Raw genomic sequence first — 444,038 nt, forward strand, 5'->3', positions numbered from 1 at the left:
CGCCCGGTTACATTCCGAACCCGGAAGCTAAGCCTTTCAGCGCCGATGGTACTGCAGGGGGGACCCTGTGGGAGAGTAGGACACCGCCGAACAATTTTTAGCCTCAACCCCCGGACCTTGTCCGGGGGTTGAGGCATTTTTGCGTTCATGTGAAGCGTGGGGCGGTTCGCTTCCCTTCTCCGGAGGACGGGCCTAGCGTCGGCGACCGGCGCGACCGTCGTACCCATCCGTAGGAGTTGCCTTGACCTCACGTACACGCCCTCGCCGGGGGCGCGCGGCCGCTGTGGCCGCCGCGCTCGCCGCGGTCTTACTCGTCGGCTCCGCGCCCGTGGCGCAGGCCGAGGAGATTCCCCTCGCGCTGGGGCACCGGCTCGTCGAGCACTACCTGGGCGCCCCGGGGACGGCCGCGCCGCTGCCGGGGGCCGGGCCCGCCCAGCATCCGTACCTCGCCCCCAACGGGCGCAGCGGCATGCACGCGGACGCCGCCGGCAGCGGGACGCATCCCCACCCCGGGCCGCTCGGACACCGACCCGAGGTGACCAGCGAGAAGATCGCGCCGGTCGGCGGGGAGTGCGCCACCGCCACCTTCGACGCCGGCGGGCGGCTGGTCACCGTCTGCGGGACCTTCAACGGGTTCCTGCTGAAGCTGCTCGATCCCCGGAGCCTCGACACGCTCGCCGAGTACAAGCTGCCCCAGCGGTCCTCGACCGTCGAGGCCATCACGCGCCTCGACTTCGAGAAGATCTTCAAGGACACCTCGGGCGGCGCCTACTTCTACCTGGACGACCGCGACCGGGTGGTCCTCGCCGACTCCCGGCAGCACGTCCTGCGGATCTCCCATGCCCAGAACCCCGACGGGCGATGGGAGTTCAAGGTCGAGAACGACTGGGACCTCACCTCGCTCGTGCCGCACGACTGCGTCAGCTGGACCAACCTCTTCCCCAGCGGCGTCTGCGATCCGGTCACCTCCGTGATGCCGGACTGGGACGGGCGGATCTGGTGGGTCACCCGGCTCGGGCGGGTCGGGACCGTCGACCCGGACACGGGTGCGCTGCGGGTGACACGGCTGGAGGGTGAGGAGATCCAGAACTCGTTCTCCGTCGCCGAGGACGGCGTCTCGATCGTCACCGATCACGCGCTGTACAGCTTCAGGGCCGGCGCCGACGGCACCCCGCGGGTCGTGTGGCGAGAGGCGTACGACCGGGGGACCGGGACCAAGCCGGGTTCGGTGAACCAGGGGTCCGGGACCACGCCCGACCTGTTCGGCCGGCGGGACGAGTACGTCGCCATCACCGACAACGCCGACGACCGGATGAACGTGCTCGTCTACCGGCGGGCGGCGGACGTGCCCGCGGGGGAGCGGCTCGTCTGCAAGGTGCCCGTCTTCCGCTCCGGTGCCTCCACCACCGACAACTCGCTGATCAGCTGGGGCGACAGCCTCGTGGTGGAGAACAACTACGGGTACGAGAACCCCTCGTCGCTCGGGTTCGGGCGCAGTGTCGTCGGCGGGGCGACGCGGATCGACGTACGGGCCGACGGCAGCGGCTGCGACACCGTCTGGGAGAGCGACGTGCGGTCGCCGTCCACCGTGCCCAAGCTGTCCACCGCCAACGGGCTGCTCTACTTCTACGAGAAGCGCCCCCACGCGCTCGGCATCGACGCCTGGTACCTGACCGCCGTCGACTTCAGGACCGGAGCGCGGGTGTTCTCCCGGTTCACCGGGACCGGGCTCGCGTACGACAACAACTGGGCGCCGATCACCCTCGGGCCCGACGGCACCGCGTACGTCGGCGTCTTCAACGGCATCGTCGCCGTCCGCGACACCGCCTGAGCGGGACGCACAGGAGCGGCGCGGCGCCCTCGGCCGGGCGTCGCGCCGCTCCCGTACCCCGCCGGGTCACACCATCGGCGGCATCTCGCCGACGGTCGTCCGGAGGTCGATCACCGCGAACGCGGCGCCCTGCGGGTCGAGGAGGGCGGCGAAGCGGCCGAAGGGGCTGTCCATCGGACCGAAGAGCTTGCGCCCGCCCAGCCGTTCGGCCGCGCCGACCGCGAGGTCGCAGTTGTCGACGGCGAAGTAGATCTGGATGTACGAGGGGACCTCCGGCGGGAAGTCGTCCGGGGCCATCCGCATCCGGCCGAGGAGCGGGTCGCCGCCCAGGTCGAAGACCCTGAAGTCCATCGTCTCGTCGGTCATCTTCTTCGAGTTGTAGCCGAAGACGCTGGTGAAGAAGGCGTCGGACGTGTCGGGTTCGCGGGTGAAGACCTCGGCCCAGCAGAAGGCCCCGGACTCGCCTTCGAGCTCGAAGCCCTCATGGACGCCGGCCTGCCAGAGGCCGAAGACCACGCCCGAAGGGTCCTGGGCGAGGCACATCGAGCCGAACTCGCCGACCTTCATCGGCTCCATCAGCACCGTGCCGCCCGCGGCCTTGATCTTCTCCGCGGTGGCGGCGGCGTCGTCCGAGGCGAAGTACAGGCACCAGGCGGACTGCGGCGGGGTGTCTCCGCCGGGCATCGGCGGGACGATGGCGGCGACCGCCTTGCCGTTCTTGTACGCCTGCGTGTAGTTGCCGAACTCCGTCGCCTCCTCGCCGAAGGTCCAGCCCAGCACATCGGCGTAGAACGTCTTGGCCCCCTCGGCGTCGGTGAACATGGCGTCGGTCCAGACCGGGGTGCCTTCGGGTCGTACGGCCATGACGTGACTCTCGCTTCCGATCGATGGCGTGATGCGTCGTGTGCGGACCTCGCCCACGCTAGTCACGACCAGGCCGTCCCGCGCGGTGACGCGCGGTCCCGGATCAGCGCGGCGGCCGTCCGAGGGTGTAGCGGTGGAAGGGTGCCTCCGGCAGGCGGAGCCCGGGCCGCCAGACGGCGAGGACCTGCGCGGAGGGCAGGAAGAGCGCCGTCGGCAGCGCGTCGGGCGAGGTCCACTCCCAGCGGTCGATCTTCTGCGGCTCGGCGACCGTCGGGGTGCCCGTGAACGCGCGGACGACCGTGGCCGCCGTCATCCGCGTCACCGTCGGTGAGGTGACCGTGTCGAGGAGCAGCCCGAGGACCTCCACGTCGGCGGCGCCGGTCCTCAGGGTGGTCTCCTCGGCCAGCTCGCGGGCCGCGGCCTCCTCGATCGACTCGCCCGGCTCGATCCCGCCGCCCGGCAGTTCCCACACGCCCGAGCGGTCCAGGCCGAGCAGGACCCGGCCCCGGGCGTCGAGGACCACGATCCCGGCGCCCAGCGCCGCGGTCGGCGTCGGGGGGCGGGTGTTGCGGGTGGCGGCGGCGGGATCGGAGGCGTACGCGTCGGACGTCATGCGCCCTGTCTACCAGCCGGGACCGACAGCGCGGTCACCTGCCGGCGGCCGGTGGGACCACGGCCACCGGGCAGGCGGCGTGGTGGAGCACCGCGTGGGCCACGGAGCCGACCAGGAGCTCCGCGATCCGGTGCCGGTGGTGCCGGCCCACCACCAGCAGAGCCGCGTCGGCGGAGGCGTCCACCAGCAGTCCCGCCGCGTCCCCCGGTGCCACCGTGCGGACCAGCCTCACGTCGGGCCGGCGCTCGACGAAGGGGCGCAGGCGTTGCTCCTGCTCGCGCCGGGTCTCGGCGAGGAGCTCCTCCGTGTCCTCGCCGAGGGGGAGGGGCGGGGGGACCTGGAGGGCGGGGGAGGGGGCCGCGACCAGCGCGGCCGGGTTGGGCGGGAGCCGCAGGGCGGTCATCGCCTCCAGCGCGACGCCGCGGAGCCGGGCCGTCTGGAAGGCGAAGTCCACGACCTCGTCCGGGGTCTCCTCGGGGTGCAGGCCCAGCAGGATCCGGCCGGCTTCGGGGGCGCTGTCCAGGGACGCGGCGCGGGCCTCGTGCGGGACCACCACCAGGGGACAGGGGGAGTGGGCGGCGAGCGTGCGGCCGGTGGAGCCGAGCAGGAGGGTGGCGAAGCCGCCGTGGCCCCGGGAGCCGGTCACCAGGAGACGGGCACCCCTGGCCGCCTCCGGCAGCACCTCGGTGACCGTGCCGTCCAGGGACCGGTACTCCACCGGCACCGTGTGCCCGCGCTCCTCGACGACGATCCGGACCGCGTCGAGGACGGTGTCCGCCAGCTTCGGCTCGGTGCCGAGCGAGGCGATGCGGGCCGCGCCCAGTTGCAGGGCCTCGGAGCGGACGTGCGCCACGACCAGGGGGGCGCCCAGGGACTCGGCGGCACCCAGGGCCCAGGAGAGGGCGCGCAGACTGTGCTCGGAGCCGTCGACGGCGGCGACGACGGGCGGGTCGGTTACCTCGTTCATGAGGGGATGCCTCCCGCGCCCGGCGCCGCGCCACACCGGGTGGCGCCGGCCGGGTCCCGCGGGCGGTCCCGGTGGGTCAGTCCTTCTGGTCGCGGGAGGTCTGGTCGGCCGCGCGCTGGGCGTTGCGCTCCTTGATCCGAACGTTCTCCTTGCGGACCTCGGACTGGGTGGCGCGCTCCTTGACGAGCCACTCGGGGGCCTCGTCCTTGAGCGCCTCGATCTGCTCGGTGGTGAGCGCGTCGGTGACCCCGCCGCGGGCGAGACCGGAGATGGAGATGCCGAGCTTGGCCGCGACGACCGGGCGCGGGTGCGGGCCGTTCTGGCGCAGCTCCTGGAGCCAGGCCGGGGGGTCGGCCTGGAGCTCGTTGAGCTTGGCGCGGGAGACGACGCCCTCCTGGAAGTCGGCGGGCGTGGCGTCGAGGTACACACCCAGCTTCTTCGCCGCGGTCGCGGGCTTCATCGTCTGGGAGTTCTGGTGCTGCGTCATGGTGTCCAGGGTATCGAGCACACGGGCGTCCGCCGACCACGGCCGCCCGTCGACCTGCGCGGACGGCGTGGACCGGCGGGTAATCTTGCGGGGTGACTGACTCCTCCCCGGCCCCCACGACCTTCCGGCTCGCCTACGTGCCCGGTGTGACGCCCTCGAAGTGGGTGCGGATCTGGGAGCAGCGGCTGCCCGACGTGCGCCTCTCGCTCCTCCAGGTGGCGCCCGGCGAGTCCTTCGGAGCGCTCCGGGACGGGGCCGCGGACGCGGCGCTGCTGCGGCTGCCGGTCGACGGCGAGGACCTGGCCGCGATCCCGCTGTACGAGGAGACGACGGTGGTGGTCGTGCCGAAGGACCACCTGTTCGCCGCCGCCGAGGAGCTGAGCCCGGCGGATCTGGCGGAGGAGCTGGTGCTGCACCCGCTCGACGACACCCTCGACTGGGAGGCGCCGCCCGGCCGGCCCGCGTTCCAGCGGCCGGAGACCACCGCCGACGCGATCGAGCTGGTCGCGGCCGGGGTCGGCGTCCTCGTCGCGCCGCAGTCGCTGGCCCGGCTACACCATCGCAAGGACCTCACGTACCGCACGATCACCGGTGTCCCCCAGTCGCGGGTGGCGCTCTCCTGGTCGAAGGCCGAGGAGGCCCCCGACCTGGTCGAGGAGTTCATCGGGATCGTCCGCGGCCGGACCGTCAACAGCACCCGCGGCCGGCGGGCCGAGGCGCAGAAGGGCCAGAAGACGGCCAAGCCGGCGCCCAAGGCCGCGAAGAAGGCCGCCGGGGGCAAGCCGCAGCGGCCGGCGAAGCCCGCCCGGGGCAAGGGCGGCGCCGCCGGGCGCGGCGGGAAGCCCCGCCGCGGGCGCTGAGCGGACCCCTCGGCATACTCCTCCTGATGATCACGCGTCCGCCGCGGTGGGCGCCGAACACAGGAGGAACCCTTGGCCGCCAGTTTCAGGACCGTGATCGAGGTGGCGCCCGCCCACCTCGACGAGGCCCGGTCGATCGACCGGGTCTTCCAGGAGGCGATCGCGCCCGCCACCGTCAACTTCGACTTCGAGGCCATCCACCGGGCGGCGGCCGCCGTACCGGACTGCACCGTCGTCCGCATGGTGCGCGGCTGGGGCCTCAAGGAGTACGCGCCGCTGCTCGTCATGGTGCTCTCGCTGAAGGAGGCCGTCCGGCAGGCGCTTCCGGCCGAGTGCGCCGAGGCGGGCTTCTGGGGGACGGTGGAGCGGGAGCTGGTCGCGGCGTTCACCGGGCTCGGTGACGCGGAGCAGGCCGGGCTGTCGTTCTACGAGGAGTCCGAGGAGCGCACCCGCTACTACCGGGACCTCTTCTTCGCGCTCCAGGACGAGGGCACGGGTGACGCCCTGCACGCCCTCGCGTTCTGCGTGGACGTCACCGTCGAACTGCCGAAGGAGCAGGTGCTCGGGCTCGGTCTGACGGACGTCGCGCCGTTCTCGGTCGGGCTGAACGCGATCGTGCTGCGCCGCCCGCTTCCCGTCGCGGCCTGATCCGCCGCCTTCGCCGGCCCGCCGTCCCGGGCCGGACCCCAGGTGCGGTCGCTCAGTGCGGCCAGGGGCCGTAGCCGTCCTCGGCCCTTCTCCCGCCCTTCTCGTCCCCGTTGTCGCCCTTGCCCCGGAGCCGGGTGACGATCGGCACCACGAACCAGCAGAGCCCCACCCACGCCGCCATCCCGATGAGCAGCCACATCGCGACGCCGTTGTCGAGCACCATGCGCATGATCAGCAGGAACGTCGACATGATCGTCAGGTAGAGCAGCACCATGCCGACGAGCGTCAGGCGCGCCGCCCATTGCACCGTCTCCGGCTTGAGCCGGCGCCCGGCGACCAGCCGGTGGACCGCCACCGGCGCGACGAGCGCACCGGTGGTCGCCGCTCCCAGGCAGAACGTGACCACGTAGATCATCCGGTCCGTGGTGCCCAGCTCCGTGAAGCGCGGCTGGAAGACGACCGCGACCAGGAAGCCGAACAGGATCTGGGTGCCGGTCTGGGCCACCCGCAGCTCCTGGAGGAGTTCGTTCCAGCGTCGGTCGGCCCGCTCCTCGCGACTCTCGCCGCGCCCGTCGGCGTGCCGCACGGTGTCGTCGGTGGACATAAGGGGCGAATGCCCTGACACTCGCCCCTTATGCGCCCCGCGGGCGTGCTGGACGCGGGTCCGGACCGGTGTCAGCCCACGGGGCCGCGCAGCCGGCCGCGGCGGGCCGCCGCGACCAGTTCCGGGACCGTCGCGAGCTTGACCCGCGGCCGGCCGGCCGCCGCGCCCCGGGCCCGCTCGGCCCGGTCGATGGCGGCGAGTCCGCGGGCGTCCACGAGCCGGCCGCTGCGGGCGCGGGCGAGCCGCCCGAACGCCTTCGCGGAGCCGGTCGGCTTCGGCAGGCGTCCGTCGACGGCGTCGGTCAGGAGGCTGCCGACGGTCTCGGCGGCGCAGGAGCGGTTGGCTCCGATGCCGCCGGAGGGGCCGCGCTTGATCCAGCCGACGACATAGGTTCCGGTCATGCCGTCCACCCGCCCGGCGGTGTGCGGGACGGTGCCGGTGGCCTCGTCGAAGGGCAGTCCGGCGAGGGGGACGCCCCGGTAGCCGATCGCTCGCACGAGGAGGCCGGCCGGGATCTCGGTGGGACCGCCGGCGCCGCCGGTGCGGACCGCGCGGACCGCGTCGGGGCCGACTGCCGCCTCGGGCGCGGAGTGGAAGCGGAGCACGATGCGCCGACGGCCGGTGTCGGGGCCGCGCGTCCAGTCCACGGTCTCGCGGGCCACGCCCTTCAGGAGGGCGGCCTTGCCGTCGGCCGCCGCCGCGTCGACGGTCTCGGCGATCCGCGGGTCGTGGGTGTCGACGACGAGCTCGACGCCGGGCAGGTCGGCGAGGGCCAGGAGCTCGGAGGCGGTGTACGCCGCGTCCTCGGGGCCGCGCCGGCCGAGCAGGACCACCTCGCGGACCCGCGCGTCGCGCAGGGCGGCGAGGGCGTGGTCGGCGATGTCCGTGCCCGCGAGGGCGGCGGGGTCGGAGACCAGGATCCGGGCCACGTCCAGGGCCACGTTGCCGTTGCCGACGACCACGGCCCGCTCGGCCGCGCCCAGGGAGACCGCCTCGGCCGGCGTCTCCGGGTGGGCGTTGTACCAGGAGACGAGGGAGGTCGCGGAGAGGCTGCCGGGCAGCTCCTCGCCGGGGATGCCGAGGCGCCGGTCGGACGGGGCGCCGACCGCGTACACGACGGCGTCGTGGTGGGCGGCCAGCTCCTCGGGGGTGACGTCCTTGCCGATCTCCACGCCGAGCCGGACGGTGGCCCGGGGATGGGTGTGGAAGCGGGCGAGGGTGTCGCCGGCGCCCTTGGTCCCCGGGTGGTCGGGGGCCACGCCGTAGCGGACGAGCCCGCCGGCCACCGGGAGCCGGTCGATGAGGGTGACCTCGGCGTTGGTGTGCAGCAGCAGGTCCTCGGCGGCGTACATGCCGGCCGGTCCGGTGCCGACGACGGCGACCCGGATCGGGGCGAAGTCGGAGGGCAGCGAGCGGCCGAAGGTCGGCTCGCCCCAGGCGTGGAAGGTGGGGGAGGCGAGGGCGGGGGCGGCCTCGCGGCCCTCGTAGTGCGCGGCGTTGATCGCCTCGTACTTCTTCAGCGGCCCGGTGAGCCGGTCGACCGGGAAGATCGCGTCGACCGGGCAGGCGTCGGCGCAGGCCCCGCAGTCGATGCAGGTCTTCGGGTCGACGTAGAGCATCTCGGTGGTGCCGAAGTCCGGCTCGTCGGGCGTCGGGTGGATGCAGTTGACCGGGCAGACGGCGACGCAGGTGGCGTCGGAGCAGCAGGTCTGGGTGATGGCGTAGGTCATGGCGGCGGCTCGGCTCGGCTCGGCGGGGTCAGAGGAGGTGGGCGCGCTGGTAGAAGAAGACGGCGGGGCGGGTCAGCATGCCGACGTCGCCGAGGAACTCCATCAGGCCGGAGCAGCTGGCGCGGAGCTGCGCCTTGTAGTGCTCGTTGGCGGCGGCCTCGCGGCGGGCGCGCTCGGGGTCGAGGCCGGCCCGGACGTACACCTCGGGGTTCACCAGGCTGGTGATGATGTAGTACGCGGCGGTGGCGACGATCAGCGCCTGGAAGTGGCGGCGGGCCCGGCTCGCGCGGGCGAGGTGGCGGCGGGTCTCGTCCCGGGCGAACTTCATGTGCCGGGATTCCTCGACGACGTGGATGTTGTTGATGGTCCGCACGAAGGGGACCACCCGCTCGTCGCGCATCCAGTCGCGCTGCATGACGTCCAGGACCTCCTCGGCGACGAGGATGCCGGCGTAGGCGGCCTCACCGAAGCCGATGGTCTTCATGACCCGGCCGAGCTCCATGACCGCGCGCTTGGGCCGGTAGGCCGGGGCGCCCAGCTTCTCCGAGCCGCGGGCGAACATGATCGAGTGGCGGCACTCGTCGGCGATCTCGGTGAGCGCCCACTGGAAGCGGGGGTCGGTGTGGTCCATGCGGTAGATGTCCCGCAGGACCAGCTGCTGGAGGATCATCTCGAACCAGATGCCGGTGGAGGCGACGGAGGCGGACTCCTGGCGGGTCAGCTCCTTGCGCTGCTCCTCGGTCATCTCGTTCCAGTAGGCGGTGCCGTAGAGGCTGTTCCACTCGGGGCTCTGACCGTGGAAGCCCTTGTCGAGCGGGGTGTCCCAGTCGACCTCGACGAGGGGGTCGTAGCTCAGCTTGGCGGCCGAGCGGAGGAGCCGTTCGGCGACGTCGTCGGGGTCGTGGTGGTCCGGGCGAACGGTGCTGCTGGCCATCGGTGCGGCTCCTTGGGTCACGCGGTCGGCTCGTCGTGGTCGTTCCCTCGCTTGTTAGACGCGGTGTCTAGCAAGCTTGTTAGACGGAACGTATAGCAAGGGCCTCGCGCGGGCTACCCCCCGGTACGGACTTTCTTCTCCCGCCCCCGCCCCGTGCCGGTCCCCGGGGCATGCGAGAGGGGCCGGAGCGCGATGCGCTCCGGCCCCTCAGAGATGCTGTCCGACCGTCAGAAGGTCAGGTTCCAGGCGTCGATCTTCCCGGTGTCCGCGTTCGCGTTGTCGTTCACACGGAGCTTCCAGACGCCGTTCGCGACCTCGGAGGAGGCGTTGACGGTGTACGTCTGGACGATGTTGTCCGTGCCGCTGCCGCTCCGGTTGTGGACGGTGTAGACCGAGCCGTCGGGGGCGACCAGGTCGACCTTGAGGTCGCCGATGTAGGTGTGCTTGATGTCGACGCCCACCTTGAGGGTCGCCGGCGCGTTGCCGGTGACGCCGCTGACGGTGATCGCGCTCTCGACGGTGGCGTTGTCGGAGATCGTCACGTCGGTCAGGTTCTCGAAGTACTTGCCGGGAGGCGGGGTCGAGCCGCCGACGGCCTTGAGCGCGTCCACGCGGCCCTCGCCGAAGAAGCCGTTCTTCGCCGTGGTGCCGGTGCAGCGGGAGTCCGAGGGGCAGGCCAGGTCGGTGGCGTGCTCGCCGAGCTTGGCGCGGATGTCCGCGGGGGTGTACGCCGGGTTGGCGCTGGCCAGCAGGGCGGCGACGCCGGCCACGTGCGGGGCGGCCATCGAGGTGCCGCTCAGCGAGGAGTACTTGCCGCCGGGGACCGTGCTGTAGACGGACTCGCCGGGCGCCGAGACCTCGATGACGTCACGGCCGAAGTTGGAGAAGGACGCCTTGGAGGTGCCGCTGGTGCCGTTGGCCGCGACCGTGACGACGCCCGGCAGCTCGGCCGGGATGTCGAGGCAGTCGTTGGTGATGGTCCGCGTCACCGGCGTCGAGTCGTTGGGGCTCGACGAGTCGGTGGTCTTGTTCGCCAGGTCCACGTTCGAGTTGCCGGCCGCGGCGACCTGGAGCGAGCCCTTGCTCTCGGCGTACGCCTGGGCGCGGCCCACGCCCTCCAGGATGGCCGCCTGGTCGAGGTTGTTCGGGCAGTTGAACTGCCACGGGTCCGTGTAGTAGCTGTTGTTGGTGACCTTGAAGCCGCGGTCACCGGCCCACACGAGGCCGCAGATGGTGTTCTCCGGGAAGAAGAGCGTGCTGCCGGGCTCGGCGATGCGCACCGAGGAGATCTTCACGCCCGGGGCGACGCCGATGGCGCCCTTGCCGTTCTTCGCGGCGGCGACCGTGCCGGCGACGTGGGTGCCGTGCTGGTCGACGTCGCGCCAGGCGCCCGCGCGGGTGTCGGCCTTGCCGTAGGCACAGGAGACCGAGTCGGCGGCGTTGAAGTTCGGCGCCAGGTCCTGGTGCTGGTCGTCGACGCCGGTGTCCAGGATGCCGACCTTGACCGAGGCGGAGCCCGGGTTGACGGCCCACGCCTGGTCGGCCTTGATCTGGGTCATGTCCGAGCGGACGGGCTCGGTCGACGGGGCCGCCGACTGCGAGGGGTTGGACGGGAGGGCCGGGTTGTACGCGTCGGCCGGGACGTCCGAGGTGCGGCTGGCACCGACCTTCTGCACGCCGGCGACGCCACGCATGGTGGTGGCGAAGGAGGCGGAGGTCGAGTGGGCGACGATCACGCCGATGGCGTCGAAGGAGGAGAAGACCGAACCGCCGTTGGCGGCCACGGCGTTGCGGACCGCGGTGGTGTCACCAGGAGCGGTGATGACCAGGTAGGCGCGGGTGCCGGCGGCCCAGGCCGCGGGTGCCGCGGGCGCCTGCTGCGCGGCGCGGGCGGTTCCGGTGAAGGCCGCGAGCGGCTCGTTGTCGGCCTGGGCGAGCGAGGCCGGGCCCGCGACCGCCAGTGTCGTGCCGAGGGCGATGGCCGCGAGTCTCATACGGCCGGATATGTGGGAAAACAATGCGTCCTCCGATGACCCGGTGGCGCGGGTGGCGCCGGCCGGGCCCTGTGATGTGTGGGGTGGACGCAAGATCCCAGACGGGCGGGGCGGAAGGAAGACTTCTGTCCGACAAGCCCGTTCATGTAACAGAATCTTGACTTGAACATGGCGAAAGGGGGCGGATTTCCTCCCCCGCCCCCTCCGCCGCGGCGCTCCTACTTCAGGTAGGGGCCCGCCGTGCCGATCTTCCCGGGCCCGTTCAGGACGTACACCCGGAGGTTGCCCTTGCCGGGCGCGCCGACCGAGAGCGTGCCGTTGGCGACGACCTTGACGTCACCGGTGACGGCGTCGGTGTACGTGCCGTTCGGGATGCCGTTGTACGTCGCGCCGCCCGAGACGGTGACGAGCGCGAAGCTGTCCGTCGAGCCGCTGGTGTAGCGGCGCTTGAACGCCATGCCGCCCGAGATGCCCTCCGTGGAGTACTGGCCCATCTGGAGCGCGGGGACCGCCCGGCGGATCTCGTTGAGCCGCTGGACGTGCTTGACCAGGGGCTGCTGGAGGGTGGTGGCGACCTGGCCGCTCGCCTCGGAGACCTTGGAGAAGTCGGAGGCGGTCACGGTGCCGGCGAGGTGCGCGCCGTAGTAGGCGCGGCCGGTCGTCGCCAGCGGGCAGGTCGGCCCGCAGTCGATCTTCTGTCCCTTCTGGAACTCGATCTCGGAGCCGTAGTAGAGGGTCGGGATGCCGCGGAAGGTCCACATCAGGGACATGTTCTCGGCCCAGGCGTCGGTGCCGCCCGTGTAGCGCTCGCTGGACTTGTTCGGTCCGTAGTCGTGGCTGTCGACGTAGACGACGTTGTACGTGGCGTCGTTGTAGCTGTCGTCGGAGTCCTTGCCGTTGGAGAAGGCGTTGTACGCGTCACCGAAGTTCATGTGCATCCGCATGTCGATGACGTTCATGCCGGAGAAGCGGCTGTGGTCGGGCGCGTGGTAGCTGTTGCCGTTCAGGAAGGCGTTGGTCGAGGTCGGCTGGTTGCCGGTGCCCTGCTGCTGCTCGTAGTCGTACATCTCCAGCGCCGCCTTCGCGTCGTCGGCCGCGTACTCCTTGCGCTCCTTCCAGGTGAAGAACTGCGCCGAGTGGTTGACCGAGCCGCGGTTCCACTTGTCGTTCACGAAGGACGCGACCTCGCCGAAGACGAAGAAGTTCTTCGCCGCCTCGGCGCCGTGGCGCTGGGTGACGCGCTCCTGGATGGCGGGGAGGAAGCGGCGGTTCCAGGTGGTCCGCGGGATGTGCACGGCGGTGTCGACGCGGAAGCCGTCGACACCCATGTCGATGTACTTGTCGTAGGCGCCGATCAGGTAGTTCTGGACGGTCGGGTTCTCGGTGTCGAAGTCCGCCAGGTCCTCGTGCAGCCAGCAGGAACGGGAGTCCTCGCCCTCCCAGTTGCCGATCCAGCACTGGTGGTAGAGCGCCTTCGGGAACATGCCGGAGGTCGGGCTCGGCCACTGGCAGTTGTAGAGGGTGTACCCCTCGGGGCTCTTGCCGCCGGTGGGCTTGCCCCAGTTGACGCAGGTGTTGCCGGTGGGTTCGGCCGTCGACCACAGGTCGCCGTTGTAGTACGACTTGCCGGACTTGGCGTCGACGGTCAGGCCGTCGTACTCGAAGCCGGGCTGCTTCTCGTCGTAGTACCAGCTCCACTGGCTGTCCCGGACGCCGTACACGGTCGGCGTGAACAGGCCCTTGGCGCCCCAGCGGGAGGAGTGGTTGTAGACGACGTCCTGGTAGATCTTCATGCCCTTGGCGTGGGCGGCGTCGATCAGGTCCTGATAGGAGGCGCCGGCCGACTCCAGGCGCGGATCGACCTTGTAGAAGTCGTAGCCGTGGTAGCCGTGGTGGTCGTAGTCCGAGCGGTTGAGGACCACCGGGGTGACCCAGACGGCGGAGAAGCCGAGGCCCTTGATGTAGTCGAGCTTCTGGACGAGGCCCTTGAAGTCGCCCCGGAACATGGGGTCGTCGTTGGCCGCGTTGCCCGACTTCACGTGCTGGCTGCCGCCCCGGTTGTTGGACGGGTCGCCGTCGTTGAAGCGGGCGGTGAGCACGAAGTAGATCGGATCCTTGCGCGGGTCCGTGCCGAGCGGCTTGCCGTTTGCCGGGACGGCCGGCTTGTCACCGGTCGTGGCGGTGGCGGGCGCGGAGGCGGGCGAGACGTTCCCGGCGGCGTCCACGGCCTTCACCGTGTAGGTGTACGCGGTGCGTTCGGCCAGACCGGTGTCCGAGAAGACCGTCGAGCCGACGTCCGTCACCACCGTGCCTCCGGTGCCGCCGGTCCGCGTGACCTGATACTTCGTCACGCCCCGGTCGTCGGTGGCGGCGTCCCAGGAGAGCAGGACGGAGACGCCGTCGGCGGTCGCGGTGACCCGGGCCGGGGCGGTGGGTGCCTGAGTGTCGGGCGGGGTCGCGGCACAGGGGTCGGTCGCGTTCGCGGTCACCATCCGGTCGCGGACGGTGGAGGTGCCCGTACCGATCACGTAGTCGGACCCGCTGTTGTTGTCCCACACGCCGTTGCCGTTGTTGAAGGCGGCCTTGAGGGACGTGGCGGTGCCGAGGTCGAGCTCCCGCTTCCACCAGCCGGTGCAGGCCGCCGTCATGCCGAGGCCGGGCACGGCCGTCCACGCGCCGCCGGCCGGCTGGTAGTGGACGTTCACCGTCGACCAGCCCAGGGAGGCCGAGGAGTAGTACACCGTCGCCTTCCGCGAGGCGGGCGGCGGGGTGTCGGCGCACGGGTCGGAGTGGGCGACGACCCCGTCCTTCACGGTGATGTTCCCGCTGCCCAGGGCGTAGTTGCGGCCGCCGTTGTTGTCCCAGGTGCCGTTGCCGTCGTTGAAGGTGGCCTGGAGGCCCGCGGCGGTGCCGAGGCTGACGGTCTTCTTCACCCAGTCCGTGCAGGCCGGCTCCATCGCGGTGCCGGGGACGGTGGTCCAGGAGCCGCCGTCGGGGGCGTAATGCAGCTTGTAGGCCGCCCAGTTCTTGGTCTTGGTCCAGTAGTGGACGGTCGCCGTGGTCTCGGCGACGGCCGCGGCCGGTGCCGCGGAGAGCGGCGCGGCGGCGGCCGGTGGGGCGCCGGGCGGCGCCGTGACGAGGCCGGTGAGGCCGGCCGCGACACCGAGCAGCGCGAGGGCGCGTCTGCGCGGGCGTGTACGGGTGGGGGTCATGCGGTCTCCAGACGAGGGCGCGCCGAAGGAAGGGGGCCGGTGGAGCGTCGGGGATCGGCCCCCTTGGAAGCGCGTGCGGAAAATTGCGGAAAGTTCTTGCGTCGGCGGGAAGTTACCCCCGTGCGGCGCCCGCGTAAAGAGTCCGCGTCGAAGCGGTTCGCATCGTGGGACTCACGGCTTCTCGAGGTACGGCCCGAGCAGCGTCCGCCACGACGAGTCGATGCGCCGGAACTCCGCCGGGCAGAGCGCCGCGCGGTCGCGGGGCAGCACCCCGTCCGGGTTGCCCTCCGCGTCCACCGCGTCCGCGAAGCGCCGGGGATCGGAGCCGTACAGCCAGCAGGCCCAGTTGAAGAACCGCTGCCCGTCCATGGAGTGGATGTCGGAGTACGCGGCCACCCCGGGGTCGCCGCCCTCGGCCGCCTGCCACATCGCGCCCCAGGCGTTGATGGCGGAGATCGCGTAGTCGGTGTGGCGCTCGTCGCCGGAGGCGAGCAGGAGGACGGCGAGCTGGTCGACCGCGTCCTCCTCGCGCCCGGTGACCGGCAGGTCGTACAGGTCGATCAGGGCGTGTCCGAGCTCGTGGAAGAGGACGCCGTTCGAGAGCCCGACGACGTCCTCGTCGACGGCGGCGGTCCGCTCCGCCGGGGTGCCCTCGGAGTCGAGCCCGGCGAAGACCTTCCGGGCGTCGGGCACGAAGCCGTAGCAGTAGGTGATCCGCCCGGAGTCCTTGTCCCAGTACGGATTGGGCGCCGCGCAGCCGGCGGCGCGGAGCGGTACGTCGTGGGGGAGGGCGATCCGGGCGTCCGCGTAGGCGGCGGCGTCCTCCAGGACCCGGTGCTTACGGAGGAAGGCGCGCGCGGTGCGCTCCTCGGGGGTGCCGGCCTCCTCGTACGAGACCACGAGCCGGCCCGCCGCGCCGCGGCTCGGGCCGGTGGTGGGGGAGGGGGCCGCGGGGGTGCTCGCGCAGCCGGTCAGGAGGGCGGCGGCGAGGGCGAGTCCGCCGCGGAGGCGGGCGGCGGTGGGCATCGGCGGCACCTCGTCTCGTGGGCGTCCCTGCCGACGAGCCTGTCCGGAGCGGCCCGCGGCGGCGAGCCCGCCGCGCCGGACGGGTGAGACGGGGCCCGTCGCCGCGGTGGCCCGGGCGGGTCGCGTGCGCCGGCCCCGGACGTGCCTGGTGCGGCGCGTCCGGGGTGCGCGCGTGTGCGTCGGGGCCGGGGGCGGGGGTGTGCGGGTCAGGCTCGGGGGGCGGCGCGGCGGGTCGGGGGTGCGTGGGTGCGCGTCGGGGCCGGGGGCGTGCCGTGCGGGTCAGGCTCGGGGCCAGGGGCGGCCCTCCAGGCGTTCGATGTCCCGGTTGAAGCGCTCCAGGAGGTCCGCGAAGGCGGTCGCGTCCTCGGGGGACCAGTGCTCCATGATCCGCCGGAGTCCGCCGATGTTGAAGGACCGGTCCGCCTCCAGTCGCCGCTCGCCCTCCTCGGTGATGCGGAACTTGCGCGCGATGCCGCCGTCCGGGTCCGGGATGCGCTCCACGACCCCGGCCCGCAGCATGGCCGCGGTCTGCCGGTTGAGGGTGGAGGTGTCGAGCCCGAAGGCGTCGGTGAGCTGCCCGATGGACATGGGCCCGTGCATCCGGATCCGGGTGAGGAGCACGTACGCGCTCCGGTCGAGCCCGCCCGCGCCGGAGCGGGTGCGCGGCGCGTGGAGGTGCGAGTGCCGGCTGAGCAGCATCGTCTCGAACTCGATGCGGTCGGCGGCCTGGTCCGGCTGGTCCGGCTCGTTCACGGGCCTCTCCACAGGCGTGTCCTCGGGCGTGTCCATGGCGTCATTCTCTCCCGCGCCGACGAGATGTGCATCATGCATGACTTGTGCATCATGCAATTAATGTGCATGATGCACAAGCTTGTGGATGTGTCTCACGCACAAGCCCGTACCAGCCTTGCTTCCGTGACCCCAGGGAGAGACCCGTGGACCGCGCCCAGACCGACGCACGCCCCGGAGGCGTCGTCGGCGTCCTCGCCTTCGCCGGCATCGTGGCGGCACTCATGCAGACCCTCGTGGTGCCGCTCATCGGCGATCTGCCGCGGCTCCTCGGCGCCAGTCCCTCCGACGCCTCCTGGGTGATCACCGCGACCCTGCTCGCCGCCGCCGTCGCCACCCCCGTCGCCGGCCGGCTCGGCGACACCCTCGGCAAGCGGACCGTGCTGCTGGCCTCCACCGTCCCGCTGATCGCCGGCTCCGTCGTCTGCGCGCTCTCCGACTCGGTCGTCCCGATGATCGTCGGCCGCGGCCTCCAGGGCCTCGGCATGGGCGTCGTCCCCGTCGGCATCAGCCTTCTGCGCGACGTCCTGCCGCCCGAGAGGCTCGGCGGCTCCATCGCCCTCATGAGCGCGTCCATGGGCGTCGGCGGCGCCCTCGGCCTGCCGTTCTCCGCCGCCGTCGCCGAGCACGCCAGCTGGCGCGTCCTGTTCTGGGTGGCCGCCGCGCTCAGCGCCGTCGCCGCCGCCCTCATCGGGCGCCTCGTCCCGGCCGGCCGCCGCAACCCCGCCCCCGGCCGCTTCGACGTGCCCGGCGCCCTCGGCCTCGGCATCGGGCTCGTCGCCCTCCTCCTCGCCGTCTCCAAGGGCGCCGGCTGGGGCTGGGGCAGCGCCACCACCCTCGGCCTCTTCGCGGCCGCCGCCGTCACCCTCCTCGCCTGGGGCTTCTGGGAGCTGCGCACCCGTGATCCGCTCGTCGACCTGCGGGTCACCGCCCGCCCCGTCGTGCTGCTGACCAACCTCGCCTCGGTGCTCGTCGGCTTCTCCATGTACGCCCAGTCGCTGGTCGTCCCGCAGCTCCTCCAGCTCCCCGAGGCCACCGGCTACGGCCTCGGCCAGTCGATGATGGCGATGGGCCTCTGGATGGCCCCCGCGGGCCTCGCGATGATGCTGCTCGCCCCGCTCGGCGCCAAGCTGTCCGCCGCCCGCGGACCCAAGGTGACCCTCTCCGTCGGCGCCCTCGTGATCTCCGCCGGCTACGCCTCCTCGCTCGCCCTCATGGGCTCCACCTGGGGCCTGCTCGTCGTCACCCTGATCTGCAACACCGGCGTCGGCCTCGCCTACGGCGCGATGCCCGCGCTCATCATGGGCTCCGTCCCCGCCGAGGAGACCGCCTCCGCGAACAGCTTCAACACCCTGATGCGCTCGATCGGCACCTCGGTCTCCGCAGCCGTCATCGGCGTCGTCCTCGCCCAGATGACCACGCCCCTCGGCGGCCACGCCCTGCCCTCGGAGAACGGCTTCCGGGCCGCCATGCTCATCGGCGCCGGCGTCGCCCTCCTCGCCTCGCTCGTCGCGGCCCTCATCCCCGCCCGCCACACCCCCGCGGCCGTCCCCGCCGCGACCCCCGCCCAGGAGACCGCCCGCACGGCCTGACCGAAGCGGTACGGGCAGGGGGGCGGTGGTACGGGTACGGGGGCGGCGGTGCGGGGACGGGGGTGGCGGTGCGGGTACGTGGCGGCGGTACGGGCAAAGCTCGGGCGGTACGGGCGGTGGCTACAGGCGACGGGTACGGGGCAGTGGTCCGCGCCGCACCCGCACCCTCACCGCTCCCCGTCCGCCTCCAGAGTGAACAGCGCCCCGTCCGGATCCCGCACCACCACCCGGCGCCCGTTCCCGGCCGCGCCGGGCTCCCGGGCCCCGCCCCACTCGCCGCCCGGCACCACGATGCCGCCGTGCTCCGTCACCGCCGCGACCGAGGCCGTCAGGTCCGGCACCCGGAACCGCACCAGCCAGCGCGGCCGCAGCTGCGGCCGCGGCGAGGCGGCCTCCACCGGACCGCTGTCGAGCCGCGCCACCGGCACCCCGCCCCGGCGCAGCACCACCCGGTCCTCCTCGTACGAGGTCTCGCAGTGGCCCGGCGCACCCTCCGTCCAGCCGAGCACCCCGCCGTAGAACACGGCCGCGTCGAAGGCGTTCCGGGTGTGCAGCTCCACCCACGCCGGCGCGCCCCGCTCGCCCACGTGCCAGCGCGACACCAGCCGGCCCTCCCACACCGCGAACGCGGCTCCGTCCCGGTCCGTGGCCAGCGCCACCCGCCCCTGCGGCGGATACGCCACCGGGCCCACGCCCACCGTGCCGCCCCGCTCCCGGATCCGCGCCACCGCCGCGTCGGCGTCCTCGACCGCGAAGAACACCGTCCACGCCACCGGAACCGCCAGCTCCGCCGCCAGCGCGGCGATGCCCGCGACCGGCACCCCGTCCCGCTCGCCCACCGCGTACGACGACCCCGCCTCCAGCTTGCCCGGACGGAACGTCCAGCCGAGCACCGCGCCGTAGAACCGCTCCGCCGCGCCCAGATCCCGCGTCGCCAGACTCAGCCAGCACGGCGCGCCCAGCGCCTGCGCCGTCGTCGCCTCCGTCACCGGACCACCTCCTTCACCGAGCGTCCGCCGCCCGGACGCCACCCCGCGCGCCTTCCCTGGCCGGCGGCCCGGCACACCCCGCTTCACCCGCCCGGCGGCGGTGTGGCTCAGGACACCCGCGCGAGCCGCCGGGCCGCGTACGTCGCTCAGGACGCCGGCCCGAGCCCCCGGGTCGCGTACGTCGCTCAGGACGCCGGCGCGAGCCCCCGGGCCGCGTACGCCCGCACGTCCGCGTCCGGGTCCGCCGCCGCCGTCGCGAGCGCGGCCCGCGCCTCCGGCACCGGGCCGTGCCCGAGCAGCGCCAGCACGGCCGCCTTCCGCACGTCCGCGTTCCGGTCCGCCAGCCCCTTCGCCAGCGCGGGGACCGCCCGCTCCGCCGCCGCGGCCCGCAGCGCCGCCGCCGCGCCCGCCCGCACCTGCCACGCCGGGTCGTCCAACGCGGCCACCGCCCGCGCGTCCAGGGGCGGCGGGCAGCCGGCCGCCGCCAGCGCCCCGAAGGCCGCGCCCCGCACCAGCGGGTCGGCGTCGTCCAGGAGCGGCACCAGCGGACCGGACTCCGGTGCGGACACGGCCGCGAGCCCCCGGGCCACCGCCACCCGCACCTCCCGGGCCGGGTCCGTCGCCGCACCGGCCAGAGCGGCGACCGCGTCCACCGACACCAGCGCCCGCGCCGCCTGGATCCGTACCTCCGCCGCCGCGTCCGCCAGCGCCGCCGTGTACACCCCGACCCCGCCGAGACGCCGGGCCCGCAGCACCTCGACGGCCGCCGCGCGCACCGCCGGATCGGGCGTCTTCAGGGCCGCGCGCAATCCGTCGCCCAACTCGGCGTCGGCGTCCAGCACTTCCGCCAGCTCGCGGAGGGCGCCCACGGCCGCCGCCCGCACCGCGGCGTCCTCGTCCCGCAGCCTGGCCGCCAGCGCGGGGCCCGTCCCGGCGGGCACGGTCTCCGCCAGGGCCGTGACGCCCGCCGCCCGCACCTCGGGGTCACCGTCCGTCAGGTAGGGCAGGAGCGCCGCGAGTTCGGGTGCGCCGTCGACCAGGGCGAGCAGACGCAGCAGACGGGGGTTCGGGCCGGCCGCGGCCTGCGGGGCCGCCGCGGTCGCGGGCTCCCCGGCAGGACGGGCCGTGGGCGCCGCCTCGCGGGGACCCGCCGTCGCGACCGGCACCAGCGCCACCTCGCCCAGCGGGCGCTCCGGACCCCGCGGCGGCGCGAACTCCGGCACCGGCACCACGTACGGCTCCACCGGCCGCGCCGTGAACTCCATCGCCCCGGCGGCCGACTTGCACAGGTCCAGGTGGTACAGCCACTCCGCGTCGTTCTGCTCCGGATGGTCGAGCCGCTCGTGGTACAGCCCCCACCGCGACTCCGTCCGGGCGAGCGAGGCCCGCGCCGCCATCTCGGCGCAGTCCCGGATGAAGGACACCTCCGCGCAGCGCATCAGCTCGTGCGGAGTCCGCCCTCCCATCCCCGCGATCTCCGTCCTCATCCGGTCGAACGCCTCGACGGCGAGCGAGAGCCTGGCCCCCGACTTCGGCGGCGCCACGTAGTCGTTCACGAACCGGCGGAGCTTGTACTCGACCTGCGGTTGCGGCGGTCCGTCCGGGTTCCGCAGCGGCCGGTAGACCAGCTCGTGCGCCGCCTCCAGCTGCGCCCGGTCCAGCTCGCCCTCGTAGGCCCGGTACCGGGCCGCGTCCTCGCCCGCGAGGTCGCCGTAGACGAACGCGCCGATCATGTAGTTGTGCGGCACGCACGCCAGGTCGCCGGCGGCGTAGAGGCGCGGCACGGTGGTGCGGGCGTGCGCGTCCACGCGCACCCCGGAGGCCGAGTGCCCGCCGCAGAGCCCGATCTCGGAGATGTGCATCTCGATGTCGTGGGTGCGGTAGTCGTGGCCCCGGCCCGCGTGGAAGGTGCCCCGGGTGGGGCGCTCCGTGGAGTGCAGGATCGACTCCACCGCGCCGATCGTCTCCTCCGGGAGGTGGCTCAGCTTCAGGTACACCGGCGCCCGGTCGGAGGCGAGTTCGGCCGCGAACTCCGCCATCATGCGCCCCGACCAGTAGTCCGACTCGACGAAGCGCTCGCCGTGCCGGTTCACCTGGTAGCCGCCGAAGGGATTGGCCACGTAGGCGCAGGCGGGGCCGTTGTAGTCCTTGATCAGCGGGTTGATCTGGAAGCACTCGATGCCCGTGAGGGCGGCGCCCGCGTGGTACGCCATCGCGTAGCCGTCGCCCGCGTTGGTGGGGTTCTCGTAGGTGCCGTACAGATACCCGGAGGCGGGCAGCCCCAGGCGGCCGCAGGCACCGGTCGCCAGGATCACCGCGCCCGCCCGCACGATCACGAACTCCCCGGTGCGGGTGTGGAGTCCGGCGATCCCGACGGCCCGACCGTCCTCCGGGTGGGTCAGCACCCGTACCGGCATCACGCGGTTCTCGATCCGGATCCGCTCCCGCATCTCCCGCCGCCGCAGCTGCCGGTACAGGACCTTCTTCACGTCCTTGCCCTCGGGCATCGGCAGCACGTACGAGCCCGAGCGGTGCACCTGGCGGACCGCGTACTCGCCGTGCTCGTCCTTCTCGAACTTCACCCCGTACGACTCCAGGCGCCGCACCATGTCGTATCCCCGCACAGCGGTCTGACGGACCGTCGACTGGTCGACGAGGCCGTCGTTGGCCCGGGTGATCTCGGCGACGTAGTCGTCCGGGTCCGCCCGGCCGGGGATCACCGCGTTGTTCACCCCGTCCATCCCCATCGCGAGGGCGCCGGAGTGCCGGACGTGCGCCTTCTCCAGGAGCAGGACGTCGGCGCCGTGCCCGGCGGCGGTCAGCGCCGCCATCGTGCCGGCGGTGCCGCCGCCGACGACGAGCACGTCGCAGGAGTACGTACGCGCGTCGGCGAGCGCGGGGACGGAGGTCAGGGGGGAGGACACGACGGACCTTTCCGGCAGGGGAGTCATGGAGGGGGAAGGAGGAGCGGGAGGGGCGGAGAGGTCAGAGGGAGTCGAGGACGCGGCGGCGCAGCTCACGCGTGGCCGGGGCGTCCCGGGCGGCGCGGTCGCGGGGGTGCGGCACGTCGAGCACCTCGCCCGACGGCAGCAGCGCGATCCGGTCCCCCAGGTGGACGGCCTCGTCCACGTCGTGCGTCACGAAGACGACGGTCGCGCCGGTGCCGCGCAGGATGCCGGCCAGCAGGTCCTGCATGCCGGTCCTGGTGTGCGCGTCCAGCGCGCCGAACGGCTCGTCCATCAGCACCGCGCGCGGCCGGCCGGCCAGCGCCCTGGCCAGCTGCACCCGCTGCCGCTGCCCGCCCGACAGCTGGTGCGGCCACTTCGCCGCGTGACCGGCGAGACCCACCCGCTCCAGCCACTCCCCGGCGGCCCGCCGACGCCCGGCCCGGTCCACGCCCCGGATCGCCAGCGGCAGTTCGACGTTGGCCCGCACCGAGCGCCACGGAAGCAGCGCGTCGTGCTGGAAGACGAGTGCCCGGTCGGCGCCCGGCCGGCGGACCGGCTCGCCGTCCTGCGCGACCCACCCCGCGACCGGCGGCAGCAGTCCGGCGAGTGTCCGCAGCAGCGTCGTCTTGCCGCAGCCCGACGGACCGACGACGGCCAGCACCTCGCCGGGCGCGACCCGCAGGCTCACCTCCCCGCCCAGGGCGGTCCCGTCGGGGTGCCCGAGGCGCACCCCGTCGAGGGCGAGTTCGGCACCCGCGAGTTCGGCGGCGGCCGGAGCGGCCGGAGCGGCGGGTGTGGTGGTGGCGGTGGTGGCGGTGGTGCTCATGGGACCGGCTCCTTCTCGGGTACGGGGGCGTCCGCCGGTACGGCGCGTACGGCGGCGGCAGGGGTGGGAGCGCCCGCGCCGGACGGCGCACCGGGCCCGGCGGGCGCACCGCTGCGGAACGCCGCGCCCCAGGCGGCCGGGCGCGGCAGCCAGGCGGTGACCCGACGCCCCACCAGTTCGACGGCGGTGGAGGTCAGCAGGCCCAGGGCGCCGATCGTGACCATGCCGACGAAGACGCCCGGATAGTCGACGACCGTGTAGTCCTGCCAGGTGCGGTAGCCGACCCCGTACTCACCGGAGATCATCTCGGCGGAGATCACACAGATCCACGCCACCCCGATGCCGACGGACAGCCCGCCGAACACCCCGGGCAGGGCGCCCGGCAGCACCACCGACCACAGCACCCGCGCCCGGCCGCCGCCCATCGTCCGCACGGCCTCCTCCCACACCGGGCTCAGCGCCCGCACCGCGTGCCGGGTCGAGACCAGCACCGGGAAGAACGCGGCGGCGCAGGTGATGAAGACGATCCCCTGCTCGTTCGTCGGCAGCAGCAGGATCGCCACCGGCACCAGGGCGATCGCCGGGATCGGGCGCACCACCTCCACCAGCGGGCCCAGCAGGTCGGCCGCCCACCGCGAGCGGGCGATCGCCGTGCCGGCCGCCACCCCGAGGACCGCGGCCAGCAGGAAGCCCGTCACGATCCGGCGCAGGCTGTGCCCGAGGTCCTGCCGGTAGGCCGCCGTGCCCACCCGGTCGGCCAGCGCCGAGGCGACCTCACCGACCGTCGGGAACTGCTCGAACCGCAGCCACAGGTTCACGTCGTACGCGGTGAGCACCTGCCACAGCCCCAGCGCGGCCAGCAGCGACCCCGCCCGGACCAGGCGGCGCCCCGCCCTCGCCGCGCTCACGAGCCCGCCGCCCGGACGGCGTCCGCGTACGGCACGACCCGCGAACCGGCGTGGGCGGCGACCCACCGCTCGGCCGCCGCCCGCGTCACGAACGCCCGCCAGGCGCCGCCGCCCTCGACCCACACCGCCCGGTCCGCGAACCACGGGGTCCCGGTCACCGCGTCCGGCACGTACGCCGCCCGGACCTTCCCCGGCCCGGCCGCGGCGACCGCCTTCAACAGCTCCCCCGCCGAACCGAACGCGCGGGTCGAGGACTGCCCGCGCAGCCACAGCTCCGCCTTCGCCGCGCCCGCCCTCGGATATCCGGTGGCGGTGACCGCCCGCTTCAGCGGCGCCGGGTCGACGAAGGCGTCCACGTCGACGTCCTTCACCAGACCGGCCTCCCGCAGCACCGGCACGTCCTCCTTCAGCGCGGCCAGCAGCTCGGGCCGCAGCTCGGGGTCGAAGGTCGCGACGCCCTGGGCGCCGTTGTAGAGGTACACCACCTCGGCGGGCAGCCCCGTCTCCTTCGCGACGGACTCCGCGGACGCCACCGGAGCCGACCGCAGCCGGTCCGTGGCCCGCCGCTGCGCCCGCAGGAACGCGTCCAGGACCTCCGCCCGCTCGCGCGCGAACTCCTCGCGCACGGTGACCCCGTGGAAGGTCGGCAGGTCCAGCTCCGCCCCGTCGTACAACGCCTGCGCCTTGCCCTGGAAGGCGAGCAGGCCGGGCCAGGCGACGAACTGCGACAGGGCGTCCACGCTGCCGCCCGCCAGCGCCGAAGCGCCCACACTGGGCTGCTGGTTGAGCTTGGCGACGTCCTTCGCCGGGTCGAGGCCCGCCCGGCGCAGCGCCCGTACCAGCGTGCCGTCGGCGGCGGAGCCGACGCTCGTCGACACCCTCTTGCCCTTCAGGTCCGCGAGCGACCGCAGTCCCGAACCCGGCGCCGTGACGACGGTGTTGAGACCACCGCGCAGGTTGTATCCGGTCACCGAGACGAGCCGGGTGGGCTCCTTCAGCTGGCGGCCCCGGGCCGCGTTGAGGAGCAGCGGGAAGTCGCCCATCGATCCGATGTCGATCTTCCCGGCGGTCATCTGCGCGGTGATCGGCGCCCCCGTCGCGTAGTCCTGCCACCGGACCCGGTAGCGGACACCGTCCTTCCGGCCCTGGGCCGCCAGCTCCTCCTCGAAATAGCCGAGCGAGCGCAGCAGCGTGCCGGCGGTCACCGTGTTGATGGTCTTCGACTGGTAGCCGACGGTGACCGTCACGGTCCCGTCCGGCTCCCCGTCCGCGCCGGCCGGGCCGCCGCAGGCGGTGACGAGCGGGAGGAGCAGTGCCAGCGGCAGCAGCGGCCGCGCGATTCTTCTCGTCCTCATGGGAGTTCGGCGCCTTTCACCGGAGCAGATAGGGCATGTTGACGGTCACCGCGCCGGTGGGGCAGCGGGCTGCGCACGGGCCGCAGTACCAGCACTCGTCCACGTGCATGTACGCCTTGCCGTCCTCCTCGCGGATCGCGAGCGAGTCCAGCGGACACATGTCGACGCAGAGGGTGCAGCCGTCGATGCAACGGGACTCGTCGATCGTCACGGGCACGTCGGCGCGCTGGGGCACGAGGGGCATGGCGTTCTCCGGGAGGGAAGGGGGCTGTCAGAGGGAGCGGCGCAGGACGCCGCTCATGGTGATCCGGTCGCCGCGGAAGCGGATGAACTCCAGGTCCACCGGCCGTCCGGAGGGCAGATGGGTGAGGCGCTCCAGCATCAGCAGGGCGGCGCCGCGCGGGGCCTGGAGGACCGCCGCCGCGTGCGCGTCGGCGGTCACCGCCTCCAGAATGATGTCCGCGTGGCCGAGCGGCCCGCCGGTCAGCTGCTCCAGGAGCCGGAACACGTCCGTGTTCTCCAGGTCGCAGCCGAGGAGTTCACCACCGACGTCCATGGGCAGGTACGACAGGTCGAGCGAGAGCGGCAGCCCGTTCAGCCGGCGCAGCCGCTCGACGCAGAGCACGTCCGCGTCGTCCGGCAGACCGAGCCGGTGCGCCACCGGTCCGGGCGCCCGTACCGGACCGAGGTTCCGCACCTCGTTGGTGACCCTGCCGTGCTCGTGCAGGGTCTCGGCGAGCCCCTGGAGCCGGTCCAGGCCGTGCGGGTACTTCTCGCCGACGACCACCGTCCCCACCCCCGGCTGCCGTTCCACCAGGCCCTCGCCGCGCAGCAGGTCGAGGGCCTGCCGGACGGTGTTCCGGCTGGCGTGGTGGTCGGCCGCGAGAACGTCCTCCAGCGGCAGCACACCCCGGGGGAAGGCGCCGGTCAGGATCTGGTGCCGCAGCAGGTCGGCGAGCTGCCGCGCCCGATCCGCGCGCAGCCGGCGACGGCGGGCGGCGGCGACCGGGAGGGAGGTGGCGGTGCGTTCGGCGGGCATGGCAGGGAACGTAACCGGGGTACGGCCCCGGTGGTGTTGCCGCAGTATTGCGCCACCGAAGGCCTCGGCCGTACGGCGCTGACCTGCGCAGACGTCGACAAGGGGTGGAGATCCGCCACCACCGCGCCCATCAGGCGGACGGCCGGCCGCCCACCATCCGAAACACCGGCAGCCCGCGCGGTACGGGGGCGGGGGCCGGCCGCCGGCCACCGGGCACCGGGCGGCGGGCGGCGGCGGACCCGCCGGGTGTGCTCCAGGACGGGACCCAGCGGCGGGGACACGGGGGTCAGCGGGTCAACCGGTCAGCGGGTCAGCGGGTCAACCGGTCCGTCGGTCAGCGGGTCAGTCGGTCAACCCGGTCAACCCGGTCAACCGGTCAGCCGGGGTCAGTGCCTCCGTCAGGTGGTGGTGCAGCAGGCCCAGGGCCGGCCGGTCGGCCGGGAGCAGCGGCACGACCAGCTTCCAGTACCGCGCCATCACCGCCGTCTCCTCCCGGCCGAGCAGCTCCGCGAGGCGTCGCCGGAAGAGGGGCGAGTCCCGCTCCCCGAGTGCCAGCGCGTACGCGTCGGCGAAGCAGTCCAGGGCCTCCCGGCCGGCCGGTGGACGCCCGGCCAGCGCCTCCGCGCCCGCCAGGTCGTACGCCTCGCCCAAGCCCTCGTACAGCACCGCCGGCCGGTACCGCTCGCCCCGCAGCGGCGGCCCCGGCGCCCGCCCCGGAGCGGGGTCCGCGACCAGCGCGCCCAGCCGGGCGAAGGCCCGTACCTGACCGGGGGACGGATCGTCCGGAGGCACCGGCACCACCTCGTCCAGGACCCGTGTCACCAGCGGCGCCGGCAGGCGCACGGGCAGCGAGCGACGCCAGAACCGGACCACCTCGTCCAGGTCGGGCGGCAGCACCGACGCGCCCAACAGGGGCAGAAGCTCGGCCCGTTCAACGCCGTCGCATTCCGCGAGCAGTCGCAGTGACGCCTCCCGCCACGCCAGCGCCGCCCGCTCCCGCGCCACGCCCCGCAGCTCCCCGGCCACCACCTCCGCCAGCCGGCCGTCGTCCTCCAGGGCCCGCGCCACCTCGGCCACGCCGAGGCCCAGTGCGCGCAGCGACCGGATCTCCCGCAGCCGGACCAGCGCGCCGGAGCCGTACCGCCGGTGCCCGCCGCCGCTGCGCCCGGCCTCGGGGAGCAGCCCCCGGTCCGAGTAGTACCGCACGGTCTTCACCGTCACCCCGGCACGCCCGGCCAGCTCACCGATGCTCCATGTCCCGCCGTCCGCCGCCGTCACCCGCACCGCCTCCCGCCCTCCGTCCCGCCCCCGCCCCGCGCCCCTCCGTCGACCCTAGCCGCCGGGCCGGGAGTGGAATCTCCCCCGGGGGGAGCTCCTAGCCTGCCGACAGCCGCGGTGGGCGCGGTGGGCGCGGCGTGAGCAGCGCGGCACGAACACGAGGAGGCGGGGATGACGGCGTTCGTTCTGGTGGGGGAGGCGTTCACCGGAGGATGGCTGTGGGACGGGGTGGCCGAGCGCCTGAGGAAGGCCGGGGCGCAGGCGTACCAGGTGACGTCGGACGGCGACCCGGAGGCCGGACTCGGCACGCACGCCGAGGAGTTGGTGGCGCTCCTCGACCGGATCGCCGACCCGGAGACCGTCCTCGTCGGGCACGGCTACGGCATCCACCCGGTGCTCGCCGCCGCCGACCGGCGCCCCGAGCGGGTGGCCCGGGTTGTCTACCTCGCCGCGGGGCTCCCCTCGGACGGCGACCCGGCCCTGCTGCTCGTCCGCGACGAGACCGTCCGGGAACGGCTCGGCCGCGACACCACACCGCTCCCGCCGCCCCGAGGGGAGGAGTGGGCGAACTGGGGGAGCCTCGACGGCCTCTCCGCGGACGACCTCGCCCGGCTGGACCGGCTGGCCGTGCCGCAGCCCGCCCGCACCCTCACCGAACCCCTGCGGCTCGGCGACGGCCTGGACCGGGTCCCGGCGAGTGCCGTGATGTGCACGGCGGACGGGCCGGACGTCGACGTCGTCGAGATGCTGGTCCGCACGGGACCGCCGCGCTTCCGGAAGCTGGTGGGACCCGGGTACGCCTTCCTCGAACTCCCCGCCGGACACTGGCCGATGCTCTCCCACCCCGCGGAACTCGCCGACGTCCTCGTGCGCGCGGCGGCGGGGGAGGGGCGGCGGATCTCCCTCGGGGAGGAGCGACCCTCCGACGAGAAGCGGGAGTTCCTGCTGGACACCGCCGAGTACCCGTACGAACGGAGCGGCCGCCTCGACGTGTACCCGCCGGACGGCGAGGGGCGCCGCCCCGCCGTCCTCTTCGTGCATGGCGGGCCCGTCGACGCCGATCGCGCCCCGACCCCGCGCGACACCCCCCTCTACCGGGGCTACGCCCGGTACCTGGCCGGGCTCGGCGCGGTCGGTGCCACCGTCGACCACCGGCTGCACGCGCTGACCGACTACGCCCGCGCCGCCGGCGACATCGCCCAGGCGCTGGAGACGCTGCGCGCCCACCCCCGGGTCGATCCGGACCGGATCGCGCTCTGGATCTTCTCCGGCGGGGGCCTCCTCGCCGCCGACTGGCTGGCGGCGCCCCCGCCGTGGCTGCGGTGCCTGGCCCTCTCGTACCCCGTCCTCGGCACACCGCCCGGCTGGGAGACCGTCGAGCGGCGCTTCCGACCGGCGGCTGCGGTCGCGGGTGCCGGAGCGCTGCCGGTGGTCCTCGTCCGGGCCGGCCGCGAACACCCGGCGTTCGCGACGACGGTGGAGGAGTTCCTCACGGCCGCCGTGAAGCACGGTGCGGACGTCGAGATCGTCGACGTGCCGGACGGCCGGCACGGGTTCGAGGCGCTGGACCGCACGGACGCGTCCCGCGAGGCCGTCGTCCGCGCGGTCCGGGCCGTGCTCGACCGGGTGACGGGTGCGGAATGATGACCCGGTGATCTCCAGGGAACGCGCGGTCGCGCTCGTCGGATCCTTCCTCGCCCGGAACCTGCCGACGTGGCCGTGGCAGGGTCCCCCGCCGACGCCCGACCTCTATCACGTGGAGGAACGGGCGGTCGGCTGGCTCGTCTTCTGGCGCTCGGCGGAGCAGGCCCGGGGCGAGGGCCCGCGCGGCAGCTTCGTCGGCGGCCACTACCTGGTGGACCGGCAGGACGGCAGCCTTCACTTCGTCCCCGAGGTCCGGTGGGACGACGAGGGCTGGGAGGAGCGGTACCTCACCGAGGTGCGGGGCGTCCGGCCGCCCGACCCGCTCGCCGCCGCCGTACGCGAACTCGTCGTCTCCCGGGGAGCGGTGGCCGCGATGGCCCACCTGCGCCGGCGGGCTCCCCGCCTCGGCCCGCGCGAGGCGAAGGCCTACGTCGAGGCGGTGAGGGACGGCGCGGAACCGCCGGAGGAACTGGCCGCCGCGACCCGCGCGGAGCCGGGCCCGCCGCTCCCGCCCATCGAGACCGTGGCGGGTCCGGCGGGTCCGGCGGGTCCGGCGGGGTGGGAGGGGGCCGGACCGGGCGGGTGACGCGGTGGGACGCTCGGCCGACCCGGCGCCGGAGCCGTACGCGCGGCCGGTCAGGCCTCGTACACGGACCTGCCGCCGACGTAGGTGCGCTCCACCCGGGCCCCGGCGATCTCGTCGGCCGGCGCGGCCAGGACGTCCCGGTCGAGGACGACCAGGTCCGCGAGGTTCCCGGCGGCCAGGCTGCCCGCGTCGTCGTGCCCGTTCACGTGCGCCGCGCCGGCGGTGTACGCGGCGAGCGCGGAGAGCGGGTCGAGGCGCTCCTCCGGGTAGAAGACCTTCTCCTCGGGGGTCTCCGGGGCACGCCGGTTCACGGCGACGTGGATGCCCTCCAGCGGGTTCGGGCTGGAAACCGGCCAGTCGCTGCCCGCCGCCAGGGTCGCCCCCGAACGCAGCAGCGAGCCGAAGGGATACTGCCAGGCCGCCCGCTCCTCGCCGAGGAAGGGGATGGTGAGCTCGTCCATCTGCGGCTCGTGCGCCGCCCACAGCGGCTGGATGTTGGCGATCGCGCCGAGCGCCGCGAACCGGGGCAGGTCGGCGGGGTGCACCACCTGGAGGTGGGCGAGGTGGTGGCGGTTGCCACGGCGGCCGTTGGCCGTGATCGACGCCTCGACCGCGTCCAGCGCCTCCCGGACCGCCCGGTCGCCGAGCGCGTGGAAGTGCACCTGGAAGTCGAGGGCGTCCAGCGCCGTCACGTGACCGCGCAGCGCCTCCGGGTCGACGAAGCTGAGCCCGCTGTTGCCGGTCGCGCAGCCGCAGCCGTCGAGGTAGGGGGCGGTCATCGCGGCCGTGAAGTTCTCCGCGACGCCGTCCTGCATGATCTTGACCGAGGTCGCCCGGAAGCGGCCCGAGGTCAGCCGCCGCCGGCGCTCCACCAGCTCGGGGATCTGCTCGGCGCCCCTTTCGCGGTCCCACCACAGCGCGCCGGTCACCCGGGCGGTGAGCGAACCGTCCCCGGCCGCCGTCAGATACGCGTCCGACGGGTCGGCCATGCCGTTGAACGCGCCGAGCAGCGCGTCCTGCCAGCCCGTGACGCCCAGCGAGTGCAGCAGCCGCTGCGCCCGCAGCAGCCCGGCGAGCCGGTCCTGCGCGGTGCTCGGCGGCACCAGCCGGGAGACCAGCCCGGTCGCGCCCTCCTGGAGCATGCCGCTCGGGCCGCCGTCCGCCTCCCGCTCGATCCGGCCGTCGGCCGGATCGGGGGTGCCTGCGGTGATCCCGGCCAGCTCCAGGGCCCGCGTGTTGGCCCAGGCGCCGTGGTGGTCGCGGTTCGACAGCAGCACGGGGCGGTCCGGGACGACCGAGTCGAGGAGCTGCCGGGTCGGCAGGCCGCCCTCGAAGCTCTCCAGCGACCAGCCGCCGCCGGTGATCCACTCCCGGTCCGGGTGCGCCTCGGCGTACGCGCGGATCCGCGCCAGGTACTCCGCCGCGTCGACGCTCCCGGTCAGGTCGCACTCGGCGAGCTCGCAGCCGCCGCCCACCGCGTGGATGTGGGCGTCCTGGAAGCCGGGCAGCAGCAGCTTGCCGGCCAGGTCCACCACCTCGGTGCCGGGCCCGATCAGCTCGCGCACCTCGTCGTGGCCCACGGCCGTGATCCGGTCGCCGGTCACGGCGAGCGAGGTGGCCCGGCTCCGCGCCGGATCCAGGGTGAGGACGGGGCCTCCGGTGAAGACCAGATCGGCCTGGGGCATACCAGCTCCCTTGCGTGCGGCCACGCCGTGACGGGCGCGGGATGGACGACGGCCGGCCGGGGCGGCGCGGGGAGCGCGCCGTGAGGCCGGTGTCGTACGGGGTCGTCCGGCCCCGTCCGGCGCCGGACGGGACCACGGGTCGTACGGGAATGGCGGGGTCGTGCGGGCGTACGGGCACAGCGGGGTCCTGCGGGTGTACGGGTTCGTAGGTGCGTACGGGGTCGTGCGGGCGTGCGGGGGCGTGTGTGGGCGCGCGACCCCGTACCGGCCGTGGTGGGCGTCCGGCTCTCACGGGGCGTCGCCGAACCGGTGACGGGCGCCATGGAAGCCCGCCGCGCGTTTACACGTCAATGGTGTTGTCGTAAGGTCCCCACCATGTCGTCCGCTCGCGTCGTACCCGAAGGAAGCCGGCGCCGCCGCCGGCCCACCAAGCAGGGCGCCGTCCTCTCCGAACGGCTCATCGTCGACACCGCGTTGCGCCTGGTGGCCCTGCACGGCGCCGAAGCCCTCTCCGTGCGCCGGCTCGGCGCCGCCCTCGGCGCCGACCCCAGCGCCCTCTACCGCTACTTCCGCAACACCGACGCCCTGCTCATCGCCATCGCCGACGAGGTCATCGGCCAGGCGCAGGAGGGCTGGGAGGCGAGCGGCGACTGGCGGACCGACCTGCGCGCGATGGGACGGCGGATCCACGGCTCCTACGTCGCCCAGCCCCAGGCCGCGCTGCTGGCGGCGCACCGCACGACGGGCGGACCGAACGAGACGCGCGCGGTCGAGACGATCCTCGGCATCCTGCGGAACGGCGGCTTCCCCGACGCCCTCGCGGTCCGCGCCTACCATGCCTTCGTCGACCAGGCCCTGGCCTTCGCCGCCCAGGACGCGGCCGCCGCCGCGCTGCCGGAGGCCGCGGGCGCGGCGGACACCGAGGTCTGGGGGGAGGTCTACGGCCGGCTCCCGCCCGGGACGCACCCGCACATCGCGGCGACGTACCCCCTCCTCGCCGCCGACATGAGCCGGAGCGGCTACCCCTTCGCCCTGGAACTGCTGCTGACGGCGCTGGAGACGCTGCGGCCGGACGACAGGGCCTCCACGGGGCGAGGGCGGACCTAGCGCGTCCGGCGGGCTGTCAGCCGCTCGGGACCGGAGTGTGGCGGCCCACCGACGCCAGATCGGCCGAGATCCGGCCGGCCGTCTCCCGCAGCCGCGGCAGGAGCGTCGCCAGGCTCTCCTCCGGGGACGAACGACCGGCGGCGAGCGCCACGTTGAGCGCGGCGACCACCCGGCCGGCGCCGTCGCGGACCGGCACCGCGATCGACCGCAGGCCCTCCTCCAGCTCCTCCTCCACCCACCCGAAGCCCCGTCCGGCGGTGGTCGCGACCGCCTCGCGCAGCTCCGCGACCCCGGTCAGCGTCCGGGGCGTCAGGGCCTCCGGCACGATCCTCCCGAGCCGGGCGTCCCGCTCGGCCTCCGGAAGCGCCCCGAGCAGCACCCGGCCCATGGAGGTGGCGTAGGCGGGCAGGCGGGTGCCCACCACGATGTCGATGTGCAGGAGGCGGCTGCCCGCGACCCGGGCCACGTACCGGATGTCGTCGCCGTCGAGCACCGCCACCGACGCCGACTCGCGCACGGTCCGGACGAGTCGGACCAGGTGCGGGGTGGCGATCTCGGGGAGCGTGAGGGCGGAGAGCCGGGCATGGCCGAGTTCGAGCACGCGGGGGAGGAGGACGAAACCGGCGGGCTCCTCGCGTACGTACCCCAGGTGGCACAGGGTGAGGAGGGAGCGGCGGGCGGTCGCCCGGGGCAGCCCGGAGAGCCGGGCGAGATCGGTGAGCCGGGCCGGCCCGCGTATGGCTCCGAAGGCGCGCAGCACGTCGAGGCCCCGGGCCAGCGACTGGAGGAAGCCGGAGCCGAGCTCCTCCTTGAGCGCGGGGCCGTCGACGGCGGCGAGCGGACCGGCCGGCTCGGGCCGCCCACCGCCCGCGCCGAGGGGACCGGCGGGCTCGGGCCGCCCGCCGCCCGCGCCGAGCGCCGCCTCCATCGCGGCGGCGGTCCGGGCGAGCGCCGGGAGGGCCAGCGCCTCCAGGGCCGCGGCGTCGTGCCGGCTGGTGTGGCCGGCGACGGCGACCGCGCAGACCACCGCGCCCGACGGGTCCCGTACCGGCAGGGCGACCGCGACCAGGCCCGGCTCGATCAACTGGTCGTCGACGGCCACCCCGCGCTCGCGGGCCCTGCGCACCCGGGCCGCGAAGCCGGCCTCGTCCGGGTGCGTCCCCCCGCGTCGCTCCCGCCACGCGGCGAACCGTCCCTCGTCCCACTCGGCCGCGAACAGGGCGCCGGGCGCGCAGCGTTCGGCCGGCAGCAGGTCCCCGGGGCGGAACGAGATGGCCATGGCGCGGCGCCGGGCCGCCTGGGTGAGGAAGCGGACGCCGTCCCCGTCGGGGACGGCGAGCGACACCGGTGCGTCGAGGAGGTCGGCGAGCGCGGCGGCGTGCGGGCCGAGGAGCCCGGGCAGCCCGCAGTGGTCGAGATAGGCGTTGCCGATCTCGGCGGCGCCTGGGGCGAGCAGCAGGTCGCGCCCCTCGGCGCGCAGCACGCCGAGGGCGCCGAGCGTGGTGGCGACGCGGTCGACCGTGGACCGGGCGAGCCCGGTCTCCCGGGCGATCTCGCCGAGCCCCCGGCGCCCGTCGGCACCGGCGACCACGGACCGCAGCACGGCGAGCCCCCGGTCGAGCGGGCCGACCACCTCGTCGGTCTTCTCCGCGGTCATGTCCGTCCTCCTCCGAGCCGGGAGAACGGTACCGGGCCGAGGGGGGGGGAGGGCGGAGAGGCGGTGGACCGGGGCTCCGCCCTCCGCTCCCTCGCCCGCGCTGCCTCCGACGGGGACGACCTGCGGGCCGCGTACGCCCTGGGGCAGGGAACCGCGCGCCCGCGCCCTGAACAGCCGGGCACGGACGCGCGGTTCGCGGGTCACCAGGTGACGGGCCTGCCCCCGAAGGTGACGGCGAGCGAGCCGTTCGAGGCGAAGGACCAGCCGAGCGCGCCGCCGTGGTTCGCGCAGCGCGAGCCGTTCGCACCGGTCCAGAACTGGTTGGTGGCGTCGGCGTCGCCCACCAGCTTGTCGTTGGTGCCGCCGCTCGTGCTCCGGCAGGAGGTGTTGCCGCGGAAGACGGAAGTGCCCGCCTCGAAGGTGTAGTTGCGCTGCGCGTTGTCGACCGAGATGTTCTCGGAGACCTTCAGCGAACCCGGGTTGCTGTTGTAGGTGAAGCCGTGCTTGCCGTTGCGGTACGCGATGCTGCGCCGCACCACGTGGTCGACGGCGATGGACTCCCCGCCGAGCTTGTAGCCGTTGCGGTCGCCGTTGGCGTTCACGGTGCCGTCCGACAGGGTGCCGTTCGTGTACGCCAGCGAGTACTCGATCGTCACCGGGTCGATAGGGCCGGTGTCCGGCTTGGTGTACAGGTCCCAGCCGTCGTCGATGTTGTGGTGGGCGACCGCGTGCCGGAAGACGTTCCCCGGACCCGTGGTCAGCTTGGCGGCGAACCCGTCGGCGTTCTCGCCCGCGGTGTCGGCGTTGTCGTGCGACTCGACGCTCACCATGAGGTTGCGGGCCGGCCACCGGTCGCGCGGGGTGGAGGAGGCGATCCGTCCCAGCTGGAGGCCGGTGTCCCGGTTGAAGCGGGTGACCGTGCGCTCGATCACGTTGTCGCTGCCGCCGACGTAGATGCCGTTGTCCCCGGCGCGCTGGACGATCAGGCCCTTCACGTGCCAGAAGTCGCCGTTCAGGGCGAGCCCCCGGTTGGACGAGGACTCGGCCATCGCGGAGAAGTCGAGGACCGGCGTCTCGCCGGGGAGGGCGGCGATGGTCTTCCGGGCGGCCGAGGTGCCGTTGTTGCCGGGGGCGACGGTCACCGTCTGCGCGTGCGCGTACGTGCCGCCGCGCAGGTAGATCGTGCCGCCCGCGCCGATCCGGCTGATCGCCGAGGCCAGCGTCGTCGGGTCGGCCTGGGTGCCGGAGGCGCCCGCGGTACCGGCCGGCGACACGTAGAGCGCGGGGCCGGAGGGGGCCGGGGTGTCCGTGGTGGAGAGCTCGACGTGGTCGACATTGGGCAGCCCGGCGGCGGTCGTCGGGCTCAGCCGGACGGTGTTGTTCCCGGGCGCGACCGGCACGGTGAACGTCTTCGACGTCCACCCCGTCCAGGCGCCGGTGGACTCGAAGGGCACCCCCGCCGCCACGGTCGTGCCGTTGACGACGACGTCGGCGGGGCGGGAGGCGGTCGTGCCGTTGGCGAACCGCACGGTGAGCGTCGCGGTCCCGGCGGCGGACGCCGGCACGGTGAACTGGGCGGCCGCGCCGACGGCGTTGGTGCCGTTGCAGAAGCCGCTGCCGGAGAACCCGGTCCAGTCGGAGTCGATCGTGCCGGTGCAGACGGCGGGCGAGGTCTCGGCCTCGTACCGGGCCGTCGCGGCCTGCGCGCCGCCGGGGGTGGACAGCGCGACGAGGGTGCCGGCGACGAGGCCCACGCTCACGGCGAGGGAAGGGGTGCGCATCGGTGTCTCCTGGTGGGGGAGGCGGCTCGGACACGGGGGAAAGCGCTTTCTGGGAATGCTCGCGCCGACGCTAGGGCGAGTGTCGAAGGCGCGTCAATAAGCGGGTACGTGATTGCTGTTCATGAATATGAACGAGAGGGGGAGAGGGTGGGCCAGCCCGGGCGGGGCGAGGGGGTGGGTGCGACGCCGCCCCGACCGGCGGAGAGGGGGAGGCTCGGACGCTGCCCCGAGCGGCGGAGAGGGGAGGCTCGGACGCTGCCCCGACCGGATGAGAAGGATGGAGCGAACGGCGCCCCGGACCGGCTGACCGGCGGAGGGGGAGGGCCGAACACACCCCCCAGACCGGCTGAAGGGGGAGTCGAACGCCGCCCCGGACCGGCTCAGGGGGAAGGGGCGGACGGCGTGCCGCCGGACAGGAGGGGTGGGGCGGGCGCGATGCCGACGGGACGGGGCCGGTGGCCGCGCTCAGTTCGGGGCGTCGCCGTCCGCGCGGGGCGCGGGGTGCGGGCGCAGAACCATGAGGGAGCCCTCCAGGGCCGCCACCATGGCGAACGGGAACCGGTCGAGCTCCAGACAGAGGGCGACGTCGTCCGGGTGGGCGCCCTCCCGCACCCCCGTCGCCAGCTCGACGGCGGCGCGTGACGCGGCGGCACGGCGGAGGAACGCGGCGGCGTCCGTACCGGGTTCGACGGTCCGGCCGGCGATGTACTCGGCGCAGGCCAGGTCCTCGTCCGCCCGCCCGTCCTCGCCCGTGACCACGAACGTGACCGATCCGCTCCCGCGCTCGCGCAGCACCCGGGCGGTCGCCTCCGCCACCACGAACCCCGCGCACAGCACGAGGTCCGCGTCCTTCACCGCGAGAGCGCCGACCGTTCCCGCCGTGGTCTTCTGCACGACCGTCCGCCCGGTGAGGTCGGCGGAGCGGAGCAGTCCCGGCGAGTTGACGAGGCCGAAGCCGGGCGCGGGGGCCCCGTCCTTGAGTGCCACCCACTCCGGGTGGTGCGACCGGAGCGCCAGGGCTTCCTCCAGCGACGCGGCGAGGACGATCTTCTCCGCGCCCCGGGCGAAGGCCCAGGCGGCCACGGTGCAGGCGCGCATGACGTCCACGACGACCGCCACGGACGGGGCGCCGGACGGGGCAGCGGGGTCGGCCGCCGACGTGACCGTGGACGTGGCAGCGGAGGAGGCCGCGGAAGGCCCTTCGGAGAGTGCGGAGATGCTGAGGAAACGAGCGTCCATCCGACCATGATTCCGTACGGCGACGACGGCGACGACGGCGACGACGCGGGCGCGCGGCCGGGTTCCACTGCGCACAGGGCGGTCTTGGACCGCTGCGCGGAGTGCCGTCCCGGACCGCTGCGCGGGGGTGGTTCCGGCCACGCCACAGGGGCGGTCCGGGTCGCGTCACAGGGGCGCTCCCGGGCCGCGCGAAAACAGCTGGGCGGGTCGGAAACCCCGCCCTATGATGGCGCGATGCCGTCGATCAAGCAGGTCCAGATCACCTTCGACTGTGCCGAACCCGAGCGGGTCGCCCGCTTCTGGCGCTCGGTGCTGGGGTACGAATCGGCCCCACCGCCGGAGGGGTTCGCCTCCTGGGAGGACTTCGACCGCACGGAGCCGGGACGGCGGGGCGCGGACTGGGCGTGGATCGACCCCGTGGAGGGCGCGCCCCGACTGTTCTTCCAGCGCGTCCCCGAGGGCAAGGTCGTCAAGAACCGGGTCCACCTCGACGTGAGGGCCGGCACCGGACTCGTCGGGGCGGAGCGGCTGGCCGTCCTGGAGGCGGAGTGCGCGCGTCTCGTCGCGCTCGGCGCCGTGCACGACTACACGCTGTACGCCGACGGTGAGAACGAGTCCTGCATCGCGATGCGGGACATCGAGGGTAACGAGTTCTGCCTCGACTGACCGCACCCGGAGGGGTGTTCGGCCCGCCTGCCCCGCGCGTGCCGAGCCCCTCGTAATTCGTTTGACCGGGCCTCGGCGCTCCCGCTGCACTGGGGAGCCGGGCGTCACGGAGCGGTGGCGCCGACACGAGGAGGATGCGCCGACGATGGAGATCCGTCCCACCACCGACGAGGACCGCGCCGTCTTCGTCGACACCATGCTCTCCGCCTTCGGCCTCTTCGCGGAGGAACCGCGCGCGAACGGCGGCGGGGTCTGGTGGTCGGCCCTCGAAATGGACCGGAACCTGATGGCCCTCGCCCCGGGCGGGCGCCCCGTCGGTACCGCCGGCGCGTACACCTTCGAGCTCACCCTGCCCGGCGAGACCGTCGTCCCGGTCTCCGGCGTGACCGCCGTGGGGGTCGTGCCCACGCACCGACGCCAGGGCGTGCTCAGCGCGCTGATGAGGCGTCAGCTCGCCGATCTGCGGGCCCGAGGTGAAGTCCTCTCGGTGCTGCTGGCCTCCGAGGCCGTGATCTACCGCCGGTTCGGCTACGGCCCCGCGACCTCCACCGGGCGGCTGACCGTCCCCCGCCACCGCGGAGCCTTCGCGCGCCCCCGCGCGGGCGGCGCGGTCAGTGGCCCGGCCGCGCGTGACGCGGGGTCGGTCGAGCTGCTGCGGCGGGCCGACTGCGGCCCGCTCCTCGAAGAGGTCTACGACCGCTATCGCCGCTCCCGGCCCGGCGCGCTCTCCCGCCCCCACCGCTGGTGGGCCCTGGGCGCGGGGCAGCCCCCGGTCGGCTCCCCGCCGCGCCACGTCGCCGTCCACCGGGACGCCGAGGGGAGCCCTGACGGATACGCCTCCTACTCCGTGGACTCCGGCACCCTGACGGTCGACGAGATCGTCACCGGCGACGACGAGGTCTTCGCGGCACTGGCCGGTTTCGCCCTCGCCCACGACCTCGTCACCCAGGTGGTCCTCAAGCACGTCCCGGTGGACCATCCGCTGCGCCACCGGTTCGCCGACTACCGCGCCGCCGAGGCGAGCCACGACACCGACTGGCTCTGGGTCCGCCTGCTCGACGTCCCGCGCGCGCTCACCGCGCGCGGCGGCTGGCTCACGGACGGCGAACTCGTCCTCGACGTCGAGGACGACTTCCTGGGCGAACGCGGACGGCACCTGCTGACGGTCCGGGACGGCAAGGCCGACTGCGTCCCCACGGACCGCGACCCCGACCTGACCCTGGACGTGAGCGACCTCGGATCGGTCTACCTCGGCGGTACGGCGCCCAGCACCCTCGTACGCGCCGGACACGTGCGCGCCCACCAACCGGACGCGGCCGCACGGGCCGACGCCCTCTTCCGCACGGACCGCCGGCCGCACTGCCTGCACTGGTTCTGAGCGACGGCGCGGGGGCGCCGAAGGGCGGCCGGTACGCCTCGGGCGGGGCGCGGGGCGGCCGGTTGGCTTTGGGTCGGGCGCCTCAGTCGGGACGAGTCGAGGCGGGGCGGCCCAGACCGGAGGGAGGGCCGGACCGAGGGCCGAGTCCGCTGAGGTCCACCCAGGTTCGCCCAGGTCTGCCCAGGGCCGTCCAGCTCTGCTCGGCTCCCCTCGGCTCCGTTCGGGCCGCTCAGGCGCTCCCGGGCCAGGCGTCGCTACGCCATTCGCGTTCCTCGATGCCCCGGTCCCGGTGGGCGGCGAGCGCGGCGGCGAGGTCGCCGTACACCGCGATGACCGCCTGCCCGTCCCCGAAGCTGCCGCCCGCCCCGCCCTCGGGCACGGCGGCGAGCTCCAGCCCACGTCCCTCCGCGGCGAGCCGCGACGCGGCCTCGGACACGGCGAGCCGGCCGCCGTCGGACCACCCGCGCAGCCCGGTCAGGTCCAGGACCACCGGCCCGGTGCCGCGCGCGACGGCCCAGCCGACGGCTCCCTGGAACCGCCCCACGGCCTCCTGGCCGAGGAAGCCGGCCAGGGAGAGCACGCCGAGGCCGGGGTGGATGGTGTAGCGCCACTCGATGGTCATCGTCGTCTCTCCTTGCTCCCGGCCATGGACCGGCCGTCCGCAGCATCCTCACCCGAGAGCGTGTTCCCGTGCACGGCGGTCCACGGATCGGTCACCCGTCCCGATCCGCGGACACCCGGTCCTCCCTCCCGGTCCGGCCCCGCCCCCGCCTCCCTACGATGGGCGCATGGCGGATCCCGTACGCGAACAGGCCGTGTCCCCCGTCCATCCGCGGACCCCGGGGGCGCCGGAGCTCGCCGCGGCGGCCGAGGTGTTCGGGCTGCTCAGCGACCCCACCCGGCTCCAGCTGCTGTGGGTGCTCACGCGCGGCGAGGCCGACGTCGGCGCCCTGACGGAAACGTGCGGGGCCGCGCGGCCTGCGGTCAGCCAGCACCTGGCCAAGCTGAGGCTCGGCGGGCTGGTGCAGGCGCGCAAGGACGGCCGGCGGGTGGTGTACGCGCTGCCGGACGGGCATCTGAAGCGGCTGGTCGTCGAGGCGCTCAACAGGGCCGACCACGTGGTGACGGGAGAACCCTGGCACGACTGAGGCGCCGGGCCCCGCGTCGGCCGCACTCTTTTCCGTTCGACATGTGCGCACACATGCACATGTCGGCTACCGTGAGGGGCCCCGCACCCGACCGCCGACCGAGGGCGTCCCCATGCTGTCCGTCCTGCGCGACCGCACCTACCGGCACCTCTTCCTCGCCCAGGCCGTCGCCCTCACCGGCACCGGCCTCGCGACCGTCGCCCTGGCCCTCCTCGCGTACGATCTCGCCGGCGCCCACGCCCCCGCCGTGCTCGGCACCGCGCTCGCGCTCAAGATGGCGGCGTACGTCGGTCTGGCACCGCTCGCCGGGATGCTGGCCCGCCGGGTGCCGCGCCGGGCGCTGCTGGTCGGGGCCGACCTCGTACGGCTCGGCACCGCGCTGGTCCTGCCCTTCGTGGACCAGGTGTGGCAGGTGTACGGGCTCGTGCTGCTGCTCCAGGCGGCCTCGGCCGTCTTCACCCCCGCCTTCCAGGCGACGATCCCGCGCGTCCTGCCCGAGGAACGCGACTACACCCGGGCCCTCGCCCTCTCCCGCCTCGCCTACGACCTGGAGAGCCTCGCCAGCCCGGTCCTCGCCGCCGCACTCCTCGCCCTCGTCCCGTACGACCGGCTGTTCACCGGCACCGCGGCCGGCTTCCTCGTCTCGGCGCTCCTCGTCCTGCCCCTGCGCCTCCCCCCGGAGGACCGGACCGGCCCTCCGGGGGTGCGGATCCCCGGCGTACGGCTCCTCCTCGCCACGCCCCGGCTGCGCGCCCTGCTCGCGCTCGACCTGGCCGTCGCCGCCGCCGGCGCGATGGTCCTCGTCGAGACGGTCGTCCTCGTCCAGGACGTCCTCGCGCGCCCGCCGCGCGACGTCTCCCTCGCCCTCGCCGCGTACGGAGCGGGCTCGATGGGCGCGGCCCTGCTCCTCCCGCGCCTGCTGGGCCGTACGGGTGACCGCGCCGTCATGCTCCCCGCCGCCGGCGTCCTCGCGACCGCGCTCGCCCTGCTCACCGCCGGACTCGCCACCGGCCGTCCGGAAGCGCACTCGGCCGCCGCCTGGCCCGCGCTGCTCGCCCTCTGGTTCTGCCTCGGCGCCGCCACCTCGGCGGTCCTCACCCCCGGCGGGCGGCTGCTGCGCCGGTCCGCCGCCGACCCGGACCTGCCCGCGGTCTTCGCCGCCCGCTTCTCCCTCTCCCACGCCTGCTGGCTGCTCACCTACCCGCTCGCCGGCTGGCTCGCCGCCCGTGCGGGCACCGCGGCCTCCGCCGCCGCCCTCACCGTCGTCGCCCTGTCCGCGACCCTCGCCGCCGCCCGCCTCTGGCCGCGCGCCGATCCGGACGAATGGGAGCACGCCCACCCCGAACTCCCGGCCGAGCATCCCCACATGGCCGCCACCGCGGGCCCGGGCCACCGCCACACCCACCCCTACCGCATCGACCCCCTCCACCCCCACTGGCCGACGACCACCGCCTGACCCGCCGGCCGCACCCACGTTGCTCGTGGCGGAGAGAGGCCGGAGAGAGGCCGGAGAGCGGGAGGGAGAAAACCGGTCGAGACGGTGGAGGAAGCCTGAGAGGGTGATGTGTTCCCGTCGCCCGGGCCGGTGCGGTCCCGGCGCCGTCGCTGCTTCGCCGCCTCGCTGCTGAGAGGATCCCCGTGCCCCGTGCCGTCCGCCTCATCCGTTCCGCCACCCTGTCCGGCGTCGCCGAGTACGCGTACGCGGCGACCGCGCCGGCCGAGTCCCGGCTGATCTTCCTGGCGGGTGCCTGCCCGCTCGACGCCGACGGCGCGACCGTCGCCGTCGGGGACTACCCGGGCCAGGCCGCCGCCTGCGTCGAGAACCTGCGCACGGCGCTGAAGGACGCCGGGGCCTGCGTCGAGGACGTCATCAGCACCCGGGTGCTGGTCGCTTCGACCCGCCGGAGCGATCTCGTGGCCGCCTGGGAGGTGGTGCGGGACGCCTTCGGCGCGCACGACGTGCCCAGCACCCTGATGGGCGTCACCGTGCTCGGGTACGACGAGCAACTCGTCGAGATCGAGGCCGTCGCCGCCGTCCTCGACGCCTGACGGTTCCTCACGCGGGGTCGCGCGTCCACAGGGTCAGATCGCTGGACGTGGCGACGGCGAGCGTCCGCCCCGTCGGGGAGAAGCCGGCGGCGCGCAGCGTCGACCAGGTGGAGTGCAGGACGTGCCACCAGCCCTCGGTGTGCGGCGTGCGGTGCCAGCTCCCGCCGTTGGAGGACAGCAGGATCCGGTGGTGCGGCCAGTCGGGCGCCTCGACGTCCACGCACCAGCCTCCGCCGGAGCCGTGCAAGCCGCCGCCGTGCAGACCGGCGACACGCACCCGCTGCCCGGCGAGCGGACCGATCCAGGGGCACGACAGGTCGGGCGTGCCGTCGGGTCCGTCGTCCTCCGGGTCCCGGTCCCGCGCGATCCGCTCGCCCGTCACCGCGTCGAAGACGCCGTACCCCTGGGAGGAGACGACCATGACCAGGTCGTGCTCGGTGGCGGGGTCCACGCCGAAGCCGATGCCGGTGAGTCCGCCGACGGCGGCGGGGCCGCCGAACACGCTCCGCCACGGCGCGGGCGCAGGGACGACCGGAGCGGTCAGGAGCCGCCGGCGCAGTCCTTGCTGGTACGGGGTCAGGCCGGAGGCGCCGTCGTCCGGCGCGGTCTCGCTTCGCATGCACCGATCATGACGGAGGCGCGCGGGGCGGCGGCGCCCGGCCCCTGACCCGCACCCCCGGGCCCCCGGCACGCACCGCCCGGCCTCTGGCCCGCACCGCCTGGCCCGCGCCCGCCCCCCGCCCAGCCTCCGACCCTCACCGCCCGGCCCGCACCACCAGGCCTCCGACCCCCGCCCCCCGGCCCGCGCCCGCACTGCTCGCCCCCGCCCGCACACCCCGGCCCCTGGACCCGTCCCGGCCGTCCCGTACCCGCCGCGCGCCCCGACCCGCACCCGCCGCGCATCCGTCCGGCTTTCGTGCGGGGCCGTCCGGTGGCCGGTCCTCGCGGGTGGCGGCCGGATCGTGACGGCCCCGCGGACGGGGTGGTTCGTGGGGGTTCGACGGGGGATCGGGTGGGTCTCCGTGTCCACGACATGTCGGATGCATGACAAGCACTCAACTTCCTTGATCCGTCCGGTCGGTGAGGCACAGGCTTCTGCTCACGCCGAGCGGAGGACCACCTCCCCGGCGGCGTGTGCGACCGCACGCGACCCCCACGAACCGCGCCGCCCGACCCAGGGCGCGCCGCCAAGAGGAGGAACCCCTCACCATGGCACTCCCCGTGAACCGCACCACCCGCCGCGTGCTCCTCGCCTCCGCGGCCACTGTCGCCGCGCTCGCCACCGGCCTGGCCGTGACCCCCGCGCAGGCCGCCGCCCCGGCCCCCGCCGAGGGCGTCGTCCTCGCCGCGGGCTCGTCCGACGCCGTCGCCGGCAGCTACCTCGTCACCCTCAAGCCCGGAGCCGGCTTCGCCGCCGGCTCCGCCGAGGGCCGCGGTCTCATCGCCGGTTACGGCGGCAAGGTGGGCAAGACCTTCGGCGCGGCTCTCAACGGCTACACCGTCACCCTCGACGCCAAGGCCGCCCGCCGCCTCGCCGCCGACCCGGCCGTGGCGACCGTCGAGCAGAACCGGCTCGTCCGCGCCGACGCCACCCAGGCGAACGCTCCCTGGGGGCTCGACCGCATCGACCAGGCGAACCTGCCGCTCTCCGGCACCTACACGTACCCGGACAGCGCGGGCGGCGGCGTCACCGCGTACGTCATCGACACCGGTGTGCGGATCAGCCACGCCGAGCTCGCGGGCCGGGCCGTCAACGGCTACGACGCCGTCGAGGGCGACACCGTCGCGCAGGACGGCAACGGCCACGGCACCCACGTCGCCACCACCATCGCCGGCTCCACCTACGGCGTCGCCAAGGCGGCCAAGGTCGTCGCCGTCCGCGTCCTCGACGCCAACGGCTCCGGCACCACAGCGGGTGTCGTCGCCGGCATCGACTGGGTGACCTCCCACCACCCCGCCGGAGCCCCCGCCGTCGCCAACCTCTCCCTCGGCGGCGGCGCCTCCACCACCCTCGACAACGCGGTCAAGCGCTCCATCGCGGACGGCGTCACCTACGCCGTCGCGGCGGGCAACTCCGGTGTCAACGCCCGTAATTCCTCCCCCGCCCGGGTCGCCGAGGCCATCACCGTCGGCGCCACGGGCAACACCGACGCGAAGGCGAGCTGGTCCAACTTCGGCTCGGTCCTCGACCTGTTCGCCCCGGGCGTCTCCATCACCGCCGGCTGGCACACCGGCGACACGGCGACCAACACCATCTCCGGCACGTCGATGGCGACCCCCCACGTCGCCGGCGCCGCCGCCGTCTACCTCGCCGGACACACCTCCGCCACCCCCGCGCAGGTCGCCACCGCCCTCGTGAACGGCGCCACCCCCGGCAAGGTCACCAGCCCCGGCAGCGGCTCCCCCAACCGCCTGCTCCGCCTGGTCCCGTAACGCACCCGCCCCCCACGGAACGGGAAGACCGCGCCCCGGCACCCCACGAGGGTGCCGGGGCGCGGTCCTTCGGATCAGCGGACGACCAGGTCCGGGACGAGAGCGCGGAGTTCGGGGAGCGGCAGGACGCCGTCGCGGACGAGCACCGGAGTGTCGCCGCTGAGGTCCACGATGGAGGACGAGACCGCCCCCGCCGTGCGGCCGCCGTCGAGGTACACCGCTACGGAGTCACCGAGCATGCCCTGCGCGGCGTCGCAGTCCTGGGGGGACGGGTGGTCCGTCAGATTGGCGCTGGACACCGCGAGCGGGCCGGTCGCCGCGAGGAGCTCCAGGGTCAGCGGGTGGTCCGGCATGCGGACGGCCACCGTGCCGCCGGTCTCGCCCAGGTCCCAGTCCAGGGACGCACGGTGGCGGACCACCAGGGTCAGCCCACCCGGCCAGAAGGCGTCGATCAACGCCCTTGCCGCGTCCGGGAGTTCGTCGGTGAGCTCGCCGAGCGCGGCGGCCGAGTCCACCAGGACGGGGGACGGCTTGTGCCGGCCGCGTCCCTTGGCGGCCAGCAGCGAGGCGACCGCCTTCGGGTCGAAGGCGTCCGCCCCCACCCCGTACACGGTGTCCGTCGGCAGGACCACCAGCTCGCCGCGGCGCACCGCGGCGGTGGCCTCGGCGAGGCCCGCGGCGCGGGCACCGGGGTCGGAGCAGTCGAAGCGGGAGGTCACGCGGGGGTGACCTCCTCCACGACGGCGCCCCGGGTGGTGACCAGGCGGGCGGTGCCCCCGGCCAGTTCGTAGCCGACGCCGATGACGGCCGTCTCGCCCGCCGCGACCTGGTCGGAGAGCACGCGGGAGCGTTCGAGCAGCAGGTCCACGGTGTGGCGGATGTGCTCGTCGATGATGTCGCTGTCCGCCGTCAGGCCGGCGGTCTTCGCGGCCAGGATGCTGGGGGTCACCCGCTCCACCACGTCGCGCACGAAGCCGGTGGCGGCGAAACCCTCCTCGACGGCCGCGCGGGCCGCGGCGACCGCGCCGCAGGAGTCGTGGCCGAGGACGACGACCAGCCGGGCGCCCAGGACGCTCGTCCCGTACTCGACGCTGCCGAGGACCTCGGGGCCGACCACGTGGCCGGCGGTGCGGACGACGAACAGATCGCCGAGACCGCGGTCGAAGATGATCTCGGCCGCGAGGCGGGAGTCGGAGCAGCCGAGGACCACGGCGAAGGGGTCCTGGCCGGGCGCCAGCTCCGTGCGGCGGGCGGCGTCCTGGTTGGGGTGCTCGGGCGTGCCCGAGACGAAGCGACGGTTGCCGTCGAGGAGGGCGTCGAGGGCAAGGGCCGGAGAAGTTCTGGGCATGCCGACACCCTATGCGTGTCCCCCGCCTCCGGCGCTACACGGCCACCCCCCGCCGGGCTCCGTTGTGACGGATCGCACCCGGGCGGTATCACGATGTGGGCAGGACGCCGTCTCCGGGCCCAGAGCGGGGACGGCGGCGGGTCAGGCCGTCGCGTCCCAGGCGCGCGTGAGCCCGTCCAGCCAGGCCGGTGGCAGCTCGGCGGCGTCCCACTCCTCGCGCAGCTCGGCGGGGCGGGAGGCGAGCCGTTCCAGGACGGCGAGGCTCGTGGGGGAGTGGACCAGGGTGTAGCGGCCGTGGATGGCGATGGCGCTGCCCGGTCCGTACGTGGCGTACAAGCGTTCCAGGTGGGCGCGGTGCTCCGCCGAGTAGGACGTGAGCCGGCCCGGATAGGAGGCCCGCTGCCGTACCCCCATCGTCCGGAGCGCCGCCGCGAGGACCTGCTCGGTGACCTCGGGGTCGAGGTCCGACTCCTCGGTGAAGGAGAGGTACAGGGGGACGACCGCGACCTTCGCCCGCTCGACCTCCATCCGGCCGACCGGCGGCCGGTCGGCCGGGTCCGCGGCGGAGTCCGCGTCGACGGCGGCGCCGAGCGCCCGGTCGGCGAGGCCCGCGAGTCCCTCGGCGACGGCCCGTGAACCGTCGCGCCAGCCCGCGGCGTACGGCTCGCCGCTGCCGGGCGGGGCCTGCCGTCCGGCACCGGCCAGCGCCTCGTGCGCGCCGGCGAGCGCGCCCGCCTCGACCAGGCCGATCAGCTCCTCCGCGTCACCGGAGTACACCCCGGCCCGTGCGAGGAGCTGGAGCAGCGTCGTCCTCGCGTTGTCGACGCTCGCGGCGTCGAGCTGGAGCCGTTCTTCCCGGGCGGCGGTCATCGGTGGTCCTCCTCCTCGCGGTGCCGGCGCGTGCGGGTGCGGCGGACGCGCCTTCGAGAACGCGACGATCACGGGCCCGCGCCACGCTCCCCTCGCGGCGGCGCACGTACGGGACCGGTGATCGGGTCCTCGAACGCCGAGGTTTTCAGCTCTCCGGGGCCTCCGTCCAGCCGACTTTCCGGTCCCCTCCCACCAGGCACGCAGTGCCATGTGCGCCCGAGGGCCGCGAGGGGCGGAGCGGATCCGGCCCGGTAAAGGGATCACATACCCCTTAGTGGTATATCGGAGGAGGAGTGGGGGTGGGTTCCCGGCGTGCGGCGGAGACACCAAGTGTCAGGAGCGCCCGGCCCGCTGACCCGCCGTCGTGCGCGACCGGGCCCCGGCGCCGGCAGCCGACGCGGGGGAATCACAGCCAGGTGAGCCCGGCGGCCCGGCGGTGCGGTGCGGGCGCCGTCGGCGTGAGCGGCGCGTCAAGAGTCGGCGGGGCCGGCGTCAGGACCGCGTCAGGGACGGGGACGCGGGTCCTCGTGCCGGGCAAGGCTGCCAGGAACGCGCCCCGCCGGACCGCCGCCGGGGCCGACCGCCCGGGAGGAACCCATGGCCCGCACCCCGTTCGCCTGTGCCGACGACCGAGGAGGAGCCGACGACCGGCGACCCGCACCCCGGGCCACCGTCGCCCCGGGAACCGGCGAACCCGAACCCGCCGAACCCGAACCCGCGGACCCCGAACCCGCGGAACCCGAACCGACGGATCCCGAACCCGCCGATCCCGATCTCGCCGATCTCGCCGATCCCGAACCCGCGAACCCGGCCCCGGCCGGACGCCTGTGCGTGCCCGTCCGTCCGGGAGCCCGCGGTGCCGTCGCCCGTCTCTTCCGCACCCCCGTCGGCGCCCGGACGGCCGTCGCCTTCACCACCCCGGAACGGCTCCGCGCCACCCTCGGCGCCGACCAGTCCTGGATCCCGCTCTCCGAGCCCGCGCTGCGCGCCCTCGCCGGCCCGCTCGGCGTCCACGCCCTGACCGTCGACCCCGTGCTCACCGCCCCCTTCACCCCCGGCCCCGCCTCGGACGCCGTCCCGGACTCCGTTCCCTCGGCGGCGGACGCCGTCCCGGACTCCGTGCCCACGGCGGCGGGCTCGGTCCAGGACCCCGCCGCCGGAGCTCCGGCCGGCCGGCCCGCGACGCCGTGCGCCCGCCGGTTCGACGCCACCGCGAGGAGGACCGTCGCGTGACCCTCACCGACCTGCTCGGCGAAGCGGCCGGACCCGCCGGCACCCTCCCCGCGTTCTCCGTCTGGCCCGCCACCACCACCGAGGAGGGCGGCGGCCGGGTCCTCCTGGCGGGCGTACCGCTCGCCGACATCGCCGAGGCCCACGGCACCCCCGTCTACGTCCTCGACGAGGCCGAGATCCGCGACCGCTGCCGCACCTACCGCGCCGCCTTCGCCGACGCCGACGTCCACTACGCGGCCAAGGCGTTCCTCTGCCGCGCCCTCGTCCGCCTCGTCGACGAGGAGGGGCTCGGCCTCGACGTCTGCTCCGCCGGCGAACTCGAACTCGCCGTCACCGCCGGCTTCCCGCCCGAGCGGATCCTCCTGCACGGCAACGCCAAGTCCCCGGCCGACCTCGACACCGCGCTGCGCCTCGGCGTCGGCCGGATCGTCATCGACAGCCCGACCGAGATCGCCCGGCTCGCCGCCGCGGTCGGCCCCCGCGGCCACCAGAAGGTCATGCTCCGGGTGACCCCCGGCGTCGGCGCCGGCGGCCACTCCAAGATCCGCACCGGGACCGACGACCAGAAGTTCGGGCTCTCGCTGCGCGACGGACACGCCCAGCACGCCGTCGCCCGGGTGCTCGACCAGCCACAGCTCGAACTCACCGGCCTCCACTGCCACCTCGGCTCCCAGACCACCGAGGCCAGGCCCTACCTCACCGCGCTGCGCCGGCTCGTCGGCCTCATGGCCCGGATCCGGGACGCCCACGGCGTCGTCCTGCCGGAGCTCGACCTCGGCGGCGGTCACGGCGTCGCCTACCGCCCGGGAGACCCGGTCCTCGACCCCACCGCCCTCGCCCGCCGGCTCCGCGCCGCCCTCACCGAGAGCTGCGCCGCCGCCGGACTGCCCGTGCCCCGGCTCCTCGTCGAACCGGGCCGGGCCGTCGTCGGACCCGCCGGCGTCGCCCTCTACCGGGTCCTCGCCGTCAAGACGACCGGCGGCCGGTGCTTCGCCGCCGTCGACGGCGGCATGAGCGACAACCCGCGCCCCGCCCTCTACGGGGTCCGGTACGCGCCCCGCCTGATCGGGCGCCGTTCCACCGCACCGGCTGTCCCGACCACCGTCGCCGGACGCCACTGCGAAGCGGGCGACGTCCTCGCCGAGGACGTCGGGCTGCCCGCCGACCTCCGGCCGGGCGACCTGCTCGCCGTGCCGGTGGCCGGCGCGTACCACCTGTCGATGGCCTCCTCGTACAACCTCGTCGGCCGTCCGCCGGTCGTCGCCGTCCGCGACGGCGCCGCCCGGCTGCTGGTGCGGCGGGAGACCTTGGAGGACCTGCGCGCCCGGGACGTCGGTCTGTAGGCACCGGGCCGTAGCCGTCGGGGATCCCGCGGCGGTGTCACCACGCGTCGGCGGCGGCGAAGAGCTCGCGGATCCAGAAGGCGCTCGCCTCCTCGCTGTCGCCGGTCGGCGTGCCGGGGAAGAGCCGGAACCACGAGCCCGCGCGGCCCAGCGCCGCGAGGCGCACCGCGAGCGCCGCCGCCCTACGCAGCTCCGCCGCCGACGGGCCGAGACCGGTCCAGTGCTCCAGATACGCGTCCACCATCGGCGCCACGTGCTCGGACCCGTACCGCTCGCGGACCTCCCGGACCGGCACCAGGAGGCTGCCGAAGGGGTGCGCCACGCAGGCGTCGCCCCAGTCGAAGAAGGTGAAGCGGCCCGGTGCCGGGGCGAGGATCTGCCCGTCGTGCAGGTCGCAGTGGTCGAGGGAGTCGGGCAGCCCGTACGCGTCGAGCTCGGCGCACAGCCCGACCAGCCGGGGCCGCCGCCGCAGCAGCGCCGCCCGTTCGGCGGCGTCGAAGAGCGGGTTGCGGGCCACGAGCGCGTCGAAGGCCTCCGGCAGCTCGCGGGTCCGCGCCCCCGGCACGCCCAGGTCGCCGAGCCGCTCCGCGTACGGGGCGAGTCGCCGCTGCATCTCGCCGTACCGGCCCAGCGCCGTCGCCCACGCCTCGGGTCCGGCCGCGCCCGCGTCGAGGACGCCTCGGAGGAGCGGCCCGCCGTCGGGCAGCAGCGACCAGCCGCGCCCGGCGTCCACCGCCAGCGGGGTCATCACGTGCTCCGGCACCCACCGCGCGAGCGCCCCGGAGAGCCCGGCCTCGAAGGCGTTCGACGGGGCGCCCGCCTTCAGCCACACCGCGTCCCGCTCGCCCGGGCCGGTGCGGAACCGCACGAGGACCGACCAGGGGCGCACCCGGACCTCGCGCGCCCCGGACTCCTCCAGCCCGTGCACGGCCAGGACCCGCTCGGCCCAGCCGAGCACCTCCCGCCGCCACTCCCCGTCGTCCCAGGGCGTCGCCGCGTCGGGGAACCCGCCCCGGTCCACCACCGTCGTCCGTCCACCGTTCGTGCGCATCAGGCGATTGCACCACCGGGCCACTCCCCGGCGCACGGCAATATGCGCCGGATCGTGCCCGGCGCGGGGGCGGGCCGGAGGACGTCTCCCCGAGCACCGGTCACGGCCGGTCACGGCCGTCGCGGAGGGCGGACTCCGCACGCGCCTCCACCTCGCCGGGCACGAGCCGGGGGAGGGGAGTCCCTTTCCTCCCACCGGCCGGGGAGGAGAGGGGCTTCCCTCCCCCGGCCGGCGGAGCCCGACGCTGGACCATGGACCTGCGGCCCCCGGCCTGGCACCGTGGGCGCCACCGGCGGCCGGGGCGGTCCCGGCCGGGGCGGCGAGAAAGGGCGGGGCCACGATGGGCGGCGCGTTCGGCGGGCGGTACGGGGACTACCAGAACGAGATCTACCTCGCCGGACTCGGCGGGGTCCTTCCCGACCTGCCCATGACCTACGCCGAACTGGAGGCCCGCGCGAGCGCGGCGCTGCCGCCCTCGGTGCTGTCGTACGTGGCGGGCGGGGCCGGCGACGAGTTCACCCAGCGGGCCAACGTCACGGCCTTCGAACGGTGGGGCCTGGTGCCCCGGATGATGGTGGGGGCGGTCGCGCGCGACCTCGGCGTCGACCTCTTCGGGCTCCGCCTCCCGACCCCGCTCTTCATGGCCCCGGTCGGTGTCGTCGGGCTCTGCGCCCAGGACGGCCACGGCGACCTCGCCACCGCGCGGGCGGCCCGCCGCACCGGCGTCCCCATGGTCGCCTCCACCCTGAGCGTGGACCCGATGGAGGAGGTCGCCGCCGAGTTCGGCGACACCCCCGGCTTCTTCCAGCTCTACACGCCCACCGACCGGGACCTCGCGGAGAGCCTGGTGCGGCGCGCGGAGGCCTCCGGGTTCCAGGGCATCGTCGTCACCCTGGACACCTGGGTCACCGGCTGGCGCCCGCGCGACCTCGCCGCCAGCAACTTCCCGCAGCTGCGCGGGCACTGCCTCGCCAACTACACCTCCGACCCGGTCTTCCGCGCCCGCCTCGCCAAGGCGCCGGAGGAGGACCCCGGAGCCGCGATCCTCGAATGGGTCGGCGTCTTCGGCAACCCCCTCACCTGGGCCGACCTGCCCTGGCTGCGCTCCCTCACCGACCTCCCGCTGATCCTCAAGAGCCTCTGCCACCCGGAGGACGTGCGCCGGGCCCGGGACGGCGGCGTGGACGCCGTGTACTGCTCCAACCACGGCGGCCGGCAGGCCAACGGCGGGCTGCCCGCGCTCGACGCCCTCCCCGGTGTCGTCGAGGCCGCGGACGGGCTGCCGGTCCTCTTCGACTCGGGCGTCCGCACCGGCGCGGACGCGATCAAGGCGCTCGCCCTCGGCGCCACCGCCGTCGGCATCGGCCGCCCGTACGCGTACGGCCTGGCGGCCGGCGGCGAGGACGGCGTCGTGCACGTCCTGCGCTCCCTCCTCGCCGAGGCGGACCTCATCATGGCCGTCGACGGCTACCCGGCCCTCGCCGACCTGCGCGCGGAGGGCGCCCTGCGCCGCCTCTGACCACGGGTGCGCCAACCTCCGGTACGCCCGCCTCCGGTACGCCCGCCGCTGGTGCGCCCGCCTCCGGTACGCCCGCCTCGCCCTCGGCTCGAGGGCGGCGCGGGCCGGCGCCGGCAGGGAGGTCTCGGGCCCCGGGAAACGCGACCCGCATGATCGTACAAAACGGGCATAAGGGGGTGAAGGTCGCTAGAGTCTGAGCGGCCCGAGGTTCTTCTCCCCGCGCCGCACCGCGGCGCACGCGCACCGGCGAGGTACGCCCATGACCCCAGCGGAACCCGGCGCCGAGACCGCTTCCGGCGGCGCTCCGCCGGCGGTCAAGCTCAGCCTTCTCACGCTGACCGCGATGGTCGTCGGCTCCATGGTCGGCGCCGGAGTCTTCTCGCTGCCCCGCCGCTTCGCCCAGGAGACCGGCGTCGCCGGCGCGCTCATCGCCTGGGCCGTCGCCGGCACCGGCATGCTCATGCTCGCCTTCGTCTTCCAGACGCTCGCCGTGCGCCGCCCCGACCTCGACGCCGGCGTCTACGCCTACGCCAAGGCCGGCTTCGGCGAGTACCTGGGCTTCTTCTCCGCCTTCGGCTACTGGGCCAGCGCCTGCGTCGGCAACGTCACCTACTGGGTCCTCATCATGTCGACGGTCGGCGCCGTCGCGCCCTCCCTCGGGGACGGCGACACCGCCCTCGCGATCGTCCTCTCCTCGGTCGGCCTCTGGTGCTTCTTCCTCCTCATCCGGCGCGGGGTGAAGGAGGCGGCGGCCATCAACCGGATCGTCACGGTCGCCAAGATCGTGCCCATCCTGGTCTTCGTCCTCCTGGCGCTGTTCTGCTTCGAGCCGTCCGTCTTCGCCGAGAACTTCGGCGGCGCCGACTACGCGGGCTCCCTCTTCGACCAGGTCCGCGGCACCATGCTCGCCACCGTCTTCGTCTTCCTCGGCGTCGAGGGCGCCAGCGTCTACTCCCGGCACGCCAGGCGGCGCGAGGACGTCGGCCGCGCGACGATCCTCGGCTTCCTCAGCGTCTTCGCCGTCTTCGCCTCCGTCACCATCGTCTCGTACGGCATCCTGCCGATGAGCGAGATCGCCGAGCTGCGCCAGCCCTCCATGGCGGGCGTGCTGGAGGCGGCCGTCGGCACCTGGGGCAAGGCCTTCGTCAGCGTCGGCCTGATCGTCTCCGTCCTCGGCGCCTACCTCGCCTGGACCCTGATGGCCGCCGAGGTCCTCTACGTCGCCGCCCAGGACGACGACATGCCCCGCTTCCTCGGCCGCGCCACCAAGAACGACGTCCCCGCCCCCGCCCTGCTCATGACGACCGCGCTGAGCCAGGTCGTGCTCGTCGTCACCGCCTTCTCCGACGACGCCTTCAACTTCGCCCTCGACCTCACCAGCGCCCTCAGCCTCATCCCCTTCCTCCTCGCCGCCGCCTTCGCCCTCAAGATCGCCCTGCGGCCCCGGGAGAACCGGGTGGCCGGCGAGAGCACCCGGCGCGAACTCGTCGTCGCCTGCGTCGCCACCCTCTACACCGCCTTCCTGCTGTACGCGGCCGGGCTCAAGTTCGTCCTGGTCTCCCTGATCCTCTACGCCCCCGCCACCCTGCTCTTCGTGAAGGCCCGCCGGGAGCAGGGCCGGCGCCTCTTCTCCCCCCGGGAGGCGGTCATCTGCGCCGTCTCCGTGGCCGGTGCCGTCGTCGGCGTCATCGCCCTCGCCGTCGGCTGGATCGACCTGTGAACACCCCCGCGCACCCGTCCCCCAGGAACGTCAGGAAAGGCCGGCGATGACCCCCGCGACCCCCGAAGCCCCCGCGCACTCCCGCCCCCTCGGCGTCCACTCCGAGGTCGGCCGGCTCCACAAGGTCCTCGTCTGCTCGCCGGGCCTCGCCCACCGCCGGCTGACCCCGACCAACTCGGACGACCTCCTCTTCGACGACGTCATGTGGGTCGAGAACGCCCAGCGCGATCACGCCGACTTCGTCAACAAACTGGTCCAGCGCGGGGTCGAGGTCGTCGAGCTGCACAACCTGCTCACCGAGACCATGGCCCTCCCCGAGGCGAAGGCGTGGCTCCTCGACCGCAAGATCATCGCCAACGAGGTCGGCCTCGGACTCGTCGAGGAAACCCGCGCCTTCCTCGACTCCCTCGCCCCGCGCGAACTCGCCGAGCACCTGATCGGCGGCCTGTCCACCGCCGACCTCCCCCGGGACATCCGCTCCGGCTACGCAGCCCTGGCCCGCGAGGGCGTCGGCGCCCGCGAGTACCTGATGCCGCCGCTGCCCAACACCCTCTACACCCGGGACACCACCTGCTGGCTCTACGGCGGCGTCACCCTCAACCCGCTGTACTGGCCCGCCCGGCACGGCGAGACCCTGCTCATGAAGGCCGTCCACACCCACCACCCCGACTTCAAGGACGCCACCGTCTGGTGGGGCGATCCCGAGCGGGACTGGGGCCAGGCCACCTTCGAGGGCGGCGACATCATGCCCGTCGGCAACGGCGTCGTCCTCATGGGCATGAGTGAGCGCACCTCACGGCAGGCCATCACCCAGGTGGCCCGCTCGCTCTTCGAGAACGGCGCCGCCGAGCACGTCGTCGTGGCGGGCATGCCCAAGCTCCGCTCGGCCATGCACCTCGACACCGTCTTCACCTTCGCCGACCGGGACGTCGTCACCCTCTACCCGAGGATCATCGACGCGGTCCACAGCTTCTCGCTGCGCCCCTCCGACCGCGCCCCCGGCGTGGAGATCACCGACGAGGGCGACGCCCGGTTCACGGACGTCGTGGCGAAGGCGCTCGGACTGCCGGGGCTCCGGGTCATCGAGACCGGCGGCGACGTCTACGCCTCGGAGCGCCAGCAGTGGGACAGCGGCAACAACGCCGTCGCCCTGGAGCCGGGCGTGGTCTTCACGTACGACCGCAACACCCAGACCAACACGCTGCTGCGGAAGGCGGGCATCGAGGTCATCACCATCGTCGGCGCGGAGCTGGGCCGCGGACGGGGCGGCGGCCACTGCATGACCTGCCCCCTCGTCCGCGACCCGGTCGACTTCTGACGCCGGGACCGCTACGCGTACGTCTCGAACTCGGCGACGCGCGGGGTGCCGGTGGCCCCGGTGATCTCGAAGGTGACCTTGGAGAGCGAGGTCGCCGGGAAGGTGGCCGTGCCGGCCGCGCCGCCCGTGGCGAGGACGGCCCCGGTGTCGGCGTTCAGGAGCCGCCAGCCGGTGACGGTGCCGCCGCCGGACGCCTCGCGGACGCGGACCGACGAGATCGTCGTCGGGGAACCCCACTTGACCGAGACGGAGCCGGTGGTGCCGGCGGGCGACCAGTACGTGCCGAGGTCGCCGTCCCGGACGTTGCCGTAGCTGGTGCCGCCGGCCTTGCTGGAGCCGTCCGCGCCGGCGCCGATGCTCAGGTTGGTGCCGGACGGCGGAGCGGTCGTGGCGGTCGCCGTCGGGGTCGGGGTCGTCGGGGTGGGGGTGGGGTGGGACGTGGTGGCGGTCGGAGTCGGGCTCGGGGTCTGCGGGGTGCAGGAACCGTCGGAGACGAGCAGGCCCCTGCCCGCGCCGGCCGTGCGCGCCACGACGTCCGGGACGCAGGAGGCGCTGTCGGCGGTGTAGCCGTACGGGACGGACACGGTCGTGTTGGAGACCGGGTTCGGGCCGGCCGGGCGGTAGTCGGTTCCGGCGGGGGACCAGGTCACGTTGTCGAACACGTTCCCGGCGACCTGCCAGGAGCCGGCCGCGTCCGTGTAGAAGGTGCCGAGGACGTCCTTGGAGTCCTCGAAGTAGTTGTTCTCCACCTTGGCGCGGGCGCCGGCCCGGGAGTTGATGCCCGACTCGTTCAGCTGCCTGTAGTGGTTGCTGTACATGTGGGCGATGCCGCCGCGCAGCAGCGGGGCGCGGGAGTCGATGTTCTCGTACAGGTTGTGGTGGTAGGTGATGAAGCCGTTGCTGAGCTCCGTCTCGCTGGAGCCGACCAGGCCGCCGCGGCCGGAGTTGCGCAGCACGCTGTAGGAGAGCGTCACGTACTGGGTGTTGTCCTTCATGTCGAACAGGCCGTCGAAGCCCTCGGACTCGCCGCCGGAGGCCTCCAGGGTGACGTGGTCCACCCAGACGTTGCGGACGTCGCTCTCCATGCCGATGGCGTCGCCGCCGTTGGAGGTGGGGGAGCCGGACTTCTTCACGTTCCGGACGGTGACGTTCTGGATGATGATGTTGCTCGACTCGCGGATGTGGATGCCGAGCTGGTCGAAGACGGCGCCCGCGCCGACGCCGACGAGCGTGACGTTGCTGATCTGCTTGAGCTCGATGACCCCGGCGGCGGTGTTGCAGCTCGCGCCGGACACCTTGGCGGTGTTGGCGTGGTTGATCGTGCCCTCGACCTGGATGGTGATCGGGGTGCTGCTGGAGGCGCGTCCGCAGAGGGCCGCGTGGATCTCGGTGCCGGTGGTGGCCCGGACGGTCTGCCCGCCCGCGCCGCCGGTGGTCCCGCCGTTCTGGCTCGCGTAGCCGGTGGCGCCGGCGGCCACCGCGGCCGAGGCTTCCGGGATGGTCAGGACCGCACCCGTGGCGGCCGCGACCGCCATGGCGGCCAGAGCCGCCCTGAGTCGCGTGGAGGGGGATCGTCGTCCCATGCTCGCCTGCCCTTTCGTCGACGCCCGCGCGGTCGCGGACGTGTATGTCGTCGTCAGCCCCGTCCCTGGAGAAACGCAACATGGAAAGCGCTCTCTAGAAAGCGCTTTCGGCGCGTGACGATAGGCGCGGCGGCGAGTACCTGACAAGGCTTCGGACACGACGCGTACGAATCCGGCCGCCGCCCCGGCCCCACCCGCCCCGGTACGCCCCGGCATGCCCGGGACGCCCGGGACGCCATGCGGGGGTGACGCGGGGTGGCGCGGCGAGAGACGGGGCGGTCGTCGGCGGGATGCCGCTCCGGCCGGCGGGGGACCTCCGCGCCGGGCGAACGGACCTGACGGCCGGCGGAATTCGGGTGGGGTGGCGCCGGTCGGCCGTGATAGGGACTACCTGCACGGGGGAGGTGCGGACCGGTCGCGGGGCGGCCGGGGGCGGGTGCGGCGCGGCCGGGCCCGCGACCGCCGTCGCCCCCGTCGTACCGGCACCACCGAACGGAACCACGGGAGACACCGCATGCGCGTGAAAGCCTTCGACCACCTCGTCCTCAACGTCACCGACGTCGAGCGGGCCCTCGCCTTCTACACCGGCCCCCTGGGCCTCGCGCCGGAGCGGGTCGAGGAGTGGCGGGCCGGCAAGGTGCCGTTCCCGTCCGTCCGGATAGACGAGGGCACCGTCATCGACCTGTTCTCCCGGTCCCGGGGCGAGTCCAACGTCGACCACATCTGCCTCGTCGTCGACCCGCTCGACTGGCGGGAGGTCATCGACTCCGGCGCCTTCGACGTCCTGGAGGGCCCGGTCCCGCGCTGGGGCGCCCGCGGCTCGGCCCAGTCCGTCTACGTGCGGGACCCGGACGGCAACACGGTCGAGCTCCGCTGGTACCCGCAGGACCAGGAGGCGTAGCGTCCACGGTCCAGGAGGTGTGCTGCCCGCGGTCCCGGAGGCGCCCGCGGTCCCGGAGGCGCCCGTGGTCCCGGAGGCGCCCAGGGTCCCGTAGGCATCGCGCCCACGAATCCCGGAGCGCCGCCGCGACTGGCAGGCTGCCCCCATGACCGACGACGACACCTGGACCACCGTCACCCGCCTCCACGACTGGCTCACGGCCCATCAGGACCTGCCGCCCGGTCAGGAGATCCTGCTCCGCGTCCTCAAGCTGTCGGAGGAGGTCGGGGAGGCGGCGCAGGCGGTGATCGGGGCCACCGGGCAGAACCCGCGCAAGGGCACCAGCCACAGCTGGACCGATGTCGAGGCGGAGCTCTGCGACGTCGTCATCACCGCCATGGTCGCCCTGCGGACCCTGACCCCGGACGCGTCCGAGGTCTTCGCCGCCCATCTGCGGCGGGTGGCCGACCGCTCGCTCCACCGCCCGTCGGCCGGTGCCCGGGACGAGCGGGACGGTCGGGGCGGCGATGCCCGCGACGATCCGGGCGCGGGTGGTCACGGGGACGGCCGGGACCGGTGAGCCGGTGACCGCCGCCCTCCAGGACGACGGTCACCACGACACGCGCCCGCCCGCACCGGGGACGCCCGAGCGGACGGGCCGAGGGTCCTAGGAAGCGCCGAGGCGGTCCCGGAGCGCCGCGCCCGCGGCGTCGAGGCCGGTGATCTCGACGGTCTTCCCGTGCCGGGCGTACGCCGCCACGACGGCGTCCAGGGCGGCGACGGCGGATCCGTCCGAGACCCGCGCGGCGGACAGGTCGATCACCACCCGGTCGGGGTCTCCGGCGTGGTCGAAGCGGTCCGCGAAGGCCTCGGCGGAAGCGAAGAACAGCTCACCCGAGACCCGGTGGACGACGGTCGTCCCGTCCGGGTCGGTGACCGAGGTGACGGTGGTGCGCCGGGCCACCCGCCGGGTGAAGACGAGCGTGGCGGTGACCGAGCCGACGACGACGCCGAGGGCGAGGTTGTGGGAGACGAGGACGCAGCCGAGGGTGACCAGCATGACGACGGTCTCCCCGACGGGGGCCTTCCGCAGGGTGCGCGGGGCGACGGACTCCCAGTCGAAGGCGGCGACCGAGACGATCACCATGACCGCCACCAGCGCGGCCATCGGGATCCGGGAGACCACCGGCCCGAGGATCACGCACAGCACCAGCAGGAACGCGCCGGAGAGGAAGGTGGAGACCCGGGTGCGGGCGCCCGCGACCTTCACGTTCATCATCGTCTGGCCGATGACGGCGCAGCCGCCCATCCCGCCGAACAGACCGGTGACGACGTTCGCGACGCCCTGGCCGATCGACTCCCGGGTCTTGTTCGACGGCGTGTCTGTGAGGTCGTCGACGAGCTTCGCCGTGAGCAGCGACTCCACCAGCCCGACCAGGGCGACGGCGAAGGCGTACGGGGCGATCGTCGCCAGCGTGCCGAGGGTGAAGGGCACGTCGGGCAGGCCGGGGACGGGGAGCGCCGACGGCAGCGCGCCGCGGTCGCCGACGGTCGGCACGGCGATGCCGGCGGCCACCGTCACGAGGGTGAGGACGGTGATGGTGACGAGCGGCGCGGGCACCAGCGTCGTCACCTTCGGGAAGAGCACCAGCAGGACGATCCCCGCCGCGATCAGCGCGTACACGGCCATCGGCACGTTCCGCGTCTCGGGGAGCTGGGCGAGGAACACCAGGGCGGCCAGCGAGTTCACCGAGCCGACCAGCACCGGCCGCGGGACGAAGCGCATCAGCTTCGCCACCCCGACGATCCCCAGCACGATCTGGAAGAGCCCGGCGAGGATGACGGTGGCGATCAGGAACTGGACGCCGTGCTCCCGGTTGACCGGCGCGATGACGAGCGCCACGGCCCCGGTGGCGGCCGAGATCATCGCCCGTCGTCCGCCGACGATCGCCGTCGTGACGGCCATGGTGAAGGAGGCGAAGAGCCCGAGTGCGGGGTCGACCCCGGCGATCACCGAGAAGGCGATCGCCTCCGGGATCAGCGCGAGGGCGACGACGAGCCCCGCGAGCACCTCCGTCCGCCACACCCGAGGATCGCGCAGCCAGTCCGGCCCGGGGGCGCGGAACCGGGGGCGGACCGGTGTCGGGGCGGCTTCGGGGGCGGTGGTGGCGGCGGAAGGCAAGGAGGGAGGACCTGTCGTACGAGGGAGGGCGAGCCCCGGGCGACGGCTCGGCGGCTCGGGCGACCCACAGACTTTACCCGGCCGGGCCCCTCCCGGGTCGGCCGCCCGTTCGACCGGGCCCCCGGTGGGCCCGCTCCCACGGTCGGCGCGTCCGCCGTCAGGCCGGTCGTACGGGGTGCTTGCTGAGGATCGAGACCCGGTTGAAGGCGTTGATGGTGATGGCGACCCAGATCACGGCGGAGAGCGCGGCGTCGTCCAGGACCTCGCGGGCCTCGGCGTAGGCCCGCTCCTGGGCGTCGGCCTCGGCGGGGTGGGTGGTGGCCTCGGCGAGCGCGAGGGCGGCCCGCTCGCGCGGGGTGAAGAGCGCGGTGTCCCGCCAGGCGGCGAGCACGCCGAGGCGGCGGGGGGTCTCGCCGGCGGCGAGGGCGGCGCGGGTGTGCGCGTCGAGGCAGGAGGCGCAGCCGTTGAGCTGGGAGACGCGCAGGTTCACCAGCTCGACGAGGATCCGGTCGAGGCCGGCGTCGTCCGCGGCGGCGCGGACGGTCTGCGCGGTCCGGACGTACGCCTTGTAGGCGTCGGGGGTCTGCTTGTCGAGGAAGATCCGCTGTCCGGCGGTGGCCACCACGGCGTCGCTCACTGTCCGCTCCTTCACCGTCGCCCCGCGCGTGCCGCGGGGCGTGCGGACATCATCTCCCTCTTGGTAGTTGAAAAGCAAACTAAATAGGGGTGCCGCCCGGACCGGTCGACGGAGCCGCCGCGTCCGGAGGAGGGGGTACGGGACCGGGCGCCGTCCCCGGAGAGCGCCGCGCTCCGGCGGGCCGCAGCCGGCCGCGCCAGGCGCCGGTCGCCGCGTGCCGGTCCTCGACGAAGTCCTTGAACCGCCGGAGGTCTCCGGAGACCCTGCTGGACACCACGCCCAGCGCGGCGGCAGCACGCTCCGCCGCCCCCTCGGGCTCCATCTCCAGCACCAGCCGCACGCGCGTGTGCGTGGCGTCGATCGGCTCGAAGGTGACGAGGCCGCGCTGGCGCACCTCGCCGCCCACCGTCCGCCAGGCGATCCGCTCGTCCGGGAGCTGGTCGACGATCTCGGCGTCGAACTCCCGCCGGACCCCGGCGATCCCCGTACGCCAGTGCAGATGCCGTTCGTCGGTCTGCTCCACGGCGATCACACCGTGCATGAAGCGCGGGAACTCCTCGAACTGCGTCCACTGGTCGTACACCCGCCGCAACGGCGCGTCGACCCGGATCGTGCCGTGGACCACGGTCCTCACCTCCTGGCCGGACGGAACCAGTGTCACACCCGCGCGGGCCCCGCGCCGGGCGGCGCACGCGCGCGGCTCCGACCTGCGGCCCTTGTCCCGGGGCCGCGCGTCGCCGAGGATCTTCCCTGTTCGACCGGGTGGGGACACGAGGGGAAGGGGCCGAGCGCGATGACGACGCTGACCAAGGGGGGCAACGGCTTCGTGCCGACCGTGCCGCTGCGGATCGCCGTGCGCGGCCGCGCCACGGACGCGATGGCGCTCCTCCTCACCGAGCGGGGGGTCGTCCGGGGCGACCACGACGTGGTCTTCCACGGGCAGCCCGAGCACCCGACCGGTGCCGTGCGGCTCACCCGCGCCGAGGACGGCGGCGACTGGCTGGAGATCGCGCTGCCGACCGTCGAGCCGGAGGTCGCCCGCGTCCTCGTCGTCGGCTCCACCGACCGGGGCACCCTCCGGGACGTGCCCGGGCTCGCCGTGGAGGCGATCGCCCCCGACGGCACGCCGGTCGCCCGCTACGACGTGACCGACGCGGCGGGGGAGACCGCGATGGTGCTCGCCGAGCTCTACCGCCGGGCCGGCGGCTGGAAGTTCCGGGCCGTCGGGCAGGGCTGGGCCGAAGGCCTGGAGGGCCTGGCCACCGATCACGGCGTCCACGTCGCCGGAGCGGACCCGACGGGCACGCCCACGCCCGCGCCGGCCCCCGCGCGGCAGACCCCGCAGCCGGACTTCCCGGTCCCCGCCCCGGCCCCCGTTCCCGGCTTCGCTCCCGCACCTGCCCCGGCGCCCGCTCCGGCACCCGGCTTCGCTCCGCCGCCCGCCGCCGTCGTGCCGCCCGGAGCCGTTCCCGCACCGGCTCCCGCTCCGGCACCGGGGCCCGGCTCCGTGACCCCCCGGTACCCGGCGGCCCCCGCCCCCGCTCCGGTCGGCTACGGCACTCCGGCAGCCGCCCAGGGCGGATACGGCGCCCCGGCACCCGCCCAGGCCGCTCAGCCCGTCCCCGCGGCGCCCGCCGGGCCCGCGGCGCCCGGTCAGGACGACGTGTGGGCGTACGGGCCGGTGTTCGACCCGTACACCGAGACCGGCCGCGACAACGACGTGATCACCGTGGACGGACTCCCGCCCGGCCCCGTCGTCGTGCAACTGGAGGTCCCGGACGCCGGGTACACGGGACTGACGATCCTCGACCGCCGCAACAAGGAGGGCGACAACCTGGTCAACAGCACCGAGGATCACTACTTCGGCCGGGTCCTCGCCACCGTCCCCGGCCACGGCACCCTGCGCCTCCGCCTGGAGGCCGAGGGCCCGTGGCGCCTGGACGTGTCGCCGCTCGCCTCGGCCCGGCCGCTGACCGAGCGGGAGGCGGAGTTCCGCGGTCCTGACGTGCTGCTGCACACCGGCGGCGTCGCCGACCTCGCGATCGACTACCGGGGCGACGACAACCTCATCGTCAACGTCTACGAACTGGCCGGCCACGACGACCACGCCGCGCTGCCCCACGACGACAACGTCGTCAACGAGATCGGCAAGCGGCGCGAGACCGTCCCGCTCACCGAGGGACCGCTCGTCGTCCAGTTCGAGATGGCCGACGGCCCGTGGCGCGCCCGGCTCAAGCGGGTCTCGCCGCGCACCGGACCGCTCTTCGCCGAGAGTGCCCCCGCGAACCCGTGGCAGACCCCGGCACCGCAGGACCGGAAGGGCTGGTTCTCCCGGGGCCGCTGACCGGCACCGCCCCAGCCGTCGGCCCCGCCCCGGCCTCCCGCCCCGCCAGCCCGCCCCGCCCGCCGGCCGCGGCTCAGACGCTCCGGCCGACCGGCGACGGCCCGCCGAAGACGTCCTCGCGGGCCGCCGTCAGCGCGAGGTCGAGCGCGCCGGCGAGCACCGGGTTCCCGGTCACCGCCGACAGCCGGATCGCCGCCCGCGAGTGGGACAGGACCCGCAGCTCCCGCTCGACCAGCGCGCGCAGCGGCTCGCCGCCCGCGGCGCAGAGCCGGCCCGCGAGGACGACGAGCCCCGGGTCCACGACGGTGACGATCGAGGCGAGCCCGGCGGCCAGCCGGGCCGCCACCCGCCCCAGCCCCGCCCGCGCCGCCTCGGCCTCCTCGCCCGCCGGGAGCGGCCCCCGCGCGCCGTCCCCCGCCCGGCGCACCGCCTCCGTCACCGTCTCGGTGAAGTCCGCGCCCGGGACGCCGTGGGAGTGGAGCAGGTCGCGTACCGTGTCGCCGCCGGCCAGCTGCTGGTAGCCGTGGTGCCCGTAGTGGTCGCCGGCCTCCCGGGCGGTGGCCGCGCCGGGCAGCGGGAGGTAGCCGACCTCGCCCGCCCCGCCGAAGTGGCCCCGGTGCAGGCGCCCGTCGAGGACGAGGGCGGCGCCCAGCCCCTCGTCCGCCCACAGGAGGACGAAGTCGGGGCAGTCGGCGGCCGCGTGGGCCCGCTCGGCGACCGCCGCGAGGTTGACGTCGTTCTCGATCCGGACCGGGAGCCCCAGGGCTTCGGCGAGCGTCCGCTCCACGTCGGGCACGAGCCAGGCCGCCATGTCCTCGACGCTCGCGTAGCAGAGTCGGCCGGTCGTCGGGTCCACCGCGCCCTGCACGCCGACGACCACCCGCTTCGGCGGCTCAGGCGTCGGGACCCGGTCGAGCGCCGAGCGCAGCGCCGCCACGAGCTCCGCCCGCCCGGAACCGCCGGGCGCGGGCGCCTCCGCCTCGCCGATCACCGCGCCGGTGATGTCGGCGGCCCGCACCGCGATCCACTCCGGCGTCACGTCCACGGCCGTCACGTAGGCCGCCGCCGGGTTGACCCGGTACGTCTCCGGTACCCGGCCCGGCAGGCCGGTGCGCAGTCCGTTGCCGACCACCAGTCCCGCGCCTTCGAGGCGCGCGAGGACCTGGGAAGCGGTGGGCTTGGAGAGGCCGGTCAGCCGGCTGATCTCGGGGCGGGTGAGCGGGCCCTGACGGAGCAGCAGATGGAGGGCGGCGCGGTCGTTGACCGCCCGTACGAGTCCGGGGGTGCCGCGGACGAGCTCGGTCAACTGCCCTCCGCACGCGGGTCGGCCTCGGTTCGAACGCCCACCCTACAGCGCGGTCCTCCGCCCCAGGAGGGGGTCGGCCGGCGGGCCCGGTGGCCCGTTCGGAGGACGCCGGGGCGCCTCGCGTGTCCCCCGGCGGAACGTTCCGTTGTGAGGGTGTGACCTCACCTCGACGCATCTCCTCGGTCCTCGCGGTCGCCGCCGCGTTCTCCTGCCTCGGCGGCGCCGCCACCCAGGCCGTCGCCGCCCCCTCGGGGCCGCTCGGACCGCCGATCAGCCCGATCGCCGAACTCGACGCCCTCGCCACCACCGGCATGCCGGAGGAGGCCCGGGCCGGCTACCCCGGCGTCGGCGAGCAGCTCGGCGGACTGAGCCGGATCAACGAACTCCACCAGCTCCACCAGCTCACCGACCAGGCGGCGCCGGTCACCGGACTGCTCCCCGCGATCTCCACCTGACGCCCGCACGACTCCGGCGCCCGGACGGCCGCAGCACGACCGTCCGGGCGCCGGCCCGCGTCCGGCCCCGGCGCCCCAGAGTCCCGGCGCCTGAGCGGCCTGCCGCCCGAGGGACCGGCCCGGCGGCTCAGCGCAGGTCGAAGCGGTCCAGCTTCATCACCTTCGACCACGCGGAGACGAAGTCGCGCACGAACTTCGCGCCCGCGTCCTTCGCCGCGTACACCTCCGCCAGGGCCCGCAGCTGTGCGTGGGAGCCGAAGACGAGGTCCACCGCGGTGCCCGTCCACTTCAGGCCACCGGTGGCCCGGTCCCGGCCCTCGTAAACGTTCTCGTCCGACGCGGAGACCTTCCACTCCGTCCCCATGTCGAGCAGGTTGACGAAGAAGTCGGTGGTCAGGCTGCCGGGACGGTCGGTGAACACGCCGTGGCGGACCCCGCCGTGGCCGGTGTCCAGCGCCCGCATGCCGCCGATCAGCGCCGTCATCTCCGGCGCGGTCAGCGTGAGCATGCTGGCCCGGTCGAGCAGCAGCGTCTCCGGCGACAGCTTCTCGCCCGGCCGCAGGTAGTTGCGGAAGCCGTCGGCACGCGGTTCGAGCACCGCGAACGACTCCACGTCCGTGTCCTCCTGGGAGGCGTCCGTCCGGCCGGGCGCGAACGGCACCGTCACCTCGTGGCCCGCGTCCTTCGCGGCCCGCTCGACCGCCGCGCAGCCGCCCAGCACGATCAGGTCGGCCAGCGAGATCCGCGTCCCGTCGGTCCGTCCGGCGGCGAACTCCTCACGGATCGCCTCCAGCGTGCCGATCGCCTCGGTCACCTCGGGCAGGTCGTTGACGGCCCAGTCCTTCTGGGGCGCGAGCCGGAGCCGCGCCCCGTTCGCGCCGCCGCGCCTGTCGGTGCCGCGGAAGCTCGCCGCCGCCGCCCAGGCCGTCGTGACCAGCTGGGGCACGGTCAGCCCGGACGAGAGGATCCGCTCCTTGAGAGCGGCGATGTCCTCGTCCCCGACCAGATCGTGGTCGACCGGCGGCACCGGGTCCTGCCACAGCTGCGGTTCCGGGATCCACGGCCCGAGGTAGCGGGACAGCGGGCCCATGTCACGGTGCAGCAGCTTGTACCAGGCCTTGGCGTACGCCTCCGCCAGCAGCTCCGGGTTCTCGTGGTAGCGGCGGGCGATCGGCTCGTACACCGGGTCCATGCGCAGCGACAGGTCGGTCGTCAGCATGATCGGCGCGTGCCGCTTCGACGGGTCGTGCGCGTCCGGGACGGTGTCCTGCGCGGCCGGGTCGGCCGGCGTCCACTGCCGGGCGCCCGCGGGGCTGGTCGTCAGCTCCCACTCGTACCGGAAGAGGTTGTCGAGGAAGCCGTTGTCCCAGGTGGTCGGGGAGGTGGTCCAGGCCCCCTCCAGACCGCTGGTCAGGGAGTCGCCGCCGACGCCGGTGCCGTACGCGTTCTTCCAGCCGAGGCCCAGCTGCTCGACCGGCGCGGCCTCCGGCTCAGGGCCGATGTACTCGGGGCTCACCGCCCCGTGGCACTTGCCGAAGGTGTGGCCGCCGACGATGAGCGCGACCGTCTCCTCGTCGTTCATCGCCATCCGGCCGAAGGTCTCGCGGATGTCGCGGGCGGCGGCCAGCGGGTCCGGGTTCCCGTTCGGGCCCTCCGGGTTGACGTAGATCAGGCCCATCTGGACCGCGCCGAGCGGTCCCTTGAGCTCCCGGTCACCGCTGTAGCGCTCGTCGCCGAGCCAGGTGTCCTCCGAACCCCAGAAGATCTCCTCGGGCTCCCAGATGTCCTCCCGGCCGAATCCGAATCCGAAGGTCTTGAAACCCATCGATTCCATCGCGCAGTTCCCCGCGAAAACCAGGAGATCGGCCCAGGAGATCCGCTGACCGTACTTCTGCTTGACCGGCCAGAGAAGCCGGCGGGCCTTGTCCAGGCTCGCATTGTCCGGCCAGCTGTTCAGCGGCGCGAAACGCTGGGCACCGCTTCCGCCGCCGCCCCGTCCGTCGGCGATGCGATAGGTGCCGGCCGCGTGCCAGCTCATTCGGATGAAAAGCGGACCGTAGTGCCCGTAGTCCGCCGGCCACCATTCCTGGGAATCCGTCATCAGGGCGATGACGTCCCGCTTCAGCTCCTCGACGTCCAGGCCCGCGAACTCCTTCGCGTAGTCGAAGCCCTGGTCGAGGGGGTCGGCCTGCGGATCGTTCCGATGGAGTACGGAGAGGTCCAGCTGGTCCGGCCACCAGTCCTGATTGGTCCGGGGCCTGGTCACCTCGGGGGTGGGGGACGGAATTGCCGGGTTCTCGCTCTCGCTGCCGGTCACGTACGGCCTTCTTCCTGTGTGCTCTCGCCATTTACCGCCGCCGGCCGGTATGCACACGACGGCGCGTCCGTATGGTCGCGCACCGGGGTCCCCGGCCAGGTGAACACGCAGGACCGGCCCGCGCGGAATGCACCGGAACGGCCGCAGAGCCCGCCGTACGCCTTTCCTCCGCACTCCCGGTTGAGCGTCAGGAAAGCCCTCCCTACGCTGGAGAAGTCCGCGGTCCGGGAAAGGCGAGCGACGAGGAGGACGCCGATGGCCACCGTCGCCGTGCACCGCGCCGTCCTCGACGGCGGGCGCCCGACGCTCCCGTACGCGGAGGCCGGACGGCCGGGGAACGGGCCGCCGCTCGTCCTCGTCCACGGCTACGCCGACTCCTGGTGGACCTTCGAGCCGATGCTGCGCGCCATGCCGTCCGCGCTGCACGCCTACGCGCCGACCCAGCGCGGCCACGGCGACGCCGACAAGCCCGGGGAGGGCTACCTCCCCGAGGACTTCGCCGACGACCTCGTCGCCTTCCTCGACCACCTCGGGATCGAGCGGGCCGTCCTCGTCGGCGGGTCGAGCGGCGGCGTCCAGGCCCGGATCGTCGCCGGCCGGCGGCCCGACCGGGTCGCCGGCCTGGTCCTGCTCGGGGTTCCCGCCCTGCTCGCCGACAAGCCCGGGGCCACCTCGCTCCGGGAGGCCGTCGACGCCCTGGAGGACCCGGTGGACCGGGCGTTCGCCGCCGACTTCACCCGCGGGTTCGCCGAGGGACGGGTCGCGCCGGGGTTCCTGGAGACCCTCGTCGACGAGAACCTGAAGGTGCCGGCCCGCGTCTGGCGCGCGACCCTGCACGGTCTCCTGGAGACCGACCTCGCGGCCACCCTCACCGGGATCCTCGTGCCCACCCTCGTCGTCTGGGGCGACCGGGACCCGCTGCTCACCCGTTCGGACCAGCAGCTCCTCCTCGACGCGATCCCCGACTCCCGCCTCCTCGTCCACGAGGGCGCCGGCCACGTCGTGTACTGGGAGGACCCCGACCGGGTCGTGCGCGAGCTCGTCGCCTTCACCGCCGGGCTGCGCGCCTGATCCGTACCGAGCCCCCGGCCCGGCCGGAAAACCCGTGGACCGTCCCCACCACCCTCCGCCACACTCCGTCACCTTACGTGTCGGAACGACGACGGAAGGTCGTGATGGGAACGTCAGAACAACGCGACGGCGGACCGGGCAAAGGCTCCGTCCGCCTCGCGCTCCGGTATTACGGAGGAGAGCTGGTGCGGCTCAAACGCGTGGCCGTGCCCGCGCTGCTGCTGCCCGCGCTCGGCAACATCGGCATCCAGTACCTCGCCCCGCTCGTGGTCGCCAAACTCGTCGGCAGGGTCGCCGACGGCGGCTCCGTCACCCTCGACTCGGTCCTGCCCTACGCCCTCGCCTTCGCCGGCGTCCTGCTCCTCGGCGAGGCGCTGTGGCGGGTCGGCTTCCACTGCCTCAACCGGCTCGACGCCCGCGGCATCGAGCACCTCTACGTCGTCGGCATGGACGAACTCCTCGCCAAGGACGCGGCGTTCTTCCACGACAACTTCGCCGGCTCGCTCACCAAACGGGCCATCAGCTTCGCGTCCCGCTTCGAGGACTTCGTCGACACCCTGACCTTCCAGGTCATGGGCAGCCTCGTGCCGCTGCTGTTCGCCTCCGTGGTCCTCTGGCAGTACGACCCGCTGCTGGTCGTCGGGCTCCTCGTGATGATCGCGTTCACCGCCGTGTGCGTGTTCCCGCTCGTCCGCCGGCGCCAGCGCATCGTCGCCGACCGCGAGCAGGCCATCGCCCGCGTGTCGGGGCACGTCGCCGACGTGCTCACCAACATGGACAGCGTCCGCTCCTTCGCCGCCGAGAGGCGGGAGGCCGCCGAACACCGGGCCCGCGTCGCCGAGTCGCGCCGGATCACCCTGCGCTCCTGGGACTACGGCAACCTGCGCATCGACACCCTCGTCGCGCCGCTCTCCGTCCTCACCAACGTGCTCGGACTGGTGCTCGCCCTGACGCTCGGCGCGGGGGAGCGGGGCGTGGAGGCGATCATCGTGGCGTTCACGTACTACGCCAACGCCACCCGGATCATGTTCGAGTTCAACCAGATCTACCGGCGGCTCGAAAGCTCCATGACGGAGGCCGCCCAGTTCACCGAACTCCTCCTCGAACCCCCGACCGTCGTGGACCCGCCGGCGCCCGAACCGCTCGCCGGACCGTCCGGACACGTCCGCTTCGAGGGCGTGCACTTCGCCCACCGGGGCGCCGCGCCGCTCTTCGAGGGCCTCGACCTCGACGTGCCCGGTGGCACCAAGGTCGGTTTCGTCGGCCGCTCCGGCGGCGGCAAGACCAGCCTCACCCGGCTGCTCCTGCGGATGACCGACGTCGACGGCGGACGGATCCTGATCGGCGGTCAGGACATCAGCCGCATGCGCCAGTCCGACCTGCGCGGCCTCATCGCCTCCGTACCGCAGGACCCGGCGATGTTCCACCGCACCCTCAGGGAGAACATCGCCTTCGCCCGGCCCGGCGCCACGGAGGCCGAGATCCGCGCCGCCGCCGAGGCCGCCCACGTCACCGAGTTCGCCGACGCGCTGCCCGAGGGGTTCGACACCCTGGTCGGGGAGCGTGGTGTGAAGCTCTCCGGCGGCCAGCGGCAACGGGTGGCACTGGCCCGGGCGATCCTGCGCGACGCCCCGATCCTCCTCCTCGACGAGGCGACCAGCGCCCTCGACTCGGAGAGCGAACTCCTCGTCCAGGACGCCCTGTGGCGGCTCATGGAGGGCAGGACCGCGCTCGTCGTGGCCCACCGGCTCTCCACCGTCGCCGGCATGGACCGGCTGGTGGTCCTCGACCGCGGCCGGATCGTCGAACAGGGCGACCACCACCAGCTGCTCGCCGCCGAAGGGGCGTACGCCAAACTCTGGCAGCACCAGTCGGGCGGCTTCCTCGACGAGACCGCCACCGGGCGGACCGGGCCGGAGGCCCCCGTGCCCCGCTGACCGCCCGCGCCCACCGGCCCGCACCCCCTCGACCAGCGGCTTCACCCGGGCGTGCCGGACCGCGGGGGCTGCGGGCCGTGCGGGTGCGGACACGGTCCGCGTCTGCCAGCCTGGTGCCAGCGTGCCCGGCACAACGCCTTGACGGAAACCGTCCGTCCCACCGCCTGCGGGCGGTGGGACGGCGTACGACGGAAGGAGGCGGTCATGCTCATCGGCCATGCCTTCGAAGAGGGCGTCCTGCACCTGTCGCTCCCGGGCGACCTCGCCCTCTCCAGCCGTTCCGCCGCCGATCTGGAGGCCCAGGCTCTGGCCCACGCCCACCGGCCCCGGCACGTCCGGGTCCAGCTCACCACCACCGACCCCAGCCCCGCCTCGCTGAGCGTGCTTTCTTGCGTCCGCCGCTTCTGCGAGAACGTCCGGATACCCATGACCGTCGTCGGCCCGGTCAGAACCCCGGCGACGGTCCCCCTCCAGGAATGAGGACGTGCCCGGCGGCATGCCGACGGCCCTCCTCCGTTTACGGCCGGACGGGCCCGGCAAGTCGCCGCGCATGACAGATTTCGGCTACACGATGATGACCGAGCAGGCGGGCCCCCGTGAGCTGGTCGACCACGTGGTCGAGGCCGAACGCGTCGGCTTCGACTTCTCCGTGATCTCCGACCACTCCTTTCCCTGGCTCGACGAGCAGGGGCACGCCCCGTACGCCTGGAGCGTGCTCGGCGCCGCCGCCCAGGCCACCACCCGCATCCCGCTGATGACCTTCGTGACCTGCCCGACCTTCCGCTACCACCCGGCCGTCGTCGCGCAGAAGGCGGCGACGCTGCAACTCCTCTCCGAAGGCCGGTTCCGGCTCGGCCTGGGCTCCGGCGAGAACCTCAACGAACACGTCGTCGGAGCCGGCTGGCCCACCGCCCGCGAACGGCTGGACCGCCTGGAGGAGGCGGTCGGCATCATCCGCGCGCTCTTCACCGGCGAGTACGTCACCCGCCACGGGCGCCACTTCGACGTGACCGCCGCCCGGCTCTGGGACCTGCCCGACCGGCCGCCCCCGCTCGGCATCGCCGCCTCGGGACCGCGCTCCTGCGCGCTCGCCGGGCGGCTCGGCGACCTCCTCGTCGCCGTCGAACCGGAGCGGCGGCTCACCGAGGACTTCGACCGGAACGGCGGCGCCGGCAAGCCGAGGATCGGCCAGCTCGCCCTCTGCTACGACACCGACCGCGACGCGGCCGTCGCCCGTGCCCACGAGCAGTTCCGCTGGTCCCTCGGGGGCTGGCGGGTCAACCCCGAGCTGCCGCTGCCGGCCGGCTTCGCCCAGGCCACCGCGCACGTCGGTCCCGAGGACGTGGCCGCGGCGATTCCGTGCGGCGACGACCCGGGCGCCGTGGTCGAGGCCGCCGCGGCCTACCGGAGGGCCGGCTTCACCGACCTCGCCCTCGTCCAGATCGGCGGCGGACACCAGGGCCCCTTCCTGGAGTGGGCCGGGACCACCCTGCTGCCCGCCCTGCGGGCGGCGTGACGGCGGCGGACCGGCCGGGGCGGAACCGCCGGGGCGCCCCGGCAGGACCACTCGTATGACCTTATGGGGCCTTTCGGCCCTGTAGGTGGACATCTCTTCGCTGGGAACCTCGTGGGGGGTAGTCCACGGGGGAGCCACGAGGAGGTCCTGTCGATGACCGGCACCACCACGCCGTCCGGGGCGGGTGCCGCACCGGCGCCGGGGAGCGGCCACGCCGTCTCCCCCCGGGTGATCGGGCTGGTCCTGGCCCTGGTCGCCGCCCTGTACGTCGTCGCGCCCGCCATGAACGCGGCCGTCGCCCCCCTCGTCCACACCGACCTCGGCGTCACCGCCGAGGACAACGCCGTCGCCCAGATCACCGGCGCCTGTCTGGCCATCGGCGTCCTCGCGGCGACCGGACGCGCCGGCGACCTCAAGGGCCGGCGGGCCACCCTCACCGCCTCCCTCGCCGCGCTCTGCCTCGGCTCCACCGCCCTCGCCGCCTCCTTCGACCCCGCCACCTACGTGCTCGGCCGGATCCTGGTGGCCGCCTCCCTGGCCGCCGTCTTCGTCTCCTGCCTCGCCTTCATGACCACCGTCTCCATGCCCGGCCGCATCCGCCGCATCATGGGCGGCTGGCTCGCCGCCATGTCCCTCGGCTTCGTGCTCGCGGTCAACCTCGCCCCGCACGCGGCGGCCCTCACCGGATGGCGGATCACCGCCGCCCTCATGGCCGCCGCGGCCGGCACCGCCCTGGTGCTCGTCCGCCGGCTGCTTCCCGAGGCCCGCCCGCTCGCCCGCGAGGAACTTCCCGACCCGGTCCGCACGAGCTGCCAGGTCCTGTGCGCGGTCGCCCTCGCCGCCGCACTCCAGCTCGCCCCGCTCTGGGGCTGGCAGGACCCCCGCGTCGGCGCCCTGCTCACCGCAGCAGTGCTCGCCTGCGCCGCCGCCCGGGTCCGCACCCTGCGCCGTACCGGCGAGCGCGCACGGGCCGAGCAGGTGCCCGGCGCCGTCAGGACCGGGGCACTCGTCGCCGGTCTCGCCCTGGGCTTCACCCAGGTCGTCCTCACGATGGCCGTCCCGGCGCTCGTCTCCGCCGCCGGCCTCTCCACCGCCACGGCCGCACTGGTGCTCTCCGCCTTCGGTGCCGGCGGCGCCTTCGCCTGCCTGGTGGTCCGGTACCGGGCCGTGTCCCCGCTGGCCGGCGCCTCGCTCGGGCTGCCGCTCGCCGCCCTCGGCCTCGCCCTGCTGCACGCCCTGGTCGACCACGCCGGGCACGCGCTCCTGGGCGGCATCGCCGTCGTGACCCTCATCGGCTTCGGCACCATGCTGGCCGCGGCCCCGCAGATGGCCCGCTTCCTCGCCGCCGTCCCCCGCCCCCACCTGGGCGTGAACGCGGCCCTGCTGCCCGGCGCGATCCTCGTCGGCACCGCCGCCGCCCAGGCCCTGCCCTCCACCTCCGCGCTCGGCCCCACGCCGCTGCCGACGGAGGCCCGCGAACTGCTCTGGGTCGGCACGATCGTGGTCGCGGTCGCCGCCCTGGCCCTCGGCCGTCCCGTCGTCGCCCTCGCCGTGGCCGGCGCCTCGGTCCTCCAGTACGTGATGGTCGACGCCGAGACCAGTCAGCCCATGAGCGTCATCGTCGCCCTCGCCGTCGGCGCCGCCGCCGGGGCGGTCACCTGGCAGCGCCGGGAGCAGACCGAGCGGCTGACCCGGACCCGGGAGACCGCCGCCGCCCTCCAGTGCGCCGTGCTGCACCCCATCCCGGACCGCCTCGGCGGCCTCCGCCTCGCCGGCCTGTACCAGCCCGCGACCGCCGGCACCGCCATCGGCGGCGACTTCCTCGAAGCCCTCGACACCCCCTACGGCACCCGTGTCCTCATCGGCGACGTGCGCGGCAAGGGCCTCCAGGCCGTCCAGACCGTCACCGACCTGCTGGGCTGCTTCCGCAGCCAGGCCCACGAGACGGAGGACCTCGGCGAGGTCGCCGCCTGCCTGGACCGGCAGGTCCAGCGGGCCGCCACCGCCCGCGGCGACCACGAGCTCTTCGCCACCGCCCTCCTCCTCCAGCACTCCGGCGGCTCCCCGGACCTCCACGTCGTGAACTGCGGGCACCTGGCCCCGCTGGAGGTCGGCCCGGAGCGGACCCGCGAGCTGCACGTGCCCGCCGTGCTGCCGCTCGGCTTCGGACTGCTCGGCGCGGCCGGAGCCGTACGGCCGCACCGGCTCGACCTCGCCCCCGGGGCCACCCTGCTCACCCACACCGACGGCCTCAGCGAGGCGCGCAACTCCACCGGCGAGTTCTACCCGCTCGCCGAGCGGCTCGCCGACGCGGACCCCCGCACCCCGGACGACCTGGTCCGCCACCTCGACGACGACGTCCGCGACTGGACCCACCACCTCGCCGACGACATCGCCGTCATCGCCCTCGGCCGCCACTGACCGCCGTTCCCGGGATGCGGGGCGCCGGGCGCTGTCGTTGACTGGGGCCGACGATCACGCGCGAGCCGAGGGAGACCACGACATGACCGGACGCTGGGTACGCGGCGGCGCCGCCGGCCTGCTCGCCGGAGCCGTCCTGCTGGGCACGGCGGCCTGTTCCGACGACGGCGACCCCGTGTCGGGAGCGGTCAGCGAGGCCGCCTCCGCGGTCGCCTCCGCCGCCGAGGGGGTCTCCGACGCGGCCTCCGAGGCCGCCGCCAAGGCCGACCAGCAGCTCTCCGAGATCAAGGACGGGGTCGACGCGAAGGACGAGGTGGAGCTCGGCGAGCCCGCCACCGACGCCGACGGCCGCACCACCGTCCCGGTCACCGTCGACAACACGGACGACCGGACCCGGTCCTTCGCGGTCCAGGTGCAGTTCAAGGACGGCGACGGCAAGCTCGTCGACACCGTCGTCGTCACCATCTCCGACGTGCCCGCCGGCAAGCCGGGCGACGGGACCGCCCGCAGCACCCACAAGCTCTCCGGCTCCGTCACCCCCTCGGTCGCCACCGCGCTGCGGTACTGACCCCGGCCGGCCCCCGCAACCGCCCGGCGCCACCGACCTCGGGGGCAGCACGCCAGGCCCTGCCTCATCGACCCCCGACGGAGTACGCCGGGCCCTGCGTCACCGCCTCCGACGGAGCCCGTCGCGCCCCGCGCCACCGGCCTCCGACCGAGCCGCCGCGCCCGAAAACCGGTACCGTCACGGCCGCCCGGCGCCCAGACTCCTGTCCATGACCGACATGGACGCCTTCCGGGCCGAGGTCGCCGCGTGGGCGGCCGGCGGACCCGGCGACACCGCGCGCGAGCTCTCCGCGCTCCTGCCCGTCCGGACGGCGGTGCTCCTCGAAGGGCGCAGCGACGTGGCGGCGGTCGAGGCGCTGGCGGCCCGCCGCGGCCGGGACCTCGCCGCCGAGGGCGTCTGCGTCCTGTCCATGAACGGCGCCACCAACGCCGCCCGCCATGCCCGCCTCCTCGGCCCGCCGGGCCTCGGCCTCCGCCTCACCGGCCTGTGCGACGAGGCCGAGCGCGCCCACTACGCCCGCGGCCTGGAGGCCGCCGGGGCGGACCCGGACGCCTTCTTCGTCTGCGTCGCCGACCTGGAGGACGAGCTGATCCGCGCCCTCGGCGTGGACCGGGTCGGCGAGCTGGTCGAGTCGGAGGGCGAGGGGCGCGCGCTGCGCACCTTCCTGAACCAGCCCGCCCAGCGCGACCGGGGCCCCGTGGTGCGGATGCGCCGCTTCCTCGGCACCACGTCGGGACGGAAGATCCGCTACGGGCGGATCCTCGTCGAGGGCCTGGACCTCGCCCGCGTACCGGCCCCGCTGGACGACCTGCTGGCCTCCCTCGCGCCGGGGCCGGTCGCGGACCGGTCCACAGGGTGACGGTCGGGAGGTCCTGCCGGCATCGGTTCGGGACGCCGTGGGTCCGGGGCGGCGGTGGTCGCCGGTCCTGACGCTCCCGCCGGTCGTGACAGGGCGCCGCCCTGTCAGTCCGGGATCGTCAGGGCGTCGAGCGCCCGGTCGAGGGCGGCGAGCAGGGCGGGCGCCTCCGCCGGGGTGTAGAGCATGCGCAGGGCGAGGCCGTCGGAGACGGCGATGACGGCGTCGGCGGTGGCCTCGGGGAGCGGGCTGCCGAGGGCGGCGAGCCGGCGGGCGAGTGCGTCGCGGAGCTCCTGGTCGATCCTCCGCCGGACCTCGGCCAGCCGGGGGTGGTGCGCCGCGTGCACCGCGAAGGCCAGCTGTGCGGCGGTCTCGGCGCGCCGTTCCTCGTCGAGCGGCAGGGTGGTGAGGATCAGTTCGCGCAGCGCCCGGCGCGGCGGCAGGGCCGGATCGATCGTCCCCATCCGGTACTCGATCCGCTCGCCCGCGAGCTCGGAGGCGAACAGGAGCAGGTCCTCCTTGGAGCGGAAATACTTCTGGACCGCTCCCGGCGAGCGCCCGCTCGCCGCCGCCACCGCGCGGACGCTCACCTGGTCGAGGCCCTCCTCGCCGGCCAGGCGCAGCAGGGCGGCGCCGATCTGGCGGCGCTGTTCCGACCGGTCGACGGTTCTCGGCATCGTCACGCTCCACGGTTTAGGATACGGTTGTATCCTAACGAATGGGGGAGTCATGGAACAGCAGCCCGAGCGCTCAGGTGACCCGATGCGCAAGCGGGACGCCGTACCCGAGGTGCGGGTCTCCGACCGCGAGCGCGATGCCGCCGTCGACATCCTCACCGCCGCGCTCGCCGAAGGGCGTCTTCTTCCGCAGGAACACGCCGACCGGGTCGAGACAGCGCTCCGCGCCCGTACCGCAGGAGAGCTCGCCGCCCTCACCGCCGACCTTCCCGCCCCCCGGCCCAGCCGGGAGGAGCGCAAGCGCAAGGAACTCGCGGAGTGGTACGCCGAATGGCGCTACTGGCTCGGCGGCGCCCTGGTCCTGTCGGTGATCTGGGGCGTGAGCTGTCTCAGCGACGGCGAACTGCAGTTCTACTGGCCGGTGACCCCGCTCGGCATCTGGGCGGCCGTCCTCATCGCCTCGGCGCTCCGCCCCGGGGGCGGTAAGGGTGACGACACCGCCTGACACGCCCCGGCAGGACGCGTCGAGTCACCCACTTCGGGGTAAACAGAGACCGAACGCCTCCTCTCCCGAACGGACTTGTGTGCGTTGAGCATGCCACTCGGATCCCGTGTGCCAGGCAGGACCTGGACCATTCGCCTCACCGGCCACCACGACCACTCGGCGCGGGTCAGCTGCACCACCACGGGCTGCCGCATGCCCGACCGCTCCAAGGACGTGCGCGCGCTGCGCGCCTTCGCCGCCGAGCACGTGCGGGCCCACGCCCGCCTGGCCACCCCCCGCCCCCACGCCTCGTGCGCCTGCGGGGGAGCGGGCTGCCGCCACCACCAGACCAGGGCCACCTGCTTCGGCCGGACCCTTCTCGTCCTCATCCACAACCCCGCCGTCGGCGAGGTGTGGACCCTCGCCGAGATCTGCGAGGCGTGCGCCCCGCTGATCACCCACGCCCGGATCGTGGCGCGCTCGGCCGCCCCCGCCGAGGCCCGCAGGACCGAGCGGGTGCCCGAGCCGCGCACCGCGGCCCCGGCCGCCCCCGCCGCCCCGGGGGCCGGTGTCCCGGTGCTGTTCTCCTCCCCGGAGGCCGCCGGCGGCGCCACCGACTCCGCGGGTCCGCGTCAGGGCCGCCGCCCTCGCCGGGGCGGACGGGGGAACCGTACGGGCGGCGGACGGTACTGACCCGGGCGGGGGAGCCGCCCCGCCCGGTCACACCCCGCCCGGCCGCCCCTGCCGGGGGACGAAGGCGGGGCGCAGGGACGGGTCGACCGGGTCGTAGTAGCGGTGGAAGACCGGCGTGGCCGCGCCCGAGAGGGGCGGGACGATCCAGCTCCAGTCGGTCGGCGTCGGCCTGCCGTGCCGCCGCTCCCGGGCGATGTGCTTCAGGAACCGCTCGGACTCGGTGTGGTGGTCCGCCATCGTCACCCCGGCCTCCTGGAACGAGTGCAGGACCGCCACGTTCAGCTCCACCAGGGCCCGGTCCCGCCACAGAGTCCGCTCCGACGAGCGGTCCAGGCCCAGCTTCTCCGCGACCAGCGGCAGCAGGTCGTACCGGTCCGCGTCGGCGAGGTTCCGGGCGCCTATCTCGGTGCCCATGTACCAGCCGTTGAACGGTGCCGCCGGATACCGCACCCCGCCGATCTCCAGCACCATGTCGCTGATCGCCGGCACCGCGTACCAGCGCAGCCCGAGGCCGGCGAACCAGGCGTGCTCGGGATGGCGCAGCGGCACCTCCCGCACGGCGCCGTCCGGCAGCTCGTACCACTCCGGGCGGCTGTCAGGCCGCTCCCGCACCATCAGCGGCAGCACCTGGAAGGGCTCCTCCTCCCGCTTCCAGCCCAGCTCGCGGGCGAGCGCCGTGACCGCCGCCGCGCGCGGGTCGCCGACCCAGCGGCCGGAGGGGTCGCGGTGGCCCGCGTACCGGACCAGCTGGTCGTTGACGATCCGGGGCGCCGGGCGACCCGGCCGGTCCGGGGCGAAGACGGTGAGGACCGGGCGGATCCGCCCGCCGTTGCCCGCCGCCCGCAGGTGCTCGGCGCAGGCGGCGGCGATCCCGTCGGCGGACGAGACCCCGCGCAGATCCCGCACGACGAGGCTGCTCCAGTAGAGCCGGCCGATGCAGCGGGCGGCGTTGCGCCAGGCGACCCGGGCGCCGAAGGCCAGCTCCTCGGGCGTGTGCTCGTAGGTGCCGGTACGGGCGATCTCGGCCCGCACCCGGCGGACCCGGGCGTCCGCGTCCCCGGCGCCCGGGGTCTCCTCGTGGAACTGCCGGACGAACTCCTCCGCCTGCCGCCGGTCCACCCGGTCCGGCTCGCGCGGAGCGGCCGGCGGCACGGGGCCGGAGGCCGCGTCGGCGGCCGAGTAGGGACATGCGGCGCCGGCGGGAGCGGACGCGCGGCGACGGATCAGACTGAAGACCAAGGTGTTTCCTCCCTGGCCCCATGACTACCGTACGGATTCGTCCGACTGTGGAGAGTGTTCGAAGTTCGCCAGGAAGGACGGTCCGTCCTGGTATGGTGCCCGGCCCGCCCGGCTCACAGGCCGGTCAGGACGTCCGCGCGCACCCGCTCCAGGACGAGCCCGCCGTCGAGCCTCACCCGGACCGTGACCACCGGCCGCCGGTGCCGGTACGCCTCCCACGCCGGTTCCAGGTCGCGCACCTGCTCCTCGACGCGCTCCCGGCTCGCCGGCGGCATCTGGGCGCCGAACGACTCCAGCAGCGAGACGAGCCGCTCGTACTCCGCCGCCCCCGCGTCCGGCCGGGACTCCTCCGGCTCGTCGACCCGCTCGACGACCCCCTCCGCGCCCGCCCCGAGCAGCAGCGCCCCGGCCACCGCCGCCGGCTCCTCGGCCGGGTCGCCGGCCGCCGTGACCGTGCCGGCCACCCTGAGATCGACCGCGAGGCGCACCCGCCGGCCCTGTGTGAGCGTCATCCGGTCTTGATAGCACGGCCCGGATCAGGCCCGGGGCTCGGGCCCGGGCGCTCAGGCCGCGACGGTCCCGGCCCGGGGCGGGGGCGAGAGGACCGTGACAGGGGCCGCGGGTCCGTCCCTGACCACCAGCAGGGCCGTGGTGTCGTCCTCCAGGCCGTGCGCGCCGAACCGGGCCAGATCCTCCCTGAGCAGGTCCGGGATCCGGTCGGCCGGCTCGTCCGCCCAGGTCCGCAGCCGTCCTTCCAGAGGGTAGAAGGCACCGCCGGCGTCCCGGGTCTCGGAGACGCCGTCGGTGAACATCAGCAGCCGGTCGCCGGGGCCGAAGGGCACCTCCTCCACCGTGAACGGCTCGTCCACCGGGACCGGCAGATGCACCGGGACGGACGGCGCGGAGAGCTCGACGGTCTCCACGGTCCCGCCCCGCTGCACCACCGGGGCCGGGTGGCCGCAGCTGAGCAGCCGGATCACCGGCCGGTCGTCGGGGATCTCCGCGAGCAGCACGGTCGAGAAGCGGTCGGCCGCGTCCGACTCCGGGGCCCGCTCCGCGTACCGGGCCATGCTGACCTCCAGGCGCTGGGCGATCGCGGGCAGGTCCGGGGCCGTGTAGGCGGCCTCGCGGAAGGAGCCGAGGAGCAGCGAGGCGGCCTCCACCGCCGGCAGGCCCTTGCCCTGGACGTCGCCGAGCATGATCCGGACACCGTCGCGGACCTTCAGCGCCTTGTAGAAGTCGCCCCCGACGTGCGCTCCGGCGGCGGACGCCTCGTACAGCAGCCGCAGGTCGACGGAGCCCAGGCGGGGCGGCAGCGGACGCAGGACGGCCGACTGGGCGGCCTCGGCCACCGCGCTGATCTGCCGCAGTTCGGCCTCCCGGCGCTGCCGGGCGTGGCTGGAGACGGCGGCGGCGAGGACCACGGAGGCGAGCACGACCTGATTGGCCAGGAGGGCGGGCACGAGCGGTTCGCCGCGTACGACGGAGAGGGCGGCGGTCACGGCCATGGCGAGTCCGCCGATCGCGACGGTGCCCCGGGCGCTCCAGGTCGCCGCGGCGAGCGCCGGAGCGGCGATGAGGAAGCGGCCGAACCGCTCCTCCGGAGAGGTCAGGACGTCCGCGAGGGTCGCGAGGACGATCACGAGGAAGGGCAGGGCACGCCCGACGGCGTAACGGAGCTCCGCGCGGCACGCGACACCCGGGACGGGTGACCGCCGCGCGGTCGTGGTCGGATCCGCGGACATGGCCCTCCTTCGCCGGACTCCCGCCCGGCGGCGGGTCTCAACGCCCTACCAGGCCAGAGTGCCCGCCGGCGCGCGCCGACGGCAGGGCCGGACGTCACCCGGGCCCGGGCCCTCCGGCCCTGGTCCGCCGTTCAGACGGGCAGGTTCTGCTCGGCCCAGACCACCTTGCCGCCGGAGGTGCGGCAGGAGCCCCAGCGGCGACAGAGCATGTTCACCAGCTGGAGCCCGCGGCCACCCTCGTCGCTGAGGTCGGCGTGCTGGATCTGCGGCAGGTCGGGGCCGGTGTCCGACACCTCCACGACCAGCCGCTCGCCGCGCAGCAGCCGCAGCTCGCCCGGCCCGTTCCCGTACCGCAGGGCGTTGCCGACCAGCTCCGACACGACCAGCTCGCACACGTCCGCGAGCTCGTCCAGACCCCACTCGGCGAGCTGGCGGGTGACCAGCCGCCGGGCCTCCGACGCGGCCCTGCCGTCACCGGAGAGCGGCCACACCCGGAGCCCCGTCTCCGCGTCGAGCGGCACGGCCCGCGCGGTCAGCAGCACCGCCTCGTCGAAGCGGCCGTCGCCCGCCGGGGCCACCGCGATTAGCCCGCCGCCCTCCAGCGCGGCCGCCGGCAGCGCGAGCGCCGCCGACCGCAGTCTGTCGAGCTGTTCCTCCAGGTCGGCGCCGCGGGCCTTCACCAGACCGTCGGTGTACAGCACGAGCGCCCCGCCCCGCGGCACGGTCACCGTCACCGGGTCGTACGGGATGACGCCGGCGCCCAAAGGCGCTCCGGCCGGCAGCGGGACGAAGTCCGCCCCGCCGCGCCCGTCGAGCAGCAGCGGCGGCAGCAGTCCGGCACCGGCCAGGGTGCACCGGGAGTCCGCCGGGTCGTAGACCGCGCAGAGGAAGGTCGCGACCTGGTCGTCCTCCAGGTCGCGGGTGGCGAGGTCGAGCCGGGCCAGGACCCGCTCGGGCGCCATGTCGAGGGTCATCAGGGTGCGGGCGACGGCGCGGAGCCGGCCCATGGTGGCGGCGGCCGGCAGCCCCTGGCCCATGACGTCGCCGGCCATCAGCGCCGTCCGCCCGCCGGGCAGGGACATGACGTCGTACCAGTCGCCGCCCACCGGGTGCCGGGCCGCCGACGGCGTGTACTCGGCGTGCACCCGCAGTCCGGGGGTGACCGGGGTGGCGCGGGGCAGCAGGCTGCGCTGGAGCGAGACGACGCGCTCGCGCTCCCGGCCGTACAGGCGGGCGTTGTCGATGAAGACGGCGGCGCGGGAGGCCAGCTGTTCGGCGAGGGCCAGATCGGTGGGGGAGAAGGGCGGGCTGCCGGGGCCGCGGACGAAGTCGGCGCTGCCGAGCAGTAGTCCGCGGGCGATCAGCGGCACCGCGAGATAGCTGTGCACGCCGAGGGCGCGCATCTTCGCCGCGCCGCTCGCGGTGGGCGAGACGCGGGCGAAGTCCTCCTCGCGCATCCGGGCCAGGAGGACCGGCTTGCCCTGGCGCAGGCAGTTCTGGTGGAGCAGCGTCTCGTGGTGCTTCTGGTCGCGGACGAAGGTCTCGCCGACCGGGGTCGCCTCCAGGGTGGACATGGTGTCGACGGCGGAGAGCGCGACCGCCCGCATGGGCGGGACGCCGCTGCCCGTCCAGCGGGAGCCCTCCTCGCCGCGCAGGACGCTCTCCATGAGGTCGACGGCGGCGCCGTCGGCGAAGTCGGGCACGGTGAACTCGGCCAGCTCCCGGGCGGTGCGCTCCAGGTCCAGGGTGGTGCCGATCCGGGTGCTCGCGGCGTTGAGCCAGGCGAGCCGTCCCTCGGTGCCGGTCCCGTCGAGCGGAATCCCGCCGGCGTCGCGCCGGCGGCGGGCGCGGAGCGCCGCGGACCGGTACACGGTCGAGGTGCGCACGGCCGAGACCCTGCCGGTCAGACGCCGTCCGCCGCTGCCGCCGCTCACTCTTCCGGCCTCCAGACGCGATCTCGACCCGGTGTGAGGGACAGTCTGCACCGGAAGCCGGTCCGGCGCACCATCCGAACAGCAGCGGAATCGGAGCCGAACGGTAGCTGGGTCACATCCGCCGAACGAGTGAAACCTGTTCGGGGGATGTTTCGTCCTCCCACCCGGGAACGCGCCGGCAGGCGCGGGGTCGCATCGGGAACGCGAGGATCGGAGGGCGCATGCGCCGGATGGGCAAGTACACCGCGCACGTGGCCGTGTTGGCGTCGGCGGTCGGCATCGGTCTCGCCGCCTGGGGGGCGACGGCGCTGGTGGGCGGGGAGGAGCAGGCCGCCGCGTCGGCGACCGGGGGAGTGCCCCGGCCGGGAGTACCGGCGCAGCGGGCCGAGGAGCCGGCCCGGCCCGCGAAGCCGACGGTGCGGGTGCCGGTGGGGATCGCGCACGCGGCCGAGGCCGGCGGACGGGCCGTCAACATCACCATCGACGACGGTCCGGACCCGCGCTGGACGCCGCAGATGCTGGACATCCTGAAGCAGCACGACGTCAAGGCCGTGTTCTGCATGATCGGCCCGGAGGCGAAGCGGTACCCGGAGCTGGTGAAGCGCGTGGTGGCCGAGGGGCACCGGCTGTGCGACCACACGATGACCCACGACACGGCGATGGACCGGAAGCCCGTCGCGTACCAGGAGCGGCAGATCCTCGACGCGCGGAAGATGATCGAGGAGGCCGCGGGCGGGGTGGAGGTGCAGTACTACCGTGCCCCCGGCGGCGCCTTCACCCCGGACAGCCGGAGGATAGCCGCGGCCGCGGGGATGCGGCCGCTCGGGTGGAACGTGGACACCAAGGACTTCGAGCGGCCCGGCGCCGCCGCCATCGTGGCGACCGTCAGGAACGAGCTGCCGAACGGGCCGACCATCCTCTTCCACGACGGCGGCGGCGACCGCTCGCAGAGCGTGGCCGCGCTGCGGGAGGTGCTGCCGTGGCTGAAGGAACAGGGGCGCACCTTCAGCTTCCCGGTCCGCACCGCCCCGGACACCCCCTGAGGCCCGGGGCCGCACGGTCCGTCAGCGCCTGACGGTGTCGTCGGTCTTGAGGTCCCCGACGGCCTCGTCGAACGCGGCCACCTGGTCGGGGCAGTAGACCTGGAGCACGATCCGCTCGGCGTCGACGGCCTTGGAGTCGGCGATGACCGGGCGGCTGCCGGGGCCGGTGGCGCCGTTGGACAGCTGCTGGAGCCGGTACAGCGCCTTCTTCAGGGCGTTGCCGGGGTCCTCGCAGACCTGGCCGCCGTCGGTGCCCAGCAGCCGTACCGCGGTCTCCCGGTCGGGAGCGGGGTATCCCGCCCTCACCAGCTCCTCGCTGAGCCGGTCGGCCTTGTCCGTGGCCTCCGTCGTCCGCTTGAAGCCGCTGTACCGGACGAGGCCGGTGATCAGCAGGCCGACCAGGATCACGATGGCGCCCCAGTAGATCCACTTGTGCTCGGAGGCGAAGCGGGTCGGGCTCATGAGGCGTCTCCCTCGGTCGCGGCGGCGGCGGCCTCGGCCGTGCGCCAGCCGGGCTTGCGCAGCTTCAGGAAGGCCCAGGGGACGAGCAGTCCGAGGATGACCAGGCCGCCGCCGACGATGGCGATGTACGACCAGAGGCTGCCGCTGCCGAACTGCGAGGGCGGGACGAAGCCGATGAGCATGGCCGCGAGCGAGGCGAGCAGGCCGACGGAGCAGATGAGGCCGAGAGCGGGTGCCCGGTAGCCTCGCGGGTGGTCCGGCTTGAGCTTCCGCAGGCGCATGGCGGCGACGAACATCAGCAGGTAGACGATGAGGTAGACCTGCGTGGTGATGGTCGAGAAGATCCAGTACACGCTGGAGACGTTCGGGATCAGCGCGTAGCCGAGGGCGATGACCGAGGTCACGATGCCCTGCGTGACGAGGATGTTCTGCTGGATGCCGAACTTGTTGAGCTTCTGGAGGAAGGGCGGCAGGTAGCCCTCGCTCCGGGAGATCTCCAGCAGGCCCTTGGACGGGCCGGCCAGCCAGGTCAGCATGCCGCCCAGCGAGGCGGAAATCAGCATGACGGCGGCGATCGGGGTCATCCAGCCCACGTCGAAGTACGAGAAGAAGGCGTCGAAGGCCTGCATCACGCCCGCGGTGAGGCTGAGCTGGTCGGCCGGGACGACCCAGCTGATCGCCAGCGCCGGAAGGATGAAGATCAGCAGCACCAGGCCCATCGCCAGGAACATCGACTTGGGGTACTCCTTCGCCGGGTCCTTCAGCGAGGAGACGTGCACGGCGTTCATCTCCATGCCCGAGTACGACAGGAAGTTGTTCACGATCAGCACCAGGCTCGCCAGGCCGGTCCACTGGGGGAGCAGGTGGCTGCCGTCCATCGGTGCCGCCGAGGGGTTGCCCTGGCCGAGGAAGACCATGCCCAGGACGACCAGGATCGTGCCGGGCACCAGCGTGCCGATGATCAGACCCCAGCTGGACAGTCCGGCGAGGGCCTTGGTGCCCCGCGAGGAGACCCAGACGCCGGTCCAGTACAGGACCATGATGACGATCGCCGTGTAGACGCCGTTCGAGGCGAGCGAGGGATCGATCACGAAGGCGATGGTCGAGGCCACGAAGGCCAGTAGGCTCGGGTAGTAGAAGATCGTCATGGCGAACTGGCACCAGACGGCGAGGAAGCCGAGCGGCTTGGAGAGCCCCTCGGACACCCAGCGGTAGACGCCTCCGGACCAGCCCGAGGCCAGTTCGGCGGAGACCAGCGCCGTCGGCAGCAGGAACACGACGGCGGGCACCAGATACAGGAACACGCAGGCGAGGCCGTAGATCGCCATCGTCGGCGCGGCGCGCAGGCTGGCGACCGACGCGGTGGTCATCAGGGCCAGCGTCACCCAGGTGATCGTGGGCGGTGTGACCGGCCGTACCGCGGCGCGGGGTTTCGGCAGATCGGCCGCGGCGTCCATCGAGGCCATGGGCCCTCCCTGGGGGATGTCGACGTGATCCGCACCAGACTCGGTGACGGCGGGCGCGTCCGCAGCGCCGGTGGTCCGTCCGGGTGACGGGGCGTCGGGGACGCCGGCAGGGCCCCCGGCGGCGGTGACGGGTGGGCCCCCGGCGGCGGATGCCGGGTGGGGCCGGATGCGGGATGCTGATCCCTCGTCACCGTGGTTCCGAACCGTGGTTCCGAACCTTGATCCCGAACCTTCGTCACCGTGTTCCCGAGGAGGCGGCCGTGGCGCGAACGGAGGGGGACCCGGAGGGGCCGGCCGTCGGTGCGGGCGGCGGGGGGCCGGACGATGTCACCGGGTTCCTGGCCCGGCTCACCGGGCTGATGCTGCGGACCTCCGGCGAGGGGGCCGAGCTGATCGCGCGCGAGGTCGTGGCCGCCGGGCGGGCGCTGGGCGCCGAGGTGTCGCTGCTGCTCGTCATGGACACCGCCACACTGACCGTCGCCGGTCCGGACGGCCCGGCCCGGACCGTCATCGTGCACGCGGCCCCCGAAGTGGCCCGGCTGGACCGGATCGCGGCGCTGAAGCCGCTCGTCGCCGACGTGTGCGCCGGGCGCTGCGGACTCGCCGGGGCGAACGCCCGCCTCGCACGCATCGAGGCCGCGCCGGCACCGTACCCGTGGTGGCTGAAAATGGTCGGCATCGTGCTCTTCGCGCTGGGCTTCGCGCCGCTGATGCAGCCCACCTGGTACGAGATCGGCACCACCGCCGTCCTCGCGACGCTCGCCGCCGGCCTCGCGGTGGCGTCCGACCGGGTCCCCAGGCTTGCCCGGGTGCTTCCGCTGCTCGCCTCGGTGCTGGTGTCGGTCGTCACCCTCGGCCTGTTCGCCGGCGATCCGGCGCACGGCGGGCCGGTGCTGCTGATGCTGCCCGCGCTGTTCTTCTTCGTCCCCGGCGACTATCTGAGCGCCGCCGCCGCCGAGCTCGGCGCGGGGCTCGTGACGACCGGCGCGATCCGGCTGGTGTACGCGGTCTTCCTGCTCGTCCAGCTGTGCGTCGGCGTCCTGCTCGGGGCGTACCTCACGGGGACCTCCACCCGCGCGCTCTTCGACACGGCGGCGGAGGCCGACCTGCCCCGTTGGGTGCTGTTCGCCTCGTGGACGGTCTTCACCGCCGGGACCCTGGCGGCCTTCTCCATCCCGCGCCGCTTCCTGCCCGTGCTCCTCGCGCTCGTCTACCTGACCGTGGGCGTGCAGTCCGGGGCCACCGCGCTGATCGGGGAGACCGGCGGCACCTTCGTGGCGGCGGTGGTGCTCGCGGTGGCGGCGACGCTGCTGTCCCGGGGGCCGCGACGGCCGCCCCGGCTGATCCTGGTCCTGCCCGGCTTCTTCACGCTGACGGTCGGTTCGCTCGGCATGAGGGGGTTGACCACCCTCGCCGGCGGGCACGTCGTGGACGGCTTCTCCGACCTTCTGGAGCTCGTCCTGGTCGTCACCGCCATCGCGGTCGGACTCGTCCTCGGCGCCACGCTCGTACCGGATCGAAGCGGAAGGGGGGAACCCCCTGGCCAGCCAAATTGAGCTTAGGCTAACCTAAGCGCCGTGCAAGCAGGTGAAGAGACCCCCACGGTCCCCCGCCCGCGCGGTCACGAGCTGTCGGCCACCGCCGTCACCGTCGCCTACGACGGAGTCGACGTCGTCCACGACGCCTCCCTGACCCTGCGGCCCGGCCAGGTGACCGTCCTCGTGGGACCGAACGGCAGCGGCAAGTCGACGCTGCTGCGCACGGTCGCACGCCTCCAGCGGCCCCGCCGCGCCGAACTCGTCCTCGACGGCGACACCGACGGGCTCGCCCTGAGCCCCCGTGAGTTCGCCCGCAAGGTGGCCCTGCTGACCCAGGGCCGGCCTACGCCGGGCGGACTCACCGTCCGCGACCTCGTCGAGTTCGGCCGCTACCCGTACCGCGGCCGCTGGGGGAAGTCCGACCCGGACGGCCCCGCCGCGGTGGACCGGGCCCTCGCCCTCACCGGCGTGGACGAACTCGCCGACCGGGGAGCCGAACACCTCTCCGGCGGGCAGCTCCAGCGGGTCTGGCTCGCCGGCTGCCTCGCCCAGGAGACCGGCGTCCTCCTCCTCGACGAGCCCACCACCTACCTCGACCTGCGCTACCAGGTCGAACTCCTCGACCTCATGCGCGACCTGGCGGACCACCACGGCATCGCCGTCGGCGCCGTCCTCCACGACCTCGACCAGGCCGCGGCCGTCGCCGACCGGATCGTCCTGCTCGACACCGGACGCGTCGTCGCCGACGGCCTCCCCGAGGAGGTCCTCACCGGACCCCGCCTCACGGAGACGTACGGCATCCGCATCGAGGTCGACACCGACCCCCTCACCGGCCGGCTCCGCACCCGCGCCATCGGCCGGCACCACACGCGGACCCCCGCGCGATCCGAAAGGCTCAGCCCCACCCCATGAGAAAGCACCTTCTCACCGCAGCGGCCCTCACCACGGCGGCCCTCGCCCTGACCACTCTCACGGCGTGCGGCACCACCGAGCCCGCCGCCGACACCAAGGCCGACAAGAAGGCCGAGCCGATCACCCTCACCGACGACACCGGCACCGAGGTCAAGCTCGACGGCCCGGCCACGAAGGTCGTCGGCACCGAGTGGAACGTCGTCGAGCAGCTCGTCTCGCTCGGCGTCGACCCCGTCGGCGTCTCCGACGTCAAGGGCTACAAGACCTGGAACACCGCCGTCCCGCTCAAGAACGACCCCAAGGACGTCGGCACCCGCGGCGAGCCCAGCATGGACACCATCGCGGCCCTCAAGCCCGACCTCATCCTCGCCACCTCCGACCTGCCGCCGGCCGCCGTCAAGCAGCTCCGCGCCGTCGCCCCGGTCCTGGAGGTCAAGGCCGCCGACGCCGCGAACCCCATCGGCCAGATGACGAAGAACCTCGACCTCATCGCCAAGGCCACCGGCACCACGGCCAAGGCCGACGAGCTCAAGAAGAGCTTCGAGACCAAGCTGACCGAGGGCAAGAAGGCCCTCGCCGACGCCGGCCTCGCCGGCGCCGAGTACGCCTTCGCCGACGGCTACCTCGTCTCCAACCAGGTCTCCATCCGCCCCTTCACCAGCGGTTCGCTGATCGGCGGCGTCAACGAGAAGCTCGGCCTGAAGAACGCCTGGACCGTCAAGGGCGACCCGGCCTACGGCCTCGGCGCCACCGACGTCGAGGGCCTCACCAAGCTCGGTGACGGCGTCCACTTCGCCTACATCGGCAACGACGGCGACCCGAGCGCCACCCCCTTCTCCGGCGTCCTCGCCAAGGACAAGGTGTGGACCTCCCTGTCCTTCGTCAAGAAGGGCAACGTCCACCGCCTCCCCGACGGCATCTGGATGTTCGGCGGCACCGAGTCGATGAACCAGTACGTCGACTCCGTCGTCACCGCGCTCACCAAGAAGTAGGACACGAGGAACCACAGCACCATGGCCGTCACCGCGACCACCCCCGCCGCACCCACCCAGGCCGCAGCCACCCGCAGGGGCGCGGCCGCGGTGACGGCCTCACTGGTCCTCCTCGTCGTCTGCTTCGCCCTCGTCGACATCACCCAGGGCACCGCCTCCGTCGGCGCCGCCGAGATCGTCAAGGCGATCACCGGCCACGCCGACCCCGGCGACGCCTCCGTCGTCGTCGCCTCCCGCCTGCCCCGCATGGTCGCCGGGCTCCTCGTCGGCGCCGCCCTCGGCATGGCCGGCGCGGCCCTCCAGGCCGTCAGCCGCAACGCCCTCGCCGCGCCCGACACCCTCGCCGTCAACTCCGGCGCCTACTTCTCGCTCGGCCTCGCCGCGGCCACGGGCGTCTCCCTGCCCTTCCTCGCCTCCTCCGGCATCGCCTTCGTCGGCGGCCTCGCCGCCGCCGCCGTCGTGCTCGGCCTCTCCGGCCTCGGCTCCGGCACGGTCCGCCTCGTCCTCGCCGGCAGCGCCCTCAGTCTGGGCCTCACCGCCCTCACCGAGGGCCTGCTGCTGCTCTTCCCGCAGCAGACCGAGGGCGTCTACCACTGGAACCAGGGCAGCATCGCCCAGAACGGCTTCGACGGCGTCCTCCAGATGCTGCCGTTCGCCGTCGTCGGCCTCCTCGGCCTGCTCCTCCTCGCCCGCCGCGTCGACGCCCTCGCCCTGGGCGACGAGGCCGCCCGCGGGCTCGGCGTGCCGGTCCGCTCCACCCGCGTCATCGCCGTCGTGCTCGCCGCGCTCCTCGCCACCGCCGCCGTCACCCTCGCCGGACCCGTCGGCTTCGTCGGCCTGTGCGCCCCGGCCCTCATGCGCCCGCTCGCCCGCCGCTTCCGCGGCTACGCCCGCAGCCGGGTCTTCGTCCCCGCCGCCGGACTCGCGGGCGCCGCCCTCGTCCTCGGCGCCGACGTCCTGCTGCGCACGCTCGTCCCCGCCGACACGGCCGTCCTGGTCCCGACCGGTGTCGTCACCAGCCTCGTCGGCGCCGTCTTCGTCATCGTGATGGCCACCCGGCTCCGGGACACCGGCGACGTCGCCGTCGACCGGCTCCGCATCCGCAGCCGCACCGTCTTCCTCGCCACCACCGCCGTCCTCGTCGCCGCGCTGGTCGGCGTCATGATCGGCGGTGTGCTCCTCGGCGACGCCAAGCTCCTCCTCGGCGACGTGACCAACTGGGCGGCCGGACAGGCGGGCCAGGCCGTCTCCTTCGTCCTCGACACCCGGGTGCCCCGGGTCCTCGCCGCGCTCCTCGCGGGCGCCGCCCTCGCCCTCGCCGGCACCCTCGTCCAGGCCGTCACCCGCAACCCGCTCGCCGAGCCCGGCATCATGGGCGTCTCCGGCGGCGCGGCCCTCGGCGCCATCCTGCTCGTCACCACCGTGCCGATGGCCGGCTCCTGGAGCGTGGCCGGCGCCGCGTTCACCGGTGCCGCGGGCGCCGCCCTCGTCGTCTTCGGCTTCGCCGCCCGCGGCGGCTTCAAGCAGACCCGGCTCGTCCTCGTCGGCTTCGCCGTCCACACCGCGACCGCCGCCGTCGTCGCCCTGCTCATCATCCTCACCGACCCCTTCAACGCGACCAAGGCACTCACCTGGCTCTCCGGCTCCACCTACGGCCGGACCCTGCCCGACGTCCTGCCCCTGGCCGTCGCCGTCGTCGTCGGCATCGTGCTCGCCGTCGCCCGCCGCACCGAACTCGACCTGGTCTCCCTCGACGAGGACACCCCCCGTCTCCTCGGCCTTCCGCTCGGCCCCGGCCGGCTCGGCTTCCTCGTCCTGAGCGTGGTCCTCAGCGCCACCGCCGTCGCCGCCGCCGGCACGATCGGCTTCGTCGGCCTGGTCGCCCCGCACGCCGCCCGCGCCCTCGTCGGCCGCCGCCACCACCGCGTGATCCCGGTCGCGGTCCTCCTCGGCGCCGTCCTCGTCGGGGCCGCCGACACCGTGGGCCGTACCGTCATCGCCCCCGCGCAGCTCGGCGCCGGCACGATGACGGCCATCATCGGCACCCCGTACTTCCTGTACCTCCTGGTCCGCAGCCGCCGCTGACCGGCGCATAGGATCACCGGGACGTACGGGTGAGAGCGAGGAGAGCATGGCCGTGACCGCCGTGGTGGAACCGACCCCGACGGCCCCGCCCGCGCCCCCCGAGCTCCTGGAGCGGGACGAGGACGGGCAGCGGCTCGGCGCGCTCCTGTGGCGGCCGGGCCCCGGCTGGCGGGCCGTCAGCAGCGCGGTCCTCGGCGGCGGGATCGGCCCCCGGGCCTGGGTGATGAACGTCCAGGTCGCCCACGGCTACACCCGGACCGACCCCGAGGCGCACCTCGCGGACCTCGCCCGGCGGGCCGGTCTGCGCGGCCCCGGCGTGGGACTGATGACCGCCGCCGAGGTCGCCCGGCGCGGCACCGCGGCGGACGGCGGCGCCGTCGCGGTCGCCACCGCCGGGATCGACGTACGCGGCTGGGCGGCGGCCCCGGGGCCCGTCGTCCCCGCACCCCAGGCCCCCGGCACCATCAACATCGTCGTCACCGTGCCCGCGCCCCTCACCGACGCCGCGCTCGTCAACGCCGTCGCGACCGCCACCGAGGCGAAGGTCCAGGCCCTCCTCGACGCCGGCCACGACTGCTCGGGCACACCGACGGACGCGGTCTGCGTCCTCGCCCGCGAGCCCGGGACCGCCGTCCCCACCGAGCCCTTCGCCGGCCCCCGCTCGCTCTGGGGCGCCCGACTGGCCCGCGCCGTCCACGCGGCGGTCGGGGCCGCCCTGCCCGCGCCCGGCGTCAGCTGAGCCCGGCCACCTCGGCGAGCAGCGTCTCGCGGTCCACCGCCTCGCTGCCGGTGGCGGGCACCGTACAGGCGAAGGAGCCGGCCACCGCCCCGTACAGGGCGCACCGCTCCGGCGGCTCGCCGGTGAGCCGGCCGAAGAGGAAGCCGGAGGCGTAGGCGTCGCCCGCGCCGTTGGAGTCCACCACCGGGCCGCGCGGCGCGACCGCCGGCACGTGCAGCGGCTCGCCGCCCGCCCGGGTCAGCAGATACGAACCCTCCGCGCCGGCCGTGGCGACGACCACCTCCGCCCGGCCCCGCTCCAGCACCCGGCGCATGGTCGCCACCGGATCGGGCAGCGCCGTCGCCGAGACGAAGACGACGTCGGAGCCGTACGCGAACGGCTCGTGGTAGGCGTTCTCCCCGTCCCAGTCGTGCAGGTCCGTCGAGACGGTGAGCCCCGCCTCGTGGAGCACCGGCAGGGCGAAGGCGCAGGGGTACGTGATCGACACGTGCGCGTGGCGGGACACCTCGGCGAGCCCGCGGACCAGATCCTCCGGCAGCCGGTCCGACGCCCGGGAGCGGCTGTCGTCGTAGAGCGAGAGCCGCCGGCCGTCGGGCCCGACGAGGTTGACGGCCCGTTTGGTGCCGCCGGGGAGCGGCACCTCGGTGAACGCGATGCCGCGGTCGCGGTGGAAGGCGCGGACCAGCTCGCCGGACGGGTCGTCGCCGATCATGTCCAGGTGGTGGGTGCGCAGCCCCAGCGCGCTGACGCCCAGCGCCACGAAGTCCCCGGTCTGACCCGCGCGGGCCTCGATGCCGGGGCGGATCATGTAGCTGTCGGCGTACGGCAGCGGGAGCTCGGGGACGTACACGATCGTGTCGACGCCCGACCCTCCCAGGACGAGGACGTCGTACGCGCTGCCGCTCATCGCTTCCCCTCTCACGGAACCCCGGCGAGTCAACCAGCCCCGCCACCCGGTTCGCAAGATCTTGCGCAAGTTTGCGGAGGGCTGGTCCGTGGAGACGCCGGTGGCCCGCTCCCCGAGGGGGGGGCGGGCCACCGGGCACGGCAGGGCCGGACGTCAGCCGAGGACGACCGGGAGGTCGAAGAGGTCGTTCTGGGTCACGACCGGCTTGTTCCGCAGCTCCTCGCGCGGCACCGCGAGCCTCAGTCCGGGGAAGCGCGCGTACAGCGCGGGCAGCGCCACCGAGGCCTCCAGGCGGGACAGCGCCGCCCCCGGGCAGACGTGCGGGCCGTGGCCGAAGGAGATGTGCCGGATCGGGCTGCGCGTGACGTCGAAGTCGCCCGCCGTCCCGCCGTGCTGCACCTCGTCCCGGCCGATCGCGCCGTGCGACACGATCAGCGCCTCGCCCTTCGGCAGGACCCGGTCGCCGACCTCGATGTCCTCGCTCGCGAAGCGGATCAGCACGTGCGAGGTGGGCGTCGCCCAGCGCAGCGTCTCCTCGATCACGTTCTCCCACGGCACCTCGCCCTTGAGGACCAGCGCCCGCTGCTCGGGGTGGGTCTCCAGGGCGACCACGGCGTTCACGATGAGGCTGATCGTCGTCTCGTGACCGGCCGCCACCATCAGCTGGAGCGTGTTGGTGATCTCCTCGGTGGTGAGCCGGTCACCGTCCTCGGACGCCTCGATCAGCGCGCTGGTCAGGTCGTCGCCGGGTGACTCCTTCTTGCCCGCGACGATCCCGGCGAAGAGCGCGCCGAGGTCCGCCATCATCTGCGGCACCTCCTCCGGCGGCGTCTGCGTCGAGAAGAACTTGTCGAAGAGCTCCTTCATCCGCGGGTGGTCGGCGGCGTCCACACCCATCAGCTCGCCGACGACGTTCATCGGCAGCGGGTACGCGAACTCGGCCTTCAGGTCCACCGTCCCGCCCACCGGGCGCTCCGCCAGCCGGTCCAGCAGACCGCTCGTCAGCTTCTCGATGCCGGCCCGCAGCCGCTCCACCCGGCGCGCGGTGAGCGCCTGGGCGACCAGGGTGCGCAGCCGCCGGTGCTCCTCGCCGTCCACCGTCAGCATCGACCTGCCGGGGTTGGCGAGGCCGATCAGCGGCCAGTCGAGGGGTATCTCGCCGCGCTGCCAGGCCCCCCACCGCTCGATGTCCTTGACCAGCCGGGAGTCGGTGAGGAGCGCGCGCGCCTCGGCGTGGCGGGTGACCGCGTAGCAGGGCACACCGCCGGGGAGCACGACCCGGGCCAGCGGGCCCGCCTCGCGCAGCCGGGCGCTCTCGCCGTCGAGGTCCGAGACGAACGGGTCGAGGACGACCGGTCCGGCGCCCGCGGTGTGGTCGATGGGGCAGGTCATGCGGTCCCTCCAAGGGCGGGGGTCGGGGTGTACGTCACCGGCAGCGCGGTGAGGCCGCGCAGCCAGGGGGAGGGGCGACGTGTGAGAGCGGGTTCCGCGACGGCGAGATCGACGTCCGGCAGACGGTCGAGCAGGACCTCGATGCCGGTCCTGGCGATGGTCTCGGCGACCTCCTGCGCGGGGAACGGACAGCGGTGCTCGCCGTGGCCGAAGGACAGATGGGCGTTGTTGCCGCCGGTGAGCGCGGCGGCGTCGGCCCGGACGTGCGGGTCGGCGTTGGCGGCGGCGAGGCCCAGCAGGACGAGATCGCCGCACTCGATCCGGCGCCCGCCGAGGTGGGTGTCGCGCGAGGCCCAGCGGCCGGCGACGTTCTGCGTGGGGGTGTCCTCCCACAGGACCTCGTTCATCGCCTCGCCGACGCTGTGCCGGCCGCCGGAGAGGGAGGCGGCGAAGCGGTCGTCGGTGAGCATCAGCCGCAGCGAGTTGCCGATCCAGTCGGCGGTGGGCTGGTGGCCGGCGGCCATCATCACCATGAGGTCCTGGGCGACCTCCTCGACGGTGAACCCGGCGGTGTTGCCGAGCATCCGCGAGGCGACGTCGTCGCCGGGCTCCGCCACCTTGGCGGCGAGCAGCGCCCCCATCGAGGCGGCCAGGTGCTGCTGGCCCGCGAGCGCGTCGGGCCCGCCGTTGATCATGTCGTTCATCGCCGTGACCAGAGCGGGGCCCTCCTCGTCGGAGAAGCCGTAGATGCTGGCGAGCACCCGGACCGGCAGCAGCATGGCGTACTCGGCGATGATGTCGCACGCCCCCTTGCCGCACAGCCCGTCGATCAGCTCGTCGGCGAACCGCTCGGCGCGCCGCCGCAGTTCGAAGGGGTCGACGGACTCCAGCGCGGCGGAGATCACCCCGGCCCGCTCGCGGTGGCGCTCGCCGACCGTGTACAGGATCGAGGGCTGCTTGCGGCCGATCATGGGCAGCAGCGGCCAGTCGGCGGGGATGGCGTCCCACTGGTTCCACAGCTCGGAGTCGCGGGAGAAGAGCACCGGGTCGCTGGTGACCTGGTGCAGCTCGCGATAGCCGAGGACGAGCCAGGCGGGCACGTCGCCGTCGAGGACGACCGGGGCGACGGCCCCGTGGTCCCGCCGGATCCGCCGGTACAGCTCGACGGGGTCGGTGTGGAAGCGGGGGCCGCTCAGCGGGACGGGCGCGGTCTCGGCAGGGTTCACGGGGCGGGCTCCGGTACGGGCCGCGGACCGTGCTCCGGGTCGGCGGCGACGACGTTCTTCAGGTGCTCGACGAGCGAGATGAGGACCTGCTTGCTGGACTCCCGGGACCGGGCGTCGCAGAAGACCAGCGGGACCTCGTCCGGGAGGTCGAGGGCCTCGCGGATCTCGGCGGGGGTGTGCGCGGTTCCGCCGAAGTCGTTGCAGGCGACGACGAACGGGGTGCCGTGGTGTTCCAGGCGGTCGACCGCGTACCAGGAGTCCGCGATCCGGCGGGTGTCGACGAGGACGACGGCGCCGAGCGTCCCGGAGAAGAGCCGGTCCCACAGGAACCAGAACCGCTCCTGGCCGGGCGCGCCGAACAGGTACAGCACGTTGTGCGCGTCGAGCGAGATGCGGCCGAAGTCGAAGGCGACGGTGGTGGCCGTCTTGGCGGCCACCCCGCCCGTGTCGTCGATGCCCTCGCCGGCCTGCGACATGGTCTCCTCGGTGTTCAGCGGACGGATCTCGCTGACCGAGCGGACCAGGGTGGTCTTGCCGACTCCGAAGCCGCCGACGACGACGATCTTCAGTCCGTTGTCGGCGGTGCTGCTCAGGGTCTGGCGCTGCTCAGAGATTGCGGAGTCCAACGAGCACCTGCTCCAGGATGTCGTGATCGGGAAGGCGGTACGAGGAGGGGCGCGGGTGCCGCGCGCTGATCCGGCCGGTGTCGTGCAGGTCGGCCAGGAGGATGCGGGTGATCGACACGGGCAGTCCGAGCCCGGCGGCCACCTCCACCACGGCGGTGGGGAAGCGGCACATGCGCAGGATGGCGGCGTGCTCGGACTGCATGCCGGGCACCGGATCGCACTCGGCGACGACGAGCGTGACCACGTCGAAGGCGGTGGACCCGGCACTGCTCCGGCCGCCGGTGACGGTGTAGAGACGGTCGGGGGAGTCGTCGCGACCCGGCCTGGCGCGGCCCTTCATCCCCGCGGCCTCGCGACGAGGTGCTCGCCCAGCTGCTCGACCAGTTCGGCCATGTTGTGCCCGACGAGCCCGGCGTCGGCGTCCTCGTCGGCGACGAGCGCGAGGTGGGCGCCCTCCCCGGCCTCGACGATGAAGAGGATCCCGCCGTAGAACTCGGCCATCGCGGAGCGGACCCCGCCGGTGCCGTCGCCGAACTCCACGGAGGCGCCGTGCGACAGGCTCTGGATGCCCGCGGCGATGGCGGCGAGCTGGTCGGCCTGGTCGACGGAGAGCCCGGAGGTGCGGCAGAGCTTGAGGCCGTCCCGGGAGAGCACCAGGGCGTGCCGGGTGCCCGGGGTGCGTTCCAGCAGGCCCTCCAGGAGCCAGCTGAGCTTGTCGTCGGTGGTCGTGCCGGTCATCGCGGATTGCCTTCCGAATGGGGGTGGTTCGAGGACGGCGTGGTCGGGTCCGTCGCGGGGGGAGCGGAGGTGTCGGGGTCGGCGGCGGGCGTCGCGCCGGACCTGCCCCCGGCGCCGCGCAGGCCGCTCTGGAAGCCGCCGAAGCGGGCGCGGGCCGCCTCGCCGGTGCGGGGTGCGGCGGGGCGGGGCGGGTCGGCCGGGTTCCTGCCGCTCTCCTGGTGCGCGGCCAGGGTCCGGCCGCGCCGCCGGCGCGGCAGCAGGATCCCGGGCCCGGTGTCCTCGGCCGGGGTGTCGTCCGCGGTCGTGTGCGTGGCCTCCGGCTCACCGGCGCCGGGGCCGGAGGGGGCGGCGGGGACGGAGAGTGCGGAGGGGGCGGCGTCGGGAGCGGTACGGGGGGCGGGCACGGCGAGCGGCGGGGCGGCGGGGGCGCCGGTGGCCTCGCTCCCGCGCGTGACGATCTCCTGGGGGATCATCAGAACGACGCCGGTGCCGCCGCGCGCGGAGGGCCGGAAGGAGACCGAGAGGTTGTGCTTGCGGGCCAGCCGGCCGACGACGTGGAGGCCGAGGCGGGTGCCGGAGAGGCCGGCCAGGTCCTGGGTCCCCGCGTCGACGGCGGTCTCCGCGCGACGGAGCTGCACGTCGCTCATGGTGAGGCCGCTGTCCTCGACGGTGATGACGACGCCCGCCGGGACCTCCTCCACGTAGACGTGGACCTCCGCGCTGGGCGGGGAGAAGTTGGCGGCGTTGTCGAGGAGTTCGGCGAGCGCGTGCATGACGCCCTCGGCCGCGTGGCCGGCGACGGCCGCCTCGCACTGGGAGTGCAGCCGGACCCGCTGATAGCCCGCGATGCGGCCCATGGCGCCCCGCAGGATCGACTCCATGACGATGGGCCGGGCCCAGCGGCGTCCGGAGCGGGCACCGGTGAGGATCGCGACGGAGTCCGCGAGCCGGCCGGCCTGGGCGGTGCGGTGGTCGAGGTGGAGGAGGTCGGAGAGGACGTCCTCGTCGGCGTGCCGGTGCTCCATCTCGCGCAGGTCGGCCATCATGCTCGTGGCCAGCGCCTGCATCCGTCCGGCCGCGTTGGCGGCGGCGGCGAGGGCGGCGGAGCGCGCGGACTCGGCGCGGCGCAGCCGCTGCTCCAGGCCCGCGACGGCGGCGGCGTGACCGGCGGCGAGGCGCTCGGCCTCGGCCCGCTGGGTGCGCGCGAGTTCGTCGGCGCGGGCCGCGTGGGCGGCCGCCTCCGCGGCGGCCTCGGCCTCGTGACGCTTCTTCAGGGCAGCGGCCTCGCGCTCGGCGGCGGCTTGGCGCTGGGTGGCGTAGGTGTCCTGGGAGGCGACCTGGGCGGTCAGCCGCTCGGCCCGCTTGGCGAGGCCGCGGGCGGTGCGCGCGTACCAGGTGACGGCGAAGGCGGCGGCCGCGAGGAGCAGCACGCCGCAGACCGCGAACCAGGCGAGGGGGGCGCGGACTTCGACCGGGGCGGCACTCGTCGCGGCGGCGGTGAGGGTACCGCCCGCGGCGACGGTCAGCACGGAGGAGATCAGGGCAGGACGGAACGGGGTGGGCGACGCCGACATCAACCGGACTCTCGAGAGGCAGGCACAGGGGAGGTTCGGAACGACCGCACTATAGAGGCGTTCTTGATCGGTCCGGAACTCTCCCTGACCGGATTGGTTTCCGGACTGACACAAAACCTTCCAAAAGGTGGCCCATATTCCGCTTCGACGCGAGTGCGGGGGGTGCGCCGCCCATCACCTGTGCCAGAAGGGCAGAATGACGGTCCGTACGGTACGGACCCGAGCGCGGCCCGCACCCGTCCACGACCGGAAGGCCCCCCGTGAAGCTGCCCGACACCGGCAGGCGCGTCCTCGTCAGCGGCGCCTCGCGAGGACTAGGCCGGGCGGTCGCCCGCGCCTTCGCCGCCAACGGCGACCGCGTCGCCGTCCACCACGGCACGCGAGCCGAGGAGGCCCGCGCCACCCTCGCCTCCCTCGACGGGACCGGACACGTCCTGGTCGGCGGTGACCTCGCGGACCCGGCGGAGGCGGCGGCGGTCGTCGACGCGGCGGTCGAGGGGCTCGCCGGCGGGATCGACGTCCTGGTCAACAACGCCGCCGTGAACCTCCCCCACCCCCTGGCGGAGACCCCGTACGAGGAGTGGGCGGAGCTGTGGCGGCGGCACGTCGCCGTGAACCTCCTCGCCACCGCCAACCTGAGCCACCTCGTGGCCCGCGGGATGATCGACCGGGGCACCGGCGGACGCCTCGTCAACATCGGCTCCCGGGGCGCCTTCCGGGGCGAGCCCGACCACCCCGCCTACGGCGCCACCAAGGCCGCCGTCCACGCGCTCGGCCAGTCCCTCGCGGTCTCCCTCGCCCCGTACGGCATCGGCGTCGCCTCGATCGCCCCCGGCTTCTTCGCCACCGAGCGGGTCGCGCCCCGCCTGGAAGGGCCCGAGGGCGAGGCGATCCGCGCGCAGAGCCCCTTCGGCCGGGTCGCGGACGCCGACGAGATCGCGGCGGCCGTCCTCTGGCTCGCCTCGCCCGCCGCCGAATGGGCGTCCGGGACGATCCTGGACCTCAACGGCGCCTCGTACCTCAGGAGCTGACCGGAACGGGACCGGCGCGCCCCGGCGCGCGCCGCTCGAACGCCTGCCTCCCGCGCGCTTGCCCGAAAGGATGAACAGCGACGGTCGGCGGCGTTTCGCACCGGGCGCGCCGCCACCCTGCTGCCGTGCGTAAGGAGCGCGAGTCCACGGTCCCCTCCCAGCGGACGCCCCGGCGTCCCCGGCCCGCCGCCGGACACGTCGTCCGGCCGGTGCGACAACCGGAGACGGGACCGGGCCTGCGGGCCCGGTCCCGCTACTGGGTCGACCGGACCGTGGTGCGCGGGGTCAGCGCCCTCGTCGGCTGGCTGGCGCTGGCCTGCCTCGGCCTGGTGGCGCCCGTGAGCGCCCTCCTCGTCTGGACCGACACCAAGGCCCCGGACACCCTCCAGGGAAAGGCCGCCACGGTCTGGCGGACCGTCGGCCAGACCCTCCGGCTCGGCGGCGAGGTCGGCCCGCCGCTGCGGATGGTCCTCTCGGTCTTCCTGGCCCTGGTGTCCCTGCTGTACGTCTCCTTCCTCGTCGGCATCGTCACCACCGCCCTCACCGACCGCCTCGCCGAGCTCGAACGCGGCCAGACCACGGTGGTCGAGCGCGGCCACACCCTGGTCCTCGGCTGGTCCGAGCAGACCCCCACCGTCGTCGCGGAGCTGGTGGCCGCCCACGCCCAGCGGGGCCGGGGCGCCGTGGTGGTCCTCGCGGACCGCGACAAGGGCGAGATGGAACGGGAGTTACGTGACGTCCTGCCGCCCCGCACCCGGGTGCGGCTGATCTGCCGCCGGGGCCGCCCCGCCGATCCCGGCGCGCTGGCCCGGGTCACCCCCGCGGCCGCCGGGGCGGTGGTCGTCCTGCCGCCGGACGCACCCGGCGCCGACGCCCAGGTGACCAGGACGCTCCTGGCCCTGCGGGCGGTGGTGGGGGAGGGGTGCCCGGTACGGATCGTGGCGGCGGTCCGGGACGGCGCCCAGCTCGCCACCGCCCGCCTCGCCGCCGGACCGGGCGCCGTGGTCCTGGACGTCGACGACCTCGCCGCCCGGCTGCTCGTCCAGTGCGTCCTGGAGCCCGGGCTCGCGCTCGTCCTGGAGGACCTGCTCGACTTCGCCGGCGCCGAACTCCACACCCTGCGCCCTCCAGGCCTCCCCGGCCGGCGCTACGGCGAGCTCGCCGCCGCCTGCCCGGACTCCTGCGCCGTCGGGATCGTCCGCGCCGACGGCACCCCGCACCTCAACCCGCCCCCGCAGACCGTCCTGGCCCCCGGCGACGGCCTGATCGTGCTGGCCGAGGACCACCGGGCCACCGTCCTCCCCGCGGCGCCGGTGCCCGGCGCCGTCCCCCTCCCCACCGGCCCCCGGACGTTCCCCGCCCCCCGCAGGGCCCTCGTCCTGGGCTGGAACCGGCGGGGCGAACGCGTCCTGGAAGGCCTGGCGCGAGGCGGGGTCGCGGCGGTGCTCGGCGAGGGCGCCGGACGGGCGGCGGGCCCGGAGGAGTACGACCACGTGGTGGTCCTCGCGGCACCGGACGGCGACGGGCACCCCGACCCCGACGGTCCGGTCCTCGAAGCCCTGCTCCACCTCCGGGCCCGCGCCCGGGAGTCGGGCCGGACCGTGCCCGCGGTGGCCGAGCTCACCGACGCCCGCAACCGCCGGCTGGCCCCCGCCGGCCCCCGCACCGACCTCCTGCTCACCGGTCGGCTCGCCGCCCTCCTGATCGCCCAGGTCTCCCAGGACGTCCACCTCGCGGCGGCCTTCGACGCCCTCTTCGCCGCCACCGGCGAGGGCGTCCGCCTCCGCCCCGCCACCGACTTCGTCCCGCCCGGCACCGAGGCCCCCTTCGGATCCCTCGTCACCGCGGCCGCCCGGCACGGAGCCGCCGCCTTCGGCTACCGGCCCCGGGGGTCGCTCCGTCCCCGGCTCAACCCGCCCAAGACCGAGATCCGCCACTGGGGAGCCGGTGACGTCCTCCTCGTCGTCGGCCCGGCCTCCGGGCGTCTTTCGGAGCCATGCCCCTGATCAGCGCCTTTCCTTGGGTGATACGAGTGCGGCCCCTTCGGTTTCTCGTGTCATCCGACAGTACGGGAGCCGTGCCGGGGCGGCGCAGACTCTGTGCCACGGCCGCACCGGACGGAACCGACGGACCTCACCGTCCGCGAATCTGGCGCGCCCGTAAGAGATGTGACCGACCATCACCGCGGAACGCACGAGGGGACAGCACATGACGGTGCAGCAGTACGACGGGATCGGCGAGGCGTTCGAGGGATTCAAGACCCTGCCGATCATCCGCTACGGAGAGGTGCCCAGCGTCCTGCGGCTGGTCGGCGACGTCACCGGGAAGACGGTGCTCGACCTCGCCTGCGGCACCGGCTTCTACAGCCGGGAGCTCAAGCGCCGCGGCGCCGCCGACGTGTACGGCGTCGACATCTCCTCCGAGATGATCGCCGCCGCCCGCGGGATCGAGGCGCGCGACCCGCTGGGCCTGCGCTACGAGGTCGAGGACGTCGCCGCACTGAAGCCGGTGGAGACGCCGTTCGACATCGCGCTCGGCGTGCAGTGTCTCAACTATGCCGAATCCAGGGACGAGCTGGACCGGATGTGTGCCCACATCCACCGGAGCCTGAAGCCCGGCGGCATGTTCTACGTCTTCGCCCAGAGGCCCGACTACGCCTTCGACTGCGCGTCCCTGGAGACGTACGGCTTCCGCTGCGAGCCGACCGGCGAGGAGAACGAGCTGGGACCGAGGGTCCGTGTCACCGCGCTCCTCGACCCGGAGCCCATCAGCATCCTGGGCACCGTCCCGCGCCGCGAGGTCTACGAGGAGGCCCTGACCGGCGCGGGCTTCCGCGAGGTCGAGTGGGTCCCGCTGCACGTCTCCGACGAGGGCCTGCGCACCTACGGCGAGGAGCACTGGGCCGAGCTCCTGGCCCACCCGCCGCTGGTGCTGCTGCGCTGCCGCGCCTGACCCCGCGCAGCCCCGGGGCACGCGCACCGGCCCGCCGCCGGCTCGCGTGCCCCCGGCCGCCATGAGCCGTATCGCACCCGTAAGGGGCGGGGCAGACCAGGACGGAGCAGGCGTCAGGACCCGTACGGGTCGGGGGCAGGACCGTTACGGGGTGGGGGTCAGGAGCCGTACGGGGCAGGGGGCGGGACCCGTACGGGTCGAGGGTCAGGCCCCGGACAGTTCCGGCAGCAGGTCCGGGTTGACGATCCGCACGATCGCGGCCACCTGCTCGGGATCGGCCGCCGCCCACAACACCCGCCTCGCCGCCCGGTACTTCGCGGCGAGCCGCTCCCGCTGCTCCGGCGGCAGCGCCGTCGAACGGTCGGCCCGGCTGTTGTGCGCGTTGTCGGCGATCTTCACCAGGGTCGCGTCAGGGTTCCGCGCCACCTTGCGGATCTTCTCCTCGTACGAGCCCTCCGGGTCGTTGGTGACCGCCTCGACGATCCGGACCACCCGGTCGGGGATCCCGGCCGCCCGCAGCCCCTCGGCCGTCCACTCCGTGTCCTCGACGACGTCGTGGAGGAGCCCCGCCATGGTCAGCTCGGTCCCGAACGGCACCAGGCCGGCGGCGACGGCCCGGACGTGCTCCACGTACGGGACACCGATCTTGTCGACCTGACCGGCGTGCGCCCGGTCGGCGAGTGCGTCCACTTCGGCGAGGGTCATCATGCGCCCATCATCCCGGCATCCCCCGCGTCCCGGCATCCGGCCCTCCCGGTACCCCCGCGTCCCGCCCTCCCGGTACCCCGGCACCCGGCCCTCCCGGACTTCCGGAGCGCGTCCCTCCGACACCCGCCGCAGGCCCGCCCGGGGCGCTCCACAGCCTGCCCGGCCGCACACGCGCGGGCCGCCACACACTGTTCACACGGCGGAGGAATTCCCCTGCGGCCCGGGCCCGTTGGCCCCTGCATGACTCTCGGCGTAACGCTCAGCTCGACCCGTCATCTGCTCCCCGTCGACACCACCGTCAGCCTCGCGCGCGAGGCCCGGGACGCCGGGCTGCACTCCGCGTGGTTCGGCCAGTCCTTCGCGTACGACTCGCCCGCACTGGCCGCGATCGTCGGCCGCGAGGTGCCGGGACTGCACGTGGGGACGGCCGCGCTCCCCGTCTTCGGCCGCCACCCGCTGCTCGTCTCCGGTCAGGCCCAGACCGCCCAGGCCGCCACCGGGGGCCGCTACCACCTCGGCCTCGCCCTCGGCACCCGCCACCTCACCGAGACCGCCTTCGGGCTCCCGTACGAGCGGCCCATCGGTCTGCTCAGGGAGTTCCTGACCGCCCTGCGCCCGCTCCTCCACACCGGCGAGGCCGACTTCCACGGTGAGCTGCTGACCGCGACGACGCCCTACTCGGCGGCCGTTCCCGGCGCGCGGCCGCCGGTTCCCGTGCTGGTCGCCGCGATGGGCCCGCAGGCCCTGCGCGTCAGCGGCGAGCTCGCCGACGGCATCCTCCCCTTCCTCGCGGGACCGCGCGCCCTCGCCGAGCACATCGTCCCCGCCGTGACCGCCGCAGCGCGGGCGGCGGGCCGCCCCGCGCCCAGGATCGTGGCCCTCGTGCCCGGCGTGGTCACCGGCGACCCCGACGGTCTGCGCCGGCGGGCCGCCGAAGCGCTCGCCCTCTACGAGCGCATCCCCTCGTACCAGCGCGTGATCGAGCTCTCCGGGGCGGACCGGGCCGCCGGCCTGGCGGTGCTCGGCGACGAGGAGACCGTCGCCGCCGAGGTCCGCCGCTACCGGGACGCCGGCGCCACCGAGCTGGTCTTCACGGCGACCGACCTGGGCGGAGAGGAGGACCGCAGGCGAACCTGGAAACTCCTCGGAGAGCTCTCCGGCGGCCTGGGCTGACCCGGCGGCCGACGCGTCTCTCGATTCGAGCACATGTTCGGTTACCTGGGTATGCTGGACCCATGACCGCGGCACCACCGGACCTCCCCGGCCTCCAGGGATCCCTGTTCGACCAGGGTGACGACCCCCGCCCCGGGGCCCTGGACGGCCTCCGGCGGACCCCGCTGGCCCACGGCGCCTGGGTCGACCACCTGCCGGGGTGGTTCCACGGCGCCGACACCCTCTTCCAGGAGCTGGTCGGCCGGGTGGAGTGGCGCGCCGAGGAGCGCCGGATGTACGACGACGTCGTCGCCGTCCCCCGCCTCCTCGCGCACTACCGCGAGGGCGAGGCCCTCCCGCACCCCGCGCTCGACGAGGCCCGCACGGCCCTCGGTGCCCACTACGCGGCCGAGCTCCCGGAGGGGTTCGCCACCGCCGGACTCTGCCTCTACCGCGACGGGCGCGACAGCGTCGCCTGGCACGGCGACCGGACCGGCCGTTCCTCCTCCCGCGACACCCTCGTCGCCATCCTCTCCCTCGGTGACCCCCGCGACCTCGTCCTCCGCCCCCGGGGCGGCGGCCCGGTCGCGCTCCGCCTCCCGCTCGGCCACGGCGACCTCGTCGTGATGGGCGGCTCGTGCCAGCGGACCTGGGACCACGCGGTCCCCAAGACGAGCCGCGCGGTCGGGCCCCGGATCAGCGTCCAGTTCCGTCCGCGCGGCGTACGCTGACCGGTCCGTGATCCCTCCCGGGTGTCGGGAACCGCGCGCCCCGGGGAGCGCGTGAATCAGAACGCGCCGGGTGGCGGCTTCTGTTGCCAGCCGGAACTGGCCATGGTCGTCCGGACCGCCCGGTGGCCCCGAACCATGGGCCCGTCGCTTCAGGAGGGCACAACTGCCCAGCAAGACGCCGGGGTTCCCGGGATCCGGACTCGTCCGGTCCGGGGGTTGTGGGCACGGGAGGGCGGGCAGGTTTGCAGCGTCGCGTGGCGGGAATTGTCGGCCGTCAGTGACAGCGGCAACATACGACGGATTCCGAGGACTGAAGGAGGTGGAGCGACCATGCCCCTGCATGCCGTCGAGATCCCCGAGCTGTGGATGCCTCATCCACTCAAGGTCAATCCGCACCTGCCGGGCCTGCGGGCGGAGAGCGAGACATGGGCGCGCGACATGGGCATGCTGGACGCCGGTGACGGACGGCCCGGCTCCCGCCCGATCTGGACCCCGGTCCAGTTCCGGGCCATGACGGTGGACCTGCTCACCGCCTGGACGCTGCCCGACGCCACGCCCGCCGCGCTCCGGCTCAACCACCGCTTCAACATCTGGGCCCTCGCCTGGGACGACTACTTCGCCCACGCCTTCAAGCGGACGAGCGACCTCCAGGGCGCCCACGAGTTCACCGCCCGGCTCCACGCCTTCCTGCGCCCGGAGGAGGGCGCCCGGATGCCCGAGCCCGTCAACGCGGTCGAGCGCGGCATCGCCGACCTCCAGCAGCACCTCTTCCCGCCCCGACTGGCCCACTGGCGCCAGGAGTTCTGCCGGGCGCTGGCCCGCTACATCGACGCCGGGGTCGAGGAGCTGTCCAACAGCCGTACCGGCCGCGTCCCCCACCTCATCGACTACGCGCCCTTCCGGCGGGAGAGCTTCGCCGCCCACACCGCCCCCTACTCCGTCGAGCTCGCCACCGGGGCCCGAATACCCGAGCGGATCCGGCACAGCCGGACCGTCCGCAAACTCACCGCCGCGTTCATGGACGTCATGGGCCTGGCGAACGACATCGCCTCCTACGAGCGGGAGGTCCACGAGGAGCACGACGTCAACAACCTCGTCGTCGTCCTCGGCACCTCCCTCGGCATTCCCCTCCGCGAGGCCGTGCCGGCCTCCGTCCACCTCGTCAACTCCCGTATGCGGGACTTCGAGCAGCTCCGCGAGGAGGACATGCCGCTGCTCGCCCGCCGGGCGGGACTGAGTCCCGAGGAGCGGGCCGAGCTCGACACCTGGCTGGGCGGAGCGTGCAGCTTCCTCTCCGGCCTGCACGCCTGGTACACCGGCGCCCCCCGGTACGTCCCCACCGAGGCGGCCTTCCCCGAGCAGCGCCATCCCGCCTCCGCCACCGCGGAGGAGTGGTACGGAAGGGGTGCCGGCAGGCACGCGCCGACACCCCCGTCCGCCGTCGGGCTCGGCTGCGACGCCGAACCATGAGCGGACTACCGCAGGCGCAGCAGGCGCAGCAGCCGGTCCCACGCCGACGGCCGCGCCTCGGGCCGCCCGCCCTGCGGCCCGGGCACGGCCTCCGGCGCCGGCTCCGGCGCCGCGGCCGGCGCGGGGATCCCGGGCAGCTGCGAGGGCGGGGCCGCCGGCAGCGGTGCCTCGGACTGCTCGCCCCGCGGAGCCCGGGGGGCGAACGAGACCGGCAGCGCGGTCAGATGCCGGGCCCAGGTGGAGGAGCGCCAGCTCAGGCTCTCCTCGGGGACGGACAGCACGATGTCGGGCAGCCGGGTGAGCAGGATGTCGATGCCGACGTCGGCGATGATGCGGCCGACGTCCTGACCGGGGCACTCGTGGCTGCCGGCGCTGAACGACAGGTGCGCGCGGTTGTGGTGGACCGGCGCCGAGGGATCCGGACGGACCGCCTCGTCCATGTTCCCGGCCGCCAGACCCAGCAGCAGCATGTCGCCCGCGCCGATCCGCTGCCCGCCGAGGGTGGTGTCCCCGTTGGCGTACCGGGACGGACACACCATCAGCGGCGGCTCGTCCCACAGGACCTGCTCGACGGCCTCCGGCAGCGTCATCTGGCCGCCGGCCAGCGAACCGCGGAACCGCGGATCGGTCACCACCATCCGCAGCACGTTCGACATCAGGTTGGCGGTGGTCTCGTAGCCGGCGAGCAGGACCAGGCGCAGGTGGTGCACGACCTCCTCGTCGGTGAGCCCGGCCGGGTGGGCCAGCAGCGCCGAGGCGATGTCCTGCCCGGGGTTGCCGTGCTTCTCCAGGACGAGCCGCTCCAGGCTCTCCACCACGAACGCGTTGCTCGCGAGCGAGGTCTCGGTCGCCTTGAACAGGTCCCGGGCCGCCTGGACGAGCTGCGGCGCCGCCTCGTCGGACATGCCGAGCAGGTGGCTGAGGGTGAGCATCGGCAGGTGCTCGGTGAACCGGTCGACCAGCTCGGCCTCGCCGGCCTCGCAGAACGTGTCGATCAGCTCGTGGGCGAAGCGGTTGATGCGGCGCCGGATCCCCCGGTGGTCGAACTGGTCGAGGGAGGCGGTGACGGCGCTGCGCAGCCGCTGGTGCTCCTCGCCGTCGGCGCAGACGCAGTCGGGGCGCCAGCCGATCATCGGCATCAGCGGGGAGGTGGCGGGGTCGATCTCGCCGGTGCTCCAGCCGTGCCAGACCCGCGGGTCGCGGGAGAACTGGGTGGAGCGGGTGGCGACGTCCCGGTTCTCGTTGTAGCCGAGGACCAGCCAGGCGCGGACGTCGCCGTCGAGGAGGACCGGCGCCACCGGGCCGTGGACGGCGCGCAGTTCCTCGTACAGGCCCATCGGGTCCGTCTCGGCCGCGGGGCCGTAGAGCCGGGCCGCGCCGCCGGGGCCGGTGGCCGCGTGGGCCGGGCAGCCGGGCGGGGGGACGAGCCCGCTCTCGCGCGGTGCGTGCTCGTGGGCGGGGAGGGTCATACGGTCTCCTGGGCGGCGAGGGAGCACAGGTAGACCATCAGCGAGAGCAGGGCGTCCCGGCAGGACGCCCGGTCGCGGGCGTCGCAGGCGACGAGGGGGACGGACTCGCTGAGGGCCAGGGCCGTGCGCAGTTCTGACAGCTGGTACTGGGGCGCCTCGGGGAAGGTGTTGACGGCCACCACGAAGGGGACGCGGCGGTCCTCCAGGCGCGTGATGATCTCGAAGCAGACCTCGATCCTGCGGGTGTCGACGAGGACGACCGCGCCGAGCGCGCCCTCGAAGATCCCGTTCCACAGGAACCAGAAGCGCTCCTGGCCCGGGGTCCCGAACAGGTAGAGGATCAGCTCCTCGTTGATGCTGATCCGGCCGAAGTCCATCGCGACGGTCGTGGTGGTCTTGCCCGACGCGCCGGGGTTGTGGTCGATCCCGACGCCGGCCTGCGTCATGCGTTCCTCGGTGGTCAGCGGAGGCATCTCGCTGACCGCTCCGACCATCGTGGTCTTGCCGACTCCGAAGCCGCCGACGACGACGACCTTGACGCCCCTGGCGCCGTGCGGCAGCAGCAGGTCGGTGTCGCGGGGTCCTGCCCTGAGCGTGTCAGAGTCTCCGTAGTCCATGGATCACCGCCTCCAATAGGCCGCGGTCGGGGAAGGCCGCGACGGGCACGGGTGCAATCGCCTCCACGCGTTCGTCGTCGACGAGCTGGGACAGCAGCACGGTCACGACGCTGAACGGGAGGCTGAGGTAGGCCGACACCTCGGCCACCGACAGCGGGTACTCGCACATGGAGAGGATGGCCGCCTGTTCGGGCTGCATCGAGGGTTCCGGTGCGGACCTCGTCGCGATCAGCGTGACGAGGTCGAAGGTCTTGGCAGAGGAGCCCTCGCCGCCGGTGATGACGTAGAGCGGAACAGGCGTTCCCTCTTCCCAGGGGCGGGGCCGGTCCGGGGGATGGGGGTTGTCCGAGGTCACATCGCCTGCCGGACGATGTCTTCACGGGGCGGACTGGTCATGTGCCGGCCGATCCTGACGACGAGCGCCCGCATGCGGGCGCCGAGGAGGCCCGCGTCGACCTCCTCGTCGGCGAGGACGGCGAGGTAGGCGCCGGGGCCGGCCGCCATCAGGGAGAAGTAGCCGCCGTCGGCCTCGATGCCGACCATGTGGGTCGTGCCGTTGCCGTGCGGGAACATCTGGGCGATGGCGCGGGCCAGGCTCTGGATGCCGGAACAGGCGGCGGCGATCGCGTCGGCGGTGTCGGGCGCGGTGTTGGCCTGGCCGATGCACAGACCGTCCGCGGAGAGGACGACCACGTGCCGTACGTGCGGAACGCCGCCCACGAGCTCGGTGAGCATCCAGTCGATGTTGGGCAGTGGCTGCATGTTATTCGACCTCATCAGACGGCTGGCTGTGCGGAGTGGGGGATGCGGTGCCCGCGTGCTTGTCGGCGTTGAACGCCTCCCACATCAGGCCGGGCTCGCGCGTGGACCTGCGGGGGGCCGGGGCGGGGTCGGGGCCGGTGCGGAGGACCGGTGTCGGTACGGGGGAGTCGCGGCGGCGGCGCGGGAGGCCGTTCAGGGTCGTCCCGTCGATGTAGGGCGCCGCGTCGTCGTCGAAGGCCGCGAGGAGGGGGTCGGGCGCGGGCGGCGGCGGTACGGGCAGCGGCGCGGGCGCCGGCGGCGGTACGGTCGGGCCGGAGCGCGACGGCAGCGGGCGGATCGGCCCGCCCGCGCGCTTCCGGGCGGGTTCAGGGGTTCTCACGACGGGCCTCTCCACCGTGGTGATCAGGCGCCGGGGTACGAGGATCACGGCCCGCACGCCTCCGTAGGCGGACGGGCGCAGGTCGACGTCGCAGCCGTGTTCACGGGCCAGCCGGCTCACGACCGGCAGGCCGAGCTGGGTGACTTCGCCCAGACCCGCGAGGAACAGGCCCGAGGCCGAGTCCGTCATCACGCGGTTGATGCGGCTGCGGACCTCCTCGGTGAGTCCGACGCCGCGGTCCTCGATCTCGATCGCGATGCCCGAGGGCACCTCGAAGGCGCTCACCTCCACGGGGGTGTGCGGCGGCGAGAACGACGTGGCGTTGTCGAGGAGTTCGGCGAGCAGGTGGATCAGCGGCTCGGCGCCGGGGCCGGTGATCGCCGCCTCGGTCACCGACTGGAGCTTGACCCGCGGGTAGGCCACGATGCGGGACATGGCACCGCGCAGCACGTCGTAGAGGGGGATGGGCTTCGACCACTGGCGTCCCGGGCGGGCGTCGCCGAGGACGGCGATGCTGGCCGCGAGGCGGCCGATCAGGGCGTTGCGGTGGTCGACGTCCTGCAGACCGCGGGCGAGCACGAGGTCCGTGCCGTGGACGATCTGCATCTCCCGGAGGTCCTTGGCGAGCTGGTGCACGATCGCCTGGACGCGGCGCGCGACGGCCACGAGCGTCCGCTGGGAGGAGTCCCGCGTGTTCTCCTCGGCCTCGACGGCCTCCAGGAGCGTCTGGAGGGCCCTCTTGAGCGCGGCGGTGAACTCGTCGTCGAGGTGGTCGCCCAGGCGGATGGAGTGGATGATCTCCGAGGTGGTGTCGCCCTTGTGGAGCCGGGCGACGGCCGCCGGGAGAAGCTGCTCGGCCATCCAGATGGTGGTGGCGGTCTGGTCGGCGAGGCGCCCGAGCAGCGCGGCCTCGCGCTCCGCGTGGGCCTGCTGCGCGGCCCGCACCACCCGCAGGTTCCGGGCCTCGCCGGCCGCCCGTGCCAGGCGCACGGTCAGGAGGGTGCTGCCGACCGTGAGGGAGACCGCCGCGAAGCCGTACCACGCCACCGGTGTCCGTATCTGCGCAGGTGCGAAGAGCAGCCCTATGGCGAAGAGGGCGGCCAGGACCCCCGGCGGGATGAGCCACACCGGAGCCACCGCACCGGGCCTGGCTCTGGAAGTTGAACCTGCGCGAACCATCAACGGTTTCCCTCAAGGTCTGGAAAAGGGGAGGACTGAAGTGGCGCGACGAACCGGCGGGAAAGGCGGACCTTCGATCGATCACGTACACGTGCTCGAATGAGACCACTTTCGGGTCCCTTTCGCGCACGCGTCGATGGCCGTCTCTCCCGGTGGCCGTGCTCCGTCGACGCGCCCGCTCCCAGCGTTCATGACTCGCTGTGAGCGCGGCGCAACACATCTGCGGAGCATAGTCAGTTCGGGATTGGCGTGTGACCTCGATGGAAGGAAGGGTTCTATCAATCAAATTGCCTCTATAAGAGGTCGGGAATGCGTATCGAAAATGACAGCAAGCGATCAGGCTGCGTACCTTTTACCGGTCATTCCGAAAGGGAGGGAGAGCTCGCGCCCTCCTCCCCGGGCACGCCCTCGGCGGTCGTCAGCGCCGCCGCCGGATCGCGGTCCGCCGGACCCGCCGGGGACCAGCAACCCGCCTCGCGCCGGTACGGCCACCACCGTCCGTCCTCGCCGAGCCGCAGCTGCGCCCGGCCGCCCCGCACCGTCCAGCACGCCCCCGACCGGACCAGCTCCGGACGCTCGCCGTCCTCCCAGGCGTCGGCGAGCCGCGCCGCCGCCCGGGCCAGCGCCTCCTCACCGGGGGTCCAGGACCCCTCCAGCACGGCGAGGGCCGCGGCTCCGCCCCACCGCCACGCGCGCGTGGCGGCGTCCAGACCCGCCCGCGACCGTCCGGTCCGCGAGGCGAGGCGCGCCGCCACCCACGACGGCGGACGCCCGGCCGCGAGCCGCACCGCGTCCTCGGCGACCGTCAGCTCCGCCGCCGGGAGCCCCGGCGTGACCGCTCGGCCGGAGAGCAGTTCGGTGAGGAGCCGGTGCGCCCGGGCCGCCGTGTCCGCCGCCAGGAACTCCAGCGCGTCCGGCTCCACACCCGGCTCCGGGTCCGTCTCGGTGTCCAGCGACGGCGGCTCCCCGGGAGCCGCCGCCGGTACCGGCACGGCGGGCAGCGGCGGCAGGATGTCCCGCAGCGCGTACGCCTCCGCCGCCGACACCCCGGACCGCGCGACCCCGGCACCCTCCCGCGCCCCGGCGTCCCCCGCCGCGCCGGCCGGCGCCCCGCCGCCCGCGCGGGCGGCGCTGCGGGCTTGGAGCGCGTCCACCACCGCCCGCTGGCCCCGCCCCCGCATGAGGAGGAGCACGAACGGGTCCTCGTCGAGGATCCGCGCCATCTGGTGGCAGAGCGCCACCGTGTGCGGGCAGTGGTCCCACGCCTCGCAGCCGCACTCCGGGTCCAGGTCGCCGATCCCCGGCAGCAGGTCGACGCCCACCGCCGCCGCGTCCTCCACCAGATGCGGCGGCATCTCGTGGTCGAGCAGCGCGGCGATGTGCCCGGCGCTGTCCACGGCGAGGTCGAGCAGCCTGTCCCACTCCTCGTCCGTCAGCGTGCGCACCAGCACGTCGCTTCGCTGACCGGTGCCGTCCCGGTCCTGCACCACCGCGGTGATCCGCCCCGGCCGCACCGTCACCGCGCCGACCGCGCCCGCGCGCGCGTGGCGCCGGCCCGCCTTCACCTGTTGGCCGTCCAGCGCGGTGTCCTCCAGCGCCTTCAGCCACGCCTGGCCCCACCAGGTCCGGGTGAACGCCCCGCCCCGTGCCGGCGGCGGCGCCGTGAAGGTCAGCTCCTCGGCCCCCTGGCCCGTCCCGTACTCGCTCATCGTCCGTCCCCGTCCCCGCGCAGGGAGACCAGCTCCGCCAGCTCCGCGTCGGTCAGTTCGGTCAGCTCCGCGGGCGTGTCGCCCGTGGTGCCGAGCACCGCGTCGGCCAGCTCGCGCTTGCGGGCGAGCATGGCGGCGATCCGGTCCTCGACGGTCCCCTCGGCGACGATCCGGTGCACCTGCACCGGCCGCGTCTGCCCGATCCGGTACGCCCGGTCGGTGGCCTGCGCCTCGACGGCAGGGTTCCACCAGCGGTCGTAGTGCACCACGTGCTCGGCCCGGGTCAGGTTGAGCCCCGTGCCCGCCGCCTTGAGCGACAGCAGGAAGACCGGCACCTCGCCGTCCTGGAAGCGGGCGACCATCGCCTCCCGCTCGGCGACCGGAGTGCCGCCGTGCAGGAACTGCGTCCGCACGCCGCGCTCCGCCAGATGGGCCTCCAGCAGCCTGGCCATCGCCACGTACTGGGTGAAGACGAGGGTGCTCGCCCCCTCGGAGAGGATCGTGCCGAGGAGTTCGTCGAGGAGCTCCAGCTTCCCCGAGCGGCCCGCGATCCGGGGCCGCTCCTCCTTCAGGTACTGCGCCGGGTGGTTGCAGATCTGTTTCAGCGAGGTCAGCAGCTTCACCACCAGTCCGCGCCGCGCCATCCCCTCGGCCTCCGCGATGGCCAGCAGGTTCTCGCGCACCACCGCCTCGTAGAGGCCGGCCTGCTCCGGCGTCAGGGAGACGGCCCGGTCGGTCTCGGTCTTCGGCGGAAGCTCCGGGGCGATCCCCGGATCGGACTTGCGGCGGCGCAGCAGGAAGGGACGGACCAGCGCGCCGAGCCGCTCCGCCGCGGCCGGGTCGGTGCCGCCCTCGACGGCGGCGGCGTACCGGCGCCGGAACGCCCCGAGCCCGCCCAGGAGTCCCGGTGTCGTCCAGTCGAGGATCGCCCACAGCTCGGAGAGGTTGTTCTCCACGGGCGTGCCGGAGAGGGCCACGCGCGCGCGTGCGCCGACCGTCCGCAGCCGGCGGGCCGTCGCGGAGTACGGGTTCTTGACGTGCTGGGCCTCGTCCGCCACCAGCAGCCCCCACGGCCGGGCGGCGAGCCGCTCGGCGTCGAGCCGCATGGTGCCGTACGTGGTGAGGACGACGTCCCCGTCCCCGAGCCCGTCGAGGTCGCGCGTGGTGCCGTGGAAGCGGCGCACGCGCGTGCCGGGCGCGAACCGCTCGAACTCGCGCTGCCAGTTGCCCATCAGCGAGGTCGGGCAGACCACGAGGGTGGGCCCCGCGGTGGCCGGCTCGGACTGCCGGTGCAGATGGAGCGCGATGACGGTGATGGTCTTGCCGAGACCCATGTCGTCGGCGAGACACCCGCCGAGTCCGAGCGAGGTCATCCGGTGCAGCCAGTTCAGCCCGCGCAGCTGGTAGTCGCGCAGGGTGGCGGCGAGCGCGGCGGGCTGCGGGACCTCGTGGACTCCGCCCTCCGGGTCGGCCAGCCGTGCGCGCAGCCGCTCCAGGGCGCCGGTGGCGACCACCTCGACGCGGCGGCCGTCGACCTCCGTCGTGCCGGTGAGGACGGCGGCGAGCGCGTCGACCGGGGTCACCTCGCGGTCCTGCCGCTCCCGGGCGCGCAGCACCTCCGCCGGGTCGACCAGCACCCACCGGTCGCGCAGTCGCACGAGCGGACGTCCGGCTTCGGCGAGGCGGTCGAGATCGGCCCGCGTCAGCTCGTGGTCGCCCACGGAGAAACGCCAGTTGAAGGCGAGCAGCGCCTCGGCGGAGAGGAACGAGGGCAGGCCGCCGCCGCCCGCGCCGTCGCCGTCCGCCGGGCGGACGCCGCCGAGCGCTCCGCCACCGGACGGGTCGGCCGCGGACGGGCCGTCACCGGACGAGCCGTCACCCGGGGCTCCCGGCGCCGTCGGTTCCGCCGGGCCGATCACCGCGCGGGCCGTCAGCCGGTCCGTCAGCTCGCGCGGCCAGTGCACCTGCATCCCGGTCGCGGCCAGCGCGCGGGAGGCCGGGCCCAGCAGCTCCACGACCTCCTCGTCGGCCAGCTCGATCGCGTCCGGCACGGCCGCGGACAGCAGCGGCGCCAGCGCCGGCCAGGCGCGCGCGGCCCGCCGCAGCGCCAGCAGCGTGTCCATCCGGGCGCGCGGCCCGAGCGCCGCCGCCCCGGCGCCCGACCAGGCGTCGGACGCGTCCACGACGACCGCGGGGTCGGCGGCGGAGTGCAGCTGGAGCACCGCCCGGAAGTCCGGGGCGGCCTCCGGCGCGGCGGCGCCGGTCAGTTCGAGGCGGAGCGAGAGCCGTACCCCGGCGTCGTGACCGGCCGCCAGGTCGGCGGCCCACGCGCGCTGTTCGGGAACGGCCTGCGGCTCCTCGGCGGCGAACGCGGGACCGCCCGCCGCGATCGGGGCGGCCGGGGTGCGGGGGAGGGTGTCGGCGACGGCGTCGAGGAAGGCGCGCAGCAGCGCGTCCGGCTCCGGGAGGAGCGGATCGCCCTCCGGGTCCGCGTCCGGACCGGCGTCCAGCGGGACCGCGTGCGCGGTCGGCGGCATCGAGGCGGCCAGCGTCCGCAGCCGCTCCAGCTCCTCGGGGCCCAGCGGTCCGGCCCGCCAGGCGTCGTGGCCACCGGCCGTCACCCCGGGCAGCAGCAGTCCGCGCGCCGTGAGGTCCAGCGCCAGGAGCGCCGCGCCGCCCCAGAACGCCGCGGCGGGGTCGGCGTCGCCGGAGAGTCGCGCCCGCACCAGGAACGGCAGGGCGTCCCGTACGGACAGGGAGAGCGCGGGGACGCACACGGTCTCGATGTCGGCGCCGTCCACGACCGTCAGCTCGTCCGGCACCGCGCCGGCCGGTCCCGGGTCGGGAAGGGGCCCGTCCTCGGGCGACCAGAGGGCGATCCTTCCCGCCCGCGGCGGATCGGCGGGCAGGAAGACGGCGGCGGGGGCCTCGGCGGGTTCCAGGGGTTCGGCGGGGGCCTCGCCGGAGCCGGCGGGGGCGCCACCGGGGACGAGGGGGGCCTCGACCGAGGGGGCGGGGGCGGTAACGGAGGGAAGCACGGCGGAGGGTTCGGGGGTGGGACGAGAGGATCCGAGCGACGACGTCAACGCATTCCTCAAATTTGACTACCTGCGGAAGGAGTGGCCGACCCTACCCCAACCGCACGCCGGAACGTGCACATCCGGGCGTGACGCCCGACACATGTGCACCCTCGGGGCCGGAGCCCTCCCAGGGGTGGGGGACACCCCGGGGCGGAAGACCCCGGGAGTGGGGAACGCCCTAAGGCCGGAGTCGTCCCGAGGGTTGGGGAATGCCCCGAGGTCGCAGCCGTCCCGAGGGTGGGGAACACCCCACCCCCCGGCCCCCGCTCGCCCCCGCACCCGGCCGGGTGGTGACGCCATGGTTCCGGACCGTCACCGGTTCGTACGGTGAGGACCGCCGCCGCCGCATCGGCGCGGACGGCAGCCGCCCCCTCCTCAGAGAAGCCGGAGCCTTCCCATGCCCCAGGCCACCGCCACCGCTCCCGCCCCGGCGCCCGCCGCCCGGCCGCGGCGCGCCGGAAGCGAGTTCTCGCCGCTCCTGCGCGTGGTGAAGGAGCAGGGCCTCCTCGACCACCGGCCCGGCTGGTACGCCCGGGACATCGGACTCACCCTCCTCGGCCTCGTCGCCGTCGCGGCCGTCCTGCTCCTCGCCGGCCCGAGCTGGTGGTCCGTCCTCCTCGCGGTCCCCCTCGCCGTCCTCTCCGCCCGCGCCGCCTTCCTCGCCCACGACGCCGGACACGCCCAGATCACCGCCGACCGCCGGGCAGGCCGCGCGATCCAGCTCCTCCACGCCAACCTCCTCCTCGGGATGAGCCGCGAATGGTGGAACGACAAGCACAACCGCCACCACGCCCACCCCAACCACCTCGACAAGGACCCGGACGTCGCCGCCGACGTGCTCGTCTTCGCCGAGCACCAGACCGCCGGCCGCACCGGACCGCGCGCCTTCCTCACCCGCCACCAGGCCCTGCTCTTCTTCCCCCTGACCACCCTTGAGGCCCTCGCGCTCAAGCTCTACGGCGTCCAGGCCCTGCTCGCGAAGGACGGCCCGTACCGCACCCGGAGCGAACGCCTCACCGAGGGCGCCCTGCTCCTGCTCCACTTCACCGGCTACGCGACGCTGCTCCTCGTCGCCCTCACCCCCGCCCAGGCCCTCGTCCTCGCCCTCGTCCACCAGATGCTGCTCGGCCTCCACCTCGGCATGGCCTTCGCCCCCAACCACAAGGGCATGGAGCGGCCCGACCAGCACGCGGACGGAGACAGCTGGGGCCATCTGCGCCGCCAGGTCCTCACCTCCCGCAACATCCGGGGCGGCGCCCTCACCGACTGGTTCCTCGGCGGCCTCAACTACCAGGTCGAGCACCACCTCTTCCCGTCCATGCCCCGCCCCCACCTGCGCCTCGCCCAGCCGGCCGTCCGCGCCCACTGCCGGGCCCTGGGCGTCCCGTACACCGAGACCGGCTTCGCCGACTCCTACCGGCAGGCGCTCGGCCACCTCCACGAGGTGGGCGCCGGTCTCCGCGAGGAGCACGCGGGCCGCCCGGAGTAGGGTCGAACGCGCATCCGATCACCGAAGAGCGAGCACCAGGGGGTCTCCCGCATGAGCGACGGCACCGTCACCACCGTGAGCAGCAACGGCGTCTACTCCTTCACCAAGCCCAACCGGGCCTCCATCACGCTCCTCGCCGGACTCGGCGTGGAGGGCGACGTGCACGCCGGCGTCACCGTCAAGCACCGCTCCCGCGTCGCCCAGGACCCCACCCAGCCGAACCTCCGCCAGGTCCACCTCATCCACGGCGAACTCTTCGACGAGGTCGCCGCGGCCGGCTTCCAGGTCGCCCCGGGCGACCTGGGGGAGAACGTCACCACGCGCGGTGTCGACCTGCTCGCCCTGCCCACCGGCGCCCTCCTCCACCTCGGCGAGGAGGCCGTCGTCGAGATCACCGGCCTGCGCAACCCCTGCGCCCAGATCGACGGCTTCAGCCACGGACTGCTCAAGCAGGTCGTCGGCCGCGGCCCCGAGGGCGAACTCGTCCGCAAGGCGGGGATCATGGGCATCGTGCGGACCGGCGGCGAGGTGCGCCCCGGGGACCCGGTCCGGGTCGAGCTGCCGGCCGGGCCGCACCGTCCGCTGGAGCGCGTCTGAGGCCCGCGCCCGGGTGGTCCGGCGCCGCTCAGGAAGGGCGCACGGCCAGCGCGTCGAGCCCTGCGAGCAGGGCGGGCAGCCGCTCGCCCGGGGCCACCGGCAGCACCCTGCGCGGCCAGTCGTCGAGGAGGACGAAGGCCATGTCGTCGGTGCGGGCCACCAGCGACCAGCCGGGACCGTCGGCGCGGAGCGTCCGCGCACCCTCGCCGGCGAATCCGGACCGCACCCGGCCCACCGGGGGCGGCTCCTCCAGATAGCCGCCCAGCTCGTCCAGGACCCGCCGCACGCCGTCGTACGGATCCGGAGCGCCCTCCGCCGCCGCCTCGCCGGCCGGCTCCGCGGCGGTCTCCGGCCCGGGGTCCGACCCGATCCGGCCGCGCCACTCGTTCCAGTGCAGCGCCACCTCGTCGGCGCCGAGCCGCCGCTGCGCGGGGCCCCAGACGTCGCCGGAGGGCGGGACCAGCGGGGCGGGGTCGCCCTCCTCCGGCTCGGGGTCGTGCGGGTCGGGGACTCCGGGGGCCTTGGTGGCCACGGCGAGCGGCCAGCCGGGGAGTCCGGCGACGACGGACCCCTCGTCGGGGGAGAGGTCGTAGGCCATGCCGCAGTCCCAGGAGGCGATCGCCACCGCGACCAGCGACACGTCGTCGATGACCACCGTCCAGCGGGCGCCGAGCCCGTCCTGGCCGAACACGAGCCCGTACCCGTCCTCGTACGGTTCGAGTCCGAGTGCCGCGCAGGCCGCGGGGTAGTCGTCCCCGAGCACGCACGGGAAGCGCGCGGGCGTCAGCAGGCACGCGGTCAGCACGAACAGCGCGTCGTCGTCCGCCGGCGCACCGGCCGTGGACACGGCCCGCACGTCGTCGGCCGTCGGTTCCTCCGCCACCACGGCGCCCTCCTCGACTCGCTCGCCCATCGGATCGTCGGCGCACCTTAACCAGTGAGTAGCTTCGCCGTCGAGAGGGGGAGCGGAGCCCCGGGGAGCCGCCGGGGCCGACCCGTCGTCCCGTGACGCGCCCCGGCCCCGGACCCTCGCGTGAGGGGTCCGGGGCCGGGGCGCGGGCGGCGCGGGGGCGGGCTCAGGCGCTGTTCCGGGCGGCGACGACCCGGCGGCGCCCGACGACCAGGAGACCCGCGGCGGCGACGCCGAGCGCGGCGAGGCCGTACGTGACGCCGGTGCCCTCGTCGGAGCCCGCGTCGGGACCGGCCGCCCATCCGAAGCCCGCCTCCACGGCGCCGTTCGGCGTGGCGGAGATCCGGTAGGTGACGGTCTGCTTGATCCGGGGCGGGCACTTGAGGGTCAGGGTGTCCGTGCCGGACGCGGCGTCCCTCGGCAGGGTGAACGTGCCCACCAGGACACCGGGCCGGTCGCCGGCGAAGAGGTGGAACGGACCGGCCGCCACCGATTCGCCCTTGCCGTAGGTCTCCGCGCCGCAGGCGGTGGTGGTGACGGTGACGGTGGTGCCGGGGGCCGCGAGCCCCGGGTTGACCCGGACGTCACCCGAGGGTGCCGCGGCGGCGTGGGGGGCGGACAGGGCGAGGGCGGACAGGACCAGGGCGAGCTGGGCACCCGTACGTGCGAGGCGCATGCTTCCTTCTCTCGTTCGGCGGAGCCTTCCCGGCCGGCTGGACAGCGCGGCACCTGTGCTGTGCTCCGAGCACGAGAAGAACCCCGCCCCGTGACCACCGCAACGGGAGCCTCGCCCGCGATGTCGCGCGTTCGGGCGCTTGATCGTCCGGCTCCGCGGTCATCACCGCAGGTCACGGATGTTCCGATGCGCCGGGAGATCGCGGGGTGGGCTGCGCGCGAACGGGCGAGGGGCGGGAACCGGCACGGTTCCCGCCCCTCGCGGGGGTGCGCTTCGCGGCGGACGGGGTCAGTCCAGGCCCAGGACCGCCGCGACGGCCTCCCGGAGGGCGGCCTCGGGATCCGCCGAGGCACCCGCGGACCGCCAGGCGACGAAACCGTCCGGCCGGATCAGCACCGCGCCGTCCGCGGTGACGCCGTGGGCCTCCGCCCAGTCCGTGTCGCCCGCCGGTGCGAGCTCGGCGTCGGGCCCGCCGCCGATCCGGTACGCGTCGAGCGGCACCGAGAGCTCCCCGGCGACGCGCGCCGCCGCCGCGTGCCAGCCGCCGGCGCCGTCCTCGGAGCTCAGGAGGACCATCGACCGCTCGTACAGGTCGAGGGTGGAGAGCCGGTCACCGGCACGGTCCAGCCACAGGTGGGGGGCCCGGCTGCCGGGCTCGCCGGTCAGGCGCAGACCGTCGGACACCACCGGCTCCGCGGGGTCGGCCCCGAGGACGGCGCCCCGCGGATAGCGGTAGCCGAGGACCTCGTTGAGGATGCCGCCCTTGCCGCCCCGGGGGCCGCCGAATCCGGTCGCGGGGGCGTAGCCGGGGTGGCTGTGCTCCACCGACCGCGCCGCTGCCCGGGCGCTCGTCACCACGGCCACCGGACGTCGCTCCGCGTCGTAGGAGGCGAGCAGCCCCGGTCCCGCCCAGCCGTTCAGGACGGCGGCGAGCTTCCAGGCGAGGTTGTGCGCGTCCTGGATCCCGGTGTTGGAGCCGAACGCCCCGGTGGGCGGCATCTCGTGGGCGGAGTCACCGGCGAGGAACACCCGGCCGTCCGCGTACCGTTCGGCGATCCGCTCGGCCGCGTGCCACGGTGCCCGGCCGGTGATCTCCACGTCGAGGTCCGGGACGCCGACGGCCCGCCGGATGTGGTCCTTGCACCGCTCGTCCGTGAACTCCTCCAGCGTCTCGCCCTGTTCGGGGTGCCACGGGGCGTGGAAGACCCAGCGCTCCCGGTTGTCGATCGGCAGGAGGGCGCCCTCGGCGTCCGGGTTCGTGAGGTAGCCGACGATGAAGCGCCGGTCGCCGACGACGCCCGCGAGGGCGCGCGAGGTGAAGGTGACGCTCACGTTGTGGAACAGGTCGCCCTGACCGGTCTGGCCGATGCCGAGCAGCTCGCGGACCGGGCTGCGCGGACCGTCCGCCGCGACGAGGTAGTCCGCGCGGATCGTGGTGTGCTCGCCGGTCTCACGGCTCTTGACCCGGGCGGTCACCCCGTCGGCGTCCTGCTCGAAGGACATCAGCTCCGTCGAGTACCGCAGGTCGCCGCCGAGCTCCGCGGCGCGTGCGAGCAGCACCGGTTCGAGGTCGTTCTGGCTGCACAGGCACCATCCGGTGGGGCTGAAGCGGGCCAGTCCGCCGCCGGGGTCGATCTCCTTGAACAGCCACTCGCCCTCCTCTCCCACCAGGCTCGGCGTCTGCAGGATGCCGTTGTTGTGCGAGAGGACCGAAGCGGCCCGCTGGATGGGCTCCGCGACCCCGGCACCCCGGAAGACCTCCATGGTGCGGACATTGTTGCCCCGGCCGCGCGGGTGGATCGACGTCCCCGCGTGCCGCTCCACCAGCGTGTGCGGCACCCCGAGACGGCCCAGGAACAGCGAGGTGGAGAGGCCCACGAGCGAGCCGCCGACGATGAGTACGGGTGTCCGGTGACCGATCGCCTCACCGGCCGCTTCGAGTGGGTTCATGGTGCGCCTCCTGCGTCGCCCGCGACGAGAGTCCGGGATGGAATCCAGATTCAAGTCCTTCGGAGGCGCGTCCGCGTGCCGGGGCACCCGGATGGCACGCGGTTCACCCGCCTGCTCCACGGGACTCGCGCGCTCTCGGCGCTCCTGTCAACCATCGACACGTGACGGTCACGGCGTGTCGGACACGCGGATCGTTCCCACCCCCCTCCCACTGAAGAGAAAGAGGTGTGCCGGATGGCCCCCTCGGGACGCATCTCACAGTCGGTGTTCGACGGCTCCAGGCTGCGGGTGATCCTCCTGCTCGACCTGTACGAGGGAGCGCAGCAGCAGTTCCTCGACGCGTACGAACTCATGCGCCGGCAGGTCGCCTCCGTACCCGGCCACATCAGCGACCAGCTGTGCCAGTCCATCGAGAACCCCTCGCAGTGGCTCATCACCAGCGAGTGGGAGAGCGCGCCGCCCTTCCTCGCGTGGGTGAACAGCGAGGAGCACGTCGAGACCGTCAAGCCCATGCACAGCTGTGTCCGGGACACCCGGTCGATGCGCTACAGCGTCCTGCGCGAGACGAACCCCGAGCAGCCGCAGCCGGTCGTGCCCGCGCACACCCAGGTGGAGGCGCGCGTCGGCGACGGAGTCGCCCGCCACGCCCTGACCTTCACCGTCAAGCCGGGGTCGGAGTCGAAGGTCGCCGAGATCCTCTCCGGGTACCAGTCGCCCTCGGCGCAGGTCGACGAGAACACCCGGCTCCGCCGCACCTCGCTCTTCATGCACGGCAACCGCGTCGTGCGGGCCGTGGAGGTCGAGGGCGACCTGCTCGCGGCGCTGCGGCACGTCGCCCGCCAGCCCGAGGTGCGGGCGGTCGAGGAGGCCATCAACCCGTACCTGGAGCAGGACCGGGACCTGACCGACCCGGACTCCGCACGTGTCTTCTTCACCCGGGCCGCCCTCCCGGCCGTCCAGCACGTGGTGGCGGACCGGCCGGCCCCGGCCGGGCTGCGGCGGCACGCGCTGTACTACCCGGCCAAGGAAGGCCGCGGCACGGACCTGGCCCGGCTGCTCGCACACCAGGACAGGGACGCGGCCGGGGACCCCGGCAACCCCGTGTACGGCAGCACGGTCTTCCAGCGCGACGACATCGTGGTGCGCCTGATCGACGTCGTCGGCGAGCCCGACCTCGACGCCCTCGCCTCCCTCGGCCTCAAGGGCGCCGGGAAGGCCACCGAACTGGAGCGCCTGCTCGACGGCCCCGCGATCGGCGTCGAGGGCTCCCTGGACACGGAGCGCAACGTCAACCGCCTCCTTTCGCACATCGACATGCTGCCGGTCACCGACCGCACGGCGACCCCCTGACGGACGGTCGCGGCTCCCGCCACGGCCGTCGGCCGCTCCCTCGCACGGCACAGCCACACCTGGAGGTATCAACCATGCTCAAGCAGCATCCGCGCATCGTGAACCTGAGCGAGACCGAACCCAACCGCAGGCGGGGAGGCGACCTGCGGGCCATGCTCACGCCGGCCACGGTCGGGTCGACCAGCGGCTTCATGGGCCTGGCCATCGTGCAGCCGGGCGAGCGCATCGGCGAGCACTACCACCCGTACTCCGAGGAGTTCGTGTACGTGGTCTCCGGATCGCTGGAGGTGGACCTGGACGGCGAGACCCACGAGCTCCGGCCGGAGCAGGGTCTCCTCATCCCGATCGACGTGCGGCACCGCTTCCGCAACGTGGGCACCCAGGAGGCCCGGATGGTCTTCCACCTGGGCCCGCTCGCGCCCCGGCCGAGCCTCGGCCACGTGGACACCGAGGTCACCGAGGACGGCGCGCCGGCCCCGGTCGGACCCCACCTGATCGTCCACGACCCCGGGCGGACGGCCGAGCGAAGCGGGGCCATCGAGTGACCCGGCGCGTGGCCGTCACCGGTATCGGTGTGGTCGCTCCGGGCGGGACCGGGGCGAAGGCCTTCTGGGACCTCCTCACCGCCGGCCGCACCGCGACGAGGGGCATCACCCTCTTCGATCCCGCCGGGCTGCGCTCCCGCATCGCCGCCGAGTGCGACTTCGACCCCGAGGCCCACGGGCTGGGCCCGGAGCTGAGCCGCCACGCCGACCGGTACATCCAGTTCGCCGCCGTCGCCGCCGACGAGGCCGTCCAGGACTCCGGACTCGACACCGCCACGGAGGACCCCTGGCGCGTCGCCGTCTCCCTCGGCAGCGCCGTCGGCGGCACCACCCGGCTCGAACACGACTACGTCCGGGTCAGCGGGGGCGGGCAGCGGTGGGACGTGGACCACCGGGCCGCCGACCCCAAGCTGCACCTGGCGTTCTCCCCGAGCACGCTCGCCTCCCTCGTGGCCGAGCGGTTCGGCGCCCGCGGCCCGGTGCAGACGGTCTCCACCGGCTGCACCTCCGGCCTCGACGCCGTCGGCTACGCCTTCCACACCATCCAGGAGGGCCGGGCGGACGTCTGCATCGCCGGCGCGTCGGACTCGCCGATCTCCCCGATCACCATGGCCTGCTTCGACGCCATCAAGGCCACGTCGCCCGACAACGACGACCCGGAGCACGCCTCCAGGCCCTTCGACAACAACCGCAAGGGCTTCGTCATGGGCGAGGGCGCGGCCGTCCTCGTCCTGGAGGAGTACGAGCACGCCCGGGCCCGGGGCGCGCACGTCTACTGCGAGATCGGCGGCTACGCCACCTTCGGCAACGCCTACCACATGACCGGTCTCACCGGTGAGGGCGTGGAGATGTCCCGGGCGATCGACTCCACGCTCGACCAGGCCCGGATCGACCCCGTCCTCGTCGACTACGTCAACGCGCACGGATCCGGCACCCGGCAGAACGACCGGCACGAGACCGCGGCGGTCAAGCGGTCGCTGGGCGCGCACGCCTACGACACGCCCATGAGCTCCATCAAATCCATGGTGGGGCACTCGCTGGGTGCGATCGGCGCCATCGAGGTGGCGGCCTGCGTCCTGGCGCTCAAGCACCAGGTGGTGCCCCCGACGGCGAACTACGAGACCCCCGACCCCGAGTGCGACCTGGACTACGTACCGCGCACCGCCCGCTCCCGGAAGCTCAGGAACGTGCTCTCCGTGGGCAGCGGATTCGGCGGCTTCCAGTCCGCGGTCCTCCTCACGGGGCCGGCCGGGAGGACACGATGAGCACCGAGCGACCAGCGCGGGTGGCAGTCACCGGCATAGGGGTGATCGCCCCCGACGGACTGTGCGTCGACGAGTACTGGAAGTCCGTACGGGAAGGGCTCGGCGTCCTGGACCGCGTCACGCGGGAGGGGTGCGAGGACCTGCCGCTCAAGGTCGCGGGCGAGGTGCGCGGCTTCGAGGCGTCCGACCTGATCGAGGAGCGCTTCCTCGTCCAGACCGACCGGTTCAGCCACTACGCGATGGCCGCCGCCCAGCTCGCCCTCGACGACGCCGGCATCCCCCGCGACGCCCCGGAGGACCCGTTCTCCATCGGCGTCGTCACGGCGGCCGGCTCCGGAGGCGGCGAGTTCGGCCAGCGCGAGCTCCAGAAGCTGTGGGGCCAGGGATCCAAGTTCGTCGGCCCCTACCAGTCCATCGCCTGGTTCTACGCCGCGAGCACCGGCCAGATCTCCATCCGCAGCGGCTTCAAGGGGCCGTGCGGAGTGGTCGCGAGCGACGAGGCGGGCGGCCTGGACGGCATCGCCCATGCCGCCCGCGCCGTCCGGCGCGGGACCGGCGCGGTGCTCGTCGGCGCGGCGGAGGCCCCCCTCGCCCCGTACTCGGTGGTGTGCCAGCTCGGATACCCGGAGCTCAGCACCGTCGGGGAACCCGACCGCGCCTACCGCCCCTTCACCGAGGCGGCCTGCGGCTTCGTCCCCGCCGAGGGCGGCGCGATGCTCGTCGTGGAGGACGAGACGCGCGCCCGCGACCGGGGAGCGGCCGTCCGCGCCTTCGTGGCCGGCCACGGCGCCACGTTCACCGGCGCGTCGCGGTGGCGGGAGTCCCGGGAGGGACTCGCCCGCGCCATCCGCGTCGCCCTGGACGAGGCGGGGTGCGCCCCCGAGGAGATCGACGTCGTGTTCGCCGACGCCATGGGCGTGCCCGAGGCGGACCGCGCCGAGGCGCTGGCGATCGCCGACGCCCTCGGGGCGCACGCCGCCCGGGTGCCCGTCACGGCGCCCAAGACCGGCATCGGCCGCGCCTACTGCGGGGCCCCCGTCCTGGACACCGCCGCGGCGGTGCTCGCGATGGAGCACGGCGTGGTCCCCCCCACCCCCTACGTGTTCGACATCTGCCACGACCTCGATCTGGTGATGTCCCGCGCTCGCCCCGCCGAGCTGCGCACGGCCCTGGTCCTCAGCCGGGGACTCATGGGATCCAACGCGGCGCTGGTCGTGCGCCGCGGCGACGACTCCGCCCGGTAGGACCGGGCGGGAAGGAGAGCACAGATGATCACCACGGCACTGACCTTCGACGAACTCGCCGCGCTGATGAAGCAGGCGGCCGGGGTCACCGTCGACCCCCGGGACCTGGAGAAGGCCCCGGACGCGCCCTTCAGCACCCTCGGTGTCGACTCGCTCGGCCTGCTGGGCATCGTCGGCGAGCTGGAGAACCGGTACGGCGTGGCCCTGCCCACCGACGCCGAGCGCAGCAAGTCGCCGGCCGACTTCCTCGACCTGGTCAACGGCTCGCTCCAGAAGGGGGCCTGACGTGTCCGGCCGCACCGACAACAGCATCACCATCGAAGCGCCGCTCGACCTCGTCTGGGACATCACCAACGACATCGAGAACTGGCCCACCCTCTTCAGCGAGTACGCCTCCCTGGAGGTGCTCTCGCGCGAGGGCGACTCCACCACCTTCCGCCTGACCATGCACCCGGACGAGAACGGGAAGGTCTGGAGCTGGGTGTCGGAGCGCACCGTGGACCGCGCCGGACGGACCGTCCGCGCCCACCGCGTCGAGACCGGCCCGTTCGACCACATGAACATCCGGTGGGAGTACGAGGACACCCCGGCCGGCGTGCGGATGCGGTGGGTGCAGGACTTCGCCATGAAGCCCGACGCCCCGGTCGACGACGCCTGGATGACCGACAACATCAACCGCAACTCCCGCACCCAGATGGCCCTCATCCGGGACCGCATCGAGCAGGTCGCCCGTGACCGCCGGAGCGCCCCGGTCCTGCCCGGCTGACCGGACCGGGCCCGAGCGCTCCGCGCTCCGCCCCCGCACCCCGCACCTCCAGGAAGGACGCTCGATGCACCACGCCCTGATCGTCGCCCGCATGGCCCCGGACTCCGCTCCCGCCATCGCCGACGTGTTCGCCGCCTCCGACCGCGGTGAGCTCCCGCACCTGGTCGGCGTCACCCGCCGCCGCCTGTTCCAGTTCGGCGACGTGTACCTGCACCTCATCGAGTCGGAGAAGGACCCCGGGCCCGCCATCGCGCGACTGACCGGCCACCCGGAGTTCCGGGACGCCAGCGAGAAGCTGTCGGCCTACGTCAGCGCGTACGACCCGGAGACGTGGCGGAGCCCGAAGGACGCCATGGCGCAGTGCTTCTACCGCTGGGAGCGCGACGGGAGGTCCTGACCTCCGAGGCGCCCCACGACGGGAGAGACCCGAGGCCGCCCGCCCCGCACGATGCGGGGCGGGCGGCCTCGGGTCTCCGCGGTCCGTCCGGTCAGACGGGGACGGTGCACTCGAAGGCGTGGAGGTACGCGTTGACGGGGCGGATCTCGCCGATGACGAGGCCGGCGTCCGTCAGCCGGTCGACCATGCTCTGCCGGGTGTGCTTGGCGCCGCCGACGTTGAGGAGCAGCAGGAGGTCCATCGCCGTCGTGAACTTCATCGACGGCGTGTCGTCCACGAGGTTCTCGATCACGACGACCCGGGCCCCGGGACGCGCCGCGGCGCGGACGTTGGCGAGCGTCCTGCGGGTGCTGTCGTCGTCCCACTCCAGGATGTTCTTGATGACGTACACGTCGGCCCGGACCGGGATGTCCTCGCGGCAGTCGCCCGCGACGACACGGACCCGGGAGGCGAGCGCGCCGCCGTCCCGCAGGCGCGGATCGGCGTTCTCCACCACCCCGGGCAGGTCGAGGAGCGTGCCCTCCAGGGCGGGGTGACGCTCCAGGAGGCTCGCCAGGACGTGCCCCTGGCCGCCCCCGATGTCCGCGACGGAGGTGGCGCCGGCCAGGTCGAGGAGGTCGGCGACGTCCTGGGCGGACTGCCGGCTCGACGTGGTCATGGCGCGGTTGAACACGTACGCCGACTCCGGCGCCTGCTCGTTGAGGTAGGTGAAGAACTGCTCCTCGTACACGTCCTCGAAGACGTCACGGCCGGAGCGCACCGCCTCGTCGAGCTTCGGCCACACGTTCCAGGTCCACGGCTCCGTGCACCACAGGGCGATGTAGCGCAGGCTGTGCGGGTCGTCCTCGCGCAGCAGCCGGGACATCTCCGTGTGGGAGAACGTGCCGTCGGGGTTCTCCGTGAAGACGCCCTGGCAGGACAGCGCGCGCAGCAGCCGGCGCAGCGTCCGCGGCTCGGTGCGGGCCGCGGCGGCCAGGTCCTCCACGGTCGTGGGCGTATCGCCCAGGGCGTCCGCCACGCCGAGGCGGACGGCGGCGCGGACGGCGGCGGCACAGGCCGCCCCGAACACGAGCTCCCGCAGCCGCATGGGCGGCGGAGGGGCGGGATCGACGGTGGGGGGAACCGGATCGACAGTCGTCATCTGTCACCTTCTCGTCAGTGAGGCGCGAGGGGGGGAGGGGTGAGGCTGAAGGTTGGGGGAGGGGCACGGTGGGGAGGGACGCGCCGGGGCGGGGCCGTCAGCACATGCCGGCGGGCTCCGAGACCTCGCAGGTGTTGCCGCGGAACGTGTTGCCCTGCCCGGTGTCCCGATTGGCGAGGTCGGCCGAGCCGTTGCGGAGGACGACGTTGTCGCGGATCTCGTTGCGCTCGTTGAGGGCGCCCACGAAGCTCTTGAAGAGCACGATGCCGCCCGACAGCGGGGAGGCGCCGACGTTGTCCACGATCCTGTTCTCCGCGACCAGCGTCTCCTCCGCGCCGGTGAGGACGATGCCCGAGCCCTGGAGGAAGGGCAGGCGGGGCGTCTTCGGGCAGAGCTTGTTGTTGGCGTGGACGTGGTTCCGGCGCAGGGTCATCGCCCCGGCGCGCGGGGTGGACTCGTCGCCCACCACGAACACGGCGGCGCAGTTCCCGGTCGCCTCGTTGCGCTCGACGGTCAGGTTGCGCAGGCGCCGCACGGTGAGGCCGATGCGGTTCCCGGACACGAGGTTGTGGCTGATGACCGTCCCCTCGGCGTCGACGGCCCCCGACTCGGTGTCGGTGGTGTTGGAGACGAACAGTCCGGCGTCGGCGTTGTCCCGGGCGACGTTGTGCTTGAGGACGCTGCGTACGGAGCGCTCCAGGGCGATGCCCCAGTTGCCGTTCTCCTCGGCGGTGACGCGCTGGATCCTCAGCCGGTCGGTCCGCGACGCCCACAGGCCGTTCCTGGCGAAGCCGCGGAGCTGGAGGGAGCGCACGGTGACGCCCTCCACGGGACGGTCGGCGGTCCCGGTCACGCAGATGCCGTGGCCGGCTCCGGCGCAGGTCTCGTCGGCGGCGGCCTTGTTGGGCATGAGGACGGTGGGGAGGACGTTCGAGCCGCGCAGGGTCAGGTTCGAGGTGGTGATGCGGACGCTCTCGCGGTAGGTGCCGGGGGAGAGCACGACCGTGTCCCCGGGCTTCGCGGCGTCCACCGCTTTCTGGATCGATTCGCCGGGCTCGACCCGGTGCACCGTGCGATGGTCGGCCGCCGGGGCGGCGGCTCCCATGCCCGAGACCACCAGGGTCACGGTGCATGCCAGGTAGGCGATCTGCCGTTTCGTCATACGGCGAAGCTATGAGCGGGTCATCGGGCCCGCCACCGCTGCTCGTCCAGGCGGACCTAGGCATACGCCCCTGCGATCCACGCGCTCGGCGTGGCGCGCGGCCGCCGGGGGAGAACGTGCCTCCGGCGTGGATCATGGCCGCGCCGGGGGACGTCACCCCGGCACGGCGGGCGAGAGGGGTTCGGATGCGTCGCTGGTGGCCTCTGACGGCGATCTGCCTCGGCACCTTCATGCTGCTGCTCGACGTCACGATCGTGATCGTCGCGCTGCCCGCCATGGCGGCGGACCTGCGCACCGACCTCTCCGACGTCGAGTGGGTCGTCGACGTCTACGCGCTGGCCCTCGCGTCCCTGCTGCTCGCCGTCGGGTCCCGCGCCGACCGGATCGGCCGCAGAAGGGTGTATCTCACCGGGCTGGCCGTCTTCACCGCGGCGTCCGCGGTCTGCGGTCTCGCCCCGGACGCGGGGGTGCTGATCGGCGCCAGGGCGGTGCAGGGCGTGGGCGCCGCCGGCATGTTCGGTACGACGATCGCCCTGCTGGGCTCGCACTACACCGGCCGGGACCGCGGGATCGCCTTCGCCGTGTGGGGGGCGACCAACTCGGTCGCGGCGGCCGCCGGGCCGATGGTCGGCGGGCTGCTCACCCAGTACCTGGACTGGCGGTGGATCTTCTTCGTCAACCTTCCGCTCTGCCTGATCGCCGCCGTGACGACCTGGCGGTTCGTGGGCGAGGCCAAGGGCCGGCCGCGGGCGGGACAGCGGGCGGACGTCCTCGGCGTGGTCACGTTCACGGTGGCGAGCGGCGCCCTCACCTTCGGACTGATCCGAGCCCACTCCGACGGTTGGGCGGCTCCGGCCACTCTCGGTCTGTTCGCGGCGGCGGGCGTCGCCCTCGTCCTCTTCGTCCTGGTCGAGAGGGGCCACGAGGAGCCCGTTCTCGACCTGACGCTGTTCCGCAGCCCCTCGTTCACCGGCATCATGACCGGCGCCCTGCTCCTCCAGGGCGCCGCCTTCGCCCATCTGCTGTACGAGTCGCTCTGGATGCAGTCCGTCCTGGGGTACGAGCCGGTCGAGGCGGGCCTCTTCCTCCTGCCGATGTGCGCCTCCGCGTTCGCCGCGTCGGCGCTCGCGGGCCGCTTCGGCCCCTGGCCGCCCCGCGTGTCCATCGGAGGCGGGCTCGCGCTCATCGCCCTGGGCGCCGGCATGCAGGCCGGTCTCGACGCGGGGTCCACCGGCGCGAGTCTCGTGGCGGGACTCCTCGTCTCCGGGGTCGGGGTGGGGCTGGTGACGCCGAGTCTCGCGGCGGCGGCCCTGGCGACGGTGCCCCCGGAGCGGGGCGGCATGGTGGGCGGCGCGGTCAACACCTTCCGCCAGCTGGGCTTCGCCCTGGGGATCGCGGTGTTCGGCCTGATCTTCCAGTCGCGGGTCGAACGCGTGCTCACGGCCGACGGAGGGATCCCGGACCCGCACGGGACGGCCGCCGCGCTGAGCGGCGGACAGGCCGGGGCGATCGTCGCCGGCCTGCCGGAGGGTGACCGCGCGGGCATGACGGAGCTGGTCCGCGAGGCGTTCGCGTCCGGCCTGAACGCCGTGCTGCTCGTGGCGGCGGCGCTGGGGGCCACGGCCGCGCTGCTCGTGGTGGCGACGGTACGCGTCCCCGCGGGCGGCTTCGAGCGGGGGCGGCCCGGTGCGGGCCCCGGCCCTCGCGACGGGGAGCCGCGGGCGGACGCCGCCCTCTGACGCGCGGGCCGGCCCGCGGCGCGCCTCCGCTGTCCTTCGACGTGCCTCAGCCGTCCCCGGGAACGCCCTGGCGGTCCTTCACCCCGAGCAGCGAGCGGGCCACGGTCTCGGGGCTCTGGTTCCGCTCCCGGGCGAGGGTGAGGAGGGCACGGCAGGCCAGTTCGTTGACGCCGAAGGCGAGCTGGCCGGGGGATACCCAGCCGGCCGCCTCGTCGATGCGGTCCTGGTCGTCCTCGGCACAGGCGGCGACGTACACCGCGGCCGCCTCGAAGAGGTTGTGGCCCTGTCGTCCGGCGCGGGCCGGCGGGGCGGCTCCGTCCCCGGAAGCGCGTCGGGCGGAGGGGAGGAGCTTGCGCAAGCGTTCCGCTATCCGTGCCACGACCGGCCGCCTTTCCCCGGACACGGCTGCCCGGCCCTTCCACGGTAGACAGTGAAGTGCCGTGGCAGAAGGGGGCGTTGGGTGCCGTGCCCGCCAGGTGGCGGGAACACGCGCCGACGGGGCGGCCGGCGCGTCCCGCGAGGCGGGCGCCCTCTCCCGCCGCGCGCTCGGCGGACGCCCGCCTCAGTCCTCCCGTACGGCCAGCGCGAGGAAGCGGGCGTCCTCGTCCACGTACGACACGAGCCGCCAGCCTGCCTCGGCGAGGACGGCGCGCAGCCGGGGCTCGGCGCGCAGGTCGTCCGGGGTGATCCGCCTTCCGTGCCGGGCGGCGAGCGCGGCACGGCCGATCGGGTGGAAGAGCGCGAGACGGCCGCCGGGCCTCACCACCCGGGCGAGTTCGCGCAGATCGGTGACCGGATCGGCCAGGTGGGAGACGAGACCGGCGCCGAAGACCGCGTCCAGGCCGCCGTCCCGGAGCGGCAGCCTGCCGACGTCGGTGAGGAGCAGGGCCCCGCCGACCGGCGGGCCGCTCCGTCCCGCCCGTACCGCCTCCGCGAGCATCTCCGGAGTGAGGTCGGCGCCGATCACGGTCCCCGACGGCCCGACGGCGGTACGCAGCGGGGGCAGGGCCCTGCCCGTGCCGCAGCCCGCGTCGAGCACCGCGTCGCCGGGGCGGAGTCCCAGCTCGGCGACGGCCGCGGCGTAGGCCGGGCCGTCGTCGGGGAACCGGCCGTCCCAGCCGGCCGCGCGGGTGGCGAAGAACGCTCGGACGTCTGTGGGGTCATCGCTCATCCGCCCATGATCGCCCACCCCCGGGTGTGAACGTTCTGGTGCACGTTCGAACGTCGTCCGATCGATCCGGTACTTCTCTGCGTCATATTCCAACAGCTTTCGAAATGCGCCCCCGGTGCGCCCCTGCGTGCGCACTACCGTCCCCGAGTCATGGGACACCTGGACCACGCCACCTTCGGCTGGCTGACACCTGTGCTGTCGTACGCGATGGCCTGTATAGGCGCTGCCCTCGGGCTGCGCTGCACCGTCCGCGCGCTCGACGCGACCGGCCGCTCACGGCGGAACTGGCTGCTCACCGCCGCCTCCGCGATCGGCACCGGCATCTGGACCATGCACTTCGTGGCGATGCTCGGCTTCGGCGTCACCGGCACCGACATCCACTACGACGTGCCGCTCACCCTCCTCAGCCTCGTCATCGCGATGGGCGTCGTGGGCGTCGGCGTCTTCGCCGTCGGCTACGGACGTGACCGTATGCGATCACTTCTGATCGGAGGACTCACGACCGGGGTCGGCGTGGCGAGCATGCACTACATGGGCATGGCCGCCCTCCGCCTCCACGGCACCGTCCGATTCGACCCGCTGCTCGTCGCCCTCTCGGTGCTCATCGCCGTGGTCGCCGCCACCGCGGCCCTGTGGGCGGCCCTCCACATCCACGCGCCGATCGCGGTCGCGCTCGCCTCCCTCGTCATGGGAGCGGCCGTCAGCAGCATGCACTACACGGGCATGCTCGCCGTCGGGGTGGACGTCGCCCCCTCGTCCGCGGACCTGCCCGGCGCCACCGTCATGCAGTTCATCTTCCCGCTCGCCGTCGGCCTCGGCTCCTACCTCTTCATCACCTCCGCCTTCGTGGCCCTCTCCCCGACGGCCAGGGAACGCGCCGCCTACGCGTCGGCCGAAAGCCTCACCGAACCGGACGAGCGCGCCGTCGACGTGGCCCCGCCCGGCTTCCGCGCCGCCCGGAACGCCGTCCGTACGACGGCCCCCTGACGGCCGCCCCCGACGCGTCCCCCGCCCTCCCGCGCCCCTGCCTCGTCCTCCCGCCCCCCATCCCTCAGTCCCGTGTCCCTTCGTCGCCCGTCCTTTCGTCCCCCGTCCCTTCGTCGCCCGTCCCGTCCCTCCCCTCTCCCCCCTTCCAGCCCCGATCTGCCCCCTCAGCCGGAACGAGGAGCCCATGCGAACTCCCCGCAAGAACCAGGACGCCGCGGCGCCCGCGCCGCCGGCGACCGCACGCGGGCGGCGCGCGCACGCCGGGCCGCCCGCCGACGAGCCGGAGCCGAGTACCGCCGACCCCGGACCGAGTACCGCCGGCCCCGGACCGGGCACGCCACCCGGCGCGGGCACCCCGGCGGACGGCAGGGGCGGCGGCGGGGCCGAGGGCGACGGCGGCCGGGCCGGGGAGGGCGGTGCCGTGGGCGGTCCGGCGACCGCTCCCGCGCGAGCCCCGGGACGAGGGCTGAGGCCCCGCACCGTTCGCGCCAAGATCGTCTCGCTTCTCATGGTCCCGGTCGTCTCCCTCCTCGCCCTCTGGGGCTTCGCCACCGTCACCACCGCCCAGGACATGGCGCGGATCCGCCAGCTCCAGCGCGTCGACGCCGACATCCGGCAGCCGGTCTCCGCAGCCGTCGCCGCCCTCCAGGAGGAACGCCGGGCCGTCCTGCGGCAGATCGCCGCCCCGGGCGCCGCGCGCGCCGCCGAGCTGAGGGACCGGACCCGCCGCACCGACGAGGCCGTCGCCCGGCTCCGCCTCGGCGACGGCCACACCGTCGCCGACTCCGGCGACCTGCCCGCGGACATCTCCGGGCGCGTCGGCGCCTTCGTCCGAGAGACCCAGGGCCTGACCCGGTTCCGCGCGGCCGCCGCCGAGGGCGAGGGCGACTGGGACCGGGTGTACGCCGCGTACACCACGGCCGTCTCGGCGGGCTTCGCCGTCGGCGGAGCGCTCAGCGGCGTCCAGGACACCGGACAGGGCTCCCACGCGCGCGTGCTCCTCGAACTCGCCCGCGCCGACGAGATGCTCGCCAGAGAGGACGTCCTGCTCGGCTCCGCCCACCTCACCGGCCGGCTGACCGCCGCCCACCAACGCGCCTTCACCGGCGCCGCCGAGACCCGCCGCACCCTTCTCTCCGCGGCCACCGCGGACCTGCCCCCCGCCGGCCGCGCCGCCTGGACCCGCCTCACCGGCGACCCCGACCACGCACGGCTCACCGCCGCCGAGGACCGCGTCGCCGACGCCGCGGACGGCCGCCCCGCCGCCCAGGCCGCGCCCTCCGCCGACTGGGACCCCGCCCTCGCCGCCGTACGCACCGGGCTGGCCGTCGTCGAGAGCGAGGCGCGCGCCGCCGCCACCGACGACACCGGCGCCTTCGCGGGCGGGATCCTCACCGCCGCCGGAGCCGCCGTCGTCCTCGGCCTCGCCGCCGTCGCGGCCTCTCTCGTGATCTCGGTACGGATCGGCCGCGGGCTCGTCATCGAACTCGTCAGCCTCCGCAACACCGCCCTCGGCATCGCCCGCCGCAAACTCCCCGCCGCCATGGGCCGGCTGCGCGCCGGGGAGGAGATCGACGTCCGGGCCGAGGCCCCGCCGGGACCCCCGCCCCAGGACGAGATCGGAGAGGTCGGGGAGGCCCTCACCACCGTCCACCGGGCCGCCCTGTCCGCGGCCGTCGAGCGGGCCGAGCTGGCCGGCGGCATCTCCGGGGTCTTCGTCAACCTCGCCCGCCGCAGCCAGGTCCTTGTCCACCGCCAGCTCAACCTCCTGGACAGCATGGAGCGGCGCGCCGACGACCCCGCCGAACTCGGTGACCTGTTCCGCCTGGACCACCTCACCACCCGGATGCGCCGTCACGCCGAGAGCCTGATCATCCTCTCCGGCGCCGCCCCGGGCCGAGCCTGGCGCATGCCGGTCCCCCTCACCGACGTCGTCCGCGCCGCCGTCTCCGAGATCGAGGACTACGCGCGCGTGGAGGTACGCCGGCTCCCCGAGACGGCCGTGGCGGGCGGCGCCGTCGCCGACCTCACCCACCTCCTCGCCGAGCTCATCGAGAACGCGGCCCAGTTCTCCCCGCCGCACACCAAGGTCCGGGTCAGCGGCGAACCCGTCGGCAACGGCTACGCCCTGGAGATCGAGGACCGCGGGCTCGGCATGGGCAGGGACAGCCTCGCCGAGGCCAACGCCCGCATCGAGCAGTCGGAGGCCCTCGACCTCTTCGACAGCGACCGGCTCGGCCTCTTCGTCGTCAGCCGCCTCTCCTCCCGGCAGGCGATCAAGGTGCACCTGCGGCCCTCCCCGTACGGCGGCACCACCGCCGTCGTCCTGCTGCCCACCGACCTCCTCCAGACCGACCTCCCGTCCGGCCCCGCCACCACCGACCGCGCTGCCGAGGAGACCGCCGCCACCCCGGTCACCGCCGGGCCGGGCGAGGAGCGGGCCGCCCGCGAGCGCACGGAGGCGCACCGCGCCGAGGCCCGCCGCTTCACCGCCCCTCCGGCAGCCCCCCGCGCCCCCGCGCCCTCCGGAGGCGCGCCGAAGACCCTCACCGGCGCACCGAGCGCCCTCGCAGGCGCCCCGGGGGCGGCGAGCCCCTCCGCCACGCCTCCGCTCCCGCCCCCGCCCCCGAAGCCCGACCGGCCGCCGGCCCGGCCGCGCCCCACGGCCGTCCCGGCGCTCGCCCCGAGCCCCGAACCCGCCTCCGTACCGGCCGGCGTGACCACCCTGCGCCCACGCGTCCAGGCCGTACCACCGCAGCAGGGCCGGCCGTCGCCGGACGGGCGCGACCGGGAGACCGGGGACGCGGACGGCGAGTCCGGCCTGCCCCGCCGCGTCCGGCAGGCGAGCCTCGTGCCACAGCTGCGGGAGGTGCCCGCGCAGGTCCCCGCGCCCGCCCCCGCGGCCCCCGGCGCGCCGGAGCGGACGCCCGAGGAGGTACGCGACCGGATGGCCGCCTACCGCGACGGCTGGCGACGAGGCGGCGGCCCCGCCCCGGGCGCCCGACGCCCGCTCGGCGGCGGCGCTCCCGAGGCGCCCGCGACGCCGGCGGGGACGGCGCACGACGGGACGGCGCACGACGGGACGGCGCACGACGGGACGGTGCCGGGCGGGACCGCACAGGGGTCGGGCGGGACAGCGCCGGGCGGGACCGCACCGGGCCGGGCCACCCGTCCGTACGTCGACGCCGGTCCCGCACCCACCTCTCGCGACGGCGCCCACGGTGCCCATGGCACCCCGGCAGAGGCCCCGTACGACCCGCGGAGCGACGCACGCGCGCGTACCGACCTCGGCCCCTACTTCGGCGCACGCGCCAACCCGCCCCAGGACCCCCGAACCGAAGGAGACGACGCATGATCGACCACGAGAGGATCTCCCACCACCGCTCCGGCGAACTCGACTGGCTCCTCGACGAACTGGTGACCCGGGTCCGCGAGGTCCGGCACACGGTGGTGCTCTCCGGCGACGGCCTCCCGGTCGGCGCCTCCAGCGGACTCAGCCGCGAGGACGCCGAGCACCTCGCCGCCATCGCCTCCGGCTTCCACAGCCTCGCCAAGGGCGCCGGACGCCAGTTCCACACCGGCGGCGTCCGCCAGACCATGGTCGAGATGGACGACGGCTTCCTCTTCGTCGCCGCCGCGGGCGACGGTTCCTGCCTGGCCGTCCTCAGCTCCGTCAGCGCCGACATCGGCCTCATCGCCTACGAGATGGCACGGCTCGTCAAACGCGTCGGCGAGCACCTGCACACCCCGCCGCGGCTCACGGTGACCCCACCGGCCGCCGGCTGACCGGAGACTCCCATGACCATGGACAGCACCGGCGACACCGAGGCCGACACCCCCGGCGGCCCGCCGGGGCCGGGCAGCCAGTGGTACGACGCCGACGCCGGACCGCTCGTCCGGCCGTACGCGATGACCGGCGGGCGCACCAAACCCGGTCCCAGCAACGTACGGTTCGACCTCATCGCCCTCGTCGTCGTCGACGACGATCCGCCGGGCCCCGCAGAGGAGGCCGTCCTCGGGCCCGAACACCGCGCCCTGCTCGCCCTCTGCCGGGCCGAGACCCAGTCCGTGGCCGAACTCGCCGCAGACGCCGACCTGCCCGTGGGCGTCGTCAGGGTCCTCCTCGGCGACCTCCTCGAATCGGGCTTCGTACGCGTCAGCCGGCCCGTGCCGCCCGCCCAGCTCCCCGACGAACGCATCCTGAGAGAAGTGATCGATGGCCTACGAGCGCTCTGACAGCACCGGCGCGGACGGCGGCGACGACACCGCTCTCGCCCTGAAGATCCTCGTCGCCGGCGGCTTCGGGGTAGGGAAGACCACTCTGGTCGGCGCCGTCAGCGAGATCCGCCCCCTGCGCACCGAGGAACGGCTCAGCAGGGCGGGCGAACTCGTCGACGACACCGGGGGAGTGGACCGGAAGACGACCACCACCGTGGCCATGGACTTCGGCCGGATCACGATCCGCGCGGGACTCTCCCTGTACCTCTTCGGCACCCCCGGGCAGGATCGCTTCTGGTTCCTGTGGGACGAGCTCTCCCAGGGCGCCCTGGGCGCCGTCGTCCTCGCCGACACCCGCCGGCTGGAGGACTGCTTCCCCGCGGTCGACTACTTCGAGCACCGGAAGATCCCGTTCGTGGTCGCCGTCAACTGCTTCGAGGGCGCACGCTCCTACGGGGCGCAGGACGTGTCCCGCGCCCTCGACCTGGACCAGGGCACGCCCGTGGTCCTCTGCGACGCGCGCGACCGGGACTCCGGCAAGGAGGTCCTCATCCGGGTCGTCGAGTACGCCGGGCGCATGCACACGGCCCGGCTCCTCGACACGGTCGGCTGAACCCGCGGGTGCGCGGCCGGCCGTCGGCCTCTCGGCCCGAAGCGGCCCGCCGGAGGCGTCAGTCGGAGACTCCGCCCGCCGAGGCCACCTTCTCGATCCTCACGCGGACGACGAGCTCGCCCGGCACCCCGTTGCGGGCGCCGAACTCCGCCGCGCGGTGCTCACCCATGTAGCGACCGCCGATGACGGTCGCCCAGTGGATCAGCTCCAGGGGGTCCTCGCTCAGCTCGGCCCGGCCGCTCAGGGTGACGTACGAGAACGGCGGTGCGTCGTCGTCCACGCAGAGCGACACCCGGCCGTCCCGGGCGAGGTTGCGGCCCTTCACCGTCTCCTTCCCGGTGTTGAACACGAAGGAGTCGCCGTCGAGCACGAACCACACCGGCACGACGTGCGGACTGCCGTCCGCCCGGACGGTCGCGAGCTTGCCGGTACGGGTTCCCCGGGACACGAAGTCCCGCCACTGGTCCTCGGTCATTCTCGTCATGACCCCATCGTGCGGCACGGGTCGCCGGACGGCGGCGCACCCGGGCCGACCGGGGTGCTTGCCCTGTCCACGACAGTGCGTAAGGCTTGCCGCGACACGCGGTCCGTACCGGCGCACGCGGGCACGGGGCCCGGCCGGCGCGACCGCACCGACGAGGGGGAGGACCATCGCATGGCGCTGGACAAGGGGCTCGACTGGCTCCTGGACGATCTGACCCGCAGGGTGGGGCCGATACGCCACGCCCTGGTGCTGTCGAACGACGGTCTGGTGACCGGCGCGAGCAGCGAACTCGCGCGGGAGGACGCGGAGCACCTGGCCGCGGTCTCCTCCGGACTGCACAGCCTGGCGCGCGGCTCCGGCCGGCACTTCAGGGCCGGCCGCGCCCGGCAGACGATGGTCGAGTTCGACGAGGCCCTGTTGTTCGTCACCGCGGCCGGTGACGGCAGTTGCCTCTGTGTGCTGAGCGACGCGGAGGCCGACGTCGGCCAGGTCGCGTACGAGATGACGCTCCTGGTCAACCGGGTCGGGGAGCACCTGGGCGTCTCCGCGCGACAGGTCGGCGAGCCCACGCTCTGACGGTTGTCCACAGGCCGTTGTCCACAGGCGGTGCGAGCGTCGTCACTCTGCGTTACCTTCGTGGTGTCGGGTTCATCGGAGCCCGGACCGGTCGGCAGGCCGGGCGAACCAGTGGGGGAGGCGGCGGACGCCATGACGGTGGATCAGACGGCTTGGGGCCGGACGACGGGGGCCCGGACGACGGGGGACGGGACGACGGCGGGCGGTACGACGGCGGACCGGACGGCGTCGGACGGGCGGCCGGTGCGGGAGGCGGAGCGGACGGTGACGCCGGCCCGGGCCGCGCAGGAGCTGGAACTGCGGCGCGAAGAGTTCCGGCTCGCCGTGCGGATGGGGCTGATCAGGACCGTCCCGCTCCACCCGCCGCACCCGGCCCCTGATCCGGGCGCACCACCGGCCCGGGACCGGGGCAGCGGCAGGGACCGGGCGCCCGAGCGGCGCCCGGTCGAGCGCGCGGAGCTCGACCGGCTCAAGGCGGCGCCCGACTTCCCCGACGGCCTCCGTGAGCGGGTCAGGACCATCGGGGCGGGGGAGGCCGCCGGACTCCTCTCCATCACCCACGAGCGGTTCACCCGGCTGGCCCGCACGGGCCACCTGAGCCCGGTCCGCTTCTACCTCAACCGCTACCGTTCGGTCATCTGGCTGTACGTGGCGGCCGAGGTCACCGCCCTCGGTGCCGCGTACCCCGCCCTGCTCACCGGCCGGCTGCCGGTGGAGGTGCGTGAGCGGGCCGCGGCCGACGACCTGCGGGCCAGGAACTGGCGCACCCGCAACCTCGGACTGCTGCTGCGGGCCACCGACGACCCATGGGTCCGGGCGGCGGCGATCGCCTCGCTGCTCGACCCGGTGCAGCTCGCGGAGGTCGTCGACGACCCCTATGAGCGCAACCACCTCGACCTGCTCCGCCCGGCCCCGCCGCCGGGCTTCCCGGTCACGGGCGCCTCCCGGGACATCGCCGACCGGCTCGTCCGCGCCGACGACCCGGACGAGATCCTTTGGCACCGGATGAGCCTCGCCCTGGCGTTGGACGAGGCCCGCGCCGTCTGCCAGGCGCCGCACCCCGGGGACCGGCCACGGCCGACGGCGGAGTCGCCGATCCCTGTGGAGCCGGTGCCGGAGCCCCTGATCCCCGTCGAGCCGATCCCCGGCGAGCCGGTGGGTGCCGAGCCCGTGGGTGTGGGGCCTGTGGGTGTGGAGCCGATGGCCGCGGCGGGTCCGGGGAGGGCGGGGTCTTCGGCGTCCCGGCCACTGACCCGTCCATCGTCCCGGCCACCGGCCCGGCCGCGCGCCGGGTCGCGACGCCCACCCGGCCGGGCGCCGCGACCCGGGCGCCCCGGACTGCTGGCGCGGATCCGGCGCTCCCTCCCGGGGCGGACGGCCGGGTCCGGCTGGGGCGAGCGGCGGGACTGGGGGTAGAGCCTGCCCGCTGCCCGCTGCCCGCCGCCCGAGACTGCGTCTGCGTCTGAGTCCGCGCCTGCGGGTGCGGCGGCGGGGAGGCCCGGTGACGATGGGGGCATGTTGCTCGCCCGAGTCGCGGAGGTCTCCCGGCAGGTCGCCGCCGCCTCGGCGAGGTCGCGGAAGACCGCCCTGCTCGCCGAGCTCTTCGCCGAGGCCACGCCCGAGGAGAGTCACCTGGTCATCGCCTATCTCTCGGGCCGATTGCCGCAGGGCCGCATCGGGGTCGGCTGGAGCACGCTGAAGGAGGTCGTGCCGCCGGCGGTGCCCCCGGCGGCCGCGCCGACGCTGACCCTGGCCGAGGTGGACGTGGCGATGGACGCGCTGGCGGCCGTGGCCGGGCCGGGATCCCAGGCGGAACGGGCACGGCGGGTCAGGGAGTTGTGTGCGGCGGCCACCGTCGAGGAGCAGGAGCTGCTGGTGCGCCTGCTCTCCGGAGAGGTGCGGCAGGGGGCGCTCGACGCCGTCGCGCTGGAGGGCGTCGCCAAGGCGGCGGAGGTGCCGGCCGCCGAACTGCGGCGGGCCGTGATGCTGGAGGGCTCGCTCCCGCCGGTGGCGCAGGCGGTCCTCGCGGACGGACGGGCCGCCCTGGACCGGTTCACCCTGCGGGTCGGCCGGCCCGTGCAGCCGATGCTCGCGCACACGGCCGGTTCGGTCGTCGAGGCGGTGGAGGCGTTGGGGCCGTGCGCGGTCGAGGAGAAGCTGGACGGCATCCGGATCCAGGTGCACCGCGACGGGACGGAGGTACGGGTCCACACGCGCTCGCTCGACGACATCACCGCCCGCCTCCCGGAGGTGGTGGCCGTCGCCCGTGAGGTGCCGTCGGAGTCGTTCATCCTCGACGGCGAGCTGATCGCCCTCGACCCCGGCACCGGCCGCCCGGCCGCCTTCCAGTCCATCGCCGGGCGCGTCGGCTCCCGCACCGATGTCACCGGCGCCAGCGCCGCGCTCCCGCTGACCCCGGTCTTCTTCGACGTCCTCGCCGCCGACGGCGAGCCCCTCGTCGACCGTCCCGGCCGCGCCCGGAACGCGGTCCTCGCACGCCTGCTGCCCGAGGAGCGCCGGGTCCGCCGCTTCGAGGTCACCGCCCCCGCCGACCCGGCGCAGCGGGAGGCGGCCGAGCGGTTTTTCGCCGACACCCTGGCCCGGGGCCACGAAGGCGTCCTCCTCAAGGCGCTGGACGCGCCCTACGTCGCGGGCCGGCGGGGCCGCACCTGGCTCAAGGTGAAGCCCGTGCACACGGTCGACCTCGTCGTCCTCGCCGCCGAACGGGGCCACGGGCGTCGCACCGGCTACCTCTCCAACCTCCACCTCGGCGCCCGCACCGGTGACGGCGGCTTCGTCATGCTAGGGAAGACCTTCAAGGGGCTCACCGACCGCATGCTCGACTGGCAGACCGCCCGCCTGACGGAACTGGCCGTCGAGGACGACGGCTTCACCGTGACGGTCCGCCCCGAACTGGTCGTGGAGATCGCCTACGACGGTCTCCAGCGTTCCACCCGATACCCGGCCGGCATCACCCTCCGCTTCGCCCGGGTCCTCCGCCACCGCCCGGACAAGTCCGCGGCCGAGGCCGACACCGTCGACTCGCTCCTCGCCGCGGACTGACGGCGGCGCGACGGGAGCCGTCGACGTGACGGGAGGCGAGGGGGATGCTGGAGGGGTGGCAGCCTGCCGCGAGGAGATGAGCGACGTGTACGACTTGCACATCGACACCGACGTCACCGTCCAGCTGAGCGAATGCCGCCAGGAGGACGCGCGGGCCGTGTTCGAGGTACTCGACCACTACTACCGGCTGGAGGACCTGGAGCCCCCGAGCCCTTCGGGCGCGGGGCCGGTCGCCACCGTGTGGATGGCGACCTTCGACACCTCCGGAGGACAGCGTGAGGAAGTGCGGCCCCCTCGGCTCGACGGCAGGGTCGGCGCCCTGCTGACCGGCGGATACCAAGCCGTGTCCGAGGTCGAGAGGGTGCTCGCCGCCGGATTCGCCGTCGAGTCCCGCCAGACGGTCTCGGGCGACCAGGAGACCGAGGCACGACTGCTCCTCGCCTCCCGCTGACCACGGCGTGCCGGCCCAAGCCGGCACGGGCGTGACAGGACACCCCGGGCGGAGCGGACGGGCGCCGCCCGGGGGCGCGTCGTGCCCGGGGGACGGAGAGGCATGGCGAGGGGGGCTTTCGGCGTGCCCGCCCGGAAGGGGAGACCCCCCTTCCGGCCTCGGTATACACCGTGTGTAGAGTTCACGGCGGCCATCCGGCGCACCTGCCCTGACCAGGCGGTGCGCGGCCACGACACACACGAAACCGGGGAAAGCGGGTACCACCATGTTCCGATCCAGGCCGGGCCGTCGCGGCGGGAGGACCGCCGCCCTGCTGGCCGCCGCCACGCTCATGCTCACGCTGGGCGGCTGCGCCATGGACACCGTGACGCCGCAGGAGGCGCGGGCCGAGTCCGGGGACGACGGCAAGGCGGGCGCCGGGACCCGTCGGGTCGACTGCGCCGAGGTGAAGTGCATCGCGCTCACCTTCGACGCCGGGCCCGGCAAGGACACCCCCCGCCTGCTCGACATCCTCAAGGAGGAAAAGGTCCCGGCCACCTTCTTCCTCCTCGGGCGCAAGCACGTCGACCGCTACCCGAAGGTCGTCCGGCGCATCGCGGACGAGGGTCACGAGGTCGCGAACCACACCTGGACGCACCAGATCCTCACCGACCTCGACGAGGCCGAGGTCCGCGAGGAGCTGTCCCGCACCCAGGAGGCCATCGAGAAGATCACCGGCCGCAAGCCCGTCCTCATGCGCCCGCCCCAGGGCCGCACCGACTCCACCGTCGGCGACGTCAGCCGCGAACTGGGCCTCGCCCAGATCCTCTGGAGCATCACCGCCAAGGACTACTCCACCACCGACTCGGGCCTGATACGCGAGCGCGTCCTCACCCAGGCCCACCGCGACGGCATCATCCTGCTCCACGACATCTACGACGGCACCGTCCCCGCCGTCCCCGAGATCATCGACGAACTCCGGAACCGCGGCTACACCTTCGTGACCGTCCCCGAGCTCCTCGCCCCTGGTACCGCCCGCGCCGGAGCCGTCTACCGGCCCGAGAAGGACTGACGACCGCCACCGTGCCCGACCTGCGGCAGGTGAGCCGACTCACACCGTTCACCCCGGAGCGCCCGGAACATTCGGAAAACGCCCACCGTTCTACTTGATGTGACGGCGAGGGGGCCCGGTCCCCAGGTTCCCCCCCCGGAGTGGACCGCCCTTCGCCCGTCATGGTGATCGGCCCCGGCTGGAATCCCCCGTCCAGCCGGGGCCTCCCCATGTCCGGGGGGCATTTCTGGGCAAGCCCGGGACGGCCTCCGAAGCGGTCTCCGGGACAGCGCGCGCACGGCGCTCCAGAGGCGCGCGCGACGGCGCGTTCGACCCCTTCGAGTGACCTCACGCATGGCCGCCGTCGTCACGGGCAGTGATCGTTCAGGCCGGCCGACGATCATCCTCCGGCCCGCCGACCAGGCACCGCGCCACGGCGCGAAGGGGGACCCATGCCGCTCGTCATCGCACCGATCGCCCGCCGCGCCGCACCGGCCGCCGCCGCGCTGGCCCTGCTCACCGGCTGCACCTCCGTCGGCCCCGACCTGCCACATCGGCCCGCCGTACCGGTCGCGCGCGCGGAGCAGGACGCGCTCCTCAAGGCGGCGGAGCGGCGCTTCGCCGGCGACTGTCTCGCCGAGCGCGGCATCCGGGCGGCGGCCGAGCCCCGAGCGCCCGCCGAGGACCGGGTCCTCCAGGTCGCCCTCTTCGGCACCGGCCCACGCGAACTCTCCGTGACGCTCGCCACCGGAGCCACCATCACCGCGCACAGCGACGGCTGTCTCGCCGCGGCCCGCGACCGCCTCTACGGCGACCAGCGCCGCTGGTTCCGGGCCCAGGTCGTCGTCGACAACCTCCGTGCCGAGGCCCAGGCCCGCTACCGGGACGACCCCGCCCATCGGGCAGCCCTCGGCCGCTGGACCGTGTGCGTCGCACCGCCCGGCCGCCCCCGGCCGGCCCGGCCCGACCCCGTGGACGCCGCCCGCTGCGCGCGGGAGACCGGCCTCGACGAGACCCGCGCCCGCCTGGAGCGCGCCGAGCTGACCGAGGTGCGCACCCTGCACCGCGACGAGCTCACCACCTACCGGCAGTTGCGCGACCGCGCGCTGCTGCGGGCGGTCCAGCTGCCCGCGCCCACCCCTCCACGGAAAGGCAACGCCTCCTCGTGAAGCGCATCCTGGCCACCACGGCCGCCGCCCTGCTCGCCCTCACCACCGGCCTCGCCGTCGCCGGCCCCGCCACCGCCGCCGAATGTCCCTCCGGTCACTTCTGCGTCTGGCAGGAAGCCAACTTCGGCGGGCAGCGGGCCAACTGGAGCGGTGACGACGGCTGGTGGGAGAGCTGGATCTCCGACACCGACTCCTCCTGGGCCAACCACGGCATCTCCGGCCCCGGCATCAAGGACCACGTCCGCGTCTACGAGAGCGCCTGGCAGGGCGGCAGCATGACCATCTGCCTCGCACCGGGACAGGAGGTGGGGTACAACGGCGCGGCCAACGACCGCGGCGATTCCCACATCTGGGCGACCGGCTGCTGACACCGGCCCCGGTGCCCCGGCACGCCCCGGTCACGGCACGCCCCGGTCACGGGGTGTGCCGGGCCCCCGGGTGCCTCAGGGCCGAGGCCAGCATCAGTCCGGCGCCCCGCACCACGCTCGTCGCCGGATCGTTGGCCAGCCGCACCCTGCCGCGCAGCACCTGCGCCAGACGCGCGGTCACGTCGAGCCGGAGCGCGCCGCCGCCGGTCACCAGCACCCCGCGTCGCAGCGCGCCGCGGACGGCGCCGGTGCCGTCCTCGCGCCACATGTCGCTCACCATGTCGGCGGCCGTGCCGGCCACCGCGTCCGGCACGCCGCCGTGCGCGGGCAGGTCGTCCACGCCGAGCTCCGCGAGCCGAGCGTCCTGCACCTGTCCGTCCACGACGAGCGTGACCTCGGTCAGCCGGGCGCCGAGGTCCACGACGAGCAGCGGACCGCCGCCGGACGGTGCCGCGTAGGCGGCCGCGGCGCGGGCGCTGTCGACGGCGATCACCCGGACGGGGCCGAGCCCGTCGACCACCCGGCGGACCGCCTCGCGCTCGGCGGGGGCGGCGAGCACCGGATGGGTCAGCATCACGACGGTGTCGTGGCTCGGGCCGCCCGGGGCGGAGGCGGCCAGTCGCTTGAGGAGCAGCAGCCGGGAGGAGTCGTCCGCCGCGCCGTCGCGCCGGACCCCCGCGCTCGGCACGTCGGCGAAGACGCCCGCCCCCGGGGCCCAGGCCCGCGTCCGTGAGCTGCCGATGTCGAGGGCGATGCCCCGTACCGGCCGCCGCGCGTCCAGGGGGTGGCCCACCGCTCCGTACGATCCCATCGCTTCCGTCCATTCCCTGTCGGCCCACTGATTGCGAGGCCGATCCGCGCCCACACTATGCAGGATCCGCAGCGGGAACGCCATGGTGCTTCAGGATCGAAGGCTCATGGCCGGGCCCGGGTCAGGCCGAGGCGCCGAGCCAGAGGTCCGGGCCGAAGACCTCGTAGTGGACGTCGGCCGGGGCGACGCCGGAAGCGACGAGGTCCCCGCGGACCGCCCGCAGGAAGGGGAGCGGACCGCAGAGGTAGGCGCTCGTGCCCGCCGGGAGCTCCAGCGCGGTCACGTCGGCGCGGCCCGCGCGGGCGCCGGACGCGCCCGGCTCCTCGTACCAGAGGTGCAGGCTGCCCGCCGGGAGCCGGCCGACGAGCGCGCGCAGCTCCCCGGCGTGGGCGTGCGCGTCGGGGGAGCGGTCGGCGTGCACGACCACGACCGGACGTACGGCTCCGGTTGCGGCCAGGTGGTCGAGCATGGCGAGCATCGGGGTGCTGCCGATGCCGGCGGAGGCGAGCAGCAGCGGTCCGTCGCCCTCGGGCAGCACCAGATCGCCGAAGGGCGCGGAGACCTCCAGGAGGTCACCGGCGGCGGCGTGGGCGTGCAGCTGGTTCGAGACCTCGCCCGCCGGGTCGCCGTCGACCCGCTTCACCGTGATCCGCCACGCGGGGCGGCCGGGCGCGGAGGAGAGGCTGTACTGGCGGATCTGGTGGGCGCCGTCCGGGAGCGCGACGCGCACGCTCACGTACTGGCCGGGCAGGAAGGGCGGCAGGGGCGAGCCGTCCGGGTCCGTGAGCGTGAGGGAGACGGTGTCGGCGGTCTCCTCGCGCCGCTCGGAGATCCGTACCGGGCGCCAGACCAGCCCGTCCTCGACGCCCGCGTCCTGGTAGAGGCGGCTCTCCAGGGCGACGAGCGCGTTCGCCATCAGCCAGTAGACCTCGTCCCACGCCTGGGCGACCTCGGGAGTGACGGCCTCGCCGAGCACCTCGACGATCGCGGCGAAGAGGTGCTCGTGCACGATCTTGTACTGGTCCGCGGTGACACCGAGCGAGGCGTGCTTGTGCGCGATGCGGGAGAGCAGGGCGTCGGGCCGGGTGTCGGGGTGCTCCAGGAGGGCGACGGCGAACGCGGCTATGGAGCCGGCGAGCGCCCTGCGCTGCTCGCCGTTGGCCTGGTTGCCGCGGTTGAAGAGGTCGCGCAGCAGCTCGGGGTGGGCGGCGAAGAGGCGCCCGTAGAAGCGCTCGGTGATCTCGTCGAGTGCTCCGCCGACGGCGGGCAGCGTGGCACGGACGACGGGAACGGCCTGCTCGGACAGCATCGGAACTCTCAATCTGGTAGATGATCTACGCATTTAAAGCGACGGCGGTACCCCGGAGCGACGCCTGAGGCGTCACCCCGGGGGTCGGGGGGTCACGAAGGGGGCCGGGCGGTGAGGGAGAGCAGCACGGGTCCGGTCGGCGACCGTACGAGATCGGCCACCGTCAGCGGGTCGAGCGTGCGGTAGAAGGCGTCCTGCGCCTCCCGCAGCGCGCCCCGCAGCCGGCAGGCCGCCCGCAGCGGGCACGGCGGGTCGGCCTCGCAGCCGACGACCTCCTCCTCGCCCTCCAGCGTCCTGGTCAGCCAGCCCACCGAGGAGCGGCGGCCGAAGTCGGTGAGCGCGAGCCCGCCCCCTCGCCCGCGCCGGGCCTCGACCACGCCGAGGTGCTGGAGCCGCGTGACCACCTTCGCCATGTGGGCGTGCGGCACGGCCATCTCCTCCGCCACCGCGCGCGTGGTGACGGGCTCCTCGTCGGCGGCGACGGCCAGGCGCATCACGGCGCGCAGAGCCAGGTCGGTGAACTTGGTCAACCTCACGCACTGACCGTATCAAAGAGGTATCCCGGACTCGCATTAAGGGTGCGGGTCCGGGATACGGGTGGTGGGGGAGCGGCGGCTCAGGCGAGGATCTTGGTCTTCGCCTGCTGGTACTCCTCCTCGGAGATCGCGCCCTTCGCCTTCAGGTCCGCGAGCCGCGCCAGTTCGTCCGTCGTGCTCGGGGTGCCGTTCGCCGCGGCCTGCGTGCCGGCCGTCTGCCGGATGTACTCCTGGAAGCGGGACTCCGCGTCCTTCGCCTGCTTGGCGTCGCGCAGCCCCATGCCCTTGCCGCGGGCGATGACGTACACGAGGACGCCCAGGTAGGGCAGGAGGATGCAGAAGATCAGCCAGCCCGCCTTGCCCCAGCCGTGCAGGTCGTGGTCCCGGAAGATGTCCGTGATGACCTTGAAGAGCAGGAAGAGCCACATGATCCAGAGGAAGAACCACAGCATCGTCCAGAAGACGTTCAGGAGGGGGTAGTCGTCCATTCCTGCGCACTCCGTTCCCTCGCGGCCGGGAGGGCCGCGCGTTGGAGCGAGTCTCACCCGTCCGGCCCGCCCCCGCATGTCGTGGCGGTCCGTCCGGGCTCCGGGTGCGACCCTCCCGGCGCCGTGTTCGGATGGGAACTCCCGTGCGCGGACGGCGGTCCGCGGGGACGACGAGGAGCGGAGTGCCATGGGACCGGTGGAATGTGTCGTGCTCGCCTTTCCGGGGGAGCGGCTGAAGGTGGCGGCCGTCGCCGCGATCGCCGAGCTCCGCAAGGAGGGCCAGGTCCGGCTGATCGACTCGCTCGTGGTGGTCAGGGCCCCGAGCGGGGAGGTCTCCACCTCCGAGCTGATCGAGTACGACGAGTACGACGAGGCCACGGCCGAGATCGGACCGGAGGCGAACCTCCTCGGCCCCGAGGACGCGGCCGAGGTCGCCCAGTCGCTGGAGCCCGGCTCCTGCGCGCTGATGCTGCTGGTCGAGCACATCTGGGCCGCGCGGGCGGCCGAGGCGATCCAGGAGGCGGGCGGCCGTGTGGCGGCCCGGGTCCGGATCCCCGACGCCCATGTGGAAGAGGCGCGTGCCGCCTACGAGGAGGCGGTCACCGCGGCCGCCGGAAGGAGCTGACCGGCATGTTCATGCGACGACGCCCGCTCGCCCGCCCGGTGATCCGGCCCGCGGGAGCGCCGCTGCTGCGCGGCGCGCTCGTCGGCGGAGCCGCGTACGCCGCCGGCCGCAGTGCGGCCCGTGCCTCCCGCCGAGAGCAGGACCAGGAGCAGGCCATCGCCGACCTCCAGTCACAGCAGACGCAGCAGGCTCGACCGACCCAGCAGGCGCAGCCGTTCCAGTCCCCGCCGCCCCCCGCCGCGCCGCCCCCGCCGGCCCCTCAGGCAGGCGCCCAGGACGCCGGAGGCCTCACGGAGCAGTTGACCCGGCTCGCCGCCCTCGTCGAGCGGGGACTGCTCACCCCCGAGGAGTTCGCCGCGGCGAAGGCCAAGCTGCTCGGAGTCTGACCGGAGCCCGGCATTCGGGGCGCGAGGACCAAGGCGGGAGAGTCACGGCGCAGGGCTCGACGCAGCCGGCATCGAGGCGCGGCGGACTTCTCCGGGTTCAGGACGCGCGCAGCGCCGCGAGTGCGGCGAGCGCGCGGTCCGCGTGGGCGCTCATCCGCAGTTCGCTGCGGACCACCTCGACAACCCGCCGGTCCTGCCCGACCACGAAGGTGACCCGCTTCGTCGGGGCCAGCGAGAAGCCGCGCCGCACTCCGAAGCGCTCACGCACGGCGCCCTCGGGGTCGGAGAGCAGCGGATAGCCGAGCGAGTGCCGCTCGGTGAACTCCCGCTGCTTCTCGACGACGTCCCCGCTGACACCCACGGGCAGCGCGCCCGCCGCGCGGAACTCGGCGGCGAGGTCGCGGAAGTGGCACGCCTCTGCGGTGCAGCCGGGCGTCATCGCCGCCGGGTAGAAGAAGAGCACGACCGGCCCTTCCTCCAGCAGTCCGGAGAGGGAGCGCGGGGTGCCGGTCTCATCCGGAAGGGTGAAGTCCTCGACGAGGTCACCGACGTTCATGGGGTCCGCCCCTTCGTCGGGCGCGCCGGCCTCCCGGCGTCCGCCCAGCCCGTACCCCCCGGCCTGCCCGGCGGGCTACCCGAGAGTTCTACCTCAGGGTAGGAGCCGGCGTCACCCCGCCGCCGCCCCCGCCGGCGGCGATCCGCGCGTCGAGGACCGCGAGCACCCGCTCGCTCCAGCGGAGGTTCTCCTCCTCGAGCAACCGGCCGCGCATCAGCGTCAGATACGGTCCGACGCGCTCCGACTCGCGCAGATACGTCTCCTCGTCCCGCCCGCCGAGCAGCCATTCCCGCAGGCGCTCGTACCGCGCCAGCTTCTCCCGCGAGACGTCCATCCGCCCCGCCACGAAGCCCCGCACGGCCTCCGTGTCGCCGCCGTCGCACGCCTGCACCTGCACCATCAGCTCGTCCCGTACCGCCAGTGGACGCGGCGCCTCGGAGGTGAACGCGTCGAGGTCCCGGTGCCCCTCCGGGGTGAGGCTGAACATCCGCTTGTTCGGGCGCCGTTCCTGCTCGACGACCCGGGCGGTGATGAGCCCGGCCTCGGAGAGCCGGTCGAGCTCGCGGTAGAGCTGTTGGGGGGTGGCGGCCCAGAAATTGGCGACGGACACGTCGAAGATCTTGGCGAGGTCGTATCCGGATGCCTCGCCCTCCAGAAGAGCTGCGAGGACGGCGTGCTTGAGGGACATCCGGACACGCTAGCAGTCCGTTGAATAGTTTCCTCCGCACCTATTCAACGACCGCAGGACCCACGGTCCAGACCCTCCGGGCCTCGGTCCGCACCCGCTTGCCTGGCACCCGACCCGGTGGCTGCCTACGCTGGATCACCAGGACACCGCGGGGGAGACGACCGGGGGAAGCCGGAGGAGCGAGCAGCGCCATGGACACCGACGCCTATGTCTACATCAGCTACATCAGGACCACCCCGGACGACCTCTGGAAGGCGCTGACGGAGCCGGAACTGACCCGACGCTACTGGGGCGTGGCCTTCGAGGCGGAGTGGACCCCCGGCGCTGCGATGGTCTGGGACGAGGGCGGCCGCAGCACCGCCGACCCCGAGCAGGTCGTCGTCGAGGCCGTCCCGGGCCGCCTCCTCTCCTACACCTGGCACACCTTCACCCCCGAATGGGCGAAGGCCGTCGGCCTGGACGACGAGGTGTACGGACGCCTCTCCCGCGAGCGCCGCTCCACCGTCACCTTCACCGTCGAACCCTCGGGGGACATGGTCCGACTGACCGTCACCCACGGCGGCCTGGAGCCGGACGGCATCATGCGCGGGCTCATCGGGGAGGGCTGGCCCGCGATCGTCTCCAGCCTGAAGTCGCTCCTGGAGACCGGCGAGGAACTTCCGGACCCGCCCCGCTGACCCGTTCGAGCCCTCTCCCGGAACTCTCGCCCGTGACGTCCGCAGCGTCGACCGTCACCGACGCGCGGGGCGTCGGGTCCCCGGCCGAGCCGACCCCTCCGACACCCGCCGGGCTGCCCGCCGGAGGCGCGTACACCGCTCGTCCCGTCCTGGAGGAGCCGGCGGGCCAAGGCCTCGCCGCCGGGTCCCCCGCCTCGCGCTCCGAACACTCCCGCAGGGGGCTAGCGGTCTCCTCCTGACCCGGCGACGGCGGGGGAGCCCGTACGTACGGAGGGGGCAGCCCGTGACCGCGGAGCTCAGCCACCTCGTCCCGCCCTCCGGTCCCGCCCCGCCGTGTCGTGGAGCCGCCCGCTGAGGGCGGCTCAGCCCCCGGTGCCCGCGGGCGGTGCCCCGCTGCCGTCCGCGGCCTCGGGCCGGCGGACCTCCGGTCCGGGGGCGGGGGTGCTCGGCGCGGGTTCGCCGAGCAGCAGCCGGGGCCGTCGCTGGAGGCCCGCTCCGACGAGCACGCCGAGGGCGATCGCGGCCACCGTGATCACCGTGCCGACGAGGCTGTTCAGACCGCCGTCGGTGTCCTTCTCCACGATGATCTCCGAGACGCTCGTGAGCCCGATCGCGCCCGGGACCAGAAGCCAGAAGCAGGGCAGGAAGACCACCTGGTCGGGGGTGCGGGAGCGCTTCTCGATCCAGGTCGCCATCGGCGGCAGGACCGCCCCGGCGGCGAAGGCGCCGAAGGTCGCCCCGGCCACCTCGGACGCGGTCGACTGCACCAGCCGTTCGACGAGGAGCGCGCCGAGCAGCCAGCCCGTCACCCGCGGCGGCGCGGAGAAGTACAGCAGGAAGCCGAAGCCGAGCAGCAGCACTCCCACCCACGGCGCCCACGCGCCCAGCGGTTCCGCGGACCTGCCGCCCGAGGGGTACGGGCGCAGCAGTTCGGAGCCGACCAGGATGCCGAGCGAGAGCAGCAGCAGGACGCTCACCGCGCCGGCCAGCCGGGAGAGCCCCGACAGCGCGGCCCCGGTGGCGAGTTCGATCGCACCGAGGGTGAGCGCGGCGCCGGGGAGGAAGGCGATGAGCGGCGGGATGTAGAGCACGGCCGGGTTCTCGTGCAGCAGGGGACCGGCCCAGCGCAGCGCGGCGGCGGTGACCAGGATGGCGGTGACCACCGGCAGGGCGGTACGGGCCGAGGGCAGCCGGTCGCCGAACAGGCGCAGCAGGCCGACGCCGGCGCCGAGCGCCGCGTACCCCGCGATCGCGGGCAGGGTCGCGTGCCGCATGGTGCCGAGCCCGACCGTCAGCAGTACGTAGCCGAAGACGGTGGCCGACGGGCTGAACCGTTCCGGCCGCTCTCGGTTCTTCCCCAGCGCCCGCCGCACCTCGTCGAACGGCACCTCCTCTGCCGACATCCGGGTGACCAGCGCCTGGAGGGCCTCCACCTGGTCGAGCCGGAGGTCGGGTCCCTCGACTGGGGCGAAGTCGAGCTCGCCGCCACGGCCGTCGGGGCCGCCGCCGACCCGCACGAACAGCCCGGTCGGCACCACGAAGCAGCGCGCCCGGGTGCCGTAGCGGGCGGCGACGTCGTGCAGCGTCCTTTCGACCTCGGAGCTGCGCTCGGCGGCCCGCAGCAGGTCGGAGCCGAGCTCGCAGAGGAGTGCGGCGAGGTCCCTGAGCCGTTCCCGTCCGGCCGTCCCGTCCTCCGGGAGCGTGACCGTGCCGGTCCGCCGCCGGGGCCGCAGTGCTGCCGCGCGCCGCGCGAGACCACGCATATCGAATCGGGACAAAGGGCGCATTCGTGAACGTTAACAGGGGGGGCATGGAGGTGGGCCGGTGCCCAGGACGGAGCGTCAGACCCCGCCCCCGGCCCCGTCGGTACGCGGATGCCGCTGCCATCATGACCCGATGGACGACACCGCCCCCGAGACGGCCCCCGACCGCGACCCGGACTCGGCCCCCGCTCCCCCTCCCGCCTCCGTCCCCACTCCCGGTGAGCGCGACCGGCTGCTGGAGGAGGCGGTCGCGCTCCGCGCCGGAGGCCGCCGGGAGGAGGGGCGCGCCCGGCTGGTCTCCCTGGCCGCGCGCCTCCCCGGCGACGCGGAGGTCGCCTACCAGACCGCCTGGGCGCACGACGTCCTCGGCCTGGAGGCCGACGCCGTGCCGTACTACGAGACCGCGCTCGCCGGCCCCGGCCTCACGGCCGACGACCGGCGCGGCGCCCTCCTGGGTCTCGGCAGCACCTACCGGACCCTCGGCCGTCACGAGGACGCCGTCGGACTGCTGGAACCGGCGGCGGCGGAGTTCCCCGAGGACGGCGCCCTGCGCGCCTTCCTTGCGATGGCCCTGTACAACACCGGCCGCCACCACGACTCCGTGCGCCTGCTCCTGACCCTCCTCGCCGCCACGAGCGAGGACCCGTCCGTACGGAAGTACCGCCCGGCCATCGAGCACTACGCGCGGGACCTCGACGCGATCGGATGACGGGGCGCGCGCTGTCGGGCAGATCGGCCGTCGCACCGCTGGGCGTCGGGCGGCTCGCCGGTCGCACCGCTGGGGGTCAGGCGCTCGGCCGTCGCACCGCCGCCCCGAGGCGGCTCAGTCGTTGACCGCCGTCAGCAGCACCACGGAGTCCTCGACGGCGGTCAGTCCGTGGCGTTCCTTCGGGATCTCGCGCAGCGCGCCGGCGGTCAGTTCGTCCGCCCAGCCGTGCGTGGTCAGCCGCACCCGGCCGGTGAGCACCTGGAGGCTCGCCGCCGGAGGCGCGTTGTGTTCGTCCAGGGCCGTACCGGCGGCGAGCGCGATCACGGTCTGCCGCAGCACCCCGTCGTGCAGCACCAGACGGGCGCTGCGGCCGTGCGGTGCGGTGCGGGCGGCGGACAGGTGCTCGTCGGCGAGGGCGGTGAGGTCCAGGTCCATACCTCCAGCCTCGCCGCTGCGTCCGCGCGCGCAACTCGGCCGGGCGGCTCACCCGGCGGGCAGGAGCGCCCCCGCGAGGTGGTCGTACGCGACGTGGGCGTGGAGCCGGACACCGGTGACGAGCGTGTCGTCGTCGGCGTAGAAGCCCGGATGGTGGTTGGTGACGAGGCCGCGTCCGCCCTCCTCCGCGACGGGGAGCCCGTCCGGGCCGAGCACCGCGTCCTGGACGCCGAGCATCACGTACAGCCCGCCGAAGCGCGAGAGGAACTCGGAGACGTCGTCGTAGCCGAGGGTCGCCCCGGTCTCCAGGACCCGGTCCTCTCCCGCCACCCGCCGGAGGGTCGGCAGCCCGGCCGCCACCCACGGCCCGGTGTTGTGCACCGGCGGCACCGGCTGGAGGTACTCCACCTCGGCCGTGGCGCCGTACGCCGCCGCCGAATGTTCGGCCAGCCGCCGGAGCCGTTCGCGCACGTCCGCCATGTCGGACTCCACGGCACAGCGGACGGTGCCCCAGAGCGTCACGGTCTCGCCGATGATGTTGAACCGGCCGACGTCCTCGACGTGCCCGATGGTGACGGTCACCGGATCGAAGGCCGACACCTGCCGGTACAGCTGCCCGATCCCGGTGAGCACCGCCCCGGCCGCGGGCATCGGGTCGACGCCCTGCCACGGTGTGGATCCGTGCACCTGCCGGCCGCCGATCGTGATCCGGACCAGCACGGAGGCGCCGTACTGGTTGCCGGCCCGGTAGCCGACGTACCCCTTCGGGAACGGTGTCACGTGCATGCCGAAGGCCATCGTCGGCACCGGGTCGGCGAAGGCGCCCGCCTCGACCATGGCGAGCGCGCCGCCGGTCTCGGTCACCGGCGGCCCCTCCTCGGCCGGCTGGAAGACGAACAGGACGGTGCCCGGCAGCCGGTCGCGCACCTCGGCGAGGACCGTCGCCGCCCCCATCAGCATCGCCGTGTGGCAGTCGTGCCCGCAGGCGTGCGAGACCGGGAACGGCCCGCCCGGATACTCGGTGTCGACGACCGTGGAGGCGAAGTCCTCCCCGCACAGGTCCTTCACGGGCAGCGCGTCCGTGTCCGCGCGCAGCGCCACCACGCGTCCGCCGCCACCGGGCGCCGTTCCCCTGAGCACGCCGACGACCCCGTGCCCGGCGATGCCCGTACGGACCTCGTCGACGCCCAGGTCGCGCAGATGACCGGCGACGAGCCGGGCGGTGCCCTCCTCCCTGTTGGACAGTTCGGGGTGCCGGTGGAGGTGCCGCCGCCAGGCGATGACCCGCGGGCCGGCCCGCTCGGCCAGCCGGTCGAGTGCGGCGTGTACGGGATCGTGGCTCATGGGCTCCCCTTCGGTGTCGGTCGGGCTCGATGCCCCGGGGCTCGGACGCTGCCCCACGGCGGGCGCCCGAGCGGTCAGGCTCGCCGCCGGAGGGGAGGAAAGGAAGGGCACGCACCGCGTGGACGGCTCCGGGGCCGCACCCGCCGTGTGCGGATGCGGCCCCGGAGCAGGGCGCGGCCGGGCTGGTCAGCCGGTGAAGACCTCGACGAGGGACCAGATCGCGAGGCCCGCCATGCAGACGCCGCCGACGCGCTGGACGGTCTTGAGCGGGACGCGCTTGGCGATGAAGCGGCCGGCGACCAGGGCCAGCGCGGAGACCGAGGTGAGGGCGATGAAGGAGCCGATCGCGGTCGACGCGGTGCCGTTGGTGGCGGCGAGGTTGGCGGTGGTGATCTGGGTCAGGTCGCCCCACTCGCTGATGAAGACGGCCATGAAGGCCGTGGAGAACACCGGCCAGAAGCCGGTGACGGTCCTGCCGCCCGCGTCCTCCTCGTCGTCGCCCCCGCCGCGCAGCAGGATGAAGGCGCCGAAGCCGAACATCAGCGCCGAGACGAGTTTGACGATCCAGCCCGGCAGCATCCCGAGGAGGCTGCCGGCGCCGACGGCGATGCCGACGTGCACCGCGAAGGCGGCGGAGGTCCCGAACCACACGTACAGGGGACGCATGCGCGTGCCCATGGCGAGCGACGCGAACATCGTCTTGTCGGGAAGCTCGGCGAGGAAGATGAGCCCGAAGGCGGTGACGATCGCCAAGGGGTCGAGGTGCATACCGGCGCTCTCTGCTCGGTCCGGGCCCGGTGGCTCCGCACGGCACCTTCGGAGGGCGACGGGAGGACCACTCGGCCCGGCATGACGAACCACGCCCACGGGGGTGCGGGCGCGGTGATGCCTGGCCGAAGGTCTCGCCCGTCCGCGTCATGCACGGACCCGGTCACCGGGAACCCGGGGGTTCCAGTGTGTCGACGACCGGTTCGCAGGGCTACTCCCCTTCGCTGCCCACCAGTGTAACGGAAGGATCATTCCGGAATGGAAGCTGTCTCTTCCAGGCCTGTATGTGCACGCCTGTGTGGGGAAAGTTCCGACTCGGGGGAGTGTGCGCCGGATGTCTCAGCCTGCACCTCAGGGTGAGCCCTGGGCAGTCCCCGCGCCGGGCCGACGGGACACGCCAGCCGGGCGAGCCCCGGCCGGGCCGCCCGTTCTGCGTACGATCATGAAATGCACGCAGCTGGTCCCCGGCCCCGGCCCCGACCCGCCACCACGTCGCGGGCCCAGTTCAACCTGGGCCGCGCCCTGCCCGTCCTGGTCATGGTCGTGGTCGTCGTGGCGGACCTCGTCACCCCCGACGCCGAGCGGGTCGACCGCCTGCTCTTCACCGTCCCGGCCCTCGCCGCCGCCACCTGGAGCGTGTGGGGGACCATCGGCATGGGCGCCGCCGCCATGGCGCTGCGGGCGGTGCTCGTCCTCAGCCGCGGCGGACCCGTCGAGGACGAACTCCTCGCCAGCGAGGGCCTCATCCTCTCCATCACCGCCGTGGCCGCCTGGATCAGCGCGGTCCGCAGCCGCTACGAGCGTGACCTCGCCGAGGTCACGGCCGTCGCCGACGTCGTCCAGCGCGTGGTGCTCCGCCCGCTGCCGCCCCGCCTCGGCCCCTTCGAACTCCACCTGCTGTACGTGGCCGCCGCGGCCAAGGCCCGCATCGGCGGCGACTTCTACGAGGCCGTGCAGATCCCGGGAGCCGTACGGATCATGCTCGGCGACGTCCAGGGCAAGGGCCTCGGCGCCGTCGAGACCGCCTCCGTCCTCCTCGGCGCCTTCCGCTCGACCGCGTACGACGCGCCCGACCTCGGCGCCCTCGCCGACCGGCTCGACGAGGGACTGGCCCGCTACGCGGCCTGGGACCCCGACTCCGACGCGGCCGAACGCTTCGCCACCGTCGTCCTCGTCGAACTGCCCGACGCCGGACCCACCGCCCGGCTCCTCAACTGCGGCCACCCGGCCCCCCTGCTCCAGCGCGGCGCGACCGTCACCACCGTGGACGTCGCCGAACCCTCCCTGCCCCTCAACCTCGCCGGGCTCGCGGACTCCGTCCACCGCATCGAGGAATTCCCCTTCGGGCCGGGGGACCGGCTCCTGCTCTACACCGACGGCGTGAGCGAGACCCGCGATCGCGCCGGCGTGTTCTACCCGCTGGAGGAACGCGCCCGGCAGTGGGCCGACGCCTCCTCCGAACAGGTCCCCGAGCTGCTCCACCAGGACCTCGCCGCCTACGGCGCCGGCGGCCTGGACGACGACGTCGCCGCCCTGCTCGTCGCCCGCACCGGCGGGGCCGCGACGCCCGGCACCTCCCGCTGACAAGCGCCGGAACGGAACCCTCCGCTCCCAAACGTCGAGTTCGAGGCGGCCTGGGGCGTTCCCGCCCTGTTGCGTGATGCGTGCGCCCTTCGTGCGCTCTGGTCACTCCCTTCCCGATACGTGAGGCTTGCGTGCGTCCGCATGACGGACGGTCACACTCCAGTCGAGAGGAACGGGTGCACGTGCCCCAGTCCAACCCCACCACCGACGGCTCGTCCGAGGAGTTCCCGGGATTCCCCGGACTCAGGACCACCCTCAGTGAGGCCGACGCGGAACGCGTCGCGGCCGACGGCCTCTGGGCCTCCGGCGGCACGGTCCACCCCGAGGCGGTCCGGTTCGGCCAGAGCGTCGTCACCGCCCTCCTCGCCGACGGCCCCCTCCCGGAAGGCACACTGCCCGCCCCGCTCGCCGAGCGCGTCGCCCGGGTGCGCGGCCTCGCCGTGCCCGGCTACCACCGCGTCGAGACCACGGACGGCCACCGCCTCTCCGCCTTCAGCCTGCGGCAGCTCGGACCCGGCCCCCACCCGCTCGTCGTCGTGCCCTCCGGATGGACACCCTTCGGCTGGGGGCTCTTCCCCGGCGCCTACCTCGCCCTCGCCCTCCGCGGCTACCACGTCCTCGCCTACACCCCGCGCGGCCTCGGTATCCCCGGCCTCCCGACCACCTCCGAGGGATACGTCGACGTCGCGGGCCCGAACGACGTGGCCGACGGCTCCACCGTCGTCGACTTCGGCGTCGAGCGCTTCGCCCCCGCCGTCATCGGCTTCCTCGGCGAGTCCTACGGCTCCGGCATCAGCCAGCTCGTCGCCGCCCACGACGAGCGCGTCGCCGCCGTCGTCGCCCTCAGCACCTGGGGCAACCTCGCCACCAGCCTCTACGACCACAGGACCCGCCACCTCGCCGCCGTCAAGGCGCTCATCGGCTTCACCGGCGGCCCCGTGGAGGAGAAGTTCGACGAGGAGAACCGGCGGATCCTCGACGACTTCCTGAACGACCGGAACCTCGACGCCGTCGTCCGCTGGGGCGAGCGCCGCTCACCGCTGACGTACGCCGACCTCACCGACGACCACGGCACCCCCACCTTCTACTCGAACACCTGGCACGAGAGTCTCTTCGCGGTCAACGAGGCCGTCGACACCTTCGACCGGCTCCGCGTCCCCAAGCGCCTCAACCTCTGGATCGGCGACCACGCCGCCCCCGAGGGCGCCGGCCTCCTCGGCACCTCCCCCGGCTCCCCCGACCCGGTCCTCGACGAGGCGTACGCATGGCTCGACCACCATCTCAAGGGCGAACGCAACGGGGTGGAGGAGTGGGACGAGGTCTGCGGCCAGGTGATGTTCACCTACGTCACCGAGCCCGCGCTCGACCCCGTCACGGGACAGCCCACCGGGACGCACCGGATCGTCGAACCCGCCGTCCGCGAGTCCCGCGCCACCTGGCAGGACGTCACCGTCGGCCACGAACGCCTCGGGCTCACCGGCGACGGCGCCGGCGGCGCGGACGGCCGGCTCGTACCGGCGGACGGGGACGCGGGGACCACCGGCTGGCGCCGCACCTTCCTCGCCGGCGTCGACACCGAGGCCACCGCGATGGGCGAACTCCTCCGCACCGGACAGGCCGAGTGGAGGGGCGACCCCAAGGTCTACGACACGCACAAGTTCGACCGGCGGCACGCCCTCGCCTGGGCGACCGAACCCCTCGTCGCCGCCGACGGCGGCCCCGTCGGCCGGCGCGTCCGCGGCGTCCCCCGGCTCCGGCTCACGGTCCGCTCCACCGTCGCCTCGGCCGGCCTCATCGCCCACCTCTTCGACGTGGCCGCGGACGGCACCGCGCGCATCATCACCCACGAGCCGCTGAACGCCTACGACCTGACACCCGACCAGGACACCACCGTCACCTGGTCCCTCCAGGCCGCCGCGTACGACATCCCGGCCGGCCACCGCCTGATGCTCGTCGTCGACAGCAAGGACCCGCTGTACGGGGACGCCTCCGTCACCTGGACGCAGACCGAACTCGGCTCGCCGCCCGAGGCCGCCTCCTACCTGGAGCTGCCCCTCGGCTGAACCTGCTCCTACCTGGAGCTCCCCCTCGGCCGAACCTCCTCCGGCCGGGGTACGCCTCGCGGACGACGCGGCGCCCGGCGGAGTCCTTCTAGCGTGGTCCGCATGAAGCGACTCACCCGGGCGGCCGCTGCCGCCGTACTCGCCTGCGCCCTCGCCTTACCCGCCGGCACCGCCGGAACCGCCGTGGCCTCGACGGCCACGGCCTCCGCGGCCGGCACCGCGCCCGCCGCCACCGTCGCGGACGCCGCGGCCCCCGCGAAGCCCTTCACGCTGCCCGCGCCGACCGGACGCCACCCCGTGGGCAGCACCGTCCTGCCGCTCGTCGACCGTTCCCGTACCGACCCCTGGGTGCCCACCGCCGACGGGCGACGGCTGATGGTCACCCTCCACTACCCGGCCGCACGGTCCGGCGGCGGGCCCCGCGCCCCGTACGCCGGCCGCGAGGAGGCACGCCGGCTGGCCGAGGGGATCGGCGCCGCCTCCGCGATGCCGGCGGACGTCGTCGCCGCCACCCGGACCCACAGCAGGAGCGACGTCCGCCCCGCACCCGGACGCCGCCCGCTCGTGCTGCTCTCGCCGGGCTTCTCCGTCTCGCGCTGGACGCTCACCCACCTCGCCGAGGACCTCGCCTCACGCGGCTACGTCGTCGCCTCCGTCGACCACGCCTACGAGTCGTTCGGCACCACCCTGCCCGGGGGAGAGACGCTGGGCTGCGTCGCCTGCGTCGCCCTCGACGAACAGGGCGTCCCCGCCGGCGTCGTGACCTCGACCAGGGCAGCCGACATGCGCTTCGTCCTGGACCGGCTCACCGGCCCCCGCCCCGCGTGGCGGCACGCGAGGATCATCGACGCACGCCGGATCGGGATGGCCGGGCACTCCATCGGGGGAGCGAGCGCCGCCACCGCCATGGTGGCCGACCGCAGGATCGACGCCGGCGTGAACATGGACGGCGCCTTCTGGGAGGAGCTGCCGGCGGAACGGCTGCGCGGGCGGCCCTTCATGATGCTCGGGACCCACGACGAGGTCCACCTGCCGGGCGGCGAGGACACCAGCTGGGACCGGATGTGGCCCCGGCTCGACGGCTGGAAGCGATGGCTCACGGTGGCCGGATCCGCGCACTCGACCTACTCGGACTTCCCGATGATCGAGCGCCACTTCGGGCTGCCGGCCCCGGAGATCGCGCCCGAACGGGCCGTCTCCCTCACCCGCGCCTACGTGGCGGCCTTCTTCGACCGGCACCTGCGCGGAGCACCGGACGGCCTGCTCGCCGGGCCCTCCCCGACCCACCCGGAGGTCCACTTCCAGAACCCCTGACCCGACGGGCGGGCGGGCAGGGGAGAGCGGCCCTTGTCAGGTCCGGTACGCCGGGATGTGGGCCGCCGCCCAGTCGGCCAGCTCGCGGGAGCAGGCGGCGACGGAGTCGCGCCAGGTGCGGTCGGCGCCGTCGCCCGCCTCGTCGCTCACGTGCTTCACGATGCGCAGCGGCACCCCGGACGCCTCCGCCGCCGCGGCCAGCGCGTAGCCCTCCATGTCCACCAGTGGGGCCCGCTCGGCGAGCCGGGCGCGGGCGGCCTCGTCGGAGATGAACGCGTCCCCGGTGGCGAGGACCACGTCACCGCCGTCGGGGAGCGCGATCGGCGCGCCGTACGTCTCACCGGTCAGCGTCGCGAGGAGCTCGCCGTCCAGGTCGTGCTGGACGACCGTGCCGACCACGTGCGTGCCCGACCAGCCGGTGCGCAGGGCGCCGGCGGTGCCGAGGTTGACGATGCCGGAGGGACGCGGGCCCCGACCCAGGACCGTGGCGAGCGCGGTTGCCGCGTTGACCTTGCCCATGCCGGTGAGGAGCACGGGCAGGGACGTGTCGAAGAACTGCGCCTCCTCCTTGACGGCGAGGACGAGCAGCGGCCGGTCGGAGGTGATCGCTCCCAGGAGTTCCATGGCCCCACGCTAGTTCGCCCGCCCCCGGACCGTACAGCCGGGACGGTGAGGGCGGGAGTGCGAGCGGGAGTGTGGGAGGGGGTGCGGGAGGGGGCGCGTGCGGGAGTGGTGGTGCGGCGGTGGCGGTCGTGGGGCGGGCCGCCGGGACGGTGCGACGGTGGCGGGCGGGGACGGCGAGGCGGCGAGGGCGGGGACGGCGAGGCGCGGTGGTGGGCCGGTCGTCAGCCGAGGGGGGCGAGGCCCCGCTCCGCGAGGGTCTCGCCGAGGATGCGCAGGGCCTTGGGGCCCACCCCGTGCAGGGCGGCCAGCTCGGCCGTCGGTACGCCCGAGAGCTCGTCGAGACGGGTGTAGCCGGCGGCGGCGAGGGCGCGGGTCGCGGGCGAGCCGATGCCGCGCGGGAAATCGGTCTCAGGGGGTTCGGATCCGGTCGTGGCCATGGGCCGATCGTGCCACGGGACCGACCGGACCGCCGGTGTTCCGCCCCGGCGGTGTGTCCCGGCCCACGGGACCCGGGGTCAGACGGGCAGCAGCCGTCCGATCAGTTCGCCCAGCCGGCGGGCGTTGCGGCAGGGCCACATGTCCACCAGTTCCGCGTACAGCGGTGCCACCGAGTCGCCCGTGCCCCACAGCGCCGGCTGCTCCGGGTTGAGCCAGTGCACCCCGCGGGCGCGCTCGGCGATCAGCCGCAGCGACTCCGTCCGCGGGTCGGCCCGGTTCGTGCGGGCGTCGCCGAGGACGAAGACGACCGTGCGCGGACCGACCGCGTCCGCGTACCGCTCGATGAACTCGTCGAGCGCCGTCCCGTAGTCGCTCTGACCGTGCCAACCGGTCAGTCGTGCCTCCGCGAGGATCCGCTCGCCGAGCCCCGCCGGGTCCGCCGCGCCCCGTGCCAGGAGCCCGGTGACCTCGTCGACCCGGTTGACGAAGGCGAAGACGCGAACCCGGCTGAACTGGTCGTGCAGCGCCTGCACCAGCGCCATCGTGAACTCGGCGAATCCCGCCACCGACCCGGACACGTCGCACAGCAGCACCAGCTCGGGCCGCCCGGGACGGCGTCGGCGCATTACCGGCCGCACCGGCACGCCGCCGGTGGAGAGCGAGCCCCGCAAGGTCCGCCGCAGATCGATCTCGCCGTGCGTGGCCCGGCGCCGGCGGGCCGCGAGCCGGGTGGCCAGCTTCCGCGCCAGCGGCCGTACCGTCCGCCGCAGCTCGTCCAGCTGCTCGCGCCCGGCCAGCAGGAAGTCCACCCGGTCCGGCGTCCCGGCCACCGCCCGCCGGGCCACCCGGTCACGGCCCTGCCGTTCGGCGACCCGGCGCCGGGCCTCGGTCCGCACCCGCTCGCGGAACCCCTCGATCGCCCGGCGGATCTCCTCGTCGATCAGCCGGTCGGTGAACTCGGGCTCCCGGCCCGACGCCGTGCGTGCGGCGCGCACCCGGGCGAGCAGGGTCTCGGGGCGGAGCCGGGAGAGGGCCTGGTGCGAAGACCAGCCGTCGGTCCCCGGGCCGGAGCCGTACCCGCCGAAGCCGGCCACCGCCTCGGCCGCGAGCCGGTCCAGGAGGGCCGTGTCGCCGGCGGCCAACGCCTCGGCGATCCGCTCGCGCAGGCCGGCGAGAGCGGCGTCGTCCGGGTGGCCGTCGGGGTGGCCTTCGGGGCCGGGGCCGGGGCCGGGGCCGGTGGCCGCCGTCGGCGTCGAAGTCGTCGCCTTCGCCGGGAAGTACAGGTCGAAGACGCGGCCGAAGACCGGGCGCTGCTGCTCCCCGTGCAGCAGGGTCGCGGCGAGCGCCTCCCGCATCCGCTCCCGATCGGCGAACCCGACCGCCTCCAGTGCGAGTCCGGCGTCCACGGTCTCGCCGGTGCCGATGCCGAAACCGTGGTCCCGCAGTGCCGCCACCAGGCCGGTCAGCCGCTCCACCGGCCCCTCCTGCCGCACCGCCGAACCTTCCGGCCCCATCGACCCACCCGGCCCCACTGGCTCACCCGGCCCCTCTGGCCCACCCGGCCCGGCCTCGGTCCCGGAGAGGGCGGACGGGGCGGCGGAGCCGGCGGGCTCGGGGGCGCCGGTCACACCGCGTCCAGGTCCAGCGCGGCCGCCGCCCTCACGATGTCGTCCTGGTGCTTGAGCAGGACCCCCAGGGTCTCCCCGACCACCCGCTCGTCCAGCCGGTCCGCTCCCAGGGCGAGGAGGGTGCGGGCCCAGTCGATCGTCTCCGAGACGGAGGGCACCTTCCGCAGGTCCATCGCGCGCAGCGCCCCCACGACCCGGACGACCGAGGCGGCCAGGGCCGCGTCGAGGCCCGGCACCTTCAGGGTGACGATCCGGCGCTCCAGATCCTCCTCGGGGAACCCGATGTGCAGGAAGAGGCACCGCCGCCGCAGCGCCTCGGACAGCTCCCGGCTCGCGTTGGAGGTGAGGACGGTGAAGGGTCGCCGGGCGGCGGTGATCGTGCCCAGCTCGGGCACGGTCACCTGGAAGTCGCCGAGGACCTCCAGGAGCAGGCCCTCCACCTCGACGTCCGCCTTGTCGGTCTCGTCCACGAGCAGCACGGTCGGCTCCTCGGAACGGATCGCGGTCAGCAGCGGGCGGGGGAGCAGGAACTCCTCGCTGAAGATGTCGGTGCGGGCCTCGTCCCAGGACTCGCCCCGGCCGGCGGTGATCCGCAACAGCTGCTTGGCGTGGTTCCACTCGTACAGAGCCCGCGCCTCGTCCACGCCCTCGTAGCACTGGAGTCGCACGAGCCGGGCCCCGGTCGCCTCCGTGACGGCCTTGGCCAGCTGTGTCTTGCCGACGCCGGCGGGGCCTTCGACGAGGAGCGGTTTGCCCAGCCGGTCGGCGAGGAAGACCGTGGTGGCGATGGCGGGGGAGGCCAGGTACCCGGTCGCCGCGAGCCGCTCGGCGACCTCGTCGACGGAGCCGAAGAATCCGTTCGTCATGACAGTCCCCCAGGGAGCGAAGCGTCCTACTGGCCGGTAGCCTCTGGGGGTACTTGATCAGATCCCGCGTCGCCGCACAACCGTTCCCGCGCCCCCGTGCCGCGCGCGGAACGCCGCCCGCTGGTGCAATGGGGATGAGCGGGCGCCCGTCGCCCGCCCGGTGACCGCGCGGCGGTGGAGGTGTCGTGGCGGAGAGAGACGAGGCCGAGCGGTGTCTGTCGTCCGCTCTGGAGGCGGCGATCGGCACGATCGGCACCACGCTCGACGAGGTCGTCACCTGCCGTGAACTCGTCGCCTTTCTCGCCCGTCACCCCGGCGGCACCGCCACCGTCGCCCTGACCGACGGCGTGGCCGAGGACCCCCACGGCCCGCCCACGACCCCGCCCGCCCCGCAGCGGGCCGCGGTTGACCCGCCCGCCACCCCGGAGGCCACGATAAGCGGGCCGCTCGCGGACCCGGGGGTGTCGGCAGGCGCGGCGGCGGCCGTGACCCCCGGGGCCACAGCCGACCCGCATGCCGCCCCGCCTGCTTCGCCCGCCCCGCCTGCTTCGCCCGCCCCGCAGGCCGCCGCCGGTCCGGAGCCCGCCCACACGCTGACCGCCCCGCTCGCCGTGGACCGCGAGCGACCGCTGGGGACGGTCACGCTCACCCGCACCACGGCCCCGTACACCGACGCGGACCTCGCCGTAATGCGGCAGGCGGCCCGTCTCGCCGCGCGCCACATCCGGCACTCCCGGCAGCTCGCCGCCACGGAGGAGGTCGCCCTCCACCTCCAGCGCGCCCTCGTCGCCGAACCCGGCCGCCCCCACCCCAACCTGGAGATCGCCGGTCGCTATCTGCCGGCCGGACCGCACACCCTGGTCGGCGGTGACTGGTTCGAGACGGTACGACTCCATTTCGGGCGCAGCCTGCTCGTCGTCGGCGACGTCATGGGGCACGGCCTCGACGCCGCCGTCGACATGAACGCCTACCGCTCCGCGCTCCGGGAGGTCGCCGCCACCGACCTTCCGCCCCACCGGGTGCTGCGCCACCTGGACGCGGTCGTCGCGGAGGACGGGGCCCGCCGCCCCGCGACCTGTCTCCTGGTCCGCGTGGACCCCGGGCGCGGCACCGCCACCTTCGCCAGTGCCGGCCACCTCCCGCCCGCGGTCTTCGGCCCGGACGGCTCGGCCGAACTCGTGGACCTGCCCGTCGGCCCTCCGCTCGGCACCGGCGTCGGCGGCTACGAGCCCGCCACCCGTGAGCTCGGACAGGGCGACACGCTGCTGCTCTTCACCGACGGCCTGGTCGAGCGCCGGGGAGAGGACATCGACGTCTCGCTGGCCCGGCTGGCCGGACTGCGACTGCCGCCGGAACCCGGACCCGAACAGGTGGTCGACGAGGTCCTCGGCCGGCTCGACGCCCACCACGCCGAGGACGACGTCGCCGTCCTCGCCGCCCGCGTCCGGACCAGGCCGGCGACCTGAGCCGGCACCCGTGACGGAGCGCTCCGCCGGCCCCACCCACGGTGGTGACATCACGTCACCTCGCCCTCTGCGGCCGATGGTTTCCGGCCTCGACGGGATTCTTTCGCCAGGACGCTTGTGCCGGGCCCCGCCGCCCGGCACGCTCCTCGTATGAACACGGCCAGGCATGCCAGTGAACGTCTGATGAGCTGGCCCTCGCTGATCCGTGGCCGTGCGCACTGCGGTGCCGAACTCGGCCTCGGGACGGCGACGGAGGAGATCGTCCACTTCCACGGCGAGCACGAGGCCGACGTCCATCTCACCCGCGCGATGGTCGCCCGACTGCGGCCCGCGCTCCAGACCTCGACCGCGGTACGGCTGCGAGCCGGCTCCGGCTGGGTGACGGTCCGGCTCGACGCCGGGTCCGACATCGACCTGCTCGCCACCCTGGTCAGCGCGGCCCTCCAGGCCATGTCGGCCCCCGACGTCGCCCCCGACCGCTGTACCCGCGCCCGCCCGGTGCTCGTCCTGCGCTGACCGGACGGGCGCGGCCGGGCGTCAGGCGCCGGCGCCCTTCTCCCGGCCGGGAACCGGGAAGAGCATGCAGGTGCTGGTCGCGTGCGCGAGGAGGCGGTCCTCCCCGTCGTACAGCCCGGCCTCCGCGAGCGCGGTGCGTCGCCCCCGCGAGATGACCGTGCCGACGGCCCGCACCTTGCCCGTGTCCATCGTGATCGGGCGCAGGAACCGGGTCTGAAGGTCGAGCGAGGTGTACGCGGTCCCCAGCGGCAGCGTGGTGTGCACCGCGCACCCCGCTGCCGAGTCCAGCAGCGTGGCGTAGACCCCGCCGTGCACGCTGCCGATCGGGTTGTAGTGCTCCTCGCCCGGCTCCAGTGCGAAGACCGCCCGGCCGTCCTCGACCTCCTCCAGGGAGAACCCCAGCAGCGCCGCGATCGGCGGGCCCGGCAGCCGCCCCGCGATCATCTCGCGCAGGAAGTCGAGACCGGCCATCGACGCCGCCGCCCGAGCCGTGGCCCCCGCGTCCTCCCACTCGACCGTCCGCGACCGCCCCATGATCACTCCACTCCGTCGTGCCCCGACCGTCGCTCGTGACGGCTGACTCTGTAGATCGAAGCTAGACCCCTGTTCGTCTGACTGTCAACGACGCAGCCAGGTGGCTACAGTGTGACGATGAAGTGGCTGGAGACGGACACCGAGAACTGCTCGATCGGCCGCACCCTGGACGTCGTGGGCGAGAAGTGGAGCCTCCTCATCCTGCGCGACGCCTTCAACGGCGTCCGCCGGTACGACGACTTCCGCCGCCACATCGGACTCTCCGAGGCCGTCCTCGCCGACCGGCTCCGCAAACTCGTCGCCGCCGGAGTCCTCCGCAGCGTCCCCTACCGGGAACCCGGCACCCGCACCCGCAACGAGTACCGCCTCACTCCCAAGGGCATCGACCTCTGGCCCGTCCTGCTCGCCCTCAAGCAGTGGGGTGACACCCACACCGGCGACCCCGAGGGCCCCGCCCTGGACATCAGCCACACCTCCTGCGGATCCCCCGTCCAGGTCGTCGTCCGGTGCGCCGGCGGCGACGCCGAGACCCTCGGCGCCCGCGAGGTCACCGTCACCCCCGGCCCCGGCGCCCGCCCCCTGCCCGCCTCCTGACCTCAGCCGCCCGACACCACCCGTCCCACACCATCCGTTCGGCCGTATCGCTGCGGTCCCCGGCCCTCCGGCGGGTACCGCACCAGACATGCCCCCCAACCCCGGTACGCCGCGCGACCAGCCGCCGCACCCCGACGAGCCCCTGTTCCAGCGGTGGCACACCCGCCTGCTCGCATCACCCGTGGGGCTCGCCTGGAACCGCGGCCGAGCCATGGAACTCATGCACCGCGCCATGGGGTTCGCCGCCCTCAGCCTCCTCACCCTCGTCCCCCTCCTCATCGTCGTCGCCGCCGCCGATCTCGCCCGCGGCCAGGGCTTCGCCCGCTGGCTCGTCCAGGGCCTCGGCGTCACCGAGGTCTCCCAGGAAGAGGTCGAACGCCTCTTCGGCCAGCCCGGCCAGGCTCTCCAGCGCACCACCGCCTTCGGCCTCGCCGCCCTCGCGGCCTTCGGCGTCACCTTCGGCTCCGCCGTCCAGACCGGCTACGAACGCGCCTGGGACCTCCCCACCGCCCGCTGGCACACCATGTGGCGCCATATCGTCTGGCTCGCCGTCCTAATCGCCGCCCTCCTCCTCTTCGTCGCCTTCCCCGCTCCCGAGCACGCCCCGGCCGGCGTCACCGTCCTCGTCGCCACCGGAGACCTCCTCGGCACCTTCCTCTTCTTCTGGTGGTCCCAGCGTTTCCTCCTCTGCGGCCGCATCCGCTGGCGCGCCCTCCTACCCGGCGCCGTGCTCACCGCCCTCGGCCTCCTCGGTCTGCGGGTCTTCTCCCAGCTGGTCTTCTCTCCGCTGATCGCCTCCAACGCCGTCACCTACGGCCAGTTCGGCACCGTCCTCGTCCTCCAGTCCTGGCTCGTCGGGGTCGGCTTCGTCGTCTACGGCAGCGCCCTCGTCGGCCGCCTCGTCCACGAGATCCGCCTCCGCCGCCGCCTCACCCGCGCCGGCCACCGCTGACCCCGCACCGCCTCACTGGTCCCGTCGACGGACCACCACGACCGTCACCAGCACCGACACCGCGGCCCAGGCGCCGTAGACCAGCCACGCCCCGCCCGTCGTCCACGGGAACGGCCCCACTGCCCCCTCCCCGGCCAGCCGCCGCCACGCCTGCAACGGCATCGCGTGGCCCAGCACCGCCGTCAGACGACGCTCCTCGCTCAGCACCGCCGGCAGCAACAGCAGCAGAACCACCGCACCGACCACCGCCGCAGCACCCCGCCGCACCAGAGCCCCCAGCGCCATCCCCGCCAGCGCGCACACCGGAGCCAGCAGTGCCGACGCCAGCACCAGCCGGACCGCCCCCGGATGCCCCAGCGACACCCCGGTGTCCCGCAGCGACAGCACCGCCTGCGTCGCCCAGAACGACCCGCCTGCGACCACCGCCCCGAACCCCGCCTGCGACCCGGCCAGTACCAGCGCCTTCGCCGATATCAGCGCCCCCCGGGCCGGCACCGCCGCGAACGTCGTGCGCACCTGGCCGCTGCCGTACTCGCCGACCACCGCCACCGCGCCCATCGCCGCCGAGAACAGCACCAGGACCATCGCCGCGTTCCCGGTGAACGCGTCACCGAGCGCCAGGCCGTTGGCCACGAACTCGGCCCGCGAAGCCTCGTCGTAGGCCGACCAGTACCGGTAGTGGTCCCACGCCGTGCCCACGTTGAACGCCATCACCGCCAGCGCCCCCAGCAGCAACGACCACCCGGTCGACCTCAGGGACCACAGCTTCAGCCACTCCGAAGCCACCAGATCGCGGAACCGGTCCTTCGGCTCCGTCATCGGAACGACCAGCGTCATCGGGCACCCCCTGCCGTGTAGTCGGCGCTCTCCGCCGTCAGCTCCATGAACGCCTCCTCCAGCGAGGCCCTGCGGGTCGCCAGCTCGTCCAGCACCACCCGGTGCTCCATGGCCAGCTCGCCGATCCGCGCCGCGCTCAACCCCATCACCGTCAGCCGGCCGTCCTCCGACACCACCTCGCCACCCGCCGCCAGCAGCACCGGCGTCAGCACGCCCGCTGCCGAGGTCACGACCGTCACGCTCGGTCGCGCCCCCCGCGCCGCGAACTCCTCGAGGCTCTCCTCGGCTATCAGCCGGCCCCGGCCGACCACCACCAGGTCGTCGGCCGTGTGCTCCATCTCGCTCATCAGATGACTGGAGACGAAGACGGTCCGCCCCTCCGCGGCGAGCCGCCCGAACAGCCCGCGCACCCAGTGCACCCCCTCCGGATCCAGTCCGTTCAGCGGCTCGTCGAAGAGCAGCACCGGCGGATCGCCCAGCAGCGCGCCCGCTATGCCCAGCCGCTGTCGCATGCCCAGCGAGTAGCCGCCGATCCGCCGCCGCGCCGCGGCACCGAGACCGACCTCCTCCAGCACCTCGTCGACCCGCGAGAGCGGTATCCGATTGCTCCGCGCGAGGACCGCGAGGTGCGAGCGAGCGGTCCGTCCGCCATGCACGTCCGAGGCGTCGAGGAGCGCGCCCACGTGACGCAGCCCGCGCGGCCGGTCCGAGAACCGCCGGCCTCCGACGGTCACCGTGCCGCCGCTCGGCGCGTGCAGGCCGAGGATCATCCGCAACGTCGTGCTCTTCCCCGCGCCGTTGGGCCCGAGGAAGCCGGTGACCCGGCCCGGCCGCACGGTGAACGACAGCCGGTCGACCGCGAGGGTGGCGCCGTAGCGCTTGGAGAGTTCCTTGACTTCGATCATGTCCACAACGGTGCCGCCCGGCACCGCCCCCGGACATCGGACCAGGACGGACAATCACGCCGTCGCTTGTCATCCCTGGTCGTACGACCAGGGGTTGATGACGCGAGAAGCCCCCGCGATCTACGATCACCGCATGTCAGCGACCTCGGCAACGCCGCGCCTCGGACGGGTCACGCCCGGTCGGTGGGCCGCGTCCGCCTGGCTCGCCGGACTCCTCTTCACCGCCCTCCTCCGTATGCGACTGCCCGGTCAGGAGAAGGCCGAGGTCCTCGCGGGCGTCGTCTTCCTCCGCTGGGACGGGCTCACGATGCTCGCCCTCGCCACCGCCCTCGCCCTCCGCGGCAGCGCCCTCCTCCACCGCCGGCCCACCGCCGGCCTCGGCCACCTGCTCGCGGCCGCCGTCCTCGGATCCCTGCCACTGGGCGTCACCGCCATACCGCTCGCCCAGTACCTCGCCGTCTACGTCGCCCTCTACACCATCGCCGCCAATCGCCCGACGAAAGAGGCCGAGCGCGCCGCTCTCCTCGCGATCGGAGTCGTCGTCGGCCACCTCGGCATACGCTTCGTCGCGGGCTGGACCGTCGGCACCACCACCGCTCTCGCCGTGCTGTCCACCACCGGGCTCGTCTGGCTCCTCGGCCGGTTCGCACGGCAGAACCGCCTCCACGCGGAGGAGACGCGCGCCCGCGCCGCCGAGCAGGCCGTCGTCGCCGAACGGCTGCGGATCGCCCGGGAGATGCACGACACCGTCGCCCACAGCATCGGCATCGTCGCGCTCCAGGCCGGTGCCGCCCGCCTCGTCATCGACAAGCGGCCCGACCTCGCCCGCGAGGCCCTCGGGGAGATCGAGATCGCCAGTCGCGACACCCTCGCCGGCCTCCGCCGCATGCTCGGCGCCCTCCGCACCGCAGACACCCCCGGCACTCCGTCCGACCAGGCCTCCGACACTCCCGCCGGGTCCGCCCTCCCCGACATGCCGGGGCTCGCGTCGCTCGACCGGCTCGCCGACACGACCGGAGCCGCGGGCGTGCGGGTGACCGTCCGCCGCGTCGGCGCCGCGCGTCCCCTCCCGGCCGACATCGACCTCTCCGCCTTCCGCGTCCTTCAGGAGTCCGTGACCAACGTCGTCCGTCACTCCGGCGCCGACCGGTGCACCGTCACCGTCGATCTCCGCGACCCCGGGACCGTCGCCCTCACCGTCGAGGACCCGGGCCCCGTCTCCGGCCGCAGACGCGAGGTGACCGGTGGCGGCTCCGGCTACGGCCTCGTCGGCATGCGCGAGCGCGTCGGACTGCTGGACGGCGAGTTCACCGCCGGCCCCCGGCCCGGGGGCGGCTTCCGCGTCACCGCCCACCTGCCCGTCCCACCAGGAGCCGCCCCCGCATGAGCGACACCACCACCGCTCCCGCCACACCGCCCCCGGTCCGGGTGGTCCTCGCCGACGACCAGCCCCTCGTCCGCACCGCCCTGCGCATGGTCATGGCCGAGACCGACGACCTGATCGTCGCCGGAGAGGCGTCAGACGGCGCCGAAGCCGTCCGACTCGTGGAGGAGACCGCCGCCGACGTCGTCGTCATGGACCTGCGGATGCCCGGTACCGACGGCATCGAGGCCACCCGGCGGATCACCGCCGGCCGCACCGGCGCGCGGGTCGTCGTCCTCACCACCTTCGACGACGACGACCACGTCTACGGAGCCCTCCACGCCGGCGCATCCGGGTTCCTCGTCAAGGACATGGCCATGGACGACATCCTGGCCGCGGTCCGGATCGTCGCCTCCGGAGAGGCGCTCATCGCCCCCGGCGTCACCGGGCGCCTCATCAAGGAGTTCACCCGCCGCCCCCGCGACGGCCGGGAGGCCGCCTCGGCCGGCCCGAACACCGCCGCGCTCCGGGTCGCCGAGCGCACCACCGAACGCGAGGCGGAGGTCCTCACCCTCGTCGGCCGCGGCCTCTCCAACACCGAGATCGCCGACGAACTCCACATCAGTCTCGGCACCGTGAAGACCTATGTCACCCGGCTCCTCGCGAAGCTGGAGGCCCGCGACCGGGTCCAGCTCGTCATCCTCGCCTACGAGGCGGGCCTCGTCTCCGCCGGCTGACCCCGTCCCCTCCCCGACTCGTGGCCCGCACCTCACCTCACCACCCCGCCCCGTCCCGCTCGCCGCCCCGTCCGTCGATGCCGACCGACGGCGGACCGTAACCCTTTGCCGTCCCAGTAGTTGACCAGGGCATGAAGAAGCGCAGCATGCTCGCCATCGCCTCCCTCGCCGCAGGCGTCGTCACCGCCCTCGTCACGCCGCCGCCGCAGGCCAGCGCCGCAGACAACCCCCTGAGCCTCGGTGGGGCCACCGGCATCCTCCAGGACGAGGGCACCGCGACCGTCCTCCACGAGACCGTCACGACCGTGGAGGGCACCGTCGCCGACGGATCCGGCCAGGGACTGCGCTGACCCTCGGTTCCCACCGCCTCCGGTGCCCCGCGCCCTGACGGTGCGGGGCACCGGTGCGACGGGACCCGCCGGGAGACCTCCCGTGCGCGCGCGGTGCGCCGGGAATGACAGGATGTCCCTATGAGCGACAACAAGAGCAACGTTTTCTTCGACATCACCATCAACGACGAGCCGGCCGGCCGGATCGTCTTCAAGCTGTTCGACGAGGTCGTCCCGAAGACGGCGCAGAACTTCCGCGAGCTCGCCACCGGCCAGCACGGCTTCGGCTACGAGGGCTCGCCGTTCCACCGTGTGATCCCCGCCTTCATGCTCCAGGGCGGCGACTTCACCCGCGGCAACGGCACCGGCGGCAAGAGCATCTACGGCGAGAAGTTCGCGGACGAGAACTTCACGCTGAAGCACGACCGCCCGTTCCTGCTCTCGATGGCCAACGCGGGCGCGAACACCAACGGTTCGCAGTTCTTCATCACCACCATCGTCACCGACTGGCTGGACGGCAAGCACGTCGTCTTCGGCGAGGTCGTCGAGGGCCAGGACCTCGTCAAGAAGGTCGAGGGCCTGGGCTCCCGCACCGGCGCCACCAGCGCCGTCATCAAGATCGGCAAGTCCGGCGTCGTCGAGGGCTGACCCGCCCTCTCCGCGACACCCCGCGGAACGGGGCGGCCGGAGCGGCGTCCGACGGACCCCCTCCACCGCCCCGGCCCGCGAGGGCCTCAGCCGCCCTCGCCGTACCGCCGCTCGAACCTGGCGATCCGACCCTCCGTGTCCACGGTCCGCGCCTTGCCCGTGAAGAACGGGTGGCTCTCCGACGAGATCTCGACGTCGATCACCGGATACGTGTTGCCGTCGTCCCACTCGATGGTCCGCTCGCTCGTCGCGGTCGACCGGGTCAGGAACGCGTATCCCGCCGAACGGTCCCGGAAGACCACGGGCCGGTAGTCGGGCTGCTTGTCCTGCTGCACGGGACCTCCTCGCCTCGGGCGGCCGCCGCGCGGCCACCCCGCCACGTCCGGCCCGAACGGCACGGACCCTCCCCAGCCTCGCCGGGGCCGCCCCCGCCGACCAGCGCCGCTGACCCGACCGGGTGAGTGCCTGAACCGGTCCCGGGGCCAGGACCCGGGCCTTCTCTCCCTCGGACCTTGCCGGGCTCGACCCAAGAAAACGGGCTAACCGCCCCGCCGCGGCCAGCGGGCCGCGAGGAGCAGAGCGATGTCGTCCGGCCGGTCCGACGCCCGCACCGCCTCGTGCATCAGCCGGTCCGCAGCCTCGGCCAGCGGCAGGGAGCCCGTCGACGCCAGCGTGCGCCGCAGCCGCTCCACCCCGTCGTCGATGTCGGCGCCGGGACGCTCCACGAGACCGTCCGTGTACAGCGTGAGGACGGCACCCTCGGACATCCGCAGCCGCGTCTCCGGATAGGCGGCCCGCCCGTCCACGCCCAGCACCACCCCGCCCGCGATGTCCAGCAGCTCCGCCGTCCCGTCCGGCTGCCGCAGCAAGGGCTGCGGATGCCCCGCCCGGACCGCCCGCACCTCGCCCGTCCGCGCGTCCAGGACCATGTAGCAGCAGCTCGCGAACTGTCCCGGGTCCAGGTCGATCAGGAGCCTGTTGGTGGCGCGCACCACGTCCTGCGGCGGCAGGCCGCTCAGCGCGAACGCCCGCACCGCGCTCCGCAGCTGCCCCATCGTCGCCGCCGCCGCGACCCCGTGCCCCTGCACGTCCCCGATGACCAGCGCCAGCTCGCCCCGGGCCGTCTCCACCACGTCGTACCAGTCGCCGCCGACGTCCATCCCCTGCGTCCCCGGCAGGTAGCGGCCCACCGTCTCCATGCCCTCCCGAACCGGCAGCCGGTGCGGGAGCAGCGCGTCCTGGAGCCCCCGCGCGACGGCCGCCTCGGAGTCGTACCGCTGCGCCCGCTCCAGCGCCTGCGCGATCAGCCCGGCCAGCGCCGTGAGCACCGCCCGCTCCTCCGGCGTGAAGTCCCGCGGCCAGTCGAAGCCGAGGATGCACGACCCCACCGGCCGGCCCGAGGCGATCAGCGGCAGGAAGGCCCTCGCGCCCGTCTCCGCGTCCAACGGGAGCTCCGGATACGCCCTGCCCAGGGCTTCCATCGACTCGAAGAACAGCGCCCGGCCGCGGGTCAGCGCGTCCACCCCCGGGACGTGCGCGTCGAGCGCCACCCCGTCGAACTGGTCCAGGAACCCGGGCGGGAACCCCGTCTCCCAGGCCAGGTAGAGCCGTCGCTCGCTCAGCAGGTAGATCGCCAGCTGCCGGCCGCCGAACGCCGGCAGCAGCTCCTCCGTCACCACCGCCGACACCTGCCTCGCGGTCACCGCCTCCGTCAGCGCGATCGCCAGCGCCACCGGCCGGTACAGGGAGGCTGCCCGGGTGCTCTCCGGCCCGAGCCCGTCCTCGGCGGGCGGCGGGGGAGCGGGGGCCGGCGTCGGATAGAGGGGCGGTACGAAGACGGGCGCGGCCACATGCGGCGGAACGGTCTCCTCGGGGACCGGGCCCTCCTCCGGCACGAGCACCATGGTCACCCCGTCCCTGCCCGGGTACAGGGACACCGACAGCCACCGGCCGTCCTCCGGGCGGGCCAGGAACCGCACGGGCTCGCTCGACAGCAGCGCCGCCCGCAGCTGCTCCTCGTGGAACGGGTGGGCGAACCACGGCAGCGCCTCCCACAGCGGCCGCCCGGCCAGCGCCCCGCGCGGGCGTCCCAGCAGCCGCTCGGTGAGCTCGTTGACATAGGTGACCCGGCCGAGCCGGTCGATGGCCAGGATGGCCCTCGGCAGCCGGTCCGTCGCGTCCGAGCCGACCAGCCCGGTCCCCAGGTCCACCAAGGCCCCCGTGAGGTGTCCGTGCCCGTCGGCGCCGACGAACCGGGAGCGGGCCGACACCTCGAGGAGGTGCAGACCGCCGTCCGGGCCCTTCAGCCGCAGCCGGCGCACCGAGCCGGCGCCGTCCGCCGTGCCCGTCCGGCGCGCCGCGGCCCACAGCGCGTAGCCGTCCTCCGGTTCGAGACGCGAGGTCAGCGCCTCGATCGGCACCGGAGAGGGGTCGGTGACGCCGAGGATCGTCCGCAGCCCGTCGTCCATGGTCACCGACCCCGAGGCCAGGTCCCAGTCGAAGGAGCCGAACCGCACCGGAGGCACCGAGCCCGAGGGCAGCTGCACGCAGATCGGGTCGCCCGGCCACCGCACGGGGGTCCCGTCCGCCGTGAGCCCCGCCAGGACCTCCCCGAGCCGCAGCCCCGCCCGGGTCATCCGCTCCCGGTCGTGCGCGCCGACCGGCAGACCGGGCGTCGGGGGCCGCAGCACCACGAGGACCCCGAACCGCTCCCGTCCGGTCAGCACGGGGGCGTAGAGGGACGCGAAGGGGAAGGGCAGGCTCGCCACCAACTGCGGGAACCGCCGCATCGACTCCTCGACGTCCGCCAGGTGCACCGGTTGCCCGGAGCGGTGCACCTCGGCCACCGGGAACGGACGGTTGGTGTGCATCCTCGACCAGGGCCGGAACAGCTCGCCCGGCAGGCCGGCCAGCACCGAGAGCCGGAGCAGCCCCTCCGTACCGGAGCGCAGGTACACCCCGCCGGCGTACCCGCCCACCTCCTCGACGGCGTCCGTCGCCGCCTCCGCCAGCGCCTGCGTCAGGGCCTGTGTCGGAGCGCCGGGAGACGGCTCGTGCGGGGTCACACAGCCAGCATGCGCCCGCCGCGAAACCCGCCGCATCCCGGCGGACGCCCGCCGGCGGCCCTCCGCCGCGGATCGGCACGCGCGCGTGGGGGCGCGTGCCGGACAGGCGCCCCCTCCACGCGCGCGCGTCCGCCGCTCCCAGACCTCCGGCGCTGTTGACCCGGCGCGTCCGTACCGTCACACTCGGTCGTCGTCCACCGTCGCCACGAGCGCGCGGGGCGCACCACCACCCTCACCACCACCTCGCACGCAGGGGGCAGCATGATCGGCCGGGTTCTTCCTCACGACGTCCACGGCGACGGCCCGGGGAGGGCCCTCGTCCTCCACAACTGGTTCGGCGACCGCAGCAGCTTCGACCCGCTCCGCCTCCACCTCGACGCGTCGGCGGGCAGCTACGCCTTCCTCGACTGCCGCGGCTACGGCGAGGCCCGGGACGCCGACGGCGCCTTCACCATGGAGGAGGTCGCCGCGGACGCGCTGGCCGTCGCGGACGACCTCGGCTGGGACTCCTTCTCCGTCATCGGCCACTCCATGGGCGGCAAGGCCGCGCAGCTGATGCTGCTCGACGCGCCCGACCGGGTGCGCTCGATCGTGGGGATCTCGCCGGTCTCCGCGGCGGGCTTTCCCCTCGACGAGGAGAGCCGGCAGCTGTTCGCCGGGGCCGCGGACGACCCCGCGCTGCGGCGGGTGATCATCGACCACACCACCGGTGGCCGACACCCCGGCCCGTGGCTGGACGCCGTCGTCGACCGCTCGGTGAGCCGCTCCTCGACCGCCGCGTTCCGTGCCTACCTGGACTCCTGGTCGGGATCCGACTTCCATGAGCGGGTCCGGGACAACCCGACGCCGGTGCTGCTGGTCGTCGGCGCGCACGACCCGGCGCTGGGAGCGGCGGCCATGGAGTCGACCTGGCTGCGCTGGTACCCCAACGCGCGCCTCGAGGTCCTGGCGGACGCCGGGCACTACCCGCCGGAGGAGACGCCGAAGGACCTCGCGCGGGCGATCGAGGCGTTCCTGGCCGCCTGAGGCAGCCGGCGGCCGGCAGCCGCAGCCGCGCCGTCCTGATGCGGCCGAGGCGGCCCGACGCAGCCGCGTCGGGTCGCCCGGCGCCACCGCCCGGTACGGTCGCCCGGCGCCACCGCCCGGTACGGTCGCCCGGCGCCACCGCCCGGTACGGTCGCCCGGCGCCACCGCCCGGTACGGTCGCCCGGCGCCGCCGGCGGCCCCCGCCCCGGGGCTCCGGGTTTCGGGACCTTTCGCGGGGCCGCGCGGGACTTCCGGCCCGCGTGGCACCCCGGTGGACGGGCAGTCGACGGGTGTACTCGATCACCAGGGCACCCGCGATCGGCGGAGCACCACGGGAAGGACGGAAGAGCGATGGGGCGCAGCGAGGAACGGTCCACGGCAGCGGAGACCGGGAGCGCCGGGGCGGGTGCCGGTCCGTTCGTCCTCGTCGGGACGGACGGCTCGCCGGCGGCGCTCGGGGCGGTGGAGGCGGCGGCGCGGGAGGCCGGTCAGCGCGGTGTGCGGCTCGTCGTGGCGCACGCGTTCATCTGGCCGCTGTTCAAGGTCGCCCTGGAACCCTCGCTGTACGGACCGACCGAGAGCGGGTTGCGGCGGCAGGCGCAGATCGTCCTGGACACGGCGGTGGCCCGGGCCAAGGCGGTCGCGCCCGGGACGGAGGTCTCGGGCGAGCTGATCGCGGGAGAACCGCTCGTGGTCCTCGCCACCCGTTCCAGGGGTGCGGATCTGGTGGTCGTGGGCAGCCGGGGGACCGGGTCCTTCGGCGGCCTCGTGGTCGGTTCGGTCGCCGTCCACCTCGCGGCCCACGCCGCGTGTCCGGTCCTGGTCGTGCGCGGCCGGGACGAGCCGGACGGACCGGTGCTCCTCGCGGTGGACGGTTCGGCGGACTCCGACGCGGCCGTCGACTTCGCCTTCGCGGAGGCGTCGGCGCGCGGCGCGGAGCTGGTCGCCGTGCACGCGTGGACGGCCCGGTCCGGTCCGGGCGACCTGACGCCGCTCTTCCACGGCGCCGAGGAGGTGCACGCGGAGGCGGGCCGGGTCCTGGACGCGGCGCTGGCCCGGGCGGCGGAACGGCACCCCGGGACGAAGGCGGAGCCCAGGCTGCTGCGCGGCAAGCCCCGGGAGATCCTGCTGGAGGAGTCCGCGGACGCCCAGCTCCTCGTCATGGGCGCCCGGGGACGCGGCGGCTTCACCGGCCTCCTGCTGGGATCCGTGAGCCAGGCCCTGCTCCACCACGCCCACTGCCCTGTCGCCGTGGTCCGGAACACCGCGGGCTGAGCCGGACGACCGAGGGCGAGGGGCAGCCGTCGAGCGGGCCCAGCACTCGGCGGCGGACGCGACGGCGGGTGGGACCCTGGAGGTACGGGCCGGGCCGGACGGCCCGCCGGGGATGCGCTCACCGGGAAGGCGGCACGTCATGTACTTCGCCGACCGCGTCGACGCGGGGCGGCAGCTCGCCGCGCGCCTCGCCCGCTTCGAGGGGCAGGAGGTCGTCGTCCTCGGCCTGCCGCGCGGCGGGGTTCCGGTGGCGGGGGAGGTCGCGGAGTTCCTCGACGCGCCCCTGGACATCTGCCTCGTCCGGAAACTGGGCGTGCCCAGCCGGCCCGAGCTGGCCATGGGCGCCATCGGGGAGGGCGGGGTACGGGTCCTCAACGAGGACATCGTGCGGGACGCGCGCGTGAGCGCGCGGGACCTGGAGGCGGTGGAGGAGCGGGAGCGGGCGGTGCTGGCCGACCGCGCCCGGACGTACCGGGGCAGCCGGCGGCCGGTGCCGCTGGAGGGGCGGATCGTCGTGGTCGTCGACGACGGGCTCGCCACCGGCGCGACCGCGCTCGCCGCCTGCCGGGTGGTCCGGGCCGGCGGCGCCGCGCGGATCGTGCTGGCCGTGCCGGTGGCACCGTACGGATGGACGGCGAGGCTCGCCGGCGAGGCCGACGAGACGGTCGCCGTGCACACCCCCCAGGGGTTCGCCGCCGTCGGTCAGTACTACCGGGAGTTCGACCAGACGCCGGACGCCGAGGTGGTGGCCCGGCTCGACCGGAGCCGGGCGGCGCGCGGTCCGGTGGTCCGGCACACCGCCGTACGGATCCCCGGCGGCGGCCCCGAGCTGCCGGGCGATCTGGCACTGCCCGACGGGGCCGCGGGGCTGGTCCTCTTCGCGCACGGCAGCGGCAGCGGGCGGCACAGCCCGCGGAACCGCGCGGTGGCCGCAGCCCTGAACAGGTCCGGGCTCGGAACGCTCCTCTTCGACCTGCTCACCGAGGCCGAGGCGGCCGACAGGGCGCGGGTCTTCGACACCCCGCTCCTCGCCGGGCGACTGGCCCGCGCCGCCGCGTGGACGGCCGGGCGGCCCGATACGGAGGCCCTGCCCCGCGGCTACTTCGGTGCGAGCACGGGCGCCGCGGCGGCGCTGTGGGCGGCGGCCGAACCGGGGGACGCGGCGGCCGCCGTGGTGTCCCGGGGCGGCCGGCCCGACCTCGCGGAGGAGCGCCTCGCCGCCGTCCGGGCGCCGACGCTGCTGATCGTCGGCGGGGCCGACGAACCGGTCCTGGATCTCAACCGGCGGGCCGAGGCGCTGCTGCGCTGCGAGAGCCGGATCGAGGTCGTGCCGGGCGCCGGCCACCTCTTCGAGGAGCCAGGGGCCCTGGAGGAGGTGGCGGCGCTGGCGACCGCCTGGTTCACCGGTCGCTTCGGGACGGTGGGCGGCGGGGTGGATCAGTAGGGGCCGTTGACGTTGTCGATGGACCCGTAGCGGTCGGCCGCGTAGTTGCAGGCGGCGGTGATGTTGGCGACCGGGTCGTACGGGTCGAGCGAGGTGCCCGGCACGTGGTACGCCGCGAAGGTCGGGTCGATGACCTGGAGCAGGCCCTTGGAGGGGGTGCCCTTGGCGGCGTTGGAGTCCCAGAGGTTGACGGCGCGGGGGTTGCCGGAGGACTCGCGCATGACGTTGCGGAGGATGCCGTCGTACGAGCCGGGGATGCCGTAGCCGGCCATGACGTCCAGCGACTCGCGGATCCAGCCGTCGAGGTTGTCTGCGTACCGGGTGGCGGCGGCGGGCGCGGCCTCGGCGGCGGCAGGCTGGGCCTTGGTCGCCTCGGTCTGGACGGCCGGTGCCGCCGCGCGGGCGGAGGAACGGCTCGCCCGTTCGGCCGAACCGGCGGAGGCGGGCTTGGCGTCGGACTTCGAGGTGGTCCCTGCGGTGCCCTTGCGGGCCGTCTTCTCCGGGGCCGGGGCGGCCTCCGCGGAATGCCGACGAATCGTCAGTTCGAGGCCCGGGTGAATGAGTGACGGATTGTCACCCACCGCCGTCCTGTTGGCCTGGTAAAGCGACTTCCAGCCGCCCTGAATTCCCTTTCGGTGGGCGATCAGGGAAAGCGAGTCGCCCTTCACGACGGTGTACGCGCGGGTGGCGGCGGGCGCGGCGGGAGCCTGCGCGGGCGTGGCGGCCCGTACGGCCGGGGCGGCGACGGAGGCGGCCGGGACGGCCGACTGCGCGACGGGCTCGGCGCCGGCCGTGGCGGGCACGACCAGGGGCAGGGCCAGAGCGACTCCGCCGGTGCCCGCGAACGCGAGACCTCGGGAGACGGGACGGCGTCGGGGGCGGCGGTGCTTGCCGTGAGCGGCCATGACGGTTTCCTCTCCGGCGCCTGCGAGGTGAGCTGTCGGGTTCGGACGGGAGGTGTCCGGCCGCGCGCACGCGGCTTCACCCCGAGCCGCTCCGGCTGTCCGGACCGGCGGTGTGGTGGGTCCCCCGCTCCTGCCGTCGGGTGAAATGGGAGGTCTTTCGGGCGGTGGCAGGATTCGGCGATCCGCTCGAATGGAGGTGACCGTAAGCGAGAAATGCGGCGGGGAACAAGACGCGAATGCGCGAGAAAAGGAAAGGTAAAGATCGACGGAGTGGAATTCAAGATCGAACGCGCAGGGCGGCGGTTCGGAATCCCTTGCTCCGTGCGGCTCGTGGGGGCGCGGGCCCGGTTCCGACGCTCGGAAAGTGAGTCGCGTCACTGGGTGCGCAATGCCCGAATAGGGCGCCTTATTACCTTCGCGGAACAGTGCGGCGTAATGCCCTCGGGTGGCGGTGACGGGCGACACGCGAGACGTCGTGCATAAGTCGCAAACCAGACATTCGCTCCCAATGATGGAGGAATGTCTCTTCCCGTCTCGCCAAGCACCGACGCGCCGTACGCCTCTCCGCCCTCCGCGCGGCCGTTCGCCCCCAACGCCCGCGCCCTGGACGCCCGCGCTTCGGACGCTCTCGCCCCGGACGCCCTCGACCCCGAGCTCCTCGCGCTCGACGCCCTCGACGCCCTCGACGCCCTAGACCGTGAGGCGGCCAGGCTGCGCGAGAGCGCCGCCTGGGAGCGTCTGCTCGCGCCGCCCCCAGTCCCGCCGGAGCCGGACCCCGAGGCGTGGCGGGGGCTCCTCTCGGTCCCCGTCGACCGCCTCGTCGCCGACGCGCTCGGCGCGCTGCCGCCGCCCCCGCCGGCCGAGCATCCGCTGCCCGGCCGGATCGGGGCCGCGCTCCCGGACCGGCTGCACGCCTGGCGGCGGATCGGCCGCCGCGACGTGCGCCCCTCCGTCCACCTGGCGTACACGCGCCGGGTCCTGACCGAATGGGGCTGGCAGAACACCCCGTACAAGCTGCGCGACGCACGCGGGGCCCGGTGCCTGTGCGGCGCCATGCTCGCCGCCCACCGGCTGGGCCACGGCAGCGCGTCCACCATGAACGAGGCCGGCGCCTGGATCATGACCGAACTGCGCTCCCAGGGGTGGTACGGGCTCATCGGCCCCTGGAACCGCGCTCCGGGCCGCACCGCGGAGGACGCGGTCGCGCTCGTCGACGCCACGATCCGGCGCGCGGCCCTCGCCGGGCGGTGAGCGCGCGCAGGACCGTCAGCCGGTGACGCTGGGCGCGCCGGTCTCGATGTGGCCGGTGTACCGGCGCGACCAGGTGCCGTCGATGTCGGCCAGGACGGTGAAGTCGTACCAGCCGTCCGCGTACGCGACCGCGTTGAAGAAGTCCTCGCGCGAGGACCCGGCGGGGACGGTGTAGGTCCACGGGCCGTCCGTGCGGTAGGCGTTCGCGCGGATGGTGAACGTGACCGGGCCGCCGGAGGTGTTGTTCAGCCGGAACCAGAGCGCGGTCTTCCCGGTGCCCGGTTCGACCGCGAAGCGGGCCGCCACCTCGATCGCCTTGCCGGCCTTGGAGGCGTCACCGATGAAGCGGCGCAGGAAGCGGTTGGGGCCCATCATCGAGATGTCGTACTTCCCCGAGCCCGAGCCGAGCCCGATGTTGAAGTGATCGGTGGAGGTGGCGCCCGGGTCCACCGTGTACTGCCAGGCGGCGGTGGCCCGGTGCTGGTGCGGGTGGATCGAGAAGTGGGCGGCGCGGCGGGCCTCCGGGCCCTGGTTGGTCATGGAGAACCAGGCGAGGATCTTGCCCGCGGGGCCGAACTCGAAGCGGTCCAGGTTGCCGTTGGGCTGGTAGGGGAGCGCGCGGGCCGGGCGGGTGCCGGGTTCCTGGGCGGGCAGCGCGTTGTTCTGCGGGACGGGGTTCGGCAGCGGGCCGCAGGTGTCCATGCCGATGACCTTCGCCGTCGACGGGAGGCCGGCCGGGACCCCGTACACCGGGTGGGCGAAGTCGAAGACCCCGGTCAGGTCGCCGGTCACCTTCCGCCGCCACGCGCTGATGTTCGGGCAGACCGCGGGGGTGCCGAGGGCGGCGGTCCAGGTCTCCAGGAAGCGCAGCACCGAGGTGTGGTCGAAGACCTCGGAACTGACCCAGCCGCCCCGTGTCCAGGGCGACATCACCAGCATCGGGACGCGGAAGCCGAGGCCGATCGGCACGCCGTCCAGGTACTCGCCGGGGGTCCCGGGCGGCGCCACCGGCGGCGGCACGTGGTCGAAGAAGCCGTCGTTCTCGTCGTAGTTGAGGAACAGCACCGTCGAGTCGAAGACCTCGGGGTCCGCCGCCAGGGCGCGGTGGACGAGGTCGACGAAATGGGCGCCGTCGCCCGGGGGCGCGTACGGGTGCTCGGAGAACGCCTCGTTCGCCACCACCCACGAGACCTGCGGCAGCGTGCCGGCGACGACGTCGGCGCGGATGGCCGCGGCGATGTCGTCCGGGGTCGAGCCGGTGACCTTCGGGACCGAGGCCATGCCCCGGTCGTGCAGTGGGTCCCCGGGGCGGGCGTCGGTGAACCTCTTGAAGTACGCCAGACCGTTGTCGCCGTAGTTGTCCTGGGCGTTCTGGTAGACCCGCCAGCTCACGCCGGCCCGCTGGAGGGCCTCCGCGTACGTCTCCCACGTGAGCCCCGACTCGTCCCCGCCGTCCTTGCTGGAAGCGTCGATCCGCCCGCTCCACAGGAAGGTGCGGTTGGGGCCGGTGGCACTCAGCGCGGAGCAGAAGTAGGCGTCGCAGATCGTGTAGTGGTCGGCGAGCGCGTGGTGGAACGGGATGTCCTCGCGGTCGAGGTGGCCGAGGGTCCGGGTGTTGCCCACCCCGGTCACCCAGTTGTCGAGCCGGCCGCTGTTCCAGGCGGCGTGCTGGGAGGTCCAGCTGTGCGGCAGATCGCCGTTGCACTGCGCCAGCGTCTCGCCGTCGACTCCGCCGGCCGGAGGCGTGTCGCTCAGCTTCCACGGGAACTGCCGACCGCCCCAGTTGGGCTGCTGGAAGGTGCCCCAGCCGCCGGGGATGTTCCCGGCCGCCCGGTCGCCGAAGCCGCGCACGCCCCGGAGGGTCCCGAAGTAGTGGTCGAAGCTGCGGTTCTCCTGCATGAGGATCACGACGTGCCGGACGTCGGTCAGCGTGCCGGTCGCGGCTCGGGCGGCGGCCGAGACCGTCGCCGTCGCCGGCGGCGCGGCGCCCGTGACCAGTCCCGCGCCGATCCCCGCGCCGATGCCGACGAACCCCCTGCGACTGATGGGAAGCATGCTCCGGCCCTCCTGTCACGGCGTGCCCCTGCGGCACGCCGGCAGTCATGATGGGGGAGTGGCGGTCAAAGGTATACAGCCGTGCGGTAAGGGGTTGGTGAACAGCTGGATCCCGTGGTCAAGTGCTGGTCCAACCTGTTGGGGAATTGGTATCAGGTGGGACCAATAGGAGTCCGGGTGGGTGAGTTCTCGCCCGTGGCTCCCTTCCTGTCCCGTTCCGGTGTCCGTCGCCGAGCCTGGTGGTGCCCACACCAGGCTCGGCGCACTCTCCCCAGCGACCCACCCGTCCGGGCACGCTGGTGATCATGACTCAGCACACGTCGATGAACGGCACCGAACTCCCGCGCCACCACACCACCCTCGTCACCGGAGCCACCCAGGGCCTCGGCCGGGGCATCGCCCTCGATCTCGCCGCCCGCGGCGGCACCGTGCTCCTGCACGGCCGCGACGCGGGCCGGCTCGCCGCGGTCGCCGCCGAGGTCCGCGCCCTGGACGCCGGTGGAGAGGTCCGCGCCTACGTCGCGGACCTCTCCGACCTCGACGAGGTCGCGGACCTCGCCCGGCGGGTCCGGGAGGCGGAACCCCGGCTCGACGCGCTCGTGCACAACGCCGTGGTCGGCGGCGGCGCCCGTCCCCTCGTGCGCGAGGTCTCGGCCCAGGGCCACGAACTGCGCCTCGCCGTCAACCACCTGGCCCCGTACGCCCTGACCCGGGGGCTGCTGCCGCTGCTCACCGCCTCGGCCCCGGCCCGGATCGTCAACGTCGCCTCGATCGGGCAGGAGGCCCTCGACTTCGACGACCTCATGGTCGAGCGGGGGTACGAGGGGCTGCGCGCCTACTGCCGCAGCAAACTGGCCCTGATCATGGCGACCTTCGCCCTCGGCGCCGAACTCGACGGCAGCGGCGTCACGGTCAACGCCCTCCATCCCGCCCACCTCATGGACACCGAGGGCGTGCGCACGTACGGCCTCACCCCGCTCGTCGGCATCGAGGAGGGGGTCGATCCGACCGTCCGGCTCGTCGTCGACCCCGGGCTGGCCGGGGTCACCGGACGGTACTTCGACCGGTTCACCGACGCGCGGGCGCACGAGCAGGCGTACGACGCCGAGGCCGTCCGTCGCCTGATGGCGCTGACGGACGGCCTGGTGGGGGCGGCGGCGCCGGGGGTCTGACGCCCGGACGGGACGGCGGGCGCCGACGGCCCGGGCGGCGGCGGGGGCCGGCGCGGCGGCGCCCGGGCCGGGGCCGGACAGGGGTGCGCCCCCGGGACCGGGGGACGGTCGCGGGGGCGCGGGGTGCCGGGGCCGGCCGGATCTCGGCGGCCGGCCCGGGCGGGGCGGTGCGGTTCAGCGGAGGTCGAAGCGGTCCAGGTCCATGACCTTGGTCCAGGCCGCGACGAAGTCCGTCACGAACTTCTCCTCGGCGTCGTCGCTCGCGTAGACCTCGGCGAGGGCGCGGAGCTCCGAGTTCGAGCCGAAGACCAGGTCGGCGCGGCTGCCGGTCCACTTGACCTCGCCGGTCGCGTCGTCGCGGCCCTCGAAGGTGTTCGCGTCGCCGGAGGTGGCCGACCAGGTGGTGCCCAGGTCGAGCAGGTTGACGAAGAAGTCGTTCGTCAGGGTGCCCGGCTTCGCGGTGAGGACACCGAGGGAGGTCTGCGGCGCCGTGATGCCCAGGACGCGCAGGCCGCCCACGAGGACGGTCAGCTCGGGGGCGCTCACCGTGAGCAGGTTGGCGCGGTCGACCAGCAGGTACTCGGCGGGGAGGCGGACGCCCTTGCCGAGGAAGTTGCGGAAGCCGTCCGCCTGCGGCTCCAGGGCGGCGAAGGACTCGATGTCCGTCTGCTCCTGGGAGGCGTCCACCCGGCCCGGGGTGAAGGGGACCTCGACGGTCCGGCCGGCGTCGGCGGCGGCCTTCTCGACGGCCGCGGAGCCCGCGAGGACCACGAGGTCGGCGAGGGAGACCTGCTTGCCGTCGGTGCGGCCGGCGTTGAAGGACTCCTGGACGCCCTCCAGGACGCGCAGGACCTGCGCGAGGTCGTCCGGGTTGTTGGCCTGCCAGCCGCGCTGCGGCTCCAGGCGGATGCGGCCGCCGTTGGCGCCGCCGCGCTTGTCGCTGCCGCGGAAGGAGGCGGCCGAGGCCCAGGCGGCGCCGACCAGCTGGGCGACCGTCAGGTCGGAGGCGAGGATCTTCTCCTTGAGGGAGGCGACGTCCGCCGCGTCGACCAGCTCGTGGGTACGGGCCGGCAGGGGGTCCTGCCAGAGCAGCTCCTCCGACGGGACCTCGGCGCCGAGGTAGCGCACGACCGGGCCCAGGTCACGGTGGGTGAGCTTGTACCAGGCGCGGCTGAAGGCGTCCGCGAACTGCTCGGGGTGCTCGTAGAAGCGGCGGGAGATCTGCTCGTAGACCGGGTCGAAGCGGAGCGACAGGTCGGTGGTGAGCATGGTCGGGAGGTGCTTCTTCTCCGGGTCGTACGCGTCCGGGATGATCGCCTCGGCGTCCTTGGCGACCCACTGGTGGGCGCCCGCCGGGCTCTTGGACAGCTCGTAGTCGTACTCGAAGAGGTGCTTGAAGAAGTCGTGGCCCCACTGCGCGGGCGTGGTGGTCCAGGTGACCTCCAGGCCGGAGGTGATGGCGTCGGCGCCCTTGCCGGAGCGGTAGCTGCTCGCCCAGCCGAAGCCCTGGGCCTCGATGGGGGCCGCCTCCGGGTCCGCGCCGACGTTGTCGGCCGGGCCGGCGCCGTGCGCCTTGCCGAAGGTGTGGCCACCGGCGATGAGGGCGACGGTCTCCTCGTCGTTCATCGCCATCCGGCGGAAGGTCTCGCGGATGTCGCGGGCGGCGGCGACCGGGTCGGGGTTGCCGTTGGGGCCCTCGGGGTTGACGTAGATGAGGCCCATCTGGACCGCGCCGAGGGGCTCCTCCAGCTCGCGGTCGCCCGAGTAGCGCTCGTCGCCGAGCCAGGTGGTCTCCGGGCCCCAGTAGACGTCCTCGTCCGCCTCCCAGACGTCCGCGCGGCCGCCGGCGAAGCCGAAGGTCTCGAAGCCCATGGACTCCAGCGCCACGTTGCCGGTGAGGATCATGAGGTCGGCCCAGGAGAGGGACTGGCCGTACTTCTTCTTCACCGGCCACAGCAGACGGCGGGCCTTGTCCAGGTTGCCGTTGTCCGGCCAGCTGTTGAGCGGCGCGAAGCGCTGCTGGCCGGCGCCGGCGCCGCCGCGGCCGTCGCTGATGCGGTAGGTGCCCGCGCTGTGCCACGCCATGCGGATCATGAAGGGGCCGTAGTGGCCGAAGTCGGCCGGCCACCAGTCCTGCGAGGTCGTGAGGACCTCGGCGATGTCCCGCTTCACGGCGGCGAGGTCGAGCGCCTTGAACGCCTCGGCGTAGTCGAAGTCCTCACCGAGCGGGTTGCCCACGGCCGGGTTCTTGGCCAGGATCCGCAGGTTGAGCCGGTTCGGCCACCACTGGCGGTTGCCTCCGCCCTGGGTGGGGTGAGCGGCGCGCCCGTGGGCCACGGGGCAGCCGCCGGCGCCCTCGGCCTTCACGTCGCCGCCGGGTGCATCGAGGTTCTCAGACATGGGTATTCCTTCCGGACACGCGCGGGAAGGTCGCGGACACGGAGACCCGACGAAGCGGTGCCGCCCGGGGTGTTCCCCCGAAGCGGCACGTCACGTCCTCGTCTCCCGCCGTGTCGGACTCTTCCTGTCCCTTGGCCATCAACAAAACTGATCCTACAATGGACGAAGTCCAAGTCAAGAACGACGCCAAAGTGGTGACGAGCCGGGCCGGGGGACAGTGAGACTCCGCGCGCGGCCCTCGCCGAGAAGGAACAGGTAGGCCCATATGAGTGACCTGCTGGAGCGGCTGCGCGCCCGCGGCTGGCGGATGACGTCGCAGCGGCGTGTCGTCGCGGAGGTCCTCGCCGGTGAGCACGTGCACCTCACCGCCGACGAGGTGCACGCGCGCGCCGTGGAGCGACTGCCCGAGATCGCCCGCGCGACCGTCTACAACACCCTGGGCGAACTGGTCACCCTCGGAGAGGTGGTCGAACTCTCCACCGACGGCCGGGCGAAGCGATACGACCCCAACGCCCACCATCCCCACCAGCACCTGGTCTGCACGGACTGCGGGACCATCCGCGACGTCCGGCCCACCGGCGACCCGCTCGCCGTCCTCCCCGACTCCGAGCGCTACGGCTTCACCGTCTCCAAGGTCGACGTCACCTACCGCGGCCGCTGCCCGTCCTGCGCGGCCTGAACCCCGGGACGCGGCCCGCCCCGGGACCGGCAGGCACTCAGTCCCGGCAGGCGGCGCGGACCGCGCGGGCGTGCCCGAGGAGCCGCTCGTCGTCCTCGACCCGGTAGCGCACGCGGCCCCGGGAACCGCCCTCGTTGTCATGCCGCCGGGGCGAGGCCAGCTCGGCGCGCAGCAGAGGGAGGGCGGGGGCGGCGTCCCCGCCCATCCCGGCCCAGACCTCCGCAATCTCCGGGCGGTTGCTCCGCAGCCGCTCCCAGCCGTGGAGGCTCGCCGGGAGCGTCTCCTCCGGGTCGCCGCCCACATGCCACAGCGCCCGCGCCACCGCACCGGCCAGGTACCCGTCCTGCTCCTCCGGCCGGGAGGCGAGCCCGCGCAGCGCCGGCAGCAGAGGGGCCGCGGCCGGCCCCACGCGCGCCACCGCACACAGGGCCTCGTGGCGGTCCTGCCACCGCTCGGAGCGGAGCCCCGCCGCCAGCAGCTCCAGCACGCGCCCGGTCACCCCGGAGCCGCCCGCCGCCCACAGCGCGGCCGCCGTCTCGGCGTCCCCGGCCTCCCCCGCCCCGTCGGCCAGGCGCAGCAGAAGGGGGAGGGCCGCCGCCGCCCCGACGCCGAGGCGGGCCAGGACCCGGAGGGCCGGCCCCCGCGAGCGGATCCGCGCCTGGCCGTCGAGCCGCAAATACCCCAGCGCGGCCTCGGCCGCCGCCTCGGGGGCGGCCACCGCCGCCGCGCCCAGCAGCGCCTCCGCGAACGAGCTCCGCCCGGCGCCGACCATCGACCCGAGCCGTGCCGTCAGGGCGGGGCCCAGCAGGGCCGCCGTCCCGGGCCCCATCCGCTCCAGCCACACGGGCAGCTCCTCCGGCACGTGCCCGTACCGCAGGACCTCGGCGAGGCCCGGTACGGCCCGCCGGTCGCCCTGCGCCGCCAGCGCGCCGAGCGCCGCCCCGTAACTCGTCTCGTGCCAGCGCGCCTGCGGCGGCAGCCCCGGCCCGCGCGCCACGCGCTCGGCCAGCGCCTCGGCCGCCGGAGCCCCGACGACGGCGAGTCGTCGCAGCTCGCCCGCCGCCTCCCGCGCCAGGGCCGGATCGGACCGCAGCGCCAACTCGCCCAGGAGCCGTACGGGCTCCTCGTGCGGGCCCCGCCAGCCGGTGAGCAGGGCGCCCGCCATGTCGACCGCCGCGCGGCGCTGCTCCCGCTCGGCGCCGCCCAGCTGGTCGGTGACGAGGGCGAAGCGGGCCTCGACGCGGTCGCCCAGGGCGGCGTGCAGCTCACCGAGGAGCTCGGTCGCCCAGGGAGCCCGGGCGCCCGCGGTGTGCCGGGCGCGCAGCCGGCGCAGATACCCGGTCAGCGTGTCCGAGGGCTCCGGTTCCGAGGGTGGCGGCTCCGGGGCCGGCGCCCCGGACACGGCCGTCCGCACCTCCTCCGCCGCGAGCCGCGTGGTGACGTCCGGTGCGGGGAGGCGGTCCGGGGCGCAGCGCGCGAGGGCGGTGAGCGCGGCGAGGGGGAGCCCTCCGCCGGGCCGGCCGACCAGCGTCTCCAGGGCGTCCGCGACCGAAGCGGCGAGGCCGGTCTCGCGGACGGCCAGGTCACCGAGGGCGGCGGCCACCGCGCGGAGCACGGCCTCGTCGGGCTCGGCCGGCAGTCGGGCGACCAGCGCGTCCCGTACGGCCTCCGGGTCCGGGAGGAGCTGCGCCAGCGCCCCGGGCACGGCCCGCCGCACCCCCGGGTCGGCGTCGGCGAGGAGGGGCAGCAGGCTTCCGGCGCGGGAGCAGACGTCCGCCTCGGCCCGCGCGAGGAGCCGGCACCACTCCTCGTACTCCTCCTCGTCGTCCGACCAGAAGTCCAGCTCCTCCGGGTCGCGCTCGTCGCCGTGGATGCTCCGCAGCAGCTCCACCACGTGGCCGCGCCCCGCGGGGCCCGGGGTGGTGGCGATCTCGAAGAGGAAGGGGAGACAGGCCACGGTGCTGTCGTGCACGTCCCCCTGGTGGTGCACCGTCCCGTAGAGGGCGTCCAGGGCGCCCTCCCGCTCGTCCGCGTCGGCGGAGAGCAGCCCGCGCAGCATCTCCGGCACGTCGGAGGCGTCCCCGTAGGCGTGCTGGAGGGCGGTCCAGTCGATGGCGTCGATCCCGGTGAGCATGGTCCGAGTCTCCCTTCCCCCACTGACAGCCCCGGTGCCAGGGGCCGCTGACGGGCCGTCCGGAGCCGCGCGGCCCTCCGGAGCCGCGCGGCGGGGTGGGGGCGGCTGGCGCCTGACGGCTGCGCAGCGGGGCGGAGCCCTGGAGCGCTTGACGGTCCAGCGCCTCGCGCTGTTGGATGGGACGCGTTATTGGTCGCACGGCCAATAGTGCTTTCGTCCTGATCCCCGTCCTGGGAGTCCGCCGCATGTCGCTCTCCGCCTTCCCCCGCCCCGACCACCGCCTCCATGTGGCCGTCGACGCCGTCGATCCGCGCGTGCGGGGACGGGCGCGGGGTGCCCGCCTCGGCGAGGGGCTGCGGGCCGCGCTCGACGTCTACGACCGGCTGTTCGCGCTCGCGCGGATCACGGGGGAGGCCGTCAGGGGCGACGCCCAGCGGGCCCTCGACGTCATCGGCGGCTTCCGGCCCGCCCTGCGCGAGCAGATCGAGGGGATCGCGGAAGGCGCCGGCGTCGAACCGTGGCGGGTCGCCGCGCTCAACACCCGTACCGAGATCCTGGCCCGGAGCCGCGCCGTCCCGCCCGGCGAGTGCTCCACCGTCGTGCGCCGGGTCGCCGCGCCCGGCGGCGGCGCCACCCATCTCGGAGTCCAGACCTGGGACTGGCACGTCGAGCTCGGCGGCTCCTGGCACACCGTCGACTCCGGCGGCGGGGCCCATCGGTACGTCGGCCTGACCGAGTACGGCATCCTCGCCAAGATCGGCGTCAACAGCGCCGGACTGGCCCTCCACTTCAACATCCTCGGCCACCGCGACGACCGCGTCGGCGGCCTGCCCATGCACGTCCTCGCCGCCCTCGTGCTGGAGGAGGCCGGCGACGTCGCCCACGCGGTCGAGCTGGTCCGGTCCGCGCCGCTCGCCTCCTCCGGGTCCTTCCTCCTCTTCGACCGGGAGCGGGCCGTGCTGCTCGACCTGAGCCCCGAGGGGGTCTTCGAGGTGCCGCCGGTGGCCGACGGCACCCATCTGCGGACCAACCACTTCCTCAGCCCGGGGCCCGCGCGCGGCGAGAAGACGTGGCTCTACCAGCCCGACTCGGGTGAGCGGTACGACTTCCTGCGCGACCGCCTCGGACGGGCGGCCGCGGCGGACCACGACGCACTGCTGCGGCTGCTCGTCACCGGCCCCGGCGAGCCGCCGGTCACCTGCCTGCCGGACCCCGGGGCGCCGCTCGGGCGGCGGTGGGCGAGCCTCGCGACCGTCCTCCTCGATCCGGCGGCCCGCACCGCGCGGATCCTCGACGGGACCCCGGCGGAGCGTGCCGACCGGCCCTGGTACACGCTGCGCGCCTGAGAGGGCGCGGGTCGGGGCAGGGCCCCGCCCCGGCGCGGGCGGACCCCCGCCCCGGCCTGGTGGGTGTATGTTGCATCTATGTCCGCCCGGCGGGAACCGCCATGCGTGTGCGGTGCCCCGGACGCACCCTGGAGAAGGCGTGCCCGCCCGCCCCGTGCCCGCCCCGCGGCCGAGGCGCCCCAGCGACGCCGGAAAGGAAAGCGCCATGAAGGCACTGCAGTACCGCACCGTGGGTGCCGCCCCCGAAGTCGTCACCGTCCCCGACCCGGAACCAGGCCCCGGGCAGGTCCTCCTCAAGGTCACCGCCGCCGGCGTCTGCCACTCCGACATCGCCGTCATGAGCTGGCCCGCCGAACAGCTCCCCTTCCCGCTGCCCCTCACTCTCGGCCACGAAGGCGTCGGCACCGTCGCCGCCCTCGGCGACGGCGTCACCGGCGTCACCGAGGGCGACTCCGTCGCCGTCTACGGCCCCTGGGGCTGCGGAAACTGCTTCATGTGCGCCCAGGGCAAGGAGAACTACTGTCTGCGCGCCGCCGAGCTCGGCATCCACCCGCCCGGCCTCGGCGCCCCAGGGGCCATCGCCGAGTACATGATCGTCGACAGCCCGCGTCACCTCGTGCCGCTCGGCGGCCTCGACCCGGTCCAGGCGGTCCCGCTGACCGACGCCGGCCTCACCCCGTACCACGCCGTCAAGCGCTCCCTGCCGAAGCTCGTCCCCGGCTCCACCGCCGTCGTCATCGGCACCGGCGGCCTCGGCCACGTCGCCGTCCAGCTGCTCCGCGCCCTGACCGCCGCCCGGGTCGTCGCCCTCGACGTCTCCGAGGAGAAGCTCGCCCTCGCCCGGACCGTCGGCGCCCACGACACCGTCCTCTCCGACGCCTCCGCCGCCGGCACCGTCCGTGCCCTGACCGGTGGGCGCGGCGCCGAGGTCGTCCTCGACTTCGTCGGCGCCCCGCCCACCACCGCCGCCGCCGGCGCCATGGCCGCGGTGGAGGGGGACGTCACCATCGTCGGCCTCGGCGGCGGCACCCTCCCCGTCGGCTTCGGCGCCCTCCCGTACGAGGTGAGCGTCGCCTCCCCGTACTGGGGCACCCGCGCCGAACTCATCGAGGTCCTCGACCTGGCCCGCGCGGGCGCCGTCGACGTCCACACCGAGACCTACTCGCTGGACGAGGCGCCCGAGGCGTACGAGCGGCTGCACGCCGGCCGGGTCGACGGCCGCGCCGTCATCCTCCCGCACGGCTGACCCGCCCCACGCGCGCGCGTGGCCGGGCCCGTCGGCCCGGCCACCGGCGCCACGTAGGCTCGTGACGTGCCCCCCACCCGTCTGTACCGCGTCGCCGTCCTCGTCCTCGAAGGCGCCAAACCCCTCGACGTCGGCATCCCCGCCCAGGTGTTCACGACCCGCGCGAGCATGCCCTACGAAGTCCGCGTCTGCGGTGCCACCCCCGGCCTGGTGACCGGCGGCGACGGCCTCTCCTACAACGTCGCCCACGGCCTCGACGCCCTCGCCTGGGCCGACATCGTCTTCGTCCCCGGCTACCGCTTCCCCGACCGCGAGGACCCGCCCCCGGCCGTGGTCGAGGCCCTGATCGCCGCCCACGCGCGCGGGGCGCGGCTCGCCGCGATCTCCACCGGAGCCTTCGCCCTCGCCGCCACCGGCCTCCTCGACGGCCGGCGCGCCACCACTCACTGGCACTACGCCCGGGCCCTCGCCGAGAAACGCCCCCTCGTCCACGTCGACGAGAACGTCCTCTTCGTCGACGAGGGGAGCGTCCTCACCTCCGCGGGCGCCGCCTCCGGCCTCGACCTCTGCCTCCACATCCTCCGCGGCGACCTCGGCGTCGGCGCCGCCAACCACGCCGCCCGCAGGCTCGTCGCCGCCCCCTACCGCAGCGGCGGCCAGGCCCAGTACGTGCCCCGCAGCGTCCCCGAACCCCACGGCGAGCGCTTCGCCGCCACCCGCGAATGGGTCCTGCACCACCTCGACGAGCCCCTCACCCTCGACGTCCTCGCCCGCCACGCCGCCGTCTCGCCGCGCACCTTCTCCCGCCGCTTCGTCGAGGAGACCGGCTACACGCCCATGCAGTGGCTGCTCCGGGCCCGCGTCGACCGCGCCCGCGAACTCCTCGAACGCTCCGAGCGCGGGGTCGAGCAGATCGCCGCCGACACCGGACTCGGCACCGGCGCCAACCTGCGGATGCACTTCCAGCGGATCCTCGGCACCACCCCGAGCGACTACCGCCGCACCTTCACCCGGGGCGACTGACCCCTTCCGGAGGACCCGCGGGCCGCCCCGCCAGGTTCTTGGCACGATCCTTTCGGACCATGGCGATCTCGCCCCTGCCGCGCCGGGGCGCGGCGAGCGAGGCTGGGTCACGAAGAAACGGAAGGGACACCGCATCATGACTCGCATCGCCATCAACGGTTTCGGTCGCATCGGCCGCAACGTGCTCCGCGCCCTGCTGGAGCGCGACACCACGCTGGAGGTCGTCGCCGTCAACGACCTCACCGAGCCGAAGGCGCTGGCCCGTCTCCTCGCCTTCGACTCCACCTCGGGCCGCCTCGGCCGCCCGGTCTCCGTCGAGGGCGACACCCTCGTCGTGGACGGCCACCGCATCAAGGTCCTCGCCGAGCGCGAGCCGGCCAACCTCCCCTGGGCCGAGCTGGGCGTCGAGATCGTCCTGGAGGCCACCGGCCGCTTCACCAGCGCCAAGGACGCCCGCCTCCACCTGGACGCCGGCGCCAAGAAGGTCCTGGTCAGCGCGCCCTCGGACGGTGCCGACGTGACGCTCGCCTACGGCGTGAACAGCGACAAGTACGACGCCGAGCTGCACACGATCGTCTCGAACGCCTCCTGCACCACCAACGCGCTCGCCCCGCTGGCCGCCGTCCTCGACGAGCTGGCCGGCATCGAGCACGGCTTCATGACGACCGTGCACGCCTACACCCAGGAGCAGAACCTCCAGGACGGCCCGCACCGCGACGCCCGCCGCGCCCGCAACGCCGCCGTCAACATCGTCCCGACCAGCACCGGTGCCGCCAAGGCCATCGGCCTGGTCCTGCCGCAGCTCGACGGCAAGCTCGCCGGCGACTCGATCCGCGTGCCCGTCCCGGTCGGCTCCATCGTCGAGCTGAACACCACGGTCACCCGCGAGGTCACCCGCGAGGAGATCCTCGACGCCTACCGCAAGGCCGCCGAGGGCAAGCTCGCCGGTGTCCTGGAGTACTCGGAGGACGAGCTCGTCTCCTCCGACATCACCGGCAACCCGCACTCGTCCATCTTCGACGCGGCCCTCACCCGGGTCGACGGTCGCCACGTCAAGGTCGTCGCCTGGTACGACAACGAGTGGGGCTTCTCGAACCGCGTCATCGACACCCTGCTGCTGCTCGCCGGCTGACCCCGCGTCACCCGCGACGACGCCCCCCTCGGCACCGGCCGAGGGGGGCGTTGTCAGTGCCGCGTGCCAGCATGTCGATCATGAGCCGAATCATTTCGTACACCAGCGGCGACCGCTCCGAGGCCGTCGCCTACCTCGGTGCGGCGCAGCGCCTCACCGACGAGCAGCGGCGTGTGCTCCCCATGATCCGCGAGCGGTGCGAGGCCAGCCAGCGCGATCTGGACCATCAGGGCCTCGACTGGGACCTGACGATTCCGGAGGCCCTGGAGCACCTGATCGAGGGCCGCGCCGACGCGCCGGGGACGTACGCGGGCAAGGCCTACGCCCGGGCGCTCCAGCACATCATCGACCTCTGCGGCTCCGACCCCTACGACCTTGGCGTCTACTCCAAGCCGAGCACCTTCTTCAGCCTGCTCGACGAGCAGTTGAAGCAGCACGGCGTCCCCGCCGACCTGCTCCCGCACGGATTTCTCTTCTCCGGCCCGCCGGACGAGATCCCCTTCCACGTGCCGTACGCCGTCGACGGCCCCGACATCGGGATGCTGCCGCTCGACCGGGCCAAGCCGGCCGCCGACGCCTACCGCGCCGTGCGGGAGAAGATCGACCCCGACTTCGTCCACGACCTCGATCTCCTCATCGAGAAGCTGGAGTTCGAGCACGACGAGTGGGAGTCCACCAAGGCGCGCGGCCTGGACTGGTACCACCACGACACCCTCTTCTTCTCCATCAACGGCTGACGGAGTCGCGGACGGGGGCGGGCACCGGGTCCGGCAGGCCGAGCGCGGTGGCCAGGCGGGAGCGGTGCCAGTGGGGCGGGCCGAAGAGCCGGGCGGAGCCGTGCGCCCGCTTGAGGTAGCGGTGCGCGTCGTGCTCCCAGGTGATGCCGATCCCGCCGTGCAGCTGGATCGTCTCCCCGGCCACCTCGGCGAACGCCTCCGAGCAGACCGACTTGGCGGTGGCGGCGAGCCGGGTCAACTCCGGTCCGCGCGTGCCGTCCGCGGCGGCGAAGGCGGCTCCGAGCGCGGCGGAGCGCGCCGACTCGACCCGGACGTACGCGTCCGCGAGCCGGTGCTTCACCGCCTGGAAGGAGCCGATGGGTCGCCCGAACTGCACCCGCTCCGCGGCGTACGCCACCGTCAGTTCGAGGCACCGCGCCGCCGCGCCGACCTGCTCCGCGGCCAGCGCCGTGCACGCCAGGTCGAGGACATGCCGCAGCACCCGTCCGCCGTCGCCCTCGGCACCGACCAGCCGCCCCTCCGCCCCGTCGAGCACCACCCGCGCCTGCGCCCGGGTCTCGTCCATCGGCACCGTCCCCCGGCGGACGACCCCCGGCCCGTCGCTGGCCACCGCGAACAGCGACACCCCGGCCCCCGTCCGGGCGGCCACCAGCACCGTCGCCGCGTCGGCCCCGTCGAGCACGTGCTCCTTCACCCCGGTGAGCCGCCAGCCGCCGGGGGAGGCGAGGGCCTCGGTCCGCACCGCCTCCGGATCCCAGGAGCCGCCCTCGGCCCAGGCGAGCGCCGCCGTCGCCCGGCCCGAGACGAGCCCCGGCAGCAGCGCGGCGCACTCCCGCGCGGAGCCGGCGGCCAGCAGCGCCTGCGCCGCGAGCACCGCGGAGCCGAGATACGGGACGGGGCTCAGCTCCCGCCCCAGCTCCTCCATCACCACGTGCACCTCCACGGCCCCGCAGCCGGCGCCGCCGTACTCCTCGGGGACGGCGAGCCCCGCCACCCCGATCTGCTCGACCAGCGGCCGCCAGGCCGACCCGCCCGGATGCCGCCGGAGCAACTGTCGCACCGCCGTGCGCAGTTCCTCCTGCTCCTCGGTGAACCTCATGCCTCTGCTCCCTTCTCGACGGCGGATGCGGTGGTGGTGCGGGGCGCCGCCGGGGCCGCCTCGGACAGGTCCCTGCCGGAGCGGTCCGCGAGCAGGCCGCCCGCGAGCAGCGGGGTGAAGCCGCCGCCGGCCGGGGCGGCCTGCCGGTGGCCGAGCGAGGCGCCGGTGTGGCGGACGCGGGTGCCGGACATCGTGCTGTGCGGCAGGAAGCCGTGGTACGCGATGACGGTGCCGAGCAGGCTCGACAGCGCCGCCCGGCGCAGCGGCGCCGGGTCGTGCTGTCTCTCGGGGGTGTGCGGGGACGGTGCGGCGGACATGGTGCTCCCGGGTGCGGTGGGGAGGTTTCAGGGGGTGAGGACACGGGCGCGGCAGGAGGCGGGGGTGCCCCAGGCGTCGCGGAGCGGCCGTGCCTTGCGGATCCACAGGGAGAGGTCCAGCTCCTCGGTGTAGCCGACGGCGCCGTGGAGCTGGAGGGCGGTGCGGGCGGCGGTGTGGGCGGCCTCGCCCGCGGTGACCTTGGCGGCGGCGACCTCCCGGGGCGCCGTCCCGTGCGCGGCGAGGGCCAGGGCGGCGGCGTGCAGCAGCGGCTGGGCGAACTCCAGGGCGAGGAGGGTGTCGGCCAGGCGGTGCTTCACGGCCTGGAACGAGCCGATGGGCACGCCGAACTGGGTGCGCTGCTTGACGTGGGCGACCGTCCGGTCGAGCAGTGCCCGACCGAGGCCCAGGGACTGGGCGGCCGTCGCGAGGGCGGCGACCTCGGCGGCGTGCGCGGTGGCGACGGCCACCTCGGGGCCGCGGGCCAGGACGGTGCCGCCGGCGGCGGGCCGTGCCAGACGGCGTACCGGATCGGCCGAGGGCTGGACGGGGCCGGTGGCGTCGGCGATCCGTACGGTGTCGTCCTCGGCGACCAGGACGGCGTCGGCCAGGTCCGCGTCGAGCGCGAACGGGCCGGTGAACTCCGGGACGCGGAGGGAGACCAGCGCCCGGCCGGCGGCGACGCGGGGCAGCCAGGCGGAGGCCGCGGCCTTGTCGCCGAGCCGGTCGAGGAGGGCCGCGGCGGCGACCGTCTCGACGAGCGGTCCGGGGACGGCGTGCCGGCCCAGTTCGGTGAAGGCCACGGTCAGTTCGACCGGCAGCGGGCCGAGGCCCTCGTACGCCTCGGGCACGGCCAGCGCGAACACTCCGGCGTCCGCGAGCCGGGCCCAGAGGGCGCGTCCCGGGGCGTCGTCGCCGGCCGCCCAGGCCCGCGCGGCCCGGGGGGTGCCGGCCGCCGACAGGAGCGCGTCCAGGGTGCGGGCGAACTCCCGCTGTTCGTCGTCGAGCAGGAACCGCATCACCGGCGTCCCTTCGGCAGGCCGAGCAGCCGCTCGGCGATGATGTCGCGCTGGATCTCGTTGGTCCCTGCGTAGATGGGTCCGGCCAGGGAGAAGGTGTGCCCCTCGGCCCAGGAGCCGTGCGCGGGTGCCTCCGCGGCCTCGTCGGAGAGTTCGCCGTACGGTCCGAGGAGGTCGAGGGCGGTCTCGTGGAGCGCGATGTCGAGCTCGGACCAGAACACCTTGTTGAGGCTGGACTCGGCGCCGATCGAGCCGCCGGCGGCGAGCCGGGAGGCGTTGGCGTAGGTGAAGAGGCGGTAGGCGCTCGCGCCGATGACGGCGTCGGCGACGCGGTCGCGGACGGCGGTGTCGGCGGGGTCGGCGTGCGCGCGCCACAGGGCGGCGAGCCGGTCGGCGGCGGCGGAGAACCGGCCGGGGCTGCGCAGGGTGAGGCCGCGCTCGTTGCCGGCCGTGCTCATGGCGACCCGCCAGCCGTCGCCGGGCGCGCCGATCACGTCCTCGTCGGGGACGAACACGTCGTCGAGGAAGAGTTCGGCGAAGGCGGGCTTGCCGTCGAGCCGTCCGACGGGCCGTACGGTGACGCCGTCCGCGTCGAGCGGGAACATGAGGTACGTCAGCCCCCGGTGCGGCCGGTCCGCGTCCGGATCGCTGCGGAAGAGGCCGAAGGCGCGGTCGGCGAAGGCGGCCCGGGAGGACCAGGTCTTCTGGCCGCGGAGCAGCCAGCCGCCGTCGGTGCGCACCGCGGTGGAGCGCAGGCTCGCGAGGTCGGAGCCGGACTCGGGTTCGGACCACGCCTGGGCCCAGACGACCTCGCCGGACGCCATGGGCGGCAGGACGCGGGCGCGCTGCTCGTCGGTGCCGTGCTCGAAGAGGGTGGGGGCGAGCAGGTTGACGCCGTTCTGGGCGACGCGGCCGGGCGCGCCGGCGGCGTAGTACTCCTCCTCGAAGACCAGCCAGCGCAGGACGGAGGAGCCCCGGCCGCCGTACTCCTCGGGCCAGGAGACCACCGACCAGCGGTCGGCGGCGAGTTCGGCCTCCCAGGCGCGGTGGGCGGCGAAGCCCTCGGCGGTCTCCAGGGAGGGCAGGGGCGTGGTGGGCACGTGGGCGGCGAGCCAGGCGCGGGCCTCGGCCCGGAAGGCGTCGTCGGCCGCGGAGAAGTCGAGGTCCATCAGGCTCCCGCCGCCTTCATGGCGTGGATGTCCATGCCGCCCAGTGCGTCGCGGGCGGTCTCGGCGTTGTGCGCGTGCGCGAGGTGGTGCAGTCCGAAGACGGAGTCCATGCCCGTGTGCAGACCCTGGAGGTCCTCGGCCTGGTTGACGGCGCGCTTGGTGAGGGCGAGCCCCATGCGGGGCATCTCGGCGATCCGCAGGGCCAGTTCCATCGTCCGGGCCTCGAGTTCGTCGCGGGGGACGACCCGGTTGACCATGCCGACCTCGTGGGCGCGGCGGGCGCCCATCCGGTCGCCGGTGTACAGGAACTCCTTGGCGATCCGGGGCGGCATCACCCAGGGGTGGGCGAAGTACTCGACGCCGGGGATGCCCATGCGGACCACCGGGTCGGCGAAGAAGGCGTCCTCGGAGGCGACGATCAGGTCGCAGATCCAGGCGAGCATCAGACCGCCGGCGACGCAGGCGCCCTGCACGGACGCGACGACCGGCTTGGGCAGTTCGCGCCAGCGGCGGCACATGCCCAGGTAGACCTCGGACTCGCGGGCGAAGCGGCTCTCCGCGCCCTCCTTGTCCGAGTGGTCCCACCAGAGGCCGGCCCGCCGCTCGAAGGGCAGGTGCGCGTCGCGCTCCGGGGTGCCGATGTCGTGCCCCGCGGAGAAGTGCTCGCCGGCGCCGGCGAGGACGACGACCTTGACCTCGCCGTCCTCCGCCGCGCGGTAGAAGGCGCGGTCGAGGGCGTAGGTCATCGCGGAGTTCTGGGCGTTGCGGTACTGGGGCCGGTCCATGGTGACGACGGCGACGGGGCCCCGCCGTTCGTAGCGGACGGGCTCGTCGGACGTGGTGCGGGCAGCGGACATCCGCCCTCCTTCCCTAACAAGTGTTTGGTAGGTTAACGTACGGCCATGAGCAACGTCGAGGAGTTCCGCAGGGAGGTCCGCGGCTGGCTGCGGACCCACCTCACCGGCGAGTTCGCGGACCTGCGCGGCCGTGGCGGCCCCGGACGCGAGCACGAGGCGCACACCGAACGCCTCGCCTGGGAACGGCACATGGCCGCCCACGGATGGACCTGCGTCGGCTGGCCGAAGGAGTACGGAGGCCGGGGCGCGAGCCTGGAGGAACAGGTCGCCTTCCACGAGGAGTACGCCCTCGCCGACGCCCCCGCCCGCGTCGGCCACATCGGCGAGCAGCTCGTCGGACCCACCCTCATCGCCTTCGGCACCCCGGCCCAGCGCGCCCGCTTCCTGCCCCGGATCGTCGCCGTCGACGAACTCTGGTGCCAGGGCTACTCCGAGCCCGACGCCGGCTCCGACCTCGCCAACGTCCGCACCCGGGCCGAGCGGGACGGCGACCGGTGGGTGGTCACCGGACAGAAGGTGTGGACCTCAGGCGCCCACGAGGCCGACTGGTGCTTCGTCGTCGCCCGCACCGAGCCGGGCTCCGCCCGCCACCGCGGTCTCTCCTACCTCCTGGTCCCCCTGGACGCCCCCGGGGTGGAGATCCGGCCCATCGTCCAGCTCACCGGCACCTCCGAGTTCAACGAGGTCTTCTTCGACGGGGCCGGAACCGACGCGGACAACATCGTCGGCGCGCCCGGCGACGGCTGGAAGGTCGCCATGGCCACCCTCGGCTTCGAGCGGGGCGTCTCCACCCTCGGCCAACAGGTCGGCTTCCGGCGCGAACTGGAGGCGGTGATCGAACTGGCCGGGCGGAACGGCGCCGCCGCCGACCCGATCGTCCGCGACCGCATCGCCCGCGCCTGGACCGGCCTGGAGACCATCCGCTTCAACGCCCTCAGGATGCTCAGCGGCGTCACCGCCGGAGCACCCGGCCCCGAGGCGTCCATCAACAAGATCTTCTGGGCCACCTGGCACCGCGAACTCGGCGAGCTCGCCATGGACGTCTGCGGCGCCGACGGCATGCTCGCCGCCGGGGAGCCGTACGACCTCACCGACTGGCAGCGCCTCTTCCTCTTCTCCCGCGCCGACACGATCTACGCCGGCTCGAACGAGATCCAGCGCAACATCATCGCCGAGCGCGTCCTCGGCCTGCCCAAGGAGGACCGCCCGTGACCGGCACCCCACCCCCCTACCTCCCCGGCCACGCCCTGCTCGCCGGCCGCACCGCCGTCGTCACCGCCGCCGCCGGAGCCGGCATCGGCGGCGCCACCGCCCGCCGCCTCCTGGAGGAGGGCGCCGACGTCGTGATCTCCGACGCCCACGCCCGGCGTCTGAAGGAGTCGGAGGCGGAGCTCGCCGCCGAGTTCGGCGCCGGCCGGGTGGCCTCGCTGCCCTGCGACGTCACCGACGAGACCCAGGTCGCGGCCCTCCTCGACCTCGCCGAGGAACGCCACGGACGCCTCGACATCGTCGTCAACAACGCCGGGCTCGGCGGCACCGCGGACCTCGTCGACATGACCGACGACCAGTGGGACAAGGTCCTCGACGTCACCCTCAACGGCACCTTCCGCTGCACCCGCGCCGCGCTCCGGCGCATGAAGGCGGCCGAGGCGGGCGGCGTGATCGTCAACAACGCCTCGGTCGTCGGCTGGCGCGCGCAGAAGGGCCAGGCCCACTACGCCGCCGCCAAGGCCGGCGTGATGGCCCTCACCCGGTGCGCCGCGCTGGAGGCCGCCGCCTACGGGGTCCGCGTCAACGCCGTCTCGCCGTCCCTCGCCATGCACCCCCACCTCGTGAAGGTCACCACCCCCGAACTCCTCGCGGAGCTCACCTCCCGAGAAGCCTTCGGCCGGTACGCCGAGCCGTGGGAGGTGGCGAACGTGATCGTCTTCCTCGCCAGCGGGTACTCCTCGTACCTCACCGGCGAGGTGCTCTCGGTCAGCAGCCAGCACCCGTGAGACCGGCGCCCGAGCGGCGCCGCGAGCTCCTGGACGTGGCGGCCGAGGTCTTCGCCGTCCAGGGGTACGACGCCACCACCGTCCGCAGGATCGCCGACGCGGCCGGTCTGCTCGCGGGCAGCCTCTACTACCACTTCGACTCCAAGGAGTCGATGCTCGACGAGATCCTCTCCGGCTTCCTGGACGAGCTGTGGACCCGGTACGACGCCGTGCTCGCCGCCGGCCTCGGCCCCCGGGAGACCCTGGAGGCCCTCGTCACCGAGTCGTTCCGGGAGATCGACCGGCACCGCGCCGCCGTCGCCATCTACCAGAAGGAGTCCGGGCAGCTGCGGGACCAGCCCCGCTTCGGCTATCTCGCCGAGGCACAGCGGCGTTTCGAGCGCGCCTGGCTCAGGACCCTGGAGTCCGGAGTGGCCTCCGGGGACTTCCGCACCGACCTCGACGTCCGGCTCACCTACCGCTTCGTCCGCGACACCGTCTGGGTCGCGGCGTCCTGGTACCGGCCGGGCGGACAGCACAGCCCGGAGGAGATCGCCCGCCAGTACCTCTCGATGGTGCTGGAGGGGGTCGCGCTCCGAGCCGGACACCGACGCGCCCGACGGAGCCGCGGCACCCGCAGCCCCTGACGTGGCCGCGGCCCCTGACGTACCCGCAGGACCCGACACACCCGACGCACCTCACGTACCCCCAAGGAGTGACCATGGCCGAGGCCTACATCGTCGAAGCGATCCGCACCCCGGTCGGCCGGCGGAACGGCGGACTCTCCGCCGTCCACCCCGCCGACCTCGGCGCCCACGTCCTGAAGGCGCTGATGGAGCGCTCGGGCGCCGACCCGGCGGCCGTCGAGGACGTCGTGTTCGGCTGCCTGGACACCGTCGGACCGCAGGCCGGCGACATCGCCCGCACCTGCTGGCTCGCCGCGGGACTGCCGGAGGAGGTGCCCGGCGTGACCGTCGACCGGCAGTGCGGCTCCTCGCAGCAGGCCCTGCACTTCGCCGCCCAGGGCGTCCTGTCCGGCACCCAGGACCTCGTCGTCGCCGGCGGCGTCCAGAACATGTCGATGGTCCCCATCGCCTTCGCCAGCCGGCAGGCCGCGGCCCCGCTCGGCCTCACCGAGGGCCCGTACGCCGGCTCCGCGGGCTGGCGGGCGCGGTACGGCGGCCAGCCGGTCAACCAGTTCCACGGCGCCGAGCTCATCGCCGAGAAGTGGGGCATCAGCCGCCGGGACATGGAGGAGTTCGCGCTCCGCTCGCACCGGCGGGCGATCCGCGCGATCGACGAGGGCCGGTTCGAGCGCGAGATCGTGCCTTTCGGGGACGTCACCACCGACGAGGGTCCGCGCCGGGACACCTCCCTGGAGAAGATGGCCGGCCTGAACCCGGTCGTCGAGGGAGGGCGGATCACCGCCGCCGTCTCCTCCCAGGTCTCCGACGGGGCCTCGGCCATGCTGCTCGCCGGCGAGCGGGCCGTGCGTGAGCACGGCCTCACCCCGCGCGCCCGGATCCACCACCTCTCGGTGCGCGGCGAGGACCCGATCCGGATGCTCTCCGCGCCCATCCCGGCGACGGCGTACGCGCTGAAGAAGGCCGGCATGACGCTCGACGACATCGACCTCGTGGAGATCAACGAGGCGTTCGCGCCGGTCGTCCTCGCCTGGCTGAAGGAGACCGGCGCCGACCCGGACAAGGTGAACGTCAACGGCGGCGCGATCGCCCTGGGCCACCCCCTCGGCGCCACCGGCACCAAGCTGGCCGTCACCCTCCTCCACGAACTGGAGCGCACCGGAGGCCGCTACGGCCTCCAGACGATGTGCGAGGGCGGTGGGCAGGCGAACGTGACGATCATCGAGCGGCTGTAGGGGCGGGATTGTCCCCTGTTCCGTCGTCGCCGTCCGGCCGGAGGTCGGCGCAGGCTTTCCGATGCCCGGGAGGCCCCCTGGGGCCGGGTGGTGCGAGGGGGCCGTCGGGGCAGGGGTGGGGCAGGACACGCGTCCGCCGGGGTGGCTTCCACCCCGGCGGACGTCGTGCGTGCGGAGGCGTTCAGTCCGGGCGGGGCAGCGCGCGCAGCGCCGCCGCCGCCTCGGCCATGATCCGGTCGACGAGCTCCGCGCACGAGGGGAGGTCGTCGATCAGGCCCGCGACCTGGCCCGAGGCCATCACCCCGAGGTCGGTGCGGCCGTCCACCATCGACGCCTTGAGCATCATCGGAGTGTTGGCCGCGAGCAGGACCTGGCTCCAGGTCAGCTCCCTGCCGTGCTTCATCGCGAGGCCGTCCCTGACCATCCGGGGCCAGCTCATGCCGGACTCGCGCCGGAAGGCCGCCGCGTGCCGTACGGCACGCAGCAGCGCCGAGGCCCGGCCCGAGCGCTCCAGCGCGTCGACCAGCTCGGTCCTCAGCATCCGGTGGGGCAACCCGTCCACCTTGGTGGTGACGGTGACGTCGCCGACCGCCGCCGCCAGATAACGGTCCTTGACCGCGTCGGGGACGGTCGAGTCGGAGGTGAGCAGGAAGCGGGTGCCCATGGCGATGCCGGCCGCGCCGTAGGAGAGGGCGGCGGCCAGGCCGCGCCCGTCGTGGAAGCCGCCGGCGGCGACGACCGGGATGTCCACCGCGTCCACCACCTGGGGGAGGAGCACGGTGGTGGCGACGCTGCCGGTGTGGCCGCCGCCCTCGCCGCCCTGCACGACGACCGCGTCCGCGCCCCACGCGGCGACCTTCTCGGCGTGCCGGCGGGCGCCGATCGAGGGGATGACGACGACCCCGGCGTCCTTCAGGCGGGCGATCAGTTCACGCGAGGGCGCGAGCGCGAAGGAGGCGACCTTCACGCCCTCGTCGATGATGATCCGGACCCGTTCGGCCGCGTCCCCGGCGTCGGCCCGCAGGTTGACGCCGAAGGGCGCGTCCGTACGGGCCCTGACCTCGCGCACGGCGGACCGGAGCTGCTCGACGCCCATGGTCGCGGAGGCCAGGACGCCCAGCGCGCCCGCGTTCGCGGCGGCGGACACCAGCCGGGGTCCCGCGACCCACCCCATGCCCGTCTGCACGATCGGGTGCCGGACCCCGACGAGGGCGGTGAGGGGGGTGGCGATGGTGGCGCCGCTCATGCCCGGACCTCGCGGTCCCGCAGTCCCCGGGGGTCGATCTCCTCGCGGATCAGCCGCAGTTCCTCCGCCGTGGGATCCCGGGTGTACGGCACCTCCTCCGGCACGACGAGCGCGAAGCCGGTCGCCTCGCGCACCTGCTCGACGGTGACGCCCGGGTGGAGCGAGCGCAGCCGCATCACGCGGTCCGGGGTCTCGAAGTCGAAGACGCCCAGGTCCGAGACGACCTCCGGGACGCGGTGGTAGCGGGTGGCGGAGGGCCCGGCCGCCGCGGCCCGGTCGTAGCCGACGCCGCAGACCATGTCGACCCGCTCGACGAAGACCCGGGTCGAGTGCTTGGGGACCCAGTAACTCGTCGGGTTGTTGAGAGTGTTGACCGGCGCGCCGCGCACGCCCAGGAGCTGGCGCCTGGGCCGCTCCCAGTCGCCGATGCAGCTGATGTTCTGGTTGCCGTGCCGGTCGAGCTGGCTGGCGCCCATCATCACGTGGCGCCGCCCGGTGGCGACCATGGCCAGGTGCTGCCGGTAGGGCAGCCATCCCTCCACGATCCCGGGCGCCGCGCCGAGCGCCGGCACGTCGCCGACGAGCAGCGCCTCGCCGTCGGTGAGCAGCAGGTCGGGGGCGAAGACGCGCTTGGCGAGCCGGGCGCCGATCGTCGGGACGGTACCCATCGGGCTGGCCAGGACCTCGCCGGCGTGCCGCCACGCCTCGGCGCAGGCCACCACGCAGTACTCGGCGCGGGTGGCGGTGCTGGTGGTGTCGGTGCCGGTCATGCTTCCTCCCCGTGGAACGCCGCCACCGCGGCCTGGTACGCGTGCTCGTCGCCGGAGAGGAACCGCGCGGTGAACTCCCGCCACTTCTCCGGGTCGCGGGCCGCCTCGACGTAGTGGCGCTGGAAGGCCTCGTCCCGGTCGTACTCCGGCACGCAGGAGGTGAAGTGGGCGCCGTTCGGCGTCTCGACGACGCCGTCCACGAAGGCCCGCTTGAGCAGCAGGGTCTGCGGTCCGGCGTCCTTGAGCAGTTCGGAGGTGTCCACGATCCGCTCGCAGGAGACGTACGCCGTGTCGGCGGCCTCGCAGAAGAGGTCGTCGAAGTAGGGGTCGGGGCCCAGGTACTGGCCGTTCCCGTGCGCGTCGGCGCGGTTGAGGTGGACCAGGGCGGCGTCCAGGCGGAGCGCGGGGACGGCGACGAGCTCCTCGCGGTCCCCGTACGGCGAAGTGACGGTCCTGAGCGTCGGGTTGACGGTCATGACGTCGGAGGCGAGCCCGGCCCGGATCGGCATGAAGGGCAGCCGGTGTACGGCCGCCGTCAGCCCCCACATCATCATCGCCTCGTCCAGCTCCACCAGTTGGAGGGCGCCGCTCTGCCGGGCCGCGCCGAAGTGCGGCTCCAGCGGGACGGAGTCGAGCGTGGCGAAGGCGGCGACCAGTTTGCGGATCTTCCCCGCGGCGGCCAGCAGCCCGACGTCGGGTCCGCCGTACGAGACCACGATCAGGTCCGTGACGTCGGAGCGCAGCAGCGCCCGGACCAGCGCCATCGGCTTGCGCCGGGAGCCCCAGCCGCCGATGCCGATCGTCATGCCGCTGCTCAGCCGGCCGACGACCTCCTCGGCGGTCATCGTCTTGTCCTTGCTCACGACTTGTCCTCCCTCTTGTCCGTGCCGAAGGTGTCGCGGACGCGGTCGGCGACGCCGCTGAGGTTGGCCTCGAAGGTGAAGCCCTGCTCGAAGCGGTAGCTGCGCCGGACGTCCACCGGGTCGATGCCGTTGATGGCGGCCTTGGCGAGGCGGACGAGCCGCCCGTCCTTGGCGGCGATCTCGCGGGCCAGGTCGAGGGCCGCCTCGCGCAGCCCCTCGCGCGGGACGACCCGCCACACCGAGCCGTGCCGGTGCAGCTCCTCGGCGGTGACCGTGCGGGAGGTGTAGTAGAGGGTGCGCATCAGGTGCTGGGGGACCAGGCGGGCGAGGTGGGTGGCGGCGCCGAGCGCGCCCCGGTCCAGTTCGGGCAGGCCGAAGGTGGCGTCCTCGGAGGCGACGATCGCGTCGGCGTTGCCGACGAGGCCGATGCCGCCGCCGAGGCAGAAGCCGTGCACGGCGGCGACCACCGGCACCTCGCACTCGTAGACGGCGGCGAAGGCCTCGGCGCAGCCCTGGTTGGCGCCGAGGATCGCCTCCGGGCCGGTCGCGCGCTGGATCTCCTTGATGTCGACGCCGGCGTTGAAGCCGCGGCCCTCGGCGGTGAGCACGACGCATCGCGTCCTCGGGTCGGCGCCGGCGGCGCGGACGGCGGCGGCGAGGTCGTACCAGCCGCGGACGGGGAGGGCGTTGACCGGGGGGAAGTCGACGGTGACGACGGCGACGCCCTCGTCGGGGGCGGAGGTGGAGACACCCATGAGCAGATCAGCTACCTTTCCACCAAACGTTTGTTAGGTATGAAGGTAGCAGCGGTTCGGCCGCTGCGGGAGGTGTCCCTTGGCAGTGACCATCGATCTGTCCGGCTCCGTCGCCGTCGTCACCGGCGGCACCCGGGGCGTCGGCGCCGGCATCACCCGGGCCCTGCTCGAAGCCGGGGCGGAGGTCGTGACCTGCGCCCGGCGGGCCCCCGACACACCCGTCACCGCGGCCGGCCGCACCGCCCGGTTCCTCCCCGTGGACCTCCGCGACCCGGAGGCCGTGACGGCCTTCTTCGAGCGGGTGCGGGACGACCACGGGCGGCTCGACACCCTCGTCAACAACGCCGGCGGCACCCCGTACCGGACCCTCGCCGACGGCGGTCCGGCCCAGCACGCCCGGGTCGTCGAACTGAACCTCGTCGCCCCGCTCACCGCCTCGCTCGCCGCGCACCGGGTGATGAGCCGTCAGGACGGCGGCGGGTCCATCGTCATGGTCGGCAGCGTCAGCGGCACCCGCCCGTCCCCGGGCTCCGCCGCGTACGGCGCCGCCAAGGCCGGCCTGGAGAACCTGGCCCGCTCCATGGCCGTGGAGTGGGCCCCGCTCGTCCGGGTCAACACGCTCGTCCTCGGCATGGTCCGCACCGAACTCTCCCACCTGCACTACGGCGACGAGGACGGCGTCGCCGCCGTCGGCCGCACCGTGCCGCTCGGGCGCCTCGCCGAACCCGCCGACATCGGCGACGCCTGCGTCTTCCTCGCCTCCGAACGCGCCGCGTACATCAGCGGCGCGGCCCTCCCCATCCACGGCGGAGGGGAGCGCCCCGCGTTCCTCGACGCCGCCACCACCCACCACTCCTGAAAGGCAGGACCTCACATGACCGGACTCTGCGCGGGACGCGTCGTCGTCGTCACCGGAGCGGGCCGCGGCCTCGGGCGCGCGCACGCCCTCGCCTTCGCCGCCGAGGGGGCGAGGGTCGTCGTCAACGACCTCGGCGTCGGGCTCGACGGCGCCGGCGGCGGCTCCGGCCCCGCCCGGGAAGTCGTCGAGGCGATCGTCGCCGCGGGCGGGGAGGCCGTCGCCCACGGCGGGGACATCGCCACCTCGGAGGGCGCGGCCTCCCTCGTCGCCGCCGCCGTCGACACGTACGGCGGCCTCGACACCCTCGTCAACAACGCGGGCTTCCTCCGCGACCGGATGCTCGTCAACCTCGGAGAGGACGACTGGGACGCCGTCATGCGCGTCCACCTCAAGGGCCACTTCCTCCCGCTGCGGCACGCGGCGGCGTACTGGCGGGCCGAGGCGAAGGCGGGCCGGGGCCGGCGGGCCCGGGTGGTCAACACCAGCTCGGGCGCGGGGCTGCTCGGCAGCGTCGGGCAGGGCAACTACGCGGCGGCCAAGGCCGGGATCGTCGGCCTCACGCTCGTCGCGGCGGCCGAGATGGGGCGGTACGGGGTCCAGGCCAACGCGATCGCCCCGGCGGCGCGGACGCGCATGACCGAGAGCGCCTTCGCCGAGACGATGGCCGCGCCGGACAGCGGCTTCGACGCGATGGCCCCCGAGAACGTCTCGCCCCTCGTGGTGTGGCTCGGCTCCGACGCTTCCGAAGGGGTGACCGGCCGCGTCTTCGAGGCCGAGGGCGGGCGGATCACCGTCATGGAGGGCTGGCGGCCCGGCCCCACCGACGACACGGGCACCCGCCGGACCCCCGCGTCGGCGGGTGCCACGGCCCTGAAGCTCCTCGCCGAGTCGGAACCCCCGCGACCGGTGTACGGCACCCACTGAACGAACCACGAGCGCCACGGGACGCCCCCGCGCCGGCCCCGGACCCGGCGCGGGGGCGACGTGCTCCGTGCGCCCGCGCGGACCCGCCCGCGGGGGTTTCCCGCTCACCGGGAAAGGGCGCTCACGGGGCGCGGCGGGCGCGGCCTAGCCTCGCCGGACACAGCCACCGAACCGCCCCCAGGAGGGACCCGTCATGCTCACGGACCGCCGGCGCCACGAGGCGGCCGAGCTGCTGCGCTCCGCCGAACTGGGCGTCTCGCCGATCGCCCCGCTGAGCGAGGCGTACCCCGGCATCGACACCGAGGACGCGTACGAGATCCAGCTCGTCAACATCCGCCGCCGCCTCGCCGCCGGGGCCGAGGTGCGCGGCCACAAGGTCGGCCTCTCCTCGCCCGTCATGCAGCGCATGATGGGCGTCGACGAGCCGGACTACGGACACCTGCTCCAGGACATGGAACTCACCCCCGGCGTCCCGGTCCCCGTCGCCCGCTACTGCCACCCCCGCGTCGAGGTCGAGGTCGGCTTCGTCCTCGGCGACGACCTGCCGGGGGAGGGCTGCACCCCCGAGGACGTGCTCGCGGCGACCGAACGCGTCGTCCCCGCCCTCGAACTCATCGACAGCCGCATCCGCGACTGGCGCATCACGATCGCCGACACGATCGCCGACAACGCCTCCTCCGCCGGCTTCGTCATCGGCGAGGGACGCGACCCGCGCGGGATCGACCTCAGAGCCGTCGAGGCCCGGCTGACCAGCGGCGGCGAACTCCTCGCCGAGGGCCGCGGCGACGCCGTCCTCGGCGACCCGGCCCGCTCCGTCGCCTGGCTCGCCCGTACCGTCGCCCGCTTCGGCGTACCCCTCAGGAAGGGGCACCTGGTGCTGCCGGGGTCGTGCACCCGGGCCGTCGACATCGCGCCGGGCGCCACCTTCACCGCCGACTTCACCGGGCTGGGCCCGGTCTCCCTCTCCTTCACCTGAGGTGATGATGACCCGCAAGACCAAGGCGACCGCCGCCGTCGTCGGCTCCGGCAACATCGGCACCGACCTGCTGTACAAGCTGCTCCGCTCCGACCTCGTCGAACCCCGCTGGATGGTCGGCGTCGACCCCGACAGCGACGGCCTCGCCCGCGCCCGCCGGCTCGGCCTGGAGGTCACCCACGAGGGCGTCGACGCGCTCCTGGCCCGGGCGGAGACGCCCGACCTCGTCTTCGAGGCCACGAGCGCCCACGTCCACCGCGCCAACGCGCCCCGCTACGCCGAGCTCGGCATCAGGGCGATCGACCTCACCCCCGCCGCCGTCGGCCCGGCCGTCGTCCCGCCCGCCAACCTCCGCGCCCACCTCGACCAGCCCAACGTCAACATGATCACCTGCGGCGGACAGGCCACCATCCCCATGGTGCACGCCGTCTCCCGGGTCGTCCCGGTGGCCTACGCCGAGATCGTCGCCTCGGTCGCCTCCGTCTCCGCAGGCCCCGGAACCCGCGCCAACATCGACGAGTTCACCCGCACCACCTCCCGCGGCATCGAGACCATCGGCGGCGCCGCGCGCGGCAAGGCCATCATCATCCTCAACCCCGCCGACCCGCCCGTCATCATGCGCGACACCGTCTTCTGCGCCATCCCCGAGGACGCCGACCGCGCCGCCGTCACCCTCTCCGTCAAGGAGGCCGCCGAGCAGGTCGCCGCGTACGTCCCCGGCTACCGGCTGCGCGGCGAGCCGCAGTTCGACGACCCCAGCCCCGAGAACGGAGGCATGGCACGCGTCGCGATCTTCCTGGAGGTCGAGGGCGCGGGCGACTACCTCCCGCCGTACGCCGGAAACCTCGACATCATGACCGCCGCCGCCACCAAGGTCGGCGAGGAGTTCGCCCGGGCGCTTCTCGCCCCGGGCGAGTGAGGAGCCCCTGCCATGCCCTACTCCGACACCCTCGACATCCGGATCACCGACTCCTCGCTGCGCGACGGCTCGCACGCCAAGCGCCACCAGTTCACCACCGACGACGTGCGCTCCGTCGTCGCCGCCCTCGACGACGCCGGCGTCCCGGTCATCGAGGTGACCCACGGCGACGGACTCGGCGGCTCCTCGTTCAACTACGGCTTCTCCAGGACCCCCGAGCAGGAGCTGATCAAGGCCGCCGTGGCGACCGCCCGGCGCGCCACCATCGCCTTCCTCATGCTCCCCGGACTCGGCGTCAAGGACGACATCCGGGCCGCCCACGACAACGGCGCCGGCATCTGCCGGATCGCCACCCACTGCACCGAGGCCGACATCGCGGTCCAGCACTTCGGCCTCGCCCGCGAACGGGGCCTGGAGACCGTCGGCTTCCTGATGATGGCCCACTCCACCAGCCCCGAGGCCCTGGCCCGCCAGGGCCGGATCATGGCCGACGCCGGCTGCCAGTGCGTGTACGTCGTCGACTCCGCCGGCGCCATGGTCATGGACGACGTCACCGACCGCGTCCAGGCCCTCGTCGCCGAACTCGGCGACGACGCGCAGGTCGGCTTCCACGGCCACGAGAACCTCGCCCTGGGCACCGGCAACTCGGTCGCCGCCGTCAGGGCCGGCGCCCTCCAGATCGACGGCTCCACCCGCCGGCTCGGCGCCGGAGCGGGCAACACCGCCGTCGAGGCGTTCGTCGCCGTCTGCGCCAAGATGGGCATCCGCACCGGCATCGACGTCCTGAAGATCATCGACGCGGCCGAGGACGCCGTCCGCCCCGTCATGGACGAGGAGTGCCGGCTCGACCGCCTCGCCCTGCTCATGGGCCACGCCGGCGTCTACTCCAGCTTCCTCAAGCACGCCTACCGGCAGGCCGAGCGGTACGGCGTCTCCGGCGCCGAGATCCTGCTGCGCGCCGGCGAACGACGCCTCGTCGGGGGCCAGGAGGACCAGCTCATCGACATCGCCCTCGAACTCGCCGCCCGGAACTGACCCCACCACCAGGAGAACGTGATGACTGCGCTCAACGACGAGGTCCGTGTCATCGACGCCGGACGCCCGCCCGCCCGCTTCGCCCGGGGCTGGCACTGCCTCGGCCTCGCCGACTCCTTCAAGGACGGCGAGCCGCACGAGATCGAGGCCTTCGGCACCAAGCTCGTGGTCTTCCAGGGCCAGGACGACGGACAGCTCCACGTCCTGAACGCCTACTGCCCCCACATGGGCGGGAACCTCGCCCACGGCACGGTCAAGGGCGACGCCGTCGCCTGCCCGTTCCACGACTGGCGCTGGTCGGGCGACGGCCGCTGCGCCGGCATCCCGTACGCCCGCCGCGTCCCGCCCCGCGCCCGCACCCGCGCCTGGACCACGCTGGAGCGCAACCGGCAGCTCTTCGTCTGGCACGACCCCGAGGGCAACCCGCCGCCGGCCGGGGTCACCGTCCCCGAGATCGAGGGCGTCCACGGCCCGGACGCCGGCGAGTGGAGCGACTGGACCTGGAAGACCGCGCGGGTGGACGGCTCGAACTGCCGCGAGATCGTGGACAACGTCGTGGACATGGCGCACTTCTTCTACGTCCACTACGCCTTCCCGACGTACTTCAAGAACGTCTTCGACGGGCACGTCGCCACCCAGTACATGGAGAGCGCCCCGCGCGGCGACATGGACCTGGGCAACCTCAGCTCCCCGCTGCGCTCCGACGCCTCCTACTACGGCCCCTCCTACATGATCGACTACGTCTTCACCGAGGTGGCCCCCGGCGTCGAGATGGAGATGGTGCTGATCAACAGTCACTACCCGGTCGGCGCCGACAGCTTCGTCCTCCAGTACGGGGCGATCGTCAGGAAGCTGCCCGGCATGACCGACGAGGCCGCCGCCGAGGCCGCCCGGAGCCTGATCGGGGGACTGGAGACCGGCTTCGAGCAGGACATCGAGATCTGGCGGAACAAGACCCGGATCGACAACCCGCTCCTCACCGAGGAGGACGGCCCCGTGTACCAGCTGCGCCGCTGGTACGAGCAGTTCTACGTGGACGTCGCCGACGTGAAGGACGAGATGACCCGGCGCTTCGAGTTCGAGATCGACACCCGGCGGGCCAACCAGGCCTGGCGCGCCGAGGTCGACGGGAACCTGGCCCGCCGCGCGGCCGAGACCGAAGCGGGAGCCCCCTGACATGCGCCCCGTCCAGTGCGCGGCCTGCGGCAACCAGGTCCTGTGCGAGAAGTTCAGCCCCGCCCACACCTCCGTGCAGTGGACCGCCGACGCGGCCGTCGCCTGCCCCGAGATCCGCGACCGGGTGGGGCGGGGCGCCACCAGCGCCCGGATCCGCACCTGCCGGGCGCTGCGGGCCGCCATCGACCGCGCGGTCGCGGACGGAACCCTGGAGGCCGACGGTGTCCGTGTCGACGTCTGAGCCGGCGATCACGACCGGCACCGCCCGCACCCACCGGCTCCGGATCGTGGAGGTCGTCGCCGAGACGCCCGACGCGCGCTCCCTGGTCCTGGAGCCGTCCCCGGAGAGCGCGCCGCGCTTCGCCCACCGCCCCGGGCAGTTCCTCACCCTGAGGCTGCCCGGCGCGGACGGGCCCGTCGCCCGCTGCTACTCGCTGGCCAGCTCGCCGCACACCGGCGAACCGCTGAAGGTCACCGTCAAGCGGGTGGCCGGCGGGTACGGCTCCAACTGGGTCTGCGACCACCTGGCCGCGGGCGACGAGGTGGAGGCGCTGCCGCCGGCCGGCACCTTCACCCCCGGCTCCCTCGACCACGACCTGCTGCTCGTCGCGGGTGGGAGCGGCATCACCCCCGTCCTCTCCATCGCCAAGTCCGTCCTCGCGGCGGGCACCGGCCGGATCGTCCTCCTGTACGCCAACCGGGACGAGACCTCCGTCATCTTCCGCGACGAACTGCGGGCCCTCACCGCCGCCCACCCCGGACGGCTCCTCGTCGTCCACTGGCTGGAGTCGCTCCAGGGCCTGCCGGTCCCCGACCGGCTCGCCGCCGCGCTCGCGCCGTACGCCGGCCGCGAGGCGTTCGTCTGCGGCCCCGCGCCGCTCATGGACGCGGTGGAACAGGCACTGCGCACCCTCGGCGCCCCGGGCGGACGCATCCACCGGGAACGGTTCTTCTCCCTCTCCGGGGACGTCTTCGACACCCCCGCCCCGGCGGCCGCCACCGCCCCGGCGACCGACATCCGGGAGGGGGCCGCCACCCGCGAGGCGACCGGCGCCGTGACCGTGGAACTCGACGGCGAGACCCGTACGGTCGCCTGGCCGCCGTCGGCCCCCCTGCTCGACGCGCTCCTCGCGGCCGGGGTGGACGCCCCGTACTCCTGCCGCGAGGGCGCGTGCAGCGCCTGCACCTGCCGGGTCGTCACGGGCGAGGTGCGAATGGTCCGCAACGAGGTCCTGGACGACCGCGACCTCGCCGACGGCTACGTCCTCGCCTGCCAGGCCCTGCCGCTCACCGACCGGGTCGAGATCACCTACTCCTGAGCCCCCCCGCCGACGAGGAGCCCACTCATGCCCCGTACGTACCTGGTCACCGGAGCCGCCTCCGGCATCGGCGCCGCCACCACGGCCCTCCTGCGACAGCGGGGCCACACGGTCCTCGCCGCCGACCTGGAGGACGGCGACCTCCAGGTCGACCTGTCCACCGCCGAGGGCCGGGCCGCGCTCGTGGCCGGCGCCCGCGAGCTCACCGGCGGCCGGCTCGACGCCGTCGTCTCCTGCGCGGGCGTCGCCCACTTCGACCCGCTCACCATCCGGGTCAACCACTTCGGCGCGGTCGCCACCCTCGACGGACTGCGCCCGCTGCTCGCCGCCGGCCGCGACCCGCGGGCGCTCGTCGTCGGCTCCATCGACTCCGTGCACCCCACGGACCCGGCCCTGATGGCCGCCGCGGACGCGGGCGACGAGACCGCCGCGGTGGCCGCCGCCCGCGCGGCCGTGGACCGCGGCGAGGGACACCTCGTCTACTCCTCCTCCAAGGCGGCCGTCTCCCGCTGGGTCCGCCGCGCCGCCCCCGGCGACGCCTGGGCCGGCGCCGGCATCCCGCTCAACGCCGTCGCCCCCGGAGTGGTCCTCACCCCGCTGACCCGCCCGCTCCTCGACGACCCCGCGACCCGCGCCCTCGTCGAGCGGGCCGTCCCCATGCCGTTGCGCGGCCACTCCCGCCCCGAACAGCTCGCCCCGCTCATCGCCTGGCTCACCTCGCCCGAGAACACCCTTGTCACCGGCCAGGTCGTCTTCGCGGACGGCGGCGCCGACGCCGTCCTGCGCGGCGACCGCACCTGGTGACGACGACCCGCCCCGGAGGCACCGTGCACCCCCGTACCCTCGTCCGCTCCCTCGTGGTCCCCGCCGGCCCCGACACCGTCTGGGCGCTCGTCGGAGGCTTCGCCACCCTCGGCGACTGGCACCCGCACCTCCCGCCGGCCACGGTGGAGGACGGCGCCGACCCCGACGCCCCCGGCGCCGTCCGGGCCTTCACCCTGGACGGCGCGGTCGTCGCCCGCGAGCGGCTGCTCGCCCGCGACCCCGCCGCCCGCAGCTACCGCTACACGCTCCTCGCGCCGCTCGCGCTGCCCGTCGAGGAGTACGTGGCCACCCTCGCCGTCGCACCGCACCCGGACGGCGCCGAACTCCGCTGGTCCGCCGCCTACCTCGCCCCGGACGCCCTCGTCCCGCAGGTCGAGGCCGTCTTCGGGGACGGCGTCTACGCCACCGGCCTCGACGCCGTCCGCGAACGCCTCGCCCCGGGCCTCACATCCAGTCGCTGAACCGCAGCCAGGTCATCATGTTGTCCATCGACGGCTGCGGCACCCCGGCCGGCGCGGCCCCGACCGGCTCGGCCCGCTGCTCGGTCCGCCGGCCCGGGCCGAACATCGACTGCCAGACCGAGCGGGCGCAGCCGCGCACGGCGGGGGCGATCCGCTCCAGATCCCGGTGCACGCCGTGGCCGCAGACCGAGATCGCGGCCACGGCCCGGCCCGCCCCGCGCAGCGGCGCCGCGACGCAGAAGACACCCCGGAACCCCTCCTCCTGGTCGAAGGCCACCCCGCGCTCCCGGACGAGCGCCAGCTCGGCCCGGAAGGGGTCGGGGCGGGTGATGGTCCGGGGGGTGCGGGGCCGCAGCCCGTTCCGTATCACCTGCTCCACCACCGGGGCGTCGCTGAACGCCAGGATCGCCTTGCCCGACGCGGTGCAGTACGCGGGCTGCCGGCCGCCCGTCCGCGAGGGCACGCCGGAGTCGTCCGACCCGCCGATCCGTTCCAGATAAACCACCTCGGGCCCGTCGAGGACGGTGAGGTGCACCAGATGGCCGGTCGCCTCGTGCAGCGCGTGCAGATGCGGCAGGGCCGCGCGGCGCAGCCGGTTGTGGTGCGAGGCCATCGCGCCGAGCTCCAGCATGCCCATGCCCAGCCGGTAGTCGCGGCCCTCCCGCTCCAGCCACCGCAACTGCACCAGCTGGTCCAGGATCCGGTGCGCGGAGGAGCGCCGGATCCCCGAGCGCTGCACCACCTCGGTGAGCGTCAGGCGCGGTCCGCCGCTCTGGAAGGCGCTGAGCACCTTCGCCGCCTTCTCGAGAAGCGACAGCGGCGGCAGCGGCCCGGCCTCGGCCGGCCCGGCGGCCCCCACGGCCCGCATGTCCTGGACGGGCTCGGCGGCATGCGTCGTCATCGACACCTCCCACACGGACGGCGCGACGGGCGAAGGCCCTGCCGCGTCCGTAATCTCCGGTATTGCGTGGAGAGTGCCAGAGGGGGCGGGGCGACGGGAAGGGGGTGTTCCGTCTCGGAACGGTAACGCGTAGGTTCCCTCTCGTCACCCAAGAGGAGCCCAAGATCCGGGCCCCGGCCCCGAGAGGCACCCCATGCGCGACCACGACGTCCTCACCGCGGTCCGGGCGCTCGCCCCCACCCTGCGCGAGCGCGCCGACGAGGCCGAGGAGCTGCGCCGCGTCCCCGACGCCACGATCGACGAGCTCCACGCCACCGGCTTCTTCCGCCTGCTCAGGCCCCGCGCCCACGGCGGGTTCGCCGCCGCCCCCGAGGTCTTCCACGCCGCCGTCCACGAGATCGCCCGGGCCTGCGGCTCCACCGGCTGGACCACCGCCCTCCTCGGCGTCCACCCCTGGTACGTCGCCCTCCTCGACCCCCGCGCCCAGCACGACGTGTGGGCCGGTGACGACACCGCCCTGATCTGCTCCTCCCACGCCCCAACCGGCACCGTCACCCCCGTCCCCGGCGGCTACCGGCTCTCCGGCCGCTGGCACTTCGCGGCCGGTGCCGACCACGCCCGCTGGGCCCTGCTCGGCGGACTCGTCAGCGACCCCGACGGCCTCCCGCTCGACCTGCGGACCTTCCTGGTGCCCCGCACCGACCACCGGGTCGACGACGTCTGGGACACCGTGGGCCTGCGCGGCAGCGGCAGCAACGACATCGTCGTCGACGACGCCTTCGTCCCCGCCCACCGCACCCTCGGCTACGCCCCCGTCACCACCCTCCGCTGCCCCGGCCACGGGACCAACCCCGAACCCGTCTACCGGCTTCCCTACGCGGCACTCTTCACCACCACCGTCTCCACCGTCATGGTCGGCATCGCCGAGGGCGCCTACGACCACCACGTCGACACCGCCCGCACCCACCCCGCCCTCCCGCACGGCCGCCGCGTCGCCGAGGACCCCTTCGCCCAGGTCCGCATCGCCCGCGCCGCCGGGGAGATCGACGCCGCCCGCCTCCAGCTCGCCCGCAACACCGCCGAGCTCCACGCGGTGGCCCGCGCCGGCGGCGAACCCTCCGTCGCCCTGCGCGCCCGCGCCCGCCGCGACCAGGCCCTCGCCACCGAACGCGCCCTCACCGCCGTCGACCTGCTGCGCGAGAACACCGGCGGCAGCCCCCTGCGCAGCGACGGCGACGTCCTCTCCCGCGCCTGGCGCGACCTGCACACCGGCCGCGGCCAGGCCGCCAACGACGTCACGCGCGCCCTCACCCTCTTCGGCCGCGACGCCGTCGGCCTCGACGTCCAGGACCCCATGCTCTGAACGGCCCGCGGCGCCGTCGGTCTCGACGTCCGGGACCCCGTGCTCCGAACGGCCCGCGGCGCCTTCCCGCTCAGTGGGAGCGACGCGTTCACCCCGTGACCGGCTCGCCGTACGGTCCTGGCATTCCCCCACCACGACCCGAAAGGGGATGCCCCCATGGCCGACGACGTCCTGGCAGCCATCCGCGACCTCGCCCCCGTCCTGCGCGAACGCGCCGCGGAGGCCGAGGAGCTGCGGCGCGTGCCCGACGCCTCCGTCAAGGAACTGGAGGACACCGGCTTCTTCCAGCTGCTCCAGCCGAAGACCTTCGGCGGCCGCGCCGCCGACCCGGTGAGCTTCTACACGGCCGTCAAGGAGATCGCCAAGGCCTGCGGATCGACCGGCTGGGTCGCCTCCGTGGTCGGCGTCCACCCCTGGCACGTCGCCCTCTACGACCCGCGCGCCCAGCAGGAGGTGTGGGGCGAGGACCAGAAGACCCGCATCGCCTCCTCCTACGCCCCCACCGGCAAGGCCGCCGCCACCGAGGGAGGCTTCCGCCTCTCCGGCCGCTGGCACTTCTCCTCCGGCTGCGACCACGCCCGCTGGGCCCTCCTCGGCTGCCTCGTCACCGACGCCGAGGGCAAGCCGGTCGACATGCGCACCTTCCTCGTCCCCCGCTCCGACTACCGCGTCGACGACGTCTGGGACACCGTCGGACTCCGCGGCACCGGCAGCAACGACATCGTGGTGGACGACGTCTTCGTCCCCGAGCACCGCGCCCTCAGCTTCGGCCCCGTCACCGCCCTCGACGTGCCCGGCCACGAGGTCAACCCCGAACCCGTCTACCGGCTGCCCTACGCCGGCGTCTTCACCACCACCATCGCCACCCCGATCGTCGGCATCGCCGAGGGCGCCTACGACTCCTACGCCGAGGCCACCCGCAAGCGGTTCCGCGTCTCCTACGGCCAGCAGGTCGCCGAGGACCCCTTCGCCCAGGTCCGCATAGCCCGCGCCGCCAGTGACATCGACGCCGCCTGGCTCCAGCTCACCCGCAACATCGGCGCCATGTACGCCCTCGCCGAGCGCGGCGAGGAACTGCCCATGGAGCTGCGCACCCGCACCCGCCGGGACCAGGTGCTCGCCACCGAACGCGCGGTCGCCGCGATCGACCTGCTCATGGAGAACGCCGGCGGCAACGCCATGCGCACCGGCTCCGGAGCCGTCCAGCGCGCCTGGCGCGACGCCCACACCGGCCGGGGCCACGCCGCCAACGACCCCGAGCGCGCCCTCGTCATGTACGGGCAGTGCGCCCTCGGCATCGACGTCCAAGACACCATGGCCTGAGAGGTGCCGCAGATGACCGCGCCCACGTACGCCTCGACCTCCCGCACCGCCCAGGCGGCCGGACTCACCCTCCACTACCACGAGGCCGGACCGGCGGACCGGCCCGACGCCCCCGTCGTGATCATGCTGCACGGCGGCGGCCCCGGCGCCTCCGGCTGGAGCAACTTCGGCGGCAACCTCCCCGTCTTCGCCCGGGAGTTCCGCACCCTCCTCGTCGACCAGCCCTGCTTCGGCCGCTCCGACAAGCCCGAGCTCGACCGGGACTACTTCAGCTACAGCGCCCGTGCCGTCGCCGCCCTCATGGACGAACTCGGCATCGAACGGGCCCACTTCGTCGGCAACTCGCTCGGCGGCGGCACCGCCGTCCGGATCGCCCTCGACCACCCGGGGAAGGCCGACAAGCTCCTCCTGATGGGCCCCGGCGGCATCTCCGTCAACCTCTTCGCACCGGACCCCACCGAGGGCATCAAGCGCCTCTTCGAGTTCAACGCCGCACCCGAGCCGACGAGGGACCAGCTCCGCGCCTTCCTCTCCGTCATGGCCTACGACCGGTCCGTCGTCACCGACGCCCTGGTCGAGGAGCGGTGGGCCTCCGCCACCGACCCCGAGACCCGGCTCGGCTCCGCCCGCATGGCCGCCTCCTTCGCCGACCCCGCCTGGGCCGAGGCGACCATGCTCTGGCGCGAGGCCCACCGGATCACCCGGCCCGTGCTGCTCACCTGGGGCCGCGAGGACCGCGTCAACCCGCTCGACGGCGCCCTCGTCGCCCTCAAGGCGATCCCCGACGCGCGCCTGCACGTCTTCCCGCACTGCGGCCACTGGGCCCAGACGGAGCAGGCCGACGAGTTCAACCGCCTCGCCGTCGACTTCTTCACCCACTGACCCCGCCGAACCCCCTCAGCGAACACAGAGGTTCCCCATGGACATTCGCGCACTCGGCTACCTGCGCCTGGAGACCACCCGCCTCGACGAGTGGCGCCGCTACACCCTCGACATCCTCGGCATGGTCGAGGCCCCCGACTCCACCGACACCACCCTCCTGCTGCGCGTCGACGACCGCGCCCACCGCCTCGCGATCCAGGCCGGCGAGAGCGACCGGCTGCTCGCCGCCGGCTGGGAGCTCGCGAACGCCGCCGCCCTCGCGGACGCGGCCGCCGCGCTGGAGGCGGCGGGCGTCGCCGTGAAGACCGCCGACGCCGCCGAACTCGCCGAGCGCCGCGTCCAGGGCCTGATCCACCTCACGGACCCCTGCGGCAACCCGCTGGAGCTCTACTGGGGACAGGCCCAGGACCACACCCCGCTCGCCACCCCCTACGGCAACCGCTTCGTCACCGGCGACCTCGGCCTCGGCCACGTCGTCCTGCCGGTCCCCGACATCGAGGCGGCCCTCGACTTCTACGAGAACCTCCTCGGCTTCCAGCTCCGCGACTCCATGAAGCTCCCGCCGCAGGCCGTCCCCACCGCCGCCGAGCAGCGCGACTTCCACTGGATGCACTTCCTGAGCCCCAACCGCCGCCACCACAGCCTCGGCCTCTACCCCGGCGCCCTGCCCCCCGGCATCGTGCACTTCATGGTGGAGCTGGAGACCCTGGACGACGTCGGCCTCGGCCTCGACCGCATGCAGGCCGCCGGCGTGCCCATCGCCTCCAGCCTCGGCCGCCACACCAACGACCGCATGCTCTCCTTCTACGCCCAGGCGCCCGGCGGCTTCCAGGTCGAGTACGGCTGGGACGGCCTGGTCGTCGACCCCGCCACCTGGGTCGCCAAGGAGATCACCGCCGACAGCGTCTGGGGCCACCAGTGGAACGGCTGATCGACCCCGCGGTCTTCCGCGACGTCCTCGGACGCTTCGCCAGCGGCATCACCGTCGTGGCGGCCCTCGACGACGGCGAGCCCGCCGGCTTCGCCTGCCAGTCCTTCGCCTCCCTCTCCCTCGACCCCCCGCTGGTGATGCTCGCCGTCGGCCGCTCCTCCACCAGCTGGCCGAGGATCGAACGGGCCGGCCGCTTCTGCGTCAACATCCTCGCCGAGGACCAGCGGACCACCTGCGCCGCCCTCGGCCGCAGCGGCCCCGACAAGTTCGCCGGCGTCCCCTGGAGCGTGAGCGAGCACGGCACCGTGCGGATCGACGGCGCCCTCGCCCACGTCGAGTGCGAACTGCACGAGGTGTACGAGGCCGGAGACCACCACCTCGTCACCGCCCACGTCGTCGCCCTCGACGCCGGCGAGGACCGCGGGCCGCTGCTCTACTACCGCAGCCGCTACGCCGTCGGGGCCTTCTGATGCCCATCGACCCCGACAAGGCGAAGGCCGCGCCCCCGGTGCGGACCGAGGTCGTCTGGGACGACCGCGCGGTGCGCCTGTACCACCTGGCGCTCGGCGCGGGCGTCCCCGAGACCGACCCGCGCGAACTGCGCTACGTGTACGAGGGCCACGAGGACGGCCTCCGGACCCTGCCCACCTTCGGTGTCGTCGCCGGCGGCACCGGAGGAGTCGGCTTCCAGGTCTTCGAGGTGCCCGGCGTCGACATCGACCTCGCGCACGTCCTGCACGGCGGCCAGGAGATCACCGTCCACCGCCCGCTGCCCTCCGCCGCCCGCGCCACCGCCGTCACCCGCCTGACCGACGTGTACGACAAGGGGAGCGCCGCCGTCCTCGTCCAGGAGTCCACCCTCCTCGGCGAGGACGGCGCCCCCCTCCTCACCCAGCGCAACCACGTCTTCGTCCGCGGTGAGGGAGGCTTCGGCGGCGACCGCGGCCCCTCCGGCCGCCTCCCCGCCCCGGACCGCGAACCCGACCTGCTCCTCGACATCCCCACGCTCCCTCAGCAGGCCCTGCTCTACCGGCTCACCGGCGACTGGAACCCCCTCCACGCCGATCCGGCCACGGCCCGCCGGGCCGGCTACGACCGGCCCGTCCTGCACGGCCTGTGCACCTTCGGCATGGCCGTCAAGGCCGTCACCGACCGGTTCCTCGACGGCGACGCCGCCGCCGTCACCGGCTGCCGCACCCGCTTCGCCGGGGTGTTCCTCCCCGGCGAGACGCTCCGCCTGCGGATCTGGCACACCGCCGACGGCCACCGGCTGACCGCCACGGCCGCGGACCGCGACGACGCCCCCGTCCTCACCGACGCCCGCGTCACCACCCGCTGAACCGGCCCCGACCGCCGGACCGACTCCCCGAGGGAGAACGCGATGAAGAGCACACCCTGGGACCACACCTACGACGTGGTCGTGGTCGGCTCCGGCGCCGCCGGCATGGCCGCGGCCCTCACCGCCCGGCTGCGCGGCCTCACCGCCCTGATCGTCGAGAAGACCGACGCCTACGGCGGCTCCACCGCCCTCTCCGGCGGGGCCATCTGGGTCCCCGGCAACTTCCACCTGGACGCCGCGGGCCTCGGCGACACCCCGGAGAAGGCCCGCGCCTACCTGGACGCCACCGTCGGCGACCGCGTCCCCGACAGCCGCAAGGACGCCTATGTGCGGTACGGACCGCGGATGGTCCGCGAGTTCCACGACCGCACCGACGTCCGCTTCGTCTACACCCCCGGATACTCCGACTACTACCCGGAGCGCATCGGCGGCTACCCGCAGGGCCGCTCCGTCGAACCCGAGGTCTTCGACCTCACGCGCCTCGGCCCCGAGCGGCGCGCCACCATGCGCCGCGCCGGGCTCCCCACGTACGGCCTCACCATCACCTCCAAGGACTTCCACGACCTCAACATGGTCGGCCGCACCTGGGCCGGCCGGCGCACCGCCCTCAAGGTCGGAGCGCGCGCCGCGAAGGCCCTGCTCACCGGCCGGAAGCCGCTCTCCCTCGGCGAGGCCCTGATCGCCCGCATGCGCCACTCGCTCGACCGCCTCGGCGACGAGCTCTGGCTCTCCGCGCCGCTCACCGGCCTCGTCGAGGAGGACGGCCGGGTCACCGGCGTCCGGGTGCGCAGGGGCGGCCGCGACCTCACCGTCCGGGCCACCGGCGGCGTGGTCCTCGCCTCCGGCGGCTTCTCCCACGACCAGGCGCTCCGCGAGAAGCACCTGCCGGCCCCCACCTCCACCGCCTGGAGCGCCGCCGCCGACGGCCAGACCGGCGACGCCCTGGAACCCGCCCTCGCCCTCGGCGCCGCCGTCGACCTGATGGACAAGGTGTGGGGCGCGCCGACCGTCGTGCCCCCGGACGCCAAGCCCTTCTTCCTGGTCGCCGACCGAGGGATCCCCGGCATGGTGATCGTCGACTCGGCGGGCGAGCGGTACGCCAACGAGGCCGCCCCGTACCACGAGTTCGTCGACGCCATGTACGCCCACCAGGCCCGCGGCGCCGCCACCGCCGTACCGTCCTGGCTGATCCTCGACGCCACCGCGAAGTCCCGGTACATCTTCATGGGCCTCTTCCCCGGCCAGGCCTTCCCCCGCCCGTGGCGGGAGAGCGGCTTCGTCAAGCAGGCCGCGACCGTGGAGGAGCTGGCCGGTCTCATCGGCGCGGCCCCGGAGCGGCTGCGCGCCACCGTGGACCGCTTCAACGGCTTCGCCCGCGCGGGCAGGGACGAGGACTTCCACCGCGGCGACAGCGTCTACGACCGCTACTACGGCGACCCGACGCTCCCCAACCCGAATCTGGCGCCGCTGGAGAAGGGCCCCTTCCACGCGATCCCCGTGCACCCGGGCGACATCGGGACCAAGGGCGGTCTCGTCACCGACGCAGCCGCCCGCGTGCTGCGCGAGGACGGCACCCCCGTCCCCGGCCTGTACGCCTCCGGCAACGTGTCCTCCGCCGTGATGGGCGAGACCTACCCGGGCCCCGGCGCGACCATCGGTCCCGCCATGACGTTCAGCTGGCTCGCGGTCAACGACATCGCGGGCGACCGCGCGTGACCGGCCGCCCGGAGGAGGTCCTGCGCGACCGGACGGTCGTCGTCACCGGCGGCGCCCGGGGACTCGGCGCGGCGGCCGCGCGCGCGGCCGCCGCGGCCGGGGCCCGCGTGCTGCTCACGGACGTCCGGGAGGAGGAGGGGCGGGCGCTCGCCGCGGAGCTCGGCGACCGCGCCCGCTTCGCCCGGCACGACGTCACCTCGGAGGACGACTGGCGCGCGGTCGCCGACCTGGCCGCGCACACCTTCGGACGGATCGACGGACTGGTCAACAACGCCGGGATCTCCGGCGGTTCGCACGCGATCGAGGAGCAGACCGCGGAGGCGTTCCGCCGGGTCGTCGACATCGACCTCACCGGTGTCTTCCTCGGCCTGCGGACCCTGATCCCGGCGCTCCGGGCGAACGGCGGCGGCTCCGTCGTGAACATCTCCTCCGCCGCCGGCCTGATGGGCCTGGCCCGCACGGCCGGCTACGGCGCGGCCAAGTGGGGCGTCCGCGGCCTCACCAAGGTCGCCGCCGTGGAGCTCGCCGCCGACCGGATCCGGGTCAACTCCGTCCACCCCGGCATGATCCACACCCCCATGACCGCCCACCTGGGCCTCCCGGACGGCGCCGGCGGCTTCCCCGCCGCGCCCCTGGGGCGCGTCGGCGCGCCGGAGGAGATCGCCCGCGCGGTCGTCTTCCTGCTCTCCGACGCCGCCTCGTACGTCACCGGCGCCGAGCTCGCCGTCGACGGCGGCTGGACCGCGGGACCCGCCCTCACCACCCTCCAGGAGGACCGCTGATGCCCGTCGACCTGACCGGGAAGGTCGCGCTGATCACCGGCGCGGCCCGTGGCATGGGCGAGGCCGAGGCCCGCCTCTTCACCGCCCTCGGCGCCCGCGTCGTCCTCACCGACGTGCGCGAGGCCGAGGGGGAGGCGACTGCCGCCTCCCTGGGCCCGGCCGCCCGCTTCGTCCGCCACGACGTCACCGACGACCGGTCCTGGGCCGCCGCCGTGGCCGCCGCCCTCGACGCCTTCGGCCGGCTCGACGTCCTCGTCAACAACGCCGCCGTCTACTCCACCTCCCCCATCGTGGAGGAGGACCCGGCCCGCCTGGACACCCTCCTCCGGGTCAACCTCGCCGGCCCCTTCCTCGGCATCCGCGCCGCCGCCCCCGCGCTCCGCGCGAGCGGCGGCGGCTCCGTCGTGAACATCTCCTCGCAGGCCGGCCTCCAGGGCATCTGGGGTCACGGCGCCTACGGCGCCGCCAAGTGGGGCCTGCGGGGACTGACGAAGACGGCCGCCCTCGAACTGGGTCCGGACGGCATCCGGGTCAACTCCGTCCACCCGGGGGCCATCGCCACCGCCATGACCGCCCACCTCGGCACCACCCACCACCCCGGCGCCCCGCTCGGCCGGGTCGGCGAACCCGAGGAGGTCGCCCGGCTCGTCGCCTTCCTCGCCTCCGACGAGTCCTCGTACCTCTCCGGCGCCGAACTCGCCGTGGACGGCGGGGCGTCCGCCGGCCGCATGCCCCTCCTCCCCGCCAAGGAGTCCGAAGCGTGACCCTCCCCACCCCCGAGGTCCGGGCCCTCATCGACGGGGCCGCCGCGCAGTTCCCCCCGCTCGGCACCACGATGACCGACATCGCCGAGGTCCGCGCCTACTTCGCCGCCCGAGCCCGGCCCGCCGGGCCCCCGCTCCCGGTCGCCCGCGTCACGGACCGCGACGCGGACGGCGTGCCCGTCCGCGTCTACGAGGGCGGCACCCGGGCGGACGCCCCCGTCGTCCTCTTCTGCCACGGCGGCGGCTTCGTCCTCTGCGACCTCGACAGCCACGACGCCTTCTGCCGGAGCATCGCCGCCGCCACCGGCGCCACCGTCGTCGCGGCCGACTACCGGCGCGCCCCCGAACACCCCTTCCCCGCCGCCCCCGAGGACGCCTACACCGCCCTGCGGTGGGCCGCCGGGACCCACCCCGGCCGCCCGCTCGCCGTCGCCGGGGACAGCGCGGGCGCCCACCTGGCCACCGTCCTCACCCTGCTCGCCCGCGACCGGGGCGGCCCCCCGATCGCCTTCCAGGCCCTCTACTACCCGATGCTGGACCCCACCCGCTCCGGTCCCTCCCACCGGGAGAACGCGCAGGGCTACTTCCTCACCGCCGACCACCTGCGCTGGTACTGGGACGCCTACCTGCCCGACCCGGCCGACCGCACCCGCCCCTACGCGTCCCCGCTCACCCACGCCGACCTCGCCGGCCTCCCGCCGGCCCACGTCGTCACGGCCGGCCTGGACCCGCTGCGGGACGACGGGATCGCCTACGCCGGTGCGCTCGCCGCCGCCGGGGTGAGCGTGGAGCACCACCACCATCCGGGCATGTTCCACGGCTTCCTCTCCATGGCGGGCGCGCTCCCCGAGGGCGCCGAGGCCCGCGACTCGGCCTTCGCCGTCCTGCGCGCCGCGCTCGACCCCTCCTGACCCGACCCGACCCGACCCGCACCCGCGCCCCTGCGCCCACCGACCGGTGGGCGCAGGGGCGCGGGTGCCGCCCGTGGGTCACGCCCCGATGAGGTCGAACCCCTCGTACCCCGCCTCCGCCACCCCGGCGATGATCTCCCCGTAGACCCCGAAGCCGCCGATGAAGGGCATGAACACCCGGGGTTTGCCGGGGATGTTGGCGCCCTGGTACCAGGAGTCCGCCGCCGGGAACAGCGTCGCCGCCGCCCGGTCGCGACACTCCGCGACCCACCGCTCGACTGCCTCCTCCCGGGCCTCGATCGCCCGGTAGCCGTGGGTGTCGAGGTGGCGCAGGCACTCCGCCAGCCAGTCGACGTGCTGCTCCGCGCAGAGCACCACGTTGGCCATGACGGACGGGCTGCCGGCTCCGGTGAGGCTGAACAGGTTCGGGAAGCCGTCCACCCCGAGGCCCAGGTACGTCCGGGGGCCCGCGGCCCAGTCGTCCTTCAGGCGCCGCCCGCCGCGCCCCCGCACCTCGATCCGGTCGAGGGCGCCCGTCATCGCGTCGAAGCCGGTCGCGAAGACCAGGGCGTCCAGCTCCACGAGGGTGCCGTCGGCCAGGACGACGCCGCCGCTCCCGATCCGCTCGATGGGGTTCCCGCGCAGGCCGACGAGGCTCACGTCGGGACGGTTGAACGTGGCGTAGTAGTCCGAGTCCGTGACGATCCGCTTGGTGCCGATCGGGTGGTCGGTGGGCACGAGCAGATCGGCGACGGCCGGATCCTCGACCACGCCCCGGACCTTCTCCTCCCAGAACGCGCGCGCCGCCTCGTTCGCCGCCCGGTCGGTCAGCTGGTCGGGGAAGGTCTTGGAGTACAGCACCCCGCCCAGCCGCCACCGCTCCTCGAACGCGGCCCGCCGCTCCTCCTCGGACACCTCGAAGGTCGCCGCCGGATGGGCCTGGTGCGGCGAGCCGCCGCCGCTGAGCCGCGACAGGCGCCGCCGCTCCGCGTACCCCGCCCGCTGCTCGGCCCGCGTCGCCGCGTCGAGCGGACGGTTGCCGGCCGGGACGCTGTAGTTGGCGCTGCGCTGGAAGACCGTCAGGTGCGCCGCCTGCTCGGCGACGAGCGGCACCGCCTGGATGCCGGAGGAGCCGGTGCCGATGACGCCGACGCGCAGGCCCGTGAAGTCGACGCCCTCGTGCGGCCACGCCCCGGTGTGGTGGACGGGACCGGCGAACTCCGCGACCCCCGGTATGTCCGGCCGGTGCGCGGCGGAGAGGCAGCCGACGGCCAGGACGCAGTACCGGGCCGACACCGTCTCGCCCCGGTCGGTGCGGACCGTCCAGGTCAGCGCCTCCTCGTCGAGTTCGGCCGAGACGACCGAGGTCGAGAAGGAGTAGCTGCGGCGCAGGTCGTGGCGGTCGGCGACGTGGGCGAGGTAGCGCAGGATCTCGGGCTGGGTGGCGTACCGCTCGCTCCACTCCCACTCCTGCTGGAGCTCCTCGTCGAAGGAGTACGAGTAGTCCACCGACTCCACGTCGCAGCGGGCGCCCGGGTAGCGGTTCCAGTACCAGACCCCGCCCACGTCGTCGCCGCGCTCGAAGCCGCGCACGCGGTGGCCGAGGGCGCGCAGCCGGTGCACGGCGTACAGGCCGGTGACACCGGCCCCGACGACGATCACGTCGACGTCGGTGGGGGTGGTGGTGCTGTCGTTCACGATCGTGCTCCTCGTCCGGTGGTGGTGTGCCCCGCCAGCCCTCGCAGCGCCCCCTTGTCGACCTTGCCCGCCGCGTTGTGGGGGAGGGCGGGGAGCGCGTGGAAGGCGCGCGGGGTCTTGAAGTTGGCCAGCCGCTCGCGGGTGTACGCGGTCAGCTCCGCGCCGTCGATGCGGGCGCCCGCGGCGGGGACGCAGTAGGCGACGCCCACCTCGCCGAGCCGCCCGTCGGGCGCGCCGACGACCGCCGCGTCCAGGACGGCCGGATGGGTCCGCAGGACCTGCTCGACCTCGGCCGGGTACACGTTGAACCCGCCGACCACGAACATGTCCTTCAGCCGGTCGGTGATCCGCAGGAAGCCGCGCGCGTCCAGCACGCCGACGTCGCCGGTGCGCAGCCAGCCGTCCGCGTCCACCGCCTCGGCGGTGGCGGCGGGGTCGTCGAGGTAGCCGCGCATCACGTGGAATCCGCGCGTCAGGATCTCGCCCGGTTCGCCGGGCGGGGCGTCGATCCGCAGTTCGGTGCCCTCCAGGGCGGTGCCGGAGGTGCGGGCCAGCGTCTCGGGGGACTCGTGCGGCGGGCAGATCGCGACCACGCCCGTCGACTCGGTCAGCCCGTACGCGGTGGAGACGGCGCGGGCGCCGAGCCCGGTCCTGATCTCCTCGATGAGCGCGGTCGGGATGTTCGCCGCCCCGGTGACCGCCATCCGCATCGCGCCCAGGTCGTAGGAGGCGCGGTCGGGGTGGTGGAGGAGCGAGGTGAAGACGGTGGGCGCGCCGGTGAGGACGGAGATCCGCTCGTCCCGCATCCGGCGCAGGACGGTCTCCGCGTCGAAGACCGCCTCCGGCACGATCGTCGCCCCGCGCAGCAGGCAGGCCAGGACGCCCGCCTTGTAGCCGAAGGTGTGGAAGAAGGGGTTGACCAGCAGATGGCGGTCGCCGCGCCGCAGGGTGACGGTGCGGGCCCAGGCGTCGTACACGCGCAGGTTCTGCCCGTGGGTGGTGGGGACGCCCTTGGGCCGGCCGGTGGTCCCCGAGGTGAAGAGGACGTCGGCGGGGTCGTCGGGGCGGACGGCCGCCGAGCGGGCGAGCCGCCGCTCCGCCGTCACCTCCTCCCCGCCGGCCAGGAACTCCGGCCAGTCGCCCGAGTGGAGCGCCACCGTCCGGTCGAGGAGGGGGAGTTCCTCACCGGACTCCGCGAGCAGCGCGCGGTAGTCGGTGCCCAGGAAGTCGTGCTCGGTGAAGAGCAGCCGGGCGCGGGAGCGGCGCAGGATGTCGGCGGCCTCGGCCGCCCGGTAGCGGGTGTTCACCGGCACGAGGACGGCCCCGGCGGCCACCGCGCCGAGCGCGGCCGGCACCCATCGGGCGCTGTTGGGCGCCCAGACGGCGACCGCGTCGCCGGGGCGGACCCCCTGGGCGATCACCGCGCGCGCCACCCCGTCGACGCGGTCGCGCAGCTCCCGGAAGGTCCACCGGTCCCCGCCGAAGACGAGGGCCTCCTCGTCGCCGTACGTCTCGGCGGCCCAGTCCGCCAGCCGGGCCAGAGTCTCAGCGCCCCTCATGATCCGTCACGACCTCCTTGCGGGCCCGTCCCGTGCGGGGCGCGGGCGTGCGTCCACGACGGAGGGAGCCTCGCAGGGAGGGGCGGCCCGGCGCAGGAGCCGTTTCCCGCTCACCGGGAAGGCTCACCGGGAAGGCGCGAGGGCGGTGCGCGGCGGGAAGGCGCGAGGGCGAGGCGCGGGGCGAGGCGCGGCGGATCCGGGAACGACCGAGGAGGGGCGGCCGGGGCCGCCCCTCCTCGGGGTCGCTCAGATCTCGACGGGACCTAGTCGGTGCCGGTCTCCATGGCGGCGCGGTCGAGCGCCGTCTCCTCGGTGTCGGGGGTCTCGCCGCGGGAGGCGATCGCCTCGGCGCCGCCCTCGGGCATCGAGCCGATGAGGCCGGTGGCGGCGGCCTGCGCGGCACCGATGGCGGGGCCGCCGGCGCCGATGAGGCCGATGCCGGCGTACTGCTCCAGCTTGGCGCGGGAGTCGGCGATGTCGAGGTTCCGCATGGTCAGCTGGCCGATCCGGTCCAGCGGGCCGAAGGCGGAGTCCTCGGTGCGCTCCATGGACAGCTTGTCCGGGTGGTAGCTGAAGGCCGGGCCGGTGGTGTCGAGGATCGAGTAGTCCTCGCCGCGCCGCAGCCGCAGGGTGACCTCGCCGGTGACGGCGGCGCCGACCCAGCGCTGGAGCGACTCGCGGATCATCAGCGCCTGCGGGTCCAGCCAGCGGCCCTCGTACATGAGGCGGCCGAGCCGGCGGCCCTCGTTGTGGTACTGGGCGAGGGTGTCCTCGTTGTGGATGGCGTTGACGAGCCGCTCGTAGGCGGCGTGCAGCAGCGCCATGCCGGGGGCCTCGTAGATGCCGCGGCTCTTGGCCTCGATGATCCGGTTCTCGATCTGGTCGGACATGCCGAGCCCGTGCCGGCCGCCGATCGCGTTGGCCTCCATCACCAGGTCGACGGCGGAGGCGAACTCCTTGCCGTTGACGGTGACGGGGCGGCCCTGCTCGAAGCCGATCGTCACGTCCTCGGTGTCGATCTCGACCGACGGGTCCCAGAACCGCACGCCCATGATCGGGTCGACGGTCTCGATGCCGGTGTCCAGGTGCTCCAGGGTCTTCGCCTCGTGGGTGGCGCCCCAGATGTTGGCGTCGGTGGAGTACGCCTTCTCGGTGGAGTCCCGGTAGGGGAGGTCGTGGGCGACGAGCCACTCCGACATCTCCTTGCGGCCGCCGAGCTCGGTGACGAAGTCGGCGTCGAGCCACGGCTTGTAGATCCGCAGGTGCGGGTTGGCCAGCAGGCCGTAGCGGTAGAACCGCTCGATGTCGTTGCCCTTGAAGGTCGAGCCGTCGCCCCAGATCTGGACGTCGTCCTCCAGCATCGCCCGCACCAGGAGGGTGCCGGTGACGGCGCGGCCCAGCGGGGTGGTGTTGAAGTAGGCCCGGCCGCCGGAGCGGATGTGGAAGGCGCCGCAGGTGAGCGCGGCCAGCCCCTCCTCGACCAGCGCGGCGCGGCAGTCGACCAGACGGGCCACCTCGGCGCCGTAGGCCCGGGCGCGCCCGGGCACCGAGGCGATGTCGGGCTCGTCGTACTGGCCGATGTCGGCGGTGTACGTGCAGGGGACCGCGCCCTTGTCACGCATCCACGCGACCGCGACGGAGGTGTCGAGACCACCGGAGAAGGCGATGCCGACGCGCTCGCCGACGGGAAGGGAGGTGAGAACCTTGGACATGGCAATAGTATGCATGAATCCGCATGGCTATGCAACGCCGAGGATCGGTCCGGGTCCGCGAGCCCCCGGTACGGGCCGGAAGGGCCCGGTGGACCGGCCTCCCGCGAGGCGCCGGTCCACCGGGCCCCGCACTCAGCCGGCCGCGCGGTAGGCCGCGGTCAGCCGCGCCACCGCGCCCGCCGGATCACCGGAGAGCAGCCGGTGGTCGGCCTCGGCGAAGGGCTTCGCCACCGCCTCCGTGACCCGCTGCCCGATGCGATCCTGCACCAGCAGCCGGGCCCGGGCCACCAGGCGCCGCGCCTCGGGTGAATCGCCCCGCCCGGCCGCCTGGAGCACCCGGGCCGCGAGCCCGAGCGCCTTCAGCACCGGCTCCCCGCCCTTCGGCGCCGCCGTCAGGGTGGTGAGACCCCAGCCGTACGGGTACTGCGGGTCGTACGAGGAGTCGCCCACGTTCACCGGCAGCTGCGCCTCCGAGCGGGGCCACGTCACCGGGAGCTGCCCGGTGAAGGGCTTCCGCCCGTACAGCACGTCCGCGACGCCGTCGCCCTCCGTGCCGGGCAGCCAGGACGCCACCAGGGCGTCGATCCCCGGCAGCCGGTCGCCGATCAGCTGCGGCCGCCCGGAGACGACCAGGACCGCGCACGGCATCGCCGCGCACACCCGGTCCACCGCCGCCTTGTCGGCGTCGCTGAGCTCCAGGTCGTGCCCGTTGCCGACGTCGCCGACGCCCTCCGCGTACGGCGTCTCGCCGACCACCACGACCCCGGCGTCATAGCCCTCCACCGGTGCGGAGGCGTCCTGGGACCAGGTCAGTCCGGGCGTGACCTTCCGCATCCCGTCGAGGATCGTCGTGCCGGTGGTCCGCTTCCCGGGGGCGCCCTGCCAGCTGATCGTCCAGCCGCCGGTCTGGTTGCCCAGGTCGTCGGCGTTGGACCCGGCGACGTACACCTTCTGCGCGGCCTTCAGCGGCAGCACCCCGCCGTCGTTCTTCAGCAGCACCTGCGAGGCGGCCGCCGCCTCCCGGGCCACCGCCCGGTGTCCGGCCGAGCCGACCGACGGCAGGTGGGTGGTGTCGGCGTACGGCTTCTCGAAGAGCCCGAGCCGGAACTTCTGCTTCAGGATCCGGGCCACCGCGTCGTCGATCCGGGCGGCCGGGATCCGGCCCGCCCCGGCCTCGGCCACCAGGGTCCGGGTGAACTCCTGGTAGTTCGTCGGCACCATGATCATGTCCAGGCCGGCGTTGACCGAGGTCCGCACGTCGCTCGGGTAGTCCCCGGGGATCTGGTCGATGGCCTGCCAGTCGCTGATGACGAAGCCCTCGAAGCCCATCCGGTCCTTCAGCACCCCGTTGATCATCTCGGCGTGGGCGTGCATCTTCACCGGACCCTTGCCGTCGCCGATGACGTCGAGCGAGGAGTACGACGGCATGACCGTGCCGGCGCCCCGCTCCACCGCCTCCGCGAACGGCGCCAGGTGCACCGCCTCCAGTTCCTCGCGGGTCACCTCGGTGACCCCCTGGTCGATCGTGTACGAGCCGGTCGTCGACGAGCCGAAGGTCGTGCCGCCGTCACCCACGAAGTGCTTGGCGCTGGTCAGCACCTTGTCGTTGCGGTCCAGGTCGCGCCCGTCGGCCGCGCCCTGCATGCCGTTGATCACCGTCTCCATCGCGGTGACCAGCGCCGGGTCCTCGCCGAACGCCTCGTAGGACCGGCCCCACCGCTCGTCCCGCGTCACGCACAGGCACGGCGCGAAGTCCCAGGGCACACCGGTCGCCCGCACCTCCTTCGCCGTGACGGCACCCGTGCGCGCGGCGAGCGCCGGGTCGCGGGTGGCGCCGATGCCGATGTTGTGCGGCATGATCGTCGCCCCGGCCACGTTGTTGTGCCCGTGCACCGCGTCCACGCCGTAGATCAGCGGGATCTGGAGCCGGGTCGCCCGGGTGCGCAGCTGGTAGCCGTCGATCATCCGCGCCCACGCCTCGGGCGTGTTGGGCGAGGGCACCGAACCGCCGCCGGAGAGCAGCGAGCCGAGGGCGTACCCGGCGATGTCACCCGGTGCCCGCAGCGCGTTCCGCTCGGCCTGGGTCATCTGCCCGGCCTTCTCCTCCGGGGTCATTCGGGACAGCAGGTCGGCGACCCGGCGCTGCACGGGCAGCCGCTTGTCGAGGTACGGCAGCCCGTGCGCGTCCACCACGACGACCGGGTGCTCGGCGGGCGGCTTGGCGCCCTCGACGGTCAGCTCCACCGGGATCGTCTCGGCCACCTCGCCGGAGCGGTCCTTCAGCGTCTCGACGGTGATCGACCGGGTGGTGCCGGAGGGCGTCCCCGCGGGGAAGACGAGGCTGCCGGCCACCGGCCGGTAGTCCGTGCCCGCCTCGGCCGGGCCGTCGTCCCCGGTCGCGTAGGCGACCGTGACCGGCTGGTCCGTCGGCCGCGCGCCCGTGGTGTTCACGGTGATGTCGATCCGGGCGGCGGCGCCCTCCGCCACGGGATGCACGGCGGCCCCCGTGACGACCTGCGTGGTCAGCGCCGGCTCCGCCCTGCCGTACAGCTCGACGCCGTCGAGCGCGAAGGAGCCCGGCGCACCCGTGGGCAGGGTCAGCGCGTACCCCCACATCCGGTCCAGGCCGAGCACCTGGTCGATGCCGCCGACCGGCTGGTAGTCGGCGCGGTACTGGAAGGACGAGAAGGGGAGTTCGACGAGCTGCCAGCCCTCCCAGTCGTCGGTGAAGGAGGTCGTCCACAGCTCGGACGCCTCGCCGTTCGCGCCGCCGTCCTTGAGCTCGAAGTTGATCCGCTTGCCCGAACCGGGGGGCAGCGGCGCGGTGTTCTGCCCGTACCACCAGAAGCGGATGCCCCGGTGGGCGGTCCAGTCCTGCGCGGGCCGGTCGAAGGCGAAGTCGTGGGTGAAGCCGCCCCAGCCGCTGATGTCGTAGCGGCCTTCGAGGACCTTGGCGCCCTCGGGGGCGTCGGCCCGCTCGGCGAGCGCGAGCGTCGGGTGGTCGTCGGCGTCGCCGCCCCAGGTGAAGATCCCCTCGGCGGGCGGGTTCGCGAAGGGCACCTCGCCCTCGAAGCGGTCGATCGCCCGGGGCGCGGGGTCGTCGGCGCCCGGCGCGGCGGCGCTCGGCGCCGCTCCCGCGAGCAGCGTGGCGAGCACGGCCGAGACGGCGGTGGCGGCGGTGGCGGCGAGGGCGCGGCCGCGCCCCCTGTGCCGGTGGTGTCGATGGTGCGCGTGGTGCGGCATGCGGTCTCCTGAGGACGGGGGAGGGGCGGCGGTCAGGACGGCTGGTGGGTCCACTTCTGGTTGGCCGCGCCGGTGCAGGACCAGATCTGCGCGCGTGCGCCGTCGGCGGAGGAGCGGTCCGTCACGTCCAGGCACCGGCCGGCGGCCGTGTTGACCACGTCGTGGGTGGCCGCGTCGTACCTCCACCGCTGGGCGCCGGTGCCGTTGCACGTGTACAGCTGTGCCTTCGTCCCGTCGGCGACCGCGCCGCCCGTGACGTCCAGGCACTTGCCGAGGGCCCGGACACTGCCGTCGGCGGCGAGCGTCCACCGCTGGGCCGCCGTGCCGTTGCAGGTGTGGAGCTGGACGGCGGTGCCGTCGGCGCTCGCCCCGCCCGCCACGTCCAGGCACTTGCCGGCGAGCCCGGTCAGCGCGCCGGAGGGCGCTCCGGCGCCGGGGGTCCCGGACCAGGTGAAGGTGGCGGTGGTGCGGGCGGGCAGGGTGTACGTGAAGGACTGGCCGCCCCAGTCGACGCGGACGGACTGAGCGGAGCCGCCGCCGTTGTGCGCGATCAGCGCCTTGGAGCCGTCCGGGTTGCGCCAGGCCACGTTCCGCACGGTCGCGTTGTCGGTCGAGGCGATCCGGTACGCGCCCGGCTTCACGAACTTGGTGAGGTGACCGGTCGTGTAGTACTCGATCGTGTAGTCGACCTGCCCGGCCCTGGCCCCGCCCTCCTGCACGGTGACCAGCCCGGTGCAGGTGCCGCAGCCGCCGTTGTGCGGGCCCATGGACTGGTTGAGCGCCAGGCTCCACTTCACCAGGCTGCCGCTCCAGTTGCGGGCGTACGAGACGATGTCCTTCAGGTCCTCGTCGTGCTGGTTCCCGATCCAGGTCCCGCCGGAGTGCTCGGTGCTGAACTGGCGGACCGACGGGTACTGGTCGTGGACCTGGCTGCCGACCGCCGGGTCGCCGAAGTAGCCGTGCCAGGCGATGCCGCCGAAGAGCGGGTCGTCGCGGACGGCGGCGTCACCGAGGACGCCGGCGCCGAAGTTCGCGTAGTCGCCGTAGTTCCAGTCGTGAACCAGGACCTTGGTGTTCAGGCCGGCGGCCCGCAGGGCCGGGTAGAGGTGGTTCTTGGTGAACTCGGCCAGGCCCGAGGGGTTCCAGCTCATGCCGGGGTAGTTCATCGCCGTGGGGTTGCCCGCCTGGCAGCAGTTCGGCTCGTTCTGCACCGAGAGGTAGTCGACCTTGACCCCCGCCGCCTGGTAGCTCTGGACGTACTTGACCAGATACTGGGCGTAGGTGGGGTAGTGCTCCCACTTCAACCAGCCCATCTGGTCCATCCGGCCGTTGTCCTTCATCCAGCCGGGTGCGCTCCACGGCACGCCCTTGACCCGCAGCGCCGGGTTCAGCTGCTTCGCCTGCGCGGTCAGGAGCCGCACGGGGGTGTCGTAGCCGTTGGCGCCGAAGTCGTTCAGGTCGCAGCAGGTGTCGTCGAGGGAGACGTGCCCGGGGCGGGAGAGGTCCGAGGCCCCGATGGGGTTGCGGACGAAGGAGAGCCCGATCCCGTCGGTGGGCGAGAAGAGCTTGCGCATCACCTCGTCGCGGGTGGCGGCACTGATGGCGCCGCCGCGGAAGAGGTGGGCGGTGGTGTCGGTGATCGAGGCGCCGCCGCCCTCGAACTGCTGGTAGGTGGTGGACTCGTCGACGGTGACGGTGTGGTTCGCGGCGCCGCCTGCGGGGCCGAAGGCGAGCGGGGCCTGCGGGGCGAGTCCCCGGGTGACGGTACGGCCTCCGGCGTCGGAGGTGGTGGTCAGCCAGACGTCCACCCGCTCGCCCGCGGCCTGCGCGGTGGTGGGCGCGGTGAGGACCAGCCCGGTCGCCAGGAGGGCGCCGGTGAGGAGGGCGGCGAGCGAGCGGGGGCGCGTACGCGTCCCGTGCCGCGCACCCCGCAGAGGATTGAGCTGCACCTGACAACCCTTTCGTCGAGGCGCGCCGCTGTGCCGTCCGGACCCGGCCCGCCCGGTTCCGTCCGTGTCCCGCAGGACGGTGCGCCTTTTATCAAGCTGTGAACTTATGGACGCGCCGACCGCCCGTCAACCCCACCCGTATCCAACTCCCAAACTCTCAGGCCCCCTTGACAGCCCGTAAGGCCACTCTCGGCGCGCGCCGCGTTCGGGAGGTGACGGTGGCCCGCTCAGGACCCCGAACCGGCGTCCGCCGCCCCGCCCAGCCGGTCCAGGGCCGCCGCCGTCAGCGCCGCGACGGCCGCGGGGAGCGCCGAGCGCACCTCCGGCGCGAAACGGGAGGAGTGGTTCGGGGGCACCCGGTCCGGTCCCGCGGCCCACTGACGGCGACCCGCGACACCCGTCATCCAGTACACCAGCGGCACGTCACCGGCGCCGTGGAGCGCGTCTCCCGCCCCGCCGTACAGCGCGAAGTCCTCCGAGGCCGCCGACGCGGGCCAGTCCGCCACCCGCTCAGGACCGAACAGGGCCGTGTGGGCCGCCCGGACCGCCGCCGTCGCCGCCGGGTCGCCCCACAGCGCCGGGGCCCGGTTCACCCGCGCGATCTCCGGGTCGCGCGGACAGGCGGAGGCCGCGCACTCGGCCCGCGCGATCCGCTCCACCGACGCCAGCGCCCGGTCCAGGGACGCGTCGGTCAGCGCACGCAGCCCGATGCCGAGGGACGCCGTGTCGGGCACCACGTTGACCGCCGTCCCCGCCCGCAAGGTCCCCACGGTGAGCGTCACATGATCGCCCGGCGCGCTCTCCCGCGACACCACCGTCTGCAGGCGCAGCACCAGCGCCGCCGCCGTCACGACCGGGTCCACCGTGAGCTGCGGCGTCGCCGCGTGCCCGCCCCGCCCGTGCACCGTCACCTCCAGCGCCGCGCTCGCCGCCGTGACCGGCGCCCGGGGCGTGCCGTGCGCGACGAGCCCGGCCGGCAGCGGCGCCGCGTGCTGGGCGAGCACCACGTCCGGCACGCCGAACCGCTCGTACACCCCGTCCGCCAGCAGCGCCCGCGCCCCCGTCAGCGTCTCCTCCGCCGGCTGGCCCACCACGACCAGCGTGCCGCGCCAGTCCGCCGCCGTCCGGGCCAGCAGTTCCGCCGCACCGGCGGCCGCCGCCAGGTGCAGGTCGTGGCCGCAGGCGTGCATGGCGCCGTTCCCCGACGCGTAGGGCAGCCCGGTCTCCTCCACCAGCGGCAGCGCGTCCAGCTCGGCCCGCAGCCAGACCCGCGGACCGGGGCCGTTGCGCAGCACCCCGACCACTCCGTGCCCGCCGACGCCCCGGGTCACCTCCAGGCCGAGCGCCGCCAGCCGGTCGCCGAACAGGCGGGCCGTCCGCGCCTCCGCGCCGGACAGCTCGGGAGAGGAGTGGACATCCAGGTAGAGCGTCAGGGCGGGACGGACCGCCTCCCCGGCGAGGGCCAGGGCCAGGGCGGGGCGGGACGGAGTGGTGTACTCGGGCACGGTCTCTCCTTCGTCCGGCTTGCGCCGGTTCCTGCCGACGGGAACGGATCGATGGCGCCGCGCGCCAGCGGGATGCCAGCGGGCGGCGGGCCGAACGGTGAGCGGCGGGCGCTGCAATGGAGTCACGGCAGACGGCCCCGGACGGGGCCGCGGACCCTGAGGAGGCACCATGAACAAGGACCTGAGCACCCTCGCCGACGAGATCCTGGAGCTGGAGGCCGAGACCTTCGAGATCTCCGACTACTCGGACGCCAGCGAGGTCGTGCTGGCCGGCTCCACGAGCACCAGCTCCACCTCGACCTGCAGCTCCACCACCAGCACCACCTCCTGCTCCGCCTGACCCGCCCGGGTCCGCGGCGCGCCCCGGTGTCCATGGCCTCCACGGACACCGGGGCGCGCCGGTGCGTACGGGCCGGGGGCGTACCGCCGACCGGGCCGGACGCCGCGCGCCCGGCCCGAACGGAGCACGCTCCTACGGGAACGGGTGCGGCACCCGGTGGACCTCGCCGTCCGTGAGGTCCGTCGCCCGGTGGCCGCCCCGCCGCAGCGCGGTCCGCAGCCGGGGCATCAGAGGAGCCCGCTGCCGGTTCCAGCCGAAGTCGATCGGCAGCAGCCCCGGCACCAGGGTGCTGACCGTGCGCAGCCCCATCCGCTCCTGCTCCGGCGTCGTCTGGTCGACCACGACCACGTCGTGCCCGGCGCCCGTCAGCGCCTCCGCCACCACCCGCAGGTCGTCCCGCAGATCGAGCGTCCGGGGCCGCCCCGACTCCTCCCACTCCCGGTAGGTCTCCTCGAAGGAGCGCACCGCCCGCGGTTCGAGGAGGGCCCGCGCGTGCCCGGCCATCCGCGGCAGCCCGTACAGCTGGGCGTGGTCCTTCAGATGACGTACGCGGTCGAAGTCGTCGGCCATGGCCTCCAGCTCGGCCCGCCGCTCGCGCGTCTGCCGGGACAGGTGCGGGATGTAGGTGAGGACCTCCGAGAGCGCCCCCTCCACGGCCGCGCGCGGATCGAGCGAGGCCGCCGCCGCGAAGGACAGCAGTCCCGGGCCGCCGTCCCGGCGCACCGCGACCGCCGTCACCACCGGCACCGGCAGATCGATCCGGTTGTCCAGGACGTGCACGTCGTACCCCTGGAGCGCGGCCCGCTCCGCCATCGCCGCCGCGGCCCGGCCGCCGACCGTCGCCAGATCGACGGCGGGCAGCCGCGCCGCCCCGTACCAGGCGTTCAGGAAGGCATCCCGCTCCACGAGTTCGAGGAGACCGCCGAGCACCGCCTCCTCCAGGCTCCCGCCGATGGCGCAGCCGTTGGAGCACTCGAAGACGAAGTTGTCCTCCTGGAGTCCCGCGCTGTAGTAGACGAGCCGGGACGGCACGAGCACCGGCCGCTGGTCGCGCAGCGACCAGCCCCACTCCCAGGGGATCGGCCGGTCCGGGTCGAAGGGGGCGACGAGCGGGTCCTCCCGGTAGGTGCGCTCCGGGTAGAAGCCGCACTCCGCGGGATCGACGGCCCGCTCCCGCAGCGCGTTCCAGGAGCCGGTGACCGGTGCGCGAGGGGAGCGCCGGTGGGTGCCCGCGTACCGTTCGAGCCCTTCCAGGAAGGCCAGGGTGCGGCTGGTCGCGAAGACGTTCTCCTGTCCGCTCCACGTCACGTCGTTCAGCCCGGCGTATCCGCGCACGAAGACGCTGCCCGCCACCGGGGCCGTCGTCGGCGAGGTGACGCTCAGCCAGGTCCCGCCGCCCAGCGCCCCGCACACGGGATTGGCCAGCGCCTCCTCGGGGATCGGGTACGCGCCCGCCGGCCGCAGCCGGTACGTCCCCGGGTCGGGCTTGCGGCGCTCCACCGGCTCCAGCGCGCGCGGCCCCGCCTCCTCCGGCGCGGGCGCGCAGTCCGGGCAGAGCGGCTCGGCGAGCAGCGGATAGGTGCGCACCGCGAGCGTCGCCAGGTCGATCCGGGTGACCTGGGGCAGCGCCCGGTCGGCGGGCCCCGCCGCGGGCGGCTCGGCGCCCGGCCCGTCGAGGACCGCCGCGCAGACCGCCGCCACCGCGTCGTGCAGGTGCGGGGTGAGCAGCGGCCAGGCCCCGGCGGGGCTCGGACCCCCGGGCCCGCCGGTCTCCAGCGCGTCCCGCTCGCTCCGGCTGCGCAGCCGCTGCCAGCGCACGGCGAGACAGCGCCCGCAGGCGGGCGCGGTGCCGTCGCCGCCCCAGGGGCCGACCAGCACCGCGGAGGCGGTGAGGTGGACCCGGGCGGCTGCCCGCTCGGCCGCCCACGGGTCCGGCGCGCCCGGCCCGCCCCGCGGAGCGGCCGCGTCGGTGACCCCGACCGGCACCACCGGGACGTCGGCTCCGAGCCGCCGGGTCAGCGCGGCCCGCAGCTCCGCCCGGGCCCGGTCCATCGGCGGCTCCACGGGCCGCTCCGCCACCGGCGCGGTCACGACGACCTCGTCCAGCGGAAGGTCTTCACCGCGACCGCTCCGAAGACCACCGCGAACCCCACGAGCGCGGCGCAGCCCAGCCACACGTCGGAGAGGTCGCCGCGCCCGGCGAGCGCGTGCGAGACGGCGTCGTTGAGATAGCGCAGCGGCATCACGAGCGACACCTTCCGGAGCCAGTCCGGCATCGAGTCGAGCGGGAAGAAGGAACCGGAGAGGAACGCCATGGGCAGCATCAGGAAGTTGGCGACGGCGGCCACCGACTCCGGGGTGTCCGCGAGGGAGCCGATGATCACCCCGAGGAGGAGGAAGGTCGTCACCCCGAGCGCGAGCACCGGGATCAGCAGCGGCCAGCCGGAGGCGGGTTCCAGGCCGAAGACCGGCAGCATCGCCACCCCGACGAAGAGCAGGGACTGCACGGCGCCGACGACCAGGGCGATCGCGTACCGGGAGCCGATCACGGCCGCCAGCGGCGCGGGGGACATCCGGATCAGCCGCAGGATGTCGTCCGACCGCCACTGCATCAGGGTGAAGGCGATCCCGAAGACGGCGGCGTTCGCCACGCCCCAGGACAGCACGCCGGCCGCCGTGTAGGAGAGATACGACAGGCCGCTCTCCTCCACCGCCCGGCCCTTGAAGATCAGGCCGAAGACGACGAGGAAGAGGAGCGGGAAGGCGAAGGTGAAGAAGAGGGTGGTCTTGTCCCGGACCTGGGCGCGGTAGCCCGCCCCGGTCAGTGCGGCGTAGGCGCTCATGGTCACGGCTCCGTGGTGGTCTCGGCGGCGGGGCTCCCTGCGGCGTTCGCGGCGTCAGGGGCGGCGGTCGGGCTCGACGTGAGGTCGAGGTAGACGTCCTCCAGGCTCGGTGTGCGCGTCTGCACCCCGTCCAGGCCGACGAGCCGGTCGACGGCGGACAGCACCTGCCCGGGCGCGTGGGTCTCCAGGACCAGCGAACCGCCCTGCTCGCTCACCCGCTCCACCCCGTCGATCCCTGCCGCCAGTGCCCGGTCGAGCCGGCCCAGCGGCAGCAGCAGCCGGCTCGGCGCTTGCGCGGCGGCGACCAGCCGGTGCGGGGAGTCCGTCACCGCGATCCGGCCGTCGACGAGGATCGCGATCCGGTCGCACAGCGCCTCGGCCTCGTCGAGGTGGTGGGTGGTGTAGACGATCGTGCGCCCCGCCGCCTTCAGCCCGCGCAGCACCTCCCACAGGGCCCGCCGGGCCTGCGGGTCGAGCGCGGCCGTCGGCTCGTCGAGGAAGATCAGCTCCGGCCCGTGGACCAGGGCGGAGGCGATGGCCAGACGCTGCCGCTGCCCGCCCGAGAGGTTCTCCACCCGGACCTTCCGCTGCGCGGTCAGACCGACCGCCTCCAAGGTGGCGTCCACGCTCCCGGGGCGCGCCCCGTAGAGCGCGGCGACCGTACGCAGGTGCTCGTGGGCGGTCTGGCGGACGAAGAAGGCCGAGGACTGCGTCTGCACCCCGATCCGGGGCAGCAGGCCGGTGTCCCGGGGCCAGGGGGAGCGGCCGAAGAGCGCGACCGAGCCCGTGTCGGCCCGGCGCAGCCCTTCCATGATCTCCACCAGGGTCGACTTGCCGGCCCCGTTGGGGCCGAGCAGTCCGAAGAACTCGCCCTGGCTGATCTCCAGGGACACGCCGTCGACGGCGAGCCGGTCCCCGTAGCGCTTGGAGACCGCCTCGACACGGACGGCCGCGGACGGCGGTCCGCCGGCGGGATGGGTGGACGACATGGCCTGTACCTCACTCATGTGGTGCGTGGTCCTTCGACGGAGGGGAGGGAAGGGGGGTGCGGCGGTCACCGCAGCAGCAGGAACAGCAGGGTGGCGGTCGCCGCCGCGGCGAGCAGCACCAGGAGCACGGCCCCCGACGCGTACGCGGTGTACAGCCGCCGCGCCCGCGGCGGGTAGCCGGCCACCGCCTCCGCCCCGCCGCTCCGGCGCAGCGCCAGATAGGCGCGGGTCTCCGGAGCGAGCCGGGCGGTGCCGAGCGCGTGCCCCAGCATCCGGTAGCCGTCGAGCGGCGGCAACGGCACCAGATTGCCGAGCCCCTGGATGGTACCGAGCAGCAACAGGCCCGCCACGAAGGGCCGTTCGTCCGCACCGGCCGGCAGCAGCAGCCACCAGGCGCCGAACGGCAACAGCAGCGCCATGTTGAGGTACGCGCCCGCTCCGGCGATCACCAGCTTGGCCCGCAAGCCCGGCAGGAACAGGTAGTCGTCGACCGTGCAGTACAGCAGCGCGGCCGGCAGCCGCCACCTCAGCCCGATCTCGGTCACGTGCCCGCCGTAGTGCCGGGCGGCGACCCCGTGGGCCAGCTCGTGCACGGTGATGCTGAACCAGAGGAAGAGCGCGATCCCGGCGAGCGCCGCCGGCTGCCCGGTCAGCCCGCCCGCCGCCGTGACCAGCGGCCCCGCCTGCCAGATCAGCACCCCGAGCAGCGCGAGGACGGCGGCGCCGAGCGGCAGCTGGACGACCGGGTGCAGGACCGGGCGCAGCACCCGGTGCAGGCGCGCCGTGGTGGCGCCGGCGTCCCGCACCATCGGACGGCTGCCCCGCCAGAGGGAGTTGGGTGGGGCCGGTTCCGGCGCGGGCACCACCGGGTCCGGCGCGCCGACCAGCAGCCCCCGGGTCCCGAGCAGGCCGAGCAGCCGGTTCCAGTGCTCCTCCCCGACCCTGCGCCCGAACCGCTCCGCGTACAGCGGCGCCAGTTCGTCCAGGGTGCGGGTCCCGTCGAGCCGGGCGATCAGGAAGTGCTCCTTCTCCCCGACCTCGAACGCGGACCCCGTGACGGGGTGCCGGATCAGGCGCACGGTCCTCGGCCCGCGCAGCAGCGGCGGGCTGAACCGCACTCCGGCCCGCAGCTCGGGCCGGTACGCCCGCCGTGCGGCCGCCGCCGTCACGCGTCCACCCCCACCGGGTCCGGCACGCCCTCGCGCAGCACCCGGGCCAGGACGAAGGAGAGGTACGCCTCGTCCCGGATCGTCACGTGGAGCCGGTTGTTGGTCATGTGCATGTACGGGGACAGGAGCCGGGGCAGCACCGCCGACACCTCCGTCAGCGGCTCCAGCGGCGGCGCGCCCACCGGCTCCGTCCGCTCCTGCCCGGTGTCCTCGCGGGCCGGCCCCTCCCACACCGGGAACAGCAGCTCGCCCCGGGCCGTCAGCTCCTCCACCCGCGACCGCAGCTCCAGGCAGTGCGCGGCCCAGCCCCGCAGGAAGGACGGCAGCCGCTCCGGCTCCCCGGCCCCGACCGCCGCGCGGACCGCCGCGAACCGGCGGGCCAGCGACGGGGCGAGCTCCGCGTAGCCGCGCTCGTACTCCTCCGAGCCGATGAACCCGCTGTCGGGGAACGCCCGGTGCCAGAACCGGTAGTAGCCGTCCAGGTAGTCGGCGAGCCGGTCCTCCTCCGGCAGGAAGCAGCTCGCCATCACCATCATCAGCTGCGCCGAGGTGCCGAGCAGCACCGTCCGCAGATGCAGGTTCATCGTCCGGAAGGCGTCCACGACGAGGTCGCTGGAGTGCCGGAAGTGCCACTCCGCCAGCTCCACGCCGGCCGGCCCGCCGTACTTGGCGTACTCGGGGGCGTACGGCTCCTCGCGGAAGGAGTTGTTGGGCCGCAGCCGCATCCGGCCGTCCTCGCCCATGTACCGGGTCCGGTCCTCGCCGGGGAACTCGATGTCGAACAGGGCGTTGTAGAAGTCCTTCAGGAACCCCGAGTCCACCTCGTACAGCGCCGGCCGACTCCTCAGGAAGGCGGCGAGCGCCTCCTCGGCCCGCCGCCGCACCTCGGGGGCCGCTGCCGCGCTCGACGGCCGCAGCCGCAGCCGCACGTGCGGACCCTCAAGCCAGTAGTTGATGAAGAAGTACCCGGCCAGCAGCCCCTCCTCGGAGAGCCGGGCGACCAGCGGGCGCACGCAGTCGACGAGCAGCGGCCGGGGGCTCGCCGCGTAGAAGACGTGCAGCGCCAGCCAGGGTCCGGGGTCGCCGGCCGGGGGGTTCGGGTGCGGGGTGGTCAGTTCCGGCATGTCGGGCCGTCCTCTGTAGCCGTACGGGCAGGGGTGCGGGGAGCGGGGGAGGTGAAGGTCTCGACGGCCAGTTCGGCCACGTGCCGGCCGCGCGCGGAGACGAGCTGGAGCCCGTCCTCGTCCGGCAGCGACTCGCGCAGCACCACCGACGCCCCCTCACCCCGGTCGATCAGGGCGTCGAAGGCGGCCAGCGACAGCGGGCTCTCGAAATCCACGTACAGGGGCTTCGCGCCCGGCGCCCGCCGCCCGGCCCGCTGGGGGGTGGCGAAGACCCGGTCCGGCAGCCCGTGCGCCCGCTGCCAGCGGCGCCACTCCAGCCACCAGGCCGACTCGTCGCCGCCCGGCCGGCGCGCCGGCAGGACCGCCGTCCCCGCCGTCCACGCCCGCCGCGCCAGGACCACGTCACCGTGCACGACCCGGGGCCTGCGGGTCACCCCGTCCACCGCGCGCCCCTCCGGCACCCCGCCCCACACGTCGGCCGGCGCCATGGTGCTCGGCGACAGGAGCAGCAGCGTCCGGGGGATCGCCGGGAGCGCCACCGGCACCAGGTAGCCGAGGTAGACGGGGATCACCCGGCAGCCGAGCCGCCGCGAGCGCAGCACCAGCCGGTCCGTCTCCTCGTCGTGCGTCAGACACAGGTCGTCCAGCTCGATCCGGGCCTCCTCCGGCACCGTCGACGTCTCGCCGGGACAGACGATCTGGTGGTCCGTCAGCCTCCCGTGGAGGTTGAGGTTGCTGGTCACCGGGCCACCGGTCAGCTCCGCGAAGACGGCGCCCTCCGGCTGCCGCTCCCGCAGCTCCTCCCGCAGCCGTGCCGAGAGGCCGGCGCGCGCCGCCCCGCCCCCGTCCGTCCCCTCGCCCCCGCCGTCGAAGACGTGGGTGAAACGGCTGAAGGGGAAGGCCGGCCCGCCGTACGAACGGTTCAGCACCACCCGGGGCCCGTCCGTCCCGCGGCCCAGGCCGATCTGCAGATGGTGGCTCCGCGGGACGAAGTCCCCCGACAGCGGGGCGAGCTCCGCGGCCACGCCGGAGAGCAGTGAGGCCGGGAGCCGAAGCTCCTCCGCTCCGCCGTCCCGCTCCCACGCCTCCCGCATCCCCGCCGCGAACCGCCGCCGCGCCTCGTCCAGGCTCCGCAGCGCCGGCTGCCCGAGCCAGTTCTCCTCCGGCACGTAGGACCCGTCCGCGTCGAACGCGACGCGCCCGGCCGTGAACGACAGGTACTGGTCGAACAGGTCCTCGTGGAAGTCGTGCACAAGCCCCAGCAGATCGTCGCAGCGTCCGCCCCGCCCGTACCGGGCCAGGAAGAAGCCGTGCAGCGTGATCCGGTGCGCCAGCGTCAGGTCGAAGAGCGGCAGGACGCCCTCCACCGCGCGCAGCGCCCGCCCGGTCTCCCCGCCGAGCAGTTCCGCGCCGGCCGTCACCGCCTCACCCGCGCTCACGTCCTCGTACAGCAGCGTCTGCGGCAGCGTCGGCGCCTGGGCGCCGAGCCCGGCGAGCACGCCGAGCAGCCCCTCGCGCAGCTCCCGCAGGAGCGCCCGCCGTTCGGCGAGCCCGGCGGCCGGATAGCGGGCCAGGCACGCCGCCGGGCCTTCCAGACCGCCCGCGACCGTCTCCGCCCAGTCGGTGCCGAGCCCGCGCAGCGCCTCCTGGAAGGAGCGCAGCGGGTCCCCGTCGTGCACGTCCGGGCGGAGCGCCGGCACCTGCACCATGCCGACCCCGAGCAGCGCCGCCGCGTACCGCTCGCACTCCGCGGAATCCGCCCCGTGCTCCCGCCGCAGCCACCCGATCAGGTCCCCGTACCGCAGGCCCTCACCCGCGCCGAGGAAGCCGAGCAGCCGCTCCAGGGCGCCGCTGCTCCGCAGGTAGAACAACCGGTCGCGGACCGCGTCGAAGGTGACGGCCGCGCTGTCGTCGCCGGCCGTCACCCACTGGCGCACATAGCGGATCCGGTCCTCGTCGCGCCCCCAGCCGGGGGAGAGGACCACGGGGAGGTCACGCCGACGCGCGGGGTCCGCGAGGATCAGCTCCGCGATCCGCGCGAGCGCCACCACCGTCAGCCGGACGTGGCCCGACCGCTCCTCGCCGATCCGCAGCTCCCCGCCCGCCCCCGTCCCGGCCGCCGTGCCGTCGCCTGCCGCGCCCCCGCCCGCCCCGTCTCCGCCGCCGTCGGTGAACACCCCCGACGCCACCGGCGTCAGCGTGCTGAACGGGCTCGTCTTGCAGACCGTGCGGTAGAGGTACGTCAGGGCGGAGCGCTCGATCTTCCGCATCCGCCGGTCCGGCACGGCCGCCCGGTCCGCGAGGTACGCGTCGAGCCGCGAGTCCAGCGTCGGCGAGGCCAGCAGCAGCCCGAGCCGCAGCCGGTCCTCCGCGAGCGCCGACCGGAGCGCCCCGCGCGCCCCGCGCACCTCCTCCGCGAGCAGCCCGGGGCCCTCCGCGAGCAGGTCGGCGTACCGGGCCCGGTCCTTCAGCCAGCCGCCCACCCGCGCCCCGGCCGCCGGGTCGAGACCGGCGACGAGCCGCTCGGCGGCGTCCGGGTCCGAGGGCGGGCGGTTGTTGAAGACCTGGCGGCGCAGCGCGAGCAGCGCCCTGCGGGCGTGGTCGCCCGAGGCGTCGGCGACGGGGATGAGCCCGTGCAGCACCTCGCTCAGCGCCTCGCCCTCCCCGGCGAGCCGGTCCTCGTGCGCCAGGACCTCGTCGGCCCAGGCGCGGGCGCGCGGGCAGCGCAGCCCCCGGACGGTCTCCACCGGCAGGCCGGCCGCGCGCAGCAGGAAGCGCCGCCCGACCTCCCAGCCGGGTGTGGTCCCCTCCGTCGTCGTCATCGCGGCCCCCTCAGGCGATCTCGTGGCGGAAGTCGGCGGGCCGGGGACGCTCGTGCCCCAGCGGCATGATGAGCAGCGGCGCCTCCTCGGTCCCCGCGAGCCCCAGCCGCTCCACGAACGACACGTTGTCGAAGCCGAGCGCGACACCCGCGCCGACTCCCAGCGCGGAGGCGGCGAGGTAGAAGGTCTGCGCGACGGCGCCGGCCGTCCCCACGGCGATCCGGTAGCCCCGGTCGCCGACCGCGTCCAGGACGGCCGCGGTGCGGACGGTCGGCACGAGGACGGCACCGGCCTGCTCCAGGTTGTAGTTGGCGAGGAAGTAGTTCGCCTGGAGGAAGTCCCCCTGCGGGCCGGGGACGACCGGCAGCAGCCCGCCCGCGTCGGGGTCGTAGGCGTAGGCGCCCGGCTCGATCCCCTCCACGTGGTTGACGAAGACGTACAGCCGCACCAGCGACCCGCCGCCCCCGGTGCCGGCCTCGCCGCCCAGCGACGTGGCGGCGCAGGCGGCCAGCACGGCCGACAGCTCGCCCGGCGTCACCGGCCGGGAGGCGTCGAACCGGCCGAAGCTGGAACGCCGTTCGCGGAGCACCCGCCGCACCGGCACCTCGGGCAGCACCGGCGCGGGCAGCGCCACCCGGTCCGGGCCCTCCGGCAGCGGCCCGACCGCCGCCGCGCCGAGCGCGCCCGGCGCGGGCCGGCGGGCGGCGCCGGCGAGCGTGGCCGCGTGCATGGCCCGGACGGTCGGGAAGCCGATGACGGTACGGGACCGTTCCAGGTCCCGGTGGCGCACGGCGGGATCGGGCGCGGCGGCGGTCTCCACCGCGGCGGGCGCGCCGTCCCAGGCCAGCGGAACCACCGCGAAGACCGTCTCCTCCTCGCCCGCGGTGCCGAGCAGCCGGTTCAGCCGCGCCTCGTCGAACCAGAGCACCGGCCCGACGGCGAGGCCGTGCGCGGCGGCCCACACCCGCCAGGTCTGCACGAGCGTGCCCACGTCGGTGCAGACGACGTGGAAGCCGAAGCTGTTGTACTTGAAGGCGGTCTGCCAGTACTTCACCGAGAGCAGCAGGTAGTGGTCGGTCTCCCGCGCCGGGGCCGGCGCGTCCGGGCCCAGCGCGTCGCGCACCGGTGCCGTCACGTCCCCGGTCAGCACCCGCTGCACGGCGTGCCGGTGCACGTCGTAGTGGTGGAGGCCCGGGGTGAGCGGCCCGGAGGGCCCGGCCGCCCAGTGCACGGCGACGGGGTACAGGCCGCCGCCGCCGGCCGTCCCGCGCGACCAGTTGGCGTGCGGGTAGAGCGGCAGCCCCGGCAGGTCGCTGTTGGCCTGGACGCCCAGGCGGCGGCCGGTCAGACCGTAGGAGTCCTTCAGCATCGCGGCCAGCAGCGGCAGGGTGAACCCCGCCCCGGTCGGGCGGTCCGGCGCGGGCAGCAGCCCGGCCGCCGCGGAGCCGGTGCCGCCCCCGTCCGGCAGGGCGTACGGCTCCACCCCCGGGTAGAACCTCCCCTTGCGCGGGGCGTCCGGCCAGTCGGGGACGAAGTCGGCGGGTTCCATCGGGACGCGGCCGCGGTGCAGCACGGCGTCGGCGTACTCATGGGCGTACCCCATGGGGTCGGCCCCCTTTCGGACGTTCGGATGGCGGGCGGGTCGGTCGGGCGGCGGGCCGGCTCACGGGAACGGATGGGGGGCGGGATGGAGGCCGGCGGGACCGAGCGCCGCCCGCATCCGGGGCATGTGGCGGGCGCGCTGCCGCGCCCAGCCGAAGTCGATCGGCAGCAGACCGGGCACCAGCACCTTGACCGTGTGCAGGCCGAGGGCCCGCTGCTCGGGCAGCGTCTGGTCGACGACGACCACGTCGAAACCGTCCGCCGCCACCGCGTCCACCGCCCGCAGCAGGTCCTCCCGCAGATCCGGCGAGGCGGCCCGCCCCGAGGCGTCGGGCCAGGCCAGGTCGGCGACGGCGAGCGGCGGGCCCGGCGCCTCCTGCCGCAGCAGGAAGTCGGCGTGCCGGGCCATCTCCGGGATCCCGTACAGGATCGGATGGTCGTGCAGGCTCGTGACCAGGTCGAAGTCGGCGGCCATCGCCCGCAGTCGGACCTCGTCGCGTACGGTCCTGCCCACCAGGTTGACCGCGTCGGTGGCGATCTCGCACAGCGCCGAGTCGAGCGCCGACTCCGGGTCGAGCCCGGCGCCCGCCCCGAAGCACATCCGGCCGATGCCGCCGTCGACGCGCTCGGCGCACGCGGTGACCACCGGGATCGGGAACCCGGCGCGGGTGTCGAAGAACCGGGCCCGGTAGCCGTACATCGCCAGCCGGTCGACCAGGTGCCGGGTGGAACGCCGGGCGCTGGTCGCCGGGTCGATCTCGCGCAGCGGCCGCTGCCCGTACCAGGCCAGCAGGAAGGCGTCCCGCTCCACGACCTCCATCAGGCCGAAGTAGACGGCCTCCTCCAGACCGCCCCCGGACGCGCAGCCGTTGGAGCTCTCCTGCACGAAGCGGTGCTCCAGACCGGGGGCGTGGTAGTACGCCAGCACCTCCGGCACCGGCCTGGGCTTCCCGTCCCGCAGCGACCAGCCCCACACCCACGGGAGCGGCCGGTCCGGGGCGAACGGCGTCACCCGGGGGTTGCCCCGGTGGAAGGCGGCGTCGTAGAGGCCGGTCACACGCGGGTCCACCGCGTCCGGCCCCAGCTCGTCGAGAGAGGCGACGAGCGAGGCGGGCCGGGCGCGTGCCCGCATCCCCGCGTACCGTTCGAGCCCTTCCAGGATCCCGATGCTCCGGCTGCGGTCGTACGTGTCCGCGTGCCCGCCCCAGAAGGTCTCCCGCAGATAGGAGCCGGAGCGCGTCGAGAAGCAGCCGACGGTCGCGGACGTGGTGGTCGAGGCCACGTCGAGGACGACCGACGGACCGACCGCGCCCCAGTACGGATTGGCGAAGGCGTCCACCGGAAGCCCGTACGCCTCGACCGGCCGCACCCGGAACGCCCCGGGACGGTGCTTCGGCGCGGCCCGCAGGGCCGGCTCGGCGCCCTCCGCCGAGTCCGTGCCCACCCGGCCGCACTCCGGGCACTCCGGGTCGGGAACGAGCGGATGGGTGCGCACGGTCAGCGCGTCCAGGTCGAGCAGCCGTACGTACGGATACGGCCCCGGCCCGGCCGGCTCCCCTTCGAGGCCGGCCACCAGCGCGGCCACGGCCGTCGCCGCGAAGGGGATGCCGTACGGCCACGCCCCCGCCGCCCGGGTGTCCCCGCCCAGCTCCAGCCCCTCGCGCAGCGGCACCGATCGGACCCCCTGCCAGCGCCGCTCCAGACAGGTCGCGCAGCCGGGCGCCCCCTCGGCCGACGGCCACGGCCCGATCACGATCTGGCGCCCGTACAGCCGCACCGGCAGCGCCCCGGCGCGACCGGCCGCCCGGGCCGGGGCGGTGCAGGCGTCCACGAGTCCCAGCGCCGCCACGTCGAACTCCCGCTCCACCGCCGCCACGTCGAACTCCCGCTCCGCCGCCGGCTCGGTGAGGGCGGTGCCCAGCGCCCGGGCGAAGGCCTCCGCCTCCGGGTGCCCGGGCGCGGCGTGGTCCGGGGGAGCGCCGGCCTCAGCCGGCATCGGTGACCGCCCGGGTCAGCAGGACGCGGACGGTGAGGATGCCGGCCACCGGAAGGTCGGCGGCGTGGGTGGGCACCACGAAGGCGTCCCGCCCGGCCGCCGCGAGCCGCTCCAGGACCCGCGCCCACTCCACCGGCGCCCCGGCACCCTCGACCGGACCCGGCTCCGTCACGCGTACGAGTGCCGGGTCGAGGTCCCGCAGCAATGGATCGCCCGGATCGGCGCCGATCCTCGACTCCGGTCCCTCGAAGTCCAGTTGGACCTCACCGAGCAGGTCCCGCACGGCGTCGACGGCCGCGCCCGGCAGATCGGGCGCCGCCCCCACCGCCCAGCGGCCCGCGCCGCCGGTCCCGGTGGTCCGCGCGAGCACCACCGAAGCCCCCGAGCGGTCCCGCTCACCGAGGTCGAGCAGCTCGACGTCCAGCCCCAGGAGCGCGCCCGAGCGCAGCAGGAACGTCAGCTCCGGATCGTCCCCGCAGGCCTCCGGCGCGAGCACGGCGACCCGGCCGGCCCCGGCGAGCGCCAGGCGCAGGGCGTCGTGCGCCAGCGCCGACAGGAGCCCTGCCGCCGCCGCCTCCGGCAGGTCGGTGCCCGCCCCGGCGCCCGCCCGGGTCGGTTCGAAGCGCCGGTCGGCGTTGGCCGGGCCGAAGGGCCGCACGGCACCGGCCGGCACCCGCACGGCCTCCTTCGTCAGCAGCGAGGTCGCGGCCGTCCACGCGGTCGCGGCACCGGAACCGCCCGTCCCCGACGCGATGGTGAGCGCCTCCGGAGCCACTGACGGGAGCCCGGCCGCCGCCGGTCCGGCGGCGGGCACCACGTGCTCGGCGTAGAGCACGGCCGCCGCGTCCAGCGCCCGCAGCCGCGCCCCGGCGGTGTGGTGCACGTCGAAGGCGGTGACGGTCCTGGTGCTCCCGGGGCCGAGCCCCAGGGTCACCGCGCCGACCTTGAGCGGGGTCTGCGTCAGCCGCTCGTCCGCGTAGCCGGTGAACACCCCGGCGTGCGGCCCGATCAGCGCCGAGCGCCGCTCCAGCTCCGCCAGCGGGCCCTGCGCCGCGTCGTCGTCCGGCGCGGTGGCGACCGTCGGCAGGAAGGCCGGCCGGGCGGGCGCCGACGTCAGGTCCACCGGTTCGGGGGCGGCGGCCGGCCGCGCGCAGAACGGGCAGCGCGGGTGCGGCAGCAGCGACTCGGCGGCCACGTCGAAGGTCGCGGTGTGCTGGACGAGCAGCTTGTCGCGGGTCTCCGCGGGCAGGACGCCGGTCGTCAGCCGGAACACCTCGTACCCGAGGAGGTTCCCCAGCATCGCGGCGAGCGGCCCGGCCGGAGCCGCACCGGCCGGGCCGGTATCGAGCGCGAGCCCGCCCCACAGCGCGGCGGCGTCGGCCGCCTCGCCCGCCGCGCCGAGCCTGAGGGCGGCGCACGCCCAGCAGGTGGTGGCCTCCGCGTCCATCACCGGGCCGACCACCGCGCGGTCGCCGAAGGTCCAGGCGGGCAGCAGCGCCCGGCCCTCCGGGACGCCGGCGCGCAGCAGCTCCAGGACGGTGCCCGGTGTGCCGGGCGCGGCGGCCACCACCAGGTCGTACCCCTCGTACGCGGCCCAGCCCGCACCGCCGGCGGGAAGCACGGCCAGCTCCACCGGGCAGCCCTCGGCGGCGAGTTCGGCGGCCTCGGCGCGGACGGCGGCGAAGTCCCCGGAGCCGGCGCCGGTGCCGTCGGCGAGCGCGGGCTCGACACCGACGGCGGCGCAGCCGTTGCGGAGCAGGGAGAGGGCGCACCAGCGGGCGACCGGGCCGTCGCCGAGGACCGCGACGCGGGTGGCGCGATAGCGGGCGAATCGGGCGTCGGCGTCGTCGGCGTAATGGTCGACGTAGGCGATCTGCGGGGCGAAGCGGGCAGCCGCCGCCGGGTCGGTCGCGGGGGCGTCCGGGTCCTCGGCGGGCGCGGGGACGGGTCGGGCGAAGCCGCGTGCGTAGAGCGCCTTCACCAGCTCGCCCACCATGGCCTTCTGCCGGTCCCCGAAGCCGCCGCAGATCTCCTCGACCGTGCGCGCGCCGTCGAGGTGGGGGAGGAGCAGGGTGGCGAAGCGGTAGCCGGAGGCCCCGGTCAGGCGGAAGCCGCCGTCGGCGTTGTGGAAGATCACGCCGTCGGGGGTCCGGGTGTAGAGGACGTCGCGGCGGACGCGCGGCCGGGTTCCGGCGACGTCCGAGTACGACGGTGAGGAGCTGCTCATACGTGCGTCACACCTCTCGTGGCGGGGCGGGGCGGGGCGGGGCGGGGCGGCACGGCCCGGGGTGCGGGGCCGGTCGCCGAGGGGGTGGGGACGGTGCGGTGGGGACGGGTGGGGGCGGTGGGACGGACCGGCTCGCGTGGGACGCCGGGGGAAGCGGGGAGGGGCGGGAACGGGGCCGTCAGCGCAGTACGGCGGGCAGCGGCGGCCGCTGCGGTGGCGGAGGGGGACCGGCGGGGGCGCCCGCGGTCCGGCGGGCGTGCGCCCGCAGCAGGGCGAGCGGCCGGAAGGCACCCGGCAGGCCCTCCTCCAGGAAGCCGGCGTCGAGGAGTCGTTCGAGGGTCAGCTCGGCCGCCTCCGCGGGCACGTCGAGGACGGTCGCGGCGCGTTCCGCGGTGAGCGGCTCGAACGGGCTGGCGGCGAGGCGCAGATGGGCCTCGGCGAGGGCGGGGGAGAGCCGGCCCAGGGCTTCGTCGAGGCGCTGGGGGACTGAGGTGCGGGGGTCGTCGGAGAGGCTGAGGCGCCCCGCCGGATCGCGGGCGAGCCAGTCGGCGTAGTCCGCGAGCCGCAGCCGGGGCCGGGTCAGCAGCCGGGCGGCGGCGATCCGCAGGGCGAGCGGATGGTGGCCGCAGGCGTCGGCGAGGCGCCGCGCGGCGGCCGGTTCGGCGGCGATCCGCTCCGGGCCGAGCGCGGTGGTGAGCAGCGCGCGGGACTCGGCGGGGGCGAACGCGCCGAGCCGGTGCACGGTGCCGCCGTGGGTGGCGACCAGGGCGGCGAGTCCGGTGCGGCTGGTGACGAGCGCGGCGGCACCGGCTCGGGCGGTGAGCAGGGGGCGTACCTGGTCGGGGTGGACCACGTCGTCGAGGACGAGCAGGGCGGAGCCGGTACGGGGCCCTTCGGGCAGGGTCCGGCGCAGCTCGGCGGCGGCCTCCTCGGCCGTGCGCGGGGTGCCGTCCGGGTGGGTGAGCGTGACCAGGGCGCTGCCGCCGGGGTGCCGGTCGGCCACGAGGCGGGCCACGTGGAGGACGAGGGCGCTCTTGCCGATGCCGGGGGCACCGGAGAGGACGGCCACAGGGGCGCGGCCGCCGTCGGCCTCGCCGCGGGTCAGCAGTCGCACCAGGGCGTCGACCTCTGCCTCACGGCCGGTGAAGCCGGGCACGGTCGGCAGCGGCGCGGTGGCGGTTCCCGAGGGTGAGGGGGGAGCGGTGGCGCGGCCGGCTCCGGCGGTCCGCTCCGGGCCGGGTCGCCCGGTTCCGGGCGGAGCTGCTCCCGCCGTGGTCGCGGCCGCGGTCCCGGTGGGGGTTCCGGGCCCGGCCCCGGCGGGGGCGGCGGCCGGGCGCAGTGGTCCCCGCCCGCTGTCGTCGGGGCCGAGGTCCTCGCCGCGCAGCATGGCCAGTTCGAGCCTCCGCAGTCCGGCCCGGGGGTCGACGCCGAGCCGGTCGCGGAGCTGTTCCTTGACGCGCCGGTACTCGGCGAGCGCCTCCGCCTGCCGTCCGAGCCGGTAGAGCGCCGTCATGAGCTGTTCGGCGAACCGCTCATGGGCCGGGTATACGCGCGTAACCTCCCACAGATCGACGAGTGCCTCACGACATCGGCCGTGCTCCAGCTCGATGTCCACGACCCGCTCCAGGACCCGCAGCCGCTCCTCCGCGAGGCGCGGCACCTCGTCGCGGTGGAGCAGTTCGGAGGGCACGTTGGCGAGCAGGGGGCCCTGCCAGAGGGCGAGCGCGGCGCGGAGCTCGTACAGCTCGGAGCCGGGGTCGCCGGTGGCGGCCCGTTCGACGAGCCGGCGGAAGTGGAGCAGGTCGAGGGTCCCGGCGTCGGCGTCGACGCGGTAGCCGCCGGCCACCGCCACCACCGCCTGGTCCTCGATGCCGTACTTGGCGAAGAGGCGTCGCAGCCGCAGCACGCAACTCTGCAGGGCGGCCTTGGCGGTGGACGGCTGCTCCTCGCCCCAGACCGCCCCGAGGAGCCGGTCGGTGGAGACGATGGACCCCGGGCGGACCAGCAGGGCGGCGAGCAGGGCCGTCGGCTTGGACGGCGGCAGCACGACGGTGTCCCGTCCGTCGGTGATGCTCAGGGGCCCCAGCAGTTGGAATCGCACGATGTCTCCGTCTTCCCCGAGTCCGGACCCGGCCGCGGACGTGTGGTGGGCCGGTGGTGCCTGGTCGTACGACGGGCGGGTGGCGGGCTCGCCCGCCGTCCGCCTCTGCGGATCCGGCCCGGCGGCGGTCGTCCGGCCGGGCGGAGGACTACGCCCCGGCGGAACCGGGACGCCGGAGGCGGGAGGTCGGGGGCCGAGCGGGGACAGCGGGCATGCGGAACCACCGGGGGGAGTGGAGGGGCGGGCGATGCGCTGGGCGGTCGTGGCCGGGAATGGCCGGAAACGTGGGGGTCGCGACCCCGGTCGGCGGCGGGGTCAGGACGGAAGGTACAGGGAGCGCGGAGGGCGGAACAGGGGGCGTGCGCTTCAGGTCAAGCTCCCCCGCGTGCTTGACGGTTCGGCGTCCGATGTGCGCGGTCGCGGAACCGGAAGCCGGACCGCGCGGGAACCGCCGAGGTCGCCGACCCGGTGTGTCCACGATCCGGACGGTCACCGGAACGGCGTCTCACCGGTGGCACGCCGGCCGGCGGGTTCGGCCGGTGAACGAACAATGACCGCTTTTCGATCAACCACCGGCCGGGGGAGTCGCGTCGAGGGCGATCCGGGCCAGGACCGGGAGGTGGTCGCTGCCCGTCCCGGGGAGGGGGCGGATCCGGGCCACGGTGCCGCCCCGGGCCAGCACCTGGTCGATCCGCGCGACCGGGAGGACGGCCGGGTAGCTCAGCGCGAGGCCGCGCTCGGGGGCGTCGAGGCGCGAGGTCAGCGGGGCCAGGCCGCGGTCGTCCACGGTGCCGTTCAGGTCGCCGGCCAGGACCACCCGAGCGTTGCTCTCCGCCGCCAGGATCCGTCCCAGGAGGGCGGCGCTCTCGTCACGCCGGGCCGACGCGAGGCCGGCGGGCCCGAGGCGGACGGACGGCAGGTGGACGACGTAGGCCGCCACCTCCCCGTACGGGGTGCGCACCTCGGCCCGCAGCGCCCGCTGCCACGGCTCGGTGACGTCCTTCGGCTTGATGTCGAGGGCCAGGGTGTCGCCGAGCGGGTGGCGGGACCAGAGGCCGACCGTGCCGCGCACGGCGTGGTGCGGGTAGCGCGCCGAGAGCTCCCGGCGGTAGACCGCGAGCGCCGGATCGACCAGCTCCTGGAGCGCGATCAGGTCGGCGCCGCCGTCGGCCAGCGCCCGGGCCGTGCCGGTCGGGTCGGCGTTGTCGTCGGCGACGTTGTGCTGGACCACGGTGAGCTCGCGGGCGCCGGGCGGGCCGGCGGGCAGCAGCAGCGGACCGAAGGCGGTCGTCCACGCCACGACCGGGACGAGCAGCGCGACCAGGGCCGTACGGCTGCGGCGCACCGCCGCGCAGAGCAGCAGGAGCGCGGTGAACGGGCCGAGCCAGAAGAGGAAGGTCTCCAGCAGACTGCCGAGGCGACCCGGGGTGTTCGGCACGAAGCGGTGCAGCGCCAGCACCCCGGCGGTCACCAGGCCGAGAGCGGCGAGCAGCCACCCCCGCGGACGCCCGCCGCCGGGCCCGTGTCCTGTGCCGGGCTCGGGTCCGCGCGCGCCATCCGGATCGCGTCCGTCGTCCGGCCCGTGTCCTCTGTCGGGTTCACGTCCGCTGTCGGGTCCGCGCGCGCCATCCGGCTCGCGGCCCCCGGCGGGCCCGCGCTCTTCGCGCGGTCCGCGTTCGTCGCTAGGGCCGCTCCCGCCGTCCGGTCCGCGTTCGTCGCTCCGGCCGCTCCCGCCGTCCGGTCCGCGTCCGATCCACCGCGTGCGGCGCCCGCCCGGTTCTCCTTCCCGCCCCGCCACGTCCATCCGTCCTTCCCTCGGTCGTCCCCCGATCGTCCCCCGATCGTCCCCTGGCGTCCCTGATCAGGACGTTCCGGGCCGGTCGGCGGTTGCCGGCCGTTTGGGAGCGACTTGGGATGGGCATGTCAGGGCGCGGTCGTCCGTCCCGTCAGGCCCACGGCGCGACCTCCGTACCCCCCACCCCCTCGACCCCCTCAGGGAGCCGGAGTTGAAGACCTCGCGCCGCGTCACGAAGGGAGCCGCCGTCCTCGGCAGCGCCCTCGCGCTCCTCCTCGCCTTCCCGGGCGGTGCCCTCGCCGCCCCGCCGCCCGCGCTCCCCGCGAACGCGGACGCCCTGGAGCGGACGTTCCAGCCCGCGTACGACTACGACACCGACGGCTGCTACCCGACGGCCGCGATCGGCCCCGACGGCACCCTCAATCCCGGTCTCAAGCCGTCCGGCACGGTCAGCGGCCAGTGCCGGGACGCGTCGGACCTCGCGAGCACCAACGGCTACGCCCGCTCGCTCTGCAACAACGGCTGGTGCGCGGTCCTCTACGGCCTCTACTTCGAGAAGGACCAAGCCGTCTGGGGCAGCGGACTCGGCGGCCACCGGCACGACTGGGAGCACGTCGTGGTCTGGATCCAGAACGACCAGGCGCAGTACGTCGCCACCTCGAACCACGGGTCCTTCACCGTCCACGCCCGCGACCGGATCCGCTGGGACGGCACCCACCCCAAGGTCGTCTACCACAAGGACGGCATCGGCACCCACTGCTTCCGGGCCGCCAACACCAACGACGAGCCGCCCGAGAACCACCGGGGCACCTGGCAGTTCCCCGCCCTCGTCGGCTGGAACGGCTACCCGCCCGGAATCCGCGAGAAGCTGACCGGGGCCGACTTCGGCAGCGCCCACTTCGGCCTGAAGGACGGCAGTTTCGCCGCCCACCTCGCGAAGGCGAAGCCGGCCGGCATCCCCTTCGACCCGTACGCGTAGCCCGCGCGGGACCGGGTCAGGTGGAGACGCGGTCCCGCAGCGCCGTCTGCCAGGCGGGCGCCGGAACGCTCGGCGCCCGCTCGGGCCTGCGCCCGCCCTGGGCGAAGAAGTCGACCAGGGGCAGCAGCCCGGCTCCCACCGTCACCGCCTCGGGCCCGAGCGTGCCGAGCGCGATCCTGGTACGTCCGCCGGGGTGGCGGAGCGCGTACGCGCGGGCGTACGCGGAGACGGAGCCGAGGAAGCGGCTCCCCAGCTGAAGGCCCGCCCACCCGCCGACCAGGATCCGCTCGGGCTGGAAGAGGTTGATCAGATCGGCCAGTCCGGCCCCGAGGTACTCGGCCGTCTCGTCCAGCACGGCGACGGCCGCCATGTCGGGGCCCGGCGCACCGCCGGGGGGCTCGGCTCCCGGGTCGTCCGGCGGGTACGCCGCGGCGAGCATCGCCGTGAGGGCCGTCTCCTCGTCCGCGCCGGCCGGCGGCTCGCCGCCCGCGTCGCGCCAGCGGGCGAGCAGGGCCTCCGCGCCCGCGTACGCCTCCAGGCAGCCCTGGGCGCCGCAGCGGCACCGCCGCCCCCGGACCCGTACGGTCAGATGGCCCCACTCCAGCGCCCGCCCGGGACCCAGGGGGTCCGTCACCACGCACGCGCCGACGCCGGAACCGAAGAGGACCACCACGGCGCTGCGGGCGCCGCGCCCCGCGCCGAACCACATCTCGGCCTGGCCGAGGGTCTTGGCGCCGTTCTCGATCCGGTACGGGACCTCCGCCGGCAGCTCGACCGTCTCGCGCAGCAGCCGCTCCAGCGGCACCGCGTCCCAGCCGATCGTCTGCCCGTGCACCACCGCCCCGTCCTCCGGTGTGCGCTCGACGATGCCGGGGACGCCGATCCCGACGCCGAGCAGCCGCTCCGCCGGTACCCCGGCCGTGCGCAGCACCTCGGCGATGCCGTCCCGGAGGTGGTCGACGACGACCGCCACCTCGTACCGCGCGGTCCTCGGCCCCGACGGGGCCAGCGGGCGCTCGGTGCGGGCCAGCTCGGTGAGCGCGAGGTCGAAGAGCTCGATCCGCACCCGGGTCTCGCCGATGTCCACGCCGATCATGCAGCCGCTGCCCGGCGCGATCCGCAGCAGGGTGCGCGGCCGGCCGCCGGCCGAGTCGACGCTGCCGGCCTCCTCGACGAGTCCCTCCGCGACCAGCTCCGCGACCACGTTGCTGATCGATCCGGAGGAGAGCCCGGTCGCGGGACCGAGCGCGAGCCGGCTCATCGGGCCGTCGAAATAGAGCCTCCGGAGAACCGCCGTCCGGTTCTCGCGCCGCAGGTCGCGCACCGTGCGGCCACTCTTCGCGTGCACTCTCGTCCCCGCCCCTCGTAGTCGTCCGCTGCAACATACCCGCACGACAAGCCTTGACGCGACCTTCTCATGGGGTTTAACTCACATCCTAAATTAAGCCGACGCGGCGGAGAGCGGTCCGGGCGCTCCCCCTGTCGGTCCTCCCGCCTTCCCTGAAAGGGACCAGGAGCCATGCGCAGAATCAGAGCCGCCGTCACGGGTGCCGTCACCCTCTCCCTCGTTCTCACCGCGACCGCCTGTGGCGGCGGCGGCGAGGACAACGGCGGCCAGGCGACGAAGACCCTCACCTACTGGGCCACCAACCAGGGCTCCAGCCTGGAGGTCGACAAGAAGGTCCTCCAGCCCGAACTGGACGAGTTCGAGCGCCGCACCGGCGTCAAGGTCAAGCTGGAGGTGATCCCGTGGTCCGACCTGCTCAACCGGATCCTCACCGCCACCACCTCCGGCCAGGGCCCGGACGTCCTCAACATCGGCAACACCTGGAGCGCCTCCCTCCAGGCCACCGGCGCCCTGCTGCCCTGGGACGCGAAGAACTTCGAGGCCATCGGCGGCAAGGACCGCTTCGTCGACTCCGCCCTCGGCTCCACCGGCGCCCCCGGCCAGGACCCGGCCGCCGTCCCGCTCTACTCGATGGCCTACGCCCTCTACTACAACAAGCAGATGTTCAAGGACGCCGGCATAGCCAAGCCGCCGACGACCTGGGACGAGGTGGTCGCCGCCGGCAAGAAGCTCAGCAAGGACGGCAAGTGGGGCATCGGGGTCGAGGGCTCCAACCTCTCCAACAACATCCACCAGGTCTTCGTCCTCGGCAAGCAGCACGGCGCCGACTTCTTCACCGCCGACGGCAAGCCCGACTTCACCTCCGACGGCGCCGTCGCCGCCGTCAAGCAGTACGTCGACCTCATGGCCACCCACAAGGTCGTCGCCCCGGGCAACGCCGAGTACGCCCAGAACCAGTCCCTGAGCGACTTCGCCAAGGACAAGACCGGCATGGTCCTCTGGCAGACCCCGTCGCAGACCTTCGCCTCCCAGGGCATGTCCGAGGAGGAGTGGGGCGTCGTCCCCGCCCCCGTCCCCTCGGGCAAGCCGGGCACCGGCACCGCCACCAACTCGATGGTCGCCGGCATCAACATGGCCGTCTTCAAGAACACCAAGAACCTCGACGGCGCCCTGAAGTTCGTGAAGTTCATGACCAGCGACGAGGAGCAGATCGCCCTCAACAAGACGTACGGCTCCGTGCCGCCGGTCAAGACCGCGCAGAAGGACGCGGCCTTCTCCGGCCCGTCCCTCGCCGTCATCCGCGACACCCTCGCCTCCAGCGCCGCCGCCCTCCCGCAGGTCCCGGAGGAGTCGCAGTTCGAGACCGTCGTCGGCACCGCGGTCAAGGAACTGTTCGCCGACGCCGCCGCCGGCCGGCCCGTCACCACCGAGTCCGTCAAGGCCAAGCTCGACAAGGCCCAGCAGCAGATGCCCAAGAAGTAGGCACCCGCCCCATGACCCAGACCGCCGTCACCCCCGCGCGGGAGCCGGCGGTGCGCAAGGCCACACCCGGAGGGGCGCGCACCGCACGCCGCTCCGGGCGTCGCCGTCTCGCACTGCCCTACCTGCTGCTCCTGCCCGCCCTGCTCCTCGAACTCCTCGTCCACCTCGTGCCGATGCTCATGGGCATCACCATGAGCTTCAAGGAGCTCACCCAGTTCTACATCCGCGACTGGGCCGCAGCCCCCTGGTCGGGACTGGACAACTTCTCGGTCTCGCTCGACTTCGACGCGGCCGTCGGGAAGTCGCTCCTGAAGTCCTTCCTGACCACCTGCCAGTTCACCGTGCTCTCCGTCGGCCTGTGCTGGCTCCTCGGCACGGCCGCCGCGGTCCTCCTCCAGGAGAAGTTCCGCGGCCGGGGCGTCCTGCGCACCCTCTTCCTCGTCCCGTACGCCCTGCCGGTCTACGCCGCCGTCATCACCTGGGCGTTCATGTTCCAGCGCGACAACGGCGTCATCAACCACGTCCTCCACGACCAGCTCGGCATCGGCGACAGCCCCGCCTTCTGGCTGATCGGGGACAACAGCTTCTGGGCCCTGCTCGTCGTCTCCGTCTGGAAGGGGTGGCCCTTCGCCTTCCTCACCGTGATGGCCGGCCTCCAGAACATCCCCCGCGAGATGTACGAGGCCGCCTCCCTCGACGGGGCCGGCGTCTGGAAGCAGATCCGGCACATCACCCTGCCGTCCCTGCGCTCCGTCAACCAGGTCCTCGTCCTGGTCCTCTTCCTGTGGACCTTCAACGACTTCAACACGCCGTTCGTCCTCTTCGGCGAGGCGGCGCCGGAAGCCGCGGACCTCATCTCGCTCCACATCTACCAGTCGTCCTTCCAGACCTGGAACTTCGGCACCGGCTCGGCCATGTCCGTGCTCCTGCTGCTCTTCCTCCTCGTCGTCACGGGCGTCTACCTCCTGCTCACCACCCGCGGAAGGAAGACCTCCGATGTCTGACGCCGCCCACGCCCGCACGGCCCGGCCGCGCTCCCCGATGGCCCCGCCCCGCTCCTTCCTCTGGACCCGGCGGATCGTCCTCACCCTGCTCACCGGCTTCGTGCTGCTGCCGGTGTACGTGATGATCTCCAGCTCGCTGAAGCCGCTGGAGGACGTGTCGGGCAAGTTCGAGTGGATCCCGTCCACGCTCACCGTGGCTCCCTACTTCGACATCTGGGAGACGGTCCCGCTCGCCGACTACTTCGTGAACTCGATCGTCGTCGCCGGCGGAGCCACGGTCCTGTCGGTGATCGTGGCGATCTTCGCCGCGTACGCCGTCAGCCGCTACACCTTCCGCGGCAAGCGGGTCTTCACCGTCACCGTCCTGTCGACGCAGATGTTCCCCGGCATCCTCTTCCTGCTGCCGCTCTTCCTCATCTACGTCAACCTCGGCAACGCCACCGGCATCGCCCTGTTCGGCTCCCGCGAGGGCCTGATCCTCACCTATCTGACCTTCTCGCTGCCGTTCTCCATCTGGATGCTCACCGGCTACTTCGACTCGATCCCGCGCGAGCTGGACGAGGCGGCCAAGGTCGACGGCTGCGGCCCGATCAAGGCGCTGTTCCGGGTGATCGTGCCCGCCGCCCGGCCCGGCATCGTCGCCGTCGCGATCTACGCCTTCATGACGGCCTGGGGCGAGGTCCTCTTCGCCTCCGTCATGACCAACGACACCACCCGCACGCTCGCCGTCGGCCTCCAGGGCTACGCCACGCTCAACGACGTCTACTGGAACCAGGTGATGGCCGCCTCCCTCGTGGTGAGCGTCCCCGTCGTCGTCGGGTTCCTCCTCCTCCAGCGCTACCTCGTCGCCGGCCTCACCGCGGGTGCGGTCAAGTGACGTCCTCCCAGCCCCGTTCCGCAGAAAGGGACCCCGTGTCCGACCACACCGCCCCGCAGCCCGACCTGGCGGCCTTCCCGTCCTCCTTCGCCTGGGGCACGGCGACCTCCGCCTACCAGATCGAGGGCGCCGTGGCCGAGGACGGCCGCGCCCCGTCCATCTGGGACACCTTCTCCCGCGTCCCCGGCGCGATCGACAACGGCGACAACGGCGACACGGCCTGCGACCACTACCACCGCTGGCCCGAGGACATCGCCCTGATGAAGGAGCTCGGCGTCGACACCTACCGGATGTCGATAGCCTGGCCCCGGGTCCTCCCCGGCGGCGACGGGCCCGTCAACGCCGCCGGACTCGACTTCTACGACCGGCTGGTCGACGGCCTCCTCGACGCCGGGATCACCCCCTCCGTCACCCTCTACCACTGGGATCTGCCGCAGGCCCTCCAGGACCGGGGCGGCTGGACCTCCCGCGAGACCGCCGAGCACCTCGCCGCCTACGCCTCCGTCGTCGCCGGCCGCCTCGGCGACCGCGTCACCAACTGGGCCACCCTCAACGAACCGCTGTGCTCCGCCTGGATCGGGCACCTGGAGGGCCGGATGGCCCCGGGCCTCACCGACCTGACGGCCGCCGTCCGCGCCTCGTACCACCTGCTCCTCGGCCACGGCCTCGCCACCGCGGCGGTCCGCGCCGCCGCCCCCGGCGCCCGGATCGGCCTCGTCACCAACCACTCCACCGTCGAGCCGGCCTCCAGCAGCCCCGAGGACCTCGCCGCCGCCCGCCGCATGGACGGCCACAGCAACCGCTGGTGGCTCGACCCGGTCTACGGCCGAGGCTTCCCCACCGACATGCGCGAGCTGTACGGGGTCGACCTCCCCGAGAAGCCGGGCGACCTGGAGACCATCGCCGCCCCGCTCGACTGGCACGGCCTCAACTACTACTTCCCGGTCACCGTCGCCGACGACCCCGAGGGCCCCGTCCCGTACGCCCGCGAGGTCCGCCTCCCGGACGTGCCCCGCACCGGCATGGACTGGCAGATCGAGGCGGCGGGCCTGGAGAGCCTGCTGCTGCGGCTCACCGAGGAGTACGGCGTCCGCGAGCTGTACGTCACCGAGAACGGCTCCGCCTTCCCCGACAGCGTCGCCGCCGACGGCTCCGTCCACGACCCCGACCGGACCCGCTACCTGGAGCAGCACCTCGCCGCCTGCGCGAGCGCCGTGCGCAAGGGCGCCCCGCTCGCCGGCTACTACGCCTGGTCGCTCCTGGACAACTTCGAGTGGGCCTACGGCTACGACAAGCGCTTCGGCCTCGTCCACGTCGACTACGCCACCCAGAAGCGCACGATGAAGACCACCGGCCGCCGCTACGCCGAACTCATCCGCGCCCACCGCGAGCTGCGCGGCTGACCCGCGGGCGACACGACCGCGCGGCGGGCCGCCCCGACCGTGAAGGGGGCGGCCCGCCGCGCGGTCGTGGGGTGGAGCCCGTAGGGGCCCGATCCGCCGGGGCGCCGCGCGGGGCACCGCCTGCGCGCCGCCGGCCCGGGAGCCGCCTCGCTCAGGCCGACTCCCGGACGACCAGGACCGGTTCGAAGACCTTCGAACCGGTCTCCGCCGCGTCCCCGTCCCGGGGGTCCAAGCGGTCCAGGAGCAGACCGGTCGCGGCCGCCGCCATGGCCTCGACCGGCTGCCGCACGGTGGTCAGCGCGGGCTCGGCGTCCCGGGCGGTGGCCGCGTCGTCGAAACCGATCACCGCCACCCGCCCCGGCACGTCGAGGCCCCGCTCCGCGAGGTGGCGGACGGCGCCGCGGGCCATCACGTCGTTGGCGGCGAAGACCGCGTCGATGTCGGGGTGCCGGTCGAGCAGCCGGGCCATCGCGTCCCGGCCGCTCTCCTCGGTGAAACGGCCCCGCTCGACCGGCACGTCGACGACCCCGCGCGCGGCGAGGGCCGCCGTGAAGCCGGCGAGCCGCTCCCGCGCGGTCGGCGCCGACGCCGGTGCGGCGATCGTCGCGGGGCGCCGCCGCCCGGTCTCCCACAGGTGCTCGGCCGCGAGCCGGGCGCCCGCGGTGTTGTCCAGGTCCACCCAGTCGCAGCGGACCCCGTGCGGAGGGCGCCCGAAGAGCGCCGTCGGCAGCCCGGCCGAGGCGAGCATGCCCGGCAGCGGGTCGTCCTCGTCGAGCGGCACCACGACCGCCCCGTCGCCGCCGCCGCGCCGCAGGTACTCGACGAGCTGGAGACGGGCCGGCTCGGACTCGGCGACGAGCAGCACCGGCTGCACCGCGCGCTCGCGCAGCACGGGCAGGACACCGTCGACCACCCGCCCGAAGAACGGGTCGGAGAAGAGCCGGGCGGTGAAGGAACCGCCGGTCGCCGACAGGACCAGGGCGACCGCGCCGGTGCGCCGGGTGACCAGCGAGCGGGCCGCCTGGTTGGGCGCGTAGCCGGTCCTGGCGACGGCCGCGCGGACGGCTTCCTGGATGTCCGGAGCCACGTTCCGCACGCCGTTGACCACGCGGGACACCGTCGCGCGTGACACCCCCGCCTCGCGTGCGACGTCCTCCAGGGTCGGACCTCGATTCCCCATCCACGCACTTTATCGGTGCGGTGTGTCCGGAGGGTGGGCAGTACGCGACGGATCCGGACACTCTGTGATCGATGCTTAATGCAAGTCAAAAGAAAAGTCGTGTCACATGGCTTGACCGTCGACTCCGGCCCCGTGCAAGGTTTCGGAGAGCGCTCTCCCATGTGTCCGTCACGTATCACCGAGGAGATCCATGTCCTCCGTAGGGTCCCCGCCGCCCCGCCGGCTCCCCACATCCCCACTCCGCCGCTCCATGGTCGGCGCCCTCGTCGCCTCCCTGGCCGGCACGCTGCTCGCGGTCGTCCCCACCACCTCGGCCCAGGCCGCCGAGACCCTGCTCTCCCAGGGGAAGACGGCCACCGCCTCCACCGCCGAGGGAGCCGTCTTCCCCGCCTCCGCCGCCGTCGACGGCGACCTCGGCACCCGCTGGGCCAGCCAGTGGCAGGACGCCCAGTGGCTCCAGGTCGACCTCGGCGCCAGCCGGCAGCTCAGCAGGGCCGTCCTCACCTGGGAGGCGGCCTACGGCAAGAACTACGAGATCCAGGCCTCCGACAACGGCACCGACTGGCGCACCGTCACCGCGGTCTCCGCGGGCGACGGCGGCACCGACGAGGTCACCCTCTCCGGCTCCGGACGCTACGTCCGCATGAACGGCCTCACCCGGGCCACCGGGTACGGCTACTCCCTCTGGGAGTTCCAGGTGTACGGCACCACCGACACCACCGGCCCGACGCTGCCCGGCGGCGGCGACCTCGGCCCCAACGTGCACGTCTTCGACCCGTCCACGCCCGGCATCCAGGCCAAGCTGGACCAGGTCTTCCAGGAGCAGGAGTCGGCGCAGTTCGGCAGCGGCCGGCACGCCTTCCTCTTCAAGCCCGGCACGTACAACAACCTCAACGCCCAGATCGGCTTCTACACCCAGATAGCCGGCCTCGGTCTGCGCCCCGGCGACACCACCATCAACGGCGACGTCACCGTCGACGCCGGCTGGTTCAACGGCAACGCCACCCAGAACTTCTGGCGCGGCGCCGAGGGCCTGACCCTCAACCCGGTGAACGGCACCAACCGCTGGGCCGTCTCGCAGGCGTCCTCCTTCCGCCGCATGCACGTCAAGGGCGGCCTCAACCTCGCGCCGAACGGCTACGGCTGGGCCAGCGGCGGCTACATCGCCGACTCCAAGATCGACGGCCAGGTCGGGAACTACTCCCAGCAGCAGTGGTACACCCGCGAGAGCTCCATCGGCGGCTGGTCCAACAGCGTCTGGAACCAGACCTTCTCGGGCGTCGAGGGCGCTCCGGCCACCTCCTTCCCCGAGCCCCGCTACACCACGCTCGACACCACGCCGATCTCCCGTGAGAAGCCCTACCTGTACCTCGACGGCAACGAGTACAAGGTGTTCGCCCCCGCCAAGCGGGTCAACGCCCGCGGCACCAGCTGGGCCAACGGCACGCCGCAGGGCGAGTCGATCCCGCTGAACCAGTTCTACGTGGTCAAGCCGGGCGCAACCGCCGCCACCATCAACGCGGCACTCGCCCAGGGCCTGCACCTGCTGTTCACGCCGGGCGTCTACCACGTCGACCAGACCATCAACGTGAACCGCGCCAACACCATCGTGCTCGGCCTCGGCCTCGCCACGATCATCCCGGACAACGGCGTCACCGCGATGAAGGTCGCCGACGTCGACGGCGTCCGCCTCGCCGGCTTCCTGATCGACGCCGGCCCGGTCAACTCCGCGACCCTGCTGGAGCTCGGCCCGCAGAACTCCTCCGCGGACCACTCCGCCAACCCCACCACGGTGCAGGACGTCTACATCCGCATCGGCGGCGCCCACGTGGGCAAGGCCACCACCAGCATGGTCGTGAACAGCGACGACACCATCATCGACCACACCTGGGTGTGGCGCGCCGACCACGGCGAGGGCTGGGGCTGGGAGACCAACCGGGCCGACTACGGCGTCCGCGTCAACGGCGACGACGTGCTGGCCACCGGCCTGTTCGTCGAGCACTTCAACAAGTACGACGTCGAGTGGTACGGCGAGCGCGGCCGCACGATCTTCTACCAGAACGAGAAGGCGTACGACGCCCCCAACCAGGCCGCCATCCAGAACGGCACCACCAAGGGGTACGCCGCCTACCGGGTCGACGACTCCGTGAACACCCACGAGGCGTGGGGCCTGGGCAGCTACTGCAACTACAACGTGGACCCGACGATCGTCCAGGACCACGGATTCAAGGCGCCCGTCAAGCCCGGAGTGAAGTTCCACAGCCTCCTGGTGGTCTCCCTCGGCGGAATGGGCCACTACAACCACGTCATCAACAACACCGGGGCGTCCACCATCCCCGCCGGCACCTCCACCGTGCCGTCCACGCTCGCCAACTTCCCGTAACGAGCCGTCTCCTCTCCAGCGGTCTCCGGTAGCACGACGGAGCCGACCGCGACTCCCCGGGCCGGGTGTACAGTCCCCGCGCCCCGGCCCGGGGGCACTTCCCGCACCATGCGACCAGCCAGGACGTCTCCACCCGCGCGCACCCACTGGAATGGCAGGGGCATGTCAGCGCGCTGGTTCGGGTCCGGAGGCGCCGCGCCGGCGGGCGAGCCCCCGCCGGCGACCGGTCGCACGTCACCACCATTGACCTCAGGAGTCGCCATGTCCCATCCCCCCTCCACGGCCGCACCGGCCCGCCGCACACGCGGCGCGGCGGCAGCCCTGACGCTCGGAGCGCTCCTCGCCTCCTCCCTCACCGCCCTCGCCACCGCCCCGGCCGCGAGCGCCGCGGAGACCCTGCTGTCCCAGGGAAAGACGGCCACCGCCTCCTCCGCCGAGGGCGCCGGCTTCGCCGCCTCCGCCGCCGTCGACGGCAACCTCACCGGAACCCGGTGGGCGAGCCAGTGGAGCGACGCCCAGTGGATCCAGGTCGACCTCGGCGCGACCAAGGACCTGAGCCGCGTCGTCCTCACCTGGGAGGGCGCGTACGGCAGGAACTACGAGATCCAGGTCTCGGACAACGGCACCGACTGGCGCACGGTGAGAACCGTCACCGGCAGCGACGGCGGCACCGACGACCTCGCGATCTCCGGTTCGGGCCGGTACGTGCGCATGAACGGCCTCGTCCGCTCCAGCGGCTACGGCTACTCCCTGTGGGAGTTCCAGGTGTACGGCGAGAGCGGCGGCACCAACCCGCCGCAGGGCGGCGCCGTACGCGTGACGGGCTCCCAGGGCAACTGGCAGCTGACCGTCGGCGGGCAGCCGTACACGGTCAAGGGCCTCACCTGGGGTCCGGCGATGGCCGACGCTCCCCGCTACATGCCGGACCTGAAGTCCATGGGCGTCAACACGGTCAGGACCTGGGGGACCGACGCCTCCAGCAAGCCGCTGCTCGACGCGGCGGCCGCCCAGGGCCTCAAGGTGATGAACGGCTTCTGGCTCCAGCCCGGAGGCGGCCCCGGCTCCGGCGGCTGCGTCAACTACGTCACCGACACGACGTACAAGAACAACATGCTCACCGAGTTCGCCAAGTGGGTCGACACCTACAAGTCGCACCCGGCCACCCTCATGTGGAACGTCGGCAACGAGTCCGTCCTCGGCCTGCAGAACTGCTACTCGGGCGCCGAACTCGAAGCCCAGCGCAACGCGTACACCTCCTTCGTCAACGACGTGGCCAAGAGGATCCACGCCATCGACCCGGACCACCCGGTGACCTCCACGGACGCGTGGACCGGCGCCTGGCCCTACTACAAGCGCAACGCCCCGGACCTCGACCTGTACTCGATGAACGCCTACGGCGACCTCTGCGGTGTGCGCCAGGACTGGATCGACGGCGGGTACGACAAGCCCTACATCATCACCGAGACGGGCAACGCGGGCGAGTGGGAGGTCCCCGACGACGTCAACGGCATCCCCGACGAGCCGACCGACGTCCAGAAGGCCGAGGCCTACACCAAGGCGTGGGGGTGCGTCACCGGGCACCAGGGCGTGGCCCTGGGCGCGACGATGTTCCACTACGGACTCGAGCACGACTTCGGCGGCGTCTGGTTCAACCTGCTCCCCGACGGCCTCAAGCGCCTGTCGTACTACGCCGTCAAGAAGGCCTACGCCGGATCGACCGCCGGTGACAACACCCCGCCCGTCATCACGAACATGACGGTCGGCACGCCCACGGCGGCGCCGGCCGGCCGCGAGTTCACCGTCCGCGCCGACATCCGCGACCCCGACGGCGACCCGATCACCCCCAAGATCTACCTCAGCGGGAACTACGCCAACGGCGACAAGCGCCTGATCGACGCGCAGTACCGCTCCCTGGGCAACAACACCTTCGCCGTCACCGCGCCCGAGAAGCTCGGCGTCTGGAAGGTCTACATCCAGGCCGAGGACGGCCGCGGCAACGCCGGCATCGAGACCAAGTCCGTGAAGGTCGTCGCCCCGCCCGTCACCGGCACGAACATCGCCCAGGGCCGGCCCACCACCGCCTCCTCCGCCCAGGCGTCCTACGGCGACTGCCCCTGCCCCGCGAGCAACGCCACCGACGGCAACACCTCCACCCGCTGGGCCAGCGACTGGAGCGACCCGCAGTGGATCCAGGTCGACCTCGGCTCGGCCAAGCCCGTCCGCACGCTCCAGCTCGTCTGGGACCCGGCCTACGCCAAGTCCTACGAGGTCCAGGTCTCCGACGACGGCAACACCTGGCGCACGATCCACACCACCACCACGGGCAACGGGGACATCGACACCATCGAGACCGCCACCACCGCCCGGTACGTCAAGCTCCAGCTGACCGCCCGCGGCACCGGCTGGGGCTACTCCCTCCATGAGTTCGGCGTCTACAGCTGACGGAGCCGGACCCCCCGAACCGGGGTGACGGGGCCCGCCGCTCGGCTCCGTCACCCCTGCACCACCGCACGAGGCGAAAGCCGTCCACACCCACCGAAGCGTGGCGCCCCGCGTTCACGCGACCTCCCCCCACGGGCAGGAGATCCCCATGAGATCGAGTCCGAAGCGGCTCTCGGTACTTCTCGTCAGTACGGCCCTCATCGCCGGCGCCCTCGGCATCGGCACGATGGCCCAGGCCACCGACCCGGAGCAGGGCGTCCCGCCCGCCGTCGCCGCGGCCGCCAACCACGTCGGCCACCAGATGGCCGCCTCCACCCAGGCGTCGGGCGACGACGCCGACGGCGACGGGTACATCCCCGCGAACCCGCCGGTCACCGGCGTCACCCCGTCCACGGAGACCCCGCCCCCGGCCTACCACCACGAGTTCCAGGCCGGCTGCTCCGTCAGCCACACCGCCCCGGACGACCCGATCGTCTACCCGGGCCAGTTCGGCAAGTCCCACGACCACACGTTCATGGGCAACACCTCCACCGACGCCGCCAGCACCACCGGCTCGCTCTACGGCGGCACCACCACCTGCAAGGCGCCCGCTGACGCCTCCGGGTACTGGATGCCCTCGCTGTACAAGGGCGACCAGAAGATCCTGCCCGTCGGCCCGCAGGTCATCTACTACAAGGCGGGCGTCACCGACTACCGGAGCGTGCGGCCCTTCCCCAAGGGACTGCGCTACGTCGTCGGCAACCCGATGCAGACCGCACAGGAGTTCCGCGGCCACAAGGGCTTCGTCGAGGGCTGGGAGTGCGGTGACAGCTTCTTCAACACCGACATCCCCGCCCACTGTCCCGAGCGGCCGGACGTCCAGCTCAACCTGCGCATGCAGGCGCCCAGCTGCTGGAACGGCCTGCACCTCGACACCCCCGACCACAAGAGCCACATGGCCTACCCGGTGGTCAAGCCCGGCACCAACGACAACATGTGCCCGGCCTCCCACCCGGTGGCCCTGCCGATGATCGAGTTCAAGATGGCGTGGCCGGTCAACGGCGACATGAGCCAGGTCCGCCTGGCCAGCGGCCGCGGCTACTCCTTCCACTACGACTTCTTCAACGCGTGGGAGGAGCGCACCCTCAAGGCCCTGGTCGACCACTGCATCAACGGTGGTCTCCAGTGCGACACGCGGGGCTTCGACCTGTACCGCCCCGAGCGCGGCACGGTGCTGAACGCCGACCACCGCCTGCCCTGACCCCGTCCACCCCGTACGGGGCGGCCCGGACGCCCGATCGCGGCGTCCGGGCCGCCCCCGTGCGGCTCCCACCCGGAGTTGCCCATGCCGTCCGTCGACCTGTCCGCCGCCGCCACGCTCGCCCCCGACCGCTTCCCCGCCGACGACGCCCTGATCGCCCGGCTCCCGCCCGGCTTCCGCATCGGCGCCGCCACCTCCGCGTACCAGATCGAGGGAGCCGCCGCCGAGGACGGCCGCACCGCGTCCATCTGGGACACCTTCTGCCGCGTCCCCGGAGCCGTCGACAACGCGGACACCGGGGACACCGCCTGCGACCACTACCACCGCATGCCCGAGGACGTCGCCCTCATGGCGGAGCTCGGCCTCGACACGTACCGCTTCTCCGTCTCCTGGCCGCGCGTCCAGCCCGGCGGACGCGGCCCCGCCAACGCGAAGGGACTCGCCTTCTACGACCGGCTGGTCGACGAGCTCCTCGCGCGCGACATCGCCCCCTGGCTCACCCTCTACCACTGGGACCTGCCGCAGGAGCTCCAGGACGCCGGCGGCTGGACCTCCCGGGACACCGCCCACCGGTTCGCCGACTACGCGGCGCTCGTCCACGACCGGCTCGGCGACCGCGTCACCCACTGGACGACCCTCAACGAGCCTTTCTGCTCGGCGGTCCTCGGCCACGTCGAGGGCGTCCACGCGCCCGGCGGGCGGTCCCTCGCCGACGGCGTCGCCGCCGTGCACCACCTCCACCTCGCCCACGGACTCGCCGCCCGCAGGCTGCGCGCCGACGCCCGCCGCCCGCTCGACCTCGCCGTCACCCACCTCCTCGGCACCAGCGCCCCCGCCACCGACACCCCCGCCGACCGCGAGGCCGCCCGCCGCGCCGACGCCTTCGGCTTCCGCTTCTACCTCGACCCGATCCTGCGCGGCTCCTACCCGGCGGACCTGGTCCGCGACCTCGCCGCCCACGGGATCGAGATCCCGGTCCGCGACGGCGACCTGGCCGCCATCGCCACCCCGATCGACACCCTCGGCGTCAACTACTACCGCTCGATGCGCAGTTCGGGCACGGACGAGGACGGCGCGGAGACGGACGCCCAAGGCCGCCCGGTCACCCGCGGCCTGCCGCACGGCGACCTGCCGGTCACCGGCCTCGGCTGGGAGGTCATGCCCCACGACCTCACCGACCTGCTGCTCCGCATCGCCCGCGACTACCCCGGCACCCCCATGGTGGTCACCGAGAGCGGCGCCGCGTACGAGGACGTGCCGGACGCCGGCGGGTTCGTCGACGACCGGGACCGCACCGCCTACCTCTCCGCCCACCTCGCCGCCGTCGCCCGCGCCCGCGAGGCCGGCGCCGACGTGCGCGGCTACCTCGCCTGGTCGCTCCTCGACAACTTCGAGTGGGCCTACGGCTACGCCGCACGCTTCGGCCTCGTCCGCGTCGACTACGACACCCAGGCGCGCGTCCCCAAGCGCAGCGCCCACTGGCTCCGCGACACGGCCGCCCGCGTCCGCGGCGGAGCCTGAACCCGGCGATTGCGGGCGGCCCCGGCGCGGCGGACGATGGAGGGGGAGGGCGCGCCGGGCAGGACAGGACCGGAGAGCCGTGCGGGACCGAAGGAGTCGTCATGGGCGCCGAAGAGCAGACCGACCCGCTGGCCGGCTGGACCGCACGCCTGCTCCGCCTCGGCCCCGGGATCTCCCGGGACGACGCCAGGGCGTTCGTCCACGACCTCTACGCCCACGCGCAGTCCACCCTCGACGCGGACCGCGCGGAGGCCGACTTCGCGCGCGAGGAGTAGCCGCCCGGCCCTGGGCCCGCGCCGGCCCGCCCCGGCCTTGCTCCGGGGTCGCGCCGCCCCCTGGCTTGCTTCGGCCCCGGGCTTGCTTCGGCCCCGGGCTTGCTTCGGCCCCGTGCCCGGCCCGGGCCCGCGCCCGCCCTGGGCGCGCGCCGCGCGGGCCCGTTCCCGGGCCCGCGCTCAGTGGTTCCGCCCCGGGTTCCGTCAGTCGCGGAGGGCCCTCAGGAGGACCAGCACGCCGGAGACAGGCACGGCGAGCCCGAACACGCCGATCAGCAGCACCTCCACCGGGCCGAGCCGGCCACCGGCGAGGAGCAGTCCGCCGAGGAGGAGCAGCGCCGGCACGGCCACGGCCGTCGCCGTCCCGATGCGCTTGTGCCGGGCGTCCCACAGCGGGGTCCTCCACAGCAGCGCGAGTCCGATCGCGAGGACGAGCGCGCCCGCGAACGGGGAGGCCAGGACCAGCATGCCGCCGAGCGCGGGGAGCACCGCGACGAGCCGGCCGACCTGGCGGCCGGAGAGCGGGCCGGTCGGCGCGGGGGCGGCGACGGCGCGCGGCTCCTCCTCCGCGAGGGCGGAGGCGGCCACCGTACGGGGGTCTCCCAGCTCGGCGAGGACCGCGCGGATCCCGGCGTCGTCCCGGGCGTCGCTCACCTCGATGTGCTCGCGCAGGTCGGCGAGGAGCTCGGCCCTGCGGTCGGCCGGGAGCGCGGCGGTCTCGCGGGCCACGGAGTCGAGGTAGGCCGCGACGAGCGGGTGGTCGATGGCGTTCATGCGGGGTCCCCCTGCGGGTCGTTGAGGAAGTGGTCGACGGCGTTCCGGAAGTGCGGCCACGCCCCGGCGAACTCGGCGAGCGCCGTCCGGCCGAGGGCCGTGAGCGCGTAGTAGCGGCGCGGCGGCCCGCTGGGGGACTCGCGCAGCTCCGTGTCGACGAGCCCCTCCCGCCGCAGACGCGACAGCAGGGGGTAGATCGTGCCCTGGCTCGTGGTCATCACGCTGACCGCGGCGAGCTCGGTGAGGAGTTCGACGCCGTACTTCGGCTCGTCCCTGAGCAGCGCGAGGACGCAGTACTCCAGCACTCCCTTGCGGAGCTGGCTGGGCACCCTGCCCCCCGCCTCGTTCATTGCGTTACCAGGAACCATGCAATGCAAGATAGCGTCGTCGGGTGTCCGCGACAAGCCGCGCCCCGCCGCCGGGCTCCGGGACGCCCGACGGGAACCGGCCGCCGTGGCCGAACGTGTAACGGGGGACGGACGCGACGGGACGAGGGGAGACACGGTGGTCGCCAACGAGGCGAGGATCGACGGGGACAGCCTGCTGCTGGGCGACGGGGTGCGGGTGCGGTTCGTCCGCACGCTCCGGCTGCCGGAGACCGGGACGCACGGCCTGCCCCCGGGGCTCGGCACCTTCCCGCTCCGCCGGGTCGAGGACCACCTCGACACCGTGCCCGAGCAGTGGCGCGCCAAGGGCGGGGTGATGATGCCGGTCTACCTCCGCGAGGCGATGTGGCTCAGCTTCGCCGGCAGCCCGGAGCCCACCGCGCTCCAGGTCGGCGTCGGCAAGGTCTGCGCGATCTCCGGCGAGAAGTGGACCGGACGGCTCTCCCGGCGCCCGCAGAACTACGTGGTGCTGCCCCGCCAGCCGTGGCTCGACGGCATCAACTCGGGCAAGGGCACGGTGCGTCAGTTCGTCGCCGTCCCCCTCGGCATGGGCGCCACCGTCGAGGGCCAGGTCACCGGCGAGGAGACCGTCGGCGGCCTCCAGCTCCAGGCGTTCCCGCTGGCCCCGAAGCCCCGTGCCGCCTGGCGCGAGGAGCAGCGCCGGCTCGCGGAGGAGCGGCGCCGCCAGGCCGAGGAGCGGGCCCGGCTCCTCGCGGCGGGTCCGCCGCCCGCGCCGTCCTTCGGCGGCTACGGCGCCGCCCCGGCGATGCCGATGGCCGCCCCGGCGGGCGCGCCGCGGGCCGCCGCCGCGATGGGCATCGGAGCCGGCGGCACCATGCGCCAGGAGGTGTACCAGGACGACCGGCCGGCCCGCGACTGGTCCGACACCGCCGACGCCCGCGTCTTCGTCCATCTGGTGACCCCGCCCGAGTGGCGCCGGATCACCGGCGAGGAGCCCCCGCCGTCGCCCGTCGACCGCGCCGCCTACACCCGCGCGGGACTGCCCTGGTACGACTACTTCGACGCCGACGGCACCGACCTCGACCCCTCCGGCACCCTCGCCGACGTGAAGCCCGTGGGGGAGTGGCTCGGCGACGACCTCGACCCGTGGACGCAGCCGTCCCCGTACCAGGTCAAGCCGCTCGGCCCCCCGCCGCCCCCGCCGGGCGGCACGCCGATCGCGGACGGCGACTGGTGACGCGTACCGGCTGATCCGCCGGCACGGGGGCACGGGGGCACGGGGGCACCGGTGGCGGTGCCGGCGTGGGGCGGTACGGGAGCCTGGGGTCGGTACCGGGTATCCGCCCCTGTACGAGGAGCGGCGCCGGCCCCGTGCCGCCGCGGCCCCGGTCCCCTCCGTACCGGGACCCGCCCGCGGGGCTCGGACCGCGGCGCGGTACGAAGGGTCCTGTGAACGACTCGACCCAGCCCGCCACCATCCGCGTCTTCATCGCCCTGGCACCGCCCGACGACGCCAAGGACGAACTCGCCCACGCCCTGGCACCCGCCTACGCGGCCCACCCCGGCCTGCGCTGGAACCGGATCGAGGACTGGCACATCACCCTCGCCTTCCTCGGCGAGCTGCCCACCGCCACCGTGCCCCTCCTGCACGACCCCCTCGCGGAGCTCGCCGCCGCCCGCCGCCCCCTCGGCCTCGCGCTCCGGGGCGGCGGCCACTTCGACTCCCGGGTCCTGTGGAGCGGCATCGCCGGCGAGGTCCCCGGCCTGCACCGGCTCGCCGACGACGTCCGCACCCTGGTGAAGGAGGCCGGCATCCCCTACGAGGGGCGCCCGCTGCGCCCGCACCTCACCCTGGCCCGGGCCCGGCGCGGCGATCTCACCGGCGTCCCGGACGCGGCCGGCGTCCTCGACGGCTTCGCCGGCCGGACCTGGCCGACCGCCCGCCTCCACCTCGTCGGCAGCGACTACGCCCGGGGCCCGGCCCCGGTCCGCTACCGGGACATCGACTCCTGGCCCTTCACCGGCGTCTGACCCCGAACGCCCCCTGCCTCACGGCGCGGTGATCAGCTCGCTCAGGCGCGTGGCGAGCCACGGCCTGCGGCCGCCGGCCCGCATCCGGCCCAGGGCGATCGCCCTCCAGAGCGGCATGCGGCCGAAGGAGACGAGCAGGAAGGCCGTCGGCGCCGCGGTGATCCGGCAGTCGTACGGGCGCGGCGCCGGGTCCCGGGTCACGGTGGCGGCACCGTCCTCCACCACGACGGCGAGCTGCGGACCGCCCCTGAGCGCGAGGTCGAAGGCGATGCGCACGCCCCGCGCCTTCTCGGCGTCGAGGGCGAGCGGCATCATCGTCGTCATCGCCTGCCCGATCACCAGGGACGCCTCCTCGGAGGTGAGGGCCCACGGCCTGCGCGCGCCCCGCGCCATGTCGAGACCGTGCACCAGGGTCTCGCTGAGCATCAGGCCCGTCGCCGCCGTCAGCGGGACCGTCCGCCCGGGGCCGTACCAGGGCGTGGGCACCGGCGTGTCGGGCGCGAGGCCCGCCGAGTCCCGCAGGAAGGCGGCGCCCCGCTCGGCCAGGATCGGGCCCAGCCGCCTGCGCTCCGCCCCGGCGACGAGCCCGACGGACAGCGCGTTCACGGCGGCGATCCGTCCGCCGAACGTCCCGTCCCGCCCGTCCGGCACGGCGGCCCAGTCGATGCCCCCGGCGGCCTCGCCGCTCCGCTCGCCGGGGAGCGCGGAACCGAAGGCCAGGTACACGGCGGCGAGGTGCGCTCCGACGTCCCCGACGGACCACGCCGGGACCCCCGACGGCACCTCCAGGTCGCCGATGCCGCCCGTCAGCGCGACCAGCCGCCCGATCGCGGCCTCCAGCGCGACACGCGTCCGCGCGTGCTCGGCCACCGGGTCGAACGTCGTGACCGCACCCATGCGATTCCCCCAGGACTGTGGACGGGCCCGCACATTACCGCCCGGTAGCATCAGGGCGACAGGGGTCGCGCATCACGGGCGGGACGCCGCCCCGCGCCGACCCCGGTGTCCCACGGCGTCCTCAGAGGGCCCCCGCACCCGGCGCCGTCCCCCGGCGCGGGGTCCTGAGCCGGTCGAGGAGGGCCGACTCCGCCGCCTCGGAGCGCGCGTCGCTCCACTGTCCGAGCGGCACCGCCCGCAGGTGCCGCCCCCGCGGGTCGAGCAGATGACCGCCCAGCTTCATCGGCCAGAGCGTCAGCGCCCGGTCCATGACCACCAGTTCGGGGAACCGCTCGGCCAGCCGCGTCTCGAACGGAGCGATGTCGTCCACCGACCGCAGCCAGGCCGCGAGCAGCAGGTTGTACGGCCCCGACAGCGACGCGCACAACCGGATCTCCCGCAGCGCGCTGATCCGCTCCGCCAGCCGCGGCGCCCGGCTCTGCGGCACCGCGGCCCACAGCGACACCGACACCGGCCACCCCGACAGGGCCCTCGCCACCTCACAGCGGTACACCAGCGCGTGCTCCGCCTCCAGCCGGTCGAGCCGCCGCCGCACCGTCGTCGGACTGAGCCCGGTCCGCTCCGCCAGCCCCGCCGCCGACCGGCGCGGATCCTCGCTCAGCACCCGTACGAGCTCCAGATCGCGCTCCTCCAGGAGCCGCCCGCCCGCGGGCCGGGCCGGAGCGGGACGGTCGGGGCCCGCGAGCCGCCGCCGCTGCTCCTCGGACAGCCGGTCCAGCCGCCACCGGCTCCCCTCGGTGTGCAGGGTGGTCGCCACCTGCGTCCGGGACGCCGCCACCCCGGCCAGCGCGCCCAGCCGGAAGCCCACGTACCGGGCCAGCTCGGCCTGGTCGGCGAAGACGGCGGTCACCAGCAGGTCCCGGCCGCCGCTGACGTGCTCCAGATTGAACACATGCGGATCCTCGGCGATCTCCGCCGCGACCTCGTGCAGCCGGCCGGCCGCGCAGTCCACCTCGATGAAGGCGACCACGGCGGGCGCCTGCGCCCGGACCGCCGGATGCACGCTGATCCAGGCGTTCCCGGCCCGGGTCAGCCGCGCCCAGCGGCGCGCCACGGTCGAGGCGTCGAGCCCCAGCGCCTCGCCCACGGTCTGCCAGTCGGCGCGCGGAGCCACCTGGAGCGCCGTCACCAGCAGATAGTCCAGTTCGTCGAGCACGTCCACCACTCCGTTCCCGAAACGGCTCTTTCGCGCAAACGATCACCGCTCATCGGCGGATCCCTGCAGGCGGATGCCGTTCATCCGGCGGATCGGCACTATACCCGGCATGTTCACGCACAGCGACGCCCTGGCCATCGCCGACCCGCTCATCGCCCTGCGCCACGACCTCCACCGCGAGCCCGAACTCGGCCTCGACCTGCCGCACACCCAGCGCAGGGTCCTCGACGCCCTCGCCGGACTGCCCCTGGAGATCACCCTCGGCAAGCGGCTCACCTCCGTCACGGCCGTGCTGCGCGGCGGCCGTCCGGGACCCGCCGTACTCCTCCGCGGCGACATGGACGCCCTCCCCGTCCACGAGGACACCGGCGTCCCGTACGCCTCCGAGGCCCCGGGCCGCATGCACGCCTGCGGCCACGACCTGCACACCGCCGGACTCGTCGGCGCGGCCCGGCTGCTCGCCGCCCGCCGCGACGAACTCCCCGGCGACGTCGTCCTCATGTTCCAGCCCGGCGAGGAGGGGATGGGGGGCGCCGGCCTGATGATCGAGGAGGGCGTCCTCGACGCGGCGGGCAGCCGGGTCGTCGCCGCCTACGCCCTCCACGTCACCTCGACCCTGCTCCCCACCGGATACGCCGCCGTCCGCCCCGGCCCCATGCTGGCCGCCTCCGACTCCGTCACCGTCACCGTGCGCGGCGCCGGCGGCCACGGCTCCTCGCCGCACTCCGCGAAGGACCCCGTACCGGCCGTCTGCGAGATGGTCACCGCCCTCCAGACGATGGTCACCCGCACGGTCGACGTCTTCGACCCCGCCGTCCTCACCGTCGGCTCCCTGCACGCCGGCTCGGCCGGCAACGTCATCCCGGAGACGGCCGTCCTGGAGGCGACCGTCCGCTCCTTCTCCACCGCCACCCAGGCCGCCGTCCGCGCCGGCATCGCCCGCGTCGTCCACGGCGTCGCCGCGGCCCACGGAGTCGAGGCCGACCTCGACTACCGGGAGAACTACCCGGTCACCGAGAACGACCCGGCCGAGGCCGCCTTCGCGCTCCGCACCGCGCAGGGGCTCCTCGGCGCCGACCGCGCCTTCGAGGCACCGCGCCCGCTCACCGGCTCCGAGGACTTCTCCCTCGTGCTGCGCGAGGTCCCCGGGGCGTACCTCGGCATCGGCGCCTGCCCGCCCGACCGCGACCCCGCGACCGCCCCCATGAACCACTCGCCCCGGGCCGTCTTCGACGACCGCGCCGTCCTCGACGCGGCCGTGCTGCTCGCCGAACTCGCCGCCCGCCGCCTCCAGGAAGCCGCCGAGGAGCCCGCGTGACCACCCCTGACCGCCCGACCCCCGACCGCCCCACCGCCGACGACCCCGTCCCCGACCGTCCCGCCCCCGACCGCCTCACCGCTGACGGCCCCGTCCCCGACCGCCCCACCGCTGACCGCCCCGTCCCCGACCGTCCCGCCCCCGGTGGCACGGACGCCGCCGCTCCGGGGTCCGGACGGACCGGTGCCGGATCCGTCCGGGCCGTCGTCGGGCTTCTCGTCCTCTTCGAGCTGACCAGCGGCTTCCTCCAGGGCGGCATCGCCCCCCTGCTGCCGGAGATCGGCCGGGAACTCGGCATCCGGGACGCCGACCTCACCTGGGTGCTCTCCGCCCAGCTCCTCGCCGCCGCTGTCAGCGTCCCCGTCCTCGGCCGCCTCGGCGACCTCCACGGACACCGCAGGGTCCTGCGCTGGGCGCTCGCCTCCGTCGCCGTCGGCACCCTCCTCGTCGCCCTCGCCCCCAATCTGGAGGTGCTGCTCCTCGGCCGCGTCCTGACCGGTCCGCTGGCCGCCCTGCTGCCCCTGGAGATCGCCCTCGTACGCGACCGGCTGCCGCTCGGCCCGGCCCGCTCCGCCATCGCCCGGCTCGTCGGCGCCCTCGCCCTCGGCACCCTCCTCGGCGGTGTCCTCACCGGCGCCGTCCACGAACTCACCGACGACGTCCGCCTCACCCTCCTGCTCCCGGCCGTCCTGGCCGCCGCCTGCGTCCCCGTCTCCTTCCTCGCCATCCCCGAGTCCCGCCGCCTCGCCCGAGGGCGGCTCGACCTGCCCGGCGCCGTCCTGCTCAGCGCGACGATGCTGCTCCTCCTCTCCGGCGTCTCGGCCGCGCAGGACGACGGACCCGGCCTCTCCGCCCTCGTCCAGCTCGGCCTCGCGCTCCTCCTCGGCGCCGTCTGGACCCGCGTCGAACTCCGCACGGCCGAACCCCTCGTCGACGTCCGGGCGCTCGCCGACCGCCGGGTCGCCCCCTTCTTCCTCTGCGCGTTCGCCTTCGGCGTCGTCTACTTCGGCGGCCAGGCACCCGACGCCACCTTCCTGGCCGCCGACCCCGCCACCACCGGCTACGGCTTCGGGCTCTCCGCCCTGTCGATCTCCCTGGTGGCGCTCCCGGCCGCGGCGACGGCGGTCGTCACCGCCTCCCTCACCGCCCGCATCGCGGGCCGGACCGGCTACGTCCCCGCGCTCGCCGGCTCCTTCGCACTCATCGCGGCGAGCTTCCTGACGACCGCCGTCCTGCACACGGCGGTCTGGCAGCTCGTCGCCGCGAAGATCCTCGCGGGACTCGGCCTGGGAGTCGCCCTCGGCGCCATGCCCACCGTGATCGCGGAGGCGAGCGACCCCTCCCGGACGGGGGTCACCACCGCCCTCTACAACAACGTGAAGACGCTCGGCGGCGCGATGGCCGGCGGCGTGATGGCCGCCGTCCTCACCGCGTCGGCCGCGCCGACGTCCGACACCCCGGACGCATCGGCGTACGTCACGGTCTGGCTGCTCTGCGCGGGTGTCGCCGCCGCGGCCGCCGCCCTCACCCTCGTCGCCCGCCGCGCCGCGCCGCCGCGCACGGCGGAGCGCGACACGGACCGTACTCCCGCCGGTTGACACGAGCCCGCCCCTCCGGCCAGGGGGGCGGGCCCGAGGACGGCGAGGAAGAGGACGAGAATGGGCCACTTCGGAGAAGGAGGCCGTCGCATGACCCTCGTGGCACTGATCAACCCCAACACCGAAGGCGCCACCACGGCGATGATGGCCGCCATCGCCCGTCGCGTCCTGCGCCTCGAGGACGGCTACGACGTCCAGGGCGTCACCGTCGCCGCGGGACCGCCGATGCTCATAGACGAGGAAGCCCTGCGCGCGTCGGTGGAGCACGTCCTCGACGCGGCGGACCGCCTCCTCACCGGACCCGCCGGTGACCGCGTGGCCGCCCTCGTCGTCGGCGCCTTCGGTGACCCGGGCGTCGAGGACCTCCGCGCCCGCACCTCCGTCCCCGTCGTCGGCATCGCCGAGGCCGCGATGCGCGAGGCGGGCGTGGACGGCCGCCGCTTCGGCATCGCCACCACCACCCCCGGCCTCGCCGCCGCGATCGACGCCCGCGTCGACCGCCTCGGCCGGTCCGCCCAGTACACCGGCCTCCGCCTCACCCCCGGCGATCCGCGCCGACTGGCGGCGACCCCGGCCGAGATGACGGAGCGCCTGGCCGAAGCCGTCGACCGCTGTGTGCGGGAGGACGGCGCCGAGGCGGTCGTCATCGGCGGCGGCCCCCTGGGCGAAGCCGCCGAAGCCCTCCGCCACCGCTTTCCTGTGCCGGTCATCGGCCCCGTCCCCGCGGCGGCGCGCGAGATCCACCGCCTTCTGACGGTGTGCGGTCGGGCGGCCGGGGGCCGGGAAGGTCGCCCGTAGGGGTGAGATCCGCGCCAGGTCCGTGACCTCCCCGGGGGACGGCGGTTGCGGGGGCATGCGCATGACGTCGATGCTCGGGGTGGCCCTCACGGCCGTGTTCCTGGCGGCCGTCGCCGGTGCCCCCGCCGCCCCCGGGGGGTTCGATCCGTGCGGCTACGAGGCCGCCGGCACGCTCCACCTACGCACCGGCCCCGGCGCCTCGCGCGCCTCCCTGGGCGTCCTGCGCGCGGGCGACGACGTCACGGTCCTGCGGGAGTCCGGCGACTGGTACCGGGTGAGCCTCGACGACCGCGCGCGGACGGGGCTGCGCGCCGGCACGGAGGGGTGGGCCCCGAAGGACGGCATCCGTCCGCTCCGCTGCGTGCGGGCGGACGGCTAGGGGCTGTCGTCGGACTCCCGTCTGCCCCGCGACGCCATGCACGCGCTCTCGCCGCACCGGACACAAGCCCGAGTACGCCCGGTACGAGGGCATGCGCCCGGCACGCTAGGCGCCTCCGCCCTGCGCGGCTCGGTCGGAGTCGCTGCGCAGCACACAGAACTCGTTGCCCTCGGGGTCCGCGAGCACGGCCCACCCCGAACCGTCCTGTTCCCGGAGGTCGTCGAGCAGGGTCGCGCCGAGCCCGAGCAGCCGCTCGACCTCCGCTTCGCGGGTGGTGGACGGCCGCAGGCACAGATGGATCCGGTTCTTGCCGCTCTTCGGCTCCGGCACTTCGTTGAAATACAGCACGGGCCCGCCCGGCAGAAGCACCTGCGCCTCGCGGGAGCCCGGCTCGCCCCGCGGATCCACCGGAGCGCCGGTCACCTCGCTCCAGAAGCGCGCCAGCGCGTACGCGTCCGCGCAGTCGATCGCCACGTTCTGCACCACGGATATCATGCGGCGATCCTGCCGGAGTCGCGCCCCGACCGCCACCGGCACCCTCACCGGCGACCGGCTCGTCGGCGGGTGGGAGGGGCCGGAGGGCGAGCGCCCGGTGCTCCGTGGCGACGGCACCTTCTGCGCGCGGGCGTTCCCCCGCGGTCTGGCCCACGGGCAACCGGTCGACTCCTGCGGCCGGTGGTCCTTCAGGGACGACGGCGACACCGACCAGGGCATCGGCCTGGCCTTCGCCCGGCCCTCGTACGCCATGATCGGCCTGCTGCGCGTCTCCGGCGGGAACGGCGGCCGGGGGCTCCACGTCCGCAGGGACACCGACGACGCGAGCGACCGGCCGGCGCCGCGGAGGGCGACGGCGCGCTGAGGAGTCCGCTGCCGGCCGTCGCCCCCCGGCGTTCCGTCGGTCAGCCCCGGGTGGCAGGGGCGCCGGGTCCGCAGGAGCGGAGGGCTGCTTCGAGGGCCGGTCCACTGCCCTCCAGGTCGGCCCGCGACTCCTCGCAGCGCAGGACGCCCCCGCCGTCGACGGACCAGCTGGTGGCGCTGCCCGTGGAGGGTTCGCCGCCGGTGCAGGTCCGGCGGAAGTCGGCGGTCACCTCCCGTACGTAGGCGTACGAGACGAGCGTGCCGGGGCCCGAGGCCGCGGACCTGATCGTGTCGAGGTCCGGTGCGGGGCGGCCCGCCTCGGCGAAGGCGGAGTCCTCGCCGCCCCCGCCGACGTGGGCGCCCAGCGAGCGCAGCGCGGTCGCCGGGTCGGTCCTCGGCCCGGTCTCCGTCGCCGCCTCGGTGCGCGGGGTGTGGAGCCGCCGCAAGGGCTGCGTGAGCCTTCCGCCGTCCTCGCCGAACGTCTGCCTCTTCGCGACGCCGGTCAGGACGTCCCGCTCCACGACGTTCGACCACGCGTACGCGCACGCCTCCGCGGCCTTCGCCGCCCCGGCGGGGCGGGCCCCGTCGTCGGACGTGCAGGCCGCCGTGGCGGCGAGCAGCGGGGCGACGGCGCACGCCGCCGCCCACCTCTTCACGGTCTTCATGATGTCGTTCCCCCGTTTCGCCATGGTCGATGGCGCTACCGACCTTGCCCGCCACCCTCCCTTCCCGCCAAGCGACTTGAGCCACATCTGAGCGTCGGGGCCGGCAGCCGCGGGCTCGGAGGGCCGGTCCGGCGCGGCCGGCGCCGCGCTCCCCGGGAGGCGTCAGCCCGGGCGGAACACCCGCAGCTCCGGCACCTCGAAGGACATCTCGGTCGTCCCCGGGTCGGGTGCGGGGTGGTAACGACCCGCACAGACCGAGAGGTTGACGATCAGATACGCGTGCCAGGAGCGGCCCACCCCCCTCCCGTCCGAGAACACCTTCGCGCCGTTCACCCACCACACCACGGACCGGGCGCCGAACTCGGTCCGCAGCCTCACCCAGCCACCGGGGCGCACGGCGGGGGAGCGGTGGTAGAGGTGCGTGCCCCGCACCCGGTTCGAGAGTTCCAGGAGGTCGGGATTGTCCGGGTGGTACTCGAAGATGTCGACCTCCTGCCCGCCGTCGCGCCACGTCCAGATCGCCGGCCAGGCACCCGTCTCCACCGGAAGCCGGACGCGCGCCTCCAGCACGTCACCGGCCCGCACCTCGAACCCCTGCGCGCTTCCCTCCGTGGTCAGCAGTCCGCTGTCCCAGAGCCCGTCGCGGCGGCGGGTCGCCCGGAAGACCCCGGAGCGGCTGTACGCGGGATCAGACACGAGATGGTCGAGCTTGTTGTCGAGCGGGTTGACCGGACCGCCGTCCGGATAGGCCCAGGACCGCCCGGCGACCCACTGCTCGGGCGACGTGAAGTCGGCGGTGAGGACGGGGGCGGCGGGGAGGGGTGGCAGCGACATGACGGCTCCTCACGGAACACTGGGCGTTGCCGAACGGACGGCAAGGTCACTTGAATGGCTCCCCCACCTGGGCCCTCACATGCGGAACCCCCCGCTCCCTGGCGAGAACTCGTCACGACCGCGGCTGCCGCCGCGACCACCCGCGCGCGGCTCCGGCTCCGGGCAGCGCGGCCGCGCACCAGGACCGGTCGACAGGGAAGGACCGGTCGACGGGAAGGACCGGTCGACGGGGAGGACCGGTCGAAGGGGAAAGACCGGGCGCTCAGTCCCGTACGAGGCAGAAGGGGTGGCCCGCCGGGTCGGCGAGGACGCGCCAGCCGCCGTGCGCGTCACCGCCGTCGAGAACCGTGGCCCCGCCGGCCACGGCCCGCGCCTGCGCCTCGTCCAGGTCCTCGACGCCCAGGTCCAGATGGAACTGCTGGGGGTGGCCGGGGTCCGGCCACCGCGGCGGGCGGTGGTCCGCCACGCGCTGGAAGGCCAGCACCAGGCCGTCCTCCGTGTGGAGGGTGGACCAGTCGTCGTCCAGGGACCAGCGGGGGTCGGGACGGTCCACCGTCCCGCCCAGCAGCGCCCGGTAGAACCGGGCGAGCTCCCTGGCGTCCGGACAGTCCAGCACGACGCACTGCAATCTGGCGATCATGCCGAGAGCGTAGGTCAGCGGCTGGTCGGGAGCCGCCCCGGTTCGTCCACGACGCCGCGTGCGACGACCGCCACGGAGGTGACGACATCTCCCTCCTCCCCCCACGGGCCGGAGCGCAGGAGAACCGTGCGCTCGCCGAGGAAGCGCCCGGTCTCCCCGTCGAAGATCCATTCCACGCGCTCGCCGTCGTGGACGCGCGCCACGGCCACGCCGGTGCGGCCGGCCGCGTCCACGGCCCCGGGGAGCGTGACGACGCCGGGGACGCGGGCCGCCGCGCGGTAGAGCGCGGCCGTGGTCGCCGGCGGGACGACGGTGCCGCGGAGCAGGTCGCCGATGGCGACGAAGGCCTGCTGGTCCGGACCCGTCGTGGAGCCGCTGCCGGGCCCGTGGTTCGCGACGGCGTCCTCGCGGATCAGCCTCAGCAGCTCGTCGGGATCGTCCGGCAGCGACGCGGCGAACGCGTACGTCGGCGCGTGCAGACCGGCCTTCCCTCCCGGGGCGCCCGGGATCGGGTCGTCGCGTCCGCCCCCGCGCGACAGTCCCGGCCGCGTGCCGTCGACCGACGTCCACCGCTCCCCGTCCTCCCGCTGCCGGCTCCGGTCCATGCCGCCGGCCGCGTTCTCGCTGAGGGTGGTCGTGTGGCCCACCACCTTGAGGTAGACGTACTGGTCGGCCCGTACCGGCGCCGCCGGCTCGGCGGCGGCGGCCAGCGCCGTGCGTTCGAGCAGCGCCACGGCCGCCGGGTCGGCCGGTGCCGCCGGCGGCGGGCCGGACGGGGACCCGAGGGTCAGTGTCAGCACGCCCACCGCCACGGCGCTCCCCAGCACGGCGACGTACCTCCGCCGCCCGGCCGGGCTCCCGGTCCCGAGCCGGGCGGTCCGGTCGATCTCGCTCAGGAGGTGCCGTCTCCGCTCCCGCTGCCGCTCCTCCGTCGGCCCGGGGACCGGGAAGGCGGGAACGCCCCCGCGCGCCGCGTCGAGTCCGTCGTCCATACGCCCGTCGTCCACCTGTCCCTCGGCCCCGCTCATCCCGCGCTCTCCCGTCCCGCCTTCACGGCTCTCCTCGGCGGCCGTCCGGACGACACGGCCCGCTGCTCCCGGTCGGCCGCCTCGCCGCCCAGTTCCTCGTCCACGAGCAGCCGCAGCCTGTGCCGGGCGCGGGAGAGCCGCGACCGGACCGTGCCCACGGGGACGCCGAGGGCGACCGACGCCTCCGCGTAGCCCAGTCCGGACCAGACGACCAGTGCCAGCACCTCACGGTCGCGCTGCCGCAGACGCCGTACCGCCCGCGCCACCGCGGCCAGACGGGCCGCGTCGTGCAGCTGCCGCACCACCCCGTCCGACACGTCGGGCAGCGGCTCCGGCGGAGGGAGCCGGGCCATCGCGGCACGGTGGCGGCGGGCGGCGCGGGAGGTGTTCCGCGCCACGTTCGTGGCGACGCCGAACAGCCAGGCGCGTACGTCGCACACCTCGCCCCGCAGCTTCCCCCGCCGCTTCCACGCCTCCAGAAAGGTGAGCGACATGACGTCCTCGGCCACCGCCCGGTCGCCGGTGAGCCGCACGGCGTAGGCGTGCACGGCGCGTCCGTAGGCGTCGAAGAGCTCGCCGAAGGCGTCCCGGTCGCCGGCCCGGAGCCGTTCGTTCAGTTCCCGTTCCACACCGACAAGTGTCCGCAGCCCGGCACGGGTTCCCTTTTCCGGAGAGCCGATTCCGAACAGAGCGGTGAGTCCGTGCTCCACCGGCCTGTGCGGCCTGCCCGGACGCCGGACAGCGGCCCCTCCGGCGCCCGGGCGGCAGGCGACCCGCCGCCCTCCCGGTACCCGGTGGCCGCTCAGCCGTCGTCGACCCCCGTACGGCGACGGCTGAAGTCCATGACCCAGTTGACCACCCAGTCCTCCGTCCCGGCGGGCGCGAACGCCTGCTCCCAGCGGGCCGTCTCCGAGGTGATGTCCGACCAGCGGAACCGCACGCCCACGGGCCGCCCGCCGTAGTGGTCCTCACCGCGGAACTCGCCCGTGCCGTCCGCCGCGAAGCGCCCCCGCACCGGGGGGTCGAGGCGGCCGGTCCGGGTGCTCGACCAGTGGAGCGTCCACTCTCCCGTGTCCGGCTCGTACAGGCGCAGGGTCAGACCGCTGAAACCCTTCGAAGGGAAGGAGATCTCGTCCACGTGGGCGCGGCCGTCCCAGAACAGGCGTCCGGAGGTGCGGCCGTCGAACTCCTCCCAGCCGGACTCCGGGTCCAGGAAGTCGGAGAGTCTGCGGTTGCGGACGGCCCACTAGCCGACGAGGAAGTCGAAGGCACGGCCGGCGGTCATCCGGGCATCACCCCGCCCGAGCCCGTCGCCGAGGAAGTCGAAGGCACGGCCGGCGGTCATCCGGGCATCACCCCGCCCGAGCCCGTCGCCGTCGTGCCGGTGCGCAGCGAATCCGCGAGGTAGCCCGGCAGGTCGGGAGTGTCGGGGGCGAGCATGTGGCGGATCCAGGCGGTGCGTTCGTGCTCCAGCGGTGCCAGCTCCCAGACGCAGCCGATCCAGGAGCGGTCGCGGGCCGTGCCCGTGAGGCGGACGAAACGGGTGGGGTCGGTGTCGGGGCAGTCGAGCGCGGGCTGCCCGGCGGCGGCCCCGGCGAAGTGGAGCACGTTGTCCCAGGCCCAGCTGTACACGTTGAGGTACGCCCCCGTGTCGCCGCCCCGGTGCAGGACCACGAAGCTCGCGGCGGGCGTGCCGTCCGGCGCCGGCAGCAGCTCAGGAAGCAGGGCGTCGGCCGCCCTCTCCACCTCCGGCTCGATGCCGGCCCGGTCGGACGTGACGTGGTAGCGCTTGATGTGCCGGCCGCCGATCTCGACGGGCTCCGGCACGAAGAGGTACTTCTCCGCGAAAGCCATGGCTGGACTGTAGGAGCCCTTCACTGACACCGTGTGTCAGTGAAGTCCAGCCGTCTTCTGTCGATCCTGCTCCTCCTGGAGACCCGTGGCCGGATGACCGCCGGCGAGCTCGCCGACGAGCTGGAGGTCTCCGTCCGCACCGTCTACCGGGACGTCGAGGCGCTGCACGCCGCCGGAGTGCCGCTGTACGGGGACGCCGGGCACCGCGGCGGCTACCGGCTGCTCGCCGGGCACCGCTCGCGGCTCACCGGCCTGTACGCGCGCGAGGCCGAGGCGCTGGTCCTCGCCGGACTGCCCGCCGCCGCCGAGGAACTCGGGCTCGGCGGCCACTTCGCCGACGCCCGGCTGAAGCTCCGCGCCGCCCTGCCCGCCCCGCTGCGCGAGCACGTCGACCGGCTCCGCACCCGCTTCCACATCGACGCGCCCGGCTGGTACGCGGAGTCCACCGAGGCGCCGTTCCTGCCGCAGGTCGCCGAGGCCGTCCGCGCCGGGCGAGTGCTCGCCGTGCGCTACCGGCGCTGGCGGGAGCCGACCGATGTCGACCGCCGGCTCGCCCCGTACGGCCTGGTGCTCAAGGCGGGCCGCTGGTACCTGGTCGCCGGGCCCGGCCCCCGGACGTACCGCGTCGACCAGATCATCTCCCTCACCGTCACCGACGAGGAGGCGCCCGTCCCGCCCGGATTCGACCTGGCCGCCCACTGGGAGGAGAGCCGGCGGGACTTCCACGCCCGGCTCCACCAGGGCGAGGCCGTCGTACGGATCTCCCCGCTCGGCGCGACCCGGCTCATCGGCGCCGCCGCCCGCGCCCTCGCGGAGAACGGAGTCCCCGAACCCGACGGCTGGACCCGGGCCGTCCTGCCCGTCGAGACCCCCGACCACGCCCACGCCGCCTTCCTCGCCCTCGGCGCCGAGGTGGAGGTCCTCGCCCCGCGGGAACTGCGGGAGCGGATCGCCGCCACCGTCCGCACCCTGGCGGAGCGCTACGGCTGAAAGGCCGCCGGCCGCCCCGGCCGCCGGAATTCGCTTGCGCCCGTCGTCGCCACGCGTGAAGGTCGCCGCACCGGACCATCCCGAGGAAGCGGAGCCGATGCCCACCCAGAACCCCAGCACCGAGAACCACGGCCCCGACGGCGGCGCCCGCGACGCCGCACCGGACCGGGCCGCGGAGCCCGTCGCCCGCACGCGGGGCCGGGGCGGCGCGCGCACAACGGGGCCGACGACGGTGCCGATGCCGCAGGGGCCCGTACTGGAGGGGACGCGGGTGCGCCTGGAGCCGCTGGGCCACCGGCACACCGCGGACCTCGCCGTCGCCGCCGAGGAGGACCGGAGCGCCTACGGGTTCACCTGGGTGCCGAGAGCGGCCGAGGTCGGGGCGTACGTGGACGCGCAGCTCGCGCGCGCGGCGCACGGCACGCTCGCCCCGTACGCGCAGGTCGACCGGGCGACCGGACGCGTCGTCGGGGCCACCGCCTACTGGGACCCGAGGCCGTGGCCCGCGGGGGACCGGGACGGGGTGTGCGCCGTCGAGGTCGGGTTCACCTGGCTCGCCGCCTCCGCCCAGGGGACAGGGGTGAACACCGAGGCCAAGTACCTGCTCTTCCGCCACGCGTTCGAGACCTGGGGGGTCGCCCGGGTCGATCTCAGGACGGACGCCAGGAACGCCCGCTCCCGGGCCGCGATCGAGGCCGTCGGGGCGCGCTTCGAGGGCGTGCTGCGCAGCTCGTCCCGCTCCTGGGCGCAGGGCGAGGACGGCCGGCTGCGGGACTCGGCGGTGTTCTCGGTCGTCGCGGACGAGTGGCCGGAGTGCCGGGCCCGGCTGGAGCGGCGCATGGAGCGCGCCCCGGTCACTCCGGGCGGCTGAAGCGGCGGGCCGCCCACAGCAGCGCCAGCGCCCCCACCGCGAGGAGCAGCCCCGCCTCCAGGGCGAGGGGAGGCTGCCGGCCGGCCCACTCGACGCTGCCGGCGGCCGACTGCCCCGGGGCCCGCAGGCCGATCGTGCGGCGCAGCACGTCCACGCCGTACGCGATCGGGTTCGCGGCGGCCAGCGCCTGCGCCCAGCCGGGCAGCGACGCCAGCGGGAAGAAGCCGCCCGAGAGGAAGAGCAGCGGCATCATCACCACGCCCAGCAGCGTGTGGAAGGTGTCCGGGCTGCGCAGGCCCACGGCCAGCGCCAGGGACAGCGCGGTGAGCGCGAAGGAGGCGAGGAGCATGCCGCCGAGGAGCAGCAGCAGGAGCACCGGGTCGTACGGCAGCCCGACCGCACCGGCCAGACAGAGCAGGACGGCTCCCTGGACCGCCGCGACCAGCGTGCCGCCCACGCAGCTGCCCAGCAGGAGCGAGGTACGACTGACCGGCGCCATCAACAGCTCGCGCAGATAGCCGCTCTGACGGTCCGTGATCAGCCGGATGCCGACCATGATGGCCGGCGTCTGCACGGTCATCATCAGCATCCCGGGAAAGAGGTACGCCTGGTAGCCGACACCCAGCGAGGCCGCCGGGATGAGCGCCGCCAGACCTCCGCCCAGGATGAACAGGTACAGCACCGGGTGGAGCAGCATCAGCGCGGTGGGGACCCGCTGGCGGGCGAGCCGGAGCAGATCGCGGTGGACCAGGGCGTGCACGGCGCGCAGTTCACGCCGCAGGCGCCCCGCCCGCTCCGGCTCCGTCGTGCCGTCGGCGGGCGCCGGCAGGGTGAGCGCCGTCATCGCGTGCCCCCCGTCCCCGCGGGGCCGGCGATGGTGCGGCCCGTGTGGTGGAAGAACACGTCGTCGAGGGTGGGCGGCGTCGCGGACGCGGCGTGCACGGCGATGCCGTGGACCTCCAGCGCCGCGCACAGGCGCGGGATCCACGTGCTGCCCTCGGGCACCCGCAGCCAGACGCCGTCCGCGTCCACGTGGACGGTCCGCTCGGGCGGGACGAGGAGCCCGGCGATCCGGCGGGCCGCCCCGTCGTCGCTCGTGCGCAGCACCACCCGGTCGTCGCCGATCTCCGCCTTCACCCCGTGCGGCGTGCCCTGCGCGACCAGCCGGCCCCGGTCGATGATCGCCAGCCGGTCGCAGTGCTCCGCCTCCTCCAGGTAGTGGGTGGTGACGAAGAGGGTGCTGCCGTGCCGGTCGCGCAGCGCCCGCAGGTGCTCCCAGATCCGGGCGCGCGCGTGCGGGTCGAGGCCGGTGGTCGGTTCGTCCAGGAACAGCACGCCGGGGGAGTGCAGGAGCTGGCGGGCGATCTCCAGGCGTCGGCGCATGCCGCCCGAGAGGGTGCGGACCGGGGAACGCCGTCGGTCGCTCAGGTCGGCCAGCTCCAGGACCTCGGCCGTGCGTCGGCGGACGTCCGCGCGGCGGAGCCCGTACAGGCGGGCGTGGACGCGGAGGTTCTGCTCGGCCGTCAGGTCCGGGTCGAGGGCGCTGTGCTGGAAGAGCAGGCCGACCCTGCGCCTTACCCGGTCGGGCTCGGTCAGGACGTCGGCGCCGGCCACGGTGGCGCGGCCGGAGGTGGGGCGGGCGAGGGCACACAGCAGGGCGATCGTGGTGGACTTCCCGGCGCCGTTCGGGCCCAGGAAGGCGAAGGTCTCGCCCCGGCGCACGTCCAGGTCGAGCCCGCGCACCGCGTCGGTGGTGGTGCCGTCCGGACCGCGGTAGCTCTTGACGAGCCCCCGCGTGCTGATGGCGAGCACGGGATCCAGGGGCTCGGCGCTCGCGGCCGGTGCCGTCGCACCGGCCGGCTCGTGGTCACGGGCGTGGAGCTGCATGGGTCCCGTCCTCGTCCAGGGGGTCGCCGTGGATGACCGGCCGGGGGTGCGGGAAGGCGACGGGAGCGACGCCTCGCGCACCCCCGGCCGGCCGGGGACCTCACCCCGGCCGGTGGCTGCCCCGGGACAGCAGCCGGCCGGAGGAGGCCGTGTGCGCTACGCGCAGCTGATACCGATACAGACGGTGTTGAGGAGCGTCAGCAGGCCGACGCACTCGCACGTGGCGGCGAAGGGCGCTCCGTCGACGCCGACGGGGTCGGTCTCCGGAAGGGCGTGCAGTCGGGCGAGCAGTTCGAGGTCCTGGTTCTCCATGGCATTACTCCTTCTCTGTGAGGCGGCGGCAGTGTCTCTGCCGCTCAGACCGGCTGCTGGACCATCCAGTGCCGGGGCTCTAGGGGGTGGCGGATCCTCAGGAGGAACGCCAGGATTCCGGCGGAGCCGTCGCTCCAGCCCGTCGAGACGTCCCCGTACTCGTTGGGGAAGACGACGTGGCCGCCGCGGCGGGCCCCTTCGGAGACGATGAGTCGGGCCAGGTCCTCGGCGCTCGCGCGAGGGGCGCCGTCGCCCGTCGCCTCCGCCAGGTCGAGGAGCAGGTCGCCGTTGCCGGCCAGGCCGTGGCACTGGGTGAGCGCCGCCCGGGACGCCCGCTCCGCGACCGCCCGGGCCGAGCGCCGGGCGAGGCCGTCGAACCGGTCGTCGCCGGTCGCCCGCCCCAGCCGGACCAGGAACGAGCCGATGCCGCCCGAGCCGTGGCACCAGTACGGAGCCGTGGGCACGTCCCCGGACTGCGCGGGCCACTGCGCCGCGCCGCCGACGTCCACGGCGTGCGCCACCAGGTGCTCGCCGGCCGCCACGGCCAGGTCCAGGTCCTCCGCGCGGCCCGTCACGGACGCGGCGGCGAGGAGGAAGCAGCCGATGCCGGACGTGCCGTGGGCGAAGCCGAGGTACCGCTTCCCCGCCTCCTCCGCGACGGCCTCCGCCGGGACCGGCCAGCTCGCCCCGGGACCCTCGCGGCGCGCGGCGGCCGTCAGCCGGTCGGCCGCCTCGGCCACCACCTCGGCGAGGCGCGGATCACCGGAGCGCCGCCACAGGTGCACGGCGGCGAGCCCGCCGCCCGCCGTGCCGTGGGTGATGTCATGGCTGGGCGTCGGTTCCTGAGGGGCCAGCGCCAGGGCCAGCGCGTGGTCGACCAGCTCCCGGTCCTCCAGGGCGCGTCCGGCCTCGTACAGCGCCCACGCGGTGCCCCGGGCGCCGAAGTGCAGACCGGGGCGGGCGGAGCCGGGGTCCGTGCGGTCGGCGATCCAGCGGCCCGCGGTGGACAGGACCGCCGGCAGCGCAGGGTCGCCGGTGAGCGCGAAGTACCGCGTCAGCACGGCCAGGACACCGGCCGCGCCCTGCTGCACGGTGCAGGGGTCGGTCTCCCCGGCGCGCGTCGAGACGGGCCACAGCCGGTCGTCGCCCGGCGTCATGGTCTCCACCAGGTGCCGCACGATCCCGGCGACGGCGGCCTCGGTCGGGTCGCCGGACGGCTCCTCCTCGCGCACGGGACCCGCGGCGTGGGCCGGGCGGGCGCCCCGCAGGGCCTCTCGTGCCCCGGCCGGGTCCCACCGCGCGGCGGGGTCGTCCCGCATCAGCCCGAGGATCAGCTCCCGCATGCCGTCGGGGAGGCGTACGGAAGCGGTGCAGGCGGTCAGCCAGGAGGCGAGCCGCCGCTCCGCCGGCCGGTCCGCCGGCTCCTCGTCCAGCAGGTTCGGCACCTTGCCCGTGAGGACGAAGCACACGGTGGCGCCGAGGCTGTAGGCGTCGCCCGTCGGGGAGACCGGCGCGTCGAGCAGGCGCTCGGGCGGGCTGAACCCGGGGGTACCCACCCGGGTCGGCAGCGGGGTGTCCTCCTCCAGGACGGCGAGCTCCAGGTCGATGAGGCGGAGTTCGCCGTCGGGGCGGACCATCACGTTGCCGGGAGTGAGGTCCCGCAGCACGCAGCCCCGGGCGTGGGCGGCCGCCACCAGCTCGACGAGCCGCGCGACCTGCTCCGTAGCCTCGGCGAGGTACCGCTCGCCGCCGACGTCGCGGAAGCGCTCCGCGACCCAGGTGCGCAGCGGTACCCCCGGCACCTCCTCCTGGGCCAGGAACAGATGCTTGCCGTGCTCGAAGAGCGCGAGCGGCTCCGGAGCCAGGCCCGTGCCCCGCAGCTTCTCCAGCACCCGGGCCTCCGCGCGCAGCCAGTCGCGCACGTCGAAGCCCGAGGCGTCGGCCTCCACGTGCGGCCGGGTCTCCTTGATCACGACCGGGGCGCCCGTGCGGACGTCGCTGCCCCGGTAGACACCGCCCTTGTTGGTGTGCCGGATCGCCTCCCGTACCGAGAACCGTCCGCCGAGCAGCACCGGGCGGGTCTCCGCCCCCGCCGGGCGCGCCGCGCCGGGCACCGGGGCGGGGAACGGGCTCACCGCCCACTCCGGAGGCGTGTACGCGCCCGTCCGCCGGTCCTCCACCGGGTTGCCGTCGGGGTCCTCGTAGTACCAGACCAGCAGTCCGTCCGCCGAGAGCCGGCGCCGGGCGACGAAGGCGCCGTAGCGGTAGTGCACGAGGCTGTCGACGGCGTACTGCTGGTCGGACAGGATCCGCGGCCCCGCGAGACCGGCCGTCGCCCGGTGCAGCTCTCCGGCGAGCCGGGCCGCGTCGGCGTCCGAGCGCGGATACACGGTGACGAACTTGCCGGAGCTCCCACGCGGCGTCGCCCGGGAGTTGAGCGCGCTCACCTGATCCAGCGACCGGGCGAACTTGAACCCCGACGCGTCCGGCAGCAGCACCTCCAGGGCCTTCGCGAGGACGTCCGGCGCGGACGCCGCCGTCGCCGACACGTGCAGCTTCCAGCCCTGCGGGCGCTGCTCACCGGAGCGCGGTGCCACCCGGCACCACATGTCGTCCGACGCGGTCGTCCAGCGCTCGCCCGTGCCCGTGGCACGCAGCGCTCGGTGGAACAGATCTTCCAGTACGGCTTCGGTGGCCTGGCTCGTCATGCCCATCCCTCTCAACGGTGAGAACCGCTGGCGGGAACGTGCCCGGCGCACGTGCCGACCCCACCTGCCCACCCCTGGATTCACCGGTTACGGCGAGCGCGCGCCGCGGAAGTCCCACCGGGAGGCGCGCCCGGCGCGGAAGGGCGCACTGCGGCTCGCTCAGGGGCGGCAATGCCCGCCCACGAGGGGAAAAGGGCCGAACCGGCGGCACGTCAGGGGCGTCCGACCTGTGCGCCCCCCTCGCGCGGCAGGCGTTCCGTGATCCGCTCCGGGCGGTGGGCGGTGGGCGGTGGGCGACGGGCCGATGGGCGGTCGGCGGCGGCCAGGTCGAGGGCGCGGGCGGCCGACCGGGAGCCGGCACCCGCTCAGAGCGGGTGCCGGGCCGTGCCCGAGGAGACTGCGGCCCCCTGGGCGCGGAGAGGTTCGGCCTCGGTCCGCGGTGCGCGCGCGGCGCGTCAGTGGAGGACTTCGCGCTCCCACTCCCCGCTCGGCTGCGTGTGGAGCCGCCAGTAGTGCTCGGCGATGTCGTCGGGGTCGTACGCCGTCCCGGGCGCGACGGCCCCCGTCACGGTGACCGTGGCGACGTGCACGCCGGACGGGCCGTACTCCGTGTCGAGCAGTTCGACCAGCGCCCGCACGCCCGCCTTGCCCAGCGAGAGGCTCACGTACGGCGGCTTCATCTCGGGCATCCCGCCGGTGACGACGAAGGTGCCCCGGCCGCGCCGCGCCATCGCGGGCAGGAGGTGCGCCGCGGTGGTGAGGGCACCGAGGACGTTGACCGCGTAGGCCGCCAGGTGGTCGCGGTGCGGGAGTTCGCCGACCGCGTCGGGCCGGATGACGGCCGCGTTGTAGACCACGACGTCCGGTTCGCCGAGTTCCGCGACGGCGGTGTCGAGGGCGGCACGCAGGCCCGTCTCGTCGGTGACGTCGGCGGTGAGGGGGAGCGCCCGCACCCCGAGGGGGCCGAGGGCCTCGGCCGCCGCCGACACCGTCTCCTCCGTCCGCGCCACCAGCCCGACCGGCAGCCCCTCCCGCGCGAACCGGCGCGCCACCGCCTGCCCGATCCCCGGGCCCGCCCCGATGACCAACGCTCCCGCCATGACCACTCCTTCGTCTCGTCGTGCGATGCCACGAAGGTCAACTCCGCCCGGCCGCCGCCTCTTCCCGGGAGCCGCCTCTTTCCGGGAGCGGGAGCCGGGAGCCGGGTGACGGGTGACGGGTGACGAGTGAGGGGTGAGGGGTGACGGATGAGGGGTTGGCGGCCGAGCCGCTGGCCCGAGCCGAGCTTGAGGGAGTGTCGGAGGGGCCTGTCAGGATCGTCGGCATGATCGATGTGAACGAGCTCGTCGCCCGGGTGGCGGCGCTGCCGCGGGCGGTTCCGGGGCCGCCGCCCCCGGCCGTGAGTCCCGAGGACGTGGCCGCGGCGGAGGGCGCGCTCGGGTTCCGGCTGCCGCCGCTGCTCGCGCGCCTCTACCAGGACGTGGGCAATGGCGGTTTCGGCCCCGCGTACCACTTCCTCCCGCTGACGGGGGAGGGGCGGACGGTGCTCGGCGAGTACGCCGCCGAGCGGGCGGCGTCGGCCCGCGCGGCGGTCCCGTACTGGCCGGAGGGGGTCCTGCCGGTGCTGGACTGGGGCTGCGGGATGTACGCGGCCGTCGACTGCCGGGACGAGAGCGGCACGGTACTGCTCTTCGAGCCGAACGTACTGGGGGACGCCGCCGCCGACGCCTGGTTCCTCGACGCCCCCGGCCTGGCCACGTGGCTGGAGACCTGGCTCGCCGGTACGGGGTGGTACCGGGAGGACGAGCAGGAGGACGACCGGGCGGTCCGGCAGCCCGTGCCGTGGGAGGAGGCCGCCGCACGGATCGCGGGGGCGTCGTGACGGCGCGGGGCGGGTCCGCTTGACCTTGACACGGTGACAAGCCTTTGACTGCCGGTCGAGGAGGTGGTCCCTATGACCATGACGCAGCAGGAGCAGGAGCAGGAGCAGGAGCAGGAGCAGGAGCAGGAGCAGGAGCGGGAGCGGGAGCGGGACGCGGAGTCCCGGCGGGTGGAGCGGGCGCTGGAGGACGGGCGCTCGTCGGTGCGGCTGAGGGCCGCGATGGCGGCGGGCACGGCACCCGACGCCCGGCTCCTGGACACCCTCGTCGAGCGGTGCGCGGTCGAGCCCGAGTTCTTCGTCCGCGACATGCTGACCTGGGCCCTGATCCGGCTCCCCGCCGACCTGACGCTCCCCAGGATGCTCCAGGAGCTCCGCTCGGAGCGGCCGCAGGCGCGGAGCCAGGCCCTGCACACGCTCTCGAAGATCGGGGACCGGCAGGCCTGGCCGGCGATCACCCGCGGGCACCTGACCGACGCGGACGACGAGGTGGCGCGGGCCGCGTGGCGGACGTCGGCGCTGCTCGTCCCGGACGGCGAGGAGACCGCCCTCGCCGAGGTGCTGGGCACACAGCTGGGACGCGGCGGCCAGGAGACGCAGCTCAGTCTCAGCCGCGCGCTGATCGAGCTGGGCGACGTGATCCTGCCGGTCCTGAGCGCCGCGGCGAAGCACCCGGACCCGGGCGTCCGCGCGCACGCGCTCGCCACCGAGCGGATCCTCGCGGACCCGGACACCGGGTTCGGGTACGCGATCGAGGAGGCGAAACGCGTCGTGGCACTGGGCGGGTCCGGGCAGGCGGGAGACTAGGGCCTCCGTCCCGGACGGGACCGGACCGTGAGAAACGGGAGAGCGGGAGGACGCGGTCGTGCTGATCGGTGAGGTGGCGCGGCGCTCCGGTGTCAGCGCCCGCATGCTCAGGCACTACGAGTCGCTCGGTCTGGTGCGGCCCTCGGGGCGCACCGGCTCCGGCTACCGGGAGTACCGGGACGACGACATCCGGCGGATCTTCCACATCGAGAGCCTCCGCTCGCTGGGGCTCTCGCTGCGGGAGATCGGCCGCGCGCTCGACGACCCCGGCTTCACCCCCGCGCGGCTCGTCGGCGACCTCATGGAGCAGACCCGCGCCCGCATCGCGGCCGAGACCGAACTGCTCACCCGCCTCCGCCGCATCGACGCCGCCGAACCCGCCAGCTGGGACGACGCCCTCCAGGTCGTCGCGCTGCTCCAGGCGCTCGGTTCGGCCAGCAAGGACATCCGGCAGCGGGCCGCCCTGTCGTCGGCCGACGAGGTCCCCGTACCGGTGGAGGCGTTGGTGGAGGCCGCGCTCGGCGAGTCGGAGACCAACGTCGCCGGGGCGCTCCGCTGGGCGCTGGTCCGCTCCGGGGACGGCGGCCCGGAGCTCCTGGCCCGCGCTCTGGCCTCCCCGTCGCCGGAGGTGCGCGAGCGGGCCGTCCGGACGCTCGCCGCGCTCCCCGGCGAGGAGGTCGCCGACCGGCTCCGCGACGCCCTCGACCATAGCGACCCGGTGGTACGCGGCCGGGCGGCCCTGGCCCTCGGCACCCGCGGCGAGGCCGACGCGGTCCCGGAACTCGTCGCGATGATCGTGGACGGCAGGAACGACACCGACGCCGCCGACGCGCTCGCCGTCCTGGCCACCACTGCCGACGGCGGCGCCACCGACCCCTCCGGTGCCGTCGGCGGCACCGCCACGGCGGACGCCCTCGCGGCCCGGCTCGTCGCCCGTCTCGCGGATCCCGCGACCGCGCCCGCGTCCCGGGGCCGCCTCACCCAGGCCCTCGCCGACATCCCCGGCCCCGTCGCCTCCCGCGCCCTCGCCGACCTGACGGAGGACGAGGACCGCGCCGTCTCCCTGACCGCCGCCTACCTCCGCCACCTCAGAGACACCCGCTGACCCGCGACCCGCCCCGCTCCCGCGAGGAACCGTCGCCGTGACGACCCGCCACCGTGAAGCCGCGTCGCCGCGAGAGCCCGTCCCCGCGAGGGACCGGCCCCGTGAGGGCGCGTCACGCCGATGCCGGCACCGGCGCGGGCGCCGCGGGGCTCTCCTCCCGCTTCTCCCACGTGACATGGCCGGCGGCGGCGAGGGAGTCGAGGAAGTCCGCCGCGTCGAAGAGCTCGCCCGCCGAGGCGACCCCCGTCGTGCGGGTCCGGCCGGTGAGGATCCGGTGCACCGCCTCGACCGCGAGCGGCGCCGTCACCGCGTAGATGTCCCGGCCGGTGGCGACGGCGCGCCGTTCCAGGCCGCCGGAGCGCACCACGACGTCCACCAGGAAGGTCTGCGCGGAACGGCCGCGCTCGTCGACCGCCGTCGGGGACGGTGTGTCCGCGCCGGTGACACCGCCCGCCGCCTCCGTGGACATGTAGGTGCGCACGGTGGGGACGGAAAGATGGCTCGGGATGGTCACGACATCGGCCATCGTGAACTCGCCGACGACGGACCGCGGTCCCATCGGCTCGGGGAAGGACCACGTCAGGGTCGGCAGCGCGTCCGAGTGGTACTCCAGCCGTCCGCCGGCGTAGCGGACCCGGCGACCGCCGCGCCGCTCCGCCGACACCTTCCCCGCCAGCCGCGTCCCCTCCGTGGGCTGCCAGCCGCTGAGCCCGTACGCGATGTGCGCCTCGTCCGCGGTCGTGCGGCCGCCCAGCGCGGCCGTGGCCAGCAGGTCGCCGAGCCCGCCGTAGAAGGCCATCGCGGGCAGGACCACCGCGCCCGCCGCCCTCGCCCGGTCCGCGAACCGTGTGAACGTGTCGGCGTTGGCCTCGATCTCGGCCGCCACGTCGACGTACGGGATCCCGGCCCGCAGCGCCGCCTCGACCACCGGGGCGGCCGTCGTCGCGAACGGCCCCGCGGTGTTGACGACGGCGTCGGCACCGGCCAGCGCACGGTCGAGCGCCACCGGGTCGTCGACCGCCGCCGGTCGTACGGCGAGGCCGGGGTGCTCCTCCGCCAGCGCCTCCAGCTTCTCCCGGTCGCGTCCGGCCAGGACCGGGACGAACCCGCGCTCCCTCAGGTGCGCCACCACGAACCGGCCCGTGTGGCCGTAGGCGCCGTACACCGTCACCGTCTGTCCCGCTGCCATGAGGTCTCTCCCGTCCCGTGCTCCGTCGTGCCGTGTCCGGCCGACTGCGACCATCCTGGAATGGTTGAACGTGCAACCGTGAGTGTCGGAAACGACGTGCCCCGTACACTTTCGGACATGACCTCAGTCGCCCTGGCCGTCACCGACGGGATGCTGCACTTCGAACTGGGCATCGCCCACGAGGTGTTCGGATCGGCACCCGACGCGGTGACCGTCCCCTGGTACGACCTGGCGGTCTGCGGGCCACGACCCGTCCCCCTCGGCCCGTTCCGTCTCGCGCCCGACCACGGACTCGACCGGCTGCGGGACGCCGACACCGTGGTCGTCCCCGGCTGGGCCGACGTCGACGCCGATCCGCCCGGGGAGCTGGTCGACGCGGTGCGCGCGGCCCACGCGGCGGGGGCCCGGATCGTCTCCCTCTGCACGGGCGCCTTCGTGCTGGCCGCCGCCGGGCTGCTCGACGGCCGGCGCGCCACCACCCACTGGGCCCACACCGACACGCTGGCCGCCCGCCACCCCGCGGTGGAGGTGGACCCGGACGTCCTCTACGTGGACGACGGCGGCGTCCTCACCTCCGCCGGCAAGGCCGCCGCGCTCGACCTGTGCCTGCACGTGGTCCGTCTCGACCACGGATCGTCGGTCGCCAACACCGTCGCCCGCAGGCTCGTCGTGCCGCCGCACCGCTCGGGCGGCCAGGCCCAGTTCGTCACCGCGCCGGTGCCGGACCAGGACGGCCATCCGCTGACCGCCCTGTTCCCCTGGGTCGTCGAGCGCCTCGACAGCCCGCTGACCGTGGAGGACCTCGCCCGCCGGGCCGGCATGAGCTCGCGTCAGCTGACCCGCCGGTTCCGGGCGGCGACCGGCACCACCCCGTTGCAGTGGCTGCTGGCCCAGCGGATCCGCCGCGCCCAGGAGCTCCTGGAGCGGACCGACGACGGCGTCGACGCCATCGCCACGGCCACCGGCATGGGCACCGCCACCACCCTGCGCCGGCACTTCAACCGCACGCTGGGGGTGCCGCCGGACAGCTACCGCCGCACCTTCCGCACCCGGACGGGCGCCACGACGCCGGAGTGAGCGACCGGTCGCGGCACCCGAGGGCCCGGCGTCAGTAGGTGAGGATCCCGGGGTCCGTCACCCCCTCCGCGCCCGTCTCCACGTGCCCGGCCAGGCGGCGCGTGTAGTCGGCGTGCGCGGCGGAGGTGATGGTGACGTCGTACCAGCGGCCGGAGGCCGTGAGCGGCACCGCGTGGGTGACCGTGGCGCCCCGGGCCACCGTCAGCGTCTGCGGGCCGCCCGCGTAGGCGTGGGTGAGGGTCACCGTCGTCGTCGGACCGGCGTTGGTGAAGGTGAGGTCGAGGGCGCCGGTGGCCGCGTTGTGGCGGGCCGTGACCTCGGGGACGGCCGTCTTGCCGGGCGAGCGGAAGCGCCGCAGGAAGCCGTTCGGGCCGTGCACGGTGAGGTCGGTGGTGCCCTTGGAGTACTTGGTGTTCCAGGTGTCCGCGATCGACCTGCCCGCCTCCGCCGTGTACGTCCAGGGGGCGTCCGTACGGTTCGCGGACGTCACGTAGAACTGGGCGCCCGCCGACGGCCCGCCGCTGAACGCGAGCCGGAAGGTGCCGGCCGCGGTGTCGGCGGAGCCGTCCACGTGCGGGGCGTACTTCAGAGGGCGGGTGGGCTTGGAGCCGCGCTCCTGTCGGGGCATGGACCCGACGGCGGGGGCGGTGGCCGGGAAGTCCGGGTGCCGGTCGCGGTCCGGCGGGTAGTAGCCGCCGGTGGGCGGCAGCGCGACCGGCCGGGGCTGCGCGCGGGTGAAGTCGAAGGCCGAGGTCAGATCGCCGCAGACGGCCCGCCGCCAGGGCGAGATCTGCGGTTCCTGGACGCCGAAGCGGCGCTCGATGAAGCGGATCACCGAGGTGTGGTCGAAGGTCTCGGAGCAGGTGTAGCCGCCCGTGGACCACGGGGAGACGACCAGCATCGGGACGCGCGGTCCGAGGCCGTAGGGCCCGGCGACGTACCCGGTCCTCCCGGGGAAGTGGTCCAGCGCGGTGGGCGTCGTCGAGAGGCCCTGCGCCGCCGAGGCGGGGACGTACGGCGGGACGACGTGGTCGAAGAAGCCGTCGTTCTCGTCGTACGTGATGAAGAGAGCCGTGCGCGCCCACACGTCGGGGTTGGACGTCAGCGCGTCGAGGACCTGCGCGATGTACCAGGCGCCGTAGTTCGACGGCCAGTTGGAGTGCTCGGAGAAGGCCTCGGGCGCCGCGATCCAGGAGACCTGCGGCAGGGTGCCGGCCCGCACGTCGGCGCGCAGCCGGTCGAAGTAGCCCTCTCCCGCCTTGGCGTTCGTGCCCGTGCGGGCCTTGTCGTGGAGGGGGTTGCCGGGCTGGGCGTTGCGGTAGGTGTTGAAGTAGAGCAGGGAGTTGTCGCCGTAGTTTCCGCGGTACGCGTCGTTGATCCAGCCCCAGTGGCCGGCGGCGTCCAGGCCGTCGCCGATGTCCTGGTAGACCCGCCAGGAGACCCCGGCGGCCTCCAGGCGCTCGGGGTACGTCTTCCAGCCGTAGCCGGCCTCGGCGTTGTTGAGGACCGGGCCGCCGCCCGTGCCGTCGTTGCCGGTGTGGCCCGACCACAGGTAGTAGCGGTTCGGGTCGGTGGAGCCGATGAACGAACAGTGGTAGGCGTCGCAGATCGTGAACGCGTCGGCCAGCGCGTAGTGGAAGGGGATGTCGTCCCGGGTCAGGTACGCCATCGTCGCCTTGGTCTTGGCCGGTATCCAGTTGTCGTACCTGCCCTTGTTGAAGGCCTTCTGGCCACCGGCCCAGTCGTGGTTGAGCCCCTGGAGGAACTCCATCCCGAGCTTCGCGCTCTCCGGCCGGAAGGGCAGCGTCACCTTCGAGCCGTCGGACTGGTTCCACACGGACTTCCCGCTGGGGAGAGTGACGGGCCGGGGGTCCCCGAAGCCGCGGACGCCCTTCATCGCCCCGAAGTAGTGGTCGAAGGAACGGTTCTCCTGCATCAGGACGACGATGTGCTCGACGTCCTGGAGCGTGCCGGTGGCCCCCTGCGCGGGGATGGCGGCGGCGCGGGCGATGGACTCGGAGAGCGCGCTGAACGCGACGGCGCCTCCGGCGAGCTGAAGGAACCTGCGGCGATCGAGGTCGGCCATGGGGGAGTGGTCCTCCGGAAACGGGAGCGGATGGGGCGGGCTTGCGGAACGAAGCGCTCGACGCGCCGGCAAGCGGAACGCCGGCCGGGACGCGGCGCGGAGCGCCCCAAGAAGAGCGCCCGAGAGCCACCGCTCCACGACCGTCCCGTGACTTCCCGCTGTACACCCGGGAAAATCCCCCGCTCGCGCTCGGTTCCCGCGAGGTGGGGAGCCCGCTGCGGGGGAGGGCGGGGCGACGAGACCGTCGGGGACCAGGCCCGGTTCGCCACCGGCTCCCCGCGACGAAGCGGCGACGTGACGGCCCGCGGGGGCCGGGTCCTGGTCCGCGGACACGCGGCGCGCCGCGGCAGCGGCGTGACGGCCCGCGGCGGTCAGGTCATGGTCCGCGGAGGCCCGGAAGGGGCATCCGGACGGGCTGCCCGGCCCTCCGGGAACGCTCGGGCGGGGCCGGCCGGAGTCCGGCCCGCTCAGAGGTGGGGGTCGACGAGCTCCCGCAGCGCGCCGGGGGTCATCGGTCCCGTGGCGTGGGCGACGGCCGTTCCGTCCCTCAGGAGGACGTACGACGGGGCGCCGGCGACCTCGTGCCGCCTGGTCGCGTCCGGGCAGCGCGTGATGTCGGTGCGGACGACCGTCAGGCGGCCCGCGTACGCGTCGGCCAGCTCGCCGACGACGAGGTCCATCGCCCGGCAGGGCTCGATCGCCTTCGGCCACGTCCCGATGAAGTACGCGAGCACGGGGACCTCGCTCACCCGGAGGATGAAATCGAACTCCGCGTCCTCACGGGGCTGGTGCACCCGCTGTGCCATGCACGCTCCTGACCTCGTGTTCCGTCGTTCCCGCCCCATCATCTCCCACCGGGTGCGGGACGGCCGCGCCGTCGGCGTGACGGAGCTCCTCCAGGAGTTCGCGCTGGCCGACCAGCAGCTCGGTGAGGATGCGCCGGGCGGCCTTCAGGAGGTCCGCCACGTCGCCGCCGGCCAGGGCGTAGCTGACGGTCGAGCCGTCGCGGATCGAGATGACGATGCCCGACCTGCGCAGCACCGCGAGCTGCTGGGAGAGGTTGGACGGCTCCACCTCGATGTCCTTCAGGAGCTCGCGTACGGGCAGGGGGCCGTTCTGGAGCAGCTCGAGGACACGGATCCGGACGGGGTGCCCGAGCATGCGGAAGAACTCCGCCTTGGCCTGGTACAGCGGCACCTGCATGCGACGACACTCCCCCCGGATCGACCTGCCCGGACAATATCGGCCCGACCTGCCGGATCCTTGATCATCCTTGATCCACGGACGGCGGTCATTCTCCCGCGTCCCGGCATCCGCCCGCCCTCGACTGATCACTTTCAGATGTGCCGACTTGAAGACTTCTTCAAGTAGTGGGCGTGCGGAGCCGGGAATCGGAACGAGGTTACAGCTCCAGCTCCGCCTCGATGCGCTTCAGCTGGTGCCGCGCCATCGCGAGGTTGGCCCTGCCCTTGTCGAGGACTATGTACAGGAACAGGCCGTTGGCACCCCGGCTCTTGAGCAGCCGGATCAGGTGGTACTGGCTGCCGAGGGTGATCAGCATGTCCTCGATGCCGTCGTCGATCCCCAGCATGTCCATGGTCCGCAGCTTGGCCCGGACCACGTCGGTGTTGCCGGCCGCCGCGACCGTCAGGTCGAGGTCCTTGCCCCCGCCCAGCGTGCCCAGCGCCATGCCGCTCGTGTAGTCGACCAGCGCGGCCCCCACACTGCCCTCGATCGAGGTCATCGCCTCCTTCAGAGACGTCTCCACACTCGCCATCCGTACTGCTCCCTTGGTCGTTGATCGCGGACGTCCACCACTAGACACCAAGTGCGGGGGACGCGGGGGGCTTTCGCCGGAAGAGGCCGCCCGGGACACAGGACATCCGGCCAACGTCCTATCGTGTGCCGATGAACCCACACCCCATCGACCGCCCGGCCGACCTCGACGAGGTGCGCGAGTCCTACGACCGGGTGGCCGACGACTATGCCCGGATGATGCTGACGACGGGGATGGGCGACATCCGCGTCCACCCCTGGCTGAAGGCGTCGATCGACGCCTTCGCCGACAGCGTGGGCGACCTCGGCCCCGTCCTCGACGTCGGCTGCGGGCCCGGCACCGTGACCGGATACCTCTCCGAGCGCGGCCTCGACGTGTCCGGGGTGGACCTCTCGCCCCGGATGATCGAGAACGCCCGCCGGCTGTACCCGGAGTGCCGCTTCGAGGTCGCCTCCGCCACCGAACTCGCCCTCGGCGAGGCCTCCCTCGGCGGCGTGCTCGGCTGGTGGTCGCTCTTCAACCTCCCCCGGGACGTCCTCCCCCAGGTCCTCACCTCCTTCACCCGGGCGCTGAAGCCCGGCGGACACTTCATCACCGCCACCCACGTCGGGGACGGCGATCTGCTCCGCACCGAGGCGTACGGGGGTGTGCCGGTGCGCTGGACGACGCACAGGTGGCGGCCGGAGCAGCTGGTGGAGCTGGTCGAGCGGGCCGGACTGCGCCCCGTGGCCGAGCTGCGGCTGCCGCCGGACGAGTCCACCGGGCCGGGCGTGGTCGTCATGGCCAGGAAGCCCGACTGAGCCTCAGGCACGCCTGCGGCCAGGGCCGTTGTCAGTGGTGCCCGGTAGTTTCGGAGGTGTTGCAGGAGATCGTTCCGACAGGGGGCTTCGATGACACACGGCCAGGTGGGCACCGCGCTGCGGGTGGTACTGACGGATGTCAGCGCGGGGGTGGTGGAGGCGTGGCGCGCGGCCTTCGCCGATGTGCCCGGCATCGAGATCCGGCAGGGCTCGATCCTCGAGGAGGACGTGGACGCCTGGGTCACGCCGACCAACTCCGCCGGGCGGATGGACGGCGGAGTCGACGCGGCGATCAAGCGCCACCTGGGCGCGGGGATCCAGCTGCGGGTGAAGCGGGCGATCCGTGACCGCTTCGCCGGGAGCATGCCGGTCGGCAGTGCCGTCTGCGTCCCCTCGGGGGCGACCGTGCCGCGCTTCGTCATCTCGACGCCGACGATGGTCGCCTCCTCGCAGAACGTCAGCGAGACGCTGAACGTCGCCATGGCCTGCGCGGCGGCCTTCCAGGCCGTGCACCGGCAGAACCGGAAGGCGCCGGGCAGCATCCGGTCGGTGGCGCTGGTCGGGATGGGCGCCCGCACCGGCCGCGTCCCGGCCCGCGTCTGCGCCAACCTGATGTGGACCGGCTACACCCTCTTCCACGACCACTGGTTCGAGGACGACGACGAGCTGCGCGCCACCATCACGGCCCAGCTCGCGGGCATCGAGCAGAGGCCGCACACGACGCGGGTACGGATCACGCCGCCCGAAGGAGGCGCCGCCGGAGGGGCTCCTGCCAAAGGAGCAGCCGCCAAAGGAGCCGCTGCCGGTGGAGCAGCAGGCAAAGGAGCCGCTGCCAAAGGAGCAGCCGCCGGTGGAGGTGCCGTCGGAGGAGCCGTCGCCAAAGGGTGTACCCACTGCGCCTGAGCAGGACGAACCGTCCGTCGGTGCCACGGAGGCCGGGGAGACGGCCGTCGGCGCCACCCAGGCCGGGGACCCGACCGCCGGCACCTCCGATCCCGCAGCCACGACCACCGGGAGTTCCCCCGCCATGAGCGAAGCGACCGCGCCCGCCACCCCCCAGCCCGACCCGAACGACCCCCTGGCGCTCGCCGAGCTCTTCACCGGCGGCGGCGAGCCGTGGCTGCCGGTCCTGAAGCCCGTCATCGAGGCCCGTCCGGACGCGGACCGCTTCATCGGCCCGGGCCGCAGCCCGCAGGTCGTCCCGGTGCGTGAGCTCACCTTCCAGGCGCTCAAGCCCCACGCGCCCCATCGATGGAAGGTCGTCGTCTTCGGGCAGAACCCCTACCCGAGGCCGGAGAGCGCCACCGGCATCGCGATGTTCGACAACACCTTCAACGACTGGAAGGACAGCCAGTTCGGGCGGGTCGTGAGCATCCGCTGCCTCATCAAGGCGGCGGCGATGTGGAAGTACGGCATCGTCAAGAAGACTCCGATCGCCGAGGTCCGGGCCCTCCTGAAGGAGCGGGACACGGTCCAGCCTCCCGAGTGGTTCCAGGCCATGCTCACCCAGGGCGTCCTCCTCCTCAACGCCTCGCTGACCGCCAGCGCGGACGGCGCCATGGGCACCGACCTGCACACCGGGTTCTGGAAGCCCGTCGCCGAGCGGATCGTCGAGGAGATCCTCCGCGCCAAGCAGGACGCCGAGGATCCGCAGGACCGGGGCGTCGTCTTCGCCTGGTGGGGCGCGCACGCGCGCAGCCTGAAGCGGACGGTGCAGCGGCTGGAGAAGAAGTACCCGGGCGTCGAGGTCCGCCACCTCGACCACGCCAACCCGGCCGCGCAGGGCGACCTGTTCTGCGAGGGCGACCACCTCGCCACCGTCAACGACGCCCTGATGTCCCTCGGCGCCGACGCCATCGACTGGCTGCCGAGCAAGGGCTGGGACCAGCCCCCGGCCGGCGCCGGTACGGGCTCCGCCGGCGGGGACGGCGCCGGAGGCGAGGGCGGCGACGTCGCCGCCCGGATGGGCGCCTTCATCGCCTCGACCATGGAGCTCCACCAGCTGTACCTGGAGCGGCTCACCAGCGTCCGCGACGAGGGCCACGTCCTGCCCCCGCTCACGGGGGTGTTCGACACCCCGCTGATGCCCTTCGAGGACGCCGTCGCCCCGGTCGCCCAGGTGCTGCGCGGCCTCGGCGGGCACATCGACCGCTCCCGCGAGTTCGGCAAGCGACGCGCCGACGAGGCGGCCGGTGGCGGACTCTCGCCGGACGCCATCGCGGCGCTCTTCCTCTACACCTGCGAGTCGGGCTTCTACCGGAACATCAACGCCGTGCTCCGCTCCCCGGACCGCGACCGTGTCGTCCCGTACCTGCCCTACCTGCGGCTGCTCTTCGCGGCGGTGGAGTCGCTCCCCTCCCGCACCGAGCCGCTGTGGCGCGGCGTCGCGCTCGACCTGCGCCGTCAGTACCCCGTCGGCGAGACGGTGACCTGGTGGGGCGTCTCCTCCTGCACCTCCGAGCTGGGCGTGGCCCGCTCCTTCCTCGGCAGCCGCGGCAAGCGGACCCTGTTCGAGGTGACGCCGGCCAGGGCGGTGGGCATCCGCAGCTTCTCCGCCTTCACCGGCGAGGAGGAGTACATCCTCGCCCCCGGCACCCAGCTGCAGGTCACCGACGTGAAGGCCGAACGAGGGGGCCTGTGCACGGTCAGGCTGCGGGAGGTGGAGACCCGGCTCGTCTCCTGACGCCCGCCCCGCCCGCCGGCCGCGACCGCGGCGCCCCCCCCGCCGGGGCGCGGCGGGGCGCGCCGGGGGCGTACCCCCAGCCCGGGCAGGTCGTCCGGCGGGTGCTGCCGGGCGTGGCGGGAGGGCGCCGGGTAGCGTGGTGGGGAGGGAGGGGCGAGACGACCCGCCGGCGCTGCCGAGGACGGAGCGGCCCTGTGTCCTCCCGCGAACCGGGCGATGACGAGCCGCGCCTGTCTCCTGACCCCGGCTCCGCGCCCGCCCCGTCACGGGGACGATGGCGCGGGCCTGTCCCCCTCCGGTGGGCCGTGGGCCTCACCGTCGCCGTGCTCGTCGCGGCCAATGTGCTCCTGAACCACTGGACGGGGCCCCTCCGGCTGCTGGCGGCCCTGGCGGTCACCGCCCTGCTGCTGGGGATCCTGCGCTGGGCGGGCGGCACCCTCGCGGACGCCGGTCTCGCGCGGGGCACCCGGGCACGCGGAGCCCGGTGGGCGCTGGCCCTGATGGCGCTGGTGGCGGCCGTCTACGCCGTGGGCGCGCTGGTGCCGGCCACCCGCTCCCTCTTCGAGGACCAGCGGTACGCGGGGATGAGCGGGGCCGAGCTGGCGGTGCGCGTACTCGTGGTGGTACCGCTCGGCACCGTCCTGGTCGAGGAGGTCGCCTTCCGCGGGGTGCTTCCCGGGCTCGTGCGACCGGCCCGGGGGACGGTGTGGGCGACCACGGTGTCGAGCCTGCTGTTCGGCCTGTGGCACGTCCTCCCGTCGCTCCGCCTCTCCGCCGCGAAACCCGCGCTGACGAGCGTCTTCGGCGACTCCGGACCCGGCGCGGTCCTCGCGGTCGCCGCCGCCGTGCTCTTCACCGCCGCGGGCGGCGTCGTCCTCTGCGAGCTGCGCCGACGCAGCGGCAGTCTGCTGGCGCCCATGGGACTCCACTGGGCGCTGAACGCGTTCGGGTACGTCGTCGGCTTCGTCCTGCGCTGACCCACGCGCGGGCGGCGGGTGCGCGGCGCGTCAGCCCTCCGGGGACCGGATGATCTCCCGCAGGCGTTCCAGGTCCTGCGGGGTGAGGTCCGCCGGCCGCATGACGGCGTTCCAGGCGTCCACATAGGCGGCCTTGTAGGTGTGCCCGTGGCCGTCCGGCACCCCGGTGGAGAACGGCAGGTCGGCGGTGACCTGCCAGAAGGTCACGAACGGGATCCAGACCATCTCCTCCAGCACGTCGGCGCCGGGAGCCTCGCCGATCCAGTCGGGCTCGGACAGCGCCAGCTGCGGACTCCACCAGACGATCGGGTCGGAGGGGTGCATGAGGTACAGCACCCGCGTGCCGTCCCACGCCTTCTCCGGCGGCGTGATGCCGGTGGTCGGGTCGTCGGTGAACCGGACGGTGCGCCCCTCCCGGTAGACGGGCTCGATCTCGGGGCTCCCGGCGTCCCTGTGGTCGCTGAACTCGCGGAAGAGCGTGTTGAAGTTGGGCGGGCCGGTGAACACGGCCCCCGCTGTGCGGTTGCGGAGGTCGTACTCGCCGCTGAAGGCGGTCTCCCCGCCGAAGGAGCCGAGGCTCTCGCCCGCGACGAAGAGCCGAGGGCGCTCGTCCTGGGGCAGCTTGGACCAGACGTCGTAGACCGCGTCGAAGAGTTCACGGCCGGCCTCGCGCGCCTTGGACTGGTCCACGAGGTAGGACAGCCAGGACGGCAGGTAGGAGTACTGCATCGCCACGGTGGCCGCGTCGCCGCCGCCGAGGTACTCGAAGGAGTCCACGGCCGCGGCGTTGACCCAGCCGCTGCCGGTGGTGGTCATCACGAGCAGGTTCGCCCGCTCGAAGCCGCCCGCGCGTTCGAGGTCCGCGACGGCCCTGTCCGCCCGGGTCTCGGCGTCGTCGGAGGTGGCGAGCCCGGCGTAGGCCCGGACGGGCTCCTGCGCCGGGCTGCGGGTGAACGCGCCGATGTCCTCGGCCGAGGGACCGCCGCCGGTGAAGGTCCTGCCCTGGCGGCCCAGGGTGTCCCAGGGCACCAGCGAACCGGGACCGCCCGAGCGCAGCGCGGAGACGGGCCGCTGCACGCCCTCGGGTGTCTCGGTGTCCCGCAGGGAGAAGGCCTCGTTCGCGGCGTTCACGAACCCGGACAGCAGCACCCCGCTCACCAGGGACCAGGCCAGCCCCGCCACGACGATCCAGCCGACGGCCCGGGCCGCCCGGGGGCCGATCCAGCGCCGGAGGAGCTGGGCGAGCCGGCGGTACAGGCGCCTGAGCCCCCGGCCGGCCAGCAGGAGCAGGAGGAAAAGGGCGGCGGCGACGAACGGACAGGCGATGGTCGTGAGGACGTTGTAGTCCGTGACGCCCATGAGCTGACGGATCCTGTGCTGCCAGTACTGGCCGAAGCCGAACGCGACGCCGAACAGCACGAGCGCGGCGGTCCCCAGGACCTGCCACGAGCGGGCGGACGGCGTGCGTGCGTCCCGGTCGGCGAAGGCCCGCCACACATAGGCCGCGACGACACCGAGCCCGTAGCCGATCGCCGCGCTGATGCCGCAGACGACCCCTTGGAGGACTCCCCCGCGGGGGAGCAGCGACGGGGTGAAGGAGAGGCACGCGAGCAGCAGGGCGCCCCAGCAGCCCGGCAGGGTCAGGCGGAGCGACCGCCGCCGCCTCCCGGCCCCCGGGGCCGACTCGGTGCTGTCTCCGGGGCCCGGCCCCGTCTCTTCCCGGGCCGGTACGGCGGTGTCTCCGGGGCCCGCCTTCGTCTCTTCCCGGGCCGGTACGGCGGCGTCGTCGGGGCCCGCCCTCGTCCCCTCCGGGGCCGGTCCGGAGGCGTCCTCGGGGTCCGCCTTCCCCTCCTCGGGGGTCGGGCGGTCGTCCGGCGGCGGGTCGTGCGGGTCAGGAGTCATGGCCGTCCTCCGACGCCCATGGTCGCCCCGGGTGGCGCGGCCTGCCACCCGGGCGCGGGGCCCGACCCGATGCCGGTGTCGGGGCCGCTCGGTGCCGGCATCGCGGCGGGGCCGGGCCGGGACCCTCAGCGCGTCTGGTGGACGTCGGCGAGCGCCGCGCGGGCCGCCCCCTCGGCCGCGGCCCGGTCCTCGGGGACCAGCCCGATCCGGGTGCGCCGGTCGAGGACGTCGGAGACGTCGAGGGCGCCCTCGTGGCGGACGGCCCAGACCAGCTCGGCGCCGGTGACGGGGTGGCCGGGGACGACGGGCGCGGCGAGCGCCGGGTCCCGGACGCCGAGGGCGTGGACGGCCGGGGCCTCGGAGCCGTACCGGTGCACGAGCCTCGACGGCACGTCGAGTCCGGCGAGGACGCGCGGCGCGGCGGCGCCGACCAGGGGGAGGGACGCGGTGCGGCACGGACCGGCGTCCAGGCCGCGGGCCGCGACGGCGGCGTCGACGGCGTCCTGGGCCATCCGGCGGTAGGTCGTGAGCTTGCCGCCGACGACGGTGACGACGCCGTCGGGGGAGGTGAGCACCGCGTGCCGGCGCGAGATGTCGGCGGTGCGGCCCGACGCGTCCGTGGTGTCGAGCAGCGGCCGCAGGCCGGCGAAGGCGCCGACGACGTCGGACCGCTGGAGGGAGACGTCCAGCGCGGAGCCGAGCACGTCGAGGAGGAAGCCGATGTCGGTCTCGGGGACCTCCGGCACGTCGGGGACGTCGCCGTCGACGGGCTCGTCGGTGAGGCCCACGTACACGCGTCCGTCGCCCTGGGGGAGGACCAGGACGAAGCGGTTGGTCTCGCCGGGGATCGGGATGTGCAGACCGCTGGAGAGGCGGCCCAGGTCCTCGGCGCGCAGGACGAGGTGGGTGCCGCGCGAGGGGCGCAGACGCACGTCGTCGACGAGGCCGCCCGCCCACACGCCGGTCGCGTTGACGACGGAGCGGGCGCGGACGCGGAGCGTCTCGCCGGTGGTCTCGTCGCGGACCAGCGCCCCGTCGTCGTGCAGTTCGAGGGCGCGGACACGGGTGAGGATCCGGGCGCCGTGGGCCGCGGCGGTGCGCGCGATCGCCGTGACGAGCCGGGCGTCGTCGGAGAGCCGGCCGTCCCAGGAGAGGAGCCCGCCGCGCAGCCCGGTGGGCCGGAGCGCGGGGGCGAGGTGCCGGGTCTCGACGGCGGAGAGGGTACGCGGCCGGGGCAGCGTGCGGCGCGAGGTGCGGGCGCCGACCCGGAGCAGGTCGCCGGCGAGGAAGCCCGCCTGGGCGAGGGCGGCCTGCCCGCGGCTCACCAGCGGGGTGAGCGGAAGCACGAAGGGCTGGGCGCGGACGAGGTGGGGGGCGGTGCGCTCCATCAGGACGCCGCGCTCGACGGCGCTCTCGTGGGCGACGTCGAGCTGGCCCGAGGCGAGGTACCGCAGCCCTCCGTGGATCAGCTTGGAGCTCCAGCGGGAGGTGCCGAAGGCGAGGTCGTGGGCGTCGACGGCGACGACGCGGAGCCCGCGGGCGGCCGCGTCGAGCGCGGCGCCGGCGCCGGTGGCGCCGAGCCCGACGACGAGGACGTCGACGACGCCGTCGGAGCGGCCGGAGGCTCCGGCCGCGTCGGTTCCGTCGGCGAGTCGCTCCAGTTCGCGTCGGCGCCGTGCGGCGTCGAGGGAGGAGCCGGGCAGGGCGGTGCCGCTCGTGTGCTTCACGGGGTGAGGGTCCTCTCCAGCAGGATGCGCAGCTCGTCGAGGAAGGCTGCTTCGCTCAGTTCGGGATCGGTCTCGTCGGTCATCGTGCGCAGCGAGAGCGTGAAGGACTGGACGACGAGGAGCAGGGACCGGGCCTGGAGGTCCGTCCGGGCGCGGCGGACCGAGCCGTCCTCGTGACCGTCCTCCAGCGCGGTGTGGAGGAGGCCCAGGAGGGCGTCCTGGCTGGCACCGCGCCGGTCGAGGACGTACGGCAGCAGCAGTTCCGGGTCGACGTCGATGATCTTGTGGAAGAGCGGGTGCGCCCGGAAGGCGGCGGCGCCCGCGACGAGTCCGTCGACGATGCGCTCCCGCTCCGGCCGGGTCTCGTCGGACGGGGGCATCGCCCCGGCCGCCACGCCGATCCACTCACGGGTCATCAGGTCGCCGACCAGGCTGCGCACATCGGGCCAGCGCCGGTAGAGCGTCATCCGGGACACCCCCGCGCGCCGGGCGACGTCGGTGAGGGTGGTGCGCCGCACGCCGACGGCGAGCACGCAGTCGCGTGCGGCGTCGAGCACGGGATCTGCGTCTGCATGGTTGTGACGAATGGGCGTCATCTGTCACAGTGTAATGCCAGTGCGGGCCGAGCGGCAGATCCGTCCGCGAACATCCGCGAGCCGTCCGCCGGTCGTACGGAGCACCGTCCGTGCGGCAGGCCGTGACGCGGCCTGTGCGAACAGCCCGCGTCAGCCCGTGCGTCAGCCCGTGAACCAGACCGTGAGGAACCTCTCGAAGTGGACATGTTGTGGAGCGGCTGGGGCGACCCGGCCAAGGCGGCACCCCTGCCCGACGCGGTCACCGGCCTCCTGCGCGACCTGCTCGGCGTCACTCCCCGCGAGGGCGGCCCCGCCGACCTCGCCGCCGTCGAACCGACCGCCCCGGCCCTCACCGACGAGGCCCGCGCCGCGCTGCGCACCGCCGTCGGCGCCCCGGACGGCCTGAGGGAGGACGCCGAGAGCCGGATCCGCCACACCCGCGGCAAGTCCACCCCCGACCTCCTGCGCATCCGCGCCGGCGAGGTCGAGGACGTCCCCGCCGCCGTCGTGCTCCCCGCCGGGCACGACGAGGTCCTCGCCGTGCTGCGCGCCTGCGCCGAACACGGCCTCGCCGCCGTCCCCTTCGGCGGCGGCACCTCCGTCGTCGGCGGCCTCGCGCCCGCCACCGAGCGCCCGTTCGTCGCTCTCGACCTGCGGCGCATGGACCAGCTCCTCGCCGTCGACGAGGTCTCCCGCACCGCCACCCTCCAGCCCGGCCTGCGCGGCCCCCGCTGCGAGGAACTGCTCAACGCCCGGGGCTGGACCCTCGGCCACTTCCCGCAGTCCTTCGAATGGGCCACCGTCGGCGGCTTCGCCGCGGCCCGCTCCAGCGGCCAGGCGTCCGCCGGCTACGGACGCTTCGACGAGATGGTCCTCGGCCTCACCGTCGCCACCCCCGAGGGCACCCTGGAGACCGGCCGTGCCCCGCGCTCGGCCGCGGGCCCCGACCTGCGCCAGCTGGTCCTCGGCTCCGAGGGCGCCCTCGGCGTCATCACCTCCGTGACCGTCCGCATCCGCCCCCTCCCGGCCCGGCGGGTCTACGAAGGCTGGCGCTTCGCCTCCTTCGAGGCGGGCACGGCCGCGCTGCGCCGCCTCGCCCAGGACGGCCCCCGTCCCACGGTGCTGCGGCTGTCCGACGAGTCCGAGACCTTCGTCGGCCTCGCCCAGCCGGACGCCATCGGCAGCACCGAACTCCCGCAGAACCCCGGCTGCATGGCCATCGTCGGCTACGAGGGCACCGAGGCCGACACCGCGGCGCGGCGCGCCGCCGCCCGGAAGGTCCTGCTCGCCTGCGACGGCGAGTACCTCGGCGAGGAGCCCGGCGACCGCTGGGAGCACGGCCGCTACAACGCGCCCTACCTCCGCGACGCCCTCCTCGACGCCGGCGCCTTCGCCGAGACCCTGGAGACCGCCGCGTTCTGGTCCGCGATCCCCGGCCTCTACGCCGCGGTCCGCGACGCGCTCACGACCGCGCTCACCGAGGCGGGCACCCCGCCGCTCGTCATGTGCCACATCTCGCACACGTACGAGAACGGCGCCTCCCTCTACTTCACCGTGGTCTCGGCCCAGGGCGAGGACCCGGTCGCGCACTGGGCGCCGGTGAAGCGGGCGGCCAACGACGCCATCCTGGCGGCCGGCGGTACCATCAGCCACCACCACGGCGTCGGCACCGACCACCGCGACTGGTACGTCCAGGAGATCGGCCCCCTGGGCATCCGCATGCTCCAGGCCGTCAAGGCCGAGATCGACCCGTCCGGAGTGCTCAACCCCGGAGTCCTCGTCCCCGTCCGCTGACCCCCTCTCCTGCCGCCCGGAGGTCTGATCCATGCGACAGTTCACCGCCGTCGTCAACCCCACCGCAGGGGGTTCCAGCGGTACGGCCGGCCTGCTCCCGCTGGCCCGGCTGCTGCGGGAGGCGGGTGCCCGGCTCGACACCGTCTACAGCCGCAGCCTGGAGCACGCCCGCGAACTCGCCCGGGACGCCGGGGCCCAGGGCCACGTCGTCCTCGCCGTCGGCGGGGACGGCATGGCCGGCGGGGTCGGCGGCGCGCTCAGCGGCACCGGCACCGTGCTCGGCCTGGTGCCCGCGGGGCGGGGGAACGACTTCGCCCGCGCCCTGGGCCTGCCCACCGACGCGCCGGGGCTCGCCGCCGTCCTGCTCCGCGGCGAACCGCGCGCCGTCGACACCATCGAGGTCGAGTCCGCCGCGCACGCCAGGACCTGTGTCCTGGGCAGTGTGTACGCGGGCGTGGACGCGGTCGCCAACCGGCACGCCAACGCCTCCCGGATCCTCCGGGGCGCCGCCTCGTACTACGCCGGCGGCCTGCGGGCCGTCCTCGCGTGGAAGCCCGCCGACTACCGGATCACCATCGACGGCGTACGCCACGAACGCACCGGGTACACGGTCGTCGCGGCGAACTCCGGCTTCTACGGCTTCGGGCGGAAGATCGCCCCGGGCGCCAGCGTCGACGACGGGACGCTGGACGTGGTGGTGATCCGGGAGGCCCCGAAGCGGCTCTTCTTCGCCATGATGAACGAGCTGAAGACGGGCGCGCACCTCGACCGCCCCCAGGTCGAGATCCTGCGCGGCAAGGAGATACGCATCGAGGCCGACCGCCCCCTGCCGTACGGCGCGGACGGCGAGGTCGACGCGACGCTCCCGGTGACCCTCCGGGTCCAGCCCGCCGCCCTCCGCGTCCTGGCCTGACCGGGCGATCTGCGCCCTCCGGCCCCGGCTACGAGCCGTCGGCACCGGCTCCCGGCCCCGCCGGGGCGCCGGTGTCGGCGTCCCGCGCGGTGATCGCGCCGGCGGGGCAGACACCGACGGCCATCCGCGCCGCCGCCCGGTCCCCGGCGGCCGGCTCGGCCTCCAGCAGGAGGACGAGACCGTCGTCGGGGTCCTGGTCGAAGACGTCGGGCGCGGTCATCGCGCACATCCCGGCGCCGATGCAGTGCTCCCGGTCGACCGAGAGCCGCACCGGGCCCGTCACTTCGCGTCCCAGGTGACCGGGAGGCTCTTGACCCCGTAGATGTCCGCGGTCTCCGGGCGCAGTTCGACGTCCTCGGCCGGCACCGCGAGCCGCAGCGTCGGGAAGCGCTCGATCAGCGCGCGGAAGGCGACCCGCATCTCGACGCGGGCCAGCTGCTGGCCGAGGCACTGGTGGATGCCGTGGCTGAAGGCCAGGTGCCCGTCGAACGGCCGGCGGATGTCGAGCGCGTCGGGATCGGTGAACCGCTCGGGGTCGCGGTTCGCGGTGTTGTACGAGAGGACGACCGTCGTACCCGCCTCGACGGTCTGCCCGCCTACCTCCACGTCCTCCAGCGCCGTCCGCATGAAGGTCTTGGCGACGCTCAGGTAGCGCAGCAGTTCCTCCACCGCCCCGTCGGTCAGCGAGGGGTCGGCGCGCAGCGCCGCCAGCTGCTCCGGGTGCTGGAGCAGCGCGAACGTCCCGAGGGCGAGCATGTTCGCGGTGGTGTCGAAGCCGGCGGCCAGCAGGATCAGGCTGATCCCCTTCAGCTCCTCGTCGGAGAGGTCGCTGTCGGTGAGTTCGCTCAGCACGTCGTCGGTGGGGTTCGCGCGCTTGGCCGCCACCAGCCGCGCCAGGTACTCCTGGGTCGCCGTGTAGGCCGCGATGAGCTCCTCGTCGCTCACCTCCCCGCCCATGAAGGTGTCGATCTGCTGCTGGAAGGAGGCGCGGTCCTCGTACGGCACCCCCAGGATCTCGCAGATCACGATGGTGGGGATCGGCTTGGCGAAGGCGGTCACGAGGTCAGCCGTCGGCCCCGCCTTCTCCATGGCGTCCAGGCACTCGGCGGTCACCCGCTCGATCCGCTCGGTGAGCAGCCGCATCCGCCGCACGGTGAACTTGCCGACCAGCGGCTTGCGGTACCGGGCGTGCTGGGGATCGTCCATCAGCAGGAACTCGCCCGGCGGCGCCGGCGGAAGCTCGAAGTCGACCACGTTCAGCAGGTCCTTGCGCGAGCTGAACCGCGGGTCGGCCAGGACCGACCGCACCAGGTCGTACCCGGTGATCAGCCAGCCGGGCATGCCGCCGGGGTGGACGAGGCGGCTGATCGGCCCGTGTCCGCGGGCGTCGAGCAGCTCGGCCGGCGGATCGAAGGGACAACCGGTCCGACGCTCCGTCGGCAGCGCCGTGACGGTGTGGAGGGATTCGCTCATGGCCAGTCCTCGTCTCGCGATGCGGCATGTTGACGTTTCCCGAAAGCTACGTTGCGTTCAGGGATCGGTCAATCGTGTATCCGAGAACTTGCAGATAGAGGAAGGAAATTGATGCAATGGCCCGAAGTCGAACGCAACGATGCGTTGCAATGGTTGTGTTCGAAATGTTCGGTCGCCGCCCGCCCGTCCGTCCTCACGGGGACGAGTAGAGAGCGGCGACACCGGCCGCCCGGTCGCGGAGCGACGTACGCAGCGACCGAGGGGACAGCGCTTCCGCGTCCGTGCCCAGCTGCCACAGCGCCCACTCCGCGTGCCGCGTGTCCTGGAAGATCAGCTCCAGTCGCAGCCGGCCGTCCGCGTCGGGCTCCTCCGCGCGAACCGCCAGCGCCGTGTCCAACAGCTCCTCCCGGCGCGCCGGTTCCACCCGAACCAGCGCGGTGACGTGGTCGCTGCCGGAGAGGAACCGCGCCGAACGCTCCCTCCAGATCCGGTCCAGATCGACCTGCTGGGGCCGCTCGGCCGCCTCGGGCAGCTCCTCGGCGGCCAGCACCCGCGACAGCCGGTACGTCCGGTCCTCGCCCGCGCGGGTGGCCAGCAGATACGCCCGGTCGCGTACCGTCACGAGGCCGATCGGGTCCACCGTGCGCCACCGCGGGGCCTGGCCCGTGGCCGCGTAGCGGATCCGCAGCTTGTGTCCGGCGAGCACCGCGCGCCGGACCTCGCCCATCGTCGTGCCGGGGACCTCGTCCGTGACGAGCCGGCGGGCGAGGAGGTCGGTCTCCGGCTCGACGAGGAAGCGCCGGGCCGCGTCGCTCGCGGTGCTCTGGTGGCTCTCCGGCAGCGCGTCGACGACCTTCCGCATCGCCGAGGCGAGGGCCGAACCGAGCCCGAACGCCTGCTCGCCGCGCCCCGACCCGGCCGTGAGGAGCGCCAAGGCCTCGTCGTGGTTCAGCCCGGTGAGCTCGGTCCGGAAACCCGGCAGCAGCTCGAAGCCGCCGTGCCGGCCGCGCTCGGCGTAGACCGGGACTCCGGCCGCGGACAGCGCCTCGATGTCGCGCAGCACGGTACGCGTGGACACCTCCAGCTCCCGGGCGAGGGCGTCCGCGGTCATCCGGCCGCGATGGCGGAGCAGGAGCACCAGGGAGACCAGCCGGTCGGCGCGCATGCGGGAACGGTATCGGAATACATGACAGAGGATGTCGTGATCTGTTGGCAGGCTCCTGACCAGGACGTCGAGGCATCGAACGGCGTCGAGGCGCAACGCACGAGGACGGGAGCCGCATGGCGATGGAGCGAACCGCGATCAACCCGGTGACGTGGTCGGTGGAGAGGGGCTTCACCCAGGGGGAGGTGGTGTCGGGCGCGACGAGGACCCTCTACCTCTCGGGCCAGACCGCGATGAGTGACGAGGGGGAGCCGCTGCACGACGGGGACATGGCGGCGCAGCTGACGCTGAGCATCGAGAACGTGGAGGCCGTGCTCGCCGAAGCGGGCATGTCCCTCGCGAACCTGGTGCGGCTCAACGTCTACACGACCGACGTCGACCTGCTGTTCCGGCACTACGGCGTCCTGGCCGCCCGGCTCGGCGCCGCCCGGGTCGCGCCGACGACGACGATGCTCGGGGTGACCCGCCTGGCGATCCCCGGCCAGATGGTGGAACTGGAGGGCACCGCCGTCGCGTGACGCACCCTCGGAGGCCCCGCCGTCCGTACCGGCCGCACAGGCGAACCGGCACGAGCGGCGGGGCTCTTCGGCGTACACCCGTGCGCGGCGGATGCCGGGGCCGCTGCCTCCGTCGATCCGCCGCCCGCGGTGAGGCACGGACCGTCGGGGGCCCGTGCCTCACCGCGGTGCGCTCTACCGCCCGGCCGGGACGCGCAGGGTGCGGCAGGACCTCAGCCCGGTGTCCACGAGGTCGGCCAGGCGGGCGGAGGGCATCAGGGCGGCCAACCGGTGCATGGCGAGCGCCGCCTCCCACGCGGAGGTCCTGGCGGGGGAGGCGTCCCAGGACACGGCGTCGAGTCGGGACCAGAGGTGTGCGCTGAATCCGAGGTGAATCGTTCCTGCCCGAGCCGCCTCCTCGTCCAGCGCCTCACGTGTGGCGGTCAGGAACGTCACGGCGTCCTCCGGCCCCAGCGCGTCCACGACGATCCGCAGATAGGGAGCCATCAGCGCGGTCGCCTCCGGCCACTGCGCCTCGTCACCGAAGCGCTCGCGCAGGTGTGCGTCCAGCGGGTGTTCCATGTCATGGGTCATGGAATGACAGATACGTTTCGTCAGCGGATCTTGCTCGCGTCGACACGCGGAATCACCCGGCCCGCCGCTCATATGGACGGGCGTGAGGGGAGCGGAGTTCGACGCCGAGGAGTCTGGTGAGGCCGGCCGGCGCGTACGGAACGGCCGGGTGTCCCTCACGGGAAGGCGTACGCGGCCTTGAAGCGGTGGGTGACGGCCGGCAAGCCGGAGCGGGGGTGTTCCCGGTACGCACGACCGGCCTCCCCGGGGTGTGGTGGGCATGGATTCCCCGAGGGTGTGGTTTGGTGGGGTGGCCCGGCTCGCGCGACCGTGCGGGCCGGAGGAGGTGCGCCTGCGGCAGCGGCCGGGGGGCGCACGGTCGAGCACGCTACCGAGGTGGTCTTCTGATGCGCAGCGTGACCTACGCCATGGGTGTCTCCGTCGACGGATACATCACGGGGCCCGACGGGGGATTCGACTGGACCGACCCGGACAGCGAGGTGTTCCGGTTCTGGACCGACGAGACCCGCAAGATCGGCGTCCACCTGCTGGGGCGGCGGCTGTACGAGACGATGCTGTACTGGGAGACCGCCGAGCAGGACCCGGCGCTCGACGACGCCTCGCGCGAGTGGGCGCGGCTCTGGAACCCGCTGCCCAAGGTGGTGTTCTCCCGCTCGCTGGCGGAGGTCGAGGGCACCAACGCGCGACTGGCCACCGGCGGACTCGCCGAGGAGATCGCGCGGCTGCGGGCCGAGCCGGGGGAGGGCGAGATCGCACTCGGCGGGGCGACGCTGGCCGCCGAGGCGGCCGCGGCCGACCTGATCGACGAGTACCGGGCCGTGGTCCACCCGGTGCTGGTCGGCGGTGGCATCCCCTTCTTCCCGCGCGCCGAACGCCGGGTGGACCTCGAACTCGTCGAGACCCGCACCTTCAGCGAGAAGTTCGTCTACCTCCGCTACCGCGTGGTCCGTTGACGGGACGGCCTCCGGCGGGCACGGCGGGCCCCCGGTCCCGCGACGCCCGCTCGCGGCCGAGGTGCGTGCCCCGCTCATGTGTCAACGCGTGTGGGGCCGACGCCAGTTGAGGAGATGGAGAGCCGCGGCGACGTGGAGCGGGTTCTCCGAGAGGGGTTTCGGGAGGAGTTCGTCGGCTCGGGCCAGACGGCGCAGGACGGTGTTGCGGTGGGTCAGGAGGCGGCGGGCGGTGACGGAGGTGTTGAACCGCTCGTTCACGTACGTGAGGACGGCCTCGCGGGTCCGGGCGTCCGCCCCGGCGAGCTCCCCCAGGACGTCCTCCACGAACTCGTCCGCCAGTGTCAGGTCCTGCGTCATCAGCGCCACCAGCTGGACGTCCTCGTGCCGGGCGATCCGCTGCGGTGAGTCGAGCCGGGCCATCATCCGCTGCGCGGCGAGCGCGTCGAGGTGGCTCCTGCGGAACCCGTCGAGGTCGTACCCGGGGCGGCCGACGGAGATCCGGACGTCCGGCAGCGCGACGAGCCGGTCGGCGACGGCGCGCACGTCCGGCGCGGCGGCGGTCGGGATCCACACCCACAGCGCCCCCGCGCTCGCCACCACCGTCAGCCGGGCGCCGGACCCGCCCGTCCCGGTCCGGACGAGGATGTCCGCGGCCTGTTCGAGGTGGTCGGCGCGCGCGGCTGCGGGTCCCCACACGACGGCCGCGACGTGCGGGCCGGTCAGGGCGTAGCCGAGACGGGCCTCCGCCTGCCGCCGCCCGACGGGCGCGCCTTCCAGGATGAGGGTGACGACGGCCCGGCGTTCGGCGTGCGTGCCGCGCGTGAGCTCCTGGCGCTCGGCCGCCATGCGCGCGGTGACGGCCGCGATGGTGTCGTCGATGAACGCGGTGATGGACAGGCTCGACAGATCGAGCAGTTCCCGGAGCTCGTCGACCTCGGAGGTGAGCCCGAAGCAGATGTCCATCCAGCGGCGCCACGCCGCCCCCTGGCCCGTCCGGTACGCCTCCAGGGCCGTCTCGTCGAACCCCCGCCGCACCAGATCGCGCGCGGTCTCCAGCATCTCGGTGCCCAGGTTGGCGGGCACCCGGCGACCGGGGTACTGGACGTTGGCCGCGGCCCAGTGGGTGATGTTGGCGAGCGTCGAGTCGCGGATGCGGCCCGCGAGCACGGGGTCCTCCCGGACCGGCCGCATCGCCACGCCGCCGAGCGACGCCCGGTTCAGGTCCTCGACCCAGGCCGGCAGGGGAGTGAGCGCGATCTCGGCCGCCTGCCGGAAGAGCCGGCGGACGCCGGGCGTCGGCTCGGGCCACGATCGATCCATACGCAGCACTCTGCACCATGATCCGCACCGTTTCCAGGCACTCCGCTGTGGAGCGAGGCGCCGCGGTGGCGCATCCTCTTCCCCATGACCTCGTACGAGCCGCAGGAGCCGCAGGTGGAGCGGGTGGAGCACGCCGACGCCCCGGAGCACGCAGACACCCCGGGGCGCCCGGACGCTCCCGAGCGCCCGGACACCCCGGAGCACCTGGACGTCCTCATCGTCGGTGCCGGGCTCTCCGGCATCGGCGCCGGCCGCTATCTGCGGCTCGGCCACCCGGCCAGGTCGTTCGCGATCCTGGAGGCCCGCGGAGCCTCGGGCGGCACCTGGGACCTCTTCCGCTACCCCGGCATCCGCTCCGACTCCGACCTCTACACCTTCGGGTACGAGTTCAAGCCGTGGCGCGACCGCGAGTCCATCGCCGACGCCTCCCGCGTCCTCGCCTACCTCCGGGAGACCGCCACCGAGAACGGCCTCGACGCGCACATCCGCCACCACCACAAGGTCGTCTCCGCCGCCTGGTCCTCCGCGACCGCGCGCTGGACGGTCGGTGTCGAGCGGACCGATCCGACGACCGGCGCGAGCGAGCGGTTCGACCTCACCGCCGGGTGGATCTTCTGCGCCACCGGCTACTACCGGTACGACGAGGGATACACCCCGCACTTCGAGGGCCGCGACCGCTTCCGCGGCCAGATCGTCCACCCCCAGCACTGGCCCGAGGACCTCGACCACCGCGGCAAGCGCGTGGTCGTCGTCGGCAGCGGCGCCACCGCCGTCACCCTCGTCCCCGCCATGGCCGACGACACGGCGCACATCACCATGCTCCAGCGGACGCCCACGTACATCGTGCCCGTCCCGAAGGAGGACAAGCTCGCCCGCCTCCTGCGCGCCGCGCTCGGGGACGAGCGCGGGCACGCCGTGACGCGGCGCAAGAACATCGCCCGGCAGCAGCTGGTCTGGGGCTTCGCCCGCCGCTTCCCGACCGCGACCAGAAAGCTGATCCGCGCGGCGAACGCCCGCCTCCTGCCCGCCGGCTTCCCCGTCGACGAGCACTTCAACCCGCCGTACGACCCGTGGGACCAGCGCCTCTGCGCGGTCCCGGACGGCGACCTGTTCAAGGCCATCAGCGCGGGCAAAGCCTCCGTCGTCACCGACCGGATCGCCACCTTCACCGAGGACGGCATCCTGCTCCGGTCCGGTCGCGAACTCCCCGCGGACATCGTCGTCACCGCCACCGGACTGAACATCCAGCTCTTCGGCGGCATGCGGCTGACCGTGGACGGCACGGACGTCTCGCCCGCCGACTCGCTCGTCCACCGGGGCACGATGCTGTCGGGCATCCCGAACCTCAACGTCGCCATCGGCTACACCAACGCCTCCTGGACCCTCAAGATCGGACTGCTCTGCACGTACGTCTGCCGGGTGCTCGCCCACATGGACCGGCACGGCCACGACACCGCCTGGCCGGAGAGCGAGCCGGGCCTGGCCACCCGCCCCATGCTCGACTTCGGCGCCGGGTACGTGCGGCGTGCGCTCGACATGCTCCCAAAGCAGGGGCCCGACGCGCCGTGGGTGACGTCGACCAGCTACCGGAGCGACCGCAAGCTGCTCGACCGGGCGGAGGTCGCCGACGGCCACCTCCGCTTCTCCGGCCCGGCCACGCGTACCGAGCGCCCCCGCCGGTCGGTGGCCGCGAGCTGACTCCCGCCGCCGGGCGGTGGCCGAGCTGACCCCCGCGGCCTGTGCCGGGCGGGACGCGGCCCGACCCGCGCGCCGACCCGCGCGCCGACCCGGCACTCCACGCCCGCCCCGTACGCGGGGGGAGGCCGCGCGCCGCCCCCGCCGGCGTACCGGATAGGCTGCCCGGACACTCTCCGGCGCCGTGACGCCGCGAGGACGCCACCCCACCCGGACACCACGAAAGCGCCGGCCCGATGCCACCTCCGCCCCTGACGCACGCCACGGCTCGAGCCCGTGGCGTCGGCCGGGGACCGGGGGCTTGCGCGGTCGCCGCGCTCACCGTCCTGCTGCCCATGGCGGGCCACCTGCTGACACAGGGCCACCTGGCACCCTGGGCGCTGCTCGCCGGGCCGGCCGCGGGCGGGTACGTCCTCTCACGTCGCCGGCTCTCCGACCCCCAGCTCCTCGCCGCGCTCGTCGGCGCGCAGGTCGCCCACCAGCTCGCCTACGCCGTCCCGGGCGTCTGCGCCCTCGTCGGACTTCCCGGCGCCGGGGCGGACGCGTCGGCCGCCCACGTCACGGCCGCCGGAGCCCCGCCCGAGGCGTTCCTCGCGGGGCACCTGATCACCTTCGTCCTGGCCGTGCGCCTGCTCGGGGTCCCCGAGCGGCTGCGCTGGCACACCGAACCGGTACTCGCCGGGGTGGCCGCGGTCCTGAGCTTCCTCCGGCCGCTGCTCGTCGCCCGGGGCACCGGCCCCGCCCCGGCGCGCCGGCCGGCCGACGTACGGCTCCCGCACTCCGCTCTCGTCCCGCGGCCGGTCACCGGCCGGGCCCCGCCGTGCGCCCCGCGCGGCCCCCTCGGCCACGCCTCCCGCCACGACCGGGCCGAGAACCGCCCGCTGCTTCCGTACGCCCTCGCGGCGTAGCCGGGGGCGGGACCCGGCGCTGCCCGACCCGCGTCCGGTGCGTCCGGTGCGTTCGACGGGTTCCCGGGCGACGCCCGCGGCCGCTCGCACCGAACTCGTCCCCATCACTCCGGCCCCGGACGCGTCGCTCGACGCGCCACCGGCGAGCATCGCCCTGACCTTCAGCGACGCGATGACCGGCGACGACCAGGGCCCGTTGGCCGCCTCCCACGCCCCCAATGCCTCCAAGGCCTACCTCGCGGCCCTCCGCGCCCGCGACCGCCTCCGCCCCCGCTCCCGCTCCTGACCTCCGAGCCCGACCCCGACCCGACCCCGATTCCACCCGCGACCCAGATTCCCCCCGGACCTCGATTCCGACCCCGTCACCCCACACCCGAGGCATCATGACCAAGCTCCAGAAGAACCTTCTCGCCGTCGGCGTCCTCCTCGCCGCGCTCGCCGCCGCGTTCGGCTCCTTCCTCCTCTTCGCACCCCAGGACGACACCACAGCCCTCGGCACCGAAGCCGCCGTGGACGCCCGGGCCGTGCGCGACACCAGCCATCGGCTCACCTCGCCGAAGAACAGCGAGCTGACGATCGTCGAGTTCCTCGACTTCGAGTGCGAGGGATGTGGAGCGGTGTACCCGACGGTGGAGCGGCTGAGGAGCGAATACGAGGACCGCGTCACCTTCGTCGCCCGCTACTTCCCGATGCCCGGCCACCGCAACAGCACCACCGCCGCCCTCGCCGTCGAGGCGGCGGCCCAGCAGGGCGCGTTCGAGACCATGTACGCGAAGCTCTTCGCCACGCAGAAGGAGTGGGGCGAGTCGAAGGAGTCCAAGGAGGCCCTCTTCCGCACCTACGCCGAGGGCCTGGGCCTCGACATGGCCCGCTACGACAGCGCCGTGAGGGCGCCGGCCACCCTCCAGCGGATCAAGGCCGACCAGCAGGACGGTCTCGGCCTCGGCGTCCAGGGCACGCCGACGTTCTTCGTCGACGGCATCAGGATCCAACTGCCGCAGTCGTACGAGGAGTTCAAGGCGCTGATCGACGCCAAGCTCTCCCGTTGACCTCGCGCGCCGCCTGACACGCCGCCGACCGCGCGGTCGGGCGAGCCGGCCTCTTCCCCGCGAGGCAGGGGGCGTTGGAGGATCGATCCATGACTCAGTACGCATCCGACGCCCCCGCCGACGCGGCCGGCGCCTACCTGGCGGGGCTCCACGAACGGCTGGCGGCCGACGCCTGCACGGTGACGTCCACCGAGTGGAACGGCGCCCCGGTCGTGGCCGCCCAGCGCGCGGACCGCAAGGCCCGGTGGTTCGGGACGAAGTCCGAGCTGTTCATCCTGGCCGCGGCCGTCCCCCAGGTGGACGTCGCCACCCTGGAAGCCTTCACCGTGTGGTCCATGAGCCGCGCGAAGAGCCTGCGCGGCGGCATACCGGGCGCCCGCAACGTGACCCTCGTCCTCCCCGCGCTCGTCAGCGCACACGTCCAGCCGGCGGCGGCCCAGTGGGCCGCGTACGACGCCCGGACCGTCGACACCAGCGTCGTCAGCCGCCCCCTCACCGTCGAGACGACCCCGCACACCGTCAGGACCACGATGTACCGGGGCCGGACGGTGTGGGGCGGACTCTTCACGAAGCACGTCCTCCAGAAGGCGAGCCTCTACTTCCCCTGACACAGCCTCCACTTCCCCTGACACAGTCTCTGCCGACGCCCCGGCGTCTCGGGCGGCCTCGGCGACGTCGGCCCCCTGCCTGGCGCGGACGGCGTCGGACCGGCCGAGCGGCGGCGTGCCGGAGGGGGACGGTCGGGCTGGCCTCACCCTCGATCGGCCCGGTGGCCGGATGGGGGCGGTACGGTGCCGGACGGCAGGCTGAACACATGACAACACACCGTGCGCGTACGTCACTTGCCGCCTCCTTCCTCTCCGTCGCCGCCCTCGCCGCCTCCGGCCTCGTGGCCGGCGGAGGTCCCGCGAACGCCACCGGGAGCACCCCCGGAACCCGGGCGGGAAGTGCGATCGTCCCCGCCCCCGCTCCCGTCGGCGACGGGTTGCGATGGGGCGACTGCGCCGCCTCCGTCAAGGCGGCCGACGGGCAGCGGTGCGCGACGCTCTCCGTACCGCTCGATCACGCGGACCCCGCCGGCCCCCGCATCGACCTCGCCGTCTCGCGGCTGCCCAGCACGCGGCCGGAGGCCCGGCGCGGGACCCTCTTCGTGATCCCCGGCGGTCCCGGAGGCTCCGGGGTGCAGCGGCTCGCGCAGAAGGGACCGGCGCTCGCGCGGGAGACCGGCGGAGCGTACGACCTGGTGGCCCTCGATCCGCGCGGGGTCGGCGGCTCGGCCAAGGCCCGGTGCGGGCTCGCCGAGGAGGACCGGTGGATGGTGACCCTGCGGTCCTGGCCCGCCGCCGACGGCTCGATCGGCTCCAACGTCGAGCGGGCACGCCGGATCGCCGACGCGTGCGCCCGCAACGGCGGCGCCATGCTGCGGACCCTCACCACCGCCAACCAGGTGCGGGACATGGAACTGCTGCGCCAGGCGCTCGGCGAGCGGAAGGTGTCGGCGTGGGCGACCTCGTACGGAACGTACGTCGCCGCCCGCTACGCACAGGAGTACCCGCGACGGACCGACCGCTGGGTCCTGGACAGCAGCGCGGACCCGGACCCCCGCCGGGTCGCCAACGGATGGCTCGCCGACATGGCGAAGGGCGCGGACGACCGCTTCCCGGACTTCGCGGCCTGGGCCTCCCACCCCGACCGGCAGGCGGAAGGGCTGCGGCTCGCCGACTCCCCGGAGGACGTACGCCCGCTCGTGCTCGGCCTCGCCGCCCGGCTCGACCGGGCGCCCCGCCCCACCGCCGTACCCGGCGCCCGGCTCACCGGCGCCTCCTTCCGGCAGGCGCTCCAGCTCGCCCTCTACTCCGACGCGGCCTTCCCCGGCTTCGCGCGCCTCGTGGGCCAGGCCCTCGACCCGACGGCCGTGCCCGTGCTGCCGCCCGAGCTGTCCGGGGCGATGCCCGACGAGGCCGCGGCGGTCACGGTGGGCGTCATCTGCAACGACGTCGACTGGCCCCGTTCCGTGCCGGCGTACGCCCGGGCGGTCGCCGCGGACCGAGTCCGCCATCCGCTCACCGGCGGCATGCCCGTCAACATCACGCCCTGCGCCTTCTGGAAGGGCGGGGCGGTGGAGAAGCCGGTCCGCCTCACCGGCGACGGCCCCTCGAACATCCTCATGATCCAGAACCTGCGGGACCCCGCCAACCCGCACTCCTCCGGCCTGAAGATGCGCGAGGCGCTCGGCGACCGCGCCCGTCTGGTCTCCGTCGACCGGGGCGGCCACGGCGTCTACCTGCTCGCGGCGGGCGGCACCGGGAACGCCTGCGGCGACAGCACCGTCACCCGCTTCCTGACGACAGGTGAGCGCCCGGCCTCCGACGTCAGGTGCTGAGCAGGTCTGAGACCTGAGGCCTGAGATCTGCGAGCTGTGCTCAGGCTCGTGCTCCGGTCTGTTCTCCCGTTCCCGCTCCCGCTCCTGCTCGGGCGTGCCGGAGCTTGCGGGTGAAGCGGTGCATGTGGGGGTCGAGGAGTTCGCCCGGCTCCGCGAGGACCTGCTCCTCGGTCAGCCAGCGGATCGCCGTGAACTCGCCCTCGTCGTACGTGGTGACGGCGTCGGCGGTGGCGTCGAGGACGTACCAGAGGGAGACGTCCGTGTGCGCGCCCTCCTCGCCGCGAGTCCTCGTGACGGTGAGGAAGAGGGGCCGGCGACCCGTGATCGGCGAAGCCGAGGCCTGGATGTCCAGCTCCTCCCGGCACTCACGGACCACGGTGTCCCACGGGTCCTCGTCCGGCTCGACGTGTCCGCCGGCGGGCAGCCACAGCCCCGCCTTGCGATGGGCGACCAGGAGCAACCGGCCGCACTCCTCGTCCCGGACCACGAAGTAGCAGACCAGGTGCATCGGCGGGACGTCCGGCTTGCGCACCCGGTAGAGCGGGGCGCCACCGGCGATCCACTCCTCGGTGGTCCTCAGATGGGCGCGTTCCAGGTCGTCCCAGGGATCGATGGCGGCGATCAGGTCCGACAGGCGGGCGCGCGACGGGTCGTCGTGGCGGGTGGGTGCGGGGTGGATGGCTGTCACCCGGCCATCGTGTCAGGGGGCACCGACAGTCGGGGCGGTGGCGGTGGCGGTGGCGGTGGCGGACGTGGGGGTGGATGTGGATGCGGGGTCCGGGGTCGAGAGGTGTCAGGGCTGCTGCCGGTGAGTATGGAGACGGGCCGCCTGCCGGGTGAGGTGGTCGCGTTCCGGGAGGTTGGGGGCCTTGCGGGCGGCCTCGACGTACAGGCGCGCCGCCTCCGCCGGGTCGCCGGCGCGCTCGTGGAGGTACGCGGCCACCGCGGTGTGGCGGGGGAGCGAGGCGTCCAGGGCGGCGAGGGCCGCCAGACCGGCGCGGGGGCCGTCGGCCTCTCCGACGGCGACGGCGCGGTTGAGGCGGACGACGGGGTTGTCGGTCAGGCGGACCAACTCGTCGTACCACTCGACGATCTGCACCCAGTCGGTCTCCCCCGCGGTGGGCGCGTCGGCGTGGAGGGCGGCGATCGCGGCCTGGGCCTGGAACTCGCCCAGCCGGTCGCGTGCGAGGGCCGCCTGGAGGATCCCGACGCCCTCGGCGATCAGGGCGGTGTCCCAGCGGCTCCGGTCCTGCTCGGCGAGCGGCACCAGGCTGCCGCCGTCCGTGGTCCTGGCGGCCCGGCGCGCGTGATGGAGGAGCATCAGGGCGAGAAGTCCCGCCACCTCGGGGTGGTCGATGCGCGCCGCGAGCTGCCGGGTGAGCCGTATCGCCTCCGCCGAGAGGTCGATGTCACCGGAGTAGCCCTCGTTGAAGACGAGATAGAGGACGCGCAGCACGGTGGCGACGTCGCCCGGCCGGTCGAACCGCACCCCGGAGACGGTGCGCTTGGCCCGGCTGATGCGCTGCGCCATCGTCGCCTCGGGGACCAGGTACGCGCGGGCGATCTGGCGCGTGGTCAGGCCGCCGACGGCGCGCAGGGTGAGCGCGACCGCCGACGCCGGTGTCAGGGACGGGTGGGCGCAGAGGAAGTACAGCTGAAGCGTGTCGTCCACCTCCGGGACCGGCCCCGGTACCGGCTCCTCCTCGACCCGGTCCTCCCGGCGGCGGCGGGCCGCGTCGGCGCGCGTCGCGTCGAGGAACTTGTGCCAGGCGACGGTGATCAGCCAGCCCTTGGGATCGCGGAGCGCATCGCTCCCGCTCGTACGAGCCGCGCTGCCCGGGGCCGAGCCGGGCGGGGGCGAGCCGCTCGGGGTCACGCCTTCCGGGGGCGAGTCGGCCGGGGCCGACCCGGCGGGTGCCGGCTCGGGCCGGTCACCGCCTGCCGGGGAGGGCCCCGCCGCACCGACCCGGAGCGCTTCCACCAGGGCGTCCTGCACGGCGTCCTCGGCCGCCGCGAAGTCGGCTCCGCGGCGGACGAGGACGGTGAGGACGCTCGGTGTGAGGCTTCTGAGCAGGGCCTCGTCCATCGGAGGTGTCACTCCGTGATCGTGGGCGGCGCGGTGTAGAAGGGGCGGAGCTCAAGCCACTCGTGGATCGGCCTGCCGCCCGCCCCGGGGGCGGCCGACAGCTCCCCGGCGAGCTCGACGGCGCGCTCGTAGCTGTCGACGTCGATGATCATCCAGCCGGCGATGAGGTCCTTCGTCTCCGCGAACGGTCCGTCGGTGACCGGCGGGCGTCCCTCGCCGTCGTAGCGGACCCACGCGCCCTCCGGGGCGAGCGCCTGACCGTCGACGAACTCCCCGGTCTTCTCCAGCCGGGACGCGAAGTCGCTCATGTACTGCATGTGAGCGGTGATCTCGTCCGGGCTCCACTGGTCCATCGGCACGTCGTTCACCGCGGCCGGGGCGCCTCGGTAGTGCTTCAGCAGCAGGTACTTGGCCATCGTGATCTCCTCGGTGCTGTCGCGACCCATTCTGGTCGCGTTCACCCCGGGGACGAAGCAGGACGCGGATTCTCGACATCATCGCCCGAAGTTTTTCCGGCGACGTCGACCGGTCGAGCGAGGTGCCCGGGACGCACCCCTCTGACCTGGTGGTTTCACGATGCGAGGGGCACGCCCCGGAGAGCGGCGGTCCGGTGTCCGCCGAGACGCGACCCCGGCACCGCCGGCTCTCGCCCGCCGGGCTCTCGCCCGCTAGCTCTCGGGCAGCGGGCGGTCGTCGATCACGTTCTTCATGACCAGGGTGGAGGTCAGGCGCTGAACGCCGGGCAGGCGGGCCAGACGCTCGTCGTAGAGCCGCTGGAAGGCGGTCAGGTCGGCGGTGGCGACCCGCAGGAGGTAGTCGGGTTCGCCGAAGAGGCGCTGGGCCTGGAGGACGTGCGGGACGGCGGCCACGGCCTCCTCGAAGGCCGTCACGGTGTCGGGGGTCTCCCAGCGCAGGGTGGCGAAGACGAGTGCCTCGAAGTCCAGGCCGAGCGCGGAGGGGTCGACGACGGCGCGGTAGCCGCGGATCGCGCCCTCGCGTTCGAGGTCGCGCAGCCTGCGGTGGCAGGGCGAGACGCTGAGCCGCACCCGGGCCGCCAGTTCGGTGATGGTCAGCCGGCCGTCCTGCTGCAGCTCGGTAAGAATCTTCCGGTCAAGTGCGTCCATGGAGAAGATTCTCCCTCTGACCAGGCGATCCCGGGGTAAAGACGGGAACACCTTCGGGCCTGTTCCGCCTAGCGTTCCCTCCCGGAGCAAGAGAAGTGCGAGAGGGAACGAACCACGATGGACACGACGACTCTGGCGGCCTTCCTGGCGGTGGACCTGCTGCTGGTCTTCACCCCGGGCGCGGACTGGGCGTACGCGATCTCCGCCGGGCTGCGCGACCGCTCCGTCGTCCCGGCGGTCGTGGGTCTGCTCACCGGGCACGCGGCGTACGCGCTCGTGGCCGTCGCGGGCGTCGCCGTGATCGTCGCCGGCTCCCCGGGCACGCTCACGGCCCTCACCGTCGCCGGCGCCGGCTACCTCCTGTGGCTCGGCTGGGGCGTCCTGCGGCAGCCGGTCACGCCCACGGCGGCGGGGCGAGGCGCGGAGGCGTCCGCCTGGCGCGTCCTCCTCAAGGGGGCTGGGACCAGCGGACTCAACCCCAAGGCGCTGCTGCTGTACTTCTCGCTCTTCCCGCAGTTCATCGACCCGGTGACGGGCTGGCCGGTCGCCGCCCAGACCGGGCTGCTCAGCACCGTGCACCTGACCGTCTGCGCCGTCGTCTACCTCGCGGTCGGCGTCCTGGCCCGTACGGTCCTCACCACTCGGCCCTCGGCCGCCCGGGTCGTCATCCGGGCCAGCGGTGCCATGATGATCGTCATCGGTGCCCTCCTGCTGGTGGAACGCCTGACCGGCTGAGTGAGGACCCCGCGCCGCTCCACGCTCCACCCGACACCGACCTGAGGAGAGCACGCACGTGGCACAGCAGCCGGAGACACGGTCGGAGCCGCACACGGGCGAGCGGTACGACGAACAGGCCGCGGCCAGCGCCGTCGTCGAGCCCGGACGCAGCCTGACCGGCTGCCGGCCGGAGGCGTACGGGGTCCGGGCCGACGGTTCCCGGAAGCTCGTCGCGTCCGGCCGGCGGACCCCCGGCCGCCTGGACAGGAGCGCCGCGTGAGCAGCCGTCCGACCCCCGCGTCCCCTTCTCCCGCGTCTGCTTCCTCCACGTCCCCTTCCTCCTCCCAGGCCCCTCCGGCCCTGCCGTCGTGGCTGACCTGGTGGCAGCGGCCGTTCCCCGACGCGAACACCCTGCTCCTGCCCGGGCGGCAGACCGCCCTCGTCGACACCGGCTTCGTCGGCCACGCCGAGGAGACCGCCGCCTGGGTGCGGTCGCGGACCGGGCACGTCGACCTGGTCGTGAACACCCACTGGCACTCCGACCACGTCGGCGGCAACGCCCTCCTCCAGGCGCGGGGCGCCGGCATAGCCGCCGGCGCCCCCGAGGCGGACGCGATCTCCCGCCGCGACCCCGGCTGCTGCTCGGCCGAGTGGCTCGACCAGCCCGTCGCCCCGTACACGGTGGACCTCGCGCTCGACGACGGTCAGGTCCTCCGCCTCGGCGACGCCGACTGGGAGGTCGTCCGCACTCCCGGTCACACCCCGGGCCACCTGGCCCTGTGGGAGCCGGAGGAGCGCCTGCTCGTCGTCGGGGACGCGCTGTCGGACTACGACGTCGGCTGGGTGAACCTCGCCCTCGACGGTCCCGACGCGGCCGCCACCGCGCTCGCCTCCCTCAAGCGGCTGGTCGACCTCGCCCCGCGCGTGATCCTCCCCTCCCACGGCCCCGTCCCCGTCGACCCGGGCGCGACCCTCGGCGCCGCCCTGCGCCGTGCCCAGCGGCTCGTCGACGACCCGGAGGGCGCGGTCTGGTACGGCGCCCGAAGGATCTTCGCCTTCGCGCTGATGATCCGCGGGGGAGTCCCGGCCGACGAGGTCGAGGCGTACCTCCACGCGCGCGCCTGGCTGACCGACGCCGCCAGGCTCCTCGCGCGTACGCCGGAGGACCTCGCTGAGGAACTGGTCGCCACCATGCTCCGCAGCGGCGCCGTCGTGCGACGTGACGACCGCCTCCACGCCGCCGCGGACCACACTCCCGTACGGCCCGAAGCACTGCGGGTTCCGTACCCCCGGGCCTGGCCCGCCTCGGCGCGGGGCGCGTAGCGCTCGCGGAGGCGGACGAGGTGGGGCGAGGCGCGGAGGGGCTTTCGCGTGGGGCTCGGAGAGGCCTTCGCCTGCGGCTCAGAGGGGCTTGCGCATGAGGACGCACACCGTCTCGTGGCGTCGGATCGAGCCGTCCGGCCCCTCCTCGTCCCAGGCGTCCGGGGCGCGGCCGTACGGGATGTAGCCCAAGCGCTCGTACAGGGCACGGGCCCGGGGGTTGTCCTCCTCCACCGCGAGTTCGGCCCGGCGCAGGCCACGGTCTCGGATGCGCCGCTCGGCGGTCCGGACGAGCAGCGTGCCCAGGCCGCTGGACTGGAGGGCCGGCAGCACGGAGAGCTGCCAGAGGGTTCCGGCGCCCTCGGAGACCTGATAGTCGATGCCGCCGATCGCCACCGGCAGATCCGCGGCGGTGCAGACGGCCAGGTAGTCCACCTCGCCTCGCGCGGCGCGGACCAGTTCCCGCTCCACGTGGCGCAGGTGGACGGCCGAGCCCGACCAGGCGCAGGCCGGCAGGTCGCCGGGGCGGAGATCGCGCACGCGGACGGCCAGGGTGATGCTTCGGCAGGTGGATCCGGTGGATCCTGCGTCCCCCGGGGCGTCGGTCGCGTCGGTGCGGACGATGCCGTCGGTACGGTCGTGGTGAGCGGTCACGCTCGGAAGCATGCGAGGTCGACGTCCGCCCGGCAAGCAGATATCGACAGGCGAACTTCCCCGCCCTGTAGCCCAGTTGTCGTCGTGCCGCTCGACCTGCCGACGAGGGTGTCGCAGCCGGTGGCTGCCGGACCCCACCCTCGCCTGCTGACGGGGCGACGGCAGGTCCTACGATCGGTCCGTGACGGATACCCCGACGCACTGGACTCTGCGCCACTTCGCGCAGGCCAACCCGGTCTGCCCCGGCTGCGACAGCGGGTGAGGGCCGCGACGGTCGCGGTGTCGAGGGAGACGCAGCCGCGCCTGTCGCGGCGAGTCGCAGCGGCTCCGGCGTACCTGCCGGAGGGCGGGGGGTGTGGAGGGGGCGGGGCGTGGAGGGGGCGGGCATGGTGGGGTTGGAGAAGGCGTCGGCGCGGGTGAGCCCCGTGTACCGGCGGAGTGCGGGGACCACGCTCACCGGCTGGGGGATGCTGCTCAGCGCCGTGGGGGCGGTCGGCTGCGTGCTGTGGGGCGTCGGTCCGTACCCCCCGCTGGTCACCGAGACGGGGCTCGCCGTGCTGGCCGTGGTCTTCGCCGCCGCGTGGATCGTCGCCTCGCGCCGGGCCCCGGAGCGCGCCGGTTCTGCTCCGGGCAGGAGCCGTGTGGTGGTGTGGCTGGTCGCCTGGCTGGTGCCGCTTGCCACGATGGCCTGCGTCAACCTCGGGTTCATGGTGTCCCCGGAGTACGGGCGGGAGACCGAGCGCCTGGACGCGGCCCGGTTCGGGTCGTACGAGGTCACCGTCGCCCGGCTCGCGGCGGACCCCGTCCGCGGCGACAACGCTTCCGACGAGCCGGTGTTCTTCGAGACCGATCTCGTCCTGCGCGTCCCGTACGACAGCGGTCCCCGTGAGGTGACCGTGCCCCGGATGTACACGCGCTACGAGCCGCCGAAGGCGGGCATGAGGATCGACGTCCACTACGCGCCGGGCGACCCCCGACCGCACTCGCCGGTCCTTCAGGACGGCCGCCGTCGGGGCGCGGGCGTGCTCGGCTCCGGCATGCTGATCCTCGCCCTCTTCCCGGTCGTCTGCGCGGGGGCCGTCCTGACAGGGGCGCTCGCGCACGGAATGCCGCGCGGGGCACGGCGATACGCGCCGCCCGTACACCTCCCCGCCTTCGGCATCCTCCTCCTCGGACTGCTCCTCCTCCTGCCGGCAGCCATGGGTTGGGAGGCCGGCGGCCAAGCCCGCTCGGCGGCCCTCCTGTCCTGTGTGACGCCAGGAGCCGCACTGGCGTGGATCTGGCGCTGGTCCTTCAAGCTGAAGGCCGCACGGTGATCCGGACCGAGGGGCCCGCACGCGTCGATCCTGCTCGCCGCGGCGAGACCTTCGACGAGGGGGATCCCGAGGCCGGGTGACGCGAAGAGGGGCGCCACTCGGGCGCCCCTCTTCTTGGTCCCACGGCTGCTACCTGCGGGAGAAGAAGGCCACGGCGGCCGCACCGCCCCACGCGGCGGAGGCGAGGGCCAGGAGCGCCTTCGCGGTGGCCTCGTCGCCGTTCAGGAACATGACGCCGGAGGCCACGAAGGCGACCAGTCCGGTCAGAACCAGCCCGGAGGAGACGACGAAGCTGCCGGTCTGGATGACGCGCAGATGCAGGGGCCGCGCCTGCCGGCGGTGTCGGCGGATACGGCGGCGCAGGGCGCGGGCTTCGCGCCGGCGGCACTTCGCCTCGTGCTCGATCTGCGCGAGGAGGTCGTCCGCGGTGCTGTTCAGCAGCGACGGGACGGGAAAGTCCTGGCCCTCGCCGCTCGGGGGAGGCATGGTGGTCATGGGCGTTCCTTGTCGAGTGCCTGCCCGCGGCCTGGGTTGGTCGCCTGGAGGCTGCGGACCCCGGTGCGTCTGCGCCGGTACGTAGTAACAGCCGGGCCGGGCCTCTTCTGTGAGAGGCCCGGCCCGGCTTTCCCCCGGCTACGGTCTACTTGACGAAGCCGACCTCCCCCGACAGCGGACGGATACGGCTGATCCTCTTCCCTCCGCCCGGCCCGTCGGCGGCTCGGCCCGGCAGCAGTACGAGCAGCGTCTCCAGGCGGCAGCGCATCCAGGTGACAAGCGCCAGGACCATCGTGACGAGCACGATCACCACGGTCCGGATGGGCGAGATGACAACTTCCACTATGACTCCCCTCGGGTCGGAACGATCTTGAGGTGGGAGAGCCAGGTGCGAGCCGGCCCTCCGGTGTGTGCGTGGGTGAGTGCGGGAGCGGGTCGGCTCCCCGCGGTCGTTCAGTTCTGCTCCTTCCGTGTCCTGGCTCTACTGCTGGGCGCGGGTGCGTCCGGTGTCGAGTAGCGACCACTCGGGGCCGCAGGCCGGGACGTCCTCGTTGCGCACGGCCTGCGCCTCCTGGAAGCGGCTGCTCGGCTACTCCTCGGCGACGCCCCCGAACAGCTGGTCGCGCTTGCGGCGGGCGTGACGAAGAGCGTCACGGACCGACCCTGCCGTCGCCGTCCCACCGAGCGCCTTGGCGATGTACGGCGCCTTCATGTCGTAGGCCTCGGCCAGCACGAAGGCGCGGAGCTGGAACTCGCTCGTCGAGCCGCGCAGCCGCTTCAGCGCGGGAGCGAGGTCGGCGAGGTTCTGCTCTTCCGGACCCGGGCACGCGATCCGCTCGAGGATCTCCTCACCGCCGTCGACGATCTTCGCCGCCCGCTCGCCCAGCTCGGTCAGACGCTCCCTGATCTTCTGACCCACCACCATGTACAGGTAGCGCTCGACCATGTGGTCGAGCGGGCCGGACAGCAGGAGCCTGCGGTAGATCGACTCCCACACCTCCGACTCGATGTCGTCGATCTCCCACCTCGGCAGGCTGGTGCGGAAGTAGACGAAGCGCCTCACCGAGCCCTCCAGCACCCTCATCCGATCCCACTGCGCCTGCGCTTCCGAGCCCAGGGGCTCGCGCTGGCGCGGGATCATTCCCTTCGCTCCATCGCTGCTCATCTCCGTCGCCTCTCATGTCGAGACCGGTCAGGGGCGGCGGCTCCGGGTTGCCGTGACCACCAAGAGGTAATCAGCCGAGCCGGCGGCGAAGTGTGAGAGAGAAATCCGGAGAATCTCGGAACACCGAGAGGGAAGCGGTGGCGCGACGGCACCGACGCCACGAAGAACGACCCGCTCGGCCCGCACACGGAGTGCGGACCGAGCGGGTCGTTCCGTCGCCTCGGCACCTGCCGCAGACGTACAGCCCTACAGCCCTACAGCCCTATGGGCAGGGAGGCATGGCGGACGGGCGGCTCACAGGCCGCCGGTGTAGAGGAGCTTGTTGGGGGTGCCGGTGCTGACGTTGGTCAGGACGCCCTTCGTGGACTGGCCGTCGATCCACTCGGCGACCTCGGCCGGGGTCGCCGTGGGGTGTTCGGCCTTGTAGAGGGCGGCGACGCCGGCCACGTGCGGCGCGGCCATCGACGTGCCGCTCAGGGTGAGGGAGCCGCCGCCCATCCTGGCCGACACGATGTCCTGGCCGGGGGCGTACAGCTCGACGCACCGGCCGTAGTTGGAGAACGACGCCTCCTCGTCCCACGCGTTGGAGGCGGCGACGGTGAGCGTGCCCTCCGCCGACGCGGGCGAGACGTTGCAGGCGTCCTTCGCGTCGTTGCCGGCCGCGATGACGGGCAGCACGCCGGCGGCACGGAGGGCCGTGGTGGCGTTGTTCAGGGCCGTGGACCTGTCGCCGCCCAGGGAGCCGTTCAGCACCGCGGGCTGCCGGGCGTTGCGGGCGACCCAGTCGAGCCCGGCGATCATCCCGGAGTACGCGCCCCGGCCGTCGCAGCCCAGGACGCGGACGCTCACCAGATTCGCCTTGCGGGCGACCCCGTACGTCTTGCCGGCGACCGTGCCCGCGACGTGCGTACCGTGACCGTTGCAGTCCTGGCCGGCCCGACCGTCACCCATCGCGTCGAAGCCGAACGCGGCGCGTCCCCGGAACTCGTCGTGGTTGTAGTCGATGCCGGTGTCGAGGATGTACGCCGTCACGCCGGCGCCGCTGCCCGTAGTGGTGAAGTCGTTGTCGAGCGGCAGGTTCCACTGGTCGATCCGGTCCAGCCCCCAGGAGGCGGCCGGGCTGCGCGCACCCGCCGGCGTGGTCGGCTGCGGCGGCGCGAGCGTCACCGCGTCCTCCTCGACCGAGGTCACCCCGGGCGTCTTCCGTACGAGGTCCAGCTGGAGGGCGGTCAGCGGCACGGCGAACCCGTTGATCGCCTTCTCGTACACGAACGTCGGTTCGAGGTTCAGCTTCTCCGCGACCTTCGTCGCGTCGGCCGTCCGGTCGAGGGTCACGATGTACTCGCCGGGCACCGCGTTGGCGGCGCTGACGAGGGGCGCCGGGACGGGATCCGGGCCGGCGGCACCGGAGCCGTACGCCGTGGTGGTCGGGGCGGAGAGGGCCAGCGCCGACATGACGGCGGTCGCGAGAGCGAGCTTGGTACGTGTGTTCACGCCGGGAGACCATCATGCAGAAACGATCACGTCCTAGGACATTCGCGGAGGCGTCCGGTGGATCTGCGAAATCACTGCAATGCGCGGGGCGGCGGGCGTGGTGCGGCAGGAGGTGAGGAACCGCTCCCGCCGCATCCGACCTCGTACCCCTGACCCGTCGTCGCCCCCGCCCCCGTCGCCGCGCCGGTCGCGCCGTACGGCGCGGTGGGGCTCAGTTGCTGTGGGCGGTGATGTCGCCCAGCGTGGTGGTGGCGCGGATGGCGACGTCGGCGTTCGAACCCTCCGCGTTCTGGAGGGTGTTCAGGACGCGGCCGAGCGAGGTGCCGGCGTCGAGCGTGGCCGAGACGCCGGGGGCGGTGCCCACCGAGATGGAACCGGCCTGGGTGGTCAGGGTGAGGGTGCCGGTGGTGGCCTCCGCGATCTTCAGGTCGCCCCGGGAGGCGGAGAGTTCGGCGGATCCCGTGAGCCGGCCGACGGTGAGGTCGCCGTCCTGGACCGTGAGGCGGGTGTTGGCCGCCTCGTCGAGGTTCACGGGACCCTGGGCGCTGTCGAAGGTGACGTCGCCGAGGCGTCCGACGGTACGCAGGTCGGCCGCCGCGGCCCTCGCCTCGACGGCGGAACCGGCCGGCAGGTGGACGGTCACCTCGATGAAACCGGTCTGGCCGAAGAGCTGGTTCTTGGCCCGCGGGGCCGAGATCCGCAGCACGCCGTCCGCGAAGGCGACGGTCGTCTCCTCGGCGGCCTTGACGTCGCGGCTCTTGGTGGCGTCGGCGGGGCGGACGTCGACGGTGGCGTCCTCGCGGTCGGCGGCGACGAAGCGGAGGCGGCCGGCCGGGACGTCGACGACGGTGGTGATCGGGGCGGCGGTGGCGAAGGTCTGCATGATGTCTGCTCCTGGGGAGTGGCGTTGCCGTCGGTGTTTCCGACATGAGAAAAGCTACGTTGCCTTCATGGGATCGGCAAGACTGATGCAATGTGAACTAGCTAAATGTGCAGGTAGATGCCGGAAATTCATTGCAATGAAGTCGAGATTGATGCAATGGCATATGCGACACCGTTGCAATGGATGAAAGGTGAAGGCTCCGGCGGGCGCGTGAGCGTCCGGGGTCGCGGCCCGGCTCCCTTGTCAGAGGCGTCTGGGAGGGTGTGCGGATGGAATCTTCGAGAGTGGTCGAGGCGCTGTGGGAGCGGATCCAGGCGCGGGACTGGGGCGGAGTCGCCGGGTTGGTCGCGGACGACGCCGTCGTCGAATGGCCGGTCAGCGGTGAACGCATCGTGGGCAGCGCGAACTTCGTCGCGGTGAACCGTGAGTACCCGGAGGGCTGGACGATCCGCGTGCTGCGGATCGTCGCCGACGGGGACGAGGTCGTCTCCGAGGTCGAGGTCCCGCACGAAGGCCTCGGGGTGTTCCGCGCGGCGTCCTTCTGGACCGTCCGGGACGGACGGATCGTCCGTGGGCGGGAGTACTGGACCGGCCTCGGCGCCGACCCGCGCCCGGCATGGAGAACGCCCTTCGTCGAGCCCATGGCTTCGGACGCGGTGGCCGCCGATCCGGCACGGGGGTGACCGCCCCGCGGTGGATGCGACGTCAGGGCCCGTCGCCACGGGAGGAAATCCGCTGGTCGCGGGCCGGCGTGCCTCGTAGCATCCGCCCGTGCGCGAGAACACCGGAACAGAGGGAGCGCCGACGACCGCGATGACTTCCTCGTCGTCGTCCCCGAGGGCGCCCACGGGGTCTCCCCGTCGGCTACGCGGCGCTGACCGGGCAGAACATCGTCGACGGCGCGGCCCGGATCGAGGTCGTCATCGCGGCCGGGCACCGAGGACGCGGCCACGGTGACGACCTCGCCCTGTTCCTCACTGCCGCGCCCTGAGTGGGAAGCCCTTGGCCGCCCGCGTGCCTGGGAATCCTGACCGAGGAAGGGGAATGGGGAGGATGGACGGCTATCCGTACCGCATCGAGGCACGGGCGGGGGACCTGACACTGCTGTGGCGGCCCGGGGAGGGCGACGGCCTCGACGAGTTCGCCGTGGACGACCGTGGCCGTCTCCTCGTGTTCCCTGACCGCGCGTCCCTGCGTGCCTACGCCGCTCATGCCACCTGGACGGTCCTCTGGGAGGGCGAGGCCGAACTCGATCTGGATGCCGTACGGGCATGGGTCGAGCGCCCCGGGACCGCCTCGGTGCCGCCGGGATCGCTGCTGAACGCGTGGCACTTCGTCGAGGACCTCGCCCGCAGCGTGGGGGACGGAACCCTTCGTTCCTCGCGTGGGACGGTGATCGACAGCGCCTGGGAGAAGATCTACGGCGAGGAGCCCTGGACGGCCGAGGAGGCCGCGGCGGTACGCGAACTCCTCCGCGAAGGGCTGGACCTCTGGGAGGACGCGGTGCGCGGAGCCCCTGGGGTGCGTGCCTGATCGCCCCCCCCGGTGACGAGAGGGCGATACACGACGGCCTGCCCTGGACCGTCGGGCGTCGGCCGGTGACGCCCTCACCGTCCCGTGTCCTCGGGGACGGTCCGCGTACGGACTCGGCCGTATGGCCGGAACAAATCGGGTGCGTCCCGTGCCCCGTACGCGGGATCCTCCGCCGCGTGCCCGCCGCCGAGCGGGTACGCCCGCCGCGTGCCCGCCACCGAAGACGGGCTGCCGTGCACGCGGCACGTGTCCGCCGGAGCCGTGCGCCACCCGCCCGTGGCCATCGAGAGGAACCCCCATGTCCGAGAAGACCCCCGCGTCCGGTCGCGTCGAGGCCACCCACTACGCCGACGTCCACGTCCTGGTGCGTCGCGGCGACGAACTCCTCGTCGGACGAAGGGTGGAGACCGTGGAGGTGTTCCCCGGTCTCCACCAGGTCCCCGCCGGGCTGATGGAGGACCACGAACCCGCGAGCGCCGCCGCGGCCCGCGAACTCCGCGAGGAGACCGGACTCGACATCCCGCCGGGGGAGCTGCGCTTCGTCCACCTCATGCACCACGTCTCCACCCATTCGGGGAGCCGCCGCGTCGCCTTCTTCTTCGAGGCCGACGACCCGGGGACCGCGGTCACGAACACGGAACCCGACAAGTGCCAGGGCTGGTCGTGGCGTACGGATGTCCCCGAGCCGGCCGCCCCGTACCTCCGGGAGGCCCTCCGGCACATCGCCGACGGCACGCCCTACAGCGAATACGCGTGGCCCTCCTTGTGACCGACGACCTCTCCAGGAGGGTCCGTCCGCCTTCCGGCCGCCGCTCAGCCCCGCGTCCGCCTCGTCGCCTCCCGCAACAGGAGCAGGGCGGCCGCCGACGCGGAGGGACCGGAGGAGCGGGTGGCCAGGGAGGCGCCCGCGCGGCGCACGGCGTCGAGGCGGAGGCCCTGGACGCCGGCGAGGGCGCGGACGAAGGGGCGGTACGGCGGGGACACGAGGGTCGGGAGGGGTGCGGCGGCCGAGAGGTCGGCGGCGGCCCGGTCGGCCTGCTCCTCGACGAGCCGGCCGAGTGCGGGGCCGGGCCGGGTGAGGTCGGCGCCGTGCCGGGTCACCGCGTCGGCGGGTACGCCGTGGCGGCCCGCGCGGACGTCCTCGGGCAGATCCTCCAGGAAGTCGATGCGCTGCATGGCGCGGATGAGCCGGTGACACCCTTCGGTGAACGCCGCCCGGGTGGACGCGTCCTCGGGCGCGACGAGGCAGGCCGTGAGCATCAGCGCGGGGAGCGAGTACTCCCGTACGTACTGCTCCAGCTCCCGGTCGTCGGCGAGGGTCCGCCAGGCGACCTCGCGCGCGCAGCCCCGCAGGAACTCGTTCACGTGGGCGCGGACATCGGGACGGCGCTCGGCGGTGTGCGCCAGGCAGCGCAGGACGGGCACGGCGGAATCGCCGTCGGCGAGGGCCTCGCGTACGAGACCGTCCCACTCGGCGAGCGCGGCCACGCGCTCGTCGGGCGTGCCGCGGTCGATCCGGTCGTCGGTGTCGTGCATGAACGCGACGGCGGCCACGACGTGCGGGAGCAGCGCCGCCGGCAACAGGAGCCGCGCCGCCGCGTACTCGGCCGGCGCGAACCTCCGTACCGCCCGCCGCTGTTCGGTGTAGTCCCGCCGTAGCCGCGGTTCCCGCACCCCGGCCCGGTCGAGGGCCCGCTTCCACATGCCGGTCTCCCGTCGTCGTCGCGAGCCTACGGGGGCCGGAGCGCGGACCCGGAGGTGCCCCCGGCCACTCGTCGGTACGAGAGGTACGAGAGGTACGAGGGGTACGAGGGGTACGAGGGGTACGGGAGACAGGAGGGGGACGAGGGGGACGCGCGGAGCGGGCGGAGGATGGGGCGGGCGGGGGAGGTAGCCTCGCGGGATGGGAGAGAGCGGAGCGGAATACGAACACCTGCCTGTCGTCTGGACGGTGGGGCGGTTGCGCGAGGCGCTGAAGGACGCGCCCGACGACGCCCCGGTCCATGTCGCCGTGACGCCGTTCCCCGGCTGCGAGGGCTTCGACGACAGGGTCCTCGTCGCGTACGCGCCGGTGACGATGCACCGACCGGCGACCGAGGAGGCGCCCGCGTGGCGCGAGGTCGAGCACACGCTCTTCGCCGACTGGCCGGCGGGGCGCTACCCGGACCGTGCCGATGAGCACGAGGAGTGCTGCTAGACCTGCCTCCTCCTCACCTTGCGGCGGCGTGACGGTCCCGCCACCCTCCCCGTTCGGCCCGGTCGTCGGTCGTCGGTCGTCGGTCGTCGGTCGTCGGTCGTCGGTCAGCGGCCACCGGTCAGCGGTGCAGGTGTCCCGTGGCGAGGAGGAAGGCGGCGACACCCGCGTTCGCCAGGGCCGTGATCACGAGGACGACGGCCGGGGCCCGGGAGGCGGGACCGGGCAGGGGGGAGGAGAGGGCGGCCGTCCTCGTCTGACGCCAGACGTAGGCGGCCAGGAGGACGCCGGCGAGCGGGAGCAGGACGAAGACGCCCTCGAAATAGGGGACCGCTCCGCTGACAGCCACGACGCCGAGGGCGCCGAGAAGCGCGGCGGGGGCGTCGAGTCGGGCGCCGGAGCGACCGGGCCGGTCGTGGACGGAGACCGCGACGGAGAACAGGGTGATCAGGGCGAGGACGATCATGACGAGCAGGAGAAGACGCCAGGCCACGCCCAGCGTCGCCGGCGCCCAGAAGGCCAGCAGGCCGAGCGCCGGGCCGACCCCGGCGATCGCGACGTAGCGGACGAACGCCTTGCGTCGCTCCCTCGGATCGGGGAAGGCGGCGGACAGCAGGAGCGGAGCGGAGGCCGAGACGAGCGCGGCGAAGGCGCCCTGGAGGACCCGAGACGTGATCAGCAGCCCGCTGGAGGGCGCCAGCATGCCGAGGACGGCGGCCGCCGTGAACCCCGAAAGACCGAGCAGCAGGGCTCTCTTGCGGCCCATCCGGTCCGCGACGGAGACACCACACAGCAGGACCAGCACGAAGGCCAGGACGTAGGAGACGGCCAGGACGTCCAGGTAGACGGTGGACGAGACCTTCACCTGGGTGGACAGGCCCCAGGACCTGACCGCGGAGCCCAGCCCCATCACCGAGGTGGAGAAGGTCGCGTCGAAGAGGACGAGCAGCTGGGCCAGGGCGAGCGCCGACAGCCCCCACCAGCGTCTGGGTCGAGGAACCTCCGGGGGTGCGGCGCCGGCCGGTGACGTGCGCGCGTTCCAGGGGTGAGGCGGTGGCGGCGGAGTGCCGGCGGGGGACGGGGCCGTGGGGGTGTACGCGGCGGGCGGGGGCACCGGACGGGCGGGGGCGGCGGGGGCGTAGTCCAGCAGGTGCGCCGCCCGGCGGCCCAGCTGGGCCAGGACCGCGCCCGGCAGCCACTCGTCCGCCTCGCCGGCCGTGTCCGTCGCCGTGTACGCGGCGACCTCGTGCGGAGTGGGCCGCTTCGTCGGGTCCTTGTACAGACACGCGCGGACGAGGGCGACGAGCGAGTCGGGGACGCCCGTCAGGTCCGGCTCCTCCTCGGCGACACGGAAGAGGTGGGCGTTGAGCCCGGTGTCCGTGGCACCGAAGAGGAGGCGTCCGGTGGACGCGAAGACGAGCAGCGCCCCCAGGCAGAAGACGTCGGAGGCCGGGGTGAGGTCGAGGCCGCGCACCTGCTCGGGGGACATGAAGCCGGGCGAGCCGATCAGCATGCCGGTACGGGTGTGGAGGCTGTCCCCGGCCAGGCCGTCCATCGCCCGTGCGATGCCGAAGTCGATCACGCGGGGGCCGTCCACGGTGATCAGGACGTTGGACGGCTTGAGGTCACGGTGGATCAGGCCGGCCTCGTGCACCGCCCGGAGGGCCAGGGCGAGGCGGTTGGCGAGGGTGCGGACCGAATGCTCGGGGAGCGGGCCGAAGTCCCGGGCGACGACGGTGGTCAGGTCGGGCCCGGGGATGTACTGGGTCGCCACCCACGGCACCGCCGCCTCGGTGTCGGCGTCCAGGACGTCGGCGGTCCACGCCCCGCCCACCCGCCGGGCCGCGGCCACCTCGCGGGCGAACCGCCGCCGGAACTCGGCGTGCTGGGCGTGCTCGGCCTGCACGACCTTGACGGCGACCGTACGCCCCAGGTCGGAGCGGCCCAGGTAGACCAGGCCCATCCCGCCCGCGCCGAGGCGGGCGATCAGACGGTACGGGCCTATGTGCGCGGGGTCCTCCCCGGTCAGCTGTTCCACGATCGAGGTCAGCCCTTCAGGTTCCGGTCGCCGGGGCCGCGCCGCGGGGTGTTCGCGGCGCCGAGCGGAGTCGGTCGTGGCCCATGCGGTGATCTCTCTGGACGGGTGCGGAGGTCACAACCTAGTGGAACGAACGGGGTGTCGAGACGCGTTGCCGGCGGAGTCCGGCCGGGGTCGCGCGCGGGGTGGCCGGAAGTCTTCGTTTCTATGGCAGGACGCGCCACATCGGCGACCGCGGAAGTGGTGGGCCGACATGTGGGCCGGGGGCGCCCGCTGTCCCCAGGATGTCCGCAGTCCCGACACCACCCCGCCCTCTCCTGGAGACGCGCATGATGAAGCCGACGAAACGGCCCGCGAAGACGTCCCTGCCGGTGCCCCTGAGGACGAGGATCGGACGGCTCGTCGTGGCCGCGCTCACGGCCGTCGGCATCGCCGCCGTCCCCGCGACGGCCGCCGTACCCGCGCCGACCGCCGGTTCGCTCCAGCGGTACGACATCAGCGCGACGTACGTCAGCGGGCTCTCGTCCGGCGGGTTCATGGCCAACCAGCTGCACGTCGCCCACTCCGAGGTGTTCCAGGGCGCGGGCATCTTCTCGGCGGGCCCCTACGACTGCGCCCAGAACAACCTCAACACCGCGCTGTACGCCTGCATGGACACCTTCCAGACCCGCAGAACACCCGCCCAGCTGGCGCAGTTGACCCGCGACCGGGCCGCGGCCGGCAAGCTCGACCCGGTGGCCAACCTCACCGGCGACAAGGTCTGGCTGTTCCACGGCACCAACGACGCCACCGTCAAGCAGGCCGTGAACGACGACCTCGCCACCTACTACCGGAACCTCGGGACCGACGTCGTCTACAACAGCACCTCCTCCTCGGGGCACGCCTGGGTCAGCCCGATCGGCCCCAACGCGTGCACCTCGACCACGTCGCCGTACGTCAACAACTGCGGCGGCGATCCGGTCAAGGAGATGCTCACGCACCTGCTCGGCAGCGTGAAGCCCGCCGGTTCGGCCGCCCTGACCGGGAAGCTGATCCGGTTCGACCAGGGCGCGTACACGCCCGGCGGCAGCCCGAGCGCGATCAGCATGGGCCAGGAGGGCTTCGCGTACGTGCCGCGGTCCTGCGAGTCCGGGGCCTCCTGCAAGCTGATGGTGACCCTCCACGGCTGCTACCAGTACTTCGGGCTGGTCGGCAACGCGCTCATGGACAAGGCGTACCTCAACGAGTACGCCGACACGAACGACCTGATCGTCCTCTACCCGCAGGCCACCACCATGACCGGCAACCCCCGCGGCTGCTGGGACTGGTGGGGATACAAGTCGGCCGACTACGCCCAGAAGAGCGGGCCGCAGATGACGGCCGTGAGGAACATGGCCGCGGCGCTCGGCGCCGGTGAGCCCACAGGCACCCCGTCCCTCCCCGCCCCGACCGGCCTGGCCGTCACCGCGACCACCGCCTCCAGCGTCTCGCTGGCCTGGAACGCCGTCCCCGGAGCGGCCTCGTACGACGTCTACCGCAACGGCACGAAGGCCAACGCGTCGCCCATCACCGCCGGCACCGCCTTCACGGACCCGGGACTCGCCGCCGGCACGTCCTACGGGTACACCGTCGCCGCCCTGGACGCCGCCGGCGCGGCCGGCACCAGGAGCGCCACCGTCACCGCCACCACGACCGGCACCACCCCGGTCTGCGTCACGGCCAGCAACTACGCCCACACCCAGGCCGGCCGGGCCCACCAGATCGGCGGCTACACCTACGCCAACGGCTCGGAGCAGAACCTCGGCCTGTGGAACGTCATGGTCACCAGCACCCTCAAGGAGACCTCCCCGGGCCACTGGGTGAAGTGCTGACCACCCCCGAAGCCCCCCGGTGCCCCGCCCGCCCCCGCTCCGGCGCGGGACACCGGGGCTTCCTCCCGTACCGGACCCGCCGCGTCACGGTGAGGTGCCGGATCGGCTCGTGGCGATCGCCGCCGAGGTGCTGGTGCCGGAGGTCGGGCGGCGCGTGATCACCGTTCGCGGAGCCGGGTGGGACGGAAGCCGCCCCGCGCGCCGACCGCGGGGCATCCCGCCGGGGGGTTCCGCACCGCCGGGTGGCTCAGGGCGGGGGGTTCCGGACGGCGGGGGCGGGGACGGGCGCGGAAGCTGGTCGAGCCGGTGCGTCCAGGCCCCGGCCCGTCCAGGAGGTCCCCCATGCTCCGATCCGCCCCGGCTCCACGCCGCCGGGCCACCGTCACCGCCCTGCTCCTCGCCGGCGCGCTGACCGCCCCCGCCCTCGCGAACGCCGCGCCGCCCGCCGGCGGCACCTCGGACCGGGAGCTGCGGCGCGTCCTCGCCGACCTCGTCGCCGCCCCGGGCGGACCGCCCGGCGCGATCGCCGTGCTCACCAGGGACGGTGAGCCGAAGGTCTACCGGGCCGGCACCGCCGAGGTCGGCACCGGCCGACCGCCCCGCACCCGCGACCACATGCGGATCGCCAGTGTCGCCAAGGCGTTCAGCGGCGCCGTCGCCCTGAGCCTGGTGGACCGCGGCGCCCTCCGCCTGAACGACACCCTGGGGCAGCGCCTGCCCCACCTCCCGGAGGCCTGGCACGCGGTGACGCTGCGCCAGCTCCTCCAGCACACCAGCGGCCTGCCCGACTACAGCCGGAGCGAGCGCTTCCAGGCGATCGTCCGCGCCGACCCCCGGCACCGCTTCGACTCCCGCCGCCTGCTGGAGTTCGCCGCCGGCCAGGACCTCGCCTTCCCGCCCGGCAGCCGCTACGCCTACTCGAACTCGGACAACATCGCCGTCGCCCTGATGGCCGAACAGGCCACCGGACAGCGCTACGAGCAGCTTCTCAAGGAGCTCGTGTACCGTCCCCTCGACCTGCGCGACACCAGCCTCCCCTCCGGCTTCCGGCTGCCCCGGCCCTTCCTCCACGGCTACGCCACCGCCCCCGGCGAGGCGCCCGAGGACGTCAGCGAGGCGATCAGCGCGTCCGGCGCGTGGGCCTCGGGCGGCGTCGTCTCCACCCCGGCCGACCTGGGCGCCTTCTTCGGCGGCTACGCCGGGCCCGCCCTCCTCTCCCCGAGGACCCGGCACGCCCGGACCCGGTTCGTCCCCGGCGAGTCCCAGCCCGCGGGCCCCGGGGTCAACGCGGCCGGGCTCGGCATCTTCCGCTACACCACCCGCTGCGGCACCGTCCTCGGCCACACCGGGAACACCCCGGGCTACACGCAGTTCGCCGCCGCCACCCGCGACGGGCGGCGGACCGTGACGGTCTCCGTCACGAGCCAGGTCCCCCTCGACCCCGCGCTCCTCGCCCGACTGCGCGCCGCCGAGGAGCGCTTCGTCTGCGCCCTCCTGGAGGACGCCCCCGGAGGGCAGGAGCCGCACGGATACGGAGACGGGCGGAGCTGACCCCGCGCCCGCCGCCCGGTCGCTAGGGTGGTGGGCGCCGTGTGTCGCCCCGGGCCCGGTCGCGCGGGGCCGCACCCCTCCCGCCGCCCCGAGGAGTCGCGTTGCGGAACACGCCGGCCGCTGCCCTGCTGCCCCCGTCGTCACGCGCGTGGCTCGGGCCGACGGCGGCCCTCGCCGCGGCGGCGGTCCTCCTGATCGGGTTCCGGTACTCCGGCGCCGGCGGGCCCGGCAGAGTGGACACCCGGATCGGGTCGGCCGTGGACGGAACGGTGCCGGAGTGGCGACGGGCCGCCCTCGCCGTGGACTTCCTGGGCGAGCCGGTCGGCGCGGCGGTCCTCGTGCTGCTCGCGGTGGCCGGCTGCCTGCTGCTGCGGCGGCCCCGCGCGGCGGTCCTCCTCGTCACCGGCACCGGTCTGACCGTGGCGGCGACCAAGGTGCTCAAGCCGCTGATCGGGCGCACCATCCACGACGGGTCCCTCGCCTACCCGAGCGGGCACACCGCCTTCCTCACCGCGTTCGCCCTCGTCCTCGCGCTGCTCGCGGCCCGGCGGCTCGGCCGGGTGACCGGCTGTCTCCTGGCGCTCGCCGCCGCCCTCGCCGCCGGCGCCGCCATGGGGTGGGCGCAGGTCGCCCTGAGCGCCCACTACCCGACCGACACCCTCGGCGGCCTGTGCACCGCCCTCGCGGTGGTGCCGTCGACCGCGTGGCTGATCGACCGGACCGCCCACCGAGCCGCCCACCGGACGGCCGACCGAGCTGCCGACCGGACGGCCGACCGAGCTGCCGACCGGACCGCCCACCCGACCGCCGAGGGCTGACCGGCCGGGGCTGAGCCGCCAGGGCTGACCGGCCGGGTCCCGGGCCGTCGCGGGCCGACCGGCCGGGACCCGGGGTCGCCGGCGCCGCGTCAGGCCCTGCGGCGGAAGACGGGCTTCACCGCCCGGCCGCCCATCCACGGGGTCGGATCGCCGACGTCCAGCGCCTTCCGGTACAGCGCGCACGCCTCCGCCACCACCTCCACGGTGTGGTCGATGTCGGCGTCGTCGAGCGCGGCGCTCACCACGAACGAGGGGGCCAGCACCCCGCCCGCCAGGAGCCGGCGCAGGAAGAGGGTGCGGTACTCCTGGGAGGGGCGCCCGTGTTCGTCGAGGGTGGCGAAGACGAGGTTGCTGGCCCGGCCCCGTACCACCACGTGGTCGTCGACGCCCATCGCCGCCGCCGCCTCGCGGACCCCGGCCGCCAGCCGCTCGCCGAGGGCGTGCAGCCGCGCCGTGACGCCCTCCTCGGCGTACGTCGTCTGCACGGCCGTCGCCGCGGCCAGCGCGTGGGTCTCCGCGCCGTGTGTGGTGGACAGCAGGAACACGCGGTCGCCGTCGTGGCGCAGCCCGCCCCGCTCCATCAGCTCGCGGCGGCCGGCGAGGGCGGCGACGGCGAACCCGTTGCCCAACGCCTTGCCGAAGGTGGACAGGTCGGGGACGACCCCGTACAGGCCCTGGGCGCCCGCCTCGGACCAGCGCAGGCCCGTGATCATCTCGTCGAGGACCAGGAGGCAGCCGTGCCGGTCGGCCAGGGCGCGCAGGCCCGCGAGATACCCGGGGGGAGGCTCGGTCTGGGTGGCCGGTTCGAGGATCAGGCAGGCGATCTCCCCCTCGTACCGGGCGAGGAGTTCCTCGGTGGCGGGCAGGTCCCCGTACGGGAACGACACGGTGAGGCCGGCGGCCGACTCCGGGATGCCGGCCGCCATCGGCGTGGTGCCGATGAACCAGTCGTCGGTGGAGAAGAACGGATGGTCGGCGCAGATCGCCACCCGCGCCCGCCCCGTGGCGGCGCGCGCCAGGCGTACCGCCGCCGTCGTCGCGTCGGAGCCGTTCTTCGCGAACTTCACCATCTCGGCCGTCGGCACCGTCGCCAGGAAGCGCTCGGCGGCCTCGACCTCCACCATCGACGGCCGGACGAAGTTGCCGCCCCGGTCGAGCTCCCGCCGCACCGCCTCCGTCACGCGCGGGTGGGCGTGGCCGAGGCTGACCGACCGCAGGCCGGAGCCGTACTCGACGTACCGGTTTCCGTCGACGTCCCAGACGTGGGCGCCGCGGCCGTGGCTGATGACCGGCGCGAGGCCCTCGGGGTACTGGTCGTCGCCCTTGGCGTAGGTGTGCGCGCCGCCGGGGACCATGGCATGCAGGCGCTCGTTCGCCGCGCGCGACAGGGGCAGTGCGAACTCCTCGGACTCACCGGCCATGTCAGCCCTCCCTCCGCTTCAGGACCTCGGCGAGGCTCGGCGCCTCCTGGTCCCGGCGGGACACCGAGGTGACCGGCAGCGGCCACGGGACGGCGAGTTCGGGATCGTCGAAGGCGATCGTCACGTCCTCGGAGGGGTCGTGCGGGCGGTCGATGCGGTACGAGACGTCGGCGGGTCCGGTGAGGGCCTGGAAGCCGTGCGCGCACCCCGCCGGGATGTAGAGGGTCGCCTGCGTGGTGTCGGACAGCTCGAAGGTGGCCACGGCGCGGTAGGTCGGAGAGCCGGGCCGCAGGTCCACGACGACGTCGAAGATCCGCCCGTACGAGCACCGGACGAGCTTCGCCTCGCCCGCGCCGGAGCGCAGGTGCAGCCCGCGCAGTACGCCCCGGACCGACCGGGAGAGGCTGTCCTGGACGAAGGCGTCCGGGTCGAGTCCGACGGAGCGGACCACGTCGGCGTCGAAGGTGCGGCAGAAGGAGCCGCGTTCGTCGGCGTGGGGCGTCGGCTCGAAGAGGTACGCGCCGGCGATCGCCGGGACTTCGGTCGCTTTCATGGTGCCTCTCGCGGGGTGGGGACGGTGGCGGGGAACAGGGCGGTGGTCAGGGCCTCGAAGTGGGCGTCGAGCCGGCGGGAGACGTCTCGGTTCCGCTCGGCGAGGGTCCGGCGGATCGCGGGCGCGTCCTTCTCCAGCGCGCGGAACCGGTCGAGCAGCCGGTCCGCGTCGACCTCGCGCGCCGGGTGGCAGTGCTCGGTCAGGCCCATCCCGGCCATCAGCGCGTCGCTCTTCGCCGCGTAGCTGAGGGCGAGCGTCGGGGTGCCGGCCTTCAGGGCGCAGACCAGGTTGTGGTAGCGGGTCGCCACCACGGCGTCGGCGGCGGCCGCCTCCCGTGTCAGGTCGGTGAGGGAGGCGGCGCCGGCGGCGGTGACCAGCGGCGAGTCCACCGCGTCGAGGATCGCGTCGACCACCGGCGCGTCGCACGCGTCGCCGGTGAGCAGCCGGACCTCCCGGCCCTCGTCGGCGAGCGCGCGGACGAAGCGGATGGTGCCGTCGAGGTACCGGCGGTGGATCTCGTCGGCCCGGGCCCGGTCGTCGTTGCCGCCGCGGAAGGCCATCACGCCGACGCACACCCGGCCCGCCGGTCCCGCGGGAGCGGGCGCGGCGGGGGCCGGCAGGGCGAAGGCCAGGTCCGGGTGGACCGGGTCGCGCGCGGTGTCCACGCCCATCGCCCGCATCGCGTCCCGGGACAGGGCGTCCCGGTAGGAGCGGTACGCGGCCAGCCGGGCCGAGCGGCGCACCAGGGCCCGGGTCGGCCGGTCGGTGATCGCGTCCGCGCCCACGCCGACCAGCGCGACCCGGGTGCCGAGCAGCCGGCCCGACGCGCAGAGCAGGAAGAGCGCGTACGGGAACCCCCACGGCCGCAGCGGCAGCGTGGCCTCCAGCACGCCCATGCCGGGGACGATCACCACGTCGTGGCGGCGCACCCAGAGGGCGGTGCGGACGGCGTCGACGAGCTTGCCGAGGCCCTTGCCGGCGACGGCGCCCGCGCGGGACGCCGTCCGGTACTCGCCCCGGTACCAGTGCAGCCGGGTGGCGGGGATCCCGTACCGGGCCGTGACGGTCTCGGGCCCGCCGCACAGCGCGTCGACGACCGCCTCCGGACGCGCGGCGCGGAGGTACCCGAGGACGGCTTCGAGCGAGCCGTCGTTGCCGAGGTTGCCGGAGCCCAGCAGGCCGAAGACCCCCACCCTCACGGGGGTCACGCCCGCCTCCCCTCGCGTCCGGCGACCAGGTCGTCGACGGAGACGGAGAGCTTCGCCGGGTCCACCGGGGTGCGGTCCTCGACCCGCTCGCCGGCGCCCGGCCGGGCCCGGCTCGCCGCCCACTCGGCCAGGTGGCGGTAGCAGGCGCGCCGGTCGGCGGAGGACAGCGGCGCCCGCCGGATCGCCGCGACGAAGCCCCAGACGTACTCGGCGAGGAGACGGGGCGTCGGGTGCAGCCGGCCGGCCCGGCGCGGGTCCAGGTTGACGCACCGGGACCGCTTGGAGGGGTTGGCCCGCTCGGCGCGGGTCGGGTGGTCGCGGCGGAAGTAGAGCAGCTCGGGCACCTGGTGGAAGGGCCCGTGCAGGCCGATCTCGGAGACGAAGGTGCGGTCCGCGTGGTGGTAGCTGTCGTGCGGCTTCACCCGGCGCAGCACCTCGGCCCGCATCACCCCGTAGAAGTCGTCGCCGCCGGGCTCGAACAGCATGCTGCGGAACCGCTCCGGGGCGTGCGGGGAGGCGGTGGCGAGGCCGTAGGCGTACGGCACCTTCACCCGGCCGTCCTCGTCGATGACCGCCTGGTCGGCGTGGGCCAGGATGACCTCGGGGCGCTCGTCGAGCGCCTCCACGCAGCGGCGCAGCAGGTCGCGGGCGTACAGGTCGTCGTGCGAGGCCCACTTGAACAGCTCGCCCCGGCATTCGGTGAAGACGTGGTTGTGGTTCGGGGCGGCGCCGATGTTCCGGGGCAGCCGGATGTAGCGGATGCGGGAGTCCTTCTCGGCGTACCGGCGGCAGATGTCTCGGGTGCCGTCGGTCGAGGCGTTGTCGGAGACGACCAGCTCGAAGTCCTCGTACGTCTGGCCGAGGAGGGCGTCGAAGGACTCGGCGAGGTACTCCTCGCCGTTGTAGACGGGCAGGCCGATGCTCAGCCGGGGTCGGGCGGTCATGACGTCCTCACTTCACGCTCGGTGTGGTTCCTGTGGTTCCTGTGGTTCCTGTGGTTCCTGTGGTTCCTGTGGTCGTGTCCGCGGCTGCGCCGGCCGCGGGGGTCGTGCGGGCTGAGCGGGCTGAGGGGGTCGTGTGGGCGCGCAGGGCCGACCGCAGGGTCAGCCACCACACGGCGGAGCTCACGACGGTCGCGGCGGCGACACCCCAGGCGGAGCCGGCCGTGCCGCCGGCCACCGCCCCGCCGAGTCCGCCGCCGACGTAGAGGGTCGAGGCGATCAGCTGGCAGCGCAGGCTGTGCCGGGCGGCGGCGAGCGCGCGCAGCCCGGCCGCCGCGCCGGTGCCGAGGCTCGCCCCGGCGACGCCGAGCGTCGCCGGCACGATCAGCTCCGACGCGGGGTGCCAGACGCCGCCGAGGACGAACGCGCCGAGCCGGTCGGGCACGAGGAGCAGCGCCCCGCCCCACAGCAGCGCGGCGACGGCCTGCCCGCCGCCGAGCAGGAGGCAGAAGGCGCGCAGCCGGTGCGGGGCCCGCCGCAGCACCCGCGCCGCCTCCGGCACGGTGACCAGCGACAGGCCCATCAGCACGGCGAGGAAGGGGCCCAGCAGCAGCTCGGCGCCGCGCACCACCCCCACCGCGCCGACCCCGACGATCGCGCCGAGCCCGTACGCCCGCAGCTGGCCCGCGCCGGCGACGCCCGCGTTCTCGACCAGGTACCGGTAGCCGAGGTCGCGCTGCTCCCGGATCCAGCCGCGCGCCCCGCCCGGCCGGGGCCGGATGCCGGACTGGAGGCAGCCGTACCCGGCGGCCACCGCGGCGGCCGCGCCCCAGGCGAGCACGAAGGCGGCCACGCTGCCCGCGCCGGCCGCGAGGGCCATGGCGGGGACGAGCGCGACCCCGCCCAGCAGGTCGTTGGCGAACGCCTTGCGCCCGGTGCCCGCGGCGAAGAACGAGAACCGCCAGGCGTCCTGGAGCAGCAGGGCCGGCAGGACGACGCCGAGGCAGGCGAACGCGGTGCCCACACGACCGCCGACGAGGAGACCGGCCGCCAGGCACACCGCGCCGACGGCGCCGCCGACGGTGAGCGCCGTCCCCGCCGACCGGGCCGCCGCCGCGCGCCACGGAGCGTCCGGCACCCCGCTGAAGCGCACCACGAGCGGGTCGGTCGCCAGGCCCCGGGACACGGCGAGGACCACGCCGTACGTGACCCAGGCCAGGCTGAACACGCCGAACGCGGCGAGGCCGAGCGAGCGGGCCACGTACACGCCGACCGCGAAGTTGGTCAGGCTGCACACCGCCTGGTCGGCCAGGCCCCAGGAGAGCCGGCCCGCGAGGGCCCGCCGCCCGGACCGCCGCTCCGCCGGCGCCGTCGTCCCCTCCTCGGCGGTCACCGGCGTCATGCCTTGATCAGCCCGGCGTCGCGCAGCGCGTCGGCCGCGGCGGCGACCGTGTCGAACGGCAGCCCGGACCGCTCGGCGACGTCCAGCAGCCCGTGCTCGCCGTCGGAGAGGCTGAGCACCCACAGCATCGCCATCTGCGCCTCCCGGGTGTCGCTGCGCCCGCCCAGCGCGTCGTACAGCCCCCGCCGCCCCAACTGGGGTTCGCCGTAGGGACTGAGGTTGGTGTACCGGCGGTTGCGGTCGAGGACGGAGAACGCCTCGCGGCAGACCGCGAGGGTGTCCTCCATCGCCTCCGGGGAGACGAACCCCGGATCGTCGGCCGAGGTGTGGTACTCCGGGTAGCCGGCGTACGGGGTCCGGGTGAGCGAGCCGACGCCCAGGTCGAAGCCCGGCGAGCAGAACTGCCGCTCGTCGTACCCGTAGGGGGTGAACTCGACCACCCGGTGCGGGCGCCCGGACGTCTCCAGCACGTGCCGCATCACCCGGTCGATCTCCGCGTCGCCGCGCCGGCTCCGCTTGTACGTCAGATCGCCCCGGTCGCCCGCGCAGGCGAGCACCACACCGTGCTTCACCCGGTCCACCCGCTCCGCGTTCCGCGCCAGCCAGGTGATCGCCCCGATGGTGCCGGGCGCGAAGAGGAACCGGTACGTGTGATGGGGGGTGCGGCGGGCCAGCTCCCGGGCCAGGAAGACGGCCACCGCCACGCCGGCCAGGTTGTCGTTGGCCAGCGACGGGTGGCAGACGTGGCAGGAGACGATCACCTCGTCCGCGACCCTCCCGGGGACGACGTGCTCGGCGTAGGTGAGGTGTCCGTCGGCGAGCGTCGAGTCGACGCGCACCTCGTACTCGCCGTCCGGCAGCGCGTCCAGGGTCTCCTGGGCCAGGCAGAACCCCCACTCCGGCCGGTAGTAGCTGGTGCGGTACGGCACCCAGGAGGGGTGCTCCGGCAGCGTGTGCAGGTGGCCGCGGAGCTCGGACAGCGGCATCCGCGCCGCCACCGGGACGCTGTAGCCGAGCACGTGCAGGCTGGACGCGGCGAAGTCGACGACCCGCCGGCCGGTGGCGTCGGCGACGTACGCGTCCCGGATGTTCCACTCCTGCGGCACCGTCCAGTCCAGCACGCGCGTGCCGGTCGGCACCTCGTGCACGTCCAGCGGCAGGTACTCGCCGACGATGTCCAGGGTGGCGCGCACCCCGTCGCCGGTGATGCTCCGGCAGATCGGGTACAGCCGCTCCACCAGGGCGTGCATCTCCTCGCCGGGCGTGGTCATCGGCGCCACCGCAGGGTGCCGTCGACGGCACCGGCCTCGGACGCGGCGCGCAGCACGGCGAGGCGGGTGAAGCGCCGCTCGAAGTCCTGCCGGGTCAGGCCGTGCCCGCGGTAGGCGTCGGCGAGTTCGAGCGCACCCTGCTTCACCGTCCACCAGCACTCGAAGCCGGGGACGGCCGCGCGGAAGCGGGAGAAGTCCACCCGGTACGACCGCGGGTCGGCGCCGTTCTCCCCGGTGATGACCACCCGCGCGCCGTCCACCGCCTCCGCGACCTGCGCGGCGATCTCCGCGACCGTCACGTTGTTGGTCTCGCTGCCGATGTTGAAGGCCCGGTCGTGCACCGCCTCCCGGGGCGCCTCCAGGGCCGCCGTGAAGGCCCGCGCGATGTCGGCGGCGTGCACCAGCGGGCGCCACGGCGTGCCGTCGGAGAGCACCAGCACCTCGCCTGACAGCAGGGCGTGGCCCACCAGGTTGTTCAGGACGATGTCGGCGCGCAGCCGGGGGGAGTGGCCGAAGGCGGTGGCGTTGCGCATGTACACGGGGGTGAAGTCGGCGTCGGCGAGGGCGTGCAGGTCGTCCTCCACCCGCACCTTCGACTCGGCGTACGGCGTCACCGGCCGCAGCGGCGCGTCCTCGCCCACCAGCTCGTCACCGCCGGCGGCGCCGTACACCGAGCACGTCGACGCGTACAGGAAGCGCCGCACCCCGGCGTCGCGGGCCAGCCGGGCCAGCCGGACCGACGCGTGGTGGTTGATGTCGTAGGTGAGGTCGGGCGCCAGCGAGCCCAGCGGGTCGTTGGAGAGCGCCGCCAGGTGGATGACGGCGTCGACCCCGGCCACGTGCTCGGCCGTGACGTCGCGCAGGTCCACCCGGTGCCCGTCGGGGTCGGCCGGGCGCGGGCCCAGCACGCACTCGGCGAACAGGCCGGAGTCGAGACCGACGACCTCGTGCCCGGCGGCCGCGAGGATCGGGGCCATCACGGTGCCCAGGTAGCCCTGGTGTCCGGTCAGCAGTACGCGCACGGTTCATTCCCCCAGATCGAGAGTGAGTTTGGAGACGGCGAACGCCTCGGCGTAGCGGGCGTGGCATTCGATGCCCCGGATCCGCGCGAGGCCCAGGAACGCCTCACGGTCGTACCAGGGCCGGTGGCGCTGCGAGGGGTAGTGCTCCTGGAGCAGCCGCACCTTCCGCTCGGCGACCTCCGCCGACAGCGGCTGGTAGGCCACGGGGCGGCCGAGGTCGCCGTCCCACTTGACGATCTCGTAGCCGAGCACGAGGTGGTCGCGGAAGGCCGTGGGCAGCAGCCGCGCCAGGCCGCGGTGGTCCTGGTGGGAGTCCTCGGCACGCGGGGCGAGCACCAGATCCGGATCGGTCCGGCCGCGCAGTTCCTCCACCGCGGACTTCGCCTCCTCCCAGTGCGCCGGGAGCCGGCCGTCCGGCAGCTTCAGCACCGTCAGCCGCAGGTCGGCGCCCGGACAGAACGCGGCGAGCGCCGCCCGCTCCTCGTCCTCCCGCTCCCCGCCGCCCCCGGTGAGCACCAGCGCGTCGACCCGGAGACCCGGGCGGGCGAGGCACAGCGTCAGGAGCGTGCCGCCGGCGCCGATCGCGATGTCGTCGCAGTGCGCGCCCACGGCGACGATCCGCTCCAGGGGCCGCCCGGCCCCGAGCCCGATCACGCCCCCGCCCCGGCGCGGTCCCGCTCCCACACGGCCCACGGGCGCTCGCCCCGCGCGTACGCCTCGTCGAGCGCGGCGCGCTCCTTGACGGTGTCGGTCGGCTTCCAGAAGCCCCGGTGCCGGTGCGCCACGAGACGCCCCCGCTTGGCGAGCTGCGCGCAGCCGTCGGCGACCAGGTCGCCGTTCTCCGGGATGTGGTCGAAGACCTCCTGGCGGAGCACGAAGTAGCCGCCGTTCTCCCACAGCGGCAGCTCGCTCACCGGGGTGATGCCCCCGACGAGGCCGTCCTCGCCCAGCTCCACGCAGTGGAAGGAGGACTGCGGCGGCACCACCATCATCGACGCGCCGGCGTCGCGCCGCGCGAACCGGTCGATCATCTCCGGCAGCGGCGCGTCGGTCAGCACGTCGGCGTAGTTGGCGAGGAACATCTCCTCGCCCTCCAGGTGGTGCCGCACCCGGCGCAGCCGCTCCCCGATCGGAGACTCGATGCCGGTCTGGGCGAAGGTGATCGTCCAGTCGGCGATGTCCGTGGACAGCAGCTCGGTCCGGCCGCCCCGCAGCACGAAATCGTTGGACGTCGTCTCCTCGTAGTTGAGGAAGAACTCCTTGATGTGGTGGGCCCCGTACCCGAGGCACAGAACGAACTCCGTGTGCCCGAAGTAGGCGTAGTACCGCATGACGTGCCAGATCAGCGGGCGCGGTCCGACCATCGCCATCGGCTTGGGCACGTCGTCGGTGGCCCCGGCGCGCATGCGCAGTCCGTAACCGCCGCAGAACAGGACGACCTTCATCGCGTCACCTCGACGATGCTCAGCTCCGGTACGGGGAAGACGAGCCGTCCGCCCCACTCGTGCACGTAGGCCAGCTGTTCGACCAGCTCGGCCCGCAGGTTCCACGGCAGGACCAGCACGTAGTCCGGCCGGTCGGCGGCGATCCGCTCGGGCGGCAGGATCGGGATGCGGGTGCCCGGGGTGAACCTGCCGTGCTTGTACGGGTTCCGGTCGACCGTGTACGCGAGCAGGTCGGGCCGGATCCCGCAGTGGTTCAGCAGCGTGTTGCCCTTGCCGGGGGCGCCGTAGCCGACCACGGTCTTCCCGCGTTCGGCCGCGTCGATCAGGAACCGCAGCAGGTCCCTGCGCACCTTCGCGACCCGGGCGGAGAACTCGCCGTACCCCGAGAGCTCCTGGAGCCCGGCGGCCTTCTCCCGGTCCAGGACCTCCGCCACCCGGGGCGACGGTTCGCCGGCGGCCTCCGCCGGGCGGGCCCACAGCCGGATGGAGCCGCCGTGCGTCGGCAGCAGCTCCACGTCGACGAGCGTGAGCCCGCCGCTCGCCAGCGCCCGGGCCGCGGACGCCACCGTGTAGTACTGGAAGTGCTCGTGGTAGATCGTGTCGTACTGGTTCTCCTCCATCAGCGTCAGCAGGTGCTGCACCTCGACGGAGACCCAGCCGTCGTCGGCGACCAGGGACCGCAGCCCCCGCGTGAACCCGACGACGTCCGGGATGTGCGCGTACACGTTGTTCGCCACCACCAGATCCGCCGGGCCGTGCTTCGCGCGGACGGCCGCCCCGGTCTCCGGCGACAGGAACGCCGTCAGCGTCGGGACGCCCGCCTCCCGCGCCGCCGCCCCCACGTTCACCGACGGCTCGACGCCCAGGCAGCGGATCCCCCGGTCCACCACATGCCGCAGCAGGTACCCGTCGTTGCTCGCGACCTCCACCACGAAGGAGTCCCGGCCGAGCCCGAGGCGGTCCACCGCGTCCCCGACGAACGCCCGCGCGTGCTCCACCCAGGACGTGGAGTACGAGGAGAAGTACGCGTACTGCGTGAACGTCTCCTCCGGGGTGATCAGCGGCGGGAGCTGCGCCAGCCAGCACTCCGCGCAGACCCGCAGGTGCAGCGGGTACGCCGGCTCCGGCCGGTCCAGCTCGTCCGCCGCCAGAAAGCTCTCGCACGGCGGGGTCGCCCCCAGATCGACGACGCTGGTCAGCGCCGCCGCACCACAGAGTCGGCACCGTGTCATCTGCTTCCCCCATCCCGCCCGCGCGGGCGCACCCGCGGCGAGCCAGTCGATTCCCCTACGGACGGCGGGGCGCCCCCGCCGCCGGACCGGCCCGCGATCACGGACCGGTACTCCTTCTCCAGACGCGCCAGGCCCACGGCCGGGCCGAAGCCCCGCTCGTACCGGCGTCTGGCCGCCCGTCCCATCTCCCGGTTGGCGTCGGGCCCGGCCGCGATCCGGCGCAGGCACTCCGCGAGCGAGGCGACCTCGCCCGGCCGGTGCAGCAGCCCCGTCACCCCGTCCTCGACGAGCTCGGCGAACCCGCCGTGACTCGCGGCCACGGCCGGCACGCCCGCCGCCATCGCCTCCGCGACCACCAGGCCGAAGGTCTCCCTGGCCAGCGAGGGCGCCACCACGGCGACCGACCGCGCGACGGCCTTCCGGCACTCCTCCGGGCCGTACAGACCGGCGTACCGCACGTCGTCCCGGCCCGCCGCCCACGCGGTCACCTCCGGCTCCAGCGGGCCCGCGCCCGCCACGACCAGCGGCACGCCCAGCCCGCCGTCCGCCGCCAGCGCGTCCCACGCCGCCATCAGCAGCCGCACCCCCTTCGCCTCCGCGAGCCGGCCGAGGAAGAGCAGGTGCTCCCCGTCGCCCTCCCTGCGGACACCCGGATCGGGCACGAAGTTGTGCTTCACCACGAGCCGCCCGGCCGGCATGCCCGACCGCACCAGCACGTCGCGCTGCGCCGCCGAGATGCAGAAGAACCGGTCCACGCCGGACCACCACCGCCGCCGGTTCACCGCCAGGCCGACCGCGAGCGGCACCGTCGCCGGCCGCGAGTCCCGGTAGCAGCCGTGCCGCACGGCGGGCAGCGGCACGCTCCGCCCGACGCACGCGGTGCACTCCCGGCCCTCCCGGTGCAGCGTCCCCGGCGGGCACACCTGCGTGTAGTTGTGCAGCGTGGCGACGACCGGCACACCGGCGTCGGCGCACGCGGCCAGCACGGCGGGGGAGAGCAGCGGGAAGACGTTGTGGACGTGGACCACGTCCGGGCGGTCGGCCCGGAGCCGCGCCGCCAGCTCCGTACGGACCGCCGGGTTCCACGGCACCAGCAGCGGCACCGCGACCTTGCCGAGCAGGGACCGGCCCGCGATGTCGTCGCTGCGCCGCTCGAACAGCCCGACCCGGTGGCCGGCCGCGCGCAGCAGCCCCACCTCCTCCTCCACCACCCTGTTCTCCCCGCTCGGCTGCGCCGAGGAGTAGTGGTTGTGCACCACCAGGACGCGCATGCTCAGGTCACCTCCGGGCCCATCGCGGGACCTGTCGTCGGGAAAGTCCGGGCGCCGGCGGCGGGCCGGGCGCCACGGGCGGTACGGGCGCCGCGAGCAGCGCCGCCGCCAGGGTCAGATGCAGCAGGTACGCCGAGGCGTCGCCCAGCCCGACCTCCGTGTACGACGAGAGCGCGCAGTAGGCGATCAGGAAGATCGCGCACGCCCTCGGCAGCGACGGCGGCCGCAGCAGCGCGACCCCGCCCAGGGCCAGGAGCATCCCCGCCACGAGGACCACACCCAGCAGCCCCTGCTCGTGGTAGACGGCCAGCCAGCTGTTGTCGATCGGCAGCCCGTCGAAGGACTTGTCGCTGAGCCCCACGCCGAACAACCGCTCCCGGACCGTCCGGGGCTCCGCCAGCAGGGCGTTCCAGACCTTCGCCCTGCCGGTCAGGTCGGAGAGGCTCTCCTGGCTCTGCCCGCGCAGGAACCACGCCTGCAGCGCGGAGCTGAACACCACGGCGGCCACCGTCGCGCACACCACCGCCCAGGCGAAGAACCGGCGGGCGGGAGCGCTCGTGAGGAACAGCGAACCGATCGCGAGCACCAACCCGACCAGCAGCCCCAGCGTCGCCGTCCGGGTGTGGGTCATCGCGAGCAGGACGAGCGCCGGCACGACGATCGCCACCGCACCCGCCCGCGTGGTCCTGCGGCCGAGGAGGAGCAGCACGGTCAGCCCCACCACCACCGCCGCGTACTGCCCGATCTGAGGCGGCGTCAGCGGCCACAGCGCGCCGACGAGCCGTTCCCCGTAGTACTCCGGCAGCGCCGTCCCGGGCGCGACGAGCAGGCCGGCCGCCACGAGCACCAGCACCGCCACGTACATGCGGACGTGCGTGCGGACGAGGGCCAGGCTCTCGTCCCACCAGCGGCTGAGCAGCCACAGCGTGGCGACGAAGAGCGCCAGCCGGGCACAGCGGAACAGCGCCCCGAAGCCGACCTCCAGCTGCACACTGGCGAGCACGCTCGGCACCAGCAGCAGGGTCAGCAGGAACACGAAGGCGCTGGGACGGACGCGCAGCCGCAGATTGAGCGCGAGCGCCAGCCCGAACGCGGCCACCAGCGCGCCCATCGTGCCCATCTGGATGAGCGAGCGGGGGATCGGCACGACCGTCTTCGCCCCGGCGGAGCCGAGCGTGTTGAACCCCAGCAGCGCCCAGGCGATCCCGACGCCCCTCGGCGGACCGGCCGCGCCCGGTGGCGCGACGCCGCCGCCGGACGGCGCGCCCGTCGCACCGGGCCCGCCGGGCAGCCCGCGTCGGACCGTACCCGCGGCCCCCGGACGTCCCCCCTCGATCCCCAACCGTCCCCCCTCCATCCCGTCGCTCCTCCCCGATCCCGCGTCCCCCGGTGCGGGCCGCCCCCGCCGCCCGACCGCCCCTCCGCCGCCCTGCCGCCTCTCCCCGGTCCGACCGGCGCCCCTAGCCGTGGAACCTGAGCACGGTCGTGAACTCCCGCGCGCCGTCGGCGAAGCCGGTGCCGACCAGCGTCGTACTGGGCTCCTTGCGGCCGAACCCGGCCGAGTACCAGCCCAGCGGCGGCGCCGTCTCGCCGCGGTGCGCCCGCCAGGACAGCTCCGCGGGCAGGTCGAGCCCGGCCGAGCGGTCCTCGCCGTCGCGGTCCCAGGTGAGCACCGCGCGGTTCCCCGCCAGCTCCGCGCCGATCGCCGGGCCGAGGTGGAACACCAGCCGCACCTCGCCCCGCTCGCCGCGCACCTCGTCGACCACCCGCAGCTCCCGGTCCTCCCCGCTCAGCTCCACCCGGCGTCGGTGCGTGACGGGCCGGTAGCCGTCGTGCTCGGCGCACCAGCGGGCCGGCTCCCCGCCGGGGTCCGCGACCAGCACACGGCTGCCCGCGTGCCGGGTCCACAGGAAGGGGCCGCCGGAGACGGACTGGTCGGCGCCGCCCCACTCCAGCGTGTTGTGGCCGAGGGTGGACCGGAAGTACCGCCGCCACTCCGGCTGCCCGTGGTAGCAGTACGTCCCCGGGTCGGCGAGCACGTCCACCCCGTCGTGCCGGACCTCCACGGACAGGGCGTCGGCGTGGGCGTGCGCGGCGATCGACAGGAAGCCGTGCGGGCCGGCGTCGCAGCGGCACCAGATCCCGCCGGGACCGCGCAGGACGGTCATCCCCGCGTCCGCGAAGTGGGCCGGCCGCTCCGCCGGGCGGCGCACGGCCGGAGCCGCGCCGCCCTTCCCGTACGGCCGGACGAGCGCGCCGAGGAACACGGTGCGCACATCGGTGCCGGGCACCCGCGGCCACCAGGGGAGCCGGCCGAAGACGGCGTCCCCGGTGGCGAGGAGCGACCCCCAGCGGTCGGTCGCGGGACCGTCCACCACGAGACCGTGCCCGTCGTCCGCGTCGCCCTGGCGCGGCGGCCGCAGCCGGTCGTCGACGACGGCGGCGAGCGCGTCGGTCATCCGCAGCAGCACCAGCCGCACCGACGGCGGCACCGGCACCCCGGCGGTGTCCGCCTCGGCGACGGCGGCGAGGCCGAGTTCGAGCACGAGCCCGTGGTACTCGGTGGCCAGCTCGCGGTTGAGTCCGGACGGGAAGGTGTTGCTCCGCAGGTGCCGCTCCAGCGACCGCAGCGCGTCGGCCCGCCAGCGCGCCGAGGACGGGAACCAGCCGAACGCGCAGGCGGCGGCGAACTGCCCGGCAGCCTCGGCGACGACGTGGTTGTTCGCCGACGACCCCCGGCTGGGGAAGGCGGCCAGCCACCGCTGGTGGTGCCAGATCTGGCGCACCGCCACCGGGTTGTCCTCGAACAGCCCGGGCGCGCCCCGCCAGCCGTCGAGCAGCCGGCGGATCCACACCCAGGAGAGCAGCCGGATGCCCAGCTCGATGCCGCTGGTCCAGTGCACCCCGCGCAGCGGCGCGTTCGCCGCCCACCAGGACCGCAGGTGGCGGTCCACCCGCTCGGCGTACCGCTCGTCCCCGGTGACCGCGTAGGCGGCGGCGAGCACGGTGAGGTACTGGTGCCGGGACAGCTCCCAGATCTGCTTGATGTCGCCGACCGCCTCCTCGTCCCGGTACGGCACGTCGAAGGCGTACCCCCAGGGGGCCCGGCGGCCGGTCCTGGGGTCGAACCACCAGTCGGGGTCGGCCAGGTCGTCGCGGTCGACCCCGAAGTAGCGGGCGTGCCCGGCCATCAGCCGGTCCGCCTCGGCGACGAGCCGCTTCGCGGCGTCCGGAGGCACCGCGGCGAGCGTCCCGGCGGGCAGCACGGCCGTGAACCGCGCGCCGGTCACCCGCGGACAGCGCGGGCGCGCCGAGCGCCAGCGCCGCCGCCGTAACGTGTCGACCGTCCGGCCGCCGACCTCGCGCGGTCCCATCCGGGAGAGCCGCCGCAGGTACCAGCCCGGGCCCATGCTCATCGCGCCCGCTCCAGCGTCACCGGCGCGCCGCTCGCCAGACCGGCCTGGACGGCGAGGGTGGCCGCGGTGGTGGCGACCAGCGACTCCAGCGGCACCGGCATCGGCCCGCCGGTCCGCACGGCCCGGACGAACGCGGCCAGTTCGGCGTTCTGCCCCTTGTCCCGGGCCTTCGGGAGCCGGGAGCTGACCCACCGGTCGGGGCCGTGGACCGAGGCGCGGACGAAGTCGTCGAGCTTCAGCACCTTGCCGTCCGCGAGCAGGTCCAGGGTCTCCTTCGGGAAGGCCGAGGCGCCGGTGGTGACATAGCTCAGGGTGGCGGTCGAGCCGTCCGGGTAGCCCAGCACGACCTGGAGGTCGTGGTTGCCGGGCGTGGCCGTCGCGTACACGGAGACCGGGTCGGCGCCGAGGAGCCAGCTCGCCGTGTCGATGAAGTGACCGCCCTCGCCCGCGAACCGCGAGCCCTCGGTGGTCTGCCGGAGGTACCAGCTGCCGTGCTGGAGCCGGCCCGCGTTGATCAGATAGCGCAGGCTCGCGGGGCCGGTCCGGGCGCCGAACCGGCGCCGGGCCTCCTGGAGCAGCGGCGCGAAGCGGCGGTTGAAGCCGACCTGGATCCGGTCGTTGCCGGACTCCTCCACGGCCGCGAGCACCCCGGCCAGCTCCTCCTCGGAGAGCGCCAGCGGCTTCTCGACGAAGACCGCCTTGCCGGCGAGCAGCGCCTTGCGGGTCAGCGCCGCGTGCGAGCTGTGCCGGGTGACGACGAAGACGGCGTCGACGGACGGGTCGCCGAGCACCGCGTCGAGGTCCGTGGTCGCCGCGGCGAAGCCGAACTTCCGCCGGGCGTTCGCCGCCGACAGGGCCGTCGTGGTGACGACCGTGGACAGCTCGACGCCGTCCCGGCCCACCAGATGCGGCAGCAGCATCGACGTCGCGTAGTTCCCCGCCCCGACGAACGCGAGCCGCACCGGCCCGCGGGCGGCCCGGACCGGACGGCGCTCCCCCCGCACGGCCGGCACCGCGACCTCGGGCGCCGCCGCCTCCACGGGCTGCCCGGGGTACCGGAAGAGCACGGCCACGGCCTTCAGATCGCCGTCCTTCAGGGACCGGTACGTCTCGACGGCGTCGTCGAACCCGGCGATGTGGGAGATCAGCGGCTCCACGTCGACACGGCCCCGGTGCAGCTGGTCGAGGAAGCACGCCAGGTTGCGGCGCTCGGTCCAGCGCACGTACCCGATCGGATAGTCCCGCCCCTCCAGCTCGTACTCCGGGTCGTACCGCCCGGGGCCGTAGCTGCGGGAGAACCGGACGTCGAGCTCCTTCTCGTAGTACGCGTTCCACGGCAGGTCGAGGCGGCACTTGCCGATGTCCACCACCCGGCCGCGGTCCCGGCACAGCCGCGCGGCCAGCTCGACCGGCTGGTTGTCGGCGCCGCCCGCGGCCAGGTACACCTGGTCCACGCCGTGCCCGTCGGTCAGCTCGGCGACTGCGGCCTCCACGGCCGCCGACGCCGGATCGCCGCAGGCCGCCGCGCCGAGCCGCTCGGCGAGCTCGCAGCGCGCCGGGTCGGGGTCGACACCGACGACCCGGGCTCCCGACGCGGTGAGCAGCTGCGCCACGAGCTGTCCGATCAGGCCGAGGCCGATGACCAGGGCCACGTCGCCGAGCCGGGGCTCGCCCTGGCGGACGCCCTGGAGGGCGATCGAGCCGACCGTGCCGAAGGCCGCGTGCCGGGACGCGAGGCCGTCCGGGACGCGGGCGTAGAGGTTCCTCGGCACCCAGTTCACCTCGGCGTGGAGCGCGTGCTCGTTGCCGGCGCAGGCGACGAGGTCGCCGACCTTCACGTCGTCGACACCGTCGCCGACCTGCTCGACCACCCCGCACAGCGAGTAGCCGAGCGGCGTGTACGAGTCGAGCTTGCCCATCACCTTGCGGTAGGTGGCGGGCACCCCGTTGGTGGCGACACTCTGCATGACCTTGGCGACCTGGTCGGGCCGCGAACGGGCCTTGCCCACCATCGACATGCCGGCCTCGGACACCTTCATCAGCTCGGTGCCGGTCGAGATCAGCGAGTGGGCGGTCCGGACGAGGACCCCGCCCGGCTTGCACCCCGGGGCGGGCACGTCGAGCACCGCCAGCTCGCCGGTCTTGTAGTTCTGCACAACCTGTTTCACCCGAAGTCCCCTTGTTTCTCTACGCGTTCGAGGAGGCGTGCCGGACGGACCCGGAGGTCGCCTCGCGGTACCAGTGTTCGAGGGTCAGCACGTGCCAGAGGTGCTTGGAGTAGTCGCGGTGCCCGGCCGCGTCCGCCGCGACCATCCGGGCCAGCGCGTCGCGGCGCAGCAGCCCGGAACCGACCAGGACGCCGTCGTGCACCACCTCGCGCACCAGCGGCGCCAGGTCACGGCTCATCCAGGCCCGCAGCGGGGCGCTGAAGAGGCCCTTGGGCCGGTACACGATCTCCCGGGGCAGGACCGTGGCGGCCGCCTCCTTGAGGACGGCTTTGCCCTGCCGTCCGACGATCTTGCGGTCGCCGGGCACGGCGAACGCCGCCCGGACCACCTCGACGTCCACGTACGGCACCCGCACCTCGGTCGACGCGGCCATGCTCGACCGGTCGGTGTAGGCGAGGTTCAGGCCCGGCAGGAACATCCGGGCGTCGCCCAGGCACATCCGGTTGACGAAGTCGTCGAGGTCGTTGTCCTCGTAGACGTCCGCGTGCTCGGTCAGCACGTCGTCGACCGTCCCGGCCAGGCCGGGATCGACCAGCGCGAGCAGCTCGCCCCGGTCGTACATGGTGTAGCTGCGGCGGAAGGCGGTCTCCTCCGGCAGGTCCGCGAAGGAGAGGAACCGCTTCGCGAACCGCACCGACCGGTACCCGCGCCGCGCCGAGGCGACCGGCAGCCGGTCCACGGCGGCGGACACGCCGCGCCGCAGTGGCCGGGGGACCCGCTGGTAGCGCAGCGCCAGCAGATTGGCCAGGTGCTTGCGGTAGCCGGCGAACAGCTCGTCGGCCCCCATCCCCGAGAGCATCACCTTGACCCCGGCCTCCCGGGCGGCCGAGCAGATCAGATACGTGTTGATCGCGGCGGGGTCGCCGATCGGCTCGTCCAGGTGGTACGTCATCCGCGGCAGCAGGTCGAGCACGTCCGGCGCGATCTCGATCTCGTGCAGGTCGACGCCGTACCGCGCGGCGACCCGCCGGGCGTACCCCAGGTCGTCCGGCATCGCCTCGAAGCGGGCGTCCTCGGCGCGGAACCCGATCGTGTAGGCGGAGATCCCCGGCTGCTCCCGGGCCGCGAGCGCGGTCAGATAACTGGAGTCCAGACCGCCGGAGAGGAAGGTCGCCACCGGCACGTCGGAGAGCAGGTGGCGCCGGGTCGAGTCCTCCACCACGGCCGCCAGGTCCGGCAGTTCGCCGGAGCGGGCCCGCTCCCGGCCCTCGGCGGCCACGTCCCTCAGCCGCCAGTACGTGCCGCGCCGCTCCCGCCCGTCGGGCGTGATCCGGAGCCAGCTCCCCGGCGGCAGCTTCTCCGCCTCGCGGTAGGCGCACCGCGAGTCCGGCACCCAGTAGTAGAGCAGCGAGGCCACCAGCGCCGCCCGGTCCACCTCCAGCCCGCCGGTCGCGGCGGCGAGCGCCTTGAGCTCGGAGGCGAACACCAGCCCCCCGCCGCGCCGGAGCAGGAACAGCGGCTTGACGCCCAGCTGGTCGCGGGCGAGCACCAGCTCGCCGGTCCGCTCGTCGAAGATCCCGAACGCGAACATCCCGCGCAGCCGGGGCAGGCAGTCGGTGCCCCACCGCCGCCACGCCTCCAGCAGCACCTCGGTGTCGGAGGTGCCGCGGAACCGCACCCCGGCCGCCGCCAGTTCGGCCCGCAGCTCCGGCGCGTTGTACAGCTCGCCGTTGTACGTCAGGACCAGGCCGTCCGACACCATCGGCTGCGCGCCCGTCGGGGAGAGGTCCACCACGGCCAGCCGGCGGTGGCCCAGGTGGACCTCGCCGTCCCCGGCCGCGTGGCTGTACCGGCCCGCCCCGTCGGGGCCGCGGTGGGAGAGGACGTCGGTGATCCGGTCGGTGACCGCCTTCCCGTCCGGCCACCGGTACGTACCCGCGATGCCACACATGTCTACCGCGCCTCCTGTTCGCTGTCCGGGACCCTCGCCGCCCACTTCGGCAGCCGTTCGATGCGCGGCCGGCCCACCCCGTGCCGCCGGGAAGCCCGGCTTCCCCCGCCACCCGGCGGGGAGGGCGGTCCGTCCCGGAGGGTGCCGTCGGTCCGGTCCCGAGGGTCGGGGTCGATCAGCACCACGCCGATCACCTCGATGTCCTGCTCGGCGAGCTGCCGGGCCACGGTGTGCAGCCACGCGGCGCTGCCGTGCCCGGCCCGCACCACGAGCACCGTCCGGGTGCCGAGGTACGGCAGGTCGGTCCACGACGTGCCGGGCGCCACCGAGCCGACGCCGATCCGGGTCTCGCGCCGCGCGCCGGCCGTGGCGTCCTCGGCGCCCACCACCGCCGGCCCGTCCGGCCCCGGCCTCCGCCCGGCGAGCCGCGCGTCGGGCAGCCCGTCGACGACGACCGCCGGGCGCTCCGCCGACAGGGCCGCGGCGAGGTCCAGGGCGAGCGCGCCCGTCGCCCGCGCGCAGCCCAGCTCCAGCAGTGACACCGGCTCCGCCGAGGCGCGCACGGTACGGGCCAGGGACACGGTGAGCCGCGCCCGGGCCGCCCGGATCCGCCGTCGCCGCCACAGACCGCCCGCCGACCGGGGGAGTTCGGCGATCACCGAGGCCCCCAGATGGGCGGCGACGTCCCGGCGCAGCACCGGCCGGTCCGCGACCACCGTGCCGACCGCCGCGACCGCGAGGCCCAGGGCGAGACCGAGGGCCAGGCCGATCCCGGCGTTCGTGGCGGCGGTCGCGGGCAGCGAGTGCCGTACGGCACGGGGCGCGTCCACGATCTGCGTGCCGGCGACGAGCCGGGGCGTCCCGACCCGGGCCTGCGCCGCACGCTGACCGAACTCGGTTATCTGAGAGGTGAGTTCGGCGCGCCGGGCGAAGAGCGACTCCCGGTCCGCCGAGGCGTCCGCCGCGCTCGGGGGCGTGTCGTCGCCGATCGCCCGGTTGACCTCGGCGAGTTCGTCCCGCAGCCGGTCGCGCTGGTCGAGCAGGGTCCGCGCCTCGGCGTCCGCCGCCTCCCGCAGACGCCGCACGTGGTCCGCGACGAACGCGTCGGCCACCGCCCGGGCCCGGGCCACCGCCTGGGCGTCACCGTCCCCGGTCGCCTCGATCTGGAGCACGTTGTTGGTCAGCCCGCTGCCCTCGTACTCCTTCATGAAGTCCTCCGGCTTCTCCGGGGACCCGAGGGCCGCCAGGGCCCGGCCTGCGATCCGCGTGGTGTGCAGCAGCGCGACGTCGGTGCGGATCAGCGTCCCGGGGTCGGTCGGCTGGTCCTCCTGATGGGCGACCAGCACCTTGGTGACCGCGGTCGGCTCCGGCGGCAGCAGGACGGCCGTCCCCGCGCCGCCGACGAGACCGAGCAGGGCCACGGAGCCCCAGAGGCGCCGCCGCCTGCGGACCGTCACCACCAGCGTGTGCAGGTCGACGAGCGGAGCGGCGGGCACCGGCTCCGGGGGCGTACGCGTCGTCACCGTGCGGCCTCCGCGGTCTCGTCCGAGGCCGGGCGGGCCGGGACGGCGGCCCGCCCCGAGGACCGCTCCGGGCGCGCCTTGACCAGGCCGGCGAGGACGACGCCGACGAGCTCGTGCCCGGCGTCGGCGCAGGCCTCGGCCACACCGGCGAGCTCGGCCGCCGTCCAGGCGCCCGCGCCGAGCACGACCAGCGCGCCGCACTCGTCCTCGCGGTCCGGCACCATCGGCCCGTCGACCGGCACCTCGACCACCCGCGGCGGGGGACCGCCCGCGTCCGCGACGGCCTCGGCGGCGAGCAGCCCGGCCGCCCGCCGCGCGGTCGCGTCGCCCTCCGGGACGACGACGAGCAGCCGTCCCCCGCCCGGCGACCGGTCCCGCAGCCGGGCGCACACCCGCCGGTAGCGGACGAGCCGGCCCGCCTCGCCGCCGGAGGCGTACGGGACCGGGACGTCCCACCGGACGTCGAGGCCGAGCGGCCGGCGGAGCCACGCCCCCGGACCCCGGCCCTCCTCCCGGCGCCCGGACCGCTCACCCGGGACGTCGACGGTCCCGAGGACCGCGGCGTCCAGCGCCGCCGCGACCTCCTGCTCGGTCCGCAGCCGGCGACTCACCCGCGCGGCGGCCAGGTGCCCGACGACCGCGAGCAGGAAGAACAGCAGCGCCCCGGCCGCGACGAGCTGCGCCCGCGTCGGCGGCGTCTCGCCCTCCGGCCGCACCGCCGCCCCCATCACGACCAGGTTGGCCTTGCCCGCGGTCGGCGCGGCCTGCTCCAGCTTGTCCATGGCCCCCTGGAGCGAGGTGTTCAGCTTCGCGAGCTCCGTGCGGGTCTGCACGCTCTCCACGGACTTCCCCGGACCGGCGGCCTCGGCCAGCTCGGTGACGCGGCGCCCGGTCCGCGCCACCGTCTGCCGCAGCGCCTGGAGCCGCGCCGCCGCCTCCGGGTCGGCCTCGTCGCCGACGATCCGCGTCGCGAAGCCGACGAACTCCCGGGCCACCAGGTCGGAGAGCCGCTGCGCGCCCTCCGGGGTGCCGGCCGTGCCCGAGATCTTGATGATGTTCCCGTTCGCCGCCTCCGCCCGTACCCGCTCGCGCAGTTCGCCGGCGCCCGGCCCGGTCCCGCCGAGCCCGGCGGCCACCCGGTCGAGCACCACCGAACTCGTCGCGACCTGCGTCTGCGTCAGCAGCTCGCGCTCCCCCCACACCCCGGGCAGCAGCACCGACGCGGACGTCGTGTACCGCGGCGGGACCAGGAGCGAGGTGCCGTACCCGGCGAGCGCGCCCAGCAGGGCGAGGAGGGTGAGGAGCCGTCCGCGCCGACGGATAATCCGCCCGATCGTGACCAGGCGTATCGTGTCGTCGCTCAACGGCGCGGCCTCCCCGCCCGGTCGGCGCCGCCCGCCGCCGGGCCCCGGTCACCGCAGGCCGCGGCGTACGCGGCGAGCAGCGCCTCCTGGGAGTTCCGCCAGGAGAGCGGCCCGTGGATCCGCTCCTGGCCGATCTTGCCCATCCGGGCCCGCTGCTCCGGATCGTCCATCAGCCCCGCGATCAGCGCGGCGAACGCGGCCTCGTCGTTCGCGGGGGCGTACACGGCGGCCTCGCCGGCGGAGACGCGCGCCTCCCTGAGGTCGAAGGAGACGATCGGCCGGCCCATCACCATGTACTCCAGGACCTTGTTCATCGTCGACACGTCGTTGAGCGGATTGCGCGGGTCGGGGGAGAGGCACACGTCGGCGCTGCACAGCCACCGCACCAGCTCCGCGTCGGGGACGCGCCCGGTGAACTCCACGTGCTCCGCGATCCCGAGCCGCCCGGCCAGCCGCACCATCGCGTCGAAGGTGTCGCCGGCGCCGACGAACACCGCGTGCCAGTCCGTCCGCCCGAGTTCGTCGCGCAGCTTCGCCAGCGCCCGCAGCGCGTAGTCGACGCCGTCCTGCGGGCCCATCACGCCGAGGTAGCACAGCAGATGGGGCTTGCCGCGCTTCAGCTCCGGCTCGGGCGGCACCGGCCGGAAGCGGTCGGTGTCCGGCGCGCTGCGCACCACGAAGACGTCCTCCGGCCGCCGCCCGCCCCGGCGCACGGCCACGTCCCGGTAGCTCTCGTTGGTGGCGAGCACCACGTCCGAGGCCCGGTACGTCATCCGCTCCAGCGCGCACACCCCCCGGTACAACAGGTCCTCGCCGCGCCCGAAGCGGGAGAGGTAGAGCTCGGGCACCAGATCGTGCTGGTCGAAGACGAACCGCGCCCCCCGCCGCTTCAGCCACAGGGCGGGCAGGAACAGCAGGTCCGGCGGATTGCAGGCGTGCACGACGTCGACCGGGCCGACCTTCCGCGCCAGCCGGAGCGTGTGCCACAGGGCCGATCCGTACTCCCGCACGTAGCCGGCCGGACCTCCGGTGGCCGCGCGCAGCGGGTAGCGGTGGATCCGCACCCCGTCGACCACCGCCTCCGGCTCCGTGTCCCGCTTGCTGCCCCGGGGGCAGATGACGTGCACCTCCCAGCCCGCGTCGCGCAGCGTCGTGCACTCCTGCCACACACGCCGGTCGAACGGCACCGAAAGGTTCTCCACCAGGATCAGCGCGCGCCGGGGTGCCCGGTCGCCGCTGGTCGAGTCACCACGCAAGGCCCACGTACCCCGGTTCGGCCCGGCGCGCGTCGGCGTCGGGAAGATGGACGAGATCGATGATCACCGGGGCGCCGCCCCGGGGCAGCGCCGCCAGGACGGCCGGGTCCCTGGTCCCCACCAGGACGACCTCGGCGTGGTCGAGGACCTCGCCGACGGAGTCCGCGAGCAGCCGCCCCAGGTGCGGCAGCCGGGTCTCGATGTACTCGCGGTTCGCGCCGAGCAGCCGGGCGAGGCTCACGTTGGCGTCGTGGATCCGCAGGTCGTACCCCTTGCCGAAGAGCCGCTCCGCCAGCTCGACGAGCGGACTCTCCCGCAGGTCGTCGGTACCGGGCTTGAAGGAGAGCCCGAAGAGGCCCACCCGCCGCTTCCCGGTGCGCTCGACCAGCTCCACCGCCCGCTGGAGGTGGTCGGAGTTGGACGGCAGCACATGGGCGAGGATCGGTACCGACACGTCGGCCCGCTGCGCCGCGTGGACCAGGCTGCGCAGGTCCTTGGGCAGGCAGGAGCCGCCGAAGGCGAAGCCGGGCCGCAGATAGGCGGGGCTGATGTTCAGCTTGCGGTCGGCCAGGAAGACGTCGATGACCTGGTGCGAGTCGACCCCGAGCGCCCGGCACACGGCGCCCAGTTCGTTGGCGAACCCGATCTTGAGTCCGTGGAAGGCGTTGTCCGCGTACTTGATCGCCTCGGCGGTGGGGACCGGCACCCGGAACACCTGGCCGGGCAGCCCCTCGTAGAGCGCCTCCACCACGTCGCCGCTCGCCGGGTCGAGTTCGCCGACGACGGTCTTGGGCGGGTCGAAGAAGTCCCGCACGCTGGTGCCCTCGCGCAGGAACTCCGGGTTCACCGCGACCCCGACGTCCACGCCGGCCGTGCCGCCGACGTACTTCTCCAGGATCGGCACCAATAAGTTCAGGCAGGTGCCGGGGAGCATGGTGCTCCGGAAGACGACCGTGTGCCGGCCGCCGCGCTCGGCCAGCGCGGCCCCGATCTCCTCGGTGACCCGCTCCAGGTACGTGGTGCACAGACTGCCGTTGGGCTCCGACGGGGTGCCCACGCATACCAGCGACACCTCGCTGTCCGCGATGGCCTCGCGGACGTCCGCGGTGGCGCGCAGCGACCCGGCCCGCACCACCTCGGCGACGAGCTCTCCGATCCCCTCCTCGACCACCGGGGCCCTGCCGCCGTTGACCAGGTCGACCTTGACCTGGTTGACGTCCACCCCGACGACCTCGTGCCCCAGGCTCGCCAGGCACGCGGCCGACACGCAGCCCACGTAGCCGAGCCCGAAAACGCTGACCCTCATGAAGCGTTCCTCCCCCCAGGCAGGCCCCACGGGCCTGCGGTCCCGGCGCCGGCGGTACGGCGGCGCCGTCCCCCGCGCATCAGTACGCCCCCTGTCCGTGGAGGACGGCGCGCAGCGTCTTCCACAAGATCACCGTGTCCAGGGCGAGCGACCAGTCCTCCACGTACCGCAGGTCCAGCCGGACCGTCTCCTCCCACGACAGGTCGCTCCGCCCGCTGATCTGCCACAGTCCGGTCAGACCGGGCTTGACCAGGAGGCGCCGCCGGATGTCCGGGCCGTACGCCGCGGACTCCTCGGGCAGCGGCGGGCGCGGGCCGACCAGCGACATCGAACCGGCCAGGACGTTGAGGAGCTGCGGGAGCTCGTCGACGGAGTACCGGCGCAGCACCGCCCCCACCCGGGTCACCCGCGGGTCCCTGCGGAGCTTGAACAGCGGCCCCGCGCCCTCGTTGAGCCCGGCGAGCCCGGAGCGGGCCCGGTCGGCGTCGGCCACCATGGTGCGGTACTTGAGGATGGTGAACTCCCGCCCGTCCTTGCCGACCCTGCGCTGCCGGTAGAACGCCCCGCCCCGGCTGTCGACGAGCACGAGCAGCGCGACGAGCAGCATCAGCGGCGCGAACAGGACCAGCAGGACCGCCGCGCCCAGCCGGTCGACGACCTCCTTGACCGCGCGGCGCCCGCCGGTGAAGGCCGGCATGCTGACCCGCAGCAGCGGGATCCCGAGCACCGCGTCGACGTGCAGCCGCGGTCCCGCGACCTCCATCAGCACGGGCGCGACGACCATCTCGGCGTCACTGCCCTCCAGGTTCCAGGCGAGCCGCCGCAGGCGGTCCGGGGACCAGTGCGGGTCCGGTGTGACCGCGACGACCCGGTAGCCGTCGCGGCGCACGTGGTTCGAGACGTCCGCCAGCGGTCCGACGACCGGCACCCCGTCGAGGTGGTCGCCGTCGGGCCCCGTCCCGTCCGTCGTGCACACCGCTTCCACCCGCCAGCCGAGGTGCGGGAACTTGCGGGTCCGGGTGATCAGGTCGCGCAGGGTGTCCGCGCTCCCGGCCGCGAGCACCGGCCGCAGACAGCGCCCTTCCTTGCGCTGTTTGTGCAGCCAGAGCCGGAGCAGGTAGCGCGCGGTCATGGTGACCAGGGCGATCGCGGGGACGGCCACGAAGATCCAGAGCTTGATGTTGCGCGAGGTCAGGGCGATCCCGCCGAGCGCGAGCACGACGGTCGCCGCGAAGAGCGACCGGCCGAGCCGGCGGAACTCCTCCGCGCCCTGGCCGAGCACCGCCGGCGCCCACGCGCGGCCCACCGCCAGGGAGGCCAGCACCAGCAGGTGCGTGCCGAAGGCGAGGAAACCCCACTTCTCGTGCCAGTCGGCGGCGTCCCTGACCCCGAAGAAGTCGCCGATCGCGGTCACCACCACGGCGGTGGTCACGGTGTCGCTGATGATGACGGTACGGCGGTACCGCTGTTCCCACTCGATGGCGGGCTGGTCGATGGTCCCGCCCCCCGCCGGACGCTCGCGCGTCGACGGAAACGGGCTGGCTAATCCCCCTTGCCGCACAGAACCCCCCAGGCTCCGGTGAACTGCGTGCACGACTCACACCGGCGCGGCGGGACGACCCGCCGTGCCGGGACTCACGAAGTGCGCGGAAATCCGTGGAGACCTGGGGCGCTCCCCGCACCCGAGGTCCTCCTGGACCCGAAGAACCGAACATTCCCCCAGGACTGGTACCGGGGGAGCCCTTGCTGGTGGTGCGTGGCGCCGGACATGAAGGGCACGAGTGGTCGCCGAGTGCCCGATCGGCTGAAGCATGGTCAATCTAGAGCATCGGTACGGGAGTTGGGGCGAGAGTGTGGGCGAATTGTGGTCAAAGTTTGAGACCGTCTCCACGGTCTCGCCGCCGCCCCCGCCGGTGGGTGACAGGGGCGGCGGCGGGCCACGGCGGCCGGTGCGGGAAAGGCTGGTCGCGTCGTAGCCGGCGCTCCCGGATCCGGTCGGGCGGCGCGGCGGCCCCGATCGCCGCGATGAGCTCCGCGGACGGCCCGACGGCCCACGCCGAGTGGTCCTCCCGAGGTCGTGGCACTGCCGGGCGCCGGGGAGCGGCGCCACGTCCTCGCCCCGGCGCCGCACCCGGGCGGGGGCGGCCCGGCCGGCGCCGACCGCCTTCGCCGCGGTGAGCGCGTCCCGCCGCGCCACGATGGCCGGATTCCGCTCCGGGTCGCCCTCCGCGCAGCGGGGCCGGGACTGCCCTACGCCGCTCTCGGCCGGTACCCGTCGAGCGACAGGTACCGGCCGGAGGGGCGCGGCCCGGCGGAAGGGGGCGTCGGTGCCGTTGGGTGATCGGGCGTGCGCGGTTGGTGCCGCCTTCGCCGGATAGGCGAAGTGGAATTCACGCAAAAATTGACGTATATGCCACCAGGACGGAAACTCGGGGTGAAGGCCCTCCCTCCGGGAGGGGCGACCACGAAGCGCGGAAACCACTCCGCCTCCCCGGACGCGGCGGCGCAGGTCCACAGGACCGAAGGAGCGCTCATGTCCACCGGCCGATCCCCGGCAACCCTCGCCCGATCCCGCGGTACGCCCCCGGCGGCCGCCGTCCGGCGGCGGGCCCTCGACGGCCTGGCCGCGCCGGAGCGTCCGACCGAGGTCTCCACCGACGCCGCCCGGATCCTCTCCGCCACGCTCTTCCGCCGGCTCCGCGACCTCGACGAGGGCACCCCCGAGCACGCCTACCTCCGCAACACGCTCGTCGAGCTCAACCTCAGCCTGGTCAAGTTCGCCGCGCGCCGCTTCCGCGGCCGGCCCGAACCCGCCGAGGACATCGTCCAGGTCGGCACCATCGGGCTCATCAAGGCGATCGACCGCTTCGACCCGGACCGCGGCGTGGACTTCTCCGCGTTCGCCCTGCCGACCGTCGTCGGCGAGATGAAGCGCTTCTTCCGCGACACCGGCTGGACCGTGCACGTCCCCCGCCGGCTCCAGGAGCTGCGCATCGCCCTCGCCCGGGCCTCCGACGCCCTGGAGCAGGACGAGGGTCACCGCCCCAGCCGCGCGGAACTCGCCGACCGCCTCCACCTCACCGAGGCCGAGATCGCGGAGGGGGAGCTGGCCGCCAACGCCTACACCGTCCACTCGCTCGACGCCCCCGTCGGCGCCGAGGACGACGACAGCGCCCCGCAGGGCTCCGTCGGCCGCCGCACCGCCGTGACGGAGCACGGCTACGAACTCGTCGACGACCTGGAGTCCCTCGCGCCCCTCGTCGCCCGCCTCGACGCGCGCGACCGCGAGATCCTCGGTCTCCGCTTCGGCGAGGACCTGACCCAGGCGGAGATCGGCCTGCGCGTCGGCCTCTCCCAGATGCACGTCTCCCGCATCCTCGCCCGCATCCTCGGCGACCTCAAGAACGACCTCATGTCCGACGCCCCGCCGGAAACCCGGTAGGCCGGGCGCAGCCGGTCCTGTACGGTGCGTCACCGCGCGATGCCCTCGCGTACGTACGTCGTCGCGCGCACGTCATCGTGCACGCGTGACGTCGCGTGCCCGTGGTCGCGTGCCCGTCGTCGCGTACGCGGCGCACGCCGTCGGACCGGAGGAGACACCCCTGCGCATCGACCTCGTCGTCATCCACACCGATCGCCTCGAAGCCTGCCGGGCGTTCTACACCGGTCTCGGCCTGTCCTTCGTCCGGGAGCGGCACGGCACGGGGCCCGAGCACCACGCGGCCGTCCTCGGTGACGGCGCCGTCCTGGAGCTGTATCCGGCGAACGGCCGTGCCCCGACCGGCCGGCTCCGCCTCGGCTTCACCGCGCCCGCCGCGGCCGGCGACGCCGGCCGCCGGGTCCTGACCGATCCGGACGGCCGCACCGTCGTCGTCACCCCGGCGTGAGCGGGGGTACGCGCCGGGCTCGCCGCCCGGCGCGTACCCCTCGGAACTCCTCCGCTACCAGGAGGACTTGGTCACGCCCGGCAGGAAGCCGGCGTGGGCGTGCTCCCGCACGCGGACGCGGGAGAGGCCGAAGGCGCGGAGGTATCCGCGCGGGCGGCCGTCCACGGCGTCCCGGTTGCGGACGCGCGAGGCGGCGGCGTCGCGCGGCTGCCTCCGCAGCTCCGCGAGGGCCGCCTCGCGCTCGGCGGGAGCCGTCGACGGACGGCGGATGAGCTCCTTGAGCTCGGCCCGCCGGGCCGCGTACCGCTCGACGACCCGCTTGCGCCGCTCGTTCCGGGCGATCTTGCTCTTCTTGGCCATCAGACCTTCCCTCCGCGTGCGCGGATCCGTGCCACGGCGGCCTCGACGCCGATGGCGTCCACCGTCTTGATCGCCCGGGCGCTCAGGGTGAGCCGGACGTAGCGCCCCTCGCCGGGCAGCCAGTAGCGCTTGCGCTGGATGTTCGGGTCGAAGCGGCGCGAGGTGCGCCGGTGGGAGTGGGAGATGTTGTTGCCGAATCCCGGCCGGGCGCCGGTCAGCTGGCAGTGGGCGGACATGGGGGAACCACCTTTCTCACAGGAAGAGGTTTTTGAACATGGAATTCATTGTCATATACTAGCGCCATGGCACGCAACGAGATCCGCCCGGTCGTCAAGCTCCGCTCCACGGCCGGCACCGGCTTCACCTATGTGACGCGCAAGAACCGCCGCAACGACCCCGACCGCCTGACACTCCGCAAGTACGACCCCGTCGCCGGCCGCCACGTGGACTTCCGCGAAGAGCGCTGAGCCCCGGCCACCCCCGGCCACCCACCCACCCGCCGTTCGAAAGGCCCTGCCATGAAGCCCGGCATCCACCCCGCCTACGAGCCCGTCGTCTTCCGGGACTCCGCCTCGGGCACCGCGTTCCTCACGCGGTCCACCCTCACCAGCGACAAGACCGTCGAATGGGAGGACGGCCGCACCTATCCCGTGGTCGACGTCGAGATCTCCTCCGCCAGCCACCCCTTCTACACGGGCACCGCACGCGTGCTCGACACCGCAGGCCGCGTCGAGAAGTTCCAGCGCCGCTACGGAGCCCGTTGATGCCGCACGAGCACCTGGGGCAGCTCCCCGTCGTGATCGTCGCCGGACTGCACGCCGCGGCCAGGAACGAGGTCGTCGACCGCCTCCTGGAGGCCGTCCCCGGCAGCGTCGCCCTGCACCACGACCTCACGGAGGCGGCGGCCGGAGGCGTCGTCCGGACGGTCCGCGACACCACCGGCGCCCTCTCCCGGGACGAGACCCCCCTCGTCGACGACTGCGCCTGCTGCGCCCTGCGCGAGGACCTCGTCCCCGAACTGCTGCGACTCGCCGGCACCGCCCGCCTCGCCGTGGTCGAACTCTGGGACTCGGTCGAACCGAAGGCCATGGCCGAGGTCATCGCCGTCCACGGCGGGGACCGGCTCGCCCTGACGAACGTGATCACCGCCGTGGACCCCGCCCTCGTCCTGCCCTGCCTCGCCAACGGCGACGACCTCGCCGAGGCCGGCCTCGCCGCGGCCGCCACCGACCGGCGGACCGTCGGGGACACCTGGGCCCGGCAGCTCGAGTACGCGCCCGTCCTCGCCGTCGTCGCCAACGACGTCGCCGACGAGGAGGACCACGCCCTCCTCGCCCAACTGCACCCCACCGCCCGCCGCGTGGCCGCCGATTCCCCCGAACTGGCCCGCGCGGCGTTCGCCGGCTTCGACGTGGAGGCCGCGGCCGCCGCCCAGCACCCGGCCTGCGCCCTGCTGCCCCACGACGCCGACGAGTCGGGCGTCGCCACCCTCGTCTGGCACCGCAGGCGCCCCTTCCACCCCGAACGCCTCTACGAGGCCCTGGAGGACCTGTGCTGCGCCGCCGCCCGCAGCCGCGGCCGGTTCTGGCTCGCCGACCGGCCCGACACCCTCCTCGCCTGGGACGCGGCCGGCGGCGCGCTCTGCGTCGAGAACGCCGGCCCCTGGCTGGCGTCGCTGCCGGACGCGGCCTGGGAGCTGATCCCGCCGATGCGCCGCGCCGCCGCCGCGCTCGACTGGCACCCCGAGCACGGCGACTGCTGCCAGCACCTCGTCTTCACCTCGCCCGGCCTCGACCGCGACGGCCTGGAGCGGCTCCTGGACTCCTGCCTCCTCACGGACGCGGAGTTCGCCTCCGGCCCCGAGTCCTGGAAGCGTCTCCCGGCCGCCTTCGACGACCTTCTCGACGCCGTCTGACCCCCACCCGCGCGCCTGACCGCCCCCACCCGCCCGCCGGCCCGGCCCCACCCGTACGCCTGCCCCCGTACGCCCGCCCGGCCACCGCCCGCACGGCGGTGACCCGAACCCTCCGCGAAGGAGACGCCCCCATGGCCCGTCGCCACGAGCCCCGCAAGCCCGCCGCGCCCCGCCCCAACCCGCTCGACGCGGCCGGGATCACGTACATCGACTACAAGGACACCGACCTGCTCCGGAAGTTCGTCTCCGACCGGGGCAAGATCCGAGGCCGTCGCGTCACCCGCGTGACCGCCCAGCAGCAGCGGGCGCTCGCCACCGCCGTCAAGAACGCCCGGGAGATGGCGCTCCTGCCGTACACGGGCCGGTGACACCGAGCGCGAAGCGGACCCACCGGACGCCAGGCCACCGGACGCCGACTCCACGGGCGTGGGCTCGCCGGAAGCCGGGCCGCCGGACGCCGACTCCACGGGCGCGGGCCCGCCGGACGCGGGCCCGCCGGGCGCCGGATCACCGGGGCCGGACGGCCTCGGGCAGTTCCTGCTCCGTCCAGATCGTCTTGCCGCGGGTCGTGTAGCGGCTGCCCCAGCGGCTCGTCAGCTGAGCGACCAGGAAGAGGCCCCGGCCCCCCTCGTCCGTCACCAGGGCGCGGCGGAGCCGGGGCTGCGTGCTGCTCGGGTCGGACACCTCGCACACCAGCACCCGGTCCCGGAAGAGACGCACGGTGACGGGACCGCCGGCGTACCGCATCGCGTTGGTGACGAGCTCGCTCACGATCAGCTCGGTGCTGAACAGCAGCTCGTCGAGTCCCCACTCCACGAGCCGCGCCTGGACGTCGGCCCGTGCCCGGCCCACCGCTTCGAGGTCGGCGGGGTACTCCCAGACCGCCGTCGACTCCTCCGGCACGGCGTGCGTCCGCGCCAGCAGAAGCGTGATGTCGTCGGCCGGGGCCTCGGCGTGCGGGCTCCGCGCCAGCAGCGCGTCGCCGAGCGACGCCGGGTTTCCGTAGTCCCGGCCCAGCTCGGCGAGATCCGCCTTCAGCCGCTCCGACCCGGCCGCCACGTCCCGGCCGAGCAGGCCGTCCGTGTAGCAGACGAGCGTGCTCCCCGGCGGCAGGGTGAGGGTGGTGACCTCGAAGGGATGGTCCCCGACACCGAGCAGCGGCCCCGGCGTCAGCGGCACGAAGGCCACCTCGCCCGCCGGGGTGACGAGGGCGGGCGGCGGATGCCCGGCGGAGGCCATCCGGCAGGTGCGGGACACCGGATCGTAGACGGCGAACAGGCAGGAGCCGCCGACGGTGTCCGGGAACTCGGCCTCGATCTGCATCCGCCGGACCAGATCGTCCAGCCGGGCCAGCAACTCGTCCGGAGGAAGGTCGAGTTCGGCGAGGGTCTGGACGGCGGTACGCAGCCGGGCCATCGTCGCCGCCGCCTCCAGGCCGTGCCCGACGACGTCGCCCACGACGAGCCCGACCCGCAGCGACGACAGGTCGAAGGCGTCGTACCAGTCGCCGCCGACGCTCACCGAACCGCCCGCGGGCAGATAGAAGCCGGCCGTCTCGGCGGCGGTGCTGCGCGTCGCCGCCGGCGGCAGCAGGCTCCGCTGGAGGACGACCGCCGTCTGGTGCTCCCGGGCGAAGCGGAAGGCGTTGTCGATGGCGGTCGCGGTCCGCGCGCACAGGTCGTGCATCAGCCGGATGTCCGTCTCGTCGAAGGGCGTCGCGCCGCAGGTGCGGTACACCGCCGCGTACCCGAAGAACCGCCCGCGCCGGTAGAGCGGGCAGCCCAGCGAGGCGTGCGTGCCCTCCGGCAGGAAGCGGTCGATCCGCTCCGGATCGCCGCCCAGGATCCGCCGGGCCTGCTCCGCGTCGGCGACGAGCACGTCACCGACGAACTTGGCCGCGATCTCCGGCGTCTCCGCCACCCGGGGGATCGCCTCGCCCACCTGGATCAGCCGGGCCGGCCACGGGCCGTCGGCGGCCCGCACCGCCACCCGGCGCGGCGCGGACGCCTCCTGGCCCGGATAGCCGGGCGCCGGATCGCGGCCTTCCAGCACGTCCTCCGGGTAGTCGACCGTCGCGTGATCGCCCAGCGCCGGCACCAGCACCCGGGTGAGGTCCTGCGCCACCTGGACCACGTCGAGCGACTGCCCGATCTCGAACGCCCTGCGGTACGCGGCGTCGAGATGCGGGCCCGCCTCCGCCACCTTCGACGCCTCGACCATCACGCCACGGGGCGTCCCGAGCACGTCGTCGACGCGGAAGCACGACACGGACAGCCCGGCCGCGCCGTCGCCCGGCCCCAGCTCGTAGACCCGCCCGACGAGCGGCGCCCCGGTGGCCGCCACGTCCTCGAAGGCCTCCTCCGCGGTACCGCCCCCGTCCCGGGCGGCGAGCCGGGCCAGCCAGTCCTCGCCGGCCCCCGGAGGGCGGAGCGCCTCCATGGCGGCATTGGTCCGCACGAGCCGTCCGGTGATGTCGTACTGCGCGACGCCGATGCCGTCCTGGGCCAGCAGCGCCCGGGCGATGTCCCGGTCCTGGTCCCAGCCGCACACCTCGTCGGGCACCAGCACCAGGACCAGCCGCTCGGCGGATCCGTCCGCCCCGGAGACCCGGACGTCCGCCTCCACCACCCGGCCCGACCGGTGCCGCAGCCGCGCCCGCCGCCCGCCGGCGGAGCCGTCGAGATCGGCCGCCACCTCGCCCAGCACCTCGCGGGCGGGCCGGCCGGCCACCTCCTCGCCCGTCCAGCCGAGCAGCCGCTGGGCCGCCCTCGACCACCACGCGATCCGTCCGTCGGCGTCGAGCAGGGCCGCCGCGACACCGGCGAGCGGCGACCCGCCCCGTGGCCGGGGATCGGCGTTCTCCGCCGGGTTGCTCGGTCCCACGCGGCCTCCTCGTCGGCCAGGGGGAGTCCGGCCCTGCTGCCAGGATGCGCCCGCGCGGCGGGGTGGGCACGCCGGGACACGGCGGAGCGTCACCCTCGGACACCGATTCGTCACTTTGCGTCCACGTGGAGAGGATGGGTGTCGGGGTGTCGGGTGACCGGTGACGGGTGGCACCGGTCCGTCGCGGCCACCCACCGCCGCATCCGTCGCGGCCGTCGATCCGACAGCCGGCCTGGCAGTCCACCTGACCGTCGGACCCGACAGCAGGCCCGGCAGCCACCCCGGCAGCTGGCCCGACGGCCGATCCGGCGCCCCACCCGACGGCCCGTCCCGCCCCGACCGCTCCGTGGACGGGTGGACGCGGGGGCGCGGGCGGGTGCTATCGTCCCGCCCATGCAGCACACCGCCACCCTCGCCATGATGCGAATGATGCCCCCGCCCCCGGAGGCGCTTCGCTAGCGAAGCCGTGTGCGCACTGGATGCGACGGACCCTCCGGAGACGGAGGGTCCTTTTTTGTTGCCCCGGCCCGGCCGTCGACGAGCCAGCGAACACCCGAGACCGATGTTCACGCCCAGAGCACACCAGATCGTACGAACCATGCCATCCCTCGACAGAACGGCGACGAACCCGTCATGACCCTTCCCCCGGTCGTCTCCCTCACCGACTGCTCCGACCCCAACGCGCTCGCCCGCCAGTCCGCCCGGATCGCCACCCTCTTCGGCTCCACGCCGACCGTCCTGCCGCTCGGCGGACCGGACCCCGAGGGCGCCGCCGCCCTCACCCTGCTCGACCTGCTCCGCTCCACCGAGCTCATCGGCGGCCCCGGCCGACCGGTCGTCGCGCTCGTCAACATCGCGCCCAGGGACGGCCACTGGCCCAACGGCGTGCCCTTCTGCTACTTCCGGCACGGGAACCACCTGGTCGTCAGCACGCTGAACCAGCGGGTCCTCGCCCCCCTGGCGACCTACCTCGGCCTGGAGGAGGTGCGGGTCACCGACGTGCGCGAGGTCCTGGAGGCCGCCGCGGACGGCTGGGCCGAGCTGGCGCCGGCCGAGATCGACGAGATGGTCCGGACGCAGTTCCGCAGCCTCTGGTACGTACGTGCCCCTGCTCGCCCGCTGGCTGGCGGACGGGCGCCCGGTCCCCGCCGAGCCGCTGGCGGTGCACCCGTCCACCGAAGGAGAGGTGCGTGTCGCCGTCGTGGACAACTTCGGCAACTGCAAGCTGGACCGGCCGCCCGCCGAACTGCCCGGCTACGACGGCGCGGAGACCCTTCTCGTCCACAACCGGCTCGAAGGCCGCGACGTCAAGGTGCGCTGCTACGACCGGCTCCCCGACGTCCCGCTCGGCGAGCCCGGCATCACGGTCGGCAGCTCCGGCGTCGGCTTCGCCGAGCTGGTGGTCCGCGGCGGATCGGCGGCCGAGGCCTTCGGCCTCCGCCAGGGCGACCGGGTGTTCGGGCTCGCCGGCTGACGCCGCGCGGGCGCGCGCTCAGCCCCAGGTGCGCGAGCAGAGCACCAGCCGGTATCCGTCCGGGTCCTCGACCGTCACGCCGTACTCGTCCCAGTACGGGTTGTGCGACGCGACCCGGGTTCCGCCGGCTTCGACCAGACGTGCGACGAGTGCTTCGTCGGGCGGCTCGCCCAGGTAGACCACGAAGAGGTCGTCGACCGTGGGCGTGGGGTCGAGCGGGGCCGCCGGGTCGCGGGTCAGCTCGAAGTGCCAGCCGCCGTCCCTCGGTCCGACCATCAGGAGGTCGTGGGTGCCGGGCTCGCTCGCGGTGGAGCGCCAGAGCACCGCGAGGCCCAGGCCGCCGACGTAGAAGCGCTCGGCGGCGGCGAGGTCGCGCGAGGGCCGCGCGATCCGGACGTGGGTGGTGGGCGTGATCACGCGGTCTCCTCGAGGGCGGCGCGCCAGACCGGGCTGTCGACGTAGTGGTTGTCGTACTTCTCCGCCGAGTCCGCGATCTCCTGGAAGTCCGCCTCGCCGCGCACCACCCGGCCGAGCAGACGCAGGTAGTCGAAGCGGCCCATGCCGGGGGTGAACACGAAGAGCACGTCCGCCGTGCTGCCGGGCGCGGCGGCGAAGGCGTGCGGGGTGTGCGGCGGCACCGCGAGGAAGTCGCCGGCGTGGAGCACGGTGACCTCCTCGCCCACGAGGACCCGGAGGGAGCCGCTGATCACGAAGAACAGCTCGGTCGCCTTGGTGTGGAAGTGGGCGGGCGCCCCCACGGCCCCCTCGGCGAAGGTGGAGCGGTAGCTGGTGAAGCCGTCGGCCGTACGGTCCGAGTCGGCGAGGAGCGTCATCACGCTGCTCGGGTCGGCGCAGGTCTCCGCCTCGTCGTGTCGGGTCAGCAGGGGCGGGAACGGCGGGAGGGCCGGGCTCTTCTCGATCATGGGGCGAGCCTACGATCCCGACCCCCGCGTCGGCCACGGTCTTCGCGCGGGAAGCGTCGCCGGTGCCGGGGAACGCGTCGTCGGACAGACTTCGTGCCGGGCGGACGGAAGATCCTCGCGCTCCGGTCGGCCGGTCCGGGTGGAGGACGCGCGCGGCCCCGGAAATCCGCTTGCGCGGAGCGGATCCCGACCCAACGATGGCGCCGTGACGAACTCAGTGGAGCAGACGGTGTCTGAAGCTCGCCGACCGGTCGCACTGGTGACCGGCGTCGGCCGTTCCGTCAGCATCGGCGCCGGGGTCGCCGCCCAACTGGCGGATTCCGGTTGGGACATCGCCTTCACGTACTGGACGCCCTACGACGCCCGCATGCCCTGGGGCGCGGAGGCGGGCGCGGCGGACGCCATGGCGCGGGCCCTGGCCGAGCGGGGCGCGCACACGGCGGCGGTGGAGGCGGACCTCGCGGACCCCGGCGCCCCGGAGCGCGTCTTCGACGAGGTCGAGAAGCGCCTCGGCGGGGTGACCGCCCTGGTGATGTGCCACTGCGAGTCGGTCGACTCCGGCCTCCTCGACACCACGCTCGAAAGCTTCGACCGCCACTTCGCGGTGAACGCCCGCGCCCCCTGGCTCCTGATCCGCGAGTACGGCCGCCGGTTCCGCGGAAACCCGGGCGCGGGCCGCGTCATCAGCCTCACCAGCGACCACACCGTCGACAACCTCCCCTACGGGGCCAGCAAGGGGGCGCTGGACCGCATCACTCTGGCGGCGGCCCACGAACTCGCCCATCTGGGCATCACGGCCAACGTCATCAACCCCGGTCCGGTGGACACCGGTTGGATGGACGACACCGTGCGCGAGCACGTGCTGAGCCGGACCCCGCTCGACCGGATGGGCACCCCCCAGGACACCGCGCACCTGGTGGACTTCCTCTGTTCGCCCCAGGGGCAGTGGATCAACGGCCAGCTGCTCAAGAGCAACGGCGGCCTCGCCTCCTGACGTTCTCTGCTCAGCCGTGATCGGGGCTCCGCCACACGAGGGTGTAGCGCCAGAACAACCGACGCCGCAGCCGGGCGCCCGGCAGCACCGCACGGGCTTCCCGGACGATCTCGGCGAAGCTCATCTCCGCCGGCCGGGTCCGGGCCGTCATCGCGTCCGGCCGGGCGGCCCGGCGGCCCCTGTTCTTCAGCCACCCCAGGGCGGCGTTCAGCGGGACGGCGACGGCGCCGAGCAGATGGTCCCCGACGGAACGCGGCCGGGACAGCCCGACGACGACGAGAGTGCCGCCGGGCGCGAGGTGCCTGCGGAAGGCGGTCAGGGCCTCGGTGAAGGGCAGATGATGGAGCGTGGCGACACAGGTGATGACGTCGTGGTGACCGGCCGGGATCCCGGTCAGCCCGTCCGCGACCGTGAACGTCACCGGGCTCGCGGGGGGTGTCGACTCCCGCGCCCGCGCGGTGATCACCGGATCGGAGTCGATCCCCCGGACCTCCTCGGCGCGCGTGGCCAGCAGCCGGGCGAGCTCGCCACTGCCGGACCCGACGTCCAGCGCGCGGCGGAAGCGCCTGGGCAACTGCCGCATGATCCACCGGTGGTAGTGGGCGTTGTGGTCCCAGGGGTGGGCGGCGTTGAACCGGTCGAGAGCCCGGATCAACCACTGCGGCAGTGAGGTCATGCCGCCAGTTCACCAGAACGGTCGCGGGCGACGACGCCGCCGCGCCCCCATGGGGCCCGGCCGGCGGCGAACTCTCCTACCGTACGACGACGTTGTGCGCCGGGAAGATCGTGGGCCGGACCTCGGCGTGACCGAGGTCCGCGAGGATCGGGCCGAAGGTCCGCGCGTGGTGCTCCAGTGCCTCCGCGCTCTCCCAGACCTCGGTCACCCGGAACCCGCCGTCCACCGGCCCCGCCGCGTGCGACAGGAGACCGGTGTCGGGCAGGTCCGTCTCACGTCCCGGCGGTCCGGCGCCCGATCAAGTGGCCCTCCCAGGCGCCGAGATCGGCGCCGGCGAGGCGGCACCGTCCCGCGTCGTCTGCGGCCTCGGCGATCTCCTCGGCGGGCGTGTGCCCGGGACGTCCGGCCTTGGGGGTGACCACCCAGATCGCGCCGTCGTCGGTCAACGGGCCGATGTTGTGCGTCAGTTCGTTCGCGAGGTCGCCGTCCCCCAGGCGCCACCAGTACAGCAGGACGTCCGCGCGGTCGTCGGCATCCTCGTCCAGCAGCGGGCGACCCGTGGCCCGCCGGATGTCGTCCCGGATCGCCGGGTCGGTGTCGTCGTCCCACCCCGACTCGCGCACCGACTGCCCCGTCCGAAGCCCCATCCGCCCCGCGTACTCCGCCATCACCGACGCCGCCTCCTCCGCCCACGAGCCCCACGGACACGAGGACAGGTTCCCTCCTCGCGCCGCTCGGCGGAAGGTTCTCGCGCGGCGGACAGTGGGGCGGGACATGACAAGGACCTGGTCTCCGCTTAGTCTTCCGGCATGAAGATGCTGGTGGGGGGCCTGACAGCGGGGCTCGGGTTCGGGGCGGTCGCGGGACTGGTGGCCGCGGGTTCGGGGCGGTACGCCGTGCCGGACACGCCGGTCGCGGTGTTCCTCTGGACGGCGTTCGGAGAGATCCCGGCCCTGGCGATGTCCACGGGATGGGCCTTCGCCGGGCTCGCCGTGTGCCTGGCCTGGATGAGCGCCTCCCCGGTCGCGGGCGCGGTCGTCGGAGCCCTCGTCCTCCCCGCCGCCCACGTGGCCTTCTCCGTGACCGCGACCGCCGCGGGAGGCGAAGGCGGACTCCTGGCGGAGTGGCTGCTCGTGGCCTGGCTGGTCGGCGGGCTGCTGGGCGCGGCGACGGCATGGGTCAGGAGGACCCTGGTGCCCGCGACCGGGTGACCCGCACGCCGTCCACCTCGGGCCGAGGTTCGTCCGGTGGGTCCGGGGGCTCGGCCGGAGCGCCTGGGGCCGAGGTTCGTCCGGTGGGTCCGCCGACCCGGCCGAAGCGCCTGGGGTCGCGGCTCGTCCGGTGGGTCCGCGGGCTCGGGCGAAGTGCCTGGGGGGTGTAGATCGTCCGGTGGGTCTGCGGGTTCGGCCGAAGTGCGTGGGGGCGTAGATCGTCCGGTGGGTCCGCCGGCTCGGTGGAAGCGCCTCGGGCCGAGCGCCGGCCGTGGCCCGTTACCCCGCCGTCGCGCTGGGGGTGTGGCCGTCCTGGGCCTCCTGGGCGCGGGCGGCGGCCATGGGGATCAGGCGCATCAGGGTCTCCACCTCGTAGTCGTCGTTGCTTCCCTGCTCCGACACGAGGACCACGGCGGTTCCCACCCGGGCGAAGGCCTGGCCCTCTCCGTCGGACAGCTCGAAGGCCGACGACCCCTGGCCGAGGGCCGGCACGGACAGCGGTCTGGCCCCGCTCCTGTCCCGTACCTTCGAGGTCACCTGGGCGTAGACGCGTTCCGCGTCGTCGGCCGACGCGCAGGCGATCACCGCGAAGTACGCGGACTGGTCGTACTGGTTCCTGTAGGACGACCGGGCGACGCTGAGGATCCCCGCGCAGTCGCTCAGGATCTCGCAGGCCGCCTCGCCCGTGTCCACGGACGGCTCGTCCCGGCTGAGCCAGCCGGTCGGCATGCTGTGCAGGTCGGGGACGACGGCCTTGACCAGCTGGGGGTCCTTGAGGGCCGTGACCCTCGGGCCGGAGCCGAACCACGGCGGGTCCCCGTCGTCGTCGCCGTCCACCAGGCCGGCGAGGCCGTACAGGGCCAGCGCCAGCACGGCGACCACGGCGACGAGCGAGAGCAGCGCCAGCGGGTCGCCCTTGCGGACCCTGGTGATCGCCTGGTCGCCGATGATGAACGTGCCACGGGCCCGCGAGCTGCGGTCCACGTGGATGCTGCCGACGTTGTGGGGCGGCTGCGCCGGCTTCGGCGGGGCCAGGAGGGTCGCCAGATACGCGGCGAACGCCGGGTCCTCGGCGAGCACTTCCAGCAGCTTCTCGCGCAGTCGTGCGCGCGCGTCCGGATCCTCCGGAGCCTGCTCGACCGCCGCCAGCGCCTCCGGCCCCTGGTCGACGGCGCGGAGCCGGCCCCGTACCAGCTCGACGGCCATGGCTCCGACAGCGCCCCCGGCCGCCGCGACCGCCGTGGTCCCCGCCTGTGCCACCAGGTCCACCGCGGCCGAAGCCAGATCCATCCCACCCGACATGGCGCCCCCCTGCCTCGATGCCCCAACTGCCTTTCTGGGCAAGGGCTTTGATCCCCTGTGTGGGGAGCGGGGAAACCCGCTGGGCGGTGGGGGTGCCGGTTCCCCTGGGCCGGAGGGCCGGTCCCCGGGGCGACCCGGCCGCCGCAGGGCGGGACCGGTGGCCCGGCCCGCCCGGGTTCCGCTTTCGGGGGCCGGGCCCGCGCCCGGTTCAGGGGCGGTGGAGCCGGACCTCGGGGTGGGACGGGTCAGGGCCGTCCAGGAGCTGCTGCTCCCTGCCGCGCAGGTTCTCGTCGAAGAAGGCGGCGACGTACGCGCGGGTGACGGACACCACCCGCTCGGCCGGGAGGTCTCCGTGCGGGAGGCCGAAGTGGTCGAGGAGCACGGGCGCGTCGGAGAAGCCGAGGTGGTCGGCGCCGGTGACGGTCAGCCAGTGCTTGGAACCGCTCAGGCCCGCCCATGTCCTGTCCCACGAGGCGTCCTCGCCGCCCGGTCCGTGGGAGTCGGTGCCCAGGAAGAGGAACGGGCGTCCGCCGAGTCCGTCGGCGGGCAGCTCGTCCCAGAAGGAGCCGTCCATGTTCAGTCCCGCGTCGATCCGCCGGTCCGAGGCCATGGCGGTGGCCGCACTCGCGCCGCCGATCGAGTGGCCGGCCATGCCGATCCGCTTCCGGTCGATGGAGGAGGCGTACTTCCAGGCCGGCCGGGCCCCGGTCAGCCGGTCCAGGACGAACCGGGTGTCCGCCGCGCGGGTACCCGTCACCAGCGCGCCCTTGCTCCAGCCGCTCTCGTCCATCACCTCGCACGCCACGCAGGTCAGGGTGCGCCCGCCCGGCACCGACGTACCGGACGACTCGTAGGCGTGGTCGACCGAGGCGACGACGTAGCCCCGCGAGGCGAGGTCCACGGCGAGGCTCGTGAGGGTGTACCGCGCCATGCCGAAGCCGGGCGAGAGCACCACCAGGGGGTGCCGCCCCGGGGTGGGACGCGCGTCCGTCCTGCTGTGCGTCCGGGCCATGGCCACCTGCCGGATCAGCGCCGGGTCGTCCACCGACACGGCCTCCAGCAGCCGCCGGGCCTCCTCCTGGGTGGCGTATGCCGCCGGACGGCCGTTCCCCGGACGGGCGGACGCCGGGTAGTGCACGGTGACCATGAGTTCGCGGCCGTCGGCCTCGGGCACCCACGGGTCGGTGCGCGAGCGGTCCACCAGGTGCAGGACGGAACTCCCCACCCTGTACGGACCGGTGGGCGCCGGGAGCCGCACGGCATCGGCCGGCCGATCGGTGACGCTCGTCGAACCGCTCCGCACGGCGGGCGTCGGAGCGGCGGTGGCGGTGACGGCGGTGGGTAACGCGACGGCGCAGGCGAGAAGGGCGGTGGCAGCCGCCCGGATCATTGTCCTCATGCCGAGGACGCTACGGCTCCGGGTGCGGCCCCCGCGTCCACCCACGGTCGCAACCCGAGCTCCGGAGCCGTACGACCCCGGTCTGACGCCGGTCATCCCCCCCCGGCCCCCGAATCTCCTTTGCCCCGCGCCAGTCGGTCGCCTAGGTTCGCGATCATGCCCGGCGTCGGTGCCGCTCCCGTGCGACCCGCGCGGAAGCCCGCTGCACACCGAGGGGAGCCCGCCGACGTCGGCGGAGGCGTGGTGCGGCACGGGGTGACCGGCCCGTCCCCTGCCGGGGGCGGGATCACGAACGAGCGGGCGAACGCCCGGAAGGACGGTAGGACCATGTGGCCGAGGGTCGACGGCATGAGGGCGCTGGAGCTGGGCACGCCCGGCGAGATGAGGCAGTGGCTGACCGGGCTGGTGCTGGACGGGCGGAAGACCGCCACCACCGGTCTGCTGGCCGAGTACGTGGAGGAGACCGAGGGCCTCGAGTTCGCGGGGGAGCGGCTGGCGCTCGTCGGGGACGAGGGGGACCATGTCGCGACGATCGAGATCACCGCTGTCGAGGTGGTCCCGTACCGCGACGTCACCTGGGAGCACGCGGCCGCCGAGGGCGAGGGCGACCGCTCGCTGGACGACTGGCGAGCCGGCCACTCCCGCTTCTGGGCCGGCATCGGCACGCCGGTGGAGGAGGACACACCCGTGGTCTGCATGCGCTTCCAGGCCGTCGACCGAACCTGAGCCCGCGAGCCGGCAAGCCCACAGGAAGCCCACAAGCCCATAGGCCCATAAGCCCGTGAGCCCGTGGTTCCGTCAGCCGGTGACTCGATCCCGGGCTCCGGGATCGGGGGCCCGGTCCGCGGACCCGACCCGACCCGGTCCTCCGGGCCGAGCCGTCGCCTCACGCCCCCGGCGGCTTTCTATCTCCGACGGGGATGCTCAATAGAATGTCCGGATGAAGGACATCGATGCGATCGCGTTGCTCCAGGACCCGGTGCGCCGCCGTCTCTACGAGTACGTGGTGGCGCAGGGCCGCGAGGTCGGGCGCAACGAGGCCGCCGAGGGGACGGGGGTGGCGCGGACGCTGGCCGCGCACCACCTGGACAAGCTGACCGAGGCCGGCCTGCTGGAGAGCGGCAGCCGTCGCCTCACGGGACGCACCGGGCCGGGAGCGGGGCGTCCCGCCAAGGTGTACACGCGGGCGGCGGGCGAGCGGTCGGTGTCCCTGCCCGGCCGCGACTACCGCACCGCCGCGGAACTGCTCGCCGAGGCGGCGGAGGAGGCCGGCCTGGACGCCGCGCTCAACGCGGCCGCGCGCCGCCGGGGCGAGGCCCTGCGGGGTACCGCGGTGCCGTGCGGCGGCCTGGAGGAGGCCATGGCCATCCTCGCCGCCCGTGGCTACGAGCCGCGTCTCGAAACGGCCGGAGGTGCCACCGAGGTCCGCGCGGACGCGGCCGGGAGCGACAGCGAGGCCCCCGGGGACGCGGCCGGGAGTGACGCGGGAGCCCGCGCGGACGCGGCCGGGGCCGGGGGTGACGCCGAAGCCGCCGTGGACGGTGCCGCCGCCGTCATCCGGATGCGCAACTGCCCCTTCCATGCCGTCGCCGAAGCCTTCCCGCCGCTGGTCTGCGGCATGAATCTCGCGTTGCTGGAAGGGCTGTTCGGTGCCGACGGCCCCGTGCGGGCGCGGATGGACGCCCGGCCGGGGGAGTGCTGCGTCGTGCTCGAACCTTCTAAAAACAACGAACATTGACATAGAAACGGCGGCCATGCTGGTATGAGGCCATGACCACAGCCTCCGCGCCCCCCGCCGCCCACCTCGCCCAGCTCAATGTGGCCACCCTCCTGTACCCCCTCGACGACCCGCGCATCGCGCCGTTCGTCGAGATGCTCGACCCGGTCAACGCCGCCGCCGACGGCACGCCCGGGTTCGTGTGGAGGCTCGCGGAGGAGGGGACGGGTGACGCGACCGGGCTGCGGCCGGCGGGCGAGGACGTCATCGTCAACCTCTCCGTGTGGGAGAGCCAGGAGGCGCTGTGGGAGTTCACCTACCGCAGCGGGCACCTGGAGGTCATGCGGCAGCGCCGCGACTGGTTCCAGCGGCACGTCGAGGCGCACCTGGTGATGTGGTGGATCCCCGCAGGGCACGTGCCGACCGTCGGGGAGGCCCTGGAGCGGCTGGCGGAGCTGCGCGAGAACGGGCCGTCCCCGCGCGCCTTCACCTTCACCTCGTCCTACACCGCGGCCGAGGCCGCCGCTCCGCACGCGGGCTAGGACCTGTCAGCGGCTCCCGCCGCGCAGGGCGCGCGCCAGGTGCGCGACTCCGTACGCCAGCAGCGCGTTGACGGCCGCGCCGGCCGTGACGAGCGCCGCTGAGGCGAACGGGTTGCCGGTGGCGTCCGGGTCCGGGTCGGTCTCCGGGCCGAGGGGGTCGAGGAGGGCGAGGGGGTAGAGCCCCCCGACCGTCACCAGCACCGATCCCGGGAAGGTCGACAGGTGCAGGAGGCCGAGGAGGCCGTCGGGCCGGGCGCCCGCGAAGGCGCGTGCCAGGCCCGTGGTGGCGACGAGACCGACGTAGCCGAACGCGAGGAGGCGGCCGGGGTGGACCGTGCGACGGCTCTCGGGCGGGCCGTCGGTGCGGGGGGAGTTCATGGGTTCGCTCTCTGGTCCGTGGGGTGCCCGAAGGCCCGCGCCCCGCGGACGGCAGGGTCGCGGGCCCCTCGGCTCGCGGCTAGCGGTCGTCCTCGGGGTGCGGGCCCGTCGCGTACGGGTTGGGCTCGTCCTCCGCGAGGACGCCGACGAAAGGATCGCCCTCTCCGGCGAACGTGTAGGCGCCGCCCTCGATCCGCTCGACCAGGCCGCGCGTCCACTCCGCGCCCGCGTCGGCCGAGTGCAGCCACATGTTCATGATCTCGCCGATGTGCCCGAGCTGGCCGGGCCCGTCCTCCGGCGTGTAGTACTCCGTGACCGAGGCGCGCCACTCCGCCAGCCCCGCGATCCGCCGCCTGAGCAGCGCGACGGCCTCGTCCCTGGGCAGGTCCACCATGAAGCCGATGCCGGCCGAGAGCACGTCGGCCTTCTGCTCGTGGGAGGTCAGGGCCTCGCGCAGCAGGGTGAAGTACTCCTCCGTGCCCTTGTCGTTGATCTCGTACTCGACCCGGGGCGGTCCGCCCGCGGTGCTCGGCGCGACCTCGTGGGCGATGAGGAGCCCTTGCTTCGCCATCTGCTTGAGCGCGTGGTAGATCGACCCCGGCTTGGCGTTGGACCACTCGTGGGCCCCCCAGAACTCCAGGTCGTTGCGTACCTGATACCCGTGGGCCCGCCCGTGCTGGCGGACGGCGCCGAGGATCAGCAGCCGGATCGCTGACATGCGCGTCTCCTTCCTGTCGCTTCCGGAGGGCTCGTACCGGGCCCACTGTACAAGTTTGACTACCAGAGGTGACGGGGGGCGTCACCCCTTCGGTAATCAAGCTTGACTAGTTGGCGCGGAGTGTCGTACGGTCCTTCCCTAGTCAAGTTTGACCAATGACGTCCGGGAGGGTGTGTTGTCTGACCACGATCTGGCGATCGTCGTCGAGGGCCTACGGAAGAGGTACGCCGACAAACAGGCCCTCGACGGCCTCGACCTCACGGTCCGCGCGGGGACCGTCCAGGGGATCCTCGGTCCGAACGGCGCCGGGAAGACCACGGCCGTCCGCGTCATGTCCACGCTGCTCCGCCCCGACGAGGGGCGCGTCGAGGTGGCCGGCACGGATGTGCGGACCCGGCCCGACGAGGTGCGCGCGCGGATCGGGCTGCTCGGCCAGCACGCCGCCGTCGACGAGGAGCTCGGCGGACGGCAGAACCTGGAGATGTTCGGCCGCCTCCACCACCTCGGCGCCCGCCGGGCCGGAACGCGGGCCGACGAGCTCCTGGAGCGGTTCGGGCTCGCGGACACCGGCCACAAGGCCGTCAAGCAGTACAGCGGCGGCATGCGACGACGACTCGACCTCGCCGCGTCGCTCATCTCCCGGCCGGAGGTGCTCTTCCTGGACGAGCCCACGACCGGGCTCGACCCGCGCGGCCGCACCGAGGTGTGGAACGCGGTGCGCTCACTCGTCGGCGGCGGCACGACCGTCCTGCTGACCACGCAGTACCTGGAAGAGGCGGACCAGCTCGCCGACCGGATCGCCGTGATCGACCACGGCAGGGTCATCGCGGAGGGCACGGCCGACGACCTGAAGTCGAGGACCGGCGGCGACCGCATCGACGTCGTGGTCCGCGACGCCTCCCAACTGGCGCGCGCCGCCGCCCTCCTCCCCGGAGAGCCGAGCGTGGACGAGGACCGGCGGCTGGTCAGCGCCACCGTCGCCGACCGCATGGCCGCGCTGACCGCGACCGTACGCGCGCTGGAAGCGGCCGGCATCGAGGCGGAGGACATCGCGGTACGCCGGCCCACGCTCGACGAGGTCTTCATGCACCTGACGAAGGAGGACGCCGTATGAGCACCCTGACGCACGGCGCGGTCACCGCGCGGCCCACCCGCTCGAAGGCGGCCTGGGCGGTCGCCGACTCCTGGACGATGACCCGGCGCGAACTCGCCCACTGGGCGCGGCAGCCGGTGCAGGTGGTCGTCGGCCTGGTCTTCCCCGTGATGATGATGCTGATGTTCGGCTACCTCATCGGCGGCGGGCGCGGCGTCGAGGGCGACTTCACGTCCTTCCTGGTCCCCGGCATGCTCACCATGACCATGGCCTTCGGCCTCGAGGCGACGATGACGTCGGTCACCCAGGACCTCGGCAAGGGCGTCATCGACCGGTTCCGCTCCATGCCCATGAACTCCGGCGCGGTCCTCGTCGGCCGGAGCGTCGCCGACATGCTCCAGTCGGTCGTCGGCCTGGCCGTGATGATCGCGGTCGGGTACGCCATCGGCTGGCGCTGGAACGGGAGCTTCGCCGCCTTCACGGGCGCGGTGGGACTGCTCCTGCTGCTGCGCTTCGCGATGCTGTGGATCGGCATCCACCTGGCGATGGTCGCGGGCAGGCCGGAACTCGTCCAGGCCGTGCAGATCCTCGTCTGGCCGGTCACCTTCCTCTCCAACGCCCTCGCCTCCCCGGCGTCGATGCCGGCCTGGCTGGGCGCGGCCGTGGAGTGGAACCCGATGTCGGCCACGGCCACCGCCGTACGCGGACTGTTCGGCAACCCGGGCGCGGACGGCGACTCCTGGGCCGCCACCCACGCGGAACTGCTCGCGGTGGCCTGGCCGCTGCTCCTCGTCGCGATCTTCTTCCCCCTGGCGGTGAAGCGCTTCCGCGACCTGAGCCGCTGACGCGGGCGCGTTCCGGAGGGCGGCGGCGGGCCCGGCCCGCCGCCGCCCCTCCCTCAAGAGGGTCCGGGCGCCGCCCCGGCGGTCACGCCACGTGCTCGGAGAGCTCGGTGAGCGACTTCACCCAGAGGGCGGGGAGATCGGTGGCCGGCGTGTGGGACCGGTCGTGGACGACCGCGACACGGGCGGTGGTCGTCGTGCGGGTGAGGGAGAAGTAGCCCAGCATGCCAGGGCTGTTCAGGCCGAAGACGCTCGCGCCGAGCGGGGGCGCGCCCAGGACGCGGTAATCGCCGTTGACGCCGATGTGGCTGGCGGCCAGCCGGAAGCGGGCGCGTTCCGTCGACCGGTGGAGGAAGCGGGGCGGCATGCGCAGGAGGATCCTCCAGCCGCCCTCCCGCAGCCCGGACGCCTTGTGCGCGGTGGTCTGCGCGACCACGGCCTCCAGCCGTTCCCGGGGCCCGGCGGCGGTGCACGGCAGCCGCAGCAGCGCCGGCAGCGCCGCGTTCCCGGGGGCGAGCCGAGCCTCCCCGGTGCGGACCGACATCGGCATCACGACCCGCAGGTCGTGCACCTGTCCCGCCTGCCGCCGCTGGAAGGCCGCGAGCGCTCCGGCGACGGCGGTGAGATACACGTCGTTGACGCCCGCCCCCCACCGCCGCGCCACCGCCCGCAGCTCCCGGTCCGGGACGTCCGCGTACGCCAGCGCCGCCACCCCGCTCGGCACCGCACCGCACCCGGGGGGCACCGTCTCGTGCTCCGGGAACCGCTCGAACGGCGATGCCCGCAGCCACGCCCGTGAAGCCCGTCCCGACCCCGGAGGCAGATAGGGGTACGGGCCGTCGACCGGCTCGTCGGCCAGGAGCGCGGCCACCAGGTGGGCCGTCCCGACCCCGTCGGTCACGGCGTGGTCGATACGGAAGCACAGCCGCTGCACCTGCTCCGCCCCGCACGTGAGCAGCAGGAGGTCCCAGCCCGGAGCCGGGCGGGCGGGCAGCGGCGCGCCCAGGGACGCGTCGGTCGCCTCGGCGAGCCGCCCGTCCACCCGTTCCGCGCGCACGTGCACCCGTGGCTCGGGCGATGGGGTGCGGGTCCAGGAACGCGCCCCCGCGACCGCCACGACACCCAGCGCCTCCAGGCCCGGCGCCCGCTCGGCCACCCGCCCGCGCAGCTCGTCGAGGGTGAACGCCCCCTCGGGGAAGTCCAGGACGTGGCCCACCAGCATCGGCGCGCCGCCCCGTACGGGCACCAGCGCCAGGGCACGGTCGAGCGCGTTCATCCTCCCCGGCCCGCCCGCCGCCCCCGTACCGGACCGGCTCGCCCTCTCCGCCCCCGTACCGGACCCGCTCGTCATCCCCGCCATCCGTCGGACCCGCATGCCCCACCTCGTCCTCGCTCGATCGAAAGCCTCGGATACGAACGAGAGGGGCGCCCGGTGGGACACGGACGACGGGCCGGCGGCCGGTCCCTGCGGGTGTCAGGCGCCGGTCATGTGGACGCCGCCGTCGACGTGGACGATCTCGCCGGTGGTCTGCGGGAAGAAGTCGGAGAGGAGGCCGACGACGCTGCGGCCGACAGGGGCCGGGTCCTTCAGGTCCCAGGACAGGGCCGAGCGGGTCTCCCAGGCGCGGGCGAGGTCGGCGAAGCCCGGGATGGACTTGGCCGCCATCGACAGGATCGGGCCGGCGGCGACGAGGTTGCAGCGGATGTCACGGTCGCCCAGGTCGCGGGCGAGGTACCGGTTGGTGGACTCCAGGGCCGCTTTGGCCACGCCCATCCAGTCGTAGTGCGGCCAGGTCTGCGTCGCGTCGAAGGTCAGACCGACCACCGACCCGCCGCGGGGCATCAGGGGCAGACAGGCCGACACGAGCGCCTTGTACGAGAAGGCCGACACGTGGACCGCGGTCGAGACCTCGTCCCACTCCGCGGAGAGGAAGTCGAACACGCCCTGGGGGCCGAAGGCGATCGAGTGCACGATGCCGTCGAGGGAGGGGACGTGGTCGCCGATCCGGTCGGCGAGGCCGGCCAGCTGCTCCGGCGACGTCACGTCGAGTTCGATGACCGGGGCCGGCTTCGGGAGCCGCTGGGCGGTGCGTTCCACCAGGGAGAGCCGGCCGAAGCCGGTGAGGACGACGTCGGCGCCCTCCTCCTGCGCGACCTTCGCCGCGTGGAAGGCGATGGAGTGTTCCGTCAGCACGCCGGTGACGAGGACGCGCTTGCCGTCGAGTATGCCGCTCATGATTCCTGCCGATCCGCCGCCCGGCCGGGCGGCTTCGTCACGGACGTCGGGTGGTGTCCACGGAGGTGCCGGTCGTGCGGTCCCCGAGCAGCAGGACCGTCGCCACGAGCAGTGCCATGGCCGCGCCGATCACCAGGAAGAGCGCGCCGGGACCGTGGGCGTCGAGCACCGGGAGGAGGATGAAGGGGAGCGCGGCGGCGCTGAGCTTCGACAGCGAGTACGCCGCGCCCGAGGCCGTGGCCCGGAAGGCCGTGGGGTACTGCTCGGCCAGGTACACGTGGGACACGTTGGAGAAGATGTTGCTGCACAGCGTGTAGCAGAAGCCGAAGGCGACGACGAGCGCCGCGGAGTCCGCGTACGCGAAGCCGGTGCCCGTCGCGACCATGGCCGCGGCCACGACGGCGATCAGCGTCTTGCGCTCGAACCGGTCGATGACGGGGAGCGAGAGCGCCGAGCCGATGGGGTAGCCGAGGAAGGACAGCGCGATGAACCCGAGCCCGGTCACCACTCCGTACCCCTTGGCCGCCAGGATCTGGGGAGCCAGCGCGCCGAAGCCGTAGTAGCCGAAGACGGAGAGGACGCTGAAGGTCCACAGCATCGCCGTCCGCCGGCGGTACCGCTTGCTGAAGACGGTCCGCAGGCGCGGCCGGAGCTCCGGGCCGGCCGGATCGGGGGATCCGGCGGATCCGGGTTCCGGGCCGACCGGGGCGGGGACTCCGGAGGACCGCCGCGGGCCGGGGAGGGCGCGCCGGCCGGCGGGCTTCCCGGACTCCATGCTCGCGACGAGGTGCTCCGCCTCCTCCACGCGGCCGTTCGCGGCGAGCCACCGCGGCGACTCGATCAGGCGTCGGCGGAGGAACCACACGACCACGGACCCGAACGAACCGATGACGAACAGCCAGCGCCAGCCGTCGATGCCCAGCGGACTCAGCGGCACCAGCCACATCGCGGCGAAGCCGACGGCGGGGACGCCGCAGAAGGCGATCGTGTACGCCCACGCCGTGTACCGGCCGCGCTTCTTCGCGGGCAGCACGTCCGCGAGGTAGCAGTCGGACAGGGTCTGCTCGGCGCCGATCCCGATCCCCGCGAAGAAGCGGGTCACGATGAGCCAGACCGCGTTGGGGGAGAAGGCGGCCAGCAGGGAGAAGCCGGAGTAGAGCGCCAGGTTGATGAGGAAGGCGCGCCGGCGGCCGTAGCGGTCCGCGACCCTGCCCAGGACGAGGGAGCCGATGAACTGGCCGACGAACGCGGAGGCCAGGACCAGCTTCAGGGTGGTCCCGTCGAAGGCGAAGTCGTTCTGGAGGACCTTGGAGATGGTGCCGGCGAGGTTGTTCTCGAAGGTGTCGAAGAGCAGACCGATGCCCACCACCGCGGTGAGCTGTCGGTGGGTGGAGGTGATCGGCATCCGGTCGAGACGGTCGCCGATCGACGCCGCGGCGGCGGCTCTGTCCGTGCCGCTCTCCTGGGATACGGCGGTTCTGGGCATCGGGGGCACAACTCCTCGTGAGGCCGGACGTGTTCCTGGGCCGGTCGCAGGCCGGCGACCCGCCCCGGTCGGGGGCGTGGTCGCCGGCGTGCTCGGTGGGGGGACGGTGGTGGGGGGATGTGTCGGGCGAGGTGGCTCAGGCGGCGGCGCGCCGCTCCAGCGTCTCCTCGACCTCGTTGCGGCGCACGGGCGCGCTCACCTCGTGGAGGAAGCCGGCGACCTCCCGGTACGAGGCCCAGAAGCCGACCTCGTGGTACGGGACGCCGCGCTCCGCGCAGTACTCACGGGTCAACTCCCGGGCCCGGGGCAGGTTCTTCTGCGCCATGGACGGGAACAGGTGATGCTCCACCTGGTAGTTGAGTCCGCCGTACAGGAAGTCGATCAGGAGCGAGGGGCGGATGTTGCGCGAGGTGAGCACCTGGCGCTCCAGCCAGTCCAGGGTCTCCTCCTCGCCGTCGCGGATCTCCATGCCCTTGTGGTTCGGGGCGAAGATCATGCCGAAATAGAGGCCCTGGGCGAACTGCTGGACGACGATGAAGGCCACGGCGAGGAGCGGGGAGAGCACCGTGAACGTCAGGGTCAGGTAGATCGCCGCGCGCAGCAGGATCAGCGCGCCTTCGAGGACCGGTCGCTTCGTCTCGCCCTTGGCGATGACCTTGATCGCGGTCTTGCTCATCTTCAGCGATTCGAGGACCAGCAGGACGAAGAAGAGGACGCTCTGGTACCGGACGATGAACTTCTTGACGCCGCTCCGGCTCGGGTACTGCTTGAGGTCGAAGATCGCGGTGCGGCGGCCGATGTCGGGGTCCATGTCGAGGTGGTTCGGGTTGCTGTGGTGCCGGTTGTGGTGGTTGACCCACCAGCCGTAGCTCGAACCGTTGATCAGATTGGCGTGGATGTACCCGATGGCGGTGGCGACCCGCTTGTCCCGGAACATCGCCTTGTGGCCGGCGTCGTGGAACATGTAGGCGCACTGCGTCCCGCACAGCCCCATCCACACGGCCACGAGGAGCTGCCACCAGGAGTCGCCGAGCAGGAAGAACGCGGTGAAGCCGGCTGCCAGAAGCAGCGCGTTGAGCGCCAGGCGGCCTATGTAGTAGCGCGGGTCGAAGTCCAGCAGCCCCTCGGCCTTCACTCTCTTCAGCAGTTCGGAGAAGGTCGCGGAGGCTCCCGTGGGCTGCGGAGACCGGGAGGCGCGGCGTGCGTCGAGGGGATCGACCACGCTGTTCTCGTGGGTGGGGACGTGCGGCGATGACATACGGTGCACTCCTTGGGCTGATGTGCCGCGGTGGTGAGGCGGTGGCAGAGCAGCCGTGCCGGTGTCAGGAGGGCGTGCGGGGGAGTGGCGTCGTGCTCTCGCCCGGCACGTGAGCCGCGGCACTGCGGTGCGCTGCGCTGCGCGGGGGGCCTGTCCGGGTCGACGTGTTGCCCAGCCTCGCCTATCGGGCTGATGTGGTTCTGACATCGGACTGACCGGGGGCCGGGGCCGGGGCCGGACGGGGCGGGGCCGGGGCGTCGCGGTCAGGCCGCGGCGGTCTCCTCGGCCAGGCGCCGGTCCAGGGTGAGCAGGACGGCGTCGGCCTCGCGGGCCAGGGTCTCGTCGTCGGGGCACCCCATGATGCGCATGAGGTGCTCGACCATCGACTGACGGAGCTCGTCGGTGCTGAGGGTGGTGTAGGACACGATCTTCCCTTCTCGGCCGGTACGGCGGTGGTGAACTCGGGGTGACGTCCTCAGAAGGCGTTGCTCGCCCGGAAGATGTGGGCGAAGCCGGGGAGCGACGCCTGGTTCTCGAAGGCGACGTACTCGGGGATGACGACGTCGGCGGCCCACTTCTGCTTGTAGGCCAGCTGTGTCTGCGCCGGGTAGAGCGCGGCGCCCTGGTCCCACAGGAAGTGCATCAGCCACTGGAAGGCGGGGCTGTGGCCGGGGACCTCGTGGCTCGCGTCCAGGCCCGTGAAGGGCGTGAAGCCGAAGTGCAGCCATTCCACGCCCTCGCCGCGGAACACCTCCAGCGCGTGGGCGTTGATGGCCTCCATCAGACCGGGCGAGCCGTCCGGTATGCGGCGGCTCAGGTCGTGCATCCAGCCGGCCCGGGAGCCGAACACGGGGGAGTAGGAGATGTACGCGACCGGGGCGTCGTCGATGGTGCCGACGAAGAGCCGGCGGTGGGCCTGCATGGGGCCGCCGATCTGGCCGACCAGGAACTCCAGCGGGCGGGCGTGCTCGCCCTTCGAGCCGAGCCACGCGCGGTCGATCACCTTCAGGCCGTCCCGCCAGTCCTCCGCCCGGACCTCCTGGATCTTCAGGCCGTTGCGGTGCGCCCGGGAGATCTTGTTGCGGAGCTGCATGAACCGGGTTCCCCGCAAGGTGAGTTCGGGGACGCGGACGGCCCAGGAGGCGCCGATCTGGTTGACGGTGAAGCCCTGGCGCGCGTAGGCGCCGGCGTCCTCGTGCTGGAGCTGTACGGCGACGAGGGTGAGCCCCTCGTCGTGGACGTGGGTGACGAAGCGCTCCAGCAGCGCGTCGTAGGACGCGCTGTCGGCGAAGGGGCCGCCGAACTGGACGGCGTACCGTCCCGTCCTCCGGTACGAGATGACTCCGTTCATTTCGGGGACACTGAAGGTTTCGTTTCCCTCGTTCACCGCCAGAAATGAACTGGGGTTGTCGGCGGGGTTGTACTTCTGTACGGCCAGGAAGGCCGGACTCTCGGTTTCCATGGCGGACACGTTCGCGCTCCCTCTCGGTGGGACTGAACCGAGGGAATTAGAGCATCGAAGGGCGCGGCGCCGAAAGGGCCTTCCCGAGGGGCGTCGGAAGCGCGTCAGCGAGGCGTCAGACCGGTATCAGCGGGGTCTGGCATTGTTCTTCTCAGGAACCGGCCGGGAAGTGTGCGGGCGGATTCTGGAGAGGTGCCCGGAGTGGTTTATCGGGGACCGGAGCCTCGGCTCCATGGTCGGGTCCGTTCGGGCCCGCGCAGGTTCGAATCCTGCCCTCTCCGCGCAGGAACCGGCCGGGAAGTGTGCGGGCGGATTCTGGAGAGGTGCCCGGAGTGGTTTATCGGGGACCGGAGCTTCGGCTCCATGGTCGGGTCCGTTCGGGCCCGCGCAGGTTCGAATCCTGCCCTCTCCGCAGAGCGTGGACGGTGTCCGGGTGTTCGTGGCCCGGTGGACGGGCCCGCTCCGGAAGGCCTTCCCGGTGCCTTCCGGAGCGGGCCCTCGCGCGTGTCCACGCGGATCCGTCCCGCTCGCGCACGGGCGTCGGGCCGGCCGGGAACCCACGTCAGCGGGGCGTCAGACCGGCGTCAGCGGGGTCTGGCATTGTTCTTCTCAGGAACCGGCCGGGAAGTGTCCGGACGGATTCTGGAGAGGTGCCCGGAGTGGTTTATCGGGGACCGGAGCCTCGGCTCCATGGTCGGGTCCGTTCGGGCCCGCGCAGGTTCGAATCCTGCCCTCTCCGCAGAGCGTGGACGGTGTCCGGGTGTTCGTGGCCCGGTGGACGGGCCCGCTCCGGAAGGCCTTCCCGGCGCCTTCCGGAGCGGGCCCTCGCGCGTGTCCACGCGGGTCCGTCCGGCCGGCGTGCGGGTGCCCGGCCCGTCGCGGAGCGGGCCGGGCGGGACGTCAGCGGCCGGCGGGCGCCAGGTCGGGGTCCCCGAGCGTCCGGTGGGCCATCTCCAGGACGCTGCGGCCGATGGCCTCGGCGTCGATCGGCGAGCCGTCCGCGATCAGGTCGTCCAGGAGGCCGTCGGCGGCGTGGTAGATCATGCGGAACGCCCACTCGGGGTTGGCGCTCCGGAAGGCGCCGGCGACCGCGCCGCGCCGGACGAAGTCGCAGATCGTGTCCACCACGCGCGCGTTGGACTCCTTGCACAGCTCCAGAGCCTTCGCGTTCGCCGACTTGTAGACCAGTCGGTGCAGCTCCGCGTTCTCGATGGCGTGGTCGAGGAGGCTGCGCAGCAGTTCGTCCATCGTCGGCCACCACGCCTGGCCGCGCCCCAGGATCTCCTGGGTGGTGTCGTGGAACGCGCTGACGTACTGCTCCCACAGGGCGGCCAGGACGTGGTCCTTGGTCTCGAAGTACATGTAGAAGCTGCCCTTGCCCATGCCCGCGGCCGTCGCGATGTCCGCGATCGTGGCGTCGGCGAAGCCGGCCGTACCGAACACGTCCCGGCTGGCCCTCAGGATGTCCGCCCTGCGCGCCTCGGCCGTCTTGACGACGCGCTTGCGCTTCCTCGGGGTCGCGGTCCGCTCCATCACGGCAGCCCTCCTTGCTCGGGGTGTATGCGTCGAGGCTACATGACCGACCGCCGGTCGCTTGTCGGACCGACCGTCGGTCAGTTAGCGTTTCCCGTGCTCAGGCTCTGCCGGGCCCTCCTGCCGCGCGCAGGCCGGGGCCCTCCACTCCCGCGTGAACATGAGGACTGACATGACACAACCGACCCCCGACGCCACCCGTGGAAAAGGTCTGCTGCTGACCTTCATCTGCGTGGGCGTCTTCATGGTGTACCTCGACTCCACGATCGTGAACGTGGCCCTGCCGGAGATCCAGGGGGACCTGTCGGCGGACATGACCCAGCTCCAGTGGGTCATCAACGCCTACGCGCTCGTCGTCGCCTGCCTCCTGCTCACCGCGGGGACGCTCGGCGACATCTTCGGGCGCAAGCGCATCTTCCTCGGCGGTCTGGTGGGCTTCCTCGCCGCGTCCGTCCTCTGCGCGCTCGCCCCGAACTACGAGTTCCTGCTGGTCGCCCGGGTGCTCCAGGGCGCCGCGGGATCCATCATGATCCCGGTCTCGCTGGCCCTCGTCTCCACCACCTACCCGCAGCCCGCCGCGCGGGCCCGCGCCATCGGCATCTGGGCCGGCATCGGCGGGCTCGCCCTCGCCGCGGGCCCGGTGCTCGGCGGCGTCCTCGTGGACGCCTTCGGCTGGCAGTCGATCTTCTGGGTCAACCTGCCCTTCGGCCTCGTCGCGCTGGCCGTCCTCGCCGGCAGGCTCGACGAGAGCAAGGCGCCCCACCGCCGCCGCGCCGACGTCCCCGGTCAGGTCCTCTTCGTGATCGCCATGGCCGCCCTGGTGTACGGCCTGATCGAGGCCAGCGCCCGGGGCTGGAGCGACCCGGTCATCCTCGCCTCCTTCGTCGTCGCCGCCGTCGCCCTGGCCGCCTTCATCGCCTGGGAGCTGCGCAGCGAGGAGCCGATGCTGCCCATGGGGCTCTTCCGCAACCCCGTCCTCGTCGTCGCCGGCGGCGTCAACTTCCTCGGCCTGTTCGGCCTGTACGGCAGCATCTTCCTGCTGACCTTCTACCTCCAGCAGGTCAACGGCCTGTCGACCACCCAGGCCGGTGTCCGCTTCCTCGCCCTGAACGTGTCGATCATGGTCTTCTCGTACGTCGCCAGCGTGGCCGCCGCCAAGTTCGGCCCGAAGGTCCCGATCCTGATCGGCTCGCTGGCCAGCGCGGTCGGCCTCTTCGAGCTGTCCCTGCTGGAGCCGGGCAGCGGATTCGGCTCCTACTGGTGGTCGATGGCGCTGCTCGGTGCGGGAGTCTCCCTGGTGGGGGCGCCGGCGACCGTCGCGCTGCTCTCCTCGGTCCGCCCGGAGCAGGCCGGCACCGCGTCGGGCGTCTCCAACACCTTCCGCCAGGTCGGCAGCGTCTTCGGTGTGGCCCTGACGGGCACCCTGCTGATCCAGCACCTGCACGGCGAGGTCCCGGACGCGCTCCAGGGCGTGAGTCTGGACCCGGCGGCGCGCGGCGAGGTGACCGAGCTGCTCTCCGCGGGCGACCTGAGCGCCATCTCCGGGCTGCCGGAGCAGGTGCGGGGGCCCGTGCGGGACGCGGTGGCCCCGATCTTCACCGACGGCCTCCAGATCGGCTTCACCGCCGCCGCGCTCGGCACCATCGTCGGCGGTCTGCTCGCGCTGGTCGTCCTGCCCAGCCGCAAGAAGATGGCCGAGGCCAGGGCCGCGGCGGCCGCCGCGGCGGCTCCCGGCCCCGCGGACTCCTCCCGCGCCGCCTCGGTGTGACCGAGCCCGTCCCCGCCCACGTCCCTGTTACGGAGCCACCGTGAAGACCAACGAACTCCTCCTCGCCTACCAGGAACTGCTGGACGCGGCCGAGCTGATCACCGACACCTCGCCCCTCGGCGAGTCCGACCGCGCCCAGATCGACTGGATCCTCGCGCACATCGCGCTGAGCGACCGGGCCCTGGCCGAGGCGGGACGTGACGTCCTGGCCGGCCGGGCCGCCCGGCTGGACAACGAGCGGGCCATGTCCAAGTCCGAGATCGGCCGGATCCTGGCCTCGACCACCCACGCGGAGCGGGCGGAGCTGGTCCGCCGGAACGCGATGGAACTCGTCGATCTGCTCGCCCTCACCCCCGAGGCGGCGGCGGAGTCGACCGTGCGCGCCCGGCTCGTCGACCGCCAGGGGGCCGTGGTCTTCGACGACGACCTCACGTGGGGTGACCTGGTCGGGATCCGCGCCACGGAGCACATTCCCGGACACGCGGCCACGCTCCGGGCCCGGGGAGGCGCGCATATCGGTTCGTAGACGCGCCGGCCGGGCGCCCGACCGGCGCCCGGCCGTCTCGGCGACCGGGATTCACGGTAAACATTCGTAAAAAAGAAGATCACTCCGAATCCTATTGTGGCAGGATTGAATCGAACTAAAGTGCACGGCTGTTCGTGGGGATGACTATTCGGAATACCGTCGAAAACAAGTCATCTGACTGAAAGGTGTAAGAGTCCACGGCAGTGTCGCGCTTGTCTCCATGTGCACCCTACGCACGCCGCAACGGAGGATGACATGCTGAGGTTTTCGATTCTCGGGTCGTTAGAGGTTCATACGGAATCAGGTCAGGTCGAGATACCAGGCGATCTTCAGCGCACTTTGTTACAGGTGCTCCTGGTCAGCGAAAGTCAAGCGGTTTCCGGCGAGACCCTCGTCGACGAGATGTGGGGGGAATCCGCCCCCGACAACCAGGCGAACGCCCTCCAGGCACACATCAGCCGATTGCGCCGTCGGCTGAAATCGATGGAGCCCCAACGATCCGCGTCGCGCCTGACGGTCCACCCCTCCGGCTACCGGCTGGCCGTGGATCCGGAGGAGTTCGACGCCACCCAGTTCCTCAGGAAGGTCCGCCGGGCCGAGGCCGTCTTCGCCGACCGGCCGGGCGACGCCGCCGGCCTCCTCCGCTCAGCCCTCTCCATGTGGAGAGGCCCCGTCTTCGGACCCCTCCCCGGCGGTTCGGTGTGCCGCCTCGCCGGCTCCCTCTACGAGGAACACCGCCTGCGGGCCAGGGAGTTGCTTTTCGACGCCGAGCTGGGCGCCGGCCGCCACGCGAGCATCCTGCCCGAACTCTGCGACGCCCACGTCAACAACCCGCTCCGCGAGCGCTTCTGCGAGCAGCTCATGATCGCCCTGTACCGCTCCGGCCGACAGGCCGACGCCCTGGACACCTACCGCCGCATGTGGCAGCGCCTCTCCGAGGAGATCGGCGTGCTGCCCTCCCCCTCGCTGCGCAACGTCGAGCACGCGATCCTCTCCCACGATCCCTCCCTCGCTCTGACCAGCGCCCCCACGCTCGCACGCTCCGCGTGACGACCCCCTCCTCCTGACGCCGTGCGGACGGCGGCCCTCCCCGCGTCCGCGACCGTACGAGAGAGCGGGCCCGTTCCGCCGGCCGCCGCCGGCGGAACGGGCCCGCTTCCGCGTCTCAGGCGGTACGGCCCCCGGGCAGCAGCGTCCGGAACCCGGTGTACGGGACCAGGGCGTCCGGCAGGACCACACTGCCGTCCGGCCGCCACCCCTGTTCGAGAAGGGCCGCCACGGTGCGGCCGACCGGCAGCGCCGAGCCGTTGAGCGTCGCGGCGGGACCCTTCCGCCCGGCGGCGTCGCGGTGGCGGATCCCCGCCCTCCGGGCCTGGAAGGTGCCGCAGTCCGAGACGGAGGAGATCTCCCGGAAGGCGCCGCCGCCCGGCAGCCACACCTCGACGTCGTACGTCATCCGCGCCGAGAAGCCCATGTCGCCCGCGGGCAGCAGGACCACCCGGTACGACAGCTCCAACTGCCGCAGACACTCCTCGACGTGCCCCACCATCAGCTCCAGCTGCGCGGCCGCGTCCGCCGCCGCGCACACCCGCACCAGCTCCACCTTCTCGAACTGGTGCAACCGCAGCAGCCCGCGGGTGTCGCGTCCGTGGGAACCGGCCTCGGAGCGGAAGCAGGGGGTACGGGCGGTGAGGGCGAGCGGCAGCTCGGCGTCGGTGAGCGTCTCCCCGGCCACCAGATTCGTCAGGGGCACCTCGGCGGTCGGGATCAGGAACAGCTCGCGGTCGCCGACCCGGGTCGCGAAGAGATCCTCCTCGAACTTCGGGAGCTGGCCGGTTCCCGTCATCGTCTCCCGGTTGACCAGGAACGGGACGCTGTACTCGGTGTAGCCGTGCCGCTCCACGTGCAGATCGAGCAGGAAGTCGCCGACCGCCCGCTCCAGCCGCGCCCCCCTCCCGCGACCCAGATGGAACCGGGACCCCGACAGCCGGGCGGCACGGGCGGTGTCGAAGAGCCCCAGCCGCTCGCCGGTCTCGGCGTGGTGCGGCACCGCCACCTCGCCGGCCACGACGGGCGGACCGCCCCTGCGCACCTCCACGGCCTCCTTCTCGGACCGGCCGTCCGGCACCTCGTCCAGCGGCAGGTTGGGGATCGTCCGCAGGGCGCCCGTCAGCTCGGCGCTCGCGGTCCGCGCCTCCGCCTCCGCCTCCTGCACCCGGTCCCGCAGCGCGCGGGCCGCCGCGCGCCCCTCCTCACCCGGCGCGCCGCCGCGCGCCGCGGCCTTCAGCTCCGCCCGCAGCCGGCTCACCCGCTCCTCGGCTGCGGTCCGCCGGCGCGCGGCCGCCTCCAGGGCGTCGAGATCCAGCGGGTGGTCGCGTCGGGCCAGGCGCCGGACGGCCTCGGGCCCCAGCGCGATCAGTTCGCGTACATCGTGCACGACGGTCTCCTAGCGTTCCTGTGCGGCCCCGGACCCCGGCGCGCGGGCGGGCGGGGATGCGGGCGGGCCGCGGGAGGGGGAGGTACGGACAAGGGGCAGCCGACCCGGTGACGGGTCGGCTGCCCCGGACGGAGGTCACGGTCAGGCGGAGGCGACGGCCAGCACCGCGTTCTGTCCGCCGAATCCGAGGGAGTTGCTCAGTGCCAGGTCGACGGCGAGCGACGTCTCCGTCTGGGCGACCTTGATCTCGACGCGGGGGTCGGGCCGCGTCAGGTTGGCGGTGGGCGGCACGATCCCCTGCTCCACCGACAGCACCGTGAAGACCGCCTCCACGGCCCCCGCCGCCCCCAGCAGGTGCCCCGTCACGCCCTTGGTGGAGGTGACCAGCGGATCGCCCGTCAGCGTCCGCTTCAGCATGGCGGCCTCCGCCAGGTCGTTCAGCGGCGTCGACGTGCCGTGCGCGTTGACGTGCGTCACGTCGCCGGGCCCGGCGTCCGCGTCGCGCAGGGCCCCCCGGACGGCCGCCTCGATCCCGGCGCCCGCCGGATGCGGCGACGTCATGTGATGGGCGTCGGCGGACGCCCCGTACCCCGCGACCCGGGCCCGTACCCGGGCACCGCGGGCGCGCGCGTCCGCCAGCCGCTCCAGCACCAGGATGCCGGCGCCCTCCCCGGCGACGAACCCGTCCCGGTCCGCGTCGAAGGGACGCGACGCGGCGGCGGGGTCGTCCTCCCGCCGGGACAGCGCGCCCATCTGCGCGAAGCCCGCCATCGCCAGCGGCGTGATCAGCGCCTCGCTGCCGCCGGTCAGCACCACGTCGCAGCGGTCCAGGAGCAGCAGGTCGCGGGCGACGCCCACCGCGGTCGTGCCGGACGCGCACGCCGTGGCCACGACGAGGTTGGGACCGGTCGCCCCGAACTCGATGGCCGTCTGGCCCGCCAGCATGTTGGGCAGCTGCATCGGCAGCAGCAGTGGAGACACCTTGGCGGCACCCGCCGACAGGAGCACCCGGTGCTGCGCCTCCACCGTGGTCGGCCCGCCGTCGCCGTTGCCCAGGACGACGCCGACGCGGGCGCCGTCCCAGGTCTTCGGGTCGAGACCGGCGTCGGCCAGCGCCTCACGGGCGGCCACCAGGGCGAACTGTACGAACGGGTCCAGGCGCAGGGCGCGCCTGGCCCCCAGCAGGGCATCGGCGTCGAACCCGGGCACGCGGCACGAGATCCGCACCGGGTTCGATGCGAGGACCGGGTCGAACGCGGCCGTGGAACGCCCCGAGCGGACCGTCATCCAGCTCGACTCCACCCCGATGCCGGCCGGGGTGACGAGGCCGAGACCGGTGACGGCAACATCGATGCCCGCCATCAGATCCTCGCGCCCCGCTCTTCCATGAGCGCCACGATGTCACCGACGGTGGGCGCCTCCACCAGCTCGTCGTCGCTGATCTTGAGACCCAGCTCGGACTCCAGCATCAGGGAGAGCTCCACGACGGCCAGCGAGTCGAGCTCGATCTCCTCCCGGGTGGCCTCCGGGGTGACGGCCTCGGGCGAGACCTTCAGCTTGTCGACGAGGATGGCCTTGAGCTGCTCGAACATGATGTTCCTCCGGTCGTGCGCAGAGAGCGCGGGATGATCACTGACTTATGGGAAGGGGATTCAGAGCGGGTCGAGATCGGGCCAGTGCAGGGTGGTTGCGCCCCAGGCGAGACCGCCGCCGAACGCGGTGAGCAGCACCTTCTGGCCGGCCGTCAGCCGCCCGTCCTGCGCCGCCTGGGAGAGCAGCAGCGGGAGCGAGGCGCCGCCGGTGTTGCCGACGTGCTCGATGTTGGAGAGCCGCCGCTCGTCCGGGATCTCCAGCCGGTCCGCGACCGCGGCGAGGATGCGGGCGTTGGCCTGGTGCGCGGCGAACCGGTCGACGCCGTCCAGCGTCCACCCGCGTCGCTCCACCGCCTCCACGGAGGTCGCGGTCATGCGCTCGACCGCGTGCCGGTACGTGTCCCGGCCCCGCATCCGGAAGTAGTGCTCCTCCGGTGCGGCGGGCCTGCCCGAGGACCGCTGCCGCGACCCGCCGGCCGGCACCTCGATGAGGTCGGCGCGGGTGCCGTCGCTGCCCAGCACGAGCGGTCCCACGGCCCCGGGTTCGCCGGGTTCGCCGGCGCGCAGCACGACGGCCCCCGCCCCGTCGGCGAAGATCACCGCGGTCGTGCGGTCCCCGGGATCGATGATGGTGGTGAAGGCGTCGGCCGCCACCAGCAGCACCCGGTCCGCGATGCCCGCCGCGATCAGCCCGGACGCGCTCGCCAGGCCGTAGAGGAAGCCGGTGCAGACCGCCGCCACGTCGAAGGCCGGCACCCCGGTCAGACCGAGGCGGGCCGCCACCGCGGGCGCGGTGGCCGGGCACGAGTGGTCCGGCGTCGTGGTGGCGAGCACCACGGCCCCCACCTCGTCGCTCCCCGCCGACTTCAGCGCCCGCAGCCCGGCCTCGACGGCCAGGTCGGAGGTGGCGGTGCCGGGGGAGACGACGTGGCGCGTCGCGATGCCGGTACGGCTGCGGATCCACTCGTCGGTGGTGTCGAGCCGGCGGGTCAGCTCCTCGTTGGTCACGACGTCCGGCGGCACGTACGAACCGATGCCTGCGACGACCGCCGCGCGCCCCGCGACCGCAGGCCGGGCCGGGGCCGTCATGCCGCGCCGCCGCCCTGGCCGCTCGCCAGGACCTCGACGGGCAGGCCCATGTAGGCCATGCGGGCCTCGGCCATCTCGTCGGTCCACCGCTCGGCCATGTCGTACCGCTGCTCGGGGGTGGTGTCCAGCATCCGCACGCCGGGCCAGATCTCGTAGTCCCGGAGCAGTTCGGTGTGCTCCTGCATGCCCTTCTGGAACATCTCCTCGCGCGGCAGGACGTACTCGCGGTCCGGGAGTTCGTCCCAGAGCCGGACGCCCGCGCGCAGGATCTCCAGCAGCCTCGGCCGGTACTCGGGGTGCCGGACGACGTGGTCGCGGAGGATGGTGCTGGCGACCGTCAGGTGCCGGATCTCGTCGATCGCGGTGCCCCGGGAGATCTCCCCGGTGGCGGGCGACAGCGGCGTCCACTTGCGCTCGCTCAGCTCGGCCGCGGGGGCGAGCACGCCCTCGATGACGATGGCGAAGACGGCGACCCCGCCCATGAAGTCGGACTGGCCGGTCACGATGTCGTCGGTGAACTCCTTCACCGGCTCCAGCACGCGGCGGCGGTAGTCCGCGGCCATCTCGTCCACGTCCCGCAGCAGGCTGTCGGCGGGGTGGCCGAGCTCGACGAGGTGGTTGCGGAACACCCGGGCGTGCCGGGCCTCGTCGAGGAGCTGGGTCGCGTAGAACTCCATCTCCGGGATGCCCGGCGCGATCGTCACGTACCGGCCCAGGATCCGGGTGGCCATCTCCTCCGACAGCGCGCGGAACCCGAACTCCAGGGTGAGCGCGTCCCGGAGCGGACCGGGCTCCTTGAGGAACCCGGGGACGACGGCGTCGGCGTGGTGCCCGGTGTCGCCGCGGTCCCGGAGGGTTCCCTGGGCCACCGACGTGATCCAGTAGGAGAGGTCGCACTCCTCGGGCCCGAGCGTGAGCTCCTTCGCCCCGTCGAGCAGACCGGGCGCCTCGTCCCAGTCCGCCTCGGGGGCCACGTGATCGGTCATGCGGTGGACTCCTTCCTGGTCTGACTGCCCGGTCCGGGGTCCCGGACGGGGGTGAGCGGCCCGCTGTACAGCCCGCCCGCGTAGCTGAGCAGCGGGTCGCCGTCGCCGGAGACGGCGTGCGTCACGTGTCCGATCAGCACCTCCTGGCTCCCCACGGAGGTGGAGCCGGCGAGCCGGCAGGTGTAGTGCGCCAGCGCGCCGCCGAGGAGCGGCGCGTGCGCGTACGGGCCCGGCTCCCACGCAAGCCCGGCGAACTGGGCCGCCCCGCCGGGACGCGAGCCGTCGGCGAAGTACCGGGCCAGATCCGCCTGGTCGCCGGCGAGGACGTTGACCGCGTACCGGCCGGCCGCCAGGGCCAGCTCGGCGAACTGCGACCCCCGCCGCAGGGAGGCGCCGAGCAGCAGCGGCTCCCGGGAGACGGTGGACACCGTGCTGACCGTCGTCCCGTGCAGCACGTCGCCGTGACGCACGGTCAGCACCGCCACCGGAGCGGCCAAGTGGTAGACCGCCCGCCGTCGCAGCCGCCGGCCCTCCGGGGTGCGGAGCCCGGCGCGCGGACGCAGCGCGGTGCTCATCGCGTGGCCTCCTCACGGACGCGCCGCCCGTGCGCCGCGGTCCGGGAGGCGGGGACGTGCCCCACGGGCACCGGGTCGGTCGCATGACCCACCGGCTTGGGGTGCTTGATGCCGAGGTCGTCCAGGAGCCGCAGATAGCCGGGCTGGCGCACCGGCTCGAAGGGCAGCGCGAAGGACTTCATGAAGTTGCCGAAGAGGCCCCGGTCGCCGAAGAGGTGGAACGGGATCACCAGGAGCGCCCACTCCGGCCCGATCAGCCAGCACCACAGGGCCACGACCGCGCCTTGGGTGATGAGGCTGTGCATCACGTTGTAGAGCACGTAGTACGTCTTGGCGATCGGACGCCCGCCGCTGCGCCGGAAGGCGATGGCGCCGGGGATGTACCCGATGACGTCGATGTAGAAGAAGAGCGCGATCGCCGGGATCCATCTGATCTCGTCCAGATGGGCGATGAGGAAACCGGTGGTCACCGCCAGACCGACGAGGTACTCGGCCCGGTGGAGCGAGTAGGTGCGCGGCGTCTCGAAGGGATTGGCCTGGTCCATGGTTCAGCTCCTGTCGGGGAGGCGGGTCACGCCGCTGCCGTCTCCGGACGGACGTCGCTCAGGTTGGCGTCGCCGAGGAGCTTGGAACCGGGGAACATGCCGGTCACGGACCAGGCCACGCTCTCCTTGATGACCCGCTCGGCGATCGGGTCGAGGATCCCCTCCAGGCTGGGGATGCCGAAGTCGAAGTCGGCCTCGAAGTCGACGGCGACGTCCGCGCCCTCCTGGCGCAGCGTCCACACGCCCTCGAAGCTGTCGAAGTCGCCGTCGGTCTGCTCGAAGCGGGCCGTCAGGTCCTCCAGGGAGAACTCGTCCCGCTCCGTCCAGCGCAGCAGGCCGCTGCGGAAGTGCAGCTCCCAGCTGGAGGAGCACTCCGCCGCCGGCAGCGTGGCGTGCACCGTCGTGGTGTGCACGTGGGGGGCCAGGTCCGGGTACTTCTCCCAGTGGATGATCGACTCGAAGACCGTCCGGGCCTCCTGCGCGGGGACCAGCACCTTGATCTCTACGTGTCGCACGGTCAGTTACCGCCTTCCGGCATCGTGGCCGCGCCCCGGATCAGGTCGCGGGTGGCCTTGTCGAAGGAGTCGAGGAGGATCCGCACCTCGGTGTCGGTCAGGGTGGCCGGCGGCGTGAAGCGCACGACCGCGCTGCCGTTCATCGAGTGGTTGGCGACGACCCCGTGGTTGAACAGCTCGATCAGCAGCTCTCCGGCCAGGCCGGCCTCGACCAGCTCGACGCCGATCAGCAGGCCGCGCCCCCGGACCTCGACCAGCTGGTCGGGGATGTTGCGGCGGGCGATCTCGGTGAGCCCCCGCAGCAGGACGTCGCCGAGCTCGACGGCCTTGGTGACCAGCCGCTCCTCCTTGATCGTCTCGATCGACGCCTGGACGGCGGCCATCAGCAGCGGCTGTCCGGAGAAGGTCGCGGTGTGGAGGAAGGGGTCCTTGTCGAAGGGCTTGAACGCCTTGCGGGTGGCGACCGCGGCGGAGACCGGCAGCACACCGCCGCCGAGCGCCTTGCCGGTGAGCATGACGTCGGGCACGACACCGTCGATGTCCGCGCCCCACCACTCGCCCAGCCGGCCGAGACCCGACTGGATCTCGTCGATGACGAGGAAGCCCTCGTACTGGCGGACCAGCTCCTCGACCCGCTTGAGGTAGCCCTTCGGCGGGATGATCACGCCGCCCTCGCCCTGGACGGGTTCGAGGATGACGCACACCTCGCCGGGGTGGGCCGCGAGCTCGGCCTCCAGCGCGTCGGCGTCGCCGAACGGCAGGTGGAGGAAGTCGGGCACGAGCGGCCGGAACGGGCGCTGGTAGACCTCCTTGGCGGTCGCGGACAGCGCGCCGAGGGTCTTGCCGTGGTAGCCGCCGTTCATGGAGACGGTACGCCGGAACCCGTTGGCCCGGGCGAGCTTGAGGCCGGTCTCCACCGCCTCGGCGCCCGAGAGCGCGAAGTGCACGCGGTCGAGCCCTTCGGGCATCACCGACACCAGGGCCTCGGCGGCCCGGGCGGCCGTCGGCTCCAGCAGGATGCGGGTGGCGGCGGGGTGGGTGTGCAGCTGGCGCTGGACGGCCTCCACCACCCGGGGGTGGCGGGCGCCCATGATGAAGACCCCGTAACCACCGGCGTTGAGGAAGCGCTCGCCGTCGCTGGTGGTCAGCCAGGCCCCGGAGGATTCCACCTCCATGTGGCTGCCGAACAGCTCGGCCAGCGTGGCCCGGCCCTTGCTGAGATGGGCCCGGTAGAGCCGGAGGATCTCTTCCTCCGCGCTCGGCGTCGCTGCGCCGGCGGGGGAGTCCTGGACCACGGTCACGAGTCGTCACTCCTCTGACATACGGGACGGAACAAGTAGGGAGGCGGCGCTGAGGCCCGGCGGCGGCCCGGGGGAGAGCCGCCGCCGAGGGCCTCAGGCCAGTTCGAGGGGGTCGCCGGCGAAGTAGCGCAGCAGCGGTCCTGCGGCGGCGGGCCGGGCCGGCGGGTGGAAGGCGAGGGGACGGACCGAGGCGGCGACGGCCGCGCTCGGCGAACCCTTGATGAACTCCATGCCGCCGAGGAGCTCCAGCGCCCGGTTGGCGTGGGCGACCAGGGCGTCCTGGACGGTGTAGCGGGCGACCAGCGCGCCGGCCACCGCCTCCTCGCCCTCGACCCCGGTGCCGAGGGCGCGCGCCGCGCCTTCGAGCAGGGCGACGGACGCCTCGAGGCCGATCGCGAGCGCCGCGCGCTCCGTGGCGTCGCCCCGCTCACGGCGGACGACCTGCTCGACGAGGGAGGCGGTGGCGCCGGTGTACCCGGCGGAGATCAGCAGGACGAACCACACGAAGCCGGCCGTCTGCAGGTCGTCCAGCCGGCTGGGGTCGTCGGCGGAGGTCCGTACCACCAGCTCCTCCGGTACGAACACGTCCTCCAGGCGCACCTCGTCGCTCTCGGCGCCGGCCAGCAGGTCGGTGCCCCAGAACGGGTGCACGCTCAGGCCGGGGGAGCCCGCCGGCACGAGGGCGACGGCGAGCTCGGGCGCGCCGTCGGCGCCCGGCACGGAGATGCTGGCCGTCAGCAGGTCCATGGAGGACGACAGGCTGCACGGCTTCTTCGAGCCCCGCAGCCGGTACCCGCCCTCGACGACCTCCGCGGTGACGGTCGGGGCGAGGACGTTCTGCTGGGTCCGCCCCTCGGCCCAGCCGGACGCCATGAGCTTCTGCTCCGGCACGATCCGGTGCAGCAGGTCCAGCTGGGCGGCGGTCAGCCGGTCCTCCCGCTCGGCCAGCGCGTACAGCATGGCCGCCGTGAAGTGGTGCATGGTCGTGGCGGCGGCCAGCGACGGCGCCACCGCGCCCAGGGCCTCCTGCACGCGGACCGCCTCCAGCGGGGAGGCGCCCGCACCGCCGAACGCGGTGGGGATGAGGAGTCCGACGCCGCCGTGGGCGCGGAAGAGGTCGACGGCGGCGCTGCCGGGTCGCTCGCGCTGCTCGAAGGGGATCTCCTCCAGGGCCTTGAGGAGCCCCGGGTGGTACTGCTCACAGACGGCGCGGGCTCGGTCGAGGGAGCGCACGGGTACCTCCGGTGGGAGAGGGGGAGAGTGGTCGGGGCGGCCGGTGTGGGGGCGGCGGGTGTGAGGCGGTGGGCGCGGGGCGGCGCTCTCAGGCGCCGAAGACCGCCTCGTACGGGCTGACGCCGCTGGCGATGCTGACGCCCTGCAGATGGGAGGTCTTGAGCATCGGGTAGTTGGCCTCGCCGAAGGCCCCGCCGGTCAGACCGGTGCCCCCGTGGGTGGGCAGGTAGGGCACGCAGCCCATGTGCGAGTCGTTGATCTTCAGCAGCCCGCCGTTGACGACCTGGCGCACGAAGGTGTCGATGATCTCGTCGGACCCGGTCCACAGCGAGTTCCGCAGGCCGTACGGGTTGGCGTTGGTGAAGTCGACGAAGCGGGTCAACAGCTCCTCGTCGGAGGCCGGTTCGGCGACGACCACGGGGATCAGCGGGAAGAAGGTCTCCTCGCGCACGATGTCGAACTCCCGCGCCCGGGCCAGCCCGTCGACCCGGACGACGGTCGGCTGGAGGAAGACCCCGGTGTCGGACGGCGTGCCGTCGACCTCCATGCGGCGCCCGCCCGTGACCAGCGTGCCGCCCTGGTCCAGGGCCTGGTCCAGGAGGCGGAAGAACCGCTCGCTGCGCCGGACCGGCGAGAGCAGGACGTCCTCCTCCTCCGGGTAGCCGGGGCGGATCCGCTTGACCTGCTCCTGGAGTTCGGCCAGCAGCTCGTCGGCGACGGCGGGGTGCACGAGCACGCCGTTGGGGACCATGCAGATCTGGCCGGAGCCGTAGAACGCCTCGGTGATGGCCTCGACGGCCTTGGGCACGTCGGCGTCGGACCAGACGACGACGCAGTCGTTGCCGGCCAGTTCGAGGATCGCCTTCTTGCCGTTCTCGACGCAGCTCCGCTCCAGGCGCAGGCCCTCCTGGCTGCCGCCGATGTAGAAGATGTCGTCGATCAGCGGGTCGGCGATCCAGCGGTCCATCGTCTGCTTGGGGTTGGCGCACAGCGCGTTGAGCGTGCCGGGAGGGGCGCCGAGCTCGTCCAGGATCGGGGCGACCACGTCCCGCATCAGCCACATGGTGCTGAGGGCGATGCTGCGGGGGGCGCGCATGACGACCGCGTTGCCCGACATCAGGCAGAGCACGCCGAGGGCCGCGCTGGGCAGCGGGGCGTTCTGCGGCGGGTTGAAGGCGACCACCCCGTCGGGCTGCCGACGCACGATGAGCCGGCGGTTCCCGTGCCGGAACTCGGTGTGCATCTGCTCCTGGTACCAGCCCAGGCTCTCCTCGCTGAAGATCTGGAGGAGGGAGCTGTACTCCCAGCGGGCGAGCTTCGCCGGGTGGGCCTCCGCGATCAGCATGTCGACGAACTCGTCCCGGCGGCGCTCCAGTTCCTCGCGGAAGCGGTGGCCGAGACGCATGCGCCGCTCCAGCGGGAAGGCGGCCCAGCCGGGCGCGGCGGCTGCCGCCGCCTCGCTGGCCAGAGCCAGGGAGTCGTCGCTCGCGATCGCGCACCGCCCGACCACGTAGGGGTGCTGGGCGGCGTCCGACTCGGCGTCCTTCTCCAGACTCCGCTTGAGCGTCACGCTGGTGAACACGTCCTCCAGGAGCGATCTGCCGCTCACCGTGTAGACCCAGCCGTCGCCTTCGATGTCCTTGCCGGCGACGTAGAGCTTGTAGCTGCGGAGGGGCGCCTGGCGTTCTTCTGCCGCACGGCCAGAAGAGGCAGAACGTACGGAGGATTTCTCCTCTGTTGTTCCGTCCGAGAGCATGGTTGACCTTTCCGGAAGGGTGGCGGGCGGATCCCTGTGCTGACCGGCACACGAGATCGGGGAGCCGGGATTTGATCGTGGCAGCCTGCTCTGACCCGGTTCTGACATCGGGCTGATGCTTGCTCGGGAACCCCTCGCGCGCCCCGGGAGCCGGGGTCGTGGTCGCCTGGATCCGGGATCGCGGTTGCCAGGACCGGGGGTCGCGGTCCACCGGATCGGGGGTCGTGGTCGCCTGGATCCGGGGTCGCGGTTGCCCGGAGCCGGGGTCGTGGTCCCCCGGGACACCGGGCCGGGGGAGTCCGGGACGGCGGGTCGCGGTCGCTCGGGACCACGGGCCGGGGAGTCCGGTACGGGGTGGGTCGTGGTCGCCCGGGACTTCGGGCCGGGGGAGTCCGGCGGCAGCTCCGGTCTGATTGACCGACGGTCGGTCCGGTTGTTACGGTCGAGTGGAGAGGAAGATCATCCGCCGTCCGCGGCACACTTCCCGTCCGTTCCCGCCCACGTGTGAGGACGCCATGCTCAACGACCCTCAGGTGCCGGCCCGCACCGGACCGCAGGCCGCCCGTCCCCGTAGAGCGCTCATCGTCGCCAATCCGGCGGCCGGAACCATGACCCGCGAGACCCTGGCCGAGATCAGCGGCCTGTGTCGAGAGCGCCTCGAGCGGGTCGAGGTACACACCACCCGCTACCGGGGAGACGCTCGCGACACCGTCAGCGCGGCGCTGCGGCGCCCCCCGGGCGAGGACCCCGACCTCGTCGTCGCCGTCGGCGGAGACGGCACAGTGGGCGAGGTGATCGCCGGCATGACGTCCGGCCTCCGGCCCGCCACCGCCGGCCTCGTCACCGTTCCGGCCGGCACCGGCAACTCCGGCTACCGGATGGTCTGGGGCGACCTCCCCTGGCAGGACGCCCTCCGCACCGCCCTCGCGGGCCCCGCGCCCGGCGCCGCCGCGCGCCGCATCGACCTGGCGCTCCTGGTGGAGACGGGCGCCCTCGTGGTCCTCGGAGCCTGCAGCGGCCTCATCGCCCAGGCCCTGGAGACCGCCCGCGACATCCCGCTGACCGGACCCGCGCGCTATGCGCGGGCCCTTGAGGAGACCGCCCGCGAGTTCACCGCCTACCCCGGCCGCGTCACCGTCGACGGCTCGGTCGTCCACGAGGGCGGCACCGTCTTCGCCAACGTCGGCGGCGGACGCATCCGAGGCGGTCAGTACGTGGTCCTGCCCTGGTCGGCCCCCGACGACAGCCTGCTCGACGTCTGCGTCCTCGGCTCCGACGTGCTCCCCACCGAAGTGGCCGAACTGACCTTGACCGGCGCTCACATGAACCGCCAGGGCGTCGTCTACGCGCGCGGCCGCACGATCCGCGTCGAACGCCTCGACGGTCACCCGCTCTGCTTCGAGTACGACGGAGAACTCCAGCCGCCCGGCGGAGCCGTGATGACCCTCACGGTCCTGCCCGCGATGGTCCCCGTCTGGGGCGCCCCGGCCACGGAACTGGCCCCCGCCGCATGAGCGCCCACGAGCACATACCCCACCCCGCGCCCTCGGCGCACGCCGAAGCCGCGCCCCCGCGGCGGCGGTCCGTCCCCCGGCAGCCTTCGGCCTCGGATCCCCGTCCGAGGCGGTCGGACGTGCCGGAGCGGCGCGACGGCGCGATCCCGCCCGCCGGACCGGGAGAGCCTGCCGCACCGGTCGCGTACGCGGCGCCTGGTGCGTACACCGGACCGGGCGGCGTGCCGAGGCGGGCCGATCGGCTGGTCGAGCCTGATCGGCTGGTCGAGCCCGGCCGAGGGGTCGAGCCCGCCGACCGGGGAACGGACCCGTACGAGCCCGCCGCACCGACCGCCCCGCCGACACCGACCGCCTCCCCGGCACCGGCCGTCTCAGGAGCGCCCCCCGCGCTCGTCACCCTTGCCCGCTGGGCCGCCGCGCTGCGCCCCGAGGACGTGCCCGAGCGGGTGCTCGCGCTCGCCGCCAGCCAACTCCTCTCCCAGCTGGGCGCCATCCGCGCCGGCGCCGCGCAACCGCTGGGCGCGCGCATGGTCCAGGCGTTCGGCCCCCCGTTCCAGGACGACCCGCGCACCTCCGCATGCGTCCTCGCGGGCCTCGGGTCCTGGCTCAACCTCGACGACACCGCGTACGCCGGACACCTGTCCCCCTCCACCGTCGCCGTGCCGCTCGCCTACGCCCACCGACTCGGCCTGGACGGTGCCGCACTGCTCACCGCGATCGTGGCGGCCAACGAGTGCGCCGCCCGGGTCACCGCCGCCGCGACCCTGGGCCCGCTGCGCGGCCAGAGCGCCCTCCACACCCACCTCGTCGGCGCCGTCGCCGGCCGCCTCCACTGCGAGGGCGCCCCGGCCGCGACCTGGGCCGACGCCCTCGGGCTCTCCCTCGCCCAGCCCCCGTGGCCCCTCCTGCGGGCCTTCCTCGCCAGCGACGCCCGCCTGCTGAGCACCTTCGCCCCGGTCCGTACCGCCATGGACGCGTGCGACGCGGCGACGGCCGGCTTCCACGGCGCCCCCGACCTGCTGGAGCACCCCGACGGCTTCCTCGCCCGGTTCGCCACGGTGCCCTTGGTCGACGCCGTCACCGACGGGCTGGGCCGCCGCTGGCACACCGAGACCCTCTCGTTCAAGACGCACCCGGGAGGCCCGGGCGTCGACGCGGCCATCGACTGCGCCCTCGACCTGCACCACCGACTCGGGATCGGCCGCCTCGACGAAGCGGACGCCATCAGGGAGGTCGTCGTCGAGACCTCCCTCTACACGCTCACCGCCCAGCGCACGGCGGAACGTTACGTCGACGGCCCCGGCGCCCCGCTCGGCGCGCTCGTCCTGCACACCCCGTACACCGTCGCCACCGCGCTGCTCACGGGCGACCTCACCGTCGCCGACTTCACCGCGCCCGATCGCGACGAGGAGACCCGCTGGCGGACCGCCCGGCGCGTCAGGCTCGTCCACGACCCCGCCATGACCCGCGCGCTCCTCGCCTCGGAGGCGCCGTTCGGAGAGGCGATCCGCCGGGCCGGTCCGGACGCCGACGCCTGGCTGGAAGGCTTCGGTGGCCCGGACCTGGTCGCCGCCGCGGCCGTACGCCCCGACCACGCCCCGGCCGACTTCACCCGGGCGCGCAAGGCCACCGGCGCCCGCGTGACCGTCCGCCTCGCCGACGGCCGCACCGCGAGCGAGGAACGCCTGATCCCGCACGGGGCGGCCGGCCCCCACACGCGGCGCCACCACGCCCGGCTGATGCGTGAGAAGTTCACCGGTCTGGGCGGCCCGGAGCGTGTCGCGGAGACCGCCGGAGACGTGGGGGAGATGCCGCCCGCCGCCCTCAGGGCCTGGATCGAGGCGGCCCTCGGCTGAACCGTGACGGCCCTCGGCCGGACCCGGGGCGGCCCTCGGCCGGACCCCAGGAGGAGCGCGCGTCGTCGACCTCCTGGCGGACGCCGTCACACGGGCTCCCGGGACGGCGCCTGACCCGCGACGTCCCGGGAGCCGCCCGCCGCACCCCCGCCCGCACCCCCGGCGGCACGGTTCACCCCTCCCGCAGCCTGTGACCCAGGTCACTCTCCCTTCCTGTCAGGAATGGAGGCGCCATCCCGTTCAAGTCGCCGAGAGCGCACACCACAGACGGGAGCACGCCATGAAGCACCGCATCGTCGTCCTCGGCGCCGGCTACGGCGGGGCCTACACGGCCGGAACGCTGGCGCGCCGGCTGTCCCCGGCCGACGTCGACATCACCGTCGTCAACGCCGCTCCGGAGTTCGTCCAGCGGCTGCGGCTGCACCAGGTCGCGGCCGGGCAGGACGTCGCCGCGCCGCGACTCGTGGACGTCTTCGCGGGCACGTCCGCCCGGCTGCGCGTCGCCCGGGTCACCGCGGTCGACCCCGAACGCCGGATCGTCAGCGTGGCCGACGCCGAGGGCGGCGGCGAACTCGGCTACGACACCCTGGTCTACGCACTGGGGAGCCACGTCGCCGACCACGGCGTGCCCGGCGTGGCCGAGCACGCCTTCGACGTCGCCACCCGTCCGGCCGCGCTGCGCCTGCGCGACCGCCTCGACCAGCTGGACCGGCGCTCCGAGAGCGGCAGGGTCCTGGTCGTCGGCGACGGCCTGACCGGCATCGAGGCCGCCACCGAGATCGCCGAGTCCCGGCCCGGCCTCGCGGTGACCCTGATCGCCGCCCGCGAGCTGGGCGCCCCGCTCTCCGCCGGAGCCCGCCGCCACCTGCGCGAGGCCTGCGACCGGCTGGGCGTCACCGTCGTGGAGCACACCACCGTCGAGGCCGTCGAGGCGACGCGCGCGCTCTGCGCGGACGGCACCGTCCTGGAGTCCGACGCGACGGTGTGGGCGGCCGGATTCGCGGTCCCGCCGATCGCCGCCGCGTCGGGCCTGGAGGTCACCGAGGCCGGCCGGATCGTCGTCGACCGCACCATGCGGTCCGTCTCCCACCCCGACGTGTACGCGGTCGGCGACAGCGTCCACGCCGTCGGCGACAACGGCCGCCCGCTCCCGATGTCCTGCGCCTCCGCCGGCTTCACCGCGAAGCAGGCCACGGCCGCCGTCCTGGGCCGCCTCACCGGCGGGAGGATCGCGCGCGTGAAGCTGGTCTACGTCGGCAACCACGTCAGCCTCGGACGCCGGGACGCCCTCGTGCAGTTCGTCGACGCCGAGGCGCGGGCGAAGCCGAAGCACCTGGGCGGAGCGAACGCGGCGCGGATCAAGGCGGCCATCCTCCGGACGGCGCTGTGGGGCACCGAGCACCCCACCTTCGGCCTGCCCGGCCGCAAGCGCCGCCTGGCCGCCGTACGCTTGTCCGCCGCACCGCTGTCCGCCGCACCCCGGGCCGCCGCACCGGACGCGGGGGTGCCGGAGCGCGGACCGAGGACGCCCGCCGGCAAGGCGGCCGTGTGACCACCCCGAGGCGATCATGAACAACAGCGCGACCACCGACCGCTTCGACACCAGCCGGTTCGAGTCCGACCGGAACCGGCTGGCGTCACTCGCCTACCGCATGCTCGGCTCCGCCTCCGACGCGGAGGACGCCGTCCAGGACGCGTTCCTCCAGTGGCAGGCCGCCGACCGGCAGCGCATCAGGGTCCCGGAGGCGTGGCTGACCAAGGTCGTGACCAACCTGTGCCTCGACCGGCTCCGCTCGGCGCACGCCCGCAGGGAGCGCGCCGTCGGCACCTGGGTGCCCGAACCCCTCCTCGACGGCGACCCCATGCTCGGCCCCGCCGACACCTTCGAACAGCGCGAATCCGTCTCCCTGGCGGTCCTCACCCTCATGGAGCGCCTGTCTCCGGTGGAGCGGGCCGTGTACGTCCTGCGGGAGGCGTTCTCGTACGGCCACGCCGAGATCGCCGAACTCCTCGACATCGCCGAGTCCGCCAGCCAGCAGCACCTCCACCGCGCCCGCCGCCGCGTCACCACCGCGCGGCGCGGCGGCGAGGCCGACCCGGCGGCCGCCCGCAGGCTCGTCGAGGAGTTCCTCGCCGCCGCGGCCTCGGGCCGCACCGAACGCCTGGTGGAACTCCTCACCGACGACGTGACCGCCGTCTCCGACGGCGCGGGTCTGGCCAGGAGGCTGCTGCACTTCACCACCCCGCAGAAGGTCGCCGCCGTCGTACGGGCCGGGTTCAAGCCCACCCCCGCGAAGGCCCGCCTGGTCGGGGGCGTCCCCACCGTCCACTACGTGCTCGCCAACCGGGCCCCGGCCCTCGTCTTCGTCATCGGCGACCGGGTCCTCGGCGTCGCCACCTTCGACCTCGCGGGAGGAAGGATCGCCACCGTGCGCGGCATCGCCGCCCCCCACCGCATCGCCCGCCTCGCCGAGGACTGGCGCCACCGCGAACCCGGCACCCCCCTCACCGTCCGATGGCCCTCCACCTCAGCCCCGGGAGGACCGCCGCACCCCGCCTGACCGGCACACCCGGCCTCACCGGCACACCTCCCGGCCTGCACACCGCCCACCCTGCACACCCCGCCTGACCGGCACCGCCCACCCTGCACACCCCGCCCGGCCCGGTGGACCCGCCTGACCGGCGCGCCCGTCCCGTCCGGTGCGCGTCGGCGGGCGGACGCCGGTGGGACCGACTCCGGGCGCCGCGGCGACGGCCGTCTCCGCGAAAGGGCCTCAGCCCTCCGCGCGGCTCCTGGTGTACTCCACCCTGTCCGGCCCCTCGCCCTCCAGCGGCTCCCCGCGGCGCCAGCCGCACGCCTCGTAGAAGGACACGGCCGTCGTGTTGGCGGTGAAGGTCTCCAGCCGGATGGTCGCGTACCGGGCGAGCAGCGTCTCCTCCGCGTGCCGGAGCAGGAAGCGGCCCAGCCCCTCGCGGTGGTGCTCCGGGTCGACCATCATGAGGTCGACGGTGGGCCCGTCGAGGACGGAGAGGCCGACGATCCGGCCGCTCCGGCGGAGGCAGTGCGCCCCGCCCCGTTCCGGGTGGTCCTTCACGTGGGCGTCCGAGGCGCCGCTGCCGACGAACCGGTCCACCGCCTCGTCCCCGAGGAAGGCGCGGTAGCGGGCGTCGATCGTGCGCCGCGCCAGGGCCTGGAGGGTGCCGAGGTCCTCCGGGGTCGCCGGACGGACAGTGATCGGGGCGGGACGGTCCTGTCCGGTGGTCATGACGGTTCCAGGTTCTGCGCGGGAGGGCGGGGCTCACGACTCTAGCGGCGAAGGGGGGCAGGTCGGGCGGGGAGCCCTCCGCGCACGCCGTACCGGCCCTCCCTCCCTCGCCGGGCCCGACCCCTTGCGAACAATGAGGTCAATCGGGATGTTTTGCTCGAAAGGCGCACGGGCACGGGAACCACAGACAGGGCCATGACCCGACGGCGGAGGATGAAGCGAGATGACCAAGGTGAGCACCCTGTTCAAGCGGTTCCGAGGCGCGATGCGGGAGTCCGACGGCAAGGTCCTCCAGGACCCCGTACGCCGGGCGGAGGGCCGTCGCCTCCAGGAGGAGGCCCGCGCCGAGGCCGCGCGGCGCCGGGACCACGGGGACGGCGAGAGGGGTCCGCGGAGCCGGGCCTGACCCGGCCGATCCGGGGTAGGCGCCCGGAAGCGGCAGCACCGCGAGGACCGGCACAGCCCCGTCGCGACGACACAGACCGTCGCGAGACCGGCACCGCCCCACCGGAAGGAACACCAGCGTGGCCCAGGCCCATCACAGGACCCGCACGGTAGGCGTGGAGGAGGAACTGCTCCTCGTCAGCGCCCGGACCGGAGAACCGCTCGCCCTCTCCTCCGCCGTCCTCGCCTCGGCCGCGGGGGAGGAGGCGGGGGACGTCTTCGAGAAGGAGCTCCACCAGGAGCAGCTGGAGTTCGCCACCCGCCCCGTCGCCGATCTCGGCGCCCTTCGTGACGAGATCGTCCGGTGGCGCGGCGAGGCCGGCCGCCACGCGGAGGGCGTCGGCGCCCAGATCGCCGCCCTGGCGACCTCGCCGCTCCCCGTGAGCCCCTCCCGGAACCTCGGACGCCGGTACCGCTGGCTGGCCGACCAGTTCGCCCTGACGGCGGAGGAGCAGCTCACCGGCGGATGCCACGTGCACGTCTCGGTCGAGTCGGACGACGAGGGCGTCGCGGTCCTCGACCGCATCCGTACGTGGCTCCCGCTCCTGACCGCGATCAGCGCCAACTCGCCCTACTGGCAGGGCAAGGACACCGGGTACGCCAGCTACCGCAGCCGCGTCTGGTACCGCCTCCCCTCGGCGGGCCCGTACGAGCCCTTCGGCAACGCCGCCGGCTACCACGCGCGCGTGCGCGACATGCTGGGCACCGGGGTCCTGCGCGACCAGGGCATGATCTACTTCGACGCCCGGCTCTCCCACAACTTCCCCACCGTCGAGGTCCGCGTCGCCGACGTCTGCCTCGAACCCGACACCACGGTGCTGATCGCCGCCCTGATCCGCGCCCTCGTGGAGACCGAGGCGCGGGCCTGGCGCGCGGGGGAGCCCGTCCCCCGCGTCCCGCTCGACCTTCTCAGGCTCGCCGCCTGGCAGGCGGCCCGCTCGGGCCCCGAGGGCCCTCTCCTCGACCCCCGGACCCTGCGCCCCGTCCCGCCGGACGCCGCCCTGGACGCGCTCGTCGCCCACACCGAGGCCGCCCTGCGCGACACCGGCGACCTCGACCGGGTCCGCGCCGGCGTCAAGGACCTGCTCACCCGGGGCAGCGGCGCCCGCCGCCAGCGTGCCCTCCACGAAGAGGGCAGGGACCTCGGCGAGGTGGTCCGCGCCTGCGCCCGCATCACCACGGACTCCTGAGGTCCTGGACGGAGCCCGGGGCGGCCGGGGGCGCCCCTGCGCCACCCCCACGTGCGGGCCGGGGAGCGCCCGCCGTCACCACGCGCGGCCGGGCGCCCCTGCCTCGACCACGTGGCGGCCGGGAGCACGCCCCTCGTCACCACGTGCGGCGCACGGTCGCCTTCCCGCCGGTCACGAGGGTCGCCGCCGGCACGTCGTCGGCCACGACCGCGCCGGCGGCGATCACGGCGTCACGGCCGATGCTGACGCCGGGCAGGATCGTGGCGCCGGCGCCGATCCACACGTTCTCCGCCACGTCGATGGGCGCGCCGGTGAGGTACGACCGCCGCTCCACGGGGTCGACCGGGTGCCCGCTGGTGATGAACGTGACCTTCGGCCCGATCATCACCCGCTCGCCGAGCCGGATGCCGGCGTAGTCCAGGAACGTGCAGTTCTGGTTGATGAAGACCCGCTCGGCGATGTCGAGGTTCAGGCCGTGGTCCGTGAAGAAGGGCGGATAGATCGTGACCCGCGGCGGCAGCGGCTTGCCGAGGATGCGCTCGAACAGCTCCGCCTTCCCCGCTTCGTCCTCGAAGGGCAGCACGTTCAGGCGGGAGGTGAGCTCGGTGACCCGCAGGACCCGCTCGGCCATGGCCCGGAACTCGTCGCTGTGGATGCGCATGAGGCGTTCGCTGGACATCCCGCGATCCTTCCCGGTGGACCGGTCGCCGGACAAGCTTCGCCGGACCCGGTGCGTCCCCGGGCGCCCGCGGCCCCGGCACCCCGTCGCCGGCCTCGTCCCTCCGGGATCAGCTCGGGCTGAGGAGGCAGAACTCGTTGCCCTCCGGGTCCGCGAGGATCGTCCACGAGATCGCGGACCGGTCGAAGTCGGGGACGGTGGCGCCCAGGGCGCGCAGGCGGGTCTCCTCCGTCGCCGGGTCGTCCCCGGGGTAGGGGCGGACGTCGAGGTGGACGCGGTTCCAGACGGTCTTGGGGTCGGGGTTGCGGACGAACTCCAGGTAGGGGCCGACGCCTCGGGCGGAGCGCAGGGTCGCCTGCTCGTCGGTGGCCTCGTGCAGCTTCCAGTCCATCGCCCGGCCCCAGAACCGCGCCATCTCGCGCGGGTCGGCGCAGTCGACCACGACCGCGGCGACGGGCCCGGTGTCCCCGTAGACCGGACGGGGCTCCAGCACGCAGAACTCGTTGCCCTCCGGGTCGGCCATGACGGTCCAGGGGACGTCGCCCTGGCCGATGTCGGCGCGCGTGGCCCCGAGTTCCTCCAGGCGTGCGACCAGCTCCGCCTGGTGGGCGGCCGAGGTGGTGGCCAGATCGAGGTGCACCCGGTTCTTCGCCGTCTTGGGCTCCGGGCGGGCGATGATGTCGAGGCACACGGCCGCCGGGTCGGGGTACGAGAAGCCCAGGGGTTCGAGGTTGGTCACACCGGGCCCCTCGCTGTCGATGCCCCAGCCGAGCGCCGCGGCCCAGAACCGTCCGAGGGCGGCGTCGTCGTGGGCCTTCATGTTGATCTGTACGAGTCGCGTTGCCATGCCGCGGATCCTAGGTGTCGCCTCGGGCCCGGCCGGGAACCGCCCGGCGGGACCACGTGGTGACCGTACGACGGTGTGCCTGCCGCGGGCGTCGCCTGCGGAGAGACGGTCCGGCCGGCCCCCACCGGCCGCGCCGCGCGGGACCGGGGGCGGTGCTCCGACTACCTCCGGTCGGCGTCCCCGGCGTCGCCCCGCCGTCCGAGCGGCCGGCGCTGCTCCTCGCGGCCCGTCCCGGGGGACTGGTGCTTGGCGTCCATGCCGTGCTCCTCCTCGGCGGTGTCGCTCCGGCGGCTCCGTGTCGCCTCCTCGGCCTCCCGGCGCGCCTCCTCGTCGCCGCTCTCGCCGACGGCTTCGGAAGGGGTGGTCCGGGGCGGTTCGTCCGCGGGCAGGGTGCGTCGGCGTGCGTGGTGGCCCATCGTCTCCTCCTGGGTCGCGTGGGAGTCCGGAGGGCGGCACGTCCTGTCCGGTCGTACCGCCCCGAGGGGCGGCTGCCCCTCGGGGGTCCCGTCAAACTCCGCGCGGTCGGAGCACCGGCCCGCGCGGCCTCGTCAGGAGATCGGCTCGGCGACGAAGACGGGGATCTCCCGGTCGGTCTTGACCTGGTAGTCGGCGTAGTCCGGGAAGGCCGCGACGGCCCGTTCCCACCACGCGCGCCGCTCCTCGCCGGTCACGATGCGTACCTCCATGTCCCACCGGCGCGTCTCGTCGCGCAGTTCGATCCGGGGGGAGGCGACCAGATTGTGGTACCAGACGGGGTGCTTCACGGCCCCGCCGTTGGAGGCGACGAGCGCGTAGGCGCCCTCGTGCTCCACCCGCATGAGCGGAGTCTTGCGGAGCTTGCCGCTCTTCGCGCCGACGTTCGTCACGAGGACCACGGGCAGGCCGCGCATCGTCGTCCCCCGGGTCCCGCCCGACGACTCGTACAGCTCCACCTGGTCCCGTACCCACTGCGACGGACTGGGCTCGTAGGTTCCTTCGAGCGGCATGCCGTTCTCCTCTCGTCGTCCGACGGCGGCCGGCCATTCCGGAGTGCGCCGTTCCTCCCACTTCATCATGGTCGTCGCCGTCGCCACCAGGGGAGACGACCCCCGGGCACGCGTGTGCGATCACCCGCCCGGTGCCCGAGGGAGCGTCAGGCGGAGGTGCGGCGAGCCGTGTTCGCCTGCCACTCCCGGCCGATCGAGCGCATCAGGGCGGGGTAGACGCCGAGGTAGCGGAAGGGCTTGATGCCGAGCATGTACAGCGAGCCGAGGCGGCCGTTGGGCTTGACCAGGACGGCCATCTGGCCCCGGTGACCGCCGTGGCCGTCGGGGACCCAGGCGATGTGCATCACGCCGTGCATCGTCTTGTTGGCGTACTCGGCGGCCCATTCGTCGTGCGTCTGGAAGACCGACGTGAAGGGGGCCGAACCGAGGTCGGGGCCGCGCGGCCCCTCGCGCAGGTCGTCCGGCAGCCGGTCGCGCAGCGTCGCCACCCGGCCGCCGACGCCCGATTCGGGTCCGTCCCAGCCGAGCAGCCCGCCCAGCTTCCAGCGGACGGCGAAGAGGAACCGGCCCACGGGATTGCCGCCGTCCGGCCCCTCCGTGCCTCCCGCCATCTGCTCGACCAGGTGGTGCAGGTCGTCCGGGCCGCCCGGGGTCGGCAGGGCCCACAGGTCCTCCAGCCGGAAGTCACCGGCGATCTCGTGGATCCGCCAGGGGCGGGACGTGTGATCGGTCGGGGGAAGGCGCAGAGCGTTCATGACGGACCCCTGTCTATACGGTGGCGTATAGATCGAGCATAACCCCCTTCTATACGGCGCCGTATACTCGGGTCGTCATCACGTGAGGGGAAGGTGCGGCATGGGCGCGATCCGTACGCCGCGGGCCAAGTGGATCGAGGAAGGGCTGCGGGCGCTCGCCGCGGGCGGGCCCGAGGCCGTCCGCGTCGAGGTCCTGGCCCAGGCCCTCGGCGTCAGCAAGGGCGGCTTCTACGGCTACTTCCGCAATCGCGCCGCCCTCCTCGACGAGATGCTCGACACCTGGGAGCGCGGGGTCACCGAGGACGTCATCGCGCGGATCGAGCGCGACGGGGGCGACGCCCGCGAGCGGCTGGGGCGGCTCTTCGACGTCGTGGGGGCGGCCGGGACGCCCGTGATCAGCGCGGGCGTCGAGCTCGCCGTACGCGACTGGGCGCGCCGCGACGCGGGCGTCGCGGCACGGCTCCGCCGGGCCGACAACCGGCGCATGGACTATCTGCGCGAGCTCTACGGGGCCTTCTGCCCCGACGAGGGCGATGTCGAGGCCCGCTGCCTGATCACCTTCTCCCTGCGCGTCGGCGACCACCTCATCGCCGCCGACGACGGCCCGCGCACCCGCGCGCAGGTCCTCGCCGCGGTCCGGGAGCGACTGCTGGCCCTGCCGGGACCGCCTGTCAGCCCCTGATCGCGGCCGTACCGTCACCGCCCCGCGTCAGCCCTCGGCGGGAGCGGTCGCCGTGAGGACGCCGATCTTGTCGATGCGGTGTTCGGGGTTGCCCTGAGCGTCCCGCCAGTGGTTGCCCGCCGCGTCGTCCTCCGGAGTGGCACAGGTGGAGAGCGTGATCATGGCTCGGGTGGGGCGCTCGCCGGGCTCGCCCGGAACCGCCGCCCGCTGTTCGGCGAGAGAGCGTGCGGAGCGGAAGGAGGTCGTACGCGTCTCGGTGATCCGGTACGTGTACGTCGTGTCCCCGGCGGTGACGCGCACCAGGTCGCCGACGTCGACGTCGGGCAGGTCGAGGAGCGGGCCCCCGGCGGAGAGGCGGTGCGCGGTCACCTGGTAGTTCCCGATGTCACCGGGGCCGACGCCGCCGTCCTTCCCGTACGGGCTGGCCGCCACGCCCCGGTCCTGGATCCGGGTGCCCGCCCGGTCGTCCGTCCTGCCCTCGTACGGGACGACGCGCAGGTCCGTCACCCCGATCGAGGGGATGTCGAGCTCGGCGGGGCGGGGCCGGGGAGTGGGCGCCGCGGCCACCGGCTCCGGAGGCGCGGTGGTACGGGGAGCCGGGGGTGCGCTCGTGGTGGGCGCGGGCTCCGGCGGGGCGGCGTCCGCGGGCGCCCGGACGGCGGTGCCGGGGGAGGCGGCGCAACCGCTCAGGAGCGCGACGAGCAGCGCGAGGAGGGCGGTCGCGGCGGTCGCGCTGACGGTGACGCGGCGGGTACGGCGGGTACGGGTCATGGCTCTCGACCACCTGGTCGTGGACGGCACCTGCGTGCAGGGGGGAACGACGGTGCCGTGCGCCGTATTCCCGTCGTCGTCGTCATCGTCATCGTCGCCGGGGCGGGCCGGCCTCCGTGCGGGTGGGCGGACGGGGGCGGGCGGATGGTCCGCCGCGTGACTGGTCGGGTGGCCTTCGCAGTTCGTGCAGAGAATGCATTTTTGCAGGACCTGCATTTTTGCGTACCATGCACCCCATGGTGGAGGGGACGCCTGCCGAGAGCGGGCTCAGAGAGCGCAAGAAGCGGGCGACGCGGGCCGCGCTCGTCGAGGCGGCCGTACGGCTGGCGGTGGAGCGCGGTGTCGAGAACGTCACCGTGGACGCCATCAGCGCGGCGGCGGGGGTCTCCACGCGTACGTTCTTCAACTACTTCGACTCCCGTGACGAGGTCTTCGTCATGGTCGGCGCCGACGCCGGTGACCGGGTCCGCCGGGCCGTCCTCGCCGCCCCGCCCGGACTCTCCCCGCTGGAGGCGCTCCGCGACGCCCTGGCGGCGGAGCTGGAGGAGGTCGAGCAGCAGCAGGAGCTGTGGTGCCTGCACGCCGAGGTCCTCCGCAAGGCGCCTCAGCTGCTCGCCCGCAGGATCGGCGCCCACATGGCCGACGAACTCGGCCTCGCCGAGACCCTCGCGGAGCGCATGGGGGCCGGCTCGCCGCTCTTCACCGAGGACCGCCCGGACTTCGCGTCACCGGAGGAAGAGGAACGGCGGCGCGCCCTGGGGCTGTATCCGCGCCTCCTGGCCGCCGTCGGCGGCACGGCCGTGCGCGTCGCGGTCGAGCACTGGTCCGTCCGGCAGGGGGAGACCGCCTTCGCCGACGTCTTCCGGGAGACGTTCGAGCACCTCGCCGCGGGTCTTCCGCTCCCGCAGCCGCCCCCCGTACCCGCCGACGGTGCCTGACGGGCCCACGGCTCCGGAGCGGGCTCAAGAACGGCCCGCCTCGTCAGGGTCTTCGGTACGACCCGCTGCCGCAGGGGCTTCGGCACGGGCCGCCCTCTGCCCGACCCACTGCCGCCGGCCCGCCTCTGCCCGGGCCCGCGCCCACTCCGCCCGGCACCCTCCTCCGCCCGGCGCCCCCGGGGCCCGTACCGCCGTCAGGGCCGTGCCTCCCATGAACTTCCACGAACCCCCGCGATCCACGAAACACTGAGAAGAGAAGCTGTGAAATCACCAGCCACGGCGCCGGCCGAGGCGTCCCCGGCCACCGCGATGTCGGACCGGCAGATACTCCAGGCCATGTCCGGCCTGATGGCGGGCATGTTCGTCTCCATCCTCGCCGGCACGGTGGTCGCCAACGCGCTGCCCCGGATCATGGCGGACCTCCAGGCCACCCAGTCCGCCTACACCTGGGTCGTCACCGCCGAACTGCTCGCCATGACGGCCACGGTGCCGCTGTGGGGCAAGCTCGCCGACCTCTACAACCAGAAGCTCCTCCTCCAGATCTCCCTGGGCCTGTTCGTGGTCGGCTCGCTGCTGGCCGGCTTCTCCCAGGAAGTCGGACTGCTCATCTTCAGCCGTGTCGCCCAGGGCATCGGGGCCGGCGGTCTGACCGCCCTCGCGCAGGTCGTGATGGCGGCGATCATCCCGCCGCGCAGGCTCGGCAAGTACGCCGGCATCTTCGGAGCCGTCTTCGCCGTCGGCACCGTCGCCGGCCCGCTCATCGGCGGCGTCCTCGTGGACACCTCCTGGCTGGGCTGGCGCTGGTGCTTCTTCATCGGCGTCCCCTTCGCCCTCCTCGCCATCGTGCTGCTCCAGCGGACCCTGAAGCTGCCCGACCTGCGGCGCGAGGCGAAGATCGACTACCTGGGCGCCTTCCTGATCGTCGCCGGCGTCAGCGCGCTCCTCATCTGGGTGTCGCTGGCGGGCAACAGCTTCGACTGGGCCTCCTGGCAGACCGCCGCCCTGACCGGCGGCGGACTGGTGCTGCTCGTCGCGGCGGTCTTCGTCGAGTCCCGGGTGCCGGAGCCGATCATCCCGCTCGGCATCTTCCGCAACCGCACCGTCTCGCTCACCACCGTCGCCAGCCTCTTCGTCGGCCTGGCGATGTTCGGCGGCACCGTCTTCCTCTCGCAGTACTTCCAGATCTCCCTCGGGAAGTCCCCGACGGTCGCGGGCCTGATGAGCCTGCCGATGATCCTCGGCCTCCTGGTGTCCTCCACGGTGGCCGGGCAGATCATCAGCAGGACCGGCCGCTGGAAGGCGTACCTGGTGGCCGGCGGCGTCACGATGACGGCCGGCCTCGGGCTCCTCTCCACGATCGACTCCGAGACCCACTTCGGCCTGACCAGCCTCTACATGGCCGTCATGGGCGTCGGTGTCGGCATGCTGATGCAGAACCTGGTCCTGGCCGCGCAGAACGACGTGCCGGCCACCGAACTCGGTGCCGCCACCTCCGTCCTCTCCTTCTTCCGCAGCCTCGGCGGCACCATCGGCACCAGCGTGCTCGGTGCGATCCTGGCCAACCGCGTCGCCGCGGAGATGAGCGAGGGCCTCGCGGACGCCGGCGTGCCCGCCGGCGGAGGAGCGGCCGGGCACGGCGGCGCGATGCCGGACATGGCGGCCCTCCCGGCGCCGATCCGCGAGATCGTCGAGCACGCCTACGGCGTCGCCACCGGCGAACTCTTCCTCATCGCGACCCCCTTCGCCGCGCTCGCGCTGCTCTGCGTCCTCTTCGTCAAGGAGAAGCCGCTGAAGACCACCAGCGGCATGCAGCGCCTCGCCGAGGAAGCCGGCGACGCCGACGGGACCGGTACCGGCGGCCCGTCCCGTACGGCCGCCGACGCTCCGGCCTAGTCGCCGCCGGAGCGGCCCGCGCGACACGATCGGCCTCCCTCGCCCTCCGGGGCGAGGAGGCCGATTTGGTGTCTCGCGCCGGGGCCGGGGCCGGGGCCTGTGCGGGAACCGGTCCCGGCGCAGATCGCGCTGATACTGCCCCGCGTCCCCTCAGCGGCCCACCGGGTCGCCGTCGGCGCCGTCGTCCCGGCAGACGAGCATCACGTGGCCGCCGTGGTGCAGGGGCGTGTCCAGGCGCGGCCGGCTCGCCTCCTGGCCCGACTCCGCGTCGATCAGGTGCACTTCGCCGCGGCCGCCGCGCGTCACGGCCACCCAGTCCGAGCCCGGGGAGGCGGCGACGGCGCGGCGTTCGACTCCCTCCCAGGGGGTGCCGCCGCGTCGCGGCGCGCCGTCCATGCGGGCGAGGGGGACGCGGCGGACGGTGAAGTCGGCGTCCAGGAGCACCAGTTCGTCGCCGTCGGGATGGACACGGCTGAAGGCGGTGGAGTGGTGGGCGAGAGCCAGCCGGAAGACCAGGCCGGGGCCGAGGTCGGCGCCGAGCGTGCGGCCCGTGTCCAGCTCGTGGCACCATGCGTGGTTCGACCACTCCGGCCACCGCAGCGGATCCGGGGCGCCGCCGCGCAGGGTGGACCACAGGGCCCGCCGCCGGGTGTCGAGGCGGAGGTACCAGCCCCGCGCCGGTGACCCCCACGGGATCACCGCCTCGGCCACGAGCCGGTCGCCCTTCCTCCGGGCCGTGTGCACCCCCGCGCCCGTGGCCGCGAACACCCTCCCGGAGCCGGGGTCCTGCGCGTCGCCGTGCCCGTCGTCCGGCAGCGGCAGGAGCGCGTGGGGCGTGACGGCGGGGCAGCCCGGCGGAGCCGCCAGAAGCTCCTCGAACCGGTGGACGGCGAGCGCGCCCGGCTCCCTGTGCCGCAGGACGACGATCGGTTCGTCCCCGCCCAGCACCGTCACGCCCGGCTCGCCGACGCGGGTGCGGACCCGGGCAGTCTCGCCGGTGGCCAGGTCGACGACCGTCAGGAGGTCCGACCACGGCTCCGCGTTCCCGCCCAGACCGGTCGTGACGGCGAGGAGGCGGCCGGACGGATCGCAGGCCAGGTGCTCGGCCGGTGCGGCGACCGGGACCGCGCGCTCCACGAGCCGGTCGCCGAACGGGTCGAGGACCAGGAGCTCCCCCCGGCGGTCGTCGACGCAGGCCACCCTCCCTCCCGGGAGCGCCAGGAACCCGGCGTGCTCGGAGAGGTGGCGGCCGGTGAGGCGTCCCGTGACGGTGCCGTCCGGGACGGCCAGCGCGTACACGGAGCCGGCCACGTGGTCGGAGACGAGCAGGGTGGCGGGGGGTGTGCGCATGGAGCCTCCAGAGGTTTGGTGAAAATGATTATCATGTATGTTCGGTGCGTTCCAGACCCCGAATGAGGAAGCGAGGGCGTCCATGTCGCACGCACCGTCGAGATTCGTCCGCAGTTGGCTCACCGTCGCCGTGGCGGGTTCCGTCCTGGTCGGCTGCGGCGCGTCCCCGGGCGAGCCCGCTGATGCCGAGGCCGAGCCGAAGCCCAGGACGGAGGTCACCGTCGCACCCATCGAGGCGGCGACGGAGATCACCGACGCGAAGGGCGTCACGGTCTCCCTGAAGAAGCAACCGCAGCGCATCGTCTGCCTGTTCGCGCTCTGCGACGACATCCTGACCGAACTCGGCATCGTGCCCGCCGCCACCAACAGCGCGCTGCTCGCCCACCCCGACTTCCTCGGGGAGCGCGAGGCCGGCGAGGTCCCCGTCGTCCCCGGCGGCTTCATCGCCCCCGAGGTGGAGGCGATCCTCGCCCACAAGCCCGACCTCGTGATCGGCCTCGGCGACACCCACGGCAAACTCGCCCCCGCCCTGAAGGGCGCCACCACCTTCTGGGCCATGCAGCCCGAGAGTTGGGAGGACAGTGTCGGCTACCTCCGCGACACCGCCGCACTCACCGGCCGCACCGCGCGGGGGGAGAAGGCCGAACGGGCCTTCCGCGCCAAGCTCGCCGAGGCGGAGCGGGCCCCGAGCGACAGGACCGCGCTGATCATCTACGGCAGCGACGAGAACTTCGGCGTCGCGACCCCGGACGGCGACGTGACCGCCGGACTCTTCCCCAAGATCGCCGACTACCCGTGGAAGTCCCGCGGAGTCGAGGGCAGTTACAGCCTCGAAGAGATCCTCGCCAAGGACGTCGACGTCCTGTTCGTCGAGACGATGAGCTTCGGCGGCGGAGACGGCAAGCTCTCGGAGAAGCTGGCCGAGAACCCGCTCTGGAGCAAGATCCCCGCGGTGCGCAACGGCGCCGTCCACGAGGTGAACGCGGAGGTGTGGGCCAAGGGGCGCGGTACCCGCTCGATGGGCATCGTCCTCGACGAGGCCACGGCCGCGCTGCGGTGAGGACCACGTCCGCATCCGATCCGGCTCCCGGCGGCGGGCCGGTGCCGGACGCCTCCGCCACCGCCGGTCCGCCGGGCGGCGACCGGCGGCCCCGGCCCCGTACCCGGCTGCTCCAGCCCCTCCTGGTGGCCGCGTCGCTGATCGTCGCCTCGCTCTGTGCGCTGTGCCTCGGCACTCCTGCCGTGGCGCCGCACCGGCTCGCCGAAGCGTTGTCGGACGGGGACACGACACTCGCCGGCATCGTCGTCACCGAACTCCGCGTCCCACGCCTGCTGTTGGCGCTCGTCGCCGGAGCCTGTCTCGGTGCGGCCGGGCTCGTGCTCCAGGAGGCGCTCCGCAACCCGCTGGCGGTACCGGAGATGCTGGGCGTCTCCTCCGGAGCGGCGCTCGGCGTCGCGGCCCCCCTGGTCCTCGCCCTGTCGCTGCCCGCCGCGGTCCAGCCCCTGCTGGCCCTCGGCGGGGCCGCGCTCGGCGGCGGACTGACCCTGCTCGCAGCCGGGCTGGGGCGCAGCCCGTCCGCGGTGCTGCTCACCGGAGCCGCCGTCGCGGCGGCCCTCCAGGCCGCGCTGCTCGTCCTGATGGTGATGGCCGACCAGCTCGACCTCCAGCTCATCTACCGCTACCTGCTGGGGTCGCTCTCCGCCCGGACCTGGGACGACATCACGGGCCTGTGGCCGTGGCTGCTGGTCGCGGTCCCCGCGCTCGTGCTCTGCGCGCCGGTACTGTCGGTCCTGCGCCTCGGCGACGAGGACGCCGAGGCGCTGGGCGTGCGCGTCCGGCGGGCCCGGCTGGCCGCGCTGGCCGTGGCCGTCGTGCTGATCGCACCGGTCACGGCCGTCTGCGGCCCCGTCGCCTGGGTGGGCTTCCTCGCCCCGCACCTGTCCCGGTGGTTCAACCCCGGCTCGGGGGCCGTGCGTTGGCTGCCCTGGTCGGCCGCGTGGGGTGCGGTCGTCGTGGCGGTCGCCGACGTCCCCGCCCGACTGGCGCTGGCACCCGTGGAGACCCCGGCCGGCGCCTGGACGGCCCTGCTGGGTGTCCCGGTCGGGGTCGCCCTGATGCGATCGGGCGGCACTCGCGGCCGGGTCGGTGCTCGGGTCGGTGACCGGGCCGGTGTTCGGATCGGTGCTCGGGCCGGTGCTCGGATCGGTGGCCGGGTCGGTCGGCGTGGCGGCGGTGCCGGTGCCGGTGCCGGTGGCTGGGTCGGTCGGAGTGGTGGTGGTCCCGGTGGCCGGGTCGACGGGCGAGGCGACGGTGCCGGTGGCCGGACCGGCCGGAGCGGCGCGGCGTCTGTGGCGTCCGGCCCGGGCCGGACGGGCGGGGGGCCGGTGCATCCCGGCTTGCCCGCCGCACGCGAACCCCTCCCACCGGCCGGGGAGAAGTCCGGGACGGAGGAGGTCCGGTGAGCCGGCGGTTCGCGGTCCTGGGCGTCCTGGTCGTGGTCTGCGCGGGCGCGGAGCTGGTGGCCGGGCGCGGCATGTCCCCGAGCGCCGTCTGGGACGTGCTCGGCGGTGGCGGTGACGCCACGGAACGGCACATCCTCTGGCAGCTGCGCCTGCCGAGGGCGCTGGTGGCACTCGGGGCGGGGGCCTCCCTCGCCGTGGCCGGGCTCGTCCTCCAGTCCGCGCTGCGCAACCCGCTGGCCGGCCCCGAGGTGACGGGGGTGACCCCGGGGGCCGTGCTCGGGGCCGTCACCGCGACGGCCCTGGGCCTCGCCGGATGGGACGCGCCGCTGGCCGTGGTGCTCGCCGCGTGCGCGGGCGGATGCGCCGGAGCCCTGCTGCTGCGGCTGCTTTCCGGCCGCGCGAGCGGCGACCCCGCCCGTACCGCCGTCCACGGGGTCCTGGTGTCGGCCGTCCTCGGAGGACTCACCGCCATGGTGCTGCTCGTGGCACCGGGCGAACTCGGCAGCGTCGTCCAGTGGCTGGTCGGCACCACGGAGGGGCGGGTCTGGGAGCACTGGCACCTGCTCTGGCCGTGGGCACTGCTCTGGGGCACCGCGGCCTGGCTGCTCGCCGGGCCGCTGACCCTGCTGCGCTGCGGCGACGACATCGCCCTGGCCGCGGGGCTCTCGGCACCGCGTGCCCGGACCCTGGCCCTGTCGTGCGCGGTGGCCCTGACGGCGGGAGCGGTCGCCGCCGTGGGAGCGCTGGGCTTCGTGGGACTGCTCGTCCCGCATCTGGCCGTCGCGGTCTTCGGCGCCGACCTGCGGGCGGGCCTTCCCGGCGCCGCCCTGCTGGGCGCGGTCGTCGTCTGCGGGGCGGACGCGGCGGCTCAGCTCCTCTCCCGGCTGCCGGTCGAGGCGCTGGGCGCCGGACGGCTGACGCTGCCGGTCGGGGCGCTCACGGCCTGCCTGGGCGCAGCGTTGCTGCTGGTCGTCGTGCGCCGGGCGCCCAGCGGTTCGTTCTGAGGTCCGCGTGGCGCGGAGGAGGGAGTACAGGAGGGTGAGCACGATCATGAGCGAGACCATGGGCATACGCATCGAGGGTGTCCACCACGGCTATCCGGAGCGGCCCGTGCTGCGGGGTGTCGACCTGACCGTGCGGCCGGGTGAACTGACCGCCCTCATCGGCCTCAACGGCTGCGGCAAGTCCACGCTGCTGCGGCTGGCCGCCGGGCTGCTGCGCCCGGACCGGGGGCGCGTCCTGCTCGGCGGTGACGACCTGGCCGGACTCTCCCGGCGCGCCACGGCCGCGCGCGTGGCGCTGCTGCACCAGTCGGCGCCCGCGGTACCGGGCATGACGGTCCGTCATCTGGTGCGTCAGGGGCGGTACGCGGCGCGCGGCCCGCTGGGCATGCTCCGCGAGGGTGACGATCCCGTCGTGACCCGGGCGCTGCGAGACGTCGGGGTGGAGGAGTGGGCCGACCGTGACGTGGACGCGCTCTCGGGCGGCGAGCGGCAGCGGGTGCGGCTCGCGATGGCGCTCGCCCAGGACACCCGCGTCCTGCTGCTCGACGAGCCGACCACGTATCTGGACCTCCACCATCAGCTCGACGTGCTGCGGACGGTGGTGCGCCTGCGTGAGGAGCGCGGGCTGACGGTGGTCATGGTGCTCCACGACCTGGCCCACGCCGCACGGTTCGCCGAACGCGTCGTCGCCCTGCGCGCGGGCCGCGTGGTCGCCGACGGGGCGCCGAAGGAGGTCGTCACGCCGGGCCTGCTGGCGGACGTGCTGAGGGTGGCCGGCCGGGTCGGCACGGACCCCGAGGGCGGCTGGCCGGTGTGTTACCCAGATCACCCTCTGCCCGAGCTAGAAAATGAAAATCATTTCAATTAGTGTTCCGGTTGTGGCGCTCGACCGAACGCCGCATCTCCCTTACGAACAAGGAGAGTTCATGAGCAACGAGCAGATCTTCGCCCCGATCGCCGACCCGGGTCAGCTGGCCCACGCCTCGGCCACCCACTCCAACGCCCTCGTGGAGAACCCCTTCGAGGACGGCGCCGAGGGCACCGTCGAGGGCGCCGAGAAGTAGGACCGAGGGCCTCGGCCCTCGACCGTGGGCCCGCCCGTTGCCTTACGGGCGGGCCCACGCCTGTTCCCCTTGCCCCCCTTCCGTTGTCTTCCCTTCCCTTCCGTTCCCTTCCGTTCTCTTCCGCTCGCCATGTCAGGAGATCGTCGTGTCCCGCAGCCGGCTCGTCCCCGGTGTCGAAGTCGTCGCCGTACCCGGGCGGGGCCTCGCCGTCCGCACCTCCGACGGGGAGTTCCTGAGTGTCAGGACACCCGGGGGAGCGGACGAGGACGTGACGCTCCCCCTGTGCTCCCTGCTCTCCGGTGCCGGTGCCGGTGCCGGAGTCGGAGTCGGTACAGCCGTCCCGCCGGACGAGGAACTGACCCGTGTGGTCCGGGCGTTCGAGGAAGCCGGCTATCTGGCCGACGAACCGCCGCCGCCCTCCGCCTGGCCCGCCGACCGCCGGGACATCCGGCTCCTCGGCACCCCGGCCGTCACCCGACCGCTCGCCGAGCAGCTGGCCGCGCTGGGCGCCGAGCCCCGGACCACGCCGGTGACGGCCCCGGAGGCGTCGCCGACCTCTGTGTCCCCGTACGCGATCGAGGAGTTGCTGGACGGCGACCCGGCCGCCGTCGTGTGGTGCCTCGACGGACCCGTACCCGAGGGACTGTGGGACGCCGCCGACCGGCTGCCCGAGCGGGGGACCGCCTGGCTGCGGTGCCACCGCGAGGGCTGGCAGGCGTACGTCGAACCCCTCGCCGCCGCCCCCGGGGACGTCACCTCAGCCCACGTGCGGGCCCGCCGGCTCGCCGCCACCCCCGCCCACCGCGAACTGGCCGCCTACTGGAGCGGACCCCGCACGGCGGGCGCCCCGGTCCGCCTCACCGTCCCCGCCGCCGCGCTCCTCGCGGCCCTGCTCGCCGACGACCTCGCCCAGTGGGCGACCGGGGCCCCCGGAACGGCCGGGATCCCGGCCCGGCGGCGACTGCGGCAGGTGGACCTGCGGACCCTGACCGTCACCGAACACCCCGTCCTGCCGGTGCCCCCCGTGGCCACGACGCCGGGGAAGGACGGATGAGCTCCTTGGACGAGGAGGCCGCGCCCGCGCACGCGGTCGTCGCGGGCTGCCTCGCCACGGACGTGAGCCTCCCGGAAGGCGCCGGCCCCTTCCCCGCCGTCCTGCTCCGCACCCCGTACGACCGTCGCCGGCACCGGGCCGAAGCGCGCGGCTGGAACCGCCACGGCTTCGCCGCCGTGGTGCAGGACGTCAGGGGACGGTTCGCCTCGGCGGGGGAGTGGCGACCGTACGAGAACGAGACGGCCGACGGGGCGGCGACCGCGCGATGGATCCGGCGCCAGCCGTGGAGCGACGGCCGGTACGTCGCCCTCGGCGCCTCCTACGCCGCCCACTGCGCCCTCGTCCTCGCCCTCGAAGCGCCCCGGGACGAGCCGGACGCCCGGCCCGACGCGGTCATCGCCGCCGTACCCGCGCTGGGCGCGGCCGAGACCGCGCGCGAACCCACCGGCGCGGAACGGCTGCTGACGCGCGCCGGATGGTGGGCCGCCCACGGTGACCGGCACGACTCCGACGAGCGGGCGCTGGCCGAGGCCCTCGCCGCCGACCCCGCCCTGCTCACCCACCTGCCCCTCGTCCGACTCCCCGAACGGCTGGGCCGGAGTCTGCCCTCCTGGGCCGGCCTCTGGCAGCACCGGCAGCGGGGCCGGCTCATCTCCCTCGCGCCCCGTGCCACCGTGCCCCTGCTCGCGGTCGGCGGCCACCACGACCACTTCACCGAAGACACCGTCGCACTGTGGCGCACCTGGGGCGGCCCCTCGGCCCGCCTGCTGCTCGGCCCGTGGCGCCACGGCCTCGTCTCCATGCCGGGACCCGACGCCGGCCCCGCCCACCGGGTGGCCCTCGGCGACCTGTACGCGCGCTGGGCCCACCGCGCCCTGGCCGGCGCCCTCGCCCCCGGCCGGCACGGCGCGGTGGCACTGGGGGGCGCCGACCTGTGGCTGCCCGCGACGGCCGGAGCCGCCGGAGGGGGAGGTGGGCCGGAAGGGATGGGAGGCGCCGACACCCGTGGCGTCGCAGCAGGCACGCAGCCCTCCGAAGCGGGGACGGGAGGCGCCGGCGGCATCGCGGGGGTACCGCGCACGCGGCCCTTCGGCGCAGGGGCGGGAGGCGTCGACGGCTTCCCGGGCGTACCGCGCACGCAGCCCTCCGAAGCGGGGACGGGAGACGCCGGCGGCTTCGCGGGGGTGCCGAGCACGCAGCGCTTCGACGAAGAGGCGGGAGGCGTCGGTGGCTTCGCGGGGGTACCGCGCACGCGGCCCCGCGAAGGAGAGGCGAAGGGCGCCGACGCCTTCGCGGGCGTACCCCGCACGCAGCCCCTGCGGCTGCTCGCCGGAGCCCGCTTCACCGCCGACCCCGACCGTCCGGTCCGCTCCGACGACCTCACCGTGCCCAC

At 74.3% G+C, this 444,038-nt stretch carries 414 protein-coding genes, 3 tRNA genes, 1 rRNA gene and 1 riboswitch (1 of these 419 running past the window's edge); of the genes, 201 read left to right on the top strand and 217 right to left on the bottom strand.

The window, feature by feature from the left end; translation table 11 throughout:
* Together rrf and ACF1BN_RS12010 are read left to right on the top strand one after the other, a co-directional pair.
* Positions 1 to 92 (top strand): 5S ribosomal RNA (gene rrf, locus ACF1BN_RS12005); the annotation flags it as partial.
* A 149-nt stretch (positions 93 to 241) separates the two neighbouring features.
* Complete coding sequence (locus ACF1BN_RS12010; protein WP_392331470.1) at positions 242 to 1,831, top strand: hypothetical protein; 1,590 nt, start codon at positions 242 to 244, stop codon at positions 1,829 to 1,831.
* 66 nt (positions 1,832 to 1,897) lie between these two features.
* Here ACF1BN_RS12010 and ACF1BN_RS12015 read toward each other — a convergent pair whose 3' ends face one another.
* The 4 genes from ACF1BN_RS12015 to ACF1BN_RS12030 form a co-directional block, all read right to left on the bottom strand.
* Positions 1,898 to 2,695 (bottom strand): VOC family protein, encoded by a 798-nt coding sequence (locus ACF1BN_RS12015; RefSeq protein WP_392331471.1) that lies wholly within the window; start codon positions 2,693 to 2,695, stop codon positions 1,898 to 1,900.
* A 103-nt stretch (positions 2,696 to 2,798) separates the two neighbouring features.
* Positions 2,799 to 3,308, bottom strand: a complete 510-nt coding sequence (locus tag ACF1BN_RS12020; protein WP_392331472.1) for an NUDIX domain-containing protein — start codon at positions 3,306 to 3,308, stop codon at positions 2,799 to 2,801.
* Positions 3,309 to 3,342: 34 nt separating this feature from the next.
* Positions 3,343 to 4,275 (bottom strand): universal stress protein, encoded by a 933-nt coding sequence (locus tag ACF1BN_RS12025; RefSeq protein WP_392331473.1) that lies wholly within the window; start codon positions 4,273 to 4,275, stop codon positions 3,343 to 3,345.
* Positions 4,276 to 4,351: 76 nt separating this feature from the next.
* Positions 4,352 to 4,762, bottom strand: a complete 411-nt coding sequence (locus ACF1BN_RS12030) for a DUF5997 family protein (RefSeq protein WP_392331474.1) — start codon at positions 4,760 to 4,762, stop codon at positions 4,352 to 4,354.
* A gap of 92 nt (positions 4,763 to 4,854) precedes the next feature.
* Between ACF1BN_RS12030 and ACF1BN_RS12035 the strand changes: the two genes are divergently transcribed.
* Together ACF1BN_RS12035 and ACF1BN_RS12040 are read left to right on the top strand one after the other, a co-directional pair.
* Positions 4,855 to 5,622, top strand: a complete 768-nt coding sequence (locus ACF1BN_RS12035) for a LysR family substrate-binding domain-containing protein (protein WP_392331475.1) — start codon at positions 4,855 to 4,857, stop codon at positions 5,620 to 5,622.
* A 72-nt stretch (positions 5,623 to 5,694) separates the two neighbouring features.
* The gene (locus tag ACF1BN_RS12040) at positions 5,695 to 6,270 is read left to right on the top strand and encodes a Type-2Aa cytolytic delta-endotoxin (protein WP_392331476.1); all 576 of its coding nucleotides are present in this window, start codon (positions 5,695 to 5,697) and stop codon (positions 6,268 to 6,270) included.
* 52 nt (positions 6,271 to 6,322) lie between these two features.
* Here the strand turns inward: ACF1BN_RS12040 and ACF1BN_RS12045 are convergent, their stop codons facing one another.
* From ACF1BN_RS12045 to ACF1BN_RS12075, 7 genes are all read right to left on the bottom strand, one after another.
* Positions 6,323 to 6,874 (bottom strand): DUF6328 family protein, encoded by a 552-nt coding sequence (locus ACF1BN_RS12045; RefSeq protein ID WP_392331477.1) that lies wholly within the window; start codon positions 6,872 to 6,874, stop codon positions 6,323 to 6,325.
* A 71-nt stretch (positions 6,875 to 6,945) separates the two neighbouring features.
* A complete protein-coding gene (locus ACF1BN_RS12050; RefSeq protein WP_392331478.1) occupies positions 6,946 to 8,604 on the bottom strand; it encodes an FAD-dependent oxidoreductase in 1,659 nt (552 codons plus the stop codon).
* Between the two features lie 28 nt (positions 8,605 to 8,632).
* Positions 8,633 to 9,538: a diiron oxygenase gene (locus tag ACF1BN_RS12055; protein WP_392331479.1), complete on the bottom strand. Its 906-nt coding sequence runs from the start codon at positions 9,536 to 9,538 to the stop codon at positions 8,633 to 8,635.
* Positions 9,539 to 9,765: 227 nt separating this feature from the next.
* Positions 9,766 to 11,532: a S8 family serine peptidase gene (locus tag ACF1BN_RS12060; RefSeq protein WP_392331480.1), complete on the bottom strand. Its 1,767-nt coding sequence runs from the start codon at positions 11,530 to 11,532 to the stop codon at positions 9,766 to 9,768.
* Between the two features lie 218 nt (positions 11,533 to 11,750).
* Positions 11,751 to 14,744: a carbohydrate binding domain-containing protein gene (locus tag ACF1BN_RS12065; protein ID WP_392331481.1), complete on the bottom strand. Its 2,994-nt coding sequence runs from the start codon at positions 14,742 to 14,744 to the stop codon at positions 11,751 to 11,753.
* A 171-nt stretch (positions 14,745 to 14,915) separates the two neighbouring features.
* On the bottom strand, positions 14,916 to 15,770 hold the full coding sequence (locus ACF1BN_RS12070; RefSeq protein WP_392331482.1) for a DUF4344 domain-containing metallopeptidase: 855 nt from the start codon (positions 15,768 to 15,770) through the stop codon (positions 14,916 to 14,918).
* A 279-nt stretch (positions 15,771 to 16,049) separates the two neighbouring features.
* Entirely contained in the window at positions 16,050 to 16,469 is a 420-nt protein-coding gene (locus ACF1BN_RS12075; protein WP_392331903.1) for a MarR family winged helix-turn-helix transcriptional regulator, read from the bottom strand.
* A 236-nt stretch (positions 16,470 to 16,705) separates the two neighbouring features.
* Here ACF1BN_RS12075 and ACF1BN_RS12080 point away from each other — a divergent pair, with 236 nt between their 5' ends.
* Positions 16,706 to 18,151: an MFS transporter gene (locus ACF1BN_RS12080; protein WP_392331483.1), complete on the top strand. Its 1,446-nt coding sequence runs from the start codon at positions 16,706 to 16,708 to the stop codon at positions 18,149 to 18,151.
* 167 nt (positions 18,152 to 18,318) lie between these two features.
* Here the strand turns inward: ACF1BN_RS12080 and ACF1BN_RS12085 are convergent, their stop codons facing one another.
* From ACF1BN_RS12085 to ACF1BN_RS12120, 8 genes are all read right to left on the bottom strand, one after another.
* A complete protein-coding gene (locus tag ACF1BN_RS12085) occupies positions 18,319 to 19,140 on the bottom strand; it encodes a VOC family protein (protein WP_392331484.1) in 822 nt (273 codons plus the stop codon).
* Positions 19,141 to 19,325: 185 nt separating this feature from the next.
* Complete coding sequence (locus ACF1BN_RS12090) at positions 19,326 to 22,091, bottom strand: fumarate reductase/succinate dehydrogenase flavoprotein subunit (RefSeq protein ID WP_392331485.1); 2,766 nt, start codon at positions 22,089 to 22,091, stop codon at positions 19,326 to 19,328.
* Between the two features lie 34 nt (positions 22,092 to 22,125).
* Positions 22,126 to 22,914 carry an ABC transporter ATP-binding protein gene (locus tag ACF1BN_RS12095; protein WP_392331486.1) on the bottom strand — a complete coding sequence of 263 codons (789 nt, stop codon included), beginning with the start codon at positions 22,912 to 22,914 and terminating at the stop codon, positions 22,126 to 22,128.
* Positions 22,911 to 23,822: an ABC transporter permease gene (locus ACF1BN_RS12100; RefSeq protein WP_392331487.1), complete on the bottom strand. Its 912-nt coding sequence runs from the start codon at positions 23,820 to 23,822 to the stop codon at positions 22,911 to 22,913. The genes ACF1BN_RS12095 and ACF1BN_RS12100 overlap by 4 nt, the downstream gene beginning before the upstream one ends.
* The gene (locus ACF1BN_RS12105; RefSeq protein WP_392331488.1) at positions 23,819 to 25,177 is read right to left on the bottom strand and encodes an ABC transporter substrate-binding protein; all 1,359 of its coding nucleotides are present in this window, start codon (positions 25,175 to 25,177) and stop codon (positions 23,819 to 23,821) included. Before ACF1BN_RS12105 ends, ACF1BN_RS12100 begins: the two co-directional genes overlap by 4 nt.
* A 16-nt stretch (positions 25,178 to 25,193) precedes the next feature.
* Entirely contained in the window at positions 25,194 to 25,421 is a 228-nt protein-coding gene (locus ACF1BN_RS12110; protein ID WP_030497738.1) for a ferredoxin family protein, read from the bottom strand.
* A gap of 27 nt (positions 25,422 to 25,448) precedes the next feature.
* On the bottom strand, positions 25,449 to 26,216 hold the full coding sequence (locus tag ACF1BN_RS12115) for a GntR family transcriptional regulator (protein WP_392331489.1): 768 nt from the start codon (positions 26,214 to 26,216) through the stop codon (positions 25,449 to 25,451).
* A gap of 342 nt (positions 26,217 to 26,558) precedes the next feature.
* Positions 26,559 to 27,494: a MerR family transcriptional regulator gene (locus tag ACF1BN_RS12120; RefSeq protein WP_392331490.1), complete on the bottom strand. Its 936-nt coding sequence runs from the start codon at positions 27,492 to 27,494 to the stop codon at positions 26,559 to 26,561.
* A 171-nt stretch (positions 27,495 to 27,665) separates the two neighbouring features.
* Here ACF1BN_RS12120 and ACF1BN_RS12125 point away from each other — a divergent pair, with 171 nt between their 5' ends.
* Complete coding sequence (locus ACF1BN_RS12125; protein WP_392331491.1) at positions 27,666 to 29,138, top strand: dienelactone hydrolase family protein; 1,473 nt, start codon at positions 27,666 to 27,668, stop codon at positions 29,136 to 29,138.
* 7 nt (positions 29,139 to 29,145) lie between these two features.
* The gene (locus tag ACF1BN_RS12130; RefSeq protein WP_392331492.1) at positions 29,146 to 29,724 is read left to right on the top strand and encodes a hypothetical protein; all 579 of its coding nucleotides are present in this window, start codon (positions 29,146 to 29,148) and stop codon (positions 29,722 to 29,724) included.
* A gap of 50 nt (positions 29,725 to 29,774) precedes the next feature.
* Here ACF1BN_RS12130 and ACF1BN_RS12135 read toward each other — a convergent pair whose 3' ends face one another.
* Complete coding sequence (locus tag ACF1BN_RS12135; protein ID WP_392331493.1) at positions 29,775 to 31,409, bottom strand: amidohydrolase; 1,635 nt, start codon at positions 31,407 to 31,409, stop codon at positions 29,775 to 29,777.
* 375 nt (positions 31,410 to 31,784) lie between these two features.
* Between ACF1BN_RS12135 and ACF1BN_RS12140 the strand changes: the two genes are divergently transcribed.
* The gene (locus tag ACF1BN_RS12140; protein WP_392331494.1) at positions 31,785 to 32,516 is read left to right on the top strand and encodes a TetR/AcrR family transcriptional regulator; all 732 of its coding nucleotides are present in this window, start codon (positions 31,785 to 31,787) and stop codon (positions 32,514 to 32,516) included.
* Between the two features lie 16 nt (positions 32,517 to 32,532).
* Here ACF1BN_RS12140 and ACF1BN_RS12145 read toward each other — a convergent pair whose 3' ends face one another.
* The 3 genes from ACF1BN_RS12145 to ACF1BN_RS12155 form a co-directional block, all read right to left on the bottom strand.
* Positions 32,533 to 34,173, bottom strand: coding sequence for an IclR family transcriptional regulator C-terminal domain-containing protein (locus tag ACF1BN_RS12145; protein WP_392331495.1), 1,641 nt, complete (start codon positions 34,171 to 34,173; stop codon positions 32,533 to 32,535).
* 200 nt (positions 34,174 to 34,373) lie between these two features.
* Positions 34,374 to 35,954: a carbohydrate-binding protein gene (locus tag ACF1BN_RS12150; protein WP_392331496.1), complete on the bottom strand. Its 1,581-nt coding sequence runs from the start codon at positions 35,952 to 35,954 to the stop codon at positions 34,374 to 34,376.
* A gap of 465 nt (positions 35,955 to 36,419) precedes the next feature.
* On the bottom strand, positions 36,420 to 37,193 hold the full coding sequence (locus tag ACF1BN_RS12155; RefSeq protein ID WP_392331497.1) for a 2-phosphosulfolactate phosphatase: 774 nt from the start codon (positions 37,191 to 37,193) through the stop codon (positions 36,420 to 36,422).
* Between the two features lie 234 nt (positions 37,194 to 37,427).
* On the opposite strand from ACF1BN_RS12155, the gene ACF1BN_RS12160 reads away from it, so the two are divergent.
* Both ACF1BN_RS12160 and ACF1BN_RS12165 read left to right on the top strand, forming a co-directional pair.
* Positions 37,428 to 37,859: a VOC family protein gene (locus ACF1BN_RS12160; RefSeq protein ID WP_392331498.1), complete on the top strand. Its 432-nt coding sequence runs from the start codon at positions 37,428 to 37,430 to the stop codon at positions 37,857 to 37,859.
* 145 nt (positions 37,860 to 38,004) lie between these two features.
* Positions 38,005 to 39,237: a GNAT family N-acetyltransferase gene (locus ACF1BN_RS12165; protein ID WP_392331499.1), complete on the top strand. Its 1,233-nt coding sequence runs from the start codon at positions 38,005 to 38,007 to the stop codon at positions 39,235 to 39,237.
* A 229-nt stretch (positions 39,238 to 39,466) separates the two neighbouring features.
* On the opposite strand, the gene ACF1BN_RS12170 is transcribed toward ACF1BN_RS12165, so the two are convergent.
* Positions 39,467 to 39,859, bottom strand: a complete 393-nt coding sequence (locus tag ACF1BN_RS12170) for an anti-sigma factor antagonist (protein ID WP_392331500.1) — start codon at positions 39,857 to 39,859, stop codon at positions 39,467 to 39,469.
* A 166-nt stretch (positions 39,860 to 40,025) separates the two neighbouring features.
* On the opposite strand from ACF1BN_RS12170, the gene ACF1BN_RS12175 reads away from it, so the two are divergent.
* From ACF1BN_RS12175 to ACF1BN_RS12185, 3 genes are all read left to right on the top strand, one after another.
* Positions 40,026 to 40,385: an ArsR/SmtB family transcription factor gene (locus ACF1BN_RS12175; RefSeq protein ID WP_392331501.1), complete on the top strand. Its 360-nt coding sequence runs from the start codon at positions 40,026 to 40,028 to the stop codon at positions 40,383 to 40,385.
* 112 nt (positions 40,386 to 40,497) lie between these two features.
* Positions 40,498 to 41,841, top strand: a complete 1,344-nt coding sequence (locus ACF1BN_RS12180) for an MFS transporter (RefSeq protein WP_392331904.1) — start codon at positions 40,498 to 40,500, stop codon at positions 41,839 to 41,841.
* Positions 41,842 to 42,023: 182 nt separating this feature from the next.
* A complete protein-coding gene (locus ACF1BN_RS12185; protein WP_392331502.1) occupies positions 42,024 to 42,434 on the top strand; it encodes a RidA family protein in 411 nt (136 codons plus the stop codon).
* 7 nt (positions 42,435 to 42,441) lie between these two features.
* On the opposite strand, the gene ACF1BN_RS12190 is transcribed toward ACF1BN_RS12185, so the two are convergent.
* On the bottom strand, positions 42,442 to 43,053 hold the full coding sequence (locus ACF1BN_RS12190; protein ID WP_392331503.1) for a hypothetical protein: 612 nt from the start codon (positions 43,051 to 43,053) through the stop codon (positions 42,442 to 42,444).
* 590 nt (positions 43,054 to 43,643) lie between these two features.
* Between ACF1BN_RS12190 and ACF1BN_RS12195 the strand changes: the two genes are divergently transcribed.
* The gene (locus ACF1BN_RS12195) at positions 43,644 to 44,867 is read left to right on the top strand and encodes a S8 family serine peptidase (RefSeq protein WP_392331504.1); all 1,224 of its coding nucleotides are present in this window, start codon (positions 43,644 to 43,646) and stop codon (positions 44,865 to 44,867) included.
* Positions 44,868 to 44,941: 74 nt separating this feature from the next.
* On the opposite strand, the gene ACF1BN_RS12200 is transcribed toward ACF1BN_RS12195, so the two are convergent.
* The 3 genes from ACF1BN_RS12200 to ACF1BN_RS12210 all read right to left on the bottom strand — a co-directional run bounded on the left by ACF1BN_RS12200 (position 44,942) and on the right by ACF1BN_RS12210 (position 47,085).
* Positions 44,942 to 45,586: an L-threonylcarbamoyladenylate synthase gene (locus ACF1BN_RS12200; RefSeq protein WP_392331505.1), complete on the bottom strand. Its 645-nt coding sequence runs from the start codon at positions 45,584 to 45,586 to the stop codon at positions 44,942 to 44,944.
* Positions 45,583 to 46,215, bottom strand: coding sequence for a carbonic anhydrase (locus tag ACF1BN_RS12205; RefSeq protein WP_392331506.1), 633 nt, complete (start codon positions 46,213 to 46,215; stop codon positions 45,583 to 45,585). The genes ACF1BN_RS12200 and ACF1BN_RS12205 overlap by 4 nt, the downstream gene beginning before the upstream one ends.
* Before the next feature lie 141 nt (positions 46,216 to 46,356).
* Positions 46,357 to 47,085, bottom strand: coding sequence for a hypothetical protein (locus ACF1BN_RS12210; RefSeq protein WP_392331507.1), 729 nt, complete (start codon positions 47,083 to 47,085; stop codon positions 46,357 to 46,359).
* 597 nt (positions 47,086 to 47,682) lie between these two features.
* On the opposite strand from ACF1BN_RS12210, the gene ACF1BN_RS12215 reads away from it, so the two are divergent.
* A complete protein-coding gene (locus ACF1BN_RS12215) occupies positions 47,683 to 48,318 on the top strand; it encodes an SAV_915 family protein (RefSeq protein WP_392331508.1) in 636 nt (211 codons plus the stop codon).
* Positions 48,315 to 49,661 (top strand): diaminopimelate decarboxylase, encoded by a 1,347-nt coding sequence (gene lysA, locus ACF1BN_RS12220; protein WP_392331509.1) that lies wholly within the window; start codon positions 48,315 to 48,317, stop codon positions 49,659 to 49,661. The genes ACF1BN_RS12215 and lysA overlap by 4 nt, the downstream gene beginning before the upstream one ends.
* Positions 49,662 to 49,698: 37 nt before the next feature.
* On the opposite strand, the gene ACF1BN_RS12225 is transcribed toward lysA, so the two are convergent.
* Positions 49,699 to 50,712 carry an aminoglycoside phosphotransferase family protein gene (locus tag ACF1BN_RS12225; RefSeq protein WP_392331510.1) on the bottom strand — a complete coding sequence of 338 codons (1,014 nt, stop codon included), beginning with the start codon at positions 50,710 to 50,712 and terminating at the stop codon, positions 49,699 to 49,701.
* A gap of 340 nt (positions 50,713 to 51,052) precedes the next feature.
* Between ACF1BN_RS12225 and ACF1BN_RS12230 the strand changes: the two genes are divergently transcribed.
* The 3 genes from ACF1BN_RS12230 to ACF1BN_RS12240 all read left to right on the top strand — a co-directional run bounded on the left by ACF1BN_RS12230 (position 51,053) and on the right by ACF1BN_RS12240 (position 55,269).
* Positions 51,053 to 52,231: an alpha-hydroxy-acid oxidizing protein gene (locus ACF1BN_RS12230; protein WP_392331511.1), complete on the top strand. Its 1,179-nt coding sequence runs from the start codon at positions 51,053 to 51,055 to the stop codon at positions 52,229 to 52,231.
* Between the two features lie 259 nt (positions 52,232 to 52,490).
* Entirely contained in the window at positions 52,491 to 53,951 is a 1,461-nt protein-coding gene (locus tag ACF1BN_RS12235; protein ID WP_392331512.1) for a basic amino acid/polyamine antiporter, read from the top strand.
* Between the two features lie 46 nt (positions 53,952 to 53,997).
* Positions 53,998 to 55,269: an arginine deiminase gene (locus tag ACF1BN_RS12240; protein ID WP_392331513.1), complete on the top strand. Its 1,272-nt coding sequence runs from the start codon at positions 53,998 to 54,000 to the stop codon at positions 55,267 to 55,269.
* Between the two features lie 11 nt (positions 55,270 to 55,280).
* Here ACF1BN_RS12240 and ACF1BN_RS12245 read toward each other — a convergent pair whose 3' ends face one another.
* Positions 55,281 to 56,852: a polysaccharide lyase family 1 protein gene (locus tag ACF1BN_RS12245; protein WP_392331514.1), complete on the bottom strand. Its 1,572-nt coding sequence runs from the start codon at positions 56,850 to 56,852 to the stop codon at positions 55,281 to 55,283.
* A gap of 514 nt (positions 56,853 to 57,366) precedes the next feature.
* Between ACF1BN_RS12245 and ACF1BN_RS12250 the strand changes: the two genes are divergently transcribed.
* Both ACF1BN_RS12250 and ACF1BN_RS12255 read left to right on the top strand, forming a co-directional pair.
* Positions 57,367 to 57,753 carry a VOC family protein gene (locus ACF1BN_RS12250; RefSeq protein ID WP_392331515.1) on the top strand — a complete coding sequence of 129 codons (387 nt, stop codon included), beginning with the start codon at positions 57,367 to 57,369 and terminating at the stop codon, positions 57,751 to 57,753.
* Between the two features lie 145 nt (positions 57,754 to 57,898).
* On the top strand, positions 57,899 to 58,312 hold the full coding sequence (locus ACF1BN_RS12255; RefSeq protein WP_392331516.1) for a MazG-like family protein: 414 nt from the start codon (positions 57,899 to 57,901) through the stop codon (positions 58,310 to 58,312).
* An 87-nt stretch (positions 58,313 to 58,399) separates the two neighbouring features.
* Here ACF1BN_RS12255 and ACF1BN_RS12260 read toward each other — a convergent pair whose 3' ends face one another.
* The 3 genes from ACF1BN_RS12260 to ACF1BN_RS12270 form a co-directional block, all read right to left on the bottom strand.
* The gene (locus ACF1BN_RS12260) at positions 58,400 to 59,914 is read right to left on the bottom strand and encodes a SulP family inorganic anion transporter (protein WP_392331517.1); all 1,515 of its coding nucleotides are present in this window, start codon (positions 59,912 to 59,914) and stop codon (positions 58,400 to 58,402) included.
* A 157-nt stretch (positions 59,915 to 60,071) separates the two neighbouring features.
* On the bottom strand, positions 60,072 to 60,551 hold the full coding sequence (locus tag ACF1BN_RS12265; RefSeq protein WP_392331518.1) for a carboxymuconolactone decarboxylase family protein: 480 nt from the start codon (positions 60,549 to 60,551) through the stop codon (positions 60,072 to 60,074).
* 79 nt (positions 60,552 to 60,630) lie between these two features.
* On the bottom strand, positions 60,631 to 61,176 hold the full coding sequence (locus ACF1BN_RS12270; RefSeq protein WP_392331519.1) for an SRPBCC family protein: 546 nt from the start codon (positions 61,174 to 61,176) through the stop codon (positions 60,631 to 60,633).
* A 168-nt stretch (positions 61,177 to 61,344) separates the two neighbouring features.
* Between ACF1BN_RS12270 and ACF1BN_RS12275 the strand changes: the two genes are divergently transcribed.
* On the top strand, positions 61,345 to 62,895 hold the full coding sequence (locus tag ACF1BN_RS12275) for a TerD family protein (protein WP_392331520.1): 1,551 nt from the start codon (positions 61,345 to 61,347) through the stop codon (positions 62,893 to 62,895).
* A 73-nt stretch (positions 62,896 to 62,968) separates the two neighbouring features.
* Here ACF1BN_RS12275 and ACF1BN_RS12280 read toward each other — a convergent pair whose 3' ends face one another.
* Complete coding sequence (locus tag ACF1BN_RS12280) at positions 62,969 to 64,201, bottom strand: ROK family transcriptional regulator (RefSeq protein ID WP_392331521.1); 1,233 nt, start codon at positions 64,199 to 64,201, stop codon at positions 62,969 to 62,971.
* Positions 64,202 to 64,356: 155 nt separating this feature from the next.
* Here ACF1BN_RS12280 and ACF1BN_RS12285 point away from each other — a divergent pair, with 155 nt between their 5' ends.
* A complete protein-coding gene (locus ACF1BN_RS12285; protein WP_392331522.1) occupies positions 64,357 to 64,656 on the top strand; it encodes a hypothetical protein in 300 nt (99 codons plus the stop codon).
* A gap of 127 nt (positions 64,657 to 64,783) precedes the next feature.
* Here the strand turns inward: ACF1BN_RS12285 and katG (ACF1BN_RS12290) are convergent, their stop codons facing one another.
* Entirely contained in the window at positions 64,784 to 66,973 is a 2,190-nt protein-coding gene (gene katG / locus ACF1BN_RS12290; protein ID WP_392331523.1) for a catalase/peroxidase HPI, read from the bottom strand.
* 255 nt (positions 66,974 to 67,228) lie between these two features.
* Here katG (ACF1BN_RS12290) and ACF1BN_RS12295 point away from each other — a divergent pair, with 255 nt between their 5' ends.
* The 7 genes from ACF1BN_RS12295 to ACF1BN_RS12325 all read left to right on the top strand — a co-directional run bounded on the left by ACF1BN_RS12295 (position 67,229) and on the right by ACF1BN_RS12325 (position 75,345).
* Positions 67,229 to 68,044, top strand: coding sequence for an alpha/beta fold hydrolase (locus tag ACF1BN_RS12295; RefSeq protein WP_392331524.1), 816 nt, complete (start codon positions 67,229 to 67,231; stop codon positions 68,042 to 68,044).
* A 104-nt stretch (positions 68,045 to 68,148) separates the two neighbouring features.
* Positions 68,149 to 69,981, top strand: coding sequence for an ABC transporter ATP-binding protein (locus ACF1BN_RS12300; protein ID WP_392331525.1), 1,833 nt, complete (start codon positions 68,149 to 68,151; stop codon positions 69,979 to 69,981).
* Between the two features lie 204 nt (positions 69,982 to 70,185).
* Complete coding sequence (locus tag ACF1BN_RS12305) at positions 70,186 to 70,461, top strand: hypothetical protein (protein WP_392331526.1); 276 nt, start codon at positions 70,186 to 70,188, stop codon at positions 70,459 to 70,461.
* A 70-nt stretch (positions 70,462 to 70,531) separates the two neighbouring features.
* Positions 70,532 to 71,497: a TIGR03557 family F420-dependent LLM class oxidoreductase gene (locus tag ACF1BN_RS12310; protein ID WP_392331527.1), complete on the top strand. Its 966-nt coding sequence runs from the start codon at positions 70,532 to 70,534 to the stop codon at positions 71,495 to 71,497.
* A gap of 153 nt (positions 71,498 to 71,650) precedes the next feature.
* A complete protein-coding gene (locus ACF1BN_RS12315; protein ID WP_392331528.1) occupies positions 71,651 to 73,918 on the top strand; it encodes an MFS transporter in 2,268 nt (755 codons plus the stop codon).
* A gap of 82 nt (positions 73,919 to 74,000) precedes the next feature.
* Positions 74,001 to 74,486 (top strand): hypothetical protein, encoded by a 486-nt coding sequence (locus ACF1BN_RS12320; RefSeq protein ID WP_392331529.1) that lies wholly within the window; start codon positions 74,001 to 74,003, stop codon positions 74,484 to 74,486.
* Between the two features lie 208 nt (positions 74,487 to 74,694).
* On the top strand, positions 74,695 to 75,345 hold the full coding sequence (locus tag ACF1BN_RS12325) for a TOPRIM nucleotidyl transferase/hydrolase domain-containing protein (RefSeq protein WP_392331530.1): 651 nt from the start codon (positions 74,695 to 74,697) through the stop codon (positions 75,343 to 75,345).
* Positions 75,346 to 75,449: 104 nt separating this feature from the next.
* Here the strand turns inward: ACF1BN_RS12325 and ACF1BN_RS12330 are convergent, their stop codons facing one another.
* Positions 75,450 to 76,019, bottom strand: a complete 570-nt coding sequence (locus ACF1BN_RS12330) for a TetR/AcrR family transcriptional regulator (RefSeq protein WP_392331905.1) — start codon at positions 76,017 to 76,019, stop codon at positions 75,450 to 75,452.
* A gap of 52 nt (positions 76,020 to 76,071) precedes the next feature.
* On the opposite strand from ACF1BN_RS12330, the gene ACF1BN_RS12335 reads away from it, so the two are divergent.
* Positions 76,072 to 76,524, top strand: a complete 453-nt coding sequence (locus ACF1BN_RS12335; protein ID WP_392331531.1) for a DUF1707 domain-containing protein — start codon at positions 76,072 to 76,074, stop codon at positions 76,522 to 76,524.
* 108 nt (positions 76,525 to 76,632) lie between these two features.
* Positions 76,633 to 77,196, top strand: a complete 564-nt coding sequence (locus tag ACF1BN_RS12340; RefSeq protein ID WP_392331532.1) for a hypothetical protein — start codon at positions 76,633 to 76,635, stop codon at positions 77,194 to 77,196.
* A 27-nt stretch (positions 77,197 to 77,223) separates the two neighbouring features.
* On the opposite strand, the gene ACF1BN_RS12345 is transcribed toward ACF1BN_RS12340, so the two are convergent.
* The 4 genes from ACF1BN_RS12345 to ACF1BN_RS12360 all read right to left on the bottom strand — a co-directional run bounded on the left by ACF1BN_RS12345 (position 77,224) and on the right by ACF1BN_RS12360 (position 82,114).
* Positions 77,224 to 78,435, bottom strand: a complete 1,212-nt coding sequence (locus ACF1BN_RS12345) for a nitric oxide synthase oxygenase (RefSeq protein ID WP_392331533.1) — start codon at positions 78,433 to 78,435, stop codon at positions 77,224 to 77,226.
* Positions 78,436 to 78,548: 113 nt separating this feature from the next.
* The gene (locus ACF1BN_RS12350) at positions 78,549 to 78,947 is read right to left on the bottom strand and encodes a hypothetical protein (protein ID WP_392331534.1); all 399 of its coding nucleotides are present in this window, start codon (positions 78,945 to 78,947) and stop codon (positions 78,549 to 78,551) included.
* A gap of 51 nt (positions 78,948 to 78,998) precedes the next feature.
* Positions 78,999 to 80,180 (bottom strand): PP2C family protein-serine/threonine phosphatase, encoded by a 1,182-nt coding sequence (locus tag ACF1BN_RS12355; protein WP_392331535.1) that lies wholly within the window; start codon positions 80,178 to 80,180, stop codon positions 78,999 to 79,001.
* A 131-nt stretch (positions 80,181 to 80,311) separates the two neighbouring features.
* Positions 80,312 to 82,114: a SpoIIE family protein phosphatase gene (locus tag ACF1BN_RS12360; RefSeq protein WP_392331536.1), complete on the bottom strand. Its 1,803-nt coding sequence runs from the start codon at positions 82,112 to 82,114 to the stop codon at positions 80,312 to 80,314.
* Positions 82,115 to 82,335: 221 nt separating this feature from the next.
* Between ACF1BN_RS12360 and ACF1BN_RS12365 the strand changes: the two genes are divergently transcribed.
* Positions 82,336 to 83,157: a polysaccharide deacetylase family protein gene (locus ACF1BN_RS12365; RefSeq protein ID WP_392331537.1), complete on the top strand. Its 822-nt coding sequence runs from the start codon at positions 82,336 to 82,338 to the stop codon at positions 83,155 to 83,157.
* A gap of 21 nt (positions 83,158 to 83,178) precedes the next feature.
* Here ACF1BN_RS12365 and ACF1BN_RS12370 read toward each other — a convergent pair whose 3' ends face one another.
* Complete coding sequence (locus tag ACF1BN_RS12370; protein WP_392331538.1) at positions 83,179 to 83,619, bottom strand: hypothetical protein; 441 nt, start codon at positions 83,617 to 83,619, stop codon at positions 83,179 to 83,181.
* Positions 83,616 to 85,085, bottom strand: a complete 1,470-nt coding sequence (locus tag ACF1BN_RS12375) for an APC family permease (protein ID WP_392331539.1) — start codon at positions 85,083 to 85,085, stop codon at positions 83,616 to 83,618. The genes ACF1BN_RS12370 and ACF1BN_RS12375 overlap by 4 nt, the downstream gene beginning before the upstream one ends.
* Positions 85,086 to 85,345: 260 nt before the next feature.
* Between ACF1BN_RS12375 and ACF1BN_RS12380 the strand changes: the two genes are divergently transcribed.
* From ACF1BN_RS12380 to ACF1BN_RS12400, 5 genes are read left to right on the top strand one after another with little or no spacing between them, the layout of a single operon-like run.
* Positions 85,346 to 86,641 (top strand): threonine/serine exporter ThrE family protein, encoded by a 1,296-nt coding sequence (locus ACF1BN_RS12380; protein WP_392331540.1) that lies wholly within the window; start codon positions 85,346 to 85,348, stop codon positions 86,639 to 86,641.
* 21 nt (positions 86,642 to 86,662) lie between these two features.
* Positions 86,663 to 87,535 (top strand): ABC transporter ATP-binding protein, encoded by an 873-nt coding sequence (locus ACF1BN_RS12385; protein ID WP_392331541.1) that lies wholly within the window; start codon positions 86,663 to 86,665, stop codon positions 87,533 to 87,535.
* On the top strand, positions 87,532 to 88,527 hold the full coding sequence (locus tag ACF1BN_RS12390; protein WP_392331542.1) for an iron-siderophore ABC transporter substrate-binding protein: 996 nt from the start codon (positions 87,532 to 87,534) through the stop codon (positions 88,525 to 88,527). The genes ACF1BN_RS12385 and ACF1BN_RS12390 overlap by 4 nt, the downstream gene beginning before the upstream one ends.
* A 21-nt stretch (positions 88,528 to 88,548) precedes the next feature.
* Positions 88,549 to 90,612, top strand: a complete 2,064-nt coding sequence (locus tag ACF1BN_RS12395) for an iron ABC transporter permease (RefSeq protein WP_392331543.1) — start codon at positions 88,549 to 88,551, stop codon at positions 90,610 to 90,612.
* 46 nt (positions 90,613 to 90,658) lie between these two features.
* Positions 90,659 to 91,351, top strand: coding sequence for an adenosylcobinamide amidohydrolase (locus tag ACF1BN_RS12400; protein ID WP_392331544.1), 693 nt, complete (start codon positions 90,659 to 90,661; stop codon positions 91,349 to 91,351).
* Here the strand turns inward: ACF1BN_RS12400 and ACF1BN_RS12405 are convergent.
* The 7 genes from ACF1BN_RS12405 to ACF1BN_RS12435 all read right to left on the bottom strand — a co-directional run bounded on the left by ACF1BN_RS12405 (position 91,344) and on the right by ACF1BN_RS12435 (position 97,814).
* Entirely contained in the window at positions 91,344 to 92,258 is a 915-nt protein-coding gene (locus ACF1BN_RS12405; RefSeq protein WP_392331545.1) for an adenosine kinase, read from the bottom strand. The genes ACF1BN_RS12400 and ACF1BN_RS12405 overlap by 8 nt on opposite strands.
* A gap of 153 nt (positions 92,259 to 92,411) precedes the next feature.
* Positions 92,412 to 93,650, bottom strand: coding sequence for a cytochrome P450 (locus ACF1BN_RS12410; protein WP_392331546.1), 1,239 nt, complete (start codon positions 93,648 to 93,650; stop codon positions 92,412 to 92,414).
* Entirely contained in the window at positions 93,647 to 94,876 is a 1,230-nt protein-coding gene (locus ACF1BN_RS12415; RefSeq protein ID WP_392331547.1) for a cytochrome P450, read from the bottom strand. The genes ACF1BN_RS12410 and ACF1BN_RS12415 overlap by 4 nt, the downstream gene beginning before the upstream one ends.
* Positions 94,873 to 95,502 (bottom strand): ATP/GTP-binding protein, encoded by a 630-nt coding sequence (locus tag ACF1BN_RS12420; RefSeq protein ID WP_392331548.1) that lies wholly within the window; start codon positions 95,500 to 95,502, stop codon positions 94,873 to 94,875. The genes ACF1BN_RS12415 and ACF1BN_RS12420 overlap by 4 nt, the downstream gene beginning before the upstream one ends.
* Positions 95,483 to 95,842, bottom strand: a complete 360-nt coding sequence (locus ACF1BN_RS12425; protein ID WP_392331549.1) for a DUF742 domain-containing protein — start codon at positions 95,840 to 95,842, stop codon at positions 95,483 to 95,485. The genes ACF1BN_RS12420 and ACF1BN_RS12425 overlap by 20 nt, the downstream gene beginning before the upstream one ends.
* On the bottom strand, positions 95,839 to 96,240 hold the full coding sequence (locus ACF1BN_RS12430) for a roadblock/LC7 domain-containing protein (protein ID WP_376602750.1): 402 nt from the start codon (positions 96,238 to 96,240) through the stop codon (positions 95,839 to 95,841). The genes ACF1BN_RS12425 and ACF1BN_RS12430 overlap by 4 nt, the downstream gene beginning before the upstream one ends.
* Positions 96,237 to 97,814: a sensor histidine kinase gene (locus ACF1BN_RS12435; RefSeq protein ID WP_392331550.1), complete on the bottom strand. Its 1,578-nt coding sequence runs from the start codon at positions 97,812 to 97,814 to the stop codon at positions 96,237 to 96,239. Before ACF1BN_RS12435 ends, ACF1BN_RS12430 begins: the two co-directional genes overlap by 4 nt.
* Before the next feature lie 260 nt (positions 97,815 to 98,074).
* On the opposite strand from ACF1BN_RS12435, the gene ACF1BN_RS12440 reads away from it, so the two are divergent.
* The 3 genes from ACF1BN_RS12440 (at position 98,075) to ACF1BN_RS12450 (ending at position 101,797) form a co-directional block, all read left to right on the top strand.
* Positions 98,075 to 98,845, top strand: a complete 771-nt coding sequence (locus tag ACF1BN_RS12440) for an SDR family NAD(P)-dependent oxidoreductase (protein ID WP_392331551.1) — start codon at positions 98,075 to 98,077, stop codon at positions 98,843 to 98,845.
* A 125-nt stretch (positions 98,846 to 98,970) separates the two neighbouring features.
* A complete protein-coding gene (locus tag ACF1BN_RS12445; RefSeq protein ID WP_392331552.1) occupies positions 98,971 to 100,851 on the top strand; it encodes an NAD-binding lipoprotein in 1,881 nt (626 codons plus the stop codon).
* Positions 100,852 to 101,053: 202 nt separating this feature from the next.
* Positions 101,054 to 101,797: a class I SAM-dependent methyltransferase gene (locus tag ACF1BN_RS12450; RefSeq protein ID WP_387277681.1), complete on the top strand. Its 744-nt coding sequence runs from the start codon at positions 101,054 to 101,056 to the stop codon at positions 101,795 to 101,797.
* A 204-nt stretch (positions 101,798 to 102,001) separates the two neighbouring features.
* Here ACF1BN_RS12450 and ACF1BN_RS12455 read toward each other — a convergent pair whose 3' ends face one another.
* Positions 102,002 to 102,505 (bottom strand): HD domain-containing protein, encoded by a 504-nt coding sequence (locus ACF1BN_RS12455; protein ID WP_392331553.1) that lies wholly within the window; start codon positions 102,503 to 102,505, stop codon positions 102,002 to 102,004.
* A 240-nt stretch (positions 102,506 to 102,745) separates the two neighbouring features.
* Here ACF1BN_RS12455 and ACF1BN_RS12460 point away from each other — a divergent pair, with 240 nt between their 5' ends.
* The 3 genes from ACF1BN_RS12460 (at position 102,746) to ACF1BN_RS12470 (ending at position 105,858) form a co-directional block, all read left to right on the top strand.
* Positions 102,746 to 103,678, top strand: coding sequence for a TIGR03564 family F420-dependent LLM class oxidoreductase (locus tag ACF1BN_RS12460; RefSeq protein WP_392331554.1), 933 nt, complete (start codon positions 102,746 to 102,748; stop codon positions 103,676 to 103,678).
* 62 nt (positions 103,679 to 103,740) lie between these two features.
* Entirely contained in the window at positions 103,741 to 104,388 is a 648-nt protein-coding gene (locus ACF1BN_RS12465) for an alpha-ketoglutarate-dependent dioxygenase AlkB (protein WP_392331555.1), read from the top strand.
* Between the two features lie 330 nt (positions 104,389 to 104,718).
* Entirely contained in the window at positions 104,719 to 105,858 is a 1,140-nt protein-coding gene (locus ACF1BN_RS12470; protein WP_392331556.1) for a hypothetical protein, read from the top strand.
* A 5-nt stretch (positions 105,859 to 105,863) separates the two neighbouring features.
* Here the strand turns inward: ACF1BN_RS12470 and ACF1BN_RS12475 are convergent, their stop codons facing one another.
* From ACF1BN_RS12475 to ACF1BN_RS12505, 7 genes are all read right to left on the bottom strand, one after another.
* On the bottom strand, positions 105,864 to 107,327 hold the full coding sequence (locus tag ACF1BN_RS12475) for a cytochrome P450 (protein ID WP_392331557.1): 1,464 nt from the start codon (positions 107,325 to 107,327) through the stop codon (positions 105,864 to 105,866).
* Positions 107,324 to 107,944 (bottom strand): ATP/GTP-binding protein, encoded by a 621-nt coding sequence (locus ACF1BN_RS12480; protein ID WP_392331558.1) that lies wholly within the window; start codon positions 107,942 to 107,944, stop codon positions 107,324 to 107,326. The genes ACF1BN_RS12475 and ACF1BN_RS12480 overlap by 4 nt, the downstream gene beginning before the upstream one ends.
* The gene (locus ACF1BN_RS12485; RefSeq protein ID WP_392331559.1) at positions 107,925 to 108,299 is read right to left on the bottom strand and encodes a DUF742 domain-containing protein; all 375 of its coding nucleotides are present in this window, start codon (positions 108,297 to 108,299) and stop codon (positions 107,925 to 107,927) included. The genes ACF1BN_RS12480 and ACF1BN_RS12485 overlap by 20 nt, the downstream gene beginning before the upstream one ends.
* Positions 108,296 to 108,706 carry a roadblock/LC7 domain-containing protein gene (locus ACF1BN_RS12490; RefSeq protein ID WP_376599608.1) on the bottom strand — a complete coding sequence of 137 codons (411 nt, stop codon included), beginning with the start codon at positions 108,704 to 108,706 and terminating at the stop codon, positions 108,296 to 108,298. Before ACF1BN_RS12490 ends, ACF1BN_RS12485 begins: the two co-directional genes overlap by 4 nt.
* A gap of 1 nt (position 108,707) precedes the next feature.
* A complete protein-coding gene (locus tag ACF1BN_RS12495; RefSeq protein ID WP_392331560.1) occupies positions 108,708 to 110,213 on the bottom strand; it encodes a sensor histidine kinase in 1,506 nt (501 codons plus the stop codon).
* Between the two features lie 410 nt (positions 110,214 to 110,623).
* Entirely contained in the window at positions 110,624 to 111,973 is a 1,350-nt protein-coding gene (locus ACF1BN_RS12500) for an SWF or SNF family helicase (RefSeq protein ID WP_392331561.1), read from the bottom strand.
* Entirely contained in the window at positions 111,970 to 114,915 is a 2,946-nt protein-coding gene (locus tag ACF1BN_RS12505; RefSeq protein ID WP_392331906.1) for an SNF2-related protein, read from the bottom strand. The genes ACF1BN_RS12500 and ACF1BN_RS12505 overlap by 4 nt, the downstream gene beginning before the upstream one ends.
* 535 nt (positions 114,916 to 115,450) lie before the next feature.
* Between ACF1BN_RS12505 and ACF1BN_RS12510 the strand changes: the two genes are divergently transcribed.
* Both ACF1BN_RS12510 and ACF1BN_RS12515 read left to right on the top strand, forming a co-directional pair.
* Positions 115,451 to 116,542, top strand: a complete 1,092-nt coding sequence (locus ACF1BN_RS12510) for an acyl-CoA desaturase (protein ID WP_392331562.1) — start codon at positions 115,451 to 115,453, stop codon at positions 116,540 to 116,542.
* 51 nt (positions 116,543 to 116,593) lie between these two features.
* Positions 116,594 to 117,139 (top strand): MOSC domain-containing protein, encoded by a 546-nt coding sequence (locus ACF1BN_RS12515; RefSeq protein WP_392331563.1) that lies wholly within the window; start codon positions 116,594 to 116,596, stop codon positions 117,137 to 117,139.
* Positions 117,140 to 117,167: 28 nt separating this feature from the next.
* Here the strand turns inward: ACF1BN_RS12515 and ACF1BN_RS12520 are convergent, their stop codons facing one another.
* The 3 genes from ACF1BN_RS12520 to ACF1BN_RS12530 all read right to left on the bottom strand — a co-directional run bounded on the left by ACF1BN_RS12520 (position 117,168) and on the right by ACF1BN_RS12530 (position 120,675).
* A complete protein-coding gene (locus ACF1BN_RS12520; RefSeq protein WP_392331564.1) occupies positions 117,168 to 118,052 on the bottom strand; it encodes a hypothetical protein in 885 nt (294 codons plus the stop codon).
* Positions 118,053 to 118,215: 163 nt separating this feature from the next.
* Positions 118,216 to 118,725, bottom strand: a complete 510-nt coding sequence (locus tag ACF1BN_RS12525; protein ID WP_392331565.1) for a sortase — start codon at positions 118,723 to 118,725, stop codon at positions 118,216 to 118,218.
* 288 nt (positions 118,726 to 119,013) lie between these two features.
* Positions 119,014 to 120,675, bottom strand: a complete 1,662-nt coding sequence (locus tag ACF1BN_RS12530; protein WP_392331566.1) for an FAD-dependent oxidoreductase — start codon at positions 120,673 to 120,675, stop codon at positions 119,014 to 119,016.
* 234 nt (positions 120,676 to 120,909) lie between these two features.
* On the opposite strand from ACF1BN_RS12530, the gene ACF1BN_RS12535 reads away from it, so the two are divergent.
* The 7 genes from ACF1BN_RS12535 (at position 120,910) to ACF1BN_RS12565 (ending at position 126,242) form a co-directional block, all read left to right on the top strand.
* Complete coding sequence (locus ACF1BN_RS12535; RefSeq protein WP_392331567.1) at positions 120,910 to 122,025, top strand: SchA/CurD-like domain-containing protein; 1,116 nt, start codon at positions 120,910 to 120,912, stop codon at positions 122,023 to 122,025.
* 74 nt (positions 122,026 to 122,099) lie between these two features.
* Positions 122,100 to 122,570: a cupin domain-containing protein gene (locus ACF1BN_RS12540; protein WP_392331568.1), complete on the top strand. Its 471-nt coding sequence runs from the start codon at positions 122,100 to 122,102 to the stop codon at positions 122,568 to 122,570.
* Positions 122,567 to 123,835, top strand: coding sequence for a beta-ketoacyl-[acyl-carrier-protein] synthase family protein (locus ACF1BN_RS12545; RefSeq protein ID WP_392331569.1), 1,269 nt, complete (start codon positions 122,567 to 122,569; stop codon positions 123,833 to 123,835). The genes ACF1BN_RS12540 and ACF1BN_RS12545 overlap by 4 nt, the downstream gene beginning before the upstream one ends.
* A complete protein-coding gene (locus ACF1BN_RS12550; RefSeq protein WP_392331570.1) occupies positions 123,832 to 125,079 on the top strand; it encodes a ketosynthase chain-length factor in 1,248 nt (415 codons plus the stop codon). Before ACF1BN_RS12545 ends, ACF1BN_RS12550 begins: the two co-directional genes overlap by 4 nt.
* A 24-nt stretch (positions 125,080 to 125,103) precedes the next feature.
* Positions 125,104 to 125,364, top strand: coding sequence for an acyl carrier protein (locus ACF1BN_RS12555; RefSeq protein ID WP_376602841.1), 261 nt, complete (start codon positions 125,104 to 125,106; stop codon positions 125,362 to 125,364).
* Between the two features lies 1 nt (position 125,365).
* The gene (locus ACF1BN_RS12560; RefSeq protein ID WP_392331571.1) at positions 125,366 to 125,845 is read left to right on the top strand and encodes an SRPBCC family protein; all 480 of its coding nucleotides are present in this window, start codon (positions 125,366 to 125,368) and stop codon (positions 125,843 to 125,845) included.
* Between the two features lie 64 nt (positions 125,846 to 125,909).
* Positions 125,910 to 126,242 (top strand): TcmI family type II polyketide cyclase, encoded by a 333-nt coding sequence (locus ACF1BN_RS12565; protein ID WP_392331572.1) that lies wholly within the window; start codon positions 125,910 to 125,912, stop codon positions 126,240 to 126,242.
* Positions 126,243 to 126,333: 91 nt separating this feature from the next.
* On the opposite strand, the gene ACF1BN_RS12570 is transcribed toward ACF1BN_RS12565, so the two are convergent.
* Together ACF1BN_RS12570 and ACF1BN_RS12575 are read right to left on the bottom strand one after the other, a co-directional pair.
* A complete protein-coding gene (locus tag ACF1BN_RS12570) occupies positions 126,334 to 127,383 on the bottom strand; it encodes a methyltransferase (protein ID WP_392331573.1) in 1,050 nt (349 codons plus the stop codon).
* 97 nt (positions 127,384 to 127,480) lie between these two features.
* Positions 127,481 to 128,545: a nitrous oxide reductase family maturation protein NosD gene (locus ACF1BN_RS12575; RefSeq protein ID WP_392331574.1), complete on the bottom strand. Its 1,065-nt coding sequence runs from the start codon at positions 128,543 to 128,545 to the stop codon at positions 127,481 to 127,483.
* 185 nt (positions 128,546 to 128,730) lie between these two features.
* Between ACF1BN_RS12575 and ACF1BN_RS12580 the strand changes: the two genes are divergently transcribed.
* Positions 128,731 to 130,284, top strand: coding sequence for an MFS transporter (locus ACF1BN_RS12580; RefSeq protein WP_392331575.1), 1,554 nt, complete (start codon positions 128,731 to 128,733; stop codon positions 130,282 to 130,284).
* Between the two features lie 46 nt (positions 130,285 to 130,330).
* Here ACF1BN_RS12580 and ACF1BN_RS12585 read toward each other — a convergent pair whose 3' ends face one another.
* Positions 130,331 to 130,654 (bottom strand): hypothetical protein, encoded by a 324-nt coding sequence (locus tag ACF1BN_RS12585; RefSeq protein ID WP_392331907.1) that lies wholly within the window; start codon positions 130,652 to 130,654, stop codon positions 130,331 to 130,333.
* Between the two features lie 192 nt (positions 130,655 to 130,846).
* Positions 130,847 to 131,455 carry a class I SAM-dependent methyltransferase gene (locus tag ACF1BN_RS12590; protein ID WP_392331576.1) on the bottom strand — a complete coding sequence of 203 codons (609 nt, stop codon included), beginning with the start codon at positions 131,453 to 131,455 and terminating at the stop codon, positions 130,847 to 130,849.
* Between the two features lie 150 nt (positions 131,456 to 131,605).
* Here ACF1BN_RS12590 and ACF1BN_RS12595 point away from each other — a divergent pair, with 150 nt between their 5' ends.
* The 5 genes from ACF1BN_RS12595 (at position 131,606) to ACF1BN_RS12615 (ending at position 137,273) form a co-directional block, all read left to right on the top strand.
* Positions 131,606 to 132,442: an MHYT domain-containing protein gene (locus tag ACF1BN_RS12595; RefSeq protein WP_392331577.1), complete on the top strand. Its 837-nt coding sequence runs from the start codon at positions 131,606 to 131,608 to the stop codon at positions 132,440 to 132,442.
* Between the two features lie 184 nt (positions 132,443 to 132,626).
* Positions 132,627 to 135,797 carry a nitrate- and nitrite sensing domain-containing protein gene (locus ACF1BN_RS12600; RefSeq protein ID WP_392331578.1) on the top strand — a complete coding sequence of 1,057 codons (3,171 nt, stop codon included), beginning with the start codon at positions 132,627 to 132,629 and terminating at the stop codon, positions 135,795 to 135,797.
* Positions 135,794 to 136,228, top strand: coding sequence for a roadblock/LC7 domain-containing protein (locus ACF1BN_RS12605; RefSeq protein ID WP_360317592.1), 435 nt, complete (start codon positions 135,794 to 135,796; stop codon positions 136,226 to 136,228). Before ACF1BN_RS12600 ends, ACF1BN_RS12605 begins: the two co-directional genes overlap by 4 nt.
* Before the next feature lie 12 nt (positions 136,229 to 136,240).
* Entirely contained in the window at positions 136,241 to 136,678 is a 438-nt protein-coding gene (locus tag ACF1BN_RS12610) for a DUF742 domain-containing protein (protein WP_392331579.1), read from the top strand.
* On the top strand, positions 136,659 to 137,273 hold the full coding sequence (locus ACF1BN_RS12615) for an ATP/GTP-binding protein (RefSeq protein ID WP_392331580.1): 615 nt from the start codon (positions 136,659 to 136,661) through the stop codon (positions 137,271 to 137,273). Before ACF1BN_RS12610 ends, ACF1BN_RS12615 begins: the two co-directional genes overlap by 20 nt.
* Positions 137,274 to 137,331: 58 nt before the next feature.
* Here the strand turns inward: ACF1BN_RS12615 and ACF1BN_RS12620 are convergent, their stop codons facing one another.
* Positions 137,332 to 137,757 (bottom strand): PPOX class F420-dependent oxidoreductase, encoded by a 426-nt coding sequence (locus ACF1BN_RS12620; protein WP_392331581.1) that lies wholly within the window; start codon positions 137,755 to 137,757, stop codon positions 137,332 to 137,334.
* 171 nt (positions 137,758 to 137,928) lie between these two features.
* Between ACF1BN_RS12620 and ACF1BN_RS12625 the strand changes: the two genes are divergently transcribed.
* The 7 genes from ACF1BN_RS12625 (at position 137,929) to ACF1BN_RS12655 (ending at position 144,414) form a co-directional block, all read left to right on the top strand.
* Positions 137,929 to 138,333 (top strand): roadblock/LC7 domain-containing protein, encoded by a 405-nt coding sequence (locus ACF1BN_RS12625; protein WP_392331582.1) that lies wholly within the window; start codon positions 137,929 to 137,931, stop codon positions 138,331 to 138,333.
* A 132-nt stretch (positions 138,334 to 138,465) separates the two neighbouring features.
* Positions 138,466 to 139,749 (top strand): DUF6397 family protein, encoded by a 1,284-nt coding sequence (locus ACF1BN_RS12630; RefSeq protein ID WP_392331583.1) that lies wholly within the window; start codon positions 138,466 to 138,468, stop codon positions 139,747 to 139,749.
* A 99-nt stretch (positions 139,750 to 139,848) separates the two neighbouring features.
* Positions 139,849 to 141,396 carry an ATP-dependent DNA ligase gene (locus tag ACF1BN_RS12635; protein WP_392331584.1) on the top strand — a complete coding sequence of 516 codons (1,548 nt, stop codon included), beginning with the start codon at positions 139,849 to 139,851 and terminating at the stop codon, positions 141,394 to 141,396.
* A gap of 76 nt (positions 141,397 to 141,472) precedes the next feature.
* Positions 141,473 to 141,847: a hypothetical protein gene (locus tag ACF1BN_RS12640; protein WP_392331908.1), complete on the top strand. Its 375-nt coding sequence runs from the start codon at positions 141,473 to 141,475 to the stop codon at positions 141,845 to 141,847.
* A gap of 265 nt (positions 141,848 to 142,112) precedes the next feature.
* A complete protein-coding gene (locus ACF1BN_RS12645) occupies positions 142,113 to 142,898 on the top strand; it encodes a polysaccharide deacetylase family protein (RefSeq protein WP_392331585.1) in 786 nt (261 codons plus the stop codon).
* 431 nt (positions 142,899 to 143,329) lie between these two features.
* The gene (locus ACF1BN_RS12650) at positions 143,330 to 144,046 is read left to right on the top strand and encodes a hypothetical protein (protein ID WP_392331586.1); all 717 of its coding nucleotides are present in this window, start codon (positions 143,330 to 143,332) and stop codon (positions 144,044 to 144,046) included.
* Complete coding sequence (locus ACF1BN_RS12655) at positions 144,043 to 144,414, top strand: peptidase inhibitor family I36 protein (RefSeq protein WP_392331587.1); 372 nt, start codon at positions 144,043 to 144,045, stop codon at positions 144,412 to 144,414. Before ACF1BN_RS12650 ends, ACF1BN_RS12655 begins: the two co-directional genes overlap by 4 nt.
* A gap of 46 nt (positions 144,415 to 144,460) precedes the next feature.
* Here the strand turns inward: ACF1BN_RS12655 and ACF1BN_RS12660 are convergent, their stop codons facing one another.
* From ACF1BN_RS12660 to ACF1BN_RS12675, 4 genes are all read right to left on the bottom strand, one after another.
* Positions 144,461 to 145,225, bottom strand: a complete 765-nt coding sequence (locus ACF1BN_RS12660) for a rod shape-determining protein MreC (protein WP_392331588.1) — start codon at positions 145,223 to 145,225, stop codon at positions 144,461 to 144,463.
* A gap of 121 nt (positions 145,226 to 145,346) precedes the next feature.
* Positions 145,347 to 146,534, bottom strand: a complete 1,188-nt coding sequence (locus ACF1BN_RS12665) for a globin domain-containing protein (RefSeq protein WP_392331589.1) — start codon at positions 146,532 to 146,534, stop codon at positions 145,347 to 145,349.
* A 92-nt stretch (positions 146,535 to 146,626) separates the two neighbouring features.
* Complete coding sequence (locus ACF1BN_RS12670) at positions 146,627 to 147,070, bottom strand: RrF2 family transcriptional regulator (protein WP_392331590.1); 444 nt, start codon at positions 147,068 to 147,070, stop codon at positions 146,627 to 146,629.
* A gap of 80 nt (positions 147,071 to 147,150) precedes the next feature.
* The gene (locus tag ACF1BN_RS12675; protein ID WP_392331591.1) at positions 147,151 to 147,558 is read right to left on the bottom strand and encodes an SHOCT domain-containing protein; all 408 of its coding nucleotides are present in this window, start codon (positions 147,556 to 147,558) and stop codon (positions 147,151 to 147,153) included.
* Between the two features lie 187 nt (positions 147,559 to 147,745).
* Between ACF1BN_RS12675 and ACF1BN_RS12680 the strand changes: the two genes are divergently transcribed.
* Positions 147,746 to 148,183 carry a DUF6325 family protein gene (locus ACF1BN_RS12680; protein ID WP_392331592.1) on the top strand — a complete coding sequence of 146 codons (438 nt, stop codon included), beginning with the start codon at positions 147,746 to 147,748 and terminating at the stop codon, positions 148,181 to 148,183.
* Positions 148,184 to 148,188: 5 nt separating this feature from the next.
* Positions 148,189 to 148,569 carry an SHOCT domain-containing protein gene (locus tag ACF1BN_RS12685; RefSeq protein ID WP_392331593.1) on the top strand — a complete coding sequence of 127 codons (381 nt, stop codon included), beginning with the start codon at positions 148,189 to 148,191 and terminating at the stop codon, positions 148,567 to 148,569.
* A 97-nt stretch (positions 148,570 to 148,666) separates the two neighbouring features.
* On the opposite strand, the gene ACF1BN_RS12690 is transcribed toward ACF1BN_RS12685, so the two are convergent.
* Both ACF1BN_RS12690 and ACF1BN_RS12695 read right to left on the bottom strand, forming a co-directional pair.
* Complete coding sequence (locus ACF1BN_RS12690) at positions 148,667 to 149,125, bottom strand: peroxiredoxin (RefSeq protein WP_392331594.1); 459 nt, start codon at positions 149,123 to 149,125, stop codon at positions 148,667 to 148,669.
* A gap of 88 nt (positions 149,126 to 149,213) precedes the next feature.
* Entirely contained in the window at positions 149,214 to 149,813 is a 600-nt protein-coding gene (locus ACF1BN_RS12695; protein WP_392331595.1) for a PadR family transcriptional regulator, read from the bottom strand.
* Positions 149,814 to 150,004: 191 nt separating this feature from the next.
* Here ACF1BN_RS12695 and ACF1BN_RS12700 point away from each other — a divergent pair, with 191 nt between their 5' ends.
* A complete protein-coding gene (locus ACF1BN_RS12700; RefSeq protein ID WP_392331596.1) occupies positions 150,005 to 150,490 on the top strand; it encodes an SRPBCC family protein in 486 nt (161 codons plus the stop codon).
* A gap of 362 nt (positions 150,491 to 150,852) precedes the next feature.
* Here the strand turns inward: ACF1BN_RS12700 and ACF1BN_RS12705 are convergent, their stop codons facing one another.
* The gene (locus tag ACF1BN_RS12705; RefSeq protein ID WP_392331597.1) at positions 150,853 to 152,268 is read right to left on the bottom strand and encodes a threonine/serine exporter ThrE family protein; all 1,416 of its coding nucleotides are present in this window, start codon (positions 152,266 to 152,268) and stop codon (positions 150,853 to 150,855) included.
* Positions 152,269 to 152,386: 118 nt separating this feature from the next.
* Between ACF1BN_RS12705 and ACF1BN_RS12710 the strand changes: the two genes are divergently transcribed.
* Positions 152,387 to 152,962: a tetratricopeptide repeat protein gene (locus tag ACF1BN_RS12710; RefSeq protein WP_392331598.1), complete on the top strand. Its 576-nt coding sequence runs from the start codon at positions 152,387 to 152,389 to the stop codon at positions 152,960 to 152,962.
* 114 nt (positions 152,963 to 153,076) lie between these two features.
* Here ACF1BN_RS12710 and ACF1BN_RS12715 read toward each other — a convergent pair whose 3' ends face one another.
* The 3 genes from ACF1BN_RS12715 to ACF1BN_RS12725 all read right to left on the bottom strand — a co-directional run bounded on the left by ACF1BN_RS12715 (position 153,077) and on the right by ACF1BN_RS12725 (position 155,509).
* Positions 153,077 to 153,397, bottom strand: a complete 321-nt coding sequence (locus tag ACF1BN_RS12715) for a cupin (protein WP_392331599.1) — start codon at positions 153,395 to 153,397, stop codon at positions 153,077 to 153,079.
* 48 nt (positions 153,398 to 153,445) lie between these two features.
* Positions 153,446 to 154,741, bottom strand: coding sequence for a M20 family metallopeptidase (locus tag ACF1BN_RS12720; RefSeq protein ID WP_392331600.1), 1,296 nt, complete (start codon positions 154,739 to 154,741; stop codon positions 153,446 to 153,448).
* Between the two features lie 186 nt (positions 154,742 to 154,927).
* On the bottom strand, positions 154,928 to 155,509 hold the full coding sequence (locus ACF1BN_RS12725) for a TMEM165/GDT1 family protein (RefSeq protein ID WP_392331601.1): 582 nt from the start codon (positions 155,507 to 155,509) through the stop codon (positions 154,928 to 154,930).
* A gap of 447 nt (positions 155,510 to 155,956) precedes the next feature.
* On the opposite strand from ACF1BN_RS12725, the gene ACF1BN_RS12730 reads away from it, so the two are divergent.
* From ACF1BN_RS12730 to ACF1BN_RS12740, 3 genes are all read left to right on the top strand, one after another.
* The gene (locus tag ACF1BN_RS12730; RefSeq protein WP_392331602.1) at positions 155,957 to 157,093 is read left to right on the top strand and encodes a PP2C family protein-serine/threonine phosphatase; all 1,137 of its coding nucleotides are present in this window, start codon (positions 155,957 to 155,959) and stop codon (positions 157,091 to 157,093) included.
* A 182-nt stretch (positions 157,094 to 157,275) separates the two neighbouring features.
* Complete coding sequence (locus tag ACF1BN_RS12735; protein ID WP_392331603.1) at positions 157,276 to 159,156, top strand: CocE/NonD family hydrolase C-terminal non-catalytic domain-containing protein; 1,881 nt, start codon at positions 157,276 to 157,278, stop codon at positions 159,154 to 159,156.
* 102 nt (positions 159,157 to 159,258) lie between these two features.
* Positions 159,259 to 160,470, top strand: coding sequence for an alpha/beta hydrolase family protein (locus tag ACF1BN_RS12740; RefSeq protein WP_392331604.1), 1,212 nt, complete (start codon positions 159,259 to 159,261; stop codon positions 160,468 to 160,470).
* A 36-nt stretch (positions 160,471 to 160,506) separates the two neighbouring features.
* Here ACF1BN_RS12740 and ACF1BN_RS12745 read toward each other — a convergent pair whose 3' ends face one another.
* The 4 genes from ACF1BN_RS12745 to ACF1BN_RS12760 form a co-directional block, all read right to left on the bottom strand.
* Complete coding sequence (locus tag ACF1BN_RS12745) at positions 160,507 to 161,094, bottom strand: nucleosidase (RefSeq protein WP_392331605.1); 588 nt, start codon at positions 161,092 to 161,094, stop codon at positions 160,507 to 160,509.
* 221 nt (positions 161,095 to 161,315) lie between these two features.
* Positions 161,316 to 161,531: a DNA-binding protein gene (locus ACF1BN_RS12750; RefSeq protein WP_392331606.1), complete on the bottom strand. Its 216-nt coding sequence runs from the start codon at positions 161,529 to 161,531 to the stop codon at positions 161,316 to 161,318.
* Positions 161,532 to 161,609: 78 nt separating this feature from the next.
* Positions 161,610 to 163,046 (bottom strand): VWA domain-containing protein, encoded by a 1,437-nt coding sequence (locus ACF1BN_RS12755; RefSeq protein ID WP_392331607.1) that lies wholly within the window; start codon positions 163,044 to 163,046, stop codon positions 161,610 to 161,612.
* Positions 163,047 to 163,156: 110 nt separating this feature from the next.
* The gene (locus ACF1BN_RS12760) at positions 163,157 to 164,026 is read right to left on the bottom strand and encodes an AAA family ATPase (protein ID WP_392331608.1); all 870 of its coding nucleotides are present in this window, start codon (positions 164,024 to 164,026) and stop codon (positions 163,157 to 163,159) included.
* A 185-nt stretch (positions 164,027 to 164,211) separates the two neighbouring features.
* On the opposite strand from ACF1BN_RS12760, the gene ACF1BN_RS12765 reads away from it, so the two are divergent.
* Both ACF1BN_RS12765 and ACF1BN_RS12770 read left to right on the top strand, forming a co-directional pair.
* Entirely contained in the window at positions 164,212 to 165,492 is a 1,281-nt protein-coding gene (locus tag ACF1BN_RS12765; protein WP_392331609.1) for a PP2C family protein-serine/threonine phosphatase, read from the top strand.
* A gap of 150 nt (positions 165,493 to 165,642) precedes the next feature.
* Positions 165,643 to 166,008, top strand: a complete 366-nt coding sequence (locus ACF1BN_RS12770) for a luciferase family protein (RefSeq protein ID WP_376601855.1) — start codon at positions 165,643 to 165,645, stop codon at positions 166,006 to 166,008.
* A gap of 21 nt (positions 166,009 to 166,029) precedes the next feature.
* Here the strand turns inward: ACF1BN_RS12770 and ACF1BN_RS12775 are convergent, their stop codons facing one another.
* Positions 166,030 to 166,542: a PaaI family thioesterase gene (locus ACF1BN_RS12775; protein WP_392331610.1), complete on the bottom strand. Its 513-nt coding sequence runs from the start codon at positions 166,540 to 166,542 to the stop codon at positions 166,030 to 166,032.
* A 117-nt stretch (positions 166,543 to 166,659) separates the two neighbouring features.
* Here ACF1BN_RS12775 and ACF1BN_RS12780 point away from each other — a divergent pair, with 117 nt between their 5' ends.
* Complete coding sequence (locus ACF1BN_RS12780) at positions 166,660 to 167,136, top strand: winged helix-turn-helix transcriptional regulator (RefSeq protein WP_392331611.1); 477 nt, start codon at positions 166,660 to 166,662, stop codon at positions 167,134 to 167,136.
* Positions 167,137 to 167,224: 88 nt separating this feature from the next.
* Positions 167,225 to 168,088, top strand: a complete 864-nt coding sequence (locus tag ACF1BN_RS12785; RefSeq protein WP_392331612.1) for a YhjD/YihY/BrkB family envelope integrity protein — start codon at positions 167,225 to 167,227, stop codon at positions 168,086 to 168,088.
* 12 nt (positions 168,089 to 168,100) lie between these two features.
* Here the strand turns inward: ACF1BN_RS12785 and ACF1BN_RS12790 are convergent, their stop codons facing one another.
* Positions 168,101 to 168,925: an ABC transporter permease gene (locus ACF1BN_RS12790; RefSeq protein ID WP_392331613.1), complete on the bottom strand. Its 825-nt coding sequence runs from the start codon at positions 168,923 to 168,925 to the stop codon at positions 168,101 to 168,103.
* Positions 168,922 to 169,830: an ABC transporter ATP-binding protein gene (locus tag ACF1BN_RS12795; RefSeq protein ID WP_392331614.1), complete on the bottom strand. Its 909-nt coding sequence runs from the start codon at positions 169,828 to 169,830 to the stop codon at positions 168,922 to 168,924. Before ACF1BN_RS12795 ends, ACF1BN_RS12790 begins: the two co-directional genes overlap by 4 nt.
* Before the next feature lie 133 nt (positions 169,831 to 169,963).
* On the opposite strand from ACF1BN_RS12795, the gene ACF1BN_RS12800 reads away from it, so the two are divergent.
* The 4 genes from ACF1BN_RS12800 to ACF1BN_RS12815 all read left to right on the top strand — a co-directional run bounded on the left by ACF1BN_RS12800 (position 169,964) and on the right by ACF1BN_RS12815 (position 172,907).
* Positions 169,964 to 171,217 (top strand): sensor histidine kinase, encoded by a 1,254-nt coding sequence (locus ACF1BN_RS12800; RefSeq protein WP_392331615.1) that lies wholly within the window; start codon positions 169,964 to 169,966, stop codon positions 171,215 to 171,217.
* Positions 171,214 to 171,930, top strand: coding sequence for a response regulator (locus tag ACF1BN_RS12805; protein WP_392331616.1), 717 nt, complete (start codon positions 171,214 to 171,216; stop codon positions 171,928 to 171,930). Before ACF1BN_RS12800 ends, ACF1BN_RS12805 begins: the two co-directional genes overlap by 4 nt.
* A 131-nt stretch (positions 171,931 to 172,061) precedes the next feature.
* Entirely contained in the window at positions 172,062 to 172,280 is a 219-nt protein-coding gene (locus ACF1BN_RS12810) for a hypothetical protein (protein ID WP_392331617.1), read from the top strand.
* Between the two features lie 120 nt (positions 172,281 to 172,400).
* Positions 172,401 to 172,907 carry a peptidylprolyl isomerase gene (locus tag ACF1BN_RS12815; RefSeq protein WP_392331618.1) on the top strand — a complete coding sequence of 169 codons (507 nt, stop codon included), beginning with the start codon at positions 172,401 to 172,403 and terminating at the stop codon, positions 172,905 to 172,907.
* Between the two features lie 86 nt (positions 172,908 to 172,993).
* Here ACF1BN_RS12815 and ACF1BN_RS12820 read toward each other — a convergent pair whose 3' ends face one another.
* On the bottom strand, positions 172,994 to 173,242 hold the full coding sequence (locus tag ACF1BN_RS12820; protein WP_392331619.1) for a type B 50S ribosomal protein L31: 249 nt from the start codon (positions 173,240 to 173,242) through the stop codon (positions 172,994 to 172,996).
* Between the two features lie 204 nt (positions 173,243 to 173,446).
* Positions 173,447 to 176,008 (bottom strand): SpoIIE family protein phosphatase, encoded by a 2,562-nt coding sequence (locus tag ACF1BN_RS12825; protein WP_392331620.1) that lies wholly within the window; start codon positions 176,006 to 176,008, stop codon positions 173,447 to 173,449.
* A gap of 225 nt (positions 176,009 to 176,233) precedes the next feature.
* Here ACF1BN_RS12825 and ACF1BN_RS12830 point away from each other — a divergent pair, with 225 nt between their 5' ends.
* From ACF1BN_RS12830 to ACF1BN_RS12840, 3 genes are all read left to right on the top strand, one after another.
* The gene (locus ACF1BN_RS12830) at positions 176,234 to 176,998 is read left to right on the top strand and encodes an alpha/beta fold hydrolase (RefSeq protein ID WP_392331621.1); all 765 of its coding nucleotides are present in this window, start codon (positions 176,234 to 176,236) and stop codon (positions 176,996 to 176,998) included.
* Between the two features lie 351 nt (positions 176,999 to 177,349).
* The gene (locus ACF1BN_RS12835; protein WP_392331622.1) at positions 177,350 to 178,273 is read left to right on the top strand and encodes a universal stress protein; all 924 of its coding nucleotides are present in this window, start codon (positions 177,350 to 177,352) and stop codon (positions 178,271 to 178,273) included.
* Between the two features lie 139 nt (positions 178,274 to 178,412).
* On the top strand, positions 178,413 to 179,717 hold the full coding sequence (locus ACF1BN_RS12840; protein WP_392331623.1) for a phosphoribosyltransferase family protein: 1,305 nt from the start codon (positions 178,413 to 178,415) through the stop codon (positions 179,715 to 179,717).
* Here the strand turns inward: ACF1BN_RS12840 and ACF1BN_RS12845 are convergent.
* Positions 179,711 to 180,622 (bottom strand): transglycosylase SLT domain-containing protein, encoded by a 912-nt coding sequence (locus ACF1BN_RS12845; protein ID WP_392331624.1) that lies wholly within the window; start codon positions 180,620 to 180,622, stop codon positions 179,711 to 179,713. The two genes, ACF1BN_RS12840 and ACF1BN_RS12845, sit on opposite strands and share 7 nt — an antisense overlap.
* A 4-nt stretch (positions 180,623 to 180,626) precedes the next feature.
* Positions 180,627 to 180,812: riboswitch (cyclic di-AMP (ydaO/yuaA leader) on the bottom strand.
* Between the two features lie 329 nt (positions 180,813 to 181,141).
* Between ACF1BN_RS12845 and ACF1BN_RS12850 the strand changes: the two genes are divergently transcribed.
* Positions 181,142 to 181,873 (top strand): hypothetical protein, encoded by a 732-nt coding sequence (locus ACF1BN_RS12850; protein WP_392331625.1) that lies wholly within the window; start codon positions 181,142 to 181,144, stop codon positions 181,871 to 181,873.
* Positions 181,874 to 181,888: 15 nt separating this feature from the next.
* On the opposite strand, the gene ACF1BN_RS12855 is transcribed toward ACF1BN_RS12850, so the two are convergent.
* Positions 181,889 to 183,928, bottom strand: a complete 2,040-nt coding sequence (locus ACF1BN_RS12855) for a phosphocholine-specific phospholipase C (RefSeq protein WP_392331626.1) — start codon at positions 183,926 to 183,928, stop codon at positions 181,889 to 181,891.
* 305 nt (positions 183,929 to 184,233) lie between these two features.
* Here ACF1BN_RS12855 and ACF1BN_RS12860 point away from each other — a divergent pair, with 305 nt between their 5' ends.
* Positions 184,234 to 185,100, top strand: a complete 867-nt coding sequence (locus tag ACF1BN_RS12860) for an SDR family NAD(P)-dependent oxidoreductase (protein ID WP_392331627.1) — start codon at positions 184,234 to 184,236, stop codon at positions 185,098 to 185,100.
* A 174-nt stretch (positions 185,101 to 185,274) separates the two neighbouring features.
* On the opposite strand, the gene katG (ACF1BN_RS12865) is transcribed toward ACF1BN_RS12860, so the two are convergent.
* The gene (gene katG, locus ACF1BN_RS12865; protein ID WP_392331628.1) at positions 185,275 to 187,500 is read right to left on the bottom strand and encodes a catalase/peroxidase HPI; all 2,226 of its coding nucleotides are present in this window, start codon (positions 187,498 to 187,500) and stop codon (positions 185,275 to 185,277) included.
* Between the two features lie 265 nt (positions 187,501 to 187,765).
* On the opposite strand from katG (ACF1BN_RS12865), the gene ACF1BN_RS12870 reads away from it, so the two are divergent.
* Entirely contained in the window at positions 187,766 to 188,179 is a 414-nt protein-coding gene (locus tag ACF1BN_RS12870) for a Fur family transcriptional regulator (RefSeq protein ID WP_392331629.1), read from the top strand.
* Between the two features lie 37 nt (positions 188,180 to 188,216).
* Here the strand turns inward: ACF1BN_RS12870 and ACF1BN_RS12875 are convergent, their stop codons facing one another.
* Positions 188,217 to 190,313, bottom strand: coding sequence for a hypothetical protein (locus ACF1BN_RS12875; RefSeq protein ID WP_392331630.1), 2,097 nt, complete (start codon positions 190,311 to 190,313; stop codon positions 188,217 to 188,219).
* 245 nt (positions 190,314 to 190,558) lie between these two features.
* On the opposite strand from ACF1BN_RS12875, the gene ACF1BN_RS12880 reads away from it, so the two are divergent.
* From ACF1BN_RS12880 to ACF1BN_RS12900, 5 genes are all read left to right on the top strand, one after another.
* Positions 190,559 to 191,659, top strand: coding sequence for a C45 family autoproteolytic acyltransferase/hydolase (locus ACF1BN_RS12880; RefSeq protein ID WP_392331631.1), 1,101 nt, complete (start codon positions 190,559 to 190,561; stop codon positions 191,657 to 191,659).
* 205 nt (positions 191,660 to 191,864) lie between these two features.
* Positions 191,865 to 192,905 (top strand): NAD(P)-dependent alcohol dehydrogenase, encoded by a 1,041-nt coding sequence (locus ACF1BN_RS12885; RefSeq protein WP_392331632.1) that lies wholly within the window; start codon positions 191,865 to 191,867, stop codon positions 192,903 to 192,905.
* Between the two features lie 66 nt (positions 192,906 to 192,971).
* Positions 192,972 to 193,928, top strand: coding sequence for a GlxA family transcriptional regulator (locus ACF1BN_RS12890; protein WP_392331633.1), 957 nt, complete (start codon positions 192,972 to 192,974; stop codon positions 193,926 to 193,928).
* A gap of 136 nt (positions 193,929 to 194,064) precedes the next feature.
* Positions 194,065 to 195,060 (top strand): type I glyceraldehyde-3-phosphate dehydrogenase, encoded by a 996-nt coding sequence (gene gap / locus ACF1BN_RS12895; protein WP_392331634.1) that lies wholly within the window; start codon positions 194,065 to 194,067, stop codon positions 195,058 to 195,060.
* Positions 195,061 to 195,140: 80 nt separating this feature from the next.
* Entirely contained in the window at positions 195,141 to 195,797 is a 657-nt protein-coding gene (locus tag ACF1BN_RS12900; RefSeq protein WP_392331635.1) for a hypothetical protein, read from the top strand.
* Here ACF1BN_RS12900 and ACF1BN_RS12905 read toward each other — a convergent pair.
* The 5 genes from ACF1BN_RS12905 to ACF1BN_RS12925 are packed head-to-tail and all read right to left on the bottom strand — an operon-like array spanning position 195,787 to position 200,256.
* Positions 195,787 to 196,896: an acyl-CoA dehydrogenase family protein gene (locus ACF1BN_RS12905; RefSeq protein WP_392331636.1), complete on the bottom strand. Its 1,110-nt coding sequence runs from the start codon at positions 196,894 to 196,896 to the stop codon at positions 195,787 to 195,789. The two genes, ACF1BN_RS12900 and ACF1BN_RS12905, sit on opposite strands and share 11 nt — an antisense overlap.
* Positions 196,893 to 197,213 (bottom strand): hypothetical protein, encoded by a 321-nt coding sequence (locus ACF1BN_RS12910; RefSeq protein WP_392331637.1) that lies wholly within the window; start codon positions 197,211 to 197,213, stop codon positions 196,893 to 196,895. Before ACF1BN_RS12910 ends, ACF1BN_RS12905 begins: the two co-directional genes overlap by 4 nt.
* 27 nt (positions 197,214 to 197,240) lie before the next feature.
* Positions 197,241 to 198,230 (bottom strand): acyl-CoA dehydrogenase family protein, encoded by a 990-nt coding sequence (locus ACF1BN_RS12915; RefSeq protein WP_392331638.1) that lies wholly within the window; start codon positions 198,228 to 198,230, stop codon positions 197,241 to 197,243.
* Entirely contained in the window at positions 198,230 to 199,399 is a 1,170-nt protein-coding gene (locus ACF1BN_RS12920) for an acyl-CoA dehydrogenase family protein (RefSeq protein WP_392331639.1), read from the bottom strand. Before ACF1BN_RS12920 ends, ACF1BN_RS12915 begins: the two co-directional genes overlap by 1 nt.
* Positions 199,399 to 200,256 (bottom strand): enoyl-CoA hydratase, encoded by an 858-nt coding sequence (locus ACF1BN_RS12925; RefSeq protein WP_392331640.1) that lies wholly within the window; start codon positions 200,254 to 200,256, stop codon positions 199,399 to 199,401. Before ACF1BN_RS12925 ends, ACF1BN_RS12920 begins: the two co-directional genes overlap by 1 nt.
* A 45-nt stretch (positions 200,257 to 200,301) precedes the next feature.
* Between ACF1BN_RS12925 and ACF1BN_RS12930 the strand changes: the two genes are divergently transcribed.
* The 4 genes from ACF1BN_RS12930 (at position 200,302) to ACF1BN_RS12945 (ending at position 204,111) form a co-directional block, all read left to right on the top strand.
* A complete protein-coding gene (locus tag ACF1BN_RS12930) occupies positions 200,302 to 201,468 on the top strand; it encodes an acyl-CoA dehydrogenase family protein (protein WP_392331641.1) in 1,167 nt (388 codons plus the stop codon).
* On the top strand, positions 201,465 to 202,253 hold the full coding sequence (locus tag ACF1BN_RS12935; protein WP_392331642.1) for an SDR family oxidoreductase: 789 nt from the start codon (positions 201,465 to 201,467) through the stop codon (positions 202,251 to 202,253). Before ACF1BN_RS12930 ends, ACF1BN_RS12935 begins: the two co-directional genes overlap by 4 nt.
* Positions 202,250 to 202,879 carry a TetR/AcrR family transcriptional regulator gene (locus ACF1BN_RS12940; protein ID WP_392331643.1) on the top strand — a complete coding sequence of 210 codons (630 nt, stop codon included), beginning with the start codon at positions 202,250 to 202,252 and terminating at the stop codon, positions 202,877 to 202,879. The genes ACF1BN_RS12935 and ACF1BN_RS12940 overlap by 4 nt, the downstream gene beginning before the upstream one ends.
* Before the next feature lie 74 nt (positions 202,880 to 202,953).
* Positions 202,954 to 204,111, top strand: a complete 1,158-nt coding sequence (locus ACF1BN_RS12945; protein ID WP_392331644.1) for an acetyl-CoA C-acetyltransferase — start codon at positions 202,954 to 202,956, stop codon at positions 204,109 to 204,111.
* 181 nt (positions 204,112 to 204,292) lie between these two features.
* On the opposite strand, the gene ACF1BN_RS12950 is transcribed toward ACF1BN_RS12945, so the two are convergent.
* From ACF1BN_RS12950 to ACF1BN_RS12965, 4 genes are read right to left on the bottom strand one after another with little or no spacing between them, the layout of a single operon-like run.
* The gene (locus tag ACF1BN_RS12950; protein ID WP_392331645.1) at positions 204,293 to 205,357 is read right to left on the bottom strand and encodes an NAD(P)H-dependent flavin oxidoreductase; all 1,065 of its coding nucleotides are present in this window, start codon (positions 205,355 to 205,357) and stop codon (positions 204,293 to 204,295) included.
* Positions 205,354 to 206,127 (bottom strand): CoA-transferase subunit beta, encoded by a 774-nt coding sequence (locus ACF1BN_RS12955; protein ID WP_392331646.1) that lies wholly within the window; start codon positions 206,125 to 206,127, stop codon positions 205,354 to 205,356. Before ACF1BN_RS12955 ends, ACF1BN_RS12950 begins: the two co-directional genes overlap by 4 nt.
* Positions 206,124 to 206,972 (bottom strand): CoA transferase subunit A, encoded by an 849-nt coding sequence (locus ACF1BN_RS12960; RefSeq protein ID WP_392331909.1) that lies wholly within the window; start codon positions 206,970 to 206,972, stop codon positions 206,124 to 206,126. Before ACF1BN_RS12960 ends, ACF1BN_RS12955 begins: the two co-directional genes overlap by 4 nt.
* 14 nt (positions 206,973 to 206,986) lie before the next feature.
* The gene (locus ACF1BN_RS12965) at positions 206,987 to 207,745 is read right to left on the bottom strand and encodes an enoyl-CoA hydratase family protein (RefSeq protein WP_392331647.1); all 759 of its coding nucleotides are present in this window, start codon (positions 207,743 to 207,745) and stop codon (positions 206,987 to 206,989) included.
* A gap of 79 nt (positions 207,746 to 207,824) precedes the next feature.
* Between ACF1BN_RS12965 and ACF1BN_RS12970 the strand changes: the two genes are divergently transcribed.
* The 10 genes from ACF1BN_RS12970 (at position 207,825) to ACF1BN_RS13015 (ending at position 216,239) form a co-directional block, all read left to right on the top strand.
* Positions 207,825 to 208,604 carry an SDR family oxidoreductase gene (locus ACF1BN_RS12970; protein WP_392331648.1) on the top strand — a complete coding sequence of 260 codons (780 nt, stop codon included), beginning with the start codon at positions 207,825 to 207,827 and terminating at the stop codon, positions 208,602 to 208,604.
* 15 nt (positions 208,605 to 208,619) lie between these two features.
* On the top strand, positions 208,620 to 209,528 hold the full coding sequence (locus tag ACF1BN_RS12975; RefSeq protein ID WP_392331649.1) for an SDR family oxidoreductase: 909 nt from the start codon (positions 208,620 to 208,622) through the stop codon (positions 209,526 to 209,528).
* 193 nt (positions 209,529 to 209,721) lie between these two features.
* Positions 209,722 to 210,504 (top strand): 2-keto-4-pentenoate hydratase, encoded by a 783-nt coding sequence (locus ACF1BN_RS12980; protein WP_392331650.1) that lies wholly within the window; start codon positions 209,722 to 209,724, stop codon positions 210,502 to 210,504.
* A 7-nt stretch (positions 210,505 to 210,511) separates the two neighbouring features.
* Positions 210,512 to 211,423 carry an acetaldehyde dehydrogenase (acetylating) gene (locus ACF1BN_RS12985; protein WP_392331910.1) on the top strand — a complete coding sequence of 304 codons (912 nt, stop codon included), beginning with the start codon at positions 210,512 to 210,514 and terminating at the stop codon, positions 211,421 to 211,423.
* A 12-nt stretch (positions 211,424 to 211,435) separates the two neighbouring features.
* Complete coding sequence (dmpG, locus tag ACF1BN_RS12990) at positions 211,436 to 212,458, top strand: 4-hydroxy-2-oxovalerate aldolase (protein ID WP_392331651.1); 1,023 nt, start codon at positions 211,436 to 211,438, stop codon at positions 212,456 to 212,458.
* 21 nt (positions 212,459 to 212,479) lie between these two features.
* Entirely contained in the window at positions 212,480 to 213,634 is a 1,155-nt protein-coding gene (locus tag ACF1BN_RS12995) for a Rieske 2Fe-2S domain-containing protein (protein WP_392331652.1), read from the top strand.
* Position 213,635: 1 nt separating this feature from the next.
* Positions 213,636 to 213,875, top strand: coding sequence for a hypothetical protein (locus ACF1BN_RS13000; RefSeq protein WP_392331653.1), 240 nt, complete (start codon positions 213,636 to 213,638; stop codon positions 213,873 to 213,875).
* On the top strand, positions 213,862 to 214,953 hold the full coding sequence (locus ACF1BN_RS13005; protein WP_392331654.1) for a 2Fe-2S iron-sulfur cluster-binding protein: 1,092 nt from the start codon (positions 213,862 to 213,864) through the stop codon (positions 214,951 to 214,953). Before ACF1BN_RS13000 ends, ACF1BN_RS13005 begins: the two co-directional genes overlap by 14 nt.
* Positions 214,954 to 214,980: 27 nt before the next feature.
* Complete coding sequence (locus ACF1BN_RS13010) at positions 214,981 to 215,757, top strand: SDR family oxidoreductase (RefSeq protein WP_392331655.1); 777 nt, start codon at positions 214,981 to 214,983, stop codon at positions 215,755 to 215,757.
* A gap of 23 nt (positions 215,758 to 215,780) precedes the next feature.
* Complete coding sequence (locus ACF1BN_RS13015) at positions 215,781 to 216,239, top strand: SRPBCC family protein (RefSeq protein ID WP_392331656.1); 459 nt, start codon at positions 215,781 to 215,783, stop codon at positions 216,237 to 216,239.
* Here ACF1BN_RS13015 and ACF1BN_RS13020 read toward each other — a convergent pair.
* On the bottom strand, positions 216,223 to 217,140 hold the full coding sequence (locus tag ACF1BN_RS13020; RefSeq protein ID WP_392331657.1) for an IclR family transcriptional regulator: 918 nt from the start codon (positions 217,138 to 217,140) through the stop codon (positions 216,223 to 216,225). The two genes, ACF1BN_RS13015 and ACF1BN_RS13020, sit on opposite strands and share 17 nt — an antisense overlap.
* Before the next feature lie 193 nt (positions 217,141 to 217,333).
* Here ACF1BN_RS13020 and hsaA (ACF1BN_RS13025) point away from each other — a divergent pair, with 193 nt between their 5' ends.
* The 10 genes from hsaA (ACF1BN_RS13025) to ACF1BN_RS13070 all read left to right on the top strand — a co-directional run bounded on the left by hsaA (ACF1BN_RS13025) (position 217,334) and on the right by ACF1BN_RS13070 (position 227,151).
* Positions 217,334 to 218,503 carry a 3-hydroxy-9,10-secoandrosta-1,3,5(10)-triene-9,17-dione monooxygenase oxygenase subunit gene (hsaA, locus tag ACF1BN_RS13025; protein WP_392331658.1) on the top strand — a complete coding sequence of 390 codons (1,170 nt, stop codon included), beginning with the start codon at positions 217,334 to 217,336 and terminating at the stop codon, positions 218,501 to 218,503.
* A gap of 156 nt (positions 218,504 to 218,659) precedes the next feature.
* Positions 218,660 to 219,826 carry a 3-hydroxy-9,10-secoandrosta-1,3,5(10)-triene-9,17-dione monooxygenase oxygenase subunit gene (gene hsaA, locus ACF1BN_RS13030; RefSeq protein ID WP_392331659.1) on the top strand — a complete coding sequence of 389 codons (1,167 nt, stop codon included), beginning with the start codon at positions 218,660 to 218,662 and terminating at the stop codon, positions 219,824 to 219,826.
* 12 nt (positions 219,827 to 219,838) lie between these two features.
* Positions 219,839 to 220,708, top strand: coding sequence for a 4,5:9,10-diseco-3-hydroxy-5,9,17-trioxoandrosta-1(10),2-diene-4-oate hydrolase (hsaD, locus tag ACF1BN_RS13035; RefSeq protein WP_392331660.1), 870 nt, complete (start codon positions 219,839 to 219,841; stop codon positions 220,706 to 220,708).
* 37 nt (positions 220,709 to 220,745) lie between these two features.
* Positions 220,746 to 221,639, top strand: a complete 894-nt coding sequence (locus ACF1BN_RS13040) for a VOC family protein (protein ID WP_392331661.1) — start codon at positions 220,746 to 220,748, stop codon at positions 221,637 to 221,639.
* A complete protein-coding gene (locus ACF1BN_RS13045) occupies positions 221,627 to 222,109 on the top strand; it encodes a flavin reductase family protein (RefSeq protein WP_392331662.1) in 483 nt (160 codons plus the stop codon). Before ACF1BN_RS13040 ends, ACF1BN_RS13045 begins: the two co-directional genes overlap by 13 nt.
* Positions 222,109 to 222,978 (top strand): MaoC/PaaZ C-terminal domain-containing protein, encoded by an 870-nt coding sequence (locus ACF1BN_RS13050; protein ID WP_392331663.1) that lies wholly within the window; start codon positions 222,109 to 222,111, stop codon positions 222,976 to 222,978. Before ACF1BN_RS13045 ends, ACF1BN_RS13050 begins: the two co-directional genes overlap by 1 nt.
* A gap of 42 nt (positions 222,979 to 223,020) precedes the next feature.
* Entirely contained in the window at positions 223,021 to 224,694 is a 1,674-nt protein-coding gene (locus tag ACF1BN_RS13055; protein WP_392331664.1) for an FAD-dependent oxidoreductase, read from the top strand.
* The gene (locus ACF1BN_RS13060) at positions 224,691 to 225,476 is read left to right on the top strand and encodes a glucose 1-dehydrogenase (RefSeq protein ID WP_392331665.1); all 786 of its coding nucleotides are present in this window, start codon (positions 224,691 to 224,693) and stop codon (positions 225,474 to 225,476) included. Before ACF1BN_RS13055 ends, ACF1BN_RS13060 begins: the two co-directional genes overlap by 4 nt.
* Positions 225,476 to 226,240, top strand: coding sequence for a glucose 1-dehydrogenase (locus tag ACF1BN_RS13065; RefSeq protein ID WP_392331666.1), 765 nt, complete (start codon positions 225,476 to 225,478; stop codon positions 226,238 to 226,240). Before ACF1BN_RS13060 ends, ACF1BN_RS13065 begins: the two co-directional genes overlap by 1 nt.
* Entirely contained in the window at positions 226,237 to 227,151 is a 915-nt protein-coding gene (locus ACF1BN_RS13070) for an alpha/beta hydrolase (protein ID WP_392331667.1), read from the top strand. Before ACF1BN_RS13065 ends, ACF1BN_RS13070 begins: the two co-directional genes overlap by 4 nt.
* Positions 227,152 to 227,229: 78 nt before the next feature.
* Here ACF1BN_RS13070 and ACF1BN_RS13075 read toward each other — a convergent pair whose 3' ends face one another.
* From ACF1BN_RS13075 to ACF1BN_RS13100, 6 genes are all read right to left on the bottom strand, one after another.
* Positions 227,230 to 228,849: a flavin-containing monooxygenase gene (locus ACF1BN_RS13075; RefSeq protein ID WP_392331668.1), complete on the bottom strand. Its 1,620-nt coding sequence runs from the start codon at positions 228,847 to 228,849 to the stop codon at positions 227,230 to 227,232.
* A complete protein-coding gene (locus ACF1BN_RS13080) occupies positions 228,846 to 230,408 on the bottom strand; it encodes a FadD3 family acyl-CoA ligase (RefSeq protein WP_392331669.1) in 1,563 nt (520 codons plus the stop codon). Before ACF1BN_RS13080 ends, ACF1BN_RS13075 begins: the two co-directional genes overlap by 4 nt.
* Positions 230,409 to 230,671: 263 nt before the next feature.
* Complete coding sequence (argG, locus tag ACF1BN_RS13085; RefSeq protein WP_392331670.1) at positions 230,672 to 232,120, bottom strand: argininosuccinate synthase; 1,449 nt, start codon at positions 232,118 to 232,120, stop codon at positions 230,672 to 230,674.
* Positions 232,121 to 232,252: 132 nt separating this feature from the next.
* Positions 232,253 to 235,363, bottom strand: a complete 3,111-nt coding sequence (locus tag ACF1BN_RS13090) for a glycoside hydrolase family 3 N-terminal domain-containing protein (RefSeq protein ID WP_392331671.1) — start codon at positions 235,361 to 235,363, stop codon at positions 232,253 to 232,255.
* Positions 235,364 to 235,395: 32 nt separating this feature from the next.
* On the bottom strand, positions 235,396 to 237,312 hold the full coding sequence (locus ACF1BN_RS13095; RefSeq protein ID WP_392331672.1) for a ricin-type beta-trefoil lectin domain protein: 1,917 nt from the start codon (positions 237,310 to 237,312) through the stop codon (positions 235,396 to 235,398).
* A 227-nt stretch (positions 237,313 to 237,539) separates the two neighbouring features.
* Positions 237,540 to 238,817, bottom strand: coding sequence for an amidohydrolase (locus tag ACF1BN_RS13100; RefSeq protein WP_392331673.1), 1,278 nt, complete (start codon positions 238,815 to 238,817; stop codon positions 237,540 to 237,542).
* Positions 238,818 to 238,986: 169 nt separating this feature from the next.
* On the opposite strand from ACF1BN_RS13100, the gene ACF1BN_RS13105 reads away from it, so the two are divergent.
* Positions 238,987 to 239,157, top strand: a complete 171-nt coding sequence (locus ACF1BN_RS13105; RefSeq protein ID WP_030757923.1) for a thiazolylpeptide-type bacteriocin — start codon at positions 238,987 to 238,989, stop codon at positions 239,155 to 239,157.
* Between the two features lie 132 nt (positions 239,158 to 239,289).
* On the opposite strand, the gene ACF1BN_RS13110 is transcribed toward ACF1BN_RS13105, so the two are convergent.
* The 11 genes from ACF1BN_RS13110 to ACF1BN_RS13160 all read right to left on the bottom strand — a co-directional run bounded on the left by ACF1BN_RS13110 (position 239,290) and on the right by ACF1BN_RS13160 (position 257,501).
* Positions 239,290 to 241,209, bottom strand: coding sequence for a TOMM precursor leader peptide-binding protein (locus tag ACF1BN_RS13110; RefSeq protein ID WP_392331911.1), 1,920 nt, complete (start codon positions 241,207 to 241,209; stop codon positions 239,290 to 239,292).
* A gap of 35 nt (positions 241,210 to 241,244) precedes the next feature.
* A complete protein-coding gene (locus ACF1BN_RS13115) occupies positions 241,245 to 242,000 on the bottom strand; it encodes an ABC transporter permease (protein ID WP_392331674.1) in 756 nt (251 codons plus the stop codon).
* Positions 242,001 to 242,002: 2 nt separating this feature from the next.
* Positions 242,003 to 243,007 carry an ATP-binding cassette domain-containing protein gene (locus tag ACF1BN_RS13120; protein WP_392331675.1) on the bottom strand — a complete coding sequence of 335 codons (1,005 nt, stop codon included), beginning with the start codon at positions 243,005 to 243,007 and terminating at the stop codon, positions 242,003 to 242,005.
* Positions 243,008 to 243,054: 47 nt separating this feature from the next.
* Positions 243,055 to 244,158, bottom strand: a complete 1,104-nt coding sequence (locus tag ACF1BN_RS13125) for a metalloprotease (protein ID WP_392331676.1) — start codon at positions 244,156 to 244,158, stop codon at positions 243,055 to 243,057.
* Complete coding sequence (locus tag ACF1BN_RS13130) at positions 244,155 to 245,282, bottom strand: lantibiotic dehydratase C-terminal domain-containing protein (RefSeq protein WP_392331677.1); 1,128 nt, start codon at positions 245,280 to 245,282, stop codon at positions 244,155 to 244,157. Before ACF1BN_RS13130 ends, ACF1BN_RS13125 begins: the two co-directional genes overlap by 4 nt.
* Positions 245,270 to 248,104 (bottom strand): lantibiotic dehydratase, encoded by a 2,835-nt coding sequence (locus ACF1BN_RS13135; protein WP_392331678.1) that lies wholly within the window; start codon positions 248,102 to 248,104, stop codon positions 245,270 to 245,272. Before ACF1BN_RS13135 ends, ACF1BN_RS13130 begins: the two co-directional genes overlap by 13 nt.
* A gap of 10 nt (positions 248,105 to 248,114) precedes the next feature.
* On the bottom strand, positions 248,115 to 249,707 hold the full coding sequence (locus ACF1BN_RS13140; RefSeq protein WP_392331679.1) for a nitroreductase family protein: 1,593 nt from the start codon (positions 249,705 to 249,707) through the stop codon (positions 248,115 to 248,117).
* Between the two features lie 60 nt (positions 249,708 to 249,767).
* Positions 249,768 to 251,702, bottom strand: a complete 1,935-nt coding sequence (locus ACF1BN_RS13145; protein WP_392331680.1) for a TOMM precursor leader peptide-binding protein — start codon at positions 251,700 to 251,702, stop codon at positions 249,768 to 249,770.
* A complete protein-coding gene (locus tag ACF1BN_RS13150) occupies positions 251,692 to 253,929 on the bottom strand; it encodes a TOMM precursor leader peptide-binding protein (protein WP_392331681.1) in 2,238 nt (745 codons plus the stop codon). The genes ACF1BN_RS13145 and ACF1BN_RS13150 overlap by 11 nt, the downstream gene beginning before the upstream one ends.
* Positions 253,930 to 254,107: 178 nt before the next feature.
* Positions 254,108 to 256,030, bottom strand: coding sequence for a BTAD domain-containing putative transcriptional regulator (locus ACF1BN_RS13155; protein WP_392331682.1), 1,923 nt, complete (start codon positions 256,028 to 256,030; stop codon positions 254,108 to 254,110).
* Positions 256,031 to 256,595: 565 nt separating this feature from the next.
* Positions 256,596 to 257,501, bottom strand: a complete 906-nt coding sequence (locus tag ACF1BN_RS13160) for an endonuclease/exonuclease/phosphatase family protein (protein WP_392331683.1) — start codon at positions 257,499 to 257,501, stop codon at positions 256,596 to 256,598.
* A 535-nt stretch (positions 257,502 to 258,036) separates the two neighbouring features.
* Here ACF1BN_RS13160 and ACF1BN_RS13165 point away from each other — a divergent pair.
* Positions 258,037 to 258,804: an NPP1 family protein gene (locus tag ACF1BN_RS13165; protein WP_392331684.1), complete on the top strand. Its 768-nt coding sequence runs from the start codon at positions 258,037 to 258,039 to the stop codon at positions 258,802 to 258,804.
* A gap of 16 nt (positions 258,805 to 258,820) precedes the next feature.
* Here the strand turns inward: ACF1BN_RS13165 and ACF1BN_RS13170 are convergent, their stop codons facing one another.
* A complete protein-coding gene (locus tag ACF1BN_RS13170; protein WP_392331685.1) occupies positions 258,821 to 260,152 on the bottom strand; it encodes an ROK family protein in 1,332 nt (443 codons plus the stop codon).
* Between the two features lie 171 nt (positions 260,153 to 260,323).
* Between ACF1BN_RS13170 and ACF1BN_RS13175 the strand changes: the two genes are divergently transcribed.
* From ACF1BN_RS13175 to ACF1BN_RS13190, 4 genes are read left to right on the top strand one after another with little or no spacing between them, the layout of a single operon-like run.
* Positions 260,324 to 261,634: an ABC transporter substrate-binding protein gene (locus ACF1BN_RS13175; RefSeq protein ID WP_392331686.1), complete on the top strand. Its 1,311-nt coding sequence runs from the start codon at positions 260,324 to 260,326 to the stop codon at positions 261,632 to 261,634.
* 11 nt (positions 261,635 to 261,645) lie between these two features.
* The gene (locus ACF1BN_RS13180) at positions 261,646 to 262,638 is read left to right on the top strand and encodes a carbohydrate ABC transporter permease (protein WP_392331687.1); all 993 of its coding nucleotides are present in this window, start codon (positions 261,646 to 261,648) and stop codon (positions 262,636 to 262,638) included.
* A complete protein-coding gene (locus tag ACF1BN_RS13185) occupies positions 262,631 to 263,515 on the top strand; it encodes a carbohydrate ABC transporter permease (protein WP_392331688.1) in 885 nt (294 codons plus the stop codon). The genes ACF1BN_RS13180 and ACF1BN_RS13185 overlap by 8 nt, the downstream gene beginning before the upstream one ends.
* Before the next feature lie 35 nt (positions 263,516 to 263,550).
* Positions 263,551 to 264,918 (top strand): GH1 family beta-glucosidase, encoded by a 1,368-nt coding sequence (locus ACF1BN_RS13190; RefSeq protein ID WP_392331689.1) that lies wholly within the window; start codon positions 263,551 to 263,553, stop codon positions 264,916 to 264,918.
* 151 nt (positions 264,919 to 265,069) lie between these two features.
* Here ACF1BN_RS13190 and ACF1BN_RS13195 read toward each other — a convergent pair whose 3' ends face one another.
* Positions 265,070 to 266,098 carry a LacI family DNA-binding transcriptional regulator gene (locus ACF1BN_RS13195; RefSeq protein WP_392331690.1) on the bottom strand — a complete coding sequence of 343 codons (1,029 nt, stop codon included), beginning with the start codon at positions 266,096 to 266,098 and terminating at the stop codon, positions 265,070 to 265,072.
* Between the two features lie 190 nt (positions 266,099 to 266,288).
* Between ACF1BN_RS13195 and ACF1BN_RS13200 the strand changes: the two genes are divergently transcribed.
* From ACF1BN_RS13200 to ACF1BN_RS13220, 5 genes are all read left to right on the top strand, one after another.
* Positions 266,289 to 268,481, top strand: coding sequence for a discoidin domain-containing protein (locus ACF1BN_RS13200; RefSeq protein ID WP_392331691.1), 2,193 nt, complete (start codon positions 266,289 to 266,291; stop codon positions 268,479 to 268,481).
* A 261-nt stretch (positions 268,482 to 268,742) separates the two neighbouring features.
* Positions 268,743 to 270,923, top strand: coding sequence for a discoidin domain-containing protein (locus ACF1BN_RS13205; RefSeq protein WP_392331692.1), 2,181 nt, complete (start codon positions 268,743 to 268,745; stop codon positions 270,921 to 270,923).
* A gap of 148 nt (positions 270,924 to 271,071) precedes the next feature.
* Entirely contained in the window at positions 271,072 to 272,163 is a 1,092-nt protein-coding gene (locus ACF1BN_RS13210; RefSeq protein WP_392331693.1) for a DUF1996 domain-containing protein, read from the top strand.
* Positions 272,164 to 272,247: 84 nt separating this feature from the next.
* Entirely contained in the window at positions 272,248 to 273,684 is a 1,437-nt protein-coding gene (locus ACF1BN_RS13215; protein ID WP_392331694.1) for a GH1 family beta-glucosidase, read from the top strand.
* 101 nt (positions 273,685 to 273,785) lie between these two features.
* Positions 273,786 to 273,959, top strand: coding sequence for a hypothetical protein (locus tag ACF1BN_RS13220; RefSeq protein WP_392331695.1), 174 nt, complete (start codon positions 273,786 to 273,788; stop codon positions 273,957 to 273,959).
* Between the two features lie 201 nt (positions 273,960 to 274,160).
* On the opposite strand, the gene ACF1BN_RS13225 is transcribed toward ACF1BN_RS13220, so the two are convergent.
* Both ACF1BN_RS13225 and ACF1BN_RS13230 read right to left on the bottom strand, forming a co-directional pair.
* Complete coding sequence (locus tag ACF1BN_RS13225) at positions 274,161 to 274,730, bottom strand: HAAS signaling domain-containing protein (RefSeq protein ID WP_392331696.1); 570 nt, start codon at positions 274,728 to 274,730, stop codon at positions 274,161 to 274,163.
* Positions 274,727 to 275,098 (bottom strand): PadR family transcriptional regulator, encoded by a 372-nt coding sequence (locus ACF1BN_RS13230; RefSeq protein WP_392331697.1) that lies wholly within the window; start codon positions 275,096 to 275,098, stop codon positions 274,727 to 274,729. Before ACF1BN_RS13230 ends, ACF1BN_RS13225 begins: the two co-directional genes overlap by 4 nt.
* Before the next feature lie 136 nt (positions 275,099 to 275,234).
* On the opposite strand from ACF1BN_RS13230, the gene ACF1BN_RS13235 reads away from it, so the two are divergent.
* Both ACF1BN_RS13235 and thpR read left to right on the top strand, forming a co-directional pair.
* Positions 275,235 to 276,314: a hypothetical protein gene (locus tag ACF1BN_RS13235; protein ID WP_392331912.1), complete on the top strand. Its 1,080-nt coding sequence runs from the start codon at positions 275,235 to 275,237 to the stop codon at positions 276,312 to 276,314.
* Between the two features lie 212 nt (positions 276,315 to 276,526).
* Complete coding sequence (gene thpR, locus ACF1BN_RS13240) at positions 276,527 to 277,108, top strand: RNA 2',3'-cyclic phosphodiesterase (protein WP_392331698.1); 582 nt, start codon at positions 276,527 to 276,529, stop codon at positions 277,106 to 277,108.
* An 18-nt stretch (positions 277,109 to 277,126) separates the two neighbouring features.
* On the opposite strand, the gene ACF1BN_RS13245 is transcribed toward thpR, so the two are convergent.
* Together ACF1BN_RS13245 and ACF1BN_RS13250 are read right to left on the bottom strand one after the other, a co-directional pair.
* Positions 277,127 to 278,005, bottom strand: a complete 879-nt coding sequence (locus ACF1BN_RS13245) for a maleylpyruvate isomerase N-terminal domain-containing protein (RefSeq protein ID WP_392331699.1) — start codon at positions 278,003 to 278,005, stop codon at positions 277,127 to 277,129.
* 121 nt (positions 278,006 to 278,126) lie between these two features.
* Positions 278,127 to 279,221, bottom strand: coding sequence for an Lrp/AsnC family transcriptional regulator (locus ACF1BN_RS13250; protein ID WP_392331700.1), 1,095 nt, complete (start codon positions 279,219 to 279,221; stop codon positions 278,127 to 278,129).
* Positions 279,222 to 279,330: 109 nt separating this feature from the next.
* On the opposite strand from ACF1BN_RS13250, the gene ACF1BN_RS13255 reads away from it, so the two are divergent.
* The 4 genes from ACF1BN_RS13255 (at position 279,331) to ACF1BN_RS13270 (ending at position 283,314) form a co-directional block, all read left to right on the top strand.
* Positions 279,331 to 280,539, top strand: coding sequence for a M20 family metallopeptidase (locus ACF1BN_RS13255; RefSeq protein ID WP_392331701.1), 1,209 nt, complete (start codon positions 279,331 to 279,333; stop codon positions 280,537 to 280,539).
* Positions 280,536 to 282,137: an MFS transporter gene (locus ACF1BN_RS13260; RefSeq protein ID WP_392331702.1), complete on the top strand. Its 1,602-nt coding sequence runs from the start codon at positions 280,536 to 280,538 to the stop codon at positions 282,135 to 282,137. Before ACF1BN_RS13255 ends, ACF1BN_RS13260 begins: the two co-directional genes overlap by 4 nt.
* Positions 282,138 to 282,227: 90 nt before the next feature.
* Positions 282,228 to 282,935 (top strand): aspartate/glutamate racemase family protein, encoded by a 708-nt coding sequence (locus ACF1BN_RS13265; protein WP_392331703.1) that lies wholly within the window; start codon positions 282,228 to 282,230, stop codon positions 282,933 to 282,935.
* Positions 282,936 to 282,996: 61 nt separating this feature from the next.
* Complete coding sequence (locus tag ACF1BN_RS13270) at positions 282,997 to 283,314, top strand: SH3 domain-containing protein (protein WP_392331704.1); 318 nt, start codon at positions 282,997 to 282,999, stop codon at positions 283,312 to 283,314.
* Positions 283,315 to 283,419: 105 nt separating this feature from the next.
* Here ACF1BN_RS13270 and ACF1BN_RS13275 read toward each other — a convergent pair whose 3' ends face one another.
* A complete protein-coding gene (locus tag ACF1BN_RS13275; RefSeq protein WP_392331705.1) occupies positions 283,420 to 283,809 on the bottom strand; it encodes a VOC family protein in 390 nt (129 codons plus the stop codon).
* Here ACF1BN_RS13275 and ACF1BN_RS13280 point away from each other — a divergent pair.
* Complete coding sequence (locus ACF1BN_RS13280) at positions 283,808 to 284,173, top strand: hypothetical protein (RefSeq protein ID WP_392331706.1); 366 nt, start codon at positions 283,808 to 283,810, stop codon at positions 284,171 to 284,173. The two genes, ACF1BN_RS13275 and ACF1BN_RS13280, sit on opposite strands and share 2 nt — an antisense overlap.
* 40 nt (positions 284,174 to 284,213) lie before the next feature.
* Here the strand turns inward: ACF1BN_RS13280 and ACF1BN_RS13285 are convergent, their stop codons facing one another.
* From ACF1BN_RS13285 to ACF1BN_RS13315, 7 genes are all read right to left on the bottom strand, one after another.
* A complete protein-coding gene (locus ACF1BN_RS13285; RefSeq protein WP_392331707.1) occupies positions 284,214 to 284,837 on the bottom strand; it encodes a hypothetical protein in 624 nt (207 codons plus the stop codon).
* 162 nt (positions 284,838 to 284,999) lie between these two features.
* Positions 285,000 to 285,671: a beta-glucanase gene (locus ACF1BN_RS13290; protein ID WP_392331708.1), complete on the bottom strand. Its 672-nt coding sequence runs from the start codon at positions 285,669 to 285,671 to the stop codon at positions 285,000 to 285,002.
* Between the two features lie 262 nt (positions 285,672 to 285,933).
* The gene (locus ACF1BN_RS13295; RefSeq protein WP_392331709.1) at positions 285,934 to 286,311 is read right to left on the bottom strand and encodes a VOC family protein; all 378 of its coding nucleotides are present in this window, start codon (positions 286,309 to 286,311) and stop codon (positions 285,934 to 285,936) included.
* Between the two features lie 14 nt (positions 286,312 to 286,325).
* Positions 286,326 to 287,339 carry a CU044_5270 family protein gene (locus ACF1BN_RS13300; protein WP_392331710.1) on the bottom strand — a complete coding sequence of 338 codons (1,014 nt, stop codon included), beginning with the start codon at positions 287,337 to 287,339 and terminating at the stop codon, positions 286,326 to 286,328.
* Positions 287,336 to 287,968: an RNA polymerase sigma factor gene (locus tag ACF1BN_RS13305; protein WP_392331711.1), complete on the bottom strand. Its 633-nt coding sequence runs from the start codon at positions 287,966 to 287,968 to the stop codon at positions 287,336 to 287,338. Before ACF1BN_RS13305 ends, ACF1BN_RS13300 begins: the two co-directional genes overlap by 4 nt.
* Positions 287,969 to 288,141: 173 nt before the next feature.
* A complete protein-coding gene (locus ACF1BN_RS13310; RefSeq protein ID WP_392331712.1) occupies positions 288,142 to 288,477 on the bottom strand; it encodes a hypothetical protein in 336 nt (111 codons plus the stop codon).
* 203 nt (positions 288,478 to 288,680) lie between these two features.
* Entirely contained in the window at positions 288,681 to 289,193 is a 513-nt protein-coding gene (locus tag ACF1BN_RS13315) for a hypothetical protein (protein WP_392331713.1), read from the bottom strand.
* Positions 289,194 to 289,232: 39 nt separating this feature from the next.
* On the opposite strand from ACF1BN_RS13315, the gene ACF1BN_RS13320 reads away from it, so the two are divergent.
* Together ACF1BN_RS13320 and ACF1BN_RS13325 are read left to right on the top strand one after the other, a co-directional pair.
* Positions 289,233 to 290,183: a helix-turn-helix transcriptional regulator gene (locus ACF1BN_RS13320; protein WP_392331714.1), complete on the top strand. Its 951-nt coding sequence runs from the start codon at positions 289,233 to 289,235 to the stop codon at positions 290,181 to 290,183.
* A 238-nt stretch (positions 290,184 to 290,421) separates the two neighbouring features.
* Complete coding sequence (locus ACF1BN_RS13325; RefSeq protein ID WP_392331913.1) at positions 290,422 to 291,054, top strand: GNAT family N-acetyltransferase; 633 nt, start codon at positions 290,422 to 290,424, stop codon at positions 291,052 to 291,054.
* Here ACF1BN_RS13325 and ACF1BN_RS13330 read toward each other — a convergent pair.
* From ACF1BN_RS13330 to ACF1BN_RS13350, 5 genes are all read right to left on the bottom strand, one after another.
* Complete coding sequence (locus ACF1BN_RS13330; protein WP_392331715.1) at positions 291,038 to 291,898, bottom strand: ABC transporter permease; 861 nt, start codon at positions 291,896 to 291,898, stop codon at positions 291,038 to 291,040. The genes ACF1BN_RS13325 and ACF1BN_RS13330 overlap by 17 nt on opposite strands.
* Complete coding sequence (locus ACF1BN_RS13335; RefSeq protein ID WP_392331716.1) at positions 291,895 to 292,941, bottom strand: ATP-binding cassette domain-containing protein; 1,047 nt, start codon at positions 292,939 to 292,941, stop codon at positions 291,895 to 291,897. The genes ACF1BN_RS13330 and ACF1BN_RS13335 overlap by 4 nt, the downstream gene beginning before the upstream one ends.
* Before the next feature lie 156 nt (positions 292,942 to 293,097).
* Entirely contained in the window at positions 293,098 to 293,253 is a 156-nt protein-coding gene (locus ACF1BN_RS13340; protein WP_189849959.1) for a VenA family class IV lanthipeptide, read from the bottom strand.
* Between the two features lie 44 nt (positions 293,254 to 293,297).
* Positions 293,298 to 295,961, bottom strand: coding sequence for a class IV lanthionine synthetase LanL (gene lanL, locus ACF1BN_RS13345; protein ID WP_392331717.1), 2,664 nt, complete (start codon positions 295,959 to 295,961; stop codon positions 293,298 to 293,300).
* Positions 295,962 to 296,416: 455 nt separating this feature from the next.
* Entirely contained in the window at positions 296,417 to 297,061 is a 645-nt protein-coding gene (locus tag ACF1BN_RS13350; protein WP_392331718.1) for an SDR family NAD(P)-dependent oxidoreductase, read from the bottom strand.
* A gap of 224 nt (positions 297,062 to 297,285) precedes the next feature.
* Between ACF1BN_RS13350 and ACF1BN_RS13355 the strand changes: the two genes are divergently transcribed.
* The 3 genes from ACF1BN_RS13355 to ACF1BN_RS13365 all read left to right on the top strand — a co-directional run bounded on the left by ACF1BN_RS13355 (position 297,286) and on the right by ACF1BN_RS13365 (position 299,752).
* Entirely contained in the window at positions 297,286 to 297,843 is a 558-nt protein-coding gene (locus tag ACF1BN_RS13355; protein WP_392331719.1) for an SMI1/KNR4 family protein, read from the top strand.
* Between the two features lie 72 nt (positions 297,844 to 297,915).
* Positions 297,916 to 298,647, top strand: a complete 732-nt coding sequence (locus ACF1BN_RS13360) for a HEAT repeat domain-containing protein (protein ID WP_392331720.1) — start codon at positions 297,916 to 297,918, stop codon at positions 298,645 to 298,647.
* A 58-nt stretch (positions 298,648 to 298,705) separates the two neighbouring features.
* The gene (locus tag ACF1BN_RS13365; RefSeq protein WP_392331721.1) at positions 298,706 to 299,752 is read left to right on the top strand and encodes a HEAT repeat domain-containing protein; all 1,047 of its coding nucleotides are present in this window, start codon (positions 298,706 to 298,708) and stop codon (positions 299,750 to 299,752) included.
* Between the two features lie 112 nt (positions 299,753 to 299,864).
* On the opposite strand, the gene ACF1BN_RS13370 is transcribed toward ACF1BN_RS13365, so the two are convergent.
* Positions 299,865 to 300,941: a saccharopine dehydrogenase family protein gene (locus ACF1BN_RS13370; RefSeq protein WP_392331722.1), complete on the bottom strand. Its 1,077-nt coding sequence runs from the start codon at positions 300,939 to 300,941 to the stop codon at positions 299,865 to 299,867.
* A 117-nt stretch (positions 300,942 to 301,058) separates the two neighbouring features.
* Here ACF1BN_RS13370 and ACF1BN_RS13375 point away from each other — a divergent pair, with 117 nt between their 5' ends.
* Entirely contained in the window at positions 301,059 to 302,018 is a 960-nt protein-coding gene (locus tag ACF1BN_RS13375) for a helix-turn-helix domain-containing protein (protein ID WP_392331723.1), read from the top strand.
* 31 nt (positions 302,019 to 302,049) lie between these two features.
* Here ACF1BN_RS13375 and ACF1BN_RS13380 read toward each other — a convergent pair whose 3' ends face one another.
* The 4 genes from ACF1BN_RS13380 to ACF1BN_RS13395 all read right to left on the bottom strand — a co-directional run bounded on the left by ACF1BN_RS13380 (position 302,050) and on the right by ACF1BN_RS13395 (position 305,881).
* Entirely contained in the window at positions 302,050 to 304,104 is a 2,055-nt protein-coding gene (locus ACF1BN_RS13380) for a phosphocholine-specific phospholipase C (RefSeq protein ID WP_392331724.1), read from the bottom strand.
* 467 nt (positions 304,105 to 304,571) lie between these two features.
* The gene (locus ACF1BN_RS13385) at positions 304,572 to 304,910 is read right to left on the bottom strand and encodes a thioredoxin family protein (protein ID WP_392331725.1); all 339 of its coding nucleotides are present in this window, start codon (positions 304,908 to 304,910) and stop codon (positions 304,572 to 304,574) included.
* Positions 304,882 to 305,307 carry an ArsR/SmtB family transcription factor gene (locus tag ACF1BN_RS13390; RefSeq protein WP_392331726.1) on the bottom strand — a complete coding sequence of 142 codons (426 nt, stop codon included), beginning with the start codon at positions 305,305 to 305,307 and terminating at the stop codon, positions 304,882 to 304,884. Before ACF1BN_RS13390 ends, ACF1BN_RS13385 begins: the two co-directional genes overlap by 29 nt.
* A gap of 199 nt (positions 305,308 to 305,506) precedes the next feature.
* Positions 305,507 to 305,881: a hypothetical protein gene (locus tag ACF1BN_RS13395; protein ID WP_376598120.1), complete on the bottom strand. Its 375-nt coding sequence runs from the start codon at positions 305,879 to 305,881 to the stop codon at positions 305,507 to 305,509.
* 131 nt (positions 305,882 to 306,012) lie between these two features.
* On the opposite strand from ACF1BN_RS13395, the gene ACF1BN_RS13400 reads away from it, so the two are divergent.
* The 4 genes from ACF1BN_RS13400 (at position 306,013) to ACF1BN_RS13415 (ending at position 310,341) form a co-directional block, all read left to right on the top strand.
* The gene (locus tag ACF1BN_RS13400; protein ID WP_392331727.1) at positions 306,013 to 306,681 is read left to right on the top strand and encodes a methyltransferase domain-containing protein; all 669 of its coding nucleotides are present in this window, start codon (positions 306,013 to 306,015) and stop codon (positions 306,679 to 306,681) included.
* 90 nt (positions 306,682 to 306,771) lie between these two features.
* Positions 306,772 to 307,584 (top strand): macro domain-containing protein, encoded by an 813-nt coding sequence (locus ACF1BN_RS13405; RefSeq protein ID WP_392331728.1) that lies wholly within the window; start codon positions 306,772 to 306,774, stop codon positions 307,582 to 307,584.
* Between the two features lie 124 nt (positions 307,585 to 307,708).
* The gene (locus ACF1BN_RS13410; RefSeq protein ID WP_392331729.1) at positions 307,709 to 309,364 is read left to right on the top strand and encodes an ADP-ribosyltransferase domain-containing protein; all 1,656 of its coding nucleotides are present in this window, start codon (positions 307,709 to 307,711) and stop codon (positions 309,362 to 309,364) included.
* A 305-nt stretch (positions 309,365 to 309,669) separates the two neighbouring features.
* A complete protein-coding gene (locus ACF1BN_RS13415; RefSeq protein WP_392331730.1) occupies positions 309,670 to 310,341 on the top strand; it encodes a CPBP family intramembrane glutamic endopeptidase in 672 nt (223 codons plus the stop codon).
* A 30-nt stretch (positions 310,342 to 310,371) separates the two neighbouring features.
* Here the strand turns inward: ACF1BN_RS13415 and ACF1BN_RS13420 are convergent, their stop codons facing one another.
* The 3 genes from ACF1BN_RS13420 to ACF1BN_RS13430 all read right to left on the bottom strand — a co-directional run bounded on the left by ACF1BN_RS13420 (position 310,372) and on the right by ACF1BN_RS13430 (position 314,566).
* Complete coding sequence (locus ACF1BN_RS13420; protein ID WP_392331731.1) at positions 310,372 to 312,243, bottom strand: alpha/beta hydrolase; 1,872 nt, start codon at positions 312,241 to 312,243, stop codon at positions 310,372 to 310,374.
* A gap of 125 nt (positions 312,244 to 312,368) precedes the next feature.
* Positions 312,369 to 313,970, bottom strand: coding sequence for a glycerol-3-phosphate dehydrogenase/oxidase (locus ACF1BN_RS13425; protein WP_392331732.1), 1,602 nt, complete (start codon positions 313,968 to 313,970; stop codon positions 312,369 to 312,371).
* Positions 313,967 to 314,566 carry a TetR/AcrR family transcriptional regulator gene (locus ACF1BN_RS13430; RefSeq protein WP_392331733.1) on the bottom strand — a complete coding sequence of 200 codons (600 nt, stop codon included), beginning with the start codon at positions 314,564 to 314,566 and terminating at the stop codon, positions 313,967 to 313,969. The genes ACF1BN_RS13425 and ACF1BN_RS13430 overlap by 4 nt, the downstream gene beginning before the upstream one ends.
* A 177-nt stretch (positions 314,567 to 314,743) precedes the next feature.
* On the opposite strand from ACF1BN_RS13430, the gene ACF1BN_RS13435 reads away from it, so the two are divergent.
* Positions 314,744 to 316,339, top strand: a complete 1,596-nt coding sequence (locus ACF1BN_RS13435) for an FAD-binding oxidoreductase (protein WP_392331734.1) — start codon at positions 314,744 to 314,746, stop codon at positions 316,337 to 316,339.
* Between the two features lie 31 nt (positions 316,340 to 316,370).
* Positions 316,371 to 317,252, top strand: a complete 882-nt coding sequence (locus tag ACF1BN_RS13440; RefSeq protein WP_392331735.1) for a YegS/Rv2252/BmrU family lipid kinase — start codon at positions 316,371 to 316,373, stop codon at positions 317,250 to 317,252.
* 28 nt (positions 317,253 to 317,280) lie between these two features.
* Here the strand turns inward: ACF1BN_RS13440 and ACF1BN_RS13445 are convergent, their stop codons facing one another.
* From ACF1BN_RS13445 to ACF1BN_RS13455, 3 genes are all read right to left on the bottom strand, one after another.
* Positions 317,281 to 317,535 (bottom strand): ferredoxin, encoded by a 255-nt coding sequence (locus ACF1BN_RS13445; RefSeq protein WP_392331736.1) that lies wholly within the window; start codon positions 317,533 to 317,535, stop codon positions 317,281 to 317,283.
* Positions 317,532 to 318,725, bottom strand: a complete 1,194-nt coding sequence (locus ACF1BN_RS13450) for a cytochrome P450 (protein ID WP_392331737.1) — start codon at positions 318,723 to 318,725, stop codon at positions 317,532 to 317,534. The genes ACF1BN_RS13445 and ACF1BN_RS13450 overlap by 4 nt, the downstream gene beginning before the upstream one ends.
* Positions 318,726 to 318,918: 193 nt before the next feature.
* Positions 318,919 to 319,890, bottom strand: a complete 972-nt coding sequence (locus ACF1BN_RS13455; protein WP_392331738.1) for a helix-turn-helix transcriptional regulator — start codon at positions 319,888 to 319,890, stop codon at positions 318,919 to 318,921.
* Positions 319,891 to 320,012: 122 nt separating this feature from the next.
* Here ACF1BN_RS13455 and ACF1BN_RS13460 point away from each other — a divergent pair, with 122 nt between their 5' ends.
* Positions 320,013 to 320,408 carry a RidA family protein gene (locus ACF1BN_RS13460; protein WP_392331914.1) on the top strand — a complete coding sequence of 132 codons (396 nt, stop codon included), beginning with the start codon at positions 320,013 to 320,015 and terminating at the stop codon, positions 320,406 to 320,408.
* A 174-nt stretch (positions 320,409 to 320,582) separates the two neighbouring features.
* Here the strand turns inward: ACF1BN_RS13460 and ACF1BN_RS13465 are convergent, their stop codons facing one another.
* On the bottom strand, positions 320,583 to 320,981 hold the full coding sequence (locus tag ACF1BN_RS13465; RefSeq protein WP_392331739.1) for a hypothetical protein: 399 nt from the start codon (positions 320,979 to 320,981) through the stop codon (positions 320,583 to 320,585).
* A gap of 386 nt (positions 320,982 to 321,367) precedes the next feature.
* Here ACF1BN_RS13465 and ACF1BN_RS13470 point away from each other — a divergent pair, with 386 nt between their 5' ends.
* Positions 321,368 to 321,934: a dihydrofolate reductase family protein gene (locus ACF1BN_RS13470; protein WP_392331740.1), complete on the top strand. Its 567-nt coding sequence runs from the start codon at positions 321,368 to 321,370 to the stop codon at positions 321,932 to 321,934.
* Between the two features lie 81 nt (positions 321,935 to 322,015).
* On the opposite strand, the gene ACF1BN_RS13475 is transcribed toward ACF1BN_RS13470, so the two are convergent.
* On the bottom strand, positions 322,016 to 323,254 hold the full coding sequence (locus ACF1BN_RS13475; protein WP_392331741.1) for a PucR family transcriptional regulator: 1,239 nt from the start codon (positions 323,252 to 323,254) through the stop codon (positions 322,016 to 322,018).
* 84 nt (positions 323,255 to 323,338) lie between these two features.
* On the opposite strand from ACF1BN_RS13475, the gene ACF1BN_RS13480 reads away from it, so the two are divergent.
* From ACF1BN_RS13480 to ACF1BN_RS13505, 6 genes are all read left to right on the top strand, one after another.
* The gene (locus tag ACF1BN_RS13480) at positions 323,339 to 324,952 is read left to right on the top strand and encodes a flavin-containing monooxygenase (protein ID WP_392331742.1); all 1,614 of its coding nucleotides are present in this window, start codon (positions 323,339 to 323,341) and stop codon (positions 324,950 to 324,952) included.
* Positions 324,953 to 325,284: 332 nt separating this feature from the next.
* Positions 325,285 to 325,857 carry a hypothetical protein gene (locus tag ACF1BN_RS13485; RefSeq protein WP_392331743.1) on the top strand — a complete coding sequence of 191 codons (573 nt, stop codon included), beginning with the start codon at positions 325,285 to 325,287 and terminating at the stop codon, positions 325,855 to 325,857.
* 46 nt (positions 325,858 to 325,903) lie between these two features.
* Positions 325,904 to 326,143: a hypothetical protein gene (locus tag ACF1BN_RS13490; protein ID WP_392331744.1), complete on the top strand. Its 240-nt coding sequence runs from the start codon at positions 325,904 to 325,906 to the stop codon at positions 326,141 to 326,143.
* A 97-nt stretch (positions 326,144 to 326,240) separates the two neighbouring features.
* On the top strand, positions 326,241 to 326,906 hold the full coding sequence (locus ACF1BN_RS13495) for a DsbA family protein (RefSeq protein WP_392331745.1): 666 nt from the start codon (positions 326,241 to 326,243) through the stop codon (positions 326,904 to 326,906).
* Between the two features lie 89 nt (positions 326,907 to 326,995).
* A complete protein-coding gene (locus ACF1BN_RS13500) occupies positions 326,996 to 327,514 on the top strand; it encodes a hypothetical protein (RefSeq protein WP_392331746.1) in 519 nt (172 codons plus the stop codon).
* Between the two features lie 206 nt (positions 327,515 to 327,720).
* Positions 327,721 to 329,289 (top strand): alpha/beta hydrolase, encoded by a 1,569-nt coding sequence (locus tag ACF1BN_RS13505; RefSeq protein WP_392331747.1) that lies wholly within the window; start codon positions 327,721 to 327,723, stop codon positions 329,287 to 329,289.
* 40 nt (positions 329,290 to 329,329) lie between these two features.
* Here the strand turns inward: ACF1BN_RS13505 and ACF1BN_RS13510 are convergent, their stop codons facing one another.
* The 4 genes from ACF1BN_RS13510 to ACF1BN_RS13525 all read right to left on the bottom strand — a co-directional run bounded on the left by ACF1BN_RS13510 (position 329,330) and on the right by ACF1BN_RS13525 (position 332,499).
* Positions 329,330 to 329,977, bottom strand: a complete 648-nt coding sequence (locus ACF1BN_RS13510) for an NUDIX domain-containing protein (RefSeq protein ID WP_392331748.1) — start codon at positions 329,975 to 329,977, stop codon at positions 329,330 to 329,332.
* A gap of 105 nt (positions 329,978 to 330,082) precedes the next feature.
* Positions 330,083 to 331,375, bottom strand: coding sequence for an RNA polymerase sigma factor (locus ACF1BN_RS13515; RefSeq protein ID WP_392331915.1), 1,293 nt, complete (start codon positions 331,373 to 331,375; stop codon positions 330,083 to 330,085).
* 8 nt (positions 331,376 to 331,383) lie between these two features.
* The gene (locus ACF1BN_RS13520; RefSeq protein WP_376597275.1) at positions 331,384 to 331,791 is read right to left on the bottom strand and encodes a YciI family protein; all 408 of its coding nucleotides are present in this window, start codon (positions 331,789 to 331,791) and stop codon (positions 331,384 to 331,386) included.
* A gap of 252 nt (positions 331,792 to 332,043) precedes the next feature.
* Positions 332,044 to 332,499: an Lrp/AsnC family transcriptional regulator gene (locus tag ACF1BN_RS13525; RefSeq protein ID WP_392331749.1), complete on the bottom strand. Its 456-nt coding sequence runs from the start codon at positions 332,497 to 332,499 to the stop codon at positions 332,044 to 332,046.
* A gap of 117 nt (positions 332,500 to 332,616) precedes the next feature.
* Between ACF1BN_RS13525 and ACF1BN_RS13530 the strand changes: the two genes are divergently transcribed.
* From ACF1BN_RS13530 to ACF1BN_RS13540, 3 genes are read left to right on the top strand one after another with little or no spacing between them, the layout of a single operon-like run.
* A complete protein-coding gene (locus ACF1BN_RS13530; protein ID WP_392331750.1) occupies positions 332,617 to 333,234 on the top strand; it encodes a LysE family translocator in 618 nt (205 codons plus the stop codon).
* 58 nt (positions 333,235 to 333,292) lie between these two features.
* Positions 333,293 to 333,496, top strand: a complete 204-nt coding sequence (locus ACF1BN_RS13535; RefSeq protein ID WP_392331751.1) for a hypothetical protein — start codon at positions 333,293 to 333,295, stop codon at positions 333,494 to 333,496.
* Complete coding sequence (locus ACF1BN_RS13540; RefSeq protein ID WP_392331752.1) at positions 333,493 to 334,539, top strand: MBL fold metallo-hydrolase; 1,047 nt, start codon at positions 333,493 to 333,495, stop codon at positions 334,537 to 334,539. Before ACF1BN_RS13535 ends, ACF1BN_RS13540 begins: the two co-directional genes overlap by 4 nt.
* Before the next feature lie 78 nt (positions 334,540 to 334,617).
* On the opposite strand, the gene ACF1BN_RS13545 is transcribed toward ACF1BN_RS13540, so the two are convergent.
* Positions 334,618 to 335,094, bottom strand: coding sequence for a GNAT family N-acetyltransferase (locus tag ACF1BN_RS13545; RefSeq protein WP_392331916.1), 477 nt, complete (start codon positions 335,092 to 335,094; stop codon positions 334,618 to 334,620).
* A gap of 482 nt (positions 335,095 to 335,576) precedes the next feature.
* Here ACF1BN_RS13545 and ACF1BN_RS13550 point away from each other — a divergent pair, with 482 nt between their 5' ends.
* Positions 335,577 to 336,506, top strand: coding sequence for a hypothetical protein (locus ACF1BN_RS13550; protein ID WP_392331753.1), 930 nt, complete (start codon positions 335,577 to 335,579; stop codon positions 336,504 to 336,506).
* A gap of 129 nt (positions 336,507 to 336,635) precedes the next feature.
* Here the strand turns inward: ACF1BN_RS13550 and ACF1BN_RS13555 are convergent, their stop codons facing one another.
* The 5 genes from ACF1BN_RS13555 to ACF1BN_RS13575 form a co-directional block, all read right to left on the bottom strand.
* Entirely contained in the window at positions 336,636 to 337,001 is a 366-nt protein-coding gene (locus tag ACF1BN_RS13555) for a hypothetical protein (protein WP_392331754.1), read from the bottom strand.
* Positions 337,002 to 337,146: 145 nt separating this feature from the next.
* A complete protein-coding gene (locus ACF1BN_RS13560; RefSeq protein WP_392331755.1) occupies positions 337,147 to 337,344 on the bottom strand; it encodes a hypothetical protein in 198 nt (65 codons plus the stop codon).
* A gap of 246 nt (positions 337,345 to 337,590) precedes the next feature.
* On the bottom strand, positions 337,591 to 338,166 hold the full coding sequence (locus tag ACF1BN_RS13565; protein WP_392331756.1) for a hypothetical protein: 576 nt from the start codon (positions 338,164 to 338,166) through the stop codon (positions 337,591 to 337,593).
* Positions 338,167 to 338,460: 294 nt separating this feature from the next.
* The gene (locus ACF1BN_RS13570) at positions 338,461 to 339,621 is read right to left on the bottom strand and encodes a S8 family peptidase (protein ID WP_392331917.1); all 1,161 of its coding nucleotides are present in this window, start codon (positions 339,619 to 339,621) and stop codon (positions 338,461 to 338,463) included.
* Positions 339,622 to 339,871: 250 nt separating this feature from the next.
* On the bottom strand, positions 339,872 to 340,543 hold the full coding sequence (locus ACF1BN_RS13575) for a DUF4097 family beta strand repeat-containing protein (protein ID WP_392331757.1): 672 nt from the start codon (positions 340,541 to 340,543) through the stop codon (positions 339,872 to 339,874).
* Between the two features lie 269 nt (positions 340,544 to 340,812).
* Between ACF1BN_RS13575 and ACF1BN_RS13580 the strand changes: the two genes are divergently transcribed.
* From ACF1BN_RS13580 to ACF1BN_RS13590, 3 genes are all read left to right on the top strand, one after another.
* The gene (locus tag ACF1BN_RS13580) at positions 340,813 to 341,226 is read left to right on the top strand and encodes a nuclear transport factor 2 family protein (protein WP_392331758.1); all 414 of its coding nucleotides are present in this window, start codon (positions 340,813 to 340,815) and stop codon (positions 341,224 to 341,226) included.
* Between the two features lie 361 nt (positions 341,227 to 341,587).
* Complete coding sequence (locus ACF1BN_RS13585; protein WP_392331759.1) at positions 341,588 to 342,076, top strand: hypothetical protein; 489 nt, start codon at positions 341,588 to 341,590, stop codon at positions 342,074 to 342,076.
* A 298-nt stretch (positions 342,077 to 342,374) separates the two neighbouring features.
* Entirely contained in the window at positions 342,375 to 342,845 is a 471-nt protein-coding gene (locus ACF1BN_RS13590; RefSeq protein ID WP_392331760.1) for an NUDIX domain-containing protein, read from the top strand.
* Between the two features lie 44 nt (positions 342,846 to 342,889).
* Here the strand turns inward: ACF1BN_RS13590 and ACF1BN_RS13595 are convergent, their stop codons facing one another.
* Positions 342,890 to 343,780, bottom strand: a complete 891-nt coding sequence (locus tag ACF1BN_RS13595; protein WP_392331761.1) for a squalene/phytoene synthase family protein — start codon at positions 343,778 to 343,780, stop codon at positions 342,890 to 342,892.
* Positions 343,781 to 343,979: 199 nt separating this feature from the next.
* Here ACF1BN_RS13595 and ACF1BN_RS13600 point away from each other — a divergent pair, with 199 nt between their 5' ends.
* A complete protein-coding gene (locus tag ACF1BN_RS13600; protein WP_392331762.1) occupies positions 343,980 to 344,273 on the top strand; it encodes a DUF6225 family protein in 294 nt (97 codons plus the stop codon).
* 118 nt (positions 344,274 to 344,391) lie between these two features.
* Here ACF1BN_RS13600 and ACF1BN_RS13605 read toward each other — a convergent pair whose 3' ends face one another.
* On the bottom strand, positions 344,392 to 346,308 hold the full coding sequence (locus ACF1BN_RS13605; RefSeq protein WP_392331763.1) for an MFS transporter: 1,917 nt from the start codon (positions 346,306 to 346,308) through the stop codon (positions 344,392 to 344,394).
* 329 nt (positions 346,309 to 346,637) lie between these two features.
* On the opposite strand from ACF1BN_RS13605, the gene ACF1BN_RS13610 reads away from it, so the two are divergent.
* The 3 genes from ACF1BN_RS13610 (at position 346,638) to ACF1BN_RS13620 (ending at position 350,527) form a co-directional block, all read left to right on the top strand.
* Entirely contained in the window at positions 346,638 to 348,158 is a 1,521-nt protein-coding gene (locus tag ACF1BN_RS13610) for a prolyl oligopeptidase family serine peptidase (RefSeq protein WP_392331764.1), read from the top strand.
* A 342-nt stretch (positions 348,159 to 348,500) separates the two neighbouring features.
* Positions 348,501 to 349,709: a serine hydrolase domain-containing protein gene (locus tag ACF1BN_RS13615; protein WP_392331765.1), complete on the top strand. Its 1,209-nt coding sequence runs from the start codon at positions 348,501 to 348,503 to the stop codon at positions 349,707 to 349,709.
* A 101-nt stretch (positions 349,710 to 349,810) separates the two neighbouring features.
* Entirely contained in the window at positions 349,811 to 350,527 is a 717-nt protein-coding gene (locus ACF1BN_RS13620) for a phosphatase PAP2 family protein (RefSeq protein ID WP_392331766.1), read from the top strand.
* 89 nt (positions 350,528 to 350,616) lie between these two features.
* Here ACF1BN_RS13620 and ACF1BN_RS13625 read toward each other — a convergent pair whose 3' ends face one another.
* The 20 genes from ACF1BN_RS13625 to ACF1BN_RS13720 all read right to left on the bottom strand — a co-directional run bounded on the left by ACF1BN_RS13625 (position 350,617) and on the right by ACF1BN_RS13720 (position 376,838).
* Positions 350,617 to 351,948, bottom strand: coding sequence for a glutamate-1-semialdehyde 2,1-aminomutase (locus ACF1BN_RS13625; protein WP_392331767.1), 1,332 nt, complete (start codon positions 351,946 to 351,948; stop codon positions 350,617 to 350,619).
* Between the two features lies 1 nt (position 351,949).
* Positions 351,950 to 352,501 (bottom strand): dTDP-4-dehydrorhamnose 3,5-epimerase family protein, encoded by a 552-nt coding sequence (locus ACF1BN_RS13630; RefSeq protein WP_392331768.1) that lies wholly within the window; start codon positions 352,499 to 352,501, stop codon positions 351,950 to 351,952.
* On the bottom strand, positions 352,498 to 353,709 hold the full coding sequence (locus tag ACF1BN_RS13635) for a polysaccharide pyruvyl transferase family protein (protein WP_392331769.1): 1,212 nt from the start codon (positions 353,707 to 353,709) through the stop codon (positions 352,498 to 352,500). The genes ACF1BN_RS13630 and ACF1BN_RS13635 overlap by 4 nt, the downstream gene beginning before the upstream one ends.
* Positions 353,706 to 354,653, bottom strand: coding sequence for a glycosyltransferase family 2 protein (locus ACF1BN_RS13640; RefSeq protein WP_392331770.1), 948 nt, complete (start codon positions 354,651 to 354,653; stop codon positions 353,706 to 353,708). The genes ACF1BN_RS13635 and ACF1BN_RS13640 overlap by 4 nt, the downstream gene beginning before the upstream one ends.
* 7 nt (positions 354,654 to 354,660) lie before the next feature.
* Complete coding sequence (locus tag ACF1BN_RS13645; protein WP_392331771.1) at positions 354,661 to 356,052, bottom strand: hypothetical protein; 1,392 nt, start codon at positions 356,050 to 356,052, stop codon at positions 354,661 to 354,663.
* Positions 356,049 to 357,332, bottom strand: coding sequence for a DUF4910 domain-containing protein (locus ACF1BN_RS13650; RefSeq protein ID WP_392331772.1), 1,284 nt, complete (start codon positions 357,330 to 357,332; stop codon positions 356,049 to 356,051). Before ACF1BN_RS13650 ends, ACF1BN_RS13645 begins: the two co-directional genes overlap by 4 nt.
* Entirely contained in the window at positions 357,320 to 358,345 is a 1,026-nt protein-coding gene (locus ACF1BN_RS13655) for an NAD-dependent epimerase/dehydratase family protein (protein ID WP_392331773.1), read from the bottom strand. Before ACF1BN_RS13655 ends, ACF1BN_RS13650 begins: the two co-directional genes overlap by 13 nt.
* A 3-nt stretch (positions 358,346 to 358,348) precedes the next feature.
* The gene (locus ACF1BN_RS13660) at positions 358,349 to 358,999 is read right to left on the bottom strand and encodes a PIG-L deacetylase family protein (protein ID WP_392331774.1); all 651 of its coding nucleotides are present in this window, start codon (positions 358,997 to 358,999) and stop codon (positions 358,349 to 358,351) included.
* Complete coding sequence (locus tag ACF1BN_RS13665; protein ID WP_392331775.1) at positions 358,996 to 359,790, bottom strand: sugar phosphate nucleotidyltransferase; 795 nt, start codon at positions 359,788 to 359,790, stop codon at positions 358,996 to 358,998. Before ACF1BN_RS13665 ends, ACF1BN_RS13660 begins: the two co-directional genes overlap by 4 nt.
* Positions 359,787 to 361,022 (bottom strand): class I SAM-dependent methyltransferase, encoded by a 1,236-nt coding sequence (locus tag ACF1BN_RS13670; RefSeq protein ID WP_392331776.1) that lies wholly within the window; start codon positions 361,020 to 361,022, stop codon positions 359,787 to 359,789. Before ACF1BN_RS13670 ends, ACF1BN_RS13665 begins: the two co-directional genes overlap by 4 nt.
* Complete coding sequence (locus tag ACF1BN_RS13675; protein WP_392331777.1) at positions 361,019 to 362,293, bottom strand: glycosyltransferase; 1,275 nt, start codon at positions 362,291 to 362,293, stop codon at positions 361,019 to 361,021. The genes ACF1BN_RS13670 and ACF1BN_RS13675 overlap by 4 nt, the downstream gene beginning before the upstream one ends.
* Before the next feature lie 7 nt (positions 362,294 to 362,300).
* Positions 362,301 to 363,635, bottom strand: coding sequence for an O-antigen ligase domain-containing protein (locus ACF1BN_RS13680; RefSeq protein WP_392331778.1), 1,335 nt, complete (start codon positions 363,633 to 363,635; stop codon positions 362,301 to 362,303).
* A 118-nt stretch (positions 363,636 to 363,753) separates the two neighbouring features.
* A complete protein-coding gene (locus tag ACF1BN_RS13685; RefSeq protein WP_392331779.1) occupies positions 363,754 to 365,709 on the bottom strand; it encodes an alginate lyase family protein in 1,956 nt (651 codons plus the stop codon).
* Positions 365,706 to 367,877 (bottom strand): bi-domain-containing oxidoreductase, encoded by a 2,172-nt coding sequence (locus tag ACF1BN_RS13690; RefSeq protein ID WP_392331780.1) that lies wholly within the window; start codon positions 367,875 to 367,877, stop codon positions 365,706 to 365,708. The genes ACF1BN_RS13685 and ACF1BN_RS13690 overlap by 4 nt, the downstream gene beginning before the upstream one ends.
* A 19-nt stretch (positions 367,878 to 367,896) precedes the next feature.
* Positions 367,897 to 369,828: an asparagine synthase (glutamine-hydrolyzing) gene (gene asnB, locus ACF1BN_RS13695; RefSeq protein ID WP_392331781.1), complete on the bottom strand. Its 1,932-nt coding sequence runs from the start codon at positions 369,826 to 369,828 to the stop codon at positions 367,897 to 367,899.
* A gap of 2 nt (positions 369,829 to 369,830) precedes the next feature.
* Positions 369,831 to 371,351 carry a Wzz/FepE/Etk N-terminal domain-containing protein gene (locus ACF1BN_RS13700; RefSeq protein ID WP_392331782.1) on the bottom strand — a complete coding sequence of 507 codons (1,521 nt, stop codon included), beginning with the start codon at positions 371,349 to 371,351 and terminating at the stop codon, positions 369,831 to 369,833.
* The gene (locus ACF1BN_RS13705) at positions 371,348 to 372,715 is read right to left on the bottom strand and encodes a Wzz/FepE/Etk N-terminal domain-containing protein (RefSeq protein ID WP_392331783.1); all 1,368 of its coding nucleotides are present in this window, start codon (positions 372,713 to 372,715) and stop codon (positions 371,348 to 371,350) included. The genes ACF1BN_RS13700 and ACF1BN_RS13705 overlap by 4 nt, the downstream gene beginning before the upstream one ends.
* On the bottom strand, positions 372,712 to 373,971 hold the full coding sequence (locus ACF1BN_RS13710) for a glycosyltransferase family 4 protein (RefSeq protein WP_392331784.1): 1,260 nt from the start codon (positions 373,969 to 373,971) through the stop codon (positions 372,712 to 372,714). Before ACF1BN_RS13710 ends, ACF1BN_RS13705 begins: the two co-directional genes overlap by 4 nt.
* A complete protein-coding gene (locus ACF1BN_RS13715; protein WP_392331785.1) occupies positions 373,961 to 375,277 on the bottom strand; it encodes a nucleotide sugar dehydrogenase in 1,317 nt (438 codons plus the stop codon). The genes ACF1BN_RS13710 and ACF1BN_RS13715 overlap by 11 nt, the downstream gene beginning before the upstream one ends.
* Positions 375,278 to 375,356: 79 nt before the next feature.
* Complete coding sequence (locus tag ACF1BN_RS13720; RefSeq protein WP_392331786.1) at positions 375,357 to 376,838, bottom strand: sugar transferase; 1,482 nt, start codon at positions 376,836 to 376,838, stop codon at positions 375,357 to 375,359.
* A gap of 972 nt (positions 376,839 to 377,810) precedes the next feature.
* Here ACF1BN_RS13720 and ACF1BN_RS13725 point away from each other — a divergent pair.
* Positions 377,811 to 378,719 carry a SigB/SigF/SigG family RNA polymerase sigma factor gene (locus ACF1BN_RS13725; RefSeq protein WP_392331787.1) on the top strand — a complete coding sequence of 303 codons (909 nt, stop codon included), beginning with the start codon at positions 377,811 to 377,813 and terminating at the stop codon, positions 378,717 to 378,719.
* 85 nt (positions 378,720 to 378,804) lie between these two features.
* Positions 378,805 to 379,164, top strand: coding sequence for a VOC family protein (locus ACF1BN_RS13730; RefSeq protein WP_392331788.1), 360 nt, complete (start codon positions 378,805 to 378,807; stop codon positions 379,162 to 379,164).
* A 54-nt stretch (positions 379,165 to 379,218) separates the two neighbouring features.
* Here ACF1BN_RS13730 and rpsN read toward each other — a convergent pair whose 3' ends face one another.
* Both rpsN and rpmB read right to left on the bottom strand, forming a co-directional pair.
* Positions 379,219 to 379,524 carry a 30S ribosomal protein S14 gene (gene rpsN / locus ACF1BN_RS13735; protein WP_392331789.1) on the bottom strand — a complete coding sequence of 102 codons (306 nt, stop codon included), beginning with the start codon at positions 379,522 to 379,524 and terminating at the stop codon, positions 379,219 to 379,221.
* Entirely contained in the window at positions 379,524 to 379,760 is a 237-nt protein-coding gene (rpmB, locus tag ACF1BN_RS13740; RefSeq protein WP_392331790.1) for a 50S ribosomal protein L28, read from the bottom strand. The genes rpsN and rpmB overlap by 1 nt, the downstream gene beginning before the upstream one ends.
* Positions 379,761 to 379,826: 66 nt before the next feature.
* On the opposite strand from rpmB, the gene rpmG reads away from it, so the two are divergent.
* The 4 genes from rpmG to rpsR all read left to right on the top strand — a co-directional run bounded on the left by rpmG (position 379,827) and on the right by rpsR (position 381,807).
* Positions 379,827 to 379,991 (top strand): 50S ribosomal protein L33, encoded by a 165-nt coding sequence (gene rpmG / locus ACF1BN_RS13745; protein WP_189853094.1) that lies wholly within the window; start codon positions 379,827 to 379,829, stop codon positions 379,989 to 379,991.
* Between the two features lie 51 nt (positions 379,992 to 380,042).
* Positions 380,043 to 380,288 carry a type B 50S ribosomal protein L31 gene (locus ACF1BN_RS13750; protein ID WP_392331791.1) on the top strand — a complete coding sequence of 82 codons (246 nt, stop codon included), beginning with the start codon at positions 380,043 to 380,045 and terminating at the stop codon, positions 380,286 to 380,288.
* Positions 380,288 to 381,439: a CobW family GTP-binding protein gene (locus ACF1BN_RS13755; protein ID WP_392331792.1), complete on the top strand. Its 1,152-nt coding sequence runs from the start codon at positions 380,288 to 380,290 to the stop codon at positions 381,437 to 381,439. Before ACF1BN_RS13750 ends, ACF1BN_RS13755 begins: the two co-directional genes overlap by 1 nt.
* A 131-nt stretch (positions 381,440 to 381,570) precedes the next feature.
* Positions 381,571 to 381,807 (top strand): 30S ribosomal protein S18, encoded by a 237-nt coding sequence (gene rpsR / locus ACF1BN_RS13760; RefSeq protein WP_392331793.1) that lies wholly within the window; start codon positions 381,571 to 381,573, stop codon positions 381,805 to 381,807.
* 139 nt (positions 381,808 to 381,946) lie between these two features.
* Here rpsR and ACF1BN_RS13765 read toward each other — a convergent pair whose 3' ends face one another.
* Positions 381,947 to 384,322, bottom strand: coding sequence for a SpoIIE family protein phosphatase (locus ACF1BN_RS13765; protein ID WP_392331794.1), 2,376 nt, complete (start codon positions 384,320 to 384,322; stop codon positions 381,947 to 381,949).
* Positions 384,323 to 385,424: 1,102 nt separating this feature from the next.
* On the opposite strand from ACF1BN_RS13765, the gene ACF1BN_RS13770 reads away from it, so the two are divergent.
* Positions 385,425 to 385,796, top strand: coding sequence for an SAM hydroxide adenosyltransferase (locus ACF1BN_RS13770; RefSeq protein WP_392331795.1), 372 nt, complete (start codon positions 385,425 to 385,427; stop codon positions 385,794 to 385,796).
* Between the two features lie 18 nt (positions 385,797 to 385,814).
* On the opposite strand, the gene ACF1BN_RS13775 is transcribed toward ACF1BN_RS13770, so the two are convergent.
* Both ACF1BN_RS13775 and ACF1BN_RS13780 read right to left on the bottom strand, forming a co-directional pair.
* The gene (locus ACF1BN_RS13775) at positions 385,815 to 386,213 is read right to left on the bottom strand and encodes a VOC family protein (RefSeq protein ID WP_392331796.1); all 399 of its coding nucleotides are present in this window, start codon (positions 386,211 to 386,213) and stop codon (positions 385,815 to 385,817) included.
* Entirely contained in the window at positions 386,210 to 386,719 is a 510-nt protein-coding gene (locus ACF1BN_RS13780) for a cupin domain-containing protein (protein ID WP_392331797.1), read from the bottom strand. Before ACF1BN_RS13780 ends, ACF1BN_RS13775 begins: the two co-directional genes overlap by 4 nt.
* Before the next feature lie 217 nt (positions 386,720 to 386,936).
* On the opposite strand from ACF1BN_RS13780, the gene ACF1BN_RS13785 reads away from it, so the two are divergent.
* Complete coding sequence (locus tag ACF1BN_RS13785; RefSeq protein ID WP_392331918.1) at positions 386,937 to 387,713, top strand: SDR family oxidoreductase; 777 nt, start codon at positions 386,937 to 386,939, stop codon at positions 387,711 to 387,713.
* A 10-nt stretch (positions 387,714 to 387,723) separates the two neighbouring features.
* Here the strand turns inward: ACF1BN_RS13785 and ACF1BN_RS13790 are convergent, their stop codons facing one another.
* From ACF1BN_RS13790 to ACF1BN_RS13800, 3 genes are all read right to left on the bottom strand, one after another.
* A complete protein-coding gene (locus ACF1BN_RS13790) occupies positions 387,724 to 388,389 on the bottom strand; it encodes a class I SAM-dependent methyltransferase (protein ID WP_392331798.1) in 666 nt (221 codons plus the stop codon).
* 76 nt (positions 388,390 to 388,465) lie between these two features.
* Positions 388,466 to 388,615, bottom strand: coding sequence for a hypothetical protein (locus tag ACF1BN_RS13795; RefSeq protein WP_392331799.1), 150 nt, complete (start codon positions 388,613 to 388,615; stop codon positions 388,466 to 388,468).
* 46 nt (positions 388,616 to 388,661) lie between these two features.
* Positions 388,662 to 389,057, bottom strand: a complete 396-nt coding sequence (locus ACF1BN_RS13800; RefSeq protein WP_392331800.1) for a DUF3052 family protein — start codon at positions 389,055 to 389,057, stop codon at positions 388,662 to 388,664.
* 141 nt (positions 389,058 to 389,198) lie between these two features.
* Here ACF1BN_RS13800 and ACF1BN_RS13805 point away from each other — a divergent pair, with 141 nt between their 5' ends.
* Positions 389,199 to 389,600, top strand: coding sequence for a hypothetical protein (locus ACF1BN_RS13805; protein ID WP_392331801.1), 402 nt, complete (start codon positions 389,199 to 389,201; stop codon positions 389,598 to 389,600).
* A gap of 279 nt (positions 389,601 to 389,879) precedes the next feature.
* Here ACF1BN_RS13805 and ACF1BN_RS13810 read toward each other — a convergent pair whose 3' ends face one another.
* Entirely contained in the window at positions 389,880 to 390,890 is a 1,011-nt protein-coding gene (locus tag ACF1BN_RS13810) for a hypothetical protein (RefSeq protein ID WP_392331802.1), read from the bottom strand.
* A 220-nt stretch (positions 390,891 to 391,110) separates the two neighbouring features.
* Positions 391,111 to 392,301, bottom strand: a complete 1,191-nt coding sequence (locus ACF1BN_RS13815; protein WP_392331803.1) for an alpha/beta hydrolase family protein — start codon at positions 392,299 to 392,301, stop codon at positions 391,111 to 391,113.
* A gap of 327 nt (positions 392,302 to 392,628) precedes the next feature.
* Between ACF1BN_RS13815 and ACF1BN_RS13820 the strand changes: the two genes are divergently transcribed.
* The 3 genes from ACF1BN_RS13820 (at position 392,629) to ACF1BN_RS13830 (ending at position 394,560) form a co-directional block, all read left to right on the top strand.
* Positions 392,629 to 393,027, top strand: a complete 399-nt coding sequence (locus ACF1BN_RS13820) for an ASCH domain-containing protein (protein ID WP_392331804.1) — start codon at positions 392,629 to 392,631, stop codon at positions 393,025 to 393,027.
* Positions 393,028 to 393,241: 214 nt separating this feature from the next.
* Positions 393,242 to 394,039: a helix-turn-helix transcriptional regulator gene (locus ACF1BN_RS13825; protein WP_392331805.1), complete on the top strand. Its 798-nt coding sequence runs from the start codon at positions 393,242 to 393,244 to the stop codon at positions 394,037 to 394,039.
* Positions 394,040 to 394,071: 32 nt separating this feature from the next.
* Positions 394,072 to 394,560, top strand: coding sequence for a DUF3291 domain-containing protein (locus ACF1BN_RS13830; RefSeq protein ID WP_392331806.1), 489 nt, complete (start codon positions 394,072 to 394,074; stop codon positions 394,558 to 394,560).
* A 6-nt stretch (positions 394,561 to 394,566) separates the two neighbouring features.
* Here the strand turns inward: ACF1BN_RS13830 and ACF1BN_RS13835 are convergent, their stop codons facing one another.
* Positions 394,567 to 394,938: a hypothetical protein gene (locus ACF1BN_RS13835; protein ID WP_392331807.1), complete on the bottom strand. Its 372-nt coding sequence runs from the start codon at positions 394,936 to 394,938 to the stop codon at positions 394,567 to 394,569.
* Positions 394,939 to 395,017: 79 nt separating this feature from the next.
* Positions 395,018 to 395,656, bottom strand: a complete 639-nt coding sequence (locus ACF1BN_RS13840; protein ID WP_392331808.1) for a PadR family transcriptional regulator — start codon at positions 395,654 to 395,656, stop codon at positions 395,018 to 395,020.
* A 175-nt stretch (positions 395,657 to 395,831) separates the two neighbouring features.
* On the opposite strand from ACF1BN_RS13840, the gene ACF1BN_RS13845 reads away from it, so the two are divergent.
* Together ACF1BN_RS13845 and ACF1BN_RS13850 are read left to right on the top strand one after the other, a co-directional pair.
* Complete coding sequence (locus ACF1BN_RS13845; protein ID WP_392331809.1) at positions 395,832 to 396,770, top strand: ATP-binding cassette domain-containing protein; 939 nt, start codon at positions 395,832 to 395,834, stop codon at positions 396,768 to 396,770.
* Positions 396,767 to 397,594, top strand: a complete 828-nt coding sequence (locus ACF1BN_RS13850; protein ID WP_392331810.1) for an ABC transporter permease — start codon at positions 396,767 to 396,769, stop codon at positions 397,592 to 397,594. Before ACF1BN_RS13845 ends, ACF1BN_RS13850 begins: the two co-directional genes overlap by 4 nt.
* Positions 397,595 to 397,676: 82 nt before the next feature.
* Here the strand turns inward: ACF1BN_RS13850 and ACF1BN_RS13855 are convergent, their stop codons facing one another.
* The 6 genes from ACF1BN_RS13855 to ACF1BN_RS13880 all read right to left on the bottom strand — a co-directional run bounded on the left by ACF1BN_RS13855 (position 397,677) and on the right by ACF1BN_RS13880 (position 404,033).
* The gene (locus ACF1BN_RS13855) at positions 397,677 to 398,867 is read right to left on the bottom strand and encodes a hypothetical protein (RefSeq protein WP_392331811.1); all 1,191 of its coding nucleotides are present in this window, start codon (positions 398,865 to 398,867) and stop codon (positions 397,677 to 397,679) included.
* Between the two features lie 198 nt (positions 398,868 to 399,065).
* Positions 399,066 to 399,827 (bottom strand): enoyl-ACP reductase FabI, encoded by a 762-nt coding sequence (fabI, locus tag ACF1BN_RS13860; protein ID WP_392331812.1) that lies wholly within the window; start codon positions 399,825 to 399,827, stop codon positions 399,066 to 399,068.
* Between the two features lie 37 nt (positions 399,828 to 399,864).
* On the bottom strand, positions 399,865 to 401,313 hold the full coding sequence (locus ACF1BN_RS13865; protein WP_392331813.1) for an MFS transporter: 1,449 nt from the start codon (positions 401,311 to 401,313) through the stop codon (positions 399,865 to 399,867).
* A 136-nt stretch (positions 401,314 to 401,449) separates the two neighbouring features.
* Positions 401,450 to 402,571 carry a fatty acid desaturase family protein gene (locus tag ACF1BN_RS13870; RefSeq protein WP_392331814.1) on the bottom strand — a complete coding sequence of 374 codons (1,122 nt, stop codon included), beginning with the start codon at positions 402,569 to 402,571 and terminating at the stop codon, positions 401,450 to 401,452.
* A gap of 263 nt (positions 402,572 to 402,834) precedes the next feature.
* Positions 402,835 to 402,996: a hypothetical protein gene (locus ACF1BN_RS13875; RefSeq protein WP_392331815.1), complete on the bottom strand. Its 162-nt coding sequence runs from the start codon at positions 402,994 to 402,996 to the stop codon at positions 402,835 to 402,837.
* A gap of 50 nt (positions 402,997 to 403,046) precedes the next feature.
* A complete protein-coding gene (locus ACF1BN_RS13880) occupies positions 403,047 to 404,033 on the bottom strand; it encodes a bifunctional lysylphosphatidylglycerol flippase/synthetase MprF (protein WP_392331816.1) in 987 nt (328 codons plus the stop codon).
* A 186-nt stretch (positions 404,034 to 404,219) separates the two neighbouring features.
* Between ACF1BN_RS13880 and ACF1BN_RS13885 the strand changes: the two genes are divergently transcribed.
* The 3 genes from ACF1BN_RS13885 (at position 404,220) to ACF1BN_RS13895 (ending at position 404,772) form a co-directional block, all read left to right on the top strand.
* A tRNA-OTHER gene (locus tag ACF1BN_RS13885) sits at positions 404,220 to 404,314 on the top strand.
* A gap of 36 nt (positions 404,315 to 404,350) precedes the next feature.
* Positions 404,351 to 404,445, top strand: a tRNA-OTHER gene (locus ACF1BN_RS13890).
* Positions 404,446 to 404,677: 232 nt separating this feature from the next.
* Positions 404,678 to 404,772, top strand: a tRNA-OTHER gene (locus tag ACF1BN_RS13895).
* Between the two features lie 161 nt (positions 404,773 to 404,933).
* Here the strand turns inward: ACF1BN_RS13895 and ACF1BN_RS13900 are convergent.
* A complete protein-coding gene (locus ACF1BN_RS13900; protein ID WP_392331919.1) occupies positions 404,934 to 405,566 on the bottom strand; it encodes a TetR/AcrR family transcriptional regulator in 633 nt (210 codons plus the stop codon).
* A gap of 172 nt (positions 405,567 to 405,738) precedes the next feature.
* On the opposite strand from ACF1BN_RS13900, the gene ACF1BN_RS13905 reads away from it, so the two are divergent.
* From ACF1BN_RS13905 to ACF1BN_RS13915, 3 genes are all read left to right on the top strand, one after another.
* Positions 405,739 to 407,334, top strand: coding sequence for an MFS transporter (locus ACF1BN_RS13905; RefSeq protein WP_392331817.1), 1,596 nt, complete (start codon positions 405,739 to 405,741; stop codon positions 407,332 to 407,334).
* A 40-nt stretch (positions 407,335 to 407,374) separates the two neighbouring features.
* Positions 407,375 to 407,860 carry a hypothetical protein gene (locus ACF1BN_RS13910; protein WP_392331818.1) on the top strand — a complete coding sequence of 162 codons (486 nt, stop codon included), beginning with the start codon at positions 407,375 to 407,377 and terminating at the stop codon, positions 407,858 to 407,860.
* A gap of 255 nt (positions 407,861 to 408,115) precedes the next feature.
* Positions 408,116 to 408,910, top strand: a complete 795-nt coding sequence (locus tag ACF1BN_RS13915; RefSeq protein ID WP_392331819.1) for a BTAD domain-containing putative transcriptional regulator — start codon at positions 408,116 to 408,118, stop codon at positions 408,908 to 408,910.
* 115 nt (positions 408,911 to 409,025) lie between these two features.
* Here the strand turns inward: ACF1BN_RS13915 and serS are convergent, their stop codons facing one another.
* From serS to ACF1BN_RS13970, 11 genes are all read right to left on the bottom strand, one after another.
* Positions 409,026 to 410,297, bottom strand: coding sequence for a serine--tRNA ligase (serS, locus tag ACF1BN_RS13920; protein WP_392331820.1), 1,272 nt, complete (start codon positions 410,295 to 410,297; stop codon positions 409,026 to 409,028).
* Positions 410,298 to 410,438: 141 nt separating this feature from the next.
* Positions 410,439 to 411,659: a beta-ketoacyl-[acyl-carrier-protein] synthase family protein gene (locus ACF1BN_RS13925; RefSeq protein WP_392331821.1), complete on the bottom strand. Its 1,221-nt coding sequence runs from the start codon at positions 411,657 to 411,659 to the stop codon at positions 410,439 to 410,441.
* Entirely contained in the window at positions 411,659 to 411,889 is a 231-nt protein-coding gene (locus ACF1BN_RS13930; RefSeq protein ID WP_392331822.1) for an acyl carrier protein, read from the bottom strand. The genes ACF1BN_RS13925 and ACF1BN_RS13930 overlap by 1 nt, the downstream gene beginning before the upstream one ends.
* Positions 411,890 to 411,949: 60 nt before the next feature.
* On the bottom strand, positions 411,950 to 412,978 hold the full coding sequence (locus ACF1BN_RS13935) for a beta-ketoacyl-ACP synthase III (RefSeq protein WP_392331823.1): 1,029 nt from the start codon (positions 412,976 to 412,978) through the stop codon (positions 411,950 to 411,952).
* Positions 412,975 to 413,964, bottom strand: a complete 990-nt coding sequence (locus ACF1BN_RS13940) for a VlmB-like protein (protein WP_392331824.1) — start codon at positions 413,962 to 413,964, stop codon at positions 412,975 to 412,977. The genes ACF1BN_RS13935 and ACF1BN_RS13940 overlap by 4 nt, the downstream gene beginning before the upstream one ends.
* Complete coding sequence (locus ACF1BN_RS13945) at positions 413,961 to 414,539, bottom strand: flavin reductase family protein (protein WP_392331825.1); 579 nt, start codon at positions 414,537 to 414,539, stop codon at positions 413,961 to 413,963. Before ACF1BN_RS13945 ends, ACF1BN_RS13940 begins: the two co-directional genes overlap by 4 nt.
* Positions 414,536 to 415,084, bottom strand: coding sequence for a hypothetical protein (locus tag ACF1BN_RS13950; protein ID WP_392331826.1), 549 nt, complete (start codon positions 415,082 to 415,084; stop codon positions 414,536 to 414,538). Before ACF1BN_RS13950 ends, ACF1BN_RS13945 begins: the two co-directional genes overlap by 4 nt.
* A 26-nt stretch (positions 415,085 to 415,110) precedes the next feature.
* On the bottom strand, positions 415,111 to 415,599 hold the full coding sequence (locus ACF1BN_RS13955; RefSeq protein WP_392331827.1) for an SRPBCC family protein: 489 nt from the start codon (positions 415,597 to 415,599) through the stop codon (positions 415,111 to 415,113).
* 2 nt (positions 415,600 to 415,601) lie between these two features.
* A complete protein-coding gene (locus tag ACF1BN_RS13960; RefSeq protein WP_392331828.1) occupies positions 415,602 to 416,900 on the bottom strand; it encodes an aspartate aminotransferase family protein in 1,299 nt (432 codons plus the stop codon).
* Between the two features lie 93 nt (positions 416,901 to 416,993).
* Positions 416,994 to 418,133, bottom strand: coding sequence for an acyl-CoA dehydrogenase family protein (locus ACF1BN_RS13965; RefSeq protein ID WP_392331829.1), 1,140 nt, complete (start codon positions 418,131 to 418,133; stop codon positions 416,994 to 416,996).
* 88 nt (positions 418,134 to 418,221) lie between these two features.
* A complete protein-coding gene (locus tag ACF1BN_RS13970) occupies positions 418,222 to 419,889 on the bottom strand; it encodes an aldehyde dehydrogenase family protein (protein ID WP_392331830.1) in 1,668 nt (555 codons plus the stop codon).
* Between the two features lie 515 nt (positions 419,890 to 420,404).
* Between ACF1BN_RS13970 and ACF1BN_RS13975 the strand changes: the two genes are divergently transcribed.
* The 4 genes from ACF1BN_RS13975 (at position 420,405) to ACF1BN_RS13990 (ending at position 425,820) form a co-directional block, all read left to right on the top strand.
* Entirely contained in the window at positions 420,405 to 421,403 is a 999-nt protein-coding gene (locus tag ACF1BN_RS13975) for a diacylglycerol/lipid kinase family protein (protein ID WP_392331831.1), read from the top strand.
* A gap of 119 nt (positions 421,404 to 421,522) precedes the next feature.
* Positions 421,523 to 423,259 carry an MmgE/PrpD family protein gene (locus ACF1BN_RS13980; RefSeq protein ID WP_392331832.1) on the top strand — a complete coding sequence of 579 codons (1,737 nt, stop codon included), beginning with the start codon at positions 421,523 to 421,525 and terminating at the stop codon, positions 423,257 to 423,259.
* 280 nt (positions 423,260 to 423,539) lie between these two features.
* Positions 423,540 to 424,811, top strand: a complete 1,272-nt coding sequence (locus tag ACF1BN_RS13985; RefSeq protein ID WP_392331833.1) for an NAD(P)/FAD-dependent oxidoreductase — start codon at positions 423,540 to 423,542, stop codon at positions 424,809 to 424,811.
* Between the two features lie 16 nt (positions 424,812 to 424,827).
* Positions 424,828 to 425,820 (top strand): sigma-70 family RNA polymerase sigma factor, encoded by a 993-nt coding sequence (locus ACF1BN_RS13990; RefSeq protein ID WP_392331834.1) that lies wholly within the window; start codon positions 424,828 to 424,830, stop codon positions 425,818 to 425,820.
* A gap of 213 nt (positions 425,821 to 426,033) precedes the next feature.
* On the opposite strand, the gene ACF1BN_RS13995 is transcribed toward ACF1BN_RS13990, so the two are convergent.
* Positions 426,034 to 426,525 carry a GNAT family N-acetyltransferase gene (locus ACF1BN_RS13995; protein WP_392331835.1) on the bottom strand — a complete coding sequence of 164 codons (492 nt, stop codon included), beginning with the start codon at positions 426,523 to 426,525 and terminating at the stop codon, positions 426,034 to 426,036.
* Between the two features lie 223 nt (positions 426,526 to 426,748).
* On the opposite strand from ACF1BN_RS13995, the gene ACF1BN_RS14000 reads away from it, so the two are divergent.
* Positions 426,749 to 426,931: a hypothetical protein gene (locus ACF1BN_RS14000; protein ID WP_392331836.1), complete on the top strand. Its 183-nt coding sequence runs from the start codon at positions 426,749 to 426,751 to the stop codon at positions 426,929 to 426,931.
* A gap of 118 nt (positions 426,932 to 427,049) precedes the next feature.
* Positions 427,050 to 428,159, top strand: coding sequence for a glutamate--cysteine ligase (locus ACF1BN_RS14005; RefSeq protein WP_392331837.1), 1,110 nt, complete (start codon positions 427,050 to 427,052; stop codon positions 428,157 to 428,159).
* Positions 428,160 to 428,295: 136 nt separating this feature from the next.
* Here ACF1BN_RS14005 and ACF1BN_RS14010 read toward each other — a convergent pair whose 3' ends face one another.
* The 5 genes from ACF1BN_RS14010 to ACF1BN_RS14030 all read right to left on the bottom strand — a co-directional run bounded on the left by ACF1BN_RS14010 (position 428,296) and on the right by ACF1BN_RS14030 (position 431,426).
* Positions 428,296 to 428,838: a DapH/DapD/GlmU-related protein gene (locus tag ACF1BN_RS14010; RefSeq protein ID WP_392331838.1), complete on the bottom strand. Its 543-nt coding sequence runs from the start codon at positions 428,836 to 428,838 to the stop codon at positions 428,296 to 428,298.
* A 109-nt stretch (positions 428,839 to 428,947) separates the two neighbouring features.
* On the bottom strand, positions 428,948 to 429,685 hold the full coding sequence (locus ACF1BN_RS14015) for a VOC family protein (RefSeq protein ID WP_392331839.1): 738 nt from the start codon (positions 429,683 to 429,685) through the stop codon (positions 428,948 to 428,950).
* Between the two features lie 161 nt (positions 429,686 to 429,846).
* Positions 429,847 to 430,101 carry a hypothetical protein gene (locus ACF1BN_RS14020; protein ID WP_392331840.1) on the bottom strand — a complete coding sequence of 85 codons (255 nt, stop codon included), beginning with the start codon at positions 430,099 to 430,101 and terminating at the stop codon, positions 429,847 to 429,849.
* A gap of 132 nt (positions 430,102 to 430,233) precedes the next feature.
* Positions 430,234 to 430,671 carry a nitroreductase family deazaflavin-dependent oxidoreductase gene (locus ACF1BN_RS14025; RefSeq protein WP_392331841.1) on the bottom strand — a complete coding sequence of 146 codons (438 nt, stop codon included), beginning with the start codon at positions 430,669 to 430,671 and terminating at the stop codon, positions 430,234 to 430,236.
* 146 nt (positions 430,672 to 430,817) lie between these two features.
* On the bottom strand, positions 430,818 to 431,426 hold the full coding sequence (locus ACF1BN_RS14030; RefSeq protein ID WP_392331842.1) for a DUF2867 domain-containing protein: 609 nt from the start codon (positions 431,424 to 431,426) through the stop codon (positions 430,818 to 430,820).
* A gap of 100 nt (positions 431,427 to 431,526) precedes the next feature.
* On the opposite strand from ACF1BN_RS14030, the gene ACF1BN_RS14035 reads away from it, so the two are divergent.
* Positions 431,527 to 432,108 carry a TetR/AcrR family transcriptional regulator gene (locus tag ACF1BN_RS14035; protein WP_392331843.1) on the top strand — a complete coding sequence of 194 codons (582 nt, stop codon included), beginning with the start codon at positions 431,527 to 431,529 and terminating at the stop codon, positions 432,106 to 432,108.
* A gap of 27 nt (positions 432,109 to 432,135) precedes the next feature.
* Here the strand turns inward: ACF1BN_RS14035 and ACF1BN_RS14040 are convergent, their stop codons facing one another.
* Complete coding sequence (locus ACF1BN_RS14040; RefSeq protein ID WP_392331844.1) at positions 432,136 to 432,879, bottom strand: class E sortase; 744 nt, start codon at positions 432,877 to 432,879, stop codon at positions 432,136 to 432,138.
* 227 nt (positions 432,880 to 433,106) lie between these two features.
* Here ACF1BN_RS14040 and ACF1BN_RS14045 point away from each other — a divergent pair, with 227 nt between their 5' ends.
* Both ACF1BN_RS14045 and ACF1BN_RS14050 read left to right on the top strand, forming a co-directional pair.
* Positions 433,107 to 433,817, top strand: coding sequence for a TetR/AcrR family transcriptional regulator (locus ACF1BN_RS14045; protein WP_392331845.1), 711 nt, complete (start codon positions 433,107 to 433,109; stop codon positions 433,815 to 433,817).
* A 309-nt stretch (positions 433,818 to 434,126) separates the two neighbouring features.
* Complete coding sequence (locus tag ACF1BN_RS14050; RefSeq protein WP_392331920.1) at positions 434,127 to 435,710, top strand: MDR family MFS transporter; 1,584 nt, start codon at positions 434,127 to 434,129, stop codon at positions 435,708 to 435,710.
* A gap of 150 nt (positions 435,711 to 435,860) precedes the next feature.
* On the opposite strand, the gene ACF1BN_RS14055 is transcribed toward ACF1BN_RS14050, so the two are convergent.
* Positions 435,861 to 437,060, bottom strand: a complete 1,200-nt coding sequence (locus ACF1BN_RS14055; protein WP_392331846.1) for a hypothetical protein — start codon at positions 437,058 to 437,060, stop codon at positions 435,861 to 435,863.
* A gap of 82 nt (positions 437,061 to 437,142) precedes the next feature.
* On the opposite strand from ACF1BN_RS14055, the gene ACF1BN_RS14060 reads away from it, so the two are divergent.
* From ACF1BN_RS14060 to ACF1BN_RS14090, 7 genes are all read left to right on the top strand, one after another.
* Complete coding sequence (locus ACF1BN_RS14060) at positions 437,143 to 438,120, top strand: ABC transporter substrate-binding protein (protein WP_392331847.1); 978 nt, start codon at positions 437,143 to 437,145, stop codon at positions 438,118 to 438,120.
* A gap of 125 nt (positions 438,121 to 438,245) precedes the next feature.
* Entirely contained in the window at positions 438,246 to 439,523 is a 1,278-nt protein-coding gene (locus ACF1BN_RS14065; RefSeq protein ID WP_392331921.1) for a FecCD family ABC transporter permease, read from the top strand.
* Positions 439,520 to 440,527 (top strand): FecCD family ABC transporter permease, encoded by a 1,008-nt coding sequence (locus ACF1BN_RS14070; protein WP_392331848.1) that lies wholly within the window; start codon positions 439,520 to 439,522, stop codon positions 440,525 to 440,527. The genes ACF1BN_RS14065 and ACF1BN_RS14070 overlap by 4 nt, the downstream gene beginning before the upstream one ends.
* Positions 440,528 to 440,573: 46 nt before the next feature.
* A complete protein-coding gene (locus tag ACF1BN_RS14075) occupies positions 440,574 to 441,395 on the top strand; it encodes an ABC transporter ATP-binding protein (RefSeq protein WP_392331922.1) in 822 nt (273 codons plus the stop codon).
* Positions 441,396 to 441,453: 58 nt separating this feature from the next.
* A complete protein-coding gene (amiA, locus tag ACF1BN_RS14080; RefSeq protein WP_392331849.1) occupies positions 441,454 to 441,591 on the top strand; it encodes a streptamidine family RiPP in 138 nt (45 codons plus the stop codon).
* 145 nt (positions 441,592 to 441,736) lie between these two features.
* Complete coding sequence (locus tag ACF1BN_RS14085) at positions 441,737 to 442,645, top strand: hypothetical protein (RefSeq protein WP_392331850.1); 909 nt, start codon at positions 441,737 to 441,739, stop codon at positions 442,643 to 442,645.
* Positions 442,642 to 444,038 carry the 5' portion of a CocE/NonD family hydrolase gene (locus ACF1BN_RS14090; RefSeq protein ID WP_392331851.1) on the top strand. It continues 520 nt past the right edge of the window, so the window shows 1,397 of its 1,917 coding nt (coding positions 1-1,397); its start codon is at positions 442,642 to 442,644; its stop codon lies beyond the right edge, outside the window. Before ACF1BN_RS14085 ends, ACF1BN_RS14090 begins: the two co-directional genes overlap by 4 nt.

The sequence above is a fragment of the Streptomyces sp. NPDC014861 genome (assembly GCF_043081625.1).
Lineage (GTDB): Bacteria > Actinomycetota > Actinomycetes > Streptomycetales > Streptomycetaceae > Streptomyces.

Bases quoted from the DNA above. Each gene is read 5' to 3' on its own strand.
- ACF1BN_RS13330 (WP_392331715.1), bottom strand. From the start codon at position 291,898: ATGACGGCGCTCACCCTGCCGGCGCCCGCCGACGGCACGACGGAGCCG.
- ACF1BN_RS13450 (WP_392331737.1), bottom strand. From the start codon at position 318,725: ATGAGCGAATCCCTCCACACCGTCACGGCGCTGCCGACGGAGCGTCGG.
- argG (WP_392331670.1), bottom strand. From the start codon at position 232,120: ATGTCCAAGGTTCTCACCTCCCTTCCCGTCGGCGAGCGCGTCGGCATC.
- ACF1BN_RS13725 (WP_392331787.1), top strand. From the start codon at position 377,811: ATGTCCACCGGCCGATCCCCGGCAACCCTCGCCCGATCCCGCGGTACG.
- ACF1BN_RS12630 (WP_392331583.1), top strand. From the start codon at position 138,466: ATGACGGTGGATCAGACGGCTTGGGGCCGGACGACGGGGGCCCGGACG.
- ACF1BN_RS12045 (WP_392331477.1), bottom strand. From the start codon at position 6,874: ATGTCCACCGACGACACCGTGCGGCACGCCGACGGGCGCGGCGAGAGT.
- ACF1BN_RS12620 (WP_392331581.1), bottom strand. From the start codon at position 137,757: ATGACGAGAATGACCGAGGACCAGTGGCGGGACTTCGTGTCCCGGGGA.
- ACF1BN_RS13000 (WP_392331653.1), top strand. From the start codon at position 213,636: ATGCGCCCCGTCCAGTGCGCGGCCTGCGGCAACCAGGTCCTGTGCGAG.
- ACF1BN_RS13935 (WP_392331823.1), bottom strand. From the start codon at position 412,978: ATGACGGCCCCGGCCCGGCCTGCGGTCGCGGGGCGCGCGGCGGTCGTC.
- ACF1BN_RS12885 (WP_392331632.1), top strand. From the start codon at position 191,865: ATGAAGGCACTGCAGTACCGCACCGTGGGTGCCGCCCCCGAAGTCGTC.
- ACF1BN_RS12570 (WP_392331573.1), bottom strand. From the start codon at position 127,383: ATGACGACTGTCGATCCGGTTCCCCCCACCGTCGATCCCGCCCCTCCG.
- ACF1BN_RS13645 (WP_392331771.1), bottom strand. From the start codon at position 356,052: ATGACGCCGGTGACCGCCGAGGAGGGGACGACGGCGCCGGCGGAGCGG.
- ACF1BN_RS12955 (WP_392331646.1), bottom strand. From the start codon at position 206,127: ATGACCGGCACCGACACCACCAGCACCGCCACCCGCGCCGAGTACTGC.
- ACF1BN_RS14020 (WP_392331840.1), bottom strand. From the start codon at position 430,101: ATGGGCCACCACGCACGCCGACGCACCCTGCCCGCGGACGAACCGCCC.
- ACF1BN_RS13780 (WP_392331797.1), bottom strand. From the start codon at position 386,719: ATGATCGAGAAGAGCCCGGCCCTCCCGCCGTTCCCGCCCCTGCTGACC.
- ACF1BN_RS12855 (WP_392331626.1), bottom strand. From the start codon at position 183,928: ATGCTTCCCATCAGTCGCAGGGGGTTCGTCGGCATCGGCGCGGGGATC.
- ACF1BN_RS13665 (WP_392331775.1), bottom strand. From the start codon at position 359,790: ATGAAGGTCGTCCTGTTCTGCGGCGGTTACGGACTGCGCATGCGCGCC.
- ACF1BN_RS12640 (WP_392331908.1), top strand. From the start codon at position 141,473: ATGAGCGACGTGTACGACTTGCACATCGACACCGACGTCACCGTCCAG.
- ACF1BN_RS12350 (WP_392331534.1), bottom strand. From the start codon at position 78,947: ATGACGCTCACACAGGGCCGGCGGGTGCGCCTCGCGGTCGATCTCAGG.
- ACF1BN_RS12615 (WP_392331580.1), top strand. From the start codon at position 136,659: ATGGCCTACGAGCGCTCTGACAGCACCGGCGCGGACGGCGGCGACGAC.
- amiA (WP_392331849.1), top strand. From the start codon at position 441,454: ATGAGCAACGAGCAGATCTTCGCCCCGATCGCCGACCCGGGTCAGCTG.
- ACF1BN_RS13055 (WP_392331664.1), top strand. From the start codon at position 223,021: ATGAAGAGCACACCCTGGGACCACACCTACGACGTGGTCGTGGTCGGC.
- ACF1BN_RS12110 (WP_030497738.1), bottom strand. From the start codon at position 25,421: ATGCCCCTCGTGCCCCAGCGCGCCGACGTGCCCGTGACGATCGACGAG.
- ACF1BN_RS13850 (WP_392331810.1), top strand. From the start codon at position 396,767: ATGAGCACCCTGACGCACGGCGCGGTCACCGCGCGGCCCACCCGCTCG.
- ACF1BN_RS13615 (WP_392331765.1), top strand. From the start codon at position 348,501: ATGCTCCGATCCGCCCCGGCTCCACGCCGCCGGGCCACCGTCACCGCC.
- ACF1BN_RS12320 (WP_392331529.1), top strand. From the start codon at position 74,001: ATGACCGGACGCTGGGTACGCGGCGGCGCCGCCGGCCTGCTCGCCGGA.
- ACF1BN_RS12690 (WP_392331594.1), bottom strand. From the start codon at position 149,125: ATGAACGTCGGTGACCTCGTCGAGGACTTCACCCTTCCGGATGAGACC.
- ACF1BN_RS13715 (WP_392331785.1), bottom strand. From the start codon at position 375,277: ATGAGGGTCAGCGTTTTCGGGCTCGGCTACGTGGGCTGCGTGTCGGCC.
- ACF1BN_RS12995 (WP_392331652.1), top strand. From the start codon at position 212,480: ATGACTGCGCTCAACGACGAGGTCCGTGTCATCGACGCCGGACGCCCG.
- ACF1BN_RS13010 (WP_392331655.1), top strand. From the start codon at position 214,981: ATGCCCCGTACGTACCTGGTCACCGGAGCCGCCTCCGGCATCGGCGCC.
- ACF1BN_RS13805 (WP_392331801.1), top strand. From the start codon at position 389,199: ATGAAGATGCTGGTGGGGGGCCTGACAGCGGGGCTCGGGTTCGGGGCG.
- ACF1BN_RS13670 (WP_392331776.1), bottom strand. From the start codon at position 361,022: ATGACACGGTGCCGACTCTGTGGTGCGGCGGCGCTGACCAGCGTCGTC.
- ACF1BN_RS12125 (WP_392331491.1), top strand. From the start codon at position 27,666: ATGACGGCGTTCGTTCTGGTGGGGGAGGCGTTCACCGGAGGATGGCTG.
- gap (WP_392331634.1), top strand. From the start codon at position 194,065: ATGACTCGCATCGCCATCAACGGTTTCGGTCGCATCGGCCGCAACGTG.
- ACF1BN_RS13575 (WP_392331757.1), bottom strand. From the start codon at position 340,543: ATGCAGACCTTCGCCACCGCCGCCCCGATCACCACCGTCGTCGACGTC.
- ACF1BN_RS14075 (WP_392331922.1), top strand. From the start codon at position 440,574: ATGAGCGAGACCATGGGCATACGCATCGAGGGTGTCCACCACGGCTAT.
- ACF1BN_RS12015 (WP_392331471.1), bottom strand. From the start codon at position 2,695: ATGGCCGTACGACCCGAAGGCACCCCGGTCTGGACCGACGCCATGTTC.
- ACF1BN_RS12965 (WP_392331647.1), bottom strand. From the start codon at position 207,745: ATGGGTGTCTCCACCTCCGCCCCCGACGAGGGCGTCGCCGTCGTCACC.
- ACF1BN_RS13385 (WP_392331725.1), bottom strand. From the start codon at position 304,910: ATGGCACAGCGGGTGCACCAGCCCCGTGAGGACGCGGAGTTCGATTTC.
- ACF1BN_RS13990 (WP_392331834.1), top strand. From the start codon at position 424,828: ATGAACAACAGCGCGACCACCGACCGCTTCGACACCAGCCGGTTCGAG.
- ACF1BN_RS13340 (WP_189849959.1), bottom strand. From the start codon at position 293,253: ATGGAGAACCAGGACCTCGAACTGCTCGCCCGACTGCACGCCCTTCCG.
- dmpG (WP_392331651.1), top strand. From the start codon at position 211,436: ATGCCCTACTCCGACACCCTCGACATCCGGATCACCGACTCCTCGCTG.
- ACF1BN_RS13440 (WP_392331735.1), top strand. From the start codon at position 316,371: ATGCGACAGTTCACCGCCGTCGTCAACCCCACCGCAGGGGGTTCCAGC.
- ACF1BN_RS12725 (WP_392331601.1), bottom strand. From the start codon at position 155,509: ATGCACCTCGACCCCTTGGCGATCGTCACCGCCTTCGGGCTCATCTTC.
- ACF1BN_RS12020 (WP_392331472.1), bottom strand. From the start codon at position 3,308: ATGACGTCCGACGCGTACGCCTCCGATCCCGCCGCCGCCACCCGCAAC.
- ACF1BN_RS13130 (WP_392331677.1), bottom strand. From the start codon at position 245,282: ATGCCGGAACTGACCACCCCGCACCCGAACCCCCCGGCCGGCGACCCC.
- ACF1BN_RS13555 (WP_392331754.1), bottom strand. From the start codon at position 337,001: ATGACCACCATGCCTCCCCCGAGCGGCGAGGGCCAGGACTTTCCCGTC.
- ACF1BN_RS12230 (WP_392331511.1), top strand. From the start codon at position 51,053: ATGGGCGGCGCGTTCGGCGGGCGGTACGGGGACTACCAGAACGAGATC.
- ACF1BN_RS13520 (WP_376597275.1), bottom strand. From the start codon at position 331,791: ATGGCCAAGTACCTGCTGCTGAAGCACTACCGAGGCGCCCCGGCCGCG.
- ACF1BN_RS12305 (WP_392331526.1), top strand. From the start codon at position 70,186: ATGCTCATCGGCCATGCCTTCGAAGAGGGCGTCCTGCACCTGTCGCTC.
- ACF1BN_RS13865 (WP_392331813.1), bottom strand. From the start codon at position 401,313: ATGCCCAGAACCGCCGTATCCCAGGAGAGCGGCACGGACAGAGCCGCC.
- ACF1BN_RS12645 (WP_392331585.1), top strand. From the start codon at position 142,113: ATGTTCCGATCCAGGCCGGGCCGTCGCGGCGGGAGGACCGCCGCCCTG.
- ACF1BN_RS13580 (WP_392331758.1), top strand. From the start codon at position 340,813: ATGGAATCTTCGAGAGTGGTCGAGGCGCTGTGGGAGCGGATCCAGGCG.
- ACF1BN_RS13495 (WP_392331745.1), top strand. From the start codon at position 326,241: ATGACCAAGCTCCAGAAGAACCTTCTCGCCGTCGGCGTCCTCCTCGCC.
- ACF1BN_RS12370 (WP_392331538.1), bottom strand. From the start codon at position 83,619: ATGAGCCCGACCCGCTTCGCCTCCGAGCACAAGTGGATCTACTGGGGC.
- ACF1BN_RS12720 (WP_392331600.1), bottom strand. From the start codon at position 154,741: ATGAGCCACGATCCCGTACACGCCGCACTCGACCGGCTGGCCGAGCGG.
- ACF1BN_RS13460 (WP_392331914.1), top strand. From the start codon at position 320,013: ATGGAGCGAACCGCGATCAACCCGGTGACGTGGTCGGTGGAGAGGGGC.
- ACF1BN_RS12355 (WP_392331535.1), bottom strand. From the start codon at position 80,180: ATGTCCGCGGATCCGACCACGACCGCGCGGCGGTCACCCGTCCCGGGT.
- ACF1BN_RS13525 (WP_392331749.1), bottom strand. From the start codon at position 332,499: ATGGACGCACTTGACCGGAAGATTCTTACCGAGCTGCAGCAGGACGGC.
- ACF1BN_RS12330 (WP_392331905.1), bottom strand. From the start codon at position 76,019: ATGCCGAGAACCGTCGACCGGTCGGAACAGCGCCGCCAGATCGGCGCC.
- rpsN (WP_392331789.1), bottom strand. From the start codon at position 379,524: ATGGCCAAGAAGAGCAAGATCGCCCGGAACGAGCGGCGCAAGCGGGTC.
- ACF1BN_RS12245 (WP_392331514.1), bottom strand. From the start codon at position 56,852: ATGGGACGACGATCCCCCTCCACGCGACTCAGGGCGGCTCTGGCCGCC.
- ACF1BN_RS13475 (WP_392331741.1), bottom strand. From the start codon at position 323,254: ATGGATCGATCGTGGCCCGAGCCGACGCCCGGCGTCCGCCGGCTCTTC.
- ACF1BN_RS12400 (WP_392331544.1), top strand. From the start codon at position 90,659: ATGGCCGTGACCGCCGTGGTGGAACCGACCCCGACGGCCCCGCCCGCG.
- ACF1BN_RS12140 (WP_392331494.1), top strand. From the start codon at position 31,785: ATGTCGTCCGCTCGCGTCGTACCCGAAGGAAGCCGGCGCCGCCGCCGG.
- ACF1BN_RS13675 (WP_392331777.1), bottom strand. From the start codon at position 362,293: ATGCGCGTCCTGGTGGTGCACAACCACTACTCCTCGGCGCAGCCGAGC.
- ACF1BN_RS12430 (WP_376602750.1), bottom strand. From the start codon at position 96,240: ATGACCGGCACGACCACCGACGACAAGCTCAGCTGGCTCCTGGAGGGC.
- ACF1BN_RS12840 (WP_392331623.1), top strand. From the start codon at position 178,413: ATGTACTTCGCCGACCGCGTCGACGCGGGGCGGCAGCTCGCCGCGCGC.
- ACF1BN_RS13610 (WP_392331764.1), top strand. From the start codon at position 346,638: ATGATGAAGCCGACGAAACGGCCCGCGAAGACGTCCCTGCCGGTGCCC.
- ACF1BN_RS13140 (WP_392331679.1), bottom strand. From the start codon at position 249,707: ATGGGGTACGCCCATGAGTACGCCGACGCCGTGCTGCACCGCGGCCGC.
- ACF1BN_RS12465 (WP_392331555.1), top strand. From the start codon at position 103,741: ATGACCGCGGCACCACCGGACCTCCCCGGCCTCCAGGGATCCCTGTTC.
- ACF1BN_RS13970 (WP_392331830.1), bottom strand. From the start codon at position 419,889: ATGCTCTCGGACGGAACAACAGAGGAGAAATCCTCCGTACGTTCTGCC.
- ACF1BN_RS12455 (WP_392331553.1), bottom strand. From the start codon at position 102,505: ATGATGACCCTCGCCGAAGTGGACGCACTCGCCGACCGGGCGCACGCC.
- ACF1BN_RS12875 (WP_392331630.1), bottom strand. From the start codon at position 190,313: ATGCTCACCGGGATCGACGCCATCGACTGGACCGCCCTCCAGCACGCC.
- ACF1BN_RS13945 (WP_392331825.1), bottom strand. From the start codon at position 414,539: ATGAGCACCGCGCTGCGTCCGCGCGCCGGGCTCCGCACCCCGGAGGGC.
- fabI (WP_392331812.1), bottom strand. From the start codon at position 399,827: ATGAGCGGCATACTCGACGGCAAGCGCGTCCTCGTCACCGGCGTGCTG.
- ACF1BN_RS13515 (WP_392331915.1), bottom strand. From the start codon at position 331,375: ATGGACGAGGCCCTGCTCAGAAGCCTCACACCGAGCGTCCTCACCGTC.
- ACF1BN_RS13395 (WP_376598120.1), bottom strand. From the start codon at position 305,881: ATGGCGAGTGTGGAGACGTCTCTGAAGGAGGCGATGACCTCGATCGAG.
- ACF1BN_RS12145 (WP_392331495.1), bottom strand. From the start codon at position 34,173: ATGACCGCGGAGAAGACCGACGAGGTGGTCGGCCCGCTCGACCGGGGG.
- ACF1BN_RS12510 (WP_392331562.1), top strand. From the start codon at position 115,451: ATGCCCCAGGCCACCGCCACCGCTCCCGCCCCGGCGCCCGCCGCCCGG.
- ACF1BN_RS12435 (WP_392331550.1), bottom strand. From the start codon at position 97,814: ATGTCGGCGTCGCCCACCCCGTTCCGTCCTGCCCTGATCTCCTCCGTG.
- ACF1BN_RS12090 (WP_392331485.1), bottom strand. From the start codon at position 22,091: ATGACTCCCCTGCCGGAAAGGTCCGTCGTGTCCTCCCCCCTGACCTCC.
- ACF1BN_RS12595 (WP_392331577.1), top strand. From the start codon at position 131,606: ATGGGACACCTGGACCACGCCACCTTCGGCTGGCTGACACCTGTGCTG.
- ACF1BN_RS12790 (WP_392331613.1), bottom strand. From the start codon at position 168,925: ATGACGCTGGTCGTTCCGATGACGGAGCCGAAGGACCGGTTCCGCGAT.
- ACF1BN_RS12055 (WP_392331479.1), bottom strand. From the start codon at position 9,538: ATGGCCAGCAGCACCGTTCGCCCGGACCACCACGACCCCGACGACGTC.
- ACF1BN_RS13290 (WP_392331708.1), bottom strand. From the start codon at position 285,671: ATGTCGCTGCCACCCCTCCCCGCCGCCCCCGTCCTCACCGCCGACTTC.
- ACF1BN_RS13500 (WP_392331746.1), top strand. From the start codon at position 326,996: ATGACTCAGTACGCATCCGACGCCCCCGCCGACGCGGCCGGCGCCTAC.
- ACF1BN_RS13840 (WP_392331808.1), bottom strand. From the start codon at position 395,656: ATGTCAGCGATCCGGCTGCTGATCCTCGGCGCCGTCCGCCAGCACGGG.
- ACF1BN_RS12520 (WP_392331564.1), bottom strand. From the start codon at position 118,052: ATGGGCGAGCGAGTCGAGGAGGGCGCCGTGGTGGCGGAGGAACCGACG.
- asnB (WP_392331781.1), bottom strand. From the start codon at position 369,828: ATGTGTGGCATCGCGGGTACGTACCGGTGGCCGGACGGGAAGGCGGTC.
- ACF1BN_RS13090 (WP_392331671.1), bottom strand. From the start codon at position 235,363: ATGCCGCACCACGCGCACCATCGACACCACCGGCACAGGGGGCGCGGC.
- ACF1BN_RS13150 (WP_392331681.1), bottom strand. From the start codon at position 253,929: ATGAGCAGCTCCTCACCGTCGTACTCGGACGTCGCCGGAACCCGGCCG.
- ACF1BN_RS13830 (WP_392331806.1), top strand. From the start codon at position 394,072: ATGACCACAGCCTCCGCGCCCCCCGCCGCCCACCTCGCCCAGCTCAAT.
- ACF1BN_RS14025 (WP_392331841.1), bottom strand. From the start codon at position 430,671: ATGCCGCTCGAAGGAACCTACGAGCCCAGTCCGTCGCAGTGGGTACGG.
- ACF1BN_RS13940 (WP_392331824.1), bottom strand. From the start codon at position 413,964: ATGACCGATCACGTGGCCCCCGAGGCGGACTGGGACGAGGCGCCCGGT.
- ACF1BN_RS12105 (WP_392331488.1), bottom strand. From the start codon at position 25,177: ATGAGGACGAGAAGAATCGCGCGGCCGCTGCTGCCGCTGGCACTGCTC.
- ACF1BN_RS13135 (WP_392331678.1), bottom strand. From the start codon at position 248,104: ATGACGACGACGGAGGGGACCACACCCGGCTGGGAGGTCGGGCGGCGC.
- ACF1BN_RS13255 (WP_392331701.1), top strand. From the start codon at position 279,331: ATGTTCACGCACAGCGACGCCCTGGCCATCGCCGACCCGCTCATCGCC.
- ACF1BN_RS12635 (WP_392331584.1), top strand. From the start codon at position 139,849: ATGTTGCTCGCCCGAGTCGCGGAGGTCTCCCGGCAGGTCGCCGCCGCC.
- ACF1BN_RS13110 (WP_392331911.1), bottom strand. From the start codon at position 241,209: ATGGACCGGGCCCGGGCGGAGCTGCGGGCCGCGCTGACCCGGCGGCTC.
- ACF1BN_RS12680 (WP_392331592.1), top strand. From the start codon at position 147,746: ATGGGACCGGTGGAATGTGTCGTGCTCGCCTTTCCGGGGGAGCGGCTG.
- ACF1BN_RS12610 (WP_392331579.1), top strand. From the start codon at position 136,241: ATGACCATGGACAGCACCGGCGACACCGAGGCCGACACCCCCGGCGGC.
- rpmB (WP_392331790.1), bottom strand. From the start codon at position 379,760: ATGTCCGCCCACTGCCAGCTGACCGGCGCCCGGCCGGGATTCGGCAAC.
- ACF1BN_RS12845 (WP_392331624.1), bottom strand. From the start codon at position 180,622: ATGGCCGCTCACGGCAAGCACCGCCGCCCCCGACGCCGTCCCGTCTCC.
- ACF1BN_RS12740 (WP_392331604.1), top strand. From the start codon at position 159,259: ATGAAGCGACTCACCCGGGCGGCCGCTGCCGCCGTACTCGCCTGCGCC.
- ACF1BN_RS13380 (WP_392331724.1), bottom strand. From the start codon at position 304,104: ATGGCCGACCTCGATCGCCGCAGGTTCCTTCAGCTCGCCGGAGGCGCC.
- ACF1BN_RS13400 (WP_392331727.1), top strand. From the start codon at position 306,013: ATGAACCCACACCCCATCGACCGCCCGGCCGACCTCGACGAGGTGCGC.
- ACF1BN_RS12760 (WP_392331608.1), bottom strand. From the start codon at position 164,026: ATGACGAACGGATTCTTCGGCTCCGTCGACGAGGTCGCCGAGCGGCTC.
- ACF1BN_RS13370 (WP_392331722.1), bottom strand. From the start codon at position 300,941: ATGGCAGCGGGACAGACGGTGACGGTGTACGGCGCCTACGGCCACACG.
- ACF1BN_RS12170 (WP_392331500.1), bottom strand. From the start codon at position 39,859: ATGACCATCGAGTGGCGCTACACCATCCACCCCGGCCTCGGCGTGCTC.
- ACF1BN_RS12750 (WP_392331606.1), bottom strand. From the start codon at position 161,531: ATGGCCACGACCGGATCCGAACCCCCTGAGACCGATTTCCCGCGCGGC.
- ACF1BN_RS12920 (WP_392331639.1), bottom strand. From the start codon at position 199,399: ATGGACCTCGACTTCTCCGCGGCCGACGACGCCTTCCGGGCCGAGGCC.
- ACF1BN_RS12880 (WP_392331631.1), top strand. From the start codon at position 190,559: ATGTCGCTCTCCGCCTTCCCCCGCCCCGACCACCGCCTCCATGTGGCC.
- ACF1BN_RS12310 (WP_392331527.1), top strand. From the start codon at position 70,532: ATGACAGATTTCGGCTACACGATGATGACCGAGCAGGCGGGCCCCCGT.
- ACF1BN_RS12860 (WP_392331627.1), top strand. From the start codon at position 184,234: ATGACTCAGCACACGTCGATGAACGGCACCGAACTCCCGCGCCACCAC.
- hsaA (WP_392331658.1), top strand. From the start codon at position 217,334: ATGCGCGACCACGACGTCCTCACCGCGGTCCGGGCGCTCGCCCCCACC.
- ACF1BN_RS13950 (WP_392331826.1), bottom strand. From the start codon at position 415,084: ATGGACCAGGCCAATCCCTTCGAGACGCCGCGCACCTACTCGCTCCAC.
- ACF1BN_RS13855 (WP_392331811.1), bottom strand. From the start codon at position 398,867: ATGAACGCGCTCGACCGTGCCCTGGCGCTGGTGCCCGTACGGGGCGGC.
- ACF1BN_RS13180 (WP_392331687.1), top strand. From the start codon at position 261,646: ATGACCCAGACCGCCGTCACCCCCGCGCGGGAGCCGGCGGTGCGCAAG.
- ACF1BN_RS14045 (WP_392331845.1), top strand. From the start codon at position 433,107: ATGCACCCCATGGTGGAGGGGACGCCTGCCGAGAGCGGGCTCAGAGAG.
- ACF1BN_RS12800 (WP_392331615.1), top strand. From the start codon at position 169,964: ATGTCAGCGACCTCGGCAACGCCGCGCCTCGGACGGGTCACGCCCGGT.
- rpsR (WP_392331793.1), top strand. From the start codon at position 381,571: ATGGCCCGTCGCCACGAGCCCCGCAAGCCCGCCGCGCCCCGCCCCAAC.
- ACF1BN_RS12225 (WP_392331510.1), bottom strand. From the start codon at position 50,712: ATGCGCACGAACGGTGGACGGACGACGGTGGTGGACCGGGGCGGGTTC.
- ACF1BN_RS13790 (WP_392331798.1), bottom strand. From the start codon at position 388,389: ATGACCTCACTGCCGCAGTGGTTGATCCGGGCTCTCGACCGGTTCAAC.
- rpmG (WP_189853094.1), top strand. From the start codon at position 379,827: ATGGCACGCAACGAGATCCGCCCGGTCGTCAAGCTCCGCTCCACGGCC.
- ACF1BN_RS13410 (WP_392331729.1), top strand. From the start codon at position 307,709: ATGAGCGAAGCGACCGCGCCCGCCACCCCCCAGCCCGACCCGAACGAC.
- ACF1BN_RS13870 (WP_392331814.1), bottom strand. From the start codon at position 402,571: ATGTCATCGCCGCACGTCCCCACCCACGAGAACAGCGTGGTCGATCCC.
- ACF1BN_RS13975 (WP_392331831.1), top strand. From the start codon at position 420,405: ATGCTCAACGACCCTCAGGTGCCGGCCCGCACCGGACCGCAGGCCGCC.
- ACF1BN_RS12675 (WP_392331591.1), bottom strand. From the start codon at position 147,558: ATGGACGACTACCCCCTCCTGAACGTCTTCTGGACGATGCTGTGGTTC.
- ACF1BN_RS12910 (WP_392331637.1), bottom strand. From the start codon at position 197,213: ATGTCCGCCGCACCGTCCCCGCACACCCCCGAGAGACAGCACGACCCG.
- ACF1BN_RS12625 (WP_392331582.1), top strand. From the start codon at position 137,929: ATGGCGCTGGACAAGGGGCTCGACTGGCTCCTGGACGATCTGACCCGC.
- ACF1BN_RS13360 (WP_392331720.1), top strand. From the start codon at position 297,916: ATGACCATGACGCAGCAGGAGCAGGAGCAGGAGCAGGAGCAGGAGCAG.
- ACF1BN_RS12830 (WP_392331621.1), top strand. From the start codon at position 176,234: ATGATCGGCCGGGTTCTTCCTCACGACGTCCACGGCGACGGCCCGGGG.
- ACF1BN_RS14040 (WP_392331844.1), bottom strand. From the start codon at position 432,879: ATGACCCGTACCCGCCGTACCCGCCGCGTCACCGTCAGCGCGACCGCC.
- ACF1BN_RS13880 (WP_392331816.1), bottom strand. From the start codon at position 404,033: ATGGAAACCGAGAGTCCGGCCTTCCTGGCCGTACAGAAGTACAACCCC.
- ACF1BN_RS13230 (WP_392331697.1), bottom strand. From the start codon at position 275,098: ATGGTTCCTGGTAACGCAATGAACGAGGCGGGGGGCAGGGTGCCCAGC.
- ACF1BN_RS13465 (WP_392331739.1), bottom strand. From the start codon at position 320,981: ATGACCCATGACATGGAACACCCGCTGGACGCACACCTGCGCGAGCGC.
- ACF1BN_RS12215 (WP_392331508.1), top strand. From the start codon at position 47,683: ATGGCCCGCACCCCGTTCGCCTGTGCCGACGACCGAGGAGGAGCCGAC.
- ACF1BN_RS12795 (WP_392331614.1), bottom strand. From the start codon at position 169,830: ATGATCGAAGTCAAGGAACTCTCCAAGCGCTACGGCGCCACCCTCGCG.
- ACF1BN_RS12515 (WP_392331563.1), top strand. From the start codon at position 116,594: ATGAGCGACGGCACCGTCACCACCGTGAGCAGCAACGGCGTCTACTCC.
- ACF1BN_RS12295 (WP_392331524.1), top strand. From the start codon at position 67,229: ATGGCCACCGTCGCCGTGCACCGCGCCGTCCTCGACGGCGGGCGCCCG.
- ACF1BN_RS13390 (WP_392331726.1), bottom strand. From the start codon at position 305,307: ATGCAGGTGCCGCTGTACCAGGCCAAGGCGGAGTTCTTCCGCATGCTC.
- ACF1BN_RS13020 (WP_392331657.1), bottom strand. From the start codon at position 217,140: ATGACGACGCATGCCGCCGAGCCCGTCCAGGACATGCGGGCCGTGGGG.
- ACF1BN_RS12695 (WP_392331595.1), bottom strand. From the start codon at position 149,813: ATGTCCCTCAAGCACGCCGTCCTCGCAGCTCTTCTGGAGGGCGAGGCA.
- ACF1BN_RS14015 (WP_392331839.1), bottom strand. From the start codon at position 429,685: ATGGCAACGCGACTCGTACAGATCAACATGAAGGCCCACGACGACGCC.
- hsaA (WP_392331659.1), top strand. From the start codon at position 218,660: ATGGCCGACGACGTCCTGGCAGCCATCCGCGACCTCGCCCCCGTCCTG.
- ACF1BN_RS12650 (WP_392331586.1), top strand. From the start codon at position 143,330: ATGCCGCTCGTCATCGCACCGATCGCCCGCCGCGCCGCACCGGCCGCC.
- ACF1BN_RS12540 (WP_392331568.1), top strand. From the start codon at position 122,100: ATGCTCAAGCAGCATCCGCGCATCGTGAACCTGAGCGAGACCGAACCC.
- ACF1BN_RS12135 (WP_392331493.1), bottom strand. From the start codon at position 31,409: ATGCCCCAGGCCGATCTGGTCTTCACCGGAGGCCCCGTCCTCACCCTG.
- ACF1BN_RS13600 (WP_392331762.1), top strand. From the start codon at position 343,980: ATGGGAGAGAGCGGAGCGGAATACGAACACCTGCCTGTCGTCTGGACG.
- ACF1BN_RS12470 (WP_392331556.1), top strand. From the start codon at position 104,719: ATGCCCCTGCATGCCGTCGAGATCCCCGAGCTGTGGATGCCTCATCCA.
- ACF1BN_RS14000 (WP_392331836.1), top strand. From the start codon at position 426,749: ATGACCAAGGTGAGCACCCTGTTCAAGCGGTTCCGAGGCGCGATGCGG.
- katG (WP_392331628.1), bottom strand. From the start codon at position 187,500: ATGTCTGAGAACCTCGATGCACCCGGCGGCGACGTGAAGGCCGAGGGC.
- ACF1BN_RS12155 (WP_392331497.1), bottom strand. From the start codon at position 37,193: ATGGACGCTCGTTTCCTCAGCATCTCCGCACTCTCCGAAGGGCCTTCC.
- ACF1BN_RS13925 (WP_392331821.1), bottom strand. From the start codon at position 411,659: ATGGCGGGCATCGATGTTGCCGTCACCGGTCTCGGCCTCGTCACCCCG.
- ACF1BN_RS13375 (WP_392331723.1), top strand. From the start codon at position 301,059: ATGACCTCAGTCGCCCTGGCCGTCACCGACGGGATGCTGCACTTCGAA.
- ACF1BN_RS12715 (WP_392331599.1), bottom strand. From the start codon at position 153,397: ATGGACCTGGACCTCACCGCCCTCGCCGACGAGCACCTGTCCGCCGCC.
- ACF1BN_RS14050 (WP_392331920.1), top strand. From the start codon at position 434,127: ATGTCGGACCGGCAGATACTCCAGGCCATGTCCGGCCTGATGGCGGGC.
- ACF1BN_RS13245 (WP_392331699.1), bottom strand. From the start codon at position 278,005: ATGGGTGCGGTCACGACGTTCGACCCGGTGGCCGAGCACGCGCGGACG.
- ACF1BN_RS12960 (WP_392331909.1), bottom strand. From the start codon at position 206,972: ATGACCGCCGAGGAGGTCGTCGGCCGGCTGAGCAGCGGCATGACGATC.
- ACF1BN_RS13225 (WP_392331696.1), bottom strand. From the start codon at position 274,730: ATGAACGCCATCGACCACCCGCTCGTCGCGGCCTACCTCGACTCCGTG.
- ACF1BN_RS13270 (WP_392331704.1), top strand. From the start codon at position 282,997: ATGACGTCGATGCTCGGGGTGGCCCTCACGGCCGTGTTCCTGGCGGCC.
- ACF1BN_RS13335 (WP_392331716.1), bottom strand. From the start codon at position 292,941: ATGCAGCTCCACGCCCGTGACCACGAGCCGGCCGGTGCGACGGCACCG.
- ACF1BN_RS13625 (WP_392331767.1), bottom strand. From the start codon at position 351,948: ATGGCCGGTGAGTCCGAGGAGTTCGCACTGCCCCTGTCGCGCGCGGCG.
- ACF1BN_RS12300 (WP_392331525.1), top strand. From the start codon at position 68,149: ATGGGAACGTCAGAACAACGCGACGGCGGACCGGGCAAAGGCTCCGTC.
- ACF1BN_RS12525 (WP_392331565.1), bottom strand. From the start codon at position 118,725: ATGCGCCTCGCACGTACGGGTGCCCAGCTCGCCCTGGTCCTGTCCGCC.
- ACF1BN_RS12665 (WP_392331589.1), bottom strand. From the start codon at position 146,534: ATGCTGTCCGAGCAGGCCGTTCCCGTCGTCCGTGCCACGCTGCCCGCC.
- ACF1BN_RS12810 (WP_392331617.1), top strand. From the start codon at position 172,062: ATGAAGAAGCGCAGCATGCTCGCCATCGCCTCCCTCGCCGCAGGCGTC.
- ACF1BN_RS13280 (WP_392331706.1), top strand. From the start codon at position 283,808: ATGCGGCGATCCTGCCGGAGTCGCGCCCCGACCGCCACCGGCACCCTC.
- ACF1BN_RS12205 (WP_392331506.1), bottom strand. From the start codon at position 46,215: ATGCCCAGAACTTCTCCGGCCCTTGCCCTCGACGCCCTCCTCGACGGC.
- ACF1BN_RS13820 (WP_392331804.1), top strand. From the start codon at position 392,629: ATGTGGCCGAGGGTCGACGGCATGAGGGCGCTGGAGCTGGGCACGCCC.
- ACF1BN_RS12070 (WP_392331482.1), bottom strand. From the start codon at position 15,770: ATGCCCACCGCCGCCCGCCTCCGCGGCGGACTCGCCCTCGCCGCCGCC.
- ACF1BN_RS12115 (WP_392331489.1), bottom strand. From the start codon at position 26,216: ATGCCCGCCGAACGCACCGCCACCTCCCTCCCGGTCGCCGCCGCCCGC.
- ACF1BN_RS12255 (WP_392331516.1), top strand. From the start codon at position 57,899: ATGACCGACGACGACACCTGGACCACCGTCACCCGCCTCCACGACTGG.
- ACF1BN_RS13420 (WP_392331731.1), bottom strand. From the start codon at position 312,243: ATGACTCCTGACCCGCACGACCCGCCGCCGGACGACCGCCCGACCCCC.
- ACF1BN_RS12930 (WP_392331641.1), top strand. From the start codon at position 200,302: ATGAGCAACGTCGAGGAGTTCCGCAGGGAGGTCCGCGGCTGGCTGCGG.
- ACF1BN_RS14030 (WP_392331842.1), bottom strand. From the start codon at position 431,426: ATGAACGCTCTGCGCCTTCCCCCGACCGATCACACGTCCCGCCCCTGG.
- ACF1BN_RS12565 (WP_392331572.1), top strand. From the start codon at position 125,910: ATGCACCACGCCCTGATCGTCGCCCGCATGGCCCCGGACTCCGCTCCC.
- ACF1BN_RS12980 (WP_392331650.1), top strand. From the start codon at position 209,722: ATGCTCACGGACCGCCGGCGCCACGAGGCGGCCGAGCTGCTGCGCTCC.
- ACF1BN_RS12365 (WP_392331537.1), top strand. From the start codon at position 82,336: ATGCGCCGGATGGGCAAGTACACCGCGCACGTGGCCGTGTTGGCGTCG.
- ACF1BN_RS12555 (WP_376602841.1), top strand. From the start codon at position 125,104: ATGATCACCACGGCACTGACCTTCGACGAACTCGCCGCGCTGATGAAG.
- ACF1BN_RS12160 (WP_392331498.1), top strand. From the start codon at position 37,428: ATGCCGTCGATCAAGCAGGTCCAGATCACCTTCGACTGTGCCGAACCC.
- ACF1BN_RS12975 (WP_392331649.1), top strand. From the start codon at position 208,620: ATGACCGGACTCTGCGCGGGACGCGTCGTCGTCGTCACCGGAGCGGGC.
- ACF1BN_RS13565 (WP_392331756.1), bottom strand. From the start codon at position 338,166: ATGAGCAGCGATGGAGCGAAGGGAATGATCCCGCGCCAGCGCGAGCCC.
- ACF1BN_RS12835 (WP_392331622.1), top strand. From the start codon at position 177,350: ATGGGGCGCAGCGAGGAACGGTCCACGGCAGCGGAGACCGGGAGCGCC.
- ACF1BN_RS12375 (WP_392331539.1), bottom strand. From the start codon at position 85,085: ATGGCCTCGATGGACGCCGCGGCCGATCTGCCGAAACCCCGCGCCGCG.
- ACF1BN_RS12530 (WP_392331566.1), bottom strand. From the start codon at position 120,675: ATGAACCCACTCGAAGCGGCCGGTGAGGCGATCGGTCACCGGACACCC.
- ACF1BN_RS13585 (WP_392331759.1), top strand. From the start codon at position 341,588: ATGGGGAGGATGGACGGCTATCCGTACCGCATCGAGGCACGGGCGGGG.
- ACF1BN_RS12275 (WP_392331520.1), top strand. From the start codon at position 61,345: ATGACGACGCTGACCAAGGGGGGCAACGGCTTCGTGCCGACCGTGCCG.
- ACF1BN_RS13825 (WP_392331805.1), top strand. From the start codon at position 393,242: ATGAAGGACATCGATGCGATCGCGTTGCTCCAGGACCCGGTGCGCCGC.
- ACF1BN_RS12390 (WP_392331542.1), top strand. From the start codon at position 87,532: ATGAGAAAGCACCTTCTCACCGCAGCGGCCCTCACCACGGCGGCCCTC.
- ACF1BN_RS14010 (WP_392331838.1), bottom strand. From the start codon at position 428,838: ATGTCCAGCGAACGCCTCATGCGCATCCACAGCGACGAGTTCCGGGCC.
- ACF1BN_RS13430 (WP_392331733.1), bottom strand. From the start codon at position 314,566: ATGACGCCCATTCGTCACAACCATGCAGACGCAGATCCCGTGCTCGAC.
- ACF1BN_RS12180 (WP_392331904.1), top strand. From the start codon at position 40,498: ATGCTGTCCGTCCTGCGCGACCGCACCTACCGGCACCTCTTCCTCGCC.
- ACF1BN_RS13210 (WP_392331693.1), top strand. From the start codon at position 271,072: ATGAGATCGAGTCCGAAGCGGCTCTCGGTACTTCTCGTCAGTACGGCC.
- ACF1BN_RS12450 (WP_387277681.1), top strand. From the start codon at position 101,054: ATGACGGTGCAGCAGTACGACGGGATCGGCGAGGCGTTCGAGGGATTC.
- ACF1BN_RS13220 (WP_392331695.1), top strand. From the start codon at position 273,786: ATGGGCGCCGAAGAGCAGACCGACCCGCTGGCCGGCTGGACCGCACGC.
- ACF1BN_RS12925 (WP_392331640.1), bottom strand. From the start codon at position 200,256: ATGTCCGCTGCCCGCACCACGTCCGACGAGCCCGTCCGCTACGAACGG.
- ACF1BN_RS12950 (WP_392331645.1), bottom strand. From the start codon at position 205,357: ATGAGCGGCGCCACCATCGCCACCCCCCTCACCGCCCTCGTCGGGGTC.
- ACF1BN_RS12985 (WP_392331910.1), top strand. From the start codon at position 210,512: ATGACCCGCAAGACCAAGGCGACCGCCGCCGTCGTCGGCTCCGGCAAC.
- ACF1BN_RS13505 (WP_392331747.1), top strand. From the start codon at position 327,721: ATGACAACACACCGTGCGCGTACGTCACTTGCCGCCTCCTTCCTCTCC.
- hsaD (WP_392331660.1), top strand. From the start codon at position 219,839: ATGACCGCGCCCACGTACGCCTCGACCTCCCGCACCGCCCAGGCGGCC.
- ACF1BN_RS12605 (WP_360317592.1), top strand. From the start codon at position 135,794: ATGATCGACCACGAGAGGATCTCCCACCACCGCTCCGGCGAACTCGAC.
- ACF1BN_RS13930 (WP_392331822.1), bottom strand. From the start codon at position 411,889: ATGTTCGAGCAGCTCAAGGCCATCCTCGTCGACAAGCTGAAGGTCTCG.
- ACF1BN_RS13080 (WP_392331669.1), bottom strand. From the start codon at position 230,408: ATGAGGGGCGCTGAGACTCTGGCCCGGCTGGCGGACTGGGCCGCCGAG.
- ACF1BN_RS12490 (WP_376599608.1), bottom strand. From the start codon at position 108,706: ATGCAGCCACTGCCCAACATCGACTGGATGCTCACCGAGCTCGTGGGC.
- ACF1BN_RS13175 (WP_392331686.1), top strand. From the start codon at position 260,324: ATGCGCAGAATCAGAGCCGCCGTCACGGGTGCCGTCACCCTCTCCCTC.
- ACF1BN_RS12575 (WP_392331574.1), bottom strand. From the start codon at position 128,545: ATGACGAAACGGCAGATCGCCTACCTGGCATGCACCGTGACCCTGGTG.
- ACF1BN_RS12475 (WP_392331557.1), bottom strand. From the start codon at position 107,327: ATGACCCTCCCCGCCCACGAGCACGCACCGCGCGAGAGCGGGCTCGTC.
- ACF1BN_RS12240 (WP_392331513.1), top strand. From the start codon at position 53,998: ATGACCCCCGCGACCCCCGAAGCCCCCGCGCACTCCCGCCCCCTCGGC.
- ACF1BN_RS12050 (WP_392331478.1), bottom strand. From the start codon at position 8,604: ATGACCTACGCCATCACCCAGACCTGCTGCTCCGACGCCACCTGCGTC.
- ACF1BN_RS13200 (WP_392331691.1), top strand. From the start codon at position 266,289: ATGTCCTCCGTAGGGTCCCCGCCGCCCCGCCGGCTCCCCACATCCCCA.
- ACF1BN_RS12755 (WP_392331607.1), bottom strand. From the start codon at position 163,046: ATGGGGCCGGAAGGTTCGGCGGTGCGGCAGGAGGGGCCGGTGGAGCGG.
- ACF1BN_RS12900 (WP_392331635.1), top strand. From the start codon at position 195,141: ATGAGCCGAATCATTTCGTACACCAGCGGCGACCGCTCCGAGGCCGTC.
- ACF1BN_RS13470 (WP_392331740.1), top strand. From the start codon at position 321,368: ATGCGCAGCGTGACCTACGCCATGGGTGTCTCCGTCGACGGATACATC.
- ACF1BN_RS12550 (WP_392331570.1), top strand. From the start codon at position 123,832: ATGAGCACCGAGCGACCAGCGCGGGTGGCAGTCACCGGCATAGGGGTG.
- ACF1BN_RS12850 (WP_392331625.1), top strand. From the start codon at position 181,142: ATGTCTCTTCCCGTCTCGCCAAGCACCGACGCGCCGTACGCCTCTCCG.
- ACF1BN_RS13215 (WP_392331694.1), top strand. From the start codon at position 272,248: ATGCCGTCCGTCGACCTGTCCGCCGCCGCCACGCTCGCCCCCGACCGC.
- ACF1BN_RS12805 (WP_392331616.1), top strand. From the start codon at position 171,214: ATGAGCGACACCACCACCGCTCCCGCCACACCGCCCCCGGTCCGGGTG.
- ACF1BN_RS13295 (WP_392331709.1), bottom strand. From the start codon at position 286,311: ATGATCGCCAGATTGCAGTGCGTCGTGCTGGACTGTCCGGACGCCAGG.
- ACF1BN_RS13630 (WP_392331768.1), bottom strand. From the start codon at position 352,501: ATGAAAGCGACCGAAGTCCCGGCGATCGCCGGCGCGTACCTCTTCGAG.
- ACF1BN_RS13995 (WP_392331835.1), bottom strand. From the start codon at position 426,525: ATGACCACCGGACAGGACCGTCCCGCCCCGATCACTGTCCGTCCGGCG.
- ACF1BN_RS13530 (WP_392331750.1), top strand. From the start codon at position 332,617: ATGGACACGACGACTCTGGCGGCCTTCCTGGCGGTGGACCTGCTGCTG.
- ACF1BN_RS13810 (WP_392331802.1), bottom strand. From the start codon at position 390,890: ATGGATCTGGCTTCGGCCGCGGTGGACCTGGTGGCACAGGCGGGGACC.
- ACF1BN_RS14060 (WP_392331847.1), top strand. From the start codon at position 437,143: ATGTCGCACGCACCGTCGAGATTCGTCCGCAGTTGGCTCACCGTCGCC.
- ACF1BN_RS14055 (WP_392331846.1), bottom strand. From the start codon at position 437,060: ATGCGCACACCCCCCGCCACCCTGCTCGTCTCCGACCACGTGGCCGGC.
- ACF1BN_RS13750 (WP_392331791.1), top strand. From the start codon at position 380,043: ATGAAGCCCGGCATCCACCCCGCCTACGAGCCCGTCGTCTTCCGGGAC.
- ACF1BN_RS12535 (WP_392331567.1), top strand. From the start codon at position 120,910: ATGGCCCCCTCGGGACGCATCTCACAGTCGGTGTTCGACGGCTCCAGG.
- ACF1BN_RS14035 (WP_392331843.1), top strand. From the start codon at position 431,527: ATGGGCGCGATCCGTACGCCGCGGGCCAAGTGGATCGAGGAAGGGCTG.
- ACF1BN_RS12190 (WP_392331503.1), bottom strand. From the start codon at position 43,053: ATGCGAAGCGAGACCGCGCCGGACGACGGCGCCTCCGGCCTGACCCCG.
- ACF1BN_RS13265 (WP_392331703.1), top strand. From the start codon at position 282,228: ATGACCCTCGTGGCACTGATCAACCCCAACACCGAAGGCGCCACCACG.
- ACF1BN_RS13185 (WP_392331688.1), top strand. From the start codon at position 262,631: ATGTCTGACGCCGCCCACGCCCGCACGGCCCGGCCGCGCTCCCCGATG.
- ACF1BN_RS12150 (WP_392331496.1), bottom strand. From the start codon at position 35,954: ATGCGCACCCCTTCCCTCGCCGTGAGCGTGGGCCTCGTCGCCGGCACC.
- ACF1BN_RS12785 (WP_392331612.1), top strand. From the start codon at position 167,225: ATGCCCCCCAACCCCGGTACGCCGCGCGACCAGCCGCCGCACCCCGAC.
- ACF1BN_RS13595 (WP_392331761.1), bottom strand. From the start codon at position 343,780: ATGTGGAAGCGGGCCCTCGACCGGGCCGGGGTGCGGGAACCGCGGCTA.
- ACF1BN_RS12815 (WP_392331618.1), top strand. From the start codon at position 172,401: ATGAGCGACAACAAGAGCAACGTTTTCTTCGACATCACCATCAACGAC.
- ACF1BN_RS13480 (WP_392331742.1), top strand. From the start codon at position 323,339: ATGACCTCGTACGAGCCGCAGGAGCCGCAGGTGGAGCGGGTGGAGCAC.
- ACF1BN_RS12905 (WP_392331636.1), bottom strand. From the start codon at position 196,896: ATGAGGTTCACCGAGGAGCAGGAGGAACTGCGCACGGCGGTGCGACAG.
- ACF1BN_RS12195 (WP_392331504.1), top strand. From the start codon at position 43,644: ATGGCACTCCCCGTGAACCGCACCACCCGCCGCGTGCTCCTCGCCTCC.
- ACF1BN_RS13315 (WP_392331713.1), bottom strand. From the start codon at position 289,193: ATGGCTTTCGCGGAGAAGTACCTCTTCGTGCCGGAGCCCGTCGAGATC.
- ACF1BN_RS13800 (WP_392331800.1), bottom strand. From the start codon at position 389,057: ATGGCGGAGTACGCGGGGCGGATGGGGCTTCGGACGGGGCAGTCGGTG.
- ACF1BN_RS13050 (WP_392331663.1), top strand. From the start codon at position 222,109: ATGCCCATCGACCCCGACAAGGCGAAGGCCGCGCCCCCGGTGCGGACC.
- ACF1BN_RS13590 (WP_392331760.1), top strand. From the start codon at position 342,375: ATGTCCGAGAAGACCCCCGCGTCCGGTCGCGTCGAGGCCACCCACTAC.
- ACF1BN_RS12075 (WP_392331903.1), bottom strand. From the start codon at position 16,469: ATGCTGCTCAGCCGGCACTCGCACCTCCACGCGCCGCGCACCCGCTCC.
- ACF1BN_RS12780 (WP_392331611.1), top strand. From the start codon at position 166,660: ATGAAGTGGCTGGAGACGGACACCGAGAACTGCTCGATCGGCCGCACC.
- ACF1BN_RS13195 (WP_392331690.1), bottom strand. From the start codon at position 266,098: ATGGGGAATCGAGGTCCGACCCTGGAGGACGTCGCACGCGAGGCGGGG.
- ACF1BN_RS12210 (WP_392331507.1), bottom strand. From the start codon at position 47,085: ATGACCGCCGCCCGGGAAGAACGGCTCCAGCTCGACGCCGCGAGCGTC.
- ACF1BN_RS12580 (WP_392331575.1), top strand. From the start codon at position 128,731: ATGCGTCGCTGGTGGCCTCTGACGGCGATCTGCCTCGGCACCTTCATG.
- lanL (WP_392331717.1), bottom strand. From the start codon at position 295,961: ATGACGAGCCAGGCCACCGAAGCCGTACTGGAAGATCTGTTCCACCGA.
- ACF1BN_RS13040 (WP_392331661.1), top strand. From the start codon at position 220,746: ATGGACATTCGCGCACTCGGCTACCTGCGCCTGGAGACCACCCGCCTC.
- ACF1BN_RS12325 (WP_392331530.1), top strand. From the start codon at position 74,695: ATGACCGACATGGACGCCTTCCGGGCCGAGGTCGCCGCGTGGGCGGCC.
- ACF1BN_RS12775 (WP_392331610.1), bottom strand. From the start codon at position 166,542: ATGGGGCGGTCGCGGACGGTCGAGTGGGAGGACGCGGGGGCCACGGCT.
- ACF1BN_RS12460 (WP_392331554.1), top strand. From the start codon at position 102,746: ATGACTCTCGGCGTAACGCTCAGCTCGACCCGTCATCTGCTCCCCGTC.
- ACF1BN_RS13275 (WP_392331705.1), bottom strand. From the start codon at position 283,809: ATGATATCCGTGGTGCAGAACGTGGCGATCGACTGCGCGGACGCGTAC.
- ACF1BN_RS13640 (WP_392331770.1), bottom strand. From the start codon at position 354,653: ATGACCGCCCGACCCCGGCTGAGCATCGGCCTGCCCGTCTACAACGGC.
- ACF1BN_RS12165 (WP_392331499.1), top strand. From the start codon at position 38,005: ATGGAGATCCGTCCCACCACCGACGAGGACCGCGCCGTCTTCGTCGAC.
- ACF1BN_RS13285 (WP_392331707.1), bottom strand. From the start codon at position 284,837: ATGAAGACCGTGAAGAGGTGGGCGGCGGCGTGCGCCGTCGCCCCGCTG.
- ACF1BN_RS12770 (WP_376601855.1), top strand. From the start codon at position 165,643: ATGAACACGGCCAGGCATGCCAGTGAACGTCTGATGAGCTGGCCCTCG.
- ACF1BN_RS12175 (WP_392331501.1), top strand. From the start codon at position 40,026: ATGGCGGATCCCGTACGCGAACAGGCCGTGTCCCCCGTCCATCCGCGG.
- ACF1BN_RS13835 (WP_392331807.1), bottom strand. From the start codon at position 394,938: ATGAACTCCCCCCGCACCGACGGCCCGCCCGAGAGCCGTCGCACGGTC.
- ACF1BN_RS12600 (WP_392331578.1), top strand. From the start codon at position 132,627: ATGCGAACTCCCCGCAAGAACCAGGACGCCGCGGCGCCCGCGCCGCCG.
- ACF1BN_RS13115 (WP_392331674.1), bottom strand. From the start codon at position 242,000: ATGAGCGCCTACGCCGCACTGACCGGGGCGGGCTACCGCGCCCAGGTC.
- ACF1BN_RS13350 (WP_392331718.1), bottom strand. From the start codon at position 297,061: ATGGCGGGAGCGTTGGTCATCGGGGCGGGCCCGGGGATCGGGCAGGCG.
- ACF1BN_RS13065 (WP_392331666.1), top strand. From the start codon at position 225,476: ATGCCCGTCGACCTGACCGGGAAGGTCGCGCTGATCACCGGCGCGGCC.
- ACF1BN_RS13300 (WP_392331710.1), bottom strand. From the start codon at position 287,339: ATGAGCGGGGCCGAGGGACAGGTGGACGACGGGCGTATGGACGACGGA.
- ACF1BN_RS13105 (WP_030757923.1), top strand. From the start codon at position 238,987: ATGAACAAGGACCTGAGCACCCTCGCCGACGAGATCCTGGAGCTGGAG.
- ACF1BN_RS13325 (WP_392331913.1), top strand. From the start codon at position 290,422: ATGCCGCAGGGGCCCGTACTGGAGGGGACGCGGGTGCGCCTGGAGCCG.
- ACF1BN_RS12405 (WP_392331545.1), bottom strand. From the start codon at position 92,258: ATGAGCGGCAGCGCGTACGACGTCCTCGTCCTGGGAGGGTCGGGCGTC.
- ACF1BN_RS12410 (WP_392331546.1), bottom strand. From the start codon at position 93,650: ATGACCTGCCCCATCGACCACACCGCGGGCGCCGGACCGGTCGTCCTC.
- ACF1BN_RS12395 (WP_392331543.1), top strand. From the start codon at position 88,549: ATGGCCGTCACCGCGACCACCCCCGCCGCACCCACCCAGGCCGCAGCC.
- ACF1BN_RS12660 (WP_392331588.1), bottom strand. From the start codon at position 145,225: ATGGGATCGTACGGAGCGGTGGGCCACCCCCTGGACGCGCGGCGGCCG.
- ACF1BN_RS12945 (WP_392331644.1), top strand. From the start codon at position 202,954: ATGGCCGAGGCCTACATCGTCGAAGCGATCCGCACCCCGGTCGGCCGG.
- ACF1BN_RS13985 (WP_392331833.1), top strand. From the start codon at position 423,540: ATGAAGCACCGCATCGTCGTCCTCGGCGCCGGCTACGGCGGGGCCTAC.
- ACF1BN_RS13120 (WP_392331675.1), bottom strand. From the start codon at position 243,007: ATGAGTGAGGTACAGGCCATGTCGTCCACCCATCCCGCCGGCGGACCG.
- ACF1BN_RS12590 (WP_392331576.1), bottom strand. From the start codon at position 131,455: ATGAGCGATGACCCCACAGACGTCCGAGCGTTCTTCGCCACCCGCGCG.
- ACF1BN_RS12425 (WP_392331549.1), bottom strand. From the start codon at position 95,842: ATGAAGGGCCGCGCCAGGCCGGGTCGCGACGACTCCCCCGACCGTCTC.
- ACF1BN_RS13570 (WP_392331917.1), bottom strand. From the start codon at position 339,621: ATGTCGGCGCTGGCCCTCTCCGCCCCGACCACCACGGCGTACGGCTCC.
- ACF1BN_RS13685 (WP_392331779.1), bottom strand. From the start codon at position 365,709: ATGAGCATGGGCCCGGGCTGGTACCTGCGGCGGCTCTCCCGGATGGGA.
- ACF1BN_RS13755 (WP_392331792.1), top strand. From the start codon at position 380,288: ATGCCGCACGAGCACCTGGGGCAGCTCCCCGTCGTGATCGTCGCCGGA.
- ACF1BN_RS13145 (WP_392331680.1), bottom strand. From the start codon at position 251,702: ATGCCGGCTGAGGCCGGCGCTCCCCCGGACCACGCCGCGCCCGGGCAC.
- ACF1BN_RS13455 (WP_392331738.1), bottom strand. From the start codon at position 319,890: ATGCGCGCCGACCGGCTGGTCTCCCTGGTGCTCCTGCTCCGCCATCGC.
- ACF1BN_RS12500 (WP_392331561.1), bottom strand. From the start codon at position 111,973: ATGAGCGAGTACGGGACGGGCCAGGGGGCCGAGGAGCTGACCTTCACG.
- ACF1BN_RS12685 (WP_392331593.1), top strand. From the start codon at position 148,189: ATGTTCATGCGACGACGCCCGCTCGCCCGCCCGGTGATCCGGCCCGCG.
- ACF1BN_RS12060 (WP_392331480.1), bottom strand. From the start codon at position 11,532: ATGAGACTCGCGGCCATCGCCCTCGGCACGACACTGGCGGTCGCGGGC.
- ACF1BN_RS13205 (WP_392331692.1), top strand. From the start codon at position 268,743: ATGTCCCATCCCCCCTCCACGGCCGCACCGGCCCGCCGCACACGCGGC.
- ACF1BN_RS12025 (WP_392331473.1), bottom strand. From the start codon at position 4,275: ATGAACGAGGTAACCGACCCGCCCGTCGTCGCCGCCGTCGACGGCTCC.
- ACF1BN_RS12315 (WP_392331528.1), top strand. From the start codon at position 71,651: ATGACCGGCACCACCACGCCGTCCGGGGCGGGTGCCGCACCGGCGCCG.
- ACF1BN_RS12095 (WP_392331486.1), bottom strand. From the start codon at position 22,914: ATGAGCACCACCGCCACCACCGCCACCACCACACCCGCCGCTCCGGCC.
- ACF1BN_RS12745 (WP_392331605.1), bottom strand. From the start codon at position 161,094: ATGGAACTCCTGGGAGCGATCACCTCCGACCGGCCGCTGCTCGTCCTC.
- ACF1BN_RS12730 (WP_392331602.1), top strand. From the start codon at position 155,957: ATGCACGCAGCTGGTCCCCGGCCCCGGCCCCGACCCGCCACCACGTCG.
- ACF1BN_RS13485 (WP_392331743.1), top strand. From the start codon at position 325,285: ATGGCGGGCCACCTGCTGACACAGGGCCACCTGGCACCCTGGGCGCTG.
- ACF1BN_RS12030 (WP_392331474.1), bottom strand. From the start codon at position 4,762: ATGACGCAGCACCAGAACTCCCAGACGATGAAGCCCGCGACCGCGGCG.
- ACF1BN_RS13405 (WP_392331728.1), top strand. From the start codon at position 306,772: ATGACACACGGCCAGGTGGGCACCGCGCTGCGGGTGGTACTGACGGAT.
- ACF1BN_RS13905 (WP_392331817.1), top strand. From the start codon at position 405,739: ATGACACAACCGACCCCCGACGCCACCCGTGGAAAAGGTCTGCTGCTG.
- ACF1BN_RS12700 (WP_392331596.1), top strand. From the start codon at position 150,005: ATGGACACCGACGCCTATGTCTACATCAGCTACATCAGGACCACCCCG.
- ACF1BN_RS12710 (WP_392331598.1), top strand. From the start codon at position 152,387: ATGGACGACACCGCCCCCGAGACGGCCCCCGACCGCGACCCGGACTCG.
- ACF1BN_RS12480 (WP_392331558.1), bottom strand. From the start codon at position 107,944: ATGGACTACGGAGACTCTGACACGCTCAGGGCAGGACCCCGCGACACC.
- ACF1BN_RS13355 (WP_392331719.1), top strand. From the start codon at position 297,286: ATGATCGATGTGAACGAGCTCGTCGCCCGGGTGGCGGCGCTGCCGCGG.
- ACF1BN_RS12250 (WP_392331515.1), top strand. From the start codon at position 57,367: ATGCGCGTGAAAGCCTTCGACCACCTCGTCCTCAACGTCACCGACGTC.
- ACF1BN_RS12065 (WP_392331481.1), bottom strand. From the start codon at position 14,744: ATGACCCCCACCCGTACACGCCCGCGCAGACGCGCCCTCGCGCTGCTC.
- ACF1BN_RS12335 (WP_392331531.1), top strand. From the start codon at position 76,072: ATGGAACAGCAGCCCGAGCGCTCAGGTGACCCGATGCGCAAGCGGGAC.
- ACF1BN_RS12915 (WP_392331638.1), bottom strand. From the start codon at position 198,230: ATGCGGTTCCTGCTCGACGACGAACAGCGGGAGTTCGCCCGCACCCTG.
- ACF1BN_RS13915 (WP_392331819.1), top strand. From the start codon at position 408,116: ATGCTGAGGTTTTCGATTCTCGGGTCGTTAGAGGTTCATACGGAATCA.
- ACF1BN_RS13900 (WP_392331919.1), bottom strand. From the start codon at position 405,566: ATGGAGCGGACCGCGACCCCGAGGAAGCGCAAGCGCGTCGTCAAGACG.
- ACF1BN_RS12235 (WP_392331512.1), top strand. From the start codon at position 52,491: ATGACCCCAGCGGAACCCGGCGCCGAGACCGCTTCCGGCGGCGCTCCG.
- ACF1BN_RS12870 (WP_392331629.1), top strand. From the start codon at position 187,766: ATGAGTGACCTGCTGGAGCGGCTGCGCGCCCGCGGCTGGCGGATGACG.
- ACF1BN_RS12825 (WP_392331620.1), bottom strand. From the start codon at position 176,008: ATGCGGCGGGTTTCGCGGCGGGCGCATGCTGGCTGTGTGACCCCGCAC.
- ACF1BN_RS13550 (WP_392331753.1), top strand. From the start codon at position 335,577: ATGGTGGGGTTGGAGAAGGCGTCGGCGCGGGTGAGCCCCGTGTACCGG.
- ACF1BN_RS13815 (WP_392331803.1), bottom strand. From the start codon at position 392,301: ATGAGGACAATGATCCGGGCGGCTGCCACCGCCCTTCTCGCCTGCGCC.